Below are 461,373 nucleotides of genomic sequence, written 5' to 3'. Positions count from 1 at the left end.
ATTGAATGTCATCTTCATAACGCGTTATTTTCCGGATTATCCGTATTATTTTTTGGAGTTTCTTTTTCAAAATAGAGATACAAAATCGGAAGTACAATTAAGGTTAGCAAGGTTGCTGTTACCAATCCGCCAATAACCACGGTTGCCAATGGTTTTTGCACTTCGGCACCGGCACTGGAACTGATTGCCATCGGAAGAAAACCTAATGAAGCCACAGCTGCGGTCATAATTACCGGTCGTAGTCGCACTTTGGTTCCTTCGCGAATCCGGTCGTAAATATTGGTCATTCCTTCATTTTTTAACTGGTTAAAATAACCGATCAGTACAATTCCGTTGAGTACGGCGACACCAAATAGGGCGATAAAGCCCACTCCGGCTGAAATACTAAAAGGCATATCCCGTAACCAAAGTGCAAAAACACCACCGATTGCGGCCAATGGAATTGCTGTGAAAATCAATATAGATTGGTGTACTGATTTAAAAGTAAAGTATAAGAGAATAAAGATCATAGCTAATGCTACCGGAACGGCTACTGCAAGTCGTTTATTGGCTTCAATAAGGTTTTCAAACTGACCACCATAGGTCACATAGTAGCCATCCGGAAGTTTAAGTCGGGCATCAAGTTTTTGCTGGATTTTTTCCACGACCGATTTGACATCCGTACCACGTACGTTAAAACCAACCACGATACGACGCTTACCATCTTCACGACTAATTTGCATTGGTCCATCCTCATAATTAATATCAGCAACCTGTTCCAGCGGAATCTGATTTCCGGACGGCAAGGTGATATAAAGAGCCTTTAAATTGGAAATATCCTGACGACTGTCGCTTTCCAGACGTACCACAAGATCAAAGCGTTTTTCACCTTCATAGACCAATCCGGCAGCTTCACCGGCAAATCCCATTCGGATTACTTTATTCAGATCACCGATTTTTAAACCGTATAATGCCATTTTGTCCTTATTGTAGCGAACAGTAATTTGCGGTAAACCGGCCACACGTTCCAGTTTGGCATCCGAAACGCCCGGTATTCCCTGGATCAGCTGCATTACTTCGTCTCCTTTGCTAACGAGCATATCGATATCTTCACCAAAGATTTTAATGGCGACATCGCTTCGTACGCCAGTCATCAACTCGTTAAAACGCATTTGAATCGGTTGGGAAAACTCGGTTGTTGCGCCCGGAATATCTTCCAACGCCTTTTCCATTTTTTCCATCAGCTCTTCTTTAGTCGTAGCCGAAGTCCATTCGTCTTTGTCTTTTAGAAGAATGATCATATCGCCGGCTTCTATCGGCATCGGATCGGTTGGAATTTCGGCACTACCGATTTTCGTTACAATCATTTTGATTTCGGGGAATTTGGCTTTTAAAATCTGCTCGGCTTTGGTAGTCGCTTCGACTTCCTGCGATAACGAACTTCCAGAAGCGATGATCAGATGTGTCGCGATATCACCTTCGTCTAACGTCGGAATAAATTCGCCGCCCAGTGTATTGAAAAGGAGTAATGCCGCAGCAAATAAAGCAACCGCCACACCGATAATAACGGCTTTGGCACGTAAGGCTTTTTCTAAAATGGGTGCATAAAAGTGATATAGTTTTTCAATAATCGTATCGCTGATATTCTTTTTATGTCCGGTTTCTTTTTTAAGGACGAGTGCACTCATCATTGGGACATAGGTTAATGACAAAATGAAGGCTCCTAAAATGGCAAAAGATACCGTTTGTGCCATTGGTCCAAACATTTTTCCTTCGATGCCAACCAAGGCGAGGATCGGTAAATACACAATCAGGATAATGATTTCCCCGAAAGCCGCGCTACTACGGATTTTGGAAGCCGCCTGAAAAACTTCTTCGTTCATCTGTTGTTTGGTGAGTGCGCCCTTACGACCTACCTGCAATCGGTGAATAATCGCTTCGACTATAATGACGGCTCCGTCTACAATTAGTCCAAAATCGATCGCTCCAAGGCTCATCAGGTTACCGCTAACGCCAAACAAACGCATCATCGAAATGGCAAATAGTAACGAAAGTGGAATAACCGAAGCGACAACCAGGCCGGCGCGCCAGTTTCCGAGTAGTAAAACCAGGATAAAAATTACAATTAAGGCGCCTTCAATCAGGTTTTTCTCTACCGTGGAGATCGCTTTATTGACCAATTGGGTACGATCCATAAAGGGCTCGATTGAAACACCTTCAGGAAGCGATTTTTTAATCTGCTCCATTTTTTCCTTTACACGGGTTACCACCTGACCGCTGTTTTCGCCTTTTAGCATCATCACCATACCGCTCACTTCTTCGCCTTTGCCGTCTTTGGTCACAGCGCCGTAACGAATACTACTGCCAATGCGGACCTGGGCTACATCGCGGATAAGGATTGGAATACCATTTTGGTTTTTAACCACGATTTTATTGATGTCGTCGATACCGTTTACCATTCCGATACCACGGATAAAATAGGCATACGGTTTTTTGTCGATATAAGCACCGCCGGTATTTTCATTGTTGACTTCGAGGGCATCGAATATCTCCGAAATGGTGGTATTCATACTTTTCAGCTTGTCGGGCTGAACGGCAATTTCATATTGTTTCAGGTAACCGCCAAGCGTGTTAACTTCCGCGACACCTTTGGTACCGATTAATTGTGGCTTGATGATCCAATCCTGAATGGTACGCAGTTGTGTAGCATCGTATTTTTCTTCATAACCTTTTTCAGGGAAAACCACATATTGGTAGATTTCACCCAAACCGGTACTCACCGGAGCCATTTCGGGCGATCCGACACCTCTTGGGATGGTGTTTTCGGCTTCTTTAAGACGTTCCGAAATTTGAGCGCGCGCCCAGTAAATATCGGCACTTTCCTCAAAAACAACGGTTACAACACTCAGTCCAAAGCGGCTGATGGAGCGCAATTCGACGATTTTTGGAATCGGTTTTACCGCCTGTTCGATCGGGTAGGTAATAAATTGTTCGACCTCCTGGGTAGCCAGTGTAGGGGAACTGGTGATGATCTGTACCTGATTATTGGTAATATCGGGTAAAGCGTCAATAGGGAGGGTGTAGGCCGAATAGCCACCCACCGCTACTAATATAAGGGTAAATAGTCCAACAATAAATTTATTGTTGATACTAAAATGAATTATTTTATCAAGCATGTTTTGGTATAATATAAATAAGAATAGGCAGGAAATGCCTGTATCGGGTAGCAATGCTACATGACTTCTTACCCCGCTATTGCAGGGTTATTATACCAATTGAGGGGGTTGCCAGATACTACCATAGTAACCGGAATAGAATACGGACTGGTAACTTGGTGTAGGTGTTGTAATTACAGGAGTGATTGGTTGTACTGCGAAAGCAATTACAGGAGCATAATTCATAATTTGCGCTCCGCAACAGTTGCATACACAAAATGGAGAACACAAATCGCCTTGTTTTTCGTGCGAATGTCCTTCATGGTCAACAGGTGTTTCGTTTTGTACCCGGAAATGGGTATGACCCGTCGCTGCATCCGCACAAGGTATGCTGGCGAGCAGGACAAAGTAGAACGATAAAAGGACTGTTAACCATTTCATGACGGTAAAGATACATTATTTTTAGGATGAACAAGAGGGCTGTCTTTACTTTTTACAAAAGTGTCCAAACTGATGAAAACGAAATTCTTTGTAAAGAGGATTGTGTGAATCAAAATAATAGTGCATTTTGAGTGTAAAAGTATCGGTCTAAAAGTTAATTAGTAATAAAAATCTTTATTTTTGAGTACGATTTTTAGAAACCTTATGGAATATCAGATTTTAGAACAACTCTGGACGCGGGCTTTATATCCTGAAAAAGCCAATCCGGAAAGTTGGAATCAGGAATTGGAAACGCTTTACCGCTATGGTATCGGAATAGAAGAAGTCATGCGTTACCTGTATTTTGAAAAACCGGAATTGCATCAGTTTTACGATTGGATCGCAAGCCGTCATACCGATGACAGATTGCAATCGGAAACAATGACAACGGATGTTTTATCGGAAGCCGATTTGCAATTTTGGGAAACCAATGGTTATGTGGTTGTGCGAAATGCTATTTCGGAAGAAGATTGTAACGCCACCGTTCGCGCCATATGGGAATTTTTAGATCGAAAACCGGAAGATCGTGACGGTTGGTACCGACAGCATGAAGGACAAAGAGGCTTGATGCTGACTTTTTCCGATCATCCGATACTAAACAAAAACCGTAGTTCCGAACGTATTCGCAAAGCGTATGAACAATTATATGGCACGGATAAAATTTTTAAAACCATCGATAAAGTAAGCTTTAATCCGCCGGAAACCGATTCGTATCACTTTTTAGGAAGTCCGCTGCATTGGGATGTCAGCTTAAAACAACCGATTCCGCTTGGATTACAGGGCTTGTTGTATCTTACGGATTGCGGGCCGGAAGATGGTGCTTTTCATTGCGTACCCGGTTTTCATAACGAAATAGGCAAATGGATGTCAGGTTTAAAAGAAGAGGAGAACCCGCGGGAAGTTGCTTTACAAACTTTAGAAGCCATTCCGGTTACCGGAAAAGCAGGCGATTTTGTGATCTGGCATCAGGCTTTACCGCATTGTGCGAGTGCTAACCACGGAACAAAACCGCGAATGGTACAATATCTGACGTATTTCCCGGAGCAATACGAAACCGCATCGGAATGGATATAGCGAAAGGCGTGAAAAATAACGATAAACCGGGATTAGTTTTATAATAAATTTAACCTCGTTGAGTTCTTAAAACAATAAATTGCAGTAGAATTACTAAACCAAGCACATATGAGCACGATTAAAATACTTTGGGTAGATGACGAGATTGATTTGTTAAAGCCGCACATATTATTTCTGGAGAAAAAAGGATATAGCGTTACAACCTGTAACAACGGTCAGGATGCAATCGATATATTCGACGAAGAAAATTTCGATATTGTTTTTCTGGATGAGAACATGCCTGGTTTAAGCGGACTGGAGACGTTGTCCGAAATTAAAGAGAAAAAATCGGCGGTACCGGTGATTATGATCACGAAAAGTGAAGAAGAATATATCATGGAAGAAGCAATTGGTTCTAAGATAGCCGATTATCTGATCAAGCCGGTAAATCCAAATCAGATTTTATTAAGTCTTAAAAAAAACCTGGATCATTCCCGACTGATTTCCGAAAAAACGACGCTGGATTATCAGAAGGAATTCCGGAAAATTGCTATGGATATGGCGATGGTGAATTCTTTTGAAGATTGGATTGACCTGTACAAACGATTGGTGTTTTGGGAAATGGAACTCGAAAATATCGAAGACCAGAGTATGGTCGAAATTTTGGAAAGTCAGAAGTTGGAAGCCAATTCTCAATTCGGTAAATTTATCGAAAAGAACTACCAAAGTTGGTTTGATCCGAAAGCCGATGCGCCCATAATGTCCCATCAGTTATTTAAAGAAATGGTGGTGCCTGAAATCCGTAAAAAAGAAGCACCGATATTATTTGTGGTGATCGACAACTTACGTTATGATCAATGGAAAGCCTTTGAAGGCGTCGTAAACAATCATTATAAACTGGAAAAAGAGATTAGTTATTATTCGATTTTACCAACGGCAACACAATATGCCCGTAATGCGATATTCTCCGGATTATTGCCCTTGGATATGGAAAAAATGTATCCGCAATACTGGAAAAACGATGTGGACGAAGGCGGTAAAAATCTGTTCGAAGGCGAATTTTTAGCGGAACAGTTAAAACGACTGCGTATCGACATCAAACAGGAATACTATAAAATTACGAATTTTAAAGACGGTAAAAAGCTGGTCGATAACTTTAAGACCTTAAAAAATAATGATCTGACCACGATTGTCTACAATTTTGTGGATATGTTATCCCATGCGAAAACCGAAATGGATGTTGTAAAAGAGTTGGCATCGAACGACAAAGCCTATCGTTCGTTAACGCTGAGCTGGTTCCGAAATTCGCCGTTACTGGAAATTATACAGCAGGCGCAACAACTGGGATTTAAGTTGATATTAACCACCGACCACGGAACCATTAACTGTAAAAACCCATCGAAAGTAATTGGTGACAAAAATACAAGTTTGAACCTACGTTATAAAACCGGTCGAAGTCTGACGTATGAAGATAAAGATGTGTATGCGGTAAAAGATCCGAAGAAAATTGGTTTGCCGGCGATCAATATGAGTAGTTCGTATATTTTTGCCAAAAATGACCTGTTTTTGGCGTATGTAAACAATTATAATCATTATGTGAGTTACTACCGCAATACGTACCAACACGGGGGAATCTCGCTAGAGGAGATGATCATTCCATTGTTGATCTTTAATCCGAAATAAAAAACAGAAAGGGCTAAAAAAGCCCTTTTTTGATCCGATTTAATGTAGGAAATTATGTAATATCGTTTGAATAAAATAATTATATTTGTTCAATATGGAGAGCAGTATGCAAAGAACTTTCGCGCTGGAAGAGATTCAGGATGTGGCCCGACAAATCTTGTCACAAAACCTGAAAAAAGTAGTTACGTTTCATGCCGAAATGGGTGTGGGAAAAACGACATTGATCAAAGCTTTGGTCAGTGAATTAGGCGTGCGGGATATGGCGAGTAGCCCGACTTTTTCACTGGTTAACGAATACGAAGGTCACAATGGTGAACGCATTTATCATTTCGATCTGTATCGGTTGCATACCGAAGAGGAAGCGTACGATATGGGAATCGACGAATATTTCTATTCGGGTGACTGGTGTTTTATTGAATGGCCGGAAAAAACACCCAATCTGATTCCGATCGATCATGCGGCTATCCATATAAAATTACTACCAGGCGGTAAGCGGTTACTGGAACTGCGAAATTAGCCTGTAAGTCAGTCATTAATAAGTTATTTATCACAAAAAAAGTTGTACATTAGTGCAAATTATTGCGTAAAATCATGTCATTGACCCCATTTACCAGACAACAATTACTTCCACAAGAAGAAAAGTTAGAAATCGCCAAACAAAAAGGTGAACTTTTTATCGGGATACCCAAAGAGATCTCTTACCAGGAACGAAGAATATGTCTGACACCGGATGCGGTTAATTCGCTGACATTTCACGGGCATCGCGTTTTGATTGAGTCCGGAGCAGGGGAGAGTTCCAGTTTTACGGATCGGGAATATAGCGAGGCGGGTGCGGAAATTACAAAAGATCGAAAAAAGATTTTTAGTTGTCCGATGATTTTAAAAGTAGAGCCACCTACGATAGATGAAATTCACCTGATGAATCCGCAAACACTGGTGATTTCGGCAATACAGCTTAAAACGCAACGCAAAGCTTATTTTGAAGCTTTGGCTGAAAAAAGAGTCACCGCACTGGCATTTGAATTTATCCGGGATGAAGACGGCTCGTATCCGGCGGTAAAATCGCTAAGTGAAATTGCCGGTACCGCATCGGTACTGATCGCGGCAGAGTTGATGATCAACCAATCATTTGGGAAAGGACTTTTACTGGGAAATATAACCGGCGTACGTCCCACAGAAGTTGTAATCCTTGGTGCGGGAACCGTAGCCGAATATGCAGCGCGGACAGCCATCGGATTAGGCGCTAGTGTAAAAGTATTTGACAATTCGATTACCAAACTACGCCGATTACAAAATACCTTAAACCAACGTATCTTTACGTCTACCATACAAGAAAAATCACTACTAAAATCTTTAATGCGTTGCGATGTAGCCATCGGATGTATGAAAGGGAAGAACCGCGCTCCGATTATCGTATCGGAAACGATGGTCGAAAATATGAAACGTGGTGCCATTATTATCGATGTCAGTATTGATACCGGTGGTTGCTTTGAAACGTCAGAAATCACCACGCACGAAAAGCCGACTTTTATCAAGCATAATGTGGTGCATTATTGTGTGCCGAATATACCATCGCGCTATTCCAAAACAGCTTCGATGTCGATTAGTAATATTATTACGCCGTTCCTGCTTCAAATTGCCGAAGATGGCGGTGTGGAAAGTGCGATCCGTTGCAATCGCTCGCTAAAGAACGGGATTTACTTTTATCACGGTATTCTGACCAACCGATCGATATCCGATTGGTTTTCGATTCCGTACCGCGATATCAACCTGATTGTTTTTTAGCAACTGTTGTTTGGCATAGCGCTAAACAAATAGTACTTTTGCAGCAAATTAAAAGATTATGAAATTCAAATTCCGTCTGGCGTATTATTTATTTGGTTTATTATTGGGATCGATGTTCCTGGCATTTTTCTTTAAAGAGAAAAAAACGGAGTTTTGCTATTTGCCCAACTGTCGGGTTTTAAAGGATCTGAGAAGTAAGCCGATTACGTATTCGGATGCAACCACGGCAAAATTTGCTGAAAATTGGGTGTCATTAGAGGATATTAAAAAGACCTTACAGCATGGAGATGTCGATTTTTCAAAAAGTAACGTTCCTATGGATAAAGGAAAGTTATATATTGTTGAAGGTAGAAATGCTAAGAATGAGGATATTATAGTAGAGGTGATCAATTATAGCGACAGGGTGGTCGTAAAAGATGTAAAAAAAGAGTAATTATTTTTTTAAAACACTTGTAAAGTCGAATAACTTGTCTATATTTGCACCCGCAATCAGCAACAAGTATGTTGGTTGAAACATAAGGGCGATTAGCTCAGCTGGTTCAGAGCACCTCGTTTACACCGAGGGGGTCGGGGGTTCGAACCCCTCATCGCCCACAGAATTTAAAAACTCCAACAGAAATGTTGGAGTTTTTTTGTTTTATGCCTTTTGGGATTGGCTCAGTTGGTTTGGAGCATTCCGATTTTATCGGAAGTGGTCGGGGGTTCGAACCCCTCATCGCCCACAGAATTTAAAAACTCCAACAGAAATGTTGGAGTTTTTTTGTTTTACATCTTTTGGGATTAGCTCAGTTGGTTTGGAGCATTCCGATTTTATCGGAAGTGGTCTGGGGGTCGAACCCCTCATCGCCCACAGAATTTAAAAACTCCAACAGAAATGTTGGAGTTTTTTTGTTTTATATTTTGTCCCGTCCTGAAATATAGATACAAAAAAAAGTATTCCAATGGAAGGAGACAACAATTAATATAGCTCGGAAAAATCTATATTATTGACTTTTTATATTTTGGTTTTCAATAAATAAAAATTGAAACATATTTTAAAAGTATCCTCTGGATAATAAAAATTAATAATAAATTTATCCTGAATTTTATTTTTTTAAAATGATTAAAAAGGCTTATATTCAAGAATATGGGAATCGTAAAACGGAACCTGAATTTGAAGGGGTAAAAAAGGTTTTGGAATCAAGAGGGATTGACTGTGAGTTTTTTACGATCAAACGCCTTCTACGTGATCAGTTGCAGATTAATAGAGAAACTTTTGTAGTTGGTGATCACATCAGTATGTCACATATTTTCAAAAAACGAAGCACCCAGTTACCATCATCATATCCTGAAAGCCTAAGAAAATATCTAAAGAGAAATATTTGGGAAACGACTGTAAGAAAATTAATAATGAATGGTAACGATGATTTAATTAATGTTTTCGTGAAACCGAAATCTAAAGCCAAACTTTTCACCGGTTTTGTGATCCAATCGAATTATGATCTTCTCAATTTACAATCGCTTCCAAAAGAGACGGAATTATTCTGTTCACCTGTCGTAGAATGGCTTTCCGAATTTCGAGTTTTTGTTAATGAATCTGAAATAGTAGGGATAAAAAATTACAGTGGAAATGAAACTATCCAATTGAATATGGATACAGTAGAGACAGCTATTAAAGAGTTTGAAAATTCAAATGAAAGAACAAGTGGTTATGGAATTGATTTTGGAATTCTGAAAAACGGAGAAACTGCTTTGGTAGAGTGGAATGATGGTTTTGCGTTAGGTTCTTATGGTTTAGAAAAAGAAATTTATACGGATTTGATCTTGAAAAGATGGGAGGAAATTACACAATGTGATAAATTGAATTCATAAACTCTACCAAGTTTCAATTGTTATAAAACCATAGGATAATATACTACTATTTTGATAACTTATGAATAGAATAAAAGCGTTTTTGGATAACTTAATTCAAACAGACTGGGTCCGTTTTAATAAAATGGACAATGGATTAAAGCAATCGGAAGTATACAACGAAATTTTAGATGATTTTAAAAAGTTAGTTCGAATTGAAGCCGAAAACGAAAATTTCAATTTTAGTGAATTGTATGTGTTACTAAAGTCATACCAAAATGACATTTCAGAATTACCGTTTATGGGGAAATTCTACATTTTAGTCAACCCGCGTTTGCTAACCGGACAACTCACAAAAATTGCAGAAGAAATAGAATTTCATTTGGCGAAAGACAATTGTAAAGAGGCGGTTTGCGATTGTGAAATCAAATGCAAATACAACCAAATCCCTACTATAGCGCATTTGATTAAAGTTGGCTTTGGCTGTGATGGCTATTACAATTACATAATTTATGAATGTTCAAAGTGTAGTTTTAAATGGAGTTCCTATACAAGTGATGATTCCGCCGGGAATACAGTATTTGAAAAATGGAATGAAGAAGAGTTTCCCAATAATAATAACCATTGTAATTAACAACTGATTTCGTTCTTAAAAAATACTCCGTTTATTCCAATCTCTCAGATTCTTTTTTTATAAAATTCCCGATGTTGCGAAGAGCAGCGTTATATACCTTTACAATATGACAGCAAAAGACTTATTATATAAAATTTTAGATTATCAATATTTGTGGGCACTTCCTCATAATAAGAATAGTAAACCGGCAAATCTCAGACTAGAACAAATGGAGTCATTACTTGACGCATTCGGACTTGCAAAAAAAAATATAGATCCCCTTGTTCAAATAAAAGATTTCATTTCAGGTGATAAGGAAAGTGTGGACAGAGCGAAACGGTTAAAAAAGTTGACCAATCTGGATTATTTAGTACAAGGTGAGTTCCTTTATGACCGAGAAGATCATGAAAATGCAGTGCTATCTGAAAAAGTCAGAGAGACTATCATTTCACTGTATCCGAACATGACAGCGCATATTAATGAAAGACCGATAAATATAAGTTGGTTGTATAATAATTTGTTCCTTTTTAGAAAGGAAGTTTATAAACTGACGTATCCAAACGGAGGGATGGCAGAAGGTTTTTCTGCCGGGTTGCATTATAGTTTTTATCTGCAAAACAAATTAAAGACATGTATTACAGACAACTTAAATGAAATAGACGAAACACTTTGGTTAATTCTAGATCCTGCTAAACGAGATATAGATATGAACACTTTAGTAAGTCAATACAATTATATAGATCACGATTTCAAAGCAATAGACTTTGACTGGGAGATGGAAAATTACTGATCTGATTACATTTGATCGTCTATGTCGGACGTAACTGTAATTTTATGAGAAATACCATTTATGATATAGTGATAATAGTAAGCAGCTCAAAGACGCAATCAGCTTAAAGAGAATGAAATGTACAAATACACTTCATCCGGGATCTGGTTCTTCAAAACTTTTAAGTGCGTTTTTCCTGTTGGTATTTTCGATATATTTGTGAGGATCAATACTAAAAAATCAGACATGGAGTCAGATAATTATTCCATTACTAAAAATAAGCTGGAAAAGGAAATCTTAAAACGGACTTCCTATATGAACAATGCAAAATGGTTTAAATTCTTTTCAGCAATTGAAAACGAAAAAATTACAATCCATGCGGCATACATCAAATTCCTACTGACAGACCGAACGTATGCATTCCATTTTGGTGGATTTGACAAAACAGGTTTTGGTGACGTGAGTGAATTAGGACCCTTTACATTCAAAGAAATAGAATGGATAACAATTCCAGCAAAACACGAAATAGAGCGTTGGAACAGGAATGAAAAACTGACATCCGAAGTTATTACCCAACCAATAGATCAACTTGAAAAAATCTTAAATCTTTTGGGACAATTTGAGTATGATATAACGGAAGACGGACTAAAAATCTACGGATATAAATAGCTGTAAAACAGACTGTCAACGTATTAGAAATCGTATAAAAAGCAATTTATGAATGCAACACTTCTCAACAAACAAAAAATTATAGCAATTGAAAGTCAGCTTCTCGAAGCGATGAAGAGTAGCAATATTGAAATCCTGGATCAATTGCTACATGATGATTTGCTTTTTGTTCTTCCCAATGGTGACGTCATTACCAAGCAAATGGATTTGGAAACGCACCAATCCGGAAACCTGGTTTTAGAAGAAATCATTTCATCAATAGATGCCATAACACAAATCGGTGAAAACGTAGTGGTTACGTTGTCTTCTAAGATTAAAGGGAAAATGTCGGAGCAGCACTTCGAAGGGAATTTTCGTTATCTACGGGTTTGGAAACTATTCGATGATCAACTAAAAGTTATAGCCGGAAGTTGTACTGCCCTATAAAATAGCATGAGAAAAATTACAATAGATGATGCGGTCTATTTATGGAAAAGAGAGCATCTCCATTTAATAGCAGGCGAACACTGTAAATGCATTGAAAAGGTTGTGCTTTATCTCGAAGGATATAAAAAATCGCCGCTTCAATTATTCTTTCGGGAAGAGGATAATCTAAAGTTTAAAACCGATATCGAAAAAGAAAAATGGTGCGTTGGTTATCCGGATGAAGGCGTGATTTGGTTGTACAAAAAACAACCTCTTTTAGCGGATAACGAACCGAACTCCGATAATCAGGAGCAAACGATTGAAATCAATTTGAATCGTCCGGCTGTTATTACTGCGTTGATCCGATATTTTCTTCAAACCGATTGGAATCCTAAACAAAGTACGAGACCCTATATAATTAAAGATGCGTTGCAATTTCTGGAGATAATTGTATTGCCAAAAGGTATAAAATGAGTACCGAGACTACAAGTATTTTAGGGAATAGGTCGATGGGATGTCTTCCATGCCCGGCACTTAAAAAAAATAACGCCATTGGAAACAATGGCGTTATTTTTACATTAATAATTATTTATGGTATACGTCTTATTTTTATTTGAAACGATTATGGATAATCAGACTAAATCGAATCGGTCAAGATTTAATACTTTATTCCAGACCTTTATAAAATCATTTACAAATTTTTCCTGAGCATCAGTACTTGCGTATACTTCTGCTATAGCTCTTAATTCTGAATTTGATCCAAAAACAAGATCGGCACGTGTTGCCATCCATTTAGGTTGACCAGTAGTTCGATCGTTTCCGGCATATAATTCTTGATCATTCGAAACCGCTCGCCATTGTGTATTCATATCAAGGAGATTTATAAAAAAGTCATTGGTAAGCTGCCCCGGGCGATGTGTAAAGACCCCGTTTTTGGTACCATCAGCATTGATATCCAAAACACGAAGTCCTCCTAAAAGTACTGTCAATTCTGGTGCCGTAAGGGTTAATAAATTTGCTTTATCAATAAGAAGTACTTCTGTCGAAACGGTCGATTTTATTTTACGGTAATTTCTAAAACCATCTGCTTTAGGTTCAAGATAGCCAAATGATACAACATCCGTTTGTTCTAAAGAGGCGTCCATACGACCCGGAGCGAAAGGCACTACAACCATATATCCTGACGCTTTAGCTGCTTTTTCGACTCCTGCACAACCCGCTAAAACGATTAAGTCGGCGAGTGAAACTTTTTTTCCATCCTTTTGTGAAGCATCAAACGCTGTTTTGATAGTTTCCAGTTTGTCTAAAACCTGTTTAAGTTGTGCGGGATTATTGATCTCCCAGTCTTTTTGAGGCGCCAGTCGTATACGCGCACCATTTGCGCCTCCACGCTTATCGGATCCTCTAAAGGTAGATGCCGAAGCCCATGCCGTTCCTACCAATTGAGATATACTGAGCCCTGAATTTACTATTTCTTCTTTTAATTGAATTATATCGTTCTCATCGATTAATTTGTGGTTGATCTCTGGAATAGGATCTTGCCATAATAATACTTCCTGAGGAACGTCAGGTCCGAGATAACGGGTACGTGGTCCCATATCCCGATGTGTCAATTTAAACCATGCGCGTGCAAAGGCATCTGCAAAAGCATCAGGGTTTTCGAGAAAACGACGTGATATTTTTTCATAAACAGGATCTAATCTTAACGATAAGTCAGTGGTAAGCATTGTCGGCAGGTGTTTTTTTGTACTATCAAAAGCATCCGGAATAATTGCTTCGGCATTTTTAGCGACCCATTGATGCGCACCGGCCGGGCTTTTGGAGAGCTCCCATTCAAAGCCAAACAAATTTTCGAAAAAGTTATTACTCCACTGTGTTGGTGTTTTTGTCCAGGTCACTTCCAATCCGCTTGTAATGGCATCAGAACCTTTTCCCGAACCAAAACTATTTTTCCAACCCAAACCTTGTAGTTCGATATCAGCTGCTTCTGGTTCTTTGCCTACATGGTCAGAAGAAGCAGCTCCATGGGTTTTGCCAAACGTGTGACCACCTGCTATTAATGCGACTGTTTCTTCATCGTTCATGGCCATGCGTTCAAACGTATCCCTTATATCTTTTGCTGCGGCAATAGGATCCGGATTTCCATCAGGACCTTCAGGATTCACATATATAAGTCCCATTTGTACTGCAGCAAGAGGGTTTTCCAGATTTCTACTGTGAATAGTACCATTGGCATTGTCATCTGATGATACAACGCCATGATCTTTCGGTATACCTCCGGAACCGTTTTTATAACGCTCATCTCCACCTAACCAGGTAGTTTCAGAACCCCAGTAAACCGATTCATCCGGTTCCCATACGTCAGCTCGTCCACCTGCAAAACCAAATGTTTTAAAGCCCATAGATTCCAGAGCGACATTTCCAGTTAGTATGATCAAATCAGCCCAGGAAATTTTTTGACCATATTTTTGTTTTATCGGCCACAGCAATCTTCTTGCTTTATCAAGGCTCACATTATCCGGCCAGCTATTAAGAGGCGCAAAACGCTGTTGTCCTGCTCCCGCACCACCACGTCCGTCCTGTACCCGATATGTTCCTGCGCTATGCCATGCCATTCTAATGAAAAGACCGCCATAGTGACCAAAATCTGCCGGCCACCAATCTTGTGAATCCGTCATGAGTTCCTGTAAATCTTTCTTTACAGCTTCAAGATCAAGACTTTTAAAAGCTTCATGATAATTAAAATCCTGATCCATCGGATTTGACAATGCTGAATTTTGTCTCAGGATATTAACCTTTAATTGCTTTGGCCACCAATCACGGTTTTTTGTACCTGTCGCGGCTTCATTATTTGTGTTCCCATTATGAAAAGGGCACTTGCTAATGTCGTTTGGTTGATTTTCCATATTTAGAATATTTTATTTTGATACTAATTTACAAACTAAACAAAGAGGATATTATCAGTAGCGATAATAAATAAATCTTATTTTATAGATAAAATCTATTGAATGAATAGTAGAAAGTGTTTAATTGCTACCTTTTAGAACTTACAAGAAGGATAAACTATAAAAAACGGTTACGATTGTAAATAAAAAAGCAGCTCCTTTCTACTATCGATACTTTTGATGTTCTTTCACAGTATTTGCAGCTCCTTTTTCCTGCCAAAAGCCAGGCAGACTGCTTACTGTTATGATACAAAGAATGATCAAATTATCTGAGATATCTCCTAAACCAGCAGATAATATAGCAGCAACGATAAGTAAAATGGTGATAGGACTTTTAAACTGCGAAATAAACAGAATAAAGATCGAAGTATTGGTATTATTTTTAAAGTATTGGGACCATTTTTGCTTCAATCTTCGGGCGACCTCTGAATCTTCAAACCCTTTTGGACCTACAGCGAACGTATGACAGGCTTCTTCAATACTTAAATTCCAAAAACTATTTTCGACATCAGATTTACGTGTTATCATACTTTATGTTTTTGATTTTCATAAAGGTAAGCCAAATTACTATAATATTTATATCAAAATGAGCGATAAAAAACGGAAACAAAGTGAGTTTCCCAAGTTATTGAAATTCCAGTACACGATTTGTCTCTTTTGATCAATCATACAGTAAAGCATATAGGTACAAACCACGTCACATATTTGTATCGAAATAATTTTTAACCTAAAACAGGATACCATGAAAACGTCATTTAAATTTTTAACGTACTGGTATTAATCAAAAACACCATTGAAAACAATGGTGTTTTTGAGTTTAGCAGAAACTTTTATAGCATTCGACTAAAAGCGTATGCTTACTTTTTCAGGTATAAAGCACCGGTTTTGATTACTTTTTTATTCAAAGTACCATCCGCAGTATATTTTTCAAGAATAACTACCGCCTGGCTTACTGGTATATCCAATAGCTCGGCATATTCCCGTACGGTAAGCGTAGGATAATGATCAAATAACGCTAGTGGATTGTTGTTTGTTATTTTTTTCTTTTTAGCCTCCGGATATAAGGCCAAAAGCGCATTTTCGAGAGAAGTGTATGGCTTCGAACCATAAACCGTCAGTTTATTGCCGTCACCGTCCGAAAAAAATAAAGTTGGAAATCCTCTTACGCCCAATTGGCGCGCCAGTTGTAAATCGTCCTGGAAATGTTTTTTCGCATCATTGTCATAATCCTGTTTTAATTTTTTGGTATCCAAACCAGCCAGTTGGGCACATAAAACAATATTGTCCCATTTGGCGATATTCATTTTCTCTAAATACAGTTTTTCACGCAGTATTCTCATAAATGTTACCGCTTTGTTTTTATCCTGTATTTGTGCCGCTTTCATCGCAATACAAGACGGATAGGAGGAATCCAATGGATCTTCCAACCATACAGCGCCATCGATTGGCATTTGATAGTGTAAACTGGCTTCATGCCAATGGTGTGCCACATCGCTGGGTTTGCTAATGCCACCGCTGTTATAACTCCAGTCGGGTAGCAATCCGCCCATTCGGTAATCAATGTCAAAATACGAACCGTATTCTAATTTTAATTTACGTAATTGTGGTTCGATTCCCCAACAGGACGAACAAATAGGATCGGTATAATAAATTATTTTTATCGGTTTGTTTCCAACAGGAATGGCTTCGGATTGTCCCTGTGTTGCAGTCGAGGGTATTTCACAGGATCCTGTTTCCGGATCACACAGTAGCGGATTGGTTTTGTTTTCGGTCATTTTGGATTGCGTTTGCGATTGACAACTCATACTGCCAATCAGAATTAATACTAACGAGAATAGCTTCATGGATTCGATTGCTAATAAATTTGTAGCTTTGATACAAAGTTTGAAAGAATTTAGACACCAATCAACTAGTCTGAAAAAGATGACTATGGAAAAAGAACCCCATGCGGCTTACGATTGTCCTGCTGAGGCATTGTTAAAGCTCTTATCCGGAAAATATAAATTGCAGGTACTTCGCCAGGCGCTGGAGGGACCTGTACGGTTTAACACGTTGTTACGGATGATAAAAGGCGCCAATAAGCAGACCATCTCGGTTGCCTTACGCGAATTGGAAGAAATCGGCTTACTGGAAAAGAAAGTGATTCAGCAAAAGCCGCTTCATATTGAATACAATCTAACGGAAAAAGGGCTTTCGCTCGTACCGATTTTCAAACAATTAGAATTGACTTCCGAATAAAATGATTGATTTTAGAATAGAAAATGAACGTATCACAGTAGAAGAATTAAATGAGTTTGAAGAAGAAACAGGGGTAACGTTACCTGAAGATTATCGCGTTCATATGCTACAATATAATGGAGGCTCTCCTTTTAGTTATTATCTTTATTTTGGAGAACCAGACGATGGTATCCTTCTTTTCCGTTTTAAGTCTATAAAATATGGTGAGCCACTAGTAGAAAAGCAAGATTATTTACCGGAAAATTATCTTAGTATCGGTTATATAGAAGCCGGTTATTTGGCAATGTCCCTAGATAAAAAGGAATATGGAAGTATTTTTGTTTATTATTCGGAAGTCGAGTTGACAAAAATAGCAGCATCTTTTACCGCGTTTTTAGATGGTCTGGTCGATTATACTGCTACTTTTGAATAATTTGTTTTTAACCGTTATATAATTTTGCGCGTAATTAGCTGCCTTTTCTGTTTTTTTAAAGGAAGCATTTTCGAAACCTAAACAGAAGATACTGGTAATAAGTATATTAGGGTTAATGTCAGGATTAATATAGATTGAGCAAAAGTGAATCGAATAAAAAAGAATATTTTTTTTGGGAAAAGCCTTGTGAAACCGGATATCTTGCCTATATTTGCACCCGTAATCAGGAATATAATTGCGGATTACGAAAACATAAGGGCGATTAGCTCAGCTGGTTCAGAGCACCTCGTTTACACCGAGGGGGTCGGGGGTTCGAACCCCTCATCGCCCACAGAATTTAAAACTCCAAAATTGAAAAGTTTTGGAGTTTTTTTGTTTTATGCCTTTTGGGATTGGTTTAGTTGGTTCAGAGCATTCCGATTTCATCGGAAGTGGTCGGGGGTTCGAACCCCTCATCGCCCACAGAATTTAAAACTCCAAAATTGAAAAGTTTTGGAGTTTTTTTGTTTTATGCCTTTTGGGATTGGTTTAGTTGGTTCAGGGCATTCCGATTTCATCGGAAGTGGTCGGGGGTTCGAACCCCTCATCGCCCACAGAATTTAAAACTCCAAAATTGAAAAGTTTTGGAGTTTTTTTGTTTTATGCCTTTTGGGATTGGTTTAGTTGGTTCAGGGCATTCCGATTTCATCGGAAGTGGTCGGGGGTTCGAACCCCTCATCGCCCACAGAATTTAAAACTCCAAAATTGAAAAGTTTTGAGTTTTTTTGTTTTATGCCTTTTGGGATTGGTTTAGTTGGTTCAGGGCATTCCGATTTCATCGGAAGTGGTCGGGGGTTCGAACCCCTCATCGCCCACAGAATTTAAAACTCCAAAATTGAAAAGTTTTGGAGTTTTTTTGTTTTATGCCTTTTGGGATTGGTTTAGTTGGTTCAGGGCATTCCGATTTCATCGGAAGTGGTCGGGGGTTCGAACCCCTCATCGCCCACAGAATTTAAAACTCCAAAACTTTTCAATTTTGGAGTTTTTTGTTTTATAATCTTATGTGATTCGCTCAGTTGGTTCAGGGCATTCCGATTTCATCGGAAGTGGTCAGGGGTTCGAACCCCTCATCGCCACAAATTTTAAAACTCCAACAGAAATGTTGGAGTTTTTTGTTTTACAGCATCATAGGGTTATTTTCTTATATTTTTAAAAAACCAAACCAAAATCCTGCCAACGGAATTATTATAGGTCAGCAGGAATATTTTTGTATTTTAGTGAACAACAAAAATACCACCTATGAAAGTTCTGATTAAAGACGAACTGTTAAGCGGAAAATCGGTTTATGAAACAGAAATTGATTTTACAAGCGAAATAGTAACAGTTCAGGATATTATTAACCAAAGGGTTACAAAAGAAGTCGAAGATTATAACAACCGACTTCCGGAATATTTTAACGGTTTGGTCGAACCCGGAGAAGCCGAGAAAACCCTAAACGGCTATAAACTCAAAACCAAAAAATTGATTGACGCCGAAAAACAAGTTTATATCGCCTTGGATGCCTTTCAGAAAAACGGTTTTTTTATTCTGATTGATACGTTACAGGCAGAAACACTTACGCAGCAAATACATCTTAAACCGGACACTACGATTTCATTTGTAAAACTAACACCTTTAATCGGAGGATAGTCATGGGAATATTCGACAAATTAAAGAATGTGATAAAAGGCACTGCTGTGAATCCGGATTACGAACGGTTTGATGGAATCATAAAAAAGACACACGGTGAGTACGCCGCAGCGAATACCTACTTTTATAATGTCAAAGTGAATGCGTTACCTACTTATAAAGAAGAAGTAGCGAAATGGACCGACAGCGATAAACTGGAATTGGTATTCTATTGTATCGACAAGATCAAAACCAATGCAACAGACCGATGGGGTGGCGTGAATGACAAAAAATATGAAGACAATCAAATTCGTTTTGCCTATATAATACAAATTTTCCGATCAAAGTTAGTGATTAGCGGTGCTGATTTTAGCCGTGTCATTGAGGCTATTTATCGGAATGAAGTACAAAAAAAATTTACCTTTCAGTATTGGGGGCTGACTTATTTTATAAATCAGTTTGAAAAGCAACATCAAGACAAACCGCTCGATTCTGTAGCCAAAGCGGCGCTTACGTTTTTTAAGCAAAAACTGGAAAAAGATCCGCCTGCATATCTCGCCAAAGAAATAGCCAAAATGATCGAAAAAATAGACGGTTTGCTTTTTGAACAAACGGCAGAAAAAAGTATAAAACCCGTTTTATTTTTAGGAAAAGATAATTTTGGACCTGCTGCCAATGTTTTTATCGCACAGCGACCAGAACAGGAAAAGCCTTTTTGGTACGAGTTAATCACTAAAGCTCAAAAAGCGACAGGTTCCAAACCGAGCAAAAAATATATTGATGAAGCAAAGACTGTCATTACAGCTTTAGGAACCGATACCTTTAAAAAAACGGTACACGAACTTTTTACAATTGTTACCAACCTTAAGGAAACCGTAATTGAACACAAACAGCAGTATGGTAATCAGGAATATATCTACAACGAAATAGAATTTCTGAGTCCGCTGAATACAGAGGCGCTAAAAGGCTTTGTCTGGATGTGTTCCATTTTTCATGATCAACAAACCATACAAACCATCAGTAAAATGGCCGACCGCTGTTTTAAGAAGATTCCGCAAAAAGGACAGGCCTCTACTGCTGTCGGGAATGCCTGTTTGTATACATTGGCCAATTCAAAAGGATTGGATGGTATTAGTCAATTGTCGAGATTGCGTTTAAAAATTAAACAAAACAGCACCTTAAAAATCATCGAAAATTATATTGTTGAAGCGGCCAACAAACTGGGAGTAACCATGCATGAGATTGAAGATCTTGCGGTTGATGATTATAAGTTGAAAGATGGTGTACGGAAATGGGAAATCGATGGTTTTACGGCAGTTTTGGAAATTACCCGCATCGGAAAATCAAATCTGATCTGGCTCAAAGAAGACGGAAAAGAACAAAAAACGGTTCCGACGGTTATAAAGGAAAAACACGCCGCGCAACTTAAAAAGATAAAAGAAATCCAAAAACTAGTTGATCAAACTACTTCAACCCAACGCGACAGACTGGATCGGATGCTAAGAAGCAATCGCGAACTGGAGCTGGATTATTTTAAACAACATTATCTCAATCATGGGCTATTGAGCGTTGTCACAGCGAACCTTATCTTTAATTTTATAAATGAAAATGAAACGGTACAGGCAATCAAAATAGCGGAACGTTGGGTTACGAATACCGGCGATGAGGTGAACATTGATCAATACGAAAAAGTAACGTTTTGGCATCCGGCATCCAGTACGACAACACAGGTAAAACTATGGCGGGATTATCTGATGGAACACAAAATTTTGCAACCCTTTAAACAAGCCTTCCGGGAGATTTACCTGCTTACGGAAGCGGAGGTAAATACGCGTACCTATAGTAACCGAATGGCTTCCCATATCTTAAAACAGCATCAGTATGTTACCCTGGCTAAAGGTCGTAATTGGACGGCAAGGCTAATAGGAGCGTGGGATGGTGGCGATTTGGATACGGCAGCGTTGGTATTACCGGAATACAATCTGAGAGCGGAATATTGGGTGAATGCGTTAAACGCCGATGATGCTTTTAATGATACCGGTATCTGGAATTATGTGACCACCGACCAGATTCGCTTTGTTGATACAACTACAAATGAACTGGTTGAACTGATAAATGTTCCGGCCATTCCATTTTCGGAAACCTTGCGGGATGTCGATCTTTTTGTAGGAGTAGCCAGTGTGGGGAACGATCCTACATGGCAGGATTCGGGAGGATTGCCGGCGTATCGCGATTATTGGCAGTCGTACTCTTTTGGTGACCTATCGGAAGTTGCAAAAAACAGAAAAGAAATATTGACCGGTTTAATACCGCGCCTTAAAATTGCCAATGTTACGACTATTGAAGACAAGTTTGTCGTAGTAAAAGGAAAACTACGAACCTATAAGATACATATCGGAAGTACCAATATCTTGATGGAACCTAATGATCAGTATTTGTGTATCGTACCGGATAGGAGTAAAAAAGATACTACGGAAAATGTTTATTTACCTTTCGAAGGCGATAACGGTCTTTCGGTAATACTATCCAAAGCCTTTTTGCTTGCCGCCGATGATACGATCACGGATAGTACTATTACCTCGCAAATCAATCGTTGATGTTACGGTATATCCAACAAACGGCAGTACCTGAAATCGGTGTTTTTGGTCAGCATGTAATAGGCGAGGCCAAAGTGCTGATTGTTGGCGCCGGCGGACTCGGAGTGCCGGTGGCGACCTATTTGGCCGCGATGGGAGTAGGGGAAATAGGAATTGCCGATTTTGACACCATACAGGAAACCAATTTGCACCGACAATTTACGTATGCTCCGGCGGATATCGGTCGTTATAAAACAGAAGTACTTTCGGATCGTCTTAAAACGCAAAACCCAACAAGTAAAGTGACGAGTCATACCATCCGACTGACAGTCGAAAATGCAGCGGAAATTATTGCGAACTACGATTTGGTTTGTGATTGTACCGATACTGTCGAGGCACGACTACTATTAGATCGTGTCTGTTATGAAGGAAATAAAAAACTGGTGTATGCCGCCGTTAAAGGATGGGAGGGCTATGTTACCATCTTACACGGCAAGGCAAAAATAAAGTTGACGGATATTTTTAGCGAAGCCGACTTACAGTTTGAATCACAAAACACCTGTAGTATCGCCGGTGTGGTAAGTACCGTATGCGGTATTATTGGTTGTCAGCAAGCCAATGAAGCGATAAAGATTCTATTGGATTTAGAATCCAACCTCGATGGTGGTATTTTTTGTTATGACGGAAAAAGTAACGGAATTAAAATTTTGCACCTTCAGAAACACGATCTATAAAGCATCCTGACTAGTCCTAAAATAGCGATACAGGATTAATAATAATAAAAATACATATTTTAGACAGAAGTAGCTTTCAAGTTGCTTCTGTTTTTTGTTTTATAGGTTTTTATTTTAATATTCAATTTCCCGGGATGTGTGACTCTCTTTAAAGATAACCTTGTTCCTAAAATTTTTAGTGTGCTTATACGTCCAATTATTATGTTCATCATAGCGATAAGCAACAGCCGTTTCAAACAAAACACTTCCGCTGCTATTAAGTTCTGTAACTAAAATCGGATTTTCATTTTGATCATAATCCCAGGTTTTGGTCATAGCATTATTTTTGAATTGAATCAGAAGATCCTTTTCATTATATTCGAAGATGAATTCTTCTATAAAATTACCAATATAGTATTTTGTAGACTTATATCGAGTATATACGATCTTCATTAGTTTAGAATCATCATAGTGAAAAACAGCTTCATATAAAAGTTCCGATTTATTCTTTTGACTATAGGTTTTCGATTCTAAAATCTGAAAACCGCTATTATAAAGTTCTATCGTTTTTGACTGTTCCTGGCTATTGTTTCGAATATAAGACTTAACCATTGATCCATTTTCTTTAAAATGATACTTTGTATAAACCTGATTTGGTTTTGTCCAGGTACTGATTTTACCATCATAAAACTGAATTTCTTCAATCGAGTCAAATTCCAAAAAAGGAGTATACGTAATTTCGGTATGCGATGATTTTTCCTTGTTGAAAAAACGTATAATCGTTAGTTTTTTGGGAGCTTTCAGACTCTCAGAAAACCATAAGTTGTCCTGCTGACCATTGGCCTCAATCACAATTTTCTCTAATTCAAGATTTTTATTGAAGCTGTAAATTGTGTTTTTGAGTTCAAAAGGACCGGAACGAACGATATCATCATAATGATACACTTTTTCTTCTTCGGATATTCGTTGGATATTCGATCTTAAAGTAGCAAATAAAAAATAATCGACCGTAATTTTAGAATCAAACAAGTGAATATGCTTTGCGGCATCATTTGCCTTAACATAATCGTTTTGCAAATAGCGCTTTGTATAGAAAAGAGGATCTGAATGCCTCAGTCCAGTAATATCACAAATGGTTCCCGACATATCTTTTTAGTACTAGTATCAAATCTTCTGTAAAAAAGTTAAAAGTAGCCAAATACACCGACTTTTCGGCATTTTCCCTCAAAATATCGATTGAAAAAAATAAAAGCGTTATGAATTGAAAATGCTACGTTGATTAACATCCCGGAAAAGGATCAGTATCATTTTTATAAAGGGAGAATCGTACTGACTATATTAAATAAAAAAAGCATTGAAAACCTCTGATTCAGCGTTCTTTATTCTAATCGATATAATGGAATCTTATGGTATATCTTCTTGTTCCACCGGATCAAAAACAAACTTCGAACTGTCGAATACGATAGGAAATTCCGGTTTATAATACACAAAATTCATATAACTGGCAGCAATACCGCTACCCAGTATTAATTTCCCGTGATGTTTTAAAAAAATTACCGGTACCACATTAATACCACCGCCAAAAGAACGATACCGGTACTTGCCGCGTAAGGTATCGCCCGAAATAACGCCTTCAATATTCCCGGAATCTTTTACCGCGCGGCTTCCGTAATAGATCTGATACTGACCGTAAAAACGATCCTGATGGGTTTCAATCGCCAGTAATGCCGTGTCGTTATGATGTACGGCACGATAATAGGAACGGTATTCGTTAAAATCTTTTTTCTGACAACCGAAGAAAAATAGGGCTATAATCGCAAAGGTAAAAATCAGTTTATTATTGATCATTATATTTTTTGTGTGATATAAGGGGTTCATTATTTATGGACTACTAAAATACGAAGATAAGACTACCGCAGTGGTTTCGATTAAATTTTAAAATAATTAAGTAATATAGGATCGAAAACAAAATTTCCTAAATTCTAAAAACAAAATTTCCTATTTAAAATTTTATATACCTAAAAACTAGTTGTTTATGTGTTTTTATGTGGCAACCCAATAGGTTATGTTATTTGAATTCTACATGTTTAAATTAAAAAAAATGTTTTTTTTAATAATTAACATTCAGTATTTTATATTTAATCATTAGCTGCTGATTGTATATGTTTTGGAAATTTGGTTTTATTAAGAATTAATTGTAAGCTATTGATATATTGGTGCTTAATTGAAGTGGAAATGGAAATTTGGTTTTCGGGAATATATTGTATACGAAACAAAGCAATTTTAGGATTCCAGATTTAAAGAATGAAAGCAATCGGATCGTTATTCATGCGTTAAAACCATTGACAAGCGGTCGTATTTAAAGTACTATAACTTATTTTTGCTGCGATGGCAAAAGCTGATACTATGGATTACGATAAGTTTATTTATTGTCTGGAAGCGGTTCCGGATAGCGAGGTGTTTAGGGCGACCGAAGTATATAAAAATCTCGAAAAACTAGCCGCCGAACAAGGTATAGACAGTATTTATAAAGTTTGCGATTCGATTGAAGGTCTGGAAGAGAGTTTGGGAACCTTATTGTATGAAGATCATAATTTTAAGAATTACGAGATCATCTATCTGGTCATGCAGGGGAAAGGCAACAACATCTGTTTAAACGGTTATTATTATAGCATCGAGGAAATCGCCGAACTTTTCGAAGGTAAAATGAAAGGCAAGATCATTCACTTTGCCAATGCTAAAATTCTGGATTTAAACGACGACGAGGCACAATATTTTCTGGATATTACCGGAGCAAAAGCGATTTCGGGTTACGGACAAATGCATCCTACGATTAGCAGCAGTAATCTTGACCGGGTTTTCTTTAGTTTGTTTGAAGAAGACGATAATCTGGTTGAAATTGTCGAAACCCTACACGAAAAATACTATGCCTTGTGTAAATTACTGGATTTTAGATTGTATTATTGATCAATAGATGTTAGGTAGAAATTGATTCCTTACTTTTCTTACTCAATAAAAAGATAGTCGAAATAATACAAATACTTCCGATCCAATCAATAGTAGAAAACGGAACCTGCAACCACAGTACGGCCATAATTGTAGCCGATAAAGGTTCGGCAGAGGCCAATAAACTGGCTTTTTGTCCACCGATGATTTGTACGGCAGTCAGGTAGCTGTAAAAAGGGATTAAAGTTCCAAAAAGAACAATAAAACTGGTGTAAAGATAGGTTTGGGCATCCCATTGTCCTTCGATACTCCATGGTGCTTTTATAAAGGAAAAGGCCAGTCCGCCCAATAACATGCCCCATCCGATAATGATTGATGATTTATACCGGCTTAATAACGCGATCGGTTGTAAGGTGTAAATCGCAAGGGTAACAGCCGATGCCAATCCGAAAAACAAAGCGGTTCCGGATATTGCTAAACTATGGATGTTACCATGCGTTACCAGTAAAAAAGTGCCGCCTACGGCCAAAGCGATGGCCAGATATTCGATGGGACGCGGTAGTTTTTTGTTTTTTGCCGCCAGGTAAATCGCGATAAATACCGGTCCGGCATATTGTAAAACCGTAGCAGTAGCCGCATTCGAATGTTTGATTGCCGCAAAATAGGTGTACTGTACCGCCAACATTCCGGTAGTGCTAAAAATCAATAGTTGAATGGCATCTTTTTTATTTTTCCAGATTGCCCATAAATCCGATTTTTCGCCAAATCGGGCAAAAAGTAACAGAATCGTACCGGATACAAGCATTCGAAGGGTGATCAACCATTCGACATTAATACCTCTTTGTTGAAAAAGGAATTGTCCGAATGTACCGGAAACACCCCATAACATGGCCGCTAAGACAGCCAGAAAAAAACCTTTGATAACTGATGATGGCATAAAATAGGGAAAGGAAAAATTATAATTCGTTTTCGGGAATGGTTTTAATAACACGACACGGATTTCCGGCTGCGATCACATTGGCCGGGATACTTTTGGTTACGACACTTCCGGCACCAATAATAGCATTCGCGCCAATCGTTACGCCTTGTAAAATCACAGTATTACCACCAATCCAGGCATTATTTCCGATATAAACCGGTTTGGCATATTCGATTCCGGCATTGCGTTGATCAATGTTTACAGCATGGTTTACGGTGTAAATGCTCACATTGGGAGCAATCAGTACGTTGTCGCCAATGCGGACTTCGGCTTCGTCCAAAACTGTAAAATTAAAATTCGAAAAGAAGTTTTCGCCGATATGGATGTTATAACCGTAATCACAATAAAACGGTTGCTTGATACTGAATTTTTCTCCGGTAGAACCAAACAATTTACGAATAATAGCCGCTCGTTCTACCTCTTTTTTCGGATGTAGGCGATTGTAATCGGTTACAAGGTCTTCGGCGATATCCCTTTCAGCATCCAGTTCGGCATCAATATAGGTATAGTAGGCTCCGGAGCACATTTTTTCTTTTTCAGTCATTTTTTTGATCATATAAAATGCAAAAATAGATCAAATGCCATATGTTTTTTCTTTAAATTTAGGGTCTGATTTGCAATTTTGTTTCATTATTACTCTATAATTCATTTGGAAAATCTGGATAAATTTGATTTAGCAATTTTAAAAGTGCTACAAAAAGATAATCTTACGCCGCAACGAGCGATAGGAGAGAATATCGGGTTATCGGCAGCAGCGGTACAACGACGTATCAAACGAATGCGGGAAACGGGTGTGATTTCGGCTGATATTACGGTGGTGAACCGGGAGAAGGTAGGGCGGATGATCACTTTGTTTGTTGCGGTTAAAATGGAAAGTGAAAAGATCGAACTGATTGATCAGACCAAAAACAGCTTCTGGTCGGTACCTGAAGTACAACAATGTTATTATGTAACCGGTGAAACCGATTTTATACTGGTAATCGTTACACCGTCGATGCATGACTATGAAAAACTGACCCGTAGGTTGTTTTTTAGCAATCCGAATATTAAAAGTTTCAGTACAAGTGTAGCATTAGACATTGTTAAAGAAGGATTGGAAATACCGTTGGAATCGGTTAAATAAAAAAAGAAGAAAGCAATAGAGTCGAAGCGAAATTTTAAATTTTAATTTCATACAATATGAAAAACGAACTTTCAAAACAGATAGCAAAGCATTTCCGGGACCTGCATTTTGGCGGAAACTGGACATCGGTAAGTCTTAAAGAGGCTTTAGATGGAATTAATTGGGAACAGGCAACCACAACGATACCGAATCTGAATACGATTGCTGTTTTGGTCTATCACGTGAATTACTATGTTAGTGCTGTTTTAAAAGTTTTGGAAGGCGAACCATTGGACGCCAGCGATAAATTGAGCTTTAATTTGCCGCCAATTAGTTCGGAAGCCGAATGGGAAGCGTTAAAAAACAAAACATTCTCCGAAGCGGAACAATTTGCTACCCGAATCGAACAACTGGACGACACGCGTTTTTTCGAGGAATTTATCGAATCAAAATACGGCAATTACTATCGGAATATAACCGGAATCATCGAACACACGCATTACCATTTGGGGCAGATTTCGCTGATACGGAAAATGCTACTGCAAACAGTTGTTCAATGAAAATAGTAACACACGAAGTAAACAGTATCCGAATCGCGGAGGTTATTTCCGACGAATGTATTGTAACCACTCCCGACGAGGCTTTACAATTATTGGTCGATTTATATTATCAGGAGTTTGACAAGGTAATCCTGTATGCTAAAAATCTTCATCCGGATTTTTTCGACCTTAAAACCAAAATGGCCGGCGAAATCCTGCAAAAATTTTCGAACTACCGCGTACAACTCGCCATTGTCGGCGATTTTGACCAATATCCAAGCAAAAGTCTTAGGGATTTTATATACGAATGCAATAAAGGTCGGGCGGTAAACTTTATAAGTCCCGAACAATTTAAAAATATGATCGGTAGTGAATTCTCCTGAAATTTCAGCGGAGACGGACTAGTTATCCGCTTTTTTAAAAACGACAATTTTATGGGAATGCTTGCTGCCATTTTGTAAAAAAATACCAATTCTAAGAATAGAATCGGTCTCCAGAATCATTTGTAAATGGGTTCTTTTTCCTGAAATAGTATGAATATAATCAAAAATATTTCCGTTTCCGAAGAATCCATGAACGTTATCATACGTAAAACTACCGGTAATATTCAGATCTAACCCCGGATCGATTAGCTGGAATTCATATCCGTCGATTTTCAGACTTCCGTTTTTACCCAATAGTTGTTTCCATTTTCCCTGAACTGTAGACACAAAATTCTGATGATCGAAATAACTACTGAATACCGGATTGTTCCAACTGTCTTCTTCGTCTGAAATCCATTTTAAATTTGAAAAGGACATAGGATCTTTTTCTTTCTGAACAACCTGCGGAGCCATTACCGGAGCATTGGCTTCACATTCGCAGGAAGCAGTCATTCCGACTATTATAACGAGTAAAATGATTAATTTAAGGCGCATAATTAAAAATATTTTAAACTTCACTACTACAAGGTAAGGCCATTTTAAAAAAAAGAGAAGGAATAGGCTAATACAATCAAAGACAATTGTGAGCCAATAATAACAGAAATTAATTATGAAATGTTTAATAATTTTGGATGTATAAAATGTTTACTTTTGATAAAAAAGAAAAATGAAAAAACTACTATTGACCTGTTCCGTACTGGCACTTTTTAGTGGCCAGATTCAGGCGCAAAATAAAGCAGCAACAGCATCAACCGAAAAATTAACCGCTATGAATGCAGAAAACATTTACCAGTTTAAAGTAAAAGATATTGAAGGGAAAACCTTTGATTTTTCGAAACTAAAAGGAAAAAAAGTAATGGTAGTGAACACTGCGTCCGAATGTGGTTTAACGCCACAGTACGAGCAGTTGCAAAAGCTATACACAGCGTATAAAGACAAAAACTTTATAATCGTAGGTTTTCCGGCTAATAATTTCGGAGCACAGGAACCGGGATCGAATAAGGAAATTGCGACTTTTTGCTCGAAAAACTACGGTGTGACATTCCCGATGATGGAAAAAATATCGGTAAAAGGGGATGATATGGCGCCACTTTACCACTTTTTAACCGAAAAATCCAAAAACGGTTACCAGGATAGTCAGGTAGAATGGAATTTTCAGAAATACCTGATCAATGAAAAAGGACATTTGGTTAAAGTGATCAGCCCGAAAACACTACCGGATAGCAAAGAAGTTATCGACTGGATTAAAAGTTAAACCTTACGAATACAATAGAAACCTCCGTTATTGGAGGTTTTTTTATAAAAATAATTGCAGGAATACCGAATCCAGCCAGCGATCGAATTTATAACCGCTTTCCCGTAGGGTTCCGGCAATTTCAAAGCCCATTTTTTGATGAAACCGGATGCTGCCATCATTTTCGGCATCAATTACTGCAATCATGGTATGCTTTTGTTGTTCTTTTGCGATTTTGATCAATGCTTCCAACAATAGTTTACCCAAACCCTTTCCCTGATGTTCGTGGTGCAGATAAACCGAATGTTCCACCGTAAAGCGATAGCCTTCCTTAAAACGGAAATCACCGTAGGTTGCAAAACCGGCGATTGCGCCATCGGAAACCGCTACCAGAAACGGGAAGTTTTTAGTCTCTTTTTCGAGAATTATAGCTTGTTGTTGTTCCAGTGTTCGCGGTGTATAATCGTAAATAGAAACACCGTTCAGGATTTCGTAATTGATGATTTCCAGTACTTCCGGAATATCGGATTCGGTTACGGGACGTATGGTAACAGACATAGTGTAGTGTGTTGTAGAAAGTAAAGTCAAAGATAGAAAGTTTCACACTTTTTTTTAAGGAAATTCAGCAGACTACCTTAAATTTGTTACTGCGTTTCAGGACGCCCAATTTAAACTACTACTACAAAATGGCATATCCAAAAATACCTTTGGCGCAAAGTATAATTGCGCTTTGTAAAGCCAAAGGACTACTTGATATCATTATTTCTCCGGGATCTCGTAATGCACCCTTAACCATTGGGTTTGCCAGTACAAAAGATTTTAATTGTTATAGTATTACCGACGAACGTTGTGCCGCTTTTATGGCTGTTGGTATGGCACAACAACTCGGAAGACCGGTCGCGCTTGTTTGTACTTCGGGTTCTGCTTTGTTGAATTACTATCCGGCTGTAGCCGAAGCCTTTTATAGTCAGTTGCCTATTGTGGTCATTTCTGCTGATCGTCCAACCTCCAAAATCGATATTGGCGACGGACAAACGATTCGGCAACGGGATGTATATGCGAATCATATTCTATATAATGCCAACCTTACCGAAGCCGTTTCAGCGGAAAACGATGCGATGATCAATGAAGCGATCAATACGGCCATTTTGCAAAAAGGCCCGGTACATATTAATGCTCCGTTTGAAGAACCGTTGTATGAAGTGACCGAAACGCTTTCGGTTACGCCAAAAATGATTCAGCCGCAACAGGAAGAAACCGTTTTACCGGATGTACAGCCTTTTATCCGGCAATGGAATAAGGCAACGAAAAAACTGATTCTTATCGGAACCAACAATCCGTACAGTATAGCACCAGAGATCATCGATCAATTGGCGAACGATGACTCGGTAGTGGTAATGAAAGAGGTGACATCCAATATCCATCATCCGCATTTTATCGGGAATATCGATACGATTATAACGCCTTTTACCGATGCAGATTTTACCGATTTTCAACCCGACATTCTGGTTACAATAGGTGGAATGGTGGTTTCGAAAAGGGTAAAAGCCTTTTTACGAAAATATCCGCCTCAGGAACACTGGCATGTCGACACCTTACGGGCGTATGATACCTTTGGTTGTTTGTCGCAGCACTTTAAAGTTACACCCAATACCTTTTTTGGGATGCTATTACCGGAAAGTAACCCGGTTGCCAGCGATTATTTACCGAAGATAATAGCATTAAAAGCATTACGGGCTAAAATGCATGAAACCTACGCGAATCGTATTCCGTATTCTGATTTTACGGTATTTCAAACTCTTTTACCCGCTTTGCCAGAAAATAGCCAGCTGCAAATTAGTAACAGCTCGGCCATTCGCTATGCGCAGTTATTTTCGATAGATCCATCAATTGAAGTGTTTTGTAACCGCGGTACCAGTGGTATCGACGGAAGTACGTCGACTGCGATTGGTGCGGCCATTGCTTCAAATAAGCAAACCATTCTGATTACCGGTGATATCAGTTTCCTATATGATAGTAATGCCTTGTGGAATGCCTATATTCCGAATAACTTTAAAATCATATTGATCAATAATGGTGGTGGTGGTATTTTCAGAATTCTTCCCGGACATCAGGAAACACCGGTTTTTAATACCTATTTTGAAACCGAACATCAGTACACCGCCGAACATTTGGCAGCGATGTACCGATTTCGTTATACGGCGGTAAAAGAGCAGTCGGAACTGGAAAAAGCACTTCCGGTTTTCTTTAGTGATAAAGCACAACCGGCACTATTGGAAATCCATACGCCTACGGAGATTAATGATAAAATTTTACTGGAATATTTTAAAAACTTAACGGAATAAGCAAGAAAATAATTGCCAAAAATAAGACATATTGGTTTTATTTTGTTAAATTTGAGAGAGTGTAAAAATCAATTAAGTAACACAAAACAAATTTATTATGAGTAAAAGAGATGAACTTATTGCAAAATACGCGGCTGATTTAAAAGACAAATGTGGCGTAACTCCGAATATGGATTTATTGACAAAAGTAACTATCGGTTGCGGTCCCTCTATTTACAATGCAGATTCTTCTACGGTTTCGGGGACTTCGAAATCGGAGTTGGATACCGTTAAAAATAACTTTTTGATCAAAAAGTTAGGTTTAAAAGACGGTCCGGATCTGGATAAAGCCATTGATGCCGTAATAGAAAAATATGGCCGTTCGAATAAAAACAAATACAGAGCGGTAGTGTACTACTTGTTGACGGTTCACTTTAAAAAAGAAAGTGTTTACAAATAGGACAAAATAAAAAAATAGGGCTTTAAGCCCTATTTTTTATGATAGAAAGATCCGTTTCTTATTTAAAAAGATCCATTCCGGGAATATTCGGCATACCATCTTTAGCCACTGCGCCCAATTCTGCCTCATTTACATTTGTAGCTTTTTCGATAGCTTTGTTAATAACAAGTAACAGATAGTCTTCCAATTGTTCTTTATCGTCCAAAAGCGAATCGTCAATCTGGATGGATTTTATCGTTCTGTTAGCGGTTAACGTAACCTTTAAAAGCCCGTCGTTACTTTGCTCGTCAATTAAAACCGTATCCAAACGTTTTTTAGTGTCTTCAATTTTTTGCTGGGTCTCTTTTAGTTTCCCCATCATTCCCATAATGTCTCCGAACATGTTAATAAAATTAATGATTAATGTTACCGCAAAATTATTAAATTGCAGATTGATTAGTAAATAAAACTAAATGAAAAATCAAATTATTTTGAGTTGCGTTTGTCTTATTTTTGTAACGGGAAACGCACAAAATAAAAAGCCCGATATGGTAAAAACAATAACACCGCCTATGGCAGCCGTAAAGCCAAAACAATTGGAAAAACACGGCGATATACGAACAGATAATTACTATTGGTTAAACGAAAGAGAAAACCCGGAAGTTATCGATTACCTTAAAAAAGAAAACGAATATTACCAGCAAATGACCGCGCATACGAAACAATTTCAGGAGGATTTGTTTCAGGAAATGAAATCGCGCGTAAAAGAAGACGACAGTTCGGTTCCGTATTTGTATAACGGATATTATTACATAACCCGTTATGAAAAAGGAAAAGATTATCCGATTCACGCCCGTAAAAAAGGTTCGTTGGATGCCAAAGAAGAAATCCTGTTCGATTGTAACGAAATGGCCAAAGGGCATGCGTATTTTCAGTTAAGCGGAATGAGCATTAGTGAGGACAATAAATGGTGTGCTTTTGGAATCGATACCGTTTCCAGAAGAGAATATACCATTCAGATCAAAAACCTTGAAACCGGAGAAATTCTACCGGTAAAACTCGAAAAAACAACCGGAGGATCCACCTGGGCGAGCGATAATAAAACCTTGTTTTATACGCGTAAAGACCTGGTTACGCTTCGTTCGGATAAAATTTACAAACACAAACTGGGAACGGATCCTAAAAATGACAAGGTTGTTTTTGAAGAAAAAGACGATACTTTTTCGGTATTTGTATATAAAGAAAAATCAAAAAAATATATCGTAATCGGATCGACGAGTACGCTAACGTCCGAATTCCGTATTCTTCCGTCCAATACACCGGATGCCGAATTTAAAGTGTTCCAGCCACGTACCCGAGGATTGGAATACAGTATTTCGCACTTTGGCGATAGTTTTTATGTAGTGACCAACAAAGACAAGGCGACCAACTTTAAACTAATGAAAACGCCGGAAAATGCGACCGGAAAAGAAAACTGGAAAGATCTGATCGCACATCGTAAGGACGTTTTGCTGGAAGATATTGAAATCTTTAAAAACTACCTGGTGGTTTCCGAGCGTTCCAATGGGTTGAACAAAATCCGAATCATGCCTTGGAGCGGAAAAGGAGAGTACTATCTTCCATTCGAAATCGAAACCTATACAGCCTATACCACTACCAACGTTGACTTTGATACCGATATTTTACGATACGGTTACCAGTCGATGGCTACACCATCGTCTGTTATCGATTTCAATATGAAAACCAAGACCAAGGAAGTTAAAAAAGAACAGGAAGTTTTGGGAGGCAAGTTCGACAAAAACAACTATATCGAAGAGCGTATTTGGGCAACGGCACAAGACGGAACCAAAGTGCCGATTTCGGTTGTATACCGCAAAGGTATCCAGAAAGACGGTAATAACCCGTTCTTGCTTTATGCTTACGGATCATATGGCGCTTCAATGGATCCGTATTTTTCATCGATACGACTAAGCTTACTGGACCGGGGATTTATCTACGCTATTGCACATATCCGTGGAGGAGAAGATCTTGGGCGGGAATGGTATGAAAATGGAAAACTACTTAAAAAGAAAAATACATTTACAGATTTTATTGATTGTTCCAAATTTGTAATTGCCGAAAAATACACCTCCGCGAAACATTTATATGCCGAAGGCGGATCGGCCGGCGGATTACTAATGGGAGCAATTATCAATATGGCACCGGAGCTGTACAACGGTGTAATTGCACAGGTACCTTTCGTAGACGTAATCACAACTATGCTGGACGATTCGATTCCGTTAACAACCGGAGAATACGATGAATGGGGGAACCCGAACGACAAAACATATTATGACTATATGCTGTCGTATTCGCCATATGACAATGTTAAAAAACAAAAATACCCGAATTTACTGGTAACAACCGGACTTCACGATTCGCAGGTACAATATTGGGAACCGGCCAAATGGGTTGCCAAACTACGTGTTATGAAAGTGGGAGATAGCCAGTTATATATGGATACCAATATGGATGCAGGCCATGGTGGTGCTTCCGGACGTTTCGAATCGCTTAAAGAAGTAGCCAAAGAGTATACTTTTTTGTTAGATTTAGAAGGAATTAAAAAGTAGATAAAATTTTTTTGTTAAATTTGCAGAGTTCTGAGGTTACTTAATTACTGTAAGTAATATCGCTCGACTAATTTATATTTTATGAAAGAAGACATAAAAGCCTATAATAATGTATTGGAATTAATAGGTAATACTCCCCTAATTAAGCTCAATAAAATTACAGAAGGATTAGAAGGTAATTTTTATGCTAAAGTAGAAGCTTTCAACCCGGGTCATTCCACAAAAGACAGAATTGCCGTATATATAATTGAAGAAGCAGAGAAAAGAGGAATTCTAAAACCTGGCGACACAATTATAGAAACGACTTCCGGTAACACGGGTTTCAGTCTGGCGATGGTGAGTATTATTAAAGGTTATGACTGCGTTTTGGCAGTTAGCTCAAAATCTTCCAAAGATAAAATAGATATGTTACGGGCGATGGGCGCTAAAGTATATGTATGTCCGGCACACGTATCTGCAGATGATCCCCGTTCGTATTATAACGTAGCGAAACGTTTACACGAAGAAACCAAAGGATCGGTTTATATCAACCAGTATTTTAACGATCTGAATGTCGATGCACATTATAACACAACCGGCCCTGAAATATGGGAACAAACCAACGGAAAAATCACTCATTTGGTGGCTTGTTCCGGTACTGGTGGAACGATTTCCGGAACGGCTCGTTTCTTAAAAGAGAAAAACCCGGCGATTAAAGTGCTTGGCGTGGATGCTTTTGGATCGGTGTTGAAAAAATACCATGAAACGAAGGAGTTCGACAGCGAAGAGATTTATCCGTATCGTATTGAAGGTTTGGGTAAAAACCTGATTCCAACAGCAACCGATTTTGACGCGATCGACAAGTTTACCAAAGTAAATGATGAAGAAAGTGCGCATACAGCCAGAGAGATTGCCAAAAAAGAAGGTTTGTTTGTGGGTTATACATCCGGAGCAGCGATGCAGGCGGTAAAACAATTTGCAGAAGAAAACGAATTCACCAAAGACAGTAATGTGGTGATCATTTTCCCGGATCACGGTTCCCGTTATATGAGCAAAATCTTTAGCGATGAATGGATGAACGAACAAGGTTTTTTCGACAGTGTAAATGCCGAAGAAGTACAAAAAATTGAATTTATAAAATAATATATATCACAATAAACAAAAAGACTCCGAAACCAATTCGGAGTCTTTTTGCTTTTAGTAAATAATATTTTCAGATTGCTGGTGGAATAAGTAATGCAATGTGTACCTTTGTGCCTTATAATCGCACAGAATACCATGATTGAGATCGGAAAATACAATACCTTAAAAATCGACAGAGATACAAAAGTAGGCTTGTTCCTGACAGACGGTAACGCGGATATACTTTTACCGAATAAATATGTCCCGGAAGAGTATGAAATAGGCGACGAGATCGCTGTTTTTGTCTATTTGGATCACGAAGAACGCCCTATTGCCACGACGTTAGAACCGTATATTTTTTTAAATGAGTTTGCTCTTTTACGCGTGAACTATACCAATAAATTTGGTGCGTTTATGAATTGGGGTATGGAAAAAGACCTGTTTGTTCCGTTTAAAGAGCAGGCACGTCCTATGGAACAGGGAAAACGGTACCTGGTGTATATGTATATCGATGAAAAAACCGGTCGATTGGTAGCTTCCAGTAAAACAAACCAGTTTTTGGATAACAAAGAGATCACGGTGGAAAAAGGCGAGGAAGTCGATCTGATCATTTCGCATATTACCGAAGTGGGAATCAATGTGATAATCAATGAAAAACACAAAGGTTTATTATACAAAAACGAAGTATACGACGATCTAAGAACGGGTGATCGTATTATCGGTTATATCAAAAACATTCGTCCCGATGGTAAAATTGACGTTTCGGCGACCAAATTAGGTTTTGAAAAACTAGAGCCGAGTTCCCAGTATATCTTAGATGAATTAAAAGCCAGCAGAGGTTTTTTACGACTCAATGACGATAGTCACCCGGAAGATATTAAAACCGTACTGAAAATGAGTAAAAAGACCTTTAAAAAAGCGATTGGTGTTTTGTACAAACAAAAGCTGATCGAAATTAAAGAAGACGGTATTTACCTCGTAAAATAAAACACAAAAAAGGAGCATTATTAAGTGCTCCTTTTTTTATCCCGGCAGTTTTTCCGGTGCAGGTTCCCGGTAGATCACAGAAGTGATACTCTGAAGGAACGCTTCCAAAGCATCGAGTTCTTCTTTATCCAGCTCCAGTTTTTTTAGTAAAGGAGAGGTTTTTGGAAATAGTTTGTCGTTTACCTGTTCGCCTTTTGGTTTTACATTGGGCATACCGGCATTATAGAGGTTTAAAACACCGCGCAATTCCGGGAAAAGACCATTGTGCATATACGGTCCGGTTTTTCCAACTTCGCGTAGGGAAGGTGTTCGGAATTTACCTACATCGTCGGCATTTTTGGTAATGTTATAACGTCCTAAATCTTCATATTTACGACCATAGTAGGTTAAACCGGCATTGTGAAACTGATTGTCCGAAAACAAAGCTGAATTATGACAGTTGATGCATCGTGCCTTGGTACGGAACAAATGTAAACCGGCAACTTCCTTATCGGATAACTGCGTGGAATCGCCTTCGATAAATTTATCAAAACGGCTTTTACGACTCACAACGGTGCGTTCGAAAGTGGCAATAGCTTTAAAAATCTTTTCTTCGGTTACTTTTCCATCACCAAAGGCCTTTTCAAAAAGAGGCTGATAACCTTTAATTTTTTTGATGGTTTTAACCGCAATATCCATATGGTTGTTCATCTCCTTGGTATCAACAATCGGGAAACGCGCCTGATCTTCCAGACTGGCAGCACGTCCGTCCCAAAAAAAAATAGTGGAGTAGGCTACGTTAATGATCGGTTTGGAATTTCGGCTTCCTGGTGTACGGTCGTGTCCGTGGGATACTCGTTTTCCGTCGCCCCATCCCAATTCGGGATCATGACAGGAAGCACACGAAATTTGTCCGGATTTGGACAATCTCGGATCAAAAAATAGTATTTTTCCAAGGTCTCTTTTGGCTTCGGAATACGGATTTTCGGCGGGAAATGTAACTTTAGGTAATACACCTAAATCCTGAAAATTAACAACGCTACTATCGACAGTTGGTTTAGGCCATTTGCTCACATCGCCGCTACTGTATATTTTTTTCAGATCCGCTACGGAATAATACTTTTCATCGTCTTGATGGTTTTTTAGCGAAACCAGTCCGACGAATAAAAAACTAAGGACTGTAAATCCAATAATCTTTTTCATACTTAATAAATTATCGAGATCCCACCGTTAAAATAGGTACTCGCTGTGGTATTGTAATCCGTTGTATAGGTTTTGTATTGATCACCTATTGCAACAAGGGTATTATAGTTGGCAAAAATACGTAACTTTTTAGTTTTAGAAAGGCTGTATTGGTATTGCAGCATAATATTGGAACGTAATTTTGAAGTAGCATCATACGCCTGATCCGGTTGGATCACATTATCGGCAAACGACAGGTTCGAAGTGGAAATCGGAATAAAAAGTAAACTTTCATCCAACGCCTGATAGTGTTGTACACCCAAAGCCAGATTTAGTGTGTTTTTCTCTTTCGATACGATGTCTTTGTTAAAAGCAGCCGAAAGTTCCAGTGTATTCAATCGTTTGTCGGTACTTCCCAATAAATCGACGTATTTATGACGCATATAACTGGCTCCGAATTCAAAGCTGTAAACAACTCGGTTTTTATCTTTTTTGATCACACCACTGTTAAACGAGAAAATATCCAGATTCATACGGTAATTCTGCCCGTTTTCTATAACCGAAAAGTTATCGCCTTTTTGTTTTTCGTAGCCAAACCGAAGTTTGTAGTCTTTTTCCACGCCGTCATAAAAGTAGTTCAGATCGGTAGTATGCGAAATCAAACGGTACATAAACTGCTTTAGTTCGTCGTCAATATACACATAACCGCGTGCATTTTTGCCGTAAAAGCTTTCCAGCGATTTGTTGTAACGATAGGAAGCATTCCAACTATTTCGGTTGTTTTGGTATTGGTAACCGAAACCAAAATTTTTATCGATCGTATTAAAGATATAACGGTTGTATGACGAATTAAAAATAATACGACCATAGCCGGATGAAAAATGGGTAAAGGTTTCCGGATAGGCGGGTGCATTGGCGGCATCGTTAACATAGGTAATGTTGTCGGTTTCCGTTTTTTTGGACATTCCGGCAACTACGATCAGGCTGTTGTTACGGAAATGGTATCCGGTTTGAATCTCACCGCCATAGTTACTCAGTTCGATTTCCGGACGCGGATCGTTGGTACGGTAGTTTTTACCGTTTTTATAAAATGCTTTTCCACCCAATAGGATGTTGTTGTCAAACTGATAGGCAAAACCACCGTCAAGGTTGTATTCCTGGTTGTCCCAGTTTCCTTTTCGGGGCGCAAAGAAATAATTGGGTGACAATACGTTTTGATTTTCCGTTCGTTGGGACGAAAAGTTATAACCCAGTCCTTTTTCAGACGATTTATCGAATGTAAAACCACCAAATAAACGTAGTCGGGGTTTTACATTATATATTCCCTGAGTGGAGAAACGGTACTGCGTTGTTTTGTCGGCCGTTTGAACACGTTTTAAATTCAGGTTTTTCTGGCTGAATTCAATTTGTGTCAACGTAAAGTCATTCAAATGTTGTGTAGTATAAAACAACGGGTTTTTCCAGAATTGCTGGCGGATGTCGTTGTAGAATACATTTTGAGGTACCGATAAACTATCAGTGAGCTGCGCCTGAACGGCACAACTCACTAACAGAATAAAATAGAATAGTACTTTTTTTGAAGTCATATTGTAAAGCTTGTTCTTAAAAAAATAAGAAACGTTTATAAAAGAGTCTGTCGTATCAAACTAGTTGGCAAAACCTCTTGGATTTGCTTTTTGTTTTACGAAATCGTTAGAAGAGTTGTTGGTGTCTTCTAAGATCTTACGTCCGTTTACAATCGATTTCACTTTACGGTAAACCGCTTGTGAGTTATAAGCTGCATCACAGTTAACAGATGAAGCATCGATTTGTGATTGTAGCATTTTTGGACGTTGGCTACTTGGGTTATAGTGTTGTAATTCTACACCGTCGATGATTTTATTATTCGGAATCTGAACAAAGAATTTTGTTGTATTGGTGATCGAAGCAATAGACGGATCCGGGAAATTCTGGTAACTGTTTAAATCGTCTCCACGGAAAATCACAAAACTGTCACGGCCTAAGTTATCCATAAGGAAATCTTTGTTCGGACTGCTGTATCCTTGTCTTCCCCAATAGGCAATTTCCATATCGGTTACGGCCGGATTCTGAATGTCAAAACGGTATACGTCTTCTCCAAGTGCTAAACGGTAATCTCCTAAATACACTTCAAAATCAGCCGTGCTTAAATCTACGGTTAATTCCGGATTTTGTACGGTAAGTGGTTCACCACTGTTGTCAACTAAAGGCGATTTGTGGTTGATTCCGGTTTGTGCAATCACGATGCTCTCACCCGGTAAAATAGGGTAGGTTGTTCCCGAACCCGGAATACGGATCACATAATCAGCATATACATAATCGGTATTCGCCGATGAACCAGCCGTCATTCCTAACGATTTACTCCAATCAAACTGACCACTTGCTAAAGTATAAGAAGCTGCAGTCGTAGACGTTTTACCATATAACTGTCCGATACATAAACCATCCGCATAGATCGTTTCGTTCGAGTTGTTATAGATTTCAATAAACTGATCTCTAAAAACCGCACCTTGTTGCGCATGTGAGCCAGCGTAATAGATTTGTTTGATCACTAAATCACCAATACGAACGGTTTTTAATTTCAGTTCCGTAGCGTTTACATTAGCGTTGATGATCACTTGTTCTTGTGCACCATTAAACAACACGGTTGGTGTTTCCGGAGTATATCCGAATTGCGTGCTAAATTCCGAACTGGTTAACGACTTGGTAGCTGTAATATTATAGGTTCCCGGGATTACAGAAGGAAAATTGGCAATACCATTGGTTCCGGATTCGATAGTATAGGTATCGCCGGTATTGGTATTGGTTAAAATTACCGAACCACCGATAACCGATTGTCCGTTAAAAGTGATAGGATCGTATTTAAGATTTACCGAAAAGTTTACCGGTTGTAGTCCGTTATTAGCATTGCCGAAATCATCATCCGAACAGGATGTGAAGGCTAATGCTGCACTGAGTAATACAAGAAATTTTTTCATGTAAGGGGGATTATAAATTAATTATTAAAATTGATATTCGATTTTGGTTCCGAAGGATAGTTGTACCATTCCTGATTTCGGACGTTTTGTCTGTACTCCGTTATCAATTACATCTTCGGTTTGTTTTAAGTCCAGAAAGTTGTTGGAGTAGAATGAAAAACGGAAACCGTTTTTAAAATCTTTCGATACCCGTAAGTGGAAATTGTGATACACTTTTTGAAGGGATCGGTCGATTAATGCATTGTTTTGCGCTAATAACGGTAATAACGGATGCGTATCTCTTTCGGCTTCCGGGATAATTATTTTGTTCAGGTTTTCATCGATATAGGCATATAAACGGTTACCACTTCTATAATTGGTATTATCAATGATAAAATGCTCGCTTCGAACAGCAATTATCAATCCCACTTTTGGAAGGTGATAATTGACATTCGCGCCTAATCGGAAGCTTTTAGAATTTTCGTCGTACGGCTTTAAAACGGCCATTTTTTCCAGCCTTGGTGTCGTACTGGCGATACGCTCGAAAGAATCGCGGGTATCGGTATTAACCGTTTCGATATAACTTCCCTGAATATCGAAGGTGATATTTTTAAACGGTGTTTTTTCAAAACTCATAAAAAATTCCAATCCCCGGTCTTTCGATTCGAATTTATTGACCAAACGACTTTGTAAATAATAGAAAGGTGTATAACCCGTTACCTGATAGGTTGGTGTTTGTGTACCGTTAAACTGTATGTCAAGTACGGCCATATCGCGTACACTTGGGATACCTTCATTGGTAATTCCGTCGTACATTTTGTTGTAAAAACCGGTGAAATTCAGGTTTCCGAATGGTAATTTATAATCAAATCCCAATTCGGTACGCATACTTTTAGTCGGTTTCAGATCTTTATTATTCGGATAATCGATAAACGTCTGTACGATTCCAAGGTTATAATAACCCGGATAACGATAATCGCCCAAAACGGCATCATAGTAGCGCGGACCAGTATAAATCTGGTTTAATGAAGGCGCTTTCGAAGTAATTCCGAAACCACCGCGAATCTTAAATTTATCGTATTGATAATAACTGTTAATACGCGGTGCCAGTGTTGTAAAACCAAATTGATTATCCAAACGCACACCGGTATTCATATAAAAAGTACTGTTTTCCCAGTTTCGGGTGATATTGTCCTCGGCGTATAGCGAAAACTGGTATTCGGCGCGGATGTTTTCACCATAATTATATGGTCGGAATCCCTGACCGGAACCACCGTTTGTCGAGGCAAAAGCACTGATCATCGTTTCCGGACTTCCCAAACGCCCGCGTCCTTTGTTATCGCTGGTTCGGAAAGAAGTACCGAATAATAACGAATGCGACCAATCGCCGGTGTTAAATGTTTTGTATAAATCGGCCGACGCAAAAGAGGAAATCGGAATACCTTCTACCGCTTTAACGGATGTATAGCTCGGTAGGGTATAAGTTCCGGAATAAACACCTTCTTCAGTACTGGTTCCGACAATACTACCACCAATATTCACAAACTTGGATTCGTATGTTAGTTGATCACTATATCTGAAATTCGCGTTGATATCCAGATTATCGAAAAAACTGTTTTCACTGAATTTCCATTTAAAACGATTGGAAACGGAAAGGTCTTTCTTTTTGTTTTTTACAATTTTATTATCGGTATCTTCTTCTTCGTAATTCACATTATCGTTATTAAAACCATAATCCACCGAAAAAGAGTTGCGGATGTTTTTACTTTTACTTGACCAGCTCCACATTAAATTCGTGGTAATCCGTTCGTATTCGGTATAGGAAACACGTGGTTCGGCATTCGATTTTAAATAATTCACCGTAAGGTTAACAAAACCGATTTTATCGTTCACTTTAAAACCTTTGGCAAAACCATATTCGGTTGTTCCGTCGCGTAGGGAAGTATAGACGCGATATGGAGATTTACCGGCTTTTTGTTCGATTTTGATCAAACCGGATGTCAGATCACCGTATTTAGCTGAGGGAACCCCCTGTACGACTTCCACTTTCTCAATATTATCCACCGGAATTTCCCGTAAATCAGCACCGTAATTGGCATTGGAAAAATAACCGTTAAATCCGGACGACGACGACGGATCGCCAAAGCCAAGGAAGTTAGGAGAGAAAGGCGGACCGTAATTCCCGCCATAGGACTGCATATTTTCGTTATTCGAAATTGGAATACCGTCGACAACAATAGCGGTTCCAAATGATTTATTTCCAAAACCGGTATTAGCAGCGGTAGAAGGGCGTACTGTACGGAAAGCGATTGGCTTGAATTCGTTTAATGTAAAATTGGTAATGGCTTGTCCGGGTAATTGCTCCAGTACTTCGTTTAATGAAAATGCCTGTACCTGTTCGATAACCTCTCGGCCAATGGTAATTTCGGAGAATTTTTTTCCTTTACGAGCCGTAACGACCACTTCATCCAGACGTAAATCCTGTTTTTGAAGGAAAACAACAATCTTTGTATTTAGATTTTCTTTTTTATAGTTTAAGGTGGCTTCCTGTTTTCCTAATAATCTAAAGGTAATACTTACTTCTTTAGTATTGGGCATACGCAACTGGAATGTGCCCGTTTCGTCGGTAATTGCCCAATCATTGGTTTCGGGATTTACAACAAATACACTTGGTAACGGTTCTTTGGTATCACGATCGAAAACCTGTCCGTTAATATGTTTTTGTGCCACTACAGTTTGGAAGGCGAGTAGTATAATGACGTATAATAACCTCACTTTATTTTGGTTTTTTTAGTGGCACAAAAATACTATCATTATTTTATTTAGACTAATAACAAATAATTTTTTTATAGTTTATGTCTTTTTTTAAAATAATTAACAGGTAAAAATGAGCTTTTGTAGTTTTTTGGGGTAAAAAGAGTGAATAGTTTAAGTATATAGCAATATGTTTTTTATTTTATAATTGTTAATTTTAAGATTTAAAGGTAAAATGTTAAAAATCATAAAAATAAACGGTATGAATGAGATATGATGTATATTTGTATATACAAATATTGTATAGTAATGAATAGGCTGGATTTTATTAAAACAATAATAGGAGGAGCAGGTATGGCAACATTATATCCGTTTTATAACTGGACACAAGATTTAAAGGAAGAAGATGTAAAACTTCCGGTTTTGTTTATCGGACATGGTTCGCCGATGAATGGTATTGAAGACAACGAATTTTCGCAAACCTGGGCCAAAATGGGAAAAGATATTCCAAAACCCAAAGCGGTTTTGGTTATTTCGGCACACTGGCTTACCCGGGGAACGCATATTACAGCGATGAACCATCCCAAAACGATTCACGATTTCGGAGGATTTCCACAGGCGTTGTTCGATGTACAATATCCGGCTCCCGGTAGTCCGGAATTGGCCAAAGCTACTGCCGGACTGGTAACGACGACCGATGTCGGATTGGATCACGATTGGGGATTGGATCACGGAACCTGGACGGTAGTACGGCATATGTATCCCAATGCAGATATTCCCGTTTTGCAATTGAGTATCGATTATAACAAGCCACCACAATATCATTATGAACTGGCTAAGCAATTGGCGGTTCTCCGTAAAAAAGGTGTTTTGATCATTGGAAGCGGTAACATGGTGCATAACCTGAGAATGGTGGCCTGGGACAAACTGGCCGAACCGGAATACGGTTACGATTGGGCTGTGGAAATGAATACGCTTTTTAAAGCCAAAATCACTGATGGTGATCATCAAGCATTGATTGCTTATGAAAACCTGAATAAAGCCGCAAAACTGGCTATTCCAACACCGGATCATTATTATCCGTTGTTGTATACATTGGGATTACAGGATAGTAACGATCCGACCACGTTTTTTAACGATAAAGCTGTTGGCGGTTCGCTAACGATGACGTCGGTTAAAATAGGCATATAAAAAAACTCCGGTAGTTCATTCTACCGGAGTTTTTTATTATTCGTCGCTTTCTTCTTTACTGAATTTGAAAGGGTAATCACCAAAATGCGGTGCCAGCTTTTTGGTCTGATACGTCTTATGGGTGTATTTATTGGAAAGGGCAATGATGGAAACCGTGTCTTTTCGGAGGGTTACCAAAGAGGAAGTGTTTCCATGCCACCAACCGTTATGGAAAAAGTATTTCTGACCGGTTTCGAATTCCAACATACGCACGCCTAATCCGTAGTTTCGGGTTCCTTTGCGTTCATAACTATAGCCTTTAAACATTTCGGCTTTCATCTCCTGACTTAAAAAATCGTTGTTATAGGTCGCGATATCAAATTTTAAAAGATCACGCGGTGTAGAATAAATATTTTTATCGCCATATACCTGATCCAGAAATTCAAAGGCCAGACGAAGGTAATTTCCTTTATACGACTGACTCACTTCGTCTTTCTTTTTCAGATCGTCAAAAACAAACGTATGGGTCATTCCCAGCGGTTCAAAGATCATTTCCTTCATGACTGTCGGATACTTTTTTCCGGTTACTTTTTCAATGATCAACGCTAGTAAAGCATAGTTTGTATTACAATATCCGAAACGGGTACCCGGCTGGGATTCCAAGCCCACGTTTTTGGTAGCCAGAAGGGTTAGTACATCCTGATTGGTTAAGGTTTTTTTCTTGTCCCAAACGCCTTTATCAGCGGTAAAATAAGCATAGTTACGCAATCCGCTACGGTGGTTTAACAACATCCGTACCGTGGTTTTTTCATACGGAAACTCAGGGAGATAATTTTTAACAGGTAGGTCGAATTTGATTTTTTCTTCTTCGGCCAGTTTCATTACGGCAACGGCCGTGATCATTTTACTCACCGAAGCAATATGAATCGGAGTGTCTTCGGTTATTTTATTACCTTTTTCCTTATAGGCATAACCACTATAATTTTCGTAAATAATCTGACCGTTTTTGGCCACCAAAAAACCACCGCTATAATCGTTAGCGTTATAGTGTTTGTTATAAAAGCGCTCCACAAAAGCTTTGTTATCCGAAATAAAACGAGTGGAAACCTTAGGTAATTTAATCGAAAAATCGCCTGCTAGTAAGGCTGTATCGTTAGGGTTATTGTCAGAATCTCGGGAATTATCTTTTTTATTGCAGGCAACTAATAATAATATAGAAAATAGGGGGATATATTGTCTCAGTTTCATTGAATGCGTTTCGGGGTAAAATTTTAGTAAAAGGCAAATATAAATAACACATAGTATTTATAAAATGCATTGGGGAATTATTTCTGTTAAAATTTTCCGCTAAAACAGATTCTGAAAGCCATCAAAAAAGGACTGTCTACTTTAAAAACAGTCCTTTTGTAGTCCTTTTTTGATGTATTATTTACAATCCCAGCTTTTTACGGGTATCTTTTTGTAAGGCATCTTTATGAACCAAAACTGAAATCGATTTTAGTTTCATATACGGAACGCTCATATAAACATAACCACCGTTGGCAACACGATTCGGATCGGTACCCCAGGAGTTTTTCACTTTATAATAGATGTTTCCTTTTTGGTCTTTTACTTTTCCGACAATATGCATCAGGTGATCATCCTGAGTTGCTAAATTCTCAAATTCTGCCTGACGGTATTCCGGTGTAATGACTTTTTCCGGTTTGATTTCGGTTAAAATAGTTTTGGTATCGGCATCATCACCAGGAATCACAGCAACACCATATTTTCCGGAGAAAGTAGGTTCGCTCACGTCACAATCCAGTTCCACGGTAAAACCATTGGCCAGTGCATTGTCGATATTGGCGATATATTCTTCCAATGGAAGGTTGTAAAAACTACCGTTCGAAAAATTATCCGGAACATTTAGGATAAACGTCCCGTAATTGGGTGTATGGGTAAACGAAGTAATCGTAACATAGTCTTTCGGGTTGATTTTGGTCATCGCCTGAAAGCTTTTTGGGGTGTATTTTTTACCTTCGTAAGTAAACTCCGTTACGTTTTTACCGATATAAATATCCAGCATCGCTTCGATCGCTTTTTTCCAGTTAGGCGATAATTTTTTACCCGGATTTTCAGCATAGGTTTTTAACATACTTTCCATTACGGCTACCATTTCGGCGTGGTTAAAGGTTTCGGATGTTCCGTTAAGTCCTGTAAAAACGCTATTTGGAACCAAACCGTAATCGGCTACACTATTGATCACATCATGTGCCAATCCGCCTTCTCCAAATTGCGCTTTGCCCTGACGCATAATATAGTTGTCCGCTTTTTTAGGATAGGTATTGCGTACCTGATACATTTCGGATAAATCGATTTTCTTTCCGGTTAAACGAATCACTTCCGATTCCAGAAAAGAAGAAGTAGAAAAACTCCAGCAGGTTCCAGTGTTACCCTGACTGATTACCGGTAAGGCCTCTAGGTCGGTAACGGTTTGAAACTCATATTTTTGAGCCTGAGCTGAAAAAATTAAACCCAGTAAGGCTGCCGAAACAAAAATCTTTTTCATTGTATTATAATTTTTTTGGAAGTGCAAGATAATGCAAAAAATGATTTATTTTTACGCTAAAATTTAAAAATATGAGTACGATAAACTGGCAGACTGTTCGGGAATTCGAAGACATAACCTATAAAAAATGCAATGGGGTAGCCCGAATTGCCTTTAATCGTCCGGATGTGCGCAATGCCTTCCGTCCGAAAACAACAAGTGAATTATATCAGGCTTTCTACGATGCACAGGAAGATACCTCTATTGGTGTCGTATTATTGTCGGCTGAAGGACCTTCGTCTAAAGACGGTGTTTATTCATTTTGCAGTGGTGGTGATCAAAAAGCAAGAGGACACCAGGGCTATGTTGGAGAAGATGGCATGCACCGTTTAAACATTCTGGAAGTACAGCGATTGATCCGTTTTATGCCAAAAGCCGTTATTGCCGTAGTACCGGGATGGGCTGTAGGTGGCGGACATAGTTTACACGTGGTTTGCGACCTGACACTGGCGAGTAAAGAACACGCCATTTTTAAACAAACCGATGCCGATGTAACCAGTTTTGACGGTGGATACGGATCGGCGTACCTGGCCAAAATGGTCGGACAGAAAAAAGCAAGAGAAATTTTCTTTTTAGGGCGTAATTATTCGGCTCAGGAAGCTTTTGAAATGGGAATGGTTAATGCCGTAATTCCGCATGCGGAACTGGAAGATACCGCTTATGAATGGGCACAGGAAATTTTAGCAAAATCGCCAACGTCTATCAAGATGTTGAAATTTGCAATGAACCTTACTGACGACGGAATGGTTGGACAACAGGTATTTGCCGGTGAGGCGACACGTTTGGCCTATATGACCGATGAAGCGGTAGAAGGAAGAAATGCCTTTTTGGAAAAACGCAAACCAAACTTCGAAAAGAAATGGATTCCATAATGGATAGCTTATAATACAATTGGCATTCGGATGCCGTAAAAGAGTAGGAGTTTCTCCTACTTTTTTATGTAATAATAATTGAAACACTATAAAAATCGTTCGGAACAAATTCCTATTTTTGAAACTATAAAAATGAATGCCGACCGAAACACAACTACTATGGAATCGTTTACCAATACCAGTATTGACACCAGTCAGTTACCGCGATTTGAAGCGGTTGACTTTGAACCGCTACAGGCCGACTATAAAAAAGTGATCTTTTTTAATACCGCTGTTTTTGCCTTGATCCTGATCGGAATTTTGGGGGCGTTTCTGCTGATCAACCCGGATATGGTTTTTGGAACCGTATTATTAATAGGTATTTTGGCGATTGTATTTGTTATTATGATGACGCTGGTAATTGCCTTGGTTTCTTTTCATAAAAAAGGATTTGCCTTTCGGCAGCATGATGTCTTGTTTAAAAGCGGTGTAGTTGCCACAACCATAACTGTGATCCCCTATAATCGGGTGCAACACGTGGCGTTACACGAAGGACCGGTTTCCCGGAAGCTGGATCTGGCAACGATCGAAATTTTTACGGCCGGAGGTAGCGGGAGCGATATTCGTATTGCCGGACTCCGAAAAGAACAGGCCGATCGGATCAAACAATTGATCATGGCCAAATTAATCGAAGAAATACCGCCGATTGCATCTGAAAACAAAGAGGTTCCACCGGTAAAACTTACGGAAGATGAACTTTAACGAACCACAACGCCAATCACTCGTCGGAATCCTGGTTATGTTTACGGATACGTTTCAACGTATCGTACGCGGACTATGGCCGATTTTGGTGATTTGGCTTTTTAAATTTAACGAACTCAATAAAGCACTGGTTGTTTCGGGAATTGTCGGACTATTTGTGTTTGTCGCCATTGTAGCCTATTTGCAATACCGGAATTTTACTTTTTATATAGACGATCAGAACAATGAGTTTGTCATCCATAAAGGCGTATTAAACAAAACCAGAATTGCGATCAAACTGCAAAAAATCCAACAGGTAACAATCAACCAATCGTTTATACAGAAACTGATTGGCGTTTATGCATTGGATGTCGATACGGCCGGAACGCAGAAAAAAGAAGCCGTAATCCGGGCTGTTTCGCATCAATTGGCACAGGCTTTAAAAATGCGTTTGCTGGAAGGTGAAAAAAACAACGAATCGGAAACCACCGTCGCTACGGAACAAACCACACCATTTATCAAAATCAGTTTTTCCAGTTTGTTTAAGATTGGAATTACCTCGAATTACCTCCGCAGTTTTGCGCTATTAATCGCCTTTTTTGGAACCATTTACGAAAATGTACAAAGCTATATGCGGGCAAATGAAATCGATGGTGAAAAATTTGATGCCTATGTAGATCAAGGACTTGCGATGTATTCCATCACGATTTTGATTGTCATTCTTTTGGGAGTACTGTTATTCTTAAACCTCGGACGAACGATTATTAAATATTTCGATTTTAAAATCACCCGGCAACATCAGTCGTTGTTATTGTCGTATGGATTATTGAATACCAAAAATACGATCATCCGCCCGGAAAAAGTACAGATCGTTTCCACCAGTCGGAATTACCTGCAAAAGAAAATGGACACGCTTACGCTAAAAATCCGACAAGCTTCCGGGAATGCCGATCAGGAGGAAAACGACAAACAGGCGATTACCATTCCGGGATGTTCCGAAGCCGAACGCGATCGTATCATGGCATTGCTGTTTCATAAAATTCCGGAACAGGGCGTTGCTTTGTTACCGAATATCAGACGATTGATCGTAGGAGGGATCCTGTACCTGTTTGGCCCGATGTTGATTTTGTTTTTATTGTATGAATTTACCGTGTTACCTATAGCGGAATACCTTATTTTTGTACCGGTATATATAACCTTTACCGGTTTGTTATTGTATTTTGGTTTTCGAAACAACCGTTTGTTTGTCACCGACGAATTTATCATCTGTAGAAAAGGCGTCTGGGATATCGAACACCAGATTATCGAACCACATAAAATACAAGCCATCCGTACGAGTCAGTTGTTCTGGCATAAAAATGCCGATATTGGAAGTATTACCCTGTATACGGCCGGAGGAACGATTTCCTTCCATTTAGGGGATTTTTCAAAAATAAAAGAACTGGTAAATGTATGGCTTTATCAGGTGGAAACCGCACCGAAAGGTTGGATGTGACAACAAGAGAAAAGAATAAAGAGAAAAGAATAAAGAAAATACTATGAGTGCCAAAATCTGGCTGGAAGCCGCACGATTGAGAACCCTTCCGTTATCCATTTCCGGAATATTGGTAGGAAGTTTTTATGCATATAAACACTATTCGGACAGTCCGAATTACTGGATTATTTTTGGTTTGGCGTTTCTGACAACCTTAGGACTACAGGTGCTTTCGAACTTTGCCAATGATTATGGCGATGGTGTAAAAGGAACCGATAATAAAGATCGAATCGGTCCGCAGCGCGCCATACAAAGTGGTGCGATCACACCTGAGCAGATGAAAAAAGGAATCATTATGGTGTCGGTAGCCACTTTAATCATTGCAATAACGCTAATTTATGCGTCGTTTGGCAGTGACAATTTCGGATTTTCCTTGTTTTTCTTTGTCCTGGGATTAGCGGCGATTACGGCAGCGATTAAATATACCGTTGGGAAATCGGCCTACGGTTACAGAGGATTGGGTGACCTGTTTGTATTTATCTTCTTCGGATTGGTGAGCGTACTCGGAACCAATTTCCTGTATGCCCAATCGTTAGATCTGAAGTTGTTTTTACCGGCGATAAGTGTCGGTTTACTAAGTGTAGCAGTACTGAATCTAAACAATATGCGCGATCGCGAATCCGATATCAAATCCGGAAAAAACACATTAGTCGTAAAAATCGGCGCTCAAAATGCTAAACGTTACCATATCGGTATTGTGCTACTTGCCATGCTATTGGGATTGGTATTTGCGATCTGGTCTGACTTTGAATGGAAACAGTACCTTTTTGTAGTGGCCTATATTCCGCTTTTAAAACATCTGAAAACAGTTATCGATAATAAAGATCCGAAAGCATTGGATCCCGAACTGAAAAAAGTAGCTTTAAGTACGTTTCTTTTTTCCGTTTTACTATCTGTAGTATTAACTTTTTAAACGACAAACTATGAAAATTACATTTTACGGACATGCTTGTTTGGGAATTGAAGTAAGAGGAAAACACCTTTTGGTAGATCCGTTTATTTCCGGAAATCCGAAAGCAGCCCATATTGATATCAATACGATAAAAGCCGATTATATTTTACTAACGCATGCGCATAATGATCATACGTTGGATGTGGAAGCGATTGCTACCAGAACCAATGCCGTAATCGTTTCGAACTACGAAATTGCCTCGCATTATGGAAACAAAGGGTTTCAATACCACCCGATGAATCATGGCGGAAGCTGGAAATTCGATTTTGGAACGGTAAAATATGTGAACGCAATTCATACCAGTTCTTTTGGTGACGGAAGTTATGGTGGTCAGCCGGGCGGATTTGTAATCGAAGGCGAACACAAAAATATCTATATTGCCGGCGATACCGCACTGACAATGGATATGAAACTGATTCCGATGCGTACCAAACTGGATTTGGCTATTCTGCCAATCGGAAGTAACTTTACGATGGATGTGGATGATGCGATTATTGCATCCGATTTTGTAGCCTGTGATAAAGTATTGGGCTATCATTTCGATACGTTCGGTTATATTGAAATTAATCATGAGGAAGCGATCCGTAAATTCTTTAACCGGGGAAAAGACCTGATGCTACTCGAAATCGGAGCTTCTATTGATCTTTAAAGATAAAAGAAGAAAGACGAAAGAATAAAGAGAAAAGAAAACAGATACAAATAAGATTTATGGAAGGAAACCAATTGCCGACTGTAAATCTTATTTTAATTTAAAACCATCCGGCTATGTCCGAAGCCATAGTACAAGCAACGTATCAAAAATACACCTTAGAGTTTAAAAGACCTTCCGGGACTTCCAGAGGTATATTAACCGAAAAAGAAACCTGGTTTATTATCCTTAAAAAAGGGGGTAAAACCGGAATAGGCGAGTGTGGAATCTTACGAAGTCTGAGTATCGACGACCGACCGGATTATGAAGAAAAACTCCGTTGGACCTGCGAAAATATCCATTTGGGTGAAAAGGCACTGTGGGAACACTTATTAGAATTCCCGTCCATTCAATTTGGATTGGAAATGGCCTTCCGATCACTGGAAGCTGCCGATCCGTTTGTGTTGTTTCCGTCTGATTTTACCCGTTCAGAAAAAAACATTCCGATTAACGGTTTGGTATGGATGGGCGACGAAGCCTATATGAAACAACAGATCGAAGAAAAACTGGAACAGGGATTCCGATGTATCAAACTTAAAATCGGAGCCATCGATTTTCAGGCGGAAATCGACTTGCTGGCTTTTATCCGTAGTAATTTTGATCCGGAAACCATTGAAATCCGTGTGGATGCTAATGGCGCTTTTAAAAAAGAAGACGCTTTGGAGAAACTCGAAAAACTTTCGGAATTTAGCTTACACAGTATTGAACAACCCATCCGACAAGGGAATATAGCTGCCATGGCACAATTGTGTGGTGAAACGCCATTACCGATTGCCCTGGATGAAGAGCTAATCGGTATTTTTACAAAAACCGAAAAAGAAAGGCTACTGCAAACCATTCGTCCGCAATACATTATTTTAAAACCGAGCCTGATTGGCGGATTCCGCGGTACACAGGAATGGATTGATCTGGCCGAAAAAGAACATATTGGTTGGTGGATTACCTCGGCTTTGGAAAGCAATATCGGCTTAAATGCGATAGCGCAATGGACCTATACACTACAAAATAAAATGCCCCAGGGACTGGGGACAGGTGGTCTTTATACCAATAATTTTGATTGCCCGCTGATAGTGGCAGCAGGGTATTTGGGATATCAGGCCGGTGCCAATTGGAATATTACGGCCTTGACGCTTTAATTATTTGCGATTGATATAGCGTCGTTTTTTATTGATATAAAAACTGATATAAGAACCCACCATGATTATGGCAATGATCACGGTGAGCAGGATAATTAATGATTTGAACAACTCAGTTGTAAAATCCAGATCATCGAAATAGAAATACAACTGTGTAAAGGAGTAAATCGCCATAAAAAAGTAAATAACGGATAGAGATCTTGCCTTCATTTTAGTATTGTTTTACATATAGAGGCAAATGTAGCCGATCCCTTAATACCAAAATAGGGGAAAAACCCGGTATTTTTTATAAATAAATGCATAACGTGTTTTTTAACACCTGCATTTATTTAGGCGCTCTTTTTGATAATTTAACGATTTACCGACTTTTAATTATCTATATTTGTCTGTTTTTTTCTTAATATATGATCAAAAAATACTTTATTCTCCTGATTTTGTCCAGTATCAGTATCTACGGGCAGGGAGAAGCGAACAACTGGTTTTTTGGCAATGGTGCCGGCCTTCATTTTGACGCTAACGGAAATGTAACCTCACTTCCCAACGGACAGATTTTTACAACGGAAGGTTGCAGCTCAATTTCCAGTGCCAGTGGCGATTTATTATTTTATACCGACGGTCGTACGGTTTGGGATCGCAATCATGTTAAAATGCCCAATGGCGATTATTTTGCCGGCCGGGGTTTATTTGGAGATCCATCCAGTACCCAATCGGGTATCATTATTCCAAAACCGGGAAATCCGGATGTCTATTATATTTTTACGGTAGATGAACCACACCATGAAAATGCAGCGACCTATCCGAACCGTAATACAGCAGTAACAATGGATGAAGACGACGGTTTTAATAACGGTTTTAATTACTCCATTGTAAACCTTTCGGTAGTAGGTAACAACGGAAGTATTGGAAATGTAACCACCCGAAACACCCACCTGATTACGTATGATCCGAATCCAAACGGTGAGGAAATCAAATACAAATGTTCCGAAAAAATTACAGCTGTTAGAGATGGTTCCGGTGGCTATTGGGTAATCACTCATTTTGTAAATCGTTTTTATGCCTTCCGGATTACTTCGACCGGTGTAGGACAAACCCCGGTTGTATCGACTTTAGAACCTTATATTTCGACAGCGGGTTACCGACGTAATGCAATTGGCTATTTAAAAGCCTCACCTAATGGCGAAAAACTAGCCATTGCCCATTCCCAAAACGGATCGCTTACCGGAGGAACAGAGAATAACGGATCGGTTTATTTATACGACTTCGATCGAAATACCGGTATGGTTTCCAATCCATTGGCAGTAAAAACGATGGTAAATCCTTATGGTGTAGAGTTTTCGGCACAGTCGAAAAAATTATATGCCACTATGCGAACCGATAATGGAAATGTTCTGATGCAGTTCGATCTGGAACAAAGCAATATTCCGGCTTCAGGAACAGTAGTCGGTGGTATTGGCAGTACGGGTGCCTTACAATTAGGGCCGAATAAAAAAATATACTTTTCGAATGTTAGTTCGGCTACTTTAGGTGTTATTAATGATCCGGAAGAATCGGGTTTTCAGTGTGACTTTGTTCCCAATGGCGTTACGTTGGCCAATGGTTTCGCTACCTTAGGATTACCGCCTTTTATAACATCGGTGTTTAACCCGAGTTTTCAGGTAGCGAATACCTGTCTGGGTGATACGACGACATTTACGTTACCACCATCTTTTTTAAATCAGGCCAATTCAGGTACCTTAACCTGGGATTTTGGGGATGGTTCTCCGACATCAAGTGTAACGGAGCCGACACACGTTTATGCTACAGTCGGAAATTACCAGGTAACACTAACCATTACGGTAAACGGGGAAAGTTCTTCCACGACACAAAATGTTATGATACAGGAAGTACCGAATGCTTTTCCGGCGACTGACCTGCATTTATGCGATACGGATAGTGATGGACAAATGGCAATCGATTTGCAACAACAGGATAATGCAATCTTAAACGGACAAAGCGCGACTACTTTTGAAGTGCGCTATTTTACGTCTGCAACAGATGCAGCTTCCAATACCAATGCGGTAAATGCAGCGGCTTTCCAGAATACAACAGCGACGTTTACCATTTATGCGCGCGTTCAAAACCGAAACAATGCGGCTTGTTATGCGTTGACTGATTTTGATGTAACGGTAACACCAAAACCACAGATTGTTAGTGCGGCCGATTATGTGCTATGTGACGATGCTACTGCCAATGGTATACAAATGTTTACTTTACCAACACGAGTAGCCGGTATATTGGGAACGCAAAATGCCGCAGATTACAACATCAGTTTTCATTTAAACCAGACACAAGCCGATACAAAATCCAATCCGTTACCGGATAATTATACGAATACGATTCCTAATGATCAGGAAATTTTTATCCGTATTGAAAACAAAATCAATCCGAATTGTTATACTACGGCAAGTATGCATTTAAAAGTAAATGCCTTACCGGTAGCAACTCCGGCCATTCTGGTACAATGTGATTTCGGTTTAAATCCGGATGGATTAACAACTTTTAACCTGACGGAAGCCAATGCGACACTTACCAATGGTAATGCCAGCCTCACGACTGTATTCTTTAACAATGCGACTGATGAAGCCAGTAATACCAATCCGTTAGCAACTAGCTTTACCAATACTACCAATCCGCAAATGCTAACGGTACGTGTAACCGATACAACGACCGGTTGTTATACGACCACGACACTGGAATTACAGGTAACGCTCACACCAACACAACGTTTTGAACTAAATACCTGTTCGGATACGGCTTATGCTGCTTTTACCTTAACAGACACCGGGCTGGAAGCACCCGGGACCGATGTAGCTTATTATGCCACCCTTACGGATGCCTTACTGGAACAAAACGAGTTGAATACCACTTTTACGAATACCATTCCTACCACTCAGTTTATTTACGCCCGTATCGAGACAAATAACGATTGTAACGGATTACACGAAATAAAACTAAACGTACGACCACTTCCTCCGGTTGCCAATGACTTTGCTTCGATATTATGTGCACATACGTCAATACTGTTATCTGCCGGAATTGCCGATGCCACCCGTTACGATTTCCTATGGTCCAACGGAGCCACAACACCGCTTTTGTCGGTAAATACAGCGGGAACCTATACCGTAAAAGTAACCGACAAAGTATACGGATGTTCGGCTACGCGTACGATTACGGTAATTGCTTCGGATGTCGCGGTGATCACTGCTGTAGAAGTAAATGATTTATCGGATAACGATAATAATACTGTAGCCGTATATGCAACAGGAACTAGTGATCATTATGTTTATGCTTTGGATGATGAAGAAGGACCGTATCAGGACAGTAATTTTTTCGCGAATGTAGAAGCGGGCGTTCATACGGTATATGTAAAAGATTTCCACGGTTGCGGAACGGTTAAAAAACGTATCGCCGTATTGGGAATTCCGAAATTCTTTACACCAAATGGTGATGGCTATAACGATTTATGGCGTATCAAAGGCGCGACAATAAGTCCTTATAAAGATGCCATCGTAACGATCTTCGACCGATACGGAAAGCTGGTATACCAAATGAAAGCATCCGGTGGATGGGACGGAATCTATAACCGGGAACCCTTACCGTCTACCGATTACTGGTATGTATTGGTTTTGCCGGACGGAAGGGAAGTCAAAGGGCATTTTAGCTTAAAACGATAATAAAAAAGGGGTGTTTGCATTTTTGCGACAACCCTTTTTTTAACCTGCCAGGTTTTTTATTAGTCTCAAAGGCCTGTCAGGTTTTAAATTTAATCCTTGAAAAGTGCAACCACGCGTGCCGGTGCAGCAGAACCACCCACAATTTTAAGAGGGAAAACGGCAATGTCAAAACCGGTATAGGGTAAAGCATCCAGATTGACCAGCTGTTCGATATGGCAATATTCTTTTTCGTATCCAACCAGGTGGGCTTCCCAGAATAGATCACGATTATTTTCCTTTTTGGCTTGTTTGATCAGATAGTGTAGTGGTAAATCCCAACCCCATTGATCGATTCCCATAACTTTAATTCCCTGATCGATAAGCCAGCGTGTGGCTTCGGCACTCATTCCGGTTCCTATTTCGTGAAACTTTTCGGTTCCGTTATAAATATCCCGACCGGTTTTAATCAGCACGATCATATTGGGTTCCAGTGTAAGCTGATGTTGTGTAAGAAACGATTGAATATCCTCGGTTGTAATCGGATCAAAATCGGCTTTGTGTTTCATATCGATTACGATACCTTTTCCATAACACCATTCCAATGGAATCTGATCAATTGTTTTGGCGGGCTTCCCTTCGCAGGTAGGCGCATAATGCCAGGGTGCATCAATATGGGTGGTAGCGTGTACGCCCATTGATTTAATAGTATCATCGGCCCAACCCGAAAAATGCTGTGGAAACAGTCGGCTTGGTAAACCTAAAAAGCGAATCAGTAGTTTCGACTTTCGATGCGGTTTGTGTTGGATCCGGACTTTCATAAACCAGGGATCTTTTTTATTATACTGAATAGGCTTGGATAAATCGATAATCTTCATGGTGCATAGTGCTATTATAATGAATAGTGCAAAAATATGTTTTAAAATAATTTGTGTTATACGTTTTTAAATTCAAAGTAAAAAATGACTCTGTTATCTGCAAAATAGTCTGGAAGCGAAGCGTATTACAGTGCGTTTTTGAGAGTAGAAGGACATTTATAGGAGTAAACATTGCCCGAAAAAAAAACGAATAAATGCAATTTAGCTACGCTTTTGTGTTAAAAAGCTACGTTTGATAATTTCTCGATATTGTGATTATTTTTTATTTTATATTTGGAAACTTTTATTAATAAACCAACAAAATTTAAACAATATCATTATGAAAAAATTAGTATTTGTAGCCGCTTTAGCATTATGCGGAACTATTGCACAGGCGCAAACTATCGAATCAAGAAGTGGTGGTACGATAGCAAAGATTAGTAGTAACGGAACAATTGAAAACAGTAGTGGTGGCACTATAGGTTATATAAAAAATGACGGAACTATAGAAAACAAAAGTCACGGTACTATAGGTTATATTAAGAGTGATGGTACTATCGAAAACGGAAGTCACAGTACTGTAGGATATGTAAAAAGTGACGGTACGGTAGAAAACAGAAGTCACGGTACTATCGGTTATGTTAAAAGTGATGGTACGGTAGAAGGCAGTAGCCACAATACTTTAGGCTATGCAAAAGGTGTGAAAAAAGAATGGGCTGCGGTAGTATTCTTTTTCTTTAACTACTAACATTTTGGCTTCCCGTTTTGCTCGAAGACGCGGAAAAGTTTCCTTCTGGAATTTAATTAAAAAACGAATATACCCAAAAAAGTGACCCAACAAAAAAATGAATCAAAAAGCACAGGAATGGGCAGAAAGCTATTTTAGCCGACTGGACAAAGTTATTGAAGAATTACGCCATCACGATCTGGTAAGTCAGGTTAATGTTATTAAATATCCCGGAGCTACGGAGGAAGAATTGGCCGATGTTGAAACACAAGTCTATGAGAGGCAGTTGGAAAACAGCGAAGATTATGGCGCCATGGCACCAGACGAGCCCTTTGCTTTTAATCCGTTTATACGGGAATTTTACAAACGCAGTAACGGTCTTCATATTTCATGGCATTCGGTTCTTTTCCCGGAAGCTGAAATCGAAGAAGATCCGGACGGCGAGATTCCTATAGCCAAAGACGACGATGACTATAAAGAAGGTTGGATCTCGATTCTTTCGGCGGAATGTCTGGCCACCCAACAAGGTTTTTATTTATATGGCGAGCCGCAGGAAACCGATTTGGGTGAGTCTGTACAAAGTGACGGAGGATTATTGCATTATATAGACGGATTTAATTATTACCATGATGCCTGTATGATACTTGAAAACGGTAATCCTACAATTGCTTTTGGCGATGATCACAGTGCTTCGTATGACACGCCACACGAGTGTGACTTTGTTATTTATATGGAGTATGCGCTTGCTACGTTTTTCTCGGTATCATGTCGTTCCAAAAAATTGCGTTTTTCAGACAAGAAAACGGTTTATCCTAAACTGAAAAAAATGGTGCAAAGTCAGGATTACAGTGACCTTGCAATCGTACTTAAAAACTGTAAGCACACCGATATTGATTCGGTAATTGCTTATGGTTATAAGAAAAAAGGGCATGAATATGTCCAGGAAGACCATAGGGAAGGGTTACCGGAATCGCTACAAGAACGTTTAGGTTTACTAATAAAATAACCAAAATGCTGTCCACTTAAGTAGGCAGCATTTTTAATGAAAAAATTATGAGTGCAAACTATCACATAAGAGTACAATCATTAGAAGAAGATACGTTAACGGTTGCCGTTTTTTTAGCGGACGATAGCTTTGGCTGTTTTGCCGACGAAGAATTTGCGTTACGCTTGTTGTGCAGTCCCGATAACGTGTATAAGTATGACGACGATTATAATCAGGTGGCGAACTGTCCGCTGGCAGAAGAGATAAGTGTCGACAATTACCTTGACGAACGTTGGATCGTGAACCATAGTATTGATTTTATTGCCAATATCAAACTGGTAAGCCTTAACAATTTTCCTTATGAAGATTGGGATTACAACCGCTGGAGTAATGCCATTTCCATAAATAGCGACGATACGCTCGATTTTACGAATGTAGAATCCGATCATCCGGGTGGCGTGGTAGCCATAAAGGTTCTTAAACCGGAATACCTGCAACATTTTAAAGCAGGCGACACGTTTAGTACGGCGGCCTATTCCTCACAAAATATGGACGAAACGCATTATGAGACTATCGGTAACTGGATGTTTTCGGAAGAATAAAACCATATGAAAAACATACAATTTGCGCATTTTGATAAATTCAACGATGCGGCCAACTATCGCAAGGTAGCTGACAATATTTACCAGGGACCGGACGAGGAGCATCTTTTCGGACTGCGCTACGAGCTGGAAGAAGAGGAGGACTCACAATATCCGTTGGAAGACATATTAGATAAATTTTATTTATACATTTCTGATTTTGAAGATGAAGAAGCCTTTGCCGATTCCCGTAACGTCACAATCGAACTAAGCGGCGAATTGGAAGACATTAAAGCGGCGACAGCGGCGATCATCGGCAAAAGAGTCTACAATCAGGAATATAACGATGAACAAGGCGTTACACGTGTAAGGCTGATCATAGAATAAGTATACAGTAATGAAAAAAAAACTTAACCTTTCTCATTCCAAAAAGAAATCGAAAATAGAGGGTTTTCCAAAGCTTAGCGACTGTCTTGTCGAGGCTAAGGAATTCAATAAAAAATTAATGCCCATCGTAAAACTGGATGGCGGAGTAGTGGACGAAAAATGGGAAGGGATACCTTTTACCTTTATGCTCCAAAATGTAGATGTAGATCGTATCGACTTCAAACTGGAAGAGGGCAAATACCAGCTGCTTGCTCCGCTTAAGTTCCGAAAACTGGAAGAATATAGTGCATCGGATGTAAAGCGCGAGTACCTGCAAACCACGGCCGACAAGGTCGAAGAGTTGGATTATCAGCAGGTAGACCACTATAGTAACGACGGTTTGTTACAATACTCCGGATCGCTTTCATATAGCCCTAACAGACGTTTAGTCTATCATTATGAAACTATTAACGGCGTGCCGATGCCGGTTACCAAAACCGTACAACATTTCCTGGGTAACGGAGAATGGCTGGACTTGGAAATATTTACCTACGATTATGATTCCGATGGTTTTTTAGACAAGACTACCACACAACAACCGGCACGTGATATCAGGATGACCGAAAAAATGACGTACAAAAAGACGCGCAAAGGATATACAGGATCCAAGGAATTAGCGCCACACCATCTTCCTGTAGTGGATCCGGAATTAGGAAATCCTTACGCAAGAGTACCTTTTTCGGCAGTGTTTAAGGAAAGTGAAACCGACTGGAATGTTACCATCGGAGGACGGTATATTATTGGTAATGAAAAAGAAAATCGCCTTGCCGCTCAGGGAGAACTCATACACCTGCATGCCTTTAATCATTTTTATGATCTGAATTCGGGGCTTATTAAGTATACCTGTGAAATCGAAAATTGGGATGATATAAATGTTAAAATCAATTGGAAAGACGAGTTGCCCGATACCCTTGAATATACTTTTAGTTGTCCTGAAAAAAACGACCAATGGTCTTTAAATTACATGGAAAAGAGTGCTACGAAAGTCATCATGGAACAATGGGAAAACAAACATACCATGGAACATCTGGGACATGAAATACAGATAACCAATGAAAACAGGCATGGTACAAAACATTATACGCTTTCAGGGCATTATACCTTGCCACAGGTTATCATGATGATTAGGACCCAAAGTTATTTATGGTGTGATGATTTTGAGCAGCAACGAATTTCCGACAGGATTATGAATACAAGCTATAGAGAACCTGTGCTTTTAAATTTTACTTATACCAAAACCAAAACCGGTATTGATCGTGTGGCACATGTGGTGAAAATTAAAGAAAACAAGACTGAAGGAAAATTACGACTTGGTAAACCGGATTGGGTGCAGCGCAACGAAACGCCACGTGACCCGGATGGTAAAAAAATGGAATTTGTAGCGCAGTTGGATCATAGTAATATGTTTGGTACACTGTACCTGTTTTATTCTGAAAAACACCAACTGATCTCGCAGGTTTTCCAGTGTTCCTAATTGGAATCCACGTACAAAAAGTATCGTATAAAACCAATAAAAAAGCCGCTCTAAAAACTAGAGCGGCTTTTTCGTATTTGGTAAAAAGATTATACGGTTTCTTTTTGTGTCATGCGTAAATAGGTTTCGATCAGCGAAGCGAATACAATGGTCAATACCGCTCCGATAATATTCAGCCATAGGAAACTTACCACATCCAGATAATAGATATAAAAAATGAGTAACTGACTAAAAGTGGCGGCCCAGAATACCGCTTTGGCTTTAATATATTGGATATAAAAAGCGATCAGGAAAATACCCAGTACGGTTCCGTAGAAAATGGAACCGACAATATTCACCAACTGAATCAGGTTTTCAAACAAGGTTCCCACACAGGCAAAAAGAATGGCGATCAATCCCCATAGAAGAATAAAAAACTGCGTAGCATTTACATAATGCTTTTCGTCTTTTTCGGTTTTCAGATTTCGTTTGTAAATATCGATGGTCGTCGTCGAGGCCAAAGCATTTAGTCCGGAAGCCGACGAAGACATTGCCGCCGAAAGAATCACCGCCAGTAACAGTCCGATTAATCCCTTAGGCAGGTAATTCAGGATAAAGTGAATAAAAACATAATCCTTATCGTTGGTTTCCGTTTTCGGATCGGCTTTTGTGATCAGGTCTTTGGCCTCTTCGCGCAGGTCTTTTTCTTTACTGGATAACGAAACCATTTTTTGTTGTAAAATAGGATTGTCGAAATCCTGTTGCAATTGTCCTACATAGAGCATACTGATTTCCTTTTTTTCCTCCTGAACCTGATCCAGTTGTTTTTCCAGTTTTTGGTACTCCGCTTTATACGGCGAATGTTTGACCGTTTTGATATTGTTCGGATTAAAATGCAAAGGAGCCGAATGAAATTGGAAGAATACAAAAACCATAACACCGATGAGTAATATAAAAAACTGCATCGGTACTTTTAGAAGGCCATTCATAATAAGTCCCATCTGACTTTCCTTGATCGATTTTCCGGTTAAATAACGTCCCACCTGCGACTGATCGGTTCCAAAATAGGAGAGGGCCAGGAAAAAACCACCGGTGATACCACTCCAAAACGTATAACGGGTTTCCGGATCAAACGAAAAATCCACGATATTCATTTTGCCATTGGCTCCGGCAATACCCAGGGCATTACTAAAACTAAGTTCATCCGGCAGATAGCTTAAAATCAGGAAAAACGTAATAAACATCCCGCTCATGATCACAAACATCTGCTGCTTTTGTGTCACGTTCACGGCTTTAGTACCACCGGAAAAGGTATAAATAATGATCAGTAATCCGATGATGATATTCATCAGCGTCAGATTCCATCCCAATAGCGAAGAAAGGATAATCGCCGGAGCATAAATGGTAAGTCCGGTTCCCAATCCTCTTTGAAAAAGGAATAATAAAGCCGCCAGGGAACGGGTTTTAACATCAAACCGCTGTTCCAGAAATTCGTAGGCTGTAAACACTTTTAAACGATGATAGATCGGAATAAACGTGATACAAATCACCACCATGGCAATAGGTAGTCCGAAATAAAACTGCACAAATCCCATTCCGTCGTGATACGCCTGACCCGGAGTGGACAGGAATGTAATGGCACTGGCCTGTGTAGCCATAACCGACAAACCTACGGTCCACCAGGGTGTTTCGTTATTGCCGAGAATAAATTCTTCGACGTTTTTGCTTCCTTTGGTTTTTAAGGAACCATAGATCACAATAAATAATAAGGTTACTGATAATACGATCCAGTCGATACTCTGCATGGCTTAAGTGTACATTTGCATTAAAAAATAAAACAATAGTATATAGAACGCATTCAGGATCAATACCAGCGTATAGCTTTTTCTCCAGGAAGTGGGTTTGTCTATCATGTGATGCTGTTTTTATAACCGGTAATCCGGTTGATGAAACCACTTTCGAAAATACAAAAAAGTGGTTTTAGTTTTTGATTAGTAACGATTTAAAATGACTATTTTCCGACGGCAATTAAATTGGCCATCAAGCGAAAAGCGCCGGAAACACCTTCGGGCAACTCGCGGAAAAAGCTCAATCCGGTGTAGATATAATAGCCTTTACCGTATTTGGCAACCAATAAGGCACCTTTTTTAGGCGTTTCGCCTTTGTCGTTCGACTGTAAGATCGGTGTAAATTCGCTACTCCATTTGTCCGGATAATACAAGCCCTGTTCCTGAACCCAACCTTTAAAATCGTTTTGCGTAATGGTATTCGGATAATTCAGCACTTTGTTTTTAGGATCCAAAAACGTCACGGTCGCGTTTTCTTCTGTAACCCGGTCGGATGATATTTCCAACGAATACGGCGCTATATCCTGAGTGATCAAATTACCGGTGGTATTGTATTGTACGATCATGGTACCGCCATTCTGCACATATTCAAATAAAAGCGGTTGTTTAAACTGTAACGCTTCTACAACATTATAGGCGCGGATACCGACCACCACAGCATCAAATTTTTCCAACTGACTACTGGTGATTTTTTCTGGTTTTAACAACGTCACGGTATAACCCATTTGTTGTAAACTTTGTGGCACCTGATCGCCGGCACCCATAATATAAGCAATATTTTTTCCTTTGGTTTCCACATCGGCACGGGTAAATTTCGCTTCGGCCGGAAGCAGTACCTGTTGTAAGGCAATATGCGGATAATCGATAATGATTTGTTGATGATCAAAACGTTCTCCTTCTATCGTAGCAACGGCTTTGGCGGTGGCTTCCGTAGCATAATTAGGAGGCGTTACTTCAAAAGTCACGGTTTTTTCACTTCCTTTTTTATGAAGCTGGAACGGCATATATGCCGGAGTCACTACCCAACCGGCAGGTAATTCCAATTGTATCGTTCCGCTGCAATCGTCTTTGCCGGCTTTTACTTTTATCGCAACCGATTGTTTTTTCTTGTCTTTAAATAACTGAACTTTATTCAGGATTTCGGTCGTTACCTTTGGTACTACGTCCAATGGGCGGTAGACTTCTCCTTTTACCGGATCGTTGTATTTATAGATGATTTCGCGGGTAAATGGAATTTGTACGCCTTCGACCAAAATAGAGAAGGTTACTTTCAGGTTTCGGATAATGTCCGGATAGCCTATTTTTTGCTGATCATTTACAGTATACATTCCGGTAGTTCCTTTTTCATTTAACCAGTAAGGCGACGTATACGGAAGGTCTTTCGGTACTTTTACCGTAATGGTTTCACTTTCGAAAAGATTATTTTTTAACGGATAACTTTGTTCCAGTGTCTCGTTTTGAGGAATAAGCTGTAACGCCAGTAATTTCATTTCGACCGGACTGCGGTTAATGGCTTCCCATTTTACTTTGAGATTGCTTCCGGGTGTAACCGATTGTTCTTCAGCAACGGCTTCAAGATACAATCCGGCGCAGTTGGCAATGATGTTTTTAACTTCTTCCAGTTTTATTTTTTTCCAGTGACTATCGTCCAGTTGTTCGATCTGGCGGTATACTTTTGTCAGATCAAAAACAGATGCGGAGGGATTTTTAAAATCAAAACATTTTAGAATAAAATCGATTGTTTCACCAATAGGCGCACCGCCTTTAACGCGTTTCCAGGAGGTATCGATACCTTCAAAAAGATTTTGCTGATCGGTTATTCCGTCCCCTTTAATCAGTTCCAGGTATTCCATATCTTCACCGCGTACTCCGGTCGAACCAAATCCCTGGGATTGGTGTTTGCTACGACTTAACGCAGCGATTTCCTGATTGGATTTCCCAAGAGAAGGGAAGTAGACGCCCGTTCTCAGGTTGATATATTTGGATTTATCGGCTTTTTCAAACTTATCTCTTCCGCCAAAAAACCACCAGGAAACGTTAAAAAACAAACGTTTCGGTTGCCATGGTTTTACAAATTGCAATTGCGACGGTTCGAAATTAGGATCATTCGCCAGCGTAAACAATTCCTGCGAAAGCATAGCCGACGATGTATGATGTCCGTGGGTGGTTCCCGGTGAGCGATGGTCAAAACGGTTAATGATGATATCCGGCTGGAAGTTTCGGATAATCCAGGCCATATCGCTCATTACTTTTTCTTTGTCCCAGATTTCAAGCGTTTCGGTAGGCACTTTCGAATAACCAAAATCGTTGGCACGGGAAAAAAACTGTTCACCACCATCGGTTTTTCGGGCTTCGATTAGCTCCTGCGTACGGATAACACCGAGAAGTTCGCGGAGTTCGGTTCCGATTAGATTCTGACCGCCATCACCGCGGGTTAACGAAAGATAACCCGTACGGGCTTTGGTATTATTAGCAAGAAACGAAATCAACCGGGTATTTTCATCGTCCGGGTGCGCCGCAATATAAAGCGCCGAACCTAAAAAATTTAATTTTTCAATCTGGTTGTAAATTTCAGATGCGGTTGGTTTTTTAGGTTGTTGGGCAAAGGAATGTTGAAATAAGAGTAGTAATAGTATACAATAATAGGGTAGTTTTTTTGTCATGATCAATTTTAAGGTTGGCTTTCCAAATATAGTGTACCTAACTGTTAAAAATAAAGGCAAAGACGTTAAAATTGTCTTTGCCTTTGAATTTATAAGGATCATTAGCGTCGGCCGCCTCTGCCATTTCCATTTTCACCGCCACGTCCGCCGTGGTCGTTACCTCTTCCGTTTCCGTGATCATTGCTTCTTTCGTAGCTTCTGCCATTATTACGGTTTTCGGCTCTTTCAAAGCTTTTACCATTCCCCTGGTTGTTATCGGCAGTTCGGTAGTCCATTCGGTAGTCGTTATAACGTCGTTCTTCACGTCGTTCGCGATAATCGTTATCGCGTACAACCGGTTGTACTACTCGTACGTCACGGTATTCAACACCCCCTCTGGGTCTTGGCTGATAGCTTACCTGAGCCGGACCGTGATAGCCTCTGTAGTATTTTATCTTGTGCGATTTGTAATAGATATAAGGATTTGGTCCGTAATCATGTAAGCATACTTTGTAAGCACCATACAGATCATAGTGTCTGTAACGTCTTGGTAAATAAGCGGTGCGCACCCATCCGCCGTTGCTGAAATAGATAAACATCGCTGTGTTTATATCGTAATACATTTCAATATCCGGCAGATAATAATAGCGGATATCGGTATATCCTACAGGACCCCAGGCGGGAGGTGTTCCAATGTTTACATTTACGGACACCTGTGCATTCATACTTGACATGGACAGCAACATTCCCAACACCAATATTTGTATAGCTTTCATGATAATCGAATTTTTAATTAAACAATTTATTTGGGTTGTTTAACTAAAACCAAGTATTGTGCCAAAAAATAATTTAGAGTGTTTCGAAGTGATGAAAATGCTAAAAATAAAATGTAATGTGTTGATTTTTAATATTTTGTCGTTTCGTTAAAATTAATCCATAAACTCTTTTTCTTCCGATTGATGGGTGATAATCGAAATGGCTTTTTGCAGTAAAAGATTATTCGGATAGGTAATTCGCTCGCCATCTTTTGTTTTTAGTAACGCATGAAAAGTGGTAATATCTTCGATTTCGGCTTCGATTGGGAAATCTTTATCGTGTATTTTAATGATATCGCCGATTTTAAACGGAAACGAAAAAAACAGGATAATTCCAGCCGTGACGTTACTCAGGATCGACCATTGTGCAAACATGGCTACGCCAATTACGGCAAACATAGACGACATAACCAAAAGGATATCATCGGCTTTAACGCCCCAGATTACAGTAAGCGAAAGTACACTCAACGCTCCGATCAGGATACTGATATATTTGATCACCAAATTACTGCGGCGTTCCATGGTATGCGAAAGCAATGTAAAACGCTTTACAAGTTTGGTCGCCAGAAAACGGATAATGGCAAAAAATAGTAACGTAATTATAGAACTGATGATCTGGGCGGTGTATTCATTACTTATCATAATCGAAAGGCTTTATTTCACAAAGATAAGCAAATGTTGAAAGACTTTATCTACAGGAAGCCCTACAACATTATTATACGAACCCTCGATACGGGCAATTGCCACGAGTCCGATCCATTCCTGTATACCGTAGGAGCCCGCTTTATCAAAAGGCGAATAATGATCCAGATAATACTTGATATAATTGTCCGGCAACGGATTAAAAGTGACTTTAGTAAACTCATGAAAGGTTACCCGTTTTGTTGTGCTTGTAAGACAAACAGAAGTGATCACCTCATGGGTTTTTCCCGAAAGTGACCGCAGTGTTTCAAAGGCATCGTTATAATCTTTGGGTTTTCCTAACGCTTTGCCTTCGTGCCATACAATGGTATCGCTGGTTACCAGAATATCGTTATCGGCCAGTTCGCCGGTAAAGGCATTTGCTTTTAATTCGGCCAGATAGTCGGTAATTTCCTCGGCTTTTAACGTATCGGGATAGATTTCTTCGACCTCTTTTAAACGGATTTCAAAATCCAGATCCAATTCTTTAAAGAAATTCTGGCGTCGGGGAGAACCGGACGCCAGAATGATATTGTGGTTTTTAAAAAGTGTATTAACCATGATACTGCATGTTTAGTGTGATCACAAGTATGGAAAGAATTCCGAAAAATAAAATCAGTTTTAAAACCAGACTCAGATGGCGGAATTCCATTTTTGTTTTGGCGCTCCATATTTTGATCAGGAAATAGAGTAGTGGTCCTATTACAAAAGCCAACAGGTAAAGCAAAACAAATTGTAAGCCCATTAGATTCTGATTGATATAATAGAGCAAACTCGTAATAGGGATAAACGCCAGTGCAAACGCTAGTTTGGCTGCACGTGCTTTTCCGATAGCAATAGGTAAGGTATTCATTCCGGAATTATAATCGCCATCCATATCTTCGATATCCTTAACGATTTCCCGTATAAAGTTGATCATAAATGCAAATACGGCATAATCCAAAAGGATTCGGAATAAAACGCTTAACTGTGCTTGGTTTGTGTCGTTGATCATCGGGAATAAATCGAATATTCCGACTATAATAACGCTAACCGAAAGTAATAGTGCTACAATAAGATTTCCGATAAGCAGGCTTTGTTTTAAACTGGTAGCGTATAGATATAAAGTCGCTGCGATTACGATAAATAAGGCCGAAAAACCGGCTTTTCCAATCAGATTCGACAGGTAAAATCCGATTGCAACACCCACAATATTACTACCGATATAGATATTATAAGCCATACCTTCGGAAATAAATTTCCCAACCACAAGATTTTCGGGTTTGGAAATACGATCCGTGTCCTGATCCATAATATTATTGATCACAAAGCCTCCTGCAGCGATACAAAGTGTCGCCATTACCAGCAGAATATACTGAAAATCGGATAGGGCTAATACCAGTCCGGGTTGTTGTTTTAAAAAAGCATAATGAAATAACAACTGCATCAGTGCGATCATTAGCAGGTTTTGATAGCGGATTAACTTTAAAAAGTGCATCATATAAAAGAACTTAAATTTTAGTCGTATTGCGCATCAAAATGTTCCATCCATTTCCCCTGAACTTTCATGACTTGTTCGATTACATCGCGAACAGCGCCTTTTCCACCGTTTTTATGCGAAATATAACGACAGATTTCTTTGATTTCCGGTGCGGCATCCTGCGGACATGTTGGTAATCCGACTAATTTCATCACATGGTAATCCGGAATATCGTCGCCCATATACAGGACATTTTCAGGATTGATTTTATAGATATCGGTAAACTCATCAAAGGTTTCTACTTTATCCGGTACACCCAGATAGATATCGGTTATTCCCAGATTGCGAAGGCGAATTCGTACCCCTTCGTTGCTTCCGCCGGAAATAATACAAACGGTATAACCATTTTCAACGGCAGCTTTCATCGCATAGCCGTCGCGGATATTCATATGGCGGAGCATTTCTCCGGTTTGGGTTACGTGTATGGTACCATCGGTTAAAACACCATCGACATCAAAAATAAAAGTAGTGATGTCGTTCATTAATTCTTTGTAACTCTTAGACATTATTTTTCTGTATGGATTCTGTTAGTAGTTGGTATAATTTAATTCGTTCGGGATTATCTTGTAAAAAGTTCAGATGCCTTTCGATTGTTTTCTGATCCCTACGGATAGCCGGGCCGGTTTGTGCCGCTTTTGGTGAAAGGTCTTTGATTTTATCGGCCGTTTCCCGGATCAGCGGAAAAAGAATTTCGAAAGGGATGTTGTTTTCATGACAAATTTCGTCTCCGATTTGGTAGAGATAGTTCACAAAATTACACGAAAATACGGCAGCGACATGCAAACTTTGACGTTGTGCAGAATTAATTCGGAAAACTTTATCCGAAAGTGCTGTGGCGATCATTTCTAAAAACGCATAATCATCCTCATTTTCAGCTTCCAGACATAATGGGATTTCGGTAAAATTGACCGCTTTGTCTTTTGAAAAAGTCTGCAACGGATAAAACACTCCTTTTCTGTTTTTTGGATCCAAAACATCCATTCCGGCACTACCCGAAGTGTGGACTACTAATTTATTGGTAAAATTGAGTTGTTTCGAGACTTCCGGGATAGCATCATCGGATACGGCAATTATATAAACATCGGCTGCTTTAAGCCCGGAGCTATCGGAAGTGATACGATTTTCCGGTACCAAATGTGATACCGATTGGCTATTCCGTGCGAACACCTGAAGTAGTGTTACCGTGTCACTTTTTAGAAAAGCAGCAATCAGATGTTGGGCAACATTACCCGAACCGATAATAGATACGTTAATCATAGGGCTAAAGTAATAAAAATAGTTTGTTTCGGGTGTAAGGAATTATAGTTCTTAAAATTATAACAATATCTCATTTTGTTATTTTTTCGCAATTTTTGATTTTTTTAAAATATGTTCACAATTTGTGAATATTGTAGCAAATGGATTTTAGGTAATTTTTGTAAGGATAATAATTGTTTTTTAAAAATATACAGTATTATTTTACAGGTATTTACTGAAATATGTAGGAGTTTATTTAACATTGGATATATAAGTTTATTTTTTCTTGTATATTCTCAAAATGTGTAATACTTTTATGTGTAGGAATAAAAGTTCACAATATATGTCCTTTATGCTTTTTGGAATTTTATTTTAATAGTGTTAAAAAGTTACATTTATTGATTGTATTGATTTCATTTGTTCCGGATTATTTTAAAGCGGAAAATAACATATTTAATGTTTTTAGAAAGAGAATCCTTTGATCCGGTACTAGAAAACCAAAATCCCAAAATTATAAGTAATCGCCATTTTGTTTGAATAAGTAGCTATTTAACACGTAGCAAGACAGCATAAATGAAAGATTAATAGCTTTCCGGCAGCTCCTGTGAGTTGTCAGACAGTTCTTTATATAGTTGCACAACCTAATTTAAAACTATTGCTTATGAATTGGAATTTTACCTTGAAAAAATGTTGTAAAAGGCTCTATCTGCTCTTTTCGGCATTTTTCTTTTTCGTTCAAGTTGATTCCCATGCACAGATAAGTTATGTGTATGCTAATCAACTGCTTGGTAACAACAGCCATGTTGCTGCACCGGGCAATGCGGTATCGGTTAGTACAACCGATTACGCTACACTGGAATCCTACGGTGGTATTGCCATTAATTTGGGCTCGTACACCGGTAGGATAGAGCTGGGATTCCCGACTACTGTCCCGGCAGGAACCACATCTTATGTAAGAATTCAAACCGATGCCACACTTTTAAATACACTTCTTGGAGGTGGATTAGGAGGTGCGTTGGCAAATCTTACAGGAACATTGGCACTTGGCAATCATTATTTTGAAGTCCGGGCAAAAGAAACGGGTAATGCAACGCCTGTTTTTACAGCTTCGTCGATTAATGGTTTTGCAAACGAAAACGCCCGGCTTGTATACGATGTTAACGGTAATTATTACATCGCGATTACGCCGAGTGTAGCGTATAATAGCATCGAAATAGAAGATCTTACGAATACCTTATTATTAGGGACACTAAATACCTTACGGGTTTACAGTGCCTTTCATTTTTCGGGAAGTGATGTTTGTAATCCGGCTTTTGCGACTTCCTATGATGGTACCGGAGGAACAGTCGACATATTAGGAGTTGGTGGCGCCGGAGTTGCAAATCCTCAAAATGCTATCGATAACAGTGATACTACTTTTTCACAGGTGAGTCAGGGGGTATTGACAGTAGCGGGAACAATCAGTCAGACCATTTATTTTGCGACACCATCAGCAGCAACCGATCAGTTTCATCTGGTTTTACAACTCGATGATCCGTCGTTACTCAATTTGGGTGTTTCGGATGGAATTAAGATCGAAGCCTTACGGGGAACCAGTGTTGTCTATTCGTCGGATTTGGGTTCCTTACTCAATCTCGATCTCTTAGGATTGCTCGGTTCCGGAGCAAAAACAGATGTAGTATTTACCCCGGGGCAAGCTTTTGACCGGGTAAAAGTAACAATTTCCTCATTGGTACAATTAAACGCTACCAAAACAGTAAAAATATTCGATGTGTACCGTTCGCCGGCCAAGCCATCAGTAACAGCCGGAAACCTGGCCATTACGGCTTGCGGCGGTCAAACAGTGAATTTAACCGCTTCGACGGCTTCCACAAACGAATTGGTATGGTTTAACAGTCTTACCGGAACGACACCATTGGCGGTTACAGCCTATAATGTGCCGTATGTACTGAATAACGTAACGGCGAGTGCTACTTATTATGTAGCTACCCGTCAGATAGGATGTGCCCGACTTTCAGAAAGAGTTCCGATACAATTAACGGTACACCCATTGCCAACAGCTTCGGATATCACCATTAATGCCAATATAAACGCATCGTGTATGGGTGTGGCTGTTGTAGCACCAACTACGAGTTTAACAGGAGGTGTTTTTAAATATTATACCGATCAGAACAAGACACAGGAAATTACCAGTGGATTTTCCGGACATCCGGGGCTTACGTATATTAAAAATGATGCACTCGGAACACTTGCTATTAGTGGATTAAATGCCTCAAATACACCCCGAAATTATTATATCGCGATAGAAGTAGCCGGATTGTGTGAAAACGCAATCAATACACTGGCTGCTGTACAGGTAGGGCTGGGGGCCGAAACACCATTAACGGTATTGGCTTCCATTTCCGGTTGTGGTTTTGTAAACCTTAGAGATGCCATCACCAATTTTGATACTTCAGGAGCGACAACCTATACCTTCTATGATAGTAGTAATAACCCAATCACGGCTGCGGTTGCGGCAAATATCACGACGAGTGGAACCTATTATATAGAGGCTTTTAATCCGGCCGATGCTTGCGCCTCTGTGCGTAAACCGGTAGTAGTAACGGTTAATCCGCTACCGACACTTCAGGTAAACCCTACAACCTACACAGTGAACCTTGGTGGTACGGTTACCTTACAGTCAACGTCTAATGCTACAGTAACCTGGTACAACCAAAGCGGAACGGCTTTAGGGTCCAACGTAGCCGGTCCGTTTACAACAGCGGGGTACTACACCTTTACAGCGGTAGCCAATAACGGACTGTGTTCGGTGAGTCTTTCCGTAACGGTAAACGTAATAGATCCGGCTAACTGTCAGGTATTTTTAGATCGTGTTTATGCCGATACACAAACTTCCGGATCGATCATCACCGGAGGTGTTACAAACGGCCCGCTGGCGATTGATCATAATCCACAGACGTTTTCAACTATTACAACCGGTTTGGGACTATTGGGAATTGGTACAACCTGGCAAAATATCCAGTGGAATACGACCATTCCGGCCGGAACACCGGTTACTGTAAAAGTAGGAAGCGAATTTAGCGGATTGGCGTTACTGGGAGCTGTAACGGTTATCGGAACCAAAAGAGATGGTTTGGGTAACCCGATTGATATCGGAACCCTGCAGCAATTATCAGGAACATTATTAAACCTGTTACCGGGTGAAAACAACTTCGAATATACCTTTGTACCGTCCAATAGCACTGGGCCGAAAGCCTACGATGGTATTCGGATCCAAATCGGTTCGGTATTAAGTGTAGCGCAAAGTGCCCGTATATATGAAGCTTACTATCATAAAGTAGCTGATCCGGTAGTTTGTCAGCCGGGTGATGTAGAAGATGTGTTCTATGGCAATATCGACCTGGGAATTGGTGCGTTAACCAGTACGGTTGGCGTAACGAATGCCTGGAATGCCGTAGATAATAATCACGCTACTTTTGCAACCATGACAACCGGAGTGGGTGTTTTAGCAGCATCGGAATTGACCGTGAAATTCCGATCAATCTCACAGGAAAATGATGTGGTAAAAGTACGAATGTCACGACCAAGCACGGTTTTAAATCTTGGACTTATAGCTGGTTTTAGTATCCAGCGTTATATGGGGAACAATCCGGTTGGATCCGAATTAGATGGTAGTAGTAATCTGCTGACCCTGCAATTATTAAACGGAGGAACAGAAGCTGTCTTGATAACCAATGCAACATCACCGGCTTTTGACCGTGTTCGTATCCGGTTTGGTGGTGCGGCCAGTGTATTAAACGCCTTACAGATTCATTCCGTAACCCGTGAAGCAGGAATTGATGTTGTGGGAAGCGGTGGCGATCGTATTATCGAAGTATGTTATGGCGATGAGGTGAAAATTGCCCCTATCGACTGTACGACTTTTAACTGGTATGACGCACCAACCGGAGGTAATCTGGTAACCAGCGGAACGTCCTATACTATTCCATATAGTCTTACGGTTGGCAGTCATAATTTCTATCTGCAACCGGTACGAAGCGGATGTGAAGTGATGGAAAGAACACAAATCACAATAACCGTTCGTGCGACTTCTCCACAAGCATCTTTAACCGGAATACAGATCAATTCCGGCAATGCTACAACCATTTGTAGCCCGACGGGTGCTGTGACGTTAACAGCGCAACTAAACAGTACACCTGCGGTAACGAATCCGATCTATTACTGGTATAGTTTTGATGGAACGAATCAGACTTTAATTGCCGGACAATCGACGGCAACATTAGCCTTAACCGGATTAGCACCGGGAACCTATACCTATTATGTAGGTGTTAGTTCCGATCAATTCTGTGCTACTTTACCGGCCGAAAGAAGATCGGTTACCTTTACCATTTTGCCGGCATCGACTGCTGCTGATATTACGGTAAGTGATGTACAGCACTGTCTGGTTAATCCGGCTCCGATAACGATTCAACCTACAAGTACGCTGACGAATCCGGTATTTACCTGGTATTTTACAAATGATATCAACCAACCGATTACCAATGGAACGGTAAATGGTGTAACCTATAGTATAGCGGCTAACGGAACGTTAACCGTTACCGGATTAACAACGGCAAACAGTCCGTATACCTATTATGTAGCGGTAACAAGTAATACAACCTGTCAGAATTTGCCGGGAACATTACAGGATGTTGTAATTCAGATCAATGATACCGCAACACCAACGACCAATAATATGACTCAGAATTTCTGTAAGTCGACTAATCCGACTATAGCCTCAATTCAGGTCAACGAAGCCGGAGTAATCTGGTATAACGCGGCAACCGGTGGAACGGTAGTAGCATCCACTACGCCATTAACAACGGGAACCTATTATGGTGTATTGGTAAATGCTACCACGAATTGCGAAAGCTCCATCCGATTGGCAGTTGCGGTTCAGGTAAATGATGCGCCAACGCCAACTACGAATAATGCGACGCAGGACTTCTGTAAGTCAACCAATCCAACGGTAGCGTCAATTCAGGTAAATCAAACCGGAGTAATCTGGTATAACGCGGCAACTGGTGGAACGGTAGTAGCATCCACTACGCCATTAACAACGGGAACCTATTATGGTGTATTGGTTGATGGCACATCAGGCTGTGAAAGCTCCATCCGATTGGCAGTTGCGGTTCAGGTAAACGATGCACCAACACCAACTACGAATAATGCGACACAAAACTTCTGTCAGACTGCGAATCCAACCGTAGCCTCAATTCAGGTAAATGAAACCGGAGTAATCTGGTATAACGCGGCAACTGGTGGAACGGTAGTAGCATCCACTACGCCATTAACAACGGGAACCTATTATGGTGTATTGGTTGATGGCACATCAGGCTGTGAAAGCTCCATCCGATTGGCAGTTGCGGTTCAGGTAAACGATGCACCAACACCAACTACGAATAATGCGACACAAAACTTCTGTCAGTCGACTAATCCAACCGTAGCCTCGATTCAGGTAAATCAAACCGGAGTAATCTGGTATAACGCGGCAACCGGTGGAACGGTAGTAGCATCTACCACACCATTAACAACGGGAACCTATTACGGTGTATTGGTTGATGCCACATCCGGTTGTGAAAGCTCCATCCGTTTGGCGGTAGCGGTTCAGGTAAACGATGCACCAACACCAACTACGAATAATGCGACGCAAAACTTCTGTCAGTCAACCAATCCAACGGTAGCGTCAATTCAGGTAAATGAAACCGGAGTGATCTGGTATAACGCGGCAACCGGTGGAACGGTAGTAGCATCTACCACACCATTAACAACGGGAACCTATTACGGTGTATTGGTTGATGCCACATCCGGTTGTGAAAGCTCCATCCGTTTGGCGGTAGCGGTTCAGGTAAACGATGCACCAACACCAACTACGAATAATGCGACGCAAAACTTCTGTCAGTCGACTAATCCAACGGTAGTGTCGATTCAGGTAAATGAAACTGGAGTAATCTGGTATAATGCACCAACCGGTGGAACGGTAGTAGCATCTACCACACCATTAACAACGGGAACCTATTACGGTGTATTGGTTGATGCCACATCCGGTTGTGAAAGCTCCATCCGATTGGCTGTTGTGGTTCAGGTAAATGATGCGCCAACGCCAACTACGAATAATGCGACGCAAAACTTCTGTCAGTCAACCAATCCAACGGTAGCGTCAATTCAGGTAAATGAAACCGGAGTGATCTGGTATAACGCGGCAACCGGTGGAACGGTAGTAGCATCTACCACACCATTAACAACGGGAACCTATTACGGTGTATTGGTAGATGCCACATCCGGTTGTGAAAGTTCCATCCGATTGGCAGTTACGGTTGAGGTAAATGATGCGCCAACGCCAACTACGAATAATGCGACACAAAATTTCTGTCAGTCAACCAATCCAACGGTAGCGTCGATTCAGGTAAATGAAACCGGAGTAATCTGGTATAACGCGGCAACCGGTGGAACGGTAGTAGCGTCTACCACGCCATTAACAACGGGAACCTATTACGGTGTATTGGTTGATGCCACATCCGGTTGTGAAAGCTCCATCCGATTGGCTGTTGTGGTTCAGGTAAACGATGCACCAACACCAACTACGAATAATGCGACACAAAACTTCTGTCAGTCAACTAATCCAACGGTAGCGTCGATTCAGGTAAATGAAACCGGAGTAATCTGGTATAACGCGGCAACCGGAGGAACGGTAGTAGCATCTACCACACCATTAACAACGGGAACCTATTACGGGGTATTAGTTGATGCCACATCTGGTTGTGAAAGCTCCATCCGTTTGGCGGTAGCGGTTCAGGTAAACGATGCGCCAACACCAACTACGAATAATGCAACGCAAAACTTCTGTCAGTCGACTAATCCAACGGTAGCGTCAATTCAGGCAAATGAAACCGGAGTAATCTGGTATAATGCACCAACCGGTGGAACGGTAGTAGCGTCTACCACACCATTAACAACGGGAACCTATTACGGTGTATTGGTTGATGCCACATCCGGTTGTGAAAGTTCCATCCGATTGGCAGTTACGGTTGAGGTAAATGATGCGCCAACGCCAACTACGAATAATGCGACACAAAACTTCTGTCAGTCAACCAATCCAACGGTAGCCTCGATTCAGGTGAATCAAACCGGAGTAATCTGGTATAACGCGGCAACCGGTGGAACGGTAGTAGCGTCTACCACGCCATTAACAACGGGAACCTATTACGGTGTATTGGTAGATCCAACATCGGGCTGTGAAAGTTCGGTACGTTTGGCCGTTGCGGTTCAAATAAACGACGCACCAACGCCAACGACCAACAATGCAACTCAAAACTTCTGTCAGACAGCGAATCCAACGGTAGCGTCGATTCAGGTAAACGAAACCGGAGTAATCTGGTATAACGCCCCAACCGGCGGAACCGCAGTAGCATCCAACACACCATTAACGGCAGGAACCTATTATGGTGTACTGGTTGATCCGGTAACCGGATGTCAGAGTTCGATCCGATTGGCAGTAGTGGTTCAATTCTTTAATGGAACACAGGCAACCATCACAGGCGGTTCGCCAACAGCTTGTATCCAGGATCAGGTGACCTATACGACCAACACCGGAATGTCAAATTATGTATGGGTAGTAAGCAGCGGTGGACAGATTGTAAACGGTGGAACAACAACCGACAATACAATTACCGTACTGTGGACACAAATCGGAGCCAATACTGTTAGTGTATCCTACAACGATGCCAACGGATGTAGTACCAGTAATTCGGCTGCGATGAACCTGAATGTAACGAATTGTTCGGATATCACGATTACCAAATCGGTAGACAATCCGACGCCGTTTATTGATGACAACGTAGTCTTTACGATTACTGTTACCAATACAGGTCAGGCGCAGTTCCAGAATATTATTGTAAACGAAGCAATTCCGAATGGTTATGCGTTTGTAAGTATGGTAGTTTCCAACGGAACCTATAACAACAATACCGGAATCTGGACGATTCCGACGCTAAATGCCAATCAGGTGGCGACGTTACAACTTACTGTTAAAGTTTTATTCTCAGGCGACTATTTGAATACGGCTACGATAACGAGTTCCGACCCGGTAGATGTAGATGTGAATAACAATACCGCCAGTGCTTCAGTAGAACCGAAATGTCTGGTGGTATACAACGAATTTACCCCTAACGACGACGGAGCCAACGATGTATTCACGATTAAATGTGCCGAACATTTCCCGAATAACTCCTTAGAAATATTCAACCGTTACGGTAATCTGGTTTATAAAACAAGATATTACCAAAACGACTGGAAAGGAATTTCGAATGTCAACGGAACGTTCGACGGATCCGTTTTACCTACGGGAACATATTACTATGTTTTTGATACGGGAGACAATACAGGTACTGTTAAAACCGGATGGGTTTATATCATGAGATAATCATGATATAACCTTTCCAAAGTTTTTTATCAATTAAATACGACGCAATATGAGAATCAATATAAAACTAATAGCCATCAGTTTTTTAGGAGCGGCATTTTTGCTGCCTCAAAAGACAAAAGCACAACAAAATCCGGAATATACGCAGTACATGTACAACACCATCACGATTAATCCCGGATATACAGGTTCGCCCGGAGTACTGGAAGCCAATTTATTGCTCCGTTCGCAATGGGTTGGGATCGATGGCGCTCCGAGAACAGGAACGTTGGGCGTACATTCGCCTATATCCGATAAAATCGGTTTGGGACTTAATGTAATCGCCGACAAAATCGGTCCCTCTACAGAGACGTCCGCTTCCGGAAACTTTTCATACACCCTGAATCTGGGCTATAAAGCCAGATTGGCATTCGGTTTAAAAGCCGGGGCCAGGGTTTTAAATGTCGACTGGTCCAAAGGGCGATATTTAGACAGTAATGATGTATTGTTAAACAATAATATTTCCAATAAGATCATGCCATTAATCGGTGCCGGTTTGTACCTATATGGCGAAAAGTGGTATTTGGGAGCATCCGTTCCGAATTTTATCAAACAGGATTATTACGATGACATTCAGGAATCGGTAATGGCCGACAAACTACACTATTATCTTATCGGAGGATATGTATTTGATATAACAGACGGACTTAAATTCAAACCATCCGCAATGTTAAAAGCGGTTTCGGGAGCACCATTGGCTGCCGATTTATCGGCAAATTTCCTGATTCAGGAAAAAGTTACGTTGGGCGCTTCCTATCGTTGGGACGACTCGGTGAGTGCGATGGCCGGATTGCAATTCCTGGATCATTTCTTTATCGGATATGCATTCGATTATTCCACAACCAAATTAAACAAATACAACGATGGAACGCATGAAATCATCCTGCGTTTCCAACTGCCACCGAAATCATCAGCAATTAAATCACCACGATTTTTCTAATACCGAAGTATATGAAGAAAATACTATTTTTCAGTCTGTTATTTTGTATCCATTTTACCTATGCTCAGCAAAAGCTTAAGGACGCCGATAAACTATTTCACGGAATGTGTTATGTAGATGCGGCCAAAGCATATGAAGAATATTTGGAAAAGGAACCCAATCCGTCGATACAAACGTTAATGAATGTAGGGGATACGTACTATTATCTTGGTGATATGCGTAAAGCCTTAACCTGGTATAAGAAATTATATACGGTACAGGGGCAAAACCTGAACGAAGTATATATGTTGCGCTATACGCAGACACTTCGTGGTGTACGCGATTATGAAGATGCGAATAAGATCACTAAAGAGTACCTGAAAGGAAAAGGAAATCAGGATATGATTGCTAGTTTTAATGCCCAGCAGAAATACAATGACAGTTTGGCACAGAAACCATCACTATATAAAATTGTACCGTTGGAAATTAATACGTCGTATTCCGATTTTGGATCGACTTTCTATGGAAACCAGTTGGTGTATTCGTCCAGTAAAAAAGGAGGAAAGCTGATCAAACGACTATACTCCTGGAACGAACAACCTTTCCTGTCGTTTTATGTAGCCGATAGAAATGCGTCGACAGGTGCTTTGTTTAACGAAAAGCCGTTTTACGAAGAAATCAATTCCAATTATCACGATGCGACCTTAACGTTTTCACCGGATTTAAAAACGATCTATTATACAACCAATGCGACCAAAAAGAATAAAAACAAACTGAAAAACGACAAAGAAGGCGTGAACAACTTCCAGATCTTCCGCGGAACGATTGAAAACGGAAAAGTGATCAATATCGAAAAAATGTTTTTCAACAGTTATGAATACAGCGTTGGACATCCGTCGTTAAGTCCGGATGGGAAATGGTTGTTTTTTGTGTCCGATATGCCGGGCGGATATGGGGAAACCGATATTTATGTAGCCGAAGTTTTTGCCGACGGAAGTATTAATACACCGCAAAATCTGGGACCAAAAATCAATACGATCGGACGGGAAATGTTTCCGTATTACAACAACGGTGTATTGTATTTTTCATCCGACGGGCATTACGGTTTTGGCGGATTGGATGTGTACGAAAGCAAACATTCCGGTAAGTTAAATTTTGACGAGCCTAAAAACCTGGGCGAACCGATTAATAGTAATAGAGATGATTTTTCTTATATCGTTGATGCTGAAACCAAATATGGTTATTTTTCGTCCAATCGTGACGGAGGTAAAGGCGATGACGATATTTATTTCTTTACGAAGTCAAAAGCCGAATGCAATCAGTTTGTATCCGGAACGGTTGTAAGTGCAAAAACAAAACTGCCTATTGCCGGTGCGGCCATAAAAGTATACGATTCGTTTGGCGATTTAAAATTCGAAACTGCTACAGGCGAAGATGGTAAATACCAGATCACGATACCGTGTAGTGCGACCTATAAATTCGATGCTTCGAAAGAGGGATTTGCAAACCAGGATAAACCGGTTGTAGCTAATGCTAAAAATGAAGCAAAATTGTCAGTAGATTTCGAGTTGGCGAAACTGGAAGATTTTACCGTAAAAGATGGTAAAAATGAAAAAATTGATGTGAATCCGATTTATTTCGATTACAACAAATGGGATATTACACCACAAGCGATAACCGAATTGGATCGCGTGGTTTATGTAATGCGAACTTTCCCGAAAGTAAAAATCAAAATCGAATCGCACACTGATTCCAGAGGAACGGATTCCTACAACCTGAAATTATCGGATAATCGTGCCAAAGCAACACAACGGTATATTATCGAATCCGGAATTGAGCCGGACCGAATTTTAAGTGCGATTGGATATGGCGAAACGCGACCAAAAAACAAATGCCGCAACGGAGTAAAATGTACCGAAGCGGAATATGCGGTGAACCGTCGTTCCGATTTTATTATCGTAGAAAAATAAATTAGACTTAATAAAAACAAAAAGGAGTTCCAGTCGGAACTCCTTTTTTAATTAAAGATATCAAGAACACCTTTTATTTTCCAAATCTCATCTATTTTGTCTTTCTTGATCTCATTTTTAGCAGAAAAGATCGACTCTTTTCGCGATATAAGTGTTAATTGTGATTCGTCAGTTTCATTTTGTAAAACTTTAGACATATACAATCCTTTTTCTTTACTGATCAAAACAGCATACGAATTGCTGGCAATATCGTTGGCGCTGGCTTCTTCGCAGATTACGAAAGTATTTTCTTTAATATCCGGTTCCATTTCGGAAGTATTCACCTGAAATACCATCGAACGCTTTTGTTGCAAAAATGGGATATTAATAGTTGGAATATCGCTTCTTTCAAGATTTAAATCACCGGTAGTATATTGAAAAAGCATCTCTTTCGTAATAATTGGTGTTGTTTTTTTCTTAAAGTTGAAGTTCTCATTTCCAAGGAAAATCTCGTTCAGATCAATGTTAGCTTTGTTACATTGCGCGATGATGGATTCATAGTCGAGTGTATTTCGCTTCTTCCAACTGGAGATGGTGTTCGGCTTAATATTCAGTAATTCGGCTAATTGTGCATCTGTTTTTATTTTAAAGACCTTTTTAACACGCGTTAAGATACTTTTCGCGGTTTGTATGTTTCCCTCTTGCATTTTCAGGTTCTAATATAATTATCAATTCATTAACTGTTCCTAAACTATTTTGTCAAAAAATATGCCATGATTGTAAGGAAAATTATTTTTTTTACAATAAGGTGTTCTTTTTTTAACAGCGCTGTAAAATGGAATTAATTTACTTATATAAATAATTTTGGATTTGAATTACGGTTTTTCCGTAATTTTTACAACAGAACAAAAATAATTACTTTTTTGGTTTTTAGGAACATAATTTTCACAATTATTTACTAAAAATCGCAAGACGCTATTTTTTATAAGAAAAATAGGAAAAATAATGCCATTCCTTTAAGGTTTATCATAAAGAAATAACAGGTAAATATGGGAGAAAAGTGCTAACGTAAACGTTCGACAAGAATAATGGAGCGATAACCACTGCCGGATTTTCCGGTAATGGTATAGGGAACGGATCCATCGTTTTGAACCGAAAAATAAATCGGAGTAGAGGCAGCTGTCAGGGTAAGGAAGTCGGTAAAAATACAATCGTTTTTTACTAAGTCGGCTGCAATCCCCAAACTTAAAAGTCCGGTAGCATTAAAATTGGAATACTGACGGGAGTATTCCGTTCCGTTTACATAAAAACGAAAGGTGATATTATTGGTAGTCGAAAGACTTAATAAGCCGCTACTACCGTTGGTATAGGATGCTTTGAGTGTGATTTTATAGGTTCCGGGTGGTAAATTAATAAAATCTTTATCAGTCGTCAGATTGCCACCTTCGGTAAAGGAGCTTCCGGTTACGGTATTGATAAAATTGTTGCCGCCCATTTCGGTAGCGTCGTTATTATCTTTAAAACGGATGGCTTTTTCGGTAGTGTCATAAGTAGCCGTATTGAGTCCGATACGGATTAATTGACCGGCTACATTTTCGACTTCCGATAAACCGACCTCGTTATTTGCGTCACGCACCATAAAAAAAGTCTTAGTAGAGGTTGTTTTGGTGGCAAGATTTTCAAATTTCACATAATCGTTATTGGCATTAATCTCGAGACGTTTGGTCGGATTGGTTTTTCCGATGGCGATATTTCCGGCAGCCGTAATGCGAAGTCGTTCCAGGCCGTTGGTTCCAACTACAAAATCGGCATTGTCTTTTGTACCGATATAGTCACCATTTGCGGCTACTCCGATGGCAGCGGTAGAAGGAGAAGTACCTTCATTGCCATAATAATTCCATCCGGAAACATAATTCCATTTGGTTTTGTTCCAGAAATAAAAACCGTCAGGTTGCGGATCGTTATTATCGGTATCGTCCAGATAAATCAATAAACCGGTGGCACTGGGATTTGAAGCCGGAAAATTATTGACTCTGGGGACTAAAATTCCATCGGTATTTGTAGGGGTTAGGCTGTTTGCGATGGAAATATCCAGACTCGATTTCGGAGTTGTAGTACCGATGCCGACCTGAGCAAATACGGAAACACAAGATAAAGCTAAGATAAAAAGAAGGGACAATTTCATATTAGGCAAAAATTAGAAGTTGACAATGGATCTTTAAAATCTAATAAATCGCATTTTGTGTATAACTATGTGATTTAGTGTTACTAATTTAGCTAAAAATACAATTACTTTAACAGGTAATTTTACTTTTTTATTCGCAAAATGAGTATTTTGTAAAAATATTCGCGCGGCTAATTTTGGATGTATAACAGCGGTAACACGAAATATGATTGAAATTGAAAATAAATTCCTGTTTTTTATTTTATATTTGTTACTCTAATTCAATTATACGGTGAGCCAAATCAATAAGCTTAAAATTCTGAATGATCCTATATATGGTTTTATAACCATTCCTAATACCTTAATTTACGACCTGATTCAGCATCCTTATTTTCAACGTTTGCGACGTATTTCGCAAATGGGGATGTCGTATCTGGTTTATCCCGGAGCGCATCATACCCGTTTTCATCATGCTTTGGGATGTATGCATATCATGCAAAAAGCGGTTCAGGTATTGCGTTTTAAAGGTGTTGTTATTTCGGATGAGGAAGAAACGGCTTTGTATATCGCCATTTTATTACACGATATTGGTCACGGTCCTTTTTCGCATGCGATGGAACACAGTATTGTGGAAGATGTACATCATGAGGAGATTTCCATGCTGTTTATGAACCGCCTTAATGAAGAATTTGAAGGAAAGCTAAGTTTGGCGATTCAGGTATTTAAAGGCGATTATCACCGGAAGTTTATGTTGCAGCTTATCTCGAGTCAGTTGGATATGGATCGTTTGGATTACCTGAAACGGGATAGCTTTTATAGTGGCGTAGCCGAAGGAAATATTAATTCCGAACGTCTGATTCAGATGATGAATGTAGAGAACGATCTGTTGGTTATCGAAGAGAAAGGAATTTATTCGGTAGAAAAATTTTTAGGTGCACGTCGACTGATGTATTGGCAGGCGTATTTACATAAAACCAGTGTGGTGGCAGAATTAACGCTGACTAAAATATTAAAGCGGGCCAAAGAACTGGCACAAAAAGGACAGGTTCCGGAATGTAGCAAACCATTACAATTTTTTATGACACACAAGGTGACATTAGAGGATTTTGATAACGATATACTGGACAAATTCGCCCAATTGGATGACTTTGACATTATGAGTGCGATTAAAGCATGGCAATTTCACGAAGATTATGTATTGGCTTCCTTAAGTAAAATGATTATTAATCGCGATTTGCTTAAGATTCGTATGGTGTCCGAAAAAGTAGAAAATTCGGAAGTGGAAGCGCTAAAAAAGAAATGGTTAATGATACATCCGATGAGCGAAAAAGAAGCGGAGTATTTTGTTTTTAAAGGGAAAATTAAAAATCAGGCCTATAATAAAGCTGGGGAGCCGATTCGGATCCTGAAAAAAGACCGAACGGTGGAAGATGTTGTCGAAGCATCCGACCAAATGAATCTGAAAGCCCTGTCCAAACCGGTTACCAAATATTATATCTGTTTTCCAAAAGTACTTTTAGGAAGTTTAGATTAAATTAAATTTTATATTTTTGTCGGGATGAAATTTACAGCTGAACAAATTGCAGGTATTTTAGAAGGAGTAGTTGTTGGGAATCCCGCGGCCGAAGTCTATAAATTAGCAAAAATAGAAGAAGGTACGGAGGGATCGTTAACTTTTTTAGCCAATCCGAAATACCTTAATTATATATATACCACACAGGCGACGATTACAATCGTTAATGCTACTTTCGAACCGGAACAGGAGCTTACAACGACACTTATTAAAGTAGAAGATGCCTATAAATCCTTTTCCAAATTACTGGAATATTACAATCAGGTAAAACTGATGAAGTCCGGAATCGAACAGCCTTCGGTTATTTCTGACAATGTAACGTATGGGGAAAATCTGTATTTGGGAAGTTTTTGTTATATCGGTGCCAATGTGAAAATCGGAAATAATGTAAAAATTTATCCGAATAGTTTTGTGGGCGACAATGTAACGATTGGTGATGATACCATATTATTTGCCGGTGTACGCGTCTATTCCGAAACCGAAATCGGTAAAAAATGTGTGATCCATTCGGGTTCCATTATTGGTTCCGACGGTTTTGGTTTTGCACCAAACGAAGAAGGGGTCTATAATAAAGTGCCGCAAATTGGTAATGTGATCATCGAAGACAATGTCGACATCGGTGCTTGTACTACAATTGATCGTGCAACCTTAGGATCGACTGTTATTCGTAAAGGGGTAAAACTGGACAATCAGATACAAATTGCGCATAATGTGGAGATTGGTGAAAATACCGTAATTGCATCGCAAACCGGAGTAGCCGGATCGACCAAAATCGGTAAAAATTGTATGATCGGCGGACAAGTAGGTATCGTAGGTCATATTACGATAGGGAATAATGTTAAGATACAGGCGCAGTCCGGAGTATCCCGAAGTGTAAAAGATTTTGAAACCATACAGGGAAGTCCGGCGTTTAATTACGGCGATTTCAGCAAATCCTATGTGGTTTTTAAAAACCTGCCGAAAATCGTAAAAGATATCGAAGATTTAAAACGAAAAAAATAGCAACAAAATAAAACCAAAATTTAAGCCATGGTTAAGCAAACAACCATTAAAAACGAAATCTCATTAAAAGGAGTAGGGCTCCATACAGGTCAGGAAGTAACCATGACCTTTAAACCGGCTCCTGTGAATAATGGTTACACCTTTATACGTGTAGATTTGGAAGGACAACCGATTATTGAAGCGGATGCCAACTATGTTGTAAATACGCAAAGAGGGACCAACCTTGAAAAGAAAGGCGTTAAAATCCAGACGTCCGAACACGTACTGGCCGCATTAGTAGGATGTGATATTGATAATGTTATTATTGAATTAAATGCCTCAGAGCCGCCAATTATGGACGGGTCATCAAAATATTTTGTTGAAGCAATCGAAAAAGCCGGTGTTGAAGAACAAAACGCCGAACGAAATGTTTATGTGGTAAAAGAAGTAATTTCCTATACCGATGAAGCAACGGGTAGCGAGATTATCGTGATGCCGGCCGACGAATATCAGGTAACCACTATGGTTGATTTCGGAACCAAAGTATTGGGAACGCAAAATGCTACCATGAAATCGATCGGTGAATTTAAAACCGAAATTGCAGATTGTAGAACATTCAGTTTCCTACACGAACTGGAAAGTTTGTTGGAACACGGATTGATAAAAGGAGGTGACCTGAACAATGCTATTGTTTATGTAGATAAAGAAATATCGCAGGAAACAATGGAGCGTTTAAAAGTAGCATTCGGAAAAGAAAAAATTTCTGTAAAACCAAACGGAATTTTAGATAACCTGACGTTACATTACCCGAATGAAGCTGCCCGTCACAAGCTATTGGATGTGGTTGGCGATTTGGCTTTAATCGGAACCCGAATCAAAGGGAAAGTAATCGCAAATAAACCAGGACACTATGTAAACACACAATTTGCGAAAAAAATGTCGAAAATTATTAAAACAGAACAACGCAATCAGGTTCCGGTATACGATCTTCATAAAGAACCTTTAATGGATGTAACCAAAATTATGTCTATGTTGCCACACCGTCCGCCATTTTTGTTGGTAGACCGAATTCTGGAAATGTCCGATTCGCATGTGGTTGGTTTGAAAAATGTAACGATGAACGAAGATTTCTTCGTAGGGCACTTCCCTGGAGCGCCGGTTATGCCGGGTGTTTTAATCGTGGAAGCGATGGCACAAACCGGAGGGATCCTTATCTTAAGTTCGGTTCCGGATCCGGAAAATTACCTGACCTACTTTATGAAAATTGACAATGTGAAATTTAAAAATAAAGTATTGCCGGGCGATACACTGGTATTCAAGTTAGACCTGTTGTCACCAATCCGCAGAGGAATTTGTCATATGCAGGCCAGTGCTTATTCCAACGGAAAATTAGTCACTGAAGCCGAATTGATGGCACAAATCGTGAAAAAGAATTAAACAAGCAAAGTATGAATCAACCCTTAGCATACGTACACCCGGGCGCAAAGATTGCGAAAAATGTGGTGATTGAACCTTTTACAACGATCCATAATAATGTTGAAATCGGGGAGGGAACCTGGATTGGTTCCAATGTGACGATTATGGAAGGTGCCCGTATTGGAAAAAACTGTAATATTTTCCCGGGAGCCGTTATTTCGGCTGTTCCTCAGGATTTAAAATTCGGAGGTGAAGATTCTTTGGCTATTATCGGAGACAATACCACAGTACGGGAATGTGTTACGGTAAACCGTGGAACAATAGCATCCGGTGTTACTAAAATAGGTAAAAACTGTCTTATTATGGCCACGGCGCATATAGCACATGATTGTCATATCGGAGACAATGTAATAATTGTAAATGGCGTACTTTTGGGAGGTCACGTAACGGTTGGCGATTTTGCTATCATCGGCGGACTTTCAGCAGTACACCAGTTTATCAATATCGGAGAGCATGCCATGATTTCCGGAGGATCGCTTTTGCGTAAAGACGTTCCACCGTTTACAAAGGCAGCAAAAGAACCATTATCCTATGTGGGTATCAACTCGGTGGGATTGCGAAGAAGAGGATTTTCTACTGAAAAAATCAGAGAAATTCAGGATATTTACAGAATTTTATACCAGAAAAATTACAATACCACTCAGGCTTTAAGCATTATTGAGGCCGAAATGGAAGCCACTCCGGAACGCGATGAGATCATTTTATTCATTCGTAATTCTTCAAGAGGTGTCATGAAAGGGTATACCGGTATATATTAATAAGTAAGCAAATAGATTTTTAAATAAACAAACAAAATAAAAAATGGCGAGTACGGCTGATATTAGAAACGGATTATGTATTAAATTCAACAATGATATTTATAAAATTGTAGAATTTTTACACGTAAAACCAGGAAAAGGACCTGCATTTGTAAGAACAAAATTAAAAAGTGTAACCAACGGTAAAGTATTGGATAATACTTTTTCGGCAGGACACAAAATTGATGTAGTTCGGGTAGAAACACACAAATTCCAGTTTTTATACGCGGAAGGAGAAGATTTTCACTTTATGAATGTGGAAACGTATGAGCAGATTGCTTTAAATAAAAACATCCTTGATGCTCCGGATTTATTAAAAGAAGGAGAAAATGTAATGGTTCAGATCAATGCCGAAACGGAAGCACCATTATCAGTAGATATGCCGGCATCTGTAGTATTGGAAGTAACCTATGCAGAACCGGGAGTTAAAGGAAATACGGCTACCAATGCCACCAAACCGGCAAAAGTAGAAACAGGAGCTTCGATTAACGTTCCTTTGTTTATTAACGAAGGCGACAAAATTAAAATCGACACCGCTACCGGTTCTTATATGGAACGGGTTAAAGAATAATTTTATTTTTATTGGGCAATTTTATATTGCCCAATTTTATCTTACAATAGTATGAAATTTACAAGAACCTATTCTTTACGTGAAATCGCTGTGATAATTGATTGTAAATTTGTAGGTGATGCTGAATTCCCGGTTATGGGAATGAATGAGATTCACGTGGTTGAACCGGGTGATATTGTTTTTGTGGATCACCCGAAATATTACGACAAAGCATTACAATCGGCTGCCACAATAGTTCTGATTAATAAAGAAGTGGAATGTCCTGAAGGGAAAGCCCTTTTATTGTCGGACGATCCGTTCCGCGATTTTAATAAATTATCACGTCACTTTAAACCGTTTAAAGCAACAGGAGTTGCTATTTCGGATACCGCTGTTATTGGTGAAGGTACCGTAATTCAACCGAACTGTTTTATCGGGAATAATGTAGTAATTGGTAAAAACTGCCTGATTCATCCTAATGTTACCTTATACGACGATACGGTAATCGGTGATAATGTGATTATCCATGCCGGTAGTATTTTGGGCGCGGATGCTTTCTATTATAAAAAACGTCCGGAAGGATTTGATCAGTTGGTTTCCTGCGGTCGTGTGGTCATCGAAAATAACGTTGGCATCGGAGCTTTATGTACCATTGATAGAGGTGTTACCGGTGATACAACCATTCGCGAAGGCGCTAAAATAGACAACCAGGTACATATCGGACACGATACGGTGATTGGTAAAAAATGTCTTATCGCGGCACAAACCGGAATTGCCGGATGTGTGATTATTGAAGATGAAGTAACACTTTGGGGACAAGTGGGAACTACCAGTGGTATTACCATAGGTGAAAAAGCGGTTGTTCTGGCACAGTCCGGAGTTTCGAAATCACTGGAAGGTGGTAAAGTTTATTTTGGTTACCCGGCTGAAGAGTCAAGGGAAAAACTAAAACAGCTTGCTTATGTGAAAAAGATCCCACAAATTCTAACACAAATCAATAAAAATGAATAAGGAGCGGGTTAAAGAATTTTATCTGTCAAATGGACCGTTAAACAGAAGTTTAATGGAAGAATTTCTACACGATGGAATCATTTTTAACTGGCATAGTTCCAAAGGCTTTTTACAACTGGACAAACAGGATTTACTGGAACTGGCAACAGAGTTAAGTAAATCGTATGTCGCGTCAAGGATCGAAATCAATCATATTCTGGAAGACAATGATAAGGTATCGCTACAGTATACCCATTATGTAGCGCCTATTGAAAACCCGAATGAAGAGATGATTTTGGCGCATTTTATGGTCATCTGTGAACTCAAAGACGATAAGCTCTATAAGGTTTACCAGATGAGCCAGTTGAACTAGGCGAAAAAAATAAAAATTAGCCGATAAAAGTTTGAAAAAACTTTCTTCGATTACGTTCAAAACCCTATTTTTGCAACACAGTTTTTAAAAATAATATAAAAAAAATATCATGAGTGTTTTAGTAAATAAAGATTCTAAAATAATTGTTCAAGGATTTACAGGTAGCGAAGGAACTTTCCATGCTACGCAAATGATTGAATATGGTAGTAACGTTGTAGGTGGAGTTACTCCGGGTAAAGGAGGAACAACCCACTTGGACCGTCCGGTTTTCAACACGGTAAAAGACGCTGTTGATCAGGCGGGTGCCGATACGACTATCATTTTCGTTCCGCCAGCTTTTGCTGCTGATGCAATTATGGAAGCTGCGGATGCGGGTATCAAAGTGATCATCACGATTACAGAAGGTATTCCGGTAGCCGATATGATTAAAGCTTATGATTATATTAAACACAGAGACTGTCGTTTAGTTGGACCTAACTGTCCGGGTGTAATCACTCCGGGTGAAGCTAAAGTTGGTATCATGCCAGGTTTCGTTTTCAAAAAAGGAACTGTAGGTATCGTTTCTAAATCAGGAACGTTAACATACGAAGCAGCTGATCAGGTTGTAAAACAAGGTTTAGGAATTACTACAGCTATCGGAATTGGTGGTGACCCGATCATCGGAACTACTACTAAAGAAGCGGTTGAATTATTAATGAACGATCCGGAAACAGAATGTATCATTATGATCGGTGAGATCGGTGGACAACTGGAAGCAGATGCGGCACATTGGATCAAAGCCGACGGAAACCGTAAACCGGTAATCGGATTTATCGCTGGTGAAACCGCTCCGAAAGGAAGAACAATGGGGCATGCTGGTGCGATTGTTGGAGGAAGTGATGATACTGCTGAAGCTAAAAAACGTATCATGAGAGAAAATGGAATCCACGTGGTAGATTCTCCGGCTGAAATCGGTAAAAAAGTAAAAGAAGTATTGGGTTAATTCCCGATCGCTATAAAAATAAAGGGCTGTCTATGTGTAGATAGCCTTTTTTTATTGTCACACCTTACAGGTTTCTAAAACCTGTAAGGTGTTATATATTGAATAATTAAATATTTGTTGAATACTGTTTTAAAACATTCGAAGCCTGTTTGATATGACGTTCGTTATGGTAAATCAGAAACGATAGGGTATCGCCCAGTTGCAAACGAATAAGCCTGCTCAGGCTAATAGCGGTTTTGTTTTTGATCAGATCAACTTGCTGTGCCTGATCAAGAATAAGTAACAACGTTTCCTGTTGCGTAATAAAAACATCCAGAACACCTTGATCCAGTTGACTACCGATTGGATTATAACTTTTTAAGGAATTAATTTTTGTCTGACTTGCTGCTTTCATCATTCGGGCAAAATAACCGCCTAAAACTCCGGTTTTATAAAACAATTGCGGCTTTTTATAACGGGCTTTTGCAATACAACGATTTAGCTCCGGCAGATAAAAATCGCCATAACGATTCAGATGTTCAAGACATTCCAGAATACTCCAGCTTTTTTCCGATTGCCGCCAGTTGAGTGTTTTCGGATTATTAGCTTTAAAAGAATTTCCAATTTCAATATTGTTCCGGGTTATTGTGGTTAATTCCTCCAGTAGTTGTTTTGTTTCCATCGTTCAAATATTTGTACAAAATTCGAACAAGACGGGCGAATAAAAATTGATGCAAATCAAGACTTTTTAATGCGCGATAAAGTTTCGGCTGTCATACGAAGATAGGAAGCGATATATTTATCCGGAATTTCCTGAAAAACCTGCGGACTTCGTTTTAAAACACTTTTATACCGATCGACAGGCGAAGCCATTAGCAGATCTCTTTCCCGTTCCATTTGTTGGAGTATCAGCTGACCGAGTATTGTATTCCATAATTTTAAATGCGTTAGATCGCTTTCTATAAATGCGAGCAGCCTTTTTTTAGAAATGGTTTGAACCGTACATTTTTTGAGCGCCTGAATATAAAACTGAGTAGGTTTGTCGGTAAAAAAACAGTCAATCGCCGTAACAAACGAATTTTTATAACCAAACCGAATGGTATTTTCTTCTTCCGTATCAACGGTAAATACCCGAACACTACCTTCAACAATAAAGAAAACAGTCGAATCCAGGCAGCCTTCGGTTATCAGGTAAGCATTTCGTTTAAAAATCGTTTCGGTTTCCCAAAGCTTGTTTTCTAATAATAAAGTATATAAAGTTTCGATAGCATTCATATAGGGAACAATTGTGTGATCATCATAAATAGAATGTTATCAAAGATATTAAAATAGAAAGGGTAAGAGGTTTTATTTTTAAAGTGATTATAGTGTTGTAAATCAGGTTATTATTTTTGATAACAAAATTAAAATAGTACAAATTGTCTATATTTATATTGCGAATAAAGATAACAGAACTAAAAATAACAATATGGAAGGACAACAATACGCATTTCAGCCTTTTTCGAACGACGAAATCGAAAACCTGCGAGAGGAAATGAAAAAACTGGAAATCAGTTTAGATCACACTGAAAACAGGGATTCTTTTTTTGAAAATCCGTACGTCTCTTTGATGAATAATTGTAACATAAAGATTTTAAAAAGAGTTCGGTTTAATGATGATTTCGTTGCAGTTTTTAACGAGAATGTTCGAAAATTCCGACCTCTATTTAATAAATGCCTGATTTGTAAAGTAGCAGTAATGATACTGCTTTATACCTTATTGTCCTACACCGGGTTCATCGATATTGCAGATATACCAGCTTTGATTTTGGCTTCTGAATTTATCAAAGGAATCGAAGATTTTTTTGGAGGCACGCGTACGGAAATTGAAAAACTTCTGAAAATAATAAAAGAAACCCTTGAGCAACTCACGGTTCCAAATATTGCACTACAAATTTGCCAGTATTTTGGTTTTTGTTCGCTATCGATTGATGCGGAAAAAAAACAATAATAGTGTAAGACAGGTATAAAAAGAATTAAGGTGCTGTCAAATGTTGAATAATTGTCCTTACATGGTTCATTTTTAATAAAAAAGCGTTTTATGTGATAATTAAGCAAAAAAGCTTTTATATTTGCATCAGTTATCACGAATCTCATAAAGAGATAGCAACCTGCAACAACAAGCAAGGTGCTAAAACGATAAGCCAATTCTGTTGGAAAAAATGTTGTTATTTTTCACACACACTTTTCTGATCCAGTTTTGCTTGTCTCGTGAGCTTATTTAATTTCTAAGCAATCGATGATGAAAAAAAACAAAACAAAAAGCGGCGCGTTAGCGTTATTGCCGTTATTCGTATTTATTTTTACTTTTTTAGGAGCCGGCATACTGCTGGACGATTTTTATGCCTTTCCGTCGCCGGTAGCGGTGCTAACCGGAATCATTACAGCCTTTCTTTTATTTAAACCATCCATTACGGATAAAGTCGATACTCTGATCAAAGGATGTGGCGACAGTAAAATCATGACCATGTGTCTTATTTATCTGTTGGCCGGGGCTTTTGGCAGTGTGACCAAGGCTATGGGCGGTGTCGATTCGGTTGTGAATCTGGGAATCAATCATATTAATTCGGAATATTTTCCGTTGGGAATTTTCCTGATTGCGTCCTTTTTGTCTACGGCAACCGGAACTTCGGTCGGTGCGATAGTGGCATTAGGGCCTATTGCGGTAAGTCTGGCCGATAAAAGTGGTGCTTCTTTACCATTAATTAGCGGATCGTTATTAGGTGGTGCGATGTTAGGGGATAACCTGTCGATCATTTCCGATACGACCATCGCCGCAACCCAATCGTTAGGTTGTGAAATGAAAGATAAATTCAAAGTCAATCTGTTTATCGCGTTGCCAGCTGCGTTGATCACCATTTTACTTTTGTTGTTTTTCGGTTTTAACAGCGAAGTGGCAACAGTGGTTATCGAAAAAGGAACGTACGAATGGATTAACCTGTTACCGTATGTATTAGTTGTTATTTTGGCGATAATGGGATTAAATGTTTTTGTAACGCTGCTAACCGGTATTGTGATGGCAGGAATTATTGGATTAGTAGGAAATGATTTCGCTGTATTGGATTTTACAAAAATTGTATACGAAGGATTTACCAGTATGACTGATATTTTCTTATTATCGATGTTGACCGGAGGATTGGCAGCCTTGGTTGAACAGGCAGGTGGGATCAATTACGTACTAAAGACGGTCAAATCGAGGGTTAAAAACAAGCGATCGGCGCAATTGGGAATCGGTGCACTGGTGAGTTTTGTAAATCTGGCCATTGCGAATAATACGGTATCGATAGTGATCACAGGAAGTATCGCTAAAGAAATCAACGACGAATACCATTTGAGTCCGCGTAAAACAGCAACCATACTCGATATCTTTTCCTGCATCGTACAAGGGATTCTGCCGTATGGCGCTCAGGTATTGTTATTGTTGAATTTCGCCGGTGGTAAACTCGGTTTTTTCGACCTGATCGGGAATACCTGGTATATAGTCTTTCTGTTTTTGTTTACACTTATAGCGATCTATAGCCGTTATTGGGACCGATTAACCAATAAATTCTTTAAAGTTTAGCGGTATTACAGACAGATTAAAAACCGAATTGTTATATTTGTTACTTATTTCAAATAAACAAACTTAATCGTAATATGAAATTACTGGAAGGAAAAACCGCAATCATCACAGGAGCGAGTAGAGGAATCGGAAGAGGAATTGCCGAAGTATTTGCCAAACAAGGTGCTAATGTAGCTTTTACCTATAGTGCTTCTGCCGAAGCAGCAAAAGCTTTAGAAAACGAATTAATGGCTTTAGGTGTAAAAGCAAAAGGATACCAGTCGAATGCAGCTGATTTTAATGAAGCTCAGAAATTAGTAGATGATGTAATTGCAGAATTCGGAAATGTAGATATTCTGATCAATAACGCGGGAATTACAAAAGACAACCTTTTAATGCGTATTTCGGAAGAGGATTTCGACAGCGTAATCGATGTAAACCTTAAATCGGTTTTCAACATGACGAAAGCGGTACAACGAATTATGCTAAAAAACCGTGCGGGTTCTATTATCAATATGAGTTCGGTGGTTGGAGTAAAAGGAAATGCTGGACAAACCAACTACGCGGCTTCTAAAGCAGGTGTAATCGGTTTCTCAAAATCGGTAGCCTTGGAGTTAGGTTCCCGTAATATCCGTTGTAACGTAATTGCACCGGGATTCATCGAAACGGAAATGACGGCTAAATTAAACGAAGACGTTGTAAAAGGATGGAGAGAAAACATTCCATTGAAAAGAGGCGGAACGCCGGAAGATGTAGCCAATGCATGCGTTTTCTTATCGTCTGACATGAGTGCGTACGTAACTGGTCAGGTGTTGAATGTTGATGGAGGTATGTTGACATAATCATTTAGTTAAAATAATGTAAAACCTTAAAAATTAAAAGTTTAATAGCGAATATATAATGACAACATCTACAATTGTATTGCTGATAGTAGCTATTATTATTGCTTTTGGTTTAGCGTTTTACCAATACTTATACAAAGCCGGGAACAGGTCGAAAATACACCTGTTTCTGGCTTTTTTACGTTTTTTTACGTTATTGTCCATTTTTATATTGCTGATTAATCCGGTTATTTCCCGGAAAACCTATCAGGATGTAAAAACACCTTTGCCGGTAATTGTCGATAATTCCCAATCGATTCGCGAGTTGAAGCAGGAGGATCTGGCCAAATCACTATCCGAAAAAATAGCAGAGAACAGTGCTTTAAAAGAGAAATACGACGTACAATTGTATACCTTCGATGCCGGTTTTTCAGCCGGAAAGCAACTTGATTTTAAAGGGAAACAAACGCATATCGATCTGGTAGCTCAAAATTTAAAGCAATTTTACCGCAATCAGAATTATCCGGTAGTATTGCTTACCGATGGAAATCAGACGATTGGAAATGATTATGTGTACAGTTTTCAACAAAATACAACCGTTTTTCCGTTAGTATTAGGTGATACGACCACATTCCTGGATTTGAAAATCAACCAGCTGAATGTCAATAAATATGCATTTCTAAAAAATAAATTCCCGGTTGAAGTCTTTCTACAATATAGCGGTACTAAAAATGTCAATGCCGTTTTTAGTATTCAACAGGGTAATGGAACGGTTTACAAACAAAATGTGACTTTTGGCCCGTCTAAAAAAGCACAGGTCGTTTCGGTTTTGCTTAATGCAGATAAAGTAGGCGTACAGACGTATAAAGCAGTCATTACGTCAACCGAAAACGAAAAAAACAAATATAATAATGCTAAGAACTTTGCGGTAGAAGTTATCGATCAACGATCGGAAATTGCGTTGGTTTCGTCTTTAAATCATCCCGATTTAGGAGCTTTAAAACGTGCCATCGAATCGAATCAACAACGTAAAGTAACGATCGTTAATCCAAACGAAATCAATTCGTTAAACGATTATAATGTTCTGGTGTTGTATCAGCCAAATTCCGATTTTAAAAAACTGTTGGAGTTAAATAAAAACCTGCAATTAAACACCTGGACGATCACCGGATTGCAAACGGATTTTAATCTGTTAAACCAATCGCAGTCGGCAATTCAATTTAGAATGGGTAGTCAGAAAGAAGATTTCTCAGCCGATTTTAATTCGCAATTTAATGCCTTTGCTTTGGATAATATTGGTTTTGAACAAATGCCACCGTTGCAAAATCCATTTGGTACGATAACCCTTACCGGTAATGCGAATGTTTTATTGCAATCCCGAATCCGCAACATTGTATCCGGAAATCCGCTATTGGTTTTTACCGAAAACGGCGCGAAACGGAATGCCTATCTTTTTGGTGAAAACATTTGGAAATGGCGTGTCGAGAGTCATCTAAAAACCAAATCGTTCGAGCAATTCGATATTTTTATCGATAAAACAATACAGTTTCTGGCTTCAAATGCCTTAAAAAAATCGTTGGTAGTACAACATGAAAGCTTTTATAATTCGGGCGAAACTATCGAAATTACAGCACAGTATTTTAATAAGAACTACGAATTCGACGAAAATGCCCGCCTTACGGTTCAGTTAAAAAATAAAAAGACCAATGCCATTAAAAACTATGATTTTCTAAAAGGTAGTGGTGAATACAAAGTAAACCTCGACGGACTTGAAGCGGGGCAGTATGGGTTTGTTGTAAAAGAAAATCAGTCGAAAACATCCTATAGCGGTAACTTTGAAGTACTGGATTTTGAAATTGAAAAACAATTCGTAAATCCGGATGTAGCGCGATTAACCCAATTGTCGGCGAATACAAATGGTAAAATCTATTATCCAAATCAAGTAGAGGCGCTAATCAAAGCCTTATCCGAAAATCCAAATTACGTTCCGGTACAAAAAGCCGTGATCACACAATCGCCTTTAATCGACTGGAAAGGTTTATTGATCATTTTAATCGTAAGCCTTGCGGTAGAATGGTTTGTTCGAAAATACAACGGTTTGTTGTAAGTATCCGTTTTGCCTTTGATACGTTTTTTGGTAGCATCAATTCCTTTATTCTATTTTCTATTTAAACCTAATCTTACGTAAATCGAAAAGATAGTACTAGCTATGCTTTTTAATTAAAGCGGCATAGGGAAGGAGGAGATACCCGGATTTGTAGAATCTCGATTTGGTGTAGAAATAAAAAAATCCTGATTTATATAAATCAGGATTTTTTATATGGGTTTTTGTTTGTAATCCGAAAGGCTTACTCTTCGTCATCGTCTTCTTCGTCGTCCTCGTCATAATCGCGATCTTCATCATCGTCCTCGTCATCGTAGTCCTCATCATCTTCATCATCCTCATCTCCGTCATCCTGAGATTTTTTAGGTTTGGATGGTTTCGACTTTTTAGCGTCGTCATCCTCGCCATCTTCGATGTCAAGTCCTTTGATGTCTAATGTATCTTCTGCTGCGATATCATCTTCATCATCGTCGAAATTTTCAATTCTATCAGCAAGCTTAGTACTTACTTTTACTAAGTAGATCGTATCTTCAGTTCGTACTTCAACTGCTTCAACTGTTTCATTCTTAGCATTCTTAAAACGGATAACATCAGAATCATCGTATCCGTCGGGAAATTTCTCAACTAAGAGAGTTAAGATCTCATTTGTTAATTTAGCGTAATCTACAATTACTCTTTTCATTCGTTGTTTTTTAATGCTTGTTGTTGTTTCAAATGTAATATCCTAAAACGTATTTTCAAATAAAAAATCCTGTTTTTTTTAGGGCAAACATTAAAAATTACATATCCAATAGATAAGCAAAAATAAGCGGTGCCACAATAGTTGCATCCGATTCGATTACAAATTTCGGTGTATTGATATCCAGTTTACCCCAAGTGATTTTTTCATTTGGAACCGCTCCGGAATACGAACCGTAACTTGTGGTTGAATCAGAGATCTGACAGAAGTAACTCCAGAAAGGTACATCGTGCATTTCCATATCCTGATACAACATCGGAACCACACAAATAGGGAAATCACCGGCAATACCACCACCAATTTGGAAGAAACCAACGCCTTTGTCGCTGTTTTTAGTATACCAGTCGGCAAGGAACGTCATGTATTCGATACCCGATTTCATGGTTGTTGCTTTTAATTCGCCTTTAATTACGTAGGAAGCAAAGATATTACCCATGGTACTGTCTTCCCATCCCGGAACAACAATAGGTAGGTTTTTTTCTGCCGCAGCATACATCCAACTGTCTTTTAAGTCGATTTCGTAATATTCTTCCAGACATCCTGAAAGTAACATTTTATACATGAATTCATGCGGGAAATAACGCTCTCCGGCATCTTCTGCATCTTTCCAGATTTTGTGGATATGTTTTTGTAGACGACGGAATGCTTCGTGCTCCGGAATACAAGTATCGGTAACACGGTTCAAACCTCTTTCCAATAAATCCCACTCCTCCTGAGGTGTTAAATCACGGTAGTTTGGAACACGCTCGTAGTGCGAGTGAGCCACAAGGTTCATGATATCCTCTTCTAGGTTAGCTCCTGTACAGGAGATAATTTGTACTTTATCTTGACGGATCATTTCAGCAAAAATCTTTCCTAATTCTGCTGTACTCATAGCTCCGGCTAATGTCACCATCATTTTTGCACCGTTCTGTAATTGTGCTTCGTAGGCTTTGGCCGCATCAACTACCGTCGCAGAGTTGAAATGTAAATAATACTTTTCAATAAACTGACTGATTGGTCCTTTACTCATTTCTTAATTATTTAAAGTTAATGTCTGCTTTTGTAGAAAAGTCAAACATACTGAATTTATTTTTCTTTTTTCTCGTAACCTAAAATCTTCAGCACCTCGTCGGCAGTTTGTTGTTCCGAAAATACTTCAGTAGCTACAATACCATTTTCGTCGCGGTCAATAAGGATATGTTTCGGTTGTGGAATCAGACAGTGGTGTAGACCTCCGAAACCACCGATCGTTTCCTGATACGCTCCGGTGTTAAAGAAACCGATATACAACGGTTTTTCCTTGTTGTATTTCGGAAGGTAAACTGCGTTCATATGCTGCTCGGAATTGTAATAATCGTCGCTATCACACGTTAATCCACCTAATAATACCCGTTCGTACGTATCGTTCCAACGGTTTACGGCCATCATAACAAAACGTTTGTTAATCGCCCAGGTATCCGGTAAAGTAGTAATGAAAGACGAATCGATCATGTTCCATTTTTCACGGTCATTTTGTTGTTTCTGATACAACACCTGGTAAATCGCACCTCCGGATTCTCCAACGGTAAACGAACCAAACTCGGTAAAGATATGCGGTACCGGAACATCGGCATCGTCACACGCAATTTTGATTTGGTTTAGGATTTCGCTGATCATATATTCATAATCGTATTCGAAAGCCAAAGAATTTTTAATCGGGAAACCACCACCAATATTAAGACTGTCTAAAGAAGGACATTCTTTTTTCAAGGCGATATATACTTTCATACATTTTAAAAGCTCATTCCAGTAGTAGGCCGTATCGCGAATACCGGTATTGATAAAGAAGTGTAGCATTTTTAGTTCCACATTCTTGTTTTCCTGAATTTGCTTTCTGTAAAACGGAACGATGTTTTTATAGCCGATTCCCAAACGAGAGGTATAGAACTCGAATTTCGGTTCTTCCTCAGCCGCAATACGAATACCGATTTTAAACTTACCTTCGATTTTTTCCTGTAATAAATCCAATTCTTCATAATTGTCGATTACCGGAATCGTTTTTGAATGACCGTTGTTGATCAGTTTTGCAATATTATCAATATATTGTTCACGTTTAAAACCGTTACAAACAACATAGGTGTTTTTGTTGATTTTACCTTGTGCCATTAGGTTTTCCACGATATTCACGTCGAAAGCCGAAGACGTTTCGATATGAATATTGTTTTTAAATGCCTCGTTCATCACAAATTCGAAGTGTGAACTTTTGGTACAATAGCAGTAGTAATATTTTCCTTCGTATTTGTGTTTTTCCATAGCCTTACGGAACCATCCTTTGGCCTTGTTGATATTATTGGAAATTTGTGGCAAATACGTAAACTTTAACGGCGTACCGTATTGTTCAACCAATTTCATCAAATCGATATTGTGAAACTGAAGGTTGTCTTTATTTAATGTAAATTCCTCCTGAGGAAAATAGAAAGTCTGGTTGATCAGGTCGTAATATTTTGTATTCATTTTAATAAGTGCTTTTTAGGTTATAATAATAAATTCTTTAAAAAAGATTCTTTAGTATAACGCACTTTTCAAACTCTAATATTAGCGTACATAATCTGCAATTTTTCATGCAGCGGATTGGTAAAAAGGAAAATGTCAAAATTGCGGACACTTTTAATAGAAAAAATAATCCGTTGCATTTTGGACAAGGATCTGTTTTTCCGGGTGTTTCCGCTGTTGGGGATATGAGGATTCTGACTATTTTTCATCGCGACAAATGTAAAAAATAATAGCTCGTTTTTAAAAACAATTTTTATTAAAAAAATCTTAGTTTTTATAATCGTCAAAAGCCTTATAAATCAGGTCATTTTCGATCTCTTCGTCGATTTTTACGGCACCGATTCCGTTTAAAAGGGCAAACTTCACTTTTCCGAATTCATTTTTCTTGTCGTGAATCAGCAAATCGATACAATTTTCGATGTCCTTTTCGGTAAAAGGAACCGCCGGATAAATATCGGCAATGACACTTTTTATTTCCTGATATTCATTTTCGGTCAACAACTCTTTTTCGAGTGATAAATAGCTTTCCAGGATCATTCCGATAGCGATAGCTTCACCGTGAAGGAGTGTTTCCTTGTTTTCATTTTCAAGAAAATAACTTTCAATGGCATGTCCCAGCGTATGTCCAAAGTTTAACGCTTTACGCAATCCTTTTTCTGTCGGATCCTGCGTTACCACATTATTTTTAATGCGCACCGATTGATGAATTAATTCGTTTAAATCGTCAGTATTCAGACTGGAAAGATTCCCGAATTTGGTCCAATAGGCACGATCCTGAATCAATCCGTGTTTCAGCATTTCGGCTAATCCGGAACGCATCTGACTTTGCGGTAAGGTTTCCAGATAATGCGTATCGATTAAAACCGCAATCGGATTCTGAATCACACCCACCTGATTTTTAAGATTGCCGAGATCCACACCATTTTTACCACCTACCGAAGCATCGACCATCGCCAAAAGGGTAGTGGGTACATTAATAAAATCGATTCCTCTTTTATAGGTACAAGCTACAAATCCGCCCAAATCGGTCACCACGCCACCGCCTACATTAATAATGATACTCTTTCGATCGGCACCCAATTCGGTTAGCGCCTGCCAGATCTGTGTACAGGTTTCGATGTTTTTATAGACCTCTCCGGCTTCGAATTCGATAATCTCAATCGGGATTTCGGTAGCAAGATTGGCTAAAAAATCCGGCATACAGTAATTTGCTGTTTCACTGTCGACTACGATAAAAATTTTCGAATAGGCACCCTTATAGAGTGTTTCACTTAAAAATGTATAGCAGTTTTCGTTAAAATAGATGGAATAACCGTTGGACTGGATTGTTTGCATCGCTTGAAAAGTTGATAATTCAATGGCAAAAATCGTCATTTTTTATGATATATTCTTAAACTGTGGCTATATTTGCACATAGATTTTCAAACGACAATGGAAAAAATATTTAACAACACACAGGTTGCTTTTGCACTAAAAAGCGATACGGAGCTTGACCGAGCTTATTTTCTTTTTAAAATGATTGACAATGAACCTTTGGTGAAAATAGGAACCGCGGTGACTAATTTTGCCCTAAAGGCCCATTTACCGGTAGAAGGATTAATCCGGGCTACGGTATTTGATCATTTTTGTGGTGGTGTAAGTGAAGATGACTGTCTGAAAGTAGTGGACAAAATGTTTACCAAAGGCGTGACTTCCGTTTTGGATTATTCCGTTGAAGGAAAAGAGGACGAAGCGCAGTTTAATGCGGCATTGGAAATGACCTTAAAAACCATTGAATTTGCCAAAGAACGTGAAGCAATTCCGTTTGCGGTATTTAAACCAACCGGATTGGGACGTTTTTTCCTGTATGAAAAATTAGGGGAGAAAAAACAGTTAACACCGGAAGAGCAATCCGAATGGGATAGAGTAGTAGCGCGTTTTGAAAAAGTTTGTCGTACGGCCTACGAAAAAGATGTGGCCTTATTGATTGACGGTGAGGAAAGTTGGATGCAGGATGCTGCCGATTCGTTGGTTGCCGATATGATGCGTAAATACAACAAAGAAAAAGCGATTATCTATAATACGTTACAAATGTACCGTTGGGATCGTCTGGATTACCTGAAAAAACTACATGCGGAAGCGAAAGCAGAAGGATTTCATATTGGAATGAAGATTGTACGCGGTGCTTATATGGAGAAAGAAAACAAACGTGCCGAGGAAAAAGGATATAAATCACCTATTTGTGAATCGAAAGAGGCCACGGATATCAATTATGACAATGCGATCCAATATATGATCGAAAACATTGACATGATGGCGATTTTTGCCGGTACGCATAACGAAAACAGTTCGTACCGTTTAATGCAGCTAATGGAAGAACACCATATTCCGAAACACGATTCCCGTGTATTCTTTGGTCAGCTATACGGAATGAGCGACAATATCAGTTATAATCTGGCAGCAAACGATTTTAACGTATCGAAATATTTACCGTTCGGTCCGGTTCGTGATGTGATGCCGTACCTGATTCGTCGTGCGGAAGAAAATACTTCGGTTGCGGGACAAACCAGTCGGGAGTTAACCTTACTGAAAAACGAAAGAAAACGTCGAAAAATAGAAGATAATTAAGATAGAAAGCCTCCAATTGGAGGCTTTTTTGTTGTATTTCCACCACACCTGACAGGTTTCCAATACCTGTCAGGTATAGCAACGTCAAGCAAGGACAAAAGTGAGTAGATATGGGAAATGAATTGTAAAAACTTTGGAAAAGACGTAAATTAGGTACTATAATTTTATTAGCCATAAAACCTTTAAATACAACCGCCATGAGTTATAGTGCCACAACCATTGCCAACTACTTTATTAAAAAATATGCCACTACCGGAGAATTGACACCTTTAAAATTGATAAAACTGGTTTATGTTTCTTATGGATGGTATTTGGAAACCTTTGAAAGTAAAGCACCATTAGTCAACGAAAAACCACAGGCATGGCGTCATGGTCCTGTTTTTCCTTCTTTATATTATAACTTAAAACAGCACGGTAAAAGTTTTGTCAAAGAGCCTGTCAATTGCCATACAACTGAAGTAATCACCGATGAAGATGCTCGCTTTTTGGATAAAGTTTGGGAAATATACGGGCAAAAAGATGGAATTTATTTGAGTGCCCTTACCCATAAAGACGGAACACCCTGGTCTGAAACCTATCCGAAAGGAGAAAATCTAATAATTCCGGATCCTTTAATTAAAGAGTATTATAAGAAGCTGCTCGAATAATGGGTATCTATAATTTTAGTATGACCCGGTTTCCCCTTGAATTGGATACTACCCGAGCCGAAAATGAAAACAATACCTTATTTAACGCTGTAAAGAGGCGGTATGACGAAACGACCGACTTACGAAATATCCTAGCCAAAGTTTTTACAATACTAATCACATTTTGGCTTTTGGCGGTTATGTTACTACTTACAGGCAATACAGCAACCTATAAACTCAGTGATTCTGTATTGATCACTTTATTAGCAACCACCACCATTCAGGTTTTAGGAATGATGGTGATTATACTTTGTGACTTGTTTCCTGGTGGGAAGAAGGAAAAAAGTAAGGAGTGAAAGATATATACACCTGACAGGTTTTCAAAACCTGTCAGGTGTGATCATATAATGAAATATCATAATTATATTATTGAATGCAGTTATTGATCTAATTTGCTTCAAAAATGATTTATAGGATTAACCTCTATATATGATGGCATTATTTATTGCTTTGATAATCTTTTCGATATATAATTTGTCTTTTGATCTTAGGCTATTTATTTCTCCAGAATTTGTACTGATACGAACAGTAAAGCTATCTTTTATCAAAATATACCATATGATTCCAAGTATTATCAGTAATCCACCGAGTGCCTGTAAATTTGTTGATATAAAAATAATTAATATACCAATAATGGTTATTAACTTGGGACCAAATCTACTTTCTGTTATCTTACTGATTGTAACAGATGAAATGTTTCGCATTGTGTAAGTTTTATTGCCAGTAACATATCTGGATTGGGTTACAAACACATTTGAGTCTTTGTAAAAAACCTTTTCGGAAGTATCTTTTTTGTCCATCAATTATAACAATAATGGTAAATCTATAAAAAAAAGTTTCAATTTACGATTTTTAATTGTCGTGTAATTATTTTTATTCTTTAAATGAGATTTTTTGCGTTTTATTTATATGACGTAAAGTACACTTTACAGGTTTCCAAAACCTGTCAGGTGTGAAAAGCAAAACAAAAAAGCCACTCTAAGAGTGGCTTCAATTCTTTGATTTGAACCAGGTTATTTTATGAGTCGTAACTGTGTATTGATTTTCGGATCGATTAAAGTGGCATATTCCTGTTCGAATTTATCTTTTACAGATTTATCTTTTATTTCTAATTGGTTGGATAAATAATTCAGCTTTCTTTTGTTGAGTTCAATTATTTCGGACCATTCCATAACATAAACTTCAATGTTTTTTTCGGTTTTTCTGTCAAATAAAAAAGGATGGTTTGGGTAACTTTCTCTTCTGGATTTGACTTGCGATTTAGCAAATTTACTTAGTCGTGAAGAAATCAAATAGAGTTTATATTTTACTTTTTCAGCTGGTAATGAAGGATATTCTTCGATAGTGAAAGCATAGGTGTCGATTTGAGCGAGTTCTTTTTTCCCGATAGCACATTTTGGAGATTTTAATTCAACAACCATAATCTCTCTTTCTCCATTATCGTTTATTTTCTCATTCATAAAAAATAAATCGGTAATATTATTAAGCCCTTCAGTTCCTTCTATGATATTTTCATCCTTTAGAGTTGGTTCATAATGTAAATACTTAGTAGTGAGTGTATCTAAAATATTCCCTATTTTTTTGTCCGACCATAAATGAGGTGTTCCGTTGTAATTTTCGCCAAACAACCATAATTCATTTTCAATAATCTTATGTAACTGACTCCTTTCCTTTAGATGCTTTGCAATAGTTCCATAAATAAGTTCATGAAGAAAATTTAGAAACTCCATTTTATCCGAAACCTGGCTTGCAAAATGGATTACATTCTCTAAATCGGTTTTTTGCAGCAAACCATGAAATTTAGTAAGATTCTCGTCCGATAAATCTAGAATTTTGCTAAAAATATATTCGATGTTACCATCGCCAATTGCTTTATCTAATAGTGGAAATAAAAAAGTTCTGATTGAATCATCATTTTCAAGAAGATTGTGTTTATCCTCAATTAAATAGGCTATCTTTTTAAAAACAATTTCATGCGAATCGGTTGTTGGTTTTTTTTCTTTATACGGATAATATTTATCCTTTTCTAAAGCGGTTATAAATTTTTCAAACCGTTTGTTACGAGTCTTGAAGAATGTATTGATGGTATCTTTTATCTGATTTTTTAGATTTTTGATTTCTTCTTCGCCCAACAAGTCTAAATCCAAATTCCGGAATAAGTCGTTATCAAATAAATTCGAATCGATATAAATAAACCAGGTTCCTAAATCTGTAGTGTACCAATCAGATGAAAAAGTAAATTCATGTGCAACCGATTTTATTCCGGCATTTTCCGTTTGAAGGAAAATCTTAACCTTATTTAGTGAGGTATTAACATTATAAAAATAAAAGTTTAAGCCGTATTTTTCACCTTTTCTATTCGTATAATCAACTTTTTGCCGATGTGGTTTTCCGATAACGAAATCTTTTTTATTTAGTTTCTTACCGTTGACATAAAAATATACGACTTCATTAAAAACTTCATAAGGATAATGCTCAAAAATAGCTTGCGGAAATTTTTCTTCCTTAAAAGCTTCTACCAGTAAATCTTTTTTAGGAGTGTTATTGGGACTATTATGATGTAAATTTTCTATTTCAACTTTATAATAGGAGGAAGCTTTTTTTGTATCAAAATATTGATAATCGACTTTAACATCTGTTTTTTCCAATTCAATATCTTTCAGATCGATTGTATCGATTCCAAAAGAGGTTTTACTAAACTGTTTGTTTGCCGGATCGAAAGCTACCGTTTCAATTTTCATCAATTCACCGATCTGAAAAGAACCAAATCGTCCGATTCCCTGGCCTTTTTCTTTTACATCGGTAGCGATTTGTAGAATTCGTTTTTTAAATTCCGAATAAGGAACACCGTGACCATCATCTTCAATCGTAATTTTTGAGATGCCGGATCTAACCGTCGCGGAATCATCATAGGCAATAGTAATCTTAATATTTTTTGCGTTTGCCTGTATCGAATTGTTGATCAGTTCTTTAAAAGCTTTGAAGGTGTCGGAATACTTAACTAAAAGACTTTTTATAACTCTTGTATTCGTAGTGATTTTTTCAGTTACAGTATTCATCCTATTTGTTTTAGCTAAAAATTATGTCGTATAAAGTTATTTATTTTCGAGCAACTTTTCAAGCAAAGCCACTTTTTCTTTTTCGGTTTCGAGCAGCCGCTCGTATAACTTTTTATTTTCTTCATACGATTCGATGAGCTTGTCTATCGGGTTAAAATGGCAATGACTATAATCTCTTGCAGTACCTCCAGTTCCTGATGTATTAATTGTAGAAGTATCGCTACTATTAAAAGTATTCGAAATAATATTCATGGTCATATCTTCGTCAAAATTTTCGATCGCTTCGACGGGCACTTTTAAAGCCGTGGCGAGTTTTTCTAATAGGTCTTTATCGATAATTTCTTTTTGCTCCAGCAATGAAATTTTTTGTTGGTTCCAGTCTTCACCAATTTCATAGGCGAGCGCTTCCTGTTTTATTCCTTGTACTTCGCGGAAGCGTTTTACATTGCGTCCCTGATGTACTTTTGCGGGTGTAGTGGTATTCATGGCGTATATATTTAGTAGGTTAATAATTACTGTAAAATGACAAGATAATCTATATAGCTGTTCGATACGGTTTGTGTCTCGTTTTTTACCCGGATTGCGAGTAGATTACCTAGTGGTCTTTTCGGTGCTTTGTAGTTCGATAGTAAATATAAAAGCCATGAAAAAGACAACTACCAATCGGAATATACGGATTTTAAAAATTTATCCGCAATGTTACCCACGTCGTTATAACGAACATGTTAATTTACCACTTATCCGACTTAGTGGGCGTTGGTTGGAGCAAATTGGCTTCAAAATAGGAGGGCATGTCCAAGTAGTGTACGAATCCGGACGGATGATTATAACGAAAGTAAAACCCTATAGAAAAAAATAAACGGCAGCATTTTTTATTTCTCTATTTTGGGAAATAAAAATAATTACCTACCGATTTAATTCGGTAGTTTTACGGTTTATAACCTGCTTAATTATAAGAATGAAAAAATTAATAAAAATGGTACCGCTGGCATTTTTATTCCTGTTTACAGGATGTGCCAATTATTATTACTTAGGTGGACAACAAAAAGTAGAAACCGACAAACCCTATCAATACAATAAGTTTGTATTGTCTTTTGATAAAGGCCGACAGAAACTTGATTTTTATACCTATGCCGACTATGTTTTCAATAAGATTGAACCGGAATATATCTTTTTTAAAAACCCGGAAATGAAGCGACTGCTACGGTATCGGATGACGCAAAAGCCAACAGAGCAAATGCTGTTTATGTATACGTTTCAACCGACTTTTTCCAATATACTTGGATTTTATTATAAAGGCTTGACTACAGCAGATATAAAAACGAAATATGGCAATAGCTCTCCAAAACAAGTTGATAATCAGCTGTTATTTCAATATACGTTTGAGAAATTCAAGGTTTTCGATTTTTATAAAGATGTCGATGGTGGTGTGGTTCGTTTTATAGCCCTTAATAACCCGGAGTATTCACAGGATCTGGAGTACAAATCATTTAACAGAGAAATCGATAAAATATTTTTTGAAGCCAATGCTTTTTTAAAAGAAGGCGCTATAGAACAGCTTAATTAGCTTTAAAGTATTTCGTCTGTGATAAAATGGTTGTATTTCGCAATTAATAATCTCAATTTGAGAATTAATCATTATTATTTAAGATTGTTGTTATTTTTTTGAGAATTTAATTTTTTAATATTGTGTTGTTTTGTGATTATTTGATTGGGTGTGATTTATAATAACATCTAAGTAATTTTAAATTCGATCAATTGGAAAGAGAAAATAATTTTGATTTTATAAGACTGATACTCGCTTCACTGGTTATTTTTTCACATTCATATCCATTAGCCGGATATACGGAAATTTTTGAACAAATGACCGATAAGCAGCTAAATATGGGCGCTTTTTCGGTAGAAGGATTTTTTATTTTAAGCGGCTACCTGATTATGATTAGCTTACGAAATAGTAAAACGATGATCAGCTATATGTGGAAGCGGTATTTACGACTTTTTCCAGCACTGTTTGTAATGTTAATAATCACCATGTTACTATTAATTGTGGTATATGAAGGGGAAGATCTTTTTGTTCAAAAAGATTACTTTACCTATTTTCGAAGAAACATTACGCTATATCGGGCACAATATCACGTAAAAGGAATTTTTGAAAGCAATCCGTATCCCAGAGCGATAAACGGTAGTCTATGGTCGTTAAGCTACGAGTTTACGATGTATATTATTATGCTGCTTTTATTTCCATTTCGAAAAATGAGAATTGCATTGATACTACTAATAGCCATTTGGTCTTTTTGTGTTTTTGCCAACCATTACAACCCGCTGTTATTTACTGAACTATCTACAAAAATATATTTGAATTCGGATCAGTTTTATCGTTTAGGCGCATTTTTTATGGGCGGTTCTATTCTAAGTTATGTCAACTTAAAAAAAATCAATAAACCCTATATAAAACTCGGACTTTTAATAATACTTATTGGCTCTTTATTTTTTAATTTTTATAAAACGACATCGTATATCGTACTACCATTACTAATGCTGTTGGTGTGTATTTCGTATTCGAAAAAACTAAATTATATACCGCATCGAATTGGCGATATATCCTATGGTGTCTATATTTATGGGTTTTTAGTACAACAAACACTGATGTATTATTATAGTTTTTCGCCAATACTACTCACCTTAATAAGCTTGCCAATTACTTATATAGCCGCTTTTTTGTCATGGCAATATATCGAAAAACCAGCTTTGCAATATAAAAACTTTGTATAATGATTGTCATACAAAGAGACAGATGACGTGGCTTTATCTTTTTTGAAAGGCTTAGCCATCAACAATTATCCTCTGTAAATAATTGCCTCGTTTAAAGCAGAAACGATTTTTTTGATATAGTCTTCGTCGCTCGAAATAATGCTATCTGTTTCGCCGGAATTAGTGCTGATACGAACAGTAAATGAATCTCTAATATTGATATGCCACATGATTCCCACGATAAGTAAAATTCCTCCTATCATTATTTGAAAATCATTTGGTATAAAAAGAGCAATCAAACCTGTTATTATTACGACTCGAGGGTTAAAGCGGCTTTCTTTTATTCTATTAATTGTAACCGATGAAATATTACTTAGCGCATAAGTTTTGTCACCAGTAATATATCTTGATTGCGTTACGGATACAGTAAGATCCCGATAAAAAAAACGCTCTTTTACTTTTTCTTTCATAGTGTTTCTAATTTTATTATGGTAAAAGAAGAGAAATTTGTTTTAGTTTCATTATGGAAACTCATAAACCAAACTATTTATAAAAATCATGTTATTTATTTTTTCCTTATGTTGAGAAAAAAAATATAAAAGGGCATTATTTTTGAGTGAGATCTATTAAATTTATCGCCATGAGAACTTCTATTTTTATACTTTTAATACTACTCAATTTATCCTGTTCCAAAACCAGTCCGGGAATTGTTTGGTATGATCCGATTGTAGTGATGGATATTGATAAAGATTCCGAACACGCCGCTATCAGGGTTGCCCTTGGAATTAGCGCGCAGGTTTTTTATTTGTCTGAAAAAGAAGAAAATTTTACGCAACTTTTAAACGAACTTTCGAATAGTTACCGCAATCAGCTACCTGTAAAGGTTGGAGTTGAAAATGGAACGAATCAGATTAAGAGCGTTTCCCGCACCGATAAAAAATAAAGGCAAAGCAAAACGCAATAGACTAATTAATTGCCTTCCTACTAACAAGGCTTAACAACATATGAAAAAAATAATAGCAGTCATTTTAGTAGTACTATGTAATCCGATTTTACACGCACAAGACAATTTAAATAAAGAATTAAACAAATTGTTTCTGGATTTGAAGTTAGAATTAGTACCCGATAAAATGATGAAAAGTTCCAACTTGAAGTTTGAAAAATTTGTAAGAGACATTCCTGATTTTCAGGATAAAGAAACAATATTTCTTACGGAGTTTACGGAAAACAAAGCCGTAAAATCCAAAATCGTAGCTGGAGAAATTCAGATTATTCAAAGAGATGGGAATATCAAGCAGGGAATATATAGGGTTGTCCAAGACTTAAAATTTCAAACGCTAGAGGATTTACAGTATGAATATAATAGACTTTCGAAGCAATACGAAAAATTGGCGCGTTATATTAAAACCGATACAAATGAAGATGGAAATGAATACTTTATAAATCATATTACTAAAACGATTACTATAAAAGATAAATTAAAAAGTATCAAACTCGATTTCAGTTATTCGGTTCCCCGAAAAAAAGAAACGGGATACCATCTTTTTATAAGTTATAGTTTTTAAAATTTTGGATTGCAATACCTGTCAGCTTTCTAAAACCTGTCAGGTATAAAATATTTACACTACATTTACCACGGCTTTAGGGGTATTCTGAAAAGAATTGAGAGAGTCCCTTTGAACCTGATCCGGTTAACACCGGCGTAGGGAAAAGTTGATCTTCTTTTATTTGTCTTTACCGGGACAACTATTGCCATTTTAGTACCAATCTAAGCAGCCTGGATTCTATTCGGGGTGTGACGCAATAGTAAATCATGAAAAAAAAATATACCTATCCGGTAGTTCTAACCATAGCCGGATTCGACGGAAGCGGTGGCGCCGGAATCCAGGGCGATACCAATACTATCAATGCATTAGGATGTTATCCTACATCGGTGTTAACAGCATTACCGGTACAAAATACGGGTGGCGTAAAAGCGATTCATAGCATTCCGTCGGAGATCGTAGCCTTACAGTTGCAAACGATATTGGAAGACATCCGACCGGATGCGATCAAGATTGGAATGGTGCATACGCAGGAACTGGTAGCGGTTATTGTATCGATGTTACAACAATATCCGGACATTCCGGTGGTATTCGACCCGGTAATGGTCGCTACCAGCGGTCATCGTTTGATTGAATCTGAAACCATAGTTGCAATTGTAGACAAGCTGTTTCCATTGGCTACGCTGATCACGCCGAATCTCGATGAAGCGGCTGTTTTAACCGGAAATCCGATCACCAGCGTAACCGAAATGCAGAAAGCAGGAGCGATGATCATGCAAAAAGGTTGTCCGCATGTATTACTAAAAGGCGGGCATTTGCCAACTACAACACTGACTTCACTTTTATTCGATAAACAAGGTGTGATAGCAACCTATACGTCCGAAAAAATAGCAACCAACAATATGCACGGTTCGGGTTGTACCTTGTCGGCGGCTATTGCGAGTTATCTGGCACTTGGGAACACCTTATCCGACGCCGTTAGTCTGGCGCAACAGTATGTACATCGGGCAATAGCAGAAGGCGCCGATGTTGCAATAGGAAAGGGTAATGGTCCGTTAAATCATTTTTTTGAGCCGCAGCAAAGGGTTAAAAAAGAAAAACCTCGTTACAATAACGAGGCTTCTCCCAAATAACCAAAATAACAAATAAAAAATAAAAAGCTATTTACAATCAGTCTATTGGCTGATGTTTTTTACGGTTAAATACCCAAAATATAATCGGGAATACCAATAACGTCAGTGCGGTAGCGGTCATCAATCCACCGATGATCACAATGGCCAGCGGTTTTTGCGATTCCGAACCAATTCCGGTTGATGTTGCTGCCGGTAATAATCCGATAGAAGCCATTAAGGCGGTCATCACTACCGGACGGGTTCTGATTTTTACCGCTTCCATAATCGACGTGTTGAGATCCATTTTTTCCTTAAGGTTCTTATGGAATTCCGATATCAGGATTACACCGTTCTGGATACAGATTCCGAACAATGCGATAAAGCCAACTCCGGCCGAAATACCAAAATTAATTCCGGTAAGGTGTAAGGCAATAATACCCCCAATCACGGCAAACGGAACGTTCGCTAATACGAGTAGGGAATCTTTTATATTTCCGAACATAATAAACAGCAACACAAAGATTCCGATCAAACTAATAGGTACTACCTGGCTCAAACGTTGTGTGGCACGAACCTGATTTTCAAATTCACCGGTCCAACCGAAATGGTAACCGTTTGGAAGTTCCACGTTTTTATTCACAACCGCCTGTGCATCGGCAATGGTACTACCCAAGTCACGATCGCGGACCGAGAATTTCACCGCGATAAAACGTTTGGTATTATCACGGTAAATAAACGCCGGGCCGGTAATCTTTTTCACAACGGCAATTTCTTTAAGCGGAATTTTAACCCCGTCGATTGTAGGAACCTTAAGTTCTCCCAAATCTTTTTCGTCTTTTCGATATTCTTTGGTATAACGAACCCGAACGTCAAATTTCTTTTCACCTTCGTATTTCTGAGTAGCGGTTTTTCCACCAAAAGCCATTTCCAATACAGCTTGCGCATCGGCAAGGGTAACGCCATAAGCGGCCATTTTACCACGATCCAGGATTACGCTCACTTCCGGTTGCCCTACGTTTCGAAGGATTCCGACGTCTTTAATTCCGTCGATTCCTTTGATTTGTGTCATTACTTTTGCTGCCAGTTCGTCCAGTTTATTCAGATCTTCACCATAAATTTTTACGGCATTAGACGCTTTAAATCCGGCAACGGCTTCGGCTACGTTATCGATAACCGGTTGCGAATAATTATAGGTAATCCCTTGAATCTGTTTTAATTTGGTGTCCATTTGATCAATCAGTTCTTCCTGACTGATATTACGTTTCCATTCTTTTTTAGGATATAAATCCACCTGGAATTGCGCGAAACCGAAACCATTCGGATCCGTTCCGTCATTACTACGCCCGGTTTGCGAAAGTACCTGTTCTACTTCCGGGAAACTTCCCAGTATGCTACGTATTTCGGCCGATATTTTATTACTTTCCGGTAGGGAAGTACTAATAGGCATTTCGGCCGTTACCCACAAGGCGCCTTCGTTTAACTGTGGCAGGAATTCGGTCCCTAAGAATTTCGCCGAAATAAAGGTTAATACCATAAAGGCAATGGAGACAAAAAGGGTTTTTTGTTTGTGTTGGAACGTGAAATTAAACGATTTTTCAACAATTCGGTTCCAGAAATTTACAAACGGATTGTTCTTTTCTTTTACGTTTTTGTTTAATAAAATATGCGACAACACCGGAACCAGCGTCAGGGTAAAAATAAGCGCCCCTAATAACGCGAATCCAAGTGTATAGGCCAATGGCGCAAACATTTTTCCTTCTACTTTCTGGAAGGAGAAAATCGGAATCAAGGCGGTGATAATGATCAGTTTGGAGAAGAAAATCGCTTTCCCCATTTCTGTACCGGTTTTTTTAATCACACTACCGATAGCCAGTTTATTATAGGCTTTCATTCCTTTTTTATGGGCGAGGTGATCGAGTGTCACAAAGATACCTTCGACCATTACGACGGCACCGTCAATGATGATCCCGAAATCGACCGCACCGAGTGACAGTAGGTTGGCACTCATTCCTTTTAACTTCAAACACAGGAAGGCAAAAAGGAGCGATAGCGGGATAATGATGGCTACGGTTAAGGTCGTTCGCCAGTCGGCCATAAAGAGGAATACGATCACGGTTACGAAAATGATTCCTTCAAACAGGTTGTGCATTACCGTAGCGGTCGTAAAGTTCATCAGATCGTCACGATCGTAAAACGTTACCATTTTAATATCCTTTGGCAATACCGTTTCGTTAATTTCGTTGATTTTCTCTTTGATGCTGGTCAATACTTCTTTCGGGTTTTCCCCTTTTCGCATTACAACGATACCTTCAACAACATCACTGTTTTTATCCAACCCAACCTGACCCACACGCGGATAGGAGCTTTCGGCCACATCGGCCAGGTTTTTTACCAAAACAGGATTACCACCGGCATCGGCTACGATGATATTCTGAATGTCTTCGATCGAACTCAGCAATCCCACACCACGAACTACGTAGGCCTGACCGTTCTTTTCGATCACATCACCACCAACGTTCAGGTTACTTTTATTTACCGCGTCGAATACTTCCAACGGCGTAATATTATATTTGGACAAACGTCCCGGATCGACACTAATTTCATAGGTTTTTTCCTGTCCACCAAAGGCTACGATATCGGCTACACCCGGAACGGCACGTAACTGGCGATCGATTACCCAGTTTTGATAGGTGAGTAGGTCGCGGGTATCCCGATCCTTACTTTTTAAGACATAACGGAATACTTCCCCGGTTGGGCCATAAGGCGGCTGCACATCCGGATCGACACCATCGGGTAGGGAAACAGTTCGCAGCTGATTATTGACCTGTTGACGGGCAAAAAAGTCGTCGACATCATCTTCGAAAATAATTTTGATCACCGAAAGACCAAACATCGTAATACTTCGAACACTCGTCTTTTTCTGAACGGAATTCATCGCGATCTCGATAGGAGTCGTTACAAAACGCTCGATTTCTTCGGCACTTCGACCGTTCCATTCGGTAACAATAATGATTTGCGTATTGGTTACATCGGGAAAGGCTTCGATGGGCATGTTTTTAAAGGCGACAAACCCGGAAATGGCGAGAATACCGACCCAGAAAAACGTAAATGCTTTATTCTTGAGGGAAAAAGCAATAATATTTCGGATAAATTTATTCATATCTATTCATTTAGGGCGCCGTACACTAACAACTGGTTTTGGGTCATTACATTTTCTCCTTCGTTGATACCGCTTGAAATATAAGCCGTATCGCCAACCTGACGGAAAACTTCCACTTGTCGGGCTTCGATATTATTTCGGTCTTTATAGACGATCACAAAATTTTTGCTTTTGTCGAAAATTACTGCCGAAGCCGGAACTGCCAGCATTTTTTTCTCGCTTTCCATATAGGAGATTTTAATGGAAGCGCGCATTTCCGGTTTTAAAACATATTCCGGGTTGTTTAACTTGATCAAAACTTTCATGGCTTTGGTATCCGGATCGATAATATTAAAAATCTTATCCACTTTACCGTTAAAAACCTTATCCGGGTAACTTAATGTGGTTACGGCTGCATTTTCGCCCAGTTTGATCTGGTTGATATCCGTTTCGGTTACATTGGCAATCGCCCAAACATCATTGATCTCGGCGATGTCGAATATATTGTCGCTTCGGTCATTACGTAGTAACATATTTTCGTTGATGTCTTTCTGGATGATAAAACCACTCAACGGCGAACGCACTTCATAAATAGCACCCGATTTGATATTGTAAATTTTATAGGTTTCCTGAATGCGTTGTAATTGCGATTTAGCCTTATCGTAGTTGCTTTTGGCTTCCAGTACATCGCGTTCGGCATTTAATTTTCCTTCGAATAATTCCTGAGCCACTTTAAGATTGTTTTTAGCCACGATCACATCGTTTTTGGCATCGTCCAGTTCTTTTTCAAAATCGGCTACTTCCGTACTTCGGATGGTTGCCAGCAACTGTCCTTTTTTAACATAATCGCCCAATTCCACATATACTTTAGCTACGCTACCGCCAACAACCGGGAATACCTCAATGGTTTTGTTGTTGTCGGTTGTGATTTTTCCGTAATAATTCAGTTCGTTGCGAAGCGGTTCTAAAGTCACCGGAGCGGTTTTGGTCGTTTGCAGCATTTTATTGCTCAGCACAAAAGTTTCTTTTATTTCCGCTTTTTTTTCTTTGTCCTGACATGAAATTAAGGTCAGTAGCGACAGACAGGTTATTATTGGATATTTCATATTAGAAGATAGTTGAATTGGTGATATGATTGATTTGTTCTCCGGACAGGATCAGTTGTTTGCGCATTTCGTTTAACTGCAGTGTGCTTTGGTTATAGCTTTCCATAAAATCGGTAAACTCCAATAGCGAAATATTACGACGCTGAAAGTTCATTAATACGCCTTTATATACCAGATCGAGATTCTCGTTTATGGATTTCGACAGCGACGTATATTCTTTTTGCTGTTCCTTCCAGATCGAAAGCGAACTGTTTACTTGCGTCTTTAATTCAAGCGTTTTTTGATCTTTATTTACTTTAGACTGACCTAATTCGGCTTCCGCTATTTTGATATTACCTTTGTTTCGGTTCCAAAGTGGTAGTGGAATACCCAGGGTAAAGTTCACCTCATTTTTAAAAGCACCACCCACCTGATCGTAGGCCAGACCAGCTGTAATATCCGGTACCGATAATGATTTTTGAAGCTTTACAGCCAATTCCTGGTTTTCAACCTGTTTTAGAACACTGAGGTATTCCGGGTTTTTTTCCTTGGCGATGTTAAATAATTCACTTTCGGCATATTTCGGACTATTGAAAGTTAGCATTAGTTCACTTTCATCGGCCGATGGCATTAGCTCTTCATCAATACCGGTCAGAATATTTAATTTTTGTTTGTTTTCGGTAATGTCTTTTTGGATGGCAATGCGATCGTTTTTAAGATTTAGCAATAAGGATTGCAGGCGTACCACATCTTTTAAAGGAACATTACCTTTATCGGCCTGTATTTCGTAGGATTCCAGAAGGCTTTGGATTTGTGCTGTTTGCGATTCGATACTGGCAATTTTCTTCTGATCGAAAAAAACGGCATAAAAGCTTTGCCGCAGTTCGTGTTTCAGATCCTGCATTAATTCTTCAAATTGCAATTCGGCCAGTGCCACATTGGATTTTGCGAGTTTGATTTCATTGCGTTTTTTACCGCCAATATGAATCAACTGATCTACAGCAACGGCTTTTTGTCCGTTTTTGCCCACGTCGAAATACCGTTTGTCTTCTGGATTCAGAGCGTTAAAAGCCAATGACATATTAGGATGATCCCAGATTCGGGCCTGAATAACAGCCGCCTGTGCCGCAGTGATATTGTATTGTTCGGCCAGTAACTGGAAATTGTTTTTCTGCATGGCATCTTCACAGTCTTTTAGCGTAATACTTTTTTGTGAAAAGACCAACTGGAAAAACAGCAGTGATAGTATAAAAGGAGCTACTTTCATCTATAAAGAGTTTAATTTGTTACAAAGATGCGGGCAGTAACCTTAAAACAGCCTTAAAGCCGACCTTAAAAAAAGCTTAAAAAGGTATAGATGAATCGGGAAAAGGTGTTTTAAACCGGGAAAGTAAGTGTGAATTCGTGTTGTTCGGATGCGTCCTCGTATGTATAAGCCAATTTTGCCTTATGCAGATCCAGAATACGTTTGGCGATGCGAAGCCCCAAACCGGAACCCTGAATTTTTTGATTTTTGGTTCCGCGAACAAACGAGTTGAAAATTTTCTTTTCTTCTTCGGGGGAAAGTTTTTCTCCTTTATTGATCAATCGGATCTGAATATGCCCCGTTGGATTGTCTTCAATGATCACATTTACTTTACGGTCGTACGAATAAAGATAAGCATTTTTAAAAAGATTGGCGAAAACGATCTCTAATAATGAGGTTATCCCTTTGATTTCCAGATCAGATTCGGTGTTTTCGATTTCAAAGTTCATTTGAAAGTCCGGGAAGTTTTTAATCGTTTTTTCATACACCTGAAAAATGATTTCGTCAATGCGCACTTGTTGGAAATTGACGCCAAAATTGGACGCATTGATTTGTGCCAGTAGTAATAAAGAGTTGATCAAATCGGATATCTGATTGACATCCTTGCTCATATTGTTCAGATAATTCAAAGTATTCTCACTATGACCGCCTTGTTGTATCAGATTTTCCAGTTGTAAGGTTAACCGACTAATAGGTGTGCGCAATTCATGAGACGCATTTGAAGTAAATTCTTTTTGTGCCAGATAGGAACGCTCGATTCGCAGCAACATCTGGTTAAAAGCTTTGGAAAGTAAATTGATCTCATCCGATTTGGACGATTCGATGATTTGCGTATTTAATTTGTTAATCGAAATACTGGTGATGATCTTTTGGAAATTATCAAGCGGTTCCAGTGATTTCCGAATCAGGAAATAGGTGGTAACCCATACCAGCGTGGTTCCGATAAAAAACGATAGGATCAGAATCTGGTATAAAAATTCCAGTTTACTCATTCCGGATTTGTCTTCGGCGGCAATAATGATATAATAATCGGTATTGTTATAAATGTGAAAAACACCTAATACATCTTTCTCTTTTTCGATCGTATAAACCCGTTTGTGTTTTTTTATTTTCTGCAGAAAATTGACGTCCCATTTTACAGAAGCGTCGTCGATACTACTATAAATCAGTTTGTAATTGCTATCAAAAATCAGTGTTTTTTCATTGTAAAGTTTATTGATTGTATTTTGATCGATAAGCTTTAAAATCTGATTGTCAACATCTTTTACTTCAAGTAATAGTTTAGTGGTAGTTAAGGCTTTTTCTTCGAGACGTTCCATAAACTCTTCTTTCCGAAAGGTCGAGAATGAGATATAGATAAATATAGCCGATATCCCGTAGATTACGGAAAACGCAATACTGACATTTACGGCTATACGTCTCTTTAACGTCATCTTATTCGTCTTTTAGATAATACCCAAAACCCGGTCGGGTATGAATGAGTTTATTCTCGTGGTTTTTATCGATTTTTTTTCGAAGGAAATTAATATAGACTTCGATGGTATTCAGGTTGGTATCAAAATGAGAATCCCAAATCTGTTCCGAGATGGTTTGTTTGGAAAGTGTTCTGCCTTTGGCTTTGGCCAGTAATAACAACAGCTGGTATTCTTTTTGCGTAAGTTCAACAGTGGTACCGGCTCGTTTTACCGTCATCGAAGTAGGCGCGATTTCAAGGTCGTCAATTACAATTATTTTTTCTTCGTTTTGCGGTGTAGTACTACGACGTAACAGGGCTAAAACGCGAATCAGTAGTTCTTCCAGATGAAACGGTTTTACCAGATAATCGTCGGCACCCAATTGGAACGCATCCATTTTGTCGTTCAGATCGCCATAAGCACTGATCATCAGGATAGGAGTCGTCTGATCGGTTTCCCGAATCTGACTGCATACGTCCAATCCGTTGATTTTAGGGACGTTAATATCCAGTAGGTAAATATTGTATTGTCCGGAACGTAATTGGCGGAAAAAGACCTCTCCGTCGAATACGCAATCACACGCAATGTCCTTTGTTTTTAAAAAGTCACTGATTTCTTTTGAGAGTACTAAGTCGTCTTCCAGTAGCAGAATTTTAATCATTTGATGGCGGCTGTCAGATAAGAATAGTAAAAGTAGGAAAGTTATGCGATTCTAAAAAATAATGCCCGGAATAATGTGCTATGTATTTGTTCCGCACAGCTGCACAATCATTTTACAAAGCTGCTTTGGTTCAAATGGTTTGATAATGATACCGTTCATATCCGCAGCATATACCTGTTCGGAAATTTCCTGTTTATCGAAAGCGGTTAGTGCAATAACCGGAATGGTGATTCCCAGTTCGCGGATGCGTTTGGTAGTTTCAAAACCGTTGATAGCCGGCATATTAATGTCCATTAACACCACATCGAAGGTTTCTTTTTGCAAAAGATCCAGGGCGTGGAAACCGTTATCGACAATGACATTCGGGAAATTATTGTCGTCCAGGATTTTTTTGGTCACAATCTGATTGATCTTATTATCCTCGACAACCAATACGCGGTAGTTTTGTTCCAAAGCGTATTCCACTTCGAGATTGTCGGTATAATATTTGATTTGCTCCGGATCCGAATCAAAGCCAATAACAACCGTCATGGTCGTTCCAACGTTTTCTTTACTTTTAATGCTGATTTCCCCGTTAAAAAGGGTAACCAGTTGTTTTACAATTGGAAGTCCGAGACCGGTTCCCTGATAATCGTCTTCTTTGCGTTCGATCTGGACAAATTTTTCAAAAACCTTTTCCTGATCTTCTTCGGCTATACCAATCCCATTATCGATTACTTCAAATTTGATATAATAAATCGTGCCTTCAATTTTTTCAATTTGCGCGGTGATTTTAACGCGACCTTTATGTGTGAATTTAAGTGCATTTCCGATCAGGTTCATAAAAATCTGAGATAGACGTACCCGATCGCCAATCAATAGGGGGGGGATATCTTCGTCTACTTCAAGTAGCAATCGGTTTTTGTTTTTTTCAGCCAGAAACATCAAACTGTCGGTTACCAGATGTAAGTCCTCGATAATGTTAAAAGCCGAATTTTCCAGTTTGATTTTATTTTCATCAATTTTATACACCTGTAAAATATCGTTTACCAACGACAATAAATATTTGGCCGAAAATTTTAAGGATTTCAGATACGAACTTTCCGAAAGCTCTTTGTGTTCGTCGGTAATAATATCGGTAATTCCCACAACACCATAGAGTGGTGTCCGCAATTCATGACTAATCGTGGAAATAAACTGCGATTTGAGTTGCGAAACCTCTTCGGCCTGCTCTTTGGCTTCTTTTAATTGTTTATTGGCAATTTTAAGCTCGTTATTGATCTTTTTACGGATTTCATTGTTCTTGTATAACGAAAAGAGAAATAACAACAGAAAGATAAGCGTAATGATAAACAAAACCACAATAATACGCGATTGCTGTAAACTTCTGGCTTGAAGTTGTTTTTCACTTTCAATTTGCGACACAAGTCTTTTGTATTCATCCAGTTCAATCTGACTACCGGCTTTTTTTACTTCGTTGATGCGCTCTTCGTTATAAATCTGCTCTTTTGTTGCCGTATATTTTTCAAGATAAAAATAGGCATTTTCAAAATCTTTGATCTTAAAATAATACTGAGAAAACTCTTTGTAGAGATCACAGGCATTGGTTTGCAGGAATTCCACCTTGTTTTTTTTACAAAGCTCCAGCGCGGTTTTGTAAAAAGCTTCTGCTTTTACAAAATTGTTGGAATGGGTGTAATAGGAGCCTAACAACGAATTAAGGGATATCTGGGCTTCCAATGCGGTGCCTTTCTGGATCTGTTTTTCCAGTCCGACCAGGTATTTGAATCCTTCTTTGTATTTTTTGATTTCGAAATAGGCACTGGCGATATTCAACCGCGTATAGATGATTTCGCTGCTATCCTTTAATTTTTCGGAATAATAGAGTCCGATTTTATAATGTTCAATTCCTTTTTCAAAATCGAGTTTATGGTAACAGTAAGCGCTGGCCAGATTGTTGTGCAGCCAGTCTTTTATGGTATCGTTATCGGTTTGATTGGCGTAGCGAAGTCCTTTTTCATAATACTGCACTGCTTTTTTAAAATCGGAAAATTCCTCATGGTTAAGTCCGATAATATTATAAGCTTTAGCAATCAGTACTTTATCGTTAATCTGGTAGGCTTCGTTGAGTGCGTTTTTAGCTGAGATAAGTGATTTTTCACATTCCAGATTTAACATATGATTGCTTGCCTTAGCGATCATTTTAGAAATCTCTTTTCGGGTCATCTCTTCTGTTTGGGCAAAAGCAAACTGAGAAGACAACAGCACTAATAGAAATGTACGTAATGGCTTGTTAGTCATTGATCACTTAAAAAACTACTGTTATAATTACACAGATCCGTATTTTGTTAAAAATCGTAATTATTTGGCATAACAATATTAGTACAAAAATACTATAAAGAGAATGTTTTGAGAATTAAATTGTTCTCATTATGTGAGAATTAATTTTTTCTCACTTTTTTTAAGACTAAAATTGTTTTTTGTTAAAAAGTTTTTAAATGTTTATATTGAACTGTTATTATTTAAAAAAAATTAACAGTTTTATTTTAATTTAAGTAGTTATTCGATTTGTGATTATTTGTCTTTATGTCAATATGTAAGAAATGAGATAAAATTTAATGGCATAAATTGAATAAAACTGTTTTTTTTCGGACTAGTATTGGGAATGTAAATTAGAATAAAAAGGATTCTGGAGCAAAATGTACTCATTTTGGATGTATCGATTGCGGGATGATGGTATTTCAAATAAAAAAATCCTGTAAAAAATACAGGATTTTAACGAAATGTTATTGAGAATATTAGTATTTCCCGCTGAGTAATTCGCCTCCGATTGCTGATTTGGCTTCCAAACCTAATTTTTTCATCATCTCGTAGGTGGTACAAACAGCCGCCGAAGTAACCGGAATTCCGGTTTCTTTTTGAATTTGATCAATTGCTTCGAGTGAAGGCATTTGTACGCAGGCCGAAGCAACGATAACATCTACACCGTTCAGATTAAGTCTTTTGTATATTTCCAAAAGATTCATCGGATCCTGAGCCGCAACTTCAAGATTGTCTGGTATTTCCAACGCAATGGAATCGACTACTTCAAAGCCTTGATGTTCGATATAATCCACCACCAAATCGGTTAACGGACGCATATATGGGGTGATCACGGCGACTTTTTTGGCACCAAGTACTTTTAATCCGTTGATCAAAGCTCCGGCACTGGTTACTATTGGTGTAGGGAAGTTGTTTTGTACCGTTTCCTGATGCAGGTTTACTTCCGAAACACAATGGTAACCACGTCCCATACTCATAATGGCAACCAGACAGGCATAGCCCATTACATCGACATGAGCATCGGATAATTCCTGAGCACATTTCAGGCTCATGGCATCCATGGCTTCCAACTCTTCTTTGGTTACTTTTTTCATTCGCATCCGACTCGAATGAAATGTAAAACGTTCCGGTAACAGGGTTTCACGGGAACGGAAAATAGCCGGGATTTCGGTTTCCATCGTAATATTGGAACTGGGAACAATCTGGCCGATTCTGTATTTTTTCATTATATAAAAGTTGTTCTTTTTTAGTTTAACTTTTTGATAGTATTCGTTATAGTTCCTATTTTTTCAACTGTAGCTTTAACGATATCGCCATCCCACATCCATTCCTGAGGAGCTCTTCCGGCGCCTACACCAGCCGGTGTTCCGGTAGCAATGATATCGCCCGGTTCAAGGGTGAAAACCGTACTTAAATCTTCAATCAGATCATTAATGTTAAAGAGCATAAATTTGGTGTTGGAGCTTTGTTTTTCAACACCATTTAGCGTCAAGGAAAGGTTTAGGTTATGTGGATCCGGAATTTCATCTTTGGTCACCAAAACCGGTCCCATAGGCGCAAAGGTATCTTGTCCTTTTGAAACGATCCATTGTCCGGAACGACGACAATCCCGTGCGCTAATATCGTTGATCACCGTATAACCGAAAACATGATCCAAGGCTTCTTCTTTCGGAACATATTTGCCTTTTTTTCCGATGATCACCGCTAATTCCACTTCCCAGTCCAATTGCTGCGTTAATTTCGGGTTATGGATGATATAGTCATCGGTTCCGATAACGGCCGTTGGTGGCTTTGAAAAAATAACGGGTTGTTGTGGTAATTCTTTGGAAGTGTCGAGTGTACGGGCACTTTCGGCCACGTGTTCGGTATAATTAAGACCAATTCCGATGATGTTTTTACGCGGTTTTGGAATCGGAGCTAAAAAGGTAACATTTGACAAAGGGTAGTAGCAATTGCTTTTTTCTTCGTCTGTTAAGCTGTCGATTAATTGCTGGATACGGTGTACCTCATCCAATCCGGCATCGATCAATTCCAGCATCGTTAACGGCAGGGTTTCTTCTTTGATTTTGGCAACATCTTCCAGGTCAATCATATGATTGTCCTGAACAACTCCCAAACGGGGAGCGGTATGGTTAATTCTGTAGGTAGCGAGTTTCATTTATAAATTATTTACTATTTGGTATCCGTTATTGTCGGTATAAGCTTGTTCCTGATAGAGGCCTAATGATTTGATCACTGGAAGGTCGTTAAACGAAAATAAACAGGCATCTTCGGTTTCGGAAAGATTTACGTGTTCGTGGAAAACCCAGGAAGGTACGCAGAAAATATCCCGTTCTTTCCAGTCGTATCGTTTTCCACCGATAATGGAATAACCGTTACCTTTGGCACATTGGTACACGATCGATCCGGTATGTTTGTGGGCTTTGGTATGTTGGCCCGGGCGTAACAATTGCATGGACGCACCCATGGTTGGCATAACCGGTCCACCGGTTAGCGGGTTGGTGTAATCCATGATGATGCCGTCGTAAGGTGAACCTTCGTTTACTTTTTCGGCTTCCAGTAATGCCGGATAAACCGATGTCCATGAATATTTAAAAAGGGGAGAATAGGGTTTGTTCCAAACGGTATCGGCGGGAATTAGTCCCGCTCCGCCATAGGTTAACGGGGAATAATTCAAAGGTGCTTCGAGCGGTTGCTTACCGTCAAAAACGGCATAATCGTTGGCTTCTAAAGCATTTACTAGCGGAATATCTAATCCGTCCTGCCAGATACAGGTTTTTCCGTTTTCCGCTACACCGTGTTCGTGCCAGGTGGAATTTGGAGTGATCACAAAATCGTTTACTTCCAGCATAATTTTATTACCGTCTACAACGGTATAACCACCGGAGCCTTCCATAATAAAACGAAGTGCCGATGCTTTGTGTCGGTGTGCCGAAGTGCTTTCTCCGGGACGGGTAACCTGTATTCCGGTGTACAGCCATCCAACGGCCGCACTTACGTCTTTGCGTTTGTCATTGACCAGATAGACCACACGACGTCCGGCTTGTTCGGGGGTTACGAGCTCGGATGATTTTAAGACCAGTTCGCGCAGGTTTTCGTATTTCCATAGCATCGGAACGGAAGACGTTCGCGGTTCCCAGGGTTCAATATCGTTAGCAACGGTCCATAAGGCACCGGCACCAAGTGTTTCCAGTTCTTTATAATAGGCTTCGAGTTCCGGGGTGTCTTTTACCCGGGCTCTCCCGATGACGTCATCATTAAATTGATCTTTCATGGTTATTTAGCGTTAAAGGCTTCGTGTGAATTAATAAAGGTGATTTTTCGGGTAGGAGCGGTATTTACGCGTAAATCGAAAATATCAAAACGGTTATAATGCCCTAATATATCGTGCATTTGCTTGGGCTGAATGCATTTTGACAGGTCGATTTCGGCGTAAGCAATCCCGTCGTCATCGATAATGGGTTCGCCAATCACTGCGCCATTCGGGCCGATAAATCCGGAAAAAGCGGAATTTTTTCGGGTCAATAAGGTTTCGGCATCCGGAACGTCTTCTTTTAAAATGTCCATAATCTCCTGAGAAATGGTCGAACAGGATACAATGGTAAACAGCTTTCCTTCGAAGGAATGGGCTGCTGCGCGAATTTTGATTGCTTCGGCCATATTATAATCGGGTGGTGCAACCGGTAGCGAAATGTAATTCGCAATATGGATGAGTTCACCTTGCGATAACAATGTAAACCGTGCTAGTGTATTGGTGTTTTCACCACAAGCCAGTGTTCCGATCGGACCTATTTTGGTTGGATATACTTTTAGTGAAGAACCATCACCGGAAGTCCAGGTGAGTTTTTCCGCCCAGGTCGGTACCAATTTTCGGTGTTTTCCAATCAGCTGACCAGTATTGTCGATGATAAGGTTGGTGTTGTAAATTTCACCATAACTGGTGCCACGTTCGTTAATGCCGATTACAACATGGATATTGTTTTCCCGTGCGGCTTGTTCGATTCGTTTGATTTCCGGATCGTCTGCTGCAACAGAATTTTTATAGAGTCTTTCGTACCATTTGCTTCCTTGTACCGGAGTCATAATCCAATTCCAGTACGGATAACCGGCGACGAATACTTCCGGAAAAGCGATTAATTCCGCGCCGTTGGCTGCGGCTTCCCGGATAATCGAAATGGCTTTGTCGACTGTTTTTTCCACATTTAGAAAAACCGGAGCTGTTTGAACGGTTGCCGCTTTAAACTTTGAAAATTCCATTTTAGTTTTGAGGTTTAGTAGGGTTATAGTGTAACCAGCAAGTATTGGTTTATTTTGTGTTTCATATCGTCGTTAAAAGCCTCGGCTTTAATCCCATCCCGGTTTGGATTAAAAGCGACATTGACCAGGGTAACTTCGCCTTCCAGACACGTTATCCCGGTTTCATCTTCAAACCGGAAACCGCATAGTATGGAAGCGCCACCGAGATGTTTGACCCATAATTTCTTAGTGAGTGTTTCGCCTAATCGGGCGGCTTTTTTAAACTGTACTTTTAAATCGACGGTTGGGATACCGTTGGTTTCATGCATTTTCGAAAAAGGACGACCTAAGGCTTCTTCAAACCAGTCTTCCACAAGGCAGTTGAGCATTTCGAGAAAACGGGGATAAAAAACAATGCCGGCATAATCGACATGTTGAAAGCGTATTTTTTCGGTTTTGATAAAGATGTGATTCATTTTTTGGATAATAGGGGATTAAAAACTTTCGGCGGTTGCCTTTTTCCAGAAAAATTGAAAAGCTTGCGGAACGGTATTCTCATTCAATAAGCAACCTTTTTCAATTTCCGGGTACATTTCATAATAGGTTTCGATTTTGGTACCGCTCACACGGGCGCTGATCACAGTACGATCGACGTCATCCGGATGTTCAAGTCCGGCGGAGGCCATTAATTCCATCGCACTTTTTACGGTTTCGTGCTGAAAACGGGCAACCCGTACACTTTTTTCTTCGGGAACCAATCCTTTTACCAGTTTTGGATCCTGAGTCGCCACACCGGTCGGACAGGTATTCGCATGACATTCCAATGCTTGAATACAACCGAGTGCAAACATCATCCCCCGTGCCGAATTACAGACATCGGCACCGATAGAAAGGCATTTTATAATATCAAAACCGGTAACAACCTTACCACTGGCGATGATTTTAATTTCATTTTTGATACCAAAACCGTTTAAACTATCGTAAACAAAGGCCAGTGCTTCGCGTAATGGCATTCCCACGTGATCGGAATATTCCTGAGGTGCGGCACCGGTACCACCTTCGCCACCGTCTACGGTTATAAAATCGAAATAGGTTTGCGTTTGTACCATGGCTTTACAAATGGCCAAAAACTCCGATTTGTTACCAATACAGATTTTCATGCCGATTGGTTTTCCACCGGAACCTTTTCGCAGGAGTTTGATAAAATCCATTAATTCCAAAGGTGTGCTAAAAGCCGAATGCCTTGGCGGAGAGATGATATCCTGTCCTTTTTGAACCAAACGGATCGCTGCGATTTCGTCGGTGACTTTTTGTTTGGGTAAAATTCCACCATGTCCGGGTTTCGCACCTTGCGAGAATTTTATTTCAATCATTTTTACATTGTCCAATGTGGCTCTTTTGGTAAACTCGTCGTACGAAAATCGTCCTTCGTTATCACGACAACTAAAATAACCGGTACCGATGTTCCATACGATATCGCCTCCGCTTTCAAGATGATAGGGCGAAAGACCACCTTCGCCGGTATTATGATAGAAACCGCCTTGTTTGGCACCGGAATTTAAAGCCAGAATCGCATTTTTACTCAGCGATCCGTAACTCATCGCACTGATGTTAAATAGGCTAGCCATATAAGGTTTTTCGCATTGGGACGATCCGATTTTAATTTTCGGATTGGAATCCACTTCCGAGAAAGGAATCGCTTTGATACTATGGTTGATCCATTTATAGCCTGTTTCGTATACATTTAATTGCGTTCCGAATGGCATCGAATCGGTTTCTTTTTTACTGCGTTGGTAAACCAAACTGCGCTGTAGTCGGTTAAAAGGTTTTCCCTCGGTATCGGTTTCGATAAAATACTGGCGCATTTCGGGTCCGATGGACTCCAAAAGATACCGCATACGTCCCAATAATGGAAAGTTACGCTTGATACTTTGTTTGGACTGGTACATATCGTGCAGTCCCATTAGCACTAACGGGATAAAAATTAAGAGTAAAAAACTGAATTTCCAATTGACGTAAATCAGTATAGCCGTAATGGATAGAACGGTTATGCTAAAAACTACAAATGCTTTTCTCATAGTATTACTGTTTTAGTTTATAACGCTGTATTTTGCCGGTTTCCGTTTTGGGCAGATGGTCCATAAAACGCACTTCCCGTGGATATTTATAGGGCGCTGCCACTTCTTTAAACCAGTTTTGAATGGCTTTACCCAAATCAGGACCCGCTTTGGTTTTGTCTTTTAAAACAATATAGGAACAGACCAACATGCCGCGTTCTTCGTCGGGCAATCCAACTACGGCACACTCGGCAATTTCCGGATGGGTGAGCAATACATTTTCTACTTCAATGGCAGCAATATTATAGCCTGATGAAATGATCATGTCGTCTCCGCGGGCTACAAACCAGAAATAACCGTCTTCGTCTTTTCGGAAAATATCTCCGGTTAGATTCCAGCCATTTTGTACATATTCTTTCTGTTTGTCGGTACGGTTTAAATAACGACAACCGGTAATCCCACGAACGGCGAGCCTTCCGGGTTCGTTGGTTGGCACTTCGTTTCCTTTTTTATCCACGATTTTGGCTTCATAACCATGAATGGGTACACCGGTAGCGCCTTTTTTCATATTGTCTTCGTTAGACGAAATAAAAATATGCAGCATTTCGGTTGCACCAATTCCGTCAATAATTTTTAGTCCGGTGGCATTATACCAGTCTTCCCATACCTTTAAAGGTAATGTTTCTCCGGCAGAAATACACTTTCGTAACGAAGAAATATCATAATCTTTAACTTTTGTGGTCAAAATACGCCAGGCGGTCGGAGCCGTAAAGCAAACCGTTATTTTGTATTTCTGAATCGCCTCAAGTAATAGTTCCGGGCTTGGTTTTTCAATTAAAAAAGTCGACGCGCCATAATAGAACGGGAATAATACCAATCCGCCCAAACCGAATGTAAATCCTAGCGGCGGACTTCCGGTAAAAACGTCATCCGGTTTGGGTTGTAGTGAATATTTTGGAAAAGCTTCACAGATCAGGATTACATCCCGATGAAAATGAGCGGTCATTTTAGGTTTCCCGGTCGTGCCGGAAGTAAATCCGATTAAAGATATGGAATCCGATCGGGTAGGATAGTTCTCAAATTGTATCGATTTTTCGGCGATTGCTTTTTCAAGCTCCTGATCACTTTGTTCAGAACCGTCAAAATAGATGACTTTTTTTAAGGCAGGTTCTGTTACCAGATCCATTTCATCCCGTAGGCGGTAATCGCAAAAAGCATGACTAATCTGCGCACTTTCAATCATTACGGACAATTCTTTTTCCCGTAATAAAGGCATTGTGGCTACTACGATACCACCGGCTTTTAATACTGCAAACCAGGAAGCTACAAACTTCGGATTATTGGCAGAACGGATTAAAACCCGATTTCCGGAAACAAAACCGGTATCGTCGATCAGGTAATTGGCAATCTGATTGGCTTTGTCGTATAAGTCCTGATAGGTCCAAACCGAATCAAACGTGCGGATTGCGATTTGATTGCCGCGACCTTCCTTAATATGGATATCCAGTAAAGGCGCAACGCAGTTCAGGTTTTCGGGGAACTCAAAATCCGGATGATCAAAAAGATATTCCGGCTGTAGTTTTAAAGCCGGAAGTTTATCATGTGCGAAATTATCGTGGTAATGATTCATTTTTGGGGTAGTTAAACAGTTGGTGTTGTATCAGGCTTTTTTATGGCTTTCCGGTTTCAGTAATTTTTTCATGCCTTCGGTTGCTTTTCGTTCGGAACCCTTTAACGGATATAAATGCGAAATGCCCATACGGTATTGTTTTGGGATATCATCCGTTTGATACTGCTCGTATGCCTGTGCATTTCGAACAAAATTCGCATCAAGTAACAAAGGTCTTCCCAAGGCAACCAGATCGGCACGGCCATTTAAAAGGATGGTATTGATTTGATCAATATCCTGAATATAACCAGTGGTAATGGTAGGAATGGAAACCGTATTGCGAATTGTATCGGAAAAAGGTGTTTGCCACATTCTCCCCATAAGCGGTTGTTGATTGGCTACCGTATTTCCGGTGGAAACGTTGATAATATCGGCACCCGCATTTTTAAACGCCTGAGCAATTAGAATACTGTCTGCTTCCGTAAGTCCGTTTTCGGCCCAGTCGGATGCCGAAATACGTACCGACATCGGTTTGTGTTCCGGAAATGCAGTACGCATCGCTGTAAAAACCAGTAAAGGGAATTTTAAACGGTTTTCGATACTACCACCAAAACTATCCTGACGTTTGTTGGTTAACGGCGATAGGAAAGAAGCTAACAGAAAGCCGTGATGCGCCTGAAGTTCGATCATGTCAAAACCGGCTTCGTCGGCGTTTTTGGTTGCCTGTACAAATTCGTTTAAAATTTGTTCCATGTCCTGAAGATCCATTTCTTTTGGAATGGCCATTTTTTCAGTATAAGCGATTGCCGAAGCGGATAATAAGTTCCACGGATTTTCAAGGGGTTCCTGTGTTCCTTCCCACGGTTTTTTAATGGCACCTTTTCGCCCGGAATGTCCCAGTTGAATGCCTATCTTAGAGTCGGAATTTTGATGAATAAAATCCGTTATTTTTTTCCAGTTAACGGCTTGTTCTTTAGTGTAAATGCCTGGGCAACCTAAAGTGATACGTCCGGTTTCTGAAATGGCTGTCATCTCGGTTAAAATCAGACCAACACCACCTGTGGCACGCGATCCGTAATGCATAAAATGCCAATCGGAAACCAAACCGTTTTCGGCAGAATATTGTCCCATCGGACTCATCACAATTCGGTTTTTTACCACCATATCCCGTAATTGAAACGGTGTAAATGCGGCCGGTGTTTCGGGTTTATTTTGATTTTTAGTATTAAATTCGGATAATACTTTTTGTGTAAAGGTACTATCGCGTAAGGCCATATTTTCAAAGGTTACTTTTTTGGATCGTGTCATCACGCCAAAAGCAAACTGCATAAAATCGTGTTGGTTGTGTCGGTCCATATGTTCAAACCAATCTAACGATACATTTGCGGCATATTGGATCATTTCGACGCGATTACGGCGTACTTTTTCGTATTGATCAAATGCTGATTTGGTGTCAGTTTGATGATTGCTAACGGCTTCCGAAAGCGCAATAGCACATTCCATGGCCAGTTTGGTACCGGAACCGATGGAGTAGTGCGCCGTCGCTTTGGCATCGCCCAATAAAACAATATTGTCTTTATGCCAGTTGGAATTGGTAATCGCCGGAAACTGTCGCCAATGCGAACGGTTGGAGATCAGTGAATGACCGTCGAGTTCTTCTTTAAATAGATTTTCCAGTTTTAGAATAGTGTCGGCTTCATCGGTTTCCGAAAAACCGGCTTTTTGCCAGGTTTCATCTGAGCATTCAAAAATCCAGGTACTACGTCCGGCTTCATATTGATAGGTATGCGCTACCAATGTTCCATATGGTGTGGTTCGGAAAAAATACGTAAAAGCATCCAATGGTCGCGTAGAACCCATCCATACAAAACGATTGTTTTTGAGTGTCTTTTGCGTACCGAATGCTTCCGGCATCTGATCGCGGAAAATACTGTTAATTCCGTCGGAGATTACGATATAGTCGCTATCGCTAAATGGAGAGAGATCGGTGATATTGGACTCGAAATGCAGGTTAACTCCTTCTTCGCGGCAACGCTGCTGTAGTAACTCCAATAATGTTTTGCGAGAACAACCGCAAAAACCATTACCGGTAATGCGTACCACTTCACCGTCGCGGGCGACATCCAGATCGTCCCAATACGCAAAGCGACTGCGTATTAATTCGTATGATTTGGGATCTTTGGTTAAGAATTCACTTAAGGTTTCATCGGAAAAAACGACGCCAAAACCAAAACTATCGTCTGCTTTATTGCGTTCATATAAGTCAATCTGGCAATGGGGTAATGCTTTTTTGGTAAGGATTGAGAAGTATAAACCACCGGGTCCGCCACCAATAACTGTAATCTTCATTTTAAGCTCTTTTAATGGAGAAAATCTCTCCTAATTTTGAATAATTTGATCCTGCCAAACGGGCAACAGGTCGGTAGACGTCCATGTTAATTCGGTAATTGTCGGACAATATGGCTTCGTCGATATGAAACATAACCACTCTGCCGATAACGATAGTTGCGCCACCGTGCTGATGGTCTTCCAGCGAATAATGGTGTACGACTTTGCATTCCATCGCCACCGGGCTCTCTATAACCCGTGGAGCTTTTACAACAAGTGATGAAGCAGGAGTGAGTTGTGCCAGTTCGAATTCGTTTTGATCGGGTGGAACGCTGGCTGAAGTCAGATTCATTTTTTCAACGAGTTCTTCCGTAACCAAATTAACCACAAATTCGCCGGTTTCCAGCACGTTATTTAAGGTGTCTTTATTGGTGTTGTTCGGACGAACAGTTGAGAACATCACATGAGGCGGATCTTCGCCAACAGCATTAAAAAATGAAAATGGTGCCAGATTGATAGCACCTTCTTTACTGATCGAGGAAATCCATCCAATAGGACGGGGAATAACTGTACCGGTTAGTAGTTTGTATACGGCCGATTGGTCCAATACAGACGGGTCAAAATGCATAGTGTTGTTTGTTTTATCGCAAATTAAACCTTTTTTTTTAGAATTGATATTTTTATAAAAATAAAAATAAGTACTCTGTATTTTTATTCTATAATCTTTGCTGATCCTGCATTTTTAAAGAAATTCTGTCACAAACTAATATCCGTTTGTGAAACTATTTGATTTGACGCCATTTGGCTATCGGAAGGTATTCGCCTTCGGAATCCATTACCAAAAGGTCTTTTGTTTGGCTGTGCATTTTAATATAGCCAATTGGAATACAGGTTCCGAGTCGTTCGAGATACAGTCGGCGTACTTCAATATAATAGTTGGGATCTTTTGCGGTTGGTTTTTGGGTGATCCAGGTTACCAAGGTATGCAAACCACCATCACCGCCAATTTGTTGACGAACTTCCTTTAAACTCCAAATCCGATCAAAAACACGAATATCTTCTTTTGGAAGGGCATTGCTGATTTTTTGATAAAAAGCTTCCCGGTTTTCTGATGATAGGTATTCGCTGGTTTCGTATAGTTTTTTAACGGAGGCATTGGTAATGCTTTGCGCGACATAATCATCATCAATAAAAATAAAAGCATTGTCGTTAGGATGCAGTCGGATCACCGTGGTATAGAATAGTTTTTCATCCAAAAAAGCCCTTTCAATAGAATCGACCGAAATTTCAGCTTTTACAGCTTCCGAAAGTTTATTTTCTTCTTGACAATGACTAAAAAAGAATGTAAACAGACCAACAAATACGAACAGGGATTTCATTGTGATTATCGATTCTGGTTTTTTATAAAAGCAATATTTATTATTTTTAATGTAAATATAGTTGTTTAAATATGTATATAATGTAATTTTTGATTTAAAAAAATGAATTATTGCTATATGTATATTTGCTAAAATACTATATTTATGCAAAATAAATATATATGGAGATTTTAGCCTGTCCGAAGTGCAAAACCAACGCTATTGTTAAAAGTGGGGTTATCAATCAGAAACAAAGATACTTATGTAAAAAATGCAACTATTATTTTACCGTTAACAAATTGGGTAAAAAGATAGACGATTACTATGTAACCAAGGCATTACAGCTCTATCTTGAAGGATTGAGTTACCGCGAAATTGAACGTATTTTAGGGGTTTCCCACGTTACCGTAAGCAATTGGGTAAAAGAATTTCGGGTGAAAAGGCTCACGCAAGGTGATTACCATCCAACATACAAGATTTTTAACCATTTGGAACTCGTTGAATACCTAAAAAATAAAGAACAATTGTCTGGTGCCGGAATGATCATAACGGAGTTAGGGGACAAATTTATGCTGATAAAATGGGAACGTTTTAAAGATTAACTATAGTATTTTACAAAAATATATATACAAAAATTTTCAATCCGTTTCCTTTTTAGAATTTGGTGAAGCAAAAAACACAAAACAACCAAATTACAGTACCTTATGAAACGAATCATTTTATTGGCCGGATTGCTCTTTTTCGCAGCGGAAGGCTATTCTCAGGGTTCGACGGATTACGGTTCGGGATTAAAAGTAAATTTCAATGAAGACGGTTCCAAATACATGCGTTTTATCGCCTGGAATCAAATCTGGTTTCGCTCTTCCGAAATGAATCCCGGAACAATGATTGCCGACGAACCGGCGACGACTAATACCGATATCGGTAACCGACGTTTGCGAATGCTGGCGTATGCCCAAATCTCCAAGCGGTATATGATTGTAACGCATTTTGGAATTAACAATCAAACCTTTACCAGTCCGGCGGGATCGACCAAAAAGCCGGGGCTGTTCTTTCACGATGCCTGGAACGAATATGCGGTAGTTTTACCGGAAGCGGGTAAAAAGTTCAGTTTATCACTTGGAGGCGGATTGCATTACTATATGGGATTGTCCCGTATGACGATGGCCTCAACTTTAAATTTCCTAACCATTGATGCTCCGATTTTTAACTGGCCTTTAATCGATAATGCCGATCAGTTTGCCCGACAGGTTGGGTTATTCGCCAAAGGAAAATACGGGAAATTCGAATACCGTATGAGCATCAACAAACCTTTTGCCACCAACACGGCTCCGGTAGATGTTACCAATGTTGATAACGCAGTAGCCGTAGACAATAGCGGAAACACCCGATGGTCGAAAGCCGGTTATTTCGAATACCAGTTTTTAGAACAGGAATCGAATTTACTACCGTATAAAGTTGGTTCTTACCTTGGAACCAAAAAAGTATTTAATCTTGGCGCCGGCTTTTATACTGCTCCGGATGCGACACGAACTTCTGTAAACAGTGTTGTTCAAAAACACGATATCAAATTACTTTCGGCGGATGCTTTTCTGGATTTACCTTTAGGAGCCAAAGAAAAGAAAATGGCACTGACCGCTTATTCCGTTTTATACGATTACGATTTTGGTCCCAACTACCTTCGCAATATCGGAATTATGAATGTTGGTGCCGCCGATCCGTCTTTTACAGGTGACCGGGCTTTGGCCGGGGCCGGAAATACGCAACCGATGATCGGAACCGGAACCATCTGGTATACACAGGCTGGATTTTTATTACCGTGTAAAGCCGAAAAACCGGTTGTGCGCATTCAGCCTTTCGGAGCGTATACGTATAAAAAATTCGAAGCACTCGAAAAATCCAGTTCGCAGTTTGACATTGGTGCCAATTTCTTCCTGGACGGGCATCATGCTAAAATCACCACGCAGTATTCGACACGACCTGTTTATAGTGCCAAAGACAATATCGACGGGATGAGAGGGGATTTCCTGGTACAACTGCAAATTTATTTATAACCAACACTGAACCACATTTATGAGCAATAAAGCAACAAAAGGAATCTGGAGCGTTATCACCGCTTCTTCTGTAGGAACACTGATCGAATGGTATGATTTTTATATTTTCGGAAGTTTGGCGGTAGTGATTTCTACCAAATTCTTCCCGGCCGATAACCCAACGGCTGCCTTTTTATCGACATTGGCAACTTTTGCTGCCGGATTTGTCGTTCGTCCGTTTGGCGCCTTGTTTTTTGGTCGTCTGGGTGATATGATCGGGCGTAAATATACGTTTATGGTAACCCTGTTATTAATGGGAGGGGCCACATTTTTGATCGGATGTATTCCGAGTTACGAAACCATCGGATTTATGGCACCGTTATTAGTGTTAGTGCTTCGGTTATTACAAGGATTGGCACTGGGTGGCGAATATGGTGGAGCGGCTACCTATGTCGCCGAACATGCACCGGTTGGTCAACGTGGGTATTGGACTTCGTGGATTCAAACGACGGCTACGGCGGGATTATTTGTGTCGTTGATGGTTATTTTGTTAACCAAAACAACCTTATCGGAAGCCGCGTTTGACGAGTGGGGATGGCGTGTACCGTTTTGGGTATCGATCCTGATGGTATTGGTGTCGTATCTGATCCGTAAAAACATGCACGAATCGCCGGTATTTGCCAAAGCGAAAGCCGAAGGAAAAACCAGTGCGAATCCGTTAAAAGAAAGTTTCGGAAACCGTTATAACCTTAAATTTGTATTATTAGCCTTATTTGGAGCCGCGATGGGGCAGGGAGTGGTCTGGTATACCGGTCAGTTTTATGCGATGAATTTCCTGAAAACCGTTATGAGTGTCGATTCTACGCAGGTGGATACCTTATTAGGAATCGCACTATTGGTTGGAACGCCGTTCTTTGTAGTCTTCGGATGGTTGAGTGATAAAGTAGGACGCAAAAGTATTATGATGACCGGAATGTTGTTGGCGATCTTTTTATACCGTCCGATTTACAAAACCATGTACGAAACCACCGATGTAAACTTAAAAACGGAAATAGTCGAAAAAACAAAAATTCTGGCGATAACCAAAGAAAATACACATCAGACAATTGATTCCGTTTATACAACCACCAAAGAATTTACAGACGGAACCCAATGGACGCAAATTAAAACCGTTCATCTGGAAGATGGTAAGCCGATTATGGTGGATGGAAAAGCCAAAACCGACGTCAAAACCACGGTGACCATTAATTCATCCGACCGATGGATGCTGATCTTCCTCGTGTTTATTCAGGTGATTTTTGTAACGATGGTTTACGGTCCGATTGCCGCTTTTCTGGTAGAAATGTTCCCGGTGAAAATCCGCTATACATCGATGTCCTTACCGTATCATGTCGGAAACGGAATTTTCGGAGGCTTGTTACCGGCGATTTCAACCTACCTGGTAACGGTAGCGAAAGACAACGGCAATCCTACATTTTACCTCGAAGGATTGTGGTATCCGATTATCATTGCAGCGATCAGCTTTGTGATCGGGATGTTTTATATTAACAACAAAAATAAAAGTAACGACTAAAAGGCATATTTATGAACAAAATAAAAAGAATACTCGGAATTGTTTGGCTATTATTAGCTATAGCCGCAGCCTATTTTTGTATCTTTATATTCGGCTTACCAAAGTTTGTGACCGGCAAACAGGACGATTTGGTTTTTGGAATCATCATTCTGTTTATCCTGACGCCCTTAATCGTATTAGGTTTGGGAACCTTTGGCTATTATGCCCTTATCGGAGAATATGATAATGAAGATTAACCTATAACTACCTGGTTATTACTGGTACTCCGGATTTCTTTGGAACTCCGGGGTCCTTTGGTTTGTAGAACACATGAAAAAACGGCACGAACAAAAATTAGTTATCTTATCTCTAGCCTTATTACTGGCCTTTAATTTGCCATTGGTGCTTCTTTTTGATCACGCCGATGCCATTTTAGGAATCCCGGTAATTTACGGCTACTTTTTTTCCATATGGCTATTTTCAATCTTGGTTTCATTTTTAGTTGTTAAGCGGTATTATGAGTAGTTATAGTTTACTGATCATATTGTTGTTTTATCTGGGAATCTTATTTTTTGTAGCCCATTGGGCCGAAAAAAAAGCCAACGGTAAATGGACCAATAATCCGTATGTCTATACTTTTTCGCTTGCCGTTTATTGCTCGGCCTGGACGTATTATGGTAGTATCGGAGTAGCGGCACAGTCGGGACTGAGTTACCTTACGGTATATTTGGGACCGGTGATCATTATTCCGGCGTGGATTGTCATTCTGCGAAAAATCATCCGTATCTCGCGGGTGAATAAAATTTCCAGTCTGGCCGATTTTATTTCCTTACGCTACGGAAACAGTCGTTTTCTGGGCGCGTTGGTTACTTTTATTAGTGTTGTCGGGATTATTCCGTATATCGCCTTACAATTAAAAGCAATTGCCGAAACCTTTACAATAGTAACCCAAACCTCGTTAAGTTCGAATGTGTTTAATGACACTACAACTTATGTGGCTATTGCACTTGCCCTTTTTGCCTCCTATTACGGAACCCGTTATGTAGATGCCTCCGAAAAAAGAAAAGGAATTGTGACTGCCGTGGCAATGGAATCGGTTTTAAAACTCTTTTTCTTTATTCTGGTAGGCGTATATGTAACCTATTTTGTATTTGACGGTTTCGAAGATATATATGCCCAAGCCAGTCTGATAGAAGGATTCCGTGAAAAGAATACCATTGGAGGACTACCGCAGGCACTCAATTGGTTCTTTTTATGTTTACTGTCTTTATTTGCGATGTTCCTGTTACCGCGTCAATTTCAAATGGCGGTGGTCGAAAACAATCGGGAAAGTCATATTAAAACGGCGATCTGGTTGTTTCCGTTATATCTGTTATTGTTTAATATTTTTGTGTATCCGATCGCATGGGGCGGAAATATACTATTTTCGGAAGGTACGGCTAATGCCGATACCTATTCACTGTTAATTCCACAATATTTTAATAATACGACAATAACCGTTTTGGTATTTCTGGGTGGTTTTTCGGCTTCGATATCGATGATTGTGGTCGCTTCGATCGGATTATCGATCATGCTGAGTAACAATCTTTTAATTCCTTACGGATTTCTGGGGACGCTGCAAAGTGAGACTCAGGATAAAAACAGCAAACGGATCGTAAACATCCGTAAAATTTGTATTTTTCTATTGATCATTGTTGCGTATCTGATCTATCGTTTTTACGTATTGGATTACAACCTGTTTTCGATTGGATTGGTTTCCTTTGTGATTATGGCGCAATTGGCTCCGGCTTTTTTTGGGGCGCTATTATGGCGTCGCGGATCCCGTTTGGGCGCTATTTCCGGAATGCTGATCGGATTTTTTGTCTGCGTTTATACCCTTCTGATTCCGTATGGAATCGGGATTACCAACAGTAGTAGTACCTTTATATCCGAAGGTCTGGCCGGAATCGAATTGTTAAAACCGTTTCAGTTATTCGGACTGGATTATCTGACACCGATTCCGCAGGCACTTTTCTGGAGTTTACTGTTTAATACGATCATTTATCTGGCGGTTTCCGTGAGTTTTAAAGGAAACTACCGCGAACGCAATTATGCCGAAATGTTTATCGACATCGATAAATACAGTACGATGCACGAAAACGCTTTTGTCTGGAAAGGAACGGCCTATACCCGCGATATCGAAAAAGTATTAAAACGTTTTTTGGGTGAGGAACGCACCAAACGGGCATTGACGATTTTTAATCTGAAATACAATGTCGATAAGAATCAGGAACAGGCCGACGCCCGATTGATCAAGTTTGCAGAAAACCTGCTTACCGGTCATATCGGAACCGCTTCGGCTCGAATATTGATTTCAAGCGTGGTAAAAGAAGAAAAAGTATCACTACAGGAAGTATTACATATTTTGGAAGAATCCCGCGAAAACATCATCATCAATAAAAAACTGACGGAGACGTCCAATGAGTTAAAACAAATAACCGCCCAATTGCAAAAAGCAAATGAACAGCTTTTGGAAAAAGACGCACAGAAAGATGAATTTTTGGATACGGTAACTCATGAATTGCGAACACCAATCACTGCGATAAAGGCTTCCAGTGAGATTTTATACGACGATGACGATATCCCGGAAGACTTACGCAAGCAGTTTTTAAAGAATATCATCTCGGAATCCGATCGTTTAAATAGGTTGATCAACAAAATTTTAGACCTCGAAAAATTCGAAACCGGAAAGCAACAGATTCATGCGACAAAAAATAGTCTGGATCACACAATAGTTACAGCCCTGGAGCCGTTACAACAACTGATTCGCAACAAAAAGATAGCCGTAAATTTTGTGGCCGAAACGGTGGCTGAAGCCTGGTACGACGAAGAACGGCTTATCCAGGTGATTACAAATCTGGTGTCGAATGCAGTAAAGTTTTGTCCGGAAACCAATGGTCAGATTTCGATAACGGTAACGGAAAACGGAACGTATTTACAAACCAGTATTCGTGATAACGGGAAAGGAATTAATCCGGAAGATCTGGATGCGATTTTTGACAAATTTTACCAGTCGACCAATCAAAATATTAAAAAACCGGTTGGTAGCGGACTCGGATTGGCGATCTGCAAACAGATAGTCGAACATCATAAAGGAAAAATATGGGCTGAAAATAAAGAAACCGGAGCGGTTTTCCATTTTACATTGCCCAAATACAATAGCACAGAAAATGAATAAGATGCGGAAAATTTTAATTGTAGACGACGAACCGAATATCGTCATGTCGTTGGAATACACCTTTAAAAAGAACAATTATGAGGTATTTATTGCCCGTGACGGACAGGAAGCGCTGGACATTCTAAAAGTGCAGCAGCCCGATATTATTATCCTCGACGTCATGATGCCGATGGTCGACGGTTTTGCGACACTCGAACAAATTAAAAAAGACGAGCGTTTACAGCATTGTAAAGTCATATTTCTGTCGGCTAAAAACAAGGAAAAAGATATTGAAAGAGGACTTTCATTAGGCGCCGATTTATATATGACCAAGCCCTTTTCGGTTAAAAAACTGGTCGAGCAAACCAACGAATTGCTAACGGACTAAAAACAACCACTTACCATGAATTATAATGCATTTTACCAACGAAGCCTTAAGGATCCTGAAGGTTTCTGGAAAGAACAGGCCGGTGTACTCGAATGGTATAAGCGGCCACAAACCATATTGTCCAAAGATAAAAACGGCTATCCACTATGGTTTGCCGATGGTGAACTGAATATTTGCTATCTGACGATTGACAAACACATTGAGGATGGTTATGGCGATCAGGTGGCTTTTATCTATGATTCACCCGTGACCCAAACGATACGAAAATATACGTTTAACGAAGTAAAATCCGAAGTGGCAAAATTAGCGGGAGGATTACTTTCTTTGGGTTTAACCAAAGGCGATACGGCGGTCATTTATATGCCCATGATTCCGCAGGTGGCTTTTGCAATGTTGGCCTGTGCTCGTATCGGTGTGACGCACTCGATGGTTTTTGGTGGATTTGCGCCGCACGAATTGGCCATCCGAATAGACGATTCCAAACCTAAAGCCATTATTACGGCCTCTTCGGGAATTGAAATCGACCGACTGATCGCTTATAAACCACTGGTTGACGAAGCGATTGAAATGGCAGCACATAAACCGGAAAAAGTGATCATCTTTAATCGGAAATTAGGAGCCAAAATACCGTTTCAGGAATATGATGTCGACTATGAAAAATTAGTTTTACAATCAGAAGAAGTACCTTGTGTTCCGGTAGCAGCGACACATCCGCTTTATATTTTATACACTTCCGGGACTACTGGAAAACCAAAAGGAATCGTAAGAGATACAGGAGGTTATGCTACAGCACTTAAATTTACGATGCAATATGTATACGACATTCCGCAAGGCGAGACATTTTGGGCGGCATCCGATATGGGATGGGCGGTAGGACACAGTTATATTTTATACGGACCGTTATTAAATCGCAACACCACCGTGATCTTCGAAGGCAAACCCATCAAAACTCCGGATGCGAGCACCTATTGGCGGATCATTGCCGAGCACAAAGTACGCATTATGTTTACCGCACCAACAGCCATTCGGGCCATTAAAAAAGAAGACCCCGACGGAAACTTTATCAAAAAATACGATTTAAGTCATTTGAAAATACAGTTCTTAGCTGGTGAGCGTTGTGATGTGGCTACACTGGAATGGTATCGCCAACACCTACCGGTTCCTGTTATTGATCATTGGTGGCAGACGGAATCCGGCTGGCCGATGATTGCCAATATGATGGGCGTGGAATACCTACCGGTAAAACCCGGATCGGCCGGGAAAGCCGTTACCGGTTACGAAATCGTTATTTTTGATGAAAACGGAAAAGAATTACCGCCAAACGAAGAAGGATATGTGGTAATAAAACTACCTTTGCCACCGGGAACCATGTTGGGTCTTTGGGAGGATGAAATCCGGTTTAAAGCCGGGTATTTAACCCGTTTCCCGGGCTATTATTTTTCGGGCGACGGTGGTTACAAAGACAACGAAGGTTATATTTATATAACCGGCCGAGTTGACGATGTGATCAATGTTGCGGGACACCGCCTTTCGACTGCCGAAATGGAAGAAATTGTAGCCTCACACAATGCAGTGGCCGAATGTGCCGTTATAGGAATTAACGATGCCTTAAAAGGTCAGATTCCCTTGGCGTTGGCTGTGATTAAATCGGGCGACGCAACCGAACATTTCCAACTGGAATATGAAGTGGTTCAGCTTGTTCGCGAAAAAATAGGCGCGGTAGCTTCGTTGCGCAATGTGATTGTTGTGCAGCGTTTGCCAAAAACCCGTTCCGGAAAAATCCTTCGCAAATTACTGCGAAGTATTGTAGACGGTGAAAAATACCAAATCCCGTCCACCATCGATGACGAAACCATCATCGGTGAAGTAACCGAAGCCTTTACAAGCTATGGCATCGGTGTATTTAAATAGAATATGAAAAAATAAACACACTATGAGTTATTATAAAATAAACAACTTAGAAGAATACTTCAAACACTATAAAAAATCGATCCGGGAGCCACGTAAATTCTGGGGAAAAATCGCCGAAGAAAATTTTACATGGTACCAAACCTGGGATAAAGTAATGGAGTTTGATATGGCCGAAGCCGATATTAAATGGTTTACCAATGCAAAAGTGAACATCACTAAAAACTGTATTGACCGTCATTTGGCCAAAAGAGGGAATAAAAATGCGATTATTTTTGAGCCGAACGATCCGAAAGAACCGGCGCAATATATTACCTATAACGAATTGTACGATCGCGTAGCCAAAATGGCCAATGTATTGCGCGAACAAGGCATTAAAAAAGGTGACCGGGTGTGTATTTATCTACCGATGATTCCGGAACTGGCAGTGGCTGTATTGGCCTGTGCACGGATTGGAGCGATTCATTCGGTTGTTTTCGCCGGATTTTCAGCTTCGGCAATTGCATCACGGGTTATCGACTGTGGTTGTAAAATGGTCATCACTTCCGATGGGGCTTATAGAGGTAACAAAACCATCGACCTGAAATCGATTGTAGATGAAGCGTTGGAAAAATGTCCAACCGTTACCAGTGTATTGGTTGCCAAAAGAACCAACACGGAAATAAAAATGAAAGAAGGTCGCGATTTATGGTTGCAACCTTTACTGGATGAGGCGATTCCGAATAATGTAGCCGAAATTATGGATGCGGAAGATCCGTTGTTTATCCTGTATACCTCCGGATCGACCGGAAAACCGAAAGGAATGTTGCATACTACGGCGGGTTATATGGTGTATACGGCTTATACGTTTAAAAACATATTCAATTACGAAGAAAACGATATTTACTGGTGTACGGCCGATATTGGCTGGATTACCGGACATTCCTATATTTTATACGGTCCACTTCTAAACGGCGCGACGACAGTCATTTTTGAAGGTGTACCATCGTACCCGGATTTCGGACGTTTTTGGGAAGTAATCGATAAACATAAAGTGAGTCAGTTTTATACGGCACCGACAGCCATCCGTTCGTTGGCTAAAGAAAGTACCGTATGGGTAGATAAACACGATTTATCTTCTTTAAAAGTAATCGGATCCGTAGGAGAGCCGATCAATGAAGAAGCGTGGCACTGGTATAATGATCATGTTGGAAAGAAAAAATGTCCGATTGTCGATACCTGGTGGCAAACCGAAACCGGTGGTATTATGATTTCTCCGGTTCCATTTGTCACACCAACGAAGCCTACTTATGCGACCTTACCATTACCGGGAATTCAGCCGGTATTAATGGACGAAAAACGCAATGAAATAGAAGGAAATCAGGTTGTAGGCAGCTTGTGTGTTAAATTCCCATGGCCGTCGATTGCCCGAACAATTTGGGGTGATCATCAGCGTTATAAAGAAACGTATTTTTCGGCTTTCCCGGGTAAATATTTTACCGGAGATGGTGCTTTGCGAGATGAAGTAGGGTATTATCGAATTACCGGTCGGGTAGACGATGTGGTGATTGTTTCCGGTCATAACTTAGGAACGGCGCCCATTGAAGATGCGATTAATGAACACCCGGCAGTGGCTGAATCGGCTATTGTAGGTTTCCCGCACGATATCAAAGGAAATGCTTTGTATGGTTTTATTATCTTAAAAGAAATTGGAGAGTACCGTGATCGTGATAACCTGCGAAAAGAGATCAACGAACACGTAGCGAGTCATATCGGACCCATTGCCAAACTGGATAAAATCCAATTTGTATCGGGATTACCAAAAACCCGTTCCGGAAAAATCATGCGCCGTATTTTGCGTAAGATAGCCGAAGGCGATTTCTCAAACTTTGGTGATATCACTACGCTATTGAATCCGGAAATTGTAGAAGAAATTAAAAACGAAAGATTGTAATTTCTTTTTTATTTGATATTTGAAAAAGCACCTTTAAGGTGCTTTTTTTGTTTTATAAATCGATCATAATCAGGTGTTTTTTTGTTTTTTAGTCTTGTTGTTAGCTTAAATAGTTGTTCATTTAAATTTAATGCTGTAGGTAAAACATAATTGACTATTAAAAATGAACAGGAGAAAATTTATAGAGCAGACTTTTTTAGGAGTAGTAAGTGTTGGAATAGGAAGTGGATTACTATCCTGTACAGACGATTCTATTTAGGAACACCATCAAAATGATCCGATTAATATTTTATTAGCGAAACATCTAACCGGAAAGAATAAAATTTATATTGTTGATAATAAGGCTAAAGGTTGTTCTATAAGCATATTTTTAAATGTATATCATTTACGAATATTATGAATAATGCAATTAATGTAGAGAGAAATTTTATATAACGGATCATGAGTAGGTTTATCAAAATAAGTGCAGATAACTGTGTAGAACGTGGGCTTTGCAAACCGGCTTGTGATGTGAATGCGATAAAAGTAGGTCGTAAATATATTTCGGCAGGTTGGGATCAGGATTATCTTTATATTGGTGTTAATATAGCTATTAATCACATCATTTGTCATAGTTGTTGGGAGTGTATTGATATATGTCCGACCGGAGCAATTTCAATAAACGGATCGACTAATCCTGGATATGGTAATGAAAATTCAGGAGGATTACCACCATTCGTAATTCAAAGTCAGCAATTTTTTACGCACTATAATAACAGTTTGTTAAAACAAAAAATGGATGCTCTAGGCTTAGTAAATGGTATTAAAGGATTAAATGCCGTAGCAGTTGAAAAATTGGTTAGTTCTTTAGGTGGAGAGCTGACGACTGAAGCAAAATATATTTTAAAAGGACCTTTGGGAAAAGTTGCCGCTGTCGGTACCGTTTTGCAGGGAGTTAGTACTATAGTTGCTTTTTCAGATGGCGAAATTACTAATGAAGACTGGACAAATTTAGGATTAACTCTTTTAGGTGCGGCTGGATTTATTCCTGGTCCTATAGGGCTTATAGCAACAGGGATTTCTGTTGGAATAGCAATATACGATTCTCAAAACAATAATTAATTACCATGTTAAAGTCTAAATATAGTTACAGGATTATTATACCGATTAGTTGGTATTTAGTAGTATTACTTTTCACGATAAAATATGATTATGAAATGATTATTAATGGACGATTTTTATCGCCAACAATAATAAAAAGTCAATCATTAGATTATTTAATAAGCATCAGCCTATTGGTATCTTGTTTTTTAGTGCCTTATTTTATTATGAATCTTTTTACAAGACTAGAAATAACGGATGAATATGTTCAAATTGAAATTTTCTTTTTTAGAAAGATCATCATCCAAAAAGAAGATGTGATCTGTTCAGAAAAAAAGGAAAATTTTTCTCAGTATTCAATGCCAAATAAATATTTTGTATTGAAGGATCAGAATAATCCAAAAATCAGGATAAAAATATCGGAATACTATATTCAGAATTATCAGGAAATTTGGGATTATTGTCAAAAACAAGAACAAATGGCGCAAGACTAAATAAAAGCAGTCCAAATTAATGCTCTTTATGATCGACTTTTTGTTAATTGGGTTTTTATCGATTTCTTTTATTATTTGAATTTTAATCAGATAATTGTGATTAGAAATGGATATGCTTAAAATCAAATACAGTACCCGTATTTTTATAATGTTTATCGCTTATATAGTGCTATTTGTTTTTACTTTAAAATTTGTTATTGATGTTAATTTATATGGATGCTTTATCTACACGATAACAATAGGAAGCAGATTGTTTGATATTTTTAGTAGTCTCATAATGCTTATTCCATTGACCGTTATATCGACAGAGCTTTATTATGACTTTATACAATTAAAAGTAGTGGGAGATGACCTAAAAGTAAAAAGACTTTTTACGAAGATCTATACCATTTGTAAAAGTAATATCGTTATAGAAGGAGGAGAGCAAATTAGTAATTCGGAATACCATTCCGGCAGATTTTTTATTATAAAAGACAGTAGTAATCCGAACATCAAAATAAAAATATCGGAATATTATATCCGAAATTATGAGGAAATCAGAGAGTATTGCCAATTATGTATTCATTCCGGTACATTATAATTTTAATTTCCGTTTTAGCTTTAAAAACAATAAAGCAATAATATACGCGTCACCGGAAGCCGTATGACGATCGCTTTTTTTAATTTTAAAAATATCGCATAGTTCATCCAGATTGTGGTGTTTATCTTCCGGAAGGTTTTTAAATTTTTGGTACATTACATCCACATCCAGTATGGTGTTTTTAAGTTTACCAAGATTCAAACGCTTCAGTGCCTGATTGATCATTTCGACATCAAAATTGATGTTATGTCCTACCAGAGTGGCATCTTTTATAAAATCAAGGAAACGGATGATGGCTTCTGCTTCGATAATCTTTTCTTCTTTACCTTCTTTTAAAATTCCGGTCAGGATAGCATTTTCGGGATTAAAGACATCCTGTTTCAAAAAAGCTTCAAAAAAATCGCCTACTTTTATTTCATCATTGATCACCGAAATGGCACCAATAGAAAGAATAACATCGTCTTTCCAGTCCAAACCGGTCGTTTCGGTATCAAAAACAATATAGCGTTTCGGTCCGTTTTGTTCTTCTTTGTCAAAATGGGCCAGATATTGTTTCCAAAATTGCGGGATGTCTTTTCCTGTAAGCCAGTCTAATACCATAATATTATGTGAAATAGGTCAATTGAAAGCGGTTTTTAATCAAATCCTGTATGTCGTTTATCGGTTGAAAGCAGTTTTTAAGTTTTACCTTATCCACTTTCGAAAGTTCCTGCATGTTGATATAACCGCCGTTGGAATTATTTTGCAAGCCTTCGTCGGTTCGGAACCAGGTTAACGTATTAAAGGCCTCAGCACATTCCAGATACAAATCGGAATTTTGTTCTTCGATATCCGCCAGTTTTTTAAAACGTTGATACGTATTGGTAATTCCTTTGATGCCACGACTAATGGTTAACACACGTGCGGCGTCGACCAGTGGCATGATGGCTCTGTTTTTAATATCAAAAGCATCTTTGTGTTCTTCGTCCTGTTCCAGTAAAAATTGACGGAAGAACCCCAATGGAGCGGGTTTTTTTATGGCATTGGTTCCTAAAAAAGCATAGAATAACTGGTTGTTATCGGTGCTGTTAAAAATGCTTTCGGTTAAAGAATTTTCAAAAGAAACATCACCATAAATCAGATCGTAATCAAAGAAAATAGTGCTGAGATTAATTCCTTTTTCACCTGGAGTATTAATCCAGGTATTGTATTGTTTAATCCAGTCTGTTAGTGATTTACACCAAAGTTCATTGTTAGCCATAAGTCCTTGTGGACATGGTTCGTAACCGATTTTTTCTAAAGTTTCGATAACCTTATTGGCCAATTGTAAAAAGTATTGTTTTACATCGTCATAGCGTTCGGCTTCCACATCTTCGAAAATCAGAATATTATCGACATCGGTCAGTAATAACTGTTCTTTTCGTCCCTGACTTCCGAGGTTAAACCAGGCAAAACGGGTAGGAGGTGGTGTCTCCATTTTTTCAATAGCCAGATCGATTGCTCGTTTTGTCAGGGCAATATTGATTTCGGCCGCGACACTGGTAATATGTGTAATCGGAATATTTTTATCGATTGAATTCTGAATCAGATCGGTTAATTTATCGCGAACGGCTTTTAATTCTTTCGAACGCGTGGCCCGACGGGTTAATTTTAATAAAATTCCCGGATTGTTGGCTTGTGCCGCCACAATATCGTGTTCGGTAATAATACCAGTGGCCGGACTTTTTTCCGTTCCGTCGCGGGTCACACATAAATGACCTACGTTGTGTTTTAGCATCATCATTTGCGCTTCGGCAATCGAAATGTTTTCCGGTACGGTAATGACCGGAGACGACATGATTTTATCGGCTGTTGTATCGATCGAAAACAATCCGGTGGCAATTTTAGAACGTAAATCCTTATCGGTTATAATTCCGATTGGCAACTGATTATCGTGAATAATTACACTGCCAATCCGACTGTTCGACATCGTTTGCGCAATATGTTTGATAATATCGCTGGAACTGGCTGTAATCGGGTTTTTGGTATATTTAATAGGCTGGAAATACTGGATATCCGTAGCACTTTGTTCGTCGAAAATAATATTTTCCGAGATTAACTTTCCGCGGTGGTCCTTATCATATGGATTACGCGTATTGGAAGCAAAACTCTCCAACAGGAAATTCTGCACATTTGTATTATTGGCCACATACGGCTGAAAAACTGCTATTGGAATCGCATAAACGATACTTTCCTCGCGGGCTTTTGCCGTCATCAGGTAATTGTTTTTAGCAAAAAACGGACGCAATCCCAGAATATCGCCCTCGTCGCATTTGTCGATCAGGAACTCTTCCGCATCGGAAATAACCGATAGTCCGATCGCACCGTTGGCAACCACATAAAAATCACTATGGGTTGCATCGCCCACTTTAAAAAGGATCTGGTGTTTTTCCAGATATTTAACACTGATATGTTCGGAAATAGCGACTAATTCCTGGTACGTTAAACTGGTAAAAGGGGGATAATGTTTTAAAAAATCCGCTATTCTTTCTGCAATGGGGTTTTTCATGATCGGGAATTAATTCTTAAAAATACTAAATTTTATAGAACTTCAAAATATAAAATAGCGTTAAAGTGTATACAATTGCGAAGCCGTGATTACGATAATGGCTAGAAAAGCCAGGAAAACCCCGATAGCATTCAGTCGGCTGATTTTTTCTTTAAATAATAGCGTTCCGGCTAACGTTCCTAACAGGATTACACCAAAATTCATAGAAGCAAAAACCGTCGAAGGATTGTCGTGTAAGGCTTTATGTGCTTTTAGATAAAACAATATATTTCCAAAATTAAGGATTCCTAAAGCCAAACCAAACAACAGACTTTTCCCGTTTGTTTTTTCTTTTTTTACCAAAAGGGTATACAATGTAATTACTGTTGAAACCACCAATGCGCCACAGAAAACCACAAATAGCGACGTTGTATACGGAATTTCAGTATAAGCGGCGATTAGCTTAAAACAAACGTCAATAATTCCGAATCCCAATAACACGATTATCGGATACCACCCATTATTTTTTTCGCCGGAAGTCGTTTCATTTCGGTATAAAACCAGAAAAATGGCTGTAAAACCAATAGCCAGACCAATCCATTTTACCGGACTAATCGATTCGTTAAAAACGAAAAAAGCCGCCAGAATTGAAATGATCAGTGAAAAACGCTGTGCGATATCCGTTTTTACAATTCCGATATGACGCACCGACGCTGCCAAAACCAGAAAAACCGTAGGTAACAATAGCGCTAATACACTGTATAGCGGCCATGGTGCACTGGAAGTAACCATATGGATATCGGGTTGATACGCCAGATAACATAAAATAATGGCTACGACATAATTATAATTGATCATTTGCTGAAACGAAACCGCATAGCGCCTGGCTATTTTAAAAAGGATTCCGACGGATACGCTGCAAAGTATACTAAAAATTAAAAAGTGCATTTTAAAAGATGTGTTTTGAAAAGAGATGTAAAGGTAAAGCGCAATATTCAGATTTTAGGGTAATAGGGTAAAAAAAATCATTGTGATTTCAATTTAATATCGTAATATTGCGATTATAAAACAGTACACCATGGGGATAACCAAAACAGAAATATTTACCGATAACCAAAACCGATTGGCTTCCATCTTTAAAGTTTTAGGACATCCGGCCCGAATTGCGATACTCAACCATATTATCAATCAGAAAGCCTGTATTTGCAATGATCTGGTATCCGAATTGGGTTTGGCGCAGGCTACGATTTCACAGCATTTAAAGGAATTGAAAAATCTAGGGATTATCAAAGGAACAATAGAAGGGAAGTCCGTTTGCTATTGTATTGATGAAAAAGTCTGGGAAGTAATCAAAGGTGAATTAGCACATTTCTTTAATCAGGATGTGAGGGTTGACAAATGCTGTTAAGCATTTTTTTATTTTTTATTATCGTTATATTGCAATATTACATTTTTAAATATTTTATTATAAATCACATATTATGAAACTATCAGAAATCAAAAACATTTTACCGGGACTGGATACAGTGGTATTCCAGCTTGAGAACGGCACTTTTGTACCGGAACATTTTCATGTTACTGAAGTAGGAAAGATAACCCGACACTTTATAGATTGTGGCGGAACGATCCGTAAAGAAAGTGTTGTCAATTTCCAGCTATGGAACGCCGATGATTATGAACACCGTTTAAAACCAGCAAAATTGTTGCATATCATTCAGTTGTCGGAAAATAAACTGGGTATTACGGATACAACAATCGAAGTAGAATACCAAACGGAAACCATCGGAAAATATGATCTGGATTTTAACGGTGTCCATTTTATCTTAAAAAACAAACAAACCGCTTGTCTGGCAAACGACACCTGCGGTTTTCCGGAAGCCAAAACAAACCCGGAAAAATCCTGTTGTTCGCCGGAATCCGGATGCAATTAAAAGCTGATTATGAATAGTTATTCAATCCTATCCGATACCATCCGACTTTTGGAACCGGAACAATCCATTAGTTGGGAACGCAAAACCGTTTTACAACCTTTAATCGACTATATACAGCAAAAAGTAACCGATAAACAGGCTATTAACCTCATCTTTATCTGCACCCATAATTCGCGGAGAAGTATTTTTTCACAGGTATGGGCGCAAGTCGCTGCTTTCCGGTATGGTATTTCCGATGTGTACTGTTATTCGGGTGGAACCGAAGCAACTGCTGTATTTCCAAAAGTAATCGAAACCTTATCGGAACAGGGATTGAACACCATAAGGCTTTCGGAAGAAAACAATCCAGTATATGCGATACAATATAGCGATACGGCATTTCCGGTAATTAATTTTTCCAAAAAATACAACCATTTGTACAATCCGATAGCGGGATTTGGAGCCATTATGACCTGTTCGGAAGCCGATGGCGGTTGCCCGTTTATAGCCGGAGCGGAAAGACGAATTGCGATTACGTATGAAGATCCTAAACTTTCGGATTCCACACCGGAACAGTCGACCGTATATGCCAGCCGTAGTTTACAGATTGCAACAGAAATGTTTTATGTTTTTTCCATGATACAAAAACCGCTATGCAAACTAAATTAAAATTTGCCGACCGTAACCTTACGGTATTAATCTTTCTGGCAATGGCCGTAGGAATAGGTTTAGGACATTTTTTTCCGGCCATACCGAATGTTATCAGCAGATTATCCGTAGGAACCACCAATATTCCGCTTGCTATCGGCTTATTGTTAATGTTGTATCCACCATTAGCAAGAGTGGATTACTCATTATTGCCCTTGGCTTTTAAAAACAGAAAAGTAATGGGTGTATCAGTATTACTCAATTGGATTGTAGGACCGCTGTTAATGTTTGTAATAGCCCTTTTATTTCTGGCTGATGAACCCGAATATAGGAGCGGTTTGATATTAATCGGACTGGCCCGATGCATCGCCATGGTACTGGTATGGAACGACCTGGCCAAGGGAAACAGGGAATATGCTGCTTTACTGGTCGCTTTAAATAGCATTTTTCAGATACTGACGTATGGTTTCTTCGTTTGGTTGTTTATCAATGTATTACCTGAAAAATTGGGATTGGCACACTTTACTGTAACCGTAGCGATAGACGATGTGATGCAGAGTGTTTTGTTGTATTTGGGTATTCCGTTTGTAACGGGTTATTTAAGCCGATATTGGTTGATCAAGTTTAAAGGAATCCAATGGTATAACCGGAAATTTATTCCCCAAATCGCACCAATAACCTTATATGCCTTACTGTTCACTATTGTTGTAATGTTTAGCCTAAACGGAGCCAAAATACTGGAATTACCAGCCGACGTCATTAAAATAGCCCTACCGTTAATCGTGTACTTTGTATTGATGTTTATGGTAAGCTTTTTCCTGAGTAAAAGTTTAAAGATTCCTTATAGCCAAAATGCTTCGATAGCCTTTACTGCGGCAGGAAACAACTTCGAACTGGCCATTGCGATAGCCATAGCTGTTTTTGGCATTCATTCACCACAGGCTTTTGTGGGTGTTATTGGTCCTTTGGTTGAAGTTCCGGTATTGATTTCCTTAGTAAAGGTAAGTTTATGGCTAAAAAAGAAGTACTATCCGTAGTTATATAGTACACGTTTTTAGTTGTTTAGCATAAAAAAAATCCTGTAACGAATTACAGGATTTTTACATTAGTGTAGGTTATATATAGTAGGTAGACGCTATATTATGGATTGGTGGACCAAAGGCTTACGTCTTTTACAAAAGCCCTACGGTTTAATTTTAATTGTGAAACCAATACTTCCGCAAAATCTTCCGGCTGTAATACACTTTCCGGATTCCCATCTGTTAGGTTTAAGCTTACCGATAAATCGGTTGCAATCGTACTTGGATTCATCGTAAAAACCCGGATATTCGATTTACGAACCTCTTGCATCAACGCTTCCGACAAACCGTTTAATCCGAATTTCGATGCACTATAAGCGCTTGTCAACGCAGAACCACGCTGACCGGCACTGGAAGCCACGTTAATAATATCACCCGTTTGACGTTCTAACATTTCCGGTAATACGGCACGGATCACATAATACGCACCCAAAAGGTTCACCTTAATAATGTTTTCCCATTCGTTTACTTCATAATCCATAAACTTGGCAAATTTCCCAATACCCGCATTATTGATCAGAATGTCGATGTTTCCGATTTTCGCTTTTAGGTTTGTTATAGCCGTGGTAACCGAATTAAAATCGGCCACATCAGCCGTTTCAAACTCAATGTTAATGTTAGGGTATTCCTTTTGAATCGCTGCTGTTAATGCTGCTAAATCCGATTCGGTTCGCGATACTAACGCCAGATGAACCCCTTCGGCAGCCAATGCGAATGCCACCGCTTTTCCTAATCCTTTTCCGGCTCCGGTAATCAGAGCGGTTTTTCCTTTTAATTGTTCCATATTGTTATGCTTTACATGTAATTAAAGTAGTCTCTTTTTGTTTTCGGTGAAAAAATAAAGCCAGCGCGATCAAAATCCCGACAAAAGCCAGTGCAACACCCACCCAATCCGGTGCGGTATAACCATAACCCATTGTTAACGGAATACCCGCCAGATACGCCCCTAAGGCATTTCCGGCGTTCATTGCCGCTGGGCTAATGGACGAACCCAATATTTCGGCTCCTTTTGCCGATTGCATCATCATGATCTGAACCGGCGCTACGATCGCAAAAGCCACCGCACCAATCACAAACGTCATGATGGTTACCGTAATCTGATTATCGGCCACAAAGGTAAGCAACATCAAAACGATACACATTCCGATTAATAAACCGATCGTAGCCATAAGCGGCGAATAGGTATCCGATAATTTTCCGCCCAGGAAATTCCCAAAAGTCATTCCCAATCCGGCCACAATCATCAAATAGGTCACCGAACCGGCATCGAATTTAGACACTTCGGTAAACAAAGGTGCAATATAGCTATACCAGCTAAAAAATCCACCCGTACCGATAATCGCAATGGCCAATACCAACCATAAATCGACACGTTTAAAAATAGCCAAATCCTTTTTAAAACTCGAATTCTCGCTGGATTCGAATTTCGGAAGCCAATAAATAATACTTACAATCGTTAGCAATCCGATCACACCGACGATACAAAACGTAATCCGCCAGTCGATATAATGGCCGATATAGGTTCCCAGCGGCACACCGACCACATTGGCAATTGTCAGACCCGAAAACATCACCGCGATCGCCTGAGCTGTTTTTCCTTCTTTGGCCAATTTTCCCGCTACAACGGCACCGATTCCGAAAAACGTTCCGTGTGGCAAACCGGATAAAAAGCGCAAAATCAATAAGGACCAATAATCGTTGGCGACAGCCGATAAGCTGTTAAAAACCATAATCCACGCCGCTAATACGATTAAAGCGGTTTTAGGCGGTTTATTTTGAAGCATTACGGTTAAAAACGGAGCGCCAACCACGACACCCAATGCATAAGCTGAGATAAAATGACCGGCTTCCGGAATTGAAATTTTAAGCGAAGCCGCCAGATCGGGGAGGATCCCCATCATGACAAATTCCGTCATTCCAATGGTAAACGCACCGATAGCCAGCGCAATAAGTCCTTTTTGCATATAAAAATTTACTTGTTTTGAGTGCAAAAATCCGCTAATTTTGAAACTTTAAGGTTAATTAAAATTTAAAAAGCCTTTTTATTCATTATTATTGAATTTTATGATACAGTCGGTAAAAAGAGCCTTCGCTATATTGGAATATATCACGCAAAACGGAAACCTGGTACGTCTCAACGACATCGCCAACGCACTGGAACTGCAAAACACTACGGTACACAATTTTCTAAATACCCTAAAAGAACTGGGCTATGTGGAACAAGACGAATTGAGTCCGCGGTATCGGGTCACGACCAAAATGCAATGTATTTATCCGCCGCCGGTATCGGTATCGGTTTTAAAAAACACGCTACGACCCACGTTGGAAAAAATCACCGAACTGACGAATGAAACCTCTTATTTATCGGTACAAATGGGAACCTATTTCCGACACGAATTGATTTCGGAACCTGAACGATCGGTTAAAATCTCGTTGGAACTCAACAAAGACTACGAAATGACCCGAACGGCGATCGGAAAAGTGTTTATGGCGCATTCGGAACACCTGCAAAATACGTTGCTTAAAAATCTGGATGAACCGGTACAAAAGAAATTACAAGCGGAGTTAAGCGAAATTTTAAAAAATGGCTATGCCTTAGATTTGGAAGAATACGAACCCGATTTAAACTGCGCCGCGATTCCGTATTACCAAAACAATAGAGTAGTGGCGGTGTTATGCGTTTCCGGCCCGGCTTTTCGGTATAAACTTCCGGAAATGCTAAAAGCGATAGAAATTATGAATAGGGTGAAGTAAAATGTGTTTATATTAAGATTTTTGTGTTTTTTGTTTGGTAAAAATGTTATTTTAGTGAGTATAATTATTTTGGATTCAATTTTAATATATGAAAAATAAAAATGACAAAAGTTTATCGCCATGTATCATATCTTGGGGGAAGTTTGCGCTAAACATTAAATCAGACAAACCGAAGAATACCAAAAAATGTTCGGAAACATATTGGAATGATGTAATTGAGACAATTTTATCTAAACCTGAATATGCTAGTTATCTTGGAAATAGAGATTTAGCAATTAAGAGATATCACTATGTAAGTATAATTTGAGAAAACAAGGGCCTATATTTTTAATCGTAAATAATTAAGAAAAATGAAAAATATACTATTAATATTTTTACTTGTTTTTACGTCTTTTTGTTTTAGTCAAAAATTGAATTCAAAAGTTAAATCTATAGAAACAAAGGTCACAGCAAAATGTAATGCCAATATAAGTTGTAGTCAAAAACATGGTATGACAGAAATACCAAGAGATTATACATTGACGGTTGTTTATGATAAAGAAAATTTAAAGTTCACTACCTACAATAATCCAAGTTTAAAAGGGATGAATAATTATAGGATTACTAAGAAAACGGATAAATACGTTGTAGGCAGTAACGAGGAAGGGAATTATGCGTTTTTTGATATAAAAAAGAAACAATTATACAACATTGACTATTTTATGAGTCGTTATATTACGGCTGGGTATGGAGCGGAAACATCTGAGATAAAACAAAACGTTTTAAAAATGATGGATATACTAAAAAACGGTAGCTCACAAAAAGATGTAATCCAACATTTAATAAAACAATCGGAATATGATTTCTAATCTTTAGAAAAAGTCCAAAAGCTATCCATTAATGCCACGCCTGGGAGAACGGGTAACGGTTACTTCGATGTCTAATTTGTTAATCATCAGACCAACCGGGTAAAACAAAACAAGCGCTGTTGCTAAAATTTAGTGGTGGCGCTTTGAATACCTTAATCTGTACTTTTAAGTAAACGTTAGATTATTTAATTCATCGGCTAATTTATGTAAGCCTCGTGAGATTTGTACTAATTTCTCATCAGACAAAGGAGCCAATTTTTTAGTGTATTGTCTGAAAAGACTTTGATTGATTCCAGCATATTGTTCCGCAAAAGCCGATTTGTTAATGACGTTGAAATAATCAAAGAATTGTTCTAAATCCAAAACGTAATTAACAGAAAAATCGGCAATCGATATGGAATCATCTTTTTCCCGAAGATACGCAACGTGATGACCAAGAACTTCATTAAAATTTTGTTTTAATTCTGTTAGATTGTCACCAACTGTGATAAGTCCGTCAACTTCTTTTGCATACGCCGAAAAACCCGTTCCGGTCTTTTCTACGACTACTGTTAAAAATGTTTTTGCTTTCATCTCTGATTCAAATTGCCTTATAGTTTGCTTAATCTACCTTAATTTGTACTTAATTTTAGCTTTTTTGGCGTGCTATAACTGACTACTTGCTTGAAATTTAAAATTACTGATAGTGCTACCACATTTTATGGCTGTAGTTTACCAGGCAGAGAATGCTCTGCATAAATTATAAAATGGAATAAAATCCTAAAAAAAATTAAATTCCTGATATAGAAGCTACAGGATTATTTAAGTCCTGCAGCTTTTAAAATGCTTGAGTAAGTACCTGATGCCATTTCTTTTGATCCATGTCTGGGGATCGTTAACTGTCCAGGTTTAGTAAGATGTCTGTACATATCATGATTTGCCCCATTTCTATATAAATACCAGCCATCCTTTTTTAACAACTTTAATAGCTCGTTTACAGAAGCCATTTGAATTTGTATTACGTATTAAACAATTCATAGAAAGTTTTTTTGAATTAAAAAGTAAATTTATAACATTTTCGTTATATAACAAAAATGTTATACTTTTTTAACTTTTCCCAATAATATGGATACAATTTGTAATACTATTTCATACTCAAATAAAAGTTTGTAGTAAAAGGAGACAAACGTTATATTTACTACAAAAAACAGCATATTTTCATTCGATGAAATACTTACTATTGGCAGCTTTACTTTTTGTTGTCACAACAAATGCCCAAAACGATTCACAAACCGAAAAAAAGGTTTTTGCGAATCAAGGAGAACAAGAAAAATACAGAGTAGAAGTCTTTTTTAAAGACAACTATAGCGCTCAAAGCTATCCTGAATTTAGTGGCAAAATAACCGAAATCGACTTTAATACGTTTAAATTCGATGATCAAGTAATTGTATTGGATAACATCAATCGGACCTTAAAACCAATTTTTTTAAAAGGTTTGCTTTATCCGCAAATTATAGCAACCGACATCTCGTTTATCAGTAGTTTGGAAGAATTAAAATTTCTAAACACCTCACCAAAAGTGAAGCGCTTTAAATTTTGGTTATTTCGTAAAAATGTAAATAATCCAACCGTCTATTTATTAGAAATCACGAACGAACAAGCCACCGAAAAAACGGATATGAAAACGTTTATAGAAAACGGGAAACTTACCTTTCTTAAACAAGGTTGGACAGTTATATAACGAAACGGAACCGGAGTACACATTCATATCAAACAGGATTTGATCGTCCAATCTACATTAAAAAGCACCCGCAACAAAGAAGATTTTCTGTTTAAAAAGGCTTTTCAATTCCTTAATAAGGAATAAGGTGTTGAAAATCAGATTTTTATAATTTGTGTAAAAATTGGCATGCTTTTAATTTCTCATTAATGAGATTTTTTATCTTTAACAAAAAAATAATGTGCTATAAACTGTTGCTTTTCAAATTTTGCAGAAGCCTTATCTTTTTGACAAAAGCAATAATAATTAAAGATTTAAAGAACAATTCAAATGAAAAAAAGCTTTTTAATCCTTTGCCTTATCGTATGTGGTTTTAAAGGATTCAGTCAGGAAATCAAATTTAACAAAGACATCGTACTTGTCGACGAAAAAGAATGTCTGAAAATTGATGATTCTGATTCCAATAGTGTTTCGATTCTTGATTTAGAAGGAAATGAAATCGTATTTTTAAGATTTATTCATAATAGCCGTTATGGCGCCTTGTATAATAAAATCACTTTTGTGAATCAAAAGGTAACGATGACTTCACAATCCTACATTTTCACTAAAAAATTATTGATCAAAAAATTAATAGCGGATAAAACGCTGGTTGATTGTAAGCTGGATGATGCCAAAGTTGAGAAATTCATTATGAAATACGACGAAAACGTAGAACGGGATTAAGAATCACAACTAATAGCGGTTTGGTATAGTTTTAAAAATGACCAAACCGCAAAATGTTTGCGACAGGTTTTGATCACTCTACAAATTATAATTTCCATGGATATCGCAACACAAATCAAAACGTATATCGACAGTTTGTCGGAACCAAAACGTAGCGAAATGGAAACGCTACACCAAACCATTTTGAAATTGCAACCTATTGATACATTATGGTTTTTGGATGGCAAAAATGATGAGAATAAAGTTGTTTCCAACCCGAATATAGGCTACGGATCACAAACGATGCATACCGGTGGCAAAACCCGGGAATTTTATAAAGTTGGAATCAGTGCTAATACGACCGGGATTTCGGTTTATATCATGGGGATTGCGGATAAAACTTTTTTAGCCAAAACCTATGGTGAAAAATTGGGAAAAGCGCGGATCACCGGATATTGTATAGCGTTTAAAAAGCTACAGGATATAAACATGGAAGTACTCGAAACGGTTATACGAGATCAATTAGAGCAAAAATAATCGTAGGTAGGCGATTGTGATTATCTGGCTTTCGAAAAAGGAAAATATGGCGTCGATGGTTTGTATTTTACTAGCAGTCAATTGAGAGGATAAAACCCAGAAATTTAATAAAAAGAAGTAAAAACTGAAAAAAACGTGAAAAACATTCAAAAAAACAGTTCAACACCACCATTTCCATGCAAAAAGAGTCGCCAATCGTAAGGAACAACATAAAAATTGTATCCTTGTTTTTTATCGGGATTTTTATTTTAAAATCATATAATGAATGGAGCGAACCGCTTGTTGTATTCTCCTATATAATGTCCAAATGGGATCTCGAAACCGTTTTATGGTTGCTATCGTTAGTGGTTCTTCCGTCAGGAATCGTCTTGTTCTATATCAAAAAGCCACTTGGTTGGTTTCTCTTAGCCTTGTATGCAACACATGCAGCTGTTTTAAATATGGGTACTTTCATTAGCATTATAATTATGGAAACGTCTGTATCGATGCTGTTTAAAGACGGTCCGGCTACACTGGTAATGATCGCTTATGTTTTGCTATCGCTGTTTTTTTTAACGATAATAATAATGTTGTGTAACAAGAATATGCGTGCAGTCTATGGTATCGACAACAGGATTATGATAGGGGTACTTATAATTACAACACTAGTAGCATGTCTGGAGTTATCGCAGCATGTATTTTTTTTAACTTTATAGCAAAAAGAAATGGCAAGTTGTTTTATAATTTATAAAGATGGCAGGTGTTTTTCGAGACGCTGGACCGGCTATGATTCTATTCTTAAAATTGCCATTAACGAATTACAATATATTCCGGATGGTATCCCATTAGCCCAATGGCTGGAGTTACAAATACCTATAGAAAATGAAGAATTGGAAAGCGATTGCGGTTATGGTTTTTACAATACAAGACTAAATAACTGGACAAACCGATATTTGGATATACGCAGTTTAACGCCCAAAAATCAAATCCTTTTTTGGCAGGCGATAGAAAAAGGCCGAATGCGATTGCTGGAAGAAGGGACGGCTTATTCCGAATTAAATCCCGACTATTTTGAAGCTTTTTATAAGATGTACCAACTGTCCGAAAATGACGAACCACCTATGGAATACAACGATTTAGGAAAAATAGCCGAACCCTGTTTACAGAAAAACGGACCGGGTTGGTGATAATACTACTATGATCAATAGTATATTTTATAAAAAATCTAAAATTAAATGGAACTTATTACAGCTATTATCCTCGGACTCATCATTTCTTTTATTGTGATTTATAGTGTATTAATTTCAAACCCATTCCAATCTAAAAAGAGAAACGAACATCTGGATCGAATCGCCAAAGCCAATGCCGATTTAGGGCAGCAATTATCCTTGGAGAACCAACTGAAAGCCAACAAAGACATTTATAAAAATGCCGAGTTTGTCAATAAACACTGTACGAATCTGGACGATTTTATCATCAATGATCAAATAAATGCATTCGACCTGCGAAAGTTGGCCGATTTAAACGGTATTCAACTTCAGATTAGAGAAGGTTGGTATCCGATGACTATCGATTTGATCAAAGAATTATATGAAAATGGTTGGGATAAACGGGTTACGTGTATCAAAGAAAAATATGCTTCGCTACGGTTTTATACCGAGCATCGTTATGGTGATACGATTTATAAGATCATCGAGCGTTATGAACATAAATCGGAACGTATTTGTGAAACCTGTGGCGAAAGAGGGGAGATTCGCCATCAGAGTAGTTGGGATTATGTGGCCTGTTGGAAACACTATCGGGAAGATTTAGGAAAAGTCAAAGCCGAAGGAAACGGTTTTTGGTATAACGAAGATTTTTACGTCTGGAGCGATGTAAAAGATGCGTATTTTTCCGATTTGGACTACTATCAAAAGTATAAGTTTCTGAGGTTGGAGTTTCAACACGCCAAGGTAAAAAATCAGGTTTGGGGTAGTAATAAATTGTTTGTATCCAAACATACGATTGGATTTGGCGCTTTTTTGAACCATTTACCAAAAACTTTTAAAGGTCTGGATTACGAGTATATCCGTAATTTTGAAAATGTAGCTTACTGCGAAGTTTGTGGATATCAGGCCGTTTATTTTGGTACCTGCGAATGTTGCGAAACTGATACCTGGGCTGAATATCTCGGAAAATGGAATAAGGAAGAAGAGGGAGACGATGCCGAAAAATATTTGCATATCAAACAGCGTCAACTCTACTGGACGAAAAAGGGAGGAGAAATTGGTGAAGCGGAGCAAAAAAACTATCCCAAAAATCCAGCGTATAGTGTGCTGTTTACCGAAGAAGAGATAAAAAAGTATTTAGAATATGAAGATGAAGATGAATACGAAGATGAAGATGATGATCAAAACTAAAAAACAATTACGATGAGTTATATAATGGTCGATATAGAATCCGATGGGCCTATTCCCGGGGATTATTCCATGATTTCATTTGGAGCGGTTTTGGTTGATGATCATCTGGATAAAACCTTTTACGGTCAGTTGCAACCGATTTCAGAAAAATGGATCCCCGAAGCCTTAGCTGTTTCCGGATTTAGCAGGGAGGAAACTTTAGCCTTTGACGCACCTCAAAAAGTCATGCAGGATTTTGCCCACTGGATTAAAGAACATTCCAAAGGACAAGCGGTTTTTATTAGTGATAACAACGGTTTTGACTGGATGTTTATCTGTTGGTATTTTCATCATTTCCTACAGAAAAATCCGTTTGGACATAGTTCGCAAAACCTGGGAAGCCTATACAAAGGCGTGGTAAAAGATATGTTTCAAAACTTTAAACATTTACGGGTCACCACACACACCCATCATCCTGTTGACGACGCCAGGGGGAATGCCGAAGCCTTACTAACGATTAAAAAAACGCTTGATTTAAAGATTAGTTTGAAGTAAGGTAAAACAACTAAATAAATAAAATATGAATAAAAAATTACTTTTTACCATTCTGTTTTTGAGTGTATTAGGAGGGAAAGCTTTTTCACAGGCGTATATCCCGATGCTAAACAATTCCTCATGGAATATTGTTAGTACCAACTTTGGAGGTAGTTCTAATTTAATCATTAATCCCGGCACTGATGTCGTAATTGGATCATACACTTATAAGAAATTCTTTGATCCGACGACCAATTCCGATACGTATTTACGTGAAGATGTCGCTACCAAAAAAGTATACCGAAATATAGGAGGGGTTGACCGAATTCTATACGATTTTAGTCTTCAGGTTTCCAATACGATTACTTTGGGGAACGGAAGTACGTATACCGTAATTTCAATTACAAACATTCCGGTAAATGGAGGTACACGAAGAAAGTTCTTTCTAGATAATGGCTTTTTTAGCGAAAACTGGATTGAAGGTGTAGGAAGTAGTCAGCATCCATTACGACCTTCTTACGAAATGCCTTCTGATCCGTATATTTATCTGACGTGTAGCGCGCAAAATGGCGTAAATATCTACAATCATAATCTGGCAAACGGTCAGCCTACAGCAACCGATTGTACGATGTTAAATGTAGACGAATTATCTTTTAAAAGTCATGACATTCAATATGCTCCCAATCCGTTTACAACCGAGCTTTATATAACAGCACCATCCGATTTTAAGAACGCAACCATAAAAGTGTTTAATGCTATCGGACAATTGGTCAGAGAACTCACAAATGTAAACGGAAACACTGTAACCGTTCGAAGAGACAATCTAAACAGCGGTATTTATTTTGTGCAAATACAGGAAAGCGGAAAAATAATGGCAACAAATAAAATCATACTAGCGAATTAAATAAAAAATGACCACAAAAAACAGTTTTTCAACAGAAACGATTTTACCGATTGTAGTAATCCTTTTAAGTATCATGAATATTTCAAATCATGTTCATAATTTGATTTCTATATCAATTTTAAATTCATTAATCGGAATAATCGGTTCCGTTTTATTTTTTCTAAAAAAAGCAAATGCAGTAAAGTTAATATACGTCTGGATTGTTGTACAAATAGTAATCATAGATCCTTTTTTTGATTTATCTCAAGGTTTGAGTTTTAAATTAGGTTTTACATTGGGATTGAGTAATGGAGATATTTGTTTGAATATTAATGTTTTAGCGATTTTTATGTTAGGCGGTGTTAAAATTCTTGAAACGGCAAGTTTGGTTGGAAAACGTCTTACACTTAGAAAATTCAGAGATGGAACTTTAGAAGAGATTTTGCCAATATGTGGTACTATAACCGAACGGATTTCGTTAGAAAATGAGAAAAACTGGATATTAGTAACATTGGACAGGGCATTTGATTATGAAGGACAAAAGATCCATAAAGTTTTGATCAAAAGGAAAGACGATAAATCCATAAAACTAAAGGAGAAAAATCAGATTACTTTTCTTAGACTTGTCCTTGAAGAAAGCGATTTGATGAACTTTTCCAATAAATCGAAGTTTCCGTTTATTGACTGGATTATTTGCGAATAGATAATGAGCTATTAAATGTCAACAAATTTTAAAAAGTATAAACTCATAAGTCTATTTCTTTTGATTTTCCTTATAATCTCCTGCAATCAACAAAATAAAGAAAGTAAGGTTAAAGAAGTAAAAAACTATGATGAAAAAGGAAAATTAATTGTTTATAGCGAAAACGTATATTGCGATCTGTGGTCTAAAAACAAAAATTTGGATGTTACGGTTATTGACACCTTTTGCATCAATCAAAAAGCGCGCGCCATTCGGGATATTAAAAATGGAAAATTGATCTATTTTGATTTTCATCCGCAGGAATTGGACAAAATGGCCAAAATATTATGCAATTATGGAATTGAAACGCAAGAACAACTAAGAAGAGATGTCAAAATTGGCGGTTTTGAGCCGTATTGTTATGAATACGAAATGCATCGGGAAATAAGTCGAAAATATGGTGCAAAATTTATTGATTCCATTTTTAGAGTCGCACAAAAAGAATACATATTGGAAAACCCAAATGAAGCATATATTGAAGACGGAATTGATTTACGGGGAAAATACCTGAAAAAGAAATAATTAAAGCAGATTTTAAATTATAAAATTTTGAAAAAGGAAACAAAGTATCTTTTTAGAGTCATTTCGATAAATCTGCTAATTGCCATTTTGATTATGCTAATTTTAATTGATTTTGATTTTACAGCATTACTAAAATTTTTCATCGATTTTTTACTTAATTTCTTAATTGGAATTACGGGATTATATGCTACAGGCTATCTAATAGGTCAGAATTTGTATCAATTAAAAAGGAATAAATATACTATTGCACATGGAGTTCTTTCCATTTTTGTGGTTCTATTTTTTGGCATCATATTAGGCTCTACCGTAGGATTTATTCAGGAAGTCCTTCTTGATGGTGGAGAGTACTTTTTGAAAGAGGAACTATTTGATTATTTTGCCAAACCATTGCTTTTAATTTTTCTATTTGGATTTTTTCCGACCTTAATTAGTGGCATTTTGTTAGGGATCAGGCTAAGAAAAAATTTATAATTCAATCAATAAATATAAAACCAAAACAGGCTATCCATTATGGACAGCCTGTTTTGATAGTTAAACCCGACAGGTTTTCAAAACCTGTCGGGTTTGTTATTTAAAATTATTTAATTACGATTTTCTGAACTTCTTTACGTTCACCATCCTGAACGGTTACAAGATAGATTCCGGTTTGAGCATTGCGTAACTCCAGATTTTGGTTAAATAAACCGGTATTCTGGAACGATTGGTTAAAGATTTCTCTTCCGCGGATATCGTGTACGTTTACTTTGATCTCATTTGCAGAAGCCGATTTAAACGTGATGTTAAAATTACCGTTGTTTGGATTCGGGAAGATCGCGAAATCCTGTAAGCCAAAACTTTCCGTACCTAACACAGCGGTTTGGTAACATACTTCAACAGCCCATGAGTTTAAATTTCCGGTATCACCCTGGAAATAATCGTTGATCAATAATTGCCAGTTACCATTTGAAGGTTTACCGTTTAAAGCAGTCAACGGTTGGTTTGGTGCAAAAGTACCACTGGTGATTGGAGCTGTACAAACAATGTTTGGCGATCCATCGTTAAAATTAATATTAAATCCATCCTGATCATTACAGATACGGCTTGCTAAAATAACTTCCGTTCCATCAGGGTGTTTTAATCGGGTGATCAAGTCACGGATCCATTGGTGGGTAACGTTTACGTTTACATTCACATCTGTAAGGGTTTGTGCTGCCGTAATATTCAGGTTTGATGTTAATGTCGGACCTGCTGTAGATGTATTCGGATTTGGTCCGTCCGGAATAGCGCTAACGGTATTGTTTGTAAACGTCTCACAAGAGTTTGTAATCGTATAGCCAACAGCAATATTTTTAGACAAAGCGTAGAAAATATTTCCAACCGCTTCAACCATAATACGACAATAAGGCGCTGCAGTATTCGGAACCGTGATTACTTCCGATCCATCGTTAGGGGTATTAGCTACCAATGTTGTAAAAGTAGCACCGTTATCCATTGATATTTTAATGTTCACATTTGCGGTATTGATTCCGTTTGCGGTTGTACCGGCTACATCCCAGGTAACGGTTTGTGATGAACCTCTTTCCCAGGAAACGTTAGCCGTTGCAGGCGATGTAATGCGGAACGGTCCTGTATTAGCAAACGTTACGGTCATATCGCCACGTCCGGTCTGCCCTCCATTAGGAGCGCGGTTATCGCGAACGGTTAAGGCAAAATTCATCGTACGCGCTACATTCGGAACGACTTCCCATGTTGGGGTAAGGTTTCCGGCTAAAACATCTTCGAAACGCGGCATATAGCGGTTTGGCGATGTTGATGGTGGTAACGATCGGAAATTTGGTCCGGTAGTAGCTGTAGCAGTTGGCGGTTGTGTTGATACCTGATTATTGGTTTGTTCCCAACCATAAGTAAGGGATTCTCCGGCAGTATCGGTAGCGCTTCCTTTTAAGATAAAAGCAGTTCCGTAAGGGATTGTGTAGTTCGCACCGGCATTAACCACTGGAGCAGCATTACCGTTATTGGTTGTAACAGCACAGCTACCACCGGCGTTTACAAATGTTTGCATCTGAGCAATACTTACTGCATGAAAATGCGCGTCGGAATGTTCCTGTACGTTAGGTGCGCAAATTCCGGCATATCCCATGATTGTACTGGCGCTTCCCGGTTCTACAGCAGTGGCATCGGTACGGTTACAAGCATTATTTTGCGTATGGGTTGCACCATATTGATGTCCCATTTCGTGTGCTACATAATCGATATCAAACGGATCTCCAACCGGGTTTGGCTGACCGGTGATTCCTCTGGCTTTTGTAGACGAACAAGGCGAGTTTAACTGCGCAATCCCTGAATCGGTAGTACAAACCCCGTGACCGATATCGTAGTTAGCCGCGCCGATAGCAGCATCAACAATTGGCTGGATTTCGTTGATCATTTGTGGTGAATTGGTAAAATTATCACTGTCAATATATATGATCAAATCATTATTAGCAACGATATTCATATGGAGTGACATGTCTCTTTCATAAAGACCATTTACACGCGTCATCGTTACGTTCATCGCGGCTAAAACCGCTGCTTTTTTCTGAGCTGTTGTACCACCACTTAAACCGGCTGCATTTACATGATAGGCTGCATATTCGATTGTACAAGCCATCGCCAAACGGTACACGCGGTATTTGCCATCGCTGGCCATCGCCGTCTCAGGACTGTTGATCAATCTTCCGGAAACAGCTTCATGATCGTCCTGTACCATACACGAAAAAGCACGTGTAGGCTGTAAGTCTTTTTTACTATATATAATGTAGTTTTTTAAATCCTTGGTAAATGGATCGATATAAGACGTTCCTGTTTTACCGGATAATGTCATCGTGTGTAATCCAAAAAGAGTTACACTGAAATTGATCGTTGCAGTCGGATCTTCGATACCTTTTCCAATATAGGATTTGATACCGGGATATTTTGCAGCCAATTCGGCTTCCATAACCGGAGATTCGTAAATCTGATAATTTTCCATTTTCCCATTCGGAGCAGGGAAGGAGAGAATCAGGTTCGAAGTGGCATTAGATCGCATCGGAGCCGTTTCCAGCTTTGCTTTTAGAGCCGGTAGATCAAGTGAAAACAATTGGAAATTTTGCGGTTGCGATGCCCTTTCCACTTTTTCATACATCTTTAGTCGCTCAGGACTGGCCTTTGTCCATAATGAACTTTGGCCATAAGCAGACGCGAACAGACAGAAACTGGCCGCGACGTAAAGTAGCTTTTTTTTCATTTAGTTTAATTTTTACGGGTGTTATTTAGTTATTTGTCATAAAAATACATTTTTAAATTTAATTTATTTATTAAAATAGTTGTTTTTAATTAAAAAAACAGAATTATTAGTAAAAAAATAATAGAATATGAAAGTATTAAAAAAAACAGAATAATTATTGTAACAACAATATTTGTGATAAAAATTTAAAAGGATAATGAGTTCATAATACTGTAAAAAAAGGTCGGTAACGATTCGAAATAGAGAAAGCAAAAGTAATTTTATGTCGATTAATGATCATAACTAATCACTAAATCACGCGCTATCCTCATGAAAACGACATTATTTATTTTATGCTATCTAAGCAGTATTCCTTTTTTCTGTCAAGTAGGAGTCAATACAGTTGTCCCAAAAAGTAGTTTAGATATCGTTGGTAAATTAGGAATTATGGATATTGATGGGTTGCTCGCACCAAGACTAACGCTTGATCAACTTACTTTAAAAGGTGATGCCTTATACCAATCCGATCAGGATGGTACGATTATATATATTACAGATAGTACCGGAGGCAACACTTCAGGACAAAGAAAAAATATAAATTTTCCGGGTTATTATTATTTTGACAATAACCGGAATAGTTGGCAAAAAATGATGATCAAAAGTGATGCTTCGATAAAAACGATTCGAATAATCAATACGTTATCGGATAATACTGTTGGACCAGACGATGAAGTTATCTTAGTAACCACTGTTACCGTTGGTAGTATTAATTTCCCGACCACAAATCCAATTGGAAAAACCTATATCATCCGGTATGATGGTACATCCAATACTACATTAGTTTTTAATAATTTAAGTTATCTTCCCGATTCCTGGGTCGGAATTAACGCTAGTAGTAGTAGTGTTTATAAAAATACTGTAAAGGCAAGAAGCAGTGTTACAATACTCTACACAGGTAGTATTTGGATTCAGATTGGAGGAGCAGATCAGCAGTAAAAAAGCAATATTTAAAGAACCATTTTTGTATAGATCATCATTTTTTTATGACCTAATTTGCCTTTGTTTTTACAACCATCCTGTTTTTCCGAATCGTCGTAAAAATCCCTAAAACAATAACCAATATTGACTTCTATACGTTTTGATCATTAATAAACAACAACTATAATTAAAACGATTTTTATTTTAATAGTACACTTCAGGGACATTCAAAACACAATAAACCCCATGATCAAAATAGGATCATAGGATTTATTGAATTGTGCTTATAATCGGTTATCGCCCATAAATCCACATGTATGCACCATGTGTTATCCCTTTATGAGTACCGTCATTAGTTGTAATACTCTGATTAATACAAGTATCAATCAATTTATGTCCGTCATCACTAGTAACAAAATTGGCAAAAATAAATCCGGACCGTTGCATATAATAAATGTTGCCATCGCCGGCAGTCGCATAAGGTTGTTGCAGGTGATTCTTTATATAATCGGCCGTAGGAGAGAGTACATAATCTGCCAATGCCTGATGTGAAACATAATGCGATGATCCTGAGGCATAAGTAATGCAAATATAATTTTGTAATGAATATTTTTGAGCACAATAAATACCATCATATATTTGGTTTAATTTCCATTGATATCCGCCTCCTGAAGTAACATATTCATTAACATTTCTGTGAACACGTTCATTGTTATGGTCTAAATAAGATCTTCCGTCTTTGTCATTAATTTCCATAACAAGAATTTTACTACGGATATTGCGAAGTCTTGTATCAGCTTTAAAATTATTAATAACTGTGGACTGGTCTATGAATTTTTTTAAAATTCTTTTATATTTATCATAAGGAGTACTAGTCGATTTATGAACATAAATAATAATAAACTCCGAAGGATTCCATGCGACAAATTCTTTTAGTTCATTAAGCGTATTGCTAAAGCGAATAGGACTATTATATTCACGTGGAGCCAACAATGAGTTATAATTTCCTTTCTTTACAATCGCTTGAATAGGGATATCATCATAGCTTAAATAAAAGTCATTTTCGCTAAGATTACCATCCGTTTTCAGTTCGAAATCAAACATTCTGACACCGGCTTCAAATTGTTGCTGAAGCCCGTGACGCTGTTTAACCAAACCATTTGTACTCGGGGTGACCAAAGAACCCTGACTACCCACTAAAGAAATATCTTTTAACCAAGCCTCATCCGTTAAGTGTTCCATCCATTTTTGTTTCTGAATGGAATTATTCATAAGCCTTTTATTCGTATTTGTCGTTTCGGCTGATGAAGTTTGATCAAGAAAGCTGTCACTTTCGCACGAAAAGAAGAAAGCTGTGAGCGCCAGGCAACACAAAGTTGATAACCTGTTGTTTTTTTTAAATAATAATTGTTTAAACATAATTTAAAATATTTGAATAAATGAATGACAAATAATAAAAAAAACGTTTAAAAGACCATTTAATAAAATCTTCCTGCTATTTTTCAGCGAATTTAAATACTGATTGTTAAATTTTTTTGAAATGAATGTTTAGTACATACGAAAGGCAAAAAAGTACCGTATAATTGATCCGGTAAAGATAGAATCCTTGTAATTCAGCGAATAGAGGTTAAAAAATAATCGATATAAATGATATCAGTAACCACACTATATATTAATAAGATCTTTTTTATTTTACATAATGTATATTATAGTTCAAATATACAATCATCGAAATTAAGAGCAGATGCAGTTGTTTCCATGTTTTACAGTATTTATAGAGAATTTGATATCGCTAAAGTTTGATTGGTATATTGCTAAAATTGTATTGTATCCTGCTTTACGCTTGATGGCAAAAAAATCTCGTATTTTAAATTGCTTTTGATCTTTTCTTTTTTAAGCCATTTATACGGCAAATAATCGGAGCTTAATTTTATTCAAAATTCCGGAAAATATTTTTTTTGATTTCAGATATGTAATTATACGATCCGAATTGTTTCCATGATTTTAATTTTGATGCAGCTATTGCGGCGCGGATATTCGTTTGGGCAAAGAATTTCACCAATTGGATCTAGATCCATTTGCTCAGATTCTTTTAGCATTTATCATTATTAAATTTAAAAAAGTCATCCGACATACTTTTGATCGTTTATTTACCCCTCTAATGATTTCTATTTTACATAATGTAAAGATTCTCTGTTTCGAGTTGTACTTACTTATTTGTCTTTATAAAATTCTTCCCGTGGTATTTCGATTTCAATAACGATCTTTTTGTGATAGACGCTTACCCGTAGTTTATCACCACCTTTAAAACCGCATTCCCACAGCCACTTCCCTGTTAGCGTAAACTTTGGATTGTAATTTCCATAGTAATTTCTTTTGCTTAAAATATTACGACATACCGTAATCCGGCGTATACCTAATAATGTACCTTTGCTTTTCATGTTATTGTTTTTAGAAACATGAAGTACGCCAAATCCATTAGGATATTCAATTTCTATCAGGGATGTTTTATGGGTAAAATGGATAATTTAGGAATAAGATTTCCGACTATACAACGCATTATTTTAACAAAAATAGTATATTTGAGACTATGACACATACCGATACACCAAACAAGCGAATACACCAGGGACGTAACATTAAACGTTTCCGCGAAATGCTGGGCATCAAACAGGAAGCGCTGGCTTTTGAACTGGGCGACAACTGGAATCAGAAAAAAATATCACTACTCGAACAAACCGAAACCGTTGAAAAACAGGTTTTAGAACAAGTCGCCAAAATCCTAAATGTTCCGGCTCAGGCTATTGAAAGTTTTGATGTGGAGCAAGCGGTAAACATCATCACTAACACATTTAATACGCATGATCAATCTAATGGTATGAATGTCTACCCTACTTTTCATTTCAATCCTCTTGACAAAATGGTAGAACTTTACGAACGTATGCTTCAGCAACAACAGGAAATGATTGAGAAATTGGAGAGGTTGATTGAGAAGTAGATAAAATGACTGATGTACATTCAAAAGAGATAAGAAGTTTTAATATGAGTAGAATAAAAGGTAAGAATACAAAACCTGAACTACTCGTTAGAAAATACCTCTTTTCAGAAGGTTTTCGTTATCGTTTGCATGATAAAAAATTGCCGGGTAAACCTGATGTTATCTTGCCTAAGTATAAAACGGTAATATTTGTTAACGGATGCTTTTGGCATGGACATGAAGAATGTAAATTTTATGTTATTCCTAAAACAAGAACGGATTGGTGGTTGGCTAAAATTAATACGACTATTGCTAATGATGAGAAGGTAACAACGACATTACAAAATTTGGGATGGAGCGTAATTACAATCTGGGAATGTGAATTAAAAAAAGAGAAAGCTGAAAATACACTGTCAGAATTAATAAAAAAGATAATAAATTAGACAAAAAAGAGACTTAAGATACTTTTTCATATAAGTCACTTATAATTAGGTTTGTACTGTGATAATATTAAACAAAAAATAGAAGAACGAATGAAGTGATAGTCGAGAAAAAGCTCTCACAGGAAGAAGCTGTTACATATCATGGTGGTATGGAACGATCCTTTATGACTCACATTGAAAATAGACAAAGAAATATTTTTATAGAAATACATGAGAAAGTTTTTATTTACTTTAAAATTTATTTGTCTGATTTTTTAATTCCAATTTTAAAAAAAGTGCCTAAAAAATTAACATATATCGATCTCTTTGCTGGAGCCGGAGGCCTTTCTGAAGGTTTTATCAGAGCAGGATTTGAACCTATAGCTCATGTTGAAATGGATAAGGCAGCATGTCTTACATTAAAAACCCGGGTGGCTTATCATTATCTGAAATCTGAAAACAGATATGATGAATATATATCTTATCTTAAAGGTGAAATTTCCAGAGAAGAACTTTATAGTAAAATACCTGGTGATTTAAATCAATCGGTTATCAATCTACCAATTGGAGAAGATTATAATGATACTATCCATAAAGAAATAGAAGCTCAGTTAAAAAAGAAATCTGTTGATTTAATTATTGGCGGGCCTCCATGCCAAGCCTACTCTCTTGTTGGCCGTGCAAGATCTGCTGATAATATGAAAGGTGATAAAAGAAATTATCTTTATGTACAATATGCCGGATATCTCGAAAAATATCAACCAAAATTGTTTGTATTTGAAAATGTCTATGGTTTGTTATCAGCTGGTAATGGCGTATATCTTGAAAATATGAAAAAACTATTTTTAAAAAAGGGGTATAACATAAAAATATTCAAACTAGAAGCCAATAATTTTGGTGTATTACAAAATAGAAAAAGAATTATAATCATTGGTTGGAAAAAAAATCTGAATATAGAATTGCCCGATCTCGAAGCTATAAAATCATTAGCTGAATATAAAGTGTCATCTATATTGGAAGATTTGCCGGAAGTAAAGGCGGGCGAATCTTTAAGCCGTTATCTGACTTACAAAACAGAAACAAATAGCTATCTTGAAAACAGTTCTATCCGTAATGGAATAACAATTCTTACCCAACACACTGCCCGACCACATACAGAACAGGACAAGGAAATTTATCGTATTGCTGTTCAAAAATGGAACAACAAAAAAGAAAGACTAAACTATAATGATTTGCCTGAAAAACTGAAAACACACAAAAATCGTAGTTCGTTTTTTGACCGTTTTAAAGTTGTGGCTTCGGATAAGCATTTTTCTCAAACTGTTGTTGCTCATATAGCAAAAGACGGACATTATTATATACATCCTGATATTAAACAGAACCGCTCTCTCACAGTAAGAGAAGCAGCTCGTTTACAATCTTTTCCGGATGACTATTTCTTTGAAGGGATCAAAGACGGTCAGGCAAGAACACCTGCGTTTAAACAAATTGGCAATGCTGTACCGCCATTAATGGCTTATGCCATTGCATTAAAAATAAAAAACTTATTATGAGCGAAACTCTAACACTTAAATTTGATCCAAATACTATAGAACACTTAGGTATATCTCTATACTCAAAATTACCAAGTGTATTATCTGAACTTGTCTCAAATTCTTGGGATGCCGATGCAGACTCCATTACTATAGATTTTTACGATCAACCAAGTAAAAAAGAAATTATATATACTGACGATGGCATTGGAATGAGTTTTGACGAATTAAATGACAAATTTCTTTTAATTGGTCGCAATAGAAGAAAAGATCCTCATGAAAGAGTTACAAAGAAAATGAGACCCGTAATTGGTAAAAAAGGATTAGGGAAATTGTCTGTGTTTGGAATATGTGATGTTATTGAAATTGAATCAGTAAAAGATGGTAAAAAGAATCATTTTCAAATGAATTTGGCAGACATCAAATCAAGTGATGGTTCATACAATCCAACTTTATTATGTCCCAAAGATTCTTCAACCAGTAAGGCAAATGGAACGACTTTACATTTAAAATCAATAAGAAGAAAGTCTGGTTTTGATCTTCCGGAGCTAGCTGTAAGTTTATCTAAAAAATTTTTAATATTTGATGTACTTAGTCTTGAAATGCGGCTGAATAAAGGTGACATAACTAAAGTATCTAACGAGTTGAAATTTAGTTCTTTCGAAGAACAATTTAGATGGTCTTTTCCTAATGATTTGGACAAAGATTATGATAATTATAACAAAGTAAAAGGTTTTGTAATTACAACACTAACACCAATTAAGGATACTGAAATGTCAGGTATTTATCTGGTTTCTAGAGGAAAAATAGTTAATACAGCAAGTTTTTATGGATTAAGAGATAATGACCAGTTTCACTCATATGTAACTGGATATTTGGAAGTTGATTTTATTGATGACTTTGATGAAGACGTAATTTCAACTGATAGACATTCTCTTAATTGGGAAAATGATGATACTAAAGAGTTGCAAAAATATCTTCAGAATGTGATAAGAAAAATAGGAAATGAATGGAAGAAAAAAAGAGCAGAAGTAAAAAAAACTGACATAAAAACAGCAACTAGCTTGGATATTGACCAGTGGCAACAAAGCCTTCCTCAGTATGAACGAGAATTAAGTGAAAGAATTATCCATCCAATTCTAACTAATGCAAGGTTGGAAACAGATAAATCGAGTGAAATAATTAAAAATGTAATTGATAAATTTGAAAATAGTACTTTCAAAGAATATGCTGATAAAATATCAGGAATCTCCAATGAAGAACAACTCCCTGAGCTATTACATTTAATAGAGGATTGGAAAGCAATAGAATCAAAACAGTTTAGAGATATATCAGTTTCAAGAGTTGAAGTGATAAAGCAATTTGAAGAATATCTTGATAATGACACTAAAGAAGTGCCTACATTACATAATTTTTTAAAGAAATTTTCTTGGCTACTTGACCCTAGAATTTTGGAATTTAGAGACGAAGTAAAATATTCCCAATTATTGAAAGAAACTTATCCAGATGAGTCATTAACTGAAACTGACAGAAGAATTGATTTTCTATGTAGTAATGCTTTAGGAGAAATATTATATGTTATAGAAATTAAAAGAAGTAATTATAAAATTGATTTAAAAGCAATTGACCAAGCTTTTGATTATAGATCATTTTTGATGGAAAAATATGCATCGCAAACGGGTTTTTCTAAAGTAGTCTGTTTTGTAGTAGGAGGTTCAAAATCAGGAGAAAGAGTTTTTAAGGATAGGGAAAATTCGTATGCCAAAAATGGAGAAGTTTTTGTGAAAACTTATGTTGAATTACTAGAACAATCTAAAGAATATCACAAAGAATTTATCGAAACCTATGATTCATTTAAAACTTAAATAAAAGCCATATTTCTATGGAATCGCACTTTTTCCCATGCTCTAAAAATTAAATACCAAAGCTATTTAAGATAAGGCTCTGTAAATTATAGTTCAATTGTTAAATCAAGGAGTATATGTAAATATTGATCATTTTAGATTTAGCATTTTAGCACCATTATAATTGTACCTATTGAAAAAATATCCGATTTTGTTAGTAAAAAAAATATAAAACCTTATTTTTGCATACCTATAAAAAATGCAACCTAAAATTCAACTGATAGTACTGTGGAAAATCCAACTGCACAAAAATTAATTAATAAAATCCAACTTGACTTGTTCAAAACCGGATTTGATGCCGAGACATTAATTGGAGATTTAAAAAAATTACGCGAATTAGCTTTAGACGAGCAAAATCCTGTTCTGGTTAAAGCAATACGTTTAACGTACGAACATATTGAAGAAAACAACGCATTTTTAATTGCGATTCCGGACGATGAGCCACTGGAAGATTCAGAAGAAAACGAATCGGAAATCGTACGCCCGGAAGAAACCGATCTTGAAAGTTTGGAATATTTGATCTCCTTATTTACAGATCTGAAGAACAAAAACAATATCTCCGATTTAAGAGAATATAACAAAGCGTTTTTGGCATTCTAAAAATAGAATTCTATTTTACATACGATAAAACTGTACTTAAATTAGTACAGTTTTTTTTATATCTTTTAGTGAATTATTAACGAATTTTCTGCTTTTCTGTTATACATTTGGCGCAACAAAACCCGGACATTCGCCCGGTTTTTTTTAGAACTCATTATCAATTCTTTAATAACTAAATAATGTTGCGTTTCTTTAAAATCATCGCCTTTTTGGAAGGTATTTCCCTCCTACTCTTGCTATTTGTAGCCATGCCTTTAAAATACATGTACGACAAACCGGAAATGGTTCGTATGGTCGGAATGGCTCACGGATTATTGTTTATCGGTTATATCGTTTTGGCGAGCATGTTAAAAATGGAAGAAAACTGGTCGCTAAAAAAATACCTTATTGTTTGTGTGGCGTCGGTAATTCCGTTCGGGACGTTTTATGTTGAGAAAAAAATTCTGTAATTTTAAAATATGAAAATCTTTAATTGGGCATATAAAATTCTGAAAAACATGGATTTCAGTGATACCTGGGCTTCGTATCTGAACCTGGCAATTAACATTGTAGTCCTGATTGTAGTCGCTTACATTTTAGATTATATTTTTAAAAAAATACTGATTATCATATTGGCCATCGTAGCCGAAAAGACAAAATCGAGTTTCGACGATTTCCTGGTAGCCAATAAAACGGCCAAATATGTCGCCCACCTGGTTCCACTCTACTTTATCAGTAAAGTGGTGCCGGTAATTCTGAAAAATTTTGTCTACTGGGAAAGCTTTTTTGGAAAAAGTGTGAAAGTCTATATGGTTTTCCTGTCGCTGTGGATTATCCGAAGTATTTTTAATTCTCTAAAGGATTATTTAAAGGAGAAGCCTAAATTTAGCGACAAACCAATCGATAGTTATACGCAGGTGATCATGATCATTCTTTGGGTGTATGCGATCACCTATTTGGTTTTGATCCTGTTTGATACGAATTTCAAGACCTTATTAGGAACTTTCGGAGCCATTTCGGCGATTATCATTTTGATTTTTAAGGATACGATTTTAGGATTGGTGGCCAGTATACAGGTTACGGTAAACGATACCGTTCGAATTGGCGATTGGATTACAATTGATAAATTCGGAGCCGACGGTGATGTAATCGAAATCAACCTGGCGACGGTAAAAGTGAAAAACTTTGATAATACAACCACTACCGTACCGACCTATAGTCTGATTTCGGATTCGTTCCGGAACTGGCGTGGGATGCAAAACTCCAATGGGAGGCGTATCAAACGGCATATTCTGATCAAAGAAAACAGCGTTCGGTTTATTCATCCGAGTGAGATTGATCATTTTAAGAAGATTCAACTGATTACGTCTTATATTGAACACCGTCAATCGGATATCGAAAAATTCAATACGAATAATGGTATCAATAAAGAATTAGCCATTAACGGTCGGAATCTGACCAATCTGGGGTTATTCCGGAAATACCTCACCAGTTATCTGGAAAGTCATGCCGGAATTAATAAAGAAATGAACCTGATGGTTCGGCATTTACAACCTACGGATAAAGGGATTCCGATTGAAATTTATGCCTTTGTATCCGACAAACGCTGGATCAATTACGAACATATTATGGCCGATATTTTCGATCATATTATTGCTTCAGTAAATTATTTCGATCTGGAAATTTTTGAGTTGCCATCCAATAGCAATCGTAAAGACTATTCGGAGGAATAATCAACAAAAGATAAAAATGACAAGGGGTGCTTATGTACCCCTTTTTTAGGTTCAAAATGTACTTAAAAATAGCAATAATGATTCGTAAATAAGATAAAATGAAAAGTATTGTTTTAACAGCTAAATAAAATGTATATTTAGTATTTATAACAGTATCAGGATTAAAATGAAGAAATCCGTTTACATAATCTTATTGATTGTATCATTTCTGATAAGTATAATTGGCTTTTCGGATTTAAATGCAAATGATTTCCGATATCCGGATATAAAAGTGGTATTCGTTTTTTCAAATCTGAGTTTGTGTCTGGTATTTTTTGATCTGATTATCAAAAAAAATACCATTTCAAAAGAACAAAAGCTTTTATTTTATGCGGTGCCGGTCGTTTTATTGGAATATTTGGTGCTGATCAATCTGTTTTATTTCTATAAAACAATAGATGTTTTTTTAAATTACCTTGTGATCAATGGAATTGTGATTGCCCTCACCCTTTTTATAGTCTATTACACTATCATAATTCTAAAAAAACTACGCTCAAAAATCATTACGTAGGGTAAGTGTATTCCGACAGTACCCAAGACACTGCCGGAATTTATATGCTATTAGATAACTTCTACTTCTGTTTTGCCATGCGATGCCGGACGACCAAAACTGTCAAGATTTACCATCGTAATGGCGTCAACAGTAATAATGACATCTTTGGTCATTACATTGCGAACTTCACATTTCATAACGATAGAAGTCCGACCGAATTTTACCAAATCAATCCCAATTTCAATAATATCCCCTTGTCTGGCGGAACTCATAAAATTGATTTCCGACATAAATTTGGTAACGATCTTGTTGTTTTTCAATTGAATAATTGCAAATAGTGCCGCTTCCTCGTCAATCCAGGATAACAGTTTTCCTCCGAAAAGTGTACCATTTGCATTCAGGTCCTCTGGTTTAACCCATTTTCTTGTCTGATAAATCATGATATAAATTTTTGCAGTGCCAAAGTTACTATTTCTTGATGGTCAAATGCTAATTTGGGAAGCTCTTTTATTGGAAACCATGCGGCTTCTTTGGCATCATCGGCCGCAACAGCGACAGTATTTTCCGGAACCATTCCAAAATAAGCAACAGAAACCGTATGACTTCTAGGGTCACGAAATGGCTTTCCAAAGGCTCCGATTTGCTCCAAATGATCGGTTTTAATAGTAGTTTCTTCAAAAAGTTCTCGTATAGCGGCATCCATTAAGTCTTCATCCTGATCGACAAAACCTCCGGGTAAAGCCCAGTCATTTTTAAAGGGCTCGTTTGCCCGTTTAATTAAAAGAATGCTATAATCAGACCGTGTTTTTTTGACAATGACCGCATCAACTGTTAAAAAAATGTTAGATTTTCTCATAAAGTACGAATTATGTATCTCGAAATTTTCAGTATTTTTTTGTTATAAATATGCAAATTTAGTTCACTCCTGTGAAAAATTTTTTAGAAAATCAAACCTTTCTTTAAACATAAACAAGCCGGAAGCCTCAATTCTAAAGGCAAAGTTAGTAAATTGTTATGCTAGTCACGTCCGATTCTCATTATCTTTGCCCAAATCAATACAAATAGCCCACAGTATACTGTTGGAATTTTAAAAAAGAAAAGCAAATATGAAAAGAATTATGCTCCCCTTATTTGTAACGGTACTGGCTTTCGGAACAGCTACGGCTCAGGAAAAACCAGTCTTTAACAAATGGTCAATCGACATCAACGGAGGAATCAGCAAGCCTACTGCCCCATTTACAAGCGGTTATTATGCAAGAAATTACAACCTTTTCCATGCTGATCTAGGTGTACGTTATATGTTTAACACCAAATTCGGTATGAAAGTCGATGTAGGTTACGATCAGTTCGACAATGATTCTAAAAGTGCTTCTTTCGACGGACAGTATTATAGAACAACTTTACAAGGTGTGGTCAACCTGGGACGTGTGCTTAATTTTGAAGAATGGACACAACGCTTAAACGTTCAGGCACATACCGGTATCGGATATGCTTTTATGAAAAATGACCGTTTTGAAGGAGCTGACCATATGTTAAACCATATTATTGGTCTTACCGGACAAATTAAATTATCGGAACGTGTGGCTTTAAATGCTGATTTTTCGATGATCAACAATGTTCGTCAAAACAATACTTTCGATGGTGCTGTAGCACCGGAAGACAGAGGTTTTAACGGAACACTTTATAATGCAACCGTTGGTTTGTCTATTTATTTAGGTAAAAACGAAAGACATGCCGACTGGTATTATGCAGAAGACAAGGTAGATCGATTAGCTGAATTAGAAAAACGAATTGGCGATTTGGAAACCTTAATGAACGATTCAGACAAAGATGGAGTGCCGGATTATCTGGATGCCGAAGCCAATACCATTCCGGGTGTAGCAGTTGATACAAAAGGACGTGCTGTTGACCGAAATAACAACGGAATACCGGATGAATTGGAAAGTTATCTGGAGCGAAACTACGGTTCCGGCAGCAAAGGATCGTCGTTAAGCGGTGAAACCTTAAAAGAAATGATCAATCAGGGATATGTAAATGTGTATTTTGATTTCAACCAGTCGCAACCGTCACCTAATTCGGTTAGCGGAATGGATTTCTTAGTAAAATATCTAAAAGCACATCCAGGTGCTACAGCTGATGTAATCGGATATGCTGATGAAATCGGGAATACAGATTACAACAAAAATTTATCGCAGAGACGTGCTGAAAACGTTAAAAATGTCTTGGTTAAAGCCGGAGTTGACGCTTCCCGATTAAACATTATCGGAAACGGTGTGGATAGTTCGGTTGCAAAAGATTCGAAAGCCGCACGACAATTGGTAAGAAGAGTTACTTTTAAAATTAAGTAATTAACAATATCTTATTCATAACTTATAAAGAACCGCTGTATTCCTACAGCGGTTTTTTTATAACTTTAAATAAAAAATGGAAAATCGCGACACCTTTCTGATCGATCTCAGAGGCGAAGCCTTGGGAATGATCACGGATCAGTCTTCGTCCGAAGAAATTTTTCAAAACAAAATCCTGCGTCCGATCTTACGACTGCAAAACGAACTTTTTATTCAGGTTTTCCTGAATTATGCGGTAAAACAGAAAAATGTTTTCTTTTCGCTGACACCCGAAAAAAAGATGGCCTATATCGAGAATGTTATCCAGCGGGATATCAAATTCCGGAATTCGTTAAAAGGAATGATCATCGGCCTTTTTACGGTAGATGAATATCAGGAATACATTAAAAATTCTTCCAACTTAAACAAAAGAATGATGAATGTACTGATCGAACGCCTGAAGAGTCAGGTGCAGTTATTAGAATTAGATTAACGTAAAATGAGATACTATGAAACGTTATTTTTTGATAATTGTTTTGATAATTGTTTGTGGTCTTGGTAGTGCTTTTGATGCACCAAAACAGGAAACTAAAAAAGATGATAATTATACCATACAACGATTAATGCTTTATAATAAAGCCGGAAACATCTTAATGGAAAAAAATGCGTATGGATGGATGACACCGGCTCTTCGTTCGAATGAAAACCTGAGTTTACAGGAAGGGCTCAACGAACTGGCAAAAAAGATGGGTTTCGAGATGGCACCAATAAGTCTGTGTGGTATTTTTACCTATAAATTTGAAGGACTTAATGATCATGTTGGACATGTCTCCTATCGTACCCATTATAAAGCAAAAGTAAAATCGGGTGCGGTGTTACAACCAACAGATAAAAGTATCCATTATGAATGGCTCACCGAAAAACAGGCTCAGGACAGTATTGGTCATCCGGCACTAAAAGCCGAGTTTTCCCAGATGATCAAACATCCGGATAAAATTTGGGGCGGTTCATTTTTATGTATTTTTAAAAACGATAAGCTGGAAAACATTAAACAAACAGAAGCTTTTTATTCGTTACATGATTAAAATATAAAAGGACAGTTTTCACTGTCCTTTTACATTACAACACGAAGTAAGTATCCTTAACCGGTTGTATATGCGAGATATCTACGGATTTCGGCTCCTCTGACTCGAATTCGTTTCGATACTCATAAACCATCTGCAAGAGGTTTTTTTCAATATTACTGGAGATCAGATTCATGGGCGTGTCGGTTGGTCGGTTTTCGAACGGATCCTGTAAATGGATCGCCATCTTTTCGATTAAAAAGAAAGCCGCACCGATAGTTGTTACTAATGGTATACGGAACCATCCCAGAAAATCGGTTAATCCAAATGGTAATAAGATTACAAACAGACATAACGTAAAACGGATGTACAAACTATAGGTCGTTGGGAAAATCGTATTTTTAATACGCTCACATTTCCCCATCGAATCACACAAACGCGTTAAGGTATTGTCGATTTCCACCTGTTGGTAGACATTAATTTTACCTTCGTCGTTTGCTTTACGCAATTCTTTTACGTGTAACATCAAAATAGCATTCGGAACGTGTTTGTGCTTTTTAACAAAACGCAACTCTTCTTCGGTTAACAACGACTGAATCAATTTTATGGGATCTTTCCCACGTAACGACTGACTCAAACTATAACACCATGCGGCCTGTCGTTTTGCAAAACGCTCTTTAAAATCGTTCGCCTGAGTCGAAAAATCCGGATCTTTATAAAATCCGATTACCTGTCGCAGTAACGAACGGGAATCGTTTACGATCGCGCCCCATACAATCCGGGCTTCCCACCATCTGTCGTAGGCCTGGTTGGATTTAAAGGCTAATAATAACGAGATAATGGTACCGATAATAGACGGTATCGCAATTGGAATTTTGGTAGGAACAGCCTGGAACGTATGATGAAATACTTCAAAAGCAATGCAATAAAGTAAGATCAGTGCTAACTCCAGCTTAATTTTTCCCAAAACATATTTAAGAGGTATTCTTTTTTTTAGTAGCATATTTTTTTATTTTTCAGATTAATAATCAGACGGTTTCCTCATGTAAGGAAAGTACCGGTAGTCCCAGATTTTGATGAACCGGTGGCACCAGATTCTTTTTCAACCGTGTTTTTTCCGGTTTTCGGGTTTCTACCAATAAATCGATATTGTTTTTGGAGATGGTTTCCGATAAAAACGGTGTGATTTCCTCAGGGCGTTCTTCAAATACCGATGCCTGACTTACGATTTTAAAAGTAAATCGTTCGCTTACAATTCGTTGTAATTCCTGTACTCCTATTCCATTGGCAGCACGTTCCAGATACAAGGCATTATTAAAATGATGCTCTTCGGAATGTTGTCCCAGATGTAAAATCGGACTTTTACAATTACTGAGTAATTTTAAAAAATGACGTTGGAACGTATTGGTTTCCGATCGGTAGCGTTGTGATAAAATAACCAATCCGATTTCAAGATGGTTTAACAGATTTTTTAATAAAGGAGCCGAAATACCAAACTGATGGCGTACCGTTAAAGTACAATTGGTTGTTTTTTTAACAATAGCGCGGCATTCGTCTACAAGAGCATATTGTGCCTCCGTCATTTCGGGAGACATACTGCGAAGTGCCGACAAAGGCGAAAACAAAGTATCCGGTAAATCGCTGATCGTAACTAAAACGATCGTACATTTTTTAGTATCAGCGTGTTGTACAGCCGTTTTTACTGCGCAAAGTGTATCGGCTTCAAAAGCGGTAGGAATAAGAATATTATGCATCGGTGTAATTGTTTATGATTTATACCAGCAAAACAACTACACCGGGATGAGAAGGGAATTAAATTAAAATTAGAATATTCTAAAAATTAACATTAGAAAATTTAATATACGCTTAATGCTTAAAAATGATGGTTACAATAGTACCTTTATCGGCTTCCGATTGTATCGATAATTCGCCGTTATGCATACGGATAATCTTCATAGCCAGTGGAAGTCCGAGGCCATAGCCCACATAACGGGATGCTTTTTTACCGCGGAAAAACGGTTCGTATAAATACGGAATATCTTCCGGAGGGATTCCGATTCCGATATCTGAGATTACAATTTTTAATTGTTCTTTATTGGCGGTAAGATTCACAAATACCTCTTCATTATCAGAATATTTAACACCGTTGGTGATGATATTTCCAATAGCAAGTTCTAAAAGCGGTTTGTTACAGGGTAAAACCAATAAGGAATCTTCTTCCGGAATATCACTCATATTGATACTAACGCGGTTACCTGGATAAATTTTGTCGAGATCGCTTTTGACATCCAATAACAAATCGTCAATACGAACAATATCCTGAACCTGTTTTTTACCGTCGTAACCCGTTTGCGTGAGTTTTAACAAACTCTCGGTCAGGTTACTCAAACGGGATGCCTGTTTATGAATATTATTTAAAGTTGTAGTGTATTCCTCGGTATTCCGGTCTTTTAACAGCGTTACCTCTGCTTCGGCCATAATGGTAGCAATTGGTGTTTTGAGTTCGTGAGAGGCATTATTGATGAAATTGGCCTGGATTTCGAAAGAGGTTTCCAGACGATCCAGCATATCGTTAAACGTCTTCGTCAGATCGGCAATTTCATCCGAATCGTTCACTTCTGGTAAGCGGTTATGCAAATTAGAGGCGCTGATCCGTTTTACCTCACTGGTGATACGCGACACGGGATTGATGACCCGCAAAGCCAGAAAACGGCCAAAAAAATACGCCAGGATGATAAATCCCAAACCACACAACAACAAGATACGGGTAATAAAAAGTGTACTATCGCTGCCGCGTAAATCTTTTGCAGAAATGATTACCATATAATTGGTACCGGCTTCATTAAAAACCTGACCGTAATAATAAACGCCCGCTTCTTCGATCCATCCGGAATGATTCTTCATCACCGAGGTATAAAACTCCGGTGGCAAATGCAATTCGGTATTGTATTCGAACGAACTGGCGCTGTTTATTTTTAAGACATATTCCCTTTCTTCTTTAAGTTCTTCCATTCCATTGTTTTTGAGCTCCTGATAGTATTTTGCTTTTACAGGATCCTGTTGATAATGGATGGATGCGACAATTTTTGCCCGGTCTTCCAGTCGCTTTCTAAAATAATACTGGTTGTTTTGACGAAACAGGACAAACACGACCGTACATAACAAAAGGGTGCTAAATCCGGACAGTGCAATATAGGTAACGGTGATTTTCTTTTTGATCTGCATATTATTCCTTTATAACATACCCCAATCCTTTTATGGTATGGATTAATTTGTGTTCGTATGGATGATCAATCTTTTTTCGCAAATAATTGATATACACATCCACAACATTGGTATTCATATCAAAATTGATATTCCAGACATTATCGAGAATTTTAGCGCGGGAAAGTATAATGTCTGAATTTTTGGCCAGATAATACAGGAGGTTAAACTCTTTTGCTGTAAGCACAATTGTCTCCCCGTTTCGTTTTACCATTTTGGTACGAACATCAATCTCAAGATCATCGATAGTTATTTTTTCAGCCGGTTTCTGATCTTGTCCGGCTCTTCGGGCCAACGCATTCAACCGGGCTTCGAGTTCTGAAAACTGAAAAGGTTTGGTCAGATAATCGTCGGCACCGGCATTTAATCCGTGAACAATATTATCGCTACTGCTAAGTGCTGTAAGCATCAGTATCGGAACAAAATTTCCGGCAGCGCGTAAACGGCGGCAAATTTCAATTCCGTTAATATCGGGTAGCATCACATCCAATACGATTACATCGAATTGGGTATACTGAATCATTTCCAGGGCTGTTGTTCCGTCTAATGCTGCACTTACGTCGTGGTTTTTTTCGGAAAGTCCTTTCCGTAAAGCCGAAAGCAGATTGGGCTCGTCTTCAACGATTAATAATTTCATAGTACGGGAGCGTTTTCACAAAAATAGAAATTAAAATCATAAGGATTCGTTAAACCCGATTCTCTTTTATTAAAAAAGAAAGAGTCTTTATCTTAAAGTGTTAATTTAGAATAAAGACTCAATTCATTTATTAATAATCAATTAGGGTTAATCTACTTTTTTAAATACCAATTTTAAGCCATCGGGATTTGACAGATATAACCTATTATTTTTTATTTCGTAAGCCGTACTGCTTTCCAGGGCTTTTATAAATTTGGCTTCGTTCGCCATTTTATCGCAGGCCATTCGGGTGAGGCCGACATTGGTAAAGCGTAACAATTCCTGTTCTGAAAATAATTTTCCAAACATACGATTGCATCCGGCAACTCCGCCAAAAGTAGCTTCCCTGGCTTTGATTTCCATAAAAGGCCGTTTGTTAAAATCGGAATCGCTAATTTTTTGACCTTCCATTTCTTCCAATGCCCAAATGTCGTGTAATCGGTAATCTACAATATAATTCCCGCAACCTCTAAGGTCTTTAAATGCTGCTTCCCCCGCTTTTTTTAAAGCAACCGTTACGGAATAATCGTGTTCCATATCCGACATGCCGTCGGAACATTTTCCGTAGGTAATCGTAATTTTTATTTCGCCGGCTTTCGATTTGCTTTGGTAAGTTTTGATATTTGCATCCATTACACGAACCGGTTTTGTCGGTGGAAACAGGATTCCTTCAGGATCTTCCGGTGTGGTATATTTAATCTGATTGTTGCTTATTTCCACACCCCAAAAAGGTTCCGTTCCAATGGCTTTAAAATAAACCCGATCGGGATTTTCGGAAACCATTTCCTTTGGTGTCGTGTTTTCCTTGTTTTTTGTACTGTTACAGGCGCCTACTATAGTAAGCAGCATTACAATTCCGAGTTTTCTCATATTTTCTATTTTTATACGGATCCATACGATGCAGAAACCATACCAGATTAATACAAGGGTTCGCCGTTAAGGTTTGTTGACAAGACTTCGCTCATATAATCAAAAAACGGACGCATCGCCTGGAAGGTCGCCAATACTTCTTTTTTAAAATCAGGACTTGTTACCTCCTTGTCGGTAAAACTTCTGGAAATCAGGTATTGTTTTTTACGGATCAGATCAATGGCCGGATGCGTTTTGTCGAATCCTTTTGGAGCTGTTTTTAACTCCTCGCCTTCCAGAGTTCCAAAAAAACTTTTAAAAGCAGGATCCGAAATAATAGTTCTGATTTCTTCATCATCCATTTCAAACTCCTTGCGGATTCGGTTTAGGTCTTCAGCATTCGGGTCCCAAAAACCACCGCCTACAAAACTGGCTCCCGGTTCGATATGTAAATAATAACCACCGCGTAACAACGGTTTGGTTCGGGTAAAACCGACGCTAAAATGATTTTTATAAGGTGCTTTATCTTTTGAAAAACGGACATCGCGGTAGATTCTGAAAATCTGCATTTTTTCGATACTATCCTGTTTCCCCAGTTCGTCGTATACTTCCTGAAAAAATGCTTTTGCCTTTTTTTCGTGTTGTTGAAATTCTTTTTTATGTTCGGTAAACCATTCCCGATTATTGTTGTTTCGTAACGTTATAAGGATATCCAGTTCCGCTTTTGTGATCATTTTTTCTTTTAAAAGTACGATTTTTTGATTGTCATTTTACAATTAACGGCTCCTTTTTTTCAGAATTTCGACAACATCCTGCAACTGAAATCCTTTAGCCTGTAGCAATATTAAATAATGAAAAAGCAGATCGGCACTTTCGTTTAAAAATAGAGCGGCATCCGAATCTTTGGCTTCGATAACCATTTCTACGGCTTCTTCACCTACTTTTTGTGCCATTTTATTAATCCCTTTGGACCATAAATGACTGATATAGCTATTTTCCCGAGGTTCTTCTTTACGTTCCCGGATGCATTGTTCCAATTCCGACAAAAAGCCAAAATCCATTTTGTTGGATTCGCCCCAACAGCTATCCGTTCCTTTATGACAAACCGGGCCTTCCGGATGCACCTGAGCCAAAAGCGTATCGTTATCGCAATCGGTTTCAAGGCTTATAAGATGTAAAAAATTACCACTTTTTTCGCCTTTTACCCATATCCCATTACGACTGCGGCTAAAAAAAGTCACCTTTCCGGTTTCCAGCGTAGTGTTATAGGCGGTTTCATTCATATAGCCCAGCATTAAAACAGTTTTAGTAGTTGCATCCTGAACAATGACCGGAAGCAAACCGTTTTTCGATTTTGAAAAGTTAGGTTTCATAATTATACAATTCTGACAGGAATATTTTGTTCTTTTAATACTTGTTTTAATACCGGAATCGGAATGGTATCATAGTGAAACACACTTGCAGCAAGTGCCGCGTCGGCTTTACCGTCGTTAAAAACAGCTATAAAATCGGCTATTTTACCGGCACCACCCGACGCAATTATGGGAACGTTTACCGTTTTGTTTAGTTCTGCCAGCATAGTATTAGCAAAACCCTGTTTTCTTCCGTCGTGATCAATGGCTGTAAAAAGAATTTCACCGGCTCCGTTTTCGGTGATCTGCTTTGCCCAATCCAGGAGTTCCCATTTGGTTTCGCGCTTTCCTCCCGTCCGGAAAACCTTCCATCGATCCCCCACAAGCTTTGCATCAATAGCCGCCACGATACACTGACTGCCAAAACGTTTGGCTAATTCGGTTACCAATCCCGGATTTTCAAGTGCTGCCGAATTTACCGCAATCTTGTCCGCACCATTTTGTAACAACTGCTCAACATCCGATACAGAGCCTACTCCACCACCAACCGTAAACGGAATATTGATTTCCGCTGCCACATCACGAACCATTGTAAATAAAGTTTTTCTTTTTTCTTCAGTAGCCGTAATATCCAGAAAGACCAATTCATCCGCTCCATCGCGGGCATATTTATAAGCCAGTTTCACCGGATCGCCGGCATCTGTTATTTCTTTAAACTGAATTCCTTTTACAGTTCGTCCGTTCCTGATATCCAAACAGGGAATTATTCGTTTTGTAATCATCTTTGCACTATTAGTCGTTCCAATTCCTTTAAACTTATTCTGTTTTCATAAATCGCTTTTCCGATAATCGCTGCATCGCAACCCAATTCGTCGAGTTCTAACAGTGTTTCAACGTTTGAAATGCCACCCGAAGCGATCAGCTTGATTTCCGGAAAGGTTTGTAGCAATTCGGAATATAAATCGACAGCAGGACCTGCTAAGGTTCCGTCGCGATTAATATCGGTACAGATTACATATTCAATTCCTTTTTTGACATAATCCTGTAAAAACGGAATAATTGTCTGATCACTTTCTTCCAACCAGCCGGAAATAGCCACCGTAGTATCTTTAACGTCAGCTCCCAAAATAATTTTGGAACTTCCATAGTCGCGTATCCAACCGGAAAACCGCTCCGGATCTTTAACCGCGATACTACCGCCTGTAAGCTGTGCAGCACCGCTATTAAAAGCGATTCGTAAATCTTCATCCGCTTTGATGCCACCTCCGAAATCAATGATAAGGTTGGTTTTAGAGGCTATTTTTTCGAGTATTTTATAGTTGACTATCCGGTTGGATTTGGCACCGTCCAGATCGACCAAATGCAGGTATTGCATACCGTGATCTTCAAATCGTTTGGCCATTTCCAGCGGATCATCGCTATAGATCGTCATTTTTTGGTAATTACCGTTTAATAAGCGGACACATTTCCCGTCGATAATATCCAGTGCCGGAATAATTCTCATTTTCATAAGTGTAAAAAATTGTTCAGTAATTGTGCGCCAACTTCCCCGCTTTTTTCCGGATGAAACTGAACGCCATAAAAATTCTCTTTTTGTATTGCGGAACTGTAAACGATATCGTAAGCGCTTGTAGCGATACATTCCGGAATAAGCGGAACATAATAGCTATGTACGAAATACAGATACGATTCAGTGGTTATTCCTTGAAATAAGCCGGATTCAATAGCTGTAATGGTATTCCAGCCGATCTGTGGAATTTTAACCCGGTTTGAAAAACGAACCACGGCCGTATCAAAAATTCCCAGTCCGCTCGTATTCCCTTCTTCCGTATGCCTGCACAACAACTGCATTCCCAGGCAAATTCCCAATACGGGTTGCTGTAATTCCGGAATAACCCGATCGAGTTTTGTCTCTTTTAACCGAGTCATTGCCGTAGAGGCTTCACCAACACCCGGAAAAATCACTTTATCGGCCGATCGGATTAGTTTGGCATCGGTGGTAATCGTAGCGGAATAACCCATTCGTTCCAAGGCAAATACAACACTTTGTATATTTCCCGCACCATAATCAATAATTGCTATTTTCATTATAAAAACTCTTTTGTTGACGGTAGAATCATTCTATCCGGGTCGCGTTTTAAGGCCATTTTAATCGCTTTTGCAAAGGCTTTAAAAATAGCTTCAATTTTATGGTGTTCGTTGTTGCCTTCGGCTTTAATATTCAGGTTAACTCTGGCTTCATCGGTAAACGATTTAAAAAAATGGAAAAACATTTCCGTTGGCATTTGCCCGATATATTCCCTTTTAAAATCGGCTTCCCATACCAACCAGCTTCGACCGCCAAAATCAATAGCAACCTGAGCCAGACAATCGTCCATTGGAAGCGTAAAACCATAGCGCTCAATCCCTTGTTTGTTTGACAAAGCTGCAGCAAAAGCCATTCCGAGCGTAATTGCTGTGTCCTCAATAGTATGATGTTCGTCTACTTCGAGATCGCCAATAGCATTGATTTCCAGATCCAATTGTCCATGACGCGCCAGTTGATTTAACATATGATCAAAAAAAGAAATTCCGGTTGTAATGCTACTTTGTCCCGAACCGTCAATGTTTAATTTTACTGTCACCTCGGTTTCCTCCGTTTTGCGGGTTATCAGAGCCTTGCGTTGTGGGAGTTTTAAAAAATCATAAATGGCCTTCCAGTCAACTGTTTTTAAAGCGATAGTATCCAGAAGTTCATTTACGTTGACTGAAAGTTCTGTAGCGCCCAGGTTTTCGTCTTCATTGATCAAAATGGCCTTACAACCCATATTTTTAGCTAATTCCACATCTGTATAACGGTCGCCGATAACATAGGAATGTTTTAAATCATATTCCGGATTGTTCAAATATTTTTGCAACATTCCGGTCCGGGGTTTTCGGTTGGGACTATTGGCTTCCGGAAAACTTCGGTCGATATAAATTGCATCAAAGACAACGGATTCATTTTTAAAGCTTTTAAGAATAAAATCCTGTATCGGATTGAATACCGATTCGGGATAATCGGCCGTCCCTAATCCATCCTGATTGGTAACCATGACCAATTCGAAATCGAGCTCCGAGGCTATTTTTCCTAAATAACGGAACACTTCCGGGTAAAATTCCAGCTTTTCGAAGGAATCCACCTTATAATCGTTGGGTTCTTTTACCAACGTTCCGTCGCGATCGATAAAAAGTATTCTTTTCATAATTCCATTTTTTGAATTTTAGAGATAACCTCAAGTAATGTCTTGTTTTCGTCGGGCGTTCCAATTGTAATCCGCAAGCAATTGTCACATAACGGATATTGATTCCTATTCCGAACTACGATACCATTGTCCAATAATTGACGGTATCTTTTGTCGGCATCGTCGACACGGATTAATATAAAATTGGCATCCGACGGATATATTTTTTCAATAAAACTTACTTTAAGTAAAACTTTAATTAATGTTTCTTTATCCTTTTGAATTAAAGAAACTTCCTTTTCTATATTCGGATCCATTAGCAGCACTTTTTCCTGTGATAACGTACTGATATTATACGGTGGTTTTATTTTGTGTAAAAGTGCTGTAATTTCGGGCGAAGCAAAAGCCATACCCAATCGGATGCCGGCCATTCCATAGGCTTTGGAAAGTGTTTGAATCACAATTAGATTTTCAAAAGCAATTCCTCTTTTAGCCCAGCTTTGCTGTGTTGTAAAATCGATATAGGCTTCATCCACTACTACAATTCCGTTAAAACGGTTTAAAAGCATAACAATAGTTTCTTCAGACACTAAATTCCCGGTTGGATTATTCGGTGAACAAAGGAAAAGTAGCTTTGTATGTTTGTCGACTTGTGCTAAAATTTTTGGAATATCCGGTTGAAAATCGACATTTAGCAATACTTCCCGATTTTCAATATCGTTTAAATCAGCTAATACCGAGTACATCCCATACGTTGGCGGCAAACTAATTATATTGTCCTTTCCCGGTTCACAAAAGACCCTAAAAATCAAATCCAGTATCTCATCACTTCCGTTACCTAACGTAATCCGATTTTCTGCGATAGCTTTTATACTTCCGATTTTCTGTTTTACCGCGAATTGTTTTGAATCCGGATAGCGGTTCCAACCCTTTTCGAACGGATTTTCATTAGCATCCAGAAAAATCATTCCTTCGACAACCGTAGGATACTCATCTCTGGCCGAGGTATACGGTTTCATTTTTAAAATCGTACTTCGGACCAGTTTATTCAGATCAATTGTTTTCATCCTGTAATTGTTTTAATCGGATGGTAACGGCATTTTTATGTGCTTCAAGACCTTCGGTCGTAGCCATAACTTCAATACTTTTCCCGATAGCCGAAATACCTTCCGGTGATAACTTTTGAAAACTGATCGTTTTCTGAAAACTATCCAATGTAATTCCGCTATAATTCCGGGCAAAACCATTGGTTGGTAACGTATGATTGGTTCCGGAAGCATAATCGCCCGCACTTTCGGGAGAATAATTCCCTACAAAAACGGATCCTGCATTCTGAATTCCTCGTATAAAAAAAGCCTCATTACTAGCGCAGATTATAAAATGCTCCGGAGCATATTCATTTATAAAATCGAGTGCTTCGATTTGGTTTTCAATATAGATAAATCGTGCTTTACGTAATGCTTCTTTTACAATTTCCTGTCGGGGTAAACCCGCTAACTGACGGGGTATTTCCCGGATAACTTTTTGCAGTAAGCTTACACTATTGGAAACCAAAACCACCTGACTGTCTTTTCCATGTTCTGCCTGACTTAATAAATCGGCTGCAACAAAAGAAGCATTTGCAGTCGTATCGGCAAAAACGAGTAATTCTGATGGTCCGGCTGGCATATCTATAGCCGTTCCGAATTGCGTTGCGAACTGTTTGGCACCCGTTACAAACTGATTTCCGGGGCCAAAGATTTTATATACTTTAGGAATTGTTTCCGTTCCGAATGTCATTCCGGCAATTGCAGGAATCCCTCCGGATTTTATAATCGTAGTAACCCCACAGATATGCGCTGCATATAAAATGGCCGGATTAATTTTTCCCGATGGATCTGGTGGAGAACAAAGCACAATTTCACTGCAACCGGCCAATTGCGCCGGAATAGCCAGCATTAAAACGGTAGAAAATAGCGGAGCCGTTCCACCCGGAATATATAAACCAACTTTTTGAATTGGTTTTTTTTCCATCCAGCACAGGATTCCGGGCATGGTTTCGAGACTGATTGGAATTGTATTTTGTTTTTTGTGAAAACGCTTTATATTATTTTTTGCAAGCTGAATTGCTGCTTTCAGATCGGTTGAAACCTGTTGTACAGCTTCCTGTATTTCTGCTTCTGTAACTATCAGATTTTCCAGTCTGACACCATCAAAAATATCCGTATATTTATATATAGCGGCATCCCCTTTTACAGCAACTTCCTTGAAAATCAGTTTTACAGTAGCTTCGATTGCTTCATAACTTTGTATAGGGCGCTTGGTTAGTTCTCCCCAGGTATTTCGTGTTGGATTTTTAATTATTTTCATAATGCAATTTTTTCGATTGGACAAACCAGTATGTCCTGAGCGCCACTGGCTTTAAGTTTATCAATAACATCCCAAAATGCCGTTTCATTAATAACCGTCTGGAAACTACTCCATCCTTCGAGACTTAACGGAACAACAGTAGCACTTTTTAAGACCGGTAATAATTCACTTATTTCCTGTATTTTGGTATTCGGAACATTCATCATAAGATATTTGGATTGAGAAGCTCTTAAAACGGATTGCAACCGAAACAGAAAACGCTCCAGGATTATTTTACTATTCAGTTTTATTTTTGGAGATACAGCCAAAACAGCCTCACTTTCAAGGATTACTGCTACTTCTTTCAGGTTGTTTTTAGCAAGTGTATTTCCGGAAGAGACAATATCTACGATCGCGTCAGCCAGGTCAATATTAGGAGCTATTTCGACAGAACCCGAAATCTGATGCAATTCGATCCTAACATTTTGAGATTTAAAATAACGTCTGGTTGTTTCCGGATAAGAGGTCGCAATTCTTAATCCGTTAAGATCACTAATTGATGTAAAGGAAAAGGCTTTAGGAACCGCTACAGCCACACGACACTTCGAAAACCCTAACGGCATTATCGTTTCAATAGGAAATTCTTTTTCAGCTAATAAGTTCTGACCAATAATAGCAAGATCAGCCACACCATCCATTAGGTATTGCGGAATATCGGAATTCCGTAGAAAAAGGATTTCCAGCGGGAAATTTGCGACACTGGCTTTTAACTCACCGCTTTCAGTTTCGATAGAAAAGCCGCATTTTTTTAGTAAGCTAAGGCTATCTTCGCTTAGTCTGCCCGATTTTTGAAGGGCAATTTTTAATGTACTCATAAAAAAACAGGAATAAGTTTGAGTACAGCAACGAAGAAGAAAAGAAAAACCCGTTTGATGTACTCAAACGGGTTAAATATATATATGTTAGATACATACCATTATAACTTCGCTTGAGCGGAGGAATAATGATGATGATGTAATTGATTGCTAAACATTTTTATTTTTTGTGTTCACAAAGATATTGACAAATAAAACAAAAAAACAAGCTTTTGTTTTATTTTTTTATTTAATCTCATGAAAAAGCTATACTATTACACGAAGTGACTCTTGTAATATACTGATTTTAAACTTATTTTCGTTGAATTGATAATATTCACCATCCAATTGCATCGGTATCATATCCTGTCCGGAGACTTCCACATGAACTTCTTTTATAAGCTGATGACTGGCTTTTTTAAAACGCTCGGTTTTGTTTAACAACACCAAGGCTCCGAAATACATTTGTTCCAGGATATTCAATTTTGGGACGATCAATAAGTCCAGCCAACCATCCTGAAGACTGGCTTTTGGTGTTAAACTCATATTGTATCCCATTTCGTTCGAATTAGAAATAAAAAACAACATCGGATTCGTTTCGAAAGTTTTACCATTACAATGCACAATGGCGCTATGGGGCTTATAATTTGCAGCAGCAAACAACGACGCTTTTATATAAGATGAAAGATTACGTGTTGGCATACTTTCGTATTTCTGAATAATTTTGGCATCGATACCAATTCCCATATTGCTAAAGAAATAGTACTCGTTAACCATTCCGACATCAATAGCAGAAGGTTGTCCGTTTTTTATTAATGCTACTGCCTTTTTAAAATCTTTGGCTATATTCAGATTTGAAGCAAGACCATTACCCGACCCTACCGGTAAAATTCCCAGTGCGATATCGGTATTAACCAACCCTGAAGCCACCTCATGAATTGTCCCATCTCCACCACAAGCGACTATTATATCCGGTTTTTTAGCCACTGCATCACGGGTTAGAGTAATAGCATGCTTTTTATATTCCGAATATTCAACGACTAACGTATAGTCTTCCGATGGAAAAAATTGTTCTAAATCCTGTTTCGCAATCTTGTGTTTTCCTTTTCCGGAAATAGGGTTAACAATAAAGTGGATGTATTTCATTAAAATTACCGATAGTGAATTATTCATGCAAAAGTATGCAATTTTAAGTGCAACTTTTTTAAAATTCAATATCGTACGGCTTTTTTTATATTTTTGCTAAAAACTATATTATGATTTCCTATCTTAAAAAGTTAACTCCTTTTTACAATTTATTGTTATTTTACATTACCGCAAGTATTATTTTAAGAATAGTCTTGATTTTCCATCCGATAACACAGGCAAAGTTTAGCTTTTTTGAGATCGTAAAGATATTTGGAATCGGAGTTATTTCAGATTTCTTTGTTTTTGTGATCATAGGATCTCTATTATGGCTTTATCTTGTTTTTCTCTCAAACTCAAAATTTTACAAGCCTTGGGGCTATCTGATTTTTGGTGGATTAGTCGCATTGCTAGCCTATGTTAGCTTTGGAAATACCATTTTAAACGAATACGGAGGTGTACTCCCTGAAATAGGAATTAGCTTTGTCGCATTGAAAACAGTACTGTTTGGAGCACTGTTATTATTACCCAAATATCGCTCTAAAATCCGATTGGCCTTATATTCCATTACGATATTCATTTTTGTCCTTTGTATTCTACAGAATACGGTTAGTGAGTTTTTCTTTTGGAACGAATTTGGTGTACGCTATAATTTCATAGCTGTTGATTATCTGGTTTATACCAACACCGTGATCGGGAACATTATGGAATCCTATCCGGTAGTTCCGCTTTTTACAGGAATCGGAATTGTTGCCGTACTGGTTACCTGGTTTGTGGTAAAAAGATCCCGAAACTATCTGGACAATCTGCCAACCTTTAAAGAAAAAATTGCCATTACTATTGGTTATGCCGTATTATTCGGCCTTTCAATAACCGCAATACCGGCATTGGCACGACTAGAAGATTCTCAGAATGTTTTTGTCAACGAACTGGAAGCCAATGGTAGCTATCGTTTTTTCCTGGCGTTTAAAAACAGTGAACTGGACTACTTTAAATTTTATACGAATGTACCCCAAGATGAGGCATTTGCCTTACTGCGTAAACAAATTCCGGAATTAGGCGGAAATACGATGGAAAGACAGATAACCGGTAAAGGACCTGAAACGCATAAAAATGTTGTGTTAATTACTGTAGAAAGCCTAAGTGCTGAATTTATGAAAGCCTATGGTAACGAACAAAATATTACCCCTTTCCTGGATTCACTGGCAGAACAAAGTCTTTTCTTTACCAATTTATATGCTACCGGAAACCGTACCGTTCGCGGATTGGAAGCCGTAACCTTGTCTTTACCTCCTACAGCCGGTGAAAGTGTTGTAAAACGAAAAGACAACAAAAATAAATTCTCCACAGGTCATATATTCCAGCAAAAAGGATATAATGTGAAATATATGTATGGGGGCGATGCCTATTTTGATAATATGCGGGACTTTTTTGGCGGAAACAACTATGATATTGTCGATAAAACGACATTTACACCTGAAGAAATTACATTCCAAAACATTTGGGGTGTTTGCGATGAAGACATGTTTACAAAGGCAATCAAGGTTATGAACGACGAAGCCAAAGAAGGCAAACCGTTTTTTAACCATATTATGACGGTGAGTAACCACAGACCTTTTACGTATCCTGACAACAAAATTGATATTCCTTCCGATTCAAAACAACGGGAAGGTGGTGTAAAATATACCGATTACGCGCTTCGCAAATTCTTTGAAGCAGCACAAAAACAACCTTGGTTTAACAATACTGTTTTTGTAATTGTAGCCGACCATTGTGCTTCGAGTGCCGGAAAAACAGAACTACCACTTGATAAATACCATATCCCGGCAATGATTTATGCACCAGGTTTTATCACACCGGGTCAGAATAACATATTAATGTCTCAAATTGACTTGATGCCAACCTTAATGGGAATTCTTAACTTTAATTACAAAAGTAAATTCTTTGGACAGGATGTACTTCAAAGCGGCTACCACCCACGTGCTTTGATTGCTACGTATCAGGATCTTGGTTTTATAAAAGACAATATCTTAACCATATTATCACCGGTACGAAAAGTAAAACAGTTTTCCCTTGAATTACAGCCGGTAGCCAAAGGAAGCAAAGCCATACCGTTATTTTTCGAACAACAACCACTTAGCGGAGAACGCAAGGAATTAACACAGGAAACGATTGCCTACTACCAGATAGCATCCTACTACCTCCAACAACAATTGTATAACAACAACTAAATACTAAAAGAGCCACGCTAAGCGTGGCTCTTTCTATTATGATAAATAGCGTTCCTGATATACCCGGACATGATGGTTTTGATGCCCGATGATCATGAATCCTAAGGCACGAACCGACATCCGGTTTTGAGAAGCGATCCCCGATTTTAACAAATCTTCAGGAGTATAACTTTTAAATAAAGTAATAGTAGCTTGCCGTACAATAGTCAATTCCGTTAATAAATCCTTTAAATGACGTTTATTAGCCACCGGATTTACAACATCGGCAAAACTATTTTCGTCAAATCCGGGTAATTCCGTTGTGTCATTACGGGAAAAACGCAAAGCACGGTAAGCAAATATTCGTTCCGTATCAATAATGTGCTGGATAATTTCCTTAATCGTCCACTTCCCTTCTTCATAGCGATAATCGAATTTATCCATTGGAATATCCTGGATAAACCGAATCGTACTGTAAAGACTAATTTCCAGTTCGTCTATAAGATCAATAGCCGGATCCAGTGCATTTATATAGGTTTGGTAATACGGTGCGTACTCAGACGGATCTAATTCGATAGGTTTCATTGGTTCTGTTTTAAGGTTGGTGTAAATGTAAAAAGAAAAACCCTCAGGATTAGCTGAGGGTTTCTTAAAATATAGTCAAATATTACATATCTTTAAAGATAGTGTGCATCAGACGTTTTTTGTCGTTAATACTTTCTTCCAATGAAATCATAGTTTCTGTTCTGTAGACACCATCAATATCATCAATCATAAAGATAACTTCTTTAGCATGTTTGGTATCTTTAGCTCTGATTTTACAGAAAATATTAAATTTACCAGTAGTAACGTGTGCTACGGTAACAAAAGGAATTTCATTAATACGCTCTAATACAAATTTGGTTTGAGAAGTATTGTGAAGGAAAACCCCAACGTAAGCGATAAAGGAATATCCCAATTTCTCGTAATCCAGTGTTAACGAAGACCCTTGAATAATTCCTGCATCTTCCATTTTTTTTACTCGTACGTGAACGGTACCAGCAGAGATCAGCAATTTTTTAGCAATATCGGTAAAAGGCACTCGCGTATTATCAATCAACATGTCTAAAATTTGATGATCTACTTCATCCAAACGAAACTTACTCATAAAGTTATATTTATCAATTTATATTCAAAATGCAAATCTACGACAAATTAACACTAATTCTTCAGTATAATTACTGAATTGTCATTTTTTTAGCAAACCATTAACAATTTTCTGTTTATTTGCTACTAAAAAATCAGCTTTGTCATTAATTACCGGTATGGTTCCATTTGAATTCCGAATGCTTTCCTTTTTGAAATCGTATTCGGTATGGCCATAATATTCCGATAATGTCCCTGTTTCCGCAATATACGCCTCGAAGACAATTTTATCATTTTCGAGGGTTTCTTTATATTGGGCTGCGAAATTAGTAATTTTTTGGTTATCGACAGCGTCGATTTTGATATTTTTATAAATAAAATCAAAAAAGACAATCATATTTTGAGGAATATCGAAATATTCAGCTGTTTTATTGTTAACATGTTCGCTTTTTGAAATAGTTGTCAAAGCAACTAAATAAGCTATAAAAATATATTCCCGTGTCACCTCTCTTTCATAATCGCCAGGAAAATGTCCGGCCTCAAAAAGAATGGTTGGTGTTCCTAATGACTGAAAGCGATCTCCTATACAATTCATATTGAAAGCATCGTCAAACCGTCCTATTTGTCCCGGAATATACTTTTGTAGCGCGACATTCATAGCAACAATGATGCCAATGGCCTGTTTCCGTACTGAATTGATCTCTCTTTCTTCATTATAGGCAGGTGCCAAAAAAGAAACTGTAGCGGGTTTTCCGGTATTTCCTGCTCCGAAAATTGTACGCTGATCGTGTAAATTAAAACAAAAATCCGGTTGAAAGGTATCATATAAGCCACGTAGTAATTTACTTTCCGGCTGACTTAAATTGAGTGCATCGCGATTTAGATCCACTTCATTCGCATTAACCCTTGTGTAAGCTGCAGCACCATCCGGATTAGCAATAGGAACAATCAAAAAACGAAACGTTTCTTTTAACTGAATGGCTAAGGGATTTGTACTATTTAATAAATTTATAAAGTCGAATACAGCTTTAGTCGTCGTTGATTCGTTACCATGCATTTGCGACCACATATAGATCTTATGATTCCCGTGACCTACTTCAACTGTATATATAGGTTGTTGTTTAACGGACACGGCCGGAGTATTCACTTTAAAATCGGGTCCGAGTTGTTTTAAAATCGGCTCTATAGCACTATTGGTAATATAGCGTCCCGAAAGTGTCTTTTTTTTAAACTGTTTAAATAATGTTTTGAATTCCACGGTGACTGATTTTATTTACAAAAGTAAACATCTAATAAATTACAATTGTAAACCATAAAAAATCACATTGAATTTACGACTGTAAACAAAGAGTTGATTAAAGCTGTTTACGATATTATTTCAGGTTATTAATTATATTTAATCGATTATAATATGTTTTATATCAATATTATAATTTTGTTTATATTAAGTAGTGCTATATGTTATAATTGATAATTCACAATTGTAACCCCTGATTATATTTTAAAAATATTTACATTTGTAACTCACTAACTCAAAAGATGTTTTTACAATGGTAAACACCGATGACTTTATCAAACGACTGGAAATACTACTCGAGTATTATGGACTTTCGGCTTCGGCTTTTGCCGATTCAATTGGTGTACAACGCTCCAGTTTATCACACCTACTCTCCGGCAGAAATAAACCAAGTTTAGATTTTATACTTAAAATAATCGCTTATTATCCGGAAGTCGATCTGTACTGGATTTTAAATGGGAAAGGAGCATTTCCAAAACAAGAGTTAATGCCTACTCCATCGCCTACTGTTGTCGCATCCGATTTATTTACAACGCCAGAAGAATCCGTTAAGGCTGTATCAGAACCGAAGCCTTATTTATCTCTAAAAGATGCCGGCGAGATTGAGCGCATTGTAATCTTTTTTAAAAACGGAACTTTTAAGGAATACATAGAAAAATAAAATCTCCGTTATCTATACTGACTGACAACGGAGATCTATAACCAACCACAAACTTTAAAATAAAAACAAACTTTTCTGCCCTAAACTGTATTATTCATTAACATTAATTCATAGCAATTTTTCCTCGATGTTTCCTCCCAAAAACCGGAAATACAGTTTATCCACTGCTGTTTTCCTACTCTGGGCAGAAAAGATGCCAATTAGTTTTGTCTGGTAAAAGCCTGAATTAAAACCAAAACAAAAGCCTAATTTCAGGGTATATACGACAGAGATAGGTTTATGGTTTTAGAAAAGTTTATTTTTTTACGATTTTTTTTGGGGCACAAAGCTATATTCCGGAATTTTTCCAGTTACACCGACATAATTTTGTTCCAGTATTTCAAAATCGTTGTCCCGGTTTCCTGTCGGATAAAATGGCTCACCGATTTTGACTTCTTTTTTACCATAATCAAATGCAACCGGAATTATAGGGACTTCTGCTTTTAAGGCGATATAATAAAACCCTGTCTTCCATTCGGTTACTTTTTTTCGGGTACCTTCCGGTGCTATAGCGAGTCGGAAAACAGCTTTATTTTCAAAAACTTTGGCTATTGCATCGACTTTATTTTCGTTTTTTTGACGGTTTAATGGAGTACCGCCCATCCATCGGAAATAGGCTCCAAAAGGGAATGTAAATAATTCTTTTTTAGCCACAAAATTCATTTCCTGATTCATAATTCCGCGTGTAAATACACCAAGGTAAAAGTCGTGCCAACTCGTATGTGGTACAACGATCATCACACATTTTTTGATTTCAGGAGCAATGGTTCCGTTAATCGACCAGCCCATACACTTGAAGAATAGAAAACGATAAAGATTTTGTTTCATTTTAAAAAGTTTGCTGTAAAAATAGCATTATATTTACGAATAGAAAACGTTGCCAAATGATATCGAAGAAACTACTGAGTTACTTTATCCCGATTAAAATTCACCAAAAAAAATCAGCAATCAATAAAAACCTGGAAGTTACCTGGACCAATGGTCAGCTGGTAATGGATTCTAAAAACACCAATTATTCTTACGGTAGTTTACAGCGAATCCTCCGAAAAGGACTGCATTATATCGGTTTCGAGAGAATACGTAATTTTAAAAGCATCCTTGTTTTGGGTGTAGCCGGTGGTAGTGTGGTAAAAACGCTAACAGACGAAATTGGCTTTAAAGGCCAAATTACCGGTGTGGAACTCGATCCGGAAGCGATAGCACTGGCTAAACAATATTTTCAAATCGATACGATTCCGAATTTCACCATTATACAGGATGATGCTTTTGAGTTTGTTTTAAAAACCCGTGAAAAATACGATTTGATCATTATTGATGTGTTTCAGGATACGGTAATGCCGAACTTTTTGTTTGAAGAATTCTTTATAAACAGAATTAATTTTTTACTTACTATAAATGGTTTTATCTTGTTTAATACCATGGTTTTAAATAGTGATCATAAACAACGAAACAGTGATTATCGTTCGCGGTTTGATCCCAATTATTCGGTACGAATGTATCCGAAAGTAGAAGACCATAACGAATTGTTTACCATTAAAAAACTGGCCTGATTATGCTAACAAATACCATCGCACTTGAAATTAAAAAAGCCTCCAAAGAAAGTACTCCTATACTAACAACGGAAATTTCAATTGCTGATCAAAGCTGGCCACTACATATCAATTATTTTGCAATTTTATGGATTCACAGCGGTAACGGAATTGTGGAAACCGACCTGATGAAAGTGCCTTATACCGAAAACGAGATCTATTGTTTTAATACGTATCAGGCATTTGCATTACATTCAAAAGGGACGACTAAGGCTACACTCCTATTATTTCATGCCAATTTCTTTTGTATTGAAACTTATCACCATCAGGTAGGTTGCAATGGTGTGTTGTTTAATAATAGCTATGCAACATCCAAAATTACTATTCCATCGAAAGATCAGGATGAATTGCAGACGTTATTCCAAAATATCAAAAGTGAAATCAAAGAAGAAGAACTGGCTTCAAACGAACTTGTTTTTTCTTACCTTAAGATATTCCTGATCAAATTGACACGTTTAAAAAGTCAAACGGAAACACTTATTTCACCGGATATTCAACCGCTCCCCGATTACCTGTTACAATTAACCAATCTGATTAACGAACATTTTCAGTCGCAACACCAGCCGGCTTTTTATGCCGAAAAATTAAATACTACAGTTAAAACCCTTAGTACGGCAACCAAACAATATTATCAGAAAACCGTTTCGGCACTGATAATCGAAAAACTAATCCCAAAAGCCAAATGGGAATTATTGCACACCAATACGCAAATCAAAACCATCGCTTCCGATCTTGGTTTTAAAGACGAATACTATTTTAGTCGGTTTTTTAAAAAACACATCGGACTTTCGCCCAAACACTTTCGCGAAGAAGAATGGAAAATCCGAAAAGGATTTTTGTCCATTCCTTAGCCCTTTTTGTTTATTTTCTGTTTAAACAATAAGCCGGATCTTTGTCTTATAATCTAAAAATCATTATTTATGGACAAATTATTTGAGTATGCGGCCCGTTTACAACAAACCGGAATCCAGTTAACGCGAATTGGTTTAATTGTGGTTTTAATCTGGATTGGCGGATTAAAAGCCTTTCGATATGAAGCCAATGGAATCGTTCCGTTTGTTGCGAATAGCCCGTTTATGAATTTCTTCTATCATCATGACGCTCCGGATTATAAAACCCATATGAATAAAGAAGGTGAATACAAACCGGACAATATAGCCTGGCATAAGGAAAATAACACCTATGCTTTTTCGTATGGTTTAGGCGCTTTGATTGTTGGAATCGGAATACTGATTGCATTATATCCTGTTGCACCCGGCGTATCGGCTGTAGGAAGTTTTTTAGCTTTTGGAATGTCATTGGTGACGCTATCCTTTTTGATTACCACGCCCGAAGCCTGGGTTCCTGATTTGGGTGATTCCGAACACGGATTTCCGTATCTGAGTGGCGCCGGACGATTGGTAATAAAAGATGTTATTATGCTAGGTGCAGCATTGGTAACCATGAGTCAGGCGGCACAACGTTATCTGAAATTAAAAAAGAAATAAAATTGTTAATTGCCGTTCGACTTTCGGAGCCAATTTGAGACACGCTGTAAAAGACTACAAAAAATCATAAAATAAAGTGCACTTTGGTAAGCTTTTTGATAGGGTTTGTTGTAAATAACAATAAAAACAAAAAATTATGATGAAAAAACCTTTAACATCGTTGGTATTCGTCGCTCTATTATCGCTTACCGCCTGTAAAAAAACAGGAAATACAGCTACAGAAACGACCGTTGCCGACAGTACACAAGTAACCAGAACCGTTTCGGGTATGTATGAAGGTGTTTTACCATGCGCTGATTGCCCCGGAATTGAAACTACAGTAGCATTTAATGATGATGCGACCGTTTCGAAAACCATTCTGTATCAGGATCGGGATAAAACCAGCGAAACCGAAAAGGGAAACTGGAAGTTAAACGGACCGTATGTTGAAGTTACTTTCGCGGACAATCAGAAAGAATTTTACCTGATCAAAACCGATAGCACCATAGCGATACTCGATCAGGATAAAAAAGAAGTGCAAACCGATTTGGCATCCCATTATATTTTGTCGAAAGAAAAACCATTGGAACCGAAAACACTTAACGGAAACTATATTCAGGGTGAAGTCGGGAAAGGTTATTATCAGACGTTATCCTTAACCAATACTATCAATAACGAATTTGATGTGGCGGTAACTTTTAAAGCAGCAACCAAAAAAGGTTGTGAATTTAAAGGAAAAGGTGTTTTGGTAAACAACCGAATCGAGGTTAGTTTAAAAGATAATAATCCTGATTTAAAAGCGATTATGACCATTTCGTTTGAGGGTAAAACTGCAACAGTGTCGACTTCTAAATTTAACGAACGCTATGACCTGATGTATTTCTGCGGGGGCGGTGGTACTTTAGGCGGCGATTATATGCGAGAGTAAAGAATCTGGAAAAAAGAGTCCAGAAAAATACGAATACAAAAAAGGAGAAATTAATTTCTCCTTTTTTTATTTTGTGATCATTTTACGAGCTTTTTCTAAATCGTCCGGGGTATCGATTCCTATTCCAACATGGGACGTTTCGACCATCCGGATACGTTTTCCGTATTCGAGATAACGCAATTGTTCCAGTTTTTCAGAAGCTTCCAATGAAAGCATCGGCAAACGGTAAAAATCCAATAAGGCTTCCTTGCGGAATGCATAAATCCCGATATGCTGCATATACCGAACGCCCACATTTGTTTCGCGCGGATACGGTATCACCGAACGGGAAAAATACAAGGCAAAACCTTTTTGATCGACAATAACTTTTACATTGTTCGGATTTTCAATTTCTTTTATATCGGTAATTTCCCGCATCACAGAGGCCAGATCAACCTTTTTTTCGGTATCGTTTCTAAAAACATCAAGGACTTTTTCCAGCGGTTCTTTGTTGATAAAGGGTTCGTCGCCTTGTACATTAAAAACAATATCAACGGCCATGTTTTCAATAGCTTCGGCAATCCGATCGCTTCCACTTTCGTGTTCCTTGATGCTCATAATCGCCTTACCGCCATTTGAAACAATTTCCTGAAAAATAAGATCCGAATCGGTAACCACAAAAACATCATCAAATAAGTTTGTTTGCAAGGCACTTTCGTAGGTTCTTAAAATCACCGTTTTACCGCCCAAATCCTGCATTAATTTGGCAGGAAAACGCGTTGAGGCATATCGTGCCGGAATTACAGCTATTATTTTCATAGTATGTTTTCTGTTTAAAATCTAAAAATACAAATCAATCTTCAAAATACTCATCCTTAAAACCAATAAGATACAATTTGTCTTTGGCTCGTGTCATAGCGGTATACAACCAGCGAATATAATCCCGGTTAATGCCTTCTGGCAAATAGGGTTGTTCGATAAAAACCGTATTCCATTGTCCACCTTGCGATTTATGGCAGGTAATGGCATATGAAAATTTTACCTGAAGCGCATTAAAATACGGATTAGCCTTTACTTTCTGCAATTTGCGATATTGTGTACGTTCGTCTTGATAATCCAATAGTACTTCCTGATATAATAAATTGGACTGTTCATAAGTTAATGACGGTGATTCACTTGTGATTGTATCCAGAATTAATACGGTTTCGAACGGAATCTGATTTGGATAATCGACCATTCGGATTTTTACTTTGGCAAATTTGAATCCGTATAACTCCTGAATTTTAAAAATTTCGAGAATCTCAATAATATCGCCATTTGCGATAAAACCGGCCTCATCGGAATCCTTAAGCCAGAAATAATTGTTTTTTACCACCATCATAAAATCACCCGCCGACAATTCGCTTTCCTTGTCCAAAATACGCGAACGAATCTGCTGATTGTACTGGTTGGCTCTTTTATTGGAACGCACTATAAATGCGGTATCTTCAATACTATAATTGCTGTAGGCCTGATGGATCGCATCTTGTATATCATAGCCATCCGTTAATCGGATAATATCTTTAAAACCGCGTAATCGAAATTGAAACGAATCGATAAACTGCGATTTTAGAATTTCCCGTAATTCGGTTGCATTAAACAAAATTCCCGATTTCTCCTCTTGTCGCATGACTTCATCCAGCTCGATATGTTGGATTTCCATGCTGTAATTCATCGCCAATCCGTCGATATTTAAAGCCGGACTTACTTCCATATTTACCGGAGGCAACTGTGCCGTATCACCTACCAGAATCATTTTGCATTTATAACCCGAGTAAATATAGAGGATCAGATCGTCCAATAAGGAGCCATTCTCATACATGCCCGAATCGCTATTTGCATCGGAAATCATAGACGCCTCATCGACGATAAATACCGTATTTTTAAATTTATTCGGTTGCATCGTAAAATGAACACCGCCACCACTTCCCTTTTTCGGAAAATAAATACGCTTGTGAATCGTAAACGCTGGTTTTTGAGAATAATTCGAAATTACCTTTGCCGCGCGTCCCGTAGGCGCCAACAAAACATATTTTTTATTGACCTCTTTTAATTGGTTTACAATGGTAGAAATCACCGTTGTTTTTCCCGTTCCGGCATAACCTTTAAGCAGGAAAATTTCATCGTCATTTTCGTTTGTAATAAAATCGGCTATTTTTTGAAAAAAGATATCCTGTTTTTGCGTGGGCAAATACGGAAAGTTTTGTTTTAAAGCATTATAAAATTTACCGGAATTCATGAAAACCAAAATAACATATTGAAGTTGTAAAACCCGCGTGACTACTACAACGGAAAAGAAGTCCAAAGATACATACCTTTTTTATCCCAAATCGGTTTCCGTGGCAAAAAAAATGTAAATTTGCTATCAATTACGATTTCAGATAATGTCATCAACAGCCACGATAGCTTTGAAAAACTATAAAAAATTGTCCCTTCAGGTCGCTCCAAACGGATTTTCATTTTGTGTTACCGACACACTGAATGATCGTATTCTGGAATTAGAGTCTGTTGCGTTTAATTATACCCAATCGCTGGAAGATCAATTATGGAGAACATTTGTGGACTATCCTGCGTTAACGCGGCATTATGATGATATTGTGGTTTTGCACGACAATAACTTTAGCACTTTTGTACCGAAAGCGCTATTCGATGAGAATTTCCTCGGAAGTTATTTGCAATACAACACCAAAGTATTTGAATCTGATTTTTTTGCTTTTGATGAAATCGAGGTTCACGAAATGAATAATGTATATGTTCCGTTTGTGAATGCGAATAATTTCCTGATTGATCAGTTCGGAAGTTTTGACTATAAAAACAGCAATACACCATTGGTTTCGGCTTTGTTGGATTTGTCTCGGAATAAAGAAGAAAAACAGGTTTTTATCCATGTTCAAAATACTCATTTTGAAATAATTATAACGCATAATTTAAAGTTATTATTATTTAATTCTTTTGAGTATAAAACACCTGAAGACTTTGTGTATTATCTATTGTTTACCCTCGAACAATTACAGCTCAATCCGGAAACGGTAGTCGTAAATTTGTTAGGTAAAATAACCATGAATCATCCCTGCTATGAAATTGCCTATCGTTATGTGCGCAATATAGCGTTGTTGGATACGCAGGCCTTGCAAGAGCGCTATTCGCTTGAAGAAAACAGTATTTTAGAAAATTTTATCCTCCTTCATTCATGAGAATAATTTCCGGAAAATATAAAGGAAGACGTATCAATCCTCCGAAAAATTTACCAGTTCGTCCGACAACCGATATGTCGAAAGAATCCCTATTTAATATATTAAACAATTATTTTAATTTTTCAGAATTACGGGTTCTGGATTTGTTTGCCGGTACCGGAAACATCAGTTATGAATTTGCGTCCCGTGGTTCCGGGCCAATTACTAGTGTAGATGGCGATTATGGCTGTGTTACGTTTATCAAAAAAACCGCAAAGGAATTCGACTTTGACATTACAGCGATCAAAAGTGATGTGTTTAAATTTTTAGAAAAAAGCAAAGCTACTTTTGATATTATTTTTGCCGATCCGCCTTACGGAATGGAACAAAAAGACTTTGAACGCATTGTTAGTCTGGTATTTGAAAACGAACTACTGGAAGAAGATGGTATGATGATCATTGAGCATTCCAAACATACTCCTATTAGTCATATGGCTAACTTTTCCTTTTTGAAAAACTACGGAGGTTCGGTATTTTCCTTTTTTGAATTGGAAAACGATACGGAAGAAGATGTAACCGACGAGGAAGACGAATTTGACAGTTAACATAAAAAAAAAGCAGACCTGTAAGCCGGATTCTGTATTCCGATACATCGGAACCCTTATCATTTATCTAGCCCCGACATTACTGTCGGGATCCATCTGCCTACCCCTCAACAACGGACGAGCAGCCCTTAAATGTTGATATACATGGCATTTCACCGCATAGAGTTTACCTGGTTTCACTACAGCATTACCTGTACATACTTTCTGTTGCACTTGTCCTAATCCCGACGAATCGGAACTGACGGGTGTTACCCGCTATGCTACTCTGTGGTGTCCGGACTTTCCTCCCTTCCGAAGAATCGGAACGACGATAAGGCGGTCTGCAGCTGCAAAGATAGTAGAATATTCGTGTTTCAGGCATTTTAAACAACAGTACTTTAACATTGCTTTATAGTCTGTTGAGAATAAAATGCTTATCTTTAAAGTGTAACCTCAAATTTTAAATCATGATCCGTATGTATCACTATGCTACCGTTACCAAAGCTTTGGAAGAACTGGCCGAAAAAGGTTTTTCGGTTGATTTTAATATTCACGAACAGGATATTATTCAAAATCCATCCCATTACGAGATCGTTCATATTTACCGTTACGAAGGCCAAACCAATCCCGATGATGAAGCGACCGTATATGGCATTAAATCCATTACCGGAGAAAAAGGTGTATTTGTAGCCGGACAATTGGCTTCTTCCGAAAATGACATTGAAAAAGTATTAATTGACCTAAGTATAAAAGGCAGAACCGAATAGCGTGTTATCCCTTTATATTGTTAAAAACTATCTGCAGCCGGTTTTGCAATTTGCTATTTTTACCGCTATATTTGCTGTAATATAAAGTCATGGAACAATTCATCGTATCAGCCCGTAAATACAGACCGCAAACGTTTAAAGACGTAGTGGGTCAGCAGGCTATTACCAATACTTTATTAAACGCGATCGATAATAACCATCTGGCGCAGGCCTTACTATTTACAGGTCCGCGTGGTGTTGGAAAAACGACCTGTGCGCGTATTCTGGCGCGTAAAATCAACCAGGAAGGTTACGATGATCCGTATGAAGATTTTGCATTCAATGTATTTGAACTGGATGCGGCTTCGAATAACTCCGTAGACGATATCCGTAACCTTATTGATCAGGTACGTATCCCACCGCAAACCGGAAAATTTAAAGTATATATCATCGACGAGGTGCATATGCTTTCCCAGGCAGCTTTTAACGCCTTCCTTAAAACATTAGAGGAACCGCCAAAGCATGCTATTTTTATCCTGGCAACTACCGAAAAACATAAGATTATCCCGACTATTTTGTCGCGTTGTCAGATTTTCGACTTTAAACGTATTACCGTTAAAGATGCCAAAGAACACCTTGCTGAAGTAGCCAAAAGTCAGAACATTGTTTTTGAGGACGATGCGCTCCATATCATTGCTCAAAAAGCAGATGGTGCGATGCGTGATGCTTTGTCCATTTTTGACCGTGTAGTTTCCTATTGCGGGACTAATCTGACACGTCAGGCGGTAACCGAAAACCTAAACGTATTAGATTACGAATACTATATTAAAGTAACGGATCTGATTCTGGAAAACAGGATTCCGGAATTATTGTTAGCTTATAACGATATACTGGCAAAAGGATTCGATGGTCATCATTTTATAGCCGGACTGGCCTCCCATTTCAGGGATTTATTGGTATGTAAAAATCCGGCAACTTTAGTATTATTGGAAGCTGGCGAAGTGGCACAGAATTTATACAAAGAACAGGCTCAAAAAACGTCTCAGGAATTCCTGTTACAGGGAATTGATGTGGCAAACGATTGTGATTTAAAATACAAAAGCAGTCAGAACCAACGTCTTTTAATTGAATTATGCCTTATGCAACTGGCCTCCATTACTTTTGATGGAGAAAAAAAAAAGCTAAGTCATACATAATTCCCCCCGATTTTTTTAGGAATAATCCAAAACCGGTCGCACCAAGTCCGGAAGTAACGGCTATTCCACAAACTCAGGTGCAACCCAATCCGGAGCCGGTACATATTCCGTCGCAGGAAGTTGCCACAACAGTTGTTCCCGTTAATCCGGAACCTGTAGCGGTAAAAATGGTTACACCGGAGATTAAACCTATGATTGCTCCCGACCTGCATGCCGAAAAGAAAGTTTCTGCTTTTTCGTTGGCCAGTATCCGGGCCAAAAAGGAACTGGAAGCGCAGCAAAAAGCCAATGTATTACAACACGATGAACTTCCGCGGGAAGCCTTTTCCGAAACCGATATGTTGTTGCAATGGAATAAATTTGCACAACGTTTAAGTGATAAAGGGCAAAAAATTATGGCCACTTATATGCAAATCAACGATCCGGTTTTGGATGCCGATGGTACAACTATAAAACTCGAGTTGCCAAACGAAGGCTCCAAAGTTGATTTTGACAATAATAAAATTGAACTTCTAGGCTATTTACGCGGAAAATTACATAACCACGACATTGTTATCAATGTCCACGTCAATGAAGTTGTTGAAACCAAATATGCTTTTACGGCTTTGGAAAAATTCGACAAATTAAAAGCCCTCAATCCGGCTTTGGAATTATTGCGTAAAACATTTGACCTTGATATATAATCTTTAGGCCAGTTTTTGTCCTAAACGAAAGGCTTTTTCCAACCATTTTTTGCGTTGTTCCGCATTTGACGTTTTTATACTTCCAAAATAGGACACTTTTACCGGCTTTACCCCACAAAATTCCAAGACAGCTTTTTTTAACTGATTTACACTTGGCTTACCATAAACAAGCCAATAATAAAAACCCGGCTGATCCAGTGTTGTCATAATGCGGGCCGTTTTTCCGGTTAGTAATTTATCCCACCAAACCGAATCTTTACGGTAGCGAAATGCCATTCCGGGTAAAAAAAGGCGATCCAGGAATCCTTTGGTAATCGCCGGAAGTCCGCCCCACCAAACCGGATGTACCCAAACTAAATGATCGGCTTCTTTGATCAATTCCCAAGCTTTTTGTAAATCCGGTTCCAATTCCATTCGTTTTTGATACCCAAATCGTAAGTTCGGATCGAATTCCAGATCCGCAATTGTAACTACCGACACTTTTGCATCGGTTGTTTTCGCTCCTTTTATATACGCATTCGCTAACGCGAAATTAAAACTGTCTTTATTTGGATGCCCATTAATGATCAATATGTTTTTCATAAATCTATCGCTGCTTTACAGTTTAAATGTATTGATTTTAATTGTTTTATTAGTCATTAATCCTGTTATCATTTCATTTGACTTATACAATTGATGGCTAAAATAAATACCATTGGAAAAAAAAGTATTCCCCATTTTTTCAATATGCAAAACCGTCGCAAAGGCTGTTAATTCCGATTGGCCTTTGTCACTTTGTAAAACAGTTTTTGTTCTTCCGGTTGTAGTAGTTGTCAATACTTCAAAGGTTGTTTTATCCCCTTTTCCGTTGGCACTAAAAAGCAATCTTCTGTTTTTTAGCGACAAAAGATCAAATAATCGGACGGATTGAAAAATCCCTAACAAAAAGGTTACCAATTTCGAACTATAGGTCATTTTAACCGAAACCGTCGGGATTTTTTCAATGGTATTCAGAATAAATAAATCCGGGACATCAAAATTGTAAACCTGTCGTTTTCCGATTTCAAAGGCAAAATCGTATTTTTCGGAATCTAAAAAATGTAGGAGCGTTACCGGTATATTTTCTTTATAACGGAGAAACGGTTTGCTGACATTTTCGGCCATAAAATGTGCTGAACTTTCACCCGCTTTATCCTTAATCGAATAATACACGAATAATTCCACCGCTTTTGTATTTTCTAAATCCTGTAGTAAACCGGGCACAACACCCGCCATCCATCCGGAGCTAAATACAATTTTACTCGATAATTTCTTTTCTTTAGAGGCAATCGAAAATGCCTCAGTCAAATCGGGAGTGGGTTTGGTAATGTCGATATAATCGATCTGATTGTCGATCGCATAATGCAATACATTATTTAGTTTGTCATTTACGCATAATACAATCAGGTCGATTGCTTGTTTGGAAATTTCAGACAATGTGGAATAATCCATCACATCAATTGTCAACCGATTCGGGGAATTACTTTCTTTACGACTGCCTATAAACAGGTTGCAATCGGGATTTCTGGATTTTAAAATTTGGAAAATGGTTGAACCGATCAGACCTGTTCCTCCAATGATAAGGATGTTTTTTTGCATAACTGGAATTGTTTTCTGCAAAAATATTGGAGGATTAGAGAGAAATTACCAGACATATGTCCAATAGTAAATTCTCCCGGAATTTAAAAACTTAGACTACTTTTCGGATACGGCTCAAATGCCTTGGTGTAATTCCTAAAAATGAAGCCAGATATTGTAAAGGAATCAATTTGATGTATAAAGGCTGTAATCGGAACAATTCTTCGTAACGTTCTTTACCGGAAAATTTCTGAAAGGATGCAATTCTTTTTTCCAGTTGCACATATTGGGTTTCGGCCAGAATACGTCCCACCTTTTGCCAGTTGCTATTCTGAAAATACAAGCGTTCGAGGTCGTCCTGATGCAAAACTTCCAATTCGGTATCAAAAAGTGCCTGAATGTTTTCATCTGTTGATTTTTTAGTCACAAAACTCGAAAAAGCAGACATTAATTCATTTTCAAAGGTGATGCAATTGGTAATTTCATCACCATCACCATTGATATAAAAAGAACGCAGCGCTCCGGATTTAATAAAAACAATTTCATCACAAACGGTATTTTCCTCTATCAGGTATTCCCCTTTTTTTAAACTTCGTTGGGTAAGGATATCATCCAGCATATCCAATTCGGCTACCGTCAGAACCCCCAGTTTTTTAAACAACGTTTTCATAAAAATAGTTCTATTATTTTTGAAGCTCCATAGATAAAATCGGGAACGGTTTTCCATTAGGATCCAAAGGTTCTCTCTTCACCGTTTTAAAACCGAGATATTCATAAAAACCCACCGCCTGTACATTTTGTTCATTTACAGCAACTTTTCGTGCCTTTAGTTCCTTTACAGCAAAATCAAGCAAAGCTTTACCTACTCCTTTTCCACGATAATCGGGACAGATAAAAAGCATTTCAATTTTATCGTCATCTACCCCTAGAAAACCAGTAATTTTGTTTTGATCATGCGTGCAGAAAAGGCTTACTGCTTTTAGATATTCATTTAAAATCAGCGGTTTGTAGTATTGAATATCGGCTTCCGTCAAAAAGGTATGTGTTGCACGAACGGACGCTTCCCATACATCGGTAATCTCTATATAATCCGCTATAGAAGGTGTAACAATTGTCATCTCCATTTTTTAAATTTTGTCGTAATACATAGCCTTAACAATCCCATCAGATAAACCTATTTTTGGCACATAAATATTTTTGGCACCACTCCATTTCATAGCATTCAGATAAATCCGCGTTGCCGGGATAATGACATCCGCACGATCCGGATTTAAACCGATTTCGGAGATACGCTGTTCGTACGATAATGAATTCAGGTATTGATATTGTGCGTTTACATAGGCATACGACAATGGCTTTTCCTGTAATTTCCCGGAAAGTTTAAATAATTTATTGATATTTCCACCGGAACCGATCAATGTAATATGATCATACGGTTCTGTTTGTACTTTAATCCATTTTTCAATTTCCTGCCAAACCACCTCATTTACCATATTATTCAGTAAACGAACCGTACCATTTTTAAACGATTTGGAAGCAACCATTTGACCTTCGGAGAACAACGAAAACTCGGTACTTCCCCCGCCAACATCTACATAAAGATACGTTTGATCCGTTTTAATAAAGTGACGTAAATCGGAAGATGCTATAATTTTAGCTTCTTTTTTTCCGTCGATAATATTGATTTTTATATCGGCTTTTTTCTTGATAATATCAGCCACTTCCTGTCCGTTATAAGCCTCACGCATAGCCGAAGTAGCACAAGCCATATAACGTTCTACTTTATATACTTTCATTAACAGCTTAAACGCTTTCATCGCATCAACCATTCGCTCGATATTATCATCGGTAATTTCGCCCACAGTAAAAGCATCCTGTCCCAAACGAATGGGAACGCGAACCAATTCACTTTTATTAAATTGCGTTTCTTTACCGACCTGCTCCACGATATTAGTGATCAATAGTCGCATAGCATTGGATCCGATATCGATAGCGGCATATTTTTTAATCGAAATCATATTATTCTAAAATCAGATTAGAGTTTTTTTTCAACGATCACTTCCATTTGGTTGCGATAGTAATTATAGGTTTCCAATTGCGCCCGGAACATTTTTTCTTTGGGACGTTTCCGGTATTTATTTTCCAGATTTTCCGAATGCAATCGTGCCTTTACATTTCCTTTCCAACCGATATTAAAAGTTTCGATTAATTCGTTTTTAATATTCGAATCATAAATCGGACAGGTTACCTCTACCCGGGCATCGAGATTTCGGGTCATAAAATCGGCTGACGAAATATAGACTTCCGGATCACCTTCGTTACCAAAAATATAAATCCGCGCATGTTCCAGATAATTGTCAACAATACTAATCGCTTCAATATTCTCGCTCATTCCCAATACGCCTGGTATCAAGGAACAAATACCGCGGACAATCAGTTGAATTTTGACACCAGCGCGACTGGCTTCGTATAATTTATCGATCATTTTAAAATCGGACAAACTATTCATTTTTAATTTAATATAGGCTTCCTTTCCTTCTTTGGCATTGTGCATTTCCCTTTCGATGAGTTTGATAAACTTCGAACGGGTATAATGTGGCGAAACAATCAGATGCTTGTAGCGATGCACGCGGTAATTCACATCAAAGAAATCGAAAATCCGATTAATATCCCTTAAAATCGGCTGGTGACTTGTGAGCAGTGTTACATCGGTATAAATTTTTGCAGTAGCTTCGTTAAAATTACCGGTAGAAATAAAACCGTATCTAAAAATTTTCCCTTCCTCCAGGCGCTCAATCACACAAATTTTACTATGCACTTTTAGTCCTTTAACACCAAAAATCAGTTCAACACCTTCCGTTTGCATTTGTTCGGCATACGAAATATTACTGGCTTCGTCAAAACGTGCCTGTAATTCGATTTGTACAATAACCCTTTTCCCATTTTTAGCAGCATTGATCAGGGAACTGATAATCTGGGAATTTTTAGCCAGGCGGTATAACGTGATTTTGATAGACGTTACTTTTGGATCCAATGCGGCTTCCCTTAAAAATTTAATCAGATAGGAAAACGACTGATAAGGCGCATTAACCAGAAAATCCTGTTGTTTAATTCGTTCCAGAATACTTCCTTCCAGACTTAAACCAACGACCGGTAAAGGCGGATTTTGTCTAAAAAGCAAATCGTAACGTCCTAAATTCGGGAAATCCATATAATCACGACGGTTGTGGTACCGTCCGCCGGGAATAAGACTATCGGTCGCATCGATCTTCATTCGGGTAAGGAAAAAAGCCAGTGTATCTTTATCGATCGATTGATCATAAACAAAACGTACGGGTTCTCCAATCCTACGGTCTTTTACACTGGTTGAAATTTTTTCGATCAAACTTTTATTCAGATCGGAATCAATATCGAGTTCGGCATCACGGGTAATTTTAATCATATGCGCCGAGATACTTTCGTAATCGAATATATTGAAGATACTGTGTAGGTTATAGCGAATTACATCATCTAACAATATAATATATTGTTTGTCGTTACTGGATGGAAGTACCACAAAACGATTGATCGTTTTAGGAATTTCGACCACTGCATAACGCACTTCTTTTTTCTGGATAATTTCGGATTCCTCCCGAACCTTGTTTTTGGGATTCATCACCAATTTTATTGCCAGGTAACCGGATGTATCTTTTAACAATGGAAATTCATCCAGATCGTTAAGGATAATCGTCACCAATTCGGGGCTTACCTTCTGGATAAAAAACTCTTTAATAAAATTTTGTTGCTCTTTATTGGTTTCAGATTCATTGATAATAAAAATATTCTCACGTTCGAGCATTTTTTCAATGACACTGAGAATACGCAAACTTTCGGATTGTTGTTCGATTACAATTTCGGTAATATCTTTTAGTAATTGCTGGGCGGAAATACCACCTAAGATTTTTTCACCGGAAATTCCTTCCATACTTAGCCTGCGTACAGCTGCATAGCGTACGCGAAAAAACTCGTCTAAATTATTGGAAAATATACCTAAAAACCGAAGTCTGTCTAATAATGGAACACTTTCGTCTGCTGCTTCCTGTAAAACTCTTGCATTAAATGCCAACCAACTTTTTTCTCTTTCAATATATCTGTTTTCGTGAGATGTCATACTTTTAACTGCCTTGGAAATAAGGTTTTTATTGTTTTTCCTTTATGAATAGTGTTCCATTCGTTTTGTTCAAAGCTTATTGAAACAAATCCTGCGGTGGGCACATTATCAATATAAAGGTCACCAAATTTATTAACAAAATCTGTGATAGCCTCGTTATGTCCAAAAAGAATTAGGCTATCGAACCTGTTTTCGCATTTCTTTATGGCTTCTTCAAGATTTTTACTATCAAAAGTATATAAGTTCTCATTTATAATAACACTCTCGTATGGGATTGACAGATTTTGAGAAAATATCATGGCCGTTTCTCTGGCGCGTTTAGCGGGACTACTCCAGACTAAAAACGTTTTAGGTAAGAAACCATTTAGCTGACTAAAAATGATATTGGCATCATGAATACCTCTTTGAGAAATAGGTCTGTCAATATCTTTACTCGGGGTTTCCCAGCTCGATTTAGCGTGACGGATTAGAATTAAATTTTTCATGATGAAAAAGATTTATTCTATAAAGTACGTCAAAAAAAAAGAAAAATGCCAGTCTGCAACTATCAAAAAAATGTTAATTCGAAGATAAAACAAGTCGTTTTATCGAAAAGTAAGATTCCTGTAAACTACATTTACTACATTTTAATAACTTTATGTTATAAAAAACAATTATACCACCAAAATAATACAGAATAAAAAATTTATTACTGTTTTATCATTATAATTTCACAGTTTATTTTAAATACACAAGATCAGGATATCATCAATCCGTTACTAATGTAATTCGCTACATTCTGATTTTTTAATAAGGTATTTAAAACCCTTTTACGTCTATAACCGGGACAAAGAGGATTCTCCAGATTTTAGAATAATAAACAATTCAGCATTAAACTCCCTATTTAATGCATGGAGATTCATATGTCGTCTTTAATACAAAAACAAACAAACGATGAACACTTTAAAAAAAAGATTAAAAGTCATATACCTATTTTTACTAATGGTAACAACTGTCCATAGTCAAACTTTTATATCCTATACTGATTTTATAGATACTCAATATGATAGTCGTCAAAATACAACCGGTATCGATTTCACCAAAATGGAAACTTATCTAAAATCGGTTGAACCCAAACTATATATCATAAACGGAATCGTAAATGACCGAACACAAAACGGCACGCTAAATTATGCAGAAGTCGACACTTCCTCAATAAAACAATTACTTTCAGAACGAGACACAAATCAACTTACAATACTCACACTCCGAATTACAAAAAACAATACCACTAAAGCTCATATTGCAGATCTTCAGAAACTCCAACACTTACAGTATATCCACCTGATCTGCGATAATGATTGTAGTTACCAAGACATTAAAAGTCTTTTTTCAGACAGTCGGCGCAATTATCTGATTATTTATTCACTTATCACACCCGAACAATAATCCTGCAAAAGTTTTAATATGAAAAATATTACTATACCCTTAAAAATTGGAGTTTCTATCCAAAGCGCCCTGGTATTTTTGTTTGTTATTACCGCCCTGGAAACGTTTTCTCAGATAAGAGTACCATTTAAACAAAGAACCTCACAATATTCACCCAATAAAAAGATCTACAATGTAAAAGGAGATTTTTGCATGATTGGAAATACAAACTTAACATTGGCGAACTACACAGATAATACTAATAATAATAATTCCGAAATGATCTATGTAGATGTTGACAATGATATAACTACGTTGAATTCGTCATCGGCAACATTAACTTTTTCTACGGAAAACGGCGCTATTCCCAGTTGTTCAAATATTATTTATGCCGGTTTATACTGGTCTGGCAGAGCCAGAGCTACTGATGGAGTTAGCCCAAATACCTTTACGGTAACCAAAAATGTTACTTTGCCTCCAACACCAGTAAACGAAGATCCAATAATTCATCATGGAGAAAACATCATTTATACCCAAACGAACATGACAGTTCGTAATAATGGTAGTATTGTGTACGAATTTAGGGGGAACAATTCCGTAGATTTTGAATTTCAAAATGAAATTCCTTACATCCGTTACAGGATCAATTCAGGTAACTGGATACTACCCGACAATCAACAGGAATTGATAGATGGAAACATTCGAAGCGTCCGCTTTACGCCTGTAACTATTTTTTCACAACCTTCAGGTGTCACCTTGACCATTAATGCTTTGGAAAGAGATATCAGAGACGATTTATCGTTAGCAGACTATAGGGCAACCGCTGTTGCCTATACAAGTGTAAGGGGCATTAGAAACACAACTCAAACAATAACAAAAAACTTTAACAAGAGAACAGTTTCCATAAAAGGCCCAGGAGCTACCAATTATAGTACAATCACTGCCAATCCCAACGATATTTATTACCCAACAGACACAGATTCCCATATGTATTCGGGTTATGCCGAAGTCACCAACTATGTGAAAGAACATGGTTTAGGTGAATATACAGTAGCCGACATTGCCACAACAGAGGGCTACGAATTTAATACTGGTTATTATGGCGGTTGGGGATTAATTGTAATCTATGAAAACTCTAAAATGAATTCCAGATCTGTAACTGTTTTTGATGGCTATGGATATGTAAGAGTGAATAATAATTTTGAATTGCCCGTAAGTGGATTTAATACTACACAAAATGGTCCTGTAAATATAAAAATAGGTGTCATGGCAGGAGAAGGTGATCGTACATATTCCGGTGATTTTTTCAGCATTCAGAAACAAAGTGATAATAGTTGGTTAAGGCTGAGGCATTCCGGCAATAATCCCAATAATTTTTTTAATTCTTCGATCAATATCGATGGCCCCCGAAATCCTAATTTGCTCAACAGTACCGGTGTGGATATTAGTGCTTTTATGGTACCTAATCCGAACAATAGTGTTATAACCAATAACCAAACTTCAACAAAATTCCGGTATGGTACCAATCGTGATTTCTATATTATCTTCTTAATAGCGATGGCAATTGATTCTTATATACCAAATCTGGAAGTTGTTACGACGGTGGCAAATATAGATGGAACTCCGGTCGGTTCCGGTACGTTGAGCGTTTTACCAGAACAGGAAATAGAATATAAAATAAAAATCTATAATAACGGAACCGAAGCGATCAATAATGCAGTGTTACATATACCGATACCTTTTATGACAAAATATATAGAAGGCAGCGGATCAAATACTATTTTTTTTAACCCCTTACCTACGCCTAATACCCTAACATTTAATCCGAATGAAGGCGCATCTGGCTCTATTATATGGGATATAGGAACCTTACCTATATCAGCAAACACATCGGATATTTTAGGTGAATTAACCTTTAAGCTAAAGGTAACGGATGATTGCAATATTTTAAAAAATTTAAATTGTATTCCGGCAGTTGTTATTAATGGTACCAGCTCCGGTGTTGGAGCCATTACGGGTGTCCCGATAACAGACTTATCCTTTACCCAGGGATATACAACTTCGGGTTTATGTCTTGGTGAACCTATATATGAACCATTAAGTATTTCAATCATAAAAGATGATTACGTGACTGCGGAATGTGAAGACACCCCAGACCTATTGCATTTTGATTTTTGCAACACCTCAGGTTTAAATTTATACTCGCAATTAAGCCCCGTTTTTATTCCAGGGACACATTTCTATAGCAACTACCCTGTTGATTCGGCCACAATCGAATACACCAGTAGCAATCCATTTCCTGTAACTCCTGGAACCCAAACCTATTATGCTATTCCACCCGGTAATATTAGTTGCTATACTAATTTTGAAGTTACGATAACTTCAACCCCAGTAATTACAGCACCCGCTAACCAAACTATAGAAGGATGCGACACTGTTGCTATTACCGGATTAGTTTATAGCGAAACTCCGGTAACAATTAGTAATGATCAATTTTTGGCTGCAGGTGGTACAATCATTACCCTGCCATTGGATAACACAATTACTTATGTAGATACAAAATCAGGAACTTGTCCCTTAATTGTAACCCGGACTTTTACTAGCAATAGCATCTGTTCTACAAACCAAAATTATGTTCAGCAAATTACAATATCAGATACTATTCTACCTGTGATTACAACTCCGGCACAGCATATCACTGTAGCTTGCGACGCAACTGATACTTCTTTACAGGATTGGCTAAACAACAATGGTGGAGCTATAGCGACCGACAATTGCGGAGGGATAACCTGGACCAATGATTTTAATGCTTTGGGACACAACTGTTTTGATAGCGTAATGGTAACCTTTACAGCTACCGACTCCTGTGGAAATGCAACAACAACAGCGGCCAGCCTTAGTAGTACTGATACTATTCCGCCGGTAGCACCAATACCTCCGGCAGATATAACCGTTGATTGTGTGGGTGCTGTTCCACCGATGATCAGTCTAACAGCAATTGACAATTGTTCTGGAGCGATAACCGTTCCGGCACAGGAAATGACCACTATAGCCATTTGTCCCAATAATTATATCATCGTTAGAACCTGGACTTTTATCGATGATTGCGGGAATACTTCGAGTGTATCCCAAAATATAACCGTAAACGATACTATTGCCCCTACATTTACCGTACCGGCTGATAGTACTATTTACTCCGATGCAAGTTGTAATTACGACGCTTCCCTTGCCATTACCGGCGATGTAACCGATGAAAATGACAATTGTGCATCCGGTTTGGAGGCGGTATTTACCGATACGGTAGCCGATGGAAACTGTTCCGGAACAAAAATCATAACCCGAACCTGGACCTTAACCGACGATTGTGACAATGTAAACACGCAAATACAAACCATTACCATAATGGATAACATTGCACCGGTAATTACAACTCCGGCACAAAATATCACTGTGGTTTGCGATACAACTAATGCTTCTTTACAGGATTGGTTAAACAGCAATGGTGGCGCTACTGTGACCGACAATTGTGGGGCGACTACCTGGACCAATGACTTTAATAATCTAACAAGCATCTGTTTAGACAACACAATAATAACCTTTACGGCTACCGATTCCTGTGGAAACGCAACAACAACTACGGCCAGCCTTAGTAGTACTGATACTATTCCACCAGTAGCTCCAACGGCTCCGGACGATATAACCGTTAATTGTGTTGATGCCGTTCCGGAGATGATCAGCCTGACTGCAATGGACAACTGTTCCGGCGCCATCACGGTTATGCCACAGGAAACCAGTATTCCAGGGAACAGTCCCGGATCTTATAGAATCGTCAGAACCTGGACTTTTACGGATGCTTGTGAAAACACCTCCAGCGTATCCCAAAACATTACTATTATGGATACGATTCCACCGTTGGCACCAGTAGGTCCAGCAGACATTACCCTGGACTGTGATAGCCAAATCCCGGAAATGATCCGTTTAACAGCAATAGACAATTGCTTGGGAGAAATAACAGTCGAAGGTCAGGATATGGCTATTCCGGGTAATTGTCCGAATTCCTACACTATTGTTAGAACCTGGACATTTACGGATGACTGTGGCAATACATCATACACGACACAAAGTATCAAGATTATTGATAGTATAGCCCCTGTCGTTCCAGTTGCTCCTGCCGATATTTCACTGAGCTGTGGTGATACAATACCGGATATGATCAGTCTGACAGCAATAGACAACTGTTCGGGTGAAATAACGGTAGCAGGTCAGGATACTATTATGCAGAAAAGTTGCCCGAATTCCTATACTATCGTTAGAACCTGGGTCTTTACGGATACTTGTGGGAATACATCCAAGATCACACAGTATATAAATTTCAAGGATGAAACGCCGCCGGTAATTCAAAACGCACCTGTGGATACAACCGTATCGTGTAGTAATGCTATTCCAATAATGCCTACTCTTACAGCGATTGATAATTGTTCCGGAGAAATGACCGCTTTAGGTACAGATACAATAACAGCTGGAGATTGTCCTCATTCATTTATAATTACAAGAACCTGGATTTTTACCGATGCCTGTGATAATAAGTCTCATCATATTCAGATAATAACGGTTTCAGATGATGTTGCACCTTCATTAACTTCTGACCTTGAAACAGCGATCGATACGGATTGTTCCAACATTCCACCGGTTCCCGAACTGACTTTTACAGACAACTGCGAAGGTGCTGTAACAGTAGCGTATAGTGAAAACACAACCGATCAAACAGCTCAAACCTATAGTATCATTCGTACCTGGACAGCAAATGATGCCTGTTTGAATACACAAATTTATACACAAACGGTCAATGTTGTGAATACTAATGCATCGACTAAAGTATCAGGTGCCTTATGTGTCGATGACGAACCATTGGATTTATTCAGTCTGTTACCGGAAAATACACCTCAAAATGGCACCTGGTCGGCTGATAATAGTGCTGTTATAGTAACAGACCATTTTTTAAATCCGAATTTGTTAGCGTTAGGTAACTATATAATCCGCTATACTGTTATCGATACGAACTGTCTGAGCACTTTTGAGATTCATATCGAAATACACGACCGGTGTACTATACAGCCAGCCCAATCGATCACTGTTTATAGTGCTGTATCACCAAATGATGATGGTAATAATGATGTCTTTTATATCGATGGAATCCTTTTTTATCCGCAAAACAGTGTTGAAATTTACAACAGATGGGGTGTATTAGTCTTTCATACGGATAGCTACAATAATACAACCCGTGTATTCCGGGGTATATCAGAAGGTCGCTCCACTTTTAGTAAAAAAACCGAGTTACCAGAAGGAACCTATTATTATATCTTGAAATATAAAGATAAAAATGGTGACGGACATAGCAAAACAGGTTATCTATATCTGGCTCGTTAATCTGTTTTACAATATAGTTCAATTTAATAATCAGGCGCACATGAAAACATATTTTAAAATACTATTGATAATGATGGGAACCATCGGATATTCACAGCAGGACGCTCAATATACACAATATATGTACAACACAATCATGATTAATCCGGCCTATGCGGGTTCGCGAGGCACAACGAGTATTTTTGGGATGTACAGACAACAATGGGTTGGATTAGACGGAGCACCGGTTACCGTAATGCTCTCAGTAAATACGCCGCTTAAAAATGAAAAAATCGGTTTGGGGCTATCATTTAATAACGATAGAATAGGCCCTTCATCTGAAAACAATTTCTCGATGGATTTTTCGTATAGTATACACCCTTTAAGAGAATATACAATTTCCTTCGGATTAAAAGCAACGGCCAATCTGTTTAACCTGGATATTAATAAACTAAATATACTACAGCAGGGTGATCCGCAGTTTCAAAATCTTAATATGGATTTCAGTCCTAATGTCGGCGCCGGAATTTACGTGCATTCTGATAATACCTATTTTGGCTTTTCGGTTCCTAATTTTCTGGAAACCAAACATTATAAAGATAATTCCGTTTCGGTGACCAAAGAACGACTACACTATTATTTTATCACCGGACACACATTTGATTTTAGCAGTGAATTAAAATTCAAACCGACACTGTTGGTAAAAGCAGTAGAAGGCGCACCGATACAAGTCGACCTGTCCGGGAACTTCCTGATCAGTGAAAAACTTACCCTTGGTGTTGGCTATCGTTGGGATGCTGCTGTAAGTGCGTTGGCCGGATTTCAGGTATCCGATTCCTGGTTTATCGGCTATGCTTATGATGCCGAAACCTCGCGATTAGCGAATTACAATTCGGGATCCCATGAAATTTTTCTTCGATATGAGTTTTTAAATAACTATAACCGGGTGCTAGCACCGCGTTTCTTCTAAAGCGTATGATGATGAAAAAAAAAGTGATATTGCTAATAGCCTTGATCAGTTATTCTGCTACTTTTCCTCAAAAAAACAGCATCAGCAACGCTGATAAAAAATACGATCATTATGCTTATATAGATGCTATTAAAATTTATGAAAAAGTGGCGAAAAAAGGGTATAATTCTGCACACCTGTTTGAAAAACTGGGCAATTCCTATTATTTTAACGGGGATCTTGATAAGGCAGAAAAATGGTACGAAAAACTTTTTACGCTTAACCAGACTGTCGAACCGATTTCTTATTTTCGGTATGCTCAAACTTTAAAAGCGATTGGACACTATGATAAAGCCAACCAAATGCTGTTGGTTTTCTATAAGAAAACCAACGATCAATTGGCTAATGAACTACTTAATAATCCGGATTATATTTGGAAATTACGGGAAAATTCCGGACGTTTTCAGGTAGAAAACACCAGAATTAATTCTAAATATTCCGATTATGGTCCGGCTTTTTATAATAACGAGTTAGTGTTTAGCTCTGCTCGTGATGCCGGGGGCATATTTCAACGGAAACACCAATGGACCAATCAGTATTTTACTAAATTTTATGTAGCACAGAACACTGGGGAGGGTTATCTGTCACCTGCAAAAAAGTTTTCAAAAAATATTGATAGCCGTTTTCATGAATCGACCCCGGCATTTTCTAAAGATGGTAAAACAATGTATTTTACCCGGAATAATTACAACAATAGAAAAAAGGGAAAAAGTTCCGATCGGATCATCAAGCTTAAAATCTACAAAGCGACACTTTCTGAAGGAAAATGGGACAATGTAACCGAAATGCCGTTTAACAGCAACAACTACAGTACGGCGCATCCGGCATTGAGTCCGGATGAAAAAACACTGTATTTTTCGTCCGATATGCCGGGTAGTCTTGGAAATTCCGATATTTATAAAGTAACCATCAATAGCGATGGAACCTATGGAAAACCGGAAAATCTGGGAAAAACCATCAATACATCCGGAAGGGAAACCTTTCCGTTTGTTTCACAAAAAAACGAACTGTATTTTGCTTCCGACGGGCATTTAGGAATTGGCGGACTGGATATTTTTAAATCCAAAATCCTGGCAAATGGTTATTCGGTGCCTGAAAATTTAGGTAGCCCTTTAAACAGTCCAAAAGACGATTTTGCGCTAATCATCGATAGTCAGAAACAAATGGGGTATTTTAGCTCTAATCGGGATGGCGGACAAGGATCCGATGATATTTATAAGGTTAAAGAATTGCCTTGCAAACAGCTTCTAAAAGGAAGAATCACCGATAAGGAAAAGAGCTTACCGTTGGCCAATGCCAAAGTATCCCTTTTTGATGCTAATAGGAAATCAATTGATTCGCTCCAAACCGATTCCGGTGGATTATACCGTTTTGAAACGATCGATTGTGATAAAATCTATTATATCAAAGCCGAAAAGGACGGATATCAAACCCGGGAAACCAGTGTGATCATACCGGCCAAAACAGGTGAAACCACACTAAATATCGAATTGGAGAAAAAAAGTGTTCCCATCAAATCAGGCAGTGATCTGACAAAAGTGCTTTCCCTCGAAATCATCTATTTTGATCTGGATAAATGGAATATCCGTCCGGATGCCGAAGTGGAACTTCAAAAAGTAATTACCGTTCTAAAAGAACATCCAACCATAACCCTCGATATTCAATCGCATACGGATAGCCGCCAAACGCATCAATACAACAAGCGTTTGTCCGACAGAAGAGCCAATTCGACCTTGGAATATATAGTAAAACATGGTATCGATCGAAATCGTCTAACCGCCAAAGGTTATGGCGAAACGCAACCGATAAACCGTTGTTCCGATGGTGTTCCCTGCTCTGAAGCCGAACACCAGCAAAACAGACGTAGCGAATTTATCATCGTAAAAATGTAGTCTTTTTTTATTTAATTATATCTATTTTAAAACGACAAAAGCATCCTTTTTAAAAGAGGATGCTTTTGCATTTTTGGGTATTTGGATTGGAATATTTTAGCAAAACTTTTATTTTTTATATAAATAGAGATGCAGATACAAAACTAACTATTCCTATTCAATAGAGAAAAACCTCAGAGAAATTGTCCATATGATTAACCATAAAGTCTATTTAATTTAACAGAACCGCATACTTTCTCCTGTCGGATTTTTATAAAAACAAGAAATATATAACAAATCAAGTCTAAAATAAACGTTACTTCACAGATAAAAAAAGTCCTTTTATCGAAAAACCTTACGAAAAGAAGTAATCCCGATTTTATTTGAATAATTTAGTATCACTAGAAACACGGCAAGGCATTGTTTTTATTTTAAGTAAATACCACTTCCGCTTAAAATACATACAATGTTCCGCGATAAAATCCGTATGTCTATTGCGATACCACTAATTTATATCGCATTTTACTTTTTCATTTCCTAAAACAGTACTACCCTTTTAATTAAGTCGCTACGTACTTTTTGTCGCTTATCCTGACAATTTGTTCCATGACTTTGCATACCGTATTTCTATAGGTGTTAGAACGCTACAGTTTTATCGCCCTGGGATTCCTTATGCCATTTGTTTCGCAACTAATTTAATTAAATATATTGATTATGAACGCTTTAAAACAAAAAGCAGCCGTACTGTTTCTGCTATTCCTCCTGGCAGAAACGGTACATTCACAAACTTTTATATCCTACCAGGATTTAATGACAAACAACGGGTATGGAAGTAAAAAAGAAGGTTCCGCTTTTGATTATGATCATGTAAAATCATTATTAAAAGAATTACATCCCAAACTTTACATCCTTAATGGTAAAGAGAAAAATTTAACGCAAGGTAATTTGTATTATGCCGAAGTTGATGCGGCTTCATTCAGGCAATTGCTCGCGATGGATAACATCGGTTCATTGGAAATGCTTACTCTTAAGCTCAGTGCCAATGACGCAGCAAGGATCGATCCGACAGCACTTGAAAAATTCAAGAATCTGAAGTATATCTATATTATCTGTGATTTTAAATGCAATCCGGATTATATCAAAAGCCTGTTTCTAAATAATCGTCATGATTATTTGATCATATACTCGATATCCATACCTAGTTAAATTTTATTAAAAGTCATCAGATTATGAGAAACTTTACCCAATTAAGTAGTATCATATCGGCGACATACACCAAATTCCTGCTAACCTCTTTTTTGATGTTTACAGCCATTAGTGTGTTTTCGCAAGTTCGGGTTCCGTTTACCCAACGAACCTCTCAGTATTCTCCAACTAAAAAGATTTATAATATTCAGGGCGATTTTACCATGATCGGGAACACCAACCTGACATTGGTAAATTATGGGGATAACACGAACAACAGTAACAACGATATGCAATATGTAGATGTAGACAGTGATCCAAATACATTAAATTCATCTTCCGCAACACTAAACTTTTCGACCGAAAACGGTGCGATTCCCAACTGTTCCAAAATTATCTATGCCGGACTATATTGGTCGGCCAGAGCTTCCAATGGCAGTTCCAGTCCCGATACTTTTTCGGTGACTAAAAATTTTCCGGGCGCACCACAACCTGTAAACAGTAATCAGACCGTTGGCCATAATGATGCGATTACGAATTCGCAATATACGATGAGTGTTTCGCGTCAGGGAAATAATAACAGCTATTATGTTCGCTATGATTTTAATGGCAACGGAAATACGGTTCAATTCGAATTCCAGAATGCCACACCATACATCCGCTATCGCGTTAACAGCGGAAGCTGGATCAATCCAACCAATCAGGTTGTGACAAATAATGGAAACACCAGAGTCGTAACCTTTGATCCGGTTACCGTATACACCGAATCCGGGGGAATCACTCTTACTGTAAACGGTTTGGAACGCGACTCCCGACAAAATCAATCCGCAGCCCAGTATCAGTCGACGTCATTCGCCTATACCAACGTTAGCGGAAGCATTCCAACCACAGTAGCCGTAACCAAAAACTTTAACAAAAGAGAGGTATTACTAAAAGGTCCGGGCGCATCGGGTTATACTCCGGTTACCGCCAACACCAACGATATCTACTATCCGAATTCCACCGATGATTTTATCTATTCCGCCTATGCGGAAGTAACCGATTACGTAAAACAATACGGCTTGGGAGATTACACCGTTGCCGATGTTGCGATGGTAGAAGGCAACGGAGGCTCTGTAGGCTATTACGGCGGTTGGGGACTGATTGTGATTTATGAAAACTCCAAAATGAAATGGCGTGATGTAACCGTTTTCGACGGACACGCCTATGTGAGCGGTAGTAATACCACCAGTTTTGAATTACCGGTATCGGGATTTAACACCGTTCAGACCGGTCCGGTTAATCTAAAACTTGGCTTAATGGCGGGTGAAGGTGATCGTGGTATCAGTGGCGATTATTTCAGCATCCAAAAACAAAGCGATAACAGCTGGCTGGATCTGAATCATTCCGGAAATACAACCACAAACTTTTTTAATTCATCGATACTCACTGGTGGCAACACCCGAAATCCAAACCTATTGAACAATACCGGTTTGGATATCAGTATGTTTACGATACCGAATTCCGGAAACAGTGTGATCACCAATAACCAGACGTCTACCAAATTCCGGTATGGAACCACGCAAGACACTTACTCTATTTTTACGATAGCCATGTCGGTCGATGCCTATGTTCCGCAACCTCAGGGAATTTCGTCCGTTACCACGATAAATGGTAACCCTGTAAGCGGACCGTTAACCGTTTTACCGGGACAGGAAATCGAGTTTAAAATAAAAGTTTTAAACGAAGGATCGGAAGCCATTAACAATGCAACCGTAGAAATTCCGGTGCCTTTTACCGCGAGTTATGTAAATGGTAGCGCTTTAGGAAACATTCTTTTTAGCCCTGCTCCTAGTCCGAATACCGTATCGTTTAATCCGTCACAAGGTGCCAACGGCTCCATTATCTGGAATATCGGCACACTTCCATTACCGGCCAATCCATCGGATGTTTTGGGAGAACTCACCTTTAAACTAAAAGCAACGGAGGATTGTAGTATCCTCAAAAATACGCACTGTAGCCCAGCAATAACGATATACGGTTATATCAACGGTGTGGGAGCCATTTCTGGAGTTGCAGTTACGACCAAACCGTTTATTCAAGGCTATACCGCTTCTGGAATATGTCAGGGCGAACCTATAAAAGATCCGTTGACCATAAGCATTAATTCGCAGGATTATGTAAACAGTCATTGTCAGAATACGCCGGACGAAATTGTATTTAATTTTTGTAATACATCCGGCAGTATTGCGGTATCACAAGTGAGCGGTGCCTTTCCTCCGGGAACCCGTTTTTACAACAGCTACCCGGTTGGTTCCGGCACTGTCGAATATACCGCCTCTAATCCGTTTCCGGCTACTGTAGGAACACAAACCTATTATGGTATTCCACCGGGAAGCACCGATTGCTATTACAGCTTTAAAATTAGCATTGTTACGAGTCCTGTTATTACAGCTCCGGCTAACTTTACACTCGAAGGTTGTAGTACCGGTTCCATAACTGGTCTGGTATATAGTGCCACACCGGTTAGCATTAGTCTGGCTCAATTTTTAGCCGCGGGTGGAACCACAACAAACCAATCGTTAAACTATACCATTACCTACGCCGATACCCAATCCGGTACCTGTCCTTTGGTTGTAACCCGAACTTTTACGATTAGTACACCCTGTGTAGCGAATCAGCATTTTACACAACAGATTACTATAAAGGACACCACTCCACCGGTAGCGCCATCGCCACCGGCAGCAATTACCGTAGCTTGCGGTAGTGCAGTTCCGGCGATGATCAGTTTAACAGCAACCGATAGCTGTTCCGGTGCGATCACCGTACAAGGTGTGGATGTGACTACCCCGGGTAACTGTCCGAACTCTTACTCGATTGTGAGAACATGGACCTTTACGGATGCCTGTGGCAATTCATCAAGCGTATCGCAAAACATTACTGTAAATGATACTATTGCGCCAGTAGCACCAACTCCACCCGCTGCGATAACCGTAGCTTGCGGTAGTGCTGTTCCGGCAATGATCAGCTTAACAGCAAACGATAATTGTTCCGGGGAAATTACCGTACAAGGTGTGGATGTAACTACTCCGGGTAACTGTCCGAACTCTTACTCGATTGTGAGAACATGGACCTTTACCGATGCCTGTGGAAACACATCCAGTGTATCACAAAACATAAATGTAAATGATACTATTGCGCCAGTAGCACCAACTCCACCGGCAGCAATTACCGTAGCTTGCGGTAGTGCTATTCCGGCAATGATCAGTTTAACAGCAAACGATAACTGTTCCGGTGAAATTACCGTACAAGGTGTGGATGTGACTACTCCGGGTAACTGTCCGAATTCCTATACTATTGTAAGAACATGGACGTTTACCGATACCTGTGGCAATTCATCCAGTGTATCGCAAAACATTACTGTAAATGATAATGTTCCTCCTGTAACACCAACGCCACCGGCAGCAATTACCGTAGCTTGCGGTAGTGCTGTTCCGGCAATGATCAGCTTAACAGCAAATGATAACTGTTCCGGTGCAATAACTGTACAAGGTGTCGATGTGACTACACAAGGTAACTGTCCGAATTCCTATACTATTGTAAGAACCTGGACCTTTACCGATGCCTGTGGCAATTCATCCAGTGTATCGCAAAACATCAACGTCAACGATAATATAGCTCCGGTTGCGCCAACGCCTCCGGCCGATATCACACTTTCATGTGGCGGCGATGTCCCAGCGATGATCAGCTTAACAGCAAATGATAACTGTTCTGGTGCAATAACTGTACAAGGTGTCGATGTGACTACCGAAGGTAACTGTCCGAATTCCTATACTATCGTAAGAACCTGGACCTTTACCGATGCCTGTGGCAATTCATCCAGCGTATCACAAAACATTACTGTTAATGATACCGTGGCACCGGTTGCTCCTGCTGCTCCGGCCGATATCACACTTTCATGTGGTGGCGATGTTCCGGCAATGATCAGCCTAACAGCAAATGATAACTGTTCCGGTGCAATAACTGTACAAGGTGTGGATGTAACTACTCCGGGTAACTGTCCGAATTCGTATACTATTGTAAGAACCTGGACGTTTACAGATGCTTGTGGAAACACATCCAGCGTATCACAAAACATTACTGTTAATGATAACGTAGTACCAGTGGCACCAACTCCTCCGGCCGATATCACACTTTCATGTGGTGGCGATGTCCCAGCGATGATCAGCTTAACAGCAAATGATAACTGTTCTGGTGCAATAACTGTACAAGGTGTGGATGTAACTACCCAGGGTAACTGTCCGAATTCCTATACTATTGTAAGAACCTGGACCTTTACCGATGCTTGTGGCAATACATCCAGTGTATCGCAAAACATTACTGTAAATGATACTATTGCGCCAGTAGCACCAACTCCACCAGCTGCAATAACCGTAGCTTGTGGTGGTGATGTTCCTGCAATGATCAGTTTAACAGCAAACGATAACTGTTCCGGTGCAATAACTGTACAAGGTGCGGATGTAACTACTCCGGGTAACTGTCCGAATTCCTATACTATTGTAAGAACCTGGACGTTTACAGATGCTTGTGGAAACACATCCAGCGTATCACAAAATATCAATGTAAATGATAACGTAGCACCAGTGGCACCAACGCCTCCGGCCGATATCACACTTTCATGTGGTGGTGATGTTCCGGCAATGATCAGCCTAACAGCGAATGATAATTGTTCCGGGGAAATAACTGTACAAGGTATGGATGTAACTACTCCGGGTAACTGTCCGAATTCCTATACTATTGTAAGAACCTGGACCTTTACCGATGCTTGTGGCAATTCATCAAGTGCATCACAAAACATAAATGTAAATGATACTATTGCGCCAGTAGCGCCATCGCCACCGGCAGCAATTACCGTAGCTTGCGGTAGTGCTATTCCGGCAATGATCAGTTTAACAGCAAACGATAACTGTTCCGGTGAAATTACCGTACAAGGTGTGGATGTGACTACCCCGGGTAACTGTCCGAACTCTTACTCGATTGTGAGAACATGGACCTTTACCGATGCCTGTGGCAATTCATCCAGTGTATCACAAAATATTACTGTAAACGATACTATTGCACCGGTTGCTCCTGCTGCTCCGGCCGATATCACACTTTCATGTGGCGGTGATGTTCCGGCAATGATCAGCTTAACAGCAAATGATAACTGTTCCGGTGCAATCACTGTACAAGGTGTGGATGTGACTACCCAAGGTAACTGTCCGAATTCGTATACTATTGTAAGAACATGGACCTTTACCGATGCTTGTGGCAATACATCCAGTGTATCACAAAACATAAATGTAAATGATACTATTGCGCCAGTAGCACCAACTCCACCGGCAGCAATTACCGTAGCTTGCGGTAGTGCTATTCCGGCAATGATCAGCTTAACAGCAAACGATAATTGTTCCGGGGAAATCACTGTACAAGGTGTCGATGTAACTACTCCGGGTAACTGTCCGAACTCTTACTCGATTGTGAGAACATGGACCTTTACCGATGCTTGTGGAAACACATCCAGTGTATCACAAAACATAAATGTAAATGATACTATTGCGCCAGTAGCACCAACTCCACCGGCAGCAATTACCGTAGCTTGCGGTAGTGCTATTCCGGCAATGATCAGTTTAACAGCAAACGATAACTGTTCCGGTGAAATTACCGTACAAGGTGTGGATGTGACTACCCCGGGTAACTGTCCGAACTCTTACTCGATTGTGAGAACATGGACCTTTACCGATGCCTGTGGCAATTCATCCAGTGTATCACAAAATATTACTGTAAACGATACTATTGCACCGGTTGCTCCTGCTGCTCCGGCCGATATCACACTTTCATGTGGCGGTGATGTTCCGGCAATGATCAGCCTAACAGCAAATGATAACTGTTCCGGTGCAATCACTGTACAAGGTGTGGATGTAACTACTCCGGGTAACTGTCCGAATTCCTATACTATTGTAAGAACCTGGACCTTTACCGATGCTTGTGGAAACACATCCAGCGTATCACAAAATATTAGCGTAAATGATAACGTAGCACCAGTGGCACCAACCCCTCCGGCCGATATCACACTTGCTTGTGGTGGTGATGTTCCGGCAATGATCAGCCTAACAGCGAATGATAATTGTTCCGGGGAAATAACTGTACAAGGTGTGGATGTGACTACTCCGGGTAACTGTCCGAATTCTTATACTATTGTAAGAACCTGGACCTTTACCGATGCCTGTGGCAATTCATCCAGTGTATCACAAAACATAAATGTAAATGATACTATTGCGCCAGTAGCACCAACTCCACCCGCTGCGATAACCGTAGCTTGCGGTAGTGCTGTTCCGGCAATGATCAGCCTAACAGCGAATGATAATTGTTCCGGTGAAATTACCGTACAAGGTGTGGATGTAACTACCCAAGGTAACTGTCCGAACTCTTACTCGATTGTGAGAACATGGACCTTTACCGATGCCTGTGGAAACACATCCAGTGTATCACAAAACATTACTGTTAATGATACCGTGGCACCGGTTGCGCCAACCGCTCCGGCCGATATCACACTTTCATGTGGCGGTGATGTTCCGGCAATGATCAGCTTAACAGCAAATGACAACTGTTCCGGTGCAATAACTGTACAAGGTGTGGATGTAACTACTCCGGGTAACTGTCCGAATTCGTATACTATTGTAAGAACCTGGACCTTTACCGATGCTTGTGGCAATTCATCCAGTGTATCACAAAACATCAATGTGAATGATAACGTAGCGCCAGTGGCACCAACGCCTCCGGCCGATATCACACTTTCATGTGGTGGCGATGTTCCGGCAATGATCAGCTTAACAGCAAATGATAACTGTTCCGGTGCAATCACTGTACAAGGTGTGGATGTAACTACCCAAGGTAACTGTCCGAACTCCTATTCGATTGTTAGAACCTGGACGTTTACCGATGCCTGTGGCAATACATCAAGCATATCGCAAAACATAAATGTTAATGATAACGTGACACCGGTTGCTCCTGCTGCTCCGGCCGATATCACACTTTCATGTGGTGGTGATGTTCCGGCAATGATCAGCTTAACAGCAAACGATAACTGTTCCGGTGCAATAACTGTACAAGGTGTGGATGTAACTACTCCGGGTAACTGTCCGAATTCCTATACTATTGTAAGAACCTGGACCTTTACCGATGCTTGTGGCAATACATCCAGTGTATCACAAAACATTACTGTAAATGATACCGTGGCACCGGTTGCTCCTGCTGCTCCGGCCGATATCACACTTTCATGTGGTGGCGATGTCCCAGCGATGATCAGCTTAACAGCAAATGACAACTGTTCCGGTGAAATTACCGTACAAGGTGTGGATGTAACTACTCAAGGTAACTGTCCGAATTCCTATACTATTGTAAGAACCTGGACCTTTACCGATACCTGTGGCAATACATCCAGTGTATCGCAAAACATTACTGTAAATGATACCGTGGCACCGGTTGCTCCTGCTGCTCCGGCAGATATCACACTTTCATGTGGTGGCGATGTCCCAGCGATGATCAGCTTAACAGCAAACGATAACTGTTCCGGTGCAATAACTGTACAAGGTGTGGATGTAACTACTCAGGGTAACTGTCCGAATTCGTATACTATTGTAAGAACCTGGACCTTTACCGATACCTGTGGCAATACATCCAGTGTATCACAAAACATTACTGTTAATGATACCGTGGCACCGGTTGCTCCTGCTGCTCCGGCCGATATCACACTTTCATGTGGTGGTGATGTTCCGGCAATAATCAGCTTAACAGCAAATGATAATTGTTCCGGTGAAATAACTGTACAAGGTGTCGATGCGACTACACAAGGTAACTGTCCGAATTCCTATATTATTGTAAGAACATGGACCTTTACGGATGCTTGTGGAAACACATCCAGCGTATCACAAAATATCAATGTAAATGATAACGTAGCACCAGTAGCACCAACACCTCCGGCCGATATCACACTTTCATGTGGTGGCGATGTCCCAGCGATGATCAGCCTAACAGCAAATGACAACTGTTCCGGTGCGATCACCGTACAAGGTGTGGATGTAACTACTCCGGGTAACTGTCCGAACTCTTACTCGATTGTGAGAACATGGACCTTTACCGATACCTGTGGCAATACATCCAGTGTATCACAAAACATTACTGTTAATGATACCGTGGCACCGGTTGCTCCTGCTGCTCCGGCCGATATCACACTTTCATGTGGTGGTGATGTTCCGACAATGATCAGCTTAACAGCCAATGATAACTGTTCCGGTGCAATAACCGTACAAGGTGTGGATGTGACTACCCAAGGTAATTGTCCGAATTCGTATTCTATCGTAAGAACATGGACGTTTACCGATGCTTGTGGCAATACATCTAGTGTGTCGCAAAACATCAACGTGAATGATACCGTGGCTCCGGTTGCACCGACTGCTCCGGCCGATATCACACTTTCATGTGGTGGCGACGTTCCAGCAATGATCAGTTTAACAGCAAACGATAACTGTTCCGGTGCAATAACCGTACAAGGTGTGGATGTAACTACCCAAGGTAACTGTCCGAACTCTTACTCGATTGTAAGAACATGGACCTTTACCGATGCCTGTGGAAACACATCCAGTGTATCACAAAACATCAATGTGAATGATACCGTGGCACCGGTTGCTCCTGTTGCTCCGGCCGATATCACACTTTCATGTGGTGGCGATGTTCCGGCAATGATCAGTTTAACAGCAAATGATAACTGTTCCGGTGAAATTACCGTACAAGGTGTGGATGTAACTACCCAAGGTAACTGTCCGAACTCTTACTCGATTGTAAGAACATGGACCTTTACCGATGCCTGTGGAAACACATCCAGTGTATCACAAAACATCAATGTGAATGATACCGTGGCACCGGTTGCTCCTGTTGCTCCGGCCGATATCACACTTTCATGTGGTGGCGATGTTCCGGCAATGATCAGTTTAACAGCAAACGATAACTGTTCCGGTGCAATAACTGTTCAAGGTGTGGATGTGACTACCCAAGGTAACTGTCCGAATTCCTATACTATTGTAAGAACCTGGACCTTTACCGATACCTGTGGCAATACATCCAGTGTATCACAAAACATCAATGTGAATGATAACGTAGCGCCAGTGGCACCAACGCCTCCGGCCGATATCACACTTTCATGTGGTGGCGATGTTCCGGCAATGATCAGCCTAACAGCAAATGATAACTGTTCCGGTGCAATAACTGTACAAGGTGTGGATGTAACTACTCCGGGTAACTGTCCGAATTCGTATACTATTGTAAGAACCTGGACGTTTACAGATGCTTGTGGAAACACATCCAGCGTATCACAAAATATCAATGTAAATGATAACGTAGCACCAGTGGCACCAACGCCTCCGGCCGATATCACACTTTCATGTAGTGGCGATGTTCCGGCAATGATCAGTTTAACAGCAAATGATAACTGTTCCGGTGCAATAACTGTACAAGGTGTGGATGTGACTACCCCGGGTAACTGTCCGAATTCTTATACTATTGTTAGAACCTGGACGTTTACAGATGCTTGTGGCAATTCATCTAGTGTATCGCAAAACATCAACGTCAACGATAATATAGCTCCGGTTGCGCCAACTGCTCCGGCAGATATCACACTTTCTTGTGGTGGCGATGTTCCAGCGATGATCAGCCTAACAGCAAATGACAACTGTTCCGGTGCGATCACCGTACAAGGTGTGGATGTAACTACCGAAGGTAACTGTCCGAATTCGTATATAATCACAAGAACCTGGGCGTTTACAGATGCTTGTGGCAACACGTCAAACAGTATCCAGATCATAACCGTTTCGGATGATATCGCACCATCGCTAACATCGACTCTCGATACTGAGGTTACTGCCGATTGTGCCAATATTCCACCCGTTCCGGAACCAACTTTTGCCGATAATTGTGGCGGTACGGTAACGGTAGAATACAGCGAAACGACAGCGAATCAAACGGCGCAATCCTATAGCATTATTCGTACCTGGACGGTAAGTGATAACTGTTTTAATACACAAACCTATACTCAAACTGTCAATGTTACAATTAATAATCCGCTTACAGTAGTATCAAAAGCGATTTGTATTAAGGATGAACCTGTTAATCTTTTTAGTATCTTACCGGAGGGAACGCCACAGGATGGCACTTGGTCAACAACAAATGCCGGAGCAGCCTTAGAAGGCAGTATATTTAGTCCTAATCAGGTAGCATTAGGGAACTATATTGTCCGCTATACCATTTCAAATGGAGACTGTCCGCGTATTTTTGAGATCAATATAGAAGTACACGACAGATGTATTGTACTACCGGCCTGTTCTATAAATGTCTATAATGCCGTATCGCCAAATGATGATGGTTATAATGATGTCTTTTTTATTGACGGAATTAGCTGTTATCCACAAAACAATGTTGAAATTTACAACAGATGGGGTATATTAGTATTCAGTACAGATGGTTACGATAATACAACCCGGGTATTCCGGGGCGTATCGGAAGGACGAGCTACCTTTAACAAAGGAGCCGAATTACCCGATGGCACTTATTTTTATATTTTGAAATATAAAAACGAAAGTGGTACCGAATATACTAAAACGGGCTATTTATATCTTAACCGATAGTAGTAATAGCTTTATTCTTAGTTCAATTTAAAGTAAGGATACATGAAAACATATCTTATATTATTCGCACTGATATTGATGGGTACCACCGGATATTCGCAACAGGACTCGCAATATACTCAGTATATGTACAATACAATTACTATTAATCCGGCCTATGCGGGTTCGCGTGGCGCGATGAGTATTTTTGGAATGTACAGACGGCAATGGGTCGGATTAGACGGAGCACCAACTACGGCTACCGCGTCAATCAACACACCTATCAATGAATCGAATGTAGGTTTAGGCTTGTCATTTATTAATGATCAAATAGGTCCGGCTACCGAGAACAATATCTCGGTAGACGTTTCCTATAGTATACAAGCATCAGAAGACTATACCGTTTCCTTTGGAATAAAAGGAACGGCCAATCTGTTTAGCCTGGATATTAACAAACTGAATATCCAACACCAGGGCGATCCACAGTTTCAAAATCTAAATATGGATTTTAGTCCTAATGTGGGTGCCGGAATTTATGTGCATTCCGATAACACCTATTTTGGTTTGTCGGTCCCTAATTTTCTGGAAACCAAACATTATAAAGACAATTCTGTTTCGGTAACCAAAGAGCGACTACACTATTATTTTATCGCAGGACATGTGTTTGATTTTAGCAGTGAATTAAAATTCAAACCGGCCTTGTTGGTAAAAGCGGTAGAAGGCGCACCGTTACAGGTTGACGTATCCGGAAACTTTCTGATTAGTGACAAACTTACCCTTGGTGTGGCCTATCGTTGGGATGCTGCCGTAAGTGCACTGGCCGGATTTCAGGTATCCGATTCCTGGTTTATCGGCTATGCTTATGATGCAGAAACTACCCGATTAGCGAATTACAATTCGGGATCCCATGAGATTTTCCTCCGTTTCGAGTTTTTCAATAACTATAACCGGGTGTTAACGCCTCGTTTCTTCTAAATGTTATGATCATGAAAAAAATAGTTATACTTCTGTTTGTTTTTATCGGTACAACTGTTTCCTTTGCCCAAAAAGCCAGGATTAACAACGCCGATAAAAAATACGACCACTATGCCTATATAGACGCGATCAAAGTTTACGAAAAAGTGGCAGAAAAAGGATATAAATCCGCAAACCTGTTCGAAAATCTTGGAAATGCCTATTATTTTAATGGCGAATTGGACAAGGCCGAAAAATGGTATGGGGAGCTTTTTGCACTCAACCAAATCATCGAACCGATCTATTATTTCCGTTATTCTCAGGCTTTAAAATCGGTGGGACAATACGACAAAGCCGATCAGATGCTCGCTGCTTTCTATCAGAAAACCGACGATCCCGCGGCTAGTGAACTGCTCAATAATCCGGATTATGCTAAAAAATTGCGTGAAGATTCCGGACGTTTTAAAGTGGAAAATTCCGGAACGAATACCAAATATTCCGATTATGGTCCGGCGTTTTTTAATAACGATGTCGTTTTTGCTTCGGCCCGCGATACCGGTGGTGTGTTTCATCGCAAACACCGATGGACGAATCAATATTTCACTAAACTTTATGCGGCTCAGATCTCCGATGACGGTTACCTGGCTCCTGCTCAAAAGTTTTCGGAAAATATTGATACCCGCTTCCACGAATCGACGCCGGTATTTACGAAAGACGGCACTACGATGTATTTTACCCGAAACAATTATAACAATGGTAAAAAAGGAAAAAGTTCCGACCGGATCGTAAAACTGAAAATCTATAAGGCGGTACTTTCTGAAGGAAAATGGGACAATGTGACCGAAATGCCGTTTAACAGTAACAACTACAGTACGGCACATCCGGCATTGAGTCCGGATGAAAAAACACTGTATTTTTCATCCGATATGCCCGGTAGTCTTGGAAACTCCGATATCTATAAAGTAGCCATCAATAGCGATGGAACCTATGGAAAACCGGAAAATCTGGGGAAAACGATCAATACGTCCGGAAGGGAAACCTTTCCGTTTGTATCGCAAAAAAACGAACTGTATTTTGCCTCCGACGGACATTTAGGAATTGGCGGATTGGATATTTTTAAATCCAAAATTCTGGCAGCTGGTTATTCGAAACCTGAAAATCTGGGAAGTCCGCTAAACAGTCCAAAAGATGATTTTGCGTTGATCATGAATAGTCAGAAACAAACGGGTTATTTTAGTTCCAATCGCGATGGCGGACAAGGATCGGATGATATTTATAAGGTTCAGGAATTCCGATGTGAACAACTTTTAAAAGGAATAATCACCGATAAAGAAAGTGGATTACCATTAGCGAATGCCAAAGTATCCCTTTTTGATGCCAACATGAAACCCATCGGCTCTATGCAAACCGATTCCGGCGGATTGTATCGTTTTGAAACGATCGATTGTGACAAAACCTATTATGTCAGAGCCGAAAATGACGGTTATCAGACGCGGGAAGTTAGTGTGATCATACCGGCCAAAACAGGTGAAACCATAGTAAACATCGAACTGGAGAAAAAAGCTATTCCTATCGAACCGGGTATCGATCTGGCTAAAGTACTGGATATCGAAATCATCTATTTTGATCTGGATAAATGGAATATCCGTCCGGATGCCGAAGTGGAACTTCAAAAAGTAATTACCGTTCTAAAAGAACATCCGACGATAACCCTCGATATTCGCTCACATACCGATAGTCGTCAGACGCATAAATACAACGAGCGTTTGTCTGACAGAAGAGCAAAATCGACTCTGGAATATATGGTAAAACACGGTATCGATCGCAATCGACTCACCGCCAAAGGTTATGGCGAAACACAACTGGTAAACCGTTGTTCCGACGGTGTTCCCTGCTCTGAAGCCGAACACCAAAAAAACCGACGCAGCGAATTTATCGTCATAAAAATGTAAAGTGTTCATTTCATTATATTGCTTTAAACGACAAAAGCATCCTCTTAAAAAAAGGATGCTTTTGCATTTTTGGTACTGGTCGGTTTATTTTATTTTTTAATAAAAATATTGGTGATATACATAGTACCGTTGTTATCTTTACGAACGGCAACGCCAAAATTAGTATAATCCCCTTCAATATTCATCCGGTGCAAATCACTGTTTAGCCAGGCATTAAAAGTGGACGAAATGGTTTCGTAACCATAGGCAATATTTTCACCTACTTTTTTAGCGCCCAATGTGGCTTTCAGGTTTTGTTCCCGTTCATTAAAATAGGAATGATCCACAATTTTAGTGGTAATCATATAGTCATCGTGTCCTTCCGACAAATACGAAATATGATTGATCTTGTCTAAAGGCGTTAATCCTTTACTAATCCGATACTCATTAATTTTCTGTTCAATCTGTAACTCTTCCTGATTGTACGTAAAATTATTTACTACTTTATAATCCGTAGGGGATTCATTGGCACTTTCTGTCGAACAGGAAGCCATCATCAAAAAGCACATCAATACCGATGCGCCACGCATTAATCTCATAAGCATTAATCAAGTCTATTAAACACTGGGGCAATCTTTTACATTGAAAAGATGCTACAAATGTATTTTAATATCGATTACGTGCAAAAAAAATCGATGAAATGTCCTAAAAATTAACGTTTTTGACCTAATTGTCTTATTTTTAGGATGAAAGACGCTCCATTTTCCAGTGATAATCCGCTTCCAACGAATAGCGGATACGATCGTGAAGACGGTTGGGACGTCCTTGCCAGAACTCTACTTCTACCGGACGAACCAGAAAACCGCCCCAGTGCTCCGGACGCGGAATAACTTTCCCCTCGTAGGCTTTTTCGAGATCGGCCAGTTTTTGTTCCAGATAATCGCGGGATGGAATAACATCGCTCTGATCGGATGCAATAGCGCCTAATTTACTCCCATCCGGTCGACTGTCGAAATAATTATCGGATACCGTTTCAGACGTTTTTTCAGCAATTCCTTTAATGATCACCTGTCTTTCGGCTGTAGGCCAGAAAAAAGACAAGCAAATATGCGGATTGGCCTGTATAGCCTTTCCTTTTTCAGAATTATAATTGGTAAAAAAGATAAAACCTTCCTCGTTGAATTTTTTTAGCAGAACAATTCGCGATTTCGGAAAACCATCCAAACCAATCGTCGATACGGTCATCGCATTCACTTCTTCGATACCGCCAAAATCTTCCACTTCATAAAACCAGCGCTGGAAAAGATTGATTGGATCTTCCGGAATAGTGGTTTCGACCAAAGCCGATTTTTCGTAGGACTTTCTGTAGTTGCTCAAATCACTCATGGTATCGGTATTATAATTAGTCGTGCTAAATTAGGATGTTTTAAAATGCGGATTAAAAAATCCCCGTTAAAATTCGAACACTTTTCCGTCGTCACTCAACAACACATTTGGAAAAATCGTTTCGGCTTCCTCGCGGAACAGACTTATTTTTTCATATCGGGTTGAATAATGTCCCAATAAAAGCTGTTTTACGTTCGCCAATCGGGCGATATTTGCCGCCTGTTTTGCCGTAGTATGCAGGGTTTTTTCGGCCAGATGCGCTTCTGACTCCAGAAAGGTGCTTTCGTGGTAAAGTACTGTAGTTTGTTCAATCAGAGGAACAAGGGTTTCATCGTACACTGTATCAGAACAAAAAGCATAGCTTTTTGGCGGTTCCGGATCGGATGTAATCTTTTTATTTGGGATAACGGTACCATCGTCTAACGTGATATCGCCCCCGTTTTTAATTTTCTGATAGTAACATTGATCAATCCCGTAATTCAAAATGGCATTGATGTCGAGTTTGCGTTCTTTTTCTTTTTCCTGAAAATGATAACCATTCGTATATACACGGTGTTTTAGCGGAATGGTTCGCACCAAAACTTTATCATCTTCATAAACCACTTCACTTTCGGTGCTTTCCAGTTCGTGGAAATAGAGGTTATAACCGGTAAACGAACCGGACAAACGCAATTGTAGCAGGATGACTTCTTTGATTCCTTTTGGTCCGTAAACATGTAGATCGGCCACCCGGTTTAGGAGCATAAAAGTGGAGATTAATCCAACCAAACCATAAAAATGATCGCCGTGCAAATGGGAAATAAAAATATGTTCGATTTTTGAAAACCGAATTTTATTTTTACGTAACTGCACCTGCGTACCTTCGCCACAATCGATCAGAAACATCCGGTTCTGAATTTCTAAAACCTGTGCGGTCGGATTGGTAATAGTTCGGGGTGTGGCTGCATAACAGCCCAATATGGTTACTTTCATGAAACTGCAGTCGGATTAAAAGCCTAAATCGCGTTCGATCTCTTCCATTTCAATCATATCATGTGCTTCCAACAGTGTTGGAACAACCAAAAGAGAGGCCGGAACACTATTAAAATCGATAGTATTCGCGACTATTACAAAAGACTTTTTCCCTTTTTTATGGATTTTAGACAAAGGGGAACATAATTTTAAGGAGGCTATGGTTACACTTTCATCCTGAGTTACATCCAAAATCAGGTTGTGATTTTTGTAACTATTGTGCTGATCCGTAACTTTTCCCAGAAAAGTCTGGATGTTTCCTTCGGTATCTTTGATGATAATGGTATGACCTTTCTCTTCTACTTTCATTCGTTATACTTAATATAAATACTAATTTACAGTATTTTTAGAATACTGTACGGAAATAAACGGACTAATTGGTGTACATTTCAGGAGTGATCCTGATTTTAAATAAAAAAACACCTGTTTTGTCCCGATAGGAGTAAATAATCTGAACTTTATTGTCTCGAAAATAGCTCATATCAGGATTGGTTTTGATATTACTAATCAAATTGGGTTCGATTACTTTTTGTGCCTGATCAATATCAACCTGTTCTTTATTAAGGTTGATCAGTGTATAATTGTACTGGAATACTTTATTGGGCAATACCATCGAATTATCAAGTCGGGTTTCACGATCGACCGAAATAGGACATTGTTTGTTGATTTCATGAGATACCGTAGTCAAATAACTTTCTAACGACGGTTTCATTAAATTGTGTACCGCAAAAAAGATCGCTATAAAAACGATAACTCCTATAACGATACCAACAATGACCTTTGTTTTATCATTATTCTTCATCCTTCTTCATTTTTAAATCCAGACAATATACGACACTCATAAAGCTGGGTTTATACACTTCTTTTCGGGCTTTGATCTTTTGATAGTCCTTACCCGGCGTAAGCGTATTGATTTTCATTCCTTTAAAGTTAATTTTAAAACGTTCCAGATAAACCGTACTCTGCGCCGGAACCGTAAACTCCACTCTATTGTTTTTAACGGATTTTTTCCACGTTTTAAAATATCTCAGGAAAGAATCGCTTTTAATCTCGTTTTCCGTTAGCAACCAGTTTTTGATTTCAATCTGAAAACCGTGATGAAACGATTTTTCAGGAAATGAAATCTGCATGGGTTGGTTGGTATAGTTCCGGATGCAACAAAATTCGGCCAGTGTACATCCTGACAGTATAAAAGAAAGCAATACTAACGCAAACCATTTTTTCATTTTGGGCTATTTAATTTTTGAAGCCAGCAAATAGATAACCGCCATTCGGATAGCGACACCATTTTCGACTTGATTCAGAATTACAGATTGTTGTGAATCGGCTACATCTGAAGTGATTTCAACACCGCGATTAATCGGTCCCGGGTGCATGATTATAATTTCTTTATTTAAGGAATCCAGTAAGGCTTTATCGACACCATATTGCTGTGCATACTCACGTGTAGACGGGAAATAATTCACATCCATTCGTTCGTTCTGAACGCGTAACATATTTGCTACATCACACCATTCCAATGCTTTGCGTAGGTTTGGTTCAACTTTTACACCAAGACTTTCAATATACTTCGGAATTAGCGTATTGGGTCCGCATACCTTAACTTCGGCACCTTGCATTTGCAGGGCGAAAATATTCGACAACGCCACTCGGGAGTGCAAAATATCCCCTACGATTACGATTTTCTTTCCGGCTACTTCACCTAATTTTTCACGAATGGAAAAACTATCCAGTAAGGCTTGTGTCGGATGTTCGTGTGCACCGTCGCCGGCATTTACAATACTGGCGTTTACATTTTGCGACAGAAAATGTGCTGCACCCGGATTACTGTGCCGCATAACCACCATATCGACTTTCATCGAAAGGATATTGTTTACCGTATCGATTAAGGTCTCCCCTTTTTTTACAGACGATTGTGCTGCGGAAAAACTGATTACATCGGCCGATAAACGTTTCTGCGCCAATTCGAACGACAATTTTGTTCGTGTACTGTTTTCGAAGAAAATATTCGCAATAGTTACATCGCGTAACGAAGGTACTTTTTTAATCGGACGGTTAATTACTTCTTTAAAATGATCTGCCGTTTCAAAAATCAGATCGATATCGTTTTTATTGATGTATTTTATTCCAAGTAAATGATTGACACTTAACTCTTTCATTGTTGTATTGTTGCTTAATTAGTTGTTGTTTTAGACACTAAAAGGACTTCATCGGCTCCTTCATTCTGTTTCCAGTTTACGATCACCCTTTCGTTGTTAATAGCATCCACCTGTCGTCCGCGGTAATCCGGTTGGATTGGTAAATGACGGCTAAAACGACGGTCGATCAATACCAGTAACTCAATTTCCGATGGTCGCCCAAACGATTGAATCGCGGTTAAAGCCGATCGGATACTACGTCCCGTATATAAAACGTCGTCGATAAAAACCACTTTTTTGTCTTCCACCAGGAAATCAATCTGGGTTTTATTGGCTTCCAGCGGTTTTTCATTCCGACGGAAATCATCTCTGAAAAATGTGATATCCAAAAATCCGAGTGCTACGTCTTTTACCTGATATTCATCCTCTAAAAGTTGTTTGATTCGTTCTGCTAAATACTTCCCTCTGGGTTGAATCCCGATAAGAATAGTGTTTGTAAAATCAAGATGTTTCTCGATTAACTGACAGGCCAAACGGTGCAGAATGATATTGACTTCTTTCGAAGTGAGCAATATTTTTTGACTCATAATGAAGTGTTGTGTTTGGAGGGTAAAAGTACAATAAATTTGTGTAAACTGCGAAATGCTTTTCCTAAAAAACAAATTTTAAGAGAAGGGATACTGCTTTGTAACGGAACCTTAAAAAAGTATAAAATCGGTCTGTTTCCCGGAAAAATATAACTATATTTGAATATGACAGCCGCATTACCCAATCTAAAAAACTACCTGCAATCCAAAGCCGGGATAACAGAAGAACAATTCGAAGCGCTGACCCAAAATCTAAAAACTGCTACAATTGAAAAAGGAGCGATACTACTCAAACAGGGCGAAATTTGTCACCATTCTTTTTTTGTAGAACAGGGTTTGCTCCGCTCCTATACTATTGATGATTCCGGAAAAGAACACATCATTCAGTTTGCCACCGAAAGCTGGATTATCAGCGACCGGAGTAGTATCTTTTTTAATGAACCGTCCGATTTTTTTATCGATGCGGTCGAGCCGACCATTTTTGTTTATCTGGACCAGCCATTTATCCACCGGGCGTCCGAAATGAGTACCGCATTCCGTATTTTTAACGAAAAGGCACTGCAAAATCATATCCGGCATTTACAAAAACGAATTAACCTGTTACTTGCCGCTACTGCCGAACAACGGTATCTTGACTTTATAAAGCTATATCCGGATGTAACCCTACGCGTTCCGCAATGGATGATCGCTTCGTATCTGGGCATTACGCCCGAAAGTTTAAGTCGTGTACGGAAAGAACTCGCCAAACGCAATTTCAAACCCTATTGATTGCATTTCTTATCCTACATCAATGCCTGAAAAATGTTCCGGTAGTAATTTTGTACTATAACTTTTAAAAAGGAACAATCATGGCAACAAAAAATATTGAAATCGTAGTTGCACCCAGAACCCCGCATTTTGTAGGCGACGGTTTTCGTGTGCACAATTTTATTCCAAGTGGCTATCATTTGGATATGGAACGTATGAGTCCGTTTATTATGATGGACTATAATTCCAAATACCACTTTGCCCCTTCCGAAATCCCAAGAGGTGTTGGCGTGCATCCGCACCGTGGCTTTGAAACGGTTACCATCGCCTATAAAGGAAAAGTAGCCCACCACGACAGTTCGGGAAACAGCGGTGTGATTGGTGAAGGCGATGTACAATGGATGACGGCTGCTTCGGGTGTATTACACAAAGAATACCACGAAAAAGAATTTAGCAAAACCGGCGGTGAATTCCAGATGGTACAATTATGGGTAAACCTTCCGGCCAAAGACAAAATGTCCCAACCGAAATACCAGGGTATCACCAATGATCAGATTGAAAAATACATTTTACCGGACAATGCCGGATTAGTTGAAGTCATCGCTGGAGAATACCAAAATGTAAAAGGCGCTGCGTCTACATTTACACCGGTACACCTGCAAAATGCAAAATTGAACAAAGGCGGAAAAGCCGTATTTTCATTTCCAGCGGACTATAATACCGCTTTGTTAGTAATTCAAGGTAGTATCAAAGTAAACGGGACAGAAGAAATCCCAACCGATCATTTTGTACTATTTGAAAACCAAGGGGAAGATTTTTCGATAGAAGCCTTGGAAAATGACACGATTGTATTAATTTTAAGCGGAGCCCCGATTAACGAACCAATTGCCGCACATGGGCCGTTTGTTATGAACACCCGCGAGGAAATTATTCAGGCTTTTGAAGACGTTAATATGGGTCGTTTCGGTTATCTTGAAGACTAAAAAACAAAAAACAACATAAAACATGTCTAATATTCAATTGATCATAGAAGAGCGCGCTGCCAATATTGGTAACTTTATGGTAGGGCGCCTCTTACCCTTTCGCGAAAAACGAACGGTTGGTCCTTTTGCTTTTATCGACCATATGGGTCCGGCGTATTTAAAAGAGTATCAAAACCTTGATGTGGCGCCGCATCCGCATATTGGCTTATCGACTTTAACCTATTTGTTTGAAGGTAGTATTATGCACAAAGACAGTCTGGGTACGGAAATTGAAATTCAACCGGGTGCTGTAAACTGGATGACTGCCGGAAAGGGAATTGTACATTCAGAAAGAACACCGCAGTATTTGCGAACATCGGATAAAGTACTACACGGATTACAAATTTGGGTCGCTTTGCCAAAAGAACTGGAACAAATGGAACCGTCATTTGTACATGTCGACAAAGAAGATTTGCCGCATTGGGAAGAAAACGGACTTTCTTTTAAACTGATAGCCGGAGAAGCTTTTGGTCGCAAATCAGGCGTACCGGTTTACAGTCCGTTGTATTTTATAGAAATTAAAAGTACATCGGCACAAAAAGTAAGCATCGGAAACGATTTATATGGCGAAAGCGCCCTATATATACTCGAAGGCAGCATTAAAAGTGACGGAAACACCTTTGATCCGAAACAAATCCTGATCGCAAAAGACAGTACGCTTTGCGAATTTGAAATGGGCGAAAACACCACCGTTTATATTTTTGGAGGTGAAGCCTTTCCTGAAGAACGTTTTATTTTCTGGAATTTTGTAGCTTCCGACAAAGCCCTGATCGAAGCCGCCAAAGAACGTTGGGAAAAACAGGAATTCCCGAAAGTTCCGGGAGAAACCGAGTTTGTACCATTACCGTCACCACCTAAATTTTAAGCCTATGGAAAGCATCACGGCACAAATTGGAAAAGATCGTTATACCACGACAATAATGGCCCGGAAGCACCATCTTATTTCGGACGAACCGGAAGAAATGGGTGGACAGGATCTCGGATTCGCGCCACAGGAATTATTTGCAGCAGCTCTTGCCAGTTGTACCATTATTACGCTTCGAATGTATGCCGATCGCAAAGGTTGGGATGTCGAATCAATAGCTATCGACGTTACTTTCGATCGTGATGCGGCTGCGAACGTAACCCGATTGGAACGCAAAATTGAGTTTACCGGAAATCTGGACCAAACTCAGAAAGAACGTTTAAAAGTGATTGCCAACAGTTGCCCGATACACAAAACATTGACCAATCCTATAGAAATTACAACAACCGTACAGTAAATACAATTATGATCATAGAACAAACCAACGACGACAAAAAAGGCTTTTTTAAAGCCATTTCCGACGGAAAAGAAGCCGGATTAATGACGTATAGCTGGGCCGGAGCAGACAAAATTATCATCGACCATACCGAAGTAAATCCGGATTTTAAAGGACAGAATGTAGGGAAAAACATGGTGATGGAAGCCGTAGCTTTTGCCCGAAACAAACATATTAAAATCATGCCGCTATGTCCGTTTGCCAAAAGCGTTTTTGATAAAAATCAGGACATTCACGATGTGTTATTTTAAATAAAACACCTCTGTAAAATTAAAAACTCCCGCATTTAGCGGGAGTTTTTGTTGTTTACATCACCCTTATAATAAACAATCCACTATTTAACGATAAGCTTGGCTGTAAACAATTTTCGGGAATGAATTTTCAGGATATAAACACCGGTTGGCAAATCCTGAGTGATCAATGAATATTTATTGTTATTGACGTTTTTCGTCGCATACATTAATTTTCCTTCGGTATTAAAAACCTCGATCAGATCGATCGGATAATCCGATTGTACAATCGTCTGATTTGTATTATTCGTTGGATTTGGATACACTTTTAGTCCGTTGTCAATTTTAAATTTATCACCGCCTAAAGTGCTGTCAACCACTTCAAACGAAACACGGTTGGACACTTCGTTATACGAATCGTTGGTAAACATTACCAGAAAGTAATTTCCGGTTTCTGTAGGTAAAGCCGTTCCGGTTAACGCGAGGGTTCCTTCCGCCTGACCGTTAAAGTAGGTATAACTCAACAACGGATCGATATTTGGATTTTCTCCTTCGTGATAAATTCCCAACCAGTCTTTTACAATCCCTGGTGCATCGGTCCAGGAAGCTACAATTTGTTCTCCTAAATCGTAAACCGGTTTGTTAATCCATAATTCGGTTACCAGATTTCCAACTTTAAAGAAAGCTTTATTTCCAATGGCATTATAACCATCCTGTAAAAAATATTCGGCATAATAATATCCGGTTGGTAAATTGGTAAAGGTCTTTGCTCCGGAAGCCGTTGTCACATATTGATAAGCTGTAGCCGTAACTTGCCCCGGAATATGTCCCATTTTATAAATTCCGATCCAGTCATTTGCCAATTGCGGTCCGTTAGCAAACGTAACGGTAACCGGCATTCCTACAGCATATTCTTCCTGATCGGTCGTAACCGTTGGGACCGGTCCGACATAAAAATACTGACGTGGTGCGATTTCAGTATAGCCTCCATTCGAAAAAATAGCCGCATAATAACGTCCTTTATTCGGTAAACCATTCGTAAAAGTGATAACTCCATTTGGATTTCCATTGGTATACTGCCAGGTTTGCGATGGCGAAGATGACCCCGGCGTCTGACTGTCTTTATATAATCCGATCCATGTTGACGTACTAGCCGGAGCATCGGTATAATTCACTTTAATTACACTATTTTGTGCATAGGTTGTCGCATCGGTAACAATAGCGGTATTTACAACATTACTACCGGTAACCGTAAATGTTTTTACATCACTCCACGGTGACCATTCCAAATTGCGATCACGGTACCGTAGCTTCAGATAATATTGTCCGTTTGGAATCGAATTGGCACCTAATGTCATTTTAGTAATATCAACCCCTAAATTGCGATCAACGGTAGAATCCCTTTTGGTTTGGTACATTCCGTATAAATTTTCAAAATCGCGGTACACTTCTTTTGTGATGATATTAAAATCGGCGGTTTTTGAAATCTGAAACTGTGTGGTATTCAATAACTCACCCGAAGTTGTCGTATAAGCGCTTCCATTTAACGTTAAAGGTAAGGTTACACTTCCGGTAAACGTATTCTCGATACTCGGTTTTTCGGGAGCCGGTTTGTTTTTATAGCGGTGGAATTCGTCCATAAGCTGGTTGTTTTTCCAACCGTCCACACTTCCGATCGAATAACTTTCCACATTCATTTTACCATTGACCACATCGATATCCACAATTTGATAAATCCAGTTACAAATGGTCTTCTGTACGTCTTCAAAATCCTCTTCGGAAGACATTCCCCAATACTGATCCCAGGCCGTTCCTCCGGATATAATATTATAAGCCGGCGAATTTTTTAACTGACCACGGTGGTATAAATGATGGTGCGCCCCGATATGCATAATATATTTGGACGAAGTGGTTAAAAACGGCACCGCAGTATTGCGTACCCAGGTCGAAATATCCCCTACGTATTGTTCTGCCTGGTACGGACGGTGACTTAACGAAAAAATCCAGTCCACCGTAGGATCGGTATTTGCAGCAGCAACAACCTGTTGTAACCAATTCATCTGAGCGGCTCCGGTATGCTCCGAACTCATACTGATAAACAATACGTTTCCAGCTTGTTGCGCATAATAATTTTCTGTTCCGGATGAAATTCCTTTATAAGATAACTCACTGATATAGAAATGATCATAATACGATTGCATTCCCAGAGTACCATAAGTTTCGTGATTTCCAACGGTAGTCTGAATCGGAATATTACCCGACAAACCGCGATTCTTTTTAAAGTGAACATGCTCATAATGATCCAATGTTCCCACATCCACCTGATCGCCCACCATAAATGTCATCGCGATATTATCTTCCGGTGATAGGTTAGCACCCCATTTTTCACGTACTTTACGCTTTGCAGCCGAAACCAGTGAATCATAACGCGGTACGGCTTTTAGCTGATTATCGCCCATAATCAGGAAACGGATATGGCCGTCAGGTGTAGCAGCTTGTCCCGGATTAGGAAGCGTTTTAAACGAATACACGTCCGAAACGGAAGTACCGGTTTTAATTTTGTAATAATACTTGGTGTTGGGCGCTAAGTTGATCAACTTAACATTGTGGTAGAAATAATTTCCGGGATAGCCGGAATCGGTAAAAATGTTGGTGTTTCCGGTAACGGTAACATTCAGATCGTTTGCAGCCGTTCCATATTCCACAATCGATTCCGTATTACTTTCGGTTTTCCAGGTCACATAAACCGAGGTGGGCGTGACGTTCTGTAAATACGGATACAGCGTTTGCGCCCCGGCGGTCAGGCTGACCACCAGGAGCAGTAACAAGTACATTTTTTTCATAAATAGTGTGTTTCGTTAGACGCTGCAAAAATATCTTTCGGACTCCCGATTACCTTTAAAGCAACGTTACCCTTTCACGCTATTCTTTTACTTTTTAGTTAAAAATGTTAATTTATTGTAGTTATTTTGCTTTATAATATAAAAAGCCATCTTTACGGGCATAACAAAAGAATTTCCCTTCATTATCGACCAATCCGAAAAGCAATAATCCTTTTTCTTTTTGATAATTTCGATCGTAAAAACCAACTTTATATGGAAAAATGGGTTGTATTATATTGGCCTCTTTAAAATCAGCAGCCAATACAAAACCATACAATCCCTCTTTTTTAAGACTCACAAAATCGTCCTGATGTCCCGAAAAACGAGTCGGATTCCATTCTATTGCATCATATACAGCCGGTAATACAATACCATCAAAAGGAGTTATCACCCCATATTTTCCGTTTTCCTTAAAACGCCAGTTTTTACTATACACGTTACTATCACTTTTGGTAGCAAAATAAGATCGGACCAACCCATAAGGATCCAAGTCCTCATAACGCATTGGAATAATCTCTTTTTCATTTTGATCAATAAGTCCGTATTTTATATTTTCCGTGCCTTTTTCTTTTTTTCCGACAACAAACAGCAACTGTTCTTCTCTGGACACCGAATACCGTATCGGATTAATGGTATCATAACTGGCCGGAATTAAACGCTCAGGACTAAGTACGATTCCGTATTGATCACCACTTTTAAAACGAATGATGTTTTTCTGTGTGACTCTTTTTTCATCCGTATCCTGAATGGTAGTACCATAAGGAAAACTTTCAAAAGTATACGTTTGTCCTTCTGCAACCGGTGGCATTGGAAATTCTGTTCCAGGCTTTACTTCATTTTTCCCTCCGATTTGCTCATTCAGGAACAGCTTTCCGTCTTTTATTTCGAACGTTTGAATTATATATTTCTTAACCGCTTTCGGTTTACTCCTTTCAAAGCTATCGCCATCGCCGGGCACTTTTACTCCAGCACCATAAGCCGGTGGCGGTGGTACCGCTTCGGTCGTATAATTGGGTTTATTAGTCCCTCTTCCAAGGCCACTACCACTCTCCGGATCTGCTATAACTTCAGTTGTTCCATATTCACTTTCGAACTGTTCTTTAATTCCCTTTCGATATTCGGAAGTTGCTTGTTGCAGGAGAAATTTTCCATCTATATTGATCACTTGCATCGGCACGGGATTATCCGATTTATCTTTTGAAGCGGTTAAAGCAATAGATTTACCGGGAATCGTTAAACCTCTGTCCAGTTTGATTTTAGCATAATCTTTTAAAAGCCATTCTGAAATTTTTTGCTTATCACAATCATACACAAGCAAGCTAAACTGATCGTCAAAATTAGTCGTCGCCATTAAAGCGTAACGGGCTCTTTTAGCGTTGGCAGCACTAACGCCCGTGGTATCAACAGGAAGAATTTTTTTAAAATTGGCCGGATAAATATTCTCCCCTTTTAGGTTAAATAAAGCATAGCCTTCCCGGCTTCGTTTTTTAAAATCGTTGTATTCTTTTTCATTTTTAAACGTACTCGTCGAACGACTAACGCTATTCTTTTTTAAAACAGCGATGATAAACTTATTGGGTTCCACGCCAAATTCGTCATATTCCGGGCCGGAAACCAAGACTTTACCATTATATGCCAGTCCGTTTGCTTCTTTATTTTTAAAGGCAAAATACCCTTTTGGCATCTTACGGTTATAATTTATTTGATCATATTTATTTTTATTGACCAGCTTACCATTGTAATCCGATAATCCATAAACATTTCCAACGCGAAATGGAATAGTAACTTCCTGACTAAAAGCCTGTACCGAAAAAAGTAAACCGAGTCCGACTTGTAAAAATAACCTCATAGTAATTTTGATTGCTTTTCAAATATAGTATTTATTGACAACCCAAAAACCATGCCCTTTCGGTTCAACACAAATTTCAGAAAAATGGTTAAAAAACGACATAAAAAAAGCTGCTTTAAAAAGCAGCCTGTTTCTATTTTTCAAGATTATTAAACCTGACAGGTTTTTAAAACCTGTCAGGTTTGCTAACGGTTATACCGTATACATTTTTTGTCTTAATTCTTTAATTTTCGGATCATCCAGATAATCATCGAAAGTCATATAACGATCGATTACTCCATTTGGTGTGATCTCTAACACACGGTTTGCAACGGTTTGCGCAAATTCGTGGTCATGCGTGGTAAACAACACCGAACCTTTAAAGTTTTTCAACGAGTTGTTAAAAGCCGTAATCGATTCCAAATCCAGGTGATTTGTTGGTTCGTCCAACATCAACACGTTAGCACGCAACATCATCATTCGGGAAAGCATACAACGTACTTTTTCACCTCCGGACAAAACACGACCCGTTTTCAACGCTTCCTCACCCGAGAAAATCATTTTTCCTAAGAAACCACGAACATAAACTTCGTCTCTTTCCGGTTCAGTTTTGGCCCACTGACGCAACCAATCCACCAACGTAAGATCGTTTTCAAAGAAACTGTGATTATCGGCCGGTAAATACGATTGAGAAGTCGTAATCCCCCATTCTACTACTCCGGAATCCGGTGTCATATTTCCGTTTAAAATCTCATAAAAAGCTGTTGTAGCACGGGAATCTTTTGAGAAAACCACGATTTTATCTCCTTTTGCCATATTTAAGTCCACATTCTTAAACAAGGATTCTCCTTCGATAGATGCGCTTAAATTTTGTACGTTTAGGATTTGATCCCCAGCTTCACGCTCCTGATCGAAAATGATCGCCGGATAACGACGACTTGACGGTTTGATTTCATCCAAATTTAATTTATCGATCATTTTTTTACGGGAAGTTGCCTGTTTTGACTTCGCAACGTTCGCGCTAAAACGACGGATAAACTCTTCTAATTCGGCTTTTTTCTCTTCGGCCTTCTTATTTTGCTGTGCTCTTTGTTTGGCTGCTAACTGACTCGATTCGTACCAGAATGTATAGTTACCGGAATAATGATTGATTTTTCCAAAGTCAATATCCGACACGTGTGTACAAACCGCATCCAAAAAGTGACGGTCGTGCGATACCACCAATACTGTATTGTCATAATTTGCCAGGAAATGCTCCAACCATCCGATGGTTTCAAAATCCAGGTCATTGGTAGGCTCATCCATGATCAGAACGTCAGGACTTCCGAATAAAGCCTGCGCCAAAAGGACACGAACTTTTAATTTGGCGTCCATTTCGCCCATTAGCGTATAGTGGTGTTCTTCCGAAATACCTAAATTCGACAACATGGCAGCCGCATCTGAATCGGCATTCCATCCGTTCATTTCCTCAAACTGCACCTGAAGCTCACCAATTCTTTCGGCGTTTTCATCTTTATAATCCAGGTACAATTCGTCCATTTCCTTTTTAACGGCAAATAACGTCTTATTACCCATCATAACCGTTTCAAGGACAGTATGCTCATCAAACATATTGTGGTTCTGGTTTAAAACCGACATCCTTTTCCCCGGCTCCAGTATTACGCGTCCGGATGTAGGATCGATCTCTCCTGCCAATATCTTTAAAAAAGTTGATTTTCCTGCTCCGTTAGCCCCGATGATCCCGTAACAGTTACCTTGCGTAAAGGTTACATTTACTTCGTCGAACAAAATTCGTTTACCAAACTGAACGGATAAATTTGAAACTGTTAACATTTGAAATTGATTTTTATAAAATTGTTGCAAAAGTAGAAAAAATAGTGCAGTTTTGAACTATCTAATTTAGAATCTGTAAAGCTTTATTTTAACTGTACCTTAACAGCCTGTTCTATAATATAGAAATACTTTTGTTTAGAGATAAAATTGTTTGAATGTTTGCCCATATAAAAAACGTACTCCTCCCGCTATCTACAGTGCTGATTTGCTCCCTTACTTCCTGTAACAAGAAGTTTGAAAGCGATAATTATACAGCCTATTTTGGAGGAGAAATAATCAATCCTCTTAGTCGTTATGTCCTTTTATGTAAAGATAATAAGGTACTTGACACGCTTATCTTAGACGAAAAAAACCGTTTTTTTAAGAAATTTGATTCTTTAACGCCGGGTATGTATACGTTTCGTCATGATCCGGAATACCAATATATCTATTTTGACAAAAACGACAGTCTGATGGTTCGTATTAATACGGGCGATTTTGACAATTCGATTGTTTTTTGCGGACGTGGCGATCAAAAAAACAACTTCCTGATGGAAATGTATCTGAAAAACGAATCGGATAAAAATAATATGTTTGATCTTTTTGACAGAAATTACGATCAATTCTCAAAAAGTATTGATTCCATTTATGCCCGTAAAAAAGCCTTTTATCTTCGTAAAAAAACAGAAATTAACTGGGATGACAAATTCGATCTGTATGCCAAAGCGAGTTTAGACTTTAACCATTTGGCAAAAAAAGAAATTTATCCGTTTGCACACGAACGCCGTACCGGTGAAGTTGTAAGCACCAAATTACCTAAAGATTATTACAACTTCCGTAAGGAAATTGACTTTAATAACGCCCAGCTCACCAATTATTCGCCTTTTGTACGCTATCTGACTGCCATGTTAAACAATGTAGCCTATTCGGAAGCCGATAATACCTTTAATCTGGAAGAAACGGCTATTGAAAACAACATCAAAAAACTGAATATTGCCGATACCTTGTTTAAAAACGAGAAGATTAAAAATAGCGTACTAAACAATATTGCTTTTATGTACCTGTTGGAAGATCAGAATATGCACAACAAAAAGAAATTTTTTGACCGCTATTCACAATTATCGACCGACAACAGTGGGCATAATGAAATCAAGAAAATTGGTGATGCCATCCAAATGCTGACGGAAGGAAAAAAATTGCCTGATGCGGATTTGATCAACGAAAAAGGCGAAAAAATCGACCTGAATTCGATAACCGATGGTAAACAGACGGTACTGTTTTTCTGGACATCCAATGCCAAAGCCCATATGGTAACCGTACACAAAAAGGTAAACGAATTAAAAAAGAAACATCCAAACCTGCATTTTGTTTCGATCAATGTGGATGATTCCGAACAGGAATGGAAACAAATACTATCGCAATATGCCTTTGAAAACACTACGGAATTGCATTCGGCAAATTTCGAAGCTTTAAAAGACCATTGGGTGATTACGAAAATACAACGGACGATCCTACTCCAGCCAAATGGTATGATCAAAAATGCTTTTATCAGTCTTTTTGATTCCGATTTTGAAAAGAACCTTAAATAAACAAACTAAACATAAAAAAGGCGGTTTCAAATACTGAAACCGCCTTTTTGCTTTTATAGTATAAGGAATATTATTTATTTCCTTTCTCGTAGTCTGCTAAAAACTGCGCTAAACCGATATCGGTAAGCGGGTGTTTTAACAATCCTAAGATTGACGACAATGGTCCTGTCATAACATCAGCTCCGATCTTCGCACAATTTACCACGTGCATCGTATGACGAACAGAAGCAGCCAGGATTTGTGTTTCGTACGCATAGTTATCATAGATCAAACGGATTTCGTCAATCAGATTTAAACCATCTGTCGAAACATCGTCCAAACGACCTAAGAAAGGCGAAACATATGTTGCTCCTGCTTTGGCCGCCAATAAAGCCTGACCAGCAGAGAATACCAAAGTTACGTTTGTTTTAATACCGCGATCTGAAAAATATTTACACGCTTTGATTCCTTCTTTGGTCATTGGGATTTTCACTACAATCTGTTCGTGTAGTTCCGCCAATTCTTCGCCTTCCCGAACCATTCCTTCGTAATCGGTAGCAATTACTTCCGCACTTACGTCACCGTCTACAATGTTACAAATGTCTACATAGTGTTTTAAAATATTGTCTTTTCCGGTGATTCCCTCTTTGGCCATTAGCGACGGATTAGTTGTTACACCATCCAATACTCCCAAAGCTTGCGCTTCTTTAATTTGCTCTAAATTAGCCGTGTCAATAAAAAATTTCATCTTAAATATATTTAATGATAGTTGTGTTAAAATTCGGATTACAAAATTACAACTTATAATGGTTCATTAATAACTTTTCGTATACTTTATCCGGAAGTACCCGTTTTAAAACGATCGAAAACTTTTGCATAAAAGCACCCACCTTATAATGGATCTTCGGATTTGGATTTTGAAGAATCGCATATACCGCCGCAGCCATTTGCCCGGGATCGCTACCGCTATCGACATGATCATTCATCATACTTAACGTATTCCCATACGGAATTTCATAAGCCGATCCTTTAATCAACGGCGCATGATAACGTCCCGAAGCGATATTGGTGGCAAAATCGCCCGGTGCTACATTGGTGATATGAACTCCAAAAGCTTTTACTTCCATACGAAGCGCTTCTGTGATCAATTCCAATGCGCCTTTTGAGGCCGAATACACACTTCTGTACGGCAATCCCATATAACCGGCAATAGACGTCACATTAATGATCAATCCTGATTGCTGCTTGCGCATCGAGGGTAAAACAGCCTTCATCACTTCGATCGGACCAAAAAGATTGGTTTCAAAATTATTGCGGATTTCATCGCCCGGAATTTCTTCCAACGGACCGGTAATTCCCACTCCCGCGTTGTTGATCAACACGTCTAATCGTCCTTCTTTGGCTACGATGGTATCGACAGCCATACGAATGGTATCAGCATGGCGCACATCCATAGCCAGTAACGGAAAAAGCGTTTGCTGTATCTTTTCGGGGTTTCTACTGGTTCCGTAAACGGTATATCCTTTTTGAAATAATAATTCGCCTATGGCTTTTCCGATGCCCGACGAGCCTCCGGTAATTAAAACCACTTTTCCCATAGTATCCGGTTCAAAATTTGAGTTGCTAAAATAAGGAAGAAAAACGTTACAAAAGTCCTAAAACAAAAAAATCTCCCAAAAGGAGATCAAAGAAAAAATGGCAAGCGACCTACATCGCACCGCTACAACCACATACCTTTGCTGTGTTCCCACCCTGGAGGAGTCTGCAGGAGCTGGTCGTGTAGGACTTGCCGGTGCAAATATACAATCTTTTTATATTTTTGCAAGGCAATTGCGAGATATAAAATACAATTGTATATTGTGGTATCCAATTTTAATAACCATGAAAAAGTATAATGCATTCGCATTCATTTTATTAAGCTCTTTTTTCTTTTCGTGTGACAACGGAAAAAAAAATGAAGAAAATTTATTTAGCCTCGATACAACCGACTTAAAAGAGGTATACCAGCCCAATGAAAGCCTGCAATTGGGTATAAAAAATGCCGAAAACAAGCCTGTCGACTCTATTGTTTTTTATATCAACAACAAAATTGCAGGCCGTGTTAAAGGAAGTGAAAAATTCGCTTTTGCTTTAAAAGAACAAAAACTGGGGTATCAGAATATTAAAGCCTTGGTTTATTCGGAAGGAAATGCCAATGAAGTAACCGGCCGTATTGAAGTAGTATCGGATGTACAACCCAAGCTTTTAAGTTATAAAATCCTAAACACCTACCCGCATGACATCAAAGCCTATACACAGGGATTGGAATTTTACCGTGACACTTTAATTGAAAGTACCGGAAACGGTGCCGGAAACGGAACCGGATTACGCGGTATTTCCAGTTTACGCAAAACCGATTATAAAACCGGAAAAGTATATAAGATTGTCGAATTACCTCAAAATGTATTTGCAGAAGGTACAACCGTATTAAACAATACGGTATATCAACTTACGTATCAGAATAACGAAGCCTACGTTTATAATGCCGACACCTTTAAAAAAGAAAAAACCTTCCCTTATTTTAAACAAATGGAAGGATGGGGATTATCGAACGACGGTAAAAACCTTTTAATGTCGGACGGCACCGAAAAAATCTGGTTTGTAAATCCGGCAGACTTTAAGGAAGTGGACTATATTAATGTGTATACGGCCGGTTCTAAAATTAAAGCGGTAAACGAAATGGAATGGATTGACGGTAAAATTTACGCCAATATCTATACCAAAGATGCCATTGCGATTATTGATCCGAAAAATGGTGCGGTAGAAGCTATTGTAAATCTTAGCGATCTTAAATCGAAAGTAACGGCACATCCGGATCTTGACGTTTTAAACGGAATCGCTTACAATCCAAAAACCAAAACCATTTTTGTGACCGGTAAAAACTGGGATAAAATGTTTGAAATTAAAATCGAAAACTAACTGTTTGTAGCTATCCTATAAATCAAAATATGACCCACGAGGAAATCAACAAGGAAGTAACGGAGCGCTTAAAGCAAATTTACGCTCCTTATTTCGATTCAGAATACCTTGATCAAAACCTTGAAGTGCCACGAATCTATACCGATAATGTCCAAAAATTAGACGTTGGCGATTTATATAGTCTTTCAAGAGCATTATCCAACACCATATCATGGACAGAAATGTTTGACGATGAATTTTTGGAACGACGGAATACCAATCAACGCACCAAAAATGATACCATTTTTCTGGTCATTGGCGAATGGGGATCACACCATGAGTTCCTACTATGCTGTGATAAATCGTCTGAAGATTTTGCTAAAATATTCGACTTCAATGATGCTCATCCATGGTGTGGGCATCATAATGAAGTGGAATGGGCTGACTTTAGAGAATTCCTCAAAGAGGATTTTAAAATTGACTTAGAATAACCGAACAGGCTTGCTTTATCCGGATAGCCTTACTCCTATCTAAGGATCAACTGAAATTTTCACCTAAAAATCTGTCCGGATAAAGGACAAAAAAGGAATATACCAAAATGGAACGACTTACAAATGATGCTATGGCCGTAATGCGCGCGGCTGAAATTGAAGTCGAAAGCTTTGATTTAAAAGACGGAGAAAAAATCCTGGCCTATTTCGCCCAGTTTCCATCAATTGGCGGATTTCCGTATAAAATAATTATCGTTGAAAATCCAAACGGAACCATCCGTTCGGCATTCCGACTATGGGACACCGAATACAACTATTCCCAATGGCCCAGCGGGATTTACAATCTGGATCGGCTTAGAATCGTAACGGGCGAAAAAATCCTTCCCGAAGCCGATACGATACTATTAAAAGAGCAATTATCCAAATTGGAATCAATCGCATTACCCGAAAGTATACGGAATGAAAATGGAATCATTTTAGACGGTTCCGACTGGAAATTTGGGTTCCGTTTGCCCCATAAAAATGTAGATTATACCTGGAGAGCGGCAACAGACGCCATAGAACTGTTTGTTCCGATAATCGAACTTATTCGAAAACAGTACCAACTCCGATAAACAAAAAACGGCTATCTTACATCCAAAATGGAAAAGCCGTTTTAATTGCGTTCTTGCATTACCACTATTTTTATCTTTCACTTTTTGTTGCGATATAAAATTCAAAAGCACTACAACCATTTAACCATTAAAATATGAACTCTGATTTATTAAACCAAATCGAATACCTAAAAGAGTGTAAAGGAACAAAAGGCAGTACATTCGAAAACTTAGGTCAACGTGTTTACGACAAAATTAAAAGCATCCACCAGAACCCGAATCTATTCATTACCCATTTGTATATTCCAAAAGGATCGGCAGAAAACGCACAAATGCTGGCCACACAATACAAGCAATTGTTTAACAAGGAAATCGATCCGGAATTGGCCTCCTTTTACGAGTGTTTTGACGGATTTGAATTCCGATACATCAACCCAAGTAAAGTTTGGGAAGAATACGATAAAGATGAAATCGTTGATTGGGATCAATTTGATGTCGATCCGGAAGCGTTGAGCTATGCCGATATGATCAAAAATGAAGCATACGAAGACGAAGTCAGAGATGAGTTTCATGCTATGATCGGATTGGATTTTGATGAACCTGCTTTTAACAATCGTATGTCAGATCCAAACATGGTAAAAGAATTTGTATTCTATGGTGAAGCTGCTATTGAGTTTGCCGATTCGGGAATACGAACCATCATTCCACCGGCTGCTCAGTTATTCGCCGAAGGCAATAAAGTAAAACACCAACCGGATAGTATCCATGTATTTTATTTGGACTATTTTGATTTTTGGAGTCAAACCGTCTTGGGTCAAAAAGACAACACCATCGCTGTTTACGCCGGAACCGATTATTCGGCTTCCATTGATAACTGGGACTATAACGAAATCGGATCCTTTCTACAGAAAAGATTGATCAAATAAATAAAAACAATTGATCACAGTGTATACCTTGATCTCACGGATTACAAATCCGCGAGATCAGGATTATAAATCTGCACAATCTAGGTTACACATAATGAATAAGGTCGCTTTTTAGCTCCTATTTTCATACTATCAACAGCTTTGGTCTTAGGTACCATTTTATCCAATGCGAACTAAAAAACAAATGATGACTAAAAAACAATTAGATAAATTCAGTTTTATACTCTCGATATTTGGAATTATCTCATTATTTTTTTTTGCAATCGGATTAAAAAACATTGAAAATTATACCAATTGGCTATTGTTTACTATTACCTGCCTAATCTTCGGAATTGTTTTGGCATTACTAATTTACAATTTGATGTGTTTCTTTGAGCCAAAAATAAGAACCTATAAAAATGCAAAAGGGATTAAAATGCTACATCAATTAGTTTTTGTTTTTATATTGATTTCATTTGGTTTGATACGACTTGTCAATGAATACAAAATCAATGAAACGAATTGCAAAACGTATAAAATAATAGACCTTGGCAAAAGCGGATCCAAAAATCCGGCGCATTATATCTTTATTAATGGAAAAAATGGAGAGGAACGAGTAAGCTTTGGAGAAAGTTATAATGAAAAACATAAAGTCGGAGATTCTATAAATCTTTGTATTCACAAAGGCTTTTTAGGATTAAAATATTTTAAGCCCCAAAAAACGTTACGCAATTTGGACTATTAGAATCAATGCCGATTTATGACATAAAATTTCGAATTACAAAAGTGATATTGCAACGGCGAAATATAAAGCATGAAGATAGCCCAATAGCCGATTACGATTAAATTAAACTATAGAAAACCACTTTTAATAACTATAAAACAAATGAGTGAATCACTTACACACCTTGTAGTCAATTGGATCGATATTGGCAAGAATGTTATTTTGGTTGGTGGAACTGACAACCTACGATGGAAATGGGATACTGAGTTCGGAATGTCGGGTGATGATGCCAAGACTATTGTTATAACTACTTTAACCGATCATGGTAAAGGCTACGCTGTTTCGGAACGAGCGGAATTTTTTTGTTCAATGGAAGAACCTACCCGATTCTTAGCAATGTCCAACCTAACCGGTTTATTTGAAATCGCCTGGATCATCAAAAAGGAAAAGCTTACGTACGATATGGCCCGAGAACGGTTCTTCGGAAAAAGTATTGGAACGCCCCTAATTTAAAAGCAACAAATGGGAATAACAAACGATCTGTATCAGCTTAAACCAAGAATCATTAATTCCGGTACTATTTTACGGGTTCGTAAAAATAAAGAAGCTGCTTTTTTAAAAAAATATACCATTGTCAATCAGGGAAACGATACCAATGTACAAGGTGTTTTTTCCAATACGTTTATCATAAACTCAGAAGACGGGAAAATCGAGCGGTATGCTCTTTATGCAACAGATCGGATAATCGATTTCAATGAACCCGGTATCTATATATCGATACAAAGTGGCAGCAAGTCCGGCTTTGGTAGCGATTTCAATGCCTTTTTTACGACGATGGCGACCTATTTGGAAGATGCTTTATTTTATGTACTCTGGGATGACATAATCAGTCGGTATGAAATTATAAAGGGAACGTTAAATTTCAAAAGTACCCGGAACTTTACGCGTTGGAATTGCCTTTTTGAAGAATACGTAGTCGACAACTATGCCGATTCCAAACAGCTCCTTGCCGATTTTTATGTTGAAAAAGCAAATGAAATGATACTACACCATAATGAAATAATTAAAGAAGGTGAAGACCCCAAAGAACGGCATTACGATGTAGAAGATTATCAGGAATTACTACAACAGCTTTTAAATTACAAAAGTCATATTGCACCGGAGAAATTGACACAACTAACCAATTGGCTGGAGGCGCAAATATACGATAGCATTTGTGTAGAGTTGGTCGTTACGGCTTCGCAATCGATATATGATGAGAACGAGGTCTATATGCAGGGAAAATTTGAAATCCGGATCAACGCTGAAAAACCCTATGCAGAAAGCGACATCATTGATATTTCGGAATTTCTAAAAAGTATGGAACAGAATGGAGAATACTTTATCTTTTCATGTTGCTGTGGCGTTCCTTCGTGTAGCGGATGGGTAAAAGGTATTCAGGTGGAACATTTCGATACAACCATTCGTTGGACCAACCTGAACACCTGGAAAGAATGGTATTTTGAAAAGCACAGAATTGAAGATGACATAAAAACCATCCGGGAAGAAGATAAGGTTTACGAAAAATTTTTCGCTAAAAAAGAAATCGAATATATAGGCGTTGGCGATTATTGGAATACAGACGATGAATTAAAAAATTAAACCTAAAATGAACGATACGTTTACCATTGATGATTTACAAGACTTATGGCAAAAAGTTAGCCTTTTACATAGCGGACAAACCTATGGCGGGCAAAATAAAGGCGAAAAAATCGAATACATCAATCATATCGGTAGTGTTGTATTCGAAATTATAAATGCTTCAAAAAATACTTTAGACTTCGACGTAGCGCTTGCCGTAAAATGTGCTCTTTTACACGATACCATAGAAGATACCGATCTTAGTATCGAAGAATTGGAAAAAGACTATGGGAAACCGGTTCTGGAAGGCGTACTGGCCTTAACCAAAAACACGCAGCTTGAAAGAGAACTTCAAATGCTTGATAGTTTAAACCGGATAAAAGCACAACCCAAAGAAATCTGGGCGGTTAAAATGGCCGATAGAATTTGTAATTTATATGCGCAACCCTATTATTGGGACCAATCGAAAAAGGAAAAATACCGTGAAGAAGCAAAAGTTATTTATACCTATTTAAAAGACGGCAACGCCTATTTGGCAAAAAGACTATTAGACAAAATAGATCTTTACAAAAATAAATACTAAATGGATCCAACTAAAATAAAAATATTACGGAGTAGAACTGCAATTCCATTGGACGTTGCGATACAACTTTTAAAAGAAAATAACGGTGATATTGACGCCAGTGAACAAGCATTTCACCACAACAAAATAAGAGCAATAGTGTTTGAAGCAGAATGTGATTATGAAACCGCCAAGGAGTATTATGAATTATGTAAATATGACACTACTAAAGCGATTGAACGAATTAATAATAGAACCGTACGAATCTCCACAAGAGAAAAACCGACATCCCGAAATGAAATCGGGTTTAGTATATGGCCTGTCGATCATGAAAGACATTATTATAAAACCAAAAAGCGAAACGATGTCTTTATTCCGGCCTACGATTTTGACTTTATCCTGGACGAATTCAACTCCGTTTTTCCTATCCAAAATCCATGGAATAAACAGATTGAAACCGCTTTATATATTTACGGACATAATTATTTTGACAATGCAACTTGCCGAATACTATCAGACCGAATCGCACAGTCAAAAACAGACGACCCAAAAGTACTTGAGTTTAAAATGCAATTTATAGCATGGCTCAATGATAAATTGAATTATGCCACTTATATAGTGGTGTTTGGGAATCTTTAAAAAGAAATCAAAACCTCAAAAGGCACTCTCATGCTACGACAATATCACAGAAATGGACGTATGACAATAATTTCTTAACAAGAAAATGCTTTTTTAATTCATTTTTGTTGTAAATTAGTTCAATGTTTTTTGAATCTGAATAGTAGTAATATCCTAATATTCAGATTCTTTTTTTACCGCTGTCGCAGTGCCGAAAATATTAAGTATTTTTTAACGCTATTCTGAAGTTCGGTTGGTTCGGTTTCAACCAAACTAATTGTATCTTTGCGAACCAAAATCAAGAATCCCCATGAATAAACAGCAGGAAGAAAAAGAAGAATTAATCGAACTATTCGGGATACACTTTGAAACGTATTATCATTTACCGCCTTGTGCGGCCCGAATATTAGGATTATTAATTATGAATGTCCGGGATAAAGGAATGACATTCGAAGAACTGGTCGATCAGGGTTGTGCCAGTAAAAGCACGATATCGACCAACATCAATTTATTGCTCAAGCTGGGAAAAATCAGTTATTATACCAAAACCGGCGACCGCAAAAAATATTTTATGCCTTCCCCTCCCAACGAACGCATTCAGAACCATCTGAAATTTATTGAATCCGAGAAAAACATGCTCAACCGTGTAAAATCCTATGAGCTCACCTATCCGGCAGAAGATAAAGCTCATACGGCTTTTGTTGTGAATGCTTTGAATACCTATATGAATTATCTGAGCAAATTTGAAAGTATACTCACGGAATGTATGAAGGAAGAATCCTTATCAAAAGACGAATTTTAAAGCTATTTACAATTATATATAAATATTTTACCCTATGAAGAATAAAGTAATATTTAGCATGTTGGCCCTGTCGATGGTATTCGCATCGTGTGGAGACAAAAATCCGCAACAGCAGCAACCTACTGGTCCCATGCCCTTTCCCGTTCAGAAAGTAGTTAAAGAAAATACCACAACCTATCAAGAATATTCCGCCAATTTACAAGGTCAGCAAAACGTTGAAATCCGCCCGAAAGTAAGCGGTTTTATCGAGCAGATTTTTGTCGACGAAGGACAAACAGTACGCAAAGGACAGGTATTGTTTAAATTGGAAACCAATACCCTATCGCAGGATGCCGGTGCGGCCAAAGCAGCCGTAGCAGCCGCTCAGGTAGAAGTGGATCGTTTAATTCCGTTGGTAGAACGCAAGATTATCAGTAATGTAACCCTGGAAACGGCAAAAGCCAATCTGGCACGTGCCAAAGCCAGTTACAACAGTATTGCGGCCAATATCAACTTTGGAACCATCACCAGTCCGGTAGACGGTGTTATTGGAAGTATTCCGTATAAAGTAGGAAGTTTGGTAAGCGCTACCACAGCCGATCCATTGACTACAGTATCGGATATCCGTAATATTCGCGCTTATTTTACGATGAATGAAAAACAAATGATCCAGTTTAGCAGAACCTTCCCGGGTGCTACATTATCGGACAAGATCAAAGCGATCCCTTCGGTAGAATTAATCCTTGCCGACAATTCGGTATACGAGCACAAAGGGAAAATCGAAACGGTAAACGGATTAGTAAACGCCCGTACCGGTAGTACCGAGTTCCGTGCACAGTTTCCAAACCCGCAATCGGTTTTAAGAAGCGGTGGTAGCGGCATCATTCGCCTACCGGTTGAAGCCAAAGACGTAATCCTGATTCCTCAGAATGCGGTTTACGACATGCAAGGGAAACAAATGATCTATGCGGTTGGAAAAGACAATAAAGTACATTCGAAAATTATAGAAACCAACGGTACTTCCGGTTTGAATTTTATCGTGACCGGTGGTGTTGAATCCGGAGAAGTAGTTGTGGTGGAAGGTGTTACCAAATTGGCCGACAATCAGGAAATCGTTCCACAGGAAGCTGGTAAAAATGCACAACCGGCAGCAAATGCGCCCGTAAAAAAGTAAACTTATGATTAAAACATTTATAAACAGACCGGTACTTTCTACCGTAATCTCCATCATCATAACCATTCTGGGTATCTTGGGATTAACGTCGTTACCCATCGAACAATACCCGGAAATTGCACCGCCAACCGTACAGGTTAGTGCTACCTATACCGGAGCCAATGCCGAAACGGTTTTAAACAGTGTTGTAACGCCAATCGAAGAAGAAATCAACGGTGTGGAAGGAATGACCTATATGACGTCGACATCGGCCAATAACGGTGCGGCCAATATTAGCGTATTCTTCGAATTGGGAGTAAATCCCGATATCGCTGCTGTAAACGTACAAAACCGTGTGGCACGTGCTACCAGTAAACTACCGCAAGCCGTAGTCAATACCGGTGTAACCACCATTAAAAGTCAGACGAGTGCGTTGATGTTCTTCGCTTTATATTCGAACAATAAAGATTATGACGAGACGTTTATCCAAAACTACGCCCGTATCAACCTGGTACCGAAATTACAACGTGTAAAAGGGGTTGGTCAGGTAAACGTATTTGGTGCCAAAGACTACTCGATGCGTATCTGGATCGATCCGGAGAAAATGGCCAACTATAAAGTAGTGCCGTCCGATATTCAGGATGCGTTACGCGAACAAAACTTAGAAGCTGCACCGGGTAAATTTGGTGAAAACGCAGATGGTGTTTACGAATACGTAATCAAATATAAAGGACGTTTATCTAAAATTTCAGAATACGAAAACATCATTATCAAATCGACCGGAAACGGAAATTTCCTTCGATTAAAAGATGTAGCGACTGTCGAATTAGGAGCCTTTAACTACGGCGCCAAAAACATGGCAATGGGTAAACAAGGTGTGGCTGTTGGTATCTTCCAGACATCCGGATCGAACGCTCAGGACATCATGACAGAAGTAATCCATATTTTGGAAGAAAGTAAAGGTACGTTCCCTAAAGGTATTGATTATGTAATCCCTTACAACTCGAAAACCTTCCTTGATGCGTCGATCGCGAAAGTAGTTTCGACATTGATAGAAGCCTTTATTCTGGTATTTATCGTAGTATTCGTATTCCTTCAGGACATCCGCTCTACCTTGATTCCGGCCATTGCCGTACCGGTTGCGATTGTAGGTACCTTCTTCTTCCTCCAATTATTCGGATTCTCGATCAATATGCTTACGTTGTTTGCGATGATTCTGGCGATTGGTATCGTAGTGGATGACGCCATCGTAGTTGTGGAAGCCGTTCACGCCAAGCTCGACCACGGTATAAAAGACGCCAAACAAGCGACGATTTCGGCTATGGACGAGATCACCGGAGCGATTGTTTCGATCACCCTGGTTATGTCGGCAGTATTCGTACCGGTTTCCTTCCTGAAAGGACCATCCGGAGTATTCTACAAACAGTTTGCGATTACATTGGCCGTTGCGATTGTGATTTCGGCGATCAACGCCTTAACCTTGAGTCCGGCGCTTTGTGCCCTGTTCTTAAAACCGCATGACGATTCGGAACATGCTAAAAAAGGATTAAAAGATCGTTTCTTTACCGCGTTCAACACGGCATTCGATTCGATGAACAACAAATACAGTAAGTCGTTAAACTTCCTGGTTAAAAGAAAATGGATCACCGGAATCTCTTTATTAGCAGTAACGGGTATTACATTACTATTATTCAACACCACTCCATCCGGGTTTATTCCGAATGAAGACCGTGGTATCATTATGGGTGATTTAACCTTACCTCCGGGAACCACTTTAGAAAAAACACAATTAGCCGTTAACGAGCTGGATTCTATTTTAGCCTCTATGGACATTATCGAATCCCGTATGAGTGTGGTTGGTTTCAGTTTATTAAACAACGTAAATGGTGGTTCATATGCCTTTACCGTTATCAAATTAAAAGACTGGGCGCACCGTAAAGAAGCGACCCAATCGATTGAAGCGGTAGTTGGTGAACTATTCGGACGTACAGCACAATTTAAAGATGCCCGAGCGTTATTCTTTACACCTCCGAGTGTACAGGGATTTGGTACGGCAGACGGATTTGAGTTTAAGCTACAATCCAAAGCAGATGACGACTGGGCAACCATTAGTAAAGTGACCGGTGAGTTTTTACAAGCCCTAAACCAACGTCCGGAAATCCAGTATGCGATGACCAACTTTAACCCGAACTTCCCACAATACCAGTTGGACATTAACATTGAAAAAACGAAAGATGCCGGTATCAGTGTATCCGATATTTTCAATACGCTACAAGGGTATTACGGAGGATTATATACCACCGACTTTAACAGCTTTGGTAAACAATATCGTGTGATGATTCAGGCGAAACCGGAAGATCGTGCTACGGAACAAAGTTTGGATAAGATTTATATCAAAAACCGAAATGACGAATTAGTAGCGATAAGCCAGTTCGTAAGCCTTAAGAAAACCTATGGACCGGAATCGGTTACGCGTTTTAACTTATTAAAATCGGTTAACGTGAACGGTAAAGCCAAACCGGGATACAGTTCCGGGGACGCGATTAAAGCGATTGAAGAAGTAGCCGCGCAACATTTACCAAACAACTATACGTATGAGTTTTCCGGTATGACCCGTGAGGAGATTGCTTCCGGAGGTCAGGCAATTGGTGTATTCCTGTTGAGTTTGATTTTCGTATACTTCCTGTTAAGTGCACAGTACGAAAGTTATTTACTACCGTTATCGGTAATCCTATCGTTACCGGTAGGTATTGCAGGAGCCATCGGATTTGTAAAACTGGCCGGTCTGGAAAACAACATTTACTTCCAGATTGCACTGATCATGCTTATCGGATTACTCGCGAAAAATGCCATTCTGATCGTAGAGTTTGCCATCCAGCGTAGACGTCATGGCATGAGCCTGTTCGAATCGGCTGTTGAAGGAGCTAAAGCCCGTTTACGACCGATCCTGATGACTTCTTTCGCCTTTATCTTTGGTCTGTTGCCACTGGCTTTAGCCAACGGAATTGGAGCCGTAGGTAACCGTTCCATTGGTATGGGGGCTGTTGGAGGAATGTTAGTCGGTACTATTTTAGGGGTATTCTTTATTCCGGTATTGTTTGTGATCTTCCAGGGACTACAGGAACGTATTACCGGAAAAACAGCAGCTCAAAAAGCGGCCGAGCAGGATTCTGAAAATGTTGCATTATAAAACTATGAAAATGAAATATCAAAAATCATATAAAATAATGGTTGTCATAGCAGCTGCATCGGTGATGCAGTCCTGCTTTGTCGCCAAGAATTATGAACGTCCACAGGTAAAAACCGAAGCATTGTATCGTACCGATGCTACGGCTACCGAAGGGGCGTCGCTGGCGGGTGTTTCGTGGAAAACACTTTTTACCGATCCGATTCTTCAGGGCTATATCGAAAAAGGACTACAGAACAATTACGATATCCGTATCGCCATGCAGTCGATTGTAGCAGCCGAAGCGAATCTGAAACAGGGAAAAATGGGTTACCTGCCTACGCTTAGCATGGGTGCCAGCCTTACCCACCAGGAGTTGGCCAAAAACAGCCAGTTTGGTTCCTTTTTTAATGGTGCTTTAGACCAATACCAATTGGCCGGAAACTTATCGTGGGAAGCCGATGTTTGGGGGAAAATCAGAAGTAACAAACGTGCGGCCAATGCTTCCTATTTACAGACGGTAGCGGCCAATCAGGCGGTAAAAACACAATTATTGGCGAGTATCGCTTCTACCTATTACCAATTGTTATCGTTGGATGCACAGTTAAAAGTAGCCGAAGAAACCTTACTCAACCGCGATAACAGTGTGGTAACGATCAAAGCGTTAAAAGACGCCGGAAATGTTAACGAAGTAGCGGTGAAACAAACGGAAGCACAGAAATATGCTACCGAGTTGATCATTGCCGATTTAAAAAATAACATTGTGATCATGGAAAACACCCTGTCTATTTTATTGGGACAGTCGCCGGGTAAAATCGAAAGAGGAACCCTTGCTGGCCAAGCGATGAATGTAGATGTAAACCTGGGTGTTCCTGCCGATTTATTAGCTAAAAGACCGGATGTAATGGCCGCGGAATACAACCTGATCTCTAATTTTGAGATGACCAATGTAGCGCGTAGTAATTTCTATCCATCCTTTACGGTAACGGCTTCCGGAGGTTTCCAAAGTTTACAGTTAAAAGAATGGTTTAGCACCAATTCCCTGTTTGCGAATATCGTTGCCGGTTTAACACAACCGATCTTTAATCAGCGACAAATTAGAACCAAATATGAGGTTGCTAAAGCGAATCAGGAAAAAGCCTATTTACAATTTGAACAATCCCTGTTAACAGCCGGGAAAGAAGTTTCGGATGCATTATCTCAGTATAAAAACGAAACCGGAAAACTGGTAATCCGTGAAAAACAAGTGGATGCACTTAAAAAAGCAGCCAACTATTCGGACGAGTTGTTAAACCACGGTTTTGTAAATTATTTGGAAGTATTAACGGCAAAGAACTCTGCTTTAAGCAGCGAATTGGATCTTATCGATAATAAATACCGACAGTTTAATGCCATCATCATGCTATATAAAGCGCTAGGTGGTGGAACGCAATAATTCATTCCTACACCTGACAGGTTTCGAAAACCTCTCAGGTATAACGTAACTAAAAAAGGGATCATTTTAGAGTGCTCCCAAAAAGTTAGACAAATTTATAATTAAATTTGACAATAATGAGCTCGGTATTTCACCGGGCTCATTCCATTTAAATTAAGTTTAATTCTATTGTTATTGTAATAGCTTATGTACTTTTTAAGCTCTTGTTTTAAATGTTCTGTTGATTTAAACTTTTGAAGATAAAACAACTCTGATTTAATAATACCAAAAAAGTTTTCTATAACAGCATTGTCTAAGCAATTCCCTTTTCTTGACATACTTTGAGTAACTCCCTTGTCCTTCAATAATCTTTGATATTGTTTCATTTGGTATTGCCATCCTTGATCAGAGTGCAATATAAGCCCAGTATTATCTGCTATTTTCCTAAATGACTTTTTAAGCATATTAGTGACCTGTTCAAAATTTGGCCTTTCTGATAATTCATAGCTTATTATTTCTCCATTAAATAGATCAATGACAGGAGACAAGTATAGCTTCTTTCCCTTTACATTGAATTCGGTTATATCAGTTGCCCATTTTTGATTGGGTTGTTCTGCTTTAAAATTCCGTTGTAATATATTAGGTGCTATCTTGCCATGTTCTCCTTTATACGATTTATATTTCTTAACTCTTATTAAACTCTTAAGCCCTAAAACTTTCATTAGTTTCAATACAGTCTTGTGATTAATTACAAAACCTTTATTCCTTATCTCAAGAGTGATACGGCGATAGCCCAGACGACCTTTATGAGAATGATAGATCGATTTAATCAACTCTTTAAGCTCTGTATATTTGTCAATAACAGCGTTTCTCTTTTGATGATAATAATAACTAATCCGTGCCATATTTGCATGATCCAATAAAAGAGATAGATCATGGTTATGCCTTAATTCCTCTATGGTTTGTGCCTTTTGTTTTGCTCGGCTTCTTCTGCTTGAATTAAGGCTTGTAACTTTTTTAAATAGGCTACTTGAGCACGTAAAGATTCATTTTCCAGTAAAAGCTCTTCTTCTCTGGTCAAAGGTTTATCGGATTTCTTTTTAGCTCTTTTGTAAGTCATCGATATGGGTTTTCCTTTTGGTTTTTGTACTAAACCTGGTGCGCCATGGTTTTTAAATTGACGCTGCCAGGCCAAGATTATCCCATCATTGGGAATGTTGAAAAATAAACAGGCCTGACTCAAAGATAAACACTTCTGATCAATGGTACGTATAACTTTTAGCTTAAAATCGGAACTGTAATTCTGATTCTTACGGGATAACAGACCTTCTTTTCCATACTTAAGATAGAAGTTTATCCATCTTCCAAGATTAGTTTTACTAATTTCTTGCTCCTGAGCAACTGAGCCCTTTGAGCGGTTTTTATTTAATACTTCTTCTACACAATGAAGTTTAAATTCATAATTGTACTTGACTTTTCTTTCCATAAAAAATGCCCCCAAATAGTGTCTAACTTTTTGGGGGCAGTTCATTTTAAAAATGATCCCTTTTTTGTTTTAGCAACTTATCAAAAGCTAAAAGGTTTTACTTTCTAATTTTATAAAGCGTTGTGAATATTACACCTGACAGGTTTTAAAAACCTGTCAGGTGTAATAATTTATCTTTTCTTCTTCGCCGGAGCGGCACTAGCCGGAACGTTGTTCACATATTTTTTATCCGTAGGATTGTACGTCATCCGACTTTCCTGCGATTTATTTTTTAGGATCACATCCCCTTCTCCGGTTAGCGTAAACTCAAAACCTTCTCTTCTCATGCGTTCCTGAGTTTCCGAAGCATTTTGTCCTTTATCTAAAAAAACGATTTCCTTAATTTTTGTCGTGGTTTGCACATTACTCAATATTTGCGTTTTCGTCGCCGGTTCCCAGATTTCCGAATAGGTACTCAACGCCTCTTCGTTTTTGGTTTTGGTTTCGGTTATATTCTTTTCGGTCCAGGTAATACAACATAGCGGCGTGTCTTTTGCTTTAAAGGTTGTGATCTTACATTCGGACGGCAACGCTTTGTCGATTGCTTTTACCAATAGTGTGTCTTTTTTGGTTCCTTTTTCATTTCGGAAAACATAAAAAGTCTGCTGGTTTTTATTTTTGATCAGCTCAGCTGTAAGATCATCTGCCTTTGCCAAAACGGTTGTCTGACTTTTTGCCGCCGGTGCCTTACCTCCTGCTTTTTTCTTCTGACTGTACATGCCTACCGTAAACAGTAACGATACAGCCAGGATAACATATTGTTTCATAATGGGGTGATTTGGTTGATTACAGGCAATGTACAAAAAAAACAGTTACGAATGATTCCGAATATTTTTACAACATTTTTTTTGATTTCATATCGTTTTATAAAGAACACAACAGTTACAACTCTCGTTAACACCGCTGCAACTGACAGGTTTAAAAACCCGTCAGAAGCTTGCAGTGCTTAGGGTAACCCCACTTTATGAAAACTACTATTTTTTTAACTGTTTGAGTACTATTGTATTTTTAATTCGATATCGCAAATCATACAACATACATTCGTAAACCTAATCATTTCTTCGTCTACACCTGACAGGTTTTAAAAGCCTGTCAGGTGTTTGGTGTTTCCAATTTTCTTGTTCGCTGGTTATTAGCGATTATCCCCTATTTTTAGGAGCACTATTTTCCTGAATTAACTGATCCAATCGGGCGATCATTTCGTCTTTCTCTTTTAACATCCGCTCGTACAAAGCAATCTTTTCCTGATGCAATTGCCTGATCTCATCTATCGGATTTACTGTAAACGGACTTGAATTTAAGTTTCCTCCATTACCGTTACCTCCTACACATCCATCGTTTTTTTCAATATTAAATGTATTGGTAATAATATGTATTGCCATATCGTCGTCAAGATTTTCAATAGCCTCCACAGGTATTTTAAATATCGTAGCTACCTGAGCCAGTATATCGGTTTCGATCGTTTCCCGTTGTTCCATCAACGATACTTTTTTCTGATTCCAGTCTTCGCCAAGATCACAAGCCAAAGCTTCCTGTTTGATTCCTAACATTTCCCGAAAACGTTTGATATTCCTTCCCTGATGTATTTTTTTATCGGATGTATCGAAATGTGACATAACAATATTGATTTTAGTAAATTGGCATACAGCAATTTAACTAAAAAATACCTCTTTATTCCCATTCAAAACGGACAATAAAGCCGCTAATTGGTCAATATTGTTCATCTATATCTTACATCTGACAGGTTTTAAAAACCTGTCAGATGTTAAAATGTTATCGCGCTGAAAAACCTATCAAATCCCGAAAGCTAATGTAGTTAAAAACAGAATGCTGCGATAGGACAAAAACGGACAATATGATCAACTAAATAACTAACCCTGAAACACTTACAAAAAAGCCCCTAGAGCAACGAAATTATGCTGTTTTGGCTTGTTTTTTTGCAATTACAACGTTATCAAAAGCATATAACATATTAAAAATCAGAATATTTATCATTTAAAAAGGACAACAATAAGACAATGCCAGACATTGTTGAAAAAAGTCGGTTTTTTATAGAATTTTAACATCAAACAGATCGTAAAATGTCCACTCTCAGCCGCTATACCAGCCGGTTTTTTAAAACCTGTCAGGTATTAGGAGAAAAAAAAGGACCGTTTCATAACGGTCCTCTATTCTATTTTTGATTTAAAAATCTTATTTGCTGCTTAAAAACGCTAACACATTTTTTTCGATACGTGCATCAATATTCGAAATATCGGCTTTTACAAACGATTCGCCTAAAATGTTTTCGTATAACTCAATATAACGATCGGAAACGGTTGCAATATATTCGTCGGTCATTTCCGGAATCTGTTGTCCGTCTTTCCCCTGGAAACCGTTGGCAATTAACCATTGGCGTACAAATTCTTTCGACAATTGTTTTTGCGCTTCGTTCTTATCCTGACGCTCCTGATAACCATCGGCATAAAAATAACGGGACGAATCCGGTGTGTGGATCTCGTCGATTAAAACGATTTTTCCGTCTTTTGTTTTTCCGAATTCATATTTGGTATCCACCAAAATCAAGCCTTTACTGGCTGCGATTTCAGTGCCTCTTTGGAATAACGCCCGGGTATATTTTTCTAAAACAAGATAATCTTCTTCCGAAACAATTCCTTTCGCCAGGATATCTTCACGTGAAATGTCTTCGTCATGTTCCCCATTGTCTGCTTTAGTCGATGGTGTGATAATCGGTTCCGGGAATTTGTCGTTTTCTTTTAAACCTTCCGCTAGTGCTACACCGCAAAGCATACGCTTTCCTAAAGCATATTCGCGTGCCGCATGTCCGGATAGATAACCTCTGATGACCATTTCTACTTTAAACGGATCACATAAGTGTCCTACGGCAACATTCGGATCGGGCGTCGCGATTAACCAATTGGGTACGATATCGGCCGTTAACTGCATGAATTTGGTTGCAATTTGGTTAAGAATCTGACCTTTATAAGGGATTCCTTTTGGCATTACGACATCAAAAGCCGATAGCCGGTCGGTAGCAACCATTACCAAAAGTTCGTCATTGATATTATACACTTCCCGTACTTTACCGCGGTATACGGATTTCTGACCCGGGAAGTTAAAATTAGTTGTTGTGATTGTGTTCATAGAACGCTTGTAGTTAGTTGTTATAAAGGTGCAAAAGTAATTAAAAACCCTACTGCTACCAAAAAAAACCGCCCTTTCGTGAAGGGCGGTTGGTATAAATTTTAATCGTGATTTTCGATACTCTTGTAGGCGTCAATGATTTTCTTAACCAGTCGGTGGCGCACGATGTCCTTATCGTCGAGGTATAAAATACCCACACCTTCTACGTCTTTTAAAATCAATAAGGCTTCTTTTAGTCCGGAAATAGTCCGTCGTGGTAAATCGACCTGCCCCGGATCGCCTGTAATAATAAACTTGGCATTACGCCCCATACGGGTTAGAAACATCTTCATTTGCGAATGCGTCGTGTTTTGTGCTTCATCCAAAATAACAAAAGCATTGTCCAACGTACGCCCGCGCATAAAGGCCAATGGTGCAATCTGGATAACCCCTTTTAGGAGATAATCTTCCAGTGTTTGCGGTGGCAGCATATCGCGCAACGCATCGTATAACGGCTGCATATACGGATCGAGTTTTTCTTTCATATCGCCCGGAAGGAAGCCTAAATTTTCGCCGGCTTCTACTGCAGGACGGGTTAAGATGATCCGCTTTACTTGCTTTTCTTTCAATGCTTTAACTGCTAATGCAACTCCGGTATAGGTCTTACCGGTTCCGGCAGGTCCTACGGCAAAAACCATATCGTTTTTCATGGTAAAATCGACCAGTTTCTGCTGATTCGGCGTTAAGGCCTTAATCAACTTTCCTCCAATACCATGTACCAGAATCTTGTCGTGATCGGCCATTTTTTGTTCGTCCTGACTGTTGGTTTGCACAATGCGTTCGATCACGTTGTCGTCGATAGAATTATAGCGCGAAAAGTGATTCATCAATCTATGGAACCGCACTTCAAACTCATCCAAAATTTCCTTCTCTCCGTAGGCTTTCAACAGCGTGCCACGGGCTACGATTTTTAATTTTGGGTATAATTTTTTAATTATCTCAAGATGAGCATCCTGAGCCCCCCAGAATTCTTTAGGGGTGATGTCTGTCAATTCGATGGTTCTTTCGTTCAAAAGCAACGGGATTTAATTAAAAAAATAAGTTAGCTTTGCATATCTCAAATCTAGCAATTTTTAAAGAAAGTTCCCTTAATAGTTATAAACAAAATGATGTCAATAATTACGCTTACTACCGACTTCGGGCTGAAGGACCACTTTGTGGGTTCGCTGAAGGGTAAGATTATTACAGAACATCCTGATGTGCAAATTATTGACATTTCGCACAATATCGATTTGTTTAACATCTCGGAAGCCAGCTATATTATCAATGCGGCCTACAGTAGCTTTCCGAAAGGAACCGTGCACCTGATCGGAGTCGATTCGGAGCGCACTTTCGAAAACAAGCATATTGCCATGCAATGGAACGACCATTATTTTATCTGTGCCGATAATGGTATTTTGAGTATCCTAACGCAGAAAATTGTGCCTCAGAAGATTGTAGAGATCAACATACACGATCGTTTAGCGGATAATGCGACCGATATGGACGTTTTTGTAAAAGTGGCCTGTCATTTGGCAAAAGGCGGTGTGATGAACGTCATCGGTCGGGAAATTAACAGTATCAAAGAAATCAGCGAACTTCAGGCAACTGTTGCCACCGATTATAACGCGATTAACGGTGCGGTAGTTTATATTGATCATTTTGGTAACTGTGTTACGAATATTTCCCGAAAACTGATTCAGGAAACCGCCCGCGGACGAAACTTTGAGATCCGTTTCGGAACCAAGACCATTAAAAGCATCCACCAGAACTATTCCGATTTTAAAGTATCCGAGAAATTTGTTTTAAAGGACTACGAAGGCGAAAAGCTGGCGTTGTTTAACGAAGCTGATTTTCTCGAAATTGCCATCTACAAAAGTAACCCGTCTACAGTGGGTTCGGCCACCTCATTATTAGGCCTGAAATTCCGCGATCGGGTGACTGTAATTTTCAAATCTTAAATTCCAAAAATTAATTCATAATTCCTTATGTTTGTACGCATCGTAAAAATGAGTTTCCAAGAAGATAAAATCGAAGCTTTTTTAACGAATTTTCATGAAGTAAAGCAAAAAATACGCAACTTCCCCGGTAATCGCTTTTTGGAGCTTTACCAGGACAAAAACAACCCGTCGGTTTTCTTTACCTATAGTTATTGGGAAACGGAAGCCGATTTGGAAAACTACCGGAAATCGGAGCTTTTTATCGAAGTTTGGGCGTATACAAAGCAATTTTTTAATGCCAAACCCGAAGCCTGGAGCGTGGATAAACTGGTGAGTCTGGAATAAAATAAAACGTACAATAAAATAAATGAAAGCCTTATTATTAAGAGAGATCAAATCCTTTTTCGGTTCGCCGATCGGTTATTTGGTTATCGCTATTTTCCTGTTGCTAAACGGCCTGTTCCTATGGGTATTTGAAGGCGACTTTAATATTCTGAAAAGTGGTTTTGCCGATTTAAGTCCCTTTTTCACCCTATCTCCGTGGATTCTTATTTTCCTGATTCCGGCGGTTACCATGCGTAGTTTTTCGGATGAAAAGAAACAAGGTACCATCGAGTTGATGCTAACCAAACCGTTAAGTATCTGGGAAATTGTAAACGGTAAGTTTCTGGGTGCCTTTTTGTTAATTGTAATTGCCATTATTCCAACAATTATTTATGTTGTGGTACTTTCTAAATTTGGAAACCCGGAAGGGAATATCGATATGGGAAGTACTTTGGGGTCCTATTTTGGTTTATTGTTCCTGATTGCATCTTATACCGCCATTGGAATCTTTACATCTACCCTATCCGACAATCAGATTGTAGCGTTTATTATTGCCGTTTTCCTTTGTTTTGTGTTCTATTTCGGTTTCGAAGGAATGTCGGGTTTTATGGGCTCTTTCGGAAATACGATAGCCAGTTTAGGAATGGATTACCATTTTAAAAGTATGAGCCGTGGTGTGATCGATACCCGCGACATTATCTATTTTATCAGTGTTACCGTACTATTTTTGTCGGCAACGGTTTATAAACTTAAATCTTTAAAGTGGTAATGAAAGCGCAGCAAAAGAAACACCTAAAACAATTCGGGATTACCCTACTTGCTCTGGTTGCGGTAAACGTTATCGGTAGTTATTTTTTTAAACGATTTGACTTAACGCAGGACAAACGCTATACCCTATCCGAAACCTCTTTAGATATCCTTAAAAGCATCGACAGTCCGTTGTATATTGATGTATTTCTGGACGGGCAGTTTCCGGGAGAATTCAAACGATTGCAAGCCGAAACCAAACAGCTTTTAGAAGAATATAAAGCCTATAATTCCAACATCATTTTCCAATTCGTCAATCCGTTGGAAAAAGAAGAAGAGCGCGAGGCAACCATGAAAATGCTTTACCAACGTGGACTGACACCTATCAGTATTACGGTAGACGATCGTGGTAAACAATCACAGGAAGTGGTTTTTCCGTGGGCTATTGCGACCTATAATGACAAAAGCACCAAAATACAGTTGCTTAAAAACATGATGGGAGCGACTACCGAAGAAAAAGTAGTGAGTTCGGTACAACATTTGGAATATGCCTTTGCCGATGCCTTTAATAAAATCTCAAAAAGCAAGGAAAAGAAAATCGCGATCATCAAAGGAAACGGAGAATTACACGAACTACAGATTGCCGATTTCCTAAAAACCATTCGCGAGAGTTATTATATCGGACCTTTCACATTGGATTCAGTGGCGAAAAACCCGGTAAAAACAGCCGCAGCGCTTAAAAAATACGATTTAGCCATTATTGCCAAACCGAGTGAGAAGTTTAACGAGGAAGAAAAACAGGTTTTGGATCAGTTTATCGTTAACGGTGGAAAAACATTATGGTTGGTCGATGCGGTTCAGGCCGAAATGGACAGTTTGTATAACGACAGTGGATCGATTCTGGCCTTTCCAAGAGATCTGAACCTAAACGATATGTTCTTTAAATACGGATTCCGAATCAACCCGGCTTTGGTAAAAGACGAACAGGCAGCACCGATAAAACTGGCTTCCGGCGAACGCGGAAGTGCGACACAATACGAACAATATTTCTGGAAATATTCGCCATTTATCTATCCGCAATCGCAAAATCCGATTGTAAAAAACATCGAAGGCGTACGTTTTGAATTTGCCAACCCTATCGATACGTTAAAAAATGGAATTAAGAAAACCATTTTGATGGAATCGTCGCAATATTCGAAAAGTATCGGTACACCAATTGAAGTGAGCCTGAATATGGTTACCGAAGAAAGCGGACCAAAAGACTATGTGGGTGGCGGTCGTATACCGGTATCGGTGTTGTTGGAAGGTAAATTCCAATCGATGTACGACAACCGTGTGCTTCCGTTTAAAGACAGTACGTATAAAACTAGCGGAAAAACCGGAAAAATGATTGTGATTTCCGATGGCGACATTATTAAAAACCAACTGGATCAGGCATTTCAGCCTATGGAACTGGGTTATGACAAGTGGACGAACAACCTGTATGGCAATAAAGAATTCCTTTTAAACTGTGTGAATTATTTACTGGACGACACCGGACTTATTAACATTAGAAGTAAAGATGTCGATTTGCCGTTACTGGACAAACAAAAAGTGTACGACAACTACACGATCACCCAGATTCTAACTGTCGGATTACCAATAGTTGTACTGGCCTTGTTTGGACTATTGTTCACTTTCCTGAGAAAAAGAAAATATTCCCGCTAGTTGTTAATAAAAAATGTTTTTTCATTAGAGAGATTACGATATATTTGTGAAATGTAAAATGTAATCGAGGATTTTACAAACCTAAAAAAGAAAGATGATGAAGTTTATTGTATCCAGTTCATATTTATTAAAACAATTACAGGTTTTAGGTAGTGTTATCAACAGTAGCAACACCTTGCCTATTTTAGATAATTTCTTATTTGAATTAGACAATAACCAACTTAGAGTATCGGCATCCGATTTGGAGACTACCATGTCGGCCACATTGGAAATCGATTCTACCAGTCAGGGAAGCGTAGCCGTTCCGGCGAAACTTTTACTTGAAATTTTAAAAACATTCCCGGAACAACCGCTAACCTTTACCGTTGAAGACAACAATACGGTAGAGATCAGTTCGAACTCCGGTAAATATGCCCTGGCCTACGCTCCGGGTGATGAATTCCCGAAAGCAGTAGTTCTGGAGGAACCGTCTTCGACTTTGGTTCCGGCAGAAGTATTGGCAACGGCTGTGAGTAAAACCATTTTCGCAGCAGGTAACGACGATTTACGTCCGGTAATGTCGGGAGTATTCTTCCAGTTTTCCCCGGAAGGATTAATCTTTGTAGCGACCGACGCGCATAAATTGGTAAAATATGCCCGTACCGATGTAAAAGCATCTCAAGTGGCCGATTTTATCATGCCTAAAAAACCATTAAACATTTTAAAAGGTATTTTGGCGGCTTCGGATGCGGAAGTAAAAATTGATTACAACGATTCGAATGCAACTTTCTCTTTTGACAACTATATTTTAACCTGTCGCTTAATTGATGGAAAATATCCAAATTATGAGGCGGTTATCCCGAAAGAGAATCCGAATAAATTATTAATGAACCGTACCCAGTTTTTAAGCTCTGTACGTCGTGTGGCGATTTTTGCCAACAAAACCACGCACCAGATCCGATTAAAAATTGCCGGAGCGGAATTAAACATCTCTGCTGAGGATATCGATTACTCCAACAAGGCAGAAGAAAGATTGACCTGTGATTATCAGGGCGACGATATGCAAATTGGGTTTAACTCCCGTTTCTTAACCGAAATGTTAACCAACCTGCAATCGGACGAAATCATGCTGGAAATGTCGTTACCAAACCGTGCCGGAATTTTAACCCCGGTAGACGGATTGGATGAAGGCGAAACCGTAACCATGCTGGTCATGCCGGTAATGTTAAACAGCTAATCTTACGCTATAACCAACCCCTTTATAACCAAAAGACCGCAAAACTTATTAGGATTGCGGTTTTTTATTTGATCAAGGTTTTTACTTACACCTGACAGGTTTTAGAAACCTGTCAGGTGTAAGTAAAAAAACCTAGCACTATGAGTACCATCTACCCGGAAATTCCTATTTTTAGATGTTACAATATAAAAGCGTTTAATTATTTCACCTCTTAATCCAACACCATGAAAATCCGTATTCCCTTATTTATTTTACTGGCTCTATTTTTAAATAGTTGCGATCAGAAGCAAAAAAAGGTAGATACACCCGATCCAAAAGCGCCGCAACAGGTTTCTCATTTAAAAGAAGAAGAACTCATGTTGCAAAAAATGTATCAAAAAATTGTAGCCTATCACTCCGATGGCAATGATATCCCTGTTGATTCTTTAGAAACGGTGAACGAAAAATTTCAAACGGCCTTTTTAAACAGTCTGACTAAAAATCCGGAATCCATCCGATATCCATTTGATTCTTTAAAAAAGGAAAATATCGATATTGTAATCAGTAGTGATTCCTTATTTAAAATTTACAGTTGGAATACCTGGGAAGGTGGTACCATGTTAGACTTTATGAACTTGTTCCAATACCAATCCGGGACAAAAGTAAAAGCAAAATTATCGGAAGACACCAATCCCGAAAGTGATGATGATTATATTCCGTTTTATTCGGAGCTGTTCACACTAAAAAACGGTACAAAAACCTATTATTTAGCGGTTAGCAATGGTGTGTATTCCTCCAAAGATGTGAGTCAGTCGATTGAAGTCTTTACCATTGAAAATGGCGAACTGAAAAAAGAAACCAAACTGTTTAAAACAAAAGAAGGATTTGTAAAAGAATTACGTATTGACTTTGACTTTTTTAGTGTAGTTGACCGACCGGAACGACCGTTGAAATTAATCAAATACGATGATCAGAAAAAACAGATTTATCTTCCGGTGGTAACCAATGACGGAAGTGTAACAAAGGGTTTTACCGTTTATACCTTTACCGGACAGTATTTTGAAGTAAAATAATTATCACCCATAACTACACCTGACCCGTTTTGGAAACCTGTCAGATGTAAAAAAGCCCCGATGATAAACTCATCGGGGCTTTTCTATATCTTGATTCCAAAAATTACACGTGTAATGCTCTGTTATCGGTAGCGGCTAAAGCCGCTTCTTTGATGGCTTCTGCAAATGTTGGGTGTGCATGCGACATTCTGGAAATATCTTCCGCCGAAGCTTTGAATTCCATAGCTGTAACCGCTTCCGCGATTAAATCCGCACAACGAGGCCCAATCATATGTACGCCTAAAACTTCATCGGTTTTAGCATCGGCCAGGATTTTTACAAATCCGTCGGTATCACCTCCGGCACGGGCACGACCTAACGCTTTGAATGGGAAGCTTCCCGATTTGTAGGCTACTCCGGCTTCTTTTAACTGCTCTTCTGTTTTACCAACAGCAGCCACTTCCGGCCAGGTATATACCACACCCGGAATTAGGTTATAATCGATATGTGGTTTTTGTCCGGCAAGGTATTCTGCCACAACCACACCTTCTTCTTCTGCTTTGTGCGCCAACATCGCTCCGCGAACTACGTCACCGATAGCATAAATGTTTGACGCCGTAGTTTGTAAATGATCATTTACTTCAATCTGACCTCTTTCGGTAATTTTCACACCGGCTTTATCGGCATTTAATCCTTCTGTATACGGACGACGACCTACTGAAATCAACGCGTAGTCACCTTCAAGGGTGATCACTTCACCTTTAGCGTTCTCCGCTTTAACGGTGACCACTTCTCCGTTACGATCCACCGCCTGAACTTTATGTGACGTATAGAATTTCATTCCCTGTTTTTTCAACACCTTTGTCAATTCTTTCGACAAACCGGCATCCATGCCCGGAATAATACGATCCATAAATTCCACCACAGAAACCTGAGCACCAAGACGTAAATACACCTGACCTAGTTCCAACCCGATGACACCACCACCGATGATCACTAAATGTTTCGGAACTTCTTTTAATTCCAATGCTTCTGTAGAGGTGATGATTCTTTCTTTATCGATTTTGATAAAAGGTAAGCTGGATGGTTTTGAACCGGTAGCAATAATGGTATTTTTTGCTTCGATTTTTTCAACCGAACCATCTTTTTTAGTAATCGCGATAGCTGTAGCGCTTTCAAAAGCACCTACTCCTTCGAATACGGTAATTTTATTTTTATCCATCAGGTATTTCACCCCTCCGGCAGTTTGATCAACAACAGCTTTTTTACGGGCCACCATTTTTTCAAGGTTCACTTTCACGTCACCGCTCACTTCAATACCGTGATCTGCAAAATGAGAAATTTCTTCGAAATGGTGGGAAGAAGCCAACATTGCTTTAGACGGGATACATCCAACATTTAAACAAGTACCTCCTAAAGTGGAATATTTTTCAATAATGGCCGTTTTCATTCCTAATTGGGCGCAACGGATTGCCGCTACATAGCCTCCAGGCCCCGAACCAATAACAACTACGTCAAATGAACTCATAGTATAATTATATTATGTTGTGTTTTTAAAAATTTCATTACAAAATTAAGCATTTTTGTTTAGACGAAATCGGTTTATTTTCAAAATAAAATTATACCCAAAATACATTAAACGTCAGAATCGTTTAAAACAATTATAATGACTATTACGATTAAATTCCCGGTGTAATTTTCCTTTTTTCCTTACTGGCACAATCTTTTCAACTAGCCTTGTTCCAGTTTTTTCAGGATGGCTGTCCATTCTTTTAATCCGTGAAAGAGCAATAGTATTTTAATTACGGCTACAAACATTAGTACCATAGCCATTCGTCTGTCGAATCTTTTACAGTATCGTCCTGAACTAATAAATTCTGGGTTTTACAGGAGCTGAAAAATAAAACCACAATGAGGTAACCAACTATCGTTTTCATGATTTGCATTTTAAGTGCATTAAAAAAGGGATAACAACCGTTGAATAATATTTGGGTTGGATTTTCGGAGTTCTTCCTTTACCCGCGCCACCTTATTAATTAATTGTATGATTTTATCACAGGCATCATTATCTTTTATGACGTAATCAAAAGCGCCATATTTCAGTGCATCGACAGCGGTTTTGATGTTTTCCTGACCGGAAACCATAATCACATAGATATTCGGGTTATATCGTTTAATCTTTTTTAAGACTTCAAAGCCCGTAATATCCTCCATGTTATGGTCCAAAAAAATGATATCGGGATTCTGATAAAGATTCAGAATGCAGTCGTTTCCGTTATCATAAAAAGTAATAGCATTGTAATGACTGTTTCGTAAATGTTGCTCATATACATTGGCACAGAATACATCGTCATCTACAATAAAAATTTTGAATTGGGTCTGATTTTCCATGATTGCTTTTTTTATTTATAGCACAACCAAAGTCAGACCATACAATTAACAATCAGATTATCAGTATATTAAAAACAAAAAAGATGTTGTTATTTTCCATATTTTGGAAACAATTCCATCGAAACAATTTTAGGACATATCAAATACTTTCTTAAGTTTTTCAATTACCAAAAGCAAATGCTTTTTAACGGGTTTATACAACTGTATACAATCCTTAAGGTTACCCGTATTATTCTCTTTAGCCATAATCTCAAGTGCCTTTACCTCATTGAGAACCGCCTTAATACCAATACTTTCTATACTAGGCTTAACCTTATGGACTAAACGACTTACTTCAAGTAAGTCGCCAGACTCAAATGCACGGTCAATTTTCTGAAGCGTTTCTGTTGTTTGCGTTATAAAAATGTGGATCATTTTCGCAACAAAAGAATCATTTCCTCTACTTAAAATTTTGATGTTCGTAAGATCGTATCCCTCTTGATCATATGTGGAATCCATAAGGTCGTCGTCTTCATCTACCACAACATTGTTTACCGTATATTTTGCAATCGTTTCGATCAATACCCGTTCTTCAAACGGTTTTGTAACATAATCATTCATTCCGACTTCCCTGCATTTATCGATTTCACTCTTAAATGCGTTAGCTGTAAGCGCAATTATCGGAATAGTCAATTTAAGCTGGTTCCGGATTTTATCAGTGGCTTCCATACCATCCATTCCCGGCATTTGAACATCCATCAGAATAATATCAAATTTCGTTTTGGCTACTATCTCCAAAGCCTCGTTTCCATCGCATGCCTCAGTTACCACAGCATTAAAATAATTGAGTGAATTAATAGCCACCAACCGGTTCATCGGATTATCCTCCACCAATAAAATCCGAACTCCGGTAATATCAACATTGATCTCTTTTTCCTCTTTAACCACATCAACCATATTCCCTTTTGGCAAGACGATCCGAATGTGCATCGTTGTGCCTATATTTTTAGTACTTTCCACCCATATTTCTCCTTTCATCATATTCACTAGCTCTTTGGTTATGGCCATCCCTAATCCGGTACCGCCAAATTTTCGGGTAACCGCAATATCCTCCTGAGAAAATTTACTAAAAATTTTTTTTATAAAAGCCTGATCCATTCCAATACCCGTATCCGTAACAGCAATATGCACTTGCAGTTCGTGTATCGTTTCTGATTCCAAAATGCAACTCAGCGTTATCTTTCCTTTTGGTGTAAACTTTAACGCATTTCCGATCAGATTAAACAAGATCTGTTCCAATCGAAGCGCATCCCCAATTACCACCGGACAAATTTTTTCGTCCATAAAAAAACTAAGGCGTAAACCTTTTTGTTTTGCTACCGGTTTCATTACCCGGATCACCTTATCCAGCGATTCTTTTAGGATAAAATCTTTATTTTCCAACGCGATTTCACCGGCTTCAATTTTTGAGATATCCAGAATATTATTGATAATATCCAGTAGGTGTTTGGAAGCAATCCGGCAATTTTCCACACAAGCATGTTGTTTTTCCGAAAGTGATTCCTTATTTAATTCTCTTATAAAACCAATAATGGCATTAAGCGGCGTTCGCATTTCATGACTCATATTGGCTAAAAAAACCTCTTTTGCTTTTGAGGCCTCAATAGCTTTTAATTTCTCTTTTTGTAATTCAATTTCAAGCTCTTTCTGTGCTGTGATATCCAAATGGATACCGATAGAACCGATCAGTTTTCCGTTATCGTCATAATTGGGAGCACCACCAATAGCCCACCATTTCAATTCTCCCCTTTTATTCTTAATCGGAATTTGATAAACATCCGACACTCCTTGTTCACGCAATTTTATTTTACTTTTGATGGTGCTAATATTTTCACCAAAAACAAATATTTCGGCTGGTTTTTTTCCGATAAGTTCCGAAATCTCAAAACCGCACATTCCGGCAAAACTTTTATTAGCAAACTGAATCGTTTCATTTACATCGACCTCTATTAATCCCAAATTCATATTCGTGATAATATTCCGATACTTTTCTTCCTGAAACCGCAATCGTGCTTCATTTTCTTTTCGTTCTGAAATATCCTGAATAAAGGAACAGAAAAACCGTTCTCCGTTTTGCTCCAATGGTACAACAAAAAGTTCCACCGGAAACTGGACGCCAAATCGATTGATCACTTCAATTTCAAGTTGGGTACTCAAATTATCTTCAGTAACCGTTTTTACATAATATTCCATTCCCTTCATATAGGACTTTAGATCGGTGCTCGGAATAATCCGTTTTATTAAACTTTCTCCGATCACTTCTTCCTTTCTCCAGCCAAAAATAATTTCAGCCTGCTTATTCCATGAAGTGATTTTTCCGGAAGCATCGACCGTTATGATGGCATTAAAAGAAGAATTCATAATAATTCTGTTGAATTCTTCACTTTGTACCAATAAATTTTGATATTGTGTTTTTTCGGTAACATCGCGAAGTTTCCACAGATGTCCCACACTTTCCTGTTCAATAAAAATCGGAATATAATCCCGCTCAAAAAAGTATCCTTCCTCTGTTTCCAACAACTCTCCGATCACTAGTTCATTTTTTTCTACAATGGCATTTACTCGTTCCGCATACGCTTCTCGATTTTTAAAAACGATTTTAGACTCATCGAAAATCCTCGAATGGTCGGCTCCAACCAAATGTTCCGGCGCTATACTTATTTTTCGCATTTCACAGAAATAACTGTTGATAAATGCTATCTTCCCCTGATTATCGACGACTAAGATACCCGATCGTAAATTATCCAGTAATGCTTGGAGTAATTCGACGGTTTGCCGTAGTTTTTTTTCGACCTTCTTTCTTTCCTTAATTTGTCTGCTTACATAACCTGTAACGAGTAATAAATCGTCCTTATTATTATCAGACTGCATAACATATTCGGCATCCAGTTCCAGAATATTCGCAAATAAATTCGATATCGACTGCTGTTTTAAGGCATATTCTTTTTTTAGATTATCGTTAATTTCATTGTATTCTTTTTCACTTATCTGAAAAGCATGTTCCAACAGATCTTTATCTCTTTCAAACGAATGATACGATTCATTAACCGAATTGATAAATGTTGTAAACTGTGGATTTTTCAGACAATCATCTGTAAGATGTTTTTTAATTTGCCGTTGTAATAGTTTATGGACTTCCATAATTAATCGATTTCACTTAAACACGTAATAGTCATTGTCTGATTATGCAGTACACAATCTTCCCATGGTTTTAACGGCGATATTTCGCCATAGGAATAAAACCCGGAAAGAATAGTTCCTTCGCCTAAGATTTCCGAAACAGCCTCAATTTCCTCCTCTGTTCTAGTGTCCAAAACCAATTTTCGTCCAACACAACTAATGAGTAATGCCAGCTTGGGCTTAAAGTTATTCATTTCCAGACAAGCCGAAGCGGCCTGACTTGCCGCATCAATCAACCTATCGAAATTAGACCGCATAAAACGTACCTTACTCCCTATTGGGATATCACCGGCAAATATCATCGATTGATTATCTTCATCGATAGACAATATTGTTCTTACAATAGGTTTCGATTCGTTTCCCGTTTGAATTGATAGCGGAAACAATAATGCCGATGCGGGAAGCTTTTCAGTATACTTTCCCAAATAACTTTTATAAAGTTCCAGCACATTTTTCTCATCAATCTGGTATAAAACATTCCCATCTGCTTTTGTAACCGTCCTCTCCAAGCCAAAACTTTCCCATCCTCCCATCGAACCATGGGACACCTGCAGTTGATCACCATAAAAACCGATACCTACAATAGTACCCGACTTCGGAAGCTGGTCTAATCCTACCACCGTTTCGTTAAAATCGGCACCATCACCAGCCAAACCACCGGTAATAAGTACATTTTCCCCTTTAAAAGCGTTGATTCCTTTTACTAACTCACTTCCGTTAACGATCCCGCCATCCGAAAAAATCATCACCAGTTTCAAATTGTCCCCGGAAAACTTTTTGATTAGTGCAACACCGGCATCATAACTGGAACTAAAAGCTTTACTGTTGACTTCGAATGTTTTTACAGCCGTCGTTGAAAAGGTAAGAGCAACTAATGAGATTGTATTGTTAAAAACAGTATCATGGTAGATTTCTCCAGCCGACGAACACAAAACCAGTTTAGCGTTTGGAAACGTATCCCGTATTTTTATAAAATTAGATGGATTCGTTACCAATTCCCTTAAACCAAAACCAATAACCAGTTCTGCATCTTCATATACTAGTCCGTCAGTGTTCACTTCTTTACAAAAGGAATTATTCTCAAACAATAAAGAAGCTATTTTCATAACGCTATATTTTTTAGTTGAACCGATTGAATTAAATTATATATTGTCGATTTTCCGATATCTAATTGTTTTGCCGTTTTTAAGACATCGTTTTTATTTTGCTTTAGAAAGTACATAATGATTTCCGAAGTATACTCTTTGAGTGTTTTGGATTCCGATAAAAAGAAATCCGTTTCTCTTAAACTGTTAAACATCAGGTTTTCTTCTGAAATTTGTTGATCATCACACATAACACAAGCCAGATCTATAACTGATTTTAATTCCCGGACATTACCCGGAAACGGATACTTTAATAATTTTTCCTGCGCACCCTTTGTTAATCCTATTGTTTTCATTTTGTTTTCTTTTGTAAACAGATCGATAAAGTGTTTTGCCAATAGTAAAACATCATTTTTTCTATCCCGCAAAGGCGGCAATTCAATAGGAAGTCCAATAACACGATAATACAAATCTTCTCTAAAGTTTCCTTTTACAACTTCCTGTTTCAAATCCTTATGAGTAGCAATTACTAGTCGGACATTCAATTTAATTTTAGTGGTTCCTCCTATACGAGTCACTTCCCGCTCCTGTAACACCCGTAATAGTTTACTTTGAAGACTTAAATCCAGTTCTGCTATTTCGTCTAAGAATATTGTTCCTCCATCTGCCTGTTCAAACTTACCGATGACGCGGTTATCGGCTCCTGTAAAAGCACCTTTCTCATGCCCAAAAAATTCACTTTCAATTAGCTCTCTAGGTATTGCTGCCATGTTAACAGCAATGAAAGGTTTATTCTTTCGTTCCGAATTATAATGGATTGCGTTTGCTACCACTTCTTTTCCAGTTCCCGTTTCACCGGATATTGAAACCGTAATATTGGATTGCGCCGCTTTTTCAATTTTCTTAAAAACAGTTTTAATAGCGTCACTCTGTCCAATAATGGTATTAGCAAAACTAAATTTCTGTTCTAATTTTTCTTTAAGTACTTCGACCTCATTTTGCAAATTGCGATTTTCCCGGATTTTGATTATCGAATTCCATAAAAGATCTTTAGTATTATTGTTTTTAACAATATAATCTTGGGCACCGGCCTTTAAGCAGTTGACAGCCACTTCGATATCTTCCTGTCCGCTAATCATGATTACCGAAACAGTATTATTAATTTGTAGAATTTTTTTTAAGAGTACATCTCCTGAAATATCGGGTAATCCGAAGTCAAGACAAACTATATCCGGCTTTAAAAACAACTTTTCAAGACATTCTTTCCCGGTTTGAAAAAGAGTAACGGTATAATCGGGATTTAACATTAAATGATACTTAATTACCTCTCCAAAAAAGGGATCATCCTCCACTAAAAATATTTTAAGAGCCTGCATAAATTGCTATTTATAAATGGGACATTTTTAATAACAATTTACAAAATAATTCACAAAATGCATTTGTTTTTTTTGAACATAAAAGTTAACCAAATATCAAAATAAACGGTATAATTTTGTTTTGTAACAACTAAGTTCATTCTGCCAACAATTAGCTTTACTACTCTACCTCTTTTACTATTTAAAACCGATTCATTTCGTGGCAGTATTCACAAAAACAAAACACCAAAAAGAGGCTGTCACAAAAGTAAAATCACAATTTTCTGATTGCACACAATGGAACGACCAATTAATTTGATCAATAGTTTTTGTCTGATTCTGATTTTATTTTTTGATTCGTTGATGCTATATAAAACAAAAAGAGGGCTATCTCCATTTGAGACAGCCCTCTACCTTTTTTTGTTTTTGGATTACATTACTTCCTGACAAGTATATACCTGTGGACAAGCAATATATTTACGGCAATACGCCGGTCCGGTTACCGAACCACTGCACGAACATCCGCACAGGGATAGATCCGGGTTGATGATTTCAATTTCTCCTGTAATAGCTCTTTGATGTTCTTTGGTTAGCACCTGAACACCAGCAATGTTTAAAAGATTTGCTTTCATAGTTTTGGGGTTAAATAGTTCAAATTCAATTATATTTTTGTTTCACCACAATTGTATACCTGTAAACAACCGATATACAGACTGCAATACGCAGGTCCGGTTACCGAGCCACTGCATGAGCATCCGCATTTGGATAAATCATGTGGTTCTTCAACCAATACTTGTCCTAAAATTTGTCTTTGGTTCTCTTTCGATAACACTTGAACTCCGGAAATATTTAAAAGATTTGTTTTCATAATTAAATAGATTAATGCGATTAGAATAGCTTATATATGATTACAAGTATACACCTGAGGACAGACCATGATACGCTGACAATAAGCCGGTCCCGTTACCGAACCACTGCACGAACAACCACATTTGGAGATATCACCTATAACCAATGCCTGTCCTGAAATTTGTCTTTGGTTCTCTTTGGATAACACTTGTACTCCGGAAATATTTAAAAGATTTGTTTTCATAATTAAATAGATTAATGCGATTAGAATAGCTTATACTTCACCACAAGTGTATACCTGAGGACATCCAAAATAGCGATCACAATAAGCCGGTCCGGTTACAGCGCCACTGCACGAGCAACCACATTTGCTCAAATCGATCGGTTCTTCCACGAATACTTGTCCGTAAATACTTCTTTGGTTTTCTTTCGATAACACCTGTACTCCGGTGATGTTTAAAAGGTTTGTTTTCATAAGTTATTTGGTTTGATTAATTATTTGCCAAAATAAGAATTTATTCGCAAAATGCAATACAAATAATATAAAAAAAGGCTTTAAATCACAAAAGATGTAGTATTCTTAACCTGACCAATCATAAAAGTACTATGAGTACTGCCAATATGCTGCAATGTAGTCAGTTTTGTAACCATAAATTCCCGGTATTCTTCCATATCCTTTACACATATCTTAAGGATATAATCGTAATCACCACTCACATGAAAGCACTCCAGGACTTCATTTAGCTGCACCACTTCTTTTTCAAACTGACTGATAAACTCGCGGGTATGTTGTGTTAGCTTTAAATGACAAAACACGACAAATCCTTTTTCGATCTTATTTCGATTTAAAAGTGCTACATAGCGCGAAATAATGCCTTCTTTTTCGATTTTCTTAATGCGTTCGTAAACGGCCGTAACCGATAGGTTCAGTTTTAGCGAAAGCTCTTTATTGGTCAGCTTACAATCATTTTGCAACAATTGCAGCAATTTTTTATCAATGTTATCGAATTTCATACGGATCGTTAGTAGAATTAAAAAAAATTGGTCAAAATAGTATAAATCACTTTAAAACAAAAAATTAAACTACAAATATACATTTTAATAGTTTTATTATCTAAGTTTAAAAACTATCATTGACTTTTTTTCACCAATAACTTTATTTTGACATTTTATATTACATAGTATAACACAACTAACTATAGAAGCATGAAAAATTTCAACCCGGCTGATAAAATACAGGACTTACAGTATTTTGGCGAATTTGGAGGCGTTAACCCATCTATCTCCGATTCGTCTACCTATACCTTCCTGTCGGCCAAAACCATGTTCGATACTTTCGAAGGAAATGCCGAAGGTTGCTACCTTTATTCCCGTCACTCTTCCCCTAGTAACTTATATTTAGGTGAAGCGTTGGCTGCGATGGAAGGAACCGAAACGGCCAACGTAGCGGCATCCGGAATGGGCGCGATCACACCAACCTTATTGCAACTATGTCAAAATGGAGAACACATAGTGTCTAGTCGTACCATTTATGGTGGAACGTATGCTTTCCTTAAAAATTTCGGACCTCGTTTGGGTATTAAAACAACATTTGTAGACATTACGAAACTGGACGTGGTAGAAGCCGCTATCCAACCCAATACTAAAGTATTGTACTGCGAAACGGTTAGTAATCCTTTATTGGAAGTAGCCGATATTGAGAGTCTTGCCAAACTGGCTAAAAAGCACAACCTTACTTTGGTTGTTGACAATACTTTTTCGCCCTTATCGGTAGCGCCTGCCAAATTAGGAGCCGATGTGGTGATTCACAGTTTAACAAAATACATCAACGGAAGTAGCGATACAGTTGGCGGTGTGGTTTGCGGAACGCATGACTTTATCAACTCCTTAAAAAATGTAAACGACGGAGCCAGCATGCTTTTAGGTCCAACAATGGACAGTTTGCGTTCGGCCAGTGTTTTAAAAAACCTGAGAACGTTACATATCCGTATGAAACAACACAGTCATAACGCTCTGTATCTGGCTGAAAAATTTGAAAAAGACGGAATTAAAACCGTATATCCGGGATTAGCAAGTCACCCGAGCCATGAACTTTATAAAAATATGATCAATCCGGAATACGGATTTGGTGGTATGTTAACGATTGACGTAGGTTCGTTGGATAAAGCCAATGCGCTTATGGAATTGATGCAAAACCGTAATTTAGGATACCTGGCGGTGAGCTTAGGGTTTTACAAAACCTTATTCAGTGCACCGGGAACATCAACATCTTCCGAAATTCCATTGGAAGAACAAGCCGAAATGGGCTTAACAGACGGATTAATCCGTTTCTCCATCGGATTGGATAACGATATTGAGAGAACCTATCAGATGATGAAAGATTGTATGAAGGAACTTTCGATTTTAAATTAAGTTTTTAGTTTTTTTTAGTTTAAGTCCGTTTAAGATTTTATGTCTTAGGCGGATTTTTTGTTTGTAACAAAATCGGCAATCCTGCAACTAATGACTAACAGTAGTGTTTTTTGTGTTGATGTTAACACGATAATCCTATAAGATTAAATAAATTTAGCCTTTTAAAATTCTAGTACTAAATGAAAAAGTTCACTTTTCTGTTTCTTTTAGCCGGTTCGATGACGTTTGCGCAACGGAACCTGACGATCGAAGAAGCAACTACAGGCATGCGTACGTATGCACCGAAATCGATGTTGGCCACACAATGGCGAAAAGATGTAAGTGCGATTACGTATCTTGACAACACCTACCAGAATCTGGTAACCCGCAACGAAAACAACCAGTGGAAAGAAACCACCTTATTGACCAAAGACGATGTTCAGAATGCTTTACGCGCCAAATTCCCACAGGACGAGTTCAATCTAAGAATGTTCCCGTTTGCCTATGAGTGGAAAAGCGCCAATATCATGGCTTTTGAAGTAGCCGGTAAAAAAGCAAATTATATCGTCGAATTTGACGCGACACAAAAAAGCATTACCAAAGCCTTATCAATTCCGTCTGATGCAAGTAACCAACTGGCAACCGATGCTAAAAACCGTGTAGCCTGGTTAAACAAAAACAACATCCGTATTACCGATGCAAATGGGAAAACCATCGAAGTAACGAACGATACCGACAGCGGCATCGTAAACGGAAGTGACTATACACACCGTCAGGAGTTTGGAATTCACCAGGGTATGTGGTGGAACAAATCCGGTGATAAACTGGCGTACTACCGCAAAGATGAAACAATGGTAACCAATTATCCGTTGGTTGATTTCGGAGCCCGCGTTGCTGAGGTAAAAGATATCAAATATCCGATGGCCGGAATGAAGAGCGAAGAAGTTACTTTAGTAATTTTTGACGCGAACACCAATACTAAAGTAACACTTAAAACAGGCGAACCTAAAGAACAGTACCTTACTTGTGTTACCTGGGATCCAAACGGTAAATTTATCTATGTAGGTTTATTAAACCGCGAGCAAAATCATTTGAAGTTAAACCAGTATGATGTGGTTTCAGGTGCGTTGGTAAAAACCTTATTCGAAGAAAAAGCCAGTACATATGTAGAGCCACAACACGATTTGACGTTCTTACCAAACAATCCAAATCAGTTTTTATATCAGACCGAAAACGAAGGATACAACCAATTGTATCTTTATAGTACGGATGGAAAACTGATCAAGAAATTAGGCTATAAAGATGTAGTGGTAAAAGACCTGTTGGATTTTGACGCCAAAGGAACTAAAATCAGCTATATCGGAACGGCAAACAACGGATTAGACCGTCTGTTGTATGAAGTGGATCTTAAATCAGGGAAAACAACTACGTTAACAACCGTTAGCGGAACACACGCGGCGAGTTTAAGTTCAAACGGAGCGTATTATTTCGATCAGTATAGCAATACGACCACGCCAAACGAAGCAGCTATTGTAAACGTTAAATCTAAAAAAGCGACTTCATTGATCAGTGCTGAAAATCCATATGCCGGTAAAATCAACATGCCGAAAATGGAATTGGTAACGATTACATCTGCCGACGGAAAAACGCCTCTAAACGGACGTTTGATCTATCCTGCTAATTTTGACGCTACCAAAAAATACCCGGTAATGGTGTATGTTTACGGTGGATCGCACGCGCAATTGGTAAACAACCGTTGGTTGGGTGGTGCCAATCTTTTCGACAATTATATGGCACAACAGGGTTATGTAGTGTTTACATTGGATAACCGTGGAAGTGATTCCAGAGGAAAAGATTTCTGTCATGTGAACCATAGAAAATTAGGTCAGAATGAAATGGCGGATCAGATGAAAGGTGTGGAATTCTTAAAATCCAAATCATTTGTAGATCAAAATAAAATTGGTGTTTCCGGATGGAGTTTTGGTGGTTTTATGACCATTTCATTACTGCTAAACCAAAGCGATACGTTTAAAGTTGGTGTAGCTGGTGGACCGGTAACCGACTGGAAATATTATGAAGTAATGTATGGTGAGCGTTATATGGATACGCCACAGGAAAACCCTGATGGTTATGAAAAATCCAGCGTGATCAATAAAGTAAACCAATTAAAAGGGGATTTATTAGTGATTCACGGAGCGCAGGATCCGGTAGTGGTACAACAACAAAGTATGGAGTTTATCGAAGCGTGTATCAAAGCCGGTAAACAAGTGGATTATTTCCTTTATCCGACGCACGAACACAATGTATCCGGTAGAGACCGTATTCACTTAAATGAAAAAATCGCCCGTTATTTCGATTTGCATTTAAAGAATAACTAATAGTTTCTACACCTGACAGGTTTTTAAAAACCTGTCAGGTGTAACTCAAAATAAAAAAGCCTTTTCGCTACAGCGAAAAGGCTTTTTTATTTTAGAACTATTTATTATTCTTATTTCAATTGTCCGGCATACACCGCAAGATCAATTAATTTGGAAGAATAACCATATTCGTTATCATACCAGGAAACGATTTTATAAAACGTTGAATTCAATTCGATTCCCGCTTTTGCATCTACAATACTGGTTCGCGTATCGGAAACAAAATCCTGAGAAACCACATCGTCTTCGGTAAATCCGATAATGTTTTTCATTTCGTTTTCAGACGATTTTTTTAATACATCCATAATTTCGGCATACGAGGTTTCTTTTTGAAGTTTAACCGTTAAATCAACTACCGAAACATCCGCTACCGGTACACGCATTGCCATTCCGGTTAGTTTTCCTTTTAATTCCGGGATAACTTTTGTTACTGCTTTGGCCGCTCCGGTCGATGCCGGAATAATGTTTACCAAAGCCGAACGTCCGCCACGGAAATCTTTTTTAGACGGACCGTCAACCGTTAACTGTGTTGCTGTAGTCGCGTGAATCGTGGTCATTAATCCTTCTACGATTCCAAAATTATCGTTTAAAACTTTTGCTAATGGTGCCAGACAGTTTGTTGTACAAGATGCGTTCGAAATTATAGTATCCGAAGCGGTCATTTTATCGTGGTTAACCCCCATGATAAACATTGGCGCATCGGCCGATGGTGCCGAAATCACTACTTTTTTTGCACCACCTTTAATATGGGTTTCCGCTTTTTCCAGCGTGGTAAAAATTCCGGTACAGTCGGCAATAACTTCTGCTCCCGCTTCATCCCATTTTAATAGTGACGGATCTTTTTCGGCTGTTACGCGGATAAATTTATCGTTTACATATAACTGACCGTCTTTTACTTCTACTTTCCCATCGAAACGACCGTGAACCGAATCGTATTTTAACAGGTATGCCAAATGATCCACTGCCAGTAAATCGTTAATTGCTACAACTTCAACATTATCTCTTTTAATGGTTTCTCTGAAAACAATTCTACCGATTCTTCCGAATCCGTTAATTCCTAATTTTACTTTCATCACATTCTTTCTTAAAAATTATTAAATCGAAACAATTTCCGAAACGCGCAACAGTTCCCTGTCGATTTCCGAATGTCCCTTAACTGCTTGTTCCAATGGCGTCAGTTCTACTTTATCGTTGATCAACCCAACCATAAAGTTGGATTTCCCTTCCAACAGGGATTCTACGGCTTTTACGCCAAGTCGACTGGCCAATACCCTGTCAAAACAGGACGGTGATCCACCGCGTTGCATATGTCCTAAAACCGATACGCGAACATCGTATTCCGGCATATTTTCTTCTACATAATCCCCTAATTCAAAAACGTTTTTTCCGATTTTATCGCCTTCGGCTACTACGACAATACTGGACGATTTTCCGGACGTCTTGCTTTTTCGCAGCGATTCCAGTAATCGTTCCAATCCCAGGTTTTCTTCCGGGATCAGAATATCTTCGGCTCCGGCACCAATTCCGGCATTTAAAGCGATATGTCCGGCATCACGTCCCATTACTTCCACAAAAAACAGACGGTTGTGCGAACTGGCCGTATCACGGATTTTATCGATCGCTTCCACCACGGTATTTAAAGCGGTATCAAATCCGAGGGTATGACTGGTTCCGAAGATATCGTTATCGATAGTACCGGGAATTCCCATAATCGGGAAGTTGTACTCTTTATTAAATACAAGACCGCCGGTAAAACTTCCGTCACCACCAATGATCACTAAAGCATCAATTCCGGCATTTTTAAGGTTATCGTGGGCTTTTTTACGCCCTTCGGGTGTCATAAATTCTTTTGATCGTGCCGATTTTAGTATCGTTCCGCCTTTATTCACAATATTGTTAACCGAACGGGGGCCCATTTCTTTAAAGTCACCCTCAATCATTCCCTGAAAACCGCGGTAAATTCCGACACATTCAATATTATGGTAAGCGCAGGTACGCACTACGGAACGGATGGCTGCATTCATACCCGGCGAATCCCCTCCGGATGTAAGCACACCGATCTTCTTTATTGTTTCTGACATCATATATTCGTTTATTGTAAATTTAATAAATAAACACGAGATACCTTACAGAATATAGGCATATTTAGTAAAAACCTAACATTCGTAACGTAGCAAAAATGTTGTATAATAAGAAGTGTTGTTGTTTAGTTGTCTGGCCGAGTTTTAATCAACGTCCGGCGCGCGTTGTTCCTTTTTCGGTTCCTCTGCGTTTTTGTTTTTACGATCTTCAATAAACTTAATAAAGTCCGGAGCGAGATCCGAATCCGGTAAACGGTCGGTCGGATTGGTGGTGTCTTTTTCTTTTACTTTGGTAAAGATTTTACGCCATAATTCCCGCATCGTATCGAAATCGACCTCATAGGAAATTCCGATTCCCTGTGTATAACCGATACCTTCTCCGATATAATTGATATCATTTTCACGGTTAAAGGCTCTGGCTTTTAAGGATCCGTCTTTATTAAGTCGTAACTGGAGTTCGACATCACCCACAATAACCGATTCCTGATTACCGCCAACCGGTACCCCAAATTTACCATTAATAGTAATACGATCGTCGATTTGAGACGACACCGTAACGCCAACTTTACCCTGCGTTTGGGCAAATGGAGTCCTGTCGCCCTGAACAAAGTTAAAACCGACTTTTACTTTATCGTCACTACCGGCAAAAATATCGTCAAAAATCGAACTGGCTCTTTCGAATAAACTACCATACACCGAATTCGAAGCACTCTCGGCCGAAAGGAAGCCACCGGTTCCCAACAAGGCCAACGCCTGTGTTTGACGTACATCCCGGTCGCTAAGCTTATAATCGATTTCCGATTTTAATACCGAACTCACACTTGGGAATTCGATTCGGAAATCCGGTTCCGGATTACTCAGGTTTCCGTTTAGCATGATATAAACCTCTGTAGGTACTTTACGACTAAAGGACGCATTGTCCAAAATAACCGCCGGATTGGCCTCGGTTTTGTATACCGCCTGAAGATTTAAAGCCGCATTCATCGGGTTACCATCCCAACGAATGGTTCCGTATTCTTTTACTTCAAATTTCTTATCGATTAAGCCCAGGTATTTAAAGTTGTATTCTCCTTTATAGGTCTGGAAATCGCCCCACATATTAAATTTACCCATGGTATTGATTTCCATGGTGATAAATCCTTCTCCTCTTCCTTTCATTCCGTGACCGGTATTTTTGTCGAGAATGATTTCGATATCGGCATCACGGGTGATCCGGAATTCGAATTTTAGTTCAATTCCTTTAAACTTGTTCAACACCACTTCTTCCAATCCTTTTTGCTTGGCCTCTTTTTCCTTTTTACTCAGGAAGTGGATAAACGAGTTATTTCCGATACCTTGCGCATCGTTTAATGGAATTTTGATATTGGTTCCTTTATTCGACTCGGCATCCATTTCGATATACAGGTTGTTTACCGGACCGGTAATCGAAGCTTCACCTTTAATAAAAGCCCTACCATAATAAATCGCATCTTCGTGATCCTGCGTATCAAGTCCGAGTAGATTGTCTGATCGCAGTTTTAAATCCAATTGCCAGTCTTCGAGTTTTTTATGTCGGATCGTACCGTTAAGTGTTCCTTTGGTTTTTTCCTTGGTATCGGTGAGTTCGATATTTCTGAAAATAAACTGGTCTTCTGTCAGGTTGATCAGGGCATTTTCCTCGAAATTATAATCCACACCGAGATACGGGACTTTCATCCCGGCTTCATTCAGGTAAAGGCTACCATCTACTTCCGGATTTTTGACACTTCCTGCAATCGACGCCCTACCCGAGGCAAAACCGCGCATATCGGAAAAAATACTTCCCAGAAGCGGCCCGATCGGACTAATGTTAAATCGGGTAAAGCCGGCATTCAACGCTAGTATGCTTTCTTTATTGATGATCTCGATATTACCGTTCAGGAAGAAGTTCTCTACGTGATCATTAATAATCGAGGAATTGACATTAAACTTTCGGAATGAATCTTCGCCGGTTACTTCCAGATTCAGATCCCCCATCATGACTTTATTGACGCGAAGGGAATCGACCGTTAAAGCTGCTGTTGGCAAATAAATGGCTTTATTTTGTTCGAGATTGACTTCACCGTTTAGTTTTCCACCAAACGACATATTCTCCAGAGCCGGTGTGACTTTTTCCAGATCGACATCGTTAAACGACAGACGCAACTGTTTGTAGGTCGAATCTTTTAAAACACCTTCCAGTTCCACTTTCTGGTCATTATGCGACAAGATGACTTTTTCGATCGAGAAATCCGTTAATTTTTTATTGAAAACAACTTTATTGTCTTTGGTATCTTTTTCATTCAGGAACCACAGATAATCTCTGAAATTGATTTCCGATTTTTTAAGACCGACAACCGACTGGTTCTTTTCGTTGATCGTATGATACAAGTTCAGGTTAAAGAAATCCTGATTTTTCGGCCCTCCTTTAAACTCCGAACGGACAAAAAGCGTATCGTTCATCGTCACATTGATCAGACTAAAATCTGAAATTTTATAGCCTTTTGTCTTAATACTGTCCAATTCTACATAGGCATTATACAACGGGTTTTTATTATCCACATCGATACGGATATTTTCAAACGTATTGTTATAGGCCACCACACTCGGCGACGAAAAGTCCAGCTGGAAATCACCTTTATCGGCATCGATTTTTCCTTTTAGAATGGTGTTTTCACTTACGATTACCTTTGGCAGGAAGATTTCTACAATTTTGTTATAGATTGTAAAGTCAAAGTCCAGAAACTGTCCGGGTTTGAGTTTATTCGGCGAATAGTTGGCATACAAACTTCCCAGCGCATTTTCGATAATCTTGCGAACCTGTTTGATTTCATATTTACCCACCACTTTTCCCTGAATAATATCAGGCGAATTAATGGTTATCGTTCGTACCTTTTGTTCGTCAAAAACTGACTCCACCAGGAAGTCCTGGAAGAAATAACTATCGGTACTGTTCTGATAGGATGCATTGATCACATTTAATTTCCCGGCCAGATCGTCGAGTGTATTTCCTTTGGCGTTGAATTTTAATTCCCCTTTAAAAATAGAAAGGGTATCTTTTTTCATAAAATTCAACATATGCAGATCAGCATAATCGATTTGCGCCTGAAAATCATAATTTTTCATACGCGAACTCATATCCACCAATCCGTTGAAATCCATTTTCAGGTTCGGATCATTACTGTTCAAATAGCCTTTAAAGTAAGGCATTTTCATTTCACCGTCGATCGTAATATTCCTGTAAGTGTATTTGTTATATGTCAGACTCTGAACCTTTCCTTTAAGCTTGGTATCAAGATATTTTTTATTGAATCCTTTTCCGTTTACATCCAGATCCAATGTCGCTCTTCCCAAGTCTTTTTCACCGGCAAGCGTTCCGATATCGAAATTATTCAGGGAAATAACGCCTTTATAGGTTGCATTATTGATATTATTGATGTTGGTCATGGCCAACTGTGTGTTTAGTTCGCCCAATCCGGACATCAGATAAATATCGGCATCAATCTTTGTTTTGGTCAATTCAATATCACCGACCAAATCCACGCGCCCCAATTTGTGGAGTGTTTCCGGCAGACTTTCCCCCAATACGCGCGGCAGAATTCCTTTTAGATTGGTATAATTGGACGTCACCCGATCGAAATTCCCTTTCATATAAAACGCCCCTTTTTTATTAAAAAGGTTCTTAAAGTTGACCGTTCCAATAATTTCAGAATCGTTCGTGTCTAACAATCGAAGGTCGTGCGTGGTAAAATTATTCAGTGTTCCCGTAAGATGCGTAGAAAGATAGAAACGCAGGTTTTTCCCGAATTCATTATAGAAATAATTCAGCTCGTTCGACGAAACGGAAGCTTTTTCCATATTGACATCAAACACAACTCTGTTATTAAAATCCGAAAAGTCTTTCGGTTTGTATTTCAGGATCACATCACCGACCAAAGTTGATTCCTTGGTTTTCAGATTTAGTTTTTCCAGACGAATATTTTCTTTGGAATAGGTAAAATTCGTCACCATATTTTCCACCAGCAAACCTCTGTGATCCAACAATGACAGTTGTTTGATATCGGCTGTAACCACCGGACCTTTGATTTTAAAGAAATCCAACTGACCGTTAAGCTTTGTAAAATCGAGTACTTTCGGATGTTCCAGATTTTCATCAATCAAACGGAAACGGCTTGACGTTACATTCATCTGCGCCACTTTCATCAGGAACTTTCCGGTTCCCGGTTTACCATCGTCAAAAGCTGCAATAAATTCGTCAAGGTTGGTTTTATCCTCGCCTTTGTATTTTTTCATTTTCAGATTCAAACCGTCAATACTGGTTTTTCCGAAAATCAGTTTACCGTTAGAAAGTTTTTTAAAGTCGAGAATATTCGTCTGTAGTCGGTTGATATAAAACAGCGTATCCTTGTGCTTATCGGCCGCATAAATCCCTTTGATTTTCACGCCGCCAAAAACAGTGATGGCAATTTTATCGATATGCATATCGGTCCCAAATTCCTTATTTAGTTCTTTGGTCGCATATTTTGCTATTTCGGTTTGTACAAAAGGTAGTGACAGGGCAATACCCAACAGCAGTAAAAATAGGATTAAGCCTACAATTACACGAAATAGTATTTTTTTTAATTTTTTGATAGTTCTATTTGTTTTAAATTTGTCGGATCGACTCGTAAATTTAAGCAATTCGTAGGAATAAAACTATTATTTTTTTATAGCCCGAATTTACATTTCAAAGATAATACAGTCGATGGAAAATACATTCAAATTTCGTGCCTTTTTTATGACAAAATCACCAGTATACATACTAGCTATCGAGAGTTCGTGCGACGATACCGCGGCGGCTGTTTTAAAGGACAATAAAGTTCTGTCGAATGTAGTTGCCCGACAGTCGGTTCACGAAGAATATGGCGGTGTGGTTCCGGAGTTGGCTTCGCGTGCGCACCAACAAAATATTGTTCCTGTAATCGACGTGGCGCTAAAGAAAGCCCGCGTTGAAAAAGCACAGATTTCGGCCGTAGCCTTTACCCAAGGTCCCGGACTTATGGGATCGTTATTGGTAGGCAGTTCCTTTGCGAAATCACTGGCTATGGCATTAAATGTTCCGCTGATTGCCGTAAACCATATGCACGCCCATATTCTGGCGCATTTTATAGACGAAGAAAACTACGATAAACCGGAATTTCCGTTTCTGGCAATGACCATTTCGGGCGGTCATACGCAGATTGTCCGCGTAGACAGCTTTTTTGACATGACCATCATTGGTGAAACGACCGACGATGCTGTAGGTGAAGCCTTTGATAAAAGTGCCAAAATCCTGGGATTACCCTATCCCGGCGGCCCCTTGGTAGACAAATATGCACAAACCGGGAATCCGAAAGCCTATCCGTTTACCAAACCCAAAGTGGATGGATTGGATTTTAGTTTTAGTGGATTAAAAACGCAGATCTTGTATTTTATACAAAAAAACGTCGCGCAAGATCCTGATTTTATCGAAAAAAACATCGAAGACATCTGTGCCTCGATTCAATATACGATTATTCAAATTTTGATGGACAAGCTTAAAATGGCTGTTAAGGAAACCGGAATCAAACAAGTAGCCATCGGTGGCGGAGTATCGGCCAATTCGGGAATCCGAAATACTTTGAAAGAAGCCGAACAAAAATACGGATGGAAAACTTTTATTCCTAAATTCGAATATACAACCGATAATGCCGCGATGATTGGAATTGTGGGCTATCATAAATTTTTGGAAAACCAGTTTAACGATGCTTCAGTAGTATCGAAAGCACGGATCGAATTTTAATATGCAGTTATTCTATACTCCCGAAATAAACGAGCAACAAAAAGAGTTTTCTTTCGATAAGGAAGAAAGCAAACATATTATTAAAGTTTTACGCAAACAGGAAGGTGCTATTTTAAAAGTAACCAATGGTTTAGGGTATTTATTCACTACAGAAATTATACTCGCTTCCGATAAAAAATGTACCGTAAAAATTACGCATTCCGACTTTTTTGAACCGAACCGGTTTTATATCCATATGGCTGTCGCACCAACCAAGATGAATGATCGTTACGAATGGTTTTTGGAAAAAGCGACGGAAATTGGCGTAAACGAAATCACTCCGATTATTTGCGATCATTCGGAACGAAAAACGATCAAAACCGAACGCTTTGACAAAATCATACAGTCGGCTATGAAGCAATCGTTACAGTTCCATTTACCAAAACTAAACGAACCGATACCTTTTAAGCAGTTTTTAGCACAAAAACAGGAAGGAAATTTATGTATTGCCCATTGTGAAGAAACCAGCAAAACATTACTTAAAAGCGCTATCAGGCCCAACGAAAAATACACCATTCTGATTGGTCCGGAAGGCGATTTTTCGGAAAAAGAAATACAAAGCGCACTGGAACTGAACTATATGCCCGTTTCATTGGGTAATACGCGACTACGCACCGAAACAGCGGCTATTGTAGCCTGCCATAGTATTGTATACGCTAACGAATAACAGCGATTCGGATGAAAAAATTATTCTTACTTTTAAGTATCGGATTTACAACATTGGCTTTTTCGCAGGAAATCGCCGTTTTAAAATACAGCGGCGGGGGCGACTGGTATGGGAATCCTACTTCCCTACCCAATCTGGCTAAGTTTTGCAACCAGAACATCCATACCAAAATAAACACAAAAACGGCTGTGGTCGAAGTGGGAAGCCCCGATCTTTTTTCATATGCTTTTATTCATATGACCGGTCACGGAAATGTTGTTTTTAGTGATAATGATATTACCAATCTTCGCAACTACCTGACTTCCGGTGGCTTTTTACACATTGACGATAATTATGGTATGGATCAATATATTCGGAAAGAACTAAAACGGGTTTTTCCCAATAATCCTTTAACGGAAATCCCAAATAACCATACTATCTATCAGCAACCTTTCCCATTTCCGAACGGTTTACCTAAAATACACGAACACGACAATAAACGTCCGCAGGCTTTCGGTATTTTTATCGACAATCGTTTGGTATGTTTATACACTTATGAAACCGACCTTGGTGACGGATGGGAAGATCAGGAAGTCCATAACGATCCGTTCGAAGTACGCCAAAAAGCCTTAAAAATGGGTGCGAATATTATCAATTACGCTTTCAAAAACTAAGCATGCAGGAACAACTCACCCACGAAAACACCTCGTTTCAGCAAAAAACATTCCCCGTAACCGTAGTTTGCGATGCCATTTACTTTCAGTCCAATATTGGTTCCATTTTTAGGATCAGTGAAGCATTTGGCGTAGCGAAAATTATCCTAACCGGCGAACAACTGGTATTTTCATCACGAAAAATCAACAAAACCTCTCGTAGTACACACCATATGGTGCCGTATGCAATAATCGAAAAAGCTTCCGATGCGGTAACCTATTTAAAAGACAACAATTACCAGATCGTTGTTCTTGAAATTACCGATAAAAGCATACCACTACGCTCCCTTAGTCTGAAAACCGACACCCCAATTGCTTTAGTTATTGGTAACGAAATTTCCGGCGTTAGTGAAACCTTTCTTTCCAATTCCGACCAAACCATTCATATTGAACTATTTGGAAAAAACAGTAGTATCAATGTCGCTCAGGCCACCGGAATCGCCCTTTTCGAAATAACCAACAAACTATAGATAAATCACATTTTTATAGATTTTTATATTTTTTACTCACTTTTTTAAGATAATCTTTTTATAATATATTTTTTTGTTATATTATTGTGTTAATATTTAACCAAATCTCATAACTATTTAACAATTTTATTATGAAAAAACTATTATTATCAGCAGCCATGCTGTTATTCTTAGTCTCGTGTGACAAAGAGGAAGCGAGTGTAAACGACACTACATCCGGAGCAAAACTAACCGAAAGAGGATGTGCTTCGCACCAGGTTTTGGAAGAGCAATTACGCAACGACCCAAGCCTGGCAATTAGAATGAATGAAATTGAAGAGTTTACACAAAACGCCGTACTACAAAACCGACTTGTAAACGGAAAGATTGAAATCCCGGTAGTGGTAAACGTATTGTACCGTACTACCGCTGAAAACATTTCACTGGCACAAATCCAATCCCAAATTGACGTATTAAATAAAGATTTTAATGCCACAAACAGCGATTTCGGATCCGTACCAGCATTATTTTCCGGCGTAAAAGCCAACGTTGGTATTTCGTTTGTATTGGATGTGGTGAATCGTAAATCGACTACCAAAACCTCATGGGGAACTAACGATGCGATGAAAAAAACGGCACAGGGAGGACTTAATCCTACATCTCCAACAACCAAACTGAACCTTTGGGTATGTACTATTGGTGGTGGAATCCTGGGATATGCCCAATTCCCGGGCGGATCATCTGCAACTGATGGTGTAGTAATCGACTCTAAATATTTAGGAACAACCGGAACCGCAACCGCTCCGTTTAACAAAGGTAGAACGGCTACTCACGAAGTAGGTCACTGGATGAACCTGAGACATATCTGGGGCGATGCAACCTGCGGAAACGATTTAGTAGCCGATACACCAACGCATAACGCACCAAACTACGGTGTTCCGGCTTATCCACACTACAGCACCTGTTCGGGAACTCCGGTTGAAATGACCATGAACTATATGGATTATGTAGACGATGCAGCCATGTATATGTTTAGTAACGGTCAGAAATCGAGAATGCTGGCTACTTTTGCCAGTGGCGGACCGCGTAACTCGTTTGCACAACCGTAAACTTCCGATTTAAAAAGTTTAAAACTCGCTGTAATAGCGAGTTTTTTTTTATCTTAGTTTTCCTAATAAAGAACGCTATGGACGCAAAAGAAATCTCCAATGGAATTGTAGGTGCCGCGGTAAAACTGGCCCTGATAACCTTATTGTTATTTTTTATCTATCAGGTACAATCCGTATTTGTATATCTGTTGGTAGCACTGGTAATCAGCCTGATCGGAACGCCGATTATGAATATCTTAAAAAAGCGTTTAAAATTCCGTCATACATTGGCCGTGGTCACCACGATGATCATTTTTATTCTGATCGCTGTGAGTTTGATCATGATGTTTGTTCCGTTATTACTGTCACAAGGACAAAATCTGTCTCTTTTGAACACCGCTTCGATGGAACAGGATTTTAATAATCTTATTTTTCAGATCAGCTCTTATCTGAATGATCATAACATCGATGCCGGAAAACTGATGGAAAATTCGAATTGGACTTCAAAAATCAACTTTGACCTTATTCCGAATTTTTTAAACTCTCTTATTGGAACACTAAGCAGTTTTGGGGTTGGCATTGCGTCGGTATTTTTTATCACCTTTTTCTTTTTAAAAGACCAGGATCTTTTTATTTCGATTTCAAAAAAAATACTACCGGATCAACATGAAGACAAAATCCTGTCGTCGGTAGAAAAAATCAACGAATTACTTTCCCGCTATTTTATCGGTTTGTTATTGCAATTGTTTATCGTATTCGTTTTATATCTGATTGTTTTATTGATTTTTGGTATCGAAAACGCCTTTGTGATCGCTTTTTTATGTGCCGTATTAAACATCATTCCGTATATCGGTCCGCTAATTGGAACCGTGCTTGCGCTTACGTTAACACTACTTAGCAATCTTGGAACTGATTTTAAAACCGAAATGCTGCCAACTGCTATTTATGTCATGATCGGGTTTATGGTGGTACAGTTAATCGACAACAACGTTAGTCAGCCGATTATTTTTTCCAACAGTATTAAGTCGCATCCACTCGAAATTTTCCTGGTAATTCTTATTTTTGGGCTGCTTTTTGGGGTATTCGGAATGATTGTAGCTGTTCCTATTTATACCGTTTTAAAAGTAATCGGGAAAGAATTTTTCCCGGATAACCAGATTATTAAAATTTTCACCAAAAACATTTAGTATTGATAGCAGCGTTGTTACAACCGGACGTACAGGATTTTATCAACCAGAATTACCTTGCGGATCTAAAAAAACTGGCATTGCGCCGGAACCCGTTTCCGGAAATCAGCTGGCCGGATCTCTTAAACCAGTTACAGGCCAAAAGCAAGGCCAAAGATAAATTACCTACCTGGTTTAGTGCTAAAAATATCATTTATCCGCAAAAAATATCGATCGAGCAAACCTCATCGGAGCAAACTGCCGCTTATAAAGCAACCCTGATTCAAGGCAATACGCTGATCGATCTGACCGGTGGTTTTGGTATCGATGACTATTATTTTGCACAACACTTTAAAGAGGTTACCCATTGTGAAATCAATCCGGAATTATCGGAAATCGTCGCCCATAACTACACACAATTTAACATCAAAAACATTGATTGTCAGCAAGGTGATAGCCATGATATCATTCAAAAGTTAAACACCCGTTGGGATTGGATCTATATCGATCCTTCCCGTCGTAACGATGCCAAAGGCAAAGTATTTATGCTACGGGATTGTTTGCCAAACGTACCCGATTCGCTGACGTTTTATTTTCAATATAGTGACCATATACTGATCAAAACAGCACCTTTACTGGATATTAAAGCCGGTTTATCCGAACTGTGCTTTGTACGTAAAATTCATGTTGTCGCACTGGACAACGAAGTAAAAGAACTGCTATGGGAAATTGAAAAAGACTATACCGGTCCGATTGAAATCCATGCCGTTGCGCTTTCAAAAGATAGCGAAACAGTCTTTAGTACTATTTATAATCAATCCATGCCGGCAATGTATTCCATGCCGACACACTATTTGTACGAACCCAATAGCGCCATACTTAAAACCGGTGCTTTCGATGCGGTAAGTGCTATTTATAAAATCGGAAAATTACATCCGCATTCGCATTTGTATACTTCCGATGAACCACTTGATTTTCCAGGGCGTCGTTTCCGGATTGAAATGGTGATACCCTATCAGAAAACGGAAATCAAAAACCATATCGAAGGCAAACAATTAAATATCACCACCCGTAATTTCCCGTTATCAGTCGAAGAACTCCGAAAAAAATGGAAGATTAAAGACGGTGGAAATGCCTATTGTTTTTTTACCACGAACATCGACAATGAAAAAATTATAGTAATTTGCAGCAAAATTTAAGATTACCATGAGAAAACTTTTTCTAAGCCTGTTCTTTTTCCTAAGCCTATACTCCTATTCGCAAACGATTAAATGTGAATACGATTACGATGAAAAAACGGATTCCACGTTGATCAAAAAAACGCCGGACTATCTGATTCACGAAAACGTATTTGGAACCACCTCTACTTTTGTGTTTTTCTCATTGGTTAATTCGGACGGAACCCCCTATTTAAACCTTCATATTCTTAAAAAGAGTAAAGATTTTATCAAGGCAACCTGTGTAAATGCTGCTTCGCGAATTTTTATACAATTGTCCAACGGTAAGATTGTTACATTGATCAATAGTTCGGATGAAAACTGTAGTAACCTAACGTATAATTCGGCCGAACGCGACAACATTTCGATTCTAAACAGCTATTTCCTTTTTGCGAAAGACGGTTATGAAGATCTGAAAAAATATCCGATTACGTTGGTCCGGATTAAATTTGCCTCCGAAACCATTGATTATATCATGCATAAGGAACTCAAATCGGATACTTTTAAAGAGACGGTCTACAATCCCGAAAATTATTTTATAAACTACCTGAAATGTGTAGAATAACAAAAACCGGCATTGCCGGTTTTTTTATTATAGTAACGCCTCCGATCGTTTATTTTTTTAGTTTCTCCTTATCCGTCTTCTGCGGTTGTAGTGTGGTTGTAGCACTAATGTCGTTTGTAAAAGCAGAAAATATTTTTTAGGCATGTAAATTAAATTAATAAGGTATAACTACAAAATCCTTGTTATGAAAGAGGATCTTTTATAGCAAAGCCTTTTGTCTGTCAGACACTTTTCTAAAAGATAAAACACTACCAATATTCCAATACAAAATGTCACTTTTTAATTTTTAAAGTCATTAAAAAACACAATATGCGAAATAATTAAATATTAAAAATCGCAATTCATATAAAAAAAATAAAAAACAGGTAATTATACGTTGCCTCTTTTTTTAAAAGGATTCTACATTGCACTAGCAATAAGCGCTCAAATTTACTCTTTTAACATCGCAAATCGTGGAGTCCAGAAACCACTTAAAAAACGGGGCGTTACTGAAAAGCCTTACGAGTAAGAATCAACCAACAAACACAAAAAAATTATGGCAACTTATCCTTACACCCAAACATCAATGCTAGTAAACAGTATTCAGGCAACAACAACAGTATCCATTCAAAGTGGAATGCAGGTATCGAGTACTGTTTTTTCGTCAGCAGCAGGTAATTTAGGTACCATTACCCTTTCACCGGTACAGCCAACGGCTAAAAATGTTGAATTTAAGTCCGGGTTACAAACCTTACAAATCGATTCCATGACTTTTACGGCACAATTCGGATTTGACGCCGGACAAGTATTTGCCAGTGGACGTGGAACCGATCAATCTGGTGAGAACGAAGCTGCTTTCTCTAAACAAATCGCAACCTGGTCATAATCCTGACTAATATACCGGATAGTTTCCTGGGTTTTGCAAATGTTGTCCACTAAGATCACAAAGCCTGTTGCTAACAGGCTTCATGCTTGTGTCTTTTGGGTATTGCTTTTGGGCATGCTCACAGGCTTGCCTTTGACTACCACAGCTCAGGAAACTTCCTATACGTATCAGGATAGTACCGCGATTAGTAAACCCGGTACGGGAGGCATTCGCTATTTCGGCGATCTTTCGATACAATACAATATCGACAGTACCGGTAAAATTGTAGTATGCACCTTAACACTCAATACGGTAATCGTTGGAATCGTTTCTTTAACCGGAACCAATCCTGTTTATCAGTTTGACGTAAAAGCCGGACTTGGTTCGGCAAACGGAACCCTAACCCTGAATCTTGTTTATCCTCCGTTAATTGCCACTTTAAAAGGTGATTTTAGCTATTCCGTTTCGGCCAACAATACCCGTTATCCCTTTATGGGCGATCTGGTAGGCTGGTATATTCCAAACTGAATCGCAAACAAACTTGCCGGAACTAGCGGACTATTTTTTACTTAACCTAAGTTCATTACCGATATGGCAAGTTTACAATTTACCAATACCTCATCCGGAAATGCCGCTTTATATGTTGCCAGCGATAATTCGTACTGGTTTGCCTATTTACTGGCCAAAGGTGTTTCCATTCCGGAAAGCGATACCCTGACTCTGGAAGAATTACCCAATTATAACGGCTACTTTTTATTTGCTTATAGTAGTCCAACACTGGATGCGACCACGTTCGTAAACAATGTCTACACCTTTTTAGGCCCTTTACAAACCTATCAATCGGCTTCGGTAGTCTGGTTTAAAGACCCGAATGCCACTCTTACAACCAGTAATACCACGCAACTTATATTAACAGGCGGCACCAATGGTGCTTATTCTGTTTTAAGTACTTACAATTTTAACTTTGGCAACAACTATGCTACCCTGTATATTAGTAATAGCAGCGTAGCACTCAACATAGATTTTACTACCAATACATTTGTGATATCCGGACCGGTTAGTATTACCAATTATACGTTCCGTCCGAATAACAAATCCTCATCGTCCCAGATCATGAGTACTATCGAAATACCACTCACCGGAAAAGGTCAGGGGCATTTTCGTTTTATATTCGGATTTTATGCTGCTTCCGATTTTACGAGTTTTAACGTCGCCCAACAGTATTGTTTTTTAGATAGTTCCAATAATAATACCCCTACGGTGATCAATTATTCGCAAATCGTTCCCGGTAATATGAATGACCTGATCCAGATGCAAGCCAGTATTTTCCCTTGTGATTTATTAAACAAAAACGGATTAAACTCCTATCTGGCCTTTTTAGGGACCACCTATAATACCAATACAAAAGTCTCCCGGCTTACATCACTTTCCTCCTATTATCAGACCAATTTTGGCTATCCGATACAATTGATCCCGTATACCAATTTTTCCGATATCGGCACTTCCAAAAACTATCCGGAAGCCAATTGTGGCCTACTCGTTTTTAGTGAGCAAAGCCCTGGTAACCAATCGGCCATATGGTATATGGTGCCGCAGGGCGCCCTTACGTTGACATTGGACAGTGCTTACAAAACCTATGTGGACACTCAGGAACAAATGCAGCTCATGTGCGGTCTTAGCGCTACGGAAACGATTAGCTTTACACCGCAATTTATAGACGCTTCCCTTGTTGTAACCGGAACCGGAGACTGGTTGTGTTTTAATCCGAATCAATATGCTTATGCACCTCAGTTTCCCATTCAGGCGACACAAAATGTCGTTGGAAGTAACACCACTCAGGAATGGTTGTCCTATCAATATGATACCGCCTGGAGTGCGGTTGTAATGGCAAATGCAAATAACACCGCAATTGTATACCATGCGCAGCCTCAGGGTTCAGCTTTATTCGCGCCGACACAGGATGTTAGTTCGCCTTTATTTGATCATCTTGTTACCGGTTCCGGTGTCTTATCCGACGCGCAGGAAACGATTTTTGTTCCAATGGTTCCGTATGGAAAGGTACAGACGAATGCTTCCTCGACCGTCGATTATTCCTTATTTGAAAAACAAATCTTAAATCCGACGCGAAAAAACCTCATTGCACAGGTCATGCAAAAACAAAGCCTACCTGCTGCTCCCAAAAGCTTACATAGCGCTCGCGCCACCACCCAAGACAGTGGAATAGACTCTACAAGTCCGCAGGGTTTCTATGTAAATGTAAACCAACAAACCGGCGTTTGGGATGTATTACAACTGGCCAGTAATCAGTTTATGACCTCGGCCGGTACACTATCCAAAATATTTGATCTACAGTTTACGCCGGCGAGTTCGACCTTACAAACCGCTTTGCAATCCAACCAGCTATTTCTGGTGATCTCCTACAATGAAAAACTCGAAGATGGCAGCTATGTACTGGATAATTTCAGTAATGAAATGGAAATCGCCGAATGGCCTTTTATTCTTAACGTTCCGAAAGAACCGACCAACGGAAAATACAAAAACGTATTGATTTTTAAATTCTGTACCGGTACCTTAATCGACAAAGTACAGAACATACAGGGATGGAATTCGCCTGACACTTTTAATGATACAACCAATAGTGGACTTCCGAATCTGAGTATGTGGCTGCAACAATATATCCAAAGCGGTATGGATCAGTATACCGTACGAAAGGATTACGATTATGCCAACTTTTACAACATCGCGACCAATCCGAACTGGCAAGGTGTACTCTCTCTGGCGGTAGACATTAGCGTACAGGATTTCCCGGTGGAACTACAAGGTTTATTAGCCGGAATCGACCTGAATCGTTTTTATGCCCATCATTTCGGAATCGACATCAGCATTGTGAACAACGATAACGGAAAAGTGGCCATGCAACCCAGCAGTTCGATGTTTGCGTTGATCGATTATCAGGACCAAACCTTTTATGGCCTGGGATCGAATCCGGATGTCTATAAAGCGAAAGCCCCTATTAATGGTGCCGTCGATTATGATTTTGTCGTCCTGCAATTAAAAATAGTCTTTACCAATAGTAAGATTTACAACTATAACAGCTATCTGGCACTCACCGTCAATAAATTATTTGGCGAGAAAATCGATTCCAGCAATCGAAATAATTTGATCATATTAACCGGAACCTACGAAAACAGTAATGGTGTACCGTCGTATACGTTTATGAATACGTCCGATAACATTCTGAATCTGGTTAACACCAACATCATTACCGAAGTCGAAATCATAAAAACCACCTTTGTAACCGTAGTACCACAGGATGACGAAGGCAGCAGTACGGTGTATTCCAAATTCTCCTTTTGGGGCTTTATCAATTATACCAAACTGGATGGCTTTGATCTGTTTTCTTTTGGTACCGAAGCAGGAAGTCAGAACAATCATTTTAAAGGACTCTCCTATTCCAACATGTATATTGACCTTACGTTTCAACTGGAAACACCAACGGTCAAAACATTTACATTTGATATCGGACAAATGGCATTCGACATTGGACAAAGTACACCACGTGCCGACAGTTTGTATTCCCATTTTCCGTTACAACTTTCGGGAATCAGCTGGGGAAACAACAGCGATACGCCTACTCAACAGGGCTATCTTAATGTATCGATGCCGGAATTACAAAACCAGCAGAGCGTAAGCGGCGAATGGTACGCCCTGGTATTTAACCTCAATATGGGAACACTGGGCGCCCTGGCCAGTTCGGCCGGTTTTACCTCCTCCTTTATGATGGCCTGGTGTGTGGGAGCCAAAGGAGCCTGGGCAGGTGTAAAACTCCCGGGCGTCAATCCGCAGGCACCGTCTTTTAGCTTACAGGGCGTATTGAAACTTAACATCGGTTCGATTATGCTACAAACAGCCACCGGAACCGATAGTATTGCCTATCTGATGAAAATAAACAATATCGCTTTAGACGTATTTAGTCTTTCGTTTCCGCCGGGTGGTAACATTAGTTTTATGCTGTTCGGAAATCCGGCCTCCGATGCCAAACCTGAAAGCTTAGGCTGGTATGGTGCCTATGTCAAAAGTTAAATAATTAAAACCGAACCCCATGTCTTTAACCGACCAAATAAAAATATTAGTTGACAATGTTGCTGCTATTACAGAAGACAACGCACAGGAGCAACTTACCTTACTTTCCGATTTTCTGTCGCGTGCCGAAAATCAAATCATCCGGGTCTATGTAGCCGATTCGCCCGGAATGGGACATCAATCCAATACCGTGATGATCATGTATCGTTTAATACAACTGGGGTTTAATCATACCTTCCAGGTTGTCTATGCGGAAGGTGCAGAAGACAACCTAACCGTAAACAAGCTGATTAAATTAATCCCCGGATTTGCACCTAATGGCGACAATCCGGTAACGGTAACCTTAAGTACCAATCCTACGGTGAATGCTACCATGATTCCCCTAACCTATTTTACAACTAATATTGCCAGCTACCCGATTCAGAATTTTGGAATTACCGGTGGCTATGACAGTAAAAGTGTAAATCTGGCATATGCTCCCACTCCCGCAACAGATACTACACCTATAATACCTGGTGTAAATGTCAGCTTCTTTTTAAAATTACAACCGTATCAATGGGCTCAACAAAATTCCATTCAGCGTTTTGACAAGACTGCCGCAGAGTCTATCGTACTGGAAACGGTAGCTGTATTAGGAAAAACAACCTATTCCAGAAAAAGAGGTTATTTTATCAATCCGCCACAACCACCGTCAGAAGACGCTTTTGCAAGTGATCCTACTAAATATGCCCCCTATCAAACCATCGTAAATGCTGCGCTGTCGACAACAAATCCAATTAACCTCCTGCCGGTCTATGGAATTAGCAGTACAGAAACCAGTGGAGCGACCAACGCCAATCCCGAAATACTGGCTCAAAACGTTTTGTTTGATCTGATCACGGCCGTTCGCTATGTACAGCGATTTGGTTCCGGAAATCAGCAACGCGGGGCTATTATTGTAAACCTTGCCAGCATTAAAGATGAAACATACACTACATTAAATACCCTGCTCAGTGGTGCCGCTCCAGATCTTGATCAAATAAATACATTAGTGAACAATTTACCGGCTATTCAAGGGGATTTAGACACACACACCGTTGAAGTGATCAGTTATACCGATTCGAAATTAACAGAAAAAATAGCACTTTTAAACGGTGAAGGAGGTGCCAACAAAATTCTAGTGGTTAAAATGGGTGGTATTCCGGTGAGCGCATTTAATTATATGTATTCTCTGAGTACATTACCTTGTGTACTGGAAGGAAAAGCAACCGCAAACATGGTTCTCAATATGGGAGTGCCCTATCTGAACATTTTAAAAGATGCGAGCGTTGTATACCCTACGTTACCACTAAGCGCAACGGCAAATTGCCAGCAGGCAAAAGATTGTAACAGTGTTTCCTATACTTTTAACCAATCTACCGGTACCATGAATACGGCTATGAGCGTAAATCCATTTAGTCTCGAACCACCTTCCGATGGTTTTAAAACCACTCCAACCTATTTAATCAGCCAATTTATAACAACGGTCTACAACACCAATGGTGGCGCTGATTCTCTGAATACCTATTTTGCCAAATTACAGGCGTTTTTTCAAAACCAGCAGCAGGATAAGTTATATCTGGGACTTCTTTATTTTATCAGTTATAAAGATTCTCTAAACAATTAAAGGATTAGCATTATGGATACGCAACAACTACAACAACTCTATACCGGCCTACAAGGACAGGTTAACAGCGATAATCAACTGTACTTTGTCAATGCTACTGCTGTACTCGATCTTCCGATCACCTCAAACGCTTACAAACAATTTGTACCGGACGGACAATTAATTATCAATGCCGTTCTGATTGCAATGCCGGACGAAAACAATATTCTGATCAAAGGAAAAACGTCCTCGTTCCAGATACCCGACTGCGATTGTTTTGTAAAGTTTTATATTGAAAATGAAATTCTTAACTCAACCTTTTATATCACGCTTTTGGGTGAAACTATCGCCTTACCGGGCGTCAACTGGTTTACCGTTACCCTTCCGTATTACGAACTTTGTATTCCCGAAGCCGAGTTACCCGTAGTAGGTATCGTTGGCGGAACCATCAATACCGGAGTGACGCTACAGGTCGCTATGGGCTATCCTGTTACCGATAATATCTGGATGTTTCAAGGGCTTTTTTCCGATCCGTATCCGAGTATTTCCAATTTTTACCAGTTGGCCGGCGGAATTAACCTTACCACCGCTTTACCACAACCTTTTAGTACGCTGAGTACCTTAGGCTTAAAATCGATCGACATCAGTTACGATTCCGCTACTAGTATTGTCGACTATATGGGTATTGAGATCAGCACACCGCCCGATTATATCTGGCAGATTTTGCCCGGTGTTGCCATTACCGGTATCGATATTTATTGTATCGTTTCCGGATTTAGTTCGTCCAGCGCCAGTAGTACCGATTTTACCATTACCGGAACCTTTACGATAGGTCCACCCGATTCCAACACGGTCGCACTTACAGCACATTATCCGAATTTTACCGCAAGTGTACAGCTCACAGAAGGAACAATCCAACTGGGCGATCTGCTTACGATGTTCTGGAGCGGTACCACGATTGATCTGGAATCGGAAATACAGGTTTTAAATATCGAAATCGATCCCGATTCTCAAAACTATACCCTCAATTGTTCCATTGTGAGCAACTGGGTTTTCTTTACCATCAACGATCCGAGTCTGAGTTTTACGATGACAGGACTCAACCTTGACGTAAATAGTCTTCAGGGAACGACTACCGGAGAAATTGCCGGTTTCTTCCATATCGGTCCAGATGATCAAACCGGTGTTGATCTTACCATTTATGCCGGATACGATGCCACAGCCTGGACTTTTGGTGCGAGTACCGGTACCGATCAAACCATATCGTTGGGATCAATCGCCTATACGTTTCTAAAAGCCTTTGGTATGGCCGATATTCCAGGTTGGGTAACCGATAATTTACCGAATATCAGCAATGTCAATTTTGTAACCGTAGTTCCGGACGACAAAACCAAGCTTACGACCTACGATGTTAGCGGCGACGTCAACTGGCATTTGCAATACAGTTCCTTTGATTTGGAACTCGACGCCAATGTAGCGATAAAATATGATGAAAACGGTACGTCTGGGACCATTGCCGGAATCGCCGATGCCCGCCAAATGCTTGGACTTACCTTTGAAGTCGGTTATGAGTTTGGTTCCGAAGAAACACAGGTGTACCTCAACATGCCGGAATTTGCCTGTAAAATAACCTATATTGGTAACACCGACTACGACAGCATCGACATCAAATTCGATAAAATCTCACTGGGCGAACTGATCACTACATTTGTAGGTACTTTTAGTCCCGGCTTTTCATTGGCAGCACCGTGGAATTTACTCGACACCATCGACCTATCCGGATTTGAATTTACCTATACCCGTTATAAAGAAAACAACAAAAGTAGTATTGTAGCCACGATTCCGCTTCATATCGATCTTGGGTTTATCAATATCGAAACCTTAAAAATCACCAAAGATGCCGAAGATGCCTCCAGTAGCGGTGTTTATATGTACTTTACCGGAACCTTTTTAGGACTGCCAATCGAACCCGATTCACCGTTACAGGAAGGCGGAAAAGGTAGTGATGCGACGCAAATGCCACCGGTACCGGGAATGGGAGAAGAATTTTTCGATTTAAAACTTCTGGCCTTGGGGCAGCATGTATCGCTCTATGACTCACCGGAACTCAACTCGGTTGAAGAAGCCATCACAGCACTCGAAGAGGCTTTTACCACAACTTCCAACACCGGTGATAGTACGATTCCGGTTCCGGCCGCAACACCCGACACTAAACCCGGCACACTGGTATTTGATCAAAACAGCAACTGGTTAATTGGAGCCGATTTTACCGTGGCCAAATTCTATCGTGTGGCGACCGTTTTTAACGATCCGAACCTTTATGGTTTGTTAATTGGCGTGAGTCCGGAATCCAATTATTTTAAAAACTTACAATTTGAAATCCTTTATAAAAAAATAAACGACTCGATCGGAATGTACCAGCTGGATTTACAATTACCGGATGAATTCCGGCATTTTGAATTTGGTGAAGTATCGATCAGTTTACCCATTATAGGTGTACAGATTTACACCAACGGAAATTTCTATCTCGATTTCGGATTTCCGGCCAGTATTACCGACTTTTCGCGTTCTTTTTCCATACAGGTATTTCCCTTTTTAGGATACGGTGGGTTTTATTTTGGTTACCTCAGCGGTGCAACGTCTAATAGCGTACCCACCACAAGTTGTGGAAACTTTAACCCGGTTATCGAATTTGGACTTGGCCTTTCACTTGGTGTAGGTAAAACCGTAGACGAAGGAATTTTAAAAGCCGGACTATCCCTTACTGCCGTTGGAATCTTCCAGGGTGTATTAGGCTTTTTCAGTGCCAATCCAACCTTAGATACCTACGACGATACGTACTATAAAGTACAGGGAACCTTTGGATTAACCGGTCATATTTACGGAGAAGTCAACTTTGCGATTATTTCGGCCAAAGTCGATATTATGGCCTATGCCTATATCACGATGACGATCGAAAGCTATATGCCAATCCCGATTACCTTTGAAGCCGGTGTTTCGGTAAAACTAACGGTTAAGATCCATTTGGGATTGTTCTCAATCAAAGTTTCGCTTCGATTCAGCACTACCATCAGTGCCTCATTTGTCGTAGGAAGCGACACTTCGGCCTCCGCACCGTGGAACCTTTGTCCGTCGAAAGATGCTTTGGCCAAAGGAGCCTTACCGCAAAACTACCGTAGTCTGCAACGTTTAAGTCTTGCCGAAACCACTCAGGTTGTTTTAAAATGGCAACCGTTACAAACCACCACCAGGGTACCATTGGATTTAATGTTCTTTCCGCAATTAACCGTTTCCGGCGAAAGCGGCGCTGCCGGTCCGCAATATATTGCCATGCTTTATATTAACACCGATCCGGACAATAACAGCCTTTTTGGCGTAACCGAAGGTGTTTTATATTGGACAATCAATGCCTTAATTGGAAATACAGCAGACAATACCGGACTGGATTGGCTTCAAAATCAAACGATCACCGCCGACCAGATTAACAGTATGCTCTGCTATTTTAATACGCGACCAAATCACGAACCGCCTTTTAACTATAGTAATGCGGCTCAGGACGACATCAAAACCTTTTTCAGTACGTATTTTGAATTGAATATCCGCGCAGTCGATGCCAATACCGAAGGTACCATGGATGCCGCCGTATTCCCGGTTGTTCCGGAATTGATTTTAAATACCGAATTAAACGGAACGGCCGGAAACCCGATCGACTTTGCTACGGAAAGCATGACCGGCGATCAGGGCTATATTAACGATATTACGGCCTTATTGGCCTCGACCAGTGTCGATTATCAATCGGATATGACTGCGGACTATTATGCGCCAACCGATTGTGATAACATCACCGATCCGACCTACGAAGACCAGCACAATTTGTCGTTTCCGACGTTTATGTTTACCGATTTCGTAGCCTTGCTGGCCAAACAAGCCTTACAATCGGCGTTGGACTACCTGAACACTCAGGAAACCTTCTCCGGAACGGTGAGCGATGTCGTAAATCATGCGGTAACCGACAGTATCGACGGTATCAGCGGTATGGCTTCACGATTTATGTTACACGGAATGCGTTTGCCGGCACCACCGGAAGCGGCAACCGGAGTAACCCAACCATTATATGTACTAACAGGACAACAACTCGCCATTCCGAGTACCTTACAACAAGGCGACCTTTACTCCATAATTTTGGAAAATCCGGATGAATCCTGGATCAATATGGTATCCGGAACCGACAACAAACTCACCGTAACCATCGACAACAACGAGATACAGCACATTCATGATATTGCGGCCATTTCGCTTAGTCCGGTGCTAACCTACGGTCCAAGTCCGTTGGTCAACTATAACGATACCCCGCAAACCTTCTCGTTGGGAAGTCCGGCCTTATGGCAATATCCGGGCGATTATTATCCGGAAGTTACCAATGAGCCGTATATCTGGAAATTACCGTCCAATTTGACGACTATTTTCTCCGAACAAGGCAACAACTGGCAGTTTGTAGTCAAATCGCTTACCACAACAGCCAGCGGAACCACCCAGGCCGATGTAAAAAATTATACGTGGGGAACAACGATTAACTTTACGCTACAAAAAATAACGGCACAATCCGGATTGGTCACACCACTTTCCGGAAACATGTACAATCTGGTTGGTGCCGACGATGCGAGTACGGTTTACTTACAGGAACTCCTTACCTATCTGAATACCATAGGCGATACCGACGGAACCCGTACCATACAACAAATTCAGATTATCTACCAGCCCGATCCGACACAAAACAGCAATGGCGGTTATCTGTCGGATGCCAACGGCGACTATAAAACAGCGATTATTCAGGCAAATCTTTCCACCGAAACCAATCCTGCAGAAAGCATGATGCGCATGATGGTTATGGAAACAACTCCGGAAGGCACTTACAATACCTTAAATACCGCCGGTGATTTTGTCAAACTATTATGGGAATGTAGCACCGTTCGCAGTGGCGGTTACTATTTCTACTATGAAAACAATGCCACCAACGGCTTACCGGATTCCTTATTTGCCGGAACCGGTGTGGCCAATCTTGCAATACAAATTACGTATAACACCCTAATTAACAGTCCGTTTGTAAATAGTGTAATTATTGGTGATTCGATTGATACTTCCATTACTTCCGTATTCGTACAATCGCCGGTAACAGCACCTTTGGATCAGCAGTATACCACCCGTATTGCCACATTACTACCGGGAACCGTCGGCTACGAAGTCTCCCGACAAAATCCGGGTGATTATGTGCCCACACAACCGGTGCCAACCCTAGCCGAAGATCAGGTGTATCTGGAAACCCAATTCAACCTGATTGGTCTGGCGGTACCTGCTATCCCAGATTATATAAACCCGACTCCGGCCGGTCCGGTAGACTCTACCGACGACGAAGCTGTTTCCAACACCGAGGATGGCAACACCTCCGACAACGACGATCTGGAAGACTGGAACTACAATGCCGTAATTCCGTACTACAAATACGTACAACCGGAAGGAACCGATCCGTCATATCCGAATCCATATGCCGGAATTGGCGATACGGTTGAAATGGTTTTAAACTGGCAGGATATGTTTGGTAATATTCCACCAAACGATACGCAGCCTTTACATACCGCCATGCAGGTATTATACAGTGATGCCATCATCGCCCTGAGTCAGTGGCCATCGGTATCAGTATCCTATTTATTTAGCCTGCTTTCAGAAGCACCAAACTTAATCCTGACCTTCAACTTTAACACGTCCCGTTATAAAGGAGAAAGTGCGCAAAACAATGCTCAAATCGATTTACAGACCTATATGAACCTGTATTATCAATTGGACAGTCCGAATATGGCACTTCGTTATACCACTACCGTAGAAGACACTGTTGATGCTCAAGGGAATACCACTCCTATGGTACACGAACTGGCCAATTCGGAACTATTGAAACAATTTATCAATCCGATAATCGAATATTTAAAAACCGTAGTGGCGGGAGAGGCTGCTGTAGACGTACAAGCCTATACGCTCAACACGCAAATGACCACCACAAACCTGGTTAGTCTGCCGGAAATCGCGTTAATTACAACCAGTTTCAGTATGGTTCGTACGGCCTATCTCGATCCGAACTTTGTGGGTGTAGCCGGTGTAGCCGAAGCCACAACTCAGATTCAGCCGCTATCCGACAACAGTCAGAACAGCATGTTGGCGTTGACCTATTTTGCGCAACAATTTGAAACGGCCTTCCTGAACCAACCGTATACCGGCATTATTTTAAAAGCCGCTACCGGCGCAAACCTAACCAAAGGCAACAGCGACACCACAGCCAATGCGCCATTATGGATGGTCCGTTTTGACAGTACGGGTGCCAACGGATTACGCTTTGGATTTGACAAAGACCAAACCTATTATTTTGCACCGGTTCCACTGGCTACAAGTTTACAATCCTTCTCCGCTTCGATTGCCAGTTACGACAAAGGCGTTCCGGACGGTAGCGTGGTTAAAAACTTTAACAGCATCGATATGGATAGCTGGGGATTACAATTCCTTCAGGCGGTCGATAAATTCCTGAGTCCGGCCTATTCCGTTCCGGCATTCTTATTAACAGCCTATAAAGTATTCCCGGACGATCCGGATTATTTACAACAAATACTCGACGCCAAACAAACCATAGCCGAAGCCATCGAAGGCACCATCGACTTTATCATCGATCCATGCAGCGGACAAACATCACCACCTTGTACGGCAAAAGATCCGTCCAACATTGGCAACGCTCAGGAAAAATGGAAACAACAAATCCTGATTCAGCTTTCGAATGCCTACCGTTATGTCGCTTCCGTACAAACCACGGCCAGTATCAGTTCGTCGTATAGCGGTCCGGAATATGCCGATGCGAACAACGATCCGCCACATGCGCCATTTGTACCGAATTTATATGGAAAAATGCTGGGTCTCGATCCGACGCTTTCGGGTACCGACGAAGTACCAACCTCAACCGAATATTCCTTATCAACCGCAAAAGTTCCAACCGCAAACGGTGCTTCCTGGCTAACGTATATGTTTGAAGCCAAAGACAGTGCTGAAAGTCGTAGCTTTACTTTTGGCGATATGCAATACAACGTTAGCCATATGGAATTTGACATCACGGAAATTCCGGATCTGGACGATTATCTGGCCTCTTCCTGGCTCACCTTTATTGTTCCATTAAGTGGCGAAATCAATTCCGAAATCACACCATTGGCACAAATGGGTGATGTGGGCGAAACCACCATTCCGGTACCGTTGCGCTCCTATCCTACACCGCCATCGGTTACGGCTCAGAACTTTAATTATCCAGCCAACGACGATGCCTCGCCTACGATTGAAGAAGCCCGTCAGTGGGTGTATTACTATACCTATCAGAACACTTCGGCAGCACAGGATACGATTGTAACGGAAGTTCAGTTTAATGTGACCGATGAAAACCAGAGTGATTATACGGTAATGACTACCAAAAATCAGGGTATGTACCAGGCTTTGGCACAATTTATCGATTCGTATCCATCGTTAAATGCTGATTTTGACAACTGTCTTGCGATGTTAACACCGGCCACCATGGACGCTAATTCCGAATTGGCTCAGGATGCCCGTTATGCCATGCTTGCCTTTATCGACATCATCAATCAGGTCGCCGCACAATGGTCGGTTACCAACCAGGTAAATCCAAGAAAAACGGTTAACATGGCTATGATGTCCGACTTCACTCCGGCACCGCCGTATACCTTAGGTTATACAATTACCGAGAGTTCCGAAACGGAAACCGATTATCTGATTATAACCATTATTCCGGAAGATCAGAAATCGGCGGATGCGAATATAACCGTAATGATCGACAACTATACCAACGAATTGCTTCCGGGCGATACACTTGCTTATCGTTATTACCAACTGGATAACAACGGACAGCGTGTTTATCTGTTATATGAAGACCGAAATACCAACCCGTCGCGAAATGTAGTGTTGGACGATCTGGATATTTTGAGTGCGCAAAATGCGTGGAGTAGTGTTGCTGTGATCCGAAATGAAGAATTGCTACAAAATAAAGATGGCAGCTGGCAAACCACCAATCCACTGTTTATTTACCAGACGCCACAGGTGATGTTCTATAACAAACTTATTCCGTTATTGAATACCGCTAATGCGATTAATATCGCTCAGATCACAACGCCAAGTTATCCGGCTGCACCAAGCCGAACGTTACAGAATCAATTGTTGGCTTTATTTGACGCCTTAACGCTCAACATTGACGCTTCGATTACCGAATTTAACATCAAAATGCAATGTGATTATACCTATAGTATACCGGGAACCACCTTTACAATCGATGTTCCGGTAGTGATGCTAACGCCAACCGCAGTAGACGTAACCGCACATGGCGCGAACATCGCCACGATGTTAACCGACGGTATCACGAATTGGATGAACAGTACCAATCCGCAACAGAACAACGGAACCTTTAGCTTTACGCTGACGGCCTATTCGGTTACCGATGCCTATGTTCCGATACTACAAATACCACTCGTATTATCGCTGACCGCTATTACCGATTTGTAATAGCACCAACAACCTCACCCAGCCTGTTCTGATTTTATAGATCGGAACAGGCTTTTTTGTTTTAAATAAAAAAATATATTTTATTGCGTATCATTTTTTTTAACTAAATTTGCAGCAGTCAATTACATAACAGGTTTTCTGTTGCCTTCTCTGAAATAGTTTAAAAAAACACCTTTTCTCTCTCTCAGTTTTTGCTTTTTTAGGTACCTTTTTAATCTGAATTAATTTATAAAATATTTTTATTGGTAATCTGATTTTTTAAAACATCAGAAGAACAATTGTTTAACGTATTTCGCTACTTTTAAAAAATAGCTTCCGTTACAAGTAATTTTCCAGATATGCCAAGCATGTTTCTTTTAAAGAAATGAATACCCGACCGTCGTGTGCTTTCATTTGGTGATGGAAAGGGAAAAAAGAATTGAAAAAAATATTCAGAAATTAATTGGCTCCGGGATTATGGTAATACATCCCTAAAAAAAAGTTATTCCATCCCATTTAATTTAAAAGAACCTAATACATATGGCAGATTCGTTTTCAAAAAAAGAGAACAACAAAAAGAAAGAGAAAAAACAACAAGACAAACTATCTCGAAGAGAAGAGCGTAAAACAAACAACAATAAAGGAAAAGACCTTGATGACATGATCATTTATATCGACATCAATGGAAATTTCACTTCATTGCCACCTCATCTTCAGAACAGAGAAGAAGATTCGGCAAAAGCAGAACAGGCTAAAAAAGCCCGGGCAGAAATGAACGAAACCGACTTTTCGGGTGTGGTAACGTATATGAGCGAAAAAGGCTATGGTTTTATCACCGAAGATAACAGTACTGAAAACATCTTTTTTCATTATGGACAATTGAGCGAACCGGTTAAAAAACACGATTTGGTTACGTATCAAAAAGAAAGAACACCAAAAGGCTATCAGGCCACAGAAATAAAAAAAAAGTAATCTAATATAATAACAATTAAATCAACAAGAGATGCAAGAAGGCACCGTAAAATTTTTTAATGAATCGAAAGGGTTCGGATTTATTTTTCAAGAAAATAACAATACAGATATCTTTGTCCACAGTACTGGATTAATAGATACCATCAGAGAAAATGATAAAGTAGTATTTGACGTAGAAAAAGGGAAGAAAGGACTTACCGCAGTAAACGTTAGAAAAAAATAAATGCCTGTTCATTATTTTAAGAAGGTGTGTATCAATTTTATACACGCCTTCTTTTTTTATAGTAAGTCGTGTAAAACGTGTTTCCCTTGACACTACCTAGTTTTTGTCACGGATTACACCCGAGGCTTTAGCCGAACAGACGAAGTAAATCCGCGACATTGGTACTAGTCGGCAATTAATTTGTTGTCTTTATAGTAATATTTCCTTTTTTTCATTTTTACATAGCCTTCCATAAATTCAACTTTAAATCCCTCTAAGTGCTCTAAATTGATTAAATTTTGTGCTAAAGCTGTCCTATCTAAATTGATTAGCTTTAAAAGCTGAAGCTTATCAAAATCAAATAGTATATAACCATTTATTATCGTCGCCTGCGTTTGATTACAGTCGGGACAACCCACTCTTGTATAGGAAAACTTTACAATTAATTCCTCACTTTTAAATTTGTCGAGTTTACCTCTTTTGACTTCAATAATTTCCAGAGATGGTTCGGTCATCATCCCATACGTCTTACTTCTCTGCTTTACATTTAAAGTATCCATAACATAACCATTTGAAAATAGTTCATAGACGTTGAACACTTCGTTATTTTTAATCGCAACCGATAGTGTCCCTTTTTTGTTATCAAAATTTCGTATTAAATACGCTTCGGGTTTTGTTATGGTATCAATTATTTTATAATTGTTGATTTCATTTACGGGTATGGATTTCCCTAATGTTTCCACATTTTGGAAACGTAATTCTTCCGTAGAAAACTCCGCATTGTTTTGACTGAATGCATCATTCAACAAGAAAACAAACAGCACTATAAAGTAAACCTTTTTCATTTCGGATTTTGATTTAGTTGATTGCGATTGCGATAGTAAAGACGTTTTCAGACAACATCCTTACAAAAGACAAGTGCAAAATTTACAATTTACGTGCCATTTTATAAAACCTTTGATCGCTAGTTTTTTACAACACCATTTTCATATTGAAACTTTTGAATCGTATCGGATTCCTTTTCCAGATCATGGAAAAACATTGTCCCATTTCCGTTATGTATCGTTCCGCAATCCAGTACATTTTTATCGCGATCAAAACACGATTTTATTTCCATAAGCTTACCATCGACATACAAACGTTCGGTATATACATTTCCATTTTTATGGTACCATTTCCATACTCCGATTTGTTTGCCATTTAGCAGCTCACCCATTCCCATAAATTCCCCGCTGTCAAAATAGTACTTCCAAATGCCATTTTGTTTGCCGTTTCGGAATTCCCCTTTTTGATGCAACTTCCCATTGTCGTAGAAATAGCTCCAATCGCCATTTTTCGTATCCTCTAAAAACGTACCAACGGCATCTACTTTTCCCGCTTTATAAAACGTCCATGTTCCATTTTTTAGTCCCTTTTTTAAATGGCCTTTTGCTTCTTTTCCGTTTTCAATTAGGGTTGTATGCGTTGTACAAGATAGTAGTAAAAGAATGGGTAAAAAAGTTAGTATTCTTTTCATTAGCTGCGTTTTGTTTTTAATTGTAGATCGTTTGCCTGGTATCGCTTATACCCCTGAGGCTTTTTAAGGTCACGGATTACAAATCCGCGATATCGATAGGTTTAATTTTCTGGTGGAAATAAATTTCTAATGGATGCGTTTCCCGGCATTTCTAATAGTTTATAAACGGAAACCCCATAATTGTTTTTTTGATGCGGATCGGCTCCATTTTCTAGCAATAATTGGATTATGGTAGCGTCATCATCAAACATATCCGCTGCAGTCATTAATGGTGTATTGCCATAACTGTCTGGAATATTTACATCGGCTCCATTATCAATTAAAATTTGAACTACTTCATTGTCACCTTTCCCAATTGCATAATATAATGGAGTACAGTCATCTATCCCTCTTGCATTAATGTCTAACGGATGCTTTAAAAGTACTTCAACAATTTCTTTATTGATCGCATAAATACTGTTACATGCAACATGAAGTGGTGTATTGCCAAATTCGTTCCTCTGATTTAAATCAATATTTTCATTTTTTAAAACATCAATCAATTCATTCAATTGATTTTTTATTATAATGCTAAAAATCATATCTTTCTGTTTTTATCGTTCTTCTAAATGCTTAAAATAGCGGCTATAGTCTTTATCCGGAAATGCTTTTTGTAAGGCTTCTAATGCTTGTTTCAGTTTTTGATAGATACCGTCTGCTTTTAAATCGTCTGCGGACACTTCGGTAAAAAGATACTGCCAATCGGCTATCCCCAACAAATCCAAAACCGCTTCATAATAGCCGTTAAAGGTCAGATTGGTTTTATACGCCAACGCTCTATTGATATAATAAATGATCGGTTCATTTGGCGGTGCGATACCCTTTTGAATACTATAAACGGCCAATTTGCCATCGCCAATCTCCGGACGTGCGTCGAAAATACGGAATGTCTTCCACAGGGCTATTTCTTCCGGTGTTTGCCCTTTAAACCAAAGTTTGGCATCATAATCCAATAGCGATAAACCGGAATAAAGATTTTCCATATGAAATTCCAACTGAGAAGCAAAACCATCCACTTCAAACCACGCATGAAAATGAATTTTGTCAATATTTAAAACATCAACCAATCGCTCCGATACGTTTTCGTAGCCCAGCTTGGTAAACTTCTTAATCCTAAAGGCAACCGTTTCATCGTCCGGAATAAAGATTTTAGCATCTACTTTTACATCTTCTAAAAAATCGGATTTCGTTATTGTTTCTAAATTTTGAAACTGTTCGGTTATTTTAAATTCCATATGGTTTATTTGTAGTTTTTTATTTAAATAATGGTCATTTCGCAATCGAATTTCTTGAATTGTACTTCAATCGCTTTGATGTCTTCTTCACTCTCGGCACTAATCAAAAACAACGGTTTGTAAAAAATAAACTCCCCATCTATTCTTTCGTAGCTTTCATCCATTTCCTTTTTAACGGTGTGAAAGAATCTTACTGCTGCTTCCTTGTCTATATTTTTTATCTGCTGAATCAAATCAACAACCGCCACTTCGTCATTCCCTCTTGTTTCGAGAAACAAAGAATAGTTGCTTCTATTTCCCAGTGCGACGTTATGATCCGTCAAAAAGGTACGTGTTTCATCATTCAACGCTACATTTAACGGCGTTCCACCGCTAAAGGTTTTGGTTTCGTAATGCGGTACGTCCAATGTTTGGTTAAAAAATGCTCCTTTTTCAAACAATAATTTTAAACATTCCAGATTTCCCTTTAAACTGGCTTCGAAAACAGCCGACCATTTTTGGTAGTTGGGATTAAACTCAGGCGCATTTTTAACCGCTTTCTGTTTTAGCAGGTGTTTTAACATTTTTGGATCTTCCGCAAACTTGGCAAGTTCCGTAGTTTCCATGTTTAAAATTTCGGTATCAAAAGTAGCTCCGGCAGTCAACAACAGGTCGATAACTTTCTTGATCTTTGGCTGATAGCCTTTTCCATACTCATTACCATTCCAACTGCAATAACGAACCAACATTCTGGTCAGCGGTGAGTTACCCATTTTGTTTTTTCCATTCACATTGGCACCACGACTGATTAACAGACTGCAATTTTCGGGATTGGTATCGGTACCGTAAATCGGTGTATCGTCAAAATCATCTTTGATTTCGATATCCATTCCCTGATCGAGCAAAAACGTAATAAACGGAATGCTGTTATCCTTTTCAACCGCTTTATGTAATACCGAATTCCCGTATTGATCTCTAAACGTAAGATCGGCTCCATGATCAATAAGCAACTGACAAATTGCTATCTTTTTATCGTTATTGGATAATTGCGTCAATTCAAGTAAGGGTACAAATCCGTATTTGCAAGCCTGATTGACCGTGGTTAGCTTCTTTAAAATTTTCTTAATCGTTGTTACATTTCCGCTTTCGATCGCAGCATTCAAATCGCCAATTAATGCGGATTCGTCTTTTTCATTGGATTTAAAAACAACATTTTTTATAGCCTCCTGAAAAGCCGCATCATTCCAGTTTTCCTCCGCATATTGCACAATCAAGGCTTCCACACTTGGATCCAAGGTATAATATTCGTCGCTCAACGCGTTGTGCAACTTTTTTAGCGTTTTATCAAAACCACTCACATAAGCATAATCGCCATAAAAGGAGGTTTTGTGCTTGTCTGTCTGGTGAATAAAATCAATGAACTTTTGTACAATTTCCAGACCTTTTTCACTTTTGATATTTTGTAATGCTTCAATCAGATAATCCGCATTAAACCCTTCACCCAGATTGGAGAAAAGCTGTTCGATACCTCCGTTTTTAATTTCCCCGTCGATTCGTATTGTCAGCCAGATCGTACGCGCTATTTCATTCTGTTCTTTAAATAGATCGGAAGAAAGACCAATTTCATGGTGCATATATTCAAACAACGGATAAAGGTTTGAAATGGAATAAATAGCTATATTTTGATTGGAAACCGTGTTCATTAAATTCGTGTTTTTATGGGTTTGATAATATTGTTTTTAAAACCTGAAACGAAACTTTTAAAATAGAAATTCCGTTTTAAAAAAGGATAGGAATGGCTTAACTAAAAGCGTTTGCCAGTAGTTCTAAATTCGCTTTTAATTTTACTTTTTGGATGCTTCTAATATCTTCATCTCCACCAAAAACTAAGGCGGGAACAAATGTCAAGCACTCGTCTATTGCTACTGGTCCGTATTTTTCTAATGCTGGAATTTCTATCAATCCATATGCCTCTGTCTCACTATGGTATTTATTTCCTGCTAATGTTGTAAAAAATAAAGTGAACTCATAATCAACATATTTATACTCTTCTGTATGAATATTATAGAACGCCAGACAAACTTCGTCGTCTACTTCGCCAATTAAATAAAAGTTTCCCATAGCCGTTTTGGCAAATGGCATAATCGACTGCGCTTTTAATTTTGGAAATTTCTTTAATGGGATTTCATAATCCATAGGATTTATAAAAGCAAAAAAACCTTCTTGAAAAACAGCTTCCCCATAGTGTTCCAAATAGTCTAAAAGAACTTCACTGTCTTCAAAGTGGCTTAATTGCTGTTCAAATTTTTCTTTTAATAAGGCGATGTCTATTTTGTCAATTGTTTTAGGTTCTCCTAATACGTTACTAAAACGTTGATGTATCATTTTATACCACTTTTGGTTTTCGATTTCTTATGAATTTGTCTTTTAATTTATTGTCGTGATGTCGCGGATTCTATTCGGCATTATAATCCGCTAAACTATTCGTTTCCTCCGGAGCCTGATATTTTTCAACAGCTATGAGATTGCCCGGATTTTTTACCTGATTTATTTTTAAATCGTGTGAGTGACGCCATTCAGGGACATCACTTTCATAGCGTATTTTATAGATAATTTTCAAACCTTCATTTGTTTGTGCTACATAAAACACTGTAGCATAATCAAGAGGTAAATCATTATTTTCTGTATAACTCGTATAGCATGCAAAAAGTTCATCATTAACCAGCCATCTTTCTAATCCTTCTCCTACTTTTGGATTTTTGTATTGCTTAATTTGAAATAAAGTACGCGGTATTGCTCTTACTACATTTTGAAAATATAAATCCTTCATTTCAATAGTAAGCTCGAGCACATCTTCTTCCTCCAAAGCCCTCCAATATTCATCAATATTCACGGTATGAAAATGATCTTCCAATTTTAATCTCATATTTTCATATTCCTCATCAGAAATAGAAAAATCATAATTTGCTTTATTGCAAGCATATTCATCCTTAATAAAAGATTCAATAAAATTTTTAATATCTTCCATGTAGGTATTATTTTTTGTCATATTTTATCTCTAACCTCGGTGATTCTCAAAATCAAAACGATTATCCTTTGTTGTAATCTGCTAACCAGGTAGGATGTTCCGGTTCAAAAACTCGTAATGTTTCGACTAATTCACCCTCTTTTTTTATCGTGATGTCGTCTATATAGACATTCGATCGTTGATTATAACCCCATTCGATAACTTCTTCATTTCTTCTTTTTTCAAAGTCAAGCTCTCTTGAGGATATAATTTTTAAGTCACCATTAACAATTCCTACGCTTACATTAGTGGGATATACTTCTGCTCCCATTTCAACATCAGAACCCACAAAACAAGAAAAGACGACATTAGAATCCGTATCGTATATTCCTTTGCCGAATTCAGGGTTTTGATATTTTCTGATTAAAAATAAACTTCTTTTTTTAAGATTCTTTTTATTATTATCGTATAATTCTTTGGTCATTAAAGATTCATCTCTATAGGTAGTAGTAATCGCATTATATCCATATGCCTCATTATAGCAGTTCTCCAGTTTTTCTACTAACGTTTTCCAATCTTTATTTGTTATTGTGCTATCAAATTGCCCCAACCCAAACTGATATTCCAATTCGGTAAATTTTAAAATAAAGTTTTTTACATCTTCTACTGTATAATTCATGATTGTTACTCTATTTTCTCTCAGTGATGCGAAATTTAAAATAATAATTTTGATATTTTTTAACCGAATCTTTATTTATTTTTCAAATACGCGCCAAGTGAAAAATTATCACGATTATCTGATTACAATAGTGTTCTGTAACAACATATTTTATCATTACGGATTACAAATCTACTATGTCGCGTTTAGAACCATCGTTAGCCTTTGTCCAAAAAAAAAAAGAGAAAACCAGTTTCTCTTTTTATAATATGCTTTAAAATAATAGCTTTATTCGGTTTAGTATTTTTCCAGTTCTCCGCGTTGTACTATAACACTGTCTTTTATTACAAAAACACCATTGGTAATTTGCGGCTTTTCACTGGCGTCATTATGGAATGCAAATTCATACTCTTCGATAAAACCGTTATATAAATCTCTTGATGTATTGCTTGCAATCGCTTTAAAGTAACCCCGTCTTGGAACGGCTACTAATATCTCATCCGATTTTAATAGGGTGTGCAATTCGTTAAGAAATGGCTTGTGTAATAAAAATTCACTGCTAAACTCATGTCCGCAGGCATTCACTTCAAAATGGTCGTTGTATTGGAATACTTCATACGGAACTTTTATGGCTTCCAGATTTGCTTGTGCTTCGTCGTACATCTTGTTAAGCTCCTCATAATGCGTCCCTGTTTTATAAGGAACGTAAACTAAATTATTTGGCATATCATGCGCTAATGCGATGACAATTTTAGGGTTTTCAAACGTTCCGATTAAAGGTGTAAACAAGGCACCGTTTTGTATACCGATCCAGTCACCATTTCGTAAAACGGGATAAAGTTTGCCACCTTCACCCGCCAGTATTTGGTTTAATTCGTTTTGGTCCTGAAGCTCACTGCCACTCTGGCCGTATACTTGCTTAAAATCGTTGTCCATACTATGTGTTTTAAATAAGGTTTTGAAGATCGTTGGGACTACAATCCCATTCTACGATAAGAATAATCCGGTTTAGGTATTGCCGGATATAAATAAAATCGTTGTCATTGAGATGAAAACATTTGAATTTTTCCATGGTGTTATGGAGGATATCCAGTAACATCAGGCGGTCAAGTCCTTGTTCTATTTTTGAATAAATTTCGAAAATACTTCGGTCGATGATTTTACTGAGTTCGACTCGTACCATTTCATTATCCAAACCCGGATAATAAATGGAAAGCGGCATAGTAAATTTGGGTTCTTTACGTAGCTGCACTAATTTTTCTTTAATTGATTTGTGGGGCATAAATCAGTTAATTGTTAGTGCCATTGCAAAAAATAAAAACGTCTGAAGACAACAACGTATCGTAGGTTTTACGGTATTGTCATGCAATTTTTCGGGTGGTACGTTTTTGGATCGGGTACTATTGTTATTGCGTTACACACGATACTTCCCGTTTCTATATTTTTTGGTGGCTGGTTGTTTTTTGAGTTGTTTAATTCGTCAAACTTAAATCATTTTTCAAGTACTATACAAACTAAATTAACAAAATAAGTATTTATACACAACCCAAATTAACGTATTACATAAAAACGCGTACAAATGTTACGAAAATAAATCTTTTTGTAAGAATTCTAATCGTATTAAACCGATTTAATACTTTATAACCACGTCCAATTGCCGCCCTTCCTGTAGTGCTTTTTTATCCATATTGGTACCCACCGCAATTCCGATTGCCATACCAATAGGAAGTCCGATTCCCAACAAGCCCATATTGCCCAAACTCAATCCTAATACTGTTCCGAGTGGTATTCCAAAAGCCGACATTCCAATGGCCAACCAAGTGGTCATATAATATTTTTGGGGTACAATTTTTACTTTTTTTTCAACCACACGCACAATTTTTGTCTGCTTTTCTTTTAGCAACTTTCGGAATTCATGATCCGGTACAGTAGTTGCATTGAGCGCTTCGATGTCCAGGTTGATGGCTTCGATTAGCGTATCGGGTAATTCCTTTTTTCGTAATTCTTCCAGCAATTTTTGAAATTGTGTATAAAGCGAAAAGAGTTTGCTGTTTTCCGATGTGCTTTGAATTTCGTTTAATTCAATTATTTTCATAAGTCTTATATTCCTGTTTTCGTATAACAAATTTAATCCTCCATAGGAACCACATTTCCCTCTTTATCGCGCTGTCTTTTTAAATAAGCCAACGCATCGTCTGAGAAATAAGAGGAATTAATAATCCTGTTTTCTAAAAACACCGCTAATTTGTATTCTTTTTTTAAATCTTCCATAAAAGCGTTTTGTCTATAAAATACATTCGTATAATCACCGTATTTATCGGTATAAAATATATTTCTGACTTCTCGAATGTATTTTTTATATGTTTTAACGGAAACATAGAATACGATAATTTCAGACGCAATGTTTTCTATGGCAACACCATATTGCTTTGCAATAACCGCCTTACTAATGATTCTATTTTTTCCTTCATTAGCATCGGAGGGTGTAACCACATATTTACTTGCAAACAAACAAGCCATCCGAACCCCTTGAATGGTCGTATCGTCATAGGTATATTCATCTATTACATCATCAATATTTTCAATATGAGGAATAAATCGAACGTCTACAAAGTGATTTAATAACAAGGTAAAAATTCCTTTTGCTAATTTTTTCGTATAATCTCCCTGATCTGCTTCCTTAACGTATCCAATTCTAAAATCATATCGCGGTATATGATGCATCTGTTTCTTTTATTTTTAATTGTTTATCCGATTGGTAACATAAAATACATAAGCAATCTGCTTTTAATATGAATGCTATTTTTTTATAAATGTAATGCTATTCTTTCAATAAACTTTTTTAATTCTTTTTTCTTCGATATCAATTAGCCGTTTACTAATATAAATAAAAAACACCCTGTGGTTAAACCAACAGGGTGTTTTTGTCATCTTACAATGGCAGATTGTAAGCTTTGTTTTTATGGTTCTAAAGGAGGACAATCTTTGGTTAGCAGCGGAACTTCACAACCAACAGCTCGGGTAAGTTCCGGTGGTCCCATCGGGTCAATACAAATCATTACCGATTGGGTATAGGTAAAAGGTAATGCCGGACCTACTCCACCACCATTAATAGCGCTTTTTTCACTATCGGTTAACACAGAAACTACTTTCTTTTTAAGGTTAAGCTTTTTCATTATATACTTTTTTAGGGTTATTATTTATGATTTTTAAAAATAACCAATTAAATAATAACTGCTTACCCTTATTTAGGGTATTTTGCCCTATTTTATACCTTATAAAAAAAATACAATAAGGCAATATGTAAGAAACAAACCTGTAAATTGCTTTTTTCAGTCCTTTTTGTTTATTGAATTGAAATTTTATATTCTAACGCTTCCATTGCTTTTTCTACCGTTTCGCCATGTGCCGAAAGATCCTCTTTTTCAATTAAAACAGTTTCGGATAGATTGGGAACACCGCCTTTACAGTTATTAAAAATAAACCCGGTGTGGATTAATAGTCCATCTGAAGATTCGGACTTCTCAATAATGGTTAACATTCCATTCGCTGATTTTACAGTGTATTGATGCGCACCGAATCGTACGCTGGTTAGTACATCACATTTCTGAAAATTATCCTTTCCAACTGAAGTCACTTTTGGAGCCTCAAAACGAAGTAACGCATCACAATATCTAAAATTGCCACTACCTATCGACGTCAGCTTGGGAATTTCAAAGTCGGTTAGCATATTACAATCGTTAAAGTTTTCATCTCCGATATACGTTAACAAAGGAGCCTCGAAGCGGGTTAACGCATCACAGCCATTGAAATTTTCATCACCAATAGACGTCAGTATGGGTGCTTCAAATTCGATTAATGCGTTACAATATCTAAAATTATTCCCTGCAAAATCTGTCAGCACTGGAGCCACAAAACGGAGTAATTCATTGCATTCGTTGAAATTGTCGAATCCAATGGAAGTCAGCAAAGGTGCCTCAAAGCTTATCAGCTCATTACAAGTCATAAAATTTAAGTCTCCAATAGACTTCAACAAAGGGGCTTCGAAATGGGTTAGTTCCTCACATTCGTGGAAATTATCGTTTCCAATAGAAAGTAATCCCGGTGCGACAACTTTAACCAGTTGTTCCTCTGGATATTGAATCGCCCCATCGGCTATTTTTTCTACCGATTCCGGTAAATAAAGTACGCCATCCTTTATATCGTCTGAATCAATACTTATTAATTTGTTTTTTTGTATTTTCATAAAAAAGTGTTTTTATCTGGTAAACAATCGTTGAATCTGTTATAATGTAGTAACCGTTTTATAATATTTCATGAATTGGTTCTTTTTATGGTTTCGCTGCCCTTTTAAATTCTAACGCTTCCATTGCTTTTTCTACCGTTTCGCCATGAGCAAAAAAGCCGTCTTTTTCAACTAAAAATGTTTCAGACAAATCGGGAACGCCTTCATTACAATCATTAAAAATATACCCGCTATGAATTTCTATTCCATTTACGGTTTTAGAATTTTCTATAATCGTCAATAATCCATCCGCTGATTTTACGGCATATTGATATTGTCCAAACTGTACTTCGGTTAACACATCACAAGCCCTAAAATTGTAGTCTCCGATTGTGATTAGTTCGGGAGCCTCGAAACGGGTTAGCGCATCGCATTTTATAAAATTATCGTCTCCAAGCAGGACTAGTTCGGGAGCTTTAAAGTTTGTTAGCGCGTCACAATACCTAAAATTAAAATCCCCTATAGTAGTCAACATAGGCGCTTCAAAATGGGTTAATGCTCTGCATTCTTTAAAATTGTCGTCTCTAATCCATTTCAGTTCAGGAGTTTTAAAATGGATTAGTGCATCACAATACCAAAAATTAAAGTCACTCATGTCCGTCAGCGTAGGAGCTTCGAAATGAATTAGCGCGTCACATTCGTAAAAATTTTTGTTTCCCATGTCAATCAACATAGGAATCACGAGATCGGTTAATGCATCACAGGAATAAAAATTATCGTTTCGCATAGAAATCAACATAGGCGCTTCGAAGGAAATTAACGCCTTACAAAAACCAAAATTGTCACTTCCGATAGTCGTCAAAACCGGAGCGCTAAAGTGAATCAAGGCGTTACATTCTCTAAAAATATGGTGTTCTACAGACGTTAGCATGGGTGATTCGAACCCGGTTAGCGCATTACATTTATAGAAATTATACGTTCCAATAGTCGTTAATCTAGGCGCTTCGAAGTCGGTAAGCGCACTACATTCATAGAAATTTCTGTTTCCGATAGTCTCCAACAGTGGCGCTACAAAATTCGTTAGCGCACTACACTCATAGAAATTATCGTTTCCGATAGTCTCCAACAGCGGCGCTACAAAACGGGTTAGCGCCTGACATTGGTAACAATTTTTACTTTTGAGAGCCATTAATCCGGGTGCAACAACTGTAACCAGTTCCGGCTGATTTTGAATAACCGCTTCTCCTATTGATAGTATCGACTCCGGTAAATAAAGTACGCCGTCTTGTATATCCCCTGAATCAATTTTTTTTAAGATGCCATATTGTATTTCCATAATTCCGTTATAACTATTCTAAATGCTTTCAAAAGTGATTAATGCTTTGAATTGTTCCATTCCATAAGCATTCGTTTTTTCGAGAATCGGTAACAGTTCTTTTGCGGTGAGTGATTCCACGGTAATATTATTTTCTTCCCGCCAGTTTTTGATTCCCTGTTCGCAGGCACCGGTAACCGTTCTATAATACGTCTCCGTTATCAAGGTATCTTCGTAGATCGGTTCTTTTTTTATTTTTTCGACTGCGATTTTAAACTGTAAATCTTCCATTGCCTTTTTGACCGTTTCGCCATGGGCAAAAAAGCCGTCTTTTTCAACTAAAACGGTTTCTGATAAATATGGGGCTCCTCCATTATAGCTATTAAGAATAAACCCGGTATGGATTCGTATTTCATTTCGTTTTTTTGTCTTTTCAATAATGGTTAGTACTCTATCTGCTGATTTTACAGTATAATTATACTTGCCTAATCGTACATTGGTCAGGGCATCACATTCTTCAAAATTTCCGGTTTCCATAATAGTTAGCTCCGGTACCTCAAAATGGGTTAGCGCGCAAGCGAAAAAATTATCCCGCCCGATAGCCGTGAGCATAGGAGTCTTAAAGTGCTGTAATGTAATACAGAAAGCAAAATTATCATGCCCGATAGAAGTCAGCATGGGAGCTTCGAAATCGGTAAGCGCCTCGCATTTGTAGAAATTATCGTCGTCAATTGCAGTCAGCATAGGGACTATAAAGTTGGTCAGTGCTTTACAGGTTCTAAAATTCAACTCTCTTATCTCTGTCAGCACGGGAGCCTCGAAGCGGGCTAGCGCATTGCATTCTTCAAAATTACTGTATCCAATTAAAGTCAGTACAGGAGCCACAAAGTCGATTAGCGCATTACAAAATTGAAAATTAGAGTAATTGATAACATTTAGCGCAGGAGCTTTAAAATGGGTTAATGCATTACAATGATCAAAATTATAGCTTTCGATAGTAGCCAGCAAAGGAGCCTCGAAATGCATTAACGCATTACATTGATAGAAATTTCCATCCCCAATAGAAGTCAAAACGGGAGCCTCGAAGCGGGTCAAACCATTGCAAAATCTGAAGTTATAGCCTCCAATAGTTTTCAGCATGGGTGCTTCGAAATGTGTTAGCGCTTTACATTCGAGGAAATTTTCATTTTCAATAGTAGTCAATCCGGGCGCGACAACTGTAACAAGACCAGGCTCATCTTTAATCACCCAATCCCCTAGTATTACTACCGATTCCGGTAAATAAAGTACACCGTCTTTTATATCGCTTGAATCAATGCTTAGTAATCTGTTGTTTTGTATTTCCATAATAACGAATGAAAAAAAGTGTTGTAACGATTCTAGCTAATCTCAAAAGTGAGTAATGCTTTGAACCTCTCCAATCCATAAGCATTTGTTTTTTCGAGAATCGGTAACAATTCTTTTGCTGTAAACGATTCCTCGGTAATATTGTTTTGCTCCCGCCATAGTTTAACTCCTTGTGTGCAAGCGCCGGTAATGGTTTTGTAATACGCCTCCGTTATCACGGTTTCTTCGTGGATCGGTTCTTTTTTTATTTTTTTGGCTATAATTTTAAACTGTAAATCTTCCATCGCTTTTTTTACCGTTTCGCCATGGGCAAAAAAACCGTCTTTTCCGACTAAAAATGTTTCGGATAAATCCGGAACGCCGTCAATACATTCATTAAAAATAGAACCACTATGGATCTCTATTCCATTTAAAGTTTTGGATTTTTCGATAATGGTTAATAATCCATCTACCGATTTTACAGCATATCGATGTTGTCCAAATTGTACGTCAGTTAACGTGCTACAAAATCTAAAATTGTCATATCCGATAGCGGTTAACATCGGAGCTTCAAAACCGGTTAGCGCGTAACACCTGTAAAAATTGTCTTCTCCGATAGTAGTGAGCACAGGAGTCTCGACATTGATTAGTACCTTACACTCATTAAAATTTTTATCCCCAATTGAAGTCAATATCGGAGCCTCGAAACGCGTTAAAGCGTCACATTCTTTAAAATTGCTTCCCTCCATAGCCAATAGCACGGGCGCCTTGAAGTTGACCAGCAGATCGCATCTTCTAAAATTCTCTTTTCCCATAGCCGTCAACGCAGGAATCTCTAAGTGGGTAAAACTATTCGATCGGAAGAAATTGGTGTCTCCAATAGTGCTTAGCATAGGAACCTCTAAGTGACATAGTGTCAAACAATTGTTAAAATTCAGATTCCCCATAGCAACCAACGCGGGCGCCTGGAAATGGGTTAGCGCATCACAATCGTCGAAATTGTAATTTCGCATCGTCTTCAGCATCGGAGCCTCGAAACTAGTTAGCACGCTACAAGACATAAAATTGGTGCTTCCAATAGACGTTAGTATGGGAGCCTTAAAAAAGGTAAGTGACCGACAAAATTGAAAATTGTTTTTTCCGATTGAGGGCAACACAGGTGCCTTAAAGCCAATTAATGCGTCACATTCATAGAAATTTTTGTTTCCGATGGAAGTCAACTCAGAAGCTTCGAAATTGGCTAAAACATTACAATATCTAAAATTGCCATTTCCGATAGTCGTCAGTGTAGGATTGTCGAATCCGATTAATGCATTACACTGGTAAAAATTATTATCTCCGATAGCTGTCAATACAGGAGTTTTAAAGTTCATCAGCATGTGACACTCATAGAAATTTTTATTTCCGATAGTAGCTAGCATCGGAGCTTTAAAATCGGTTAATGCATTACATTCATAGCAGTTTTTATCCCCAATTGAAGTCAAAAGAGGGACTTTAAAGCCCGTTAATGTGTTACACTCATAGAAATTTTTATCTCCGATAATCGTTAGCATTGGCGCCTCAAAATCAATTAACGCATTACATTCGTAGAAATTTTTGTTTCCGATGGTCGTCAACGCAGGAGCTTCGAAACTACTGAACCCGCATTCGTAAAAATTACGATCCCCGATGATCGTCAGCAAAGGAGCTATAAAGCGCGTTAGCGTCTTACAGAATCTAAAATTTTTGTTTTCGATAACCGTCAGCATCGGAGCTTCGAAACGGGTTAGGCTTTTACAACCGTAAAAATTGTCATTTCCGAAAGCCGTTAGTACCGGAGCAACAAAGTCGCTTAGCACTTCACATCGATCGAAATTATCGTTTCCGATACCTTCTAGCTTGGGTAATTCAATCCCGGTTAGTTCGGTACAAAGCCCAAAATTGAAGTCTCCGATAGAAGTCAGTTCGGGCGCTTCAAAGTCGGTTAGTGCCTTACATTGGTAGAAATTTTTGTTCCCAATTTCATCCAAAATCGGAATCTCCAGGCGGGTTAAGACATCACATTCGTAGAAGTTTTTATCTCCCATGTTTCCTATAATAGTAGCTACGAAATGGGTTAGTGCTTTACAATTGTAGAAGTTTTTGTTTCCGATATTCTCCAGCTTAGGTGCTTCGAAACCGATTAGCGCTTTACAATTGTAGAAGTTTTTACTTCTCATGGTATACAACTCGGGAACTTCAACACTCGTTAAGCTACTACATTGGTTAAAATTTCTGTCCCACATAGACCTTAGTTGGGGAGCCACCAAGGTCGTTAACGCATTACATTCATAGAAAGTATCGCTATATATCGACAATAGTTCCGGAGCCTCCACGCGGGTTAGCGCGTTGCAAAATCTGAAATTTCCATTTTGGATAAAACTCAATCCGGGTGCTATAACGGTAACAAGATCCGGTTGATTTTGAATCACCCCATCCCCTATCAGTACTACATTTTTCGGTAAATAAAGTACACCGTCCTTTATATCGCTTGAATCAATATGTATTAAGATATCGTGTTTGCCGGGCTCTTTTTGTATTTTCATGGTTGTATTTTATAAGAAACTGCTATCTACCCGTAGGACTATATCAAAACCAACAAATCCAAATCGTTAACAGGAACTACATATTTTTTGGATATCCTTTTTTTCTTACAGAATAAATAGATTGTAATTTTACAACTATTTTCAGAATAGGCAACAAAAAAAATATGGTCGTATATCAAAAATGATATAAAATAGAATGCAAATGTATAAAGTAAAAAATTTCAGTGAAGTCCAAAAACAAGAAAACCACTGAAAAATCAGTGGTTTAACCTGTGATCGCGACAGGATTCGAACCTGTGACCGCCTGCTTAGAAGGCAGGTGCTCTATCCAACTGAGCTACGCGACCTAAATCCTTTATTTCAATTTAAATTGGGAATTGAAATTTGTCGGGGTGGCAGGATTCGAACCTGCGACCTCCTGGTCCCAAACCAGGCGCGATGACCGGGCTACGCTACACCCCGAAAAAAGCGGAGAGACAGGGACTCGAACCCTGGCGACGGTTACCCGTCGACAGATTAGCAATCTGCTCCGTTACCACTCCGGCACCTCTCCTGCTTAGTAAGGAAATACTTCCTTGTTTGCGGTTGCAAATGTAGAACAACATTCCATTTCTTGCAAGTATTTCCGAGTGTTTTTTTTATTTTTTTTACTTTTTATTTAAAACTATTTCACTGTCAACAACATAGAAATTACAAAAAATTTACAATTTCATCACCCGAAGCGACTTTCCGGTATTTAAAGGCTTCCGAAAACATTTGTAAGTAAAGTATTCGGCAGTCAACGCTAAGAAAATAACGGCACACTATATATATCTGCATAAAATTGGTTAAATTCGCAACTTCAAGAATAATAACAAACCAACAACTAATAATCATGAGTAAAAAAGTAGTAATCGTTTCAGCGGTTAGAACCCCGATAGGAAGCTTTATGGGTGCTTTATCTACTGTAACAGCGCCTCAGTTAGGAGCTACTGCAATAAAAGGAGCCTTAAACAAGATCAATTTAGATCCGAACCTGGTTGACGAAGTAATAATGGGTAATGTGGTTCAGGCCGGAGTTGGACAGGCACCAGCACGTCAGGCAGCGATTTACGCCGGACTTCCAAACAGTGTTGTATGTACAACTGTAAACAAAGTATGTGCATCAGGAATGAAATCTATTATGCAGGGCGCACAAGCTATCATGGCTGGTGATGCTGAAGTCGTAGTAGCCGGAGGTATGGAAAACATGAGTTTGATTCCCCACTACGTACACTTACGAAACGGATATAAATTTGGCCCGGCTTCTATGGTAGATGGTATGCAGAAAGACGGTTTAACCGATGCTTACGATAACAATGCTATGGGGGTATCTGCCGATTTATGTGCTACCGAATATAAAATCACCCGTGAAGAGCAGGATGCTTTTGCGATTCAATCGTATGAGCGTTCGGCAAAAGCATGGGATGCCAATAAATTTGATAATGAAATCGTACCGGTAGCCGTTCCACAACGTAAAGGTGATCCGATCATGGTAACCAAAGATGAGGAATACACGAACGTAAAGTTAGACAAGATTCCTACGCTAAACGCTGTATTTACTAAGGACGGAACGGTAACTGCCGCAAACGCTTCTACAATCAACGACGGAGCTGCTGCAGTGGTATTAATGAGCGAAGACAAAGCCAATGCGCTTGGTTTAAAACCGCTTGCTTATATTAAAAGTTATGCTGACGCTGCACAAGAGCCAAAATGGTTTACGACAGCACCGGCAAAAGCGTTACCTAAAGCATTAGACAAAGCTGGAATCACTCTTGCCGACGTAGATTTCTTCGAATTTAACGAAGCGTTCTCGGTAGTAGGATTGGCAAATGCTAAAATCTTAGGATTGGAAAATGATAAAGTAAACGTAAACGGTGGTGCAGTATCTTTAGGGCACCCGCTGGGATGTTCCGGAGCGCGTATCGTGGTTACGCTATTAAACGTTTTAGAACAAAACAATGCCAAAATCGGTGCAGCTGCTATCTGTAATGGTGGTGGTGGTGCTTCGGCCATTGTGATCGAAAGAGCTTAATTAGAATTTATAAATGATGCGTTTTAAATCGGGCGGGTTTCCCGGAAAGATTTAAGGCGCATCATTCACTTTAAAATCAATCTGAATGTTTGCAATTTGTAATCTTGCTATTGTACCATTACGTGCCGAATCCAACGACAGAAGCGAATTAGTTTCCCAGGTTTTATTTGGGGAACATTTCAAAATTTTAGAACAAACCACCAATTGGGCTAAAATTAAACTGGCATTCGACGGTTACGAAGGTTGGGTTGACAATAAACAGTTTCAGCTAATTTCAGAAGAACAGTATCAGGCGATTTCCAATTCGGCAGCGATCTTAAACGCCGATCTGATCGAATATATTACCACTCCGAATAATTTTCTCATTCCGATTCCGATTGGAAGTTCACTTTCCTTTTTGGATTTTCCGGAAATTAACACCGCTCAGTTTTCCTTTGAAGGTGTAAAAATTTGTGGTATCAAGCCCAAATCGGAGTTGATCAAAACCGCTTTTATGTATCTGAACGCGCCGTATTTATGGGGCGGTAAAACACCTTTTGGAATCGATTGTTCCGGTTTTACACAAATGGTGTACAAACTAAACGGCTATTCGATTTTACGGGACGCTTCACAACAAGCCACACAAGGCGAAGCATTGAGTTTTATAGAAGAAAGTGAACCGGGGGATCTGGCCTTCTTTGATAATGAAGAAGGGAAAATTATCCATGTGGGAATGATCATGGAAAACAACTATATCATTCATGCCCATGGAAAAGTCCGCATTGACCGACTGGATCATCTTGGAATTTACAATGTCGACACCGGAAGGCATTCGCATAATCTCCGTGTCATCAAAAAAATAGTATAAAAAAAACCGAAACGTAACGTTTCGGTTTTTTTATATTTTATTTCTGTGCTTTCAACGCTTTGTATTTCGCATCCATTTCCAACACCTGATAAGCGTTTAACAATACCGCTTTGATGTTTGGTTCTTTTGGTTCGATTTGCAATGCTTTTTCGAAATACGGTAAAGCATCGACATACATTTTATTACGTTTTGCTTTTAACTCGTCAAATCGTTTGTTGTCTTTTGGAGTCGTTCCCAAAGAGTTCATCTCTTTTACCATTTTGTCCTCTCCATGTAACATTAACGCTCCTAAGTTATTATACGCATTAAAATAATTTGGATTTACTTCGATCGCTCTTTTATAATATTTCTTAGCATCTTCCACATCACCAGAATTTGTACTGATCACCCCAAGGTTGAACAACAAATCGGCATCGTTGGGATCTTTCTCCAATACTTCGGTAATCACACGCTTATAGTTGGTAAAATCTTTAGCGTCCAAATATAAATTCGCTTCTGCCAACATCAAACTGGTATCACCTGGATTAGCCGCTTTGGCTTCTGTGATGGCTTTTTTAGCTTCATCCACTTTACCCTGATGTACTAAGATTGAAGCGATGTTTTTATAGATCTCACCTCTTTTCGAAGGCACTTTTTCATCTCTTGGTTTTTCGTGTACGCCTAATTTGATTGACGCTTTACGGTCGGCATCCGAGTTAAAAGTTTCTTCATTTCCGGAAGCTTTATTTACAGCGTAATACATCGTTCCTTCACCGGAATAATTGATATTTTTTAACTCATACAAATATTTTAACGCCAAATCAAAATCCTGAGCCTGTAATGCTAAGATCGAAGCATTGTATAAATTTCCTTCGTCTTTTTTATCCAGATTATAAATCGCTTCGAAAACCTGAGCCGCTTCTTTAAATTTAGAAGCCTGATTCAATGTAATCGCATAATTGATCAATACCGGTTTATACTCGGAAATCGTTTCGTTAATATCGTCCGTATATAGTTTTTTACCGCTTTTTTTCTCGAAATCCAGGGCTGCATTTAAACCTGATGCCATTTCATTAATTTTAGCCGGTGTAAATACCTTTGCTAAAGTTTGTGCATTTGGCGCCGTTCCCACTGTCATTAATTCTAATAACGGTGTCATCGATTTATAGAAATTAGCATATACCTGATCGGCTTCTGCCATTCCGGACATACCACTTAATTTATTAACCGCCGATTTGTATTCGGATATTTCCGAAGTAGACAATTGATCTTTGGCATATAATTTTTTCAGCGTTTTCAACTCGTCTTTCTGCGCAAATGAAGCCACAGAGAAAAACATTGATGTCGCTAATAAAGCATATTTAATTTTCATCTGTTAGTTATTTAGGTTGTTTATTTATTCTTGAGATTCGGTTATTTCTGAGTTATCCATATCTTCATTTTCCGATCCGTCATTTTCTTCGCGCATTACTTTGGTAACAGCAGCGATCGAATCGTTTCCTTTGATATTAATCAAACGTACCCCTTGTGTCGCACGTCCCATAACTCTTAAATCGGAAACCGCCATACGAATCGTTAATCCGGATTTATTGATAATCATCAAATCATCGGCATCGGTCACATTATTAATCGAAACCAGGCTTCCGGTTTTATCGGTAATATTAAGCGTTTTCACCCCTTTACCACCGCGGTTTGTAATACGGTAATCTTCCAATGACGAACGTTTTCCGTATCCATTTTCCGAAACAACCAAAATTTCGCTTTCCATATCATTTACGGAAACCATTCCGATTACTTCGTCTTTCTCGTCAGCTAAAGTAATACCGCGAACTCCCGAAGCACTTCTTCCCATCGGACGGGTTTTTCCTTCTTCGAAACGAACCAGTTTTCCGGATTTCACCGCAATTAGAATCTGACTTTCTCCGTTGGTTAATTTTGCTTCCAGTAGTTCATCGTCTTCTTTAATCGTAATCGCATTGATACCATTTTGACGCGGACGGGAATATTGTTCCAACGGTGTCTTTTTAACCTGACCTTGTTTAGTAGCCATGATCACATAATGACTGTTGATGTAGTCTTCGTCTTTTAAATCCTGCGTACAGATAAATGCTTTTACTTTATCGTCGTTTTCGATATTAATAAGGTTTTGGATGGCTCTACCTTTACTGGTTTTGCTTCCTTCCGGAATTTCGTAAACGCGCATCCAGAAACATTTTCCTTTTTGCGTGAAGAACAACATATATTGGTGGTTGGTTGCTACAAACAAATGTTCCAGGAAATCCTGGTCGCGCGTGGCCACACCTTTTTGTCCTACTCCTCCTCTGTTTTGTGTTTTGTATTCCGATAGCGGTGTACGTTTGATATATCCGGCATGCGAAATCGTGATCACCACATTTTCATCAGCGATCAAATCTTCGATACTCACATCACCACCGGCATATTCGATAACCGAACGACGGTTGTCTCCGTATTTATCACGGATTTCGGCTAACTCGTCTTTAATAACACCCATTCTCATTTCCTTGCTTGCCAATAATTCTCGTAAATAAGCAATCAATTTCATGATCTCGTCGTATTCCGCACGTAACTTATCCTGCTCCAGTCCGGTTAACTGACGTAAACGCATTTCTACGATAGCACGCGATTGGATATCCGATAAATTAAAGCGCTCTACTAATTTTTCTTTGGCTTCATCGGCGTTTTTAGACGCACGAATCAACGCGATTACTTCGTCAATATTATCCGAAGCAATGATCAGACCTTCTAAGATATGCGCTCTTTCTTCTGCTTTGCGCAAATCGAATTCCGCACGACGGGTAACCACCTCATGACGGTGTTCCACAAAATAGTGGATCAGATCTTTTAGGTTTAGCAATTGCGGACGTCCTTTTACCAATGCGATATTATTCACACTGAACGACGACTGTAACTGCGTATATTTATAAAGGGTATTCAATACGATATTCGGAACCGCCTCGCGTTTTAACACATAAACGATACGCATACCGTTACGATCCGATTCGTCCCGAATGGTCGAAATACCTTCAATTCTCTTTTCATTCACCAGGTCGGCAGTCTTTTTGATCATTTCCGCCTTATTCACCTGGTATGGGATTTCCGTTACGATAATCGACTCACGACCGTCAACCTCTTCGAAGTTGGCTTTCGCACGAACCACCACACGTCCTCTACCGGTTTTAAAAGCTTCACGAACACCTTCGTAACCATAAATCACACCTCCGGTTGGGAAATCCGGTGCCTTGATATACTGCATTAGCTCATCTATCTCGATATCATTATTATCGATATACGCCAGCGTACCATCTATCACTTCCGTTAAATTGTGTGGCGCCATATTGGTTGCCATACCTACCGCAATACCGGAAGCTCCGTTAATTAACAGGTTCGGGATTTTGGTTGGCATTACTTTAGGTTCTTCTAAAGTATCGTCAAAGTTTAACTGGAAATCAACTGTTTCTTTATCAATATCGGCAAGAATTTCTTCCGAAAGTTTTTTCATTCTTGCTTCCGTATAACGCATAGCTGCCGGACTATCGCCATCGATAGAACCGAAGTTCCCCTGGCCGTCCACTAAAAGATATCGCAAACTCCATTCCTGAGCCATACGAACCATAGCATCGTAAACAGAGCTATCCCCGTGCGGGTGATATTTACCCAGAACCTCTCCTACGATTCTGGCGGATTTTTTATGTGCTCTATTCGATAATACTCCTAATTCATACATTCCGAACAATACTCTTCGGTGAACCGGTTTCAAGCCATCTCTAACATCAGGAAGCGCCCTTGATACAATTACTGACATCGAATAATCGATGTAAGCAGATTTCATTTCGTCCTCAATGTTAATAGGAATTAACTTTTCTCCTTCAGACATAAGTTGTTATATTAAAAAATTATAGTTATTTCAAAACGTGCCAATATACATATTTTTCCAGTAAAGAATCACATTTTTCTGTATAAATTTCAGCGATTTATCAACAGTAAAAACCACCGGAATGCTTAAAAATTCACACTTTTTAACTTTTATATGTCATTTTTTTTTTGTCAATTAGCATAAAGGAGATCCCTCAAAATGTCAGGTATGGTTTTTGCTTTATCCTACCTGAATTAGTAAATTTACAGTATAAAGTATTTTTAAGTAATGGACGATAATTTTTCACCAAGAGTTAAGGACGTAATTAGCTATAGTAAAGAAGAGGCTTTACGATTAGGACATGACTTTATCGGTACGGAACACTTAATGTTAGGCATTTTAAGAGACGGTAACGGAACCGCGATTAATATATTAAATAATCTGGATGTAGATTTAGAACATTTACGCAGAAAAGTTGAAGTATTAAGCCCCGCCAATCCCACTATCGATCGCAGTAACGAAAAGAAAAACCTACATCTGACACGTCAGGCAGAACGTGCTTTACGAACCACTTTTTTAGAAGCTAAAGTATTCCAGAGTACTTCGATAAGTACCGCTCATCTATTGTTGTGTATTCTCCGAAATGAGAACGATCCGACAACAAAGCTTTTAAACAAATTAAAAATTGACTACGAAATCGTTAAAGAACAATTTATTGCTATGACATCAAACGAAGAAGATTACCTAGATAACCTGCCAAAAGCCGAGTCGTTTAATGACGATTCCGGACAAGATGACAGTTTGCGTGACACGGGTTTTAATAATCCGGGAACAGGCAAAACCAATAAAAAATCGAAAACACCGGTTCTGGACAATTTCGGACGTGATTTAACCGAATTAGCCGAAGAAGGCAAACTGGATCCGGTTGTAGGTCGGGAAAAAGAAATCGAACGGGTTTCACAGATTCTAAGCCGTCGTAAAAAGAACAACCCGTTATTAATCGGAGAACCGGGAGTGGGTAAATCGGCCATTGCCGAAGGATTGGCGTTACGTATCATCCAGAAAAAGGTGTCCCGTATTTTGTTTAACAAAAGGGTCGTAACACTGGATCTTGCGAGTCTGGTAGCCGGAACCAAATACCGTGGTCAGTTCGAAGAGCGTATGAAAGCTGTAATGAACGAATTGGAAAAAAACGACGACATCATTTTGTTTATCGACGAAATCCACACCATTGTGGGTGCCGGAGGCGCTACGGGTTCACTCGATGCTTCCAATATGTTCAAACCGGCGTTAGCACGTGGCGAAATCCAGTGTATTGGTGCTACAACGCTTGACGAATACCGTCAGTACATCGAAAAAGACGGTGCTTTGGAAAGACGTTTCCAGAAAGTAATTGTGGAACCTACATCGGTAGAGGAAACCATTACAATTCTGAACAATATCAAAAACAAATACGAAGATCACCATAACGTAATTTACACACCGGAAGCTATCGAAGCCTGTGTGAAATTAACCAACCGTTATATGTCGGAACGCTTCCTGCCGGACAAAGCGATCGATGCTTTGGACGAAGCCGGTTCCCGCGTTCACATTACCAACATCGACGTACCGAAACAAATCCTTGATTTGGAACGTCAATTGGAAGAAGTACGCGAACTGAAAAATTCGGTGGTTAAAAAACAGAAATACGAAGAAGCGGCAAAATTACGCGATGATGAAAAGCGCATTGAAAAAGACCTTGCCATCGCTCAGGAGCAATGGGAAGAAGACGCCAAAAACAATCGTATTACAGTAACCGAAGATAATGTAGCCGATGTTGTTTCGATGATGACCGGTATACCGGTAAACCGTATTGCACAAACCGAAAGTAATAAACTGGCGCATTTACCTGAATTGATCAAAGGAAAAGTAATTGGTCAGGATGAAGCGGTTTTAAAAATTGCAAAATCCATCCAACGTAACCGTGCCGGATTAAAAGATCCGAGCAAACCAATTGGCTCTTTTATCTTCCTGGGACAAACCGGGGTTGGTAAAACGCAATTGGCCAAAGTAATTGCTAAAGAATTATTCGATTCGGAAGATGCTTTGGTTCGTATCGATATGAGTGAATATATGGAGAAATTCGCCATCTCAAGATTGGTTGGAGCGCCTCCGGGATACGTAGGCTATGAAGAAGGTGGACAACTTACCGAAAAAGTAAGACGTAAACCGTATTGTGTTGTCCTTTTAGACGAGATCGAAAAAGCCCATCCGGACGTTTTCAACATGATGTTACAGGTATTGGACGATGGACATTTAACCGACAGTTTAGGTCGTAAAATTGACTTCCGCAATACGATTATCATTATGACATCCAATGTAGGAGCGCGCCAGTTAAAAGACTTCGGTCAGGGTGTTGGTTTCGGAACCACAGCCCGACAGTCGCAGGTGGATGAGAATTCAAAAGGTATTATTGAAAATGCACTTAAAAAAGCATTTGCTCCGGAATTCTTAAATCGTATTGATGATGTAATTGTATTTAATCCGCTTGAAAAAGAACATATCGACAAAATTATCGATATCGAGTTGGAAAAACTATATGCACGAGTGGCCGATTTAGGATACAAATTATCCTTATCCGAAAAAGCCAAAGATTTTATCGCCGATAAAGGATTTGACAAACAATTCGGAGCCCGACCACTAAAACGAGCGATTCAGAAATATGTGGAAGATACGCTGGCAGAGGAAATCATCACCTCTAAAATACACGAAGGCGATGAAATCTTTATGGACCTTGAAGAAGGCAGTCAGGAACTCACCGTAGCCATTAAAAAAGCTGAAAAACCTACTAATTAAGTAGGTTTTTTCTTTTTTAAGCAAATGTGTTTGGCATTTCAAAAAAAGTAGTACTTTAGAATTACAAATACAAACAAAGAAATGCTAGACAAAGTTATTGTAGGTAGTGAAGAATGGTGCTCTTTTCCTGCTCTTGGAATTCCAACCATCAAAGCCCGGGTCGATTCCGGGGCAAAAACTTCGGCATTGCATGCCACCAACATTGTACCGTTTGAAAAAAATGGTGAAAACTGGGTAAAATTCGATATTAACCCAATTCAGAATAACATCAAAGCCGTTATTCATTGCGAAGCACTTTTAATTGACAAACGTGTCGTAAAGAGTTCGAGCGGTTACCGCGAACTGCGTTATGTGATCCGAACCGTACTGGAAATCGGTGGTAGCGAATGGGATGTAGAACTAACACTAACCAATCGTGACTCGATGGGATTCCGTATGCTTTTGGGACGGGAAGCCATGTCGGGACGTATATTGGTAGATCCGGAACAAAAATACCTTTTGGGTCATCCGACAAAAGAAAAAATCAAAGAATACTATTATAGCGAAGATACCGCCAAAAAAGGTCTTCGTATCGGTTTATTGGCCAGCAACCCGGAACTTTACAGTAATAAGCGTATTATAGAAGCCGGAGAAATGCGGGGACACGAAATGCATTTCCTAAACCTGAAATACTGTTATATGAAACTCGACGCTACGGCGCCCGAAATTCATTACCGCGGTGGTCGGGTTTTGAACGATTTTGACGCTGTAATTCCAAGGATTCGTCCCAGTATGACCTATTACGGTTGTGCCTTAACGCGACAATTCGAAGCACTAAAAGTTTTTAGTTTAAACAGCTCCGCAGCAATCAGTCAGTCGCGCGACAAACTGTTTTCCCTGCAATTACTTCTAAATAATGGTGTTGATATTCCCACAACCGGATTTGCCAATTCCCCACTCGACACCAATGACCTGATCAAGATGGTAGGTGGTTCTCCTTTAATTGTAAAATTACTGGAAGGAACGCAAGGAAAAGGTGTGGTATTGGCCGAAACTAAAAAAGCTGCAGAAAGTGTAATCAATGCTTTTAAAAGCTTAAATGCCAACATCCTCGTACAGGAATTTATCAAAGAAGCCAACGGAAAAGACCTTCGTTTGTTTGTAGTCGACGGAAAAGTGGTTGCCGCCATGCAGCGGGAAGCTTTACCAGGTGAATTCCGGGCCAACATCCATTTGGGCGGAACGGCATCAGTTGTAAAAGTAACGGCCGAAGAAAAACGCATTGCGATCAAAGCAGCCAAAGCGATGAATTTAAAAGTTGCCGGAGTAGATATTATCCGTTCGTCAAAAGGACCGTTATTACTGGAAGTGAACTCCTCGCCCGGATTGGAAGGGATCGAAGGCGCGACACAAAAAGACATTGCAGGTGAAATGATCAAAGCCATCGAGAAAAACTTTAAATGGAAATAAACACCGGATATGGAAGCCTACCTGGATATAATCGTCAGAAGTTCCGCCGTATATATCTTTATGGTGGTAGCCCTCCGTATTTTTGGTAAAAAACAATTATCGCAGCTCAATACGGCCGATGTCATCCTGATATTACTGATCAGTAATGCTGTTCAGAACGCCATGGTTGGAAGTGATTCCAGCCTTTCGGGAGGATTAGCGGCCGCATTGGTGCTGTTTATCATCAACTTTATCTTTAAAAAGTTACTGTTTAAATACAAAAAACTCAGTAACCTGTTACAAGACAAACCGGAAATACTGATCCATAACGGAAAACTGGAATTCGACACCTTAAGCCGACTCGGTATTACATCCGACGAGTTATATGAAGCCATCCGCGAACACGGAATCGAGCGTTACAAAGACGTCAAACTGGCCATGCTGGAAATCGATGGAAACATTAGTGTGATCTCCGGTGATCAGAATTTACGTCAAACCCATCACAAACGCAGGATTCACAAAACCCTGCGCAACGAAAACCTCTAAATCCTCCTCTATGAACAAAACCCGACTGGAAGCTTTTAGCGACGGCGTACTCGCCATTATTATTACCATTATGGTTTTGGAAATCAAAGTGCCACACGAGGTAAGTTTTAGTGCGTTAAAACCTATTTTGCCAGTATTCCTGAGTTATGTATTGAGCTTTATCTATGTAGGCATCTATTGGAACAACCACCACCATATGCTGCATACGGTAAAACAAATTTCGGGTGGTATCTTATGGGCCAACCTACATTTATTGTTTTGGTTGTCAATGATACCCTTCGCAACCGCATGGATTGGCGAAAATCATTTTGCTCCTATTCCAATGATGCTCTACGGAATCGTACTGTTATTATGTGCATTAGCCTATTTTATACTGCAATATCTGATCCTGAAAAAACACGGTCCGGATTCGGTTTTATCCAAAGCCATCGGAAACGATAGTAAAGGAAAACTATCACCCGTTTTTTATATCTTAGGGATAATCGCCTCCAATTACAACGGACTAATTGCCGGTGCATTTTACGTTCTGGTGGCCATTATGTGGCTTATTCCGGATAAAAGAATAGAACGAATACTGGATCATTCCGAATAACCTAAATTCAAATCGCCTATGACTTTACTTTCAAAAATCATTATCGGATGTATAGCCTTACTGCACCTTTATATCGTATGGCTGGAAATGTTTGCGTGGACTACGCGTGCCAAAAAAGTTTTTAAATCGGTACCGGAAGAAATGTTTGAAAAAACCAAGCAAATGGCCGGAAACCAGGGATTATATAACGGATTTCTCGCAGCCGGTCTGATCTGGTCGCTACTGATTTGCGATTTGCAATGGAGTATTCATATTGCTACTTTCTTTTTAGGATGCGTATTCGTAGCCGGAGTTTACGGCGCAATCACCGTACAAAAATCAATTTTAATGGTACAAAGTGTTCCTGCAGCGTTGGGATTACTGAGCCTATACTTTTTATAATAAAATCAGACCTGACAGGTTTTAAAACCTGTCAGGTCTTTAATAATTACAGCATACTCCTCTTTTATTTTTTTCGGAAATGGCAAAATACAAAATTCTGAATGGTGTCAAATGGTGTGTCATGATCAACTGTAAGACAACTAATCTTTTCAAAATCCGTTTGAAATAAAGTTACCATACTCTGTTCCGAATATTGCTGTATCGCAATACCGCTACATTTTTCTGGTCCCTGTTCTGAAAATGTTCCAATGATCATATTTCCGTTTGAAGCAATTGCCTGGGCAGTCGTTTTCAGATAGGTATCCACATCCTTTTGATTCGTTAAAAAATGAAATGCCGCACGGTCATGCCAAAAATCATAACACTCTGTCGGCTTAAAATCGGTAACATCGGCCACAATCCATTTCACCTTTGCCGCTTGATTCCCCAGTCTGGTTTTGGCACGTTCAATTGCCGCTTCCGAAATATCCAAAACCGTAATATCGGTATAACCCGATTTCAGCAAATGATCCACCAAAAAACTATCGCCTCCGCCAATATCAATAATCTTAGCCGACTTCGGTAAACAGGATTGCTCCAGAAAATACAATGAAGTTTCCGGATTAGGCTGGTACCAACTTACGGTTTCTAAAGGTTTATTTTCGTAAATGGTTTCCCAGTGTTTTTTTCTATTAAAATTTTCCATTTTATTATTTAATTCAACCGTAATATGAAAACACCTGAGAGGTTTTAAAACCTGTCAGGTGTAAAAAATTATATAGCCAGATCTGATGTATTACTCAAACAATACTTCATCCATCTGGAAGCTGTTTAAAAACGCTACCGATTTTTCGATATCATAATGTAAAATTCGGTCTTCCGTTACCAAAGGTACTTCTTCGCGGTATAATTTCAGGAAGCTTTCGATAAACGGACTGGATTGTAACGGACGTCTGAACTCAATAGCCTGAGAAGCATTCATTAGCTCAATAGCCAGAATACGCTCCAGGTTTTCCATAATTTTCAACGCTTTGGTAGCCGCGTTTGCTCCCATACTCACATGATCTTCCTGACCATTAGACGATACGATACTATCGATACTGGCCGGAGTTGCATATTGTTTGTTCTGACTTACGATACTTGCAGCCGTATATTGCGGAATCATAAAACCGGAATTCAATCCCGGATCGCTAACCAAAAAGGCCGGTAAATCGCGTAATCCTGAAATTAACTGATACGTACGTCTTTCGGAAATATTACCCAGTTCGGCTAACGCGATTCCAAGGAAATCCAACGCCAATGCCAATGGCTGACCGTGGAAGTTTCCACCGGAAATAATTTCATCCGTTTCAATAAAAATATTAGGGTTATCGGTAACCGAATTGATTTCCGTTTTAAAAACACGTTTTACATAATCGATCGTATCTTTTGACGCACCGTGTACCTGAGGAATACAACGGAACGAATACGGATCCTGAACATGTTTTTTAGGTTGTGCTATAATTTCACTGTCTTCCAATAATTCCTGGAAGCGTTTTGCCGTATTGATTTGTCCTTTATGCGGACGAACCAAATGGATCAGTTCGTTAAACGGCTCGATGCGTCCATCAAATCCTTCCAGAGAAATGGCTCCGATAAGGTCGGCCAGATACGCATATTTACTCGCTTTTAGTAATACATATGCACCATAAGCACTCATAAACTGCGTTCCGTTTAACAATGCCAATCCTTCTTTGGATTGCAATACGATTGGCTCCCATCCCATTTTTTCAAGGACTTTTTTAGCCGGTTGGCGGAAACCATCCAGATACACTTCACCTTCTCCGATTAACGGCAACGACAAATGCGCCAATGGTGCCAAATCGCCGGATGCGCCTAACGATCCCTGCGTATAAATCACCGGTAAAACATCGTTGTTATAGAAATCGATCAATCGTTCAACCGTTTTTAACTGTACACCGGAATGACCAAAACTTAACGATTTGATTTTAAGCAATAACATGATTTTTACAATCTCATGCGGCACTTCATCACCGGTACCACAAGCATGCGATTTTACCAGGTTTTCCTGTAGTTTTGACAGGTTTTCGTTTGAAATTTTCACATTACACAAAGAGCCAAAACCAGTGTTGATACCGTAAATCGGCTCGCCATGCGATTCCATTTTGGCATCCAGATAGGCACGGCATTTTTCGATGTTTACACGTGCTTCTTCCGATAACTCCAGTTTCCTGTTTTGCGAAATGATTTCCTGTAGTAACTCCAGTGAAATCACATCGGAGCTTATATAATGTATTGTGTCCATTTTTGTCTAAAAAATTAATTGCTCAAAATTCCATAAAATATGCCTAAAAAGCAAACTATATTATACCAATTTCGGATGTTATTATACAAACAACAATCCTTATATTTGAACTCCTAAAAAACCAACTAAAAACTATTTTCAATGAAAAACACACTTTATTTGTTGATCATCCTTGTATTATCGTCGTTTACGCTACCGCCGGAGACGATTACGCTATCCGGAAAAATCAACAATACCGAAGAAAAAAAGATCAAAATCAAAGGCGAAAGTTTTAACAAAGAGATTACGTTAAAACCCGACGGTTCGTTTTCCGAAACTTTCCCTATTTCGTATAGCGGTTCCTATACGCTGAGTACCAAAAACAACCGTGCTGCTTTATATCTGGCCAAAGGAACCAAACTAAACATTACCGCCGATGATGCAAATTTTAATACCTCACTTGCTTTTTCCGGAAATGGCAGTGTTGAAAATCAATACCTGGTTAAGAAAGGGCAACTGGTAAATACCATGCTTGGCAACCCGCAGACATTTTACAGTCAGGATGAGACTACTTATGTCAATAAAAATAAAGAATTAAAAAATGCCGTATTGGAATTATACAACAGTACTAAATTTGCCGATGCCGGTTTTAAAAAGAACGAACAAAAAAGTATCGACTATTTCGAACAACTTTTATTGTTAAACTACCCGGCGTATCATGCACATTATGCCAAAAAGGAAAACTTCAAACCTTCTGAAAGCTTCCCAAAATTCGATACTACCCTTGATATGGATAACGATACCGACTTCTTGTTTTCGAATCCGTACAAACAATTGATTGCCGCACGTTTTAATCAGAAAGTATCGGAAAACAGTGCCAATATGACCGAAAAAGAATTAAGTGATCGTATTTTAACGGAAATCAAAAAAATAAAAAGTCCGAACATCAAAAACAGTTTTCTACAAAACTTAGGCTACCAGATTCGTGCCGGAAATACCGAATCGGAAACCTTATACAAAGAAATCATGGCGTTGTCTACCGACACCAAATTCAAGGAAGACTTAACTGAAAAATTCAACAAAATCAAAGGATTGATCCCTGGAAAACCATCGCCTAAATTCAATTACGAAAACTACAAAGGCGGTCAGACTTCATTAGACAACCTAAAAGGTAAATTTGTATATATCGACGTATGGGCAACCTGGTGTGGTCCGTGTCGTCAGGAAATTCCACACCTTCAAAAAGTCGAAGAACAATACCATGGTAAAAACATCGAATTTGTAAGTATTTCGATCGATGCCAAAAAAGACTACGACAAATGGAAAAAACTGGTAGACGAAAAAAAATTAGGCGGTATTCAGTTATTTGCGGATAACGACTGGAGTTCACAGTTTATAAAAGAATACGGGATCGAAAGTATCCCGCGATTTATTCTGGTCGATCCAAACGGAAACATCGTTACAGCCGATGCACCACGACCATCGGATCCGCAACTTACAGAACTATTCACCAAACAAGGTGTTAAATAACAAAAAACGCTTCCGGATCGGAAGCGTTTTTTATTCATATAATGTATGGAACGCTTTCCCGAGATACGCAATGCTATCGGAAGCCACAAATGCATGATAGCCCAATTCCGGCAAAGCAATATCGGCCGTCAGCCCATGAATAAAAACGCCGGTAACAGCCGCATCCACCGGATCATAAGCCTGCGCCAACAGGCCGGTTATAATCCCCGTTAATACATCGCCGCTTCCTGCAGTTGCCAAAGACTGGTTCCCGGTTGTATTTTCAAAAACCTGATCCTGATAAACGATACGCGATGGTGCCCCTTTAATCACCATTACAATGTCGAAAGTTTTGGAAAGTGTTTTCACTTTTTCCATTTTATCCGCTTCGTTTTTCCAGGCGCCTATCAGCCGCTCCAATTCTTTTACATGCGGTGTCAAAATGGTTTTAGACGGTAAAAATTCCAGCCATTCTTTGTTTTCCGATAGAATATTAATCCCGTCGGCATCGATTACCAAAGGCGCTTTATTTAGTTTTAAGAAATGAAAGACAGCCTGTTGGGTTTCGAGATGCTGACCAATTCCGATACCGATTCCAACCGCCTGTATTTTTAATTTCGTTTCGATCGCCCGGATATGTGTCGGATAATCGTCGGTTTCCACCATAACTTCCGGAAGTGCCGTCTGCATAATTTCATAACCACATTTGGGAATATAGGCTGTTACCAGTCCTGCTCCGGATTTTAAACAGGCTTTAGCCGACAAGCAAGGCGCACCTATTTTACCATAACTTCCACCGATGATCAAAGCATGTCCCTGTATGCCTTTATGCGAAAATTTACCAATGGGATGAAACCGCTGTAGTACTACGTTTTTATCGACTTTTATCAGATTGTCCATATATTAACCATTTTTGACATCCTATAAATTTACAAAAAAAGCTTTTTCTAAACAAAAACTCCTATATTTGTAACAATGCTAACAGCTAATAGAAAATATAAGTTCCTTATAGCAACCGAATCTTCTTCGGCTGTGATTTCTATTATTACCACTACAACAACCACTACTACCCCGTTCGGGGTATAATCATTTCATATAGTCCAGTGTAGCTACGTGTTATTTTCTAACACCGCTAAATCGTTTGTTTTCAAACGAATCCATTTATATTCTTATTTTTCAATCCTACGCCTTTCACTGCAAACAGTTTCAGGCAATAACATATAGTACTATGAAAGTATTAAAATTTGGAGGTACTTCTGTCGCGAACGAACAGAATATCAAACAGGCTATCGCAGTAATACAAAATATATCCGGGAAAAAAGTAGTGGTCGTATCGGCTATGGGCGGTGTTACCGACTCGTTATCGGAAGCCATTAATCAGGCTAAAAACCGTGACCTTCGCTATAAAAACATTCTAAACGAACTTCAAAAAAGACATTATGAAGTCGTGCAAAAGCTACTCCCGGATCAGGATAATGGTGAACTGCAATCCTATATCGAATCCGGTTTTGTAACTATTACTTCCTTATTAGACGGATGCTTTTTATTAGGCGAACTATCCGCAAAAACGAACGATACCATCCTGTCTTACGGAGAATTATTTGCCTCCCGAATCCTCTTTGCAAAATTACAATCCGATGCCGGCAAAGTTGCCTATTGCGACAGTCGGGAACTGATCAAAACCAACGAACAATTTGGAAACGCCACAGTTGATTTCGAAACCAGCAATTATGCCATCCAGTATTATTTCGATAAAAACCAGGCCAATAGCACCATACTTCCCGGTTTTATAGCCGAGTCCCATAATGGGCATACTACAACGCTTGGTCGTGGTGGCTCCGATTATACTGCTGCTGTCATTACGGCTTCACTCGATGCCAGCGAGTTACAAATATGGACTGACGTAAGCGGAATGTTCACTGCCAATCCAAAACTCGTAAAGCAAGCCCGTGCCATTGCCGAAATCAGCTATAAAGAGGCGATGGAATTGTCACATTTTGGGGCCAAGGTTCTCTATGCGCCAACTTTACAACCAGTACTCAACAAGAACATTCCGGTTTTTATCAAAAATACTTTTAATCCGGAAGCCCCGGGAACCCATATTGCCCCCAATTGCGCCTCCAACAACGAATCCGTGAAAGGAATTAGTCATATCGAAAATATCGCCCTGCTAACACTGGAAGGATCGGGGCTGATAGGCGTGGCCGGAATATCCGAAAAACTTTTCGGAGCCGTTGCCCGCGAAGGAATTAATATTGTATTCATTACTCAGGCATCCTCAGAGCATTCCATTTGTATCGGAATAGCGGAAGAACATGCCCAACGTGCCAAGAAAGCTATTGATATGGCTTTCCGATACGAAATCCGATTGCAAAAAATCAAACCGGTTCTTCTGGAAAAAGAGCTTAGTATTATCGCATTGGTTGGCGAAAACATGAAAAATCACCAGGGACTGAGTGGTAAAATGTTTAGCACATTGGGAAAGAACAACGTCAATGTACGCGCCATTGCACAAGGTGCTTCCGAACGCAATATTTCGGCTGTTATCGATAAAAAAGATGTTGTCAAAGCACTGAATGTACTGCACGAATGTTTTTTTGAAGATGATATCAAACAGTTGCATCTCTTTATTTGTGGCGTGGGCAATGTAGGCGGAAAATTACTCGAACAACTGCACCAGCAAGCGGATTATTTACGGGATAACCTGAAATTAAACCTCCGTGTTGTTGGGATTTCCAATTCCCGTAAACTGCATTTTGATGTAGATGGTATTGCGCTCGACAACTGGAAAGCCGCACTGGAATCGGGCGAAGACAGCAACCCGGAACACTTTATAAACCGGATTGAAGCATTAAATCTTCCGAACAGTATTTTTATCGACAATACCGCTTCCGAAAAAATAGCATCACTTTACAAACGATTCCTCGCGCAAAACGTCGCTGTGGTTACCTGTAATAAAATTGCCTGTTCCTCGGAATATTCCGAATACGAGCAATTAAAAAAGCTATCCAAAAAATACAATGCGCCTTTCCTGTTCGAAACCAATGTCGGTGCGGGATTGCCTATTATCGATACTTTAAAAAACCTAATTGCATCGGGTGACAAAGTACATCATATTCAAGCGGTTTTATCGGGTAGTTTAAACTTTATCTTTAATAACTTTAAATCCGGTAAAAGCTTTCATGATATTGTCCTTCAGGCACAACAGGAAGGGTACACCGAACCCAATCCGAAGCTCGATCTGAGTGGTATCGATGTGATGCGGAAAATCCTGATTCTGATTCGGGAAAGCGGTTATCCGATGGAAATCGACGCAATTGCAAACGATTCTTTTTTACCGGATCCTGTTATACAAGCCGAATCTACAGCTGCATTTTTCGAATCATTACAACAGCATGCCCCGCATTTTGAAGCGTTATATAACCAAGCCGAGCAGCAATCCTGTCGTTTAAAATATGTCGCCCGATTTGAAAACGGAAAAGCCAGCGTAGGGCTGCAATATATCAACAAAGAGCATCCGTTTTATCATTTGGAAGGCAAAGACAACATTGTTTTGTTTTATACCGATCGCTATGCCGAACAACCCTTACAGATTAAAGGTGCCGGAGCCGGAGCCGCTGTAACCGCATCGGGAGTTTTTGCCGATGTGATACGAATTGGAAACCTTTAAAGCGAATGGATATGAAAACTATACGCCTGTTTTGCCCGGCAACCATTGCCAATGTATCCTGCGGATTCGATGTCTTGGGCTTATGTCTCGACACTATTGGAGATGAAATGATTGTGACAGAAACCACCCAAAAAGGCATCCGAATAACCCGGATAACCGGAGCCGACTTACCATTGGAAGCCGCACAAAACGTAGCCGGAGTGGCTGCTATGGCTTTATTGGAAGCCCTACAACCCGATTGTGGTTTTGATATCGTAATTCATAAAAAAATCAAGGCTGGAAGTGGCATTGGCAGTTCCGCCGCCAGTGCTGCCGGAGCCGTTTTTGGAATTAATGCGCTATTGGGTAATCCGCTGAGCGTAACAGCACTTATTCCATTTGCCATGAAAGGAGAAGCTGTGGCCAGTGGTTGCGAACATGCCGATAATGTTGCTCCGGCACTTTTGGGTGGTTTTACGCTTATTCGCAGTTATGAACCATTGGATGTGGTCGCTTTACCGGTACCGTCCGAATTATATGCCACCGTTATTCATCCGCAGATCGAATTAAAAACATCCGAAATGCGTGCCGTATTACCACCCGAAATTCCGCTACAAAAAGCCATTGCCCAATCGGGAAACCTGGGCGGATTAATTGCCGGTTTGTATACCAGCGATTACGAACTGATACACCGTTCGCTACACGATCGGATCGTTGAACCTTTACGGGCAGGCTATATTCCCGGCTTCGACATGATAAAAGAAACGGCACTCAAAAACGGCACTTTAGGCGTCGGAATCTCCGGATCAGGACCTTCTGTTTTCACTTTAAATAAAGGTCTTGAAACAGCTCATAAAGTAGCTTTTGCATTGGAACAAAAATATACCGAAACCGGAATACCCTTTGAAGTTTACGTATCGCCGGTTGCAACCCGGGGAGTACAATTAATTAACGGTTAAAAACAGTATTATGAACTATTATAGTCTTACGAACAAACAACACCGCGTCGGGTTTCGGGAAGCCGTTTTACAGAGTATTGCCCCCGATGGCGGTTTGTATTTCCCGGAACCAATAACACCACTACCCGCCTCTTTTTTTGAGTCATTACATACAATGGACAAGCCGAGTATTGCCTATACGGTTCTGGCGCCTTTTATTGGGGATGCCATTCCGGAAAAGGAATTACAACAGATAATCAACGAAACCTTCTCGTTTGACTTTCCTGTGGTTCCGATAGAACAAGACATCTATACTCTGGAACTTTTCCACGGGCCGACACTCGCTTTTAAAGATGTTGGCGCCCGTTTTATGTCGCGTTGTCTCGCCTATTTTAATCGGGAAAACGACCGAAAAACAACTGTTCTTGTCGCTACTTCGGGTGATACCGGTGGCGCCGTAGCCAATGGTTTTCTGGGCATAAAAAATGTCGATGTGGTCGTACTCTATCCCAAAGGAAAAGTCAGTGCTATACAGGAAGCCCAATTAACCACTTTAGGACAAAACATCCGCGCGCTGGAAGTTCAGGGTTCGTTTGACGATTGCCAGGCGATGGTTAAAAAAGCATTTCAGGATAGTGATCTGAAAACCAAAAACCTAACCTCGGCCAATTCGATCAACGTAGCACGTTGGCTACCGCAAATGTGTTATTTTTTCTTTGCCTATAAAATCCTCCAGAAAACCGGAAAACCGCTCTATGTATCCTGTCCGAGTGGTAACTTTGGTAACATCGGTGCCGGAATGCTGGCCAAAAAACTCGGCTTACCGATCGCCCATTTTATTGCCGCCACCAATGCCAACGACACCGTTCCGCGCTATCTGGATAATGGGATTTACCAACCCAAAGCGACTATCAGTACCGTTTCGAATGCGATGGATGTGAGCGATCCGAGTAATTTTATCCGTATACAGGAATTGTATGCTCATGATCTGAATCAACTAAAAAAAGACTTCTCGTCCTATACGTTTAGTGATACCGAAACACGAATCGCTATGGAATCCGTTTTCCAAAAAGTACGGTATAGTATGGATCCACATGGTGCGGTTGGCTACCTCGGATTGCAAAAAAAAATAGCTCATAATCCCGATATAACCGGATTATTTCTCGAAACAGCCCACCCGGTAAAATTTCTGGACACCGTTCAATCGTATTTAAACCACGGCATACTCATTCCGGAATCCCTTCAGCAAATGATGGACAAACCGAAACAAAGTATTCCGATTCGGAATTACGAAGCGTTGAAAGATTATCTCAGACACTAAAACACTTTGCCACTCCGTAAAAAATCAATACATTAGCGGCCTAAAATAAATATACAGCACAAAATGAAAAATACAGCATTAACGCACGTTCACGAAAGTTTGGGAGCTAAAATGGTTCCGTTTGCAGGATATAACATGCCTGTTCAGTACGAAGGAGTTAACATTGAGCATGAAACGGTTCGTAACGGCGTAGGTGTTTTTGATGTGTCCCATATGGGTGAGTTTTTCCTTCGTGGCGAAAATGCCCTGGCTTTGATCCAAAAAGTAACGTCGAACGACGCTTCTAAATTAGTGGATGGAAAAGCACAATATTCATGTCTTCCCAACAACGAAGGCGGTATTGTGGACGATCTTATTATTTATAAAATTGCCGATAACAACTACCTGTTGGTTGTAAATGCATCCAACATTGAAAAAGACTGGAACTGGATTTCACAACACAACGATTTGGGTGTGACGATGGAAAATGCATCTGATTCCTATTCATTATTAGCCATCCAGGGGCCAAAAGCAGCCGAAGCGATGCAATCGTTAACGGCAATTGATTTGGCAAGCATGCCGTATTATTCATTTCAAATGGGCGAATTTGCCGGTGTAAAAGACGTAATCATTTCGGCTACGGGTTATACCGGATCAGGCGGATTTGAGATCTATTTTAAAAATGAAGATGCCGAAACCATCTGGAACAACGTATTCGCAGCCGGAGCGGCATTTGGAATCAAACCAATCGGATTGGCTGCCCGTGACACCTTACGTCTGGAAATGGGATTCTGCTTATACGGAAACGACATCAACGATACGACTTCCCCATTAGAAGCCGGATTGGGTTGGATCACTAAATTCGACAAAGAGTTTGTGAATTCCGCAAACCTGAAAGCACAAAAAGAAGCTGGTGTTACCCGAAAATTAGTGGCATTCGAATTAACCGAAAGAGGTATTCCACGTCACGATTATGAAATCGTAGACAAAGACGGCAATGTAATCGGAATTGTAACCTCCGGAACCATGTCGCCATCGCTAAACAAAGGTATTGGTTTAGGCTATGTACCGACTGCTTTTTCGGCAGTTGACAGCGAAATTGCGATCCGAATCCGAAAAAATGATGTAGCTGCAAAAGTGGTTAAATTACCATTTTACAAAAAATAATCACACGAAAAGGGACTTTAAAAAAGTCTCTTTTTTTGTTAAAGTGCTGTAATAATTTTATTTTTGCAGGCTGTTTTTACAAAACTATAAACAAAATACAATTAACTCTTATGGGAAGAGCGTTTGAATTTAGAAAAGCAAGAAAAATGAAACGTTGGTCGGCAATGGCCAAAACGTTTACCAGAATTGGGAAAGATATCGTAATGGCGGTTAAAGAAGGCGGACCAAACCCGGAGACTAACTCCCGTTTGCGTGCGGTGATGCAAAACGCCAAAGCGGCCAACATGCCAAAAGATAACGTAGAACGTGCGATTAAAAAGGCATCCGATAAAGATACTGCCAACTATAAGGAAGTTTTATTTGAAGGATACGCGCCACACGGAATCGCGATTTTAATCGAAACAGCTACCGACAATAACAACCGTACCGTAGCCAATATCCGTAGCTATTTTAACAAATGTAACGGTACACTGGGCACACAAGGTTCGGTTGAATTTATGTTTGATCATACTTGTAATTTCCGAATCCCGGCCGAAGGTCAGGATGTAGAGGAACTGGAATTGGAAATGATCGATTTTGGTGTGGAAGAAATCTTTGCCGATGAAGACGGTATCATGATGTATGCGCCATTCGAAAGTTTTGGAGCGATCCAGAAAGAATTGGAAAACCGCAATATCGAGATCCTTTCGTCCGGTTTTGACCGTATTCCGCAAGTAACCAAAACCCTTACTGCCGATCAGGTAGCGGATGTGGAAAAGCTATTGGAAAAAATCGAGGAAGACGACGATGTAATGAACGTATACCATACGATGGTTGAGGCAGAATAAGCTCTATCTCTAAAATAAAAAAACTACGGCAACAAATGTCGTAGTTTTTTTATTTATATGCGCACGGATTACAAATCCGCGCAATCGGGTTCTGATTAGTGCTTACCCTTTTTAATCAATTCCATTTGTTAATAATAGATAGCCATTACCCTTTGTTAAAATTATTGTTGCTGTGTCATTAGCATAATCTCCTCCAAAATAGTGAAGTACTTTATTCCTATAATTGTTTTCAACAGCATCTTTCAAAAAGTTTGGTTCAACAAAAAATAATTTCCAATTAGCATATAAAGAAAGATAAGAAATAAGATTGTCCACAATAGCTTTAGCTTTCTCTTTTTCGATTTGCTTTGAATAAAAACTATTAAATCTTCCCTTTGTAGTATCACCGGTTAGCATTCCAATGAGATATTCATTTTTTGCCTCCTCGATTTCTTTAATTTCTAATTCAAATTTATCTTTAAGAATATTTCCTTTTCGCAATTTGTACATTTTGGTTTTGTAATCAAAATCATGCATATTAAACCATTCTCTTTCTTTGTCCTGATCTGAAATTTGATTAATAAAAGATTCCGAATGAATGAAATTAGAAAAATCTAAATTCATATTTTCCGTTTTTAATTCAAACTTTAAAAGAAATGTGTTACTATTTAATACAGAGTCTACCGTATCTAAAAAGAGTTTTATTGGATTCTGTGATATATCGAAATAATCTGTATTCATTGGGTTATCGCTAATTTATATACAACCAAAATACGTAAAACATTTAAAATAGACCAGAAAACCACTCGCACGGATTGGCAATCTGTATTAATTATGGTTTTATCCAGATTCTAAATCTGCACTATTAGGAAAGCTACAATTTTTACAGTTGTAGTTTTGTTTTTTAAGCTAATATTTTTTTAGACTTAGCACGGATTCCACACGATCAGATGTCTTTATGATAAACCTCTCTCTTTTAGCTGTTCTTTTAACGCATTGTATTTTTTGGTGTTCTTTGTCGCAATAGGGATATAGACAAGCGGAATAAAGGTAAATATCCCAAATCCCCCTTTAACGGTACCATAAAAAGCTACTCCTATTAAAACACCAATAATCCCGGCATCGTAAATTCGGGTGGTTTTCATTTTTTTTATTTCCTGTACTAGTTCTTCATTGGTTAAGGCTCCTGGTTCTTTTTGTTCCATTTTTTATAGTGTTTTTTGGTGGTTTGGTTTTGAATATAATAGACTCTTCTACTCCTATCAAAGTGTATTGTTTCAATTACGAATGTAGTAAAATTTCTTTTTTGTGGGTAAAAATAAAAAACACTTAAAGTAGAAACTATCAATTATTAAGGCAATGAATTCCTTTCAAATTTTTGTAGTTTTATCGAGTACAATTACAACTCTTAGATTATATGCAGTACCCTGATTTTTGTTGTGAATTCCTTTCAAATTTTTGTAGTTTTATCGAGTACAATTACAACTTCAATTTTCTTTTGTTTGGCAATCGTGTCGTTGTGAATTCCTTTCAAATTTTTGTAGTTTTATCGAGTACAATTACAACTTTTCCCAGCCCATCTGTTCAGCGGCTAGGGTTGTGAATTCCTTTCAAATTTTTGTAGTTTTATCGAGTACAATTACAACAGCAAGACTGCCTAAACGTTGTTGCAATTCGTTGTGAATTCCTTTCAAATTTTTGTAGTTTTATCGAGTACAATTACAACCTGATTCGTCAAGTGTCCCGGTAGTGCCTGGTTGTGAATTCCTTTCAAATTTTTGTAGTTTTATCGAGTACAATTACAACATTTCCTGCTTCACAATCAATTCCTAAACTGTTGTGAATTCCTTTCAAATTTTTGTAGTTTTATCGAGTACAATTACAACTGCCTTTAATGTTTGCTAACAATGAGGTGAGTTGTGAATTCCTTTCAAATTTTTGTAGTTTTATCGAGTACAATTACAACAGTCCGGTCGGAATTATAGCAGCTAAGATAGTTGTGAATTCCTTTCAAATTTTTGTAGTTTTATCGAGTACAATTACAACCTTAAGATTGAACATGGTTTTAATGTGGCTGTTGTGAATTCCTTTCAAATTTTTGTAGTTTTATCGAGTACAATTACAACACGGAGAATTAAACACAGAAACCCCGACAGGTTGTGAATTCCTTTCAAATTTTTGTAGTTTTATCGAGTACAATTACAACTATGACAAATTAAAACAATTGCCAGAGATTGTTGTGAATTCCTTTCAAATTTTTGTAGTTTTATCGAGTACAATTACAACGTGTTTTTCCACATTCTGGATGTTCAATCAGTTGTGAATTCCTTTCAAATTTTTGTAGTTTTATCGAGTACAATTACAACGCGTGCAGTGTTGCGCATACGCTTGCAGTAGTTGTGAATTCCTTTCAAATTTTTGTAGTTTTATCGAGTACAATTACAACCAGCTATAATTTGAGCGCTAGTTTTTTGCCGTTGTGAATTCCTTTCAAATTTTTGTAGTTTTATCGAGTACAATTACAACCGGAAGAAAAAGCGCGTAAACAAGCCGAAGGTTGTGAATTCCTTTCAAATTTTTGTAGTTTTATCGAGTACAATTACAACCGCGCACGCCAGGTATCGCAGCGGTCGCACGTTGTGAATTCCTTTCAAATTTTTGTAGTTTTATCGAGTACAATTACAACCTTAAGATTGAACATGGCTTCAATGTCGCAGTTGTGAATTCCTTTCAAATTTTTGTAGTTTTATCGAGTACAATTACAACTTTGTCCGATTTTATTATGGCTTTTGAACTGTTGTGAATTCCTTTCAAATTTTTGTAGTTTTATCGAGTACAATTACAACAATCTTGATGGATATATCGAAAGACTACGCGTTGTGAATTCCTTTCAAATTTTTGTAGTTTTATCGAGTACAATTACAACCAGATTCGAAAGGGATGATTATTTCGGCTCGTTGTGAATTCCTTTCAAATTTTTGTAGTTTTATCGAGTACAATTACAACAAAAATTCGACAAACAAGAACTTGAATATGGTTGTGAATTCCTTTCAAATTTTTGTAGTTTTATCGAGTACAATTACAACATAACTTGTTGTTTGAATGAACGGATCAACGTTGTGAATTCCTTTCAAATTTTTGTAGTTTTATCGAGTACAATTACAACACAACTGGCTGAGAAGATTGGCGTTTCATAGTTGTGAATTCCTTTCAAATTTTTGTAGTTTTATCGAGTACAATTACAACTGTTGTATCTATCCGATACTATAGCTAACCGTTGTGAATTCCTTTCAAATTTTTGTAGTTTTATCGAGTACAATTACAACCTCATCAAAACTCTTGATTTTACAAGAGTTTTGGGATAAACTACAAAACAAAAAAATTAAAAAAATGCCTGATATAAAAGTATATTAAGGCATTTTTTTATTCCTGTTAAAACAATTCCAATTGTTGAGGAATAGTAGGTAATTCGGTTTCTTTTTTGGCAAAAAATAATTCCATTTGTTCAAACTGTTTATCTGTTATGGATAAAATACCTACTTTCCCTTCACTAGGCAAACTCTTTTTGACCCTTTTGATATGTACTTCTGCATTCTCTTTACTCGGACAATGTCGTAAATAAATAGAAAACTGAAACATCGTAAACCCATCATCCAATAATGCTTTACGAAATTTAGTTGCAACACTTCGCTGCTTTTTTGTCTCTGTCGGTAAATCAAAAAATACCAGAACCCACATAATCCGATAAGCATTAAAACGACTAAAACTCATTTAAAAACTGGATAATGAATCATCCTACTTGTACCCATAAAACACTTACACAACGAACTAGTAGTAATACTCAACGCCGTCATTAGCGGTCGTTGTAAACCACTTATACTAACATCCCTTGTTGCCAACTGCAATAAATGAGCTTTTGCATTTTTATCCAATTCATGTGTCGCCAAGGGAGTATTCATCCATTCCCAAACCATTTCATCTACATAGGGTCGATAAGGCTCCATTATATCATCAGCCAAACAATAAGCATTATACTTATTTCGATGAAAAATCCCTATTGTAGGGTGTAAACCACTACAAACCAAAGCACGGGCTACCATACTTCTTAAAATTGCATATCCGAAATTTAAAAAGTTGTTTGGAGCCTCTCCTTTTCTTTCCCGCAAAAAATTGTCGAATAAATGACTCCAATAATACTGTGCTGCTATTCCTTCCATATTTGTGCTATCCCCAGATTTTACATCATTCATATATTTACTTAATATATCATGTGGCAACTTCAGTTTTCTCAAAAGCTCTTTCTGTTGGAAGATTTTAGATTCGACCGTCTGTTTCCAAAGTTGTTTTCGTAAAGGTTCAGAAATACCTATTTGATGCTTTAATCGTTCCGAATGTTCTACATGTCCACTTATTGGCAGCATTAATCCTAAAGGTAAATGTGACTCGTCACAACTAATGATTGCCACGTTATGCTGTTGCATCATCACTATTAGAGGATTAGAAAGAGTGATTTGTGGATGATCCATAATCAAAAAACCTATATCTTCAATCGGGACAATTCCTTTAACCTCTTTTAACAATGGATCTTCTATGTATAACTGATTGTCCTTTACTTTTAGATAAGAAGGATTTCCGATATAAATAGTACGTTTTAACATTACTTAAGCTTTAGAAATATTCCCTAATCGATCTACTTTCAATTTGATGCACTTTTCTTTTATACGAACAGAATTATCCATTGTTATTTCCAATTTATTTAAACTACCAAACTCACCGATCTTGCTTTCGGAATCATAGTTTTTAATTAACGTAGCAACTCTTGAATGAATAAAATGACATTTACTACCAGTACTACTTACCATTTTATATATTCTACTCGCTTGTTCTCTATCCAGATTATTAAACTCAATTCCGGAAATATCTTCTTCCTCCATAGGAACATACACCAAATCATTAGGAGATAGTACAAATAGAAGTCGGTGTCCTTTTTCATTTACTTCAGGAGCAGAAGATAATCCTTGTTTTTGTCTCTCAATAACCAGATTTAAGGCGATAGTCTCATAATTTCTTTTACCACTTTTATCCTCGTAAACCGCAAAAAACAAATTGGTTCCTTTTGCGGCTTCTACATATTTCTTTGTTCTATTCCCCGTTTCTCCTAATTGAAACTTACTTCCTTGTTCGAATACCCTTACTTTTAAAATAGGTTGATGTAATCTACCATCATTATAATCCCGTATATTTTGATTCATTTCCTCGATTCCTTCAGGTGAAAAGGCAATCTCTGGATTGTTGTTTTTACTCTTAAGATAGTTACTCAATATTTTTTGAATTCCAGTATCCGTTATTGTTTTTATACTGTTTTCATTAAAAGAGGTATCCAACGATTTTCGTGTAGCTGTTAAAATTTTCCCATTCCCTACTTTTATACGATCTAAACTTATTTTCCCGGAAACGGTTTCTCTATGCAATGGTTTTCGGATTGCCCAATTAATATCTTCCTGCTTCACTATTTCTTTTACCTTTACTCCGTTTTTATCTACCCATTTTTCATAATAATTGGTGGCTTTATTGATGACCCTAAGATTTTGTTTAAAACTTACCACCATTTTTTCCAATTCATTTTTACTATCGGTTGTAAAAGTCTCCCATGGTTTTTTAAATACCCATTGATAGTTTTCGGTCGAATCATTATTATATTTTTTATCACACAGTTTGGCTCGTAAATCAAATCTAAATTTCTGCTTCTCCTCTTTTGTTTTTCCATTCTTTAACGCATGCTCGTTATTCATAAAGTTTATATGGTCTCTTGTTGCACAGGCAATAATTAAAGCATCCAACGCGTGGTGGCTATGGTCAATTCTTTTTTTAGAAAAACTTTTTGACAAGTTAATCGGAACGGTTGGCAAATACTTCTGATAATTTTCATTCCATGATGTAAAATCGGATGAATTGGTTAGTTCATTCATCCGTTCAAATCGTGGTAAAATCAAATCATTCCAAATATCATTTAATCCCCAATCCTGTTTTAAAGCTGTTGTAATTTTACCATTTCCAGAAATCAGGTTTTTAGAATTAACACCGTCATCGTTAGATTCTGAACGAACAATATTTGACAGAATTCCGGAAATATATTTACTGATATAACGTGTATCATTTAGCTGACGTTCTATCATTTTTTCCGGTATATCTTCCATTAGCAATTTGTTTCGTTTCGCTTTGTTTTTAGCATAATTTTGGTTTACAAATTCCTCGTAGCCTGACACTTCGAATATTTTCACTTGTTTTCCCATTCCACAATCCACAATCTGTCCATGGAATTTTTTAATAAACGCCAGTCCGATAGTATTATCTTTAAGCTTATTAACAGCTGCCTCACAAATAATTTTGTTACTAAAACTATCGTCAAAATAGATGCTTTGCGGAATGATATGTTCTATCTCATATTCCGGCGTAAATAATTTGTTTAACGGAATAATTTGTCCGGTATAAGGAGAACGATATTTTTGTTCCAGCCAGAGCTTATATCGCTTTAAATCGCTACTGGAAGGTTGTGCTGCTTTACTTATTTTTAAAATATCTTCTTCTATATCCATACCGGAATTTAAAACGCCATCTTCATAAATCCGTAGGATTTCCTGTTGTGAAGGAGAATACGGCCGAGCATTTTCAACGGCTTTATCCAAAGCCATTTCAGCCAATAACGCTTTAATGCGTAGATTCGTATTCTCATTTTCGGTAACCATAGTCGTGATGCGCTCCCGTTCTTCGGCAGTATTTTTCAGATCACGTCCCAATTCTATATGAATTTCATTAAAGAAATCTTTAGCTCCTTTACCATATTGTATCCAAATATCACGAACTACCCGTAATGTTTCCAAAACAACTTGCTCCACAATAGGATTACGTAAAGAATGTTGTTTAAAAGAGGCGATATAGTTTTCCAGGTCTTTTACAGAGTACCATTTATCGGTATTAGTTGCTTCAGAATGACGTCCGTATACTACATATTGTGCCAGCCAAAGCGGTAATTGCTGAAAGTCCGTTTCCGTTGTTAAGTGTTGCGCTTTTTCACGAACCCGATCTGTTATTTCTTCATCATATTCTCCTGTGATAATTTTAGCGATACGATCTTGGGATTTTATATTAATTTGATTCCAACCCCAATTTTTCCCAAAACGCATTAACGGAAGTAATTTTAAAATTGCTTTTTGAGAAAAACTACCGTAATCACTTTTAAATGGTGGAAACTTCCGGAAAGCTTCAAAAAATGATTCTTCGTTTAATTGATGTTTGCGAGCAAATGTTTTTAATGCTTTGTTGTATTCTTCTTTATCGGTTACTGAATAAATAAGATGCCATAAATTCAATTCCTGATGGAAACTTAAAAAATCAGCCGGTACATTATCAACTTTACTCAAGCAAGAATACAACATTGCTTTTGTCTCGTTACATGGATATTTTTTATCCATCACATAATTCCAACGGTATTTTTCTATTTCGGTTGTTAATGCTCTGCCTTTAAAACCTTTCTTCTCCAACAGAAATCGAATCAAAACCTTTTGTTCAATTTCTTTTTTATGGTTTAGAAAATCGAACAGCTCATCCTTGTTTTCTATAGTTTTAAAAAAATCGTCCGATACATTTGCATCATCTTCCTTTCGATAAATGGCTAGATTATGAATCCATTGTAAAAGTCTGAATTCCTGGTAATAAGGATTTGATTTTGCGATAACTTTTAACGGTCGTACTATACTTTCACCTTTTTCGTTTTTAGTCGTTCTAAATTCTAAACTACAATTACTAATATTGGATTTCTGACTGCGTAATGGTCGCTGATAAAAAATAATATCCTTTACAAACAAATGCACAAAGTCTTTTGATAAAAGTTGTTGTTGCTGTGTTTTATTATGACGGTACAATTCCTCTATACAATTTTCTAATAAAAAAGTATCTTGTAATTCTGTATGGAATATTTGTTGGTTTTTTAAAATCTTCTCCAGTTCCTCTTTATAGAACTTTCGTTCGATAGTACGAACTAATTTTCCTTTGATTTTTTGTTTCGGATTTAATAGTAAATGATCATATATAAATTCTCCAACAGTTTTAGCAGATTGCTCAATATCTTGCTCTGTCTTTTTTTTCATCAAGGTCCAATCGTCGGAACCTGGTGCCCGGAAACTGCGTTTTACATTTCCGTCTTTATCTCGTTTTTCAGTTCCATCATCATTAAGATCTGTTGTAACAATAAAATCGCGAACTTTATCTTTCCACTCGTACAATTCCGTTTTACTCGATCGTCGATATGTCCAGCCATTTTCCAGATTAAGAGTATACCAGGTTTCTCCTTTTTTATTTTTTTCTTCATCGGCTACAACATCTACCACCCGTAAAGAATGAAAGACGATCGATTTATTTGAATTTTCTTCTTCTTCTTCCCCTCGAAGCTGATAATACCCACGCTTTTGGTTAAAGTTTAATAAAATCCAAGCCAGTTCTTCTCTTGCTATTTTTTGTGTTAATGCTTTCTTTCTTAAAAAATAAATAGTCCAATCGTAAGGAATTAAACAATCGTTTCCTTTTTTATCTTTTAAAAATTCGGGCTGATGTTGTTTAAAATCTGCCAGCATTTCAAGGAAGGAATCTTTAAATAAAAACTCATTTTGATTATATACCAATTTAGGTTCACAACCACTAATAAACTTTCCGAAACGTTTTCTGAAATCAATTTGCTCATCATAATGTTTCGGTAAAAAGCCTAAAAGATGTAAAACCCGATGCAAACGTTCTCTTCTTAAAAGATGCCGTTCTCTTACTGTTCTTGTAGAGCGATAGGCTGTTCGTTCTGCTGTTTGAGAAATCGACTTTCCTTTTCCAAAATCACTAATTATATCTTGTGACATGGGTATAATACGCGTACCCATTCCGAGAATACGACCATATTTATTATCAAAATGTTGTTGTATTAAACTCCAACCAACAGAATTGGTTCCTAAATCTAATCCTATTATATGTTTTTCCATAAAAGATGCTTTTGATTTGAAAATTAAGAAAATAATTCTTTCAAATTTTACGGTTATACATAATGTTTATTTGATAAAAAGTATTTAATTTGTATTTGAAAGGAATTCACAATAAGGATTATTCCGTTGTGAAAACATTTAGCGCCTCGACTATCTTCGGGGCTTTTTTATTTATATCAATTACAACCTTAAACCTTTGATACTTCCTTTCAAATTTTTGTAGATTTATCAAATACAATTCCAACTTGGTCGAACTATATAAGGTGTTTAATGCTGTTGTGAATTCCTTTCAAATTTTTGTAGATTTATCAAATACAATTCCAACATATTTGTTGTTTTTCGCCAACAGATAGATGTTGTGAATTCCTTTCAAATTTTTGTAGATTTATCAAATACAATTCCAACAGAATCAAAATCCTTAAACAATTCATATCCGTTGTGAATTCCTTTCAAATTTTTGTAGATTTATCAAATACAATTCCAACACAGTTACCGGTGCTTGTGAGCAAGGAGTAGTTGTGAATTCCTTTCAAATTTTTGTAGATTTATCAAATACAATTCCAACCCGGCTCCTCCGGCTTCTTTAGCCCTATCCGTTGTGAATTCCTTTCAAATTTTTGTAGATTTATCAAATACAATTCCAACCTACCTCATTATCTATCATTACGAACTTCTGTTGTGAATTCCTTTCAAATTTTTGTAGATTTATCAAATACAATTCCAACATTTGCTGTGTAATCAAAGCTAAGTAACTAGTTGTGAATTCCTTTCAAATTTTTGTAGATTTATCAAATACAATTCCAACCTAGACTTAATAAAGATCGTCGAATCCAATGTTGTGAATTCCTTTCAAATTTTTGTAGATTTATCAAATACAATTCCAACAGATTTGACTGGACACTTGGAGCTTCTGAAGTTGTGAATTCCTTTCAAATTTTTGTAGATTTATCAAATACAATTCCAACTTTATTAGCTATTAAATGGTAGTATTTATCGTTGTGAATTCCTTTCAAATTTTTGTAGATTTATCAAATACAATTCCAACATCAATAAGAGACAAAATGAACTTCTAATGGTTGTGAATTCCTTTCAAATTTTTGTAGATTTATCAAATACAATTCCAACTTTTGATTATTAAACTATGGACTATCACCAGTTGTGAATTCCTTTCAAATTTTTGTAGATTTATCAAATACAATTCCAACTAACGGATTCTGGAGCATTTTCGCTTGTTAGTTGTGAATTCCTTTCAAATTTTTGTAGATTTATCAAATACAATTCCAACAAAACACCTTCTTTTAAGGTGAGCCAAAGTGTTGTGAATTCCTTTCAAATTTTTGTAGATTTATCAAATACAATTCCAACCTCTTTGGAAACCTTGTAAATACATGGGTTTTGATATAAACCACAAAATAAAAAAACAATAAAAAATGCCTGATATAAAAAGTATATTAAGGCATTTTTTTATTTCTATTACTCCTTTTCACGATTCAGCACACCTAACCTGTCAGGTGTCTGCGGGTAATCTACAGATGTGTATGCAACGCTATTTTTAGGTCGACTAGCGATAAAGCGAAGGGTCTTTTCGGGTATCTACCGTTATAATCAGTTTCCGATATTCGCAGCTTATTTTTACTTTCATTGTCGTTTTAAACCCGGCCTCTTGAAGCCATTTTCCGGCCAATCGGATTTCGGGATAATATACATACCGACTGTAGGCGCGTGGAAAGGCTTTTCCGTATAGCGAAACCCGGCGTACCGGGAGTTTTTTTTGTTTGTTGCGGTTGCGGCTTGGTGTTGAATTTTTCATAATCGGGCGTTTTATAAACATAAAGTTCTTCCTGTAAAGTTGACTATTTCAGTACTCCAATAATTATCCTATTCCTTTTTCAGGTTCTGTTATAGAACCATATTTTTACTTATATTTATACCGACAATTTTTAAAAATCCGTAATATGTCACATTTCGATACGCCAGACAAAAAAATACACCAGGGAAGAAACATCAAACGTTTTCGCGAAATGCTGGGCATCAAACAAGAAGCACTGGCTATAGCCTTAGGCGAAGATTGGAGCCAAAAAAGAGTTTCTTTAATGGAACAACGGGAAACTATCGAAACGAACTTACTAACACAGGTAGCTGAAATATTCAAAATACCAGTAGAAGCCATCGAAAATCTTGACGAAGAACAAGCTGTAAATATAATTGCTAATACATTTGATAATGGTTCAATTGGCTATCAAGGCAACCAGAATTGTACCTTCCATCCTATCGACAAATTAGTCCAGCTTCACGAAGAGAAGATTGCGCTATACGAGCGTATGCTGAAGGAAAAGGATGAAATGATGGCGCGGCTGGAAAAGCTAATCGAAACTAAATAAACCATAATCGAATTATAAACAGCTGACCCGTTTTGGAACCCCATCAGGGGTACTGGTGTGCCACAGTTGAGCATAAAAAAACTACGGTTGTGACCGTAGTTTTTTTATGCTTTCATCGGAATGGATTATACCAAGGCAGCTGCTAAAACGATTTCGGCTTTTAGCAATTGTGAAATCGGACAGTTTTCTTTGGCATCCAAAGCGGCTTTTTGGAACGCTTCTTCCGATATTCCCGGTACCGATGCTTTTAAATCCAATTGCACCTGAGTGATTTTCCCATCTTCGAAAACTACTTTGGCGTTCGTGTCGATAGTATCGGCTGTAAATCCGGCTTCGTTTAATACAAAACTTAACTTCATTGAAAAACAACCGGCATGTGCCGCACCAATCAATTCTTCGGGATTGGTTCCCACCCCGTCTTCAAATCGGGTTTTAAACGACAAATTAGCATTGTTTAATGTTGTACTTTGCGTCGATACAGATCCTTTACCTTCCATACCAGTTCCTTTCCAGTTGGCACTGGCTCTTCTGATTAATTTCATAGTTATTCGTTTTTTAGCTCCTATAAAGTTAACGATTTCATTTAAACAAAAAGTTAAATCGCAACATCAAGTCGTTTACCGTATCCAATATGTCCTAAAAACAGGATTTTCGCTAGCATCTGCTCTCGTTATAATGTTACTCCTTATATTAAAGCAACCTTATTTAATGATTATTCTTTCATTATATATACATTAAAAAATGCATTTCATCGGTAAAACACGACACTTTATCGATATGTTTGTTTTTTTAATGGTATAAAATTTTAGAATCAAGAAAAAAGTATAATTTTATAAGAAACCCCCCAACAATTTACCGGAATAGTACAATATGTAATTATTATTGTTAAAAATCAAGTGCTATGTATACAAAAAGAAATAAAACAATTAGTAAAAAGTTTATATTTTGGCCTAAAAATATTGGTTACTTATTAATTTTCTGGGCTGTCATTCAAACACTTTCATACCAGTATCTTGAATTAAAATGGATCACATTACAGTGGATCCCCGTTGCGATTATCGGTTTGTTATCACTCATTGTTTTTAGTCTGAAAAACATACGAATTCAAAAACACCGTTCCGAAACCGATATGCTTTGGAATACGATTATTCGTACAAGTACTACGTGGGCGTCTTTTTTGCAAAACAGCTTTGCAATACAAGCAGAAATCTATCAGGAATTAAAAAACAGACATCAGGCATGGCTGCTTGTACTTCAGAATCAGCTGAACTCACAACAAGAAAACGAAACCATTTGCCTAAAAACCGAATTGGAGCCCTTGATTTCACAAAATGAGATCGACTATATCTGCAATCAAAAAAACAGCGCCAAACAGCTCATGGCTTTACAATCGCATCGGATAAAAGAATTATTCGACCAAGGTATTATCGACAACAACCAGCATTTGACCTTATTGGGACATCTGGCCGATTATTACGAACTGCAACTGCGTTGTGAAAAAAAGAATCAACATTCGGACAACTCCCTATTGGCGACAATCAGCTTAATACTGATTCAATTATTTATTATACTGCTGCCCTTTGGACTGATCAATGCGTTTCAAAAAATAAAAAGCGATTATGTATTGTTCACGATTCCGTTGTGCATGCTCCTTTCGGTCTTCTTTATTTTTACCGAACAACAGGCACAAAAAAATCAAAAAGTTACTCCGGTCTCTTTTTAGTCCATCATAAAACAAGCAGAAGCACCATAAAGGTGCTTTTTTTAATATCGCAATTTTTAAAAAAGTTAATTTTTTGCCAAATACTAAATCGCTACATAAAAAACAGTACTTTTACCGACTGATTAGTCGATCTAAATTATGGACAAACAAAAAGAAATCCTTACCACTGCTTTAAAACTATTTGTAGACTACGGTTTCCATGGAACAGCAACCAGTAAGATTGCCAAAGAAGCCGGTGTGGCCAACGGTACTTTATTCCATTATTATAAGACTAAAGAAGATTTGATCATCGCACTTTATATCGATATCAAGTTACGGGTAGCCCAACATATTGAAAGCTATCGTGACGAGCATACCGAATATAAAGAACACTTTAAAAAACAATTTGTCGGTCTGATGTTATGGTCGTTGGAAAACGATTATGAGTTCCGTTTTATTCAGCAATTTTACTTTTCGCCATATGCTTCGCTAATGGATTATGAAGAAATCCAGAAGTTATCCAAAAAAGGATGTGAAGAACTGGAAGAGGCTATGAAACAAAATCATATCAAAAAACAACCGATCGATTACCTGATTGCTATCGTTAACAATTACGTTTTCGGAATACAACAGTATTTACGACAATCGAAACTAACTACAGAAGAGAAAAAAGAAGTGATCTATAACTCCTACGAAACCCTTTGGACTATGATTCACTAATTCTTTTTTTAAATACTATAGAGTGATTAGTCAATCTAAACTATTTTAAAAAACATGCTTTTACGAAAAATTATGATAACCCTTTGCATCTTACTTCTATCCTTTACCATTGGCGTTTATTTCTTTATGCAACAGCCCAAATTTGGAAAACTTCCATCGGGCGAACGATTGGAACGCATTAAAAAATCACCAAACTTCCATGACGGACAGTTTCAGAATAGCAGTGAAACACCCGATCTAACCGAAGGGGCCAATTATTTTTCGGTTTTAAAGGAATTTATATTTAAAGAAAACACCCGGGTAAAACCAACCACCGAATTACCGGCCGTAAAAACCGACCTGCATAAAATCGTTCCAAATGAAGACGTCTTTATCTGGTTTGGACATTCCTCTTATTTCCTGCAAACCAATGGCATTAAATTCCTGATCGATCCGGTTTTTAGCGGTGCCGCCTCACCTATCCGGATGACGACCAAAAGTTTTGGTGGTAGCGATCGTTATACCACAGCCGATATTCCGGAAATTGATTATCTGATCATCACGCATGATCACTGGGATCACCTTGATTATGAAACGGTAAAAAATCTGAAAAGCAAGGTTAAAACCGTAATCTGTGGATTGGGCGTAGGCGAACATCTGGAATATTGGGGTTATGACAAATCCCGTATTATCGAAAAAGACTGGCACGAAACTATTGAGTTGATCAATAATACAAAATTACATACCACACCGGCACGTCATTTTTCCGGCAGAGGGCTTTCCCGAAACAAATCGTTATGGTTGTCGTTTGTATTGGAAACACCCGACAAAAGAATTTTTATCGGTGGTGATGGTGGATATGATAGTCATTTCAAGGCAATCGGAGATAAATTCGGTCCATTTGATTTGGCCATTATTGAATGCGGACAATATGATAAAAACTGGAAATACATTCATTTAATGCCCGAAGAAGTACTGCAAGTCGCACAGGATTTGAAAACCGAAAAGCTGATTCCGGTTCACTGGAGTAAATTTTCGCTGGCCAATCACAACTGGGATGAACCTATTTCCCGTCTGGAAGCCTTAAACGATAATCCGGCTTTACGTCTTTGTACGCCTATGATTGGTGAAAAGATGAATCTCGATGCCAATACAACCTTCACCCAATGGTGGAAAAATGTAAATTAATCCGATGCTAACTATGTTATATATCTTTAAAACAAGCGTCCGAAGTCAAAAAGACGCCAAAGCCATCAGTCGTATTTTCGAAGCAAACGGTAACATTGCCCATTTTAATTTTGATCTGGAAGATTGCGATAAGATCCTTCGCGTAAAAAGTGACCACTTAAAAGCCGCTGAAATTATTTCGCTGGTTTCACACTTAAAGCATACGTATGAAGAGCTTTAGCATTAAATGAACAATAAATATTTTGTTTTATTTATCAATTTTTCTCCATAAATATCAATTTTTATTATTTTTATCGCACCAATAAGCCCTATAATGAGCCACGATAAAATACGCGATCACATTGACTGTTTAAATTGCGGAAAAATTGTTACCGAAAAATACTGCCCAAACTGCGGCCAGGATAACACCGAATCCCGAAAGTCATTTCACTATCTGTTTACGCATTTCGTAGAAGATTTTACGCATTATGACAATGCTTTCTGGAAAACTATGAAATATTTGTTGTTCCGCCCTTCCCGCCTTACCCGCGAATACCTGGAGGGAAAACGCAAACATTATGTAGCTCCGGTAAAGCTGTATATTTTTATCAGTTTTATAACCTTTTTCCTTCCGGGGGTACTTCCGGAAATTGATCACGATAACGAAACGCAACGTGAAGTAAGAAAGGCCGAAGCCCATAAATATGATTACAACTACGAGGAAGCCGATTCGATTCTAAAAGTAACCACAGGTAGAAAAATCCCTACCATAGGCAACTATAGTTCGGTAAAAGAATACGATTCGATACAAAAGACACTTCCGGTAGCAAAAAAGGGTTCCAAACTAATGGAAAAATTTGAAAGAAGGCTGGCCGAAATAAACGAAAAATATACCACAAAAGAAATCATCGGAAAATTCAAGGACTCTTTTATTCATAACCTTCCCAAAGTACTTTTCCTCTATCTGCCGTTATTTGCTTTTTCGCTATGGCTTTTTCACAATAAAAAGAAATGGTACTATTTTGAGCACGGTATTTTTACGCTCCATTATTTTTCATTCCTGCTACTCAACACCATGCTGTTTCTAACAGTGAGCTGGTTGCTGAAACTAATGGGTGATAATGGCTTTTTAACATTTTTAGAGTTTCTACTAACCTGTATTTATCTGGGTTGGGGCTTTACCTACTTTTTTAAAGCACACCGTTTTTTCTACAGCGAAAAGCGCTATATCTCGAATTTAAAGAGTTTGGTGCTGCTTTTTGTCAATTCGTTCCTTATAACGGTTGTACTGCTACTGTTTATCATTTATACCCTATTATACCTTCATTAATTTGAATTTATTCTAAAAAGTACGACGCTTCATTTTAATGAAATAGTCGTACTTTTGTGTATCTAAATATTTTAAAATGCAACATATTATTGATCGTTTTATCAGTTATGTAACTGTTGACACCGAATCTGATCCGAATTCCGATACCACTCCAAGTACAGCCAAACAATGGGATTTGGCCAATCAATTAGTTGAAGAGTTAAAAGCCATTGGTATGGAAGAGGTAACCATCGACGCCAATGCGTATATCATGGCTACCCTACCGAGTAATGTGGAACACGAGGTACCGACTATCGGTTTTATTTCACATTTTGATACCACTCCCGATTTTACCGGAGCGAATATCAAACCACAGATCGTAGAAAACTACGACGGAAAAGACATTATCTTAAACAAAGAGCAAAACATTGTATTATCGCCAGGTTACTTTAAAGATTTGTTGCAATACAAAGGACAAACGCTTATCACTACCGATGGAACGACGCTTTTAGGAGCCGACGATAAAGCGGGAATTACCGAGATTGTAACCGCTATGGAATACCTGATCAATAATCCGGAAATCAAACACGGAAAGATTCGTATTGGCTTTACACCGGATGAAGAAATTGGTCGTGGCGCGCATAAATTTGACGTTGAAAAATTTGCTGCCGACTGGGCGTATACGATGGACGGAAGTCAGATTGGCGAGTTGGAATATGAAAACTTTAATGCTGCCGGAGCCAAACTAACTTTTAGCGGAAAAAGCGTTCACCCGGGGTATGCGAAAGGGAAGATGATCAACTCAATGTTGTTGGCCAACAAATTCATTTCCAAGTTACCGAAACACGAAACGCCACAGGAAACCAAAGGTTACGAAGGCTTTTTTCACGTAACCGGAATTAACGGTAGTATCGAAGAAACGAAAGTAGAATTGATTATCCGTGATCACGACCGTAAAAAATTCGAAAAACGCAAAAAGACCGTTGAAAAAATCGCGGCCAAGATCAATAAAAAATTCGCAAAACAATTCGGCGGACCGATTGTTAGCTGTGAAATTAAAGACAGCTACTACAACATGCGTGAAAAGGTAGAACCGGTCATCCACATTGTAGAAGTTGCTGAAAAAGCGATGAAAGAATTGGGTATCAAACCGATCATCAAACCGATTCGCGGGGGAACCGATGGTTGTCAGTTATCGTACATGGGACTACCCTGTCCGAATATCTTTGCCGGTGGTCATAATTTCCACGGAAAATACGAATATGTACCGGTAGAAAGTATGCAAAAAGCGGTAGAAGTTATCGTAAAAATAGCCGAACTAACGGCCGAAAAAAAATAAATCCAAGTGGATGAAAAACACAAATGGGACAAGGTAAACCAATGGGAAGAAGAGCTGGATTATTTAAAAACCATCCTACTTCAGACCGAACTGGTCGAAACCACCAAATGGGGCGGCCCGACCTATACCTATAACGGCAAAAACGTATTGGGTATTGGTGGATTTAAATCCTATGTCGGCATTTGGTTTTTCAACGGAATCTTCCTAAAAGATCCGCATAAAGTTTTGGTTAACGCCCAGGAAGGCGTTACCAAAGCTTTACGCCAATGGCGCTTCCAATCGAAAACCGAAATGGACGAAAAACTGATTTTACAGTATGTCCAGGAAGCCATTGCAAATGAAAAGGCCGGTATCCATTTTAAGCCGGAAAAAAAAGAAGCGTTACAATCGGAATACCTGCAACAGCAATTAGCACAGGATTCGAATCTACAAAATGCTTTTTCTCAATTTACCCCATATAAACAAAAAGAATTCATCGAATATATAGCTACTGCTAAGCAGGAAAAAACCAAATTAAATCGGTTTGAGAAGATCAAACCTATGATTTTGGCAGGTATAGGACTAAATGATAAATATCGTTAAGATTTCTTAAATTAACCTAAAACCTTTAAAATAAAGATAATATCTTTTTTATTTGTTTAACAAAATATCAAAATATTATTAATTTTATTGCATTAATGCAATCATCTTACAAAAACACGTAATTTTACCTAATATTCATTCTCTGTGTTTGTCTAGTTTTGTATAAACTTAACCACAAAATTTATATTTATGGAACAAATTATTGGACAAATCCAGGCTTTCGGATTTGGTTTCGCACCTGCACAATGGGCATTTTGTGATGGACAGATCATGTCAATCGCGCAAAACACAGCATTATTTTCTCTAATCGGAACTACTTTTGGAGGAAATGGACAAACTACATTTGCTTTACCTGACTTAAGAGGGCGTTCTATTGTTCACCCAGGAACAGGACCAGGTTTAACAAACATCCAATGGGGACAATCCGGAGGAGCTGAATCAATTACTTTAACAACCTCTAACATTCCACCTCACGTACACCAATTAGTGCCGGGAACAGGAGCAGGTCAGGTAAATATTCAAACGGTAATTCATACTAACCCTGGAAATCCAACCAACGAATCCGACAACGGAGGCAACAGTTTTGGTACAGGTGGAGCTGCGCCAAACACCTATAGCGAGCCGCCATTTAGTGGTGCAGATAAAGTAGGAAATATTACTACGTCTATTAGCGGAACTACCGGTATTACCGGAAGTGGTTTACCGTTTTCGATTCGTAGTCCTTATTTAGGAATCTATACCAGCATCGCATTATACGGTATTTTCCCTTCTCGTAATTAACGAAAAGTAAACAGTTAATTTCTATAGGAGAGGATGAACGTATTCTTCCTCTCCTATTATTATTTTACATGAGTATACCAACAAAAATAGGAATCCTGATCCCGCAGTCCAAACAGTATAAAACCTTGGACAGGGATTTTATTCGTGGTATCAAGCTGAACAACCTAAACGTTCAATATTATGTTGAAAGTATCGGAATCGGCGCCAACGAACAATTGATCATTGATAAAATCCAGAAGCTTTATTTCCAGGAAGGCATCAACATTATTATCGGTTTCTTCGGACATCACAATATGCAACGCGTATATGAATATGCTTCCGATAACGACATACTGTTACTGGCTTCCGATATTGGCGCTACGGTACCCTATGCAATGAAAAAGCAAAAAGGTATCTGCATTAACTCGTACGGTCTGACCGAATCCTGTTATCTGCTAGGACAACACTTTTCGGACAAACAATACGATAAAATTGCCAGTTCCACTTCGTATTACGATTCGGGCTACGGAATGCTATCGGCTATGGAAAACGCTTTAAACAAAAGTGATATTACCATTTCCGGACATTATATCACGCCTTTTTATCCGCGTGAAAATGAAGCGGAATGTATGCAACTTACCTTAGAGCATTATAATCCGGAAGTTGTTTTTGCCTTTTACAGCGGTTTATATGCCGAAGAAAATGCTTCTTTTATCAATCATAACAAAGTTTCCCAGAAATACACCTTTTACACCACTCCATTCGCCATAAACGAAACCATCGTAAACGAATACCAGAACAACAACCTGCCACTCTATGTAGTGGCTTCGTGGTTTGAAAACTTTGCCCGTACTTCCGATTGTACTTTTCACGAACAGTTTAAAGCACAATATGACGAACCGGCAAGTGTATTTGCGATGTTAGGTTATGAAAACGGAGCCGTATTGGCTAAACTTCTTGAAACAGTTGATCAAACAGATACCCGTACCCTTTTACAGTATATCAACACGATACAAGTAGAAGGCCCACGAGGCATGATTCAATTCCATCCGGAAACGAATCGTACAAAATTTGATCATTACATATACAAATTGGAACGTCACTCCGACGATCAGGTATTTTTCGACCGTGTAGAGACACTTGTAAACGAAGGACACTTTATCGAAGAAGTAACGCAACAAGAGATGCCCCCAAAAATCGGTGGATGGCAAAATGCCTATTTATGTCATTAAAATTTAACCTCAATTATTTATTCACATGAAGCAGAGATTACTCGCAACCCTCGTATTTCTCTGTACATTTTTTGTACAGCAGAGTACCAAAGCGCAAACCCTCGGCCCTGGAGACATCGCCTTTATCGGCTATGATTTCGGGACAGTCGATGGATTTTCATTTATTGCGCTCAAACCCCTTCCTGCCGGAGAAACGATTTACTTTTCCGAACAGGGTTGGACAGCAACAGGCTGGGCCACAAATACGGAAACCCACTTACGATGGGTTATCCCTTCTACGGTGCCTTGCGGAACGATTATTTCGATAATCGAAACTGGGCCAGATTCTTTTACCGTAACCGGTACTTCCGGGGTAACTATCGCTCTAAATTCGAACTTTAACCTATCGGCTGGTGACCAGATTTTGGCTTACCAAAGTACTAGCGGTGTAGCGCCAGCAAACCCTATCTTTATTGCTGGTGTTCACGGTGACTACAACAATACGAACTACGACCCGGTTACAACCTGGAATGCTTCAAACGAAGCCGGTACAGCCGAAAGTATTGTTCCTACAGGACTTACCAATGGTGTAAACTGTATTTCGCTTTTCCCGGCTCCGGGTCCTGAATCTGCTAATAACAAATATACAGGAACCTTAACCGGAACAGCTGCGGCATTAAGAGCCAGTATTAACACGGCTGCTAACTGGGCACATAACGGATCCAATACGCTTGGTATTACACCAGCAGGTTATGCCACGCCAAACGTTAACTGTACTGTAATTGTAAACCCAACGGTTGTTACAACTGCAGCAACCAATGTTGGAGCTGTAAAAGCTACTTTAGGAGGTAATGTAACAGCCGACGGTGGTGCAACTGTTACTGAAAGAGGAATTGTTTGGGCATTGGGTGGAAACCCAACTACATCCGACAATAAAGTAACTATTGGATCTGGTACCGGAGTTTTTAGCTCTGTAGTAGCAGCGTTACCAGCAGCTACTACGATTCACGTAAGAGCTTTCGCTACGAACTCGAACGGAACAGCTTATGGAAATGACCTTTCTTTTACAACTGGTACCGCTTTAGGTGCCACATCATCATTCACTACTGTTTCTTGTAACGGTGGTGGTAACGGTACTGCTACAGTAGTAGCTTCCGGTGGTGTAACACCATATACCTATTCATGGGCTCCTTCAGGAGGTACAAATGCTACTGCTACTGGTTTACCAGTTGGCGTTTACACTTGTACGATTACTGATAACGAAGGAACTTTTATTACTCGTAGTGTAACAATCACACAGCCAACAGCGATGTCGGCAGTGACTTCAAAAACGAATGTGAGCTGTAATGGTGGTGGTAATGGTACCGCTACAATAGTTACTTCAGGAGGTACTCCTCCTTATACCTATTCATGGGCTCCATCGGGAGGTACAGCTGCAACAGCAACCGGTTTATCGGTAGGAAACTATACAGTTACCGTTACCGATGCTAATGCATGTACGATCACTCGTGGTTTCACGATTACACAACCAACAGCTATGGCGGTTACCACTTCAAGAACAGATCTTACCTGTAACGGAGGTTCAAACGGTATCGCTAGTGTTAACGTAACCGGAGGTGTTCCTCCTTATACGTATTCATGGGCTCCATCAGGAGGTACTGCTTCTATGGCCACAGGTTTAGCTGCTGGTACATACACTTGTACCATCACCGATTCAAATTCATGTACGGCAACAAGAAACTTTACAATCAGCCAGCCAACGGCATTAGTAGTTACTGCATCTTCACAAACGAATATTGCCTGTAACGGAGGATCAAACGGTTCGGCTACTGTAGCTGTGTCCGGAGGTGTTCCTGGTTATACCTATTCATGGGCTCCATCTGGTGGAACAGCTGCAACAGCTACTGGTTTAGCAGCAGGTACCTATACCTGTACCGTAACCGATGCAAATGCTTGTACGAAAACTCAAACCTTTACTATTACACAACCGGCTACTTTTACTGCTACCAGTTCCTTTACTTCCGTTTCCTGTAATGGGGGTTCTAACGGAACTGCAACAGTAGTTCCTTCAGGAGGAACCGGACCGTATACGTATTCATGGGCTCCATCAGGGGGAACAGCGGCAACAGCTAGCGGTTTAGCTGTAGGGGTTTATACTTGTACCATTACGGATGCGAATGCATGTAGTATTACAAGATCAGTTACCATCACACAACCGACAGCTCTAACTTCTACAGCATCTACTACAAGTGTTGCTTGTAACGGTGGATCAAATGGTGTTGCTACGATTAACGTTTCTGGAGGAACTGCTCCTTATACCTATTCATGGGCTCCATCTGGTGGAACAGCAGCAACAGCTTCTGGTTTAGCGGTAGGAGTTTATACCGTTACGGTTACCGATGCGAATGCTTGTACTTTAACAAGATCATTCACAATCACGCAACCAACGGCTTTAACGGCTACTACTTCTTCTACAAATGTTGCTTGTAATGGTGGTACTAACGGTACTGCAACGGTTAACGTTTCAGGTGGTACTCCGGGATATACCTATTCATGGGCGCCTTCAGGAGGGACCGCTGCAACAGCTTCTGGTTTAGTTGCAGGTACTTATACCTGTACCATTACGGATGCGAATGCATGTAGTATTACAAGAACATTTACAATCACACAACCGGCTGCTTTAACAGCTTCTGGTTCTACCACAGCTGTTTCTTGTAATGGCGGTGCCAACGGTACAGCTACTGTAACACCTTCAGGTGGTACAGGACCTTATACTTACTCATGGGCTCCTACAGGAGGTACAGCAGCTACCGCTACTGGTTTAGCTGTGGGTGTATATACCTGTACGATTACAGATGCTAATGCTTGTACTACTACAAGATCAGTTACCATTACACAACCAACCGCTATGGCCATTACCACTTCCAGAACAGATCTTGCCTGTAACGGAGGTTCTAATGGTATCGCTAGTGTTAACGTAACTGGAGGAACTGCTCCATATACCTATTCATGGGCTCCGTCTGGAGGTACAGCTTCAATGGCTACAGGACTTGCAGCCGGTACTTATACTTGTACAATCACCGATAACAATGGTTGTACAGCAACAAGAAACTTTACAATCAACCAGCCAACGGCATTAGCTGTTACTATATCTTCACAAACGAATGTTGCTTGTAACGGAGGAACTAATGGTTCGGCTACTGTTAGCGTAACAGGAGGTGTTCCTGGTTATACCTATTCATGGGCTCCTACAGGAGGTACAGCTGCTACCGCTACTGGTTTAGCCGCAGGTACTTATACATGTACTGTAACCGATGCTAACGCTTGTACTAAAACACAAACAGTTACCATCGTAGCACCAAATGCAATAACTGCCACTACTTCATCTACCAACGTTTCTTGTAACGGTGGATCGAACGGAACAGCTACTGTTGTTGCTGCAGGTGGTGTTGGACCTTATACCTATTCATGGGCTCCTACAGGAGGTACAGCTGCTACCGCTACTGGTTTAGCTGTGGGTGTATATACCGTTACGATTACGGATGCGAACGCTTGTTCTATCACTAGATCAGTTACTATTACACAACCAACTGCTATTACCGTGACTACTGCTTCGACTAACGTTTCTTGTAACGGTGGTTCTAACGGAACAGCTTCTGTAGTTCCGGCTGGTGGTGTTGCGCCATACACGTATTCATGGGCTCCGTCAGGAGGTACAGCTGCTACCGCTACTGGTTTAGCTGTGGGTGTATATACGGTTACGATTACAGATGCTAACGCTTGTACTACTACAAGATCAATCACCATCACGCAGCCTACTGCTATTACAGCTACTACTGCTTCGACTAGCGTTTCTTGTAACGGTGGATCGAATGGTACAGCTTCAGTTGTTGTTTCAGGTGGTGTTGGACCGTATACTTATTCATGGGCTCCATCGGGAGGTACAGCTGCTACTGCTACTGGTTTAGTTGCCGGTACTTACACTGTAACTATTACGGATTCAAATGCATGTTCAATCACTAGATCTATTACTATCAACCAGCCTACAGTTTTAACGACTACTGCTTCTTCCACAAGTGTTTCTTGTAACGGTGGATCAAATGGTACTGCTACTGTAGTTCCGGCAGGTGGAACAGGACCTTACACGTATTCATGGGCTCCATCAGGAGGTACAGCTGCAACCGCTACTGGTTTAGCTGTGGGTGTATATACGGTTACAGTTACAGATGCTAACGCTTGTACAGCTACAAGATCGGTAACTATTACACAACCTACCGCTATCACTGCTACAACTGCTTCAACTAACGTTTCTTGTAACGGTGGTTCTAACGGTACGGCTACTGTAGTTCCGGCAGGTGGAACAGGACCTTACACGTATTCTTGGGCTCCATCAGGGGGTACAGCTGCTACTGCTACTGGTTTAGTTGCCGGTACTTACACTGTAACCATTACAGATGCTAATACTTGTTTTATAACAAGATCAATCACGATTACTCAGCCTAGTGCTTTAGTAGCTACAGCTTCGGCTCAAACTAACGTAGCTTGTAACGGTGGAACTAACGGTTCGGCTACGGTTGCTGTAACAGGTGGTGTTGGACCATATACATATGCTTGGGCTCCTACAGGAGGTACTGCTGCTACCGCTACTGGTTTAGCTGCGGGTACTTATACTGTAACGGTTACCGATGCTAACGCATGTTCTACTACACGTTCATTCACGATTACACAACCAACTGCTTTAGTGGCTACAGCTTCGGCTCAAACTAACGTGGCTTGTAACGGTGGAACTAACGGTTCGGCTACTGTTGCTGTAACAGGTGGAACAGGTGCTTACACTTACGTTTGGGCTCCTACAGGAGGTACTGCTGCTACCGCTACTGGTTTAGCTGCGGGTACTTACACTGTTACGGTTACCGATGCTAACGCATGTTCTACTACACGTTCATTCACGATTACACAACCAACTGCTTTAGTGGCTACAGCTTCGGCTCAAACTAACGTAGCTTGTAATGGTGGAACTAACGGTTCGGCTACTGTTGCTGTAACAGGTGGAACTGGACCATATACATATGCTTGGGCTCCTACAGGAGGTACTGCTGCTACCGCTACTGGTTTAGCTGCGGGTACTTATACTGTAACGGTTACCGATGCTAACGCATGTTCTACTACACGTTCATTCACGATTACACAACCAACTGCTTTAGTGGCTACAGCTTCGGCTCAAACTAACGTGGCTTGTAACGGTGGAACTAACGGTTCGGCTACTGTTGCTGTAACAGGTGGAACAGGTGCTTACACTTACGTTTGGGCTCCTACAGGAGGTACTGCTGCTACCGCTACTGGTTTAGCTGCGGGTACTTACACTGTTACGGTTACCGATGCGAATGCATGTTCTACAACGCAGTCATTTACAATTACACAACCAACTGCTTTAGTGGCTACAGCTTCGGCTCAAACTAACGTGGCTTGTAACGGTGGAACTAACGGTTCGGCTACTGTTGCTGTAACGGGTGGAACAGGTGCTTACACTTACGTTTGGGCGCCAACAGGTGGAACTGCTGCTACCGCTACTGGTTTAGCTGCGGGTACTTACACTGTTACGGTTACCGATGCGAATGCATGTTCTACAACGCAGTCATTTACAATTACACAACCAACTGCTTTAGTGGCTACAGCTTCGGCTCAAACTAACGTGGCTTGTAACGGTGGATCTAACGGTTCGGCTACTGTTGCTGTAACAGGTGGAACAGGTACTTATACTTACGTTTGGGCGCCAACAGGTGGAACTGCTGCTACCGCTACTGGTTTAGCTGCGGGTACTTATACTGTAACGGTTACCGATGCGAATGCATGTACAACTACACAGTCATTTACAATTACACAACCAACTGCTTTAGTGGCTACAGCTTCGGCTCAAACTAACGTGGCTTGTAACGGTGGATCTAACGGTTCGGCTACTGTTGCTGTAACAGGTGGAACTGGAACATATACATATTCATGGGCTCCAACAGGAGGTACTGCTGCTACCGCTACTGGTTTAGCTGCGGGTACGTATACTGTTACGGTTACCGATGCGAATGCATGTTCTACAACGCAGTCATTTACAATTACACAACCAACTGCTTTAGTGGCTACAGCTTCGGCTCAAACTAACGTGGCTTGTAACGGTGGAACTAACGGTTCGGCTACTGTTGCCGTAACGGGTGGAACAGGTGCTTACACTTACGTTTGGGCTCCAACAGGAGGTACTGCTGCTACCGCTACTGGTTTAGCTGCGGGTACTTATACTGTAACGGTTACCGATGCGAATGCATGTACAACTACAGAGTCGTTCACAATTACGGAACCAGGTGCTACTACCGTAACGGCTCAACCTACCAACAGTACGATCACTGCTGGTGGAAATGCTACGTTTACAGTAACAGCTACAAATGCTACTTCTTATCAGTGGCAAATGAGTACTAATGGTACAACTTGGAATAACATTAGTAATGGTGGTACAAACCCTGTTGTTTCTGGTGCTACAACCAATACATTAACATTAACAGGAGTACCGGCTTCTTACAACGGACACCAGTTCCGAGCTGTTGTTGCTAACGGTACTTGTGCTTCTGTGAACTCAAATGCAGGAACATTAACTGTAAACAACCTTGTGATCACTGCGGTTAACGATGACTTCTCTGCGAATCCGGTAGTAAATGCTACAGGTGGTGTTGCAGGAGATGTTACCGCGAATGACCTTTTAGGTGGTGCGCCAGTTAACGACAATGCTATCACAATCACTTTAGTTAACAATGGTGGATTAACCGGAGTTACTATCGATGCAAACGGAAATGTAAACGTACCGGCTGCTTCAGCTCAGGGAACCTATACATTAACGTATTCAATCTGTGAGATTGCTAACAGCACAAACTGTAGTACTGCTACTGCAATTGTGGTTGTTGCACCTCCAATGGGTGTTGCCGATTTCAACGCAGCTTCTGTAAGTATCTTCCCTAACCCGGCAGTTACAACAGTAACCATTAAAATGATGAATAACTACTCTAATGCAAGTGTAACGGTGTTCGATATGAACGGACGTCAGGTAATTCGCCAGAACTTACATAATGAGGAAAGCAGCATCAATGTTGACCAACTTGAAGCAGGAGTGTATATCTTTAACATCGTAACCGATCAAGGTAAAACGACGAAGAGAGTAATCAAAACGAATAAATAATTCCTGATTCGATTTTATAAAAGAACATCCGCCAAATGGCGGATGTTTTTGTTTTTGGAGGTTGCATACGCTATTTATAAGCGCAAATAAACCTGCTCTTAACCGGACCAGGTTTCTATACATAACGCTTATAAACCTGTCCGGTTTTACTACAAATAAAATCTTACTTTCACTATAAACAATCTCTCAATCCGGATAAGCTCCATTCGTAATAGAAATAAACCCGCTCTTCAAACCTGTCAGGTTTTACTAAAATAGAAAAGGCAACTCGATGAGTTGCCTTTTTGTTTTATTGTAAAAAGAATTATTTCGCAGCGTTTACTTTCTGACTTAATTCCATTGAAATAGCCGAACGCTCCATTTTGATTTTTCCAGCCATAGTTTCCACTACAATTGAATCATCATATAGTTCAGCGATCTTTCCGTGGATACCCGCTTTGGTAACGATCTTATCACCTACTTTAATATTACTTTCAAATTCTTTCTCTTTCTTCTGACGGGTTTGTTGCGGGCGAATCATTAAAAAATACACCACAACAAACATTAATATAATCGGTAAAAAACTTCCTAATTGTCCTAATTGTTCCATGTTAAAATTATTTTGCTTTTGGAGTTACATCAGCTTTAATGGTTACTACTTCGCTACCTTTAGCTGTATTGGTAGTTAAAGTTACGGTTTTTTGTTGTTGTCCTGGTTTTCCGGAAGAATCGAACGTTACTTTCATTGGAGCCGAAGTTCCCGGTTTGATCGGTTCTTTTGGCCAATCCGGTACCGTACAACCACAACTTCCTTGTGCATTCACGATGATCAAATCAGCTTCTCCTTCATTACTAATTGTAAAAACGGTTTCTGCTTTATCCCCTTCATTAATGGTTCCGAAGTTATGTTCTTCTTCGTTGAATTTAATTACCGGTAATTTTCCAGATGCTTCGTTGTTTTTAGCAGCTGCTGCTACACTGGCATCATCAATTTTTTCGGATGCATTTTCTTTTTTACAAGAAGTTGTTAGCACTAAAGTTGCAATGGCTAACATTCCAAGAGTTTTGTTAATCATATTCGATTTTTTTACAATTTTACATTAAACCTCTTCCGGTTTTTATCAGTCTGTTGTCTTTTTGATAATCCTTTACCAGATTATCTAAAATTCCGTTGATAAAAATACTACTTTTTGGAGTAGAATACTCTTTTGCAATTTCTAAATATTCGTTAATTGTAACTTTTACCGGAATCGATGGAAATTTAAGAAACTCACAGATGGCCATTTTCAGGATAATCGCATCGATTTCCGCAATACGTTCCGCATCCCAGTTTGGTGTTTTGTCTATAAATTCTTTTGTTAATTCCGGATTGTTCAGAACAGTTTTACGAAACAGGTTACGTACAAATTCCTTATCATCGGCATCTTTGTATAGTTTTGAAACGTAAAATGAGTCCGGATCACTACTGTTCTTAATTTGTTTCAACTGTTTTTGGATCGCTGTATTCACCAATGGAATATCGTCAATCCAGGTTAGTTTGTGATCTTCCAGATAATCGTATAACTTTTCGTTTGGTGCGATAATTTCGGTAAAAATATCAACCACAAACTGCTGGTCTTCTTCAAACGTATTCACATTGTTGCGCATATACGTGTCGTACAACTTACTCTTTTTAATCGCATCCAAAAGGATCAGAATATAGTCGTCGTTATTTTTCCAGTTAGTGATCTTGCGATCTTCCAATGCAATACTCAGGGAATTATTCTCAGAAAGAATATCCAGTACCGCATTATTGATAAATTTTTTATTCGGATTGCGTTCTTGTTGAGTAGCCAGGTGTTTTTTACTCGATTTATCGATAAAATCTTCTTCTGCTTTTTTGATTTCCACCAAAGAAGAGAGCATTATTAAATATAAATCCTGAATATTTTCGATACTATGAAACAGGAATTTTTCTTCCTTTTCAAGATTATCGGAACCGTTTTGATGCATTGCATAAATGGATTGCATCACCTTTACACGAATATGTCTTCTGTTTAACATCCTGCTGATAAGAACTTTTAAAAATTAAAGAAGCGAAAGAACAATCTTTCGCTTCGCAAAATTAAAAAATATATTGTTGGAAAACTACTACTTCGCGTTTTCTTTTTTACGGGCATCGATACGCTCCTGTGCCATTCGCATAGCAGCCTGGTGTGTCGTAATGCTATTTTCTTTGGCGTAGTTAAAAATATCCAATGTTGTATTGAAGATATTTTCGGTTCTGCGCATTGCTTCTTCTTTACCGTATCCGGCAATTTCACCATATACATTGATAATTCCACCAGCGTTAATCAAGAAATCCGGAGCATATAAAATACCTCTTTCCTGTAATCTCGCTCCGTGGATGTTTTCAACTGCTAACTGGTTATTTGCTGCACCAGCGATAACTTTTGCTTTGATTTTTTCGATAGTATCATCGTTAATCGTAGCTCCTAATGCACATGGTGCATAAATATCTACGTCTGCACTATATAAATCGCCACCGTTAAAAACCTGAGCACCATATTTAGCACCTACTTCCTGTAGACGTGCTTCGTTGATATCGGTAATTTGTACTAAAGCACCTTCTTTGCTGATTAGTTCCACTAAAGTTTCCCCTACGTGTCCGATACCTTGTACTAAAATTCTTTTTCCTTCCAGGTTATCCGTACCAAACTGGTATTTTGCAGCCGCTTTCATCCCCATATAAACACCGTAAGCTGTTACTGGCGAAGGATTTCCGGAACCACCTCTTGATTCTGAAATTCCGGTTACATAAGGCGTTACATCACGGATAAGATCCATATCGGCTGTTGTTGATCCTACATCTTCCGCAGTAATATATTTTCCGCTTAAGGAATTCACAAACTGACCGAATTTTGTGATCATTTCCGGAGTTTTATCCACTTTGGAATCTCCGATGATAACCGCTTTACCACCTCCAAGATTTAACCCGGAAATAGCTGATTTAAAAGTCATACCACGGGAAAGACGTAAAACATCGTTTAAAGCTTCCCACTCATTTGTATATTTCCACATTCTCGTTCCTCCTAATGCAGGTCCTAAAACTGTGTTATGAACACCAATTATTGCTTTTAAACCAGTATCTTTGTCGTGACAAAATACGATTTGCTCATGATTATCAAATGAAACCTGCCCAAAAACCGGGTCGATTTTATGAAGCTCATTAGCACTTGTAACTTCTGTTATCATGTTTTTTTTTATTTTGAGGTTGAAATTTATTCAAAAATAGACTGCTAAATTACACTTATATTCAGAATAATTCAACACAAATCGTTTTTTTTAATTATTCAATAATAATTATTTTTAAAAACAACTTTGAAAATCATCATCAAAAACAATCCGATTTTAACAGAATACAAAACAATAAAACAATCTACAGGATTAAAAAATGAAAGAACTTCAATATTTAAACAAATACTTCATCAAATATAAATACCGATTTTTAATTGGTATTATTATCACAATCGTAGCGCAATTCTTTACCTTATATACTCCAAAACTGGTTGGAGATTCGATCAAGGCACTGGAAAACAGCAAACTGAATCCCGATACGGTACGTCAACTCCTGATGGAAAACATCATTCTCGTTATCGTTACCACGTTAATTGCCGGTTTCCTTACTTTTCTGATGCGCCAAACGCTGATTGTGATGTCGCGTCATATCGAATTTGACCTTAAAAATGAAGTATTCCGACAATACGAAAATCTATCCCAGAATTTCTACAAAAAAAACAGAACCGGTGACCTGATGAACCGTATCAGCGAAGACGTTGGTAAAGTCCGCCAATATGTTGGTCCGGCTGTAATGTATTCCATCAATACCTTTATACGTTTTGCTGTAGTAACGGTACAGATGTATATTATTTCACCGGAGTTGACCCTATATTCGCTACTACCCTTACCGATTCTGGCGTACAGTATCTTTAAAATCAGCTCCGAAATCAACAAGCGAAGTACGACCTACCAACAAAACCTTTCCAAACTGTCCACGTTCACACAGGAAATGTTTTCCGGAATCCGCGTAATTAAAGCCTATTCCATCGAAAACGAAAAACAGGACGACTTTACGGCCTTATCACACGAAAGTAAAGACAAAAACATGCGCCTGGCTAAAGCCAATGCCTTGTTTGGTCCGTTAATGATCCTATTAATCGGAGCCAGTAACCTTGTTGTCGTATATGTTGGCGGAATGATGTATATTAACGGTAGTATTCCGGATATCGGTGTGATCGCACAATTTATCCTTTATATCAATATGCTAACATGGCCGGTAGCATCATTAGGATGGGTATCATCAATGATTCAGGAAGCCGAAGCCTCACAAAAACGAATCAACGAATTCCTTAAGATCAAACCGGAAATCCAGAATACCGTACCGGAACATACCCCGGTTAATGGTGAAATCACTTTCGAAAATGTGACCTTCACCTACGAAGATACAACTATTACGGCCCTTAAGAACGTAAACCTACAGATCAAAAAAGGTCAAACATTAGCCATATTAGGAAAAACCGGTTCCGGTAAATCCACGTTACTTTCATTGATCAGTCGTTTATACGATGTTAACGAAGGTGCTGTAAAAATCGATGATAGCGACATCCGCGACCTAAATCTGTTTGATGTGCGAAATCATATCGGCTTTGTCCCTCAGGATGCTTTTCTGTTTTCGGATACGATTAAAAATAATATTAAATTTGGAAATGAAGAGGCAACCGATGAGGAAGTAATCGATGCGGCTAAAAAAGCGGTAGTTCATAAAAATATTGTCAAATTTAAAAACCAATACGACACGGTTTTAGGCGAAAGAGGGATCACTTTATCGGGGGGACAAAAGCAACGGGTATCGATTGCAAGAGCGTTGATTAAAAATGCTCCTATCCTACTTTTGGACGATTGTTTGTCGGCAGTGGATACGGAGACGGAAGAGGCAATTTTAAACAATTTAATGGATTTTTGTAAAGATAAAACTACAATAATCGTTAGTCATCGGGTATCTTCTGCTAAAAATGCCGATCAGATAATCATCCTGGACAACGGAAAAATAATTCAGCAAGGAACTCATAATCAACTGGTAAACCAGGACGGGTACTATAAAGATTTGTACTTTAAGCAACTTTCGGAAAAAGAATTACAATAAATGTTGGTTTTTTTGGTTTTTTTTTAGATTTTTGAGTTCTACTTAACACCATAAATTATTGACTGAAGGATTATGAGAGAAAATGAAATGTTAGAAAAAGAAGAAATTTTTTCTAAAGTTTTACGCGCAGGAAGAAGAACGTATTTCTTCGATGTGAGAGCGACAAAGGCTGATGATTATTACATTACGATTACAGAAAGTAAAAAATTCACCGAAGATGATGGCTCATTCCATTTCAAGAAACACAAAATTTATTTATATAAAGAAGATTTTGCCGCTTTCAAAGACATCTTAAACGAAATGACTTCGTATGTATTAAATCATAAAGGAGAGGAAGTAATTTCAGAAAGACATCAGAAAGACTTTAAAAAAGAGTATTTTTCTGAGAAAACAGAAGAGGGCACATCTTCCGGAAGTTTCACTGATATTGACTTTGACGACATTTAATATTGAATAAAACAGTACACTATCAAGCCTGAAAATAAGATTATTTTCAGGCTTTTCTTTTTTATGACCATGGTTTTCTATCGTTATAAAAGTTTACTTTTGTTATAGTCAACCAGTAAGTCCAGACGAATATGCCGAAAATTTTAATTGTTGAAGACGATACCCGCGTAGCCGAATTACTCAAAAGAGGATTGGATGAAGAAGGTTTTGATACCCAACTCGCCTACGATGGCGAAATGGGAAAAAAGCTTTCCCTATACAATACCTACGATTTGGTAATTACCGATATTATTTTACCGAAAATCAGCGGAATCGATTTGTGTCTTTCGATACGCAAAAGCAATCCCGGTCTCCCGATTATCATGCTGACAGCTTTAGGTACAACCGACGATAAAGTGGATGGATTTGATGCCGGTGCCGACGATTATCTGGTGAAACCATTTGATTTCCGGGAATTATTGGTACGTATCCGGGCGTTACTCAAACGAAGTAATTCGGCGACCAATTATACCGATAAACTTACCTATCAGGATCTGGAACTCAATTACAACACCAAAACCATTCGACGTGTCGGTAAAGAAATCAGTCTGACACCAAAGGAATTCAAACTCCTGGAATATATGATGCAGCATGCCGAACGGGTGCTGAGTCGTACCGAAATCGCTGAAAAAGTTTGGAACACCCATTTTGACACCGGGACAAATTTTATTGACGTCTATATCAATTACCTCCGAAAAAAAATAGACAAGGATTTCGACAACAAACTAATCCATACCAAATCCGGAATGGGCTTTATTTTAAAACTGGAAAGCGATACGTAGATGACCATACAAAACCGACTGAGTTTATTGTTTACTTTTCTAACAGCATCCATATTATTGGTTTTTGCGGTGATTATCTATGTCACAAGCGAAAAAAACCGGGAAAATACGTTTTACCGAACGCTTCATAAAGAAGCACTCACCAAAGCCAATCTGTTTTTCAAAGCCAAAATCGATACCAAAACCCTTCAGGCAATTTATACCAATAACCGTTCCATCATAAACGAGGTCGAAGTCGCAATTTATGATGAGCATTACAAACTTTTATACCATGATGATGCGAATATTGACGTGGTAAAAGAGAATACCAAAATGCTGAATTCGGTTTTAAAGAAAAAAGAAATCCGTTTTTACCTTGACAAATGGCAGGCCATTGGTATGCGATACGAACATGACGGAAAAAATTATATTATCATGGCCGCGGCCTACGATTTGAATGGATATCATAAAACCTATATCGCCAAAAGGAATATCCTGATCGTATTCCTGTCGTCGATAATTTTTATTTATATCATGGGGCGTATTTTTTCGCGTAAAGCCATGTTGCCTATGACCAATATTGTGGCCAATGTAAAAGAAATATCGGCTACCAATTTGGATTTGCGGGTACAACTTCCCAAAAACAAAGACGAAATTGCCGAACTGGCGACCACTTTTAACCAAATGCTCGACCGACTGGAAAAGTCATTTGACGCGCAAAAAGATTTTGTATCGAATATTTCGCACGAATTGCGGACACCGCTAACGGCTATGCTCACCGAATTACAATTATCCACCGGAAACCCGCGTTCCAACGACGAATACCGGAAATCGATTGACAATGCGATTAACGACGCTCAGAAACTGGTTCGTTTGTCCAATAGTTTGTTGGATTTGGCCAAAGCCAATTACGATCAGACCGAAATTGTCCAGAAAGAAATCCGATTGGACGAAGTGTTATTGGATGCCCGAAACGATGTACTACATAACCAACCCGAATTTAAAGTGAACCTTATCTTTGAAAAAGAAATTGAGGACGACGATTTTATTTCGGTAAAAGGAAATGAATATTTGTTAAAAGTCGCTTTTATGAATCTGATCGAAAACGGCTGTAAATTTTCGGAAGCCAAAGAAAGCACGATAGCGATAACTTACTTTAAAGACAAAACGATTATTCGTTTTCAGGATAACGGAATCGGAATTGCTCCAGACGATCTGCCGAATATTTTCACCCCATTTTTCAGAGGCGATAACAAAGGATTTGCCAACGGAAACGGAATTGGACTTTCGCTCACTCAAAAGATCATTACGCTACATAACGGTACAATATCCGTAGTCTCCGAACCCAACGAAGGAAGTACTTTTACGGTCGAATTACCGCATGTTTAAAACAGGTTGTATACAAAGTATTATCCGTCACAACAACATTTAAAATTTAAAATCCAACATTCAAAATAACACAAACCTCTTTTCTCTTGTCTCTTTCTTCTTTACTCTAAAATCATCTTCCCCGGCGTAATTCCAAATTTTTTCCGGAAAGCGGTAATAAAGTGTTGCACATATTCGTATCCGCAATAATCCGCCACCTCGGCGATAGTACGCTTCTGATCCAATAAAAGGTATTTTGCTTTTTGCATCCGCAGCTCGTGCAAATAACCAAAAACTGTTGTATTAAAAACTTCCTTAAACCCTTTTTTCAACTTAAAATCGTTTAGTCCCACCTCGTGCGCCAACTCCACCAACGTATACGGATTACTGATATTCTGTTCCAACAACGTCTTGGCATAATATATCTTTTCGATATCCTGCGCCTTCATCGACTGCTTTTTTTCGGACGACTGTTGTTCCAGCTGCGCCACCTGTAACATAAACAACTCAATTGCCTTCGACTCGATAAACAACCTTTTCAGCAAACCGGAATGCTTACTGTTGAGGATCTCTGAAATAATCCGATTCATTTGCGGCGTAATACTCATATTCTGCTTACTCGCCATCGTCATCGTACCCTTATCCATAGCGGAGAAAAAAGCCTCCATGCTCGAATTTTCAATACTCGAAAAACGCCTAAAATAGTCTTCCGTAAAATGAACCTCAAAAAAATCATTGGCTTCATTTTGCTTTTTAAAATTAAAGAAGCCTTCGAAATCTTTTGCATACATCAGATTGTGTTCTTGCGGTTTAAAATGGAACAACTCGCGGGATTGCTTGGTTGTAGCCATACTGTTTCCGGTGAGTGCAAAATGCATTTCCACCACCGAGTAATTACTCTCCACTTTTAATGAAATATCTTCTTTGACACGCGTTTGTCCTTTTGTGATATGAATCCCTTCAAACCACAAATCCAGGATATCGGAAGAACCGAATATCGGATGTTCTATCGAAATTCGCTTCTCATTATACGCTTCTTCGCTTTTAAAATTCAGAGGCAGTTCCCGTTCCAAAAGTATATCGTTTAGATCGGTATTGGTAATCGTCATTTTCATAAATAATCCGTTTTGAGTAATTGATAATCCGTTTTGAGTACACCTCAGAAATAGATAAAACAGAACTTTGTCAAAGATATCATTTATTTAGAAACAATCTAAATAATAAAATAAATAACCGCGAGACACATGGCAAAGAAAGAAAATAAAGCACAACACATTATTAATGCTACGTTAAAAGTAAAGCATAAAACCTATATAACGCCCCATTATTTAAGAATTACACTAACCGGTGCCGATGTTCCTCGATTTGCTGCGGCGACTGTTGGGGAAAACAATAAAATTTTTATCCCGCCGACTGGTGTCTCTGAAGTTCATTTCCCAACCTTCGAAAATGGTAAATGGTCGCCACTACCGCCCGAAATTAGTCCGACAGTGCGAACTTATACGCATCGGGGTATCGATTTGAAAAAAAACGAAATGTATATCGACTTTGTAGCGCATGGCGATAACGGCCCCGCCTCGGCCTGGGCGATGCATGCCAAAGAAGGCGATCTGCTGGGAATAGCGATGTACGGCTTAAAAACCGAACTCTATCCGGAAGCCGACTGGTATTTACTGGCCGGTGACGCCACCGCCATTCCGGTAATCAGTGCGATCCTGGAAGACCTACCGGAAAACGCACAAGGCGTAGCCCATATTCTGGTTGAAAATCCGCAGGAAATCCAACCGATACAAACCCGTTCGAAAGTGGTTTTGAACTGGCATTTTTACGGAGAAAATTTGCAGAATATCATCCTCGAAGACCGTATTCGGGAAATACCATTACCCGAAGCTACTCTACGTCGTTTTGGTTATGTTGCTGCCGAATTTTCGGCTGTTAAAGCCATACGGAATTACCTCCGCAAAGAACGAAACTGGACCAAAGAAGAAGTATATGCCTATTCCTATTGGAAATTCGGAACGAGCGAAGAGCAATCGGCTACAGAACGTCGTGAAGAACACCAATCCGTATAGGAATTTACCCTAACATGCAATCATGAAACTATTTAAAACAGCCACCACCCCAATCACAAAATTTGATGTCCGATTTGAGAACGTAACCTTTGGTTATATCAAAGATCATAACATTGTAAACCGTGCTTCTTTTTACATAAAAGATCAAAGTACTGTGGCATTGGTAGGTGCTTCCGGTTCGGGAAAAACGACACTTACCGGGTTAATTTCCCGAATGTGGGATCCCGGAAAAGGACGTATTACAATTGGAGGTGCTCCTATTTCCCGTATATCGCAACAAGAGTTAGCCAACTATGTTACGCATATTTCGGCCACCACTCTCCTACCAGACGATACACTGTACAACGCCATCTGGTCGGCCAATCCGAATGCGAGTCCCGAACTGGTATTCGAAGCACTCGAAAACGCATGTGTTATTGATTTCGCCTGGGAATTACCCAATGGCATGCACACACAATTACGACATCCGGAATGCCATCTTTCCGATCAGGAGAAACTGCGTATCCAAATCGCACGGGCGATGCTTAAAAATACACCTATTCTGCTTTTGGACGAAACCGTTACTACCTCCGGAGCAATGGATATGATTTACCTTCAAAAAGCCAAACAGGAACTAATAAAAAACAAAACCGTTATTATTATTACCCGTAATCCGGAAACCATCAAAAATGCCGATCAGGTGTTTGTACTTCATAACGGAAAACTCGAAGAACATTCGAATGCTGTTTTTTATTATAACCACACCCATCAGTGGAACCTGCAACTGGAATTTTAAACGATCCATAACTAGCTTTTTTTGATGCACGTTTTTAAGGGTTTCTGCGATCACCTCAACGAAACCTTTAAAAACAATATCATTTAATCGAGTTCGTGTTGTTGCAATTGCGCCACCACGGTTTCCAGTTGTTGTCTTACAAAAGCATATAAGGTCCTAAGCGATTCGTCGTCGTCAGATTCTTTTGCCATTTGCTCCAATAATTTTAATTCATCCGCAATCGAGGTTATTTTTAGGCTTTCTGCACTCGGTCGGATTTTGTGAACCAGTTTACCCAATTCGGCAAATTCCTGTTTTTCCATCGCTTTTTCCCCACATTCAATCAGTTCGGCTACCTGCACTCTAAAAACGTTTACGACTTCCCGGATAAAATCAGAACTGTTACCGGATAATTCCCGTAACATATCCAGATCGTATAACCTGCGTTCCGGCGCTTCTTTTACCGGCGTCCGATCGTGTACGGTATATTTGGCAATCAACCTGATCAACAACTCTTCGTCAAACGGCTTGGTGACATAATCGTTCATTCCCGCAGCATAACAACGGTCTATTTCGGTTTTAAAAGCATTGGCCGTTAGCGCTATAATTGGTGTATTCAGTTTTAATTCCTTACGGATTGCCTGTGTCGCTTCGATTCCATTCATTTCCGGCATCTGAATATCCATCAGAATAATATCAAATTTTCGCTGTTTTAAAATTTCCAGTGCCTTTAAACCGTTTTCGGCTTCTTCAACCTGACAGTTGTAATATTTAAGTGAATTTTGCGCCACCATACGGTTCAATATATTGTCTTCTACCAATAAAACCGAAACATCTTTAAGACTTCCCGGTTCCATTTTTCGTCCGGCAGTTTGTGTTTTTTCCAGATTGCCTTCTTCCAGTTTCAGGTATACGTGAAATGTCGTTCCGTTTCCTTTTTCACTTTCAATTTCAATCCGCCCTTTCATCAGTTCCACCAATTCTTTGGTGATAAACATTCCCAATCCGGTACCACCGTATTTTTTGGTCGTCACTGCTTTATCTTCCTGTGAAAACTTTTTAAAGATATTTTTCATATAACCGGCATCCATTCCTATCCCGGTGTCTTGTACCGATATTTTAATTTTTTGCCATCCGGTTTCTTTATTTTCCAAAACACAGTTGATACTAATGGCTCCGCTAGCGGTAAATTTAATCGCATTCCCCAACAGGTTAAATAATATCTGTTCGAGTCGCAATTCATCTCCTTTTAAGACCTTACTCACCTCCGGAGCTATGTTTTTACTAACGGTTAATCCTTTTTCCCGTGCTTTCGGACTTAAAACGGTAATCACGTTTCCGATTGTATTTTCCAATACGAAATCGGTATTTTCCAAGGTCATTTCACCTGCTTCGATTTTCGAAATGTCCAGTACATTATTAATAATCGCCAAAAGATGTTTGGATGCAATTTCGCTGTTGTTGATATAATCCCGCTGGGTTGATGTGAGCTGTTGTTTTCCTAATTCTCTAAGAAAACCGACAATCGCATTTAAAGGCGTCCGGATTTCGTGGCTCATTTGCGCCAGAAATGCTTCCTTCGATTTGGAAGCCTGCTGTGCTTTTATTTTCTGATTTTTAAGGGCAATCTCCAACCGTTTCTGTTCCGTAATATCGAGGTGGATTCCAATGGAACCGATCCATTGTCCGTTATCGTCATAATTTGGTCCGCCGCTAATCGCCCACCAGCGTTTTTCGCCTTTTTTATTTTTAACCGGTATCTGAAACAAATTCGAAATCCCTTTTTCCCGTAATTTCCGTTTGGTTTTAACCAGTTCCAGATGTTCTTCAAACATAAATAAATCCGGGGCATATTTTCCGAGGATTTCCTCCAGTTCATATCCCGAAATCGACAAAAAGCCCTGGTTCGCATACAGGATATTTTCATCGCGATCTACCTCGATAAGCCCCATATTCATATTGGCTATGATATTGCGGTATTTTTCTTCCTGTGCTTTCAGACTGTTTTCGGCTTTTTTCCGTTCAGATATATCCTGAATAAAAGCGCAGAAAAACTTTTCCCCGTTGTGTTCGATTGGCAAAATCGAAAGCTCAATAGGAAATTCAACTCCGGCGCGGTTTAGTCCGCTCAGCTCGATTCGTTTATTTAAAACCGGTCCTTCTCCGGTTTCCAGATAGCGTTTTAATCCTTCGTTGTGTTTGATCACATAGCGTTCCGGTATAATGGTTTCGGCCAGATTCTTACCCCGAACTTCCAACTGTGACCAGCCAAACATTTTTTCGGCCTGGCGGTTCCAAAAGGTGATTTTTCCTTTACTGTCGATCGTAATGATCGCATTCAGCGACGCATTCATGATCAAACGATTGCGTGCTTCACTCTCTTCGATCAGAGAAAGTGCGTTTTCCCGTTCGGTCACATCGGTATATTTCCACAAATGCCCCATTAAGGCTCCGTTTACCAGAATCGGAATATGATCCCGCTCAAAAAAATGCCCGTCGGCGGTTTCCATAATCTCGTTGGTCACCATCATTTTGTTTTTAAAAACCGTTTCGAAACGTTTTTTAAACAGTACGGGATCTTTAAACAAATGACTACGTTCGGCCACAATAGCCTTACAATCCGCTCCAATCAGATCGTCGGGTGTTCTCCCCAACGCAAAAAAGTCGCAAAACAGCTGATTTGCGAATAGTATATTCCGATTTTTATCTTCCACCATAATCCCCGACTGAAGATTCGCCAGAAGCGTTTTAAGCAACTGAATGGTATGGTTCAGACTTTCTTCAGATGCTTTTCGTTTGTTAATCTGCTCGCTCAGATAACCGGAAATAAACAACAGGTCGTTTTTCTCCTGATCGCTAATTGCGATAGGTGTTTCATTAATTTGCTGTAAACTATCATATAAATTATCGATAGATCGTTTTTTAAGTTCATACTCTTTTTTCAGGCTGTCGTGTACTTCGCTGTATTCCCGTTCACTTTCCTGAAAAGCGTGATGCATGATGTTCTTCTCTTTTTCAGAACTCCGGTACGTCGCATCAATAACCGCCAGAAAATCGTTCAAATCGTTATTTTGCCGAAGTGCTTTTGGCAAATACTTATTGATTTGCCGTTGTAATAGTTTATGATACGTCATAGTTATTCCATTTCATTAAGTCCTGTGATTGTCATCGTCTGGTTATGAAATTCACAATTTGAAAAAGGCTGTAAAGGCGATATCTCTCCGTAGGAATAAAATCCGGTTAATACTGTTTGCGTGCCAAACATCTCGGCTACGGCCTCGACCTCTTCCTCTATTCTGTTTCCTAATATTATTTTCCGTCCCACACAACTGATCAATAATGCAAGTTTAGGACTGGCCTGGGCTATCATAAGACAGGAACCGGCGGCATCACTGGCAGCATCGATCAGTTTATCAAAATTCGCCCTCATAAATTTCACCTTACTTCCTTCGGGCAAATCTCCGGCGAACGTCATTGTTTTAGCGACGTTATCAATAGAAAGTATGGTCCGTACCACGGTTTCGTTACTACCTTCCAACGTAAGCGATAATGGAAAGAGCAATGCTGAACCCGGTAATTCGGCGGCATATTCCCCGAGATAATTGATATACAAATCCAGCGCATTTTTATGATCAATTTCATATACGATGTTTTGTTCGGATCGGGTTACAATACGTTCCAATCCAAAAGCCTCCCATCCTCCCAACGAACCGTGTGACAACACCAGTTTTTCGCCATAAAAACCAATAGCTACAATTTTTCCCGGTTCGGGATAACCGTTTAATCCGACATAGGTCTTTTCAAACCGATCGGCATCGCCTGCTAATCCACCGGTGATCAACACATGATCGGGTTTCACCGCATTCATTCCTTTCACCAGCTCACTACCGTTTACTTTACCGCCATCGGACAATACCAACACCAATCGCAAACCGACAACCGGCATACGTTGGATGAGTGCCTTCCCGGCATCATAGGCCGATGTAAAATCATCGATAGCCACCATAGCTGTTGCCATCGTAGTAGACACAAATGTACTGGCGCTGATGGTAATGGTACCGTCGCGCACTTCCTTGTCGTAAATCTCACCGGAAGACGAACATAAAACGATATTGGCTGATGGGAACTGCTGTTTTAAAAAATCGTAAGATTCCGGGGCGCTAACCAATTCGGGAGCGCCAAAGCCCATTACCAGCTGCGCTTCGGAAAAAACGAGTGCCTCATCGTTTCTTACACTGGTAAAAGCTCCGTCCTGATAACATAACAAAGCCGTTTTCATACTACCGGAGTATTACAGGTTATCGGAATCATTTCCGGTTTTGGAATACCGGATACTGCCAGGAATAGCATCGCTAAAAACAATTGCGGTCATAGGAATTTGGGTTTTGGGGATCGTGCTACCTAAATTACTAAAAAAACATCGCTTTATTAACTTTTTAAAGCCTAATTTTGATTACTAATAAAATTTTAAGGTTTATATCACTGAATAACAACTATATCCCTTAATTACATTTTAAAATATAAAATAGGTGCTCTAATATTTTTCTAATAATATTCTAAAGTGTCTCTAACAGCCCTGTTCGAATTCTTGTCTTACTTTTGCCTTAACAATAATTATAATCATGGACGATTATCCCGAATTAAGTACTAACATTTCTCTATAAAGACAAGCCGATGTTGTTTGTCTTATAGCGACAAAACATGGATGTCATGAAATTCTTTTTTTCAATCATTAGCTTTTTCAAACCGGTTAAAAACCAGTCACCGGTTAAAAATTACGATACTTTTCTGGGGCTTGACCTGGATTCTTTTTTGGCTGAAACCCTAGTCAGGAAATCGTGTTCAAACGAAATCCACTTATAAAAGAAACCACCGATCTAAAAAAGTATCCGAATGTTTACCTCAAAAATAAAAAACACCCCAAAAGGTTTTCCGGTTTTTGAAACCAACCGACTTTTCGAAACAGCAAAAGCCGATACCACTACTATTTACACCCTATTAGAGAGTCGGCCGGAAGGGTTATCCGACGTACAGGCCGACGAAAAAAGAAAGGTCTACGGATCAAACGAGATTCTGCATGAAAAACCCGATCCGTGGTACAGCCAATTATGGAGTGCGTTTATCAATCCGTTTATCATTGTACTATTGGTATTATTGATGATTTCAGTCGTAATGGACATTATCCTGGCCGAACCGGGACAACAGGATTATAAAACCATAGTCGTGGTGAGCGTTATGGTTATCTTGAGCTCCTTACTTCGCTTCTGGCAGGAATTCAGCAGTAATAAGGCTGCCGAAGAATTGAAAAACATGGTCGAAACAACGGCCACAGTATTGCGCAGTAGTTCCGGAAAACAGGAAGTCAATTTTAAAGACATCGTACCGGGCGATGTGGTGTATCTAAGTGCCGGCGATATGATTCCGGCCGATATCCGTATTCTGCAATCGAAAGACCTCTTTGTAAGTCAGGCGATTTTAACCGGAGAATCACTTCCGCTGGAAAAAAATGAAAGCCCGATAATCGCCGAAGATTCCAGATCGCCGTTGGAATTTGACAATAGCTGTTTTATGGGAACCAATGTTATTAGTGGCACGGCAACTGCTATTGTCGTTGCGACCGGTAAAGACACCTATTTGGGTAAAATCGGCAAAGCTCTTAGCGGCAAACGCCCGGAAACCAGTTTCGACAAAGGCGTGAATAAAGTAAGCTGGCTATTGATTCGCTATATGCTGGTTATGGTTCCGCTGGTTTTTATGATCAATGGAATAACCAAAAACAACTGGCTGGATGCGTTGCTTTTTGCTATCGCGATTGCAGTTGGATTAACCCCGGAAATGCTTCCGATGATCGTCACCGCCAATCTGGCGAAAGGTGCCAAAAACATGAGCAAACGAAAAGTGATCGTCAAACGGCTTAACGCAATCCAAAACATTGGCGCGATGGATATTTTGTGTACCGATAAAACCGGTACGCTTACGATGGATAAAATTATCCTGGAACGCCACCTCAACGTTTTAGGAAACGAAGACGACGAAGTTTTAAAATGGGCCTATTTTAACAGCTTTCACCAAACCGGACTCAAAAACCTGTTGGATGTAGCGGTGCTCGAACACGTTGAACTGCACGATTATTTAAAAGTGGAAGAAAACTACCGTAAAGTAGACGAAATCCCATTCGATTTTCAACGCCGCCGTATGAGTGTTATACTCGAGCAAAAAAACGGGAAACAGCTACTCATTTGTAAAGGCGCCGTGGAAGAACTATTGGGACTTTGTTCTCATGCCTTTTATCCCGGTGAAAATGCGCAGATTCATATTGAAAATGACGCCATAGTTCCGTTGGACGATAGCATCCGGGCTACGGTTATGCAAACCTCCAAAAAACTCAACGAAGACGGTTTACGCGTTTTATTGGTTGCGATTAAAGAATACGACAGTCGAAGTGCCAATTATAGCATTGCCGATGAAAACAATATGGTGCTCACGGGGTTTATCGGCTTTCTGGATCCGGCCAAACCATCGGCCAAACCAGCCATTGAAAGTTTGCAAAAACTCGGTGTTTCGATCAAAGTATTAACCGGCGACAATGATATCGTAACCAAAAAAATATGCCGGGACGTAGGGATTCCGTTTCATCAGGTTTTGTTGGGAAATGAAATCGCCCAACTAACCGATGATCAACTAAGCGAACGTCTGGAAACCACCAGTATCTTTGCCAAATTAAATCCGGTACAGAAATCCCGAATTGTAAGCTTGTTTCAGGAGCAAGGTCATACGGTGGGTTTTATGGGTGATGGCATTAACGACGCGCCCGCCTTACGCAATGCCGATGTAGGCATTTCGGTGGATACCGCTGTTGACATCGCTAAAGAAAGTGCCGATATTATCTTGTTGGAAAAAGATTTGATGGTGTTACGAAAAGGCGTGATTTATGGCCGTCGGACTTTTGGGAACATCATCAAATATATCAAAATGACCACCAGTAGCAATTTTGGCAATATGTTCAGTATGCTTGGTGCCAGTATATTTTTGCCGTTTTTACCGATGTTACCGATACAATTACTGATTCAGAATTTGTTATACGACATTTCACAAATCTCCATTCCCTGGGATCGGATGGACGACGAATTTTTGGAAAAACCACAAAAATGGGATGCCAACAGTATTAGTCGGTTTATGTTGTATATCGGACCGGTAAGTTCCCTATTCGACTATATGACTTTTGCCGTTTTGTTTTATGTTTTTAAAGCGAATACACCCGAACACCAACATCTGTTTCAGACCGGATGGTTTGTAGAAGGCCTCCTTTCACAGGTATTGATTGTTCATATGATCCGTACCCGGAAAATTCCGTTCCTGCAAAGTTGGGCTACGGCTCCGGTAGTTGCACTAACCTCATTGGTAATGCTAATCGGGTTGCTACTTCCGTTTACGCCGTTTGCGCATTCGGTTAACCTGGAACCATTACCGTTAGCCTATTTTCCCTGGTTAATCGGTATATTAATTGGTTATTGTTTTCTGGTACAAATCGCCAAGGAACACTTTATCCGCAAATTTGGTTCCTGGCTTTAGTTTTATATCTACTACAGTCGGGGCAATTTTTTAAGCAACCGGGAAGAACTGTCAAAACGCTTCACCAGCATGAGCTGTAAAGTGGCAGTGCTTACACCTACCTGGTTGCTTTGCTCGTAGGAAACATACAATCGGTTCATCAGGAACGAAAGATTGACCGACCAGTCATTGATATTATAGCCGGAAGCAAAGCGGAAAAACAAACTGGGGTTCCAGTCAATCTTGTCTTCGAAGTTTTTAAACCCCATGGTAACACCCGGCGTTAAAGACCCTGTTACAAAAAACTTTGGGTTGATCACCCAGGTATAGGCATACCCAAGGCTTGGTCCGATCTGATACAATTCTTTTCGGAAACCAAATACATTATCGGCGCGAACCCGGTTGTAATACGCTCCTCCACCGAGTAAAAAACTACCCGCCGATTTTAACTGCACCTGAACCTGATCGAAAGCGGCACGATAGGAAAAGCGTTCTCCGTTAAACACATACTGTCCAAAAACGCCAATATTGGTCAGTTGTGCATCGGGATACATATTCAGCACGTCATTTTCCGTATCCTGATAATACAATCCTTCATAATCCAATCCGAAAAAGTCAAGAACAATTTTTCGTCCGTAATAATGGTATTCCAAATCAAAATACCGGGTTTTTCCTTTCGATTTATCTGCCAGGAAACCAAAGCCGTAACTATAACTCAATCCGGAATTTCCCCAGGTAAAACCTGCTCCAATGGCAAACGGACTATTGGCCGTATATTCCTTGTTATCGGCATCCGGGTATTCACTGCTTAACGTCACAAACTTTCGGGATAGATATACCCGAGCCGAATATTCCTGAGGAAATTTCCCGATATACGTACTGTCAACCTGTGCGACTACAGTTGGTATTCCGGACAAAAATAGTAAAAGCAGGAGCCATTGGGGAGCTGTCATGTAGTTTTATTTTTACAAGATTCTAACGTAAAATCAAATGGTATATTGTGATTCCCGATGTGCAATCAGGGTTTCGCCCCAACTATTTAACGACCATAAAACCTGAACCAGATTTTCGCCTAAAGGTGTGAGCGTATACTCCACTCGTGGCGGTACTTCCGGAAAGACTTCTTTTTGTATTAATCCGTCGGATTCCATTTCCCGAAGTTGTTGATTTAAAACCCGACGGTCGACTACGGCAATCCCTCTCAACAATTCACTCGGTCGGCGAATACCTTCATTCATCTGCCATAAAATCGGAATTTTCCACTTTCCGCTAATGGTATTCACGGCTTCTTCCAACGGACAAATCTTATTTTCGGTAATGCGTATTTTAGTTTTCATGTTTTTTATCAGAATTTTATTTTACGGAATAGACTGTAATCCAGTAAAAGTGTCCTTTTTCGCCCTATGGGGTAAAAAAATGCGGTATTGTGTGCTTCATTTAAAGCGATGATCTTTACAAAAATAACAGAAAATACGATGCCCACACTACAAGAACAAATCAAAGCCCTTAATGAACAACTCGCAACACAGGTTCCGTTGGAAACCCTTATGAACTTCCAGCATTCCATAACCGATTTACAGGCGACCTATTGCGAAAAAGATACCGTTAAAATCGGTGCTTCATTTCCGGAATTTGAACTTACAGATCCATCGGGACAAACGATTCGTTTACAGGATGTCCATACGGAAGAAAAACTGATCATTGCCTTTTTCAGAGGATCCTGGTGTCCGTATTGCAATCTCGAATTACAGGCACTGGAAAAGGCGTTGCCTCTTTTTCATGCCAAAAAATCCCGACTGATTGCGATTAGTCCGCAAAAACCTGTTTATAATGACAACTTACAACAAACCCATCGGCTATCCTTTCCCCTGTTAACCGATTCCGAAAACAAACTTGCACAACAATTAGGCATTACCTTTCGGCTACAGGATTTTGTACGTCCCCACTACCAGCAATTAGGTATTAAACTAGAGGATTTCAATGCCGATACCAGTGGTATGTTGCCAATTCCTGCTATATTTGTTATCGATCGCAACGCTCTGATCCGTTATATTTACCTTGATCCCGACTATAGAAACCGTATTGAAATCGCAACACTAACAGCCCAATTATGACCGTACGAAAAGGCGCCCGAACCATCGCTCAAATCCCTCCGGAAATACGGGAACAACTCAACAATGGCAGTATCGAATCGGCCAACCTGAACGAATGGCTGGCCATCAACCACAAACAACTGTTGGAAGCGGTACTCACGCACTGGAACCGCAAAGACTACCTCAACGATATTCTGACCGATATAGCCAATTTGAAGAAACAAACCGTTACGGTTGTCAACGAAACGATTGGTGTGCGTCTTTTAACCCAAAGTTATCTTTACAACGATACAACGCTATTTGAAAAACTGGCCACACATCCGTCGGATACCGTACGTTGTTGGGCGACTTATTTTATTGGAAAAAGTGACCATTCACTGGAGGAAAAACTGGAACGGATGCGTCCATTTGCTGCGGATACCCATTTTGGCGTACGGGAAATCAGCTGGATTGCACTTCGTGCCGATATTACCGAAAATCTGGAGCAGGCCATTCGTTTACTCACACCGTGGACCGTTTCCGAAAACGAATATATCCGTAGGTTTGCCTGCGAATCCATCCGGCCAAGAGGTGTTTGGTGCAAACATATTGAGACCTTGAAAGAGACACCTGAACCGGCCCTTGTAATCCTGGAACCCTTAAAATCGGATAACTCCAAATATGTCCGCGACAGCGTAGCCAACTGGCTTAATGATGCCTCCAAAACCCGACCGGATTTTGTAGTCAATTTGTGCAAAAATTGGGAAAAAGAAAGTCAAAGTAAAGAAACCATCTATATAATCAAACGCGCCTTACGAAGTATAAACCGATAAAATAATTATAAATCGTACCTTTACTATAAATTGTTCCGAATATGTCTGATATACGCCTAAAAGTATTCCACACTGTCGCCAGTCACTTAAGCTTTACCAAAGCGGCGGACGTCTTATGCATCACCCAACCGGCAGTCACTAAAAATATCAAAGAACTGGAAACCGAACTGGATATCCGTTTATTTGAACGCCGGGGAAATAAAATAACCCTTACAGAAGCCGGGGAAATCCTATACCGACATGCGGAATCGATTTTTGAAATCTACCGGAAAATCCAATACGATCTGGGATTGCTAAAAGAAAAACAGGCCGGCGAATTGTTATTGGGTGCCAGCACCACACTGAGTCATTATATTCTTCCTCCGATACTGGCAAATTTTTACAAACATTTTCCGGATATCCGAATTTCACTACTCGATGCCAATACCGAAAAAATCGAAGAAGCCGTATTACAGAAAAAAGTAGTACTGGGAATTGTGGAGGGGAAATCCAAAAACAAGGATTTAAAATACGTACCTTTTCTAAAAGACGAAATTGTAGCTGTAGTACATACTTCGCAGGAATTGGCCAACAAAGACCGAATCGGCAAAGAAGAACTTCTAAGTATTCCGTTGGTGTTACGGGAAAACGGTTCCGGTAGTCTGGAAATTATCGCGCATGAACTTCGCAAACACGATATTCCAATAAACGGATTAAACCTGATTATGCAACTTGGCAGTACCGAAAGTATAAAATCGTTTCTGGCCAATTCCAACTGTATGGCTTTGCTCTCGATTTCGGCGGTTAGCAAAGAAATCATAGAGGGACAATTTAAAGTCATTGATATCGATGACATCGATATTAAACGGGTATTTTACTTTACGCATTTACAGGGACAGTTGGAAAAAATCCCGGAAATGTTTGTACGATTTGCACAAAACAGTATAACCAAAAGTTATAACTTATAACTATTTATCATTGGTGTCGCCTTGTTTATTGGCGGAACTTTGTCGAACAAACAAAACAAAACACCATGACATTTCCGCAATTTTCCCCTAACCTTAAAAAAGGAATCTACCTCCTGGGTATCACCTTATGCCTTTTTCCTTTTATCAGCGCTCCATTAGCACTTTTATCCGGTTTTATACTCACTCAATTTATAGGCAATCCGTTTGAAAAAATCAGCCATAAACTCACCAAAATCCTATTGCAGTTTTCTATAGTCGGATTGGGATTTGGGATGAATCTGACCGACGCGCTACAAACCGGTAAAGAAGGTTTTCTTTTTACAATCGGATCCATTACGACAACGCTTATCTTAGGTATTATTCTTGGTAAATTTTTACGGATTCCGCGAAAAACCGGTTTCCTGATATCGGCCGGAACGGCAATTTGTGGTGGAAGTGCCATTGCCGCATTAACACCGATTATAAAAGCGCGCGAATCTGAAATATCGGTTTCACTGGCGACTATTTTTATTCTGAATTCGATTGCGTTGTTCCTGTTTCCGTTTTTAGGACATTTATTTGGAATGAGTGAAACGCAATTTGGAATGTGGTGTGCCATTGCCATACACGACACCAGTTCGGTTGTAGGAGCGGCACAACGGTTTGGCGATACGGCACTTCAGGTTGCCACCACCGTAAAACTACAACGCGCTCTTTGGATTATTCCATTGTCACTGGCTACTTCCTTTATCTTTAAAAACAAAGAAAGTCGAATTTCCATTCCCTATTTTATCTTCCTTTTTGTACTGGCCATGCTTTGGAACAGCTACTTTCCGGATTTCCGGGTTTTAAACGACACCATTGTACTAATAGCCAAAAAAGGGTTAGTGGTCACTTTATTTCTTATCGGAGCCGGATTAACCCGTGAATCGCTTAAAAAAACCGGAATACGCCCCTTATTACAAGGAATACTGTTGTGGTTCTTTATTTCCGTAGTATCCTTTGCTGTGATCTGGACGACAATAGCCTAATTTCAATAACTATAGGTTATTGTCCAAAAGTCCGATACTATCTTCCATTTGTCCGATAAGGTTTCGTTCGGTCCCTACTATTTTTGTCAGCAAATAAATTAAAACAAAATGATACGAAAAATACACCCTTCCGAAATCGAAGAAACCGTTACCTTATGGTATACCACCTCAGTAAAAGCACACGATTTTATTCCTGCCGAATACTGGGAAGCGCATAAAACGGAAATGGCTACCAGCTATTTGCCCAACTCCGACACCTATATTTTTATCGAAAACAATACCATTGGAGGATTTATTTCCATGGTCGATTCCTTTTTGGCTGCTATATTTGTAGCTGTGGACCAGCAAGGCAAAGGAATCGGAAAACAACTGATCGATTTTGTAAAACAGGAACAGTCCGTTATAGAATTAAAAGTTTATAAAAAGAATGCCCCAAGTATCCGTTTTTATCAGAAACAGGGATTTACCCTTGTAGAAGAAAGTCTGGAAATTGGTACCGGGGAAATCGAATGTTTAATGCAATGGCAGCAACCGATATAATAATGTTACACAACCTTGAATTTCCGGACGATACACGTCCGGTTATTCTATGTGATTACAACTACCGGCAACACCCTATATTGTTTGAGATGCCACCGCATAGTCACGATTTTTATGAAATTCTTTTTTTTGAAAACGGCAACGGTACTCATTATATTGACTTTGAAGCGCTACCGGTACATCCGAACCGTGTTTATATGCTTCTTCCCGGGCAAATACACTATCTAAACGACATTTCCCTTCGTGCCAGGGCTTTGCTTTTTGATAAAAACTTCCTGGACATCGCCGCTATGCAATTGCAATTGTTTATTCCGTTTCAGGAGGCTAAATTTGTAGATATTCCGACCGAAACCCAACCTGTTTTTAAAAAACTCATGGAATTGATCCAAATGGAACAACAAAGTGAAACGATCAACTTTAATCTGATCAAACATTATTTACAGGCGCTTTTACTCGCTTTGGACAAACACTATAAACCGACCGCTAACAAAAAGCTAAACGACCGGTTATATCCTGTTTTTGAATTGATCAAAACACATTTTACTACCGAACGGGAACCCGGTTTTTATGCTGCCCAATTACAATGCTCGCCAAAATACCTGGGTTCATTATTAAAATCGGTTACCGGTAAAACCTTAAAACAGCATCTCGATCAGCAGTTGCTGCTTGAAATCAAAAAACAGTTAGTACAAGATCATCCCATAAATACGATCTCCTATGATTTACAGTTTGAAGATCCTTCCTATTTTGGGCGTTTTTTTAAAAAACACACCGGATTAACGCCATTACAATTTCGGGAAAAAGCCCATTTATATCGTACTAGTGAACGGTATTCGTTTTCGAAATGGGCTAATTCCTGATTAAGCAATTCGCAATCCGTTTTCTACTTTAAAATCAGTAGACAATAATATGACGTCGCCATCTCCGGCAACAGCCCCCATAACCAAACATTCGCTCATAAACTTTCCGATTTGTTTTTTGGGGAAGTTCACCACCGCAATTATTTGTCGGCCGGTTAAGGCTTCTTTTGTATAATGTTTAGTGATTTGTGCTGATGATTTTCGGATTCCGATTGCCGCTCCAAAATCGATGGTTAGTTGATACGCCGGTTTACGGGCTTCAGGGAAATCGTTAACTTCCAAAATGGTTCCGACTCTCATTTCTACTTTTTCAAAATCGTCCCACGAAATAGTCTCTTGATTCATTTTCTTTTTAGATTCGTTTTTTTCAAAATTAGCAAATCATTCGGTAAATTCTTATCTTTAGGCACTTTTAACAATCTGCTAAATATGGCCCGTACTCCGTCAAATATGTTACCATTAGGTACTATTGCTCCTGAATTTTACCTAAAAGACACCAATTCGTCAGATACGTTTTATTCGTTTTCCGATTTAAAAGGCGAAAAAGGAACTGTGGTGTTGTTTATCTGCAACCATTGTCCGTTTGTACATCATGTTATAGAAGAAGTGGTTCGAATTGCTAACGACTATCGCGTACAAGGCGTTGGTTTTATCGCGATTTCGAGTAACGATATTGTTAATTATCCGCAGGATGCCCCGGAATTAATGACCGAATTTGCCTTTGAAAACAAATTTGAATTTCCCTATCTGTATGATGAAACCCAACAGGTTGCACGCGACTATGATGCGGCTTGTACGCCCGATTTCTATTTATTCGACAGCTTGAATAAACTGGTCTACCGTGGACAATTGGATGACAGCAGACCTGGGAACGGTATTCCATTAAGTGGTAGTGATTTACGCGGTGCCATCGACGGAATCGTTTATAACAGGGTGATCAATCCGATTCAAAAACCCAGTCTGGGCTGCAATATTAAGTGGAAATAATGCAGATATAAAAAAAATACCTACCTTTGCCCTGTGTAAACAAAAAGAACACCATGTTAAGTAGTCCTCTATTAACGGTTATCAGGCCATTGCTTTCTGTAAGGAAACGCAGTCTGGCTGTTCTATTTTCGCACAACAAAGCCTTCATCAATTAGGCCCCGTATATAGTTCGTTTTTCTTTTTGCATATATACGCGGGTACATCCTTTACACTTTATACAGTAAATTAATTTTTTTCGGCCGATAAACGCTGCCGGACACTTTTGTATATTTATCATGACATCTAAAAAGTTTTTTGCATCCCTTGTTGCACGTCAAATTATTTGGTTTGTAGCGATTACCGCTTTAATCGCAGGTTTGTATTTTGTAAAATTCCACGGTTGGGCCTGGGAAGTCCTCTTACTTCCGATAGCCCTGATGGTTATTATTGCTGTCGACACCTTTCAGCCACGCCACTCCATTCGTCGTAACTACCCGTTAATTGGCAGGATGCGTTATCTGTTCGAATCGGTTCGCCCCGAATTCCGCCAGTATTTCTTTGAAGGCGAACTGGACGGGAAACCTTTTAACCGACGGCAACGATCTATCGTTTACCAACGTGCCAAAAACGAAAAACAAACGGTATCCTTTGGAATGCAGGACGACCCGAATCGTATCGGCTATGAATGGGCGGCACATTCGGTATATCCTAAAAAGGCAGACGAATCGACTTTCCGTATTACGATTGGGAATACACAGTGTTTGCAACCTTATAGTTCCAGCATTTTAAACATTAGTGCGATGAGCTACGGAGCGTTGAGTAAAACAGCCGTTACTTCTTTAAACAAAGGTGCCAAAATGGGTGGATTTGCGCATAACACCGGCGAAGGTGGTATTAGTGACTATCATCGTCAGGGAGGTGATTTAATCTGGCAAATCGGAACCGGATATTTTGGTTGTCGTAATCAGGATGGTACGTTTTCGAATGAATTATTTGCCGAAAGAGCCGCTTATCCGGAAGTAAAAATGATCGAGTTAAAGTTGTCGCAAGGTGCCAAACCGGGTCACGGCGGATTATTGCCGGCGGAAAAAAACACACCCGAAATTGCCAAGATTCGAAGTATTGAACCCTATACTACAGTACATTCACCATCGGCACATACGGCGTTTAGCAATGCTATCGAGCTTTTGTATTTTATCAATCAGTTACGACAGTTATCCAATGGAAAACCAGTCGGTTTTAAAATCTGTATCGGTCGTCAGGACGAATTTGTAACCATTGTAGAAGCGATGATGGAAACCCGGATTTTTCCGGATTTTATCACTGTTGACGGAGCAGAAGGTGGAACCGGAGCTGCTCCAATGGAATTTATCGATTATATGGGAATGGCCTTATCGGATGCACTGGTATTTGTGAGCGCTACCCTACGCCAATACGGAATTCGCGAGCAAATCAAAATTCTTGCTGCCGGAAAAGTAATTTCTGCTTTCGATATGGCAAAAGCAATGGCTCTGGGTGCCGATGCATGTTACAGTGCGCGTGGAATGATGTTTTCGCTGGGATGCATCCAGGCGTTACAGTGTGATAGCGGAAAGTGTCCGGTAGGAATTGCAACTCAGGATAAAGCGTTATACAAAGGAATTGATATCACCGATAAGAGTGTGCGTGTGGCGAATTTCCATAAAAATACGATGAAAGCTTTAGGTGAATTTATCGGAGCCTGTGGTTTTGAAAACCCGAAAGAGATTACACCAGGTGTCTTTTACCGCAGAACATCAGGTAATTCCAACCAGAGTTTTGCCGAGTTATATTTTAAAGAAAAAGAAACGAATAGTAAAAAGGAAATGTCTAATTTTTAAAGATAATAGTTATGAAACCAATACCTGTATTAACACTGACCGATTATCAGTTGCTTCGTGAATTGACAAAAAGCAGTCAGAACAGTACCAGTAAAAAAGAAATAATGCAATTGTCGCAGGAGTTGGACCGAGCCATTGTAAACAAAAACGATGTCCTGGAAGACAATATTGTACGTATCAATTCTTTTGTGGAAATTGAAGATACAAAAGCCAAACAACGTATGAAAATTCAGATTGTACTGCCGCAACTTTCCAATATCAAAGAAGGAAAAGTATCGGTAATTGCACCGCTTAGCATCGCGCTGATCGGTTTTAAAGAAAATGATGAAGTCGATTGGGAAATGCCGGCCGGAGTAAAATCACTGCGCATTATTTCGGTTTCCAACCCGATTGAAGAATAATCCATAAAAAAACACCTTCCTATACTGATGGTGTTTTTTTATGCCTACTGTTTAACGTTCCAGAATAATCTCTACCGGTCGGTTGGTTCTGGGTCCGAACTGCATTGCCTGTCGTTCGTTTTGTGCCGAACACAACACATACATATTATAGCTGTTCAACGGAACGATTTGTGTTTTAAACAAGCCACCGTTCGCCTTTCCGTCGACATCTTCTACTTTTATCGAAAAATTTTCGGCCGGAAATGTATTCGCTACCGAAAGCAGATAATTTTCTTTTGCAAAAGGAAAAAACCAACGGCTCTTTGCATTTTTATCCGTTTCTGTTGTAATTCTTTTGCCGTTATCATCAATCTTATAATTCAACGAAAAAACCAACGCCTTGTTTGCATTGGTCCAACTATAGGCGTTATTTAGGTTGATCACATCATTTCCCGCACTATCCACAATCGTGATTTTTAAATCTTTAATGGTTTCTTTTTTACCATTTTCATGGACATCCAACACCAGATAGGACGTAAAATCGTAACCGCAATGTTGCACGGCAACCTGAGCTTTGGTCGTAAAAAAACTAAAAAACAACGGTAATATAAATAGGTAGCGCATAATGATTCAATAGGATTGTAAAAATACAAAAGCAAATAAAAAAAGCACCCTAAATAGAGCGCTTTTAATTTTTGTATGAGATAATTTATAACGTTTTATACTAAACAGTCATTGTATTTCTTTCGAAAACCGGCGTATACCTACGGTTCGCCTTACCTAAAAGTACCTTGGCTATTTGCTCCGAAATCGGATTATCTTCCAGTAGTCGATCCAACCAGAAAAATTCTCCGGCCGAATTGATTTCAAGGAAATAATAGTCGTCGTCCGGTGTTACAATGATATCGATCGCACCGTAGTTCACTTCATACATATCCATCATTTGTAGCAGCTTATCTTTTAAGTCGGAAGGCAGCTCATACGGTTTCCAATCCTGTAATAATTCAACACCTTCCCTACGCCAGTCTAACTTGGCATTATCCAGTTTTTGAGAATCGATTTCAAAAGCATATACCTCATCTCCTACGATTGTAATTCGCAATTCTACTTTTTTCTCCAGTTTTTCCTGGAACTGCATCGGACAATATTGTAAAGTTTCAATTTCGTCCAGATCTTCTTCCTTAATCAGATTCGTAAACACAACATTTTCAACCCCATTTCTTTCGATGGCAAACGAGCTTTGCATTTTGGTAATCACCCCTTTCGGATGCGCTCTTACAAAACGTTTCGCCTCTTGCGGGCTATTGGTAATACAAGATTCCGGAACTTTCATCCCCAGGAAATCGGCAATACGCATTTGTTCTTCTTTACTATCCAAACGTCGGTATTTACTATATTTTCCGATCTGAAAACAAGGTAAACTTTCTAAAAATCCAAATAAAGTAGCGCGGATTTCACCATAGGTACTAGCCAGATATTCTCTTTCCAGCACTTGACTCAGGTCTCCGCCTAAATTCATACTGCGTCTGTACCATAATGCTACACAATCATGAAGCCCGACCCGGGTTCCTTCATAATCCAGATATATTTTCCATTCTCCGTTTTCAAAACAGCTACTTAAACTATATTTAAGCGGATATTCATCTACATTAAAACGGATCGGTTCTCCGCCGTGTTCTCTAATTTTTCCCGATACGATATCGATGCATTCATTATCCTGAGAATGCGTAATGATCAATACTTTTCCCATAACTATTTTTTTGTGTTATCTACAGTCCCATACCGGGTGTTTTCAATATAACAGTTATTACTAATTTTCAAATACAAAGCAAAGCTGCCTTAGCGGATTCTTGCTACCAGTTTTTCGGCTATGGTTTGCCCGATCGGGTAACCCAAATCCCGCTGAATCATACCCCACTCACCTTGTGGGTTTACTTCCAGAAAGACATATTGCCCTCCTTTTTGGCGAATCATGTCAATTGCCCCGAAATACAAACCGATGTCACGCATCATTTTTTCAAGAGCCAGACAAATTGGTTCCGGTAAGGTATATAATTCCCAGGACGGCATAATATCTTTTGCCGCACGCCAATCGGTTTTTCCGGCTTCTGAAGCCTGGGCATTAATTTTACCGGTAAAAAAAATACCGTCGACATAGATAATTCGCAGTTCATACATTTTTTCGATGTTTTGCTGGAATATCATCGGACAGTACACTAAAGTTTCCAAACGTCCCAGATCGGATTCTTCGATTCGGGTTGTTGGAAAAAAAGGAGTATCCCCTTTCATACTTCGGGATAAAGAGCCGTGTAATTTGGCAATCATGTTGCCGTTACAAACGGTATGGAAAAACGTTTTTACCTTTTCAGGCTCGTTGGTAATAAGCGTTTCCGGTATATTTAAACCCGATTTACGGGCAAAAACCAGTTGTTCCAGTTTGTTTTCCGCTATCCGGTGATCCAATTCCATTGGATTCATCCAGGGAAGATGGCGGAGGGATTCAAAAAAAAGACTACGCATGGTAGTATATTCCTGAAGATAAATATTTTTAAAAGCGTCATCAAGATCATCCGGCACATTGATATGCCATAATTTTCGATAATAAACCGCTTCGATAGCATCAAGAGAAACCAGTACTCCATCTTGCTTTAAACGGACCGTGTGTCCGTGTTGATCGACTGTATATTCAAATTCCAGCTGATCGGAAAAAGTATCGGAATTTAATCGAAAAACCTCTTTTCCCAGTTCTTTTAAACGTTCTATTACAATATCGATCGTATAGAAATCATTACTGTGGCTTATACATAATATCATGGCATACAATAAAAACAGGCAATGTCCCCAAAAGAGGTCATTGCCCGTAAATTTTATTACAACATAGTAGGATCTGTGTCTGGCACTAAGATTGGTCCTCCAGTTTCGTCGTTATCCGATGGATATTTCATGGTTTGCATCATATCCAAATTTTTTGAAGTAACGATTGGCCCAGGTCCGTCTTCGTTATCCGATGGATATTTTAATGTAACGTAGATCGTATCCGCAGTTTTTAATGTGATGATATCACCACCTTGTACTGTACTTTTTTCCTCGTTAGACATTTGATTCTCTAGGAAATTCGCAAAAAAAGGCTTTTTAAGGTCTTTATTATTTTTCATAATTACTAAATTTTTAAAGTTAATTGAGTTGTCGAGTGTTATTTGCAAATAATTGACATTCCCAAAATACTATTTTTTTTTTCGCTTCGATAAAAAAATTAAGTTTATATAAAAAATAAAACCAAACAACTGGTTACAAGAATATTACACCTTTTAACAAAAGTTATAATTTAATAAAGAACTGTTAAATTTAACACAATTCTAATATGCACGCATATTAAAAAAGGACATTTTAACACATTAAAAAGAATATTTGAGCCAAAAAACACTCAAAATGCCTATTATAAAAAATAAAAAAAACTGCCTTATAAGGCAGTTTTTACTATAATCAAATCGATAACTATTTTACATCCATTAATTCCACATCGAAAATAAGCGTTGCATCCGGTGGAATAACACCTCCGGCACCACGAGATCCGTATCCTAAATACGATGGAATCACAAAACGCGCTTTATCGCCAACCTGTAGTAAGGCAATACCTTCGTCCCATCCTTCGATAACATGTCCTTTTCCTAATGGGAATTCGATAGGTTGTTTTCTTTTATACGAGCTGTCGAAAACCATTCCGTTCTCCAAAGATCCGGAATAATGAACTGAAACCGTTTTACCTTTTTCAGCTTGTTTTCCATTTCCTTTCTGGATCATTTTATAACGCAAACCGCTTTCAGTTTTTTCAAAACCGGCAGCTAGTTTTTCCAATGCTTCTTCTGCCTGACGTTTTTGCTCGGCTAAACGTTTTTCTCGAGAGCCTTCGAAAGTACGGAACGCCTCAATAGCATTCCATTTTTGTGCTTCTTCACCTACTCTAACGATTTCAAGGCTTTCAATTACATCATCTTGCTGAATTGCATCAACGATATCCTGTCCTTCCACTACATGTCCGAAAACGGTATGTTTATTGTCCAACCAAGGTGTTTCCACATGTGTGATAAAAAACTGCGATCCGTTTGTTCCAGGTCCGGCATTGGCCATCGATAACACACCTGGTGTATCGTGTTTTAATTCCGGGTGAAACTCATCGTCAAACTGATATCCCGGTCCGCCAACACCACTTCCTAGCGGGCAACCTCCCTGAATCATAAAATCGGAGATTACTCTGTGGAATTTCAATCCATCATAATACGGTTTCCCTTGAGGTTTAACATCATTTTCCAGGTTACCTTCAGCCAGTCCTATAAAGTTACCAACAGTTCCCGGTGTTTTATCATGCGTTAATTTCACTAAAATAACGCCTTTATTCGTATTAAATTTTGCGTAAATTCCGTCTTGCATTTTTTTTAATTTTAAATATAATGAGCAACAAATATAAGTTTATTTTACAAAATGTGAATTTCTTTATTTGCGCTTGTACGTGAGCGCATAAATAATAATTGAGGCTACCGACAACATCGCGCCACCAATTGAAAAGGCCTGCCATTTTCCGAAATTCCACAACCAAAGTCCAAAAGCCGATCCGAGCGCCGTTCCTAAAAAGCTAAACGACATATATACGGTATTCATCCGGTTACGTGCTTCGGGCAATAACGAATATACCCGCGTCTGGTTGGAAATATGTACCGACTGTAAGCCAACATCGATAAATACGATCCCGATCATAATTCCGATCATACTTTCCGAAGAAAAATAGAACACAATAAAACTGATCAATAATAACAAACAGCCATAACCAATCACGACCCTTGGGTTTCCTTTATCTCCGAGTTTCCCAACCAGTGGAGCCGCCAAAGCACCGGAAGCACCTACGATACCAAAAAGTCCGATTGTTGCACTGTTAAAATTAAACGGATCACCGGATAACAACAATACCATCGTCGTCCAGAAAGCTCCAAACTGTGCAAAACTTAGCGCATTGATCAAAGTGGCTTCGCGTAGCATCGGTTGTGTTTTGATCAATGAAAATAACGACTGTAATAATTCGCCATAAGTACCTTTAAAATCGGGTTTATTTACCGGGAATTTTTTCTGAATCACCACTACAATTAATAAACACAAAACGGCTGCAATCCAAAACATCCCACGCCATCCAAGCCAGGCTCCGATAAAACCACTAACGGTTCGCGAGATCAGAATTCCAACCAACAGACCACTCATCACCGTTCCAATGACCTTACCTCTTTGTTCTGGCGAGGCTAAACTGGCCGATAAAGGTAAAATTAATTGCGGAACAATCGAAGCGGCACCGATCAGGAAACTGGCTATTTGCAGCATTCTGAAATTGGAAGCCGTAGCCGCAATAATAAGCGCTACAACTGCCGCCAATGTTGTAAACTGGATTTGTTTTTTACGTTCCAGTTTATCGCCCAGCGGAACCATAAAAAACATTCCGATAGCATATCCGGCCTGTGTCAGATACGTAATTGTACCCGCCTGATCTTCGGGAATGGCAAATTCTTTTGCAATAAGGATAATAAGGGGCTGACAATAATACAGGTTTGCGACAATTAAACCTGTTGCAATGGCCATAAAGCCAACATCTGTTTTGGATAAGTTCATGCTACAAAATTAATCCGATAAGTCTTAATTAAATCTTAAATTACAGGAAAAGATATGCAGCCCATGTTGAGAAAAACGGACAAACAGTATATTTGTAAAGCACTTTTCGGACTTTTTCCGAAAAGCATCCATCAAAAAACACCAATATGGAAATTCCAAAAGATTATTTAGCTACGAATAAAGCCACCTGGAACCAAAAAGTGGACTACCACGTGGATTCCGACTTCTATAATACGGAAGCCTTTTTAAACGGAAAATCAACATTAAACGATATTGAACTTCATTTATTGGGCGATGTAACCGGGAAAAAAATATTACACCTCCAATGCCATTTTGGTCAGGATACCCTTTCGTTAGCTCGTATGGGAGCCAAAGTCACCGGTATGGATTTATCCGACAAAGCCATTGCCAAAGCCCGCGAACTGGCCGAACAGCTCAATCTCGATGCTACTTTTGTTTGTTCCGATGTATACGATTTACCCCATCAGTTGGAAGGTGAATTCGATATCGTATTTACCAGTTATGGAACCATTGGCTGGTTACCCGATCTGGATAAATGGGCGCAGGTGATTCATCATTTTCTAAAACCCGGTGGGAAATTTGTTTTTGCCGAGTTTCATCCGGTTGTATGGATGTTTGATTATGATTTCACAAAAATTGAATACAGTTATTTCAATACCGAGACGATTATTGAAACGACTTCAGGTACCTATGCCGACAAAGAAGCTCCCCTGAAAAACGAATCGGTGAGCTGGAATCATCCGCTCACAGAAGTATTCCAATCTCTTATAAAAAATACATTGGAAATTAATACCTTTGAGGAGTACGATTATTCGCCATACAGCTGTTTTAATGAAGTAGAAGAATTTGCGCCAAACAAATTCCGTATCAAACATCTGGACAACAAAATACCCATGGTTTACGCTATTGTCGCCACAAAAAAATAACCTATGAAAAGCTTATACAACACAAATTCCAATCAGGAAATCATTGATCGCATCAACCAATTGTCGCCTCATTCCCTATCGCATTGGGGGAAAATGACCGTGAGCCAGATGATGGAACATTGTCAGGCACCGTTAAAAGTAGCCTTTGGCGAATTAACGATACAACAAAGTCTGATCGGCTTTTTATTTGGCCGAATGGCAAAAAAGAAGTTGGTTAGCGACAAACCTTTCGATCCGAATATCCCCACAGCAAAAGAATTTATCATCACGCACGAACCCGATTTTGATGCTGCAAAAAAAACATTAATAGAACATGTTAGCCGCTTTCAAAATGGACCTTCGGTGATTAAAAATCTGAAACACCCGTTTTTTGGACCAATGACGGCCGAAGAATGGGATATTTCACAGTGGAAACACCTTGATCATCATTTAAGACAATTTGGTGTTTAACCGAACTGATTATGATTGCTCTGAATAGAATTCTTCTGGCAGTTAGTTGTATGACACTTTTTTCCTGTTCAAAAAGTGAATCGGACTATAAACTATCGGGGAGGTTTATTAATACATCCTATTTAGAGCAATCTAAAACAAAATTATTACAGAATATTCCTTTTTATGGTACCGAAATAACGTTTGAAAAAGACAGTATTGTATTTACAAACGGATTTGAAACCGGGAAACTGGCTTACACCCAAAAAGGAAATCGCTATATTTTAAAGGAAGCCTATCAACATAATGGTCATTTAAAAGAGCTGATTCTCGAAGCGACTTCCGATTCCACTTTTACGTTACACGATACCGAATACACCACCGCCTCTACTCCTTCGGTTTTTACAAAATCGAAAATACCATTTGAGTCGGCACTGGCAAAAAAAGTAATTGACGGTAGTTACGAACTACTATATCCGGAAAGGTTAAAAAACACCCCTGTTACTTTTTCGGCTTTTACAATTACCGGACTTCCGGATTACAATCGCTATAACCTCTGTTATTCCGGTGATTGTATGCAAATGATCACCGACACGATTAATAGTATTTATTTAAGTCGTCCGGACGGTCATACGGATTTATTCGGCTGGCAAAATGGTTTGCAACAAACACTCGAATTGTATCGTGTTTCCGATCCGATACCGGATAGCAAAGGCGGACAACGAATTACCCAAAAGGCCTTTATTCTTAAAAAAGCCGGGAAATAATCCCATTGTTATTTTTTAGACTATTTTTGCGAAAATTTTTGAATATGCGCATTGATATTATCACCGTTTTACCCGAGTTAATCAAAAGCCCGTTTGAAGCTTCTATTTTAAAAAGAGCGATCAGTAAAGGTCTGGTAGAAGTTCATTTTCACAATCTACGCGATTATAGCACCAACAAACACAAAAACGTAGACGACTATCAGTTTGGCGGCGGTGCCGGAATGGTGATGAGTATTGAGCCAATCGATGCCTGTATTTCAAAATTAAAAAGCGAACGCGACTACGACGAGATTATTTATATGACTCCGGATGGTGCGACATTAAACCAGAAAATGGCCAATTCGATGTCGTTATTAAAAAACATCATCATTTTATGCGGGCATTATAAAGGAGTGGATCAACGCGTGCGCGATCAGTTTATCACAAAAGAAATTTCCATTGGCGATTATGTTTTATCCGGTGGTGAACTTGGTGCGGCTGTTTTGGCCGACAGTATCATCCGATTAATTCCAGGCGTATTGAGTAATGAAACTTCGGCACTAACCGACAGTTTTCAGGATAATTTATTATCGCCTCCTATTTATACCCGTCCGGCGGAATACAAAGGATGGAAGGTTCCGGATATCTTATTGAGCGGAAATTTCCCTGAAATTGAAAAATGGCGGGAACAAAAAGCCTATGAACATACCAAAACCCGTCGTCCGGATTTGCTGGAAGACTAATAATCAGACGGATAGTATTACAATTCAATTTTTGTTTTTTATTGTTTTTTACTACAAAAACACTTGCAACATAATGTAAATTCACTATCTTTGCGCCCATATTTGGACCAACCTCTGACGATACCCGTGAATGTTGCTCTGATTCAAAACAATTAACATTAACAATCATGTCAAATTTATTAAAATTTGTTCAAGACGAATTCGTAGCGAAAAAAGATTTCCCTGAATTTGGAGCTGGTGATACTATCACTGTTTATTACGAAATTAAAGAGGGTGAAAAAACAAGAACACAGTTCTTCAAAGGAGTTGTTATCCAAAAAAGAGGTGCTGGTGTAACTGAAACTTTCACTATCCGTAAAATGTCAGGATCTGTAGGAGTTGAGCGTATCTTCCCTGTAAACATGCCTGCTTTACAAAAAATTGAAGTGAATCAAAGAGGTAAAGTTCGTAGAGCTCGTATCTTCTACTTCAGAGAACTTACTGGTAAAAAAGCAAAAATCAAAGAAAAAAGAAGAAGATAATTCTATTTCAATGTTTTATAGAACAAGTCCCGGCCATGTCGGGACTTTTTTTTGCTAAAATTCAACCCTCAAAATTATCATTTTAGCATTTTTTAAACGTCAAATTAATAAAATCCTAAATCCACAGTTAACCCGCTTATTACAACTGCATTTTCTATTGATTTTCGTATCTTTGCTACGCTTTTTAAAAGCCCGACACTACTAACATTATTTCGATACGATTTAAAAAATTCAAACGATGTCACAAAAATCAAAGATTATCTACACCATCACCGATGAGGCACCGATGTTGGCGACACATTCCTTTTTACCAATTGTACAGGCATTCACGGCACCATCCGGAATTGAAATAGAAACAAGAGACATCTCTCTTGCCGGAAGAATTTTAGCCAACTTCCCGGAATTTTTACAAGAAGGACAACGCATTAATGATGATTTGGCCGAATTAGGAAAACTGGCTACAACACCGGAAGCAAACATCATTAAATTACCGAATATTTCGGCTTCGATTCCGCAATTAAAAGCGGCGATCAAAGAATTACAGGCACACGGTTTTGCTATACCGGATTACCCGGAAGAACCGAAAAACGATGCTGAAAAAGAAATTAAATCCAAATATGCTAAAGTATTAGGATCTGCCGTAAACCCGGTATTACGGGAAGGAAACTCCGATCGTAGAGCGCCGAAAGCGGTAAAAAATTACGCAAAAGCAAACCCGCATTCTATGGGTGCCTGGTCTGCTGATTCCAAAACACACGTAGCGAGCATGGATCACGGTGATTTTTACGGTAGTGAGAAATCGGTGACCGTAACCGAAGCGACAGACGTTAAAATCGAATTTGTTGGCACTGACGGAGCAACAACGGTTTTAAAAGCCAGTACGCCGTTAAAAGCCGGTGAGATCATCGATAGTTCGGTATTGAGCTTAAAAGCCTTAAAAGAATACGTTTCCAAAGAAATTGAAAATGCGCGTGCTGAAAACGTATTGTTATCCATACACTTAAAAGCGACCATGATGAAGGTTTCCGATCCTATCATCTTTGGAGCCATCGTTGAAGTATACTTTAAAGACGTATTTGAAAAATATGCGGCTTTATTTAAAGAATTAAACGTTGATACCCGTAACGGTTTAGGCGATGTATATGCTAAAATTGCCGGACATCCGCAACAAGCTGAAGTGGAAGCTGCGATTTTAGACACCTACAAAAAAGGACCGGCTTTGGCTATGGTAAATTCTGATAAAGGAATCACCAACCTTCACGTGCCATCCGATGTGATCGTAGATGCTTCGATGCCGGCTATGATCCGTACTTCTGGACAAATGTGGAATGCTGAAGGCAAACAACAAGACACTAAAGCACTTATTCCGGACAGATGTTATTCCGGATTGTATACGGCTACCATCGATTTCTGTAAAAAGAATGGCGCTTTCGATCCAAAAACAATGGGAAGTGTTCCAAACGTAGGATTGATGGCACAAAAAGCCGAAGAATACGGTTCGCATGATAAAACGTTTCAGGCTACAGCTACTGGAGTAATCCGCGTTGTGGACGCTAACGGAACCGTTTTAATGGAACAAAACGTAGCAACCGGAGACATTTTCAGAATGTGTCAAACCAAAGATGCTCCAATTCAGGATTGGGTTAAACTGGCTGTAAACAGAGCTAAAGCAAGTAATACACCTGCTGTATTTTGGTTAGATGAAAACAGAGCACATGACAGAGAATTGATCAAAAAAGTAAATACCTACTTAAAAGAGTACGATACAACCGGATTAGACATCCGAATTCTTTCTCCGGTTGAAGCAACACTTTTCTCATTAGAAAGAATCAAAAACGGATTGGATACCATTTCTGTAACCGGAAACGTATTACGTGATTACCTAACCGACCTGTTCCCTATTTTAGAATTAGGCACATCGGCTAAAATGCTTTCTATCGTTCCGTTAATGAACGGTGGCGGATTGTTTGAAACCGGTGCGGGAGGATCTGCTCCGAAACACGTAGAACAATTCCTTGAAGAAGGTTATTTACGTTGGGATTCATTAGGAGAGTTCCTGGCTTTGGCAGTATCATTAGAACATTTAGGAAATGTTTTCAATAGCGATAAAGCTTTGATTCTTGCTGAAACATTGGATCAGGCTACTGAAAAATTCCTTGCTAATGACAAATCTCCTGCCCGTAAAGTAGGTCAGATTGATAACAGAGGATCACATTTCTATTTGGCACTGTATTGGGCGGAAGCTTTAGCTTCGCAAACTAAAGATGCCGAACTTCAGGCTAAATTTGCACCAATTGCAAAAGAACTTGTTGAAAATGAAGCTAAAATTGATGCTGAATTAATCGGTGCTCAAGGTAAACCACAAAATATAGGTGGTTACTATCAGCCAACTGAATCATTAACAGATCAGGCAATGCGTCCAAGTGAAACATTGAATGCCATCTTATCGAAATTAGTGTAATCTTTACTTGATTATATATCATGATAAAGGGGTTGTCTCATTTTTGAGACAACCCCTCTTTTTTTAAAAATATGTTAGGCTTATATTTTAAACAAAATACAAAAGTGACAGAGAAGAATTAAAAAAACATCTTTATGCCCTAAAGGAATCTTCATTTATTCTTCATTTGCGATCAGTATATTTATTTCTTAATTTTAAGAATTACTATACCATTTCAACCATAATTGTATCATGGAAAGACTATCAAAAAAAGATTGCAGAAAAAACAATACAAATAAAGTTTTCAGAGTTGTTATTTTATTGCTGATTGTTTCTTTTAATACCAAATCTTTCGGACAGGAAAAATCAGAAAATAAAATTGTATTGCCTATTGAAGTGAAAGCAGCTTTTGAAAAACGATATCCTGATGTTAAGGCTTCCTGGACAAGGGAATATAGAGGCTATAATAATGATCAACTAAGGTATGAAGCTAAATTCAGAGGCAGTAAAGGAAACGATCTGGCTGTATTTGATAATCTGGGTAACCTGAAAGCATTTGAATCCAGTATTGCTTTGAGCCACCTTCCTAAAAAAGCAACTAATTACTTGAAAAAAGCACATTTGGTAAAGAAAGTTACCGAAGCGGTTAAGGTTACCGATATGGATATACAATCGGATTCCGATATCGATTTGAATATAAAATCTATGATCACGTATGAAGTTGGGGTTGTTAAAGAAAACCTGTTTTATGATTTGGTTTTTACCGATAAAGGAGATTTTATCAGAATGGTACAAAAGAATTAAATCTTTTAAAGCAGTATTTAAAAAGTAAACCATAGTATTCATGAAGTCATTTATTTACAAATTCCTCTTGATTATCATCACGATAATTTTATCCGCCTGCGAAAATAAAAAAGTATTATCTCAACCTGCCTCATCTGCAAAACCTTATAAAGCAGGTGTGGTTTTATCTTTTGACGACGCTTATGTAGATGAATGGTTTGAGGCCGATCAGACTTTAAAAAAATACGCCTGGAAAGCCTCTTTTTGTACTTGCAGGATTGATTCTATAGGGGCGCCCCAATTAAGCAAACTTCTTCAGATGCAGAAAAACGGACACGAAATAGCCGGACATGGCTATCATCATTTTAATGCAGTAAAGTATGTGGCGGCAAACGGAATCGACAATTATATAAAAGCAGAGATAGACCCCATGCTCGCTTCGATGAAAAGGTTGTCTTTAAACGTAACCTCATTTGCCTATCCCTACGGTGAAAGATCTAAGGAACTCGATGAGGCTTTGGCTCCAAAATTTAATATTATCAGAGGAAGGGCATTTTGTGGCGATGTTCCGGAAAAAGAAGGCTGTTATTTTAGAGATACAAAATATATGTATGCCTTTGATATCGATAATAACCATGTTCATTTTAGCATACCTTACCTTTTAGAACTATTAGATTATGCCAGGGAAAAAAATAAGATACTTATTTTGTGCGGCCATAAACCGGTTAAGGAGTTAACGGATAATTATCAAATAAAAATTGAAACACTAGAGTTTGTCTGTAAATACATAAAACAGAACAATATGAAGTTTTACACCTTATCCGATTTGGGTAACCTAATTAGAAAGGAATAAAAAAGATTACTGCTGTATAACATAAAAAGGCTGTCAATGACAGCCTTTTTATGTTTTTCTTAACCAGATAGGTTTCTAAAACCTGTCTGGTTAGCGCTTTATCGTTTTAACGAGAAATGCGCTTTAAACTCTTTAATATCTCCATTCTCCGTATAGGTCACTGTGAACCAGTAATCCGTCGATGGCAGCTGTTGACCGTTCATCGTTCCGTCCCATCCGGTTGAGCGCGATGGTTTGATCTGTTTCAATAGTTTTCCGTATCGGTCAAATATATAAATTTTTGCGTTTGCATCGTTTTCTAAATCACCAATATTCCAGAAATCGTGGTAACCGTCTCCGTTTGGTGTAAAGTAATGCGGATAGTTGATCGCTGTTACAGGGATGGTTACCGTAGCACAACCTTTGTTATCGTATACCGTTACGGTATGCGATCCAGAGCTTACATTAGTAAATACAGGGCTTGTCTGGATATCGCCTTCGTCTAACTGGTATACATACTCCCCGATTCCAATCGCTTCTACTGTGATCGATTGGTTATCCGTAAAGGCATTCGATACATAAGCCGTTACTTCTGCCGGTTCCGATTGTGTGATCACAACTGATGCCGGTAATGAAGGACATCCTGTTGCAATACTGGTTGCAATTACAGAGAACGTTCCCGGGTGATTTACTTCATACGTCGCTCCTGTTGCGCCTGCAATTGGTTGTGGTACTCCGGCTGCATCATTCTCATACCATTGGAACGTATGCGTTGTAGCATCCAATCCACTGTTGATGATATGCGTACTTAGTACTGTTCCAGTTTCTTGATCAATACACACAAATCCTGCGTTTGGTGTTGGCTCCGGTAAACGGTGTACCGTGATATTGAATCGGATTTCAGCAGGACATCCGTAAGCACTATACGTATTTTTAACTACCGCAATGATTTCGTGCGTCAGGTAATCCGTGATCGTATAAGCTCCCGGTGTTCCAATTGGTGTTCCGTTGGCTAAATCAGCATCCGAAGCATAGTAGCTTACGCTAAAGTTCGGATCCGCTGCCTGTACAGGCCCTAAGATCGTAGCGTCTAAATCATTCAAGTTAAACGTTTCCGTTTGATCATTCAGATCATCACATCTGTCGATATCCGCTACATCGGTAGCTTCCGATCCTCGCTCTACAAATAATTGGAAGCTGGTCGTATTGTAACATCCTGTTGCGGTGTTTACCACACGTACATAGATCGTCTCTCCGTTCACGGTACTTGGGTGACTGGTTGCCAGTGGATTTGCTCCGGTATCCGCATCTGCCTGGTTAGCATGGTAGCTCACCGTGTAACCTGCTGGACCTTGTCCGGCTAAAGCTTCAGGGGTTTTCGTACTTAAATCAAATACACCACTTCCTGTGAATGGAATCTGACACATATGGTAATCCGTTACAGGACCAGCCGCTGGTCGTGGGTTTACGATTAATGGTTGTTCTACTACTAACGAACAACGGTCACGGTTGTTAGCCGGTGCAGTTGTTACACGTACCCATACGCTGGTTAAAGCGTTTCCGTTAGCATCCATATTTTGCCAGTTGGTTGGCGTAGCAATCGCGTTGATTCCCGCTAAAGCATCCGCCTGAGTTGGGTGATACGTTAATACGTAGTTCGCGTTATTTAAGATGTAGCTCGCATTTTGCGTTACATCAAAGAACGTGATTCCGTCTCCAGGGTAATCATCATCACAGGTTACAAGTGGTGCCGGGTCGAATTTCGGTTCCGGTAGTGGCGTAACACGGATGGTTAAGGTTACATAACTGCTACAGCCTGCTCCGCTTACTACTCCTACTAATAACGTCTGTACTGTAGCCGTATTGTGGAACGCGGTTGGATCGGTGATCAACGTAGCCGGGTTCGGTGGTAAAGCCGTACTGCTGTAGTAGTTGAAAGTATATCCTGTGGCTCCTCCGGTGATTTGCGCCTCGCGAATCGTTAGGTCAAAGATCTGATGCTGATCGTTTGGTAAAGCATCATCACAAAGGGTAATCTCGTCCGGCTGGGTTAATTGCAGCGGACTGTTTACAATCAGTTTAAAGCTTCCGATGGTGAAACATCCCGTTGCTTTATGCGTAACACGTACCCAGATCGTTTGTCCGTTGGTTCCGATAAAGTTCCCGTTGGATACGATAAATGGTGAACCATTCTGAGCATTGGTTTGTGAAATATAGTAGTTCACTTCATAATCCGATGCCGCTCCTGGTTGAGCCGCAAGGATTGTCGCAGTGTGTACTGTTAAATCAAACATCGTCTGGTTGTCATGCGGATTCGAATCCGTATCACACTCGGCAAGATCCAATAACGTTGGCATGATTGGTGCCGGTTCTACCAGTAAGTTGAACGAGTAAACGCTCTTACATCCTGTTACCGTATTGGTTGCCAATACCCATAGGGTTTGTGTCCAAGGATTGATGTTTTGGTACGGTTGAACCGTGATTGGGAACAAGCCGTTTTGTGCATTTTGCTGTGTCTCGTGGAAGCTTAATACCACATTAGCTTCGCCACTTAACATACCCGGAATTAAAGTCGTTAAATCAAAATCACCAATTCCATCGTTGTTCGTTCCGTCACATGTGGTTACCGGAGCGGTTGGCATTACCAATACCGGTAGTGGCTCTACCCGTAGGTCCATTGCCGTTACCGTGTAACAACCTGTTGTACTATTGGTCACACGTACAAAAATAGTTTGTACTGTGGCTACTTCGTTGGTATATAATGTTGGTAATTCCGTTCCGGCTGTTCCGGCATTGGCTAAAACCTGTGTTTTATAAAACTTAACTTCCAAGCCGGTTGTTGTTCCGATGATTTCCGGAATCTTGGTCGATAGATCGAATTGCTCGTATAACGACTGACCCGTGTAATCACATAAAGTGTATGCCGGTACCGGGTTCGGTACCGTTGGTAGTGGGTTTACGATTAATTGTAACTCCTCAATAGCAAAACATCCGGTTACATTATTTTCAATTCTTACAAAAATAATTTGTGGATTGGATAAATTGGTATAATTAAATAAGTTCCCTATTGGACTGGTTACCGTTTGTGCATTTGTCAAACTTTCATAATAACTAATAGTATGATCAACTGCATTTAAAGTTCCCAAGATCTCATTATTCTTCACACTAAGATCAAATACGGTAATACCATCGGCTACGGCATCATCACAAACCATCAAAGGTGTTGGTGCTGTCGCTCTCGGCGTTCGATCAACAATTAGTTGTAACATTACAATAGTAGCACAATCCGTTAGCGCATATCGTACTCTGACGTAAATTGTCTGTCCCCAGGGCTGAATATTACTATAAGGACTTGACAACGCGTTTAATCCCAATTGAGCATCTTCCGGTGTTTCATGGAACGTAACCGTTACACCGGGAGGTAAGGTTCCTCCTGTAATTTCCGGTATTGCAGCATGAAGATCAAAGGTTCCGACACCATCATCACTCGGATCGCAATATCGCATCGGTTGTGGCATAATGGCAACCGGTCCCTGTGTAATATTTAAATCCAACGTAGTTGTTGCATAACATCCTGTAGCCGGATTTTTAACACGCACATAAATCGTTGCCGGTCCGGAAGTATATAACACAGGCAACGGACTTAATCCTGAATCGGCATCAGTTTGCGTTAGATGATAGGTTACCTCCATTCCCGTTACGCCACCGGTAACTAAAGCATTATTTAGTGACAGGTTAAATTCAGCTGTAGTGTTCGAACCGTTGCTACAGGCATTCATTGGGTTTAACGGAACAATTACCGGTTTCGGATTTACAATCAATTGAAATGATCCTATTGTTTTACAACCCGTAGCATTACTCAATTGATACCAGATTGTTTCCGGATTACTCATATTCGGATAAGCCGTAACCGGGATAATCGGACTTGAACCGGAAAGGGCATTTGATTCACTTTCAAAATAACGTACTGTTACGCCGGTTTGTCCGTTGAGTAATTGTGCATCTTTAACCGTCAAATCAAATAATTCCATTCCGTCGCCCGGAATACTTGTTTCACATACTATAAAAGGAGTAACATTCGGATTAATCTGCGGTACAGGAGTTACATTCAATATTAATGTGGTAAATGACGGGCATTGATTGTTTGCAGAATCGACAACCCGAATATATAATGTCTGCGTATTCGGAGTGTTATTTGTATATAAAGGGCCTTTTGGATTACTTCCGGAATTGGCTTCTACCTGCGACTCATGAAAGGTCACCGTTAACCCTGTATTCCCGCCTGTGATTTCATTGATTTTAGTTGTTAAATCAAAAACCGCTAAACCATTGCCCGCATCACACATCTGAAAAGGTGTAGGCGTTGTAATAACCGGAGCCGTAATTACCGTTATTGTATGACTGGTTGCCAAAGGTTGATTACAAGCCGGTGTATCTGCCGAAGTTACACGGATTAAAGTATAGGTTACGGAAGCGGTTAAAACCGGAGTCGTGATCGTTGCGGTTCCGACAGCATCGAGCGTAATTGTTTCATCCGGTTGCCCGTTAGCCGAATAAGTTACTGTTGCATTTGGCGTACCATTTATCGTTAAAATTCCTGTTGTGTTTGAACAAGTTGAGGTCGTTCCTGTAATACTTGCCGTTGGTAACGGGTTAGCCGTAATCGTAACAGAACCGGTAAGATCTTGTGAACAAGCCGGTAATCCGGAAGTTGTTACCCGAACTAATTCGTAAATACCTGCCGTTCCCGCTAAAACAGTTGCGGTTCCGGATGCATCCAGTAGTAGCTGTTGGTTCGTTCCGTTATTAAAAGTATACGTAACCGTACTGTTTGGCGTTCCGGTAAAAGTAACCGGAGCCGTATCACCGGAGCAAATTGTAGTTGTTCCGGATATCGATGCCGTTGGTAACGGATTAACCGTTATGGTTACTGAAGTATTAAAGGGTTGCGAGCAAAGCATCACACCATTGTTATCCAGTACTTTTACCGATGTTAACGTATAAGTAGTTGCAGCTGTCAGGTTATGGGTAACCGTAAGCGTTCCGGATGCATTCAAAAGACCGGTCTGTGTTGGACCTCCGTTTACATTGTATTCTACCGTAGCATCCGGTGTTCCGGTAAACGTAATTGCTGCGGCATCACCGGAACAGATTACCGAAGCCGGCACCGTTAGCGAAGCCGTTGGTACGGGATATACCATGAGGTTAAACTGTGTAATAGTATAACATCCGGTAGTGTTATTCTTTACTGTGGCATATATCGTTTGCGGATTGGTGGTATTGGCTATAATGCCCGGTAGCGGTGCTATTCCATCATTAGCATTAGCCAATGTACCATAAAAGGACACTGTATTATTGGTCAGATCGGCATTGATCTGACTTCTGATTGAATTCAGGTCAAATAGTCCGATATTCGGTGTGTTACTACACGTTTTATAATCCGGAACCGGATTCGCAGTCGGCGGCGGAGCAAAAGCACCACCGTTATCTGTTGCAGTTCCGATCCATTCCAGATCAAATCCACCGTCTCCAACCGGTCTGTCAATCGCGATATAATACGACTGACCTGCCGTGACGGTTAACCATCTCACATAACTGTTCCCATTGGCACCGGGACCGGTTTGTGTTAAGGTTGTACTACCATTCATTCCGGTATGATTATTCAATTGTCCGGCCAATAGCGGATTTGTAGTGGCACAACGAATCGGGCTTCCTAAATTGGAACAGGTTCTGTTAGGACCGTACACCCAAAAATCGTAGTCAACCGTAATATTCGAATCATGCGGAATGATATTAAACCCTAACGTTCCGGATTGAATCACATTAATTTTTAACCAAATCGAATTATGTTCGGCACCGCCACATCCGGAGACTTCCTGGATAGCCCCAATGCCACTAGCGTTTGAACTGAATGTACCATTTCCGCAAACATTGATCGCATTGACACAATCGTTGGGTTGATTCTGCGCCTGTAACGAGCCGTATAATACGAAAGTTAATAATACTAGTAATAGCTTCTTCATTTATCAGTATTTTATTGATGAGGAATAGCTAACCTCAAAAAGATGAGATTAGCTATTAAATAAGGCGATCGTGACAGCTCCCTTGAAAATTATCTTATATCGTTTGTTAATTTCCAAAAAACCATGAGACTCTTTATGATATCAATTTCCGTCGGGAGCCAATTCAGATCTATTTTTTAATAATTATAAATTCAGAGCGTCTGTTTTGTGCCTGTTGCGCTTCCGTGCAATTGGTGCAGTTGCTCTTCGGTTCGGTATTTCCGAATCCCTTACCGGAGATGCGTTCTTTTTCAACTCCTTTAGAGATCAGATACTGTACTGTTGATTGTGCTCTTTGTTCCGATAATCTAAGGTTATAAGTTGCACTACCTTTGGAGTCGGTATGTGATTTTACGAAAATCACCATTGTCGGATGGTTTTTCATAACCGTTACCAGTTTGTTTAACTCATTTGCGCCCTGTTCTGTAATATTGCTTTTATCGAAATCAAAAAACACCGGGTTTAACAATACTTCCTTATCGGTAATAATCACTTCAACTGGCGTTAATGGCGCTTCAACAAGTACTTCACCCGATTTTACTTTTTGTACCGGGAATGAAGCGGTTTCAAAATCCGGAGCGGTTACCTGAAAGCTATAAGCGGTTTCGCAATCGGTTTCATAGCGTACTTTACCTTCGGAACCGGTTTGTTTTGTTGCAATTGTATTTCCTTTAGCATCCAGAATCGCTACCGAAGCATTGGATAATAGAGTGCCTGTTTTTTTATTGGTGACGATGGCAATTGCTTCGGCCGAACAAATCGGGATTGCGGTATAAATGGCATCCATCCCATTTCTGTTGGAAGCAAAAAAACCGATATTCTGACTTTTATTAAAACTAAAGGAGAAATCATCTTTTTCAGTATTGACCGGTTTTCCTAAGTTTTGAGCCGGCTCTGTCGATTTTAAATCCACTTTAAAGATATCCAATCCGCCAAATCCCTGTTTTCCGGAAGAGGCATAATATAAAATGTCTTCCTCAGCAATAAACGGGAAATTCTCTTTTCCGGGCGTATTGACAGCAGGGCCGAGATTTTCCGGCTTTCCGTATCCGTTAGCCGTAACACTCACTTTCCAGATATCGGATTCCCCCATTCCACCCGGCATATTGGATGCGAAATAGAGTGTTTTTCCATCTTTACTCAAACTTGGATTGGTTACGGAATAGGTCGTACTGTTAAACGGTAATGCTTCGATCTGCGACCATTTTCCATCAACTTTTGTTGCCTTATAAATTCCCTGCTGGCCTACTTTTACATTGTTTTTATTGCGTTCGTATTGTCCGGCACTATGTCCGTCTCTTGCAAAATACATGGTATTACCGTCGTTGCTAATTGTTACCGGTCCGTCGTGGAAAGCGGTATTTAGTTCACTTACCGGTTTGGGTTCTGAAAAAGTACCATCGCTGTTTCGGGTGGCCTCAAAGATATCCAGATACGGCTGATTCGCCCATTTGTCTGTTCTCCTGGATGTATTTCGGGTACTCACAAAATATAGCGTATTATCATTTGTCAATACCGCTCCGAAGTCGCTCTGATCCTTGCTATTGATATTGGTCGTTGCCACATCAAACATTTTCGAACGGTTTGTCAGACTTGGGATATAATTCGGATTGGCTTTGTGTTCCTTTGCCCGTGCATCGTTAGGTATTAAAGCCGCAAAAGTATCCATTTGCTTATTGGCTTCCTTATAATTCCCCATTGCTTTTAGTGTCTGAGCATAACGGTAATAGGTTTCAGCATTCGTTTTATTTTGGGTCGCTTTGGCATACCATTTCGCCGCTTCCGTCATATTAAACACATTATAGTAACTGTCGGCCAATTGCGTATATACATAAGCATTCGCATTTTTACCTTCCGCCAGTTTCTGGTATTCTGCTATAGCTTCTACGTACTGGTAATTTTCAAATAATTGATCGGCCTTTTCCGTAACCTTTTCTTGTCCGTAACTGGCTGTTAAGAGCAATACCAGTCCTAATGTTATATATTTTTTTTTCATACTGTTGGGTTGGAATTAGAAATATCGGGGTGACAGTGATACTTTTTTAGAAAAGTTCAGGTCAAATAACAACATTAATTCGTGCGATGCCGGTGTGGTCACTTTCAGATCAGAAACGATATGATCATATGCATATCCGATACGAAGTCCCGGTGTAATCGCATAATTTACCATTCCGCCAAAAGAATCATCCAATCGGTATGTTGCTCCGATTTCAAATTTGTCGAAAAACATAACATTTGCTGATAAGTCCAATGAAGTAGGCGCGCTAAAAGCCGATTTCATCATAAAAGACGGTTTAAACTTGGTGTTTTCGGATAGATTAAATACATATCCTCCTGTCAGGAAATAATGTTGTACGTCACTTCCGAAATTATATTCCTGTCCGTTTTGGGTAACATCCAGATGCGTTTTCTTTAACAGATTCGGAACGGAGAAGGCCAGATAGTATTGTTGCGTGTAATAGAAAAATCCGGTTCCGACATTAAAATAGGTATTATTCGTATCTTCTTTAAAAGCCACATCACCCGGATGCGGTACAAATCCGTTACCGATTTCGGAAAACAGCCCGATTTTCTGAAAGGTAGCTCCTGCCTTTAATCCTAACGCCAGACGATGTTCGCCCCCTAAATTTAGCGTATAGGAAAAATCAGCATAAACATTATTCTCTTCAACCGGGCCGATTTTATCCGAAACTGCCGAAATTCCCAGCCCTACATTTTTTCCTACCGGACTGTGAAGCGACAAAGTAGCTGTTTTGGGTGCGCCTTTGAGATCCACCCATTGCTGGCGGTATAAAATCCCTCCGGATAAGCTTTCTTTCGAACCGGCATAGGCGGGATTCATGACATTCATGTTATACATGTATTGTGTATAATGCGGATCCTGTTGTGCGTTAACGTCCAGCGCGAACATAGCCACTAACAGGGATGCAAAATATATTTTTTTCATATTTACTGTTCTTTGAAAAATACAGCCTGCCTGAAGACAAACAGGCTGTATACCTGGTTATTTGGTTATTGTTCTCTGTTGATATAAACCCAACCGGTAGCCTTGGTTCCGTTTTCTTTTACAAGTGCGTAGAAATACGTTCCGTCCGGTAATTCAGTACCGTTATTTGACGTTCCATGCCATTGGTTGGTATAATTTCCGCTGAATTTGTACACTTCTGTACCATAGCGGTTAAAGATCGATAATTCCCGTACTCCCATTCCGGTAAGATCAAAAGTATCATTCGAACCGTCATTATTCGGTGAAATACCTTTTGGTATCATACGGCAAGGGTTGCTTGTAACCGGAAGTGCTGCCGATCCTGTACAAGTACCGGACGTAACCGTAACCGTAAAGGTTTGCGGTAAAGCAGCTGTCGGGTTTTGTGCCATATACTGATCTACATTAAACATAGCATCATTGGTTCCTACAGTAATATTATTCTGATCTTTCCAGCTATAGGATACGGTTGCGGGATTATAGGATCCGTTTACCGGTACGGCATGTAGTACTAATGTTTCGTTTTCACATCCGCTTTCAACAACAACGGCGATCGACGGTGTAATTACGATATCAAAACTATCTTGTCCTCCTGTATTACACGTAGCGGAATCGGCCTGAACGATATACGTAATCGTATAACTTCCCGGTGTACTCGCTCCGATATTGATTTCACCTGTAGTTGTATTTAAACTTAATCCCGGTGCCGAACCAAAAGTTCCACCCTGTGTAAATCCGGTAGCTGTTTGCGGTAAAGCATTCGGGCTATCCGGGCAATATACCGGATCATAACTGAAAATCGTAACCGGATTAACTCCTGAAGTCAATACAATAGAAGCTTCATAATGTCCGGCATCCGTACAGTTCGTTGTATTGGCTGCAATATCATAAGCAATTGTATGTGTTCCTGCTGTTGCTCCGGTTAAATCGATAACACCTGTAGTTGCATTTACCGTTACTGAAGCAGAACTAAACGTACCACCTGTGGTAAATCCGCCGGCCATTGTCGGCACCGGACTTGTTGTTGCATTCACACAAACCGAATCATAACCAAATGTTACGGTTGGCGCTGCTAATGGCGTTACGGTTATCGTTATGGAATCGGATAGTGTCTGACTACAAGCTAACGATCCCGAAGCGGTTACAGTGATAATGGTATAAACGCCTCCGGTTCCGGTAACAATCGTTGCCTGACCGTTTGCATCCAATGTTATTGTTTGTGGTGTTCCGTTATCAATAGTATACGTTACTACTGCGTTTGGTGTACCTGTAAAACTAACTGTAGTGGTCGTACCGGCACAGATTGTCGCATTTCCTGAAATTGTTGCTGTTGGTAACGAATTGATCGTAATTGTCGCTGATCCGGTTACCGTTGCTGTACAGGAAGAAGTTGCAGCCGCTACACTTACCAATTCATAAACGGTAGCAGCAGTTAAAGCCGAAGTCGTTACTGTAGCCGTTCCGTTGGTATCCAATGTTACCGTTTGATTGGTGCCGCCATTTACAGTGTAAGTAATCACAGCATTCGGTGTACCGTTAAATGTAATTGTTGCTGTATCGCCCGAGCAGATTGCAGTTGTTCCTGAAATCGTAGCCGTTGGTAATGCCATGACATTTACCGTAATGGAATCGGTCAGATTTTGCGAACAGGTATTGGTATCACTTACACTCACTAATGTATAAACACTATTCGTTGTTAGTATCGGCGTTGTTACGGAAGCCGTTCCGTTGGCATCTAATGTTACCGTCTGATTGGTGCCGCCATCAATAGTATACGTTACCACTGCATTCGGTGTACCGTTAAATACTATCGTAGTTGCAGATCCGGAGCAAATTGGTGCCGGAGCTGTTACCGTTGCTGTCGGTAAGGCATTAACCTGAACAACGATTTCCTGTTTTGGCCCCTGACATCCGTTTCCGTCAGTTAAGCTTACATAATACGATGTGTTTCCTACCGTTGTTGTAACAGGTGTCGGTGCCGTAGCGCTTCCTGTTCCGGTCGGATCTGTAAACCATAATAGGGTATAATTTGCCGGAGCCGTTGCCGTTAATGGCACTGCCGTTGTATTTTGGCAATATACTACCGGTGATGTAACTGTTGGTACATCCGTAATCCCTTCGTAAGTAATCACAACTGATTTTTCACAGTAACGTGTTCTCCAGTAAAACGTATAAACACCCGGTGTTGTAAATCCGGTAATCGTGGTTGTTTTCACATTCGGTGTTGTAATTACGGTAGCACCCGGATTATCCGCTGCTGCCGACCATTGTCCTACTCCTTCAGCTTCAACCGTAGTACTATTCTGACTACAGTTTAAAGTATGCGCGGTTGTTTTTACATCGTTGTTTGCTTTAAAGTTTGCGGCATCCAACATATTCCCGATGACATTCTCTTTTGATCTGAAAATAAAACGAGTTACATTCTGTCCTGTAGGAACGGTATAACTACCTTCATGTAAATTCCATGTCGACCCCTGAGCGAATACTTCCGTTACCAATGCAAACGGTCCCGCCGGCGGTCCTGCATATAATTGTACTGAACTTCCGTTTGTCGCTCTGGCAGCATGCGCAAAGCTATAGTTCATCTGTGTAATTTCTGAAGTATCAAACTCTTTATACAATCCTTTTATATTCGGATCATTCGGATTCCAGTCTTCTTCCGGATCGGATAATAACTGAAGACACTGTCCGCCGGAATAAGGCGAAGAGTTGATTGCATTTAACGCTTCAGAGAAGAACATCGCATCCCAGGTATCCAGATTTACGCGCCATCCCGGAACCACATATTGCGTACTAATGGTATAAATTCCCGTTACGCTTTGCATCGGCGGATGCTCGAAATCATAGTTAACGGCATTTACATTACATAAATCAGCCGGTGTTTTAATACACAGGTTGAATTTTCGGGTACTGGCTACCGTACTGTTTAGTGTTAAACGTACTTTATACGTTTCGCCAACTACTAATTCAGAAGAATACATTGCTGTAATCGTATTGTTGTTACTACATGCTTTTTCTTCCAATACCCCGCCTGCTCCGACTTTATACAAAGTCATTATCATATTCGGGTACGGTTCATCTCCGGAAGAGATATAGAAGTTTCCGGTAAATCCGTTGGCCTCAATAATATGAATTCTTGAAGTGGCTGCAAATTCGAACCAGATATCACCTCCGTTAATTCCGCTGCAAGTCATCGGTACCGATGAAGGTGTTGCACCGGAAAACGTAACGTTGGATACCGAATTGTTGCATTCTTCATTTTGATTAACCGGTACTACGATAGCGGTAGACGGCTCGTCATTTCGAACAAATACTTTTGGTCCGGACCAGAAACTGTTACTGCTTCCGCTACAAACTGCCCGTACAAAATATTCGTAAGTTGCCGCTGTCGGAGAATCAAAATCCGATGGCTGCGGGGTATAGGATGGCGTATTTACAATTGTTCCCGATTGTGGTAATGTTCCGTTTCCAACCGGTTGAACCAATACTTCCCATTGTGTTTCCGATCCGCCCGGAGTCCATGAAAAGACAGACTGTGCGTTAACCTGTAAATTTGTCGGTTGCGGACAAGCAATGGTTCCGCAAGTGGATACTCCGGTATACAGCACCGTTCTTGGTGTCCCTAATCCCAACGGACTGGTCCATACCACATCTCCGTTTGCATTTTTAACCTCAACCTGAGCATTCGGATATTGTCCCGGTGCTGTTCCCACAGCATCCCAGAATAACGAATATTCTACTCCGGTACATAATAATAAGGTGTATTCAGCCGGTGGCGGTACCTGATTAAATGGTCCTGTAGGGAATTGTAATGTTTGAACCACTACTCCGTTCTGGATCACATCGATACCGCCGCCAACGCCCCACGAGCTTCCGCTGGTCAGACTAATCGTATATTCACAAAGGTTTACAAAACTACATTTTGTCGTAAACACAAACGGGCCGATCCATTCGCTATTTCCGGAAGCGCCACAAAGCGAGCGGATATAGTATTGGTATTTTGTAGCCGGAATTAATCCGCTTACCGTATAGGGGTTATTGTTGGCCGTATGTAAATATTGTGGTTGCGTATTACCTACCGGTGCAGGCGTTCCGAAAGGCTGCACTGAAATTTCCCACGGTGCTGTCGTTCCGTTAGCATCCCAACTAATTTGTACTTCCGTATCGGTCAGGTTGGAAGCAATAGCGTTCGAAGGTTGCGGACAAGCCGGAATATCTTCAATTACTACATTATCGATAAAGAGTAACTGACCTCTGTAGGATCCGGTACTCTGGTAAAACGGTACATGGAATGCAATATTAATATTTCCGGTTACTCCCGCAGGAAGGTTAATAATTTTTTCCTTATACTCCACATTGTTGATCAACACCGGATCGGTAGAAGAGTCATATAACGTTGTTGTAAACTGATCCAACGCAATACCGTTAGTTGATAATTTTATTTTTAAATCTTCGGTAAAGAAACTGTCATTTACACGATAATAGTAACGTAAACGTTGATTAGCTGTAACATTAATTGTTGGTGAAATCAACCAGTCATCATTTTCTCCGTTACTTCCGGTGAACATTCCTGCCATCTGATTACCTTCATATGGATTCACGGTAACGTTAAGGTTCCAGGCATTGGAATCATTATTACTATTTACGATTCTCCAACAGTTTTCGGAAGTAGAATCGCTATTAAATGTTTCTACAAATGGGGTGTTAAAAGGCGTACACAGTGTTCGGAAAGTAAACGGACCGATCCAGTCGCTATATGCCGATCCGCAGGCAGCTCTCACATAATATTCATAAACCGTATCCGGTAATAAATCATTGGGTGTATGCGTCGCATTTGGTGTAACCGGAGTTCCGGAGCCCGTTGGCATTCCGGTTCCTGCCAACTGTACTTTTACTTCCCATGCTGTTTCGGCATAACCCGGAGTCCAGGATAAAACTGCTGCGTTTTGTGTAATACTCGCTGCTGCTAAATCAGACGGATTCGGACAAGCCGGGGCATCTTCGATCAATACATCATCCAGATTTAGTGTCGAAGCCGTACCTGGTGCCAGTAATCCCGGTGGTACTCTAAAAGCAATATATACCGTTCCTGTACCGGTAAAATACAACGATTTCTCCTGATAAGTTGTATTGGTAAATTCCATTAACGGAGCAATTTCCGTAAAGCTGGTGGGATTGGTATCGGTCGTTGAAATCAATACCTGAATACCATGTCTCGGATTGGGTGTAAACGGCGTTAAAAGAGCACGGTATTTAAACGTTAGCTTTTTATTACCAACCGCGTGAATGGCCGGTGTAATCAACCAATCGTCAAAAGAGTTCGGTCCCATAAACCCACGCTGAATACGGGCTTCTGTAGGTCCCATTGTCCATTGTGCTCCATCGTTATTGGCGTTATTGGTTGTCCAGCAGAATTTTTTAGTGGTCGGATCTGTATCATTAAAACTTTCCGAAAAAGGGGTCGGAAACGTAATACAAGCCGTTGTAAAATCAAATGGTCCTACCCAGTTACTCTGTTGTGTAGCCGAGCAATAAGCTCTTACATAATACTCATAATGTGTAGCCGGGCTTAAATTTGTCGCCAGATACGGATTACTGTTTACCAATGTTCCGATTCCGGTTGGGATTCCCGTTCCATAAGGCTGAATGGCGACTTGCCATTGTGTCTCGGTATCACCGTTAACCCAGGATAATAAAGCCTGATCTTCGGTTACGTTTTGTGCCACCGGGCTCAACGGATCCGGGCAAGCCGGTTTGTCTTCAATAAACACATCATCAATAGAGATTCGCGTAGCCGTATGTGTTGTAGCCGGACTTACCACCCAGGCAATATTAACCGGCCCCGTAACAGATGTCGGAATATTGATAATTTTCTCCACCCAGGTTGTATTGGTAATCGGCGTATCCGGCATTAACTCAATGGTAAAGTTTTGTGCTCCGATACCTGTTGTAGAAATACGAATGGCATAACTCGCTACGCCACCAACCACCTGATGCTTAAAACGCAATCTTTTTGGTGTTCCGCTCACATTTACCTGTGGCGATACAAAGATATCGTTGTTATAATTCTGATACGTATTGGTCTGCATAGTAGCATAACCTCCGAGATACGACCAGGTTAAGCCGTCATTATTCACATCAACAGCTGTCCAGCAAGGTGTCGGAACAGTAGCAGAAGCTCCGGTAAACTGGGTTGAATACGGAGTATTGAAAACAGCACATTGTGTTGTAAATTTATACGGAAGGCTCCAGTTTCCGGGAACGCTGCCACAAACGGAACGCACATATAAATCGTATGTTGTTCCCGGTGCTAATCCTGTATTAATTACATTATCAACATTAGTTGTTGTAGCCGTTCCGGCACCGGTTGGCACTCCTGATCCGGTTGGTAAGGCTTTATATTCCCATGCTGTAGCAAATCCGCCTACGTTATCCCACGAAAACGATACACTGTTTTGCAACAGATTTTTATAGGTGAATGTAGCCGGAGCCGGACAAGTTGAACTTTCTACTTTCAGATTGAAACAGATACTTGCCGAGGGTGCCAAATTCGATGAAACCACAATCACATACGTCTGCCCTGCCTGTACATAAAGATTGGAAATTCTTTTCGGCACATTTGCAGTTGAGGTACTCATCCCGGCCATACAGGATACACCTACATCAGCGCAACTCTGATACACAAAAACTCCGGTTGCGTTATTAAAACATCCTGTTCCGCCTAATGTGGTCTGCGTAATTGTAATTAAACCACTTGTTGTTGGTGTATAAGTCAGAAAAGCCTTCGCTCCGCTTAAATAATTATTCGTAATTGCCGGTGACAAACATCCGCTTCCATGTGTTGCGTACGTTACGGCCGGATTCTGATATTGATTCAGGTTTGCAGACAAAGTGTAAGCCTGCGTTGTGACATCCGGAATTACGATCGGTTCACTACAAGACAATCCTAAGATACCGGTTTTAAATGTAAAAGGACCGGCCCATTCACTTTGTGGCACGTTACCGGTACAATTGGTACGGATATACACATCGTAAAACGTATTGGCTACCAATGAAGAAGCCGAATACGAATTGGTTGTCGGAGTTCCGTTGGCTGCCGGTACTGTTCCCTGTGGCACAACCTGAATTTCAAACGAGTTGGATGACGGATGTGTCCACGATAAAGTAGCCGTATGTGCTGTTATGTTACCCGCCGTAAAATTGGATTGCTGTACCTTTAAACAGGATTCCACAACCCTGACATTATCTACAAACCAGGCATCGCCGGTTGGTGTGGCTCCTGTTTGCGTATTAATGGCCACAAAGGCAATATAAATATGTAATCCTACCGGGATATTATCCGGAATAGCCACCACTTTTTCTTCGTAAGCTGTAGGAGATCCGGTATTCAAATCGGCCTCGGTCCATGATTTCAATACTACCGAAAAACCGTTGATATCCGGCTGACTTGCCGTAGAAAGCCGAATCTGATAAATGGTACCATTGTTTGCCGCACTTCCCTGTTTGGTAAAGAAGCGCAATTCACCGTTGGCCGGTACCGGTACCAAAGGGGTTACCAGGAAATACTGAGCCGTATTTCCCGCACCGATGTTTTCTGAAGCCGGATTGATATAAGCCGCGTTACCTCCTAAATAACCATCGTTGGAAATACCCCAACTGGAAGTTCCGACACTGTTTTGAAACAACGTCCAGGAGGTGGGGATTCCTCCTTCAAAATTTTCGGTAGTCAGCTGACTATAACCCGAAATTGAAAATAAAAGGACCAGAAACGTCAGTATCTTACCTTTTATTTTTTTGTGCAATAAACATTCAGGAAAACCGGAAAGGAAATCCAGAAAGCCAATCCACAAAAAACCTTGAGTAGTTAATTGTAATTTTTTTTGCATTTTCATTACTTGATCAGTTAATAGTTTTGCAATAAAAATAATTACATGAATCCTACTATTATAGGTATAGGCTTTATGGTTTCCGGAATTTCAAAAGAAAAAAAAATAAGTCAAACAACTAATAAACAATCAGTTAAAATCTAATTTAACTTTTTATTTACTTTCTCTTAACGGTTTTTCGTTTTGTAAGTTTTTAATTACATTTTCTAATTTTTCAATCGTCTTTTTGGATTTTTTTACAGACAAAAAGAAGAAAACTACGATTAAAACAGCGCCTAAAAAAAGAGTAATACAGCCGTAAACAAACTTCGGAATATCATTTTTCAATTTAAATTCTTCTTCTTTTGCTACCTCATTAAGCGAGTCGCTAATTGATTTACGTTCCCGCTCTTTAATCTTTAATTGGGTTTGAAGGTATTGGGTTCTGTAATCTTTATAATGGTTCCATTCGTTAACAGCCAGATAATTTTCGGACAGTCCTTTGTAGATTTCCTGATTTAAAATTAAATCTTCTACATTTCCTGAAATTTTCAATGCTTCTTTTAACGTTGCAATAGCTTCGGTATATTTTCCTTCCAGGGTGTAAACCTGTGCCAGACCTTTTAAGGCAAACCCTTGTAAACTATAGGCATTTACTTCTTTAGCCAGCTCACCGGATTCCAGGAAACTTTTGATCGCGGCTTCGTTATCCGACATCAGTATATAACAATTACCTTTATTATATTTGGCAATACTAATCTTCGAGGCATTGTTCCCGACAACCTTTGACTGATTTATTTCAGCAATTCCTCTGTCGAAGAAAGTAATCGCTATATCACAATTCAGCTTTTCTTTATAGATAAAACCTCGCACGATATAATTTAAACCGAGGCTCACCCGAACGGAATCTCTTACCGGGTAGTCAAAACATAATTGCTCTGCTTCATCCAGACTTTGAATGGCTTTATCATATATTTTTAACTGGTGATATTGAATCCCGGCTTTATTAATAATCTGTATTTTGAGCAATTCATCCTGACATCTTGGTAATAATTGGTTCGCCTTAATAACATATTCCAGCGATTTTTCATAATCCCGCTTAGAAGAATAGCCATCTGATATTAGCTTATAACCTCGTATTTTAATGTTAATATCGTTTCCGGCTTTATTGACAACTTCTCTTCCGGCTGCAATTACTTTATCGGGATTGCCATACATATCCCGGATACTCACCCGGATAATACTATCAAGTTTTTGTGCCGATTGACCGTAAACGGTATTCCCAATTAATATAAAACCGACAAGAAGATAGACTATGACGCTAAATTTTCGGAAAACGACTTTACTCATTGGTCACCTCCATTTCATTTTTTAATAACTCGATAAAGGTAATCGGAGCAATTCCCGTAATTGATTTAAATACGGTTGCAAAACTACTGTGTGACGAAAAACCACTGTTTTCGGCGAGATAACTGATTTTATAATTTCTGAAATTCGGATCCGATTTCAGTTTTTTAACAATATAATTAATACGTAATGTGTTGATATACATATTAAAATTCATATCATAATGCTTGTTGATAATTTCCGACAGGTATTTCGTATTGGTCTCAAATTGCCCGGCTAAAACAGCTAGCGACATATCATTACTGGTGAATTTTGTTGAATTTTCAAAACGTTTCAGTTTGGCCAGTAAAGCTTGTTCTGTTTCTAGTGGTATGGTACTCTTTTTCGTTACTTCTTTTTTCTCTGTAAATCCGATGATGAGGTTGTTACGCGTCACTTCCAGATAGCTGATAATCTCGCGAAGTCGCTTTTTCTTTGAATTAAATTTAAACCAAAACAACACGCCGGCTACTAGTATGATAAACATTAACCCTAAAGCCGAATAAAACAAGGTAACATAATTCTGTTTACGGGCAAGGTATTGATTTTCATATTCCTGCGTAATCAGATTATAAGCCGTATTGACCGATTCCTGTTCTATTTTTTCAACTTCGGCATTGGCTTTTAAAAAGTTGGTATTGTAAAATTTGTAATTCGCTTTATCATTTAAAGCCAGATAATTAATGGCAAGCTGTTTGTTCAGAATTTCAGCAAAATACAGATTTTCAAAAGGTTGTGATTTCTGAAGTGCTTTTAACAATAGTTGGATGGCTGCTGAATGTTCTTTTTTATGAAAATAAACGGAAGCCATTCCGCTTAATGCAAATACTTCGATGTAGCTATTTTTCAATTTTATCGTATCCAGGCGTTCTAAAATTGCTGAAAACTGTCTTTCTGCCTTTGCATATTCGTTGGTACTGCTATAAATACGAGCTTTCGCAATGACAATCCATAACGCCAGTTCTTCTTCGTCTTCCCGGTTTTGATTTTTAAAAGTAAAATTATCCTGATGCAGGTTTTGTAAGGCCGATCTGTAATTTTCCCTTTCCAGGTCCATCATCGTTTTTTCCAGCTGTAACAGTCCCTGAGCATACTCTTTTGTGGCAGGATCTTTTATTTTATCGGCACGATTTTGGGCTTCTTTAAAATAATTGAGCGATTGGTTATCAAAATACAATGCTCTTAAAATTCCGGATTGGGTAACCGACACTTCAACGGCATCTCTTTCTGATAAATCAGCAACTCCTTTATTCGCTTCATACAGATAAGTCAGCGCATTGTTATAATCGCCTTTTGCCTCATAAATTTTGGCCAGCAAGAGATTGATTTTTGCGTTTTCTTTTCCGGAATTGGCATTTTTCAGTAAATGCTGTGCCACTTTTAAAGCTTCGTCCGGTTTGGAGTAAACCAGTTCTTCTGATTCGTTAAATAAAAGCTGTTGTTTAGATACAGCTTGTGCCATAACAGTATCTGATGATACTATCCAGGTAAAAATAAACAGTAATAAGTAATGAGATTGTACTTTGTTATACTTCATCTGACCGTTCCGAAATTATACAATGTGTTACAAATGTATCGATAATACTAACAATCACAATGATTTTACAAGGTTAAAACAATATCGCTTATATCCTGATTTTTTGAAACGAATCTGCTTTATATTACAAAAAATGTAACATGAAAAAGGGACAACAGTCATGTAGTATCAAGCTATTCTAAATAAAAAACAACCCGAAAGTTGTCGCACCAGAATCTACATTAATTGAGCTTATCGACCAGAATCTGGTATTTCCTCCCTACCGGAACAATCCGGTCATCTGTAAGACACAGATTGTGTTTATGATTCACGCGGAGATGTTCGCCATTAACAATATGCGAACGATGTACCTGTACAAAACGACTGTCAAGATTGTCCATGATCTCGATCAAACTGCCATATACTACAATGGGAACAATTGTACTCTGAATATAAATCTTCAGGTAATTGCCCACACTTTCGATACAAATAATCGCAGTTAGCTTAATGTCCGTTATTTCACCGTTTACTTTAAGGCGTATGGTATCCTTAATCTCCGTTTTCTGACTATTTGCATTACAAAACAGCTTTGCTTTTTCTATCGCTTTTATAAAAAGCGGGAACGAAACCGGTTTTAACAGATAATCCACTACATCGTGTTGAAATGATTTTAAAGCATAATCCGAATAAGCCGTTGTAACAATCGTTACGGGACGTTTTGGCATACGCTCCATCAATTCCACACCGGTAAGTATAGGCATATTGATATCCAAAAACACCATGTCATAACATTCATTAACGATCATTTGCAAGGCATCTTTACCGTTATAGGCACTTCCACCATATACCAACTCCGGACACTGTTCCATATGCGATTTTATAACCCTGTGTGCTGGTTTTTCATCATCTACGATCAGGCATTTATATTTAATTTCCATAATTGTAATTCCAGTTTAAAAACTCCAACGACATTTTTGTCGATGGTAATTTTGTGTTTTACAAACGATACGATCAACCTTCGTCTCAAATTTTCCAATCCAAGTCCGGTACTTTCCAAAAAGGAACCTTCCGCCAGACAATTATTCTCAATCGTAAAAATAAGATGGTCCTCCATAAATTTCCAGTGGATGTCCACATACGGCTGTTCGCATTCGGATGAAAACTTGATGGCATTCTCAATTAACGTCATAAATACGAGTGGCAGTATAAAAAAATCTTCAAAATCGCCTTCAGAATATTCGTTTACCTTGAGATTATGGCTCTTATATTGATGATAACCTATATATTTTTGCACAAAATCGATTTCTTCCGTCAAACAGACATATTCTTTTTTGGTAGCTTCAATCTGATATCGTAACAAGCCGGAAAGCTTTAAAATCTTTTCAGCGACCGTTTGCGGTTCGGCCAATGCGTCACCATATAAATTATTCATCGCATTAAGCAGGAAATGCGGGTTGAGTTGTTGCTTTAAAAAAGTAAGCTCCGCCTGTGAATTCAAGAGTTTTTTATGCGTTCGGAAGACATTTTGTAAAACCCATAAGTTGATAAAATAAATCCCGGTTCCTACAAAAAGCATAAAAAGCGTTCCAAGTATCTCATTAAAAAGTGAAATATATTCTCCAAAATTCTGAGTAAACTGAACCTGTACGATGATATAACACACCCAAAAAAGCGCAAAATATTTAAAAAAAGTAAAATATTTTTTCTCTAAAAGAAATTTTCTTACAAGAATTACGTTACTAAACAGGACCGCCCCATAAATGGCTGTTAAGATCAGTAGTAATTCTATGAATATGTATTCCGGCGTTTTATCCTGCTTTCTGTCAGTATATTCATTATAAAGGAATAAGGACAAAAGGAGTAAATAAAAGGTAACATTCCGGAACCAGAAGTTTTCGTAGGAAAGGCGTATTTTCATGATTACAAAAATAGAGTAAACGGACTATTTTCAACTCCTTAGCCTTATTTTTTATACAAACGCCACTAGTATAATAAATCGAATAATTTATATAAATTTTAACTTAATTTTTCTTGCAGAAGATATCTTTGCAGTAATTTTTAATCATCAATCAAAAAACGACAATTATCAAAAAATGAACTTTAAACTTTTTATTTGCCTGTTTTTTTGCTCAGTCGGCATATTGGCCCAGGAGAAAGTGACACTAAGCGGTACCATTTCGGATACCCGGAACAACGAAACCCTGATTGGGGTAACCGTTTACATTAAAAGCCTGCAAACAGGGGCTACAACAAACGAGTATGGATTTTATTCGATTACTGTTCCGAAAGGAACCTACACCGTACAGGTGAACTACATGGGCTATCAGAGTATTGAAGAAAACATTACCCTAAATCAAAATACCCGTAAAAACTTCGCATTAGGCGAAAATTCACAGGACTTGCAAGAGGTTGTAATTACCGAAAACAAGAAAAAAGTGGATATCCGCCGCCCGGAAATGAGTGTTAACAAGCTTTCGATTAAAGAAATCAAAAAAATGCCGGTTGTTTTAGGAGAAACCGACGTCTTAAAATCAATTCTGACACTTCCCGGCGTAACCAATGCCGGCGAAGGGGCCTCTGGATTTAACGTACGTGGAGGTGCGGCCGATCAGAATCTGATCTTACTGGACGAAGCGACGGTTTACAATTCGTCTCACCTTTTCGGTTTCTTTTCGGTTTTTAACTCCGATGCGATTAAAGATCTGAAACTGTATAAAGGCGGAATTCCGGCGCGTTTCGGTGGTCGTCTGTCTTCGGTTCTGGATATTTACCAAAAAGAAGGAAACAGTAAAGAATTTCATATGAATGGCGGTATCGGATTAATTTCCAGTCGTTTATTAGCCGAAGGTCCTATCACAAAAGACAGAGGATCATTCCTGGTTGCCGGTAGAGCCTCGTATGCTCA

The 461,373-nt window shown here is 39.0% G+C and carries 394 protein-coding genes, 13 tRNA genes, 2 other RNA genes and 2 riboswitches (2 of these 411 running past the window's edge); of the genes, 222 read left to right on the top strand and 187 right to left on the bottom strand.

Annotation, left to right across the window (positions count from 1 at the left end):
* From ABFU83_RS07115 to ABFU83_RS07105, 3 genes are all read right to left on the bottom strand, one after another.
* On the bottom strand, positions 1 to 18 hold the 5' end (the start) of the coding sequence (locus ABFU83_RS07115; protein ID WP_347069845.1) for a TolC family protein. It extends 1,257 nt beyond the left edge of the window; 18 of the gene's 1,275 nt are visible here — the first part of the coding sequence; its start codon is at positions 16 to 18; its stop codon lies off the left edge, out of view.
* A complete protein-coding gene (locus ABFU83_RS07110) occupies positions 15 to 3,155 on the bottom strand; it encodes a CusA/CzcA family heavy metal efflux RND transporter (protein ID WP_347069844.1) in 3,141 nt (1,046 codons plus the stop codon). Before ABFU83_RS07110 ends, ABFU83_RS07115 begins: the two co-directional genes overlap by 4 nt.
* A gap of 90 nt (positions 3,156 to 3,245) precedes the next feature.
* Positions 3,246 to 3,575: a DUF6660 family protein gene (locus tag ABFU83_RS07105; RefSeq protein WP_347069843.1), complete on the bottom strand. Its 330-nt coding sequence runs from the start codon at positions 3,573 to 3,575 to the stop codon at positions 3,246 to 3,248.
* Positions 3,576 to 3,755: 180 nt separating this feature from the next.
* Between ABFU83_RS07105 and ABFU83_RS07100 the strand changes: the two genes are divergently transcribed.
* The 14 genes from ABFU83_RS07100 to ABFU83_RS07035 all read left to right on the top strand — a co-directional run bounded on the left by ABFU83_RS07100 (position 3,756) and on the right by ABFU83_RS07035 (position 12,895).
* Positions 3,756 to 4,688: a phytanoyl-CoA dioxygenase family protein gene (locus tag ABFU83_RS07100; protein ID WP_347069842.1), complete on the top strand. Its 933-nt coding sequence runs from the start codon at positions 3,756 to 3,758 to the stop codon at positions 4,686 to 4,688.
* Between the two features lie 108 nt (positions 4,689 to 4,796).
* Entirely contained in the window at positions 4,797 to 6,350 is a 1,554-nt protein-coding gene (locus tag ABFU83_RS07095; RefSeq protein WP_347069841.1) for a bifunctional response regulator/alkaline phosphatase family protein, read from the top strand.
* A 106-nt stretch (positions 6,351 to 6,456) separates the two neighbouring features.
* On the top strand, positions 6,457 to 6,867 hold the full coding sequence (tsaE, locus tag ABFU83_RS07090; protein ID WP_347069840.1) for a tRNA (adenosine(37)-N6)-threonylcarbamoyltransferase complex ATPase subunit type 1 TsaE: 411 nt from the start codon (positions 6,457 to 6,459) through the stop codon (positions 6,865 to 6,867).
* Between the two features lie 74 nt (positions 6,868 to 6,941).
* Positions 6,942 to 8,135 carry an alanine dehydrogenase gene (locus ABFU83_RS07085; RefSeq protein WP_136401342.1) on the top strand — a complete coding sequence of 398 codons (1,194 nt, stop codon included), beginning with the start codon at positions 6,942 to 6,944 and terminating at the stop codon, positions 8,133 to 8,135.
* A 58-nt stretch (positions 8,136 to 8,193) separates the two neighbouring features.
* The gene (locus tag ABFU83_RS07080; protein WP_347069839.1) at positions 8,194 to 8,568 is read left to right on the top strand and encodes a DUF4258 domain-containing protein; all 375 of its coding nucleotides are present in this window, start codon (positions 8,194 to 8,196) and stop codon (positions 8,566 to 8,568) included.
* An 86-nt stretch (positions 8,569 to 8,654) separates the two neighbouring features.
* Positions 8,655 to 8,729: transfer RNA gene (locus tag ABFU83_RS07075), tRNA-Val, on the top strand.
* A 54-nt stretch (positions 8,730 to 8,783) separates the two neighbouring features.
* Positions 8,784 to 8,857, top strand: a tRNA-Lys gene (locus ABFU83_RS07070).
* A 54-nt stretch (positions 8,858 to 8,911) separates the two neighbouring features.
* A tRNA-Lys gene (locus ABFU83_RS07065) sits at positions 8,912 to 8,985 on the top strand.
* A gap of 248 nt (positions 8,986 to 9,233) precedes the next feature.
* Positions 9,234 to 9,986, top strand: coding sequence for an ATP-grasp domain-containing protein (locus ABFU83_RS07060; RefSeq protein WP_347069838.1), 753 nt, complete (start codon positions 9,234 to 9,236; stop codon positions 9,984 to 9,986).
* 61 nt (positions 9,987 to 10,047) lie between these two features.
* Positions 10,048 to 10,599: a hypothetical protein gene (locus ABFU83_RS07055; RefSeq protein WP_347069837.1), complete on the top strand. Its 552-nt coding sequence runs from the start codon at positions 10,048 to 10,050 to the stop codon at positions 10,597 to 10,599.
* Between the two features lie 106 nt (positions 10,600 to 10,705).
* Positions 10,706 to 11,368 (top strand): hypothetical protein, encoded by a 663-nt coding sequence (locus tag ABFU83_RS07050; RefSeq protein WP_347069836.1) that lies wholly within the window; start codon positions 10,706 to 10,708, stop codon positions 11,366 to 11,368.
* Between the two features lie 225 nt (positions 11,369 to 11,593).
* A complete protein-coding gene (locus ABFU83_RS07045; protein WP_347069835.1) occupies positions 11,594 to 12,016 on the top strand; it encodes a DUF6678 family protein in 423 nt (140 codons plus the stop codon).
* Positions 12,017 to 12,064: 48 nt separating this feature from the next.
* Complete coding sequence (locus ABFU83_RS07040) at positions 12,065 to 12,442, top strand: nuclear transport factor 2 family protein (protein ID WP_347069834.1); 378 nt, start codon at positions 12,065 to 12,067, stop codon at positions 12,440 to 12,442.
* Between the two features lie 6 nt (positions 12,443 to 12,448).
* Positions 12,449 to 12,895: a hypothetical protein gene (locus tag ABFU83_RS07035; RefSeq protein ID WP_347069833.1), complete on the top strand. Its 447-nt coding sequence runs from the start codon at positions 12,449 to 12,451 to the stop codon at positions 12,893 to 12,895.
* 158 nt (positions 12,896 to 13,053) lie between these two features.
* On the opposite strand, the gene katG is transcribed toward ABFU83_RS07035, so the two are convergent.
* The 3 genes from katG to ABFU83_RS07020 all read right to left on the bottom strand — a co-directional run bounded on the left by katG (position 13,054) and on the right by ABFU83_RS07020 (position 17,210).
* On the bottom strand, positions 13,054 to 15,327 hold the full coding sequence (katG, locus tag ABFU83_RS07030) for a catalase/peroxidase HPI (RefSeq protein WP_347069832.1): 2,274 nt from the start codon (positions 15,325 to 15,327) through the stop codon (positions 13,054 to 13,056).
* 204 nt (positions 15,328 to 15,531) lie between these two features.
* Complete coding sequence (locus tag ABFU83_RS07025; RefSeq protein ID WP_347069831.1) at positions 15,532 to 15,894, bottom strand: cation-transporting P-type ATPase; 363 nt, start codon at positions 15,892 to 15,894, stop codon at positions 15,532 to 15,534.
* A 329-nt stretch (positions 15,895 to 16,223) separates the two neighbouring features.
* Positions 16,224 to 17,210 carry a DsbA family protein gene (locus ABFU83_RS07020; RefSeq protein ID WP_347069830.1) on the bottom strand — a complete coding sequence of 329 codons (987 nt, stop codon included), beginning with the start codon at positions 17,208 to 17,210 and terminating at the stop codon, positions 16,224 to 16,226.
* Between the two features lie 85 nt (positions 17,211 to 17,295).
* Here ABFU83_RS07020 and ABFU83_RS07015 point away from each other — a divergent pair, with 85 nt between their 5' ends.
* The 12 genes from ABFU83_RS07015 (at position 17,296) to ABFU83_RS06960 (ending at position 22,973) form a co-directional block, all read left to right on the top strand.
* Entirely contained in the window at positions 17,296 to 17,604 is a 309-nt protein-coding gene (locus ABFU83_RS07015) for a helix-turn-helix domain-containing protein (RefSeq protein ID WP_347069829.1), read from the top strand.
* 1 nt (position 17,605) lies between these two features.
* Positions 17,606 to 18,016 carry an SMI1/KNR4 family protein gene (locus tag ABFU83_RS07010; RefSeq protein ID WP_347069828.1) on the top strand — a complete coding sequence of 137 codons (411 nt, stop codon included), beginning with the start codon at positions 17,606 to 17,608 and terminating at the stop codon, positions 18,014 to 18,016.
* Positions 18,017 to 18,272: 256 nt separating this feature from the next.
* Positions 18,273 to 18,347, top strand: a tRNA-Val gene (locus ABFU83_RS07005).
* A 57-nt stretch (positions 18,348 to 18,404) separates the two neighbouring features.
* Positions 18,405 to 18,478, top strand: a tRNA-Glu gene (locus tag ABFU83_RS07000).
* Between the two features lie 57 nt (positions 18,479 to 18,535).
* Positions 18,536 to 18,609, top strand: a tRNA-Glu gene (locus ABFU83_RS06995).
* Positions 18,610 to 18,666: 57 nt separating this feature from the next.
* Positions 18,667 to 18,740 (top strand) — tRNA-Glu (locus ABFU83_RS06990).
* 56 nt (positions 18,741 to 18,796) lie between these two features.
* Positions 18,797 to 18,870 (top strand) — tRNA-Glu (locus tag ABFU83_RS06985).
* 57 nt (positions 18,871 to 18,927) lie between these two features.
* Positions 18,928 to 19,001, top strand: a tRNA-Glu gene (locus tag ABFU83_RS06980).
* Positions 19,002 to 19,060: 59 nt separating this feature from the next.
* Positions 19,061 to 19,131 (top strand) — tRNA-Glu (locus ABFU83_RS06975).
* Between the two features lie 163 nt (positions 19,132 to 19,294).
* Positions 19,295 to 19,684: a hypothetical protein gene (locus ABFU83_RS06970; RefSeq protein WP_347069827.1), complete on the top strand. Its 390-nt coding sequence runs from the start codon at positions 19,295 to 19,297 to the stop codon at positions 19,682 to 19,684.
* Between the two features lie 2 nt (positions 19,685 to 19,686).
* Positions 19,687 to 22,260 carry a DUF4132 domain-containing protein gene (locus ABFU83_RS06965; RefSeq protein WP_347069826.1) on the top strand — a complete coding sequence of 858 codons (2,574 nt, stop codon included), beginning with the start codon at positions 19,687 to 19,689 and terminating at the stop codon, positions 22,258 to 22,260.
* Positions 22,260 to 22,973, top strand: a complete 714-nt coding sequence (locus ABFU83_RS06960; RefSeq protein ID WP_347069825.1) for a HesA/MoeB/ThiF family protein — start codon at positions 22,260 to 22,262, stop codon at positions 22,971 to 22,973. The genes ABFU83_RS06965 and ABFU83_RS06960 overlap by 1 nt, the downstream gene beginning before the upstream one ends.
* Before the next feature lie 114 nt (positions 22,974 to 23,087).
* Here ABFU83_RS06960 and ABFU83_RS06955 read toward each other — a convergent pair whose 3' ends face one another.
* Positions 23,088 to 24,029, bottom strand: a complete 942-nt coding sequence (locus ABFU83_RS06955; RefSeq protein ID WP_347069824.1) for a hypothetical protein — start codon at positions 24,027 to 24,029, stop codon at positions 23,088 to 23,090.
* A gap of 327 nt (positions 24,030 to 24,356) precedes the next feature.
* Positions 24,357 to 24,800, bottom strand: coding sequence for a hypothetical protein (locus ABFU83_RS06950; RefSeq protein WP_347069823.1), 444 nt, complete (start codon positions 24,798 to 24,800; stop codon positions 24,357 to 24,359).
* 558 nt (positions 24,801 to 25,358) lie between these two features.
* On the opposite strand from ABFU83_RS06950, the gene ABFU83_RS06945 reads away from it, so the two are divergent.
* Positions 25,359 to 25,919: a DUF6642 family protein gene (locus tag ABFU83_RS06945; protein ID WP_347069822.1), complete on the top strand. Its 561-nt coding sequence runs from the start codon at positions 25,359 to 25,361 to the stop codon at positions 25,917 to 25,919.
* 10 nt (positions 25,920 to 25,929) lie between these two features.
* Here the strand turns inward: ABFU83_RS06945 and ABFU83_RS06940 are convergent, their stop codons facing one another.
* Together ABFU83_RS06940 and ABFU83_RS06935 are read right to left on the bottom strand one after the other, a co-directional pair.
* On the bottom strand, positions 25,930 to 26,835 hold the full coding sequence (locus tag ABFU83_RS06940) for an EamA family transporter (protein ID WP_347069821.1): 906 nt from the start codon (positions 26,833 to 26,835) through the stop codon (positions 25,930 to 25,932).
* 19 nt (positions 26,836 to 26,854) lie between these two features.
* The gene (locus ABFU83_RS06935) at positions 26,855 to 27,421 is read right to left on the bottom strand and encodes a sugar O-acetyltransferase (RefSeq protein ID WP_347069820.1); all 567 of its coding nucleotides are present in this window, start codon (positions 27,419 to 27,421) and stop codon (positions 26,855 to 26,857) included.
* A gap of 105 nt (positions 27,422 to 27,526) precedes the next feature.
* On the opposite strand from ABFU83_RS06935, the gene ABFU83_RS06930 reads away from it, so the two are divergent.
* The 3 genes from ABFU83_RS06930 to ABFU83_RS06920 are packed head-to-tail and all read left to right on the top strand — an operon-like array spanning position 27,527 to position 28,901.
* Positions 27,527 to 28,000: an Lrp/AsnC family transcriptional regulator gene (locus ABFU83_RS06930; RefSeq protein WP_347069819.1), complete on the top strand. Its 474-nt coding sequence runs from the start codon at positions 27,527 to 27,529 to the stop codon at positions 27,998 to 28,000.
* 56 nt (positions 28,001 to 28,056) lie between these two features.
* Positions 28,057 to 28,539, top strand: a complete 483-nt coding sequence (locus ABFU83_RS06925; protein WP_347069818.1) for a DinB family protein — start codon at positions 28,057 to 28,059, stop codon at positions 28,537 to 28,539.
* Complete coding sequence (locus ABFU83_RS06920; protein ID WP_347069817.1) at positions 28,536 to 28,901, top strand: DUF4180 domain-containing protein; 366 nt, start codon at positions 28,536 to 28,538, stop codon at positions 28,899 to 28,901. Before ABFU83_RS06925 ends, ABFU83_RS06920 begins: the two co-directional genes overlap by 4 nt.
* Positions 28,902 to 28,919: 18 nt before the next feature.
* Here ABFU83_RS06920 and ABFU83_RS06915 read toward each other — a convergent pair whose 3' ends face one another.
* A complete protein-coding gene (locus ABFU83_RS06915; protein WP_347069816.1) occupies positions 28,920 to 29,435 on the bottom strand; it encodes a hypothetical protein in 516 nt (171 codons plus the stop codon).
* 172 nt (positions 29,436 to 29,607) lie between these two features.
* Between ABFU83_RS06915 and ABFU83_RS06910 the strand changes: the two genes are divergently transcribed.
* A complete protein-coding gene (locus ABFU83_RS06910) occupies positions 29,608 to 30,195 on the top strand; it encodes a glutathione peroxidase (RefSeq protein WP_347069815.1) in 588 nt (195 codons plus the stop codon).
* A 42-nt stretch (positions 30,196 to 30,237) separates the two neighbouring features.
* Here the strand turns inward: ABFU83_RS06910 and ABFU83_RS06905 are convergent, their stop codons facing one another.
* Positions 30,238 to 30,732, bottom strand: a complete 495-nt coding sequence (locus tag ABFU83_RS06905; RefSeq protein ID WP_347069814.1) for an N-acetyltransferase family protein — start codon at positions 30,730 to 30,732, stop codon at positions 30,238 to 30,240.
* Between the two features lie 128 nt (positions 30,733 to 30,860).
* On the opposite strand from ABFU83_RS06905, the gene menD reads away from it, so the two are divergent.
* Positions 30,861 to 32,519 carry a 2-succinyl-5-enolpyruvyl-6-hydroxy-3-cyclohexene-1-carboxylic-acid synthase gene (gene menD, locus ABFU83_RS06900; RefSeq protein WP_347069813.1) on the top strand — a complete coding sequence of 553 codons (1,659 nt, stop codon included), beginning with the start codon at positions 30,861 to 30,863 and terminating at the stop codon, positions 32,517 to 32,519.
* A gap of 97 nt (positions 32,520 to 32,616) precedes the next feature.
* Positions 32,617 to 32,958: a DUF2853 family protein gene (locus tag ABFU83_RS06895; protein ID WP_347069812.1), complete on the top strand. Its 342-nt coding sequence runs from the start codon at positions 32,617 to 32,619 to the stop codon at positions 32,956 to 32,958.
* A gap of 58 nt (positions 32,959 to 33,016) precedes the next feature.
* On the opposite strand, the gene ABFU83_RS06890 is transcribed toward ABFU83_RS06895, so the two are convergent.
* Positions 33,017 to 33,340, bottom strand: a complete 324-nt coding sequence (locus ABFU83_RS06890) for a YbaB/EbfC family nucleoid-associated protein (protein WP_347069811.1) — start codon at positions 33,338 to 33,340, stop codon at positions 33,017 to 33,019.
* Positions 33,341 to 33,410: 70 nt separating this feature from the next.
* On the opposite strand from ABFU83_RS06890, the gene ABFU83_RS06885 reads away from it, so the two are divergent.
* From ABFU83_RS06885 to ABFU83_RS06875, 3 genes are all read left to right on the top strand, one after another.
* Positions 33,411 to 35,546 carry a S9 family peptidase gene (locus tag ABFU83_RS06885; protein ID WP_347069810.1) on the top strand — a complete coding sequence of 712 codons (2,136 nt, stop codon included), beginning with the start codon at positions 33,411 to 33,413 and terminating at the stop codon, positions 35,544 to 35,546.
* An 81-nt stretch (positions 35,547 to 35,627) separates the two neighbouring features.
* Positions 35,628 to 36,668: a PLP-dependent cysteine synthase family protein gene (locus ABFU83_RS06880; RefSeq protein ID WP_136401641.1), complete on the top strand. Its 1,041-nt coding sequence runs from the start codon at positions 35,628 to 35,630 to the stop codon at positions 36,666 to 36,668.
* A gap of 135 nt (positions 36,669 to 36,803) precedes the next feature.
* Entirely contained in the window at positions 36,804 to 37,634 is an 831-nt protein-coding gene (locus ABFU83_RS06875; protein ID WP_347069809.1) for a S1-like domain-containing RNA-binding protein, read from the top strand.
* Positions 37,635 to 37,670: 36 nt separating this feature from the next.
* Here the strand turns inward: ABFU83_RS06875 and ABFU83_RS06870 are convergent, their stop codons facing one another.
* Genes ABFU83_RS06870 through ABFU83_RS06855 form a run of 4 tightly spaced genes read right to left on the bottom strand, consistent with a single transcriptional unit; the run spans position 37,671 to position 44,545 of the window.
* Complete coding sequence (locus ABFU83_RS06870; protein ID WP_347069808.1) at positions 37,671 to 38,816, bottom strand: cytochrome c peroxidase; 1,146 nt, start codon at positions 38,814 to 38,816, stop codon at positions 37,671 to 37,673.
* A gap of 2 nt (positions 38,817 to 38,818) precedes the next feature.
* A complete protein-coding gene (locus tag ABFU83_RS06865; RefSeq protein ID WP_347069807.1) occupies positions 38,819 to 40,381 on the bottom strand; it encodes a DUF6850 family outer membrane beta-barrel protein in 1,563 nt (520 codons plus the stop codon).
* 60 nt (positions 40,382 to 40,441) lie between these two features.
* Positions 40,442 to 41,791: a DUF4876 domain-containing protein gene (locus tag ABFU83_RS06860; protein WP_347069806.1), complete on the bottom strand. Its 1,350-nt coding sequence runs from the start codon at positions 41,789 to 41,791 to the stop codon at positions 40,442 to 40,444.
* A gap of 24 nt (positions 41,792 to 41,815) precedes the next feature.
* Complete coding sequence (locus ABFU83_RS06855; RefSeq protein ID WP_347069805.1) at positions 41,816 to 44,545, bottom strand: TonB-dependent receptor; 2,730 nt, start codon at positions 44,543 to 44,545, stop codon at positions 41,816 to 41,818.
* A 333-nt stretch (positions 44,546 to 44,878) separates the two neighbouring features.
* Here ABFU83_RS06855 and ygiD point away from each other — a divergent pair, with 333 nt between their 5' ends.
* Positions 44,879 to 45,715: a 4,5-DOPA dioxygenase extradiol gene (gene ygiD / locus ABFU83_RS06850; protein ID WP_347069804.1), complete on the top strand. Its 837-nt coding sequence runs from the start codon at positions 44,879 to 44,881 to the stop codon at positions 45,713 to 45,715.
* A 36-nt stretch (positions 45,716 to 45,751) separates the two neighbouring features.
* Here the strand turns inward: ygiD and ABFU83_RS06845 are convergent, their stop codons facing one another.
* Positions 45,752 to 46,942: a serine hydrolase domain-containing protein gene (locus tag ABFU83_RS06845; protein ID WP_347069803.1), complete on the bottom strand. Its 1,191-nt coding sequence runs from the start codon at positions 46,940 to 46,942 to the stop codon at positions 45,752 to 45,754.
* A gap of 181 nt (positions 46,943 to 47,123) precedes the next feature.
* Positions 47,124 to 48,242: a C1 family peptidase gene (locus tag ABFU83_RS06840; protein ID WP_347069802.1), complete on the bottom strand. Its 1,119-nt coding sequence runs from the start codon at positions 48,240 to 48,242 to the stop codon at positions 47,124 to 47,126.
* Positions 48,243 to 48,313: 71 nt separating this feature from the next.
* Between ABFU83_RS06840 and ABFU83_RS06835 the strand changes: the two genes are divergently transcribed.
* From ABFU83_RS06835 to ABFU83_RS06810, 6 genes are all read left to right on the top strand, one after another.
* Positions 48,314 to 49,153, top strand: a complete 840-nt coding sequence (locus tag ABFU83_RS06835) for a 1,4-dihydroxy-2-naphthoyl-CoA synthase (protein ID WP_136401765.1) — start codon at positions 48,314 to 48,316, stop codon at positions 49,151 to 49,153.
* A 132-nt stretch (positions 49,154 to 49,285) separates the two neighbouring features.
* Complete coding sequence (locus ABFU83_RS06830) at positions 49,286 to 49,894, top strand: PH domain-containing protein (protein WP_347069801.1); 609 nt, start codon at positions 49,286 to 49,288, stop codon at positions 49,892 to 49,894.
* Positions 49,884 to 51,368: a PH domain-containing protein gene (locus ABFU83_RS06825; RefSeq protein ID WP_347069800.1), complete on the top strand. Its 1,485-nt coding sequence runs from the start codon at positions 49,884 to 49,886 to the stop codon at positions 51,366 to 51,368. The genes ABFU83_RS06830 and ABFU83_RS06825 overlap by 11 nt, the downstream gene beginning before the upstream one ends.
* Positions 51,369 to 51,411: 43 nt before the next feature.
* Positions 51,412 to 52,320, top strand: coding sequence for a 1,4-dihydroxy-2-naphthoate polyprenyltransferase (locus tag ABFU83_RS06820; protein ID WP_347069799.1), 909 nt, complete (start codon positions 51,412 to 51,414; stop codon positions 52,318 to 52,320).
* A 10-nt stretch (positions 52,321 to 52,330) separates the two neighbouring features.
* Positions 52,331 to 53,008 (top strand): metal-dependent hydrolase, encoded by a 678-nt coding sequence (locus tag ABFU83_RS06815; RefSeq protein WP_347069798.1) that lies wholly within the window; start codon positions 52,331 to 52,333, stop codon positions 53,006 to 53,008.
* Positions 53,009 to 53,124: 116 nt separating this feature from the next.
* On the top strand, positions 53,125 to 54,183 hold the full coding sequence (locus tag ABFU83_RS06810) for an o-succinylbenzoate synthase (protein WP_347069797.1): 1,059 nt from the start codon (positions 53,125 to 53,127) through the stop codon (positions 54,181 to 54,183).
* On the opposite strand, the gene ABFU83_RS06805 is transcribed toward ABFU83_RS06810, so the two are convergent.
* Positions 54,184 to 54,393 carry a hypothetical protein gene (locus ABFU83_RS06805; protein ID WP_347069796.1) on the bottom strand — a complete coding sequence of 70 codons (210 nt, stop codon included), beginning with the start codon at positions 54,391 to 54,393 and terminating at the stop codon, positions 54,184 to 54,186.
* Positions 54,394 to 54,587: 194 nt separating this feature from the next.
* Here ABFU83_RS06805 and ABFU83_RS06800 point away from each other — a divergent pair, with 194 nt between their 5' ends.
* Complete coding sequence (locus ABFU83_RS06800) at positions 54,588 to 57,896, top strand: T9SS type B sorting domain-containing protein (RefSeq protein ID WP_347069795.1); 3,309 nt, start codon at positions 54,588 to 54,590, stop codon at positions 57,894 to 57,896.
* A gap of 89 nt (positions 57,897 to 57,985) precedes the next feature.
* On the opposite strand, the gene ABFU83_RS06795 is transcribed toward ABFU83_RS06800, so the two are convergent.
* Positions 57,986 to 58,750: a cyclase family protein gene (locus ABFU83_RS06795; protein WP_347069794.1), complete on the bottom strand. Its 765-nt coding sequence runs from the start codon at positions 58,748 to 58,750 to the stop codon at positions 57,986 to 57,988.
* A 319-nt stretch (positions 58,751 to 59,069) separates the two neighbouring features.
* Here ABFU83_RS06795 and ABFU83_RS06790 point away from each other — a divergent pair, with 319 nt between their 5' ends.
* From ABFU83_RS06790 to ABFU83_RS06770, 5 genes are all read left to right on the top strand, one after another.
* On the top strand, positions 59,070 to 59,477 hold the full coding sequence (locus tag ABFU83_RS06790) for a 5-fold beta-flower protein (RefSeq protein WP_347069793.1): 408 nt from the start codon (positions 59,070 to 59,072) through the stop codon (positions 59,475 to 59,477).
* Between the two features lie 97 nt (positions 59,478 to 59,574).
* Positions 59,575 to 60,462 (top strand): hypothetical protein, encoded by an 888-nt coding sequence (locus ABFU83_RS06785; protein ID WP_347069792.1) that lies wholly within the window; start codon positions 59,575 to 59,577, stop codon positions 60,460 to 60,462.
* A gap of 47 nt (positions 60,463 to 60,509) precedes the next feature.
* A complete protein-coding gene (locus ABFU83_RS06780; protein WP_347069791.1) occupies positions 60,510 to 61,043 on the top strand; it encodes a hypothetical protein in 534 nt (177 codons plus the stop codon).
* A 6-nt stretch (positions 61,044 to 61,049) separates the two neighbouring features.
* The gene (locus ABFU83_RS06775; RefSeq protein WP_347069790.1) at positions 61,050 to 61,409 is read left to right on the top strand and encodes a hypothetical protein; all 360 of its coding nucleotides are present in this window, start codon (positions 61,050 to 61,052) and stop codon (positions 61,407 to 61,409) included.
* A gap of 10 nt (positions 61,410 to 61,419) precedes the next feature.
* Positions 61,420 to 62,922, top strand: coding sequence for a hypothetical protein (locus ABFU83_RS06770; RefSeq protein ID WP_347069789.1), 1,503 nt, complete (start codon positions 61,420 to 61,422; stop codon positions 62,920 to 62,922).
* An 89-nt stretch (positions 62,923 to 63,011) separates the two neighbouring features.
* Here the strand turns inward: ABFU83_RS06770 and ABFU83_RS06765 are convergent, their stop codons facing one another.
* The 8 genes from ABFU83_RS06765 to ABFU83_RS06730 form a co-directional block, all read right to left on the bottom strand.
* Complete coding sequence (locus tag ABFU83_RS06765; RefSeq protein WP_347069788.1) at positions 63,012 to 64,706, bottom strand: sodium:solute symporter; 1,695 nt, start codon at positions 64,704 to 64,706, stop codon at positions 63,012 to 63,014.
* 206 nt (positions 64,707 to 64,912) lie between these two features.
* Complete coding sequence (locus tag ABFU83_RS06760) at positions 64,913 to 67,411, bottom strand: PIG-L family deacetylase (protein ID WP_347069787.1); 2,499 nt, start codon at positions 67,409 to 67,411, stop codon at positions 64,913 to 64,915.
* 101 nt (positions 67,412 to 67,512) lie between these two features.
* Positions 67,513 to 68,166: a hypothetical protein gene (locus ABFU83_RS06755; protein WP_347069786.1), complete on the bottom strand. Its 654-nt coding sequence runs from the start codon at positions 68,164 to 68,166 to the stop codon at positions 67,513 to 67,515.
* 153 nt (positions 68,167 to 68,319) lie between these two features.
* Positions 68,320 to 68,847 (bottom strand): mechanosensitive ion channel family protein, encoded by a 528-nt coding sequence (locus tag ABFU83_RS06750; protein WP_347069785.1) that lies wholly within the window; start codon positions 68,845 to 68,847, stop codon positions 68,320 to 68,322.
* A 12-nt stretch (positions 68,848 to 68,859) separates the two neighbouring features.
* Positions 68,860 to 69,447, bottom strand: coding sequence for a Maf-like protein (locus ABFU83_RS06745; protein ID WP_347069784.1), 588 nt, complete (start codon positions 69,445 to 69,447; stop codon positions 68,860 to 68,862).
* A complete protein-coding gene (locus ABFU83_RS06740) occupies positions 69,440 to 70,366 on the bottom strand; it encodes a geranylgeranylglycerol-phosphate geranylgeranyltransferase (protein WP_347069783.1) in 927 nt (308 codons plus the stop codon). The genes ABFU83_RS06745 and ABFU83_RS06740 overlap by 8 nt, the downstream gene beginning before the upstream one ends.
* 17 nt (positions 70,367 to 70,383) lie before the next feature.
* A complete protein-coding gene (locus ABFU83_RS06735; protein WP_347069782.1) occupies positions 70,384 to 70,911 on the bottom strand; it encodes an HAD-IIIA family hydrolase in 528 nt (175 codons plus the stop codon).
* Complete coding sequence (locus ABFU83_RS06730) at positions 70,904 to 71,662, bottom strand: Rossmann-like and DUF2520 domain-containing protein (RefSeq protein WP_347069780.1); 759 nt, start codon at positions 71,660 to 71,662, stop codon at positions 70,904 to 70,906. Before ABFU83_RS06730 ends, ABFU83_RS06735 begins: the two co-directional genes overlap by 8 nt.
* A 640-nt stretch (positions 71,663 to 72,302) precedes the next feature.
* Here ABFU83_RS06730 and ABFU83_RS06725 point away from each other — a divergent pair.
* Genes ABFU83_RS06725 through ABFU83_RS06715 form a run of 3 tightly spaced genes read left to right on the top strand, consistent with a single transcriptional unit; the run spans position 72,303 to position 83,030 of the window.
* On the top strand, positions 72,303 to 80,102 hold the full coding sequence (locus ABFU83_RS06725) for a gliding motility-associated C-terminal domain-containing protein (RefSeq protein ID WP_347069778.1): 7,800 nt from the start codon (positions 72,303 to 72,305) through the stop codon (positions 80,100 to 80,102).
* A 49-nt stretch (positions 80,103 to 80,151) separates the two neighbouring features.
* The gene (locus tag ABFU83_RS06720) at positions 80,152 to 81,081 is read left to right on the top strand and encodes a type IX secretion system membrane protein PorP/SprF (protein ID WP_347069776.1); all 930 of its coding nucleotides are present in this window, start codon (positions 80,152 to 80,154) and stop codon (positions 81,079 to 81,081) included.
* An 11-nt stretch (positions 81,082 to 81,092) separates the two neighbouring features.
* Entirely contained in the window at positions 81,093 to 83,030 is a 1,938-nt protein-coding gene (locus ABFU83_RS06715) for an OmpA family protein (RefSeq protein ID WP_347069774.1), read from the top strand.
* 47 nt (positions 83,031 to 83,077) lie between these two features.
* Here the strand turns inward: ABFU83_RS06715 and ABFU83_RS06710 are convergent, their stop codons facing one another.
* Both ABFU83_RS06710 and ABFU83_RS06705 read right to left on the bottom strand, forming a co-directional pair.
* Positions 83,078 to 83,716: a helix-turn-helix domain-containing protein gene (locus tag ABFU83_RS06710; protein WP_136401390.1), complete on the bottom strand. Its 639-nt coding sequence runs from the start codon at positions 83,714 to 83,716 to the stop codon at positions 83,078 to 83,080.
* A gap of 356 nt (positions 83,717 to 84,072) precedes the next feature.
* Positions 84,073 to 85,194, bottom strand: coding sequence for a hypothetical protein (locus tag ABFU83_RS06705; RefSeq protein WP_347069772.1), 1,122 nt, complete (start codon positions 85,192 to 85,194; stop codon positions 84,073 to 84,075).
* A 271-nt stretch (positions 85,195 to 85,465) separates the two neighbouring features.
* Here ABFU83_RS06705 and ABFU83_RS06700 point away from each other — a divergent pair, with 271 nt between their 5' ends.
* From ABFU83_RS06700 to sucD, 8 genes are all read left to right on the top strand, one after another.
* A complete protein-coding gene (locus ABFU83_RS06700; RefSeq protein WP_347069770.1) occupies positions 85,466 to 86,707 on the top strand; it encodes an HD domain-containing protein in 1,242 nt (413 codons plus the stop codon).
* 24 nt (positions 86,708 to 86,731) lie between these two features.
* Positions 86,732 to 87,748: a UDP-3-O-(3-hydroxymyristoyl)glucosamine N-acyltransferase gene (gene lpxD, locus ABFU83_RS06695; RefSeq protein ID WP_300491921.1), complete on the top strand. Its 1,017-nt coding sequence runs from the start codon at positions 86,732 to 86,734 to the stop codon at positions 87,746 to 87,748.
* Between the two features lie 27 nt (positions 87,749 to 87,775).
* Positions 87,776 to 89,164: a bifunctional UDP-3-O-[3-hydroxymyristoyl] N-acetylglucosamine deacetylase/3-hydroxyacyl-ACP dehydratase gene (locus ABFU83_RS06690; RefSeq protein ID WP_136401394.1), complete on the top strand. Its 1,389-nt coding sequence runs from the start codon at positions 87,776 to 87,778 to the stop codon at positions 89,162 to 89,164.
* Between the two features lie 11 nt (positions 89,165 to 89,175).
* The gene (lpxA, locus tag ABFU83_RS06685) at positions 89,176 to 89,961 is read left to right on the top strand and encodes an acyl-ACP--UDP-N-acetylglucosamine O-acyltransferase (protein ID WP_136401395.1); all 786 of its coding nucleotides are present in this window, start codon (positions 89,176 to 89,178) and stop codon (positions 89,959 to 89,961) included.
* Positions 89,962 to 90,004: 43 nt separating this feature from the next.
* The gene (gene efp / locus ABFU83_RS06680; protein ID WP_136401396.1) at positions 90,005 to 90,571 is read left to right on the top strand and encodes an elongation factor P; all 567 of its coding nucleotides are present in this window, start codon (positions 90,005 to 90,007) and stop codon (positions 90,569 to 90,571) included.
* A gap of 51 nt (positions 90,572 to 90,622) precedes the next feature.
* Positions 90,623 to 91,561, top strand: a complete 939-nt coding sequence (locus ABFU83_RS06675) for a UDP-3-O-(3-hydroxymyristoyl)glucosamine N-acyltransferase (protein ID WP_347069766.1) — start codon at positions 90,623 to 90,625, stop codon at positions 91,559 to 91,561.
* The gene (locus tag ABFU83_RS06670; protein ID WP_347069764.1) at positions 91,554 to 91,913 is read left to right on the top strand and encodes a nuclear transport factor 2 family protein; all 360 of its coding nucleotides are present in this window, start codon (positions 91,554 to 91,556) and stop codon (positions 91,911 to 91,913) included. Before ABFU83_RS06675 ends, ABFU83_RS06670 begins: the two co-directional genes overlap by 8 nt.
* A 109-nt stretch (positions 91,914 to 92,022) precedes the next feature.
* Positions 92,023 to 92,895 (top strand): succinate--CoA ligase subunit alpha, encoded by an 873-nt coding sequence (gene sucD, locus ABFU83_RS06665; protein WP_347069762.1) that lies wholly within the window; start codon positions 92,023 to 92,025, stop codon positions 92,893 to 92,895.
* A 106-nt stretch (positions 92,896 to 93,001) separates the two neighbouring features.
* Here the strand turns inward: sucD and ABFU83_RS06660 are convergent, their stop codons facing one another.
* Positions 93,002 to 93,556: a DinB family protein gene (locus ABFU83_RS06660; RefSeq protein WP_347069760.1), complete on the bottom strand. Its 555-nt coding sequence runs from the start codon at positions 93,554 to 93,556 to the stop codon at positions 93,002 to 93,004.
* Between the two features lie 56 nt (positions 93,557 to 93,612).
* The gene (locus tag ABFU83_RS06655) at positions 93,613 to 94,149 is read right to left on the bottom strand and encodes a Crp/Fnr family transcriptional regulator (protein WP_347069758.1); all 537 of its coding nucleotides are present in this window, start codon (positions 94,147 to 94,149) and stop codon (positions 93,613 to 93,615) included.
* 193 nt (positions 94,150 to 94,342) lie between these two features.
* Between ABFU83_RS06655 and ABFU83_RS06650 the strand changes: the two genes are divergently transcribed.
* The 4 genes from ABFU83_RS06650 (at position 94,343) to ABFU83_RS06635 (ending at position 99,382) form a co-directional block, all read left to right on the top strand.
* Entirely contained in the window at positions 94,343 to 94,864 is a 522-nt protein-coding gene (locus tag ABFU83_RS06650) for a hypothetical protein (protein ID WP_347069757.1), read from the top strand.
* A gap of 125 nt (positions 94,865 to 94,989) precedes the next feature.
* A riboswitch (SAM-I-IV-variant riboswitch) is annotated at positions 94,990 to 95,086 on the top strand.
* Positions 95,087 to 95,155: 69 nt separating this feature from the next.
* Positions 95,156 to 96,475, top strand: coding sequence for a Na+/H+ antiporter NhaC family protein (locus ABFU83_RS06645; protein WP_347070202.1), 1,320 nt, complete (start codon positions 95,156 to 95,158; stop codon positions 96,473 to 96,475).
* A 74-nt stretch (positions 96,476 to 96,549) separates the two neighbouring features.
* Positions 96,550 to 97,296: a 3-oxoacyl-[acyl-carrier-protein] reductase gene (fabG, locus tag ABFU83_RS06640; RefSeq protein WP_347069756.1), complete on the top strand. Its 747-nt coding sequence runs from the start codon at positions 96,550 to 96,552 to the stop codon at positions 97,294 to 97,296.
* Between the two features lie 58 nt (positions 97,297 to 97,354).
* Positions 97,355 to 99,382: a hypothetical protein gene (locus tag ABFU83_RS06635; protein ID WP_347069754.1), complete on the top strand. Its 2,028-nt coding sequence runs from the start codon at positions 97,355 to 97,357 to the stop codon at positions 99,380 to 99,382.
* A 241-nt stretch (positions 99,383 to 99,623) separates the two neighbouring features.
* Here the strand turns inward: ABFU83_RS06635 and ABFU83_RS06630 are convergent, their stop codons facing one another.
* From ABFU83_RS06630 to aroB, 4 genes are all read right to left on the bottom strand, one after another.
* Positions 99,624 to 100,061, bottom strand: a complete 438-nt coding sequence (locus tag ABFU83_RS06630) for a DNA primase (RefSeq protein ID WP_136401405.1) — start codon at positions 100,059 to 100,061, stop codon at positions 99,624 to 99,626.
* 97 nt (positions 100,062 to 100,158) lie between these two features.
* Complete coding sequence (locus ABFU83_RS06625) at positions 100,159 to 101,130, bottom strand: deoxyhypusine synthase family protein (RefSeq protein WP_136401406.1); 972 nt, start codon at positions 101,128 to 101,130, stop codon at positions 100,159 to 100,161.
* Positions 101,131 to 101,186: 56 nt separating this feature from the next.
* On the bottom strand, positions 101,187 to 102,593 hold the full coding sequence (locus ABFU83_RS06620) for an arginine decarboxylase (protein WP_347069752.1): 1,407 nt from the start codon (positions 102,591 to 102,593) through the stop codon (positions 101,187 to 101,189).
* 306 nt (positions 102,594 to 102,899) lie between these two features.
* A complete protein-coding gene (gene aroB, locus ABFU83_RS06615) occupies positions 102,900 to 103,967 on the bottom strand; it encodes a 3-dehydroquinate synthase (protein ID WP_347070201.1) in 1,068 nt (355 codons plus the stop codon).
* Between the two features lie 96 nt (positions 103,968 to 104,063).
* Between aroB and ABFU83_RS06610 the strand changes: the two genes are divergently transcribed.
* From ABFU83_RS06610 to ABFU83_RS06600, 3 genes are all read left to right on the top strand, one after another.
* Positions 104,064 to 105,239 (top strand): proline dehydrogenase family protein, encoded by a 1,176-nt coding sequence (locus tag ABFU83_RS06610; RefSeq protein WP_347069751.1) that lies wholly within the window; start codon positions 104,064 to 104,066, stop codon positions 105,237 to 105,239.
* A 197-nt stretch (positions 105,240 to 105,436) separates the two neighbouring features.
* A complete protein-coding gene (locus ABFU83_RS06605) occupies positions 105,437 to 105,886 on the top strand; it encodes a type II toxin-antitoxin system antitoxin SocA domain-containing protein (protein ID WP_347069750.1) in 450 nt (149 codons plus the stop codon).
* A gap of 20 nt (positions 105,887 to 105,906) precedes the next feature.
* A complete protein-coding gene (locus tag ABFU83_RS06600; RefSeq protein ID WP_347069749.1) occupies positions 105,907 to 106,221 on the top strand; it encodes a hypothetical protein in 315 nt (104 codons plus the stop codon).
* 120 nt (positions 106,222 to 106,341) lie between these two features.
* On the opposite strand, the gene ABFU83_RS06595 is transcribed toward ABFU83_RS06600, so the two are convergent.
* From ABFU83_RS06595 to ABFU83_RS06585, 3 genes are all read right to left on the bottom strand, one after another.
* Positions 106,342 to 106,725 carry a DUF6232 family protein gene (locus ABFU83_RS06595; RefSeq protein WP_347069748.1) on the bottom strand — a complete coding sequence of 128 codons (384 nt, stop codon included), beginning with the start codon at positions 106,723 to 106,725 and terminating at the stop codon, positions 106,342 to 106,344.
* Between the two features lie 213 nt (positions 106,726 to 106,938).
* Positions 106,939 to 108,984, bottom strand: coding sequence for an ATP-binding protein (locus tag ABFU83_RS06590; protein ID WP_347069747.1), 2,046 nt, complete (start codon positions 108,982 to 108,984; stop codon positions 106,939 to 106,941).
* Between the two features lie 36 nt (positions 108,985 to 109,020).
* Positions 109,021 to 109,470 carry a helix-turn-helix transcriptional regulator gene (locus ABFU83_RS06585; RefSeq protein WP_347069746.1) on the bottom strand — a complete coding sequence of 150 codons (450 nt, stop codon included), beginning with the start codon at positions 109,468 to 109,470 and terminating at the stop codon, positions 109,021 to 109,023.
* 157 nt (positions 109,471 to 109,627) lie between these two features.
* Here ABFU83_RS06585 and ABFU83_RS06580 point away from each other — a divergent pair, with 157 nt between their 5' ends.
* From ABFU83_RS06580 to ABFU83_RS06570, 3 genes are all read left to right on the top strand, one after another.
* Entirely contained in the window at positions 109,628 to 109,843 is a 216-nt protein-coding gene (locus tag ABFU83_RS06580) for a SymE family type I addiction module toxin (RefSeq protein WP_347069744.1), read from the top strand.
* A 99-nt stretch (positions 109,844 to 109,942) separates the two neighbouring features.
* Positions 109,943 to 110,551, top strand: coding sequence for a hypothetical protein (locus ABFU83_RS06575; protein ID WP_347069743.1), 609 nt, complete (start codon positions 109,943 to 109,945; stop codon positions 110,549 to 110,551).
* A gap of 191 nt (positions 110,552 to 110,742) precedes the next feature.
* Entirely contained in the window at positions 110,743 to 111,756 is a 1,014-nt protein-coding gene (locus ABFU83_RS06570) for an acyltransferase (protein WP_347069742.1), read from the top strand.
* 65 nt (positions 111,757 to 111,821) lie between these two features.
* Here the strand turns inward: ABFU83_RS06570 and ABFU83_RS06565 are convergent, their stop codons facing one another.
* A complete protein-coding gene (locus tag ABFU83_RS06565) occupies positions 111,822 to 112,205 on the bottom strand; it encodes a DUF6232 family protein (RefSeq protein WP_347069741.1) in 384 nt (127 codons plus the stop codon).
* A 170-nt stretch (positions 112,206 to 112,375) separates the two neighbouring features.
* Between ABFU83_RS06565 and ABFU83_RS06560 the strand changes: the two genes are divergently transcribed.
* The 3 genes from ABFU83_RS06560 to thiD all read left to right on the top strand — a co-directional run bounded on the left by ABFU83_RS06560 (position 112,376) and on the right by thiD (position 114,412).
* Positions 112,376 to 112,678 (top strand): hypothetical protein, encoded by a 303-nt coding sequence (locus ABFU83_RS06560; RefSeq protein WP_347069740.1) that lies wholly within the window; start codon positions 112,376 to 112,378, stop codon positions 112,676 to 112,678.
* A gap of 61 nt (positions 112,679 to 112,739) precedes the next feature.
* Positions 112,740 to 113,300, top strand: a complete 561-nt coding sequence (locus tag ABFU83_RS06555) for a hypothetical protein (protein WP_347069739.1) — start codon at positions 112,740 to 112,742, stop codon at positions 113,298 to 113,300.
* Positions 113,301 to 113,368: 68 nt separating this feature from the next.
* Positions 113,369 to 113,461, top strand: a riboswitch (TPP riboswitch).
* A gap of 87 nt (positions 113,462 to 113,548) precedes the next feature.
* Positions 113,549 to 114,412 carry a bifunctional hydroxymethylpyrimidine kinase/phosphomethylpyrimidine kinase gene (gene thiD / locus ABFU83_RS06550; RefSeq protein ID WP_347069738.1) on the top strand — a complete coding sequence of 288 codons (864 nt, stop codon included), beginning with the start codon at positions 113,549 to 113,551 and terminating at the stop codon, positions 114,410 to 114,412.
* 37 nt (positions 114,413 to 114,449) lie between these two features.
* Here the strand turns inward: thiD and ABFU83_RS06545 are convergent, their stop codons facing one another.
* The 16 genes from ABFU83_RS06545 to ABFU83_RS06470 form a co-directional block, all read right to left on the bottom strand.
* The gene (locus ABFU83_RS06545; protein ID WP_347069736.1) at positions 114,450 to 117,551 is read right to left on the bottom strand and encodes a CusA/CzcA family heavy metal efflux RND transporter; all 3,102 of its coding nucleotides are present in this window, start codon (positions 117,549 to 117,551) and stop codon (positions 114,450 to 114,452) included.
* Positions 117,552 to 117,553: 2 nt separating this feature from the next.
* The gene (locus ABFU83_RS06540) at positions 117,554 to 118,636 is read right to left on the bottom strand and encodes an efflux RND transporter periplasmic adaptor subunit (RefSeq protein WP_347069735.1); all 1,083 of its coding nucleotides are present in this window, start codon (positions 118,634 to 118,636) and stop codon (positions 117,554 to 117,556) included.
* Position 118,637: 1 nt separating this feature from the next.
* Positions 118,638 to 119,882 (bottom strand): TolC family protein, encoded by a 1,245-nt coding sequence (locus ABFU83_RS06535; RefSeq protein WP_347069734.1) that lies wholly within the window; start codon positions 119,880 to 119,882, stop codon positions 118,638 to 118,640.
* Positions 119,883 to 119,992: 110 nt separating this feature from the next.
* Entirely contained in the window at positions 119,993 to 121,354 is a 1,362-nt protein-coding gene (locus tag ABFU83_RS06530; protein WP_347069733.1) for a HAMP domain-containing sensor histidine kinase, read from the bottom strand.
* 1 nt (position 121,355) lies between these two features.
* Entirely contained in the window at positions 121,356 to 122,036 is a 681-nt protein-coding gene (locus tag ABFU83_RS06525) for a response regulator transcription factor (RefSeq protein ID WP_347069732.1), read from the bottom strand.
* Between the two features lie 78 nt (positions 122,037 to 122,114).
* A complete protein-coding gene (locus ABFU83_RS06520) occupies positions 122,115 to 124,316 on the bottom strand; it encodes an ATP-binding protein (protein ID WP_347069731.1) in 2,202 nt (733 codons plus the stop codon).
* Between the two features lie 497 nt (positions 124,317 to 124,813).
* Positions 124,814 to 125,563 carry an Asp/Glu racemase gene (locus tag ABFU83_RS06515; protein ID WP_347069730.1) on the bottom strand — a complete coding sequence of 250 codons (750 nt, stop codon included), beginning with the start codon at positions 125,561 to 125,563 and terminating at the stop codon, positions 124,814 to 124,816.
* A gap of 20 nt (positions 125,564 to 125,583) precedes the next feature.
* The gene (locus ABFU83_RS06510) at positions 125,584 to 126,495 is read right to left on the bottom strand and encodes a fumarylacetoacetate hydrolase family protein (RefSeq protein ID WP_347069729.1); all 912 of its coding nucleotides are present in this window, start codon (positions 126,493 to 126,495) and stop codon (positions 125,584 to 125,586) included.
* A complete protein-coding gene (locus ABFU83_RS06505) occupies positions 126,496 to 127,611 on the bottom strand; it encodes a cupin domain-containing protein (RefSeq protein ID WP_347069727.1) in 1,116 nt (371 codons plus the stop codon).
* Positions 127,612 to 127,613: 2 nt separating this feature from the next.
* Entirely contained in the window at positions 127,614 to 128,594 is a 981-nt protein-coding gene (locus ABFU83_RS06500; protein ID WP_347069726.1) for a carbon-nitrogen hydrolase family protein, read from the bottom strand.
* A 23-nt stretch (positions 128,595 to 128,617) separates the two neighbouring features.
* Positions 128,618 to 129,049: an acyl-CoA thioesterase gene (locus ABFU83_RS06495; RefSeq protein WP_347069725.1), complete on the bottom strand. Its 432-nt coding sequence runs from the start codon at positions 129,047 to 129,049 to the stop codon at positions 128,618 to 128,620.
* Between the two features lie 18 nt (positions 129,050 to 129,067).
* Entirely contained in the window at positions 129,068 to 130,651 is a 1,584-nt protein-coding gene (locus ABFU83_RS06490) for a glutamate synthase-related protein (RefSeq protein WP_347069724.1), read from the bottom strand.
* 4 nt (positions 130,652 to 130,655) lie between these two features.
* Positions 130,656 to 132,260: an AMP-binding protein gene (locus tag ABFU83_RS06485; RefSeq protein ID WP_347069722.1), complete on the bottom strand. Its 1,605-nt coding sequence runs from the start codon at positions 132,258 to 132,260 to the stop codon at positions 130,656 to 130,658.
* A gap of 30 nt (positions 132,261 to 132,290) precedes the next feature.
* The gene (locus ABFU83_RS06480) at positions 132,291 to 134,588 is read right to left on the bottom strand and encodes an FAD-dependent monooxygenase (protein ID WP_347069721.1); all 2,298 of its coding nucleotides are present in this window, start codon (positions 134,586 to 134,588) and stop codon (positions 132,291 to 132,293) included.
* Between the two features lies 1 nt (position 134,589).
* The gene (locus ABFU83_RS06475) at positions 134,590 to 135,195 is read right to left on the bottom strand and encodes a flavin reductase family protein (protein WP_347069720.1); all 606 of its coding nucleotides are present in this window, start codon (positions 135,193 to 135,195) and stop codon (positions 134,590 to 134,592) included.
* A gap of 154 nt (positions 135,196 to 135,349) precedes the next feature.
* A complete protein-coding gene (locus ABFU83_RS06470; RefSeq protein WP_347069719.1) occupies positions 135,350 to 135,946 on the bottom strand; it encodes a hypothetical protein in 597 nt (198 codons plus the stop codon).
* Between the two features lie 161 nt (positions 135,947 to 136,107).
* Between ABFU83_RS06470 and ABFU83_RS06465 the strand changes: the two genes are divergently transcribed.
* The 11 genes from ABFU83_RS06465 (at position 136,108) to ABFU83_RS06415 (ending at position 149,089) form a co-directional block, all read left to right on the top strand.
* On the top strand, positions 136,108 to 136,527 hold the full coding sequence (locus ABFU83_RS06465) for a helix-turn-helix domain-containing protein (protein ID WP_347069716.1): 420 nt from the start codon (positions 136,108 to 136,110) through the stop codon (positions 136,525 to 136,527).
* Positions 136,528 to 136,629: 102 nt separating this feature from the next.
* Positions 136,630 to 137,979 (top strand): porin, encoded by a 1,350-nt coding sequence (locus tag ABFU83_RS06460; RefSeq protein WP_347069714.1) that lies wholly within the window; start codon positions 136,630 to 136,632, stop codon positions 137,977 to 137,979.
* Between the two features lie 19 nt (positions 137,980 to 137,998).
* On the top strand, positions 137,999 to 139,531 hold the full coding sequence (locus ABFU83_RS06455; protein WP_347069712.1) for an MFS transporter: 1,533 nt from the start codon (positions 137,999 to 138,001) through the stop codon (positions 139,529 to 139,531).
* A gap of 11 nt (positions 139,532 to 139,542) precedes the next feature.
* Positions 139,543 to 139,767, top strand: coding sequence for a DUF6814 family protein (locus tag ABFU83_RS06450; RefSeq protein ID WP_347069710.1), 225 nt, complete (start codon positions 139,543 to 139,545; stop codon positions 139,765 to 139,767).
* Positions 139,768 to 140,027: 260 nt separating this feature from the next.
* Positions 140,028 to 142,727, top strand: coding sequence for an ATP-binding protein (locus ABFU83_RS06445; RefSeq protein WP_347069708.1), 2,700 nt, complete (start codon positions 140,028 to 140,030; stop codon positions 142,725 to 142,727).
* A gap of 1 nt (position 142,728) precedes the next feature.
* Positions 142,729 to 143,094, top strand: a complete 366-nt coding sequence (locus tag ABFU83_RS06440; protein WP_347069706.1) for a response regulator — start codon at positions 142,729 to 142,731, stop codon at positions 143,092 to 143,094.
* A 15-nt stretch (positions 143,095 to 143,109) separates the two neighbouring features.
* On the top strand, positions 143,110 to 145,005 hold the full coding sequence (locus tag ABFU83_RS06435) for an acetate--CoA ligase (RefSeq protein ID WP_347069704.1): 1,896 nt from the start codon (positions 143,110 to 143,112) through the stop codon (positions 145,003 to 145,005).
* 22 nt (positions 145,006 to 145,027) lie between these two features.
* A complete protein-coding gene (gene acs / locus ABFU83_RS06430; protein ID WP_347069702.1) occupies positions 145,028 to 146,935 on the top strand; it encodes an acetate--CoA ligase in 1,908 nt (635 codons plus the stop codon).
* A 441-nt stretch (positions 146,936 to 147,376) separates the two neighbouring features.
* Positions 147,377 to 148,036, top strand: coding sequence for a hypothetical protein (locus ABFU83_RS06425; RefSeq protein ID WP_347069700.1), 660 nt, complete (start codon positions 147,377 to 147,379; stop codon positions 148,034 to 148,036).
* 95 nt (positions 148,037 to 148,131) lie between these two features.
* Positions 148,132 to 148,509: a hypothetical protein gene (locus tag ABFU83_RS06420; RefSeq protein ID WP_347069698.1), complete on the top strand. Its 378-nt coding sequence runs from the start codon at positions 148,132 to 148,134 to the stop codon at positions 148,507 to 148,509.
* 277 nt (positions 148,510 to 148,786) lie between these two features.
* The gene (locus tag ABFU83_RS06415) at positions 148,787 to 149,089 is read left to right on the top strand and encodes a hypothetical protein (RefSeq protein WP_347069696.1); all 303 of its coding nucleotides are present in this window, start codon (positions 148,787 to 148,789) and stop codon (positions 149,087 to 149,089) included.
* On the opposite strand, the gene ABFU83_RS06410 is transcribed toward ABFU83_RS06415, so the two are convergent.
* The 3 genes from ABFU83_RS06410 to ABFU83_RS06400 are packed head-to-tail and all read right to left on the bottom strand — an operon-like array spanning position 149,084 to position 152,543.
* Entirely contained in the window at positions 149,084 to 149,689 is a 606-nt protein-coding gene (locus ABFU83_RS06410) for a 3'-5' exonuclease (RefSeq protein WP_347069694.1), read from the bottom strand. The genes ABFU83_RS06415 and ABFU83_RS06410 overlap by 6 nt on opposite strands.
* 4 nt (positions 149,690 to 149,693) lie before the next feature.
* Entirely contained in the window at positions 149,694 to 151,616 is a 1,923-nt protein-coding gene (locus tag ABFU83_RS06405) for a DUF294 nucleotidyltransferase-like domain-containing protein (RefSeq protein WP_347069692.1), read from the bottom strand.
* 60 nt (positions 151,617 to 151,676) lie between these two features.
* A complete protein-coding gene (locus ABFU83_RS06400) occupies positions 151,677 to 152,543 on the bottom strand; it encodes an EamA family transporter (RefSeq protein ID WP_347069690.1) in 867 nt (288 codons plus the stop codon).
* A gap of 130 nt (positions 152,544 to 152,673) precedes the next feature.
* Here ABFU83_RS06400 and ABFU83_RS06395 point away from each other — a divergent pair, with 130 nt between their 5' ends.
* The 4 genes from ABFU83_RS06395 to arsB all read left to right on the top strand — a co-directional run bounded on the left by ABFU83_RS06395 (position 152,674) and on the right by arsB (position 155,190).
* Positions 152,674 to 153,003: a metalloregulator ArsR/SmtB family transcription factor gene (locus ABFU83_RS06395; RefSeq protein ID WP_347069688.1), complete on the top strand. Its 330-nt coding sequence runs from the start codon at positions 152,674 to 152,676 to the stop codon at positions 153,001 to 153,003.
* A 73-nt stretch (positions 153,004 to 153,076) separates the two neighbouring features.
* Complete coding sequence (locus ABFU83_RS06390; protein WP_347069686.1) at positions 153,077 to 153,526, top strand: DUF6428 family protein; 450 nt, start codon at positions 153,077 to 153,079, stop codon at positions 153,524 to 153,526.
* Positions 153,527 to 153,535: 9 nt separating this feature from the next.
* Positions 153,536 to 154,174, top strand: coding sequence for a protein-tyrosine-phosphatase (locus tag ABFU83_RS06385; RefSeq protein WP_347069685.1), 639 nt, complete (start codon positions 153,536 to 153,538; stop codon positions 154,172 to 154,174).
* The gene (gene arsB / locus ABFU83_RS06380; RefSeq protein ID WP_347069683.1) at positions 154,159 to 155,190 is read left to right on the top strand and encodes an ACR3 family arsenite efflux transporter; all 1,032 of its coding nucleotides are present in this window, start codon (positions 154,159 to 154,161) and stop codon (positions 155,188 to 155,190) included. The genes ABFU83_RS06385 and arsB overlap by 16 nt, the downstream gene beginning before the upstream one ends.
* Positions 155,191 to 155,293: 103 nt before the next feature.
* On the opposite strand, the gene ABFU83_RS06375 is transcribed toward arsB, so the two are convergent.
* On the bottom strand, positions 155,294 to 156,016 hold the full coding sequence (locus ABFU83_RS06375; RefSeq protein ID WP_347069681.1) for a 3-ketoacyl-ACP reductase: 723 nt from the start codon (positions 156,014 to 156,016) through the stop codon (positions 155,294 to 155,296).
* A 4-nt stretch (positions 156,017 to 156,020) separates the two neighbouring features.
* Complete coding sequence (locus ABFU83_RS06370; protein ID WP_347069679.1) at positions 156,021 to 157,196, bottom strand: MFS transporter; 1,176 nt, start codon at positions 157,194 to 157,196, stop codon at positions 156,021 to 156,023.
* A 100-nt stretch (positions 157,197 to 157,296) separates the two neighbouring features.
* On the opposite strand from ABFU83_RS06370, the gene ABFU83_RS06365 reads away from it, so the two are divergent.
* Together ABFU83_RS06365 and ABFU83_RS06360 are read left to right on the top strand one after the other, a co-directional pair.
* Positions 157,297 to 157,986: an IclR family transcriptional regulator gene (locus tag ABFU83_RS06365; protein WP_347069677.1), complete on the top strand. Its 690-nt coding sequence runs from the start codon at positions 157,297 to 157,299 to the stop codon at positions 157,984 to 157,986.
* Positions 157,987 to 158,336: 350 nt separating this feature from the next.
* A complete protein-coding gene (locus tag ABFU83_RS06360) occupies positions 158,337 to 158,834 on the top strand; it encodes a hypothetical protein (RefSeq protein ID WP_347069675.1) in 498 nt (165 codons plus the stop codon).
* 165 nt (positions 158,835 to 158,999) lie between these two features.
* On the opposite strand, the gene ABFU83_RS06355 is transcribed toward ABFU83_RS06360, so the two are convergent.
* Together ABFU83_RS06355 and ABFU83_RS06350 are read right to left on the bottom strand one after the other, a co-directional pair.
* The gene (locus tag ABFU83_RS06355) at positions 159,000 to 159,407 is read right to left on the bottom strand and encodes a hypothetical protein (RefSeq protein ID WP_347069673.1); all 408 of its coding nucleotides are present in this window, start codon (positions 159,405 to 159,407) and stop codon (positions 159,000 to 159,002) included.
* 224 nt (positions 159,408 to 159,631) lie between these two features.
* Positions 159,632 to 159,820 carry a type II toxin-antitoxin system HicA family toxin gene (locus ABFU83_RS06350; RefSeq protein ID WP_347069670.1) on the bottom strand — a complete coding sequence of 63 codons (189 nt, stop codon included), beginning with the start codon at positions 159,818 to 159,820 and terminating at the stop codon, positions 159,632 to 159,634.
* Positions 159,821 to 160,038: 218 nt separating this feature from the next.
* Between ABFU83_RS06350 and ABFU83_RS06345 the strand changes: the two genes are divergently transcribed.
* The 11 genes from ABFU83_RS06345 (at position 160,039) to ABFU83_RS06295 (ending at position 167,281) form a co-directional block, all read left to right on the top strand.
* Positions 160,039 to 160,554: a hypothetical protein gene (locus ABFU83_RS06345; protein WP_347069668.1), complete on the top strand. Its 516-nt coding sequence runs from the start codon at positions 160,039 to 160,041 to the stop codon at positions 160,552 to 160,554.
* 309 nt (positions 160,555 to 160,863) lie between these two features.
* Positions 160,864 to 161,256 (top strand): hypothetical protein, encoded by a 393-nt coding sequence (locus ABFU83_RS06340; RefSeq protein ID WP_347069667.1) that lies wholly within the window; start codon positions 160,864 to 160,866, stop codon positions 161,254 to 161,256.
* Between the two features lie 96 nt (positions 161,257 to 161,352).
* Positions 161,353 to 161,772, top strand: coding sequence for a DUF1801 domain-containing protein (locus ABFU83_RS06335; RefSeq protein WP_347069665.1), 420 nt, complete (start codon positions 161,353 to 161,355; stop codon positions 161,770 to 161,772).
* A gap of 176 nt (positions 161,773 to 161,948) precedes the next feature.
* Positions 161,949 to 162,467 carry a hypothetical protein gene (locus ABFU83_RS06330; RefSeq protein ID WP_347069663.1) on the top strand — a complete coding sequence of 173 codons (519 nt, stop codon included), beginning with the start codon at positions 161,949 to 161,951 and terminating at the stop codon, positions 162,465 to 162,467.
* Positions 162,468 to 162,476: 9 nt separating this feature from the next.
* On the top strand, positions 162,477 to 162,938 hold the full coding sequence (locus ABFU83_RS06325; protein WP_347069661.1) for a hypothetical protein: 462 nt from the start codon (positions 162,477 to 162,479) through the stop codon (positions 162,936 to 162,938).
* A gap of 48 nt (positions 162,939 to 162,986) precedes the next feature.
* Positions 162,987 to 164,150, top strand: a complete 1,164-nt coding sequence (locus ABFU83_RS06320; RefSeq protein WP_347069660.1) for a hypothetical protein — start codon at positions 162,987 to 162,989, stop codon at positions 164,148 to 164,150.
* 12 nt (positions 164,151 to 164,162) lie between these two features.
* Positions 164,163 to 164,684 (top strand): 3'-5' exoribonuclease, encoded by a 522-nt coding sequence (locus tag ABFU83_RS06315; protein ID WP_347069659.1) that lies wholly within the window; start codon positions 164,163 to 164,165, stop codon positions 164,682 to 164,684.
* A 25-nt stretch (positions 164,685 to 164,709) separates the two neighbouring features.
* Entirely contained in the window at positions 164,710 to 165,567 is an 858-nt protein-coding gene (locus ABFU83_RS06310; RefSeq protein WP_347069658.1) for a T9SS type A sorting domain-containing protein, read from the top strand.
* A gap of 7 nt (positions 165,568 to 165,574) precedes the next feature.
* Positions 165,575 to 166,249 (top strand): hypothetical protein, encoded by a 675-nt coding sequence (locus ABFU83_RS06305; RefSeq protein WP_347069657.1) that lies wholly within the window; start codon positions 165,575 to 165,577, stop codon positions 166,247 to 166,249.
* A 60-nt stretch (positions 166,250 to 166,309) separates the two neighbouring features.
* Positions 166,310 to 166,810 carry a hypothetical protein gene (locus ABFU83_RS06300; protein ID WP_347069655.1) on the top strand — a complete coding sequence of 167 codons (501 nt, stop codon included), beginning with the start codon at positions 166,310 to 166,312 and terminating at the stop codon, positions 166,808 to 166,810.
* 27 nt (positions 166,811 to 166,837) lie between these two features.
* A complete protein-coding gene (locus tag ABFU83_RS06295) occupies positions 166,838 to 167,281 on the top strand; it encodes a hypothetical protein (RefSeq protein ID WP_347069654.1) in 444 nt (147 codons plus the stop codon).
* A 106-nt stretch (positions 167,282 to 167,387) separates the two neighbouring features.
* On the opposite strand, the gene ABFU83_RS06290 is transcribed toward ABFU83_RS06295, so the two are convergent.
* On the bottom strand, positions 167,388 to 170,054 hold the full coding sequence (locus ABFU83_RS06290) for a reprolysin-like metallopeptidase (protein WP_347069652.1): 2,667 nt from the start codon (positions 170,052 to 170,054) through the stop codon (positions 167,388 to 167,390).
* Between the two features lie 309 nt (positions 170,055 to 170,363).
* Between ABFU83_RS06290 and ABFU83_RS06285 the strand changes: the two genes are divergently transcribed.
* Positions 170,364 to 171,029, top strand: coding sequence for a hypothetical protein (locus tag ABFU83_RS06285; protein WP_347069651.1), 666 nt, complete (start codon positions 170,364 to 170,366; stop codon positions 171,027 to 171,029).
* Positions 171,030 to 171,305: 276 nt separating this feature from the next.
* Here ABFU83_RS06285 and ABFU83_RS06280 read toward each other — a convergent pair whose 3' ends face one another.
* Together ABFU83_RS06280 and ABFU83_RS06275 are read right to left on the bottom strand one after the other, a co-directional pair.
* Positions 171,306 to 172,430, bottom strand: a complete 1,125-nt coding sequence (locus ABFU83_RS06280; RefSeq protein WP_347069650.1) for a hypothetical protein — start codon at positions 172,428 to 172,430, stop codon at positions 171,306 to 171,308.
* Between the two features lie 794 nt (positions 172,431 to 173,224).
* Entirely contained in the window at positions 173,225 to 173,452 is a 228-nt protein-coding gene (locus ABFU83_RS06275; RefSeq protein WP_347069648.1) for a SymE family type I addiction module toxin, read from the bottom strand.
* A 149-nt stretch (positions 173,453 to 173,601) separates the two neighbouring features.
* Between ABFU83_RS06275 and ABFU83_RS06270 the strand changes: the two genes are divergently transcribed.
* From ABFU83_RS06270 to ABFU83_RS06240, 7 genes are all read left to right on the top strand, one after another.
* A complete protein-coding gene (locus ABFU83_RS06270; protein WP_347069647.1) occupies positions 173,602 to 174,009 on the top strand; it encodes a helix-turn-helix transcriptional regulator in 408 nt (135 codons plus the stop codon).
* Positions 174,010 to 174,053: 44 nt separating this feature from the next.
* Positions 174,054 to 174,431 carry a very short patch repair endonuclease gene (locus ABFU83_RS06265; RefSeq protein WP_347069646.1) on the top strand — a complete coding sequence of 126 codons (378 nt, stop codon included), beginning with the start codon at positions 174,054 to 174,056 and terminating at the stop codon, positions 174,429 to 174,431.
* Positions 174,432 to 174,526: 95 nt separating this feature from the next.
* Positions 174,527 to 175,963 (top strand): DNA cytosine methyltransferase, encoded by a 1,437-nt coding sequence (locus ABFU83_RS06260; RefSeq protein WP_347069644.1) that lies wholly within the window; start codon positions 174,527 to 174,529, stop codon positions 175,961 to 175,963.
* On the top strand, positions 175,960 to 177,807 hold the full coding sequence (locus tag ABFU83_RS06255; RefSeq protein WP_347069643.1) for an ATP-binding protein: 1,848 nt from the start codon (positions 175,960 to 175,962) through the stop codon (positions 177,805 to 177,807). Before ABFU83_RS06260 ends, ABFU83_RS06255 begins: the two co-directional genes overlap by 4 nt.
* A gap of 267 nt (positions 177,808 to 178,074) precedes the next feature.
* Positions 178,075 to 178,446: a hypothetical protein gene (locus tag ABFU83_RS06250; protein ID WP_347069642.1), complete on the top strand. Its 372-nt coding sequence runs from the start codon at positions 178,075 to 178,077 to the stop codon at positions 178,444 to 178,446.
* A 179-nt stretch (positions 178,447 to 178,625) separates the two neighbouring features.
* On the top strand, positions 178,626 to 178,895 hold the full coding sequence (locus ABFU83_RS06245) for a DUF3817 domain-containing protein (RefSeq protein ID WP_136401480.1): 270 nt from the start codon (positions 178,626 to 178,628) through the stop codon (positions 178,893 to 178,895).
* Positions 178,896 to 178,904: 9 nt separating this feature from the next.
* Positions 178,905 to 180,158: a mechanosensitive ion channel domain-containing protein gene (locus tag ABFU83_RS06240; protein ID WP_347069640.1), complete on the top strand. Its 1,254-nt coding sequence runs from the start codon at positions 178,905 to 178,907 to the stop codon at positions 180,156 to 180,158.
* A gap of 600 nt (positions 180,159 to 180,758) precedes the next feature.
* Here ABFU83_RS06240 and ABFU83_RS06235 read toward each other — a convergent pair.
* Together ABFU83_RS06235 and ABFU83_RS06230 are read right to left on the bottom strand one after the other, a co-directional pair.
* Positions 180,759 to 181,130, bottom strand: a complete 372-nt coding sequence (locus tag ABFU83_RS06235; RefSeq protein ID WP_347069639.1) for a hotdog domain-containing protein — start codon at positions 181,128 to 181,130, stop codon at positions 180,759 to 180,761.
* Positions 181,127 to 181,546, bottom strand: a complete 420-nt coding sequence (locus ABFU83_RS06230; protein WP_347069638.1) for an NUDIX hydrolase — start codon at positions 181,544 to 181,546, stop codon at positions 181,127 to 181,129. Before ABFU83_RS06230 ends, ABFU83_RS06235 begins: the two co-directional genes overlap by 4 nt.
* A 250-nt stretch (positions 181,547 to 181,796) precedes the next feature.
* Between ABFU83_RS06230 and ABFU83_RS06225 the strand changes: the two genes are divergently transcribed.
* The 3 genes from ABFU83_RS06225 (at position 181,797) to ABFU83_RS06215 (ending at position 184,102) form a co-directional block, all read left to right on the top strand.
* On the top strand, positions 181,797 to 183,038 hold the full coding sequence (locus ABFU83_RS06225) for an OmpA family protein (protein WP_347069636.1): 1,242 nt from the start codon (positions 181,797 to 181,799) through the stop codon (positions 183,036 to 183,038).
* 76 nt (positions 183,039 to 183,114) lie between these two features.
* Positions 183,115 to 183,510, top strand: a complete 396-nt coding sequence (locus tag ABFU83_RS06220) for a glyoxalase (protein ID WP_347069635.1) — start codon at positions 183,115 to 183,117, stop codon at positions 183,508 to 183,510.
* A gap of 16 nt (positions 183,511 to 183,526) precedes the next feature.
* On the top strand, positions 183,527 to 184,102 hold the full coding sequence (locus ABFU83_RS06215) for a hypothetical protein (protein ID WP_347069634.1): 576 nt from the start codon (positions 183,527 to 183,529) through the stop codon (positions 184,100 to 184,102).
* A 34-nt stretch (positions 184,103 to 184,136) separates the two neighbouring features.
* Here ABFU83_RS06215 and ABFU83_RS06210 read toward each other — a convergent pair whose 3' ends face one another.
* From ABFU83_RS06210 to ABFU83_RS06140, 15 genes are all read right to left on the bottom strand, one after another.
* On the bottom strand, positions 184,137 to 185,084 hold the full coding sequence (locus tag ABFU83_RS06210; protein WP_347069632.1) for a bestrophin family ion channel: 948 nt from the start codon (positions 185,082 to 185,084) through the stop codon (positions 184,137 to 184,139).
* 25 nt (positions 185,085 to 185,109) lie between these two features.
* The gene (locus tag ABFU83_RS06205) at positions 185,110 to 185,835 is read right to left on the bottom strand and encodes a hypothetical protein (RefSeq protein WP_347069631.1); all 726 of its coding nucleotides are present in this window, start codon (positions 185,833 to 185,835) and stop codon (positions 185,110 to 185,112) included.
* A 112-nt stretch (positions 185,836 to 185,947) separates the two neighbouring features.
* On the bottom strand, positions 185,948 to 187,306 hold the full coding sequence (locus tag ABFU83_RS06200) for a HAMP domain-containing sensor histidine kinase (RefSeq protein WP_347069630.1): 1,359 nt from the start codon (positions 187,304 to 187,306) through the stop codon (positions 185,948 to 185,950).
* Position 187,307: 1 nt separating this feature from the next.
* Positions 187,308 to 187,982 carry a response regulator transcription factor gene (locus ABFU83_RS06195; protein WP_347069629.1) on the bottom strand — a complete coding sequence of 225 codons (675 nt, stop codon included), beginning with the start codon at positions 187,980 to 187,982 and terminating at the stop codon, positions 187,308 to 187,310.
* Between the two features lie 147 nt (positions 187,983 to 188,129).
* Positions 188,130 to 188,891 carry an META domain-containing protein gene (locus tag ABFU83_RS06190; RefSeq protein ID WP_347069628.1) on the bottom strand — a complete coding sequence of 254 codons (762 nt, stop codon included), beginning with the start codon at positions 188,889 to 188,891 and terminating at the stop codon, positions 188,130 to 188,132.
* Between the two features lie 47 nt (positions 188,892 to 188,938).
* Positions 188,939 to 189,604, bottom strand: coding sequence for a DUF2461 domain-containing protein (locus tag ABFU83_RS06185; RefSeq protein WP_347069627.1), 666 nt, complete (start codon positions 189,602 to 189,604; stop codon positions 188,939 to 188,941).
* A gap of 42 nt (positions 189,605 to 189,646) precedes the next feature.
* Complete coding sequence (hisIE, locus tag ABFU83_RS06180) at positions 189,647 to 190,243, bottom strand: bifunctional phosphoribosyl-AMP cyclohydrolase/phosphoribosyl-ATP diphosphatase HisIE (RefSeq protein ID WP_347069625.1); 597 nt, start codon at positions 190,241 to 190,243, stop codon at positions 189,647 to 189,649.
* A gap of 2 nt (positions 190,244 to 190,245) precedes the next feature.
* Positions 190,246 to 191,004 (bottom strand): imidazole glycerol phosphate synthase subunit HisF, encoded by a 759-nt coding sequence (hisF, locus tag ABFU83_RS06175; RefSeq protein ID WP_347069624.1) that lies wholly within the window; start codon positions 191,002 to 191,004, stop codon positions 190,246 to 190,248.
* The gene (gene hisA / locus ABFU83_RS06170) at positions 191,001 to 191,726 is read right to left on the bottom strand and encodes a 1-(5-phosphoribosyl)-5-[(5-phosphoribosylamino)methylideneamino]imidazole-4-carboxamide isomerase (RefSeq protein WP_347070200.1); all 726 of its coding nucleotides are present in this window, start codon (positions 191,724 to 191,726) and stop codon (positions 191,001 to 191,003) included. Before hisA ends, hisF begins: the two co-directional genes overlap by 4 nt.
* 2 nt (positions 191,727 to 191,728) lie before the next feature.
* Positions 191,729 to 192,310 (bottom strand): imidazole glycerol phosphate synthase subunit HisH, encoded by a 582-nt coding sequence (hisH, locus tag ABFU83_RS06165; protein ID WP_347069623.1) that lies wholly within the window; start codon positions 192,308 to 192,310, stop codon positions 191,729 to 191,731.
* Positions 192,310 to 193,446, bottom strand: coding sequence for a bifunctional histidinol-phosphatase/imidazoleglycerol-phosphate dehydratase HisB (gene hisB / locus ABFU83_RS06160; RefSeq protein ID WP_347069622.1), 1,137 nt, complete (start codon positions 193,444 to 193,446; stop codon positions 192,310 to 192,312). The genes hisH and hisB overlap by 1 nt, the downstream gene beginning before the upstream one ends.
* Positions 193,443 to 194,492, bottom strand: a complete 1,050-nt coding sequence (gene hisC, locus ABFU83_RS06155) for a histidinol-phosphate transaminase (RefSeq protein WP_347069621.1) — start codon at positions 194,490 to 194,492, stop codon at positions 193,443 to 193,445. The genes hisB and hisC overlap by 4 nt, the downstream gene beginning before the upstream one ends.
* Complete coding sequence (hisD, locus tag ABFU83_RS06150; RefSeq protein WP_347069620.1) at positions 194,479 to 195,774, bottom strand: histidinol dehydrogenase; 1,296 nt, start codon at positions 195,772 to 195,774, stop codon at positions 194,479 to 194,481. The genes hisC and hisD overlap by 14 nt, the downstream gene beginning before the upstream one ends.
* Positions 195,771 to 196,628 (bottom strand): ATP phosphoribosyltransferase, encoded by an 858-nt coding sequence (hisG, locus tag ABFU83_RS06145; RefSeq protein ID WP_347069619.1) that lies wholly within the window; start codon positions 196,626 to 196,628, stop codon positions 195,771 to 195,773. Before hisG ends, hisD begins: the two co-directional genes overlap by 4 nt.
* A 246-nt stretch (positions 196,629 to 196,874) precedes the next feature.
* Positions 196,875 to 197,780: a diacylglycerol kinase family protein gene (locus ABFU83_RS06140; protein WP_347069618.1), complete on the bottom strand. Its 906-nt coding sequence runs from the start codon at positions 197,778 to 197,780 to the stop codon at positions 196,875 to 196,877.
* 83 nt (positions 197,781 to 197,863) lie between these two features.
* Between ABFU83_RS06140 and ABFU83_RS06135 the strand changes: the two genes are divergently transcribed.
* The gene (locus ABFU83_RS06135; RefSeq protein WP_347069617.1) at positions 197,864 to 199,963 is read left to right on the top strand and encodes a sulfatase-like hydrolase/transferase; all 2,100 of its coding nucleotides are present in this window, start codon (positions 197,864 to 197,866) and stop codon (positions 199,961 to 199,963) included.
* A 36-nt stretch (positions 199,964 to 199,999) separates the two neighbouring features.
* Here ABFU83_RS06135 and ABFU83_RS06130 read toward each other — a convergent pair whose 3' ends face one another.
* The 3 genes from ABFU83_RS06130 to ABFU83_RS06120 form a co-directional block, all read right to left on the bottom strand.
* Positions 200,000 to 200,527 (bottom strand): DinB family protein, encoded by a 528-nt coding sequence (locus ABFU83_RS06130; protein ID WP_347069616.1) that lies wholly within the window; start codon positions 200,525 to 200,527, stop codon positions 200,000 to 200,002.
* 82 nt (positions 200,528 to 200,609) lie between these two features.
* On the bottom strand, positions 200,610 to 201,089 hold the full coding sequence (locus ABFU83_RS06125) for an Lrp/AsnC family transcriptional regulator (RefSeq protein ID WP_136401578.1): 480 nt from the start codon (positions 201,087 to 201,089) through the stop codon (positions 200,610 to 200,612).
* 81 nt (positions 201,090 to 201,170) lie between these two features.
* Positions 201,171 to 202,325, bottom strand: a complete 1,155-nt coding sequence (locus ABFU83_RS06120; protein WP_347069615.1) for a M14 metallopeptidase family protein — start codon at positions 202,323 to 202,325, stop codon at positions 201,171 to 201,173.
* A gap of 292 nt (positions 202,326 to 202,617) precedes the next feature.
* Between ABFU83_RS06120 and ABFU83_RS06115 the strand changes: the two genes are divergently transcribed.
* Complete coding sequence (locus ABFU83_RS06115; RefSeq protein ID WP_347069614.1) at positions 202,618 to 203,025, top strand: helix-turn-helix transcriptional regulator; 408 nt, start codon at positions 202,618 to 202,620, stop codon at positions 203,023 to 203,025.
* 303 nt (positions 203,026 to 203,328) lie between these two features.
* Here the strand turns inward: ABFU83_RS06115 and ABFU83_RS06110 are convergent, their stop codons facing one another.
* A complete protein-coding gene (locus tag ABFU83_RS06110) occupies positions 203,329 to 203,892 on the bottom strand; it encodes a 1-acyl-sn-glycerol-3-phosphate acyltransferase (protein ID WP_347069613.1) in 564 nt (187 codons plus the stop codon).
* Positions 203,893 to 203,948: 56 nt separating this feature from the next.
* Here ABFU83_RS06110 and ABFU83_RS06105 point away from each other — a divergent pair, with 56 nt between their 5' ends.
* The 4 genes from ABFU83_RS06105 (at position 203,949) to ABFU83_RS06090 (ending at position 207,047) form a co-directional block, all read left to right on the top strand.
* Positions 203,949 to 204,614: a fused MFS/spermidine synthase gene (locus tag ABFU83_RS06105; RefSeq protein WP_347069612.1), complete on the top strand. Its 666-nt coding sequence runs from the start codon at positions 203,949 to 203,951 to the stop codon at positions 204,612 to 204,614.
* Between the two features lie 2 nt (positions 204,615 to 204,616).
* Positions 204,617 to 205,504 carry an AraC family transcriptional regulator gene (locus ABFU83_RS06100; protein ID WP_347069611.1) on the top strand — a complete coding sequence of 296 codons (888 nt, stop codon included), beginning with the start codon at positions 204,617 to 204,619 and terminating at the stop codon, positions 205,502 to 205,504.
* A 69-nt stretch (positions 205,505 to 205,573) separates the two neighbouring features.
* Positions 205,574 to 206,140 (top strand): DUF417 family protein, encoded by a 567-nt coding sequence (locus ABFU83_RS06095; protein ID WP_347069610.1) that lies wholly within the window; start codon positions 205,574 to 205,576, stop codon positions 206,138 to 206,140.
* A 136-nt stretch (positions 206,141 to 206,276) separates the two neighbouring features.
* Positions 206,277 to 207,047, top strand: coding sequence for a copper resistance protein NlpE (locus ABFU83_RS06090; RefSeq protein WP_347069609.1), 771 nt, complete (start codon positions 206,277 to 206,279; stop codon positions 207,045 to 207,047).
* 66 nt (positions 207,048 to 207,113) lie between these two features.
* Here ABFU83_RS06090 and kdsB read toward each other — a convergent pair whose 3' ends face one another.
* Together kdsB and ABFU83_RS06080 are read right to left on the bottom strand one after the other, a co-directional pair.
* Positions 207,114 to 207,845, bottom strand: a complete 732-nt coding sequence (gene kdsB / locus ABFU83_RS06085; RefSeq protein WP_347069608.1) for a 3-deoxy-manno-octulosonate cytidylyltransferase — start codon at positions 207,843 to 207,845, stop codon at positions 207,114 to 207,116.
* A 34-nt stretch (positions 207,846 to 207,879) separates the two neighbouring features.
* The gene (locus ABFU83_RS06080; RefSeq protein WP_347069607.1) at positions 207,880 to 209,304 is read right to left on the bottom strand and encodes an AAA family ATPase; all 1,425 of its coding nucleotides are present in this window, start codon (positions 209,302 to 209,304) and stop codon (positions 207,880 to 207,882) included.
* Between the two features lie 145 nt (positions 209,305 to 209,449).
* Between ABFU83_RS06080 and ABFU83_RS06075 the strand changes: the two genes are divergently transcribed.
* Positions 209,450 to 210,259, top strand: a complete 810-nt coding sequence (locus ABFU83_RS06075; protein WP_347069605.1) for a DUF3822 family protein — start codon at positions 209,450 to 209,452, stop codon at positions 210,257 to 210,259.
* The gene (gene rsmD / locus ABFU83_RS06070; protein WP_136401588.1) at positions 210,256 to 210,843 is read left to right on the top strand and encodes a 16S rRNA (guanine(966)-N(2))-methyltransferase RsmD; all 588 of its coding nucleotides are present in this window, start codon (positions 210,256 to 210,258) and stop codon (positions 210,841 to 210,843) included. Before ABFU83_RS06075 ends, rsmD begins: the two co-directional genes overlap by 4 nt.
* 5 nt (positions 210,844 to 210,848) lie before the next feature.
* Here the strand turns inward: rsmD and rnpB are convergent.
* An RNA gene (gene rnpB, locus ABFU83_RS06065) (RNase P RNA component class A) lies at positions 210,849 to 211,170 on the bottom strand.
* A gap of 119 nt (positions 211,171 to 211,289) precedes the next feature.
* Here rnpB and ABFU83_RS06060 point away from each other — a divergent pair.
* The 3 genes from ABFU83_RS06060 to ABFU83_RS06050 all read left to right on the top strand — a co-directional run bounded on the left by ABFU83_RS06060 (position 211,290) and on the right by ABFU83_RS06050 (position 213,447).
* Positions 211,290 to 211,589, top strand: coding sequence for a hypothetical protein (locus ABFU83_RS06060; RefSeq protein ID WP_347069604.1), 300 nt, complete (start codon positions 211,290 to 211,292; stop codon positions 211,587 to 211,589).
* Positions 211,590 to 211,678: 89 nt separating this feature from the next.
* Complete coding sequence (dnaX, locus tag ABFU83_RS06055) at positions 211,679 to 212,764, top strand: DNA polymerase III subunit gamma/tau (RefSeq protein ID WP_347069603.1); 1,086 nt, start codon at positions 211,679 to 211,681, stop codon at positions 212,762 to 212,764.
* Between the two features lie 77 nt (positions 212,765 to 212,841).
* Positions 212,842 to 213,447 carry a DNA polymerase III subunit gamma/tau gene (locus ABFU83_RS06050; protein ID WP_347069602.1) on the top strand — a complete coding sequence of 202 codons (606 nt, stop codon included), beginning with the start codon at positions 212,842 to 212,844 and terminating at the stop codon, positions 213,445 to 213,447.
* A gap of 3 nt (positions 213,448 to 213,450) precedes the next feature.
* Here ABFU83_RS06050 and ABFU83_RS06045 read toward each other — a convergent pair whose 3' ends face one another.
* The 7 genes from ABFU83_RS06045 to ABFU83_RS06015 form a co-directional block, all read right to left on the bottom strand.
* Positions 213,451 to 214,029: an NAD(P)H-dependent oxidoreductase gene (locus ABFU83_RS06045; RefSeq protein WP_347069601.1), complete on the bottom strand. Its 579-nt coding sequence runs from the start codon at positions 214,027 to 214,029 to the stop codon at positions 213,451 to 213,453.
* Positions 214,030 to 214,044: 15 nt separating this feature from the next.
* Entirely contained in the window at positions 214,045 to 215,064 is a 1,020-nt protein-coding gene (locus ABFU83_RS06040) for an NAD-dependent epimerase/dehydratase family protein (protein WP_347069600.1), read from the bottom strand.
* Positions 215,065 to 215,155: 91 nt separating this feature from the next.
* Positions 215,156 to 215,713, bottom strand: a complete 558-nt coding sequence (locus tag ABFU83_RS06035; RefSeq protein WP_347069599.1) for a Crp/Fnr family transcriptional regulator — start codon at positions 215,711 to 215,713, stop codon at positions 215,156 to 215,158.
* Positions 215,714 to 215,726: 13 nt separating this feature from the next.
* Positions 215,727 to 216,167: a GNAT family N-acetyltransferase gene (locus ABFU83_RS06030; RefSeq protein WP_347069597.1), complete on the bottom strand. Its 441-nt coding sequence runs from the start codon at positions 216,165 to 216,167 to the stop codon at positions 215,727 to 215,729.
* A gap of 3 nt (positions 216,168 to 216,170) precedes the next feature.
* A complete protein-coding gene (locus ABFU83_RS06025; protein ID WP_136401594.1) occupies positions 216,171 to 217,061 on the bottom strand; it encodes a Ppx/GppA phosphatase family protein in 891 nt (296 codons plus the stop codon).
* A gap of 17 nt (positions 217,062 to 217,078) precedes the next feature.
* Positions 217,079 to 219,193, bottom strand: a complete 2,115-nt coding sequence (ppk1, locus tag ABFU83_RS06020; protein WP_347069596.1) for a polyphosphate kinase 1 — start codon at positions 219,191 to 219,193, stop codon at positions 217,079 to 217,081.
* Positions 219,190 to 219,678 carry a histidine phosphatase family protein gene (locus ABFU83_RS06015; protein WP_136401596.1) on the bottom strand — a complete coding sequence of 163 codons (489 nt, stop codon included), beginning with the start codon at positions 219,676 to 219,678 and terminating at the stop codon, positions 219,190 to 219,192. The genes ppk1 and ABFU83_RS06015 overlap by 4 nt, the downstream gene beginning before the upstream one ends.
* A gap of 448 nt (positions 219,679 to 220,126) precedes the next feature.
* Here ABFU83_RS06015 and ABFU83_RS06010 point away from each other — a divergent pair, with 448 nt between their 5' ends.
* The 8 genes from ABFU83_RS06010 to ABFU83_RS05975 all read left to right on the top strand — a co-directional run bounded on the left by ABFU83_RS06010 (position 220,127) and on the right by ABFU83_RS05975 (position 243,653).
* Positions 220,127 to 220,621, top strand: coding sequence for a hypothetical protein (locus tag ABFU83_RS06010; RefSeq protein WP_347069595.1), 495 nt, complete (start codon positions 220,127 to 220,129; stop codon positions 220,619 to 220,621).
* Between the two features lie 18 nt (positions 220,622 to 220,639).
* Entirely contained in the window at positions 220,640 to 226,027 is a 5,388-nt protein-coding gene (locus ABFU83_RS06005) for a gliding motility-associated C-terminal domain-containing protein (RefSeq protein ID WP_347069594.1), read from the top strand.
* Between the two features lie 40 nt (positions 226,028 to 226,067).
* On the top strand, positions 226,068 to 226,976 hold the full coding sequence (locus ABFU83_RS06000) for a type IX secretion system membrane protein PorP/SprF (protein WP_347069593.1): 909 nt from the start codon (positions 226,068 to 226,070) through the stop codon (positions 226,974 to 226,976).
* Positions 226,977 to 226,987: 11 nt separating this feature from the next.
* Positions 226,988 to 228,907, top strand: coding sequence for an OmpA family protein (locus ABFU83_RS05995; RefSeq protein ID WP_347069592.1), 1,920 nt, complete (start codon positions 226,988 to 226,990; stop codon positions 228,905 to 228,907).
* Positions 228,908 to 229,600: 693 nt separating this feature from the next.
* Complete coding sequence (locus tag ABFU83_RS05990; protein ID WP_347069591.1) at positions 229,601 to 230,092, top strand: hypothetical protein; 492 nt, start codon at positions 229,601 to 229,603, stop codon at positions 230,090 to 230,092.
* A 23-nt stretch (positions 230,093 to 230,115) separates the two neighbouring features.
* Complete coding sequence (locus ABFU83_RS05985; protein WP_347069590.1) at positions 230,116 to 240,768, top strand: gliding motility-associated C-terminal domain-containing protein; 10,653 nt, start codon at positions 230,116 to 230,118, stop codon at positions 240,766 to 240,768.
* A gap of 42 nt (positions 240,769 to 240,810) precedes the next feature.
* A complete protein-coding gene (locus tag ABFU83_RS05980) occupies positions 240,811 to 241,722 on the top strand; it encodes a type IX secretion system membrane protein PorP/SprF (RefSeq protein WP_347069589.1) in 912 nt (303 codons plus the stop codon).
* Between the two features lie 11 nt (positions 241,723 to 241,733).
* Positions 241,734 to 243,653, top strand: coding sequence for an OmpA family protein (locus tag ABFU83_RS05975; RefSeq protein ID WP_347069588.1), 1,920 nt, complete (start codon positions 241,734 to 241,736; stop codon positions 243,651 to 243,653).
* Between the two features lie 89 nt (positions 243,654 to 243,742).
* Here the strand turns inward: ABFU83_RS05975 and ABFU83_RS05970 are convergent, their stop codons facing one another.
* The 8 genes from ABFU83_RS05970 to pyrR form a co-directional block, all read right to left on the bottom strand.
* A complete protein-coding gene (locus ABFU83_RS05970) occupies positions 243,743 to 244,237 on the bottom strand; it encodes a CAP domain-containing protein (RefSeq protein WP_347069587.1) in 495 nt (164 codons plus the stop codon).
* Positions 244,238 to 244,373: 136 nt separating this feature from the next.
* A complete protein-coding gene (gene pdxH / locus ABFU83_RS05965) occupies positions 244,374 to 245,018 on the bottom strand; it encodes a pyridoxamine 5'-phosphate oxidase (RefSeq protein ID WP_347069586.1) in 645 nt (214 codons plus the stop codon).
* A gap of 66 nt (positions 245,019 to 245,084) precedes the next feature.
* Positions 245,085 to 245,990, bottom strand: coding sequence for a ribonuclease Z (locus ABFU83_RS05960; RefSeq protein WP_347069585.1), 906 nt, complete (start codon positions 245,988 to 245,990; stop codon positions 245,085 to 245,087).
* A gap of 15 nt (positions 245,991 to 246,005) precedes the next feature.
* Positions 246,006 to 246,338 (bottom strand): ribonuclease Z, encoded by a 333-nt coding sequence (locus ABFU83_RS05955; protein ID WP_347069584.1) that lies wholly within the window; start codon positions 246,336 to 246,338, stop codon positions 246,006 to 246,008.
* 64 nt (positions 246,339 to 246,402) lie between these two features.
* Positions 246,403 to 246,831 (bottom strand): hypothetical protein, encoded by a 429-nt coding sequence (locus ABFU83_RS05950; protein ID WP_347069583.1) that lies wholly within the window; start codon positions 246,829 to 246,831, stop codon positions 246,403 to 246,405.
* Positions 246,821 to 247,255, bottom strand: a complete 435-nt coding sequence (locus ABFU83_RS05945) for a hypothetical protein (RefSeq protein ID WP_347069582.1) — start codon at positions 247,253 to 247,255, stop codon at positions 246,821 to 246,823. The genes ABFU83_RS05950 and ABFU83_RS05945 overlap by 11 nt, the downstream gene beginning before the upstream one ends.
* A 6-nt stretch (positions 247,256 to 247,261) precedes the next feature.
* Positions 247,262 to 248,188: an aspartate carbamoyltransferase catalytic subunit gene (locus ABFU83_RS05940; protein WP_136401610.1), complete on the bottom strand. Its 927-nt coding sequence runs from the start codon at positions 248,186 to 248,188 to the stop codon at positions 247,262 to 247,264.
* Positions 248,189 to 248,202: 14 nt separating this feature from the next.
* On the bottom strand, positions 248,203 to 248,754 hold the full coding sequence (gene pyrR, locus ABFU83_RS05935; RefSeq protein ID WP_347069581.1) for a bifunctional pyr operon transcriptional regulator/uracil phosphoribosyltransferase PyrR: 552 nt from the start codon (positions 248,752 to 248,754) through the stop codon (positions 248,203 to 248,205).
* Positions 248,755 to 248,919: 165 nt separating this feature from the next.
* On the opposite strand from pyrR, the gene ABFU83_RS05930 reads away from it, so the two are divergent.
* From ABFU83_RS05930 to ABFU83_RS05910, 5 genes are all read left to right on the top strand, one after another.
* Positions 248,920 to 249,522 carry a Crp/Fnr family transcriptional regulator gene (locus ABFU83_RS05930; RefSeq protein ID WP_347069580.1) on the top strand — a complete coding sequence of 201 codons (603 nt, stop codon included), beginning with the start codon at positions 248,920 to 248,922 and terminating at the stop codon, positions 249,520 to 249,522.
* 80 nt (positions 249,523 to 249,602) lie between these two features.
* Positions 249,603 to 250,484, top strand: coding sequence for a pirin family protein (locus tag ABFU83_RS05925; RefSeq protein ID WP_347069579.1), 882 nt, complete (start codon positions 249,603 to 249,605; stop codon positions 250,482 to 250,484).
* A 22-nt stretch (positions 250,485 to 250,506) separates the two neighbouring features.
* The gene (locus ABFU83_RS05920; protein WP_347069578.1) at positions 250,507 to 251,388 is read left to right on the top strand and encodes a pirin family protein; all 882 of its coding nucleotides are present in this window, start codon (positions 250,507 to 250,509) and stop codon (positions 251,386 to 251,388) included.
* Between the two features lie 4 nt (positions 251,389 to 251,392).
* The gene (locus tag ABFU83_RS05915) at positions 251,393 to 251,785 is read left to right on the top strand and encodes an OsmC family protein (RefSeq protein WP_347069577.1); all 393 of its coding nucleotides are present in this window, start codon (positions 251,393 to 251,395) and stop codon (positions 251,783 to 251,785) included.
* An 8-nt stretch (positions 251,786 to 251,793) separates the two neighbouring features.
* Entirely contained in the window at positions 251,794 to 252,075 is a 282-nt protein-coding gene (locus ABFU83_RS05910; RefSeq protein ID WP_347069576.1) for a GNAT family N-acetyltransferase, read from the top strand.
* Between the two features lie 83 nt (positions 252,076 to 252,158).
* Here the strand turns inward: ABFU83_RS05910 and ABFU83_RS05905 are convergent, their stop codons facing one another.
* The 3 genes from ABFU83_RS05905 to ABFU83_RS05895 all read right to left on the bottom strand — a co-directional run bounded on the left by ABFU83_RS05905 (position 252,159) and on the right by ABFU83_RS05895 (position 258,597).
* Positions 252,159 to 254,897, bottom strand: a complete 2,739-nt coding sequence (locus tag ABFU83_RS05905) for a fibronectin type III domain-containing protein (RefSeq protein ID WP_347069575.1) — start codon at positions 254,895 to 254,897, stop codon at positions 252,159 to 252,161.
* Between the two features lie 121 nt (positions 254,898 to 255,018).
* Positions 255,019 to 256,785 (bottom strand): hypothetical protein, encoded by a 1,767-nt coding sequence (locus tag ABFU83_RS05900; protein ID WP_347069574.1) that lies wholly within the window; start codon positions 256,783 to 256,785, stop codon positions 255,019 to 255,021.
* 192 nt (positions 256,786 to 256,977) lie between these two features.
* Positions 256,978 to 258,597: an ATP-binding cassette domain-containing protein gene (locus tag ABFU83_RS05895; protein WP_347069573.1), complete on the bottom strand. Its 1,620-nt coding sequence runs from the start codon at positions 258,595 to 258,597 to the stop codon at positions 256,978 to 256,980.
* A 155-nt stretch (positions 258,598 to 258,752) separates the two neighbouring features.
* Between ABFU83_RS05895 and ABFU83_RS05890 the strand changes: the two genes are divergently transcribed.
* Positions 258,753 to 260,165, top strand: a complete 1,413-nt coding sequence (locus tag ABFU83_RS05890) for a thioredoxin-like domain-containing protein (RefSeq protein ID WP_347069572.1) — start codon at positions 258,753 to 258,755, stop codon at positions 260,163 to 260,165.
* Positions 260,166 to 260,235: 70 nt separating this feature from the next.
* On the opposite strand, the gene fsa is transcribed toward ABFU83_RS05890, so the two are convergent.
* From fsa to ffs, 3 genes are all read right to left on the bottom strand, one after another.
* The gene (gene fsa, locus ABFU83_RS05885; RefSeq protein WP_136401624.1) at positions 260,236 to 260,892 is read right to left on the bottom strand and encodes a fructose-6-phosphate aldolase; all 657 of its coding nucleotides are present in this window, start codon (positions 260,890 to 260,892) and stop codon (positions 260,236 to 260,238) included.
* Positions 260,893 to 260,938: 46 nt separating this feature from the next.
* On the bottom strand, positions 260,939 to 261,742 hold the full coding sequence (locus tag ABFU83_RS05880; RefSeq protein WP_347069571.1) for an SDR family oxidoreductase: 804 nt from the start codon (positions 261,740 to 261,742) through the stop codon (positions 260,939 to 260,941).
* 95 nt (positions 261,743 to 261,837) lie between these two features.
* An RNA gene (gene ffs / locus ABFU83_RS05875) (signal recognition particle sRNA small type) lies at positions 261,838 to 261,936 on the bottom strand.
* An 89-nt stretch (positions 261,937 to 262,025) separates the two neighbouring features.
* Here ffs and ABFU83_RS05870 point away from each other — a divergent pair.
* The 13 genes from ABFU83_RS05870 to ABFU83_RS05810 all read left to right on the top strand — a co-directional run bounded on the left by ABFU83_RS05870 (position 262,026) and on the right by ABFU83_RS05810 (position 275,129).
* Positions 262,026 to 263,102: a glutaminyl-peptide cyclotransferase gene (locus tag ABFU83_RS05870; RefSeq protein ID WP_347069570.1), complete on the top strand. Its 1,077-nt coding sequence runs from the start codon at positions 262,026 to 262,028 to the stop codon at positions 263,100 to 263,102.
* 29 nt (positions 263,103 to 263,131) lie between these two features.
* The gene (locus ABFU83_RS05865; protein ID WP_347069568.1) at positions 263,132 to 263,572 is read left to right on the top strand and encodes a hypothetical protein; all 441 of its coding nucleotides are present in this window, start codon (positions 263,132 to 263,134) and stop codon (positions 263,570 to 263,572) included.
* A gap of 107 nt (positions 263,573 to 263,679) precedes the next feature.
* Positions 263,680 to 264,186, top strand: a complete 507-nt coding sequence (locus ABFU83_RS05860; protein ID WP_347069567.1) for a hypothetical protein — start codon at positions 263,680 to 263,682, stop codon at positions 264,184 to 264,186.
* A 134-nt stretch (positions 264,187 to 264,320) separates the two neighbouring features.
* The gene (locus ABFU83_RS05855; protein ID WP_347069566.1) at positions 264,321 to 265,091 is read left to right on the top strand and encodes a hypothetical protein; all 771 of its coding nucleotides are present in this window, start codon (positions 264,321 to 264,323) and stop codon (positions 265,089 to 265,091) included.
* Positions 265,092 to 265,278: 187 nt separating this feature from the next.
* Positions 265,279 to 265,815, top strand: a complete 537-nt coding sequence (locus ABFU83_RS05850) for a hypothetical protein (protein ID WP_347069565.1) — start codon at positions 265,279 to 265,281, stop codon at positions 265,813 to 265,815.
* Positions 265,816 to 265,956: 141 nt separating this feature from the next.
* Positions 265,957 to 266,307 carry a hypothetical protein gene (locus ABFU83_RS05845; RefSeq protein WP_347069564.1) on the top strand — a complete coding sequence of 117 codons (351 nt, stop codon included), beginning with the start codon at positions 265,957 to 265,959 and terminating at the stop codon, positions 266,305 to 266,307.
* 9 nt (positions 266,308 to 266,316) lie between these two features.
* The gene (locus ABFU83_RS05840) at positions 266,317 to 267,435 is read left to right on the top strand and encodes a hypothetical protein (RefSeq protein ID WP_347069563.1); all 1,119 of its coding nucleotides are present in this window, start codon (positions 266,317 to 266,319) and stop codon (positions 267,433 to 267,435) included.
* A gap of 7 nt (positions 267,436 to 267,442) precedes the next feature.
* Positions 267,443 to 267,997, top strand: a complete 555-nt coding sequence (locus ABFU83_RS05835; protein WP_347069561.1) for an HD domain-containing protein — start codon at positions 267,443 to 267,445, stop codon at positions 267,995 to 267,997.
* The gene (locus ABFU83_RS05830; protein WP_347069560.1) at positions 267,998 to 268,615 is read left to right on the top strand and encodes a hypothetical protein; all 618 of its coding nucleotides are present in this window, start codon (positions 267,998 to 268,000) and stop codon (positions 268,613 to 268,615) included.
* Positions 268,616 to 268,904: 289 nt separating this feature from the next.
* Complete coding sequence (locus ABFU83_RS05825; RefSeq protein ID WP_347069559.1) at positions 268,905 to 269,396, top strand: hypothetical protein; 492 nt, start codon at positions 268,905 to 268,907, stop codon at positions 269,394 to 269,396.
* Positions 269,397 to 269,430: 34 nt separating this feature from the next.
* Entirely contained in the window at positions 269,431 to 270,549 is a 1,119-nt protein-coding gene (locus ABFU83_RS05820) for an efflux RND transporter periplasmic adaptor subunit (RefSeq protein WP_347069558.1), read from the top strand.
* A 4-nt stretch (positions 270,550 to 270,553) separates the two neighbouring features.
* Positions 270,554 to 273,718, top strand: coding sequence for an efflux RND transporter permease subunit (locus ABFU83_RS05815; protein WP_347069557.1), 3,165 nt, complete (start codon positions 270,554 to 270,556; stop codon positions 273,716 to 273,718).
* A 10-nt stretch (positions 273,719 to 273,728) separates the two neighbouring features.
* Positions 273,729 to 275,129, top strand: coding sequence for an efflux transporter outer membrane subunit (locus ABFU83_RS05810; RefSeq protein ID WP_347069556.1), 1,401 nt, complete (start codon positions 273,729 to 273,731; stop codon positions 275,127 to 275,129).
* A gap of 101 nt (positions 275,130 to 275,230) precedes the next feature.
* On the opposite strand, the gene ABFU83_RS05805 is transcribed toward ABFU83_RS05810, so the two are convergent.
* The 6 genes from ABFU83_RS05805 to ABFU83_RS05780 all read right to left on the bottom strand — a co-directional run bounded on the left by ABFU83_RS05805 (position 275,231) and on the right by ABFU83_RS05780 (position 280,829).
* Positions 275,231 to 276,154 (bottom strand): IS3 family transposase, encoded by a 924-nt coding sequence (locus tag ABFU83_RS05805; RefSeq protein ID WP_347070199.1) that lies wholly within the window; start codon positions 276,152 to 276,154, stop codon positions 275,231 to 275,233.
* Complete coding sequence (locus tag ABFU83_RS05800) at positions 276,064 to 276,639, bottom strand: transposase (RefSeq protein WP_347065527.1); 576 nt, start codon at positions 276,637 to 276,639, stop codon at positions 276,064 to 276,066. Before ABFU83_RS05800 ends, ABFU83_RS05805 begins: the two co-directional genes overlap by 91 nt.
* Positions 276,640 to 276,764: 125 nt before the next feature.
* On the bottom strand, positions 276,765 to 277,400 hold the full coding sequence (locus ABFU83_RS05795; protein WP_347069555.1) for a hypothetical protein: 636 nt from the start codon (positions 277,398 to 277,400) through the stop codon (positions 276,765 to 276,767).
* Positions 277,401 to 277,772: 372 nt separating this feature from the next.
* Positions 277,773 to 278,249 (bottom strand): XRE family transcriptional regulator, encoded by a 477-nt coding sequence (locus tag ABFU83_RS05790; RefSeq protein WP_347069553.1) that lies wholly within the window; start codon positions 278,247 to 278,249, stop codon positions 277,773 to 277,775.
* Between the two features lie 577 nt (positions 278,250 to 278,826).
* Positions 278,827 to 279,777: a phosphoribosylaminoimidazolesuccinocarboxamide synthase gene (locus ABFU83_RS05785; RefSeq protein WP_347069552.1), complete on the bottom strand. Its 951-nt coding sequence runs from the start codon at positions 279,775 to 279,777 to the stop codon at positions 278,827 to 278,829.
* Between the two features lie 101 nt (positions 279,778 to 279,878).
* A complete protein-coding gene (locus ABFU83_RS05780) occupies positions 279,879 to 280,829 on the bottom strand; it encodes a PhoH family protein (RefSeq protein WP_136401385.1) in 951 nt (316 codons plus the stop codon).
* Positions 280,830 to 280,925: 96 nt separating this feature from the next.
* Between ABFU83_RS05780 and ABFU83_RS05775 the strand changes: the two genes are divergently transcribed.
* From ABFU83_RS05775 to ABFU83_RS05750, 6 genes are all read left to right on the top strand, one after another.
* Positions 280,926 to 281,756, top strand: coding sequence for an SAM-dependent chlorinase/fluorinase (locus ABFU83_RS05775; RefSeq protein WP_347070198.1), 831 nt, complete (start codon positions 280,926 to 280,928; stop codon positions 281,754 to 281,756).
* A gap of 27 nt (positions 281,757 to 281,783) precedes the next feature.
* Positions 281,784 to 282,080, top strand: a complete 297-nt coding sequence (locus ABFU83_RS05770) for an antibiotic biosynthesis monooxygenase family protein (RefSeq protein WP_347069551.1) — start codon at positions 281,784 to 281,786, stop codon at positions 282,078 to 282,080.
* A gap of 22 nt (positions 282,081 to 282,102) precedes the next feature.
* Complete coding sequence (gene gldF, locus ABFU83_RS05765; protein WP_347069550.1) at positions 282,103 to 282,828, top strand: gliding motility-associated ABC transporter permease subunit GldF; 726 nt, start codon at positions 282,103 to 282,105, stop codon at positions 282,826 to 282,828.
* The gene (gldG, locus tag ABFU83_RS05760) at positions 282,828 to 284,513 is read left to right on the top strand and encodes a gliding motility-associated ABC transporter substrate-binding protein GldG (protein WP_347069549.1); all 1,686 of its coding nucleotides are present in this window, start codon (positions 282,828 to 282,830) and stop codon (positions 284,511 to 284,513) included. Before gldF ends, gldG begins: the two co-directional genes overlap by 1 nt.
* Before the next feature lie 97 nt (positions 284,514 to 284,610).
* Entirely contained in the window at positions 284,611 to 285,729 is a 1,119-nt protein-coding gene (gene dnaN / locus ABFU83_RS05755; protein ID WP_347070197.1) for a DNA polymerase III subunit beta, read from the top strand.
* A gap of 224 nt (positions 285,730 to 285,953) precedes the next feature.
* Positions 285,954 to 286,781: a hypothetical protein gene (locus ABFU83_RS05750; protein ID WP_347069548.1), complete on the top strand. Its 828-nt coding sequence runs from the start codon at positions 285,954 to 285,956 to the stop codon at positions 286,779 to 286,781.
* Between the two features lie 103 nt (positions 286,782 to 286,884).
* Here ABFU83_RS05750 and lpdA read toward each other — a convergent pair whose 3' ends face one another.
* The 10 genes from lpdA to ABFU83_RS05700 all read right to left on the bottom strand — a co-directional run bounded on the left by lpdA (position 286,885) and on the right by ABFU83_RS05700 (position 296,673).
* A complete protein-coding gene (gene lpdA / locus ABFU83_RS05745; protein WP_347069546.1) occupies positions 286,885 to 288,288 on the bottom strand; it encodes a dihydrolipoyl dehydrogenase in 1,404 nt (467 codons plus the stop codon).
* Between the two features lie 428 nt (positions 288,289 to 288,716).
* Positions 288,717 to 289,151 (bottom strand): response regulator, encoded by a 435-nt coding sequence (locus ABFU83_RS05740; protein WP_347069545.1) that lies wholly within the window; start codon positions 289,149 to 289,151, stop codon positions 288,717 to 288,719.
* A 129-nt stretch (positions 289,152 to 289,280) separates the two neighbouring features.
* A complete protein-coding gene (locus tag ABFU83_RS05735) occupies positions 289,281 to 292,331 on the bottom strand; it encodes a PAS domain S-box protein (RefSeq protein WP_347069544.1) in 3,051 nt (1,016 codons plus the stop codon).
* A gap of 2 nt (positions 292,332 to 292,333) precedes the next feature.
* Positions 292,334 to 293,476, bottom strand: a complete 1,143-nt coding sequence (locus tag ABFU83_RS05730) for an FIST N-terminal domain-containing protein (RefSeq protein ID WP_347069543.1) — start codon at positions 293,474 to 293,476, stop codon at positions 292,334 to 292,336.
* Complete coding sequence (locus tag ABFU83_RS05725; RefSeq protein WP_347069542.1) at positions 293,473 to 294,831, bottom strand: sigma-54 dependent transcriptional regulator; 1,359 nt, start codon at positions 294,829 to 294,831, stop codon at positions 293,473 to 293,475. Before ABFU83_RS05725 ends, ABFU83_RS05730 begins: the two co-directional genes overlap by 4 nt.
* A 410-nt stretch (positions 294,832 to 295,241) precedes the next feature.
* Complete coding sequence (locus tag ABFU83_RS05720; RefSeq protein ID WP_347069541.1) at positions 295,242 to 295,442, bottom strand: hypothetical protein; 201 nt, start codon at positions 295,440 to 295,442, stop codon at positions 295,242 to 295,244.
* 29 nt (positions 295,443 to 295,471) lie between these two features.
* Positions 295,472 to 295,678, bottom strand: coding sequence for a hypothetical protein (locus ABFU83_RS05715; RefSeq protein ID WP_347069540.1), 207 nt, complete (start codon positions 295,676 to 295,678; stop codon positions 295,472 to 295,474).
* A gap of 30 nt (positions 295,679 to 295,708) precedes the next feature.
* Complete coding sequence (locus ABFU83_RS05710; RefSeq protein ID WP_347069539.1) at positions 295,709 to 295,903, bottom strand: hypothetical protein; 195 nt, start codon at positions 295,901 to 295,903, stop codon at positions 295,709 to 295,711.
* Between the two features lie 30 nt (positions 295,904 to 295,933).
* On the bottom strand, positions 295,934 to 296,134 hold the full coding sequence (locus tag ABFU83_RS05705) for a hypothetical protein (RefSeq protein ID WP_347069537.1): 201 nt from the start codon (positions 296,132 to 296,134) through the stop codon (positions 295,934 to 295,936).
* An 80-nt stretch (positions 296,135 to 296,214) separates the two neighbouring features.
* A complete protein-coding gene (locus tag ABFU83_RS05700) occupies positions 296,215 to 296,673 on the bottom strand; it encodes an Lrp/AsnC family transcriptional regulator (RefSeq protein WP_136401679.1) in 459 nt (152 codons plus the stop codon).
* A gap of 192 nt (positions 296,674 to 296,865) precedes the next feature.
* On the opposite strand from ABFU83_RS05700, the gene ABFU83_RS05695 reads away from it, so the two are divergent.
* Positions 296,866 to 298,071 carry an aminotransferase class V-fold PLP-dependent enzyme gene (locus tag ABFU83_RS05695; RefSeq protein ID WP_347069536.1) on the top strand — a complete coding sequence of 402 codons (1,206 nt, stop codon included), beginning with the start codon at positions 296,866 to 296,868 and terminating at the stop codon, positions 298,069 to 298,071.
* A gap of 179 nt (positions 298,072 to 298,250) precedes the next feature.
* Positions 298,251 to 300,428, top strand: a complete 2,178-nt coding sequence (locus ABFU83_RS05690; protein ID WP_347069535.1) for a DPP IV N-terminal domain-containing protein — start codon at positions 298,251 to 298,253, stop codon at positions 300,426 to 300,428.
* A 110-nt stretch (positions 300,429 to 300,538) separates the two neighbouring features.
* On the opposite strand, the gene gap is transcribed toward ABFU83_RS05690, so the two are convergent.
* The 3 genes from gap to ABFU83_RS05675 form a co-directional block, all read right to left on the bottom strand.
* Complete coding sequence (gene gap, locus ABFU83_RS05685) at positions 300,539 to 301,540, bottom strand: type I glyceraldehyde-3-phosphate dehydrogenase (RefSeq protein WP_347069534.1); 1,002 nt, start codon at positions 301,538 to 301,540, stop codon at positions 300,539 to 300,541.
* 21 nt (positions 301,541 to 301,561) lie between these two features.
* Positions 301,562 to 302,548 carry a 6-phosphofructokinase gene (gene pfkA, locus ABFU83_RS05680; protein ID WP_347070196.1) on the bottom strand — a complete coding sequence of 329 codons (987 nt, stop codon included), beginning with the start codon at positions 302,546 to 302,548 and terminating at the stop codon, positions 301,562 to 301,564.
* Positions 302,549 to 302,692: 144 nt separating this feature from the next.
* A complete protein-coding gene (locus ABFU83_RS05675; RefSeq protein ID WP_347069533.1) occupies positions 302,693 to 307,114 on the bottom strand; it encodes a translocation/assembly module TamB domain-containing protein in 4,422 nt (1,473 codons plus the stop codon).
* Between the two features lie 208 nt (positions 307,115 to 307,322).
* Between ABFU83_RS05675 and tsaD the strand changes: the two genes are divergently transcribed.
* The 15 genes from tsaD (at position 307,323) to ABFU83_RS05600 (ending at position 330,545) form a co-directional block, all read left to right on the top strand.
* Positions 307,323 to 308,345, top strand: coding sequence for a tRNA (adenosine(37)-N6)-threonylcarbamoyltransferase complex transferase subunit TsaD (gene tsaD / locus ABFU83_RS05670; RefSeq protein ID WP_347069532.1), 1,023 nt, complete (start codon positions 307,323 to 307,325; stop codon positions 308,343 to 308,345).
* Between the two features lies 1 nt (position 308,346).
* Positions 308,347 to 309,051 carry a 16S rRNA (uracil(1498)-N(3))-methyltransferase gene (locus ABFU83_RS05665; RefSeq protein ID WP_347069531.1) on the top strand — a complete coding sequence of 235 codons (705 nt, stop codon included), beginning with the start codon at positions 308,347 to 308,349 and terminating at the stop codon, positions 309,049 to 309,051.
* A gap of 11 nt (positions 309,052 to 309,062) precedes the next feature.
* Positions 309,063 to 309,704: a DUF4159 domain-containing protein gene (locus ABFU83_RS05660; RefSeq protein ID WP_347069529.1), complete on the top strand. Its 642-nt coding sequence runs from the start codon at positions 309,063 to 309,065 to the stop codon at positions 309,702 to 309,704.
* A gap of 2 nt (positions 309,705 to 309,706) precedes the next feature.
* Positions 309,707 to 310,213, top strand: a complete 507-nt coding sequence (locus tag ABFU83_RS05655; RefSeq protein ID WP_347069528.1) for a TrmH family RNA methyltransferase — start codon at positions 309,707 to 309,709, stop codon at positions 310,211 to 310,213.
* A gap of 131 nt (positions 310,214 to 310,344) precedes the next feature.
* Positions 310,345 to 311,301: a zinc metalloprotease gene (locus tag ABFU83_RS05650; protein ID WP_347069527.1), complete on the top strand. Its 957-nt coding sequence runs from the start codon at positions 310,345 to 310,347 to the stop codon at positions 311,299 to 311,301.
* A gap of 77 nt (positions 311,302 to 311,378) precedes the next feature.
* Positions 311,379 to 312,467 (top strand): AI-2E family transporter, encoded by a 1,089-nt coding sequence (locus tag ABFU83_RS05645; protein ID WP_347069526.1) that lies wholly within the window; start codon positions 311,379 to 311,381, stop codon positions 312,465 to 312,467.
* Between the two features lie 2 nt (positions 312,468 to 312,469).
* A complete protein-coding gene (locus ABFU83_RS05640; RefSeq protein ID WP_347069525.1) occupies positions 312,470 to 313,645 on the top strand; it encodes a class I SAM-dependent methyltransferase in 1,176 nt (391 codons plus the stop codon).
* Between the two features lie 7 nt (positions 313,646 to 313,652).
* Entirely contained in the window at positions 313,653 to 314,228 is a 576-nt protein-coding gene (locus tag ABFU83_RS05635) for a hypothetical protein (RefSeq protein WP_347069524.1), read from the top strand.
* 535 nt (positions 314,229 to 314,763) lie between these two features.
* Positions 314,764 to 315,093, top strand: a complete 330-nt coding sequence (locus ABFU83_RS05630; protein ID WP_136401690.1) for a hypothetical protein — start codon at positions 314,764 to 314,766, stop codon at positions 315,091 to 315,093.
* Between the two features lie 114 nt (positions 315,094 to 315,207).
* Complete coding sequence (locus tag ABFU83_RS05625) at positions 315,208 to 315,600, top strand: hypothetical protein (RefSeq protein ID WP_347069522.1); 393 nt, start codon at positions 315,208 to 315,210, stop codon at positions 315,598 to 315,600.
* A 63-nt stretch (positions 315,601 to 315,663) separates the two neighbouring features.
* On the top strand, positions 315,664 to 319,155 hold the full coding sequence (locus ABFU83_RS05620) for a hypothetical protein (RefSeq protein WP_347069521.1): 3,492 nt from the start codon (positions 315,664 to 315,666) through the stop codon (positions 319,153 to 319,155).
* Positions 319,156 to 319,174: 19 nt separating this feature from the next.
* The gene (locus ABFU83_RS05615; RefSeq protein ID WP_347069520.1) at positions 319,175 to 320,800 is read left to right on the top strand and encodes a hypothetical protein; all 1,626 of its coding nucleotides are present in this window, start codon (positions 319,175 to 319,177) and stop codon (positions 320,798 to 320,800) included.
* A 12-nt stretch (positions 320,801 to 320,812) separates the two neighbouring features.
* Positions 320,813 to 329,371, top strand: coding sequence for a hypothetical protein (locus ABFU83_RS05610; protein ID WP_347069519.1), 8,559 nt, complete (start codon positions 320,813 to 320,815; stop codon positions 329,369 to 329,371).
* Positions 329,372 to 329,890: 519 nt separating this feature from the next.
* Positions 329,891 to 330,322 (top strand): cold shock domain-containing protein, encoded by a 432-nt coding sequence (locus ABFU83_RS05605; protein ID WP_347069518.1) that lies wholly within the window; start codon positions 329,891 to 329,893, stop codon positions 330,320 to 330,322.
* Positions 330,323 to 330,353: 31 nt separating this feature from the next.
* A complete protein-coding gene (locus ABFU83_RS05600) occupies positions 330,354 to 330,545 on the top strand; it encodes a cold shock domain-containing protein (protein WP_347069517.1) in 192 nt (63 codons plus the stop codon).
* Between the two features lie 164 nt (positions 330,546 to 330,709).
* Here ABFU83_RS05600 and ABFU83_RS05595 read toward each other — a convergent pair whose 3' ends face one another.
* From ABFU83_RS05595 to ABFU83_RS05500, 20 genes are all read right to left on the bottom strand, one after another.
* Positions 330,710 to 331,369: a hypothetical protein gene (locus ABFU83_RS05595; RefSeq protein ID WP_347069516.1), complete on the bottom strand. Its 660-nt coding sequence runs from the start codon at positions 331,367 to 331,369 to the stop codon at positions 330,710 to 330,712.
* A 119-nt stretch (positions 331,370 to 331,488) separates the two neighbouring features.
* The gene (locus ABFU83_RS05590) at positions 331,489 to 332,040 is read right to left on the bottom strand and encodes a hypothetical protein (RefSeq protein ID WP_347069515.1); all 552 of its coding nucleotides are present in this window, start codon (positions 332,038 to 332,040) and stop codon (positions 331,489 to 331,491) included.
* 101 nt (positions 332,041 to 332,141) lie between these two features.
* Positions 332,142 to 332,621, bottom strand: coding sequence for an ankyrin repeat domain-containing protein (locus tag ABFU83_RS05585; RefSeq protein WP_347069513.1), 480 nt, complete (start codon positions 332,619 to 332,621; stop codon positions 332,142 to 332,144).
* A 12-nt stretch (positions 332,622 to 332,633) separates the two neighbouring features.
* Positions 332,634 to 333,314 carry a hypothetical protein gene (locus ABFU83_RS05580; RefSeq protein ID WP_347069512.1) on the bottom strand — a complete coding sequence of 227 codons (681 nt, stop codon included), beginning with the start codon at positions 333,312 to 333,314 and terminating at the stop codon, positions 332,634 to 332,636.
* A 23-nt stretch (positions 333,315 to 333,337) separates the two neighbouring features.
* Positions 333,338 to 334,996, bottom strand: coding sequence for an ankyrin repeat domain-containing protein (locus tag ABFU83_RS05575; RefSeq protein WP_347069511.1), 1,659 nt, complete (start codon positions 334,994 to 334,996; stop codon positions 333,338 to 333,340).
* A gap of 97 nt (positions 334,997 to 335,093) precedes the next feature.
* Positions 335,094 to 335,678: a T6SS immunity protein Tdi1 domain-containing protein gene (locus tag ABFU83_RS05570; RefSeq protein ID WP_347069510.1), complete on the bottom strand. Its 585-nt coding sequence runs from the start codon at positions 335,676 to 335,678 to the stop codon at positions 335,094 to 335,096.
* 70 nt (positions 335,679 to 335,748) lie between these two features.
* Complete coding sequence (locus ABFU83_RS05565) at positions 335,749 to 336,321, bottom strand: hypothetical protein (RefSeq protein WP_347069509.1); 573 nt, start codon at positions 336,319 to 336,321, stop codon at positions 335,749 to 335,751.
* A 61-nt stretch (positions 336,322 to 336,382) separates the two neighbouring features.
* Positions 336,383 to 336,979, bottom strand: coding sequence for a hypothetical protein (locus tag ABFU83_RS05560; protein WP_347069508.1), 597 nt, complete (start codon positions 336,977 to 336,979; stop codon positions 336,383 to 336,385).
* 276 nt (positions 336,980 to 337,255) lie between these two features.
* On the bottom strand, positions 337,256 to 337,894 hold the full coding sequence (locus tag ABFU83_RS05555; protein ID WP_136401710.1) for a hypothetical protein: 639 nt from the start codon (positions 337,892 to 337,894) through the stop codon (positions 337,256 to 337,258).
* Between the two features lie 10 nt (positions 337,895 to 337,904).
* A complete protein-coding gene (locus ABFU83_RS05550; protein ID WP_347069507.1) occupies positions 337,905 to 338,240 on the bottom strand; it encodes a DUF4844 domain-containing protein in 336 nt (111 codons plus the stop codon).
* A gap of 348 nt (positions 338,241 to 338,588) precedes the next feature.
* Positions 338,589 to 339,053, bottom strand: a complete 465-nt coding sequence (locus ABFU83_RS05545; protein WP_347069505.1) for a hypothetical protein — start codon at positions 339,051 to 339,053, stop codon at positions 338,589 to 338,591.
* A gap of 32 nt (positions 339,054 to 339,085) precedes the next feature.
* Positions 339,086 to 339,682, bottom strand: coding sequence for a hypothetical protein (locus tag ABFU83_RS05540; RefSeq protein ID WP_347069504.1), 597 nt, complete (start codon positions 339,680 to 339,682; stop codon positions 339,086 to 339,088).
* 236 nt (positions 339,683 to 339,918) lie between these two features.
* On the bottom strand, positions 339,919 to 340,134 hold the full coding sequence (locus ABFU83_RS05535; protein WP_347069503.1) for a class I lanthipeptide: 216 nt from the start codon (positions 340,132 to 340,134) through the stop codon (positions 339,919 to 339,921).
* Between the two features lie 170 nt (positions 340,135 to 340,304).
* Positions 340,305 to 341,204 carry a leucine-rich repeat protein gene (locus ABFU83_RS05530; protein ID WP_347069502.1) on the bottom strand — a complete coding sequence of 300 codons (900 nt, stop codon included), beginning with the start codon at positions 341,202 to 341,204 and terminating at the stop codon, positions 340,305 to 340,307.
* Positions 341,205 to 341,289: 85 nt separating this feature from the next.
* Entirely contained in the window at positions 341,290 to 342,519 is a 1,230-nt protein-coding gene (locus ABFU83_RS05525; protein WP_347069501.1) for a leucine-rich repeat protein, read from the bottom strand.
* Positions 342,520 to 342,537: 18 nt separating this feature from the next.
* The gene (locus ABFU83_RS05520) at positions 342,538 to 343,845 is read right to left on the bottom strand and encodes a leucine-rich repeat protein (RefSeq protein ID WP_347069500.1); all 1,308 of its coding nucleotides are present in this window, start codon (positions 343,843 to 343,845) and stop codon (positions 342,538 to 342,540) included.
* 32 nt (positions 343,846 to 343,877) lie between these two features.
* Positions 343,878 to 346,388, bottom strand: coding sequence for a leucine-rich repeat protein (locus ABFU83_RS05515; RefSeq protein ID WP_347069499.1), 2,511 nt, complete (start codon positions 346,386 to 346,388; stop codon positions 343,878 to 343,880).
* A 273-nt stretch (positions 346,389 to 346,661) separates the two neighbouring features.
* A tRNA-Arg gene (locus ABFU83_RS05510) sits at positions 346,662 to 346,735 on the bottom strand.
* Between the two features lie 40 nt (positions 346,736 to 346,775).
* Positions 346,776 to 346,850: transfer RNA gene (locus tag ABFU83_RS05505), tRNA-Pro, on the bottom strand.
* Between the two features lie 7 nt (positions 346,851 to 346,857).
* Positions 346,858 to 346,941: transfer RNA gene (locus ABFU83_RS05500), tRNA-Ser, on the bottom strand.
* Between the two features lie 321 nt (positions 346,942 to 347,262).
* Here ABFU83_RS05500 and ABFU83_RS05495 point away from each other — a divergent pair.
* The gene (locus ABFU83_RS05495) at positions 347,263 to 348,441 is read left to right on the top strand and encodes an acetyl-CoA C-acyltransferase (RefSeq protein WP_347069497.1); all 1,179 of its coding nucleotides are present in this window, start codon (positions 347,263 to 347,265) and stop codon (positions 348,439 to 348,441) included.
* Between the two features lie 85 nt (positions 348,442 to 348,526).
* Positions 348,527 to 349,288 (top strand): C40 family peptidase, encoded by a 762-nt coding sequence (locus tag ABFU83_RS05490; RefSeq protein WP_347069496.1) that lies wholly within the window; start codon positions 348,527 to 348,529, stop codon positions 349,286 to 349,288.
* 37 nt (positions 349,289 to 349,325) lie between these two features.
* Here the strand turns inward: ABFU83_RS05490 and ABFU83_RS05485 are convergent, their stop codons facing one another.
* Together ABFU83_RS05485 and gyrA are read right to left on the bottom strand one after the other, a co-directional pair.
* Entirely contained in the window at positions 349,326 to 350,639 is a 1,314-nt protein-coding gene (locus ABFU83_RS05485) for a tetratricopeptide repeat protein (RefSeq protein ID WP_347069495.1), read from the bottom strand.
* 24 nt (positions 350,640 to 350,663) lie between these two features.
* On the bottom strand, positions 350,664 to 353,162 hold the full coding sequence (gene gyrA / locus ABFU83_RS05480; protein WP_347069494.1) for a DNA gyrase subunit A: 2,499 nt from the start codon (positions 353,160 to 353,162) through the stop codon (positions 350,664 to 350,666).
* 267 nt (positions 353,163 to 353,429) lie between these two features.
* Here gyrA and ABFU83_RS05475 point away from each other — a divergent pair, with 267 nt between their 5' ends.
* From ABFU83_RS05475 to ABFU83_RS05455, 5 genes are all read left to right on the top strand, one after another.
* A complete protein-coding gene (locus ABFU83_RS05475; RefSeq protein WP_347069493.1) occupies positions 353,430 to 355,976 on the top strand; it encodes an ATP-dependent Clp protease ATP-binding subunit in 2,547 nt (848 codons plus the stop codon).
* 81 nt (positions 355,977 to 356,057) lie between these two features.
* A complete protein-coding gene (gene rimK, locus ABFU83_RS05470; protein WP_136401723.1) occupies positions 356,058 to 357,425 on the top strand; it encodes a 30S ribosomal protein S6--L-glutamate ligase in 1,368 nt (455 codons plus the stop codon).
* Positions 357,426 to 357,434: 9 nt separating this feature from the next.
* The gene (locus tag ABFU83_RS05465; RefSeq protein ID WP_347069492.1) at positions 357,435 to 357,950 is read left to right on the top strand and encodes a YetF domain-containing protein; all 516 of its coding nucleotides are present in this window, start codon (positions 357,435 to 357,437) and stop codon (positions 357,948 to 357,950) included.
* 10 nt (positions 357,951 to 357,960) lie between these two features.
* Positions 357,961 to 358,542 carry a TMEM175 family protein gene (locus tag ABFU83_RS05460; protein WP_347069490.1) on the top strand — a complete coding sequence of 194 codons (582 nt, stop codon included), beginning with the start codon at positions 357,961 to 357,963 and terminating at the stop codon, positions 358,540 to 358,542.
* Between the two features lie 18 nt (positions 358,543 to 358,560).
* Positions 358,561 to 358,923 (top strand): DUF1304 domain-containing protein, encoded by a 363-nt coding sequence (locus ABFU83_RS05455; RefSeq protein ID WP_347069489.1) that lies wholly within the window; start codon positions 358,561 to 358,563, stop codon positions 358,921 to 358,923.
* Positions 358,924 to 358,987: 64 nt separating this feature from the next.
* Here the strand turns inward: ABFU83_RS05455 and ABFU83_RS05450 are convergent, their stop codons facing one another.
* Complete coding sequence (locus ABFU83_RS05450) at positions 358,988 to 359,608, bottom strand: class I SAM-dependent methyltransferase (protein WP_347069488.1); 621 nt, start codon at positions 359,606 to 359,608, stop codon at positions 358,988 to 358,990.
* Positions 359,609 to 359,698: 90 nt separating this feature from the next.
* Positions 359,699 to 361,207, bottom strand: a complete 1,509-nt coding sequence (hutH, locus tag ABFU83_RS05445; RefSeq protein ID WP_347069487.1) for a histidine ammonia-lyase — start codon at positions 361,205 to 361,207, stop codon at positions 359,699 to 359,701.
* Between the two features lie 141 nt (positions 361,208 to 361,348).
* On the opposite strand from hutH, the gene ABFU83_RS05440 reads away from it, so the two are divergent.
* On the top strand, positions 361,349 to 362,716 hold the full coding sequence (locus ABFU83_RS05440; protein ID WP_347069486.1) for a TlpA disulfide reductase family protein: 1,368 nt from the start codon (positions 361,349 to 361,351) through the stop codon (positions 362,714 to 362,716).
* Positions 362,717 to 362,746: 30 nt separating this feature from the next.
* Here the strand turns inward: ABFU83_RS05440 and ABFU83_RS05435 are convergent, their stop codons facing one another.
* Positions 362,747 to 363,595, bottom strand: coding sequence for an NAD(P)H-hydrate dehydratase (locus ABFU83_RS05435; RefSeq protein ID WP_347069484.1), 849 nt, complete (start codon positions 363,593 to 363,595; stop codon positions 362,747 to 362,749).
* Between the two features lie 328 nt (positions 363,596 to 363,923).
* Between ABFU83_RS05435 and thrA the strand changes: the two genes are divergently transcribed.
* The 5 genes from thrA to ABFU83_RS05410 all read left to right on the top strand — a co-directional run bounded on the left by thrA (position 363,924) and on the right by ABFU83_RS05410 (position 370,576).
* Positions 363,924 to 366,365 (top strand): bifunctional aspartate kinase/homoserine dehydrogenase I, encoded by a 2,442-nt coding sequence (thrA, locus tag ABFU83_RS05430; protein ID WP_347069483.1) that lies wholly within the window; start codon positions 363,924 to 363,926, stop codon positions 366,363 to 366,365.
* Between the two features lie 11 nt (positions 366,366 to 366,376).
* Positions 366,377 to 367,303 (top strand): homoserine kinase, encoded by a 927-nt coding sequence (locus tag ABFU83_RS05425; protein WP_347069482.1) that lies wholly within the window; start codon positions 366,377 to 366,379, stop codon positions 367,301 to 367,303.
* A 10-nt stretch (positions 367,304 to 367,313) separates the two neighbouring features.
* Positions 367,314 to 368,603, top strand: coding sequence for a threonine synthase (thrC, locus tag ABFU83_RS05420; protein ID WP_347069481.1), 1,290 nt, complete (start codon positions 367,314 to 367,316; stop codon positions 368,601 to 368,603).
* A gap of 63 nt (positions 368,604 to 368,666) precedes the next feature.
* Positions 368,667 to 369,749 carry a glycine cleavage system aminomethyltransferase GcvT gene (gene gcvT, locus ABFU83_RS05415; RefSeq protein ID WP_347069479.1) on the top strand — a complete coding sequence of 361 codons (1,083 nt, stop codon included), beginning with the start codon at positions 368,667 to 368,669 and terminating at the stop codon, positions 369,747 to 369,749.
* Between the two features lie 110 nt (positions 369,750 to 369,859).
* On the top strand, positions 369,860 to 370,576 hold the full coding sequence (locus ABFU83_RS05410) for a YebC/PmpR family DNA-binding transcriptional regulator (RefSeq protein ID WP_136401735.1): 717 nt from the start codon (positions 369,860 to 369,862) through the stop codon (positions 370,574 to 370,576).
* A gap of 111 nt (positions 370,577 to 370,687) precedes the next feature.
* Here ABFU83_RS05410 and ABFU83_RS05405 read toward each other — a convergent pair whose 3' ends face one another.
* From ABFU83_RS05405 to ABFU83_RS05380, 6 genes are all read right to left on the bottom strand, one after another.
* Positions 370,688 to 371,296 (bottom strand): hypothetical protein, encoded by a 609-nt coding sequence (locus ABFU83_RS05405; protein ID WP_347069477.1) that lies wholly within the window; start codon positions 371,294 to 371,296, stop codon positions 370,688 to 370,690.
* A 215-nt stretch (positions 371,297 to 371,511) separates the two neighbouring features.
* On the bottom strand, positions 371,512 to 371,760 hold the full coding sequence (locus tag ABFU83_RS05400; protein ID WP_347069475.1) for a hypothetical protein: 249 nt from the start codon (positions 371,758 to 371,760) through the stop codon (positions 371,512 to 371,514).
* 2,227 nt (positions 371,761 to 373,987) lie between these two features.
* Positions 373,988 to 374,326 carry a CRISPR-associated endonuclease Cas2 gene (gene cas2, locus ABFU83_RS05395; RefSeq protein ID WP_347069473.1) on the bottom strand — a complete coding sequence of 113 codons (339 nt, stop codon included), beginning with the start codon at positions 374,324 to 374,326 and terminating at the stop codon, positions 373,988 to 373,990.
* A complete protein-coding gene (cas1, locus tag ABFU83_RS05390; protein WP_347069471.1) occupies positions 374,323 to 375,213 on the bottom strand; it encodes a type II CRISPR-associated endonuclease Cas1 in 891 nt (296 codons plus the stop codon). Before cas1 ends, cas2 begins: the two co-directional genes overlap by 4 nt.
* Positions 375,214 to 375,216: 3 nt before the next feature.
* A complete protein-coding gene (gene cas9, locus ABFU83_RS05385; protein WP_347069469.1) occupies positions 375,217 to 379,578 on the bottom strand; it encodes a type II CRISPR RNA-guided endonuclease Cas9 in 4,362 nt (1,453 codons plus the stop codon).
* A 1,561-nt stretch (positions 379,579 to 381,139) separates the two neighbouring features.
* The gene (locus ABFU83_RS05380; protein WP_347069468.1) at positions 381,140 to 381,388 is read right to left on the bottom strand and encodes a SymE family type I addiction module toxin; all 249 of its coding nucleotides are present in this window, start codon (positions 381,386 to 381,388) and stop codon (positions 381,140 to 381,142) included.
* Positions 381,389 to 381,533: 145 nt separating this feature from the next.
* On the opposite strand from ABFU83_RS05380, the gene ABFU83_RS05375 reads away from it, so the two are divergent.
* Complete coding sequence (locus ABFU83_RS05375; protein WP_347069467.1) at positions 381,534 to 381,959, top strand: helix-turn-helix transcriptional regulator; 426 nt, start codon at positions 381,534 to 381,536, stop codon at positions 381,957 to 381,959.
* 125 nt (positions 381,960 to 382,084) lie between these two features.
* On the opposite strand, the gene ABFU83_RS05370 is transcribed toward ABFU83_RS05375, so the two are convergent.
* On the bottom strand, positions 382,085 to 382,501 hold the full coding sequence (locus ABFU83_RS05370; protein WP_347069465.1) for an OsmC family protein: 417 nt from the start codon (positions 382,499 to 382,501) through the stop codon (positions 382,085 to 382,087).
* Positions 382,502 to 382,860: 359 nt separating this feature from the next.
* On the opposite strand from ABFU83_RS05370, the gene ABFU83_RS05365 reads away from it, so the two are divergent.
* The 10 genes from ABFU83_RS05365 (at position 382,861) to ABFU83_RS05320 (ending at position 397,943) form a co-directional block, all read left to right on the top strand.
* Entirely contained in the window at positions 382,861 to 383,682 is an 822-nt protein-coding gene (locus ABFU83_RS05365) for a hypothetical protein (protein ID WP_347069464.1), read from the top strand.
* Positions 383,683 to 383,820: 138 nt separating this feature from the next.
* Positions 383,821 to 384,381: a TetR/AcrR family transcriptional regulator gene (locus ABFU83_RS05360; RefSeq protein WP_347069462.1), complete on the top strand. Its 561-nt coding sequence runs from the start codon at positions 383,821 to 383,823 to the stop codon at positions 384,379 to 384,381.
* A gap of 54 nt (positions 384,382 to 384,435) precedes the next feature.
* Positions 384,436 to 385,548, top strand: a complete 1,113-nt coding sequence (locus tag ABFU83_RS05355) for an MBL fold metallo-hydrolase (RefSeq protein ID WP_347069461.1) — start codon at positions 384,436 to 384,438, stop codon at positions 385,546 to 385,548.
* 4 nt (positions 385,549 to 385,552) lie between these two features.
* Positions 385,553 to 385,768, top strand: coding sequence for a hypothetical protein (locus tag ABFU83_RS05350; protein WP_347069460.1), 216 nt, complete (start codon positions 385,553 to 385,555; stop codon positions 385,766 to 385,768).
* Between the two features lie 93 nt (positions 385,769 to 385,861).
* The gene (locus tag ABFU83_RS05345; RefSeq protein ID WP_347069459.1) at positions 385,862 to 386,857 is read left to right on the top strand and encodes a DUF3667 domain-containing protein; all 996 of its coding nucleotides are present in this window, start codon (positions 385,862 to 385,864) and stop codon (positions 386,855 to 386,857) included.
* Between the two features lie 76 nt (positions 386,858 to 386,933).
* The gene (gene pepT, locus ABFU83_RS05340; RefSeq protein WP_347069458.1) at positions 386,934 to 388,175 is read left to right on the top strand and encodes a peptidase T; all 1,242 of its coding nucleotides are present in this window, start codon (positions 386,934 to 386,936) and stop codon (positions 388,173 to 388,175) included.
* 6 nt (positions 388,176 to 388,181) lie between these two features.
* Entirely contained in the window at positions 388,182 to 388,757 is a 576-nt protein-coding gene (locus ABFU83_RS05335; protein WP_347069457.1) for a DUF1801 domain-containing protein, read from the top strand.
* 189 nt (positions 388,758 to 388,946) lie between these two features.
* Complete coding sequence (locus ABFU83_RS05330) at positions 388,947 to 389,537, top strand: tail fiber protein (protein WP_347069455.1); 591 nt, start codon at positions 388,947 to 388,949, stop codon at positions 389,535 to 389,537.
* A gap of 68 nt (positions 389,538 to 389,605) precedes the next feature.
* Positions 389,606 to 390,748, top strand: a complete 1,143-nt coding sequence (locus ABFU83_RS05325; protein ID WP_347069454.1) for an ABC transporter substrate-binding protein — start codon at positions 389,606 to 389,608, stop codon at positions 390,746 to 390,748.
* Positions 390,749 to 390,773: 25 nt separating this feature from the next.
* Entirely contained in the window at positions 390,774 to 397,943 is a 7,170-nt protein-coding gene (locus ABFU83_RS05320) for a T9SS type A sorting domain-containing protein (RefSeq protein WP_347069453.1), read from the top strand.
* 304 nt (positions 397,944 to 398,247) lie between these two features.
* Here ABFU83_RS05320 and yajC read toward each other — a convergent pair whose 3' ends face one another.
* The 4 genes from yajC to ABFU83_RS05300 all read right to left on the bottom strand — a co-directional run bounded on the left by yajC (position 398,248) and on the right by ABFU83_RS05300 (position 401,156).
* Positions 398,248 to 398,532 carry a preprotein translocase subunit YajC gene (gene yajC / locus ABFU83_RS05315; RefSeq protein ID WP_136401195.1) on the bottom strand — a complete coding sequence of 95 codons (285 nt, stop codon included), beginning with the start codon at positions 398,530 to 398,532 and terminating at the stop codon, positions 398,248 to 398,250.
* Positions 398,533 to 398,539: 7 nt separating this feature from the next.
* Positions 398,540 to 398,998 carry a DUF1573 domain-containing protein gene (locus ABFU83_RS05310; RefSeq protein ID WP_300490266.1) on the bottom strand — a complete coding sequence of 153 codons (459 nt, stop codon included), beginning with the start codon at positions 398,996 to 398,998 and terminating at the stop codon, positions 398,540 to 398,542.
* A 19-nt stretch (positions 398,999 to 399,017) separates the two neighbouring features.
* Positions 399,018 to 399,965, bottom strand: a complete 948-nt coding sequence (gene nusB, locus ABFU83_RS05305; protein WP_347069452.1) for a transcription antitermination factor NusB — start codon at positions 399,963 to 399,965, stop codon at positions 399,018 to 399,020.
* A gap of 87 nt (positions 399,966 to 400,052) precedes the next feature.
* Positions 400,053 to 401,156: a Glu/Leu/Phe/Val dehydrogenase dimerization domain-containing protein gene (locus ABFU83_RS05300; protein WP_136401193.1), complete on the bottom strand. Its 1,104-nt coding sequence runs from the start codon at positions 401,154 to 401,156 to the stop codon at positions 400,053 to 400,055.
* A 199-nt stretch (positions 401,157 to 401,355) separates the two neighbouring features.
* On the opposite strand from ABFU83_RS05300, the gene ABFU83_RS05295 reads away from it, so the two are divergent.
* From ABFU83_RS05295 to ABFU83_RS05280, 4 genes are all read left to right on the top strand, one after another.
* On the top strand, positions 401,356 to 403,104 hold the full coding sequence (locus ABFU83_RS05295; protein WP_347069451.1) for an ABC transporter ATP-binding protein: 1,749 nt from the start codon (positions 401,356 to 401,358) through the stop codon (positions 403,102 to 403,104).
* A 72-nt stretch (positions 403,105 to 403,176) separates the two neighbouring features.
* Entirely contained in the window at positions 403,177 to 403,551 is a 375-nt protein-coding gene (locus tag ABFU83_RS05290; RefSeq protein WP_136401191.1) for a PUR family DNA/RNA-binding protein, read from the top strand.
* Between the two features lie 131 nt (positions 403,552 to 403,682).
* Positions 403,683 to 404,372: a response regulator transcription factor gene (locus tag ABFU83_RS05285; RefSeq protein WP_347069449.1), complete on the top strand. Its 690-nt coding sequence runs from the start codon at positions 403,683 to 403,685 to the stop codon at positions 404,370 to 404,372.
* A complete protein-coding gene (locus ABFU83_RS05280; protein ID WP_347069448.1) occupies positions 404,373 to 405,740 on the top strand; it encodes a HAMP domain-containing sensor histidine kinase in 1,368 nt (455 codons plus the stop codon). It abuts the gene before it with no gap.
* Positions 405,741 to 405,841: 101 nt separating this feature from the next.
* On the opposite strand, the gene ABFU83_RS05275 is transcribed toward ABFU83_RS05280, so the two are convergent.
* A complete protein-coding gene (locus ABFU83_RS05275; RefSeq protein ID WP_347069447.1) occupies positions 405,842 to 406,834 on the bottom strand; it encodes an AraC family transcriptional regulator in 993 nt (330 codons plus the stop codon).
* A gap of 129 nt (positions 406,835 to 406,963) precedes the next feature.
* On the opposite strand from ABFU83_RS05275, the gene ABFU83_RS05270 reads away from it, so the two are divergent.
* Positions 406,964 to 407,791: a siderophore-interacting protein gene (locus ABFU83_RS05270; RefSeq protein ID WP_347069446.1), complete on the top strand. Its 828-nt coding sequence runs from the start codon at positions 406,964 to 406,966 to the stop codon at positions 407,789 to 407,791.
* A gap of 22 nt (positions 407,792 to 407,813) precedes the next feature.
* A complete protein-coding gene (locus ABFU83_RS05265) occupies positions 407,814 to 408,566 on the top strand; it encodes an ATP-binding cassette domain-containing protein (protein ID WP_347069445.1) in 753 nt (250 codons plus the stop codon).
* 83 nt (positions 408,567 to 408,649) lie between these two features.
* Here ABFU83_RS05265 and ABFU83_RS05260 read toward each other — a convergent pair whose 3' ends face one another.
* The gene (locus tag ABFU83_RS05260; RefSeq protein ID WP_347069444.1) at positions 408,650 to 411,679 is read right to left on the bottom strand and encodes a PAS domain S-box protein; all 3,030 of its coding nucleotides are present in this window, start codon (positions 411,677 to 411,679) and stop codon (positions 408,650 to 408,652) included.
* A 2-nt stretch (positions 411,680 to 411,681) separates the two neighbouring features.
* Positions 411,682 to 412,824: an FIST N-terminal domain-containing protein gene (locus ABFU83_RS05255; protein WP_347069442.1), complete on the bottom strand. Its 1,143-nt coding sequence runs from the start codon at positions 412,822 to 412,824 to the stop codon at positions 411,682 to 411,684.
* 614 nt (positions 412,825 to 413,438) lie between these two features.
* Here ABFU83_RS05255 and mgtA point away from each other — a divergent pair.
* Complete coding sequence (gene mgtA / locus ABFU83_RS05250) at positions 413,439 to 416,117, top strand: magnesium-translocating P-type ATPase (protein WP_347069440.1); 2,679 nt, start codon at positions 413,439 to 413,441, stop codon at positions 416,115 to 416,117.
* 11 nt (positions 416,118 to 416,128) lie between these two features.
* Here the strand turns inward: mgtA and ABFU83_RS05245 are convergent, their stop codons facing one another.
* Both ABFU83_RS05245 and ABFU83_RS05240 read right to left on the bottom strand, forming a co-directional pair.
* A complete protein-coding gene (locus ABFU83_RS05245; RefSeq protein WP_347069438.1) occupies positions 416,129 to 417,049 on the bottom strand; it encodes a DUF4421 family protein in 921 nt (306 codons plus the stop codon).
* Between the two features lie 33 nt (positions 417,050 to 417,082).
* Complete coding sequence (locus ABFU83_RS05240) at positions 417,083 to 417,433, bottom strand: helix-turn-helix domain-containing protein (protein WP_347069436.1); 351 nt, start codon at positions 417,431 to 417,433, stop codon at positions 417,083 to 417,085.
* A gap of 138 nt (positions 417,434 to 417,571) precedes the next feature.
* Between ABFU83_RS05240 and ABFU83_RS05235 the strand changes: the two genes are divergently transcribed.
* The 6 genes from ABFU83_RS05235 (at position 417,572) to ABFU83_RS05210 (ending at position 422,358) form a co-directional block, all read left to right on the top strand.
* Entirely contained in the window at positions 417,572 to 418,210 is a 639-nt protein-coding gene (locus tag ABFU83_RS05235; protein ID WP_347069434.1) for a peroxiredoxin-like family protein, read from the top strand.
* Positions 418,207 to 419,001, top strand: a complete 795-nt coding sequence (locus tag ABFU83_RS05230; protein WP_347069432.1) for a DNA alkylation repair protein — start codon at positions 418,207 to 418,209, stop codon at positions 418,999 to 419,001. Before ABFU83_RS05235 ends, ABFU83_RS05230 begins: the two co-directional genes overlap by 4 nt.
* Positions 419,002 to 419,042: 41 nt before the next feature.
* Positions 419,043 to 419,948: a LysR family transcriptional regulator gene (locus tag ABFU83_RS05225; protein WP_347069430.1), complete on the top strand. Its 906-nt coding sequence runs from the start codon at positions 419,043 to 419,045 to the stop codon at positions 419,946 to 419,948.
* 65 nt (positions 419,949 to 420,013) lie between these two features.
* Complete coding sequence (locus ABFU83_RS05220) at positions 420,014 to 420,958, top strand: putative sulfate exporter family transporter (RefSeq protein ID WP_347069428.1); 945 nt, start codon at positions 420,014 to 420,016, stop codon at positions 420,956 to 420,958.
* A gap of 108 nt (positions 420,959 to 421,066) precedes the next feature.
* The gene (locus ABFU83_RS05215; protein WP_347069426.1) at positions 421,067 to 421,498 is read left to right on the top strand and encodes an N-acetyltransferase; all 432 of its coding nucleotides are present in this window, start codon (positions 421,067 to 421,069) and stop codon (positions 421,496 to 421,498) included.
* Positions 421,499 to 421,500: 2 nt separating this feature from the next.
* On the top strand, positions 421,501 to 422,358 hold the full coding sequence (locus tag ABFU83_RS05210; protein WP_347069424.1) for a helix-turn-helix transcriptional regulator: 858 nt from the start codon (positions 421,501 to 421,503) through the stop codon (positions 422,356 to 422,358).
* On the opposite strand, the gene ABFU83_RS05205 is transcribed toward ABFU83_RS05210, so the two are convergent.
* Entirely contained in the window at positions 422,359 to 422,703 is a 345-nt protein-coding gene (locus ABFU83_RS05205; protein ID WP_347069423.1) for a tRNA-binding protein, read from the bottom strand.
* Between the two features lie 84 nt (positions 422,704 to 422,787).
* Between ABFU83_RS05205 and ABFU83_RS05200 the strand changes: the two genes are divergently transcribed.
* The 3 genes from ABFU83_RS05200 to ABFU83_RS05190 all read left to right on the top strand — a co-directional run bounded on the left by ABFU83_RS05200 (position 422,788) and on the right by ABFU83_RS05190 (position 425,584).
* Complete coding sequence (locus ABFU83_RS05200; RefSeq protein WP_347069421.1) at positions 422,788 to 423,345, top strand: thioredoxin family protein; 558 nt, start codon at positions 422,788 to 422,790, stop codon at positions 423,343 to 423,345.
* A 275-nt stretch (positions 423,346 to 423,620) separates the two neighbouring features.
* Positions 423,621 to 425,183 carry an FMN-binding glutamate synthase family protein gene (locus tag ABFU83_RS05195; protein ID WP_347069420.1) on the top strand — a complete coding sequence of 521 codons (1,563 nt, stop codon included), beginning with the start codon at positions 423,621 to 423,623 and terminating at the stop codon, positions 425,181 to 425,183.
* Between the two features lie 11 nt (positions 425,184 to 425,194).
* On the top strand, positions 425,195 to 425,584 hold the full coding sequence (locus ABFU83_RS05190) for a GreA/GreB family elongation factor (RefSeq protein ID WP_136401174.1): 390 nt from the start codon (positions 425,195 to 425,197) through the stop codon (positions 425,582 to 425,584).
* 51 nt (positions 425,585 to 425,635) lie between these two features.
* On the opposite strand, the gene ABFU83_RS05185 is transcribed toward ABFU83_RS05190, so the two are convergent.
* The 6 genes from ABFU83_RS05185 to ABFU83_RS05160 form a co-directional block, all read right to left on the bottom strand.
* Positions 425,636 to 426,187 (bottom strand): hypothetical protein, encoded by a 552-nt coding sequence (locus tag ABFU83_RS05185; RefSeq protein ID WP_347069417.1) that lies wholly within the window; start codon positions 426,185 to 426,187, stop codon positions 425,636 to 425,638.
* 100 nt (positions 426,188 to 426,287) lie between these two features.
* The gene (locus ABFU83_RS05180) at positions 426,288 to 427,313 is read right to left on the bottom strand and encodes an MvdC/MvdD family ATP grasp protein (protein WP_347069415.1); all 1,026 of its coding nucleotides are present in this window, start codon (positions 427,311 to 427,313) and stop codon (positions 426,288 to 426,290) included.
* Positions 427,314 to 427,402: 89 nt separating this feature from the next.
* A complete protein-coding gene (locus ABFU83_RS05175; protein ID WP_347069413.1) occupies positions 427,403 to 428,377 on the bottom strand; it encodes an MvdC/MvdD family ATP grasp protein in 975 nt (324 codons plus the stop codon).
* Positions 428,378 to 428,433: 56 nt separating this feature from the next.
* Positions 428,434 to 428,718 carry a microviridin/marinostatin family tricyclic proteinase inhibitor gene (locus ABFU83_RS05170; protein ID WP_347069411.1) on the bottom strand — a complete coding sequence of 95 codons (285 nt, stop codon included), beginning with the start codon at positions 428,716 to 428,718 and terminating at the stop codon, positions 428,434 to 428,436.
* A 340-nt stretch (positions 428,719 to 429,058) separates the two neighbouring features.
* A complete protein-coding gene (locus tag ABFU83_RS05165) occupies positions 429,059 to 429,991 on the bottom strand; it encodes a peptidylprolyl isomerase (RefSeq protein WP_347069410.1) in 933 nt (310 codons plus the stop codon).
* A 63-nt stretch (positions 429,992 to 430,054) separates the two neighbouring features.
* A complete protein-coding gene (locus ABFU83_RS05160; RefSeq protein WP_347069409.1) occupies positions 430,055 to 431,212 on the bottom strand; it encodes an MFS transporter in 1,158 nt (385 codons plus the stop codon).
* A 146-nt stretch (positions 431,213 to 431,358) separates the two neighbouring features.
* On the opposite strand from ABFU83_RS05160, the gene ABFU83_RS05155 reads away from it, so the two are divergent.
* From ABFU83_RS05155 to ABFU83_RS05120, 8 genes are all read left to right on the top strand, one after another.
* On the top strand, positions 431,359 to 432,159 hold the full coding sequence (locus tag ABFU83_RS05155; protein ID WP_347069407.1) for a class I SAM-dependent methyltransferase: 801 nt from the start codon (positions 431,359 to 431,361) through the stop codon (positions 432,157 to 432,159).
* A 3-nt stretch (positions 432,160 to 432,162) separates the two neighbouring features.
* Entirely contained in the window at positions 432,163 to 432,609 is a 447-nt protein-coding gene (locus ABFU83_RS05150; RefSeq protein ID WP_347069406.1) for a DUF1569 domain-containing protein, read from the top strand.
* 11 nt (positions 432,610 to 432,620) lie between these two features.
* Positions 432,621 to 433,355 carry a hypothetical protein gene (locus ABFU83_RS05145; protein ID WP_347069404.1) on the top strand — a complete coding sequence of 245 codons (735 nt, stop codon included), beginning with the start codon at positions 432,621 to 432,623 and terminating at the stop codon, positions 433,353 to 433,355.
* Positions 433,356 to 433,399: 44 nt separating this feature from the next.
* Positions 433,400 to 434,077, top strand: a complete 678-nt coding sequence (trmD, locus tag ABFU83_RS05140) for a tRNA (guanosine(37)-N1)-methyltransferase TrmD (protein WP_136401266.1) — start codon at positions 433,400 to 433,402, stop codon at positions 434,075 to 434,077.
* Positions 434,078 to 434,244: 167 nt separating this feature from the next.
* The gene (gene rplS / locus ABFU83_RS05135; protein ID WP_136401265.1) at positions 434,245 to 434,598 is read left to right on the top strand and encodes a 50S ribosomal protein L19; all 354 of its coding nucleotides are present in this window, start codon (positions 434,245 to 434,247) and stop codon (positions 434,596 to 434,598) included.
* A gap of 238 nt (positions 434,599 to 434,836) precedes the next feature.
* A complete protein-coding gene (locus tag ABFU83_RS05130; RefSeq protein WP_347069403.1) occupies positions 434,837 to 437,059 on the top strand; it encodes an NADP-dependent isocitrate dehydrogenase in 2,223 nt (740 codons plus the stop codon).
* A 231-nt stretch (positions 437,060 to 437,290) separates the two neighbouring features.
* A complete protein-coding gene (locus ABFU83_RS05125; RefSeq protein WP_347069402.1) occupies positions 437,291 to 437,842 on the top strand; it encodes a hypothetical protein in 552 nt (183 codons plus the stop codon).
* A gap of 40 nt (positions 437,843 to 437,882) precedes the next feature.
* Complete coding sequence (locus ABFU83_RS05120) at positions 437,883 to 438,674, top strand: polysaccharide deacetylase family protein (RefSeq protein WP_347069401.1); 792 nt, start codon at positions 437,883 to 437,885, stop codon at positions 438,672 to 438,674.
* 98 nt (positions 438,675 to 438,772) lie between these two features.
* Here the strand turns inward: ABFU83_RS05120 and ABFU83_RS05115 are convergent, their stop codons facing one another.
* The 8 genes from ABFU83_RS05115 to ABFU83_RS05080 all read right to left on the bottom strand — a co-directional run bounded on the left by ABFU83_RS05115 (position 438,773) and on the right by ABFU83_RS05080 (position 460,386).
* On the bottom strand, positions 438,773 to 444,676 hold the full coding sequence (locus ABFU83_RS05115; RefSeq protein ID WP_347069400.1) for a T9SS type B sorting domain-containing protein: 5,904 nt from the start codon (positions 444,674 to 444,676) through the stop codon (positions 438,773 to 438,775).
* A 169-nt stretch (positions 444,677 to 444,845) separates the two neighbouring features.
* Positions 444,846 to 446,711 (bottom strand): OmpA family protein, encoded by a 1,866-nt coding sequence (locus tag ABFU83_RS05110; protein ID WP_347069399.1) that lies wholly within the window; start codon positions 446,709 to 446,711, stop codon positions 444,846 to 444,848.
* 15 nt (positions 446,712 to 446,726) lie between these two features.
* Complete coding sequence (locus ABFU83_RS05105) at positions 446,727 to 447,662, bottom strand: type IX secretion system membrane protein PorP/SprF (protein WP_347069398.1); 936 nt, start codon at positions 447,660 to 447,662, stop codon at positions 446,727 to 446,729.
* A 65-nt stretch (positions 447,663 to 447,727) separates the two neighbouring features.
* Complete coding sequence (locus ABFU83_RS05100; protein WP_347069397.1) at positions 447,728 to 455,593, bottom strand: choice-of-anchor J domain-containing protein; 7,866 nt, start codon at positions 455,591 to 455,593, stop codon at positions 447,728 to 447,730.
* Positions 455,594 to 455,740: 147 nt separating this feature from the next.
* On the bottom strand, positions 455,741 to 456,916 hold the full coding sequence (locus ABFU83_RS05095) for a tetratricopeptide repeat protein (RefSeq protein WP_347069396.1): 1,176 nt from the start codon (positions 456,914 to 456,916) through the stop codon (positions 455,741 to 455,743).
* Positions 456,909 to 458,414: a helix-turn-helix domain-containing protein gene (locus ABFU83_RS05090; RefSeq protein WP_347069395.1), complete on the bottom strand. Its 1,506-nt coding sequence runs from the start codon at positions 458,412 to 458,414 to the stop codon at positions 456,909 to 456,911. The genes ABFU83_RS05095 and ABFU83_RS05090 overlap by 8 nt, the downstream gene beginning before the upstream one ends.
* Positions 458,415 to 458,710: 296 nt before the next feature.
* On the bottom strand, positions 458,711 to 459,406 hold the full coding sequence (locus ABFU83_RS05085; RefSeq protein WP_347069394.1) for a response regulator transcription factor: 696 nt from the start codon (positions 459,404 to 459,406) through the stop codon (positions 458,711 to 458,713).
* A complete protein-coding gene (locus tag ABFU83_RS05080) occupies positions 459,382 to 460,386 on the bottom strand; it encodes a histidine kinase (protein ID WP_347069393.1) in 1,005 nt (334 codons plus the stop codon). The genes ABFU83_RS05085 and ABFU83_RS05080 overlap by 25 nt, the downstream gene beginning before the upstream one ends.
* 175 nt (positions 460,387 to 460,561) lie before the next feature.
* Between ABFU83_RS05080 and ABFU83_RS05075 the strand changes: the two genes are divergently transcribed.
* On the top strand, positions 460,562 to 461,373 hold the start of the coding sequence (locus ABFU83_RS05075) for a TonB-dependent receptor (RefSeq protein ID WP_347069392.1). The gene runs 1,555 nt beyond the window's last position; 812 of the gene's 2,367 nt are visible here — the first part of the coding sequence; it begins with the start codon at positions 460,562 to 460,564; its stop codon lies beyond the right edge, outside the window.

The sequence above is a fragment of the Flavobacterium sp. WV_118_3 genome (assembly GCF_039778605.1).
Lineage (GTDB): Bacteria > Bacteroidota > Bacteroidia > Flavobacteriales > Flavobacteriaceae > Flavobacterium.
The sequence above is the reverse complement of the archived record's forward strand: the minus strand, read 5'-3'. Positions and strand labels throughout refer to the sequence as shown.

Bases quoted from the DNA above. Each gene is read 5' to 3' on its own strand.
- ABFU83_RS07110 (WP_347069844.1), bottom strand. From the start codon at position 3,155: ATGCTTGATAAAATAATTCATTTTAGTATCAACAATAAATTTATTGTT.
- ABFU83_RS07105 (WP_347069843.1), bottom strand. From the start codon at position 3,575: ATGAAATGGTTAACAGTCCTTTTATCGTTCTACTTTGTCCTGCTCGCC.
- ABFU83_RS07095 (WP_347069841.1), top strand. From the start codon at position 4,797: ATGAGCACGATTAAAATACTTTGGGTAGATGACGAGATTGATTTGTTA.
- tsaE (WP_347069840.1), top strand. From the start codon at position 6,457: ATGCAAAGAACTTTCGCGCTGGAAGAGATTCAGGATGTGGCCCGACAA.
- ABFU83_RS07085 (WP_136401342.1), top strand. From the start codon at position 6,942: ATGTCATTGACCCCATTTACCAGACAACAATTACTTCCACAAGAAGAA.
- ABFU83_RS07080 (WP_347069839.1), top strand. From the start codon at position 8,194: ATGAAATTCAAATTCCGTCTGGCGTATTATTTATTTGGTTTATTATTG.
- ABFU83_RS07060 (WP_347069838.1), top strand. From the start codon at position 9,234: ATGATTAAAAAGGCTTATATTCAAGAATATGGGAATCGTAAAACGGAA.
- ABFU83_RS07055 (WP_347069837.1), top strand. From the start codon at position 10,048: ATGAATAGAATAAAAGCGTTTTTGGATAACTTAATTCAAACAGACTGG.
- ABFU83_RS07050 (WP_347069836.1), top strand. From the start codon at position 10,706: ATGACAGCAAAAGACTTATTATATAAAATTTTAGATTATCAATATTTG.
- ABFU83_RS07045 (WP_347069835.1), top strand. From the start codon at position 11,594: ATGGAGTCAGATAATTATTCCATTACTAAAAATAAGCTGGAAAAGGAA.
- ABFU83_RS07040 (WP_347069834.1), top strand. From the start codon at position 12,065: ATGAATGCAACACTTCTCAACAAACAAAAAATTATAGCAATTGAAAGT.
- ABFU83_RS07035 (WP_347069833.1), top strand. From the start codon at position 12,449: ATGAGAAAAATTACAATAGATGATGCGGTCTATTTATGGAAAAGAGAG.
- katG (WP_347069832.1), bottom strand. From the start codon at position 15,327: ATGGAAAATCAACCAAACGACATTAGCAAGTGCCCTTTTCATAATGGG.
- ABFU83_RS07025 (WP_347069831.1), bottom strand. From the start codon at position 15,894: ATGATAACACGTAAATCTGATGTCGAAAATAGTTTTTGGAATTTAAGT.
- ABFU83_RS07020 (WP_347069830.1), bottom strand. From the start codon at position 17,210: ATGAAGCTATTCTCGTTAGTATTAATTCTGATTGGCAGTATGAGTTGT.
- ABFU83_RS07015 (WP_347069829.1), top strand. From the start codon at position 17,296: ATGGAAAAAGAACCCCATGCGGCTTACGATTGTCCTGCTGAGGCATTG.
- ABFU83_RS07010 (WP_347069828.1), top strand. From the start codon at position 17,606: ATGATTGATTTTAGAATAGAAAATGAACGTATCACAGTAGAAGAATTA.
- ABFU83_RS06970 (WP_347069827.1), top strand. From the start codon at position 19,295: ATGAAAGTTCTGATTAAAGACGAACTGTTAAGCGGAAAATCGGTTTAT.
- ABFU83_RS06965 (WP_347069826.1), top strand. From the start codon at position 19,687: ATGGGAATATTCGACAAATTAAAGAATGTGATAAAAGGCACTGCTGTG.
- ABFU83_RS06960 (WP_347069825.1), top strand. From the start codon at position 22,260: ATGTTACGGTATATCCAACAAACGGCAGTACCTGAAATCGGTGTTTTT.
- ABFU83_RS06950 (WP_347069823.1), bottom strand. From the start codon at position 24,800: ATGATCAATAATAAACTGATTTTTACCTTTGCGATTATAGCCCTATTT.
- ABFU83_RS06945 (WP_347069822.1), top strand. From the start codon at position 25,359: ATGGATTACGATAAGTTTATTTATTGTCTGGAAGCGGTTCCGGATAGC.
- ABFU83_RS06940 (WP_347069821.1), bottom strand. From the start codon at position 26,835: ATGCCATCATCAGTTATCAAAGGTTTTTTTCTGGCTGTCTTAGCGGCC.
- ABFU83_RS06935 (WP_347069820.1), bottom strand. From the start codon at position 27,421: ATGACTGAAAAAGAAAAAATGTGCTCCGGAGCCTACTATACCTATATT.
- ABFU83_RS06925 (WP_347069818.1), top strand. From the start codon at position 28,057: ATGAAAAACGAACTTTCAAAACAGATAGCAAAGCATTTCCGGGACCTG.
- ABFU83_RS06920 (WP_347069817.1), top strand. From the start codon at position 28,536: ATGAAAATAGTAACACACGAAGTAAACAGTATCCGAATCGCGGAGGTT.
- ABFU83_RS06915 (WP_347069816.1), bottom strand. From the start codon at position 29,435: ATGCGCCTTAAATTAATCATTTTACTCGTTATAATAGTCGGAATGACT.
- ABFU83_RS06910 (WP_347069815.1), top strand. From the start codon at position 29,608: ATGAAAAAACTACTATTGACCTGTTCCGTACTGGCACTTTTTAGTGGC.
- ABFU83_RS06905 (WP_347069814.1), bottom strand. From the start codon at position 30,732: ATGTCTGTTACCATACGTCCCGTAACCGAATCCGATATTCCGGAAGTA.
- menD (WP_347069813.1), top strand. From the start codon at position 30,861: ATGGCATATCCAAAAATACCTTTGGCGCAAAGTATAATTGCGCTTTGT.
- ABFU83_RS06895 (WP_347069812.1), top strand. From the start codon at position 32,617: ATGAGTAAAAGAGATGAACTTATTGCAAAATACGCGGCTGATTTAAAA.
- ABFU83_RS06890 (WP_347069811.1), bottom strand. From the start codon at position 33,340: ATGTTCGGAGACATTATGGGAATGATGGGGAAACTAAAAGAGACCCAG.
- ABFU83_RS06885 (WP_347069810.1), top strand. From the start codon at position 33,411: ATGAAAAATCAAATTATTTTGAGTTGCGTTTGTCTTATTTTTGTAACG.
- ABFU83_RS06880 (WP_136401641.1), top strand. From the start codon at position 35,628: ATGAAAGAAGACATAAAAGCCTATAATAATGTATTGGAATTAATAGGT.
- ABFU83_RS06875 (WP_347069809.1), top strand. From the start codon at position 36,804: ATGATTGAGATCGGAAAATACAATACCTTAAAAATCGACAGAGATACA.
- ABFU83_RS06870 (WP_347069808.1), bottom strand. From the start codon at position 38,816: ATGAAAAAGATTATTGGATTTACAGTCCTTAGTTTTTTATTCGTCGGA.
- ABFU83_RS06865 (WP_347069807.1), bottom strand. From the start codon at position 40,381: ATGACTTCAAAAAAAGTACTATTCTATTTTATTCTGTTAGTGAGTTGT.
- ABFU83_RS06860 (WP_347069806.1), bottom strand. From the start codon at position 41,791: ATGAAAAAATTTCTTGTATTACTCAGTGCAGCATTAGCCTTCACATCC.
- ygiD (WP_347069804.1), top strand. From the start codon at position 44,879: ATGGCAACATTATATCCGTTTTATAACTGGACACAAGATTTAAAGGAA.
- ABFU83_RS06845 (WP_347069803.1), bottom strand. From the start codon at position 46,942: ATGAAACTGAGACAATATATCCCCCTATTTTCTATATTATTATTAGTT.
- ABFU83_RS06840 (WP_347069802.1), bottom strand. From the start codon at position 48,242: ATGAAAAAGATTTTTGTTTCGGCAGCCTTACTGGGTTTAATTTTTTCA.
- ABFU83_RS06835 (WP_136401765.1), top strand. From the start codon at position 48,314: ATGAGTACGATAAACTGGCAGACTGTTCGGGAATTCGAAGACATAACC.
- ABFU83_RS06830 (WP_347069801.1), top strand. From the start codon at position 49,286: ATGAATGCCGACCGAAACACAACTACTATGGAATCGTTTACCAATACC.
- ABFU83_RS06825 (WP_347069800.1), top strand. From the start codon at position 49,884: ATGAACTTTAACGAACCACAACGCCAATCACTCGTCGGAATCCTGGTT.
- ABFU83_RS06820 (WP_347069799.1), top strand. From the start codon at position 51,412: ATGAGTGCCAAAATCTGGCTGGAAGCCGCACGATTGAGAACCCTTCCG.
- ABFU83_RS06815 (WP_347069798.1), top strand. From the start codon at position 52,331: ATGAAAATTACATTTTACGGACATGCTTGTTTGGGAATTGAAGTAAGA.
- ABFU83_RS06810 (WP_347069797.1), top strand. From the start codon at position 53,125: ATGTCCGAAGCCATAGTACAAGCAACGTATCAAAAATACACCTTAGAG.
- ABFU83_RS06805 (WP_347069796.1), bottom strand. From the start codon at position 54,393: ATGAAGGCAAGATCTCTATCCGTTATTTACTTTTTTATGGCGATTTAC.
- ABFU83_RS06800 (WP_347069795.1), top strand. From the start codon at position 54,588: ATGATCAAAAAATACTTTATTCTCCTGATTTTGTCCAGTATCAGTATC.
- ABFU83_RS06795 (WP_347069794.1), bottom strand. From the start codon at position 58,750: ATGAAGATTATCGATTTATCCAAGCCTATTCAGTATAATAAAAAAGAT.
- ABFU83_RS06790 (WP_347069793.1), top strand. From the start codon at position 59,070: ATGAAAAAATTAGTATTTGTAGCCGCTTTAGCATTATGCGGAACTATT.
- ABFU83_RS06785 (WP_347069792.1), top strand. From the start codon at position 59,575: ATGAATCAAAAAGCACAGGAATGGGCAGAAAGCTATTTTAGCCGACTG.
- ABFU83_RS06780 (WP_347069791.1), top strand. From the start codon at position 60,510: ATGAGTGCAAACTATCACATAAGAGTACAATCATTAGAAGAAGATACG.
- ABFU83_RS06775 (WP_347069790.1), top strand. From the start codon at position 61,050: ATGAAAAACATACAATTTGCGCATTTTGATAAATTCAACGATGCGGCC.
- ABFU83_RS06770 (WP_347069789.1), top strand. From the start codon at position 61,420: ATGAAAAAAAAACTTAACCTTTCTCATTCCAAAAAGAAATCGAAAATA.
- ABFU83_RS06765 (WP_347069788.1), bottom strand. From the start codon at position 64,706: ATGCAGAGTATCGACTGGATCGTATTATCAGTAACCTTATTATTTATT.
- ABFU83_RS06760 (WP_347069787.1), bottom strand. From the start codon at position 67,411: ATGACAAAAAAACTACCCTATTATTGTATACTATTACTACTCTTATTT.
- ABFU83_RS06755 (WP_347069786.1), bottom strand. From the start codon at position 68,166: ATGAAAGCTATACAAATATTGGTGTTGGGAATGTTGCTGTCCATGTCA.
- ABFU83_RS06750 (WP_347069785.1), bottom strand. From the start codon at position 68,847: ATGATAAGTAATGAATACACCGCCCAGATCATCAGTTCTATAATTACG.
- ABFU83_RS06745 (WP_347069784.1), bottom strand. From the start codon at position 69,447: ATGGTTAATACACTTTTTAAAAACCACAATATCATTCTGGCGTCCGGT.
- ABFU83_RS06740 (WP_347069783.1), bottom strand. From the start codon at position 70,366: ATGATGCACTTTTTAAAGTTAATCCGCTATCAAAACCTGCTAATGATC.
- ABFU83_RS06735 (WP_347069782.1), bottom strand. From the start codon at position 70,911: ATGTCTAAGAGTTACAAAGAATTAATGAACGACATCACTACTTTTATT.
- ABFU83_RS06730 (WP_347069780.1), bottom strand. From the start codon at position 71,662: ATGATTAACGTATCTATTATCGGTTCGGGTAATGTTGCCCAACATCTG.
- ABFU83_RS06725 (WP_347069778.1), top strand. From the start codon at position 72,303: ATGAATTGGAATTTTACCTTGAAAAAATGTTGTAAAAGGCTCTATCTG.
- ABFU83_RS06720 (WP_347069776.1), top strand. From the start codon at position 80,152: ATGAGAATCAATATAAAACTAATAGCCATCAGTTTTTTAGGAGCGGCA.
- ABFU83_RS06715 (WP_347069774.1), top strand. From the start codon at position 81,093: ATGAAGAAAATACTATTTTTCAGTCTGTTATTTTGTATCCATTTTACC.
- ABFU83_RS06710 (WP_136401390.1), bottom strand. From the start codon at position 83,716: ATGCAAGAGGGAAACATACAAACCGCGAAAAGTATCTTAACGCGTGTT.
- ABFU83_RS06705 (WP_347069772.1), bottom strand. From the start codon at position 85,194: ATGAAATTGTCCCTTCTTTTTATCTTAGCTTTATCTTGTGTTTCCGTA.
- lpxD (WP_300491921.1), top strand. From the start codon at position 86,732: ATGAAATTTACAGCTGAACAAATTGCAGGTATTTTAGAAGGAGTAGTT.
- ABFU83_RS06690 (WP_136401394.1), top strand. From the start codon at position 87,776: ATGGTTAAGCAAACAACCATTAAAAACGAAATCTCATTAAAAGGAGTA.
- lpxA (WP_136401395.1), top strand. From the start codon at position 89,176: ATGAATCAACCCTTAGCATACGTACACCCGGGCGCAAAGATTGCGAAA.
- efp (WP_136401396.1), top strand. From the start codon at position 90,005: ATGGCGAGTACGGCTGATATTAGAAACGGATTATGTATTAAATTCAAC.
- ABFU83_RS06675 (WP_347069766.1), top strand. From the start codon at position 90,623: ATGAAATTTACAAGAACCTATTCTTTACGTGAAATCGCTGTGATAATT.
- ABFU83_RS06670 (WP_347069764.1), top strand. From the start codon at position 91,554: ATGAATAAGGAGCGGGTTAAAGAATTTTATCTGTCAAATGGACCGTTA.
- sucD (WP_347069762.1), top strand. From the start codon at position 92,023: ATGAGTGTTTTAGTAAATAAAGATTCTAAAATAATTGTTCAAGGATTT.
- ABFU83_RS06660 (WP_347069760.1), bottom strand. From the start codon at position 93,556: ATGGAAACAAAACAACTACTGGAGGAATTAACCACAATAACCCGGAAC.
- ABFU83_RS06655 (WP_347069758.1), bottom strand. From the start codon at position 94,149: ATGAATGCTATCGAAACTTTATATACTTTATTATTAGAAAACAAGCTT.
- ABFU83_RS06650 (WP_347069757.1), top strand. From the start codon at position 94,343: ATGGAAGGACAACAATACGCATTTCAGCCTTTTTCGAACGACGAAATC.
- ABFU83_RS06645 (WP_347070202.1), top strand. From the start codon at position 95,156: ATGAAAAAAAACAAAACAAAAAGCGGCGCGTTAGCGTTATTGCCGTTA.
- fabG (WP_347069756.1), top strand. From the start codon at position 96,550: ATGAAATTACTGGAAGGAAAAACCGCAATCATCACAGGAGCGAGTAGA.
- ABFU83_RS06635 (WP_347069754.1), top strand. From the start codon at position 97,355: ATGACAACATCTACAATTGTATTGCTGATAGTAGCTATTATTATTGCT.
- ABFU83_RS06630 (WP_136401405.1), bottom strand. From the start codon at position 100,061: ATGAAAAGAGTAATTGTAGATTACGCTAAATTAACAAATGAGATCTTA.
- ABFU83_RS06625 (WP_136401406.1), bottom strand. From the start codon at position 101,130: ATGAGTAAAGGACCAATCAGTCAGTTTATTGAAAAGTATTATTTACAT.
- ABFU83_RS06620 (WP_347069752.1), bottom strand. From the start codon at position 102,593: ATGAATACAAAATATTACGACCTGATCAACCAGACTTTCTATTTTCCT.
- aroB (WP_347070201.1), bottom strand. From the start codon at position 103,967: ATGCAAACAATCCAGTCCAACGGTTATTCCATCTATTTTAACGAAAAC.
- ABFU83_RS06610 (WP_347069751.1), top strand. From the start codon at position 104,064: ATGGAAAAAATATTTAACAACACACAGGTTGCTTTTGCACTAAAAAGC.
- ABFU83_RS06605 (WP_347069750.1), top strand. From the start codon at position 105,437: ATGAGTTATAGTGCCACAACCATTGCCAACTACTTTATTAAAAAATAT.
- ABFU83_RS06600 (WP_347069749.1), top strand. From the start codon at position 105,907: ATGACCCGGTTTCCCCTTGAATTGGATACTACCCGAGCCGAAAATGAA.
- ABFU83_RS06595 (WP_347069748.1), bottom strand. From the start codon at position 106,725: ATGGACAAAAAAGATACTTCCGAAAAGGTTTTTTACAAAGACTCAAAT.
- ABFU83_RS06590 (WP_347069747.1), bottom strand. From the start codon at position 108,984: ATGAATACTGTAACTGAAAAAATCACTACGAATACAAGAGTTATAAAA.
- ABFU83_RS06585 (WP_347069746.1), bottom strand. From the start codon at position 109,470: ATGAATACCACTACACCCGCAAAAGTACATCAGGGACGCAATGTAAAA.
- ABFU83_RS06580 (WP_347069744.1), top strand. From the start codon at position 109,628: ATGAAAAAGACAACTACCAATCGGAATATACGGATTTTAAAAATTTAT.
- ABFU83_RS06575 (WP_347069743.1), top strand. From the start codon at position 109,943: ATGAAAAAATTAATAAAAATGGTACCGCTGGCATTTTTATTCCTGTTT.
- ABFU83_RS06565 (WP_347069741.1), bottom strand. From the start codon at position 112,205: ATGAAAGAAAAAGTAAAAGAGCGTTTTTTTTATCGGGATCTTACTGTA.
- ABFU83_RS06560 (WP_347069740.1), top strand. From the start codon at position 112,376: ATGAGAACTTCTATTTTTATACTTTTAATACTACTCAATTTATCCTGT.
- ABFU83_RS06555 (WP_347069739.1), top strand. From the start codon at position 112,740: ATGAAAAAAATAATAGCAGTCATTTTAGTAGTACTATGTAATCCGATT.
- thiD (WP_347069738.1), top strand. From the start codon at position 113,549: ATGAAAAAAAAATATACCTATCCGGTAGTTCTAACCATAGCCGGATTC.
- ABFU83_RS06545 (WP_347069736.1), bottom strand. From the start codon at position 117,551: ATGAATAAATTTATCCGAAATATTATTGCTTTTTCCCTCAAGAATAAA.
- ABFU83_RS06540 (WP_347069735.1), bottom strand. From the start codon at position 118,636: ATGAAATATCCAATAATAACCTGTCTGTCGCTACTGACCTTAATTTCA.
- ABFU83_RS06535 (WP_347069734.1), bottom strand. From the start codon at position 119,882: ATGAAAGTAGCTCCTTTTATACTATCACTGCTGTTTTTCCAGTTGGTC.
- ABFU83_RS06530 (WP_347069733.1), bottom strand. From the start codon at position 121,354: ATGACGTTAAAGAGACGTATAGCCGTAAATGTCAGTATTGCGTTTTCC.
- ABFU83_RS06525 (WP_347069732.1), bottom strand. From the start codon at position 122,036: ATGATTAAAATTCTGCTACTGGAAGACGACTTAGTACTCTCAAAAGAA.
- ABFU83_RS06520 (WP_347069731.1), bottom strand. From the start codon at position 124,316: ATGACTAACAAGCCATTACGTACATTTCTATTAGTGCTGTTGTCTTCT.
- ABFU83_RS06515 (WP_347069730.1), bottom strand. From the start codon at position 125,563: ATGAAAAAATACAGAATCGGCCAGATTGTTCCCAGTTCCAATATTACG.
- ABFU83_RS06510 (WP_347069729.1), bottom strand. From the start codon at position 126,495: ATGAAACTCGCTACCTACAGAATTAACCATACCGCTCCCCGTTTGGGA.
- ABFU83_RS06505 (WP_347069727.1), bottom strand. From the start codon at position 127,611: ATGAAAGATCAATTTAATGATGACGTCATCGGGAGAGCCCGGGTAAAA.
- ABFU83_RS06500 (WP_347069726.1), bottom strand. From the start codon at position 128,594: ATGGAATTTTCAAAGTTTAAAGCGGCAACCGTTCAAACAGCTCCGGTT.
- ABFU83_RS06495 (WP_347069725.1), bottom strand. From the start codon at position 129,049: ATGAATCACATCTTTATCAAAACCGAAAAAATACGCTTTCAACATGTC.
- ABFU83_RS06490 (WP_347069724.1), bottom strand. From the start codon at position 130,651: ATGAGAAAAGCATTTGTAGTTTTTAGCATAACCGTTCTATCCATTACG.
- ABFU83_RS06485 (WP_347069722.1), bottom strand. From the start codon at position 132,260: ATGAATCATTACCACGATAATTTCGCACATGATAAACTTCCGGCTTTA.
- ABFU83_RS06480 (WP_347069721.1), bottom strand. From the start codon at position 134,588: ATGAAGATTACAGTTATTGGTGGCGGACCCGGTGGTTTATACTTCTCA.
- ABFU83_RS06475 (WP_347069720.1), bottom strand. From the start codon at position 135,195: ATGCATTTTGACCCGTCTGTATTGGACCAATCGGCCGTATACAAACTA.
- ABFU83_RS06470 (WP_347069719.1), bottom strand. From the start codon at position 135,946: ATGAAATCCCTGTTCGTATTTGTTGGTCTGTTTACATTCTTTTTTAGT.
- ABFU83_RS06465 (WP_347069716.1), top strand. From the start codon at position 136,108: ATGGAGATTTTAGCCTGTCCGAAGTGCAAAACCAACGCTATTGTTAAA.
- ABFU83_RS06460 (WP_347069714.1), top strand. From the start codon at position 136,630: ATGAAACGAATCATTTTATTGGCCGGATTGCTCTTTTTCGCAGCGGAA.
- ABFU83_RS06455 (WP_347069712.1), top strand. From the start codon at position 137,999: ATGAGCAATAAAGCAACAAAAGGAATCTGGAGCGTTATCACCGCTTCT.
- ABFU83_RS06450 (WP_347069710.1), top strand. From the start codon at position 139,543: ATGAACAAAATAAAAAGAATACTCGGAATTGTTTGGCTATTATTAGCT.
- ABFU83_RS06445 (WP_347069708.1), top strand. From the start codon at position 140,028: ATGAGTAGTTATAGTTTACTGATCATATTGTTGTTTTATCTGGGAATC.
- ABFU83_RS06440 (WP_347069706.1), top strand. From the start codon at position 142,729: ATGCGGAAAATTTTAATTGTAGACGACGAACCGAATATCGTCATGTCG.
- ABFU83_RS06435 (WP_347069704.1), top strand. From the start codon at position 143,110: ATGAATTATAATGCATTTTACCAACGAAGCCTTAAGGATCCTGAAGGT.
- acs (WP_347069702.1), top strand. From the start codon at position 145,028: ATGAGTTATTATAAAATAAACAACTTAGAAGAATACTTCAAACACTAT.
- ABFU83_RS06425 (WP_347069700.1), top strand. From the start codon at position 147,377: ATGAGTAGGTTTATCAAAATAAGTGCAGATAACTGTGTAGAACGTGGG.
- ABFU83_RS06420 (WP_347069698.1), top strand. From the start codon at position 148,132: ATGATTATTAATGGACGATTTTTATCGCCAACAATAATAAAAAGTCAA.
- ABFU83_RS06415 (WP_347069696.1), top strand. From the start codon at position 148,787: ATGCTTATTCCATTGACCGTTATATCGACAGAGCTTTATTATGACTTT.
- ABFU83_RS06410 (WP_347069694.1), bottom strand. From the start codon at position 149,689: ATGGTATTAGACTGGCTTACAGGAAAAGACATCCCGCAATTTTGGAAA.
- ABFU83_RS06405 (WP_347069692.1), bottom strand. From the start codon at position 151,616: ATGAAAAACCCCATTGCAGAAAGAATAGCGGATTTTTTAAAACATTAT.
- ABFU83_RS06400 (WP_347069690.1), bottom strand. From the start codon at position 152,543: ATGCACTTTTTAATTTTTAGTATACTTTGCAGCGTATCCGTCGGAATC.
- ABFU83_RS06395 (WP_347069688.1), top strand. From the start codon at position 152,674: ATGGGGATAACCAAAACAGAAATATTTACCGATAACCAAAACCGATTG.
- ABFU83_RS06390 (WP_347069686.1), top strand. From the start codon at position 153,077: ATGAAACTATCAGAAATCAAAAACATTTTACCGGGACTGGATACAGTG.
- ABFU83_RS06385 (WP_347069685.1), top strand. From the start codon at position 153,536: ATGAATAGTTATTCAATCCTATCCGATACCATCCGACTTTTGGAACCG.
- arsB (WP_347069683.1), top strand. From the start codon at position 154,159: ATGCAAACTAAATTAAAATTTGCCGACCGTAACCTTACGGTATTAATC.
- ABFU83_RS06375 (WP_347069681.1), bottom strand. From the start codon at position 156,016: ATGGAACAATTAAAAGGAAAAACCGCTCTGATTACCGGAGCCGGAAAA.
- ABFU83_RS06370 (WP_347069679.1), bottom strand. From the start codon at position 157,196: ATGCAAAAAGGACTTATTGCGCTGGCTATCGGTGCGTTTACCATTGGA.
- ABFU83_RS06365 (WP_347069677.1), top strand. From the start codon at position 157,297: ATGATACAGTCGGTAAAAAGAGCCTTCGCTATATTGGAATATATCACG.
- ABFU83_RS06360 (WP_347069675.1), top strand. From the start codon at position 158,337: ATGAAAAATATACTATTAATATTTTTACTTGTTTTTACGTCTTTTTGT.
- ABFU83_RS06355 (WP_347069673.1), bottom strand. From the start codon at position 159,407: ATGAAAGCAAAAACATTTTTAACAGTAGTCGTAGAAAAGACCGGAACG.
- ABFU83_RS06350 (WP_347069670.1), bottom strand. From the start codon at position 159,820: ATGGCTTCTGTAAACGAGCTATTAAAGTTGTTAAAAAAGGATGGCTGG.
- ABFU83_RS06345 (WP_347069668.1), top strand. From the start codon at position 160,039: ATGAAATACTTACTATTGGCAGCTTTACTTTTTGTTGTCACAACAAAT.
- ABFU83_RS06340 (WP_347069667.1), top strand. From the start codon at position 160,864: ATGAAAAAAAGCTTTTTAATCCTTTGCCTTATCGTATGTGGTTTTAAA.
- ABFU83_RS06335 (WP_347069665.1), top strand. From the start codon at position 161,353: ATGGATATCGCAACACAAATCAAAACGTATATCGACAGTTTGTCGGAA.
- ABFU83_RS06330 (WP_347069663.1), top strand. From the start codon at position 161,949: ATGCAAAAAGAGTCGCCAATCGTAAGGAACAACATAAAAATTGTATCC.
- ABFU83_RS06325 (WP_347069661.1), top strand. From the start codon at position 162,477: ATGGCAAGTTGTTTTATAATTTATAAAGATGGCAGGTGTTTTTCGAGA.
- ABFU83_RS06320 (WP_347069660.1), top strand. From the start codon at position 162,987: ATGGAACTTATTACAGCTATTATCCTCGGACTCATCATTTCTTTTATT.
- ABFU83_RS06315 (WP_347069659.1), top strand. From the start codon at position 164,163: ATGAGTTATATAATGGTCGATATAGAATCCGATGGGCCTATTCCCGGG.
- ABFU83_RS06310 (WP_347069658.1), top strand. From the start codon at position 164,710: ATGAATAAAAAATTACTTTTTACCATTCTGTTTTTGAGTGTATTAGGA.
- ABFU83_RS06305 (WP_347069657.1), top strand. From the start codon at position 165,575: ATGACCACAAAAAACAGTTTTTCAACAGAAACGATTTTACCGATTGTA.
- ABFU83_RS06290 (WP_347069652.1), bottom strand. From the start codon at position 170,054: ATGAAAAAAAAGCTACTTTACGTCGCGGCCAGTTTCTGTCTGTTCGCG.
- ABFU83_RS06285 (WP_347069651.1), top strand. From the start codon at position 170,364: ATGAAAACGACATTATTTATTTTATGCTATCTAAGCAGTATTCCTTTT.
- ABFU83_RS06280 (WP_347069650.1), bottom strand. From the start codon at position 172,430: ATGTTTAAACAATTATTATTTAAAAAAAACAACAGGTTATCAACTTTG.
- ABFU83_RS06275 (WP_347069648.1), bottom strand. From the start codon at position 173,452: ATGAAAAGCAAAGGTACATTATTAGGTATACGCCGGATTACGGTATGT.
- ABFU83_RS06270 (WP_347069647.1), top strand. From the start codon at position 173,602: ATGACACATACCGATACACCAAACAAGCGAATACACCAGGGACGTAAC.
- ABFU83_RS06265 (WP_347069646.1), top strand. From the start codon at position 174,054: ATGAGTAGAATAAAAGGTAAGAATACAAAACCTGAACTACTCGTTAGA.
- ABFU83_RS06255 (WP_347069643.1), top strand. From the start codon at position 175,960: ATGAGCGAAACTCTAACACTTAAATTTGATCCAAATACTATAGAACAC.
- ABFU83_RS06245 (WP_136401480.1), top strand. From the start codon at position 178,626: ATGTTGCGTTTCTTTAAAATCATCGCCTTTTTGGAAGGTATTTCCCTC.
- ABFU83_RS06240 (WP_347069640.1), top strand. From the start codon at position 178,905: ATGAAAATCTTTAATTGGGCATATAAAATTCTGAAAAACATGGATTTC.
- ABFU83_RS06235 (WP_347069639.1), bottom strand. From the start codon at position 181,130: ATGATTTATCAGACAAGAAAATGGGTTAAACCAGAGGACCTGAATGCA.
- ABFU83_RS06230 (WP_347069638.1), bottom strand. From the start codon at position 181,546: ATGAGAAAATCTAACATTTTTTTAACAGTTGATGCGGTCATTGTCAAA.
- ABFU83_RS06225 (WP_347069636.1), top strand. From the start codon at position 181,797: ATGAAAAGAATTATGCTCCCCTTATTTGTAACGGTACTGGCTTTCGGA.
- ABFU83_RS06220 (WP_347069635.1), top strand. From the start codon at position 183,115: ATGGAAAATCGCGACACCTTTCTGATCGATCTCAGAGGCGAAGCCTTG.
- ABFU83_RS06215 (WP_347069634.1), top strand. From the start codon at position 183,527: ATGAAACGTTATTTTTTGATAATTGTTTTGATAATTGTTTGTGGTCTT.
- ABFU83_RS06210 (WP_347069632.1), bottom strand. From the start codon at position 185,084: ATGCTACTAAAAAAAAGAATACCTCTTAAATATGTTTTGGGAAAAATT.
- ABFU83_RS06205 (WP_347069631.1), bottom strand. From the start codon at position 185,835: ATGCATAATATTCTTATTCCTACCGCTTTTGAAGCCGATACACTTTGC.
- ABFU83_RS06200 (WP_347069630.1), bottom strand. From the start codon at position 187,306: ATGCAGATCAAAAAGAAAATCACCGTTACCTATATTGCACTGTCCGGA.
- ABFU83_RS06195 (WP_347069629.1), bottom strand. From the start codon at position 187,982: ATGAAATTATTAATCGTTGAAGACGAGCCCAATCTGCTTTCGGCTTTA.
- ABFU83_RS06190 (WP_347069628.1), bottom strand. From the start codon at position 188,891: ATGAGAAAACTCGGAATTGTAATGCTGCTTACTATAGTAGGCGCCTGT.
- ABFU83_RS06185 (WP_347069627.1), bottom strand. From the start codon at position 189,604: ATGATCACAAAAGCGGAACTGGATATCCTTATAACGTTACGAAACAAC.
- hisIE (WP_347069625.1), bottom strand. From the start codon at position 190,243: ATGAAACCTAACTTTTCAAAATCGAAAAACGGTTTGCTTCCGGTCATT.
- hisF (WP_347069624.1), bottom strand. From the start codon at position 191,004: ATGATTACAAAACGAATAATTCCCTGTTTGGATATCAGGAACGGACGA.
- hisA (WP_347070200.1), bottom strand. From the start codon at position 191,726: ATGAGAATTATTCCGGCACTGGATATTATCGACGGGAAATGTGTCCGC.
- hisH (WP_347069623.1), bottom strand. From the start codon at position 192,310: ATGAAAATAGCAATTATTGATTATGGTGCGGGAAATATACAAAGTGTT.
- hisB (WP_347069622.1), bottom strand. From the start codon at position 193,446: ATGAAAAGAATACTTTTTATCGATCGCGACGGAACGTTGGTAAAAGAA.
- hisC (WP_347069621.1), bottom strand. From the start codon at position 194,492: ATGAAAACAATTGATCTGAATAAACTGGTCCGAAGTACGATTTTAAAA.
- hisD (WP_347069620.1), bottom strand. From the start codon at position 195,774: ATGAAAATAATTAAAAATCCAACACGAAATACCTGGGGAGAACTAACC.
- hisG (WP_347069619.1), bottom strand. From the start codon at position 196,628: ATGAGTACATTAAAAATTGCCCTTCAAAAATCGGGCAGACTAAGCGAA.
- ABFU83_RS06140 (WP_347069618.1), bottom strand. From the start codon at position 197,780: ATGAATAATTCACTATCGGTAATTTTAATGAAATACATCCACTTTATT.
- ABFU83_RS06135 (WP_347069617.1), top strand. From the start codon at position 197,864: ATGATTTCCTATCTTAAAAAGTTAACTCCTTTTTACAATTTATTGTTA.
- ABFU83_RS06130 (WP_347069616.1), bottom strand. From the start codon at position 200,527: ATGAAACCTATCGAATTAGATCCGTCTGAGTACGCACCGTATTACCAA.
- ABFU83_RS06125 (WP_136401578.1), bottom strand. From the start codon at position 201,089: ATGAGTAAGTTTCGTTTGGATGAAGTAGATCATCAAATTTTAGACATG.
- ABFU83_RS06115 (WP_347069614.1), top strand. From the start codon at position 202,618: ATGGTAAACACCGATGACTTTATCAAACGACTGGAAATACTACTCGAG.
- ABFU83_RS06110 (WP_347069613.1), bottom strand. From the start codon at position 203,892: ATGAAACAAAATCTTTATCGTTTTCTATTCTTCAAGTGTATGGGCTGG.
- ABFU83_RS06105 (WP_347069612.1), top strand. From the start codon at position 203,949: ATGATATCGAAGAAACTACTGAGTTACTTTATCCCGATTAAAATTCAC.
- ABFU83_RS06100 (WP_347069611.1), top strand. From the start codon at position 204,617: ATGCTAACAAATACCATCGCACTTGAAATTAAAAAAGCCTCCAAAGAA.
- ABFU83_RS06095 (WP_347069610.1), top strand. From the start codon at position 205,574: ATGGACAAATTATTTGAGTATGCGGCCCGTTTACAACAAACCGGAATC.
- ABFU83_RS06090 (WP_347069609.1), top strand. From the start codon at position 206,277: ATGATGAAAAAACCTTTAACATCGTTGGTATTCGTCGCTCTATTATCG.
- kdsB (WP_347069608.1), bottom strand. From the start codon at position 207,845: ATGAAAATAATAGCTGTAATTCCGGCACGATATGCCTCAACGCGTTTT.
- ABFU83_RS06080 (WP_347069607.1), bottom strand. From the start codon at position 209,304: ATGAATTCCGGTAAATTTTATAATGCTTTAAAACAAAACTTTCCGTAT.
- ABFU83_RS06075 (WP_347069605.1), top strand. From the start codon at position 209,450: ATGTCATCAACAGCCACGATAGCTTTGAAAAACTATAAAAAATTGTCC.
- rsmD (WP_136401588.1), top strand. From the start codon at position 210,256: ATGAGAATAATTTCCGGAAAATATAAAGGAAGACGTATCAATCCTCCG.
- ABFU83_RS06060 (WP_347069604.1), top strand. From the start codon at position 211,290: ATGATCCGTATGTATCACTATGCTACCGTTACCAAAGCTTTGGAAGAA.
- dnaX (WP_347069603.1), top strand. From the start codon at position 211,679: ATGGAACAATTCATCGTATCAGCCCGTAAATACAGACCGCAAACGTTT.
- ABFU83_RS06045 (WP_347069601.1), bottom strand. From the start codon at position 214,029: ATGAAAAACATATTGATCATTAATGGGCATCCAAATAAAGACAGTTTT.
- ABFU83_RS06040 (WP_347069600.1), bottom strand. From the start codon at position 215,064: ATGCAAAAAAACATCCTTATCATTGGAGGAACAGGTCTGATCGGTTCA.
- ABFU83_RS06035 (WP_347069599.1), bottom strand. From the start codon at position 215,713: ATGAAAACGTTGTTTAAAAAACTGGGGGTTCTGACGGTAGCCGAATTG.
- ABFU83_RS06030 (WP_347069597.1), bottom strand. From the start codon at position 216,167: ATGGAGATGACAATTGTTACACCTTCTATAGCGGATTATATAGAGATT.
- ABFU83_RS06025 (WP_136401594.1), bottom strand. From the start codon at position 217,061: ATGATTTCGATTAAAAAATATGCCGCTATCGATATCGGATCCAATGCT.
- ppk1 (WP_347069596.1), bottom strand. From the start codon at position 219,193: ATGACATCTCACGAAAACAGATATATTGAAAGAGAAAAAAGTTGGTTG.
- ABFU83_RS06015 (WP_136401596.1), bottom strand. From the start codon at position 219,678: ATGAAAAATTTAATTCTAATCCGTCACGCTAAATCGAGCTGGGAAACC.
- ABFU83_RS06010 (WP_347069595.1), top strand. From the start codon at position 220,127: ATGAACACTTTAAAAAAAAGATTAAAAGTCATATACCTATTTTTACTA.
- ABFU83_RS06005 (WP_347069594.1), top strand. From the start codon at position 220,640: ATGAAAAATATTACTATACCCTTAAAAATTGGAGTTTCTATCCAAAGC.
- ABFU83_RS06000 (WP_347069593.1), top strand. From the start codon at position 226,068: ATGAAAACATATTTTAAAATACTATTGATAATGATGGGAACCATCGGA.
- ABFU83_RS05995 (WP_347069592.1), top strand. From the start codon at position 226,988: ATGAAAAAAAAAGTGATATTGCTAATAGCCTTGATCAGTTATTCTGCT.
- ABFU83_RS05990 (WP_347069591.1), top strand. From the start codon at position 229,601: ATGAACGCTTTAAAACAAAAAGCAGCCGTACTGTTTCTGCTATTCCTC.
- ABFU83_RS05985 (WP_347069590.1), top strand. From the start codon at position 230,116: ATGAGAAACTTTACCCAATTAAGTAGTATCATATCGGCGACATACACC.
- ABFU83_RS05980 (WP_347069589.1), top strand. From the start codon at position 240,811: ATGAAAACATATCTTATATTATTCGCACTGATATTGATGGGTACCACC.
- ABFU83_RS05975 (WP_347069588.1), top strand. From the start codon at position 241,734: ATGAAAAAAATAGTTATACTTCTGTTTGTTTTTATCGGTACAACTGTT.
- ABFU83_RS05970 (WP_347069587.1), bottom strand. From the start codon at position 244,237: ATGCTTATGAGATTAATGCGTGGCGCATCGGTATTGATGTGCTTTTTG.
- pdxH (WP_347069586.1), bottom strand. From the start codon at position 245,018: ATGAGTGATTTGAGCAACTACAGAAAGTCCTACGAAAAATCGGCTTTG.
- ABFU83_RS05960 (WP_347069585.1), bottom strand. From the start codon at position 245,990: ATGAAAGTAACCATATTGGGCTGTTATGCAGCCACACCCCGAACTATT.
- ABFU83_RS05955 (WP_347069584.1), bottom strand. From the start codon at position 246,338: ATGAAAGTAGAAGAGAAAGGTCATACCATTATCATCAAAGATACCGAA.
- ABFU83_RS05950 (WP_347069583.1), bottom strand. From the start codon at position 246,831: ATGAAGAATAATGATAAAACAAAGGTCATTGTTGGTATCGTTATAGGA.
- ABFU83_RS05945 (WP_347069582.1), bottom strand. From the start codon at position 247,255: ATGAAAAAATGGTTTGCGTTAGTATTGCTTTCTTTTATACTGTCAGGA.
- ABFU83_RS05940 (WP_136401610.1), bottom strand. From the start codon at position 248,188: ATGAAAGAGTTAAGTGTCAATCATTTACTTGGAATAAAATACATCAAT.
- pyrR (WP_347069581.1), bottom strand. From the start codon at position 248,754: ATGAGTCAAAAAATATTGCTCACTTCGAAAGAAGTCAATATCATTCTG.
- ABFU83_RS05930 (WP_347069580.1), top strand. From the start codon at position 248,920: ATGACAGCCGCATTACCCAATCTAAAAAACTACCTGCAATCCAAAGCC.
- ABFU83_RS05925 (WP_347069579.1), top strand. From the start codon at position 249,603: ATGGCAACAAAAAATATTGAAATCGTAGTTGCACCCAGAACCCCGCAT.
- ABFU83_RS05920 (WP_347069578.1), top strand. From the start codon at position 250,507: ATGTCTAATATTCAATTGATCATAGAAGAGCGCGCTGCCAATATTGGT.
- ABFU83_RS05915 (WP_347069577.1), top strand. From the start codon at position 251,393: ATGGAAAGCATCACGGCACAAATTGGAAAAGATCGTTATACCACGACA.
- ABFU83_RS05910 (WP_347069576.1), top strand. From the start codon at position 251,794: ATGATCATAGAACAAACCAACGACGACAAAAAAGGCTTTTTTAAAGCC.
- ABFU83_RS05905 (WP_347069575.1), bottom strand. From the start codon at position 254,897: ATGAAAAAAATGTACTTGTTACTGCTCCTGGTGGTCAGCCTGACCGCC.
- ABFU83_RS05900 (WP_347069574.1), bottom strand. From the start codon at position 256,785: ATGAGGTTATTTTTACAAGTCGGACTCGGTTTACTTTTTTCGGTACAG.
- ABFU83_RS05895 (WP_347069573.1), bottom strand. From the start codon at position 258,597: ATGTTAACAGTTTCAAATTTATCCGTTCAGTTTGGTAAACGAATTTTG.
- ABFU83_RS05890 (WP_347069572.1), top strand. From the start codon at position 258,753: ATGTTTGCCCATATAAAAAACGTACTCCTCCCGCTATCTACAGTGCTG.
- fsa (WP_136401624.1), bottom strand. From the start codon at position 260,892: ATGAAATTTTTTATTGACACGGCTAATTTAGAGCAAATTAAAGAAGCG.
- ABFU83_RS05880 (WP_347069571.1), bottom strand. From the start codon at position 261,742: ATGGGAAAAGTGGTTTTAATTACCGGAGGCTCGTCGGGCATCGGAAAA.
- ABFU83_RS05870 (WP_347069570.1), top strand. From the start codon at position 262,026: ATGAAAAAGTATAATGCATTCGCATTCATTTTATTAAGCTCTTTTTTC.
- ABFU83_RS05865 (WP_347069568.1), top strand. From the start codon at position 263,132: ATGACCCACGAGGAAATCAACAAGGAAGTAACGGAGCGCTTAAAGCAA.
- ABFU83_RS05860 (WP_347069567.1), top strand. From the start codon at position 263,680: ATGGAACGACTTACAAATGATGCTATGGCCGTAATGCGCGCGGCTGAA.
- ABFU83_RS05855 (WP_347069566.1), top strand. From the start codon at position 264,321: ATGAACTCTGATTTATTAAACCAAATCGAATACCTAAAAGAGTGTAAA.
- ABFU83_RS05850 (WP_347069565.1), top strand. From the start codon at position 265,279: ATGACTAAAAAACAATTAGATAAATTCAGTTTTATACTCTCGATATTT.
- ABFU83_RS05845 (WP_347069564.1), top strand. From the start codon at position 265,957: ATGAGTGAATCACTTACACACCTTGTAGTCAATTGGATCGATATTGGC.
- ABFU83_RS05840 (WP_347069563.1), top strand. From the start codon at position 266,317: ATGGGAATAACAAACGATCTGTATCAGCTTAAACCAAGAATCATTAAT.
- ABFU83_RS05835 (WP_347069561.1), top strand. From the start codon at position 267,443: ATGAACGATACGTTTACCATTGATGATTTACAAGACTTATGGCAAAAA.
- ABFU83_RS05830 (WP_347069560.1), top strand. From the start codon at position 267,998: ATGGATCCAACTAAAATAAAAATATTACGGAGTAGAACTGCAATTCCA.
- ABFU83_RS05825 (WP_347069559.1), top strand. From the start codon at position 268,905: ATGAATAAACAGCAGGAAGAAAAAGAAGAATTAATCGAACTATTCGGG.
- ABFU83_RS05820 (WP_347069558.1), top strand. From the start codon at position 269,431: ATGAAGAATAAAGTAATATTTAGCATGTTGGCCCTGTCGATGGTATTC.
- ABFU83_RS05815 (WP_347069557.1), top strand. From the start codon at position 270,554: ATGATTAAAACATTTATAAACAGACCGGTACTTTCTACCGTAATCTCC.
- ABFU83_RS05810 (WP_347069556.1), top strand. From the start codon at position 273,729: ATGAAATATCAAAAATCATATAAAATAATGGTTGTCATAGCAGCTGCA.
- ABFU83_RS05800 (WP_347065527.1), bottom strand. From the start codon at position 276,639: ATGAACTGCCCCCAAAAAGTTAGACACTATTTGGGGGCATTTTTTATG.
- ABFU83_RS05795 (WP_347069555.1), bottom strand. From the start codon at position 277,400: ATGAAACAATATGTTATCCTGGCTGTATCGTTACTGTTTACGGTAGGC.
- ABFU83_RS05790 (WP_347069553.1), bottom strand. From the start codon at position 278,249: ATGTCACATTTCGATACATCCGATAAAAAAATACATCAGGGAAGGAAT.
- ABFU83_RS05785 (WP_347069552.1), bottom strand. From the start codon at position 279,777: ATGAACACAATCACAACAACTAATTTTAACTTCCCGGGTCAGAAATCC.
- ABFU83_RS05775 (WP_347070198.1), top strand. From the start codon at position 280,926: ATGTCAATAATTACGCTTACTACCGACTTCGGGCTGAAGGACCACTTT.
- ABFU83_RS05770 (WP_347069551.1), top strand. From the start codon at position 281,784: ATGTTTGTACGCATCGTAAAAATGAGTTTCCAAGAAGATAAAATCGAA.
- gldF (WP_347069550.1), top strand. From the start codon at position 282,103: ATGAAAGCCTTATTATTAAGAGAGATCAAATCCTTTTTCGGTTCGCCG.
- gldG (WP_347069549.1), top strand. From the start codon at position 282,828: ATGAAAGCGCAGCAAAAGAAACACCTAAAACAATTCGGGATTACCCTA.
- dnaN (WP_347070197.1), top strand. From the start codon at position 284,611: ATGAAGTTTATTGTATCCAGTTCATATTTATTAAAACAATTACAGGTT.
- ABFU83_RS05750 (WP_347069548.1), top strand. From the start codon at position 285,954: ATGAAAATCCGTATTCCCTTATTTATTTTACTGGCTCTATTTTTAAAT.
- lpdA (WP_347069546.1), bottom strand. From the start codon at position 288,288: ATGAGTTCATTTGACGTAGTTGTTATTGGTTCGGGGCCTGGAGGCTAT.
- ABFU83_RS05740 (WP_347069545.1), bottom strand. From the start codon at position 289,151: ATGGAAAATCAGACCCAATTCAAAATTTTTATTGTAGATGACGATGTA.
- ABFU83_RS05735 (WP_347069544.1), bottom strand. From the start codon at position 292,331: ATGGAAGTCCATAAACTATTACAACGGCAAATTAAAAAACATCTTACA.
- ABFU83_RS05730 (WP_347069543.1), bottom strand. From the start codon at position 293,476: ATGAAAATAGCTTCTTTATTGTTTGAGAATAATTCCTTTTGTAAAGAA.
- ABFU83_RS05725 (WP_347069542.1), bottom strand. From the start codon at position 294,831: ATGCAGGCTCTTAAAATATTTTTAGTGGAGGATGATCCCTTTTTTGGA.
- ABFU83_RS05720 (WP_347069541.1), bottom strand. From the start codon at position 295,442: ATGAAAGCAAATCTTTTAAACATTGCTGGTGTTCAGGTGCTAACCAAA.
- ABFU83_RS05715 (WP_347069540.1), bottom strand. From the start codon at position 295,678: ATGAAAACAAATCTTTTAAATATTTCCGGAGTTCAAGTGTTATCGAAA.
- ABFU83_RS05710 (WP_347069539.1), bottom strand. From the start codon at position 295,903: ATGAAAACAAATCTTTTAAATATTTCCGGAGTACAAGTGTTATCCAAA.
- ABFU83_RS05705 (WP_347069537.1), bottom strand. From the start codon at position 296,134: ATGAAAACAAACCTTTTAAACATCACCGGAGTACAGGTGTTATCGAAA.
- ABFU83_RS05700 (WP_136401679.1), bottom strand. From the start codon at position 296,673: ATGAAATTCGATAACATTGATAAAAAATTGCTGCAATTGTTGCAAAAT.
- ABFU83_RS05695 (WP_347069536.1), top strand. From the start codon at position 296,866: ATGAAAAATTTCAACCCGGCTGATAAAATACAGGACTTACAGTATTTT.
- ABFU83_RS05690 (WP_347069535.1), top strand. From the start codon at position 298,251: ATGAAAAAGTTCACTTTTCTGTTTCTTTTAGCCGGTTCGATGACGTTT.
- gap (WP_347069534.1), bottom strand. From the start codon at position 301,540: ATGAAAGTAAAATTAGGAATTAACGGATTCGGAAGAATCGGTAGAATT.
- pfkA (WP_347070196.1), bottom strand. From the start codon at position 302,548: ATGTCAGAAACAATAAAGAAGATCGGTGTGCTTACATCCGGAGGGGAT.
- tsaD (WP_347069532.1), top strand. From the start codon at position 307,323: ATGACAAAATCACCAGTATACATACTAGCTATCGAGAGTTCGTGCGAC.
- ABFU83_RS05665 (WP_347069531.1), top strand. From the start codon at position 308,347: ATGCAGTTATTCTATACTCCCGAAATAAACGAGCAACAAAAAGAGTTT.
- ABFU83_RS05660 (WP_347069529.1), top strand. From the start codon at position 309,063: ATGAAAAAATTATTCTTACTTTTAAGTATCGGATTTACAACATTGGCT.
- ABFU83_RS05655 (WP_347069528.1), top strand. From the start codon at position 309,707: ATGCAGGAACAACTCACCCACGAAAACACCTCGTTTCAGCAAAAAACA.
- ABFU83_RS05650 (WP_347069527.1), top strand. From the start codon at position 310,345: ATGAAAAAACTATTATTATCAGCAGCCATGCTGTTATTCTTAGTCTCG.
- ABFU83_RS05645 (WP_347069526.1), top strand. From the start codon at position 311,379: ATGGACGCAAAAGAAATCTCCAATGGAATTGTAGGTGCCGCGGTAAAA.
- ABFU83_RS05635 (WP_347069524.1), top strand. From the start codon at position 313,653: ATGAGAAAACTTTTTCTAAGCCTGTTCTTTTTCCTAAGCCTATACTCC.
- ABFU83_RS05630 (WP_136401690.1), top strand. From the start codon at position 314,764: ATGGCAACTTATCCTTACACCCAAACATCAATGCTAGTAAACAGTATT.
- ABFU83_RS05625 (WP_347069522.1), top strand. From the start codon at position 315,208: ATGCTCACAGGCTTGCCTTTGACTACCACAGCTCAGGAAACTTCCTAT.
- ABFU83_RS05620 (WP_347069521.1), top strand. From the start codon at position 315,664: ATGGCAAGTTTACAATTTACCAATACCTCATCCGGAAATGCCGCTTTA.
- ABFU83_RS05615 (WP_347069520.1), top strand. From the start codon at position 319,175: ATGTCTTTAACCGACCAAATAAAAATATTAGTTGACAATGTTGCTGCT.
- ABFU83_RS05610 (WP_347069519.1), top strand. From the start codon at position 320,813: ATGGATACGCAACAACTACAACAACTCTATACCGGCCTACAAGGACAG.
- ABFU83_RS05605 (WP_347069518.1), top strand. From the start codon at position 329,891: ATGGCAGATTCGTTTTCAAAAAAAGAGAACAACAAAAAGAAAGAGAAA.
- ABFU83_RS05600 (WP_347069517.1), top strand. From the start codon at position 330,354: ATGCAAGAAGGCACCGTAAAATTTTTTAATGAATCGAAAGGGTTCGGA.
- ABFU83_RS05595 (WP_347069516.1), bottom strand. From the start codon at position 331,369: ATGAAAAAGGTTTACTTTATAGTGCTGTTTGTTTTCTTGTTGAATGAT.
- ABFU83_RS05590 (WP_347069515.1), bottom strand. From the start codon at position 332,040: ATGAAAAGAATACTAACTTTTTTACCCATTCTTTTACTACTATCTTGT.
- ABFU83_RS05585 (WP_347069513.1), bottom strand. From the start codon at position 332,621: ATGATTTTTAGCATTATAATAAAAAATCAATTGAATGAATTGATTGAT.
- ABFU83_RS05580 (WP_347069512.1), bottom strand. From the start codon at position 333,314: ATGGAATTTAAAATAACCGAACAGTTTCAAAATTTAGAAACAATAACG.
- ABFU83_RS05575 (WP_347069511.1), bottom strand. From the start codon at position 334,996: ATGAACACGGTTTCCAATCAAAATATAGCTATTTATTCCATTTCAAAC.
- ABFU83_RS05570 (WP_347069510.1), bottom strand. From the start codon at position 335,678: ATGATACATCAACGTTTTAGTAACGTATTAGGAGAACCTAAAACAATT.
- ABFU83_RS05565 (WP_347069509.1), bottom strand. From the start codon at position 336,321: ATGGAAGATATTAAAAATTTTATTGAATCTTTTATTAAGGATGAATAT.
- ABFU83_RS05560 (WP_347069508.1), bottom strand. From the start codon at position 336,979: ATGAATTATACAGTAGAAGATGTAAAAAACTTTATTTTAAAATTTACC.
- ABFU83_RS05555 (WP_136401710.1), bottom strand. From the start codon at position 337,894: ATGGACAACGATTTTAAGCAAGTATACGGCCAGAGTGGCAGTGAGCTT.
- ABFU83_RS05550 (WP_347069507.1), bottom strand. From the start codon at position 338,240: ATGCCCCACAAATCAATTAAAGAAAAATTAGTGCAGCTACGTAAAGAA.
- ABFU83_RS05545 (WP_347069505.1), bottom strand. From the start codon at position 339,053: ATGAAAATAATTGAATTAAACGAAATTCAAAGCACATCGGAAAACAGC.
- ABFU83_RS05540 (WP_347069504.1), bottom strand. From the start codon at position 339,682: ATGCATCATATACCGCGATATGATTTTAGAATTGGATACGTTAAGGAA.
- ABFU83_RS05535 (WP_347069503.1), bottom strand. From the start codon at position 340,134: ATGAAAAAGCTTAACCTTAAAAAGAAAGTAGTTTCTGTGTTAACCGAT.
- ABFU83_RS05530 (WP_347069502.1), bottom strand. From the start codon at position 341,204: ATGAAAATACAAAAAAACAAATTAATAAGTATTGATTCAGACGATATA.
- ABFU83_RS05525 (WP_347069501.1), bottom strand. From the start codon at position 342,519: ATGGAAATACAATATGGCATCTTAAAAAAAATTGATTCAGGGGATATA.
- ABFU83_RS05520 (WP_347069500.1), bottom strand. From the start codon at position 343,845: ATGGAAATACAAAACAACAGATTACTAAGCATTGATTCAAGCGATATA.
- ABFU83_RS05515 (WP_347069499.1), bottom strand. From the start codon at position 346,388: ATGAAAATACAAAAAGAGCCCGGCAAACACGATATCTTAATACATATT.
- ABFU83_RS05495 (WP_347069497.1), top strand. From the start codon at position 347,263: ATGAGTAAAAAAGTAGTAATCGTTTCAGCGGTTAGAACCCCGATAGGA.
- ABFU83_RS05490 (WP_347069496.1), top strand. From the start codon at position 348,527: ATGTTTGCAATTTGTAATCTTGCTATTGTACCATTACGTGCCGAATCC.
- ABFU83_RS05485 (WP_347069495.1), bottom strand. From the start codon at position 350,639: ATGAAAATTAAATATGCTTTATTAGCGACATCAATGTTTTTCTCTGTG.
- gyrA (WP_347069494.1), bottom strand. From the start codon at position 353,162: ATGTCTGAAGGAGAAAAGTTAATTCCTATTAACATTGAGGACGAAATG.
- ABFU83_RS05475 (WP_347069493.1), top strand. From the start codon at position 353,430: ATGGACGATAATTTTTCACCAAGAGTTAAGGACGTAATTAGCTATAGT.
- rimK (WP_136401723.1), top strand. From the start codon at position 356,058: ATGCTAGACAAAGTTATTGTAGGTAGTGAAGAATGGTGCTCTTTTCCT.
- ABFU83_RS05465 (WP_347069492.1), top strand. From the start codon at position 357,435: ATGGAAGCCTACCTGGATATAATCGTCAGAAGTTCCGCCGTATATATC.
- ABFU83_RS05460 (WP_347069490.1), top strand. From the start codon at position 357,961: ATGAACAAAACCCGACTGGAAGCTTTTAGCGACGGCGTACTCGCCATT.
- ABFU83_RS05455 (WP_347069489.1), top strand. From the start codon at position 358,561: ATGACTTTACTTTCAAAAATCATTATCGGATGTATAGCCTTACTGCAC.
- ABFU83_RS05450 (WP_347069488.1), bottom strand. From the start codon at position 359,608: ATGGAAAATTTTAATAGAAAAAAACACTGGGAAACCATTTACGAAAAT.
- hutH (WP_347069487.1), bottom strand. From the start codon at position 361,207: ATGGACACAATACATTATATAAGCTCCGATGTGATTTCACTGGAGTTA.
- ABFU83_RS05440 (WP_347069486.1), top strand. From the start codon at position 361,349: ATGAAAAACACACTTTATTTGTTGATCATCCTTGTATTATCGTCGTTT.
- ABFU83_RS05435 (WP_347069484.1), bottom strand. From the start codon at position 363,595: ATGGACAATCTGATAAAAGTCGATAAAAACGTAGTACTACAGCGGTTT.
- thrA (WP_347069483.1), top strand. From the start codon at position 363,924: ATGAAAGTATTAAAATTTGGAGGTACTTCTGTCGCGAACGAACAGAAT.
- ABFU83_RS05425 (WP_347069482.1), top strand. From the start codon at position 366,377: ATGAAAACTATACGCCTGTTTTGCCCGGCAACCATTGCCAATGTATCC.
- thrC (WP_347069481.1), top strand. From the start codon at position 367,314: ATGAACTATTATAGTCTTACGAACAAACAACACCGCGTCGGGTTTCGG.
- gcvT (WP_347069479.1), top strand. From the start codon at position 368,667: ATGAAAAATACAGCATTAACGCACGTTCACGAAAGTTTGGGAGCTAAA.
- ABFU83_RS05410 (WP_136401735.1), top strand. From the start codon at position 369,860: ATGGGAAGAGCGTTTGAATTTAGAAAAGCAAGAAAAATGAAACGTTGG.
- ABFU83_RS05405 (WP_347069477.1), bottom strand. From the start codon at position 371,296: ATGAATACAGATTATTTCGATATATCACAGAATCCAATAAAACTCTTT.
- ABFU83_RS05400 (WP_347069475.1), bottom strand. From the start codon at position 371,760: ATGGAACAAAAAGAACCAGGAGCCTTAACCAATGAAGAACTAGTACAG.
- cas2 (WP_347069473.1), bottom strand. From the start codon at position 374,326: ATGAGTTTTAGTCGTTTTAATGCTTATCGGATTATGTGGGTTCTGGTA.
- cas1 (WP_347069471.1), bottom strand. From the start codon at position 375,213: ATGTTAAAACGTACTATTTATATCGGAAATCCTTCTTATCTAAAAGTA.
- cas9 (WP_347069469.1), bottom strand. From the start codon at position 379,578: ATGGAAAAACATATAATAGGATTAGATTTAGGAACCAATTCTGTTGGT.
- ABFU83_RS05380 (WP_347069468.1), bottom strand. From the start codon at position 381,388: ATGAAAAATTCAACACCAAGCCGCAACCGCAACAAACAAAAAAAACTC.
- ABFU83_RS05375 (WP_347069467.1), top strand. From the start codon at position 381,534: ATGTCACATTTCGATACGCCAGACAAAAAAATACACCAGGGAAGAAAC.
- ABFU83_RS05370 (WP_347069465.1), bottom strand. From the start codon at position 382,501: ATGAAATTAATCAGAAGAGCCAGTGCCAACTGGAAAGGAACTGGTATG.
- ABFU83_RS05365 (WP_347069464.1), top strand. From the start codon at position 382,861: ATGTATACAAAAAGAAATAAAACAATTAGTAAAAAGTTTATATTTTGG.
- ABFU83_RS05360 (WP_347069462.1), top strand. From the start codon at position 383,821: ATGGACAAACAAAAAGAAATCCTTACCACTGCTTTAAAACTATTTGTA.
- ABFU83_RS05355 (WP_347069461.1), top strand. From the start codon at position 384,436: ATGCTTTTACGAAAAATTATGATAACCCTTTGCATCTTACTTCTATCC.
- ABFU83_RS05350 (WP_347069460.1), top strand. From the start codon at position 385,553: ATGCTAACTATGTTATATATCTTTAAAACAAGCGTCCGAAGTCAAAAA.
- ABFU83_RS05345 (WP_347069459.1), top strand. From the start codon at position 385,862: ATGAGCCACGATAAAATACGCGATCACATTGACTGTTTAAATTGCGGA.
- pepT (WP_347069458.1), top strand. From the start codon at position 386,934: ATGCAACATATTATTGATCGTTTTATCAGTTATGTAACTGTTGACACC.
- ABFU83_RS05330 (WP_347069455.1), top strand. From the start codon at position 388,947: ATGGAACAAATTATTGGACAAATCCAGGCTTTCGGATTTGGTTTCGCA.
- ABFU83_RS05325 (WP_347069454.1), top strand. From the start codon at position 389,606: ATGAGTATACCAACAAAAATAGGAATCCTGATCCCGCAGTCCAAACAG.
- ABFU83_RS05320 (WP_347069453.1), top strand. From the start codon at position 390,774: ATGAAGCAGAGATTACTCGCAACCCTCGTATTTCTCTGTACATTTTTT.
- yajC (WP_136401195.1), bottom strand. From the start codon at position 398,532: ATGGAACAATTAGGACAATTAGGAAGTTTTTTACCGATTATATTAATG.
- ABFU83_RS05310 (WP_300490266.1), bottom strand. From the start codon at position 398,998: ATGATTAACAAAACTCTTGGAATGTTAGCCATTGCAACTTTAGTGCTA.
- nusB (WP_347069452.1), bottom strand. From the start codon at position 399,965: ATGTTAAACAGAAGACATATTCGTGTAAAGGTGATGCAATCCATTTAT.
- ABFU83_RS05300 (WP_136401193.1), bottom strand. From the start codon at position 401,156: ATGATAACAGAAGTTACAAGTGCTAATGAGCTTCATAAAATCGACCCG.
- ABFU83_RS05295 (WP_347069451.1), top strand. From the start codon at position 401,356: ATGAAAGAACTTCAATATTTAAACAAATACTTCATCAAATATAAATAC.
- ABFU83_RS05290 (WP_136401191.1), top strand. From the start codon at position 403,177: ATGAGAGAAAATGAAATGTTAGAAAAAGAAGAAATTTTTTCTAAAGTT.
- ABFU83_RS05285 (WP_347069449.1), top strand. From the start codon at position 403,683: ATGCCGAAAATTTTAATTGTTGAAGACGATACCCGCGTAGCCGAATTA.
- ABFU83_RS05280 (WP_347069448.1), top strand. From the start codon at position 404,373: ATGACCATACAAAACCGACTGAGTTTATTGTTTACTTTTCTAACAGCA.
- ABFU83_RS05275 (WP_347069447.1), bottom strand. From the start codon at position 406,834: ATGAAAATGACGATTACCAATACCGATCTAAACGATATACTTTTGGAA.
- ABFU83_RS05270 (WP_347069446.1), top strand. From the start codon at position 406,964: ATGGCAAAGAAAGAAAATAAAGCACAACACATTATTAATGCTACGTTA.
- ABFU83_RS05265 (WP_347069445.1), top strand. From the start codon at position 407,814: ATGAAACTATTTAAAACAGCCACCACCCCAATCACAAAATTTGATGTC.
- ABFU83_RS05260 (WP_347069444.1), bottom strand. From the start codon at position 411,679: ATGACGTATCATAAACTATTACAACGGCAAATCAATAAGTATTTGCCA.
- ABFU83_RS05255 (WP_347069442.1), bottom strand. From the start codon at position 412,824: ATGAAAACGGCTTTGTTATGTTATCAGGACGGAGCTTTTACCAGTGTA.
- mgtA (WP_347069440.1), top strand. From the start codon at position 413,439: ATGTTTACCTCAAAAATAAAAAACACCCCAAAAGGTTTTCCGGTTTTT.
- ABFU83_RS05245 (WP_347069438.1), bottom strand. From the start codon at position 417,049: ATGACAGCTCCCCAATGGCTCCTGCTTTTACTATTTTTGTCCGGAATA.
- ABFU83_RS05240 (WP_347069436.1), bottom strand. From the start codon at position 417,433: ATGAAAACTAAAATACGCATTACCGAAAATAAGATTTGTCCGTTGGAA.
- ABFU83_RS05235 (WP_347069434.1), top strand. From the start codon at position 417,572: ATGCCCACACTACAAGAACAAATCAAAGCCCTTAATGAACAACTCGCA.
- ABFU83_RS05230 (WP_347069432.1), top strand. From the start codon at position 418,207: ATGACCGTACGAAAAGGCGCCCGAACCATCGCTCAAATCCCTCCGGAA.
- ABFU83_RS05225 (WP_347069430.1), top strand. From the start codon at position 419,043: ATGTCTGATATACGCCTAAAAGTATTCCACACTGTCGCCAGTCACTTA.
- ABFU83_RS05220 (WP_347069428.1), top strand. From the start codon at position 420,014: ATGACATTTCCGCAATTTTCCCCTAACCTTAAAAAAGGAATCTACCTC.
- ABFU83_RS05215 (WP_347069426.1), top strand. From the start codon at position 421,067: ATGATACGAAAAATACACCCTTCCGAAATCGAAGAAACCGTTACCTTA.
- ABFU83_RS05210 (WP_347069424.1), top strand. From the start codon at position 421,501: ATGTTACACAACCTTGAATTTCCGGACGATACACGTCCGGTTATTCTA.
- ABFU83_RS05205 (WP_347069423.1), bottom strand. From the start codon at position 422,703: ATGAATCAAGAGACTATTTCGTGGGACGATTTTGAAAAAGTAGAAATG.
- ABFU83_RS05200 (WP_347069421.1), top strand. From the start codon at position 422,788: ATGGCCCGTACTCCGTCAAATATGTTACCATTAGGTACTATTGCTCCT.
- ABFU83_RS05195 (WP_347069420.1), top strand. From the start codon at position 423,621: ATGACATCTAAAAAGTTTTTTGCATCCCTTGTTGCACGTCAAATTATT.
- ABFU83_RS05190 (WP_136401174.1), top strand. From the start codon at position 425,195: ATGAAACCAATACCTGTATTAACACTGACCGATTATCAGTTGCTTCGT.
- ABFU83_RS05185 (WP_347069417.1), bottom strand. From the start codon at position 426,187: ATGCGCTACCTATTTATATTACCGTTGTTTTTTAGTTTTTTTACGACC.
- ABFU83_RS05180 (WP_347069415.1), bottom strand. From the start codon at position 427,313: ATGGGAAAAGTATTGATCATTACGCATTCTCAGGATAATGAATGCATC.
- ABFU83_RS05175 (WP_347069413.1), bottom strand. From the start codon at position 428,377: ATGATATTATGTATAAGCCACAGTAATGATTTCTATACGATCGATATT.
- ABFU83_RS05170 (WP_347069411.1), bottom strand. From the start codon at position 428,718: ATGAAAAATAATAAAGACCTTAAAAAGCCTTTTTTTGCGAATTTCCTA.
- ABFU83_RS05165 (WP_347069410.1), bottom strand. From the start codon at position 429,991: ATGCAAGACGGAATTTACGCAAAATTTAATACGAATAAAGGCGTTATT.
- ABFU83_RS05160 (WP_347069409.1), bottom strand. From the start codon at position 431,212: ATGAACTTATCCAAAACAGATGTTGGCTTTATGGCCATTGCAACAGGT.
- ABFU83_RS05155 (WP_347069407.1), top strand. From the start codon at position 431,359: ATGGAAATTCCAAAAGATTATTTAGCTACGAATAAAGCCACCTGGAAC.
- ABFU83_RS05150 (WP_347069406.1), top strand. From the start codon at position 432,163: ATGAAAAGCTTATACAACACAAATTCCAATCAGGAAATCATTGATCGC.
- ABFU83_RS05145 (WP_347069404.1), top strand. From the start codon at position 432,621: ATGATTGCTCTGAATAGAATTCTTCTGGCAGTTAGTTGTATGACACTT.
- trmD (WP_136401266.1), top strand. From the start codon at position 433,400: ATGCGCATTGATATTATCACCGTTTTACCCGAGTTAATCAAAAGCCCG.
- rplS (WP_136401265.1), top strand. From the start codon at position 434,245: ATGTCAAATTTATTAAAATTTGTTCAAGACGAATTCGTAGCGAAAAAA.
- ABFU83_RS05130 (WP_347069403.1), top strand. From the start codon at position 434,837: ATGTCACAAAAATCAAAGATTATCTACACCATCACCGATGAGGCACCG.
- ABFU83_RS05125 (WP_347069402.1), top strand. From the start codon at position 437,291: ATGGAAAGACTATCAAAAAAAGATTGCAGAAAAAACAATACAAATAAA.
- ABFU83_RS05120 (WP_347069401.1), top strand. From the start codon at position 437,883: ATGAAGTCATTTATTTACAAATTCCTCTTGATTATCATCACGATAATT.
- ABFU83_RS05115 (WP_347069400.1), bottom strand. From the start codon at position 444,676: ATGAAGAAGCTATTACTAGTATTATTAACTTTCGTATTATACGGCTCG.
- ABFU83_RS05110 (WP_347069399.1), bottom strand. From the start codon at position 446,711: ATGAAAAAAAAATATATAACATTAGGACTGGTATTGCTCTTAACAGCC.
- ABFU83_RS05105 (WP_347069398.1), bottom strand. From the start codon at position 447,662: ATGAAAAAAATATATTTTGCATCCCTGTTAGTGGCTATGTTCGCGCTG.
- ABFU83_RS05100 (WP_347069397.1), bottom strand. From the start codon at position 455,593: ATGAAAATGCAAAAAAAATTACAATTAACTACTCAAGGTTTTTTGTGG.
- ABFU83_RS05095 (WP_347069396.1), bottom strand. From the start codon at position 456,916: ATGAGTAAAGTCGTTTTCCGAAAATTTAGCGTCATAGTCTATCTTCTT.
- ABFU83_RS05090 (WP_347069395.1), bottom strand. From the start codon at position 458,414: ATGGCACAAGCTGTATCTAAACAACAGCTTTTATTTAACGAATCAGAA.
- ABFU83_RS05085 (WP_347069394.1), bottom strand. From the start codon at position 459,406: ATGGAAATTAAATATAAATGCCTGATCGTAGATGATGAAAAACCAGCA.
- ABFU83_RS05080 (WP_347069393.1), bottom strand. From the start codon at position 460,386: ATGAAAATACGCCTTTCCTACGAAAACTTCTGGTTCCGGAATGTTACC.